Origin of the sequence: Pseudomonas tumuqii (assembly GCF_013184545.1) — a bacterium.
GTDB classification, from domain to species: domain Bacteria; phylum Pseudomonadota; class Gammaproteobacteria; order Pseudomonadales; family Pseudomonadaceae; genus Aquipseudomonas; species Aquipseudomonas tumuqii.
On record NZ_JAAOJA010000003.1, the window covers coordinates 113,831 to 559,039 of the forward strand.

Here is a 445,209-nt window from a genome sequence, read left to right on the forward strand (position 1 = left end):
CTGGCCCATCCAGTGGTGTTGGACACGTTCGAGCAGTTGGCGCTCGTGGGTGCTCTGCAGTGGGGCTGGATCATGCAGGGCGACCAGCAAGGCGCCCAGCTCGAAACGCCGCAGGCAGTCGCGGCTGCCGTCGGGTTGTTGCTGATAGCCGAGACAAGGCTGCGACTCTGTCAGGTCGACGATCGGGGCCTCGCTGTCGCCCTCGTCATCCCAAGGCAGCAGGCGAGCCAGGCCTGCCAGGGGCGCGAGGGCGCCAAACAACTGGGGGCATTCGCCCTCGGCAAGGTGAAAGGGGTTGCTCAAGGCGAGCAGCAGCATCTGCTGGTAAATGCCGCGCAGGGTGCTCGCCGGCGCTGGCAGGAAGGCTGCTGCGACCGGCTCATCCAGGCACTCCTGATGTTCGCCGATCCAGTACAGCAGATGGCTGTCGCGCCACAGGCTGGGTGGCGGTTCCTGATACAGCTGGTAGTGGCGCAACAGGCTCTGGGCGAGGAAGTGCAGGGCCATATACAGGCACCAGGCCAAATGCGGGCGCGAAGGTTGCCGGCCTTTGAGGATCTGCAGCAGCAGGCGTTTGAAACCGATAGCCAGCTCGTTGCACAGGCGCACGAACAGTGGCGACGGGGGCTTGCCGTCAAGGTAGGCCGCGGCATAGTGTCGATATTCATCGCTGCAGTTTTGCAGCGCGCGTTGCCTTTCGAGTAAGGTCATGGCACTGCGGTTGAGCCTGAACAACAGGCCGAGCACCTGTTGCAGCGCATCTTCGTGCTGCAGCGAACGCGCTTGGGCTAACCGCTCGTTGAGGTCGGCCAAAGGCGCCGCGTCTTCTTCGAGGATGTCCGGCACTTCAAGGCGCAAGGCATCTAGCGTCATATCAACCCAATGTGGACGAGGAGCGAATGCATGGGAAGGCGATTCCAGGTCGTGATTCGTGCGGTAACGGGAATCTGCGCCGGCTTGATTCTGGCTGGTTGCGCTGAAGATGTCGGCGTCGATCAGCATGGACGAAAGGTACCGGCTGAGCGTCTGGAAGGCCAGTGGTTGGTGATTAATTACTGGGCCGAGTGGTGTGCGCCCTGTCGTAGCGAAATTCCCCAACTGAATGCCCTCGCCGTGCAGCTCGAGGCGCAATCGGTGAGCGTCGTGGGGGTGAACTTCGACGGTCTGCAGGGCGCGGATTTGACCAAGGCGTCCCAGGCGATGGGAATTGAATTCACCGTGCTCGAGCAAGACCCGGCCGCGCGCTATGGGCTGCCGGCCAGTGCCGTGTTGCCGGTCACCTATATCGTCGATGACAAGGGGCGGATGCGCGAACGTTTGCTCGGCGAACAGACGGCGCTCGGCTTGGCGGCGCGGGTGCAGGCCTTGCGCACTGGAGGGTAGTGGCATGCAGCGAATCTGTTTACATGGTTATGTCAGTGGTCGGGTGCAGGGGGTGTTTTTCCGCCAAGCCACTGCCGAACAAGCCGAACGCCTGGATGTGGATGGCTGGGTACGCAACCTCGGTGACGGTCGCGTCGAGGTGTTGTGCGAAGGTGAGGAGGCCGCGGTGCGCGAGCTGGCCAGCTGGCTGGAGCAGGGGCCGCCAAAGGCCAAGGTCACCGCGGTCGAGCTGGAGGAACAGGCGTTGCAAGGGATCGCCGGATTCATCGTGCGGCGCTGATGGTTTAGACGCGGACTTGTCCGCGAAGTTTGTTGCGCTCGCGCCACCGCCTCGCGGACAAGTGGTAGCTCGAATGCAATCCGGGAGATGTGCGCGCGAACCTTCCCCGGATTACATCCAGGCGGTTTCGTCGAGCAATCGGCGAATCACGGCTTGACGTACCAGAAGTCGTGCCAGAAACCGATGACCTTGGCGGGGTAGGTCTGCTTGCCGAGGCTGCCGTTGTAGCGCGCCAGGGCGCGGCTCAGATTGCCGTTCTCTTTGCGCAGATAGAAGCTGAGGATGGTGCAGCCGTAGCGCAGATTGGTGGCGTTATCGGTGAGGTTGTCCTGCGGGCGGCCGAGTTCGGCTTTCCAGAACGGCATGACCTGCATCATGCCCTGGGCGCCAGCCGAGGAAATGGCGAAGCGGTCGAAATGGCTTTCCGTGTGGATCAGGGCCAGGACCAGGTCGGGGCGCAAGCCGGCCTTGCTGGCTTCGCGGTGCACCAGCCTGAGCAGGGTCAGGCGTTCTTCCGCGACGGGGATATAGCGCGTCATGCGGGTCGACATGTCCAGCAGCCAGACTTCCGCATCGAAGCGATCCTGAAAACTGTCGGCTTCGGCCACCGTGCGCTGCAGCAGCGCACGCAGTTCCGGCTCGGGTGCCTGGCGCAGGTTGGCATGGCTGGGCAGGCACAGCAGGGTCAGCAGCAGGGTCAGGCACAGGCGCAAGGCCAGGCTCCGGCTCAGTCGTTGCCGGGGTCGGCAACCAGACGCCCGGCATCCTGCATCAGTGCCAGCAGGAAGCTTTCCTGCAGTTCGGGGTCGTTGCGGGTTAGTTCGATCAGGCTCTGTTCCAGCTCGCTGGCTTCTTCCTCCAGACCCAGCTCGGACAAGCGCTTGACCCGATGTACCCACTGTTCGACATCATCGTCTTCCAGATCGTCGTAGATCAGCTTGTGCGCTTCCTGCAGCTTGCCGCGCAGGGTGCGACTGACCAGCAAGGCGGCATCCGCCCGGGTCGAGCCTTGCGGGTCTGCGACGCTCAACTGCAAGGTGCCGATACGGCTGACATCCTGCTCGGCAAAGGGGCTGTCGAGCAGGTTGAGGCGCAGCACGCCATTGCGGTCGGTCAGCAGCTCATGGGTTTGTCCGTCAGCTTCGACCAGTACCGGGCGCTCGGCCCAGGGCAGGCTGGAGTATTCCGTACGGGCGTCCTGGCGTTGCTCGTCGAGGCTGGCGAGGTTCTGCTGCGAGCGGCCGTTGGACTCGACGTTGATGAACGGATTGAGCCCGGCAAAGCCATAGCTGATCCAGTCTTTGGTGGCGCTGTCCGGCAGGCTGCCGAGCAACACCACGTTGAGCACGTTGGCGCCGATGCCGGCGACCACGGCAACCGCGCCCAACGGCACTTCGTAGAGTTCGCGCCAGGGCTGGTAGGGCGTGTAGCGGTCGTAACGACGGCTGACCTCGAAGGCGGTCACCTCGAAGGTCTTCTGTTCATGCACCCGCACCCGCCGCTGCGGCAGTTCCAGTACGCGCGGCTCGCCCACGTCTATTTGCAGGCTGTGATCCAGCAGTTTGCGCTCGACACGCTCCTCATGTTCGCTGCGTTGCGGCAACTGGTTGGCGCAGCCACTCAAAAAGAGGGCGCCGCAGAGTGCGGCGCCGACGAGGCCTAGGGTGCTTCGTTTGAACATGACGGCTCTTATCAAAGGCTGAAATCAGCGGCGGATACGTGCGTGGATGAAGGACATGATGTCGGCGACGGCAACCACCTGAGCCTCAGTTTCCTGACGGCTCTTGTACTCCAGATTGCCATCGGCCAGGCCGCGATCGCTGATTACGATGCGATGGGGGATGCCGATCAATTCCATGTCTGCGAATTTGATGCCGGGACTGGTCTTTTTGTCACGGTCATCGAGCAGTACTTCAAAGCCGGCAGCCGTCAGGTCGGCATAGAGTCGGTCGGTGGTTTCACGTACGGCGTCGGTTTCATAACGCAGCGGCACCAGGGCGATCTGGAACGGTGCCAGTGTGTCGTTCCAGAGAATCCCGCGCTCGTCGTTGTTCTGCTCGATGGCCGCGGCCACCACGCGCGATACGCCGATGCCGTAGCAACCCATGGTCAGGGTCGCCGGCTTGCCATTCTCACCCATCACGGTGCAGTTCAGCGCTTCGCTGTATTTGCTGCCCAGCTGGAAGATGTGCCCGACTTCGATGCCGCGCTTGATCTCCAGCGTGCCCTGGCCATCCGGGCTCGGGTCGCCAGCGATGACGTTGCGCAGGTCGGCGACCATCGGCAGGGGCAGGTCGCGCTCCCAGTTCACGCCAAAGTAGTGCTTGTCGTCGATGTTGGCGCCAATCACGAAATCGCTCATCAGGGCGACCGAGCGATCGACGATGCACGGCAGTGGCAGATTCAGCGGGCCGAGGGAGCCGGCACCGGCGCCGATGGCGTCGCGCAGTTCCGCTTCCGAGGCAAAGACCAGCGGGCTGGCCACTTGTTCCAGGTTGGCCGCCTTGATTTCGTTGAGGTCGTGGTCGCCGCGAATGATCAGGGCGATCAGCGTGCCGGCTTCGGCACCATGCACCACCAGGGTCTTGATGGTTTTCTCGATGGTCACGTCGAACTGGCTGACCAGATCGTTGATGGTCTTGGTGTTCAGGGTTTCGACCAGGCGCAGCGTTTCGCTCGCTTCGCCGCGCACGGTTTCGCGCGGAATGGCTTCGGCCTTCTCGATATTGGCGGCGTAGTCGGAGCTGTCGCTGAAGGCGATATCGTCTTCGCCGGATTCGGCCAGCACATGGAACTCATGGGAGCCGGTGCCGCCGATCGAGCCGGTATCGGCCTGTACCGGGCGGAAATTCAGGCCCAGGCGGGTGAATATCTTGCAGTAGGCCTGGTGCATGCGGTCATAGGTCGCTTGCAGCGACGCCTGATCGACATGGAAGGAGTAGGCGTCCTTCATGATGAACTCACGGCCACGCATCAGGCCGAAACGCGGGCGGATCTCGTCGCGGAACTTGGTCTGGATCTGGTACAGGTTGAGCGGCAGTTGCTTGTAGCTGCTCAATTCATTGCGCGCCAGGTCGGTGATCACTTCTTCGTGGGTCGGGCCGACGCAGAACTCGCGACCGTGGCGATCCTTCAGGCGCAGCAACTCGGGGCCATATTGCTCCCAGCGCCCCGACTCCTGCCACAACTCGGCGGGTTGGATCGCCGGCATCAGCACCTCGAGGGCGCCTGCGGCATTCATTTCCTCGCGGACGATGGCCTCCACCTTGCGCATTACGCGCAGGCCCATCGGCAGCCAGGTATACAGGCCCGAAGCGAGCTTGCGGATCATTCCGGCACGCAGCATCAGCTGGTGGCTGATCACTACGGCATCGGAAGGGGTTTCTTTGAGTGTCGAGAGCAGGAACTGACTGGTGCGCATAATTGGCCGTTCTGTCGGTTGCAAGGGCTTTTGATAGGTCGGCATTGTACGGTGCCTGTACTGTTGCGTACAGGATGCAGGCAGGCGGTTCGGGAGGAGGTGAGCGTGACGGTATTGACGGCGGAACAGGTTCAGGCGTTGATTCGGGCGGGTTTGCCCATGGCCGAGGATATCGAGCTGTGCATCGACCGGCTGGATGCGCAGGGTGTGCTGGCGCGGGTGCCCTTTCATGCCAAGTTGGTGCGTCCCGGCGGCACGCTGTCGGGGCCGACCATTATGGCACTGGCGGATGCGGCCATGTATGCAGTAGTGCTGGGGCGGCTGGGGCGCGTGGAAATGGCGGTCACGTCGAACCTGAATATCAACTTTCTGGTCAAGCCCAAGCCGGTGGACTTGTTGGCCGCGGCGCGGATATTACGTTTGAGTCGGCGCCAGGCGGTGTGCGAAGTGTCGCTTTATTCGCTGGGCAATGAAGAAGAGTTGGTGGCGCATGTGACCGGAACTTATGCATTGCCACTTTGATGAGTGTTGGTTAAATAATGATCAGCATGTAAGTGGCAGACAAGAAAAAGCCCGGCACAAGCCGGGCTTTTCATATCGCTAACGAATTACAGCTGAATTACAACACGCTCAGCGGGTATTCGACGATCAGGCGGAAGTCGTTCACGTCAGCGCTGTAGTGCTCATTCATGGCGCTGTTAGCGCGCCAGATGGCGCTACGAATGCGGAAGGACAGATCCTTCGCCGCGCCTTCCTGGATCACGTACTTGGTTTCGAAGTCAAATTCGTGCTCTTTGCCTTCGCCGGCACCAACCACGCCTGTTTCAATGTTGTCACCGTAGACATAGCGGGTCATGAAGCTCAGGCCCGGTACGCCGTAGGTGGCCATGTTCAGGTCGTAGCGAGCCTGCCAGGATTCCTCGTCCTGGCGGTCGAAGTCGGAGAACTGCACCGAGTTGGCCAGCCAGATGGTGCCGCCGCCATCAACGCCATAGGCATAGGCGGTATCACCGGAGGAGCGCTGGTGGGCCAGGGTGAAGGTATGAGCGCCCAGGGAGTAGGCTGCTGCCAGGCTCCAGATCTTGTTGTCAACGTCGCCCGAGAGCTTCTGGCCATCGTCTTCGGTTTTATAGCCGTTGAGGTCGAAGTTCAGCGCCTGATCTTCACCCAGCGGCAGGTTGAAGTTCAGGTTGACGTAGGTCTTCTTGAAGTGGTCTTCGACGTCGGACGCGTGGATGGCGGCGCTGAAGTTGTCGGTGAAGCTGTAGCTGGCGCCGACGATGTTGGCGGACGTCAAGGCAAAGGTGTCGCGATCGGTGCTGGACTGGCTGCTCATGGCAGTGAAACGGCCGGCGGACAGCTCCAGGCCTTCGATTTCATTGCTGGTCAGCAGGGTGCCGGTGGCGACTTCCGGCAGGATGCGGCTGTCGTCGGTGCTGAAGACCGGGCTGGCAGTCATCTGGTTGCCGTACTTCAGCACGGTGTCGGAGAGACGCATCTTGATCGCGCCGCCCACTTCGGTCTGGGTGTCTTCGCCGCGGCCATCGCTGTCCTGGTCGAACTGGCCGGTACCAAAACGACCACGGCCGCTGTCCAGCTTGATGCTGGAGAGGGAGTGGGCGTCGACGCCAAAACCGACGACGCCTTGGGTGAAGCCGGACTCGCCCAGCAGGCGAATGCCCAGGCCGGTTTCTTCGCGATAGCCGGCAGGGTTGGCGGAAGTGCTGGCGCCATTGGTGCCGCCATTACGGAAATCACGGTTCATGTAGAGAACACGGTTGAAGATATTGAAAGTGCTGTCTTCAACAAAGCCCTTGGATTCGGACTGGCTCGAGGCCATGGCCATTTGGGTACTGCCCGCTGCTACTGCGAGGGCGATTACGCTCCACTTCATCACTTGCATCGTGATTGCTCCTTTGGTTTAGAAGAGTTGCGCTGTCCGACTGTTTGTTATATGGACAGCTCTTTCTTTTTGTGTCGGCGCTAACTTATAGCACGCAGCTAAAGTTGGCGATAGTTGCAATCTATTCCTTGCACTTTGTTCACGGTCATGTCGCAAAAGACGATGAAGCATGTCGCAATTCTGTAGATTCCCGCGTGTGTTTTGCAGCGCTGACGAATTCTGCAGTTTCGGTTGGCGATAACCGGGTTTTGCTGCTTGGCCGCCCAGTATTCCGGGTGGCGCAGTAGTTATAGCAAGAGTCGTGCTCAAAATGCATGGTTCTCGTTGGATGCCGATATTTTGCCGAACCCGAGCTGCGCCTGTCGAGCATTGTAAAGGTATTGCCGTCAGGTTTCATGGGGTTTACAGCCGCTCCATGCCAGCTGTACCAGCAGTGAAAGGTTGACAGGGCCGTTGGCTTCTCATGGCCGTACGCGGCATTCGGCTGAGCGCGCGGGGTTGCGCGGGTAACGCTTGTGGGGGTCGCCATTACGCTAAGAAACAAACCGTGCGCAATAATGGTGCGTGCTCTGTTGTCCTGGGCTGCTGCATGGCGAGCTTGTGCGTTGCCGGGCTCGGGGGGGGCAGGTGAATCCGCTGCGGCTCCCGCGTATCCTGCTGACCCGTCGCTTGGCATGTCGGGTTTGCGCTTATGGCACTAAGCTTTGTCTATTCAATGGTGTGGCAGGAGGGTGGCCTATGTTTGTTCTGGATCCGCGTTTGCAGCAGGACACTCTGCCGGTGGGCGATTTTTCGCTGTGTCGTTTGCTGCTGATGAATGATGCGCACTACCCCTGGTTTGTCCTGGTGCCCAGGCGCGAAGAGGTGAGTGAGCTGTTTCAGCTCGATGCCGATGATCAGCAAGCCTTGTGGCAGGAAACCACGATGCTGGCCGAGACGCTCAAGGATGCCTTCGGTGCCGACAAAATGAACATTGCCACCCTGGGCAATATGGTCAGCCAACTGCACATGCATGTGATCGTGCGGCGGCGTGACGATGCAGCCTGGCCGGCACCGGTGTGGGGCAGGCTGCCTGCGCAGCCGTATGGCGATGAGCAGGTGCTGGCGATCAAGGACAGGTTGCGCCTGGTGCTGGGCGAAAATTTCTGTTTTATCGAGGACTGAGGGATGAAGGCGGAGCAACGAATCACCGATCTGGAAAGCCGTTTGGCTTTTCAGGATGACACCATCCAGGCGCTCAACGATGTACTGGTGGCGCAGCAACGTGAGTTGGATCGCTTGCAGTTGCAGGTCGCGGCTTTGGCCAGGCGTCAGGATGAAATAGCTGGGCAGCTCGACTCGGCTGACGATGAGGCGCCACCGCCTCACTATTAGTCTCTGGCAGCCGTCTTATAAACAGAAAAGCCCGCACTCTGCGGGCTTTCTGCTTTCAAGGGGTTAGCTAAGGGGGTTAGCGGCGGGCGGGGGAAGCGGCAATCACGTCTTCCGCTTGCAGGCCCTTGTCGCGTTGCATGACGGAGAACTCGACGCGTTGGCCCTCGACCAATACTCGATGGCCCTCGCCGCGAATCGCGCGAAAGTGCACAAAGATGTCGTCACCCGAGTCGCGGGAGATGAAGCCGAAGCCTTTGGAGGTATTGAACCATTTGACTGTGCCGGTTTCTCGGTCAGTCATGTTGTGGGTAACGGCGCTGTCGCGGATTTTCAAGCGCAGGTTGGTCGCCAGGTGCAGCAGTACTGCGGCGAGCACGGCAAGCAAGCTGAACAGGGGGGCGGGCAGGTCGGCAATCGTTGGTAGCGGGGCCAGTAGAATCAAGGCTTGCAGCAGGGTGCCCAGGATCAGCAGGGCGGAAACCAGGTTTTGCAGTTGATGGCGCAGGCCGGCATGCCAGATAGGCAATTGGGGTGCCAGGATCAGGTTAAGTAAGCCGAACAAGGCAAGGCACAGGGCTTCTGGCTGTTGCAGAAATGGCAGGGGTTGATTGCTTAGGCTTGGCACAAATGACAGCAGCAGGGCGGTGAGGCCCGTTAGCAGGTGGACAATTTTCAACATATTCAATGAGCTCACTTGTTAAAAGGATCGCCAGGAAGAGCCGATTGCACAGGCATTGCCTTGGGTTGAGGGCGTTGTGGATGCGCGTGTAGTCGGCCTATGCGCTGATCCAGTGATTCGGAACAGCGGCACGGGGCGTATTTAACAGCAAAGAGGTGAGCTACTCAAATCAAGCGCTTAGGGCGTTTTCGCAAGCCTCGGGGTGGACCTGGTTGCGACCGCTGTGTTTGGCCTGGTAAAGCGCGTCATCGGCGCGGGTAAGCAGGCTTTCCGGATTGTCGCCGGGTTTGGCGAGGGCGAAGCCAAAGGAGGCGCTGATGCTATCCAGTACCTGGTCGGTGCGGCGTACTTTTATCCGTAGTGACTGGATTTTCTGGCGCAGGCCTTCGGCGAAGGCGTGTGCGCTCTGGGTATCGAAGCACTCGCGAAGAATTACGCAGAACTCTTCACCGCCGTAACGCGCGGCGGTAGCGCGTGGCGGCAGTGCAGCGCGCAGCAGTTGGCCGACATGCTGGAGAACCCGATCGCCCAGCGGATGACCATATTGATCGTTGAACTGTTTGAAGTGGTCGATATCCAGCATCACCAGGGCCACACCCTGGTGTTCGCCAGTCAGTGCCTGTTCCAGCAGGCGGGTGAAGGCGTGTCGGTTGAATACCTGGGTCAGGCTGTCGAGGGTTGCCGCGACGTGGGCGCGCTCCAGCTGGCCGCGCAAGTGTTGGATCTCGTTCTGCGCGGCGCGTATGCGGTAGAGGAATTTCTCTTGCTGATCCTGCATCAGTTGGGTGCTTTGTTGCAGGTCGTTCAATACGTTGGGCAGGTCATCGATGATCGGCTCTTTCAGGGCGGCGAGCCCCTGCTCCAGGCTGGCTTGATAGTGGTGGCTACCGGCCACGCTGAGCGAAACATCGTCTTCGATGCCGTCGACCAGTTCGATGACTTGTTGTTGGCCCGCGCGGGCTTCTTCGAGTTCGTGACGAATGACGTAGTCGCGGAACAATTTGACGGCTGCCTCTGCGGGGAAGCTGTCGAAATCCGTGACGATCTTGTCCAGGCGACGATTGAGCTCCGGCTCCTGGCCTTGGCTGTAGGTATACCAAAGCGCGTAGTGCAGCGGATTAGGTGGTATGCCATGACGCATCATCAAGGGCACGGCCTGCTTCAGCAGGGCCGCCGCCTCGCGAGTGTCTTCCGGGTAGCGCTCGAGAATGCTCGGGGTTTTGTTTGGCTTGCTCATGCATGTCACTGTGGCAAGTTGCGGATGGCTGAAGCATAGAACAAGCGCTGTCTAGCGCCTAGGCACATTTCGGCCCAGGGCGACCTCGGTGCAGGTTCCAGGCAAAGACCGGGAGTGGCCTTTACCTGCTGATCGTTTCAATCAGTACGGGCTCTTGGTTCGGGGCCGGTCAGGCGTCGAGCAGGCTGCGCAGCATCCAGGCAGTTTTCTCATGCACTTGCATGCGCTGGGTCAGCACGTCTGCGGTAGGTTCGTCGCTGACCTTGTCGAGCAAGGGGAAGATCCCGCGAGCGGTGCGGATCACGGCCTCCTGGCCCTGAACCAGTTGTTTGATCATGTCGGCCGCGCTTGGCACGCCTTCTTCTTCTTTGATCGAGGACAGGCGTGCATAGGCGGCGTAGGTGCCGGGTGCCGGGAAGCCCAGGGCGCGGATGCGTTCGGCGATCTGGTCGACGGCCAGTGACAGCTCGGTGTATTGCCCTTCGAACATCAGGTGCAGGGTGTTGAACATCGGGCCGGTGACGTTCCAGTGGAAATTGTGGGTTTTCAGATACAGGGTATAAGTGTCGGCGAGCAGTCGGGACAAGCCCTCGGCGATGGCGGCGCGATCCTGCTCAGCGATTCCGATATTGATTTCCATGGCATTTCTCCTTTCAGATGGCCCGGAGCTTGTCTGGCTCCGCAATGCGCGGAGCCTAGCATAGGGGCTGCATGCTTGATCTTGGCTTATGTCAATAAGCGTCATTGTTTGATGCTATGGGGTTCAGTTCCTGCGCATCAGTCTGGCCAGCAGCCTGGGGTAGGCGCTCGGCAGCAGGCGTTGAATCCAGTCGAGGAGGCGGGCGTCGTTGCCGATCAGGATGCGTGGGCGTTTGGCTTTGAGTCCATCGACGATAACCCTGGCAGCCTGTTCCGGGGTGGTGCGGGCCAGTTTGTCGAAGTCCGCGGCTGCCCGGCTGGCGTCGCATTTGCCGTTGATGCCCTGGTAAAAGCGCGCCGAGCGGGCGATGTCGGTCTTGATCCCACCAGGGTGAACGCAGCTGACCTGTACGTTGCTGTTGTGCAGTTCCTGGCGCAAGGCTTCGGTAAAACCGCGGACGGCAAACTTGCTGGCGTTATACGCCCCCTGCGAGGGCATGCTGACGATGCCGAAAATGCTGGAAACATTGATGATGTGACCTGCGTTGTGTTCCAGCAGGTGGGGCAGGAAGGCTTTGGTGCCATGCACGACGCCCCAGAAATTGATGCCCATTATCCATTCGAAGTCCTCATAGCTGAGGTTCGCAATGGTTTGTGATACGGCCACGCCGGCGTTATTGATGACCAGGTGAGCGCTGCCGTGGTGGGTCAGTACGGTGTCGGCAAAGGCGAAGACGGCCGCGCGATCGGCTACATCGAGGATGTGGCTGCTGACCTGGCGGTCCTGTTGGCGCAGGGCGCTGGTGATGCTTTCCAGGTTGGCGGCATTAATGTCGGCCAGCGCCAGGTGGCAGCCTTCCTTGGCCAGCAATTCGGCGAGCGCGCGGCCAATGCCAGAACCCGCGCCGGTTATTACGGCTACCTTGCCTGCAAGCGATTGCATATGACTCCCTGAGTCGAGCCTGTGCTCGACGGTGTATGACTGTCGATGAGTGGTCGGTGGGTCTGCGGGCGAGCCTAGGCCGGCGTGGCTGTCTGGCGCAAGGGGTTAGCAGGTTATTGAAAAACTACCTGCTGCGTTGCCGATTCGTCGTTAAAAACAGGCTCGGGTGCGAGCCCAGGCTAGGCGCCCCCGTCAAAATGCTCATTTACACCACGTAAACTGCGCTTTTGACTCGCTTCGCTCGTCTTGCCGGCCAGCCTTCGGCTGTTACTCCGCGACGCTGCGTTGCGCCTGTTTTTGCCTCGCCTCGGCTGCCTCGCCTGCGTTCCCAACGGCCTGCTAGCGGTGCGCGAGGGTCGGGTGTTGCTGGAGGGTGCGGTTGAAGACGTCGACCCAATACGGGCTGAACTGGCGACCTATGAGGCCGTTGATTTCCAGGATGGCACGCAGTAATGGGCGCTTGCTCAGGGTTTGGTGGGCGCGTTCATGGGTGCGTGCATCGAAGGTGTCGACAATATTGAGAATCAGGGCGCCGGGGCGGATATCGGGCTCCTGCAGGGCTCCTGGATAACCGCTGCCGTCGACATGCTCCTGGTGTTGCAGGACGATGTTGGCCGCTGCCTCCCAGTCAGGCAGGCGTTTCAGTAGGTCATAAGCCAGGCGCGGGTGCGATTGCATCTGCTGGCGTTCTTCGTGGGTGAGGCGGGCTTCCTTGTGCAGCGTGTCCAGGGGCAGAAAGGCCATGCCCAGGTCATGCAGGCAGACGGCAGCTGCCAGTTGCGCCGGGTATTCCGGTGTATTGCCGTGCTGGTTGATGGCCAGGGCCAGGTCCAGTTGGCGCAAGCCTCGGCCCTGCCAATAGCGCGAGCGCCGCTCGCTGGCTTGCATCAGTTCGATGAAGAACAGCAGGTCTTCGTCCAGCGCAATGCCGTGCTGCTCGAGCAGTCCGGCAGCCTGTGGGGCGCCTGAAGTTGTGGGGGCGGGCAGCTGGTTGTTGGGGTCGAGCTGCTGCAGGAGCGCGCGGCGGACCTCCGTCTGTCGGGCAGCAGGAGCCGTCGCCAGTGTGCGCAAGGCTTGACTGAGCGTGTCGAACTGCAGGTGGTCGAGGCGGACAGGGGAACCGCCCAGGCCTTGCGCTATCAGCTCTTTGAGGTGGTCCAGGGTTACCAGCAGAATGTCGCCAAGCAGGCTGTCAAAGTTCAAGCGTGCCTCGCGCAGGCAGGCCAGAACGTCTTCCATGGCCTGCGGTAGGGGCATTAGCGCGTTCAGGCCGATATAGCCCAGGTTGCCCTTGATGGTATGAACCTGGCGAAACAGGTCGTGCAGCTTTTCTCTATCGTCGGGACAGTGCTCCAGCTCGATGAGCAGTTGTTCGCTGCGCTGAAACTGCTCTGCGGTTTCCTGGCGAAAATCATCCAGCACATCATTGGGCAGGTCGGCAGGGCTGGAGGGGGTCATGAGCGATCTCCGTAAAGGTGGAGCTGAGTATAGGTGGCCGGACAAAAGCGTCAGGAGCCTGTCGGGCTTTTTCGCGGCAGGACAGTCCCTGGTCCGACAGGCTCCTGGGGGTGGCGGCTGCAAGTGACGGCTTAACCATATATAATCCCGCGCTTTGCCGCGAAACGCGGGTTGATGGCGGTCTGGCGCAAGCGCGCCGTTGGTCGATTGCTGGCCCCGCCGACTGTTGCAATTGCAGAAAATACCGCGTGAACCTGCCGGCAGGCATGGCCCCGGACCAGCGCCTCACTCCACGCGGCCCAACGAATTCAAGACTCAAGAGAAGCGATTACCACCATGATGCGCAGCCATTATTGCGGCCAACTGAACGAGAGCCTGGACGGCCAGGAAGTCACCCTTTGCGGCTGGGTCCATCGCCGCCGTGACCATGGCGGAGTGATCTTCCTCGATATCCGTGACCGCGAGGGTCTGGCTCAGGTGGTGTTCGACCCCGATCGCGCCGAGACCTTTGCCGTCGCCGACAGGGTGCGCAGCGAATATGTGGTGAAGATCACCGGCAAGGTGCGTCTGCGTCCCGCCGGTGCCGGCAATGCCAACATGGCTTCCGGCGCCATCGAAGTGCTGGGCTATGAGCTGGAAGTGCTCAACGAGGCGGAAACCCCGCCGTTCCCGCTCAATGAATACACCGATGTCGGCGAGGAGACCCGCCTGCGTTATCGTTTCATCGACCTGCGCCGCCCGGAAATGGCGGCCAAGCTGAAGCTGCGTTCGAGCATCACCACCAGCATCCGTCGCTACCTGGACGAGAACGGCTTCCTCGATGTGGAAACGCCGATCCTCACCCGCGCCACCCCGGAAGGCGCGCGTGACTACCTGGTGCCGAGCCGCACCCATGCTGGCAGTTTCTTCGCCCTGCCGCAGTCGCCGCAGCTGTTCAAGCAGCTGTTGATGGTCGCCGGTTTCGATCGCTACTACCAGATCGCCAAGTGCTTCCGCGACGAAGACCTGCGTGCCGACCGTCAGCCGGAATTCACCCAGATCGACATCGAGACCAGCTTCCTCGATGAAGCCGACATCATGGCCATCACCGAGAAGATGATCCGCCAGCTGTTCAAGGAAGTGCTGAACGTCGAGTTCGCCGACTTCCCGCACATGACCTTCGCAGAGGCCATGCGCCGCTATGGTTCGGACAAGCCGGACCTGCGCATTCCGCTGGAGCTGGTGGATGTCGCCGATCAGCTCAAGGACGTCGATTTCAAGGTGTTCAGCGGCCCGGCCAACGACCCCAAATCACGGGTTGCCGCATTGCGCGTACCGGGCGGGGCGAGCATGCCGCGCAGCCGTATCGACGAGTACACCAAGTTCGTCGGCATCTACGGTGCTCGCGGCCTGGCCTATATCAAGGTCAACGAGCGGGCCAATGGCGTTGAAGGTCTGCAGTCGCCGATCGTCAAGAACATCCCGCTGGACAACCTCAATGTGATCCTTGATCGCGTCGGTGCGGTCGATGGCGATATCGTGTTCTTCGGTGCCGACAAGGCCAAGATCGTCAGCGAAGCCCTGGGCGCGCTACGCATCAAGCTGGGCCATGATTTGAATCTGCTGACCTGCGAATGGGCGCCGATGTGGGTCGTCGACTTCCCGATGTTCGAGGAGAGTGATGACGGCAGCCTGACCTCGTTGCACCACCCCTTCACTTCGCCGAGCTGCACGGCTGCCGAACTGCAAGCCAACCCGGCGGTCGCCTTGTCGCGTGCCTATGACATGGTGCTCAACGGCACCGAGTTGGGCGGCGGCTCGATCCGTATCCACGACAAGGGCATGCAGCAGGCGGTGTTCCGCGTGCTCGGCATCAGCGAGGAGGAGCAGCAGGAGAAGTTCGGCTTCCTCCTCGATGCACTGAAGTACGGTGCGCCGCCGCACGGTGGCCTGGCTTTCGGTCTTGATCGTCTGGTGATGCTGATGACCGGCGCCCAGTCGATCCGCGAAGTGATCGCCTTCCCGAAAACCCAGAGCGCGGCCTGCGTCATGACTCAGGCGCCGGGTGTGGTGGATGCCAAGGCGTTGCGCGAGTTGCACATTCGCCTGCGCGAGCAGCCCAAGGCCGAATAAGCCTTGCCGACGACAAGGAGCCTGGGTTTGCCAGGCTTCTTCGTTATGGCTGTTACGCAACCCGAGTTGAATTGAAGACGGAGTGAGTTATGGCTGGTCATTCCAAATGGGCCAACATCAAACACCGCAAAGGACGTCAAGACGCCAAGCGCGGCAAGATTTTCACCAAGCTCATTCGTGAGCTGACCGTCGCCGCCAAAGGCGGTGGTCTGCCGGCGGACAATCCGCGTCTGCGCCTGGCCGTGGACAAGGCGCTGACCGCCAACATGACCCGTGACACCATCGACCGGGCGATCGCCCGCGGTGTGGGTTCCGACGAAGCCGACAACATGGTCGAGCTGAGCTACGAAGGCTATGCGCCCAGTGGCGTGGCGATCTTCGTCGAAGCCATGACCGATAACCGCAATCGCACGGCCGCAGAAGTGCGGCATGCCTTTACCAAGTGTGGCGGTAATCTGGGTACCGATGGCTCGGTGGCCTATATGTTCGAGCGCAAAGGTCAGATCAGCTACGCCCCGGGGGTCGATGAAGACGCCTTGATGGAGGCGGCGCTGGAAGCCGGTGCCGACGATATCGTCAGCGGTGAGGACGGTTCGGTCGAGGTCTATACCGCGTTCGCCGACTTCCATGCGGTAAACGAGGCGCTGGGCAATGCCGGGTTCAAGGGTGACGAGGCTGAAGTGGCGATGATCCCGTCGATCAGTGCGCCCGTCACTGACCTGGAAACCGCACAGAAAGTGATCAAGCTGATCGACATGCTGGAAGACCTCGACGACGTGCAGAACGTCTACCACAACGCCGAGATTCCCGACGAGATCATGGAACAGCTTGGTTGATCGGTTGTTGGGCGATAAGGGCCGGAAGTTGCTGGGAGGGGTGTAACTCAGAGGCTTTCGGTTTTTTTATGGCTGCCATGTGGGTGACGGCAGCGAAGGCTGGCCCTATACTCGCCAACTGGATAGATAAACAGTATGGTTGCCGGCTTTGATCGACAATTCGGGCGGATGGTAGGGCATGACGTTGATCCTCGGTATCGACCCCGGCTCACGTATCACCGGTTATGGTGTGGTGCGTGATACCGGGCGCAGCTGTGAATATGTCGCCTCGGGCTGTATTCGTACCGGCAGCGGCTCGATGCCGGAGCGTCTGCAGATCGTTTTTCGCGGCGTGCGCGAGGTGATCGAGACCTACGGGCCGGTGACCATGGGCATCGAGCAGGTGTTCATGGCGCGCAACCCGGATTCGGCACTCAAGCTCGGCCAGGCCCGTGGCGTGGCTATCGTGGCGGGGATCGAGGCGGGGCTGGATATCGCCGAGTACACCGCAACGCAGGTCAAGCAGGCGATTGCCGGCACCGGTGGTGCCGATAAAGAGCAGGTGCAGATGATGGTCATGCACTTGCTCAAGCTGGTGCAGAAGCCGCAGATCGATGCTTCGGATGCCCTGGCGATTGCACTGTGCCACGCCCATCACCGTCAAAGCCTGATTCCACACGGTCTGGCCGCTGCCAAACGGCGCGGTGGCCGCCTTCGTTTATAGCGTTACTCAAGGAAAGCAGCGGTGATTGGACGTTTGTGCGGCACCCTGGCGGAGAAACAGCCGCCGCATTTGATTCTGGATGTGAACGGCCTGGGCTATGAGCTGGAAGTGCCCATGACAACCTTGTACCGTTTGCCGGCAGTCGGCGAACCCTTGACCCTGCACACTCACCTGGTGGTGCGTGAAGATGCACACCTGCTTTATGGCTTCTTCGAGAAGCGTGAGCGCCAGCTGTTTCGCGAGCTGATCCGGCTTAACGGCGTCGGCCCGAAACTGGCGCTGGCCTTGATGTCCGGGCTGGAAGTCGATGAGCTGGTGCGCTGTGTGCAGGCGCAAGACACCTCGGTGCTGGTGAAAATCCCCGGGGTCGGCAAGAAAACCGCCGAGCGTCTGTTGGTTGAATTGAAAGATCGCTTCAAGGCCTGGGAGGCCGTACCCGGCATGGCGACCCTGGTCGTTGAACCTCGCGCTGCTGGCACAGTCCCACATGCGGAGAATGATGCAGTCAGTGCGCTTATTTCCCTCGGTTACAAGCCGCAAGAAGCCAGCCGCGCGGTCTCCGCGATCAAGCAAGATGGGTTGAGCAGTGAAGATATGATCCGTCGTGCCCTGAAGGGAATGGTGTAACTCTCGATGCTCGAAGCAGACCGCCTGATTACCGCCACTAGCCGCGACCGCGATGAGCAGGTGGATCGTGCCATTCGTCCGTTGAGGCTGGCCGAATACATCGGTCAACCGAGCGTGCGCGAGCAGATGGAGTTGTTTATCCAGGCCGCCAGGGGGCGCAGCGAAGCCCTCGATCACACCCTGATCTTCGGTCCGCCGGGGCTCGGCAAGACCACCCTGGCCAATATCATCGCCCAGGAAATGGGCGTGTCGATCAAGAGCACTTCCGGCCCCGTGCTGGAGCGACCGGGCGATCTGGCCGCGCTGCTGACCAATCTTGAGCCGGGCGATGTGCTGTTCATCGATGAAATCCATCGCCTGTCGCCGATCGTCGAAGAAGTGCTGTACCCGGCGATGGAAGATTTCCAGCTGGATATCATGATCGGCGAAGGCCCGGCCGCGCGTTCGATCAAGCTCGACCTGCCGGCCTTCACCCTGGTCGGCGCCACCACGCGCGCGGGCATGCTGACCAATCCGTTGCGCGATCGGTTCGGTATCGTCCAGCGCCTGGAGTTCTACAACACCGAGGACCTGACCACCATCGTCACGCGTTCGGCGGGCATTCTCGGTTTGCCGATCGAGGCCCAGGGCGCCTTCGAGATCGCCCGCCGCGCCCGCGGTACGCCGCGCATCGCCAACCGCCTGCTGCGCCGGGTGCGGGATTTCGCCCAGGTGCGTGGCCAGGGCGACATCACCCGGCAGATTGCCGACTCGGCACTCAACCTGCTGGATGTCGACGAGCGCGGTTTCGATCACCAGGATCGCCGGCTGCTGCTGACCATGATCGAGAAATTCGATGGCGGTCCCGTGGGGGTCGACAGCCTGGCTGCGGCGATCAGTGAAGAGCGCCACACCATCGAAGATGTACTGGAGCCCTACCTGATTCAGCAGGGCTACATCATGCGTACCCCGCGCGGGCGCGTGGTAACCCGGCATGCCTACCTGCATTTCGGCCTGAATATGCCGAAACGCATGGGCGACTTGCCGTCCGTCGACTTGTTTGCTGCCGATGGCGAGTAAGCAAAAATACTTGCCGTCAGTGATTGGCAAGTTCAGGAGCTAGCACTAGAGTATGCACGCGCAAAACGGAGTTCAGCCTTTCGCTCATCGCTGTCGGGTTTATTACGAAGACACCGATGCAGGCGGTATCGTCTACTACGTCAATTACCTCAAATTCATGGAGCGGGCTCGCACCGAGCGGCTGCGCGACCTGGGCTTTGCCCAGTCGACGCTGGCGGGTGAGGGCCTGTTATTCGTCGTGCATTCCAGTGAGACGCGCTATCACGCGCCGGCGCGCCTGGATGATGAGTTGCTGGTAAGTGCGCAAGTAATGGAATTAAACCGTGCCAGCCTGCGTTTTCGTCAGCAGGTCAGGCGGGCCACGGATGATGCGCTGCTCTGTGAAGGGCAGTTCCTGGTGGCCTGTGTGCGCGCCGACAATTTGAAACCCCGGGCTATTCCCGAAGCTCTGCGCGCGGCCTTTGCCGGCCTGAGTGACGCGGATATAGCCAAAGCAGGAGAGTAAGCGTGGAAGCCAACACCGTTGACCATATGTCGATGTGGAGTCTGATCAGCAATGCCAGTCTGGTGGTACAGCTGGTTATGTTGACGCTGGTGGCCGCCTCGGTCACCTCGTGGGTCATGATTTTCCAGCGCAGCACCTTGCTGCGTGCCGCCAAGCGTGCTCTGGACAATTTCGAGGAGCGTTTCTGGTCCGGTATCGATTTGTCCAAGCTGTATCGTCAGGCGGGCAGTAATCCGGATCCTGACTCGGGGCTGGAGCAGATCTTCCGTGCCGGTTTCAAGGAGTTCTCCCGTCTGCGTCAGCAGCAGGGTGTCGACCCCGATGCGGTAATGGACGGTGTGGCGCGCGGCATGCGCGTGGCCATCTCGCGTGAAGAAGAGAAGCTCGAGCAGAGCCTGCCGTTCCTCGCCACCGTCGGTTCCACCAGCCCCTATATCGGCCTGTTCGGTACTGTCTGGGGAATCATGAACTCCTTCCGCGGTCTGGCCCAGGTGCAGCAAGCGACCCTGGCCACTGTGGCGCCGGGTATCGCCGAAGCGCTGATCGCCACCGCCATCGGCCTGTTTGCGGCGATCCCTGCGGTAATCGCCTACAACCGTTTCTCCTCACGCGGCGAGATGCTGATCGGCCGTTACTACACCTTTGCCGACGAGTTCCAGGCGATCCTGCACCGTAAAGTCCATACCAGCGACGACTAAGCCTTAGGCACTCTCAAGATAGGTTTCAAGCCATGGCCAGAATTCGCAACAGACGCAAGCCCGTTTCCGAGATGAATGTGGTGCCTTACATCGATGTGATGTTGGTGCTGCTGGTGATCTTCATGGTGACCGCGCCAATGCTCAACCAAGGGGTCAAGGTCGATCTGCCGCAGGTCAGCAGTGAGGTCTTGCCACAGGATAATAACGCCCAGGTACTGACGATCTCGATCAAGTCCGACAAGTCCTACTTCTGGAATATGGGCACGGAAGTCGATGTCGATACCGTGCAGGATCAAGCCATGACCCTGGAAGAAATGACCAGGGCAGTCACCGCGATCATCAATCAGAGTCGTGCTCAGGGTAAACAGGTGCAGGTGTTCGTGCGCGGCGATAAAGCGGTCGATTACGGTACCGTGATGGCCGCCATGGGTGGCTTGCAGCAGGCCGACGTGGGTAACGTCGGGCTGATTACCGAGGCCCCCTGATGCGGCAGCAACGCGAGCCTTCACCTTCGGAAAGCCTGTTTTGGCCTGTGCTCTGGGCTGTGGCGCTGCATGTCCTGATGTTCGCCATGCTGTTCGTCAGTTTTGCCTTCGCTCCGGACTTGCCGCCGGCCCGGCCAATCGTCCAGGCGACCCTGTATCAGCTGAAGTCGCAGAGTCAGGCAACTACCCAGACCAACCAGAAAATTGCCGGTGAGACCAAGAAAACCACCGCGCCAATCTATGAAACCGAACAGCTGGAACAGAAAAAGGCCGACAAGGAAAAACTGGCTGTTGCGGCCAAGGCTGCGGAACAAAAGAAGGCCGAGGAGGCTCGAAAGGCCGATGCGGCGAAGAAAGCCGATGCGGCGAAGAAGTCTGATGCAGAAAAGAAGGCCGCGGAGCAGAAAAAGCTAGCCGCTATCGCCAAGAAAAAAGCGGCGGATGAAGCGGCGAAGAAGAAAGCTGCCGAAGACGCCAAGAAAAAAGCGACGGCAGACGCCAAGAAGAAAGCCGCCGAAGAGGCGAAGAAAAAAGCCGTAGCCGAAGCGGCCAAGAAAAAAGCCGCGGATGATGCCAAGAAAAAGGCAGCCGAGGCGGCTCAGCGCAAAGCCACCGAAGACAAGAAAGCCGCCGCATTGGCCGAACTGTTATCCGAGGATGTCGGTCGCCAGCAGGCACTGGCCGATGAGGTAGGCGACCAGGTTGCCGGCAATCTCGATGATTTGATCGTCAAGTTGGTCAGTGAGCAGTGGCGCAGGCCGCCATCGGCGCGTAACGGCATGAGTGTAGAAGTGCTGATCGAGATGTTGCCCGATGGCACCATCATCAACGCCAGTGTCACCCGCTCCAGTGGCGATGCGCCATTCGACAGTTCCGCAATACAAGCGGTGCGTAACGTCGGTCGCATCGCTGAGATGCAACAATTGGATCGCGCGACCTTTGACAGTATGTACAGGCAGCGTGGCGTCATCTTCAAACCGGAGGATTTAGGTCTGTGAATACCCTGATGCGTATCGTCCTGCTCGGTCTGGCCATGTTGGTCGGCTCGGTGCAGGCGGCTGATCCTTTGGTGATCAGCACTGGTACTGACCGTGCGACCCCTATCGCAGTCGTGCCATTCGGCTGGCAAGGCGGCACAGTGCTGCCGGAGGACATGGCCGAGATCATCGGTAATGATCTGCGCAATTCGGGAGTGTTCGAGCCGATCCCGCGGCAGAACATGATCAGCCTGCCGAGTCAGGCCAGCGAGATCATCTACCGCGACTGGAAAGCCCTGGGCGCGCAATATGTATTGGTTGGCAGTGTCGTGCCCAGTGGCGGTCGTTTGCAGGTGCAGTTCGCCCTGCTCAATGTGGCCACCGAACAGCAGGTGCTGACCGGCAGCGTCGGCGGCACTCCTGATCAGTTGCGTGATATGGCGCACCATATTGCCGATCTGTCGTTCGAGAAGCTGACCGGGGTCAAGGGCGCGTTTTCCACGCGCATGCTCTATGTCACTGCCGAGCGCTTCTCGGTCAACAACACCCGTTACACCCTGCAGCGTTCCGACTACGACGGTGCTCGTGCAGTGACCTTGCTGCAGTCGCGTGAGCCGATCCTGTCGCCATCGTTTGCCCCGGATGGCCGTCGAATCGCCTATGTGTCGTTCGAGCAGAAGCGTCCGCGTATCTTCGTTCAGCACATCGACACCGGGCGGCGCGAGCAGATCACCAATTTTGACGGCCTCAACGGTGCACCAGCCTGGTCGCCGGATGGTGGTCGGCTGGCGTTTGTGCTGTCCCGTGATGGCAACCCGGAAATCTATGTGATGGACATGGGGTCTCGGCAGATCCGGCGTGTAACCAATCAGGGTGCAATCGATACCGAACCGTTCTGGGGCAAGGATGGCAATACCATCTACTTCACCTCGGATCGATCCGGTAAGCCGCAGATCTATAAGACCAACATCAACAGCGGTGCGGTGGAGCGGGTGACCTTCGTTGGTAACTACAACGCCAACCCGAAACTCTCGGCGGATGAGAAAACCCTAGTGATGATCCATCGCCAGGATGGTTTCACCGTGTTCAAGGTAGCGGCCCAGGACCTGCAACGTGGTAATTTGCGCATTCTTTCCGACACAAGTTTGGATGAGTCACCCACTGTTGCGCCCAACGGCACCATGCTAATCTACGCGACCCGCCAGCAGGGTCGGGGAGTCTTGATGTTGGCGTCCATTAATGGGCGTGTAAGGCTCCCTCTTCCTACCGCTCAAGGCGAAGTTCGAGAGCCTTCCTGGTCCCCTTACCTGAACTGATGCGGCGCAACACCGTTTTATTGCTATGAAATACTGCTTAACACACTGGGGTTCATTAGGAGTTACATGATGGAAATGCTGAAGTTTGGCAAATTTGCTGCACTGGGTCTGGCTCTGGCCGTTGTTGTTGGTTGTTCGTCCAAAGGCGGCGATGCTGCTGGTGAAGGCGACGCTGTAGATCCGAACGCTGGTTACGGTGCTGACACTGGTTCCGTAGATGGCAGCCTGAGCGAAGAAGCTGCTCTGCGCGCTATCACCACGTTCTACTTCGAATACGACAGCTCCGACCTGAAAGCCGAAGCCATGCGCGCACTCGACGTTCACGCTAAAGACCTGAAAGGCAATGGCGCTCGCGTCGTTCTGGAAGGCCACGCTGACGAGCGCGGTACCCGTGAGTACAACATGGCTCTGGGCGAGCGTCGTTCGAAAGCCGTTCAACGCTACCTGGTGCTGCAAGGTGTTTCCCCCGCTCAGTTGGAACTGGTTTCCTATGGTGAAGAGCGTGCGATTGCCACTGGCAACGACGAGCAATCCTGGGCTCAGAACCGCCGCGTAGAACTGCGTAAGTAATAGCCATGCATACCTGCCGTCGTGCTTTGACTGTTTTGGCCCTCTGCCTGCCGTTTTCGGCTTGGGCTGAGGTTCCTGTGGTGGATAACAATGCCGATTATGGCAGCAATAGTTATCCTCCTTCTGGTTATGGCACGTCCGGCGCCTACGCTGGGGGAGGGGCTGAAGCCCCGACCTCGGCGCAAGGCATGGTGTTTACCCAGTTGCAACAGATGCAGCAAGAAATCGCGCAACTGCGCGGGCTGCTCGAAGAGCAACAGAATGAAATTCAGCGGTTGAAACAAGAAAGCCTGGAGCGTTACCAGGATCTTGATCGGCGCTTGAGTAGTGGAGCAGCAGGTGCTGCGGCCACCCAGAATTCTCCTGCCGTTGGTGCTGCCAGCACCAATGGTAGTCCGCCAGCAACTGCTGGCCAGACGCAAGCTCCAACTTCGGCTAGCAATGGCCCGGCTGATCCAGAGAAGGAGAAGCTGTTTTATGACGCTGCCTTCGATCTGATCAAGGCCAAGGATTTCGACAAGGCCAGCCAGGCGTTTACTGCCTTTGTGCGTAAATACCCGAACAGCCAATACGCCGGTAATGCCCAGTACTGGTTGGGTGAGGTGAACCTGGCCAAGGGTGACCTGCAGGCTGCCGGTAAGGCCTTTGCTCAGGTCAGTCAGTCCTATCCGCAGCATGCCAAGGTGCCGGATTCGTTGTTCAAGCTTGCTGATGTCGAAATGCGTCTGGGCAACACAGACAAGGCCAAAGGCATTCTGCAGCAGGTGATTACGAAGTATCCGGGAAGTTCTGCGGCGCAGCTGGCGCAGCGGGATTTGCAGCGGATGCCATAAGCAATCAACTGCAATTCTTAAGTTGAAAGCTGCAAGCTGTAGTGATAAACCCGCGCCTGGCGCGGGTTTTTTCGTTACAATCCGCGCCCCTTTTCCCGCAACGGAGGCGGATGGCCTGTTTAGCCGTCACGCCCGTGGCTGATATGCAAGATACCCTGCGAATTACCGAGATTTTCTACTCGCTGCAGGGCGAGACGCGCACCGCCGGCTTGCCGACCGTGTTCGTTCGCCTGACCGGCTGCCCCCTGCGCTGCCAGTACTGCGACACTGCCTACGCCTTCAGTGGTGGTGAAGTCATGTCGCTGGACGCCATCGTCGAGCAGATTGCCAGCTACAAGCCGCGCTATGTCTGCGTAACCGGTGGCGAGCCGCTGGCGCAACCCAACTGCATCCCTCTGCTCCAGCGTCTGTGCGATGCCGGTTATCAGGTGTCGCTGGAAACCAGCGGCGCGCTGGATGTATCGGCGGTCGACCTGCGGGTGAGCAAGGTGCTCGACCTGAAGACCCCCGGTTCGGCAGAAGTGGCGCGCAACCGCTATGAGAATATCGAGTTGCTGACGGCGAACGACCAGGTCAAGTTCGTGATTTGCTCGCGCGAAGACTATGACTGGGCGGTGACCAAGCTGATCCAGTACCGTTTGCACGAGCGCGCCGGTGAAGTGTTGTTCTCGCCGAGCCACCATGAGTTGAGCGCGCGTTTGCTGGCCGACTGGATCGTCGCCGACAACCTGCCCGTGCGCCTGCAAATGCAGTTGCACAAGATTCTCTGGAACGACGAGCCGGGACATTGATATGAGCGACAAGAAAGCGGTAATTCTTCTCTCTGGCGGCCTCGATTCGGCCACCGTGGTGGCTCTGGCCAAGGCCGAGGGCTACAGCTGCTACAGCATGAGCTTCGACTATGGCCAGCGCCATCGCGCCGAATTGCAGGCGGCCGAGCGGGTGGCCAGGCACTTGGGGGTGGTCGAGCACAAGGTGATCGGCCTGAGTCTCGATGGCATCGGTGGTTCGGCACTGACCGACAGCAGTATCGCGGTGCCGGAAAGCCCCAGCGAAGGCATCCCGGTCACCTATGTGCCGGCGCGCAATACCGTGTTTCTCTCCCTGGCCCTGGGCTGGGCCGAGGTGCTGGGCGCGCGCGATATCTTCATCGGGGTCAATGCGGTGGATTATTCCGGCTACCCGGATTGCCGTCCCGAGTTCATTGCAGCTTTTGAGCGCATGGCCAACCTGGCGACCAAGGCCGGTGTCGAAGGCCAGGGTTTCCATATCCAGGCGCCGCTGCAGAACATGAGCAAGGCCGAGATCATCCAGGCCGGCATGCGCCATGGCGTGGATTACGCGTTGACGGTGTCCTGCTACCAGGCCGATGAGCAAGGTCGTGCCTGCGGCAAGTGCGACAGCTGTCGCCTGCGTGCGGCCGGTTTTGCCGCAGCAGCGGTGGCCGATCCGACCCGGTATCGCTAAAAGTTTGCTCCGGGTGTTGATTTCCTGAATTAAATCAGTATCATGCGCCCTGCATTGGGTCGTTAGCTCAGTTGGTAGAGCAGTTGGCTTTTAACCAATTGGTCGTAGGTTCGAATCCCACACGACCCACCATTTTCATCGCGACTGTTGGACTAGGAAGGGGTGCGAAGCAGCGCCAGCTTGTTAGGCATGCAGCCGTCTGGGGCGAAGATTAGGTTCGGCTCGGGATGATGTAAGTAAGAGATAGCCCGCAGGTTTCTTAGGAAACGGCGGGCTTTTTCATGTCCGGGGTATTTGTCCCGCGCGCAAGCGAGCGAAGCCGCCTGGCTGTGAGAGCCGATCTCGGCCGGCAGCTGCTGGGGTTCCGGTCTTGAACACGCACAGGTTCGGCACCGGTCTCACGTCATACCGTGCGCAGATGATTCGAATAGGGCTCAGCCGTGGTCAGCCGCTAGGAAACTAGCAGCTGACCACGGCTGAGCCCTCTGGTTGCAGCGGGTCTTGACCCTGTTGATTACCGGGTGCAGACGCGGTTTTGTTTTGGGCGGCGCCGCTAGTTGGTCTTGGCTCCCTGAGATGGGGCTCCGGCCAGTTCGGTATGTCGCTGTATGTCAGCGTACTGCCGTAGCCAGGGTGATGCCGTGGTCAGGGTCGGGGGGAGTTGTTTCAGTGCAGTCCGGGCCTGCCGGTCGCTGGTAAAACTGCCGTAGACGACCGAGTACCAGGGTGAACCGCGGTGCAGGGTGCGAAAGTAAGCTGCCGTATCCGTCAGGTGATGCTGCTCGATGTAGTCCTGTACCGCTGCCTCGGAGCTTGCCGCCATCAGCTGGATCGTGAAATTGGTAGCGGGTTGCTCCTGCACCCAGGATTCGCTGCGCAACTGCGCTTTAGCCCTGGGCTGTGCCGCAGCCTGGGGGTTTCGCGCTCTGGGTTGGATTGGCTGCGGCCCTGACAACGGCCGAACTATCAGATCCATGCCGCTGATAAAGGCGCCATCGCCCGATACGCTCAGTTGGCGGCTACCCGTCGTATCCGTCAGGCCCAGACGCTGCAGTTGTTGGGGGGAGACTCTTAACCGGTAATCCCCGGCGACCACCCCCGAGACGATATAGAAACCGTCCCAGCTGCTGGTTGCCTCGGCCACTGTCTGCTGCTGGTCGTTCAACAGTTCCAGCTTCAGGTCGCCGATACCGCGCTCGATACCGCCCTCCAGCAGATAAACCGTGCCGTCGATTTCCGTGGTCATGCGCACCGGAAACTCCAGGCGAGCCACACCACCCGGGCGCGGCAGCAGTCGCATACCGCCGATCTCCGGCGCCCATTGCGGGTCTATCAGCGTCGCGGTGTCGACCCCGATGTCGACATATTGTCTGACCGGCAAGTGATCGATGTGGGCAATGCCGGCCGCATCCGTGCGGGCCTGATGCCTGCCGCCGTTGACCGTAAAGCCTGCCCCCGGTAGCGGTTCTTCGCCAGGATCCATCACGCCGTTGTTGTTGTCGTCGAGGAACATGCGTACCGAGGCCGCGCCGCTGTTGGCCATGGGCCGGGCGTCGAACAGCCAGTCGGAGCGGCGTGGATCCCGGCCCATGGCGATAAAGAATTGAGCGCCGACGATGATCTCGCCGGTGTCCAGATAGCTGGCATTGACGCCCAATCCGTAGCGCCCCAGGCTTTTGGTAAAGCCGGCGGTGTACTGCGTTTGCGGTGACTCGAAGGCGTGCGCCACGCTCAGGGTCAGGCGGTAGCCGTCTGCCAGGTATTTATCGGCAGAGAGTGCCAGCGAGGAGATATCCCCGCCGGAATCCAGGCTGTATTCGACCTGGCCGCGTAAACCCATATCGCGCACACGGCGGCTGATCTGCAGGCTGCCGAAGGTTTGCTCGACGTCGCCGAAGGCGCGCCAGCTCAGGGTGTTGGTGAGCGCCGTGTGATAGAGGTAGGCGGAAATACGGGCGCTGACATCGGTGTCGGTCATGCCGGACTCCCGTTCGTCCCGCGTTGCCGTCAGGGCCACGGGCAGGCGCGAGCGTGCTCCCAGCGGCACGGAACCACTGAGCCGGAGTTCGTCGCGGGTGCGAATGGGGTCGCTATAGTCGAGAAACACCTCGCTGTTGAAGGCGTTCAGCTGTGTGCGGCTGGCGTCCACGGCCACGCCGCGGATGCGGGTCTGTAAGCCGAGTTCGGCCAGCGAGCCACCGTCCTGCGCTTGGACAAAGTCACCGCTGATACTCATGGCCTGCCAGAATGTGCGTAGCCCAAAGGTCGAGTACTGTTCGTCAGCGCTACCGGCCGGTGCGCGGATGAATCCGGCCGATGCGGACAGCGAGCGCGTGAGGCCCAGGTCGAACTGGCTAATAGAGCGCGCTTGCCCGTCGTCGTCGCGGTGTTCGGTAAGGCTGTACTGGAACTCGCCGGGCTTAACCATGGATTGATCCAGGGAGAAACTCTGCTGTTCCACCCGTGTCTGGCCCAGCGGACCGTTGAAGACCAGGCGAAAGTCATTGCGGCCATAACTCAGCGGCTGGTCTTCGAATCGATAGCGACCCTCGGCGTCGGCCCGCTGGAACTCAATCAGGGCATCGTTGTAATAAAGCTCCACGTCCCAGCCCGGCGGCAGATCCCCTTCAAAGGTCTGGCGGTCAAAGCTGGTTGGCCGTGTCAGCGGACGATTGCTCAGGCTCACGCCCTCGCCACTGCTACCCCGGCTGATATTTTCTACGCTCGGCGTCGAGAGACTACCGAAACTGAAAGAGCGGGCATGCAGTGGGCCCAGCAGGTTGCCGGCGGGGTCGTGGCGGCCGAACGTGGCCCGCACATCGGGGCCCGGCTCCTGTTTGCTGCTGGAGAAATACAGCGATGACTCCATGCCCAGCAGATCGCCGGTGAGAAAGGCCGTATAGCGCGCGTCGGTCTGGGTGCTTGCATCGTTCTTGCGCAGTTCGGTGGCGAAGGTCTGATCCACAAAAGGCATGCCCAGCAGCCGGTAGGGCTGCGCATGATGCGGATAGCCGGGATCCTGATAACCACTGCCCATGCCCGCTCGCTCGCCGAGGCGTTCGCGCTTGAGGCGGGACTGCAAGGGCAGGGGTTCGAGTGCTTGAACGCGCAGGGAGAGGCTGGAACGGTCGACCTCGAGCTCAAGCGGCAGCCAGTGCTCGAGCAGGGATTTGGCCACATACAGATCATCCGGCTCGACCCGCACCAGCGCCGGATCGAACGTCTCGCTGATCCCGCTTCGGGTCACACTGGCTTCGCCCAGGTTCAGGCTGAATGCGCGGTCTTCGTCGAGGATAAAGCCGCTGGCGGTGCCTTGTGCGGGCTGGGTCTGGATCGCAATGCTCAGCAACCTGGCCAGTTCACCCAAAGGCAGCAGGGTATGCTCGCCGACGTCATAGGCGGGGATGGCGCTTGACAGTATCGACTGATCCAGGCGCACCTCGAGCAGCAGGAAAGTCGCCTCCGGGTCATGCTCCTGGGCCAGCAAAGCCCCGCTGAGGACAAGGCCCGCGAGGACCAGCAACAGCGCGGCCAACCGGTGCGTCCAGTGGCGGGCTGCTGCCGACGTCATGTCGGACGGCACGCGTCAGGGAAGCTGGAGAACCGCCTCGGCCAGCAGTGCGCCACCATCCTCCGCCTGTTCCCGGTAGCTGACCCGCAACGCGCCGTCGGTTAATCGCTGGCCATTCGGCCGCTGCAGCGCAATGTTCGCGCGCCGCACGCGGTTTTGGCTATAGACCGCAACGCCATTGGCCCGCGCCAGAACCTGCTCGGCCCCGCGGGCAGGAATCAGGCTGACGGTCAGGTCGCCGTAGACGGACTGGCTGCCGCTGCGCTCCATCTGCAGCGCCAGAGTCGGCGCTTTGCCAGGCGGTTGCTGCAGGTCAAGCTGGGTCAGCGACACGCTGGCGTCGGTGTTGCCATGACGCACGATCACCGGGATAGAGATGCCGACCAGGGTGGTCAGCTTGATGCCGATCTCATTCTTGGCGGCGGGATCGCGCTCCTCGATGCTGGTGCTGCCGCGGGCTTCGGGTTGTTGCGCGAACAGCAGGTGCGAACGGTACTCGCCGCTCGGCAGGTTGGCGGGCTTGCGCACCATGATCCGCACCGCTTGCCCGGTCCCTGGCTCAAGCGTGACCTGGCGCGGCGAGTAGCGCAGCAGGTCGTCGGCGAACTGTTCGCCGGGCAAGGGGGTATCGATCTCGCTGAAGGCGCCCGTTTCGCTCATGCGCCGGTTCACCAGGGAAATACGATAAGTCGCTCTCTCGCTGCCATTGTTGATCAGTTCAAGCTGGGCCGCGCGCTGGTTGCCGGCAAAGACAACGCGGGTCGGGTACAGCATCAGTTCGGCCCCTGCATGGCTCGCGGGCAGCAAAAACAGCAGGCCGCTCAGGGTGAGTCGCTGGAGCAGGTGCGCCGCTCTGGTGTTGCGCGACGAGGTTGCAGGGGGCATGGCTAAATCCTTTTATGGCATTGTTCGGCGTACCGGACGGGGCTGGGTGCACTGTTGGTGACACCGGCGTGCTGCTCGCGATGGATCAGTTGTAGTCCACGGTCACGCTGAAGCTGCCAGAGTACTCCCCGGGAGACTGGCCACTGGCGATACTGAGTGTCCCGCCGACCGACAGGCTCTGGGAGCCGCCCGCACTCAGTTGCCCGGCGGCCCCGGAAGGGCTGCCGGTGAATTCATTGATGAACATATCGCCTCCCGGACCCGACAGCTTCACGAAGTCGTTACCCGGCAGTTGAATCGTATAGGTCACATTGGCATCGCCGCTAACCGTGAACTGTGCGGCTGCGCCGGCGCTTGAAGGTATCAGCAGCACACCGCCACTGGCGCTGCGCGCGCCGCTGGTGCTGACCGTGACGGAACCGCCGCTGCCGGCCACGAAGCTGCCGAACGACAACTCCTGGTTGTTCTGGATCGCCATCTCCAGCGCCCAGCTGGCGGGCGCCGCCAGGGCGGCGAGGGCAGCGAGGGCCAGGAGTTTCGGCAAATACGGCTTCATCGCGGCGCTCCTGGTTATGGCATCGGTGCGGAGGCGATGTCGCTAGCGCCGGCACTGCCAGTGGCGCTACGCGGAAAAGGGTTGCCGGACCAGGGCCCGGCTTGATAGGTCGGCGGAAGGTTAGTTGTATTCGACCGTTGCCGTCACGCTGCCGGTATAGGCGCCTGCAACCTGAGCCGCGCCTACCGTCAGCACGCCACCCAGGTATATGGACTGCGCGCCGGCGGTCAGCGCGCCACTTGCCACTTCGCCACTGGTGGCGCCGCCGGCGGTCAAATCACTGACTCTGGCCAGCGCCATGGTCTCCCCGGCTCCGCCAACCCCTGTGGTCAGGATTGTGTCACCGGACCATGTGATGCTGTAGGTCGAGGTACCCTCACCGGTGACGTCGAATTTGGCGGCTGCTGGGGTGCCACCTACGGTCGACAGAATAGTGCCGGATGCTGTCCGGGCGCCGCTGGTGGAAACGGTGACGCTGCCGCCGGCACCCCGTGCGAAGCTGCCGAAGGCCAGGTCCACCGACTTGGTGATCGCGATCGGGGTGATTACGGTAGCGGTCGACGTGGTTGACGCTCCGGCGGCAAAGCCGCTGGATGACCCGAAGACGCCCAAGGCGACGACTGAAGCCAGTGCGGCACGGCGAAAGTTAGTGCGGGAAAAAGTAGCTGCGTTCATGTTGAATATCCCCTGTAAGCCCTGTCGCCGGCGTGCTCGCCGTTGACAATCGCTTGAGCTGATACCGATCAGGGAGGATCCGATAACACCACGATGTGAGTTGAGTACGGAGAACCCGTACCCGGGAAACCACATGAAATGCCGGCGGTCCCGCTGTCATGGGGTTTTACACCCGTTAGACCGGTGACTTTGCGTCCCCGTCTTTCGACGGGTTTGCCTTTGCGTACGGCTTCAACGTAGATGACGGGGTGTTTTATAGCAAGCAAAGTATTTTTATTGTCAATCCCGAAAAATGCTACCTGGGGCGCAGAATTAGTATTTTCTGGATGGTCTGGAGTGGCCCTCTCGGGTGGGGCTTTTACCCTTGAGCACCATTCCATTCGCTTTAGAAGAGCCATTTTCCTTTTTGAGCCATTTGCCCAGCTCCCCAGGCGGCGGGTGGCCCTGGGCGAGAGTGCTGAATAAGATGGCGGCGAGTGTCGTAGACGGCAGGCGAGGGTGGCTTTGAGTATCGAGCTGTAGCTGAAAGGGAATCAGGTCCTGCAAGCCGGAGTGCAGCTTAAGACGCAGCAGGAAATAGAAAACTAGGCCGGCAGGGATCTTTTCTGCCCGCCTGGCTTTCTACTCCCCAGCCCGTTGCGTCGGCTGGAGCAATTGCGATTATCGAACTGCCGTTCGATAATCGCATCGTTGTTGCTCCCATCTGCTCAGGAGGTTGTATGACCGATGCGCGTCCATCGCTGTCCGGCCTGGTGCCGCCGGTGTATGTTTCTCCGGCCAAACGCATCGCCGACCTGAGCGGCGATCCGAACTTCATGACCTCGCTGGCGCGCGGCCTGGCGGTGATCAATGCCTTCCAGGAGCGCAAGCGCCACCTGACCATCGCGCAGATCAGCCACCGCACCGAGATCCCCCGCGCGGCTGTGCGCCGTTGCCTGTATACCCTGATGAAACTGGGTTATGCGACCACCGACGGGCGTACCTATTCGCTGCTGCCCAAGGTGCTGACCCTCGGCCATGCCTACCTGTCGTCGACGCCCCTGGCCGTCTCGGCGCAGCCCTACCTGGACCGGATCAGCGAGCAGCTGCACGAGGCCTGCAACCTGGCTACCCTGGAGGGCGAGCAGGTGCTCTACATCGCACGCTCGGCGATTCCGCAGCGCCTGATCTCGGTGGACTTGAGCGTCGGCAGTCGCTTGCCGGCCTACTGCACGTCAATGGGCCGCATCCTCCTCGCCGCGCTGGACGACGACAGCCTGCACGACTACCTCAATCACGCCGACCTGCAGGCCAAGACCAGTCGCACCCTGCATACTCCGGAAGCGCTCTGGGAATGCTTGCAACAGGTGCGTCAGCAGGGCTGGTGTCTGGTCGATCAGGAGCTGGAGCAAGGGCTGCGCTCGCTGGCCGTGCCGGTGTACGACTCGTCCGGCCACGTACTGGCCGCGATGAACGTCAGCACCCACGCCGGGCGGGTGCCCGCCCGCGAGCTGGAGCAGCGCTTCCTGCCGATCATGCTCAACGCCAGCCGCGAGCTGAGCAGTCAGCTGTTCAAGCCATTGTGAGCTGAGCGTTTTTTCACAACCTCTGGGCGCCGTGGCGTTTTGTGGGCTGAGCCTGGGTGTGAATGTGTGCGGTTATCGCGCACTGATCATCCTGCTTTTGTTCGAATTCACTAAGCTGTCGTAACCGATATGATCGATGCCGGCGAGTCGACCGATACGGCGGGCGGGTAGCGCTTGCCGACCGTTGATCGGTGCAGGCCACCGTATGGCTGTTTTGCCTGTATCAATAAAAGACCTGAGGGCGGATGCCTTGCTTGTGCCGACCCTCAGCGTCATAAAAACTATAAGAGCCCCGTGTTATGGACTGTCGTCTGCTTAACGAGAAAAGTCGGATATTCCACCATGCCGACCCCTATGCAGTCTCCGATTATGTCAATCAGCATGTCGGCTCGCATTGCATTCGTTTGCCGCAAAGCGGGCGGCCCGAGGCCAGTCTGAGCCACCGCACCTTCGGCAGCCTGGATCTGTGCCGGATCAGTTACGGTGGCAGCGTGCGCGTCACCTCGCCGGCGCTGGAAACCATCTACCACCTGCAAATCCTGTTGCAGGGCCATTGCCTGTGGCGCGGCCATGCCCAGGAGCACTACTTCACCCCCGGCGAGCTGCTGCTGATCAACCCGGACGATCCGGTCGACCTGACCTATTCCGACGATTGCGAGAAGTTCATCGTCAAGCTGCCGGCGACCTTTCTCGATCGGGCCTGCAGCGAGAACCACTGGCGTCGTCCGACCGATGGCATTCGCTTCGCCTCACGGCACAACCTGCAGCAGCTCGACGGCTTCGTCAATCTGCTCGGGCTGGTCTGCGAGGAAGCCGAAAGTGCGCAGCCGATGACCCAGGTGCAAGAGCACTACACCCGCATCATCGCGACCAAGCTGCTCGGCCTGCTGGCCAACAACGTCGGGCGCGATGAGCTGGGCGAGAGCTGCCCATCGTTCGAGCGGATTGCCCAGTACATCGAGGACAATCTCAAGCAGGACATCGGTCTGGAGCAGTTGGCCGAGGTGGTGCGCATGAGCCCGCGTTCGCTCTACGCGCTGTTCGAGCGCAACGCCGGCACCACGCCGAAGCACTACATCCGCAACAAGAAGCTGGAGAAGGTGCATGCCTGCCTGATCGACCCGACCGCCAAGGTGCGCAACGTCACCGAGGTGGCGCTGGATTACGGCTTCCTGCACCTGGGACGTTTCTCTGAGAGCTACAAGAGCACCTTCGGCGAGCTGCCCTCGGACACCCTGCGTCGGCGCAGCTGATTCGCGTCCATAACCTTCTTTTTTCCTGCTGAAACGCCCGATGCCGCACCTGGGTGCGGTATCGGGCGTTGTCGCGTACCTACCGTTTATCCGTTTTCGCCGCCTTGCAAAAAACGGATAGAGGTCGTGCACGAACTGGATATTGTCCGACAGTCCTGAGCCGTAGCCTTGATTCCGTTGAAACAATAATAACGGAGCCACGGCGATGACCCTGCGACTCGACTACCTGAACGGCCTGCTGCAAGAAGACCAAGACAAGGGCATTTTCCGCTGCAAGCGCGAGATGTTCACCGACCCTCGGTTGTTCGACTTGGAGATGCAACACATCTTCGAGGGCAACTGGTTGTACCTGGCCCATGAAAGCCAGATCCCCGAGAACAACGATTACTACACCACCTCCATGGGGCGTCAGCCGATTTTCATCGCGCGCAACAAGGACGGTGTGCTGAATGCCTTCATCAACGCCTGCAGCCATCGCGGCGCCATGCTCTGCCGTTTCAAGAGCGGCAACAAGGCCACCTACACCTGCCCGTTCCATGGCTGGACCTTCAACAACTCGGGCAAGCTGCTCAAGGTCAAGGACCCCAAGGAGGCCGGCTACCCGCAGAGTTTCGACTGCGACGGCTCCCACGACCTGAAGAAGGTTGCGCGCTTCGAGTCCTACCGCGGTTTCCTGTTCGGCAGCCTGCGTGAAGACGTCGCGCCGCTGGAGGACTTCCTCGGCGAGTCGAAGAAGATCATCGACATGATCGTCGATCAGTCCGCCGATGGCCTGGAAGTGCTGCGCGGCTCCAGCACCTACGTGTTTGAGGGCAACTGGAAGCTGCAGGCCGAGAACGGTGCCGACGGCTACCACGTCACCGCCGTGCACTGGAACTACGCCGCCACCCAGCAGCAGCGCAAGTTGAAAGAAGCCGGCGACGATATCCGCGCCATGAGCGCCGGCGGCTGGGGCAAGAAGGGCGGCGGCTTCTACTCCTTCGACAACGGTCACCTGCTGCTCTGGACCCGCTGGGACAACCCCGAGGACCGGCCGCTGTTCGCCGAGCGCGAGCGCCTTGCCAGCGAGTTCGGTGAAGCCCGCGCCGACTGGATGATCGGCAACTCGCGCAACCTCTGCCTGTACCCGAACCTGTACCTGATGGACCAGTTCGGCTCGCAGCTGCGCATCGCCCGGCCGCTATCGGTGGACAAGACCGAAGTGACCATCTACTGCATCGCGCCGAAAGGCGAGTGCGCTGAGGCGCGCGCCCGACGTATCCGTCAGTACGAAGACTTCTTCAATGTCAGTGGCATGGCCACCCCGGACGACCTGGAAGAGTTCCGCGCCTGCCAGCAGGGCTTCGCCGGTCGCGCCATGGAGTGGAACGACATGTCCCGCGGTTGCGAACACTGGGTCGAGGGGGCCGACGAGTCGGCCAAGGAGATCGACCTGCATCCGCTGATGAGCGGCGTGCGTACCGAAGACGAAGGCCTGTTCGTACTGCAGCACCACTACTGGCAGCAGCAGATGATCAAGGCGCTGCAAGAGCAGCAGGATCAACTGATTCACGTGGAGGGCGCGTAAATGAGCCTGACTTATGAAGCCGCGCGTGACTTCCTCTACCGTGAGGCGCGCTATCTCGACGACAAGCAGTGGGACGAATGGCTGGAGCTGTATGCCAGCGATGCGACCTTCTGGATGCCGGCCTGGGACGACCGCGATCAGCTGGTGGAAAACCCGCAGACCGAAATCTCGCTGATCTGGTACGGCAACCGCAGCGGTCTGGAAGACCGGGTGTTCCGCATCCGCACCGAGCGCTCTAGTGCCACCATTCCGGACACGCGCACCTCGCACAACATCAGCAATATCGAGCTGCTCGAGCAGGCCAATGGCCTGTGCAAGCTGCGCTTCAACTGGCACACCATGAGCTTTCGCTACAAGGTCGTCGACCACTTCTACGGCACCAGTTTCTACAGCCTCGACAGCAGCGGGCCGAACCCGCTGATCAAGGCCAAGAAGGTGGTCCTGAAGAACGACTACGTGCGGCAAGTCATCGACGTCTACCACATCTGAAAACACGGACTGAAGCTACTGCGCTGGCTTGGGCTGTGTTGCGGGACGCCTCGAAATGCTCATTCACAACCAGTGAACTGCGCTTTCTCGGCGTGCCGCGCCTTGCCCCAGCTGCGCTCGTGACGCTTCAAGCCGCGTTTTATCGGCATAGAACTGTTTAGCGAGGTGTGCCATGAGCCACAAGATCGCACTGAATTTCGAAGACGGGGTCACCCGTTTCATTGACGCCAAACTCGGCGAGACCGTGGCCGATGCCGCCTATCGCCAGGGCATCAATATCCCCCTGGATTGCCGCGACGGTGCCTGCGGGGCCTGCAAGTGCTTCGCCGAAGCCGGTCAGTACGACCTCGGCGAAGACTATATCGACGACGCCCTGAGCCAGGCCGAAGCCGAGCAGGGCTATGTGCTGACCTGCCAGATGCGTGCCGAGAGCGACTGCGTGGTGCGCGTGCCGGCCTCAAGCGAGCTGTGCAAGACCCAGCAGGCCAGCTTCGAGGCGGCGATCAGCGCGGTGCGCCAGTTGTCCGACAGCACCATCGCCCTGTCGATCAAGGGTGAGTCGCTGAGCAAGCTGGCGTTCCTGCCGGGCCAGTACGTCAACCTCAAGGTGCCGGGCAGCGAGCAGAGCCGCGCCTATTCGTTCAGCAGCCTGCCGAAGGACGGCGAGGTCAGCTTCCTGATCCGCAACGTGCCGGGCGGCCTGATGAGCAGCTTCCTCACTGGTTTGGCCAAGGCCGGCGACAGCATGACCCTGGCCGGCCCGCTGGGCAGCTTCTACCTGCGCGAAATCAAGCGGCCGCTGTTGCTGCTGGCCGGCGGCACCGGTCTGGCGCCCTTCACCGCGATGCTCGAGAAGATTGCCGAGCAGGGCAGCGCGCACCCGCTGCACCTGATCTACGGGGTGACCCACGACTTCGACCTGGTCGAAATGGACAAGCTCGAGGCCCTGGCCGCGCGCATCGCCAACTTTACCTACAGCGCCTGCGTGGCCAGCCCGGATAGCAGCTACCCGCACAAGGGTTACGTCACCCAGCACATCGCGCCCAGGCACCTCAACGACGGCGACGTGGATGTCTACCTGTGCGGCCCGCCGCCGATGGTCGAGGCGGTCAGCCAATACATCCGCGAACAGGGCATCCAGCCGGCCAACTTCTATTACGAGAAGTTCGCCGCCAGCGCCTGAAAGGCTCCTTTGGTCCGCTTACTGGGTGAGCGGGCCTGTTTTATTCGAGCGTTAGCCCGGGGTTCTCTGCCGGATTCCCCCGGATTGCATCCGGGCTACGCAACCGAGGTGGTTCATGAGCAAACGTTTTCAGGACAAGGTCGCCGTGATCACCGGCGCCGCCCAGGGCATCGGTCGTCGCGTGGCCGAGCGCATGGCGGCCGAGGGCGGCCGGCTGCTGCTGGTCGACCGTTCCGAGCTGGTGCACGAACTGGCCGACGAACTGGCCGGCGTCGCCGAGGTGCTGTGCCTGACCGCCGACCTCGAGCAGTTTGCCGAGTGCCAGCGGGTGATGGCCGCGACGGTCGAGCGTTTCGGCCGCCTGGACATCCTGGTCAACAACGTCGGCGGCACCATCTGGGCCAAGCCGTTCGAGCACTACCAGGCCGATGAGATCGAGGCGGAAGTGCGTCGTTCGCTGTTCCCGACCTTGTGGTGCTGCCATGCCGCGCTGCCACAGATGCTCGCGCAGGGCAGTGGCGCCATCGTCAACGTTTCCTCGATTGCCACCCGCGGGGTCAACCGCGTGCCCTACGGCGCGGCCAAGGGCGGGGTCAACGCGCTGACCGCCTGCCTGGCCTTCGAGACCGCCGAGTGCGGCATTCGGGTCAATGCCACCGCCCCGGGCGGCACCGAAGCGCCGCCGCGGCGCATCCCGCGCAACACGGCCGCGCAGAGCGAGCAGGAGCAGCTCTGGTACCAGCAGATCGTCGACCAGACCCTCAGCAGCAGCCTGATGAAACGCTACGGCAGCATCGACGAGCAGGCCGGGGCGATTCTGTTTCTGGCCTCCGACGACGCCGCCTATATCACCGGCGTGACCCTGCCGGTGGGTGGCGGTGATCTGGGGTAGGTGGAGTCGGGTTCGTTGATGGGTTACGCGGCGCGCGCGATTCGACGTTGTGCTTGGGCCTTGCGCTCTGCGCCGCTAACCCATCCTACGGAGCTACAGAAAGCCGCAGCGTTAGCCGTTTCAACCCGCTGTTCACAACAAAAACAAAAGAGAGAACCCATGCCATGCGACAGATAGACGTTCACCAAATCATCGACACCGCGCGCTTCTCGCGCTTCCACTGGATGGTCATGGCGCTCTGCGCCTTGCTGCTGATCTTCGACGGTTACGACCTGTTTATTTACGGCGTGGTACTGCCGTCGATCATGCAGGAGTGGGGGCTGACCCCACTGCAGGCCGGTGCCCTGGGCAGTTATGCGCTGTTCGGCATGATGTTCGGCGCGCTGGCCTTTGGCACCCTGGCGGACAGGATCGGGCGCAAGAAGGGCATCGCCATCTGCTTTGCCCTGTTTTCCAGCGCCACCATCGTCAACGGTTTCGCCAGCAACCCCACCGAGTTCGGTATCTGCCGCTTTATCGCCGGTCTCGGTTGCGGCGGCCTGATGCCCAACGCCGTGGCACTGATGAACGAGTACGCGCCCAAGCGCCTGCGCAGCACCCTGGTGGCCATCATGTTCAGCGGCTACTCGGTGGGCGGCATGCTCGCCGCTGGTGTCGGCATCTATATGCTGCCGCGCTTCGGCTGGGAGGCGATGTTCTTCGCCGCCGCCGTACCCCTGCTGCTGTTGCCGCTGATTCTGTGGAAGCTGCCGGAATCGGTGGGCTTTCTGCTGCGCCAGGGCCGTCATGAGCAGGCCCGCGAGATGCTGCAGAAGATCCAGCCGGGCCTGCACATCGACGCGGCCGACCAGCTGCATATGAGTGATAGCAAAGGCAAGGGCGTGGCGGTGTTCGAGCTGTTCCGTGAGGGCCGCGCGTTGCGCACCCTGTGCCTGTGGCTGGCGTTCTTCTGCTGCCTGCTGATGGTCTACGCACTGAGCTCCTGGCTGCCCAAGCTGATGGCCAACGCCGGCTACAGCCTGGGTTCGAGCCTGTCGTTCCTCCTGGCGCTGAACTTCGGCGGCATGGCCGGTGCCATTCTCGGCGGCTGGCTGGGCGATCGCTTCAGTCTGAGCAAGGTGATGGTGGCCTTCTTCGTTGCCGCCGCCGTGTCGATCAGCCTGCTGGGCTTCAAGAGCCCGACGCCGCTGCTGTACCTGCTGATCTTCGTCGCGGGTGCCACCACCATTGGTACACAGATTCTGTTGTACGCCGGGGCTGCGCAGTTCTATGGCCTGTCGATCCGCTCCACGGGCCTGGGCTGGGCCTCGGGCATCGGCCGCAACGGGGCCATCGTCGGCCCGCTGCTGGGCGGCGCGCTGATGGGCATCAACCTGCCGCTGCAACTGAACTTCCTGGCCTTCGCCGTACCCGGAGCCATCGCCGCCATCGCCATGACTGTGTTCGCCATCAGCGCCAAGCGCCGGCAGCACCCAGCCATGCTGTTGAGCGGTGCCAAGGCCTGAGCCTTTAGCCCTCACCCCTGACCCCTCTCCCACAGGTGGGCGAGGGGGACTGACTGGAAGATTGAAATGAGCCAAACCCTGATCGAAAGCGTGTCGGCGATCATCGTCGACCTGCCGACCATCCGCCCGCACAAGCTGGCAATGCACACCATGCAGCGGCAGACCTTGGTGGTCATTCGTCTGCGTTGCGCCGACTCTATCGAAGGCCTCGGCGAGTCCACCACCATCGGTGGCCTGGCCTACGGCAACGAGAGCCCGGAGAGCATCAAGCAGAACATCGACAGCCACCTCGCACCGCTGCTGATCGGTCAGGACGCGGCCAATATCAATGCCTGCATGCTGCGTCTGGATAAAGCCGCCAAGGGCAATAGCTTCGCCAAGTCCGGCCTGGAAAGTGCGCTGCTGGATGCCCAGGGCAAGCGCCTGGGGCTGCCGGTCAGCGAACTGCTCGGCGGCCGCGTGCGCGACAGCCTGGAAGTGGCCTGGACCCTGGCCAGTGGCGACACCGCCAAGGACATCGCCGAAGCGCAGCACATGCTGGAGATTCGCCGTCACCGCATCTTCAAGCTGAAGATCGGCGCGGGTGAGGTCAGCCAGGACCTCAAGCACGTCATCGCGATCAAGCGGGCTCTGGGCGACAGCGCCAGCGTGCGGGTCGACGTCAACCAGGCCTGGGACGAGTCGGTGGCCCTGCGCGCCTGCCAGGTGCTCGGCGACAACGGTATCGACCTGATCGAGCAGCCGATTGCGCGGATCAACCGGGCAGGGCAGGTGCGCCTCAATCAGCGCAGCCCAGCACCGATCATGGCCGACGAATCCATCGAAAGCGTGGAAGACGCCTTCAGCCTGGCCGCCGACGGTGCTGCGTCGGTGTTTGCCCTGAAGATCGCCAAGAACGGTGGTCCGCGGGCCGTGCTGCGCACCGCGGCAATCGCCGAAGCGGCCGGCATCGCCCTGTACGGCGGCACCATGCTGGAAGGCTCGATCGGCACCCTGGCCTCGGCCCATGCCTTCCTGACCTTGAACAAGCTGACCTGGCACACCGAGCTGTTTGGCCCGCTGCTGCTGACCGAGGAAATCGTTCAGGAGGCACCGCAGTACCGCGATTTCCAGCTGCATGTGCCGCGTACCCCGGGCCTCGGTCTGACCCTCGATGAAGAACGCCTGGCGTTCTTCCGTCGCCCCTGACGCTGCGCCAACGGCCTAACCCGCCGAGGAGATAAACCCATGCTGTTCCACGTAACGATGACCGTAAAACTGCCGTTGGATATGGACCCGGCCAAGGCCGCCCAGCTCAAGGCGGACGAGAAGGAACTGGCCCAGCGCCTGATGCACGAGGGCAAGTGGCGCCACCTGTGGCGCATCGCCGGGCAGTACGCCAACTACAGCGTATTCGACCTGGACAGCGTGCAGGAACTGCACGACACCCTGCTACAGCTGCCGCTGTTCCCCTACATGGAGATCGAGATCGATGCCCTGTGCCGGCATCCCTCGTCGATCCGTGAAGACGACCGTTGATTAGTCCTAGAACAAAAAACCGAGGTAACCACCATGACCGTTAAAGTTAGCCACACCGCCGAAATCCAGGACCTGTTCAAAGAAGCCAGCGGCCTCAACAGCGAGCAGGGCAGCCCGCGTATCAAGCAGATCATGCTGCGCATCATCAATGACGCGGCGAAGATCATCGAAGACCTGGACATCAGCGACGACGAGTTCTGGAAGAGCGTCGACTACCTCAATCGCCTGGGCGGGCGCAATGAAGTCGGTCTGCTGGTGGCGGGCCTGGGCCTGGAACACTTCCTCGACCTGTTGCAGGATGCCAAGGATGCCCAGGCCGGCCTCACCGGCGGCACCCCGCGCACCATCGAGGGCCCGTTGTATGTCGCCGGCGCGCCGCTGGCCGAAGGCGAGGTACGCATGGACGACGGCAGCGAGCCGGATGCCACCGTGATGTTCCTCGAAGGCGTGGTGCGCGACACCCAAGGCGCGCCTGTGGCCGGCGCGGTGGTCGACCTGTGGCACGCCAACACCCAGGGCAACTACTCCTACTTCGACCAGAGCCAGTCCGCCTACAACCTGCGCCGACGCATCGTCACCGATGCCGAAGGCCGTTACCGCGCGCGCAGCATCGTGCCGTCCGGCTACGGCTGCGCCCCGGACGGCCCGACCCAGGAATGCCTGGATCTGCTCGGTCGTCACGGCCAGCGTCCGGCGCACATCCACTTCTTCATCTCCGCCCCGGGCCATCGTCATCTGACCACCCAGATCAACCTGGCCGGCGAGCAGTACCTGTGGGACGACTTCGCCTACGCCACCCGCGACGGCCTGGTCGGCGACATCCAGTTCGTCGAGGACGCCGCTGCCGCCCATGACCGTGGCGTGCAAGGCAGCCGCTTTGCCGAACTGCAGTTCGACTTCCAGCTGCAGAAGGCTCCCGCCGCCCAAGCCGAGCAGCGCAGCAAGCGTCCGCGTGCCCTGCAGGGGGCCTAGTCCTCCGTAGGGTGCGCTGTGCGCACCAATAATGTCGCGTGTCGTTTAGATGGTGCGCGCAGCGCACCCTACAGTCGTCGCTAACAACGAGAGCGTTCCCCGAGGAGCGCCATCCATACCTTGCGAGGCCCCATGAAAGCCTTGATCGACGATTTCTCCCTGTCCGCCGTAGTGGCCGGCTTTATCGCCACCGTGATTTCCTATGCCGGACCCCTGGTGATCATCTTCCAGGCGGCCGAGAGCGCGGGCCTGTCGCATGCCGTGCTGTCGTCCTGGGTCTGGGCGATTTCCATCGGCAGCGCGGTGCTGGGCATTGCCCTCAGCCTGCGTTACCGGGTGCCCATCATCATCGCCTGGTCGGCACCGGGCTCGGCGTTGCTGGTCTCGCTGCTGCCGCAGATCAGCCTGAACCAGGCGGTCGGTGCCTATATGGTGGCCAGCCTGATCATCTTCCTGGTCGGCATCAGCGGCGCCTTCGACCGCATCATCGGCAAACTGCCCGCGGCGATCTCCGCCGGCATGCTGGCCGGGATCCTGTTCAGCTTCGGCACCGGGCTGTTCGTCTCGCTGCAGGCCAAACCCTTTCTGGTGCTGGCGATGTTCGCCAGCTACCTGCTGGTCAAGCGCCTGCTGCCTCGCTATGCGGTGCTGGCGGTGCTGCTGGTCGGTTGCACTATCGCCTTCGCCACGGGCGAGCTGCGCCAGGAGGCGCTGGTCATCGGCCTGGCCACGCCCGTGTGGATCAGCCCCGAATTCAGCCTGGCGGCCAGCCTGAATATCGCCTTGCCGCTGGTGATGGTGGCCCTGACCGGCCAGTTCGTGCCGGGCATGGCGGTGCTGCGCGGTGCCGGTTACCAGACCCCGGCCAGCCCGATCATCGCCAGCAGCGCCCTGGGTTCGCTGCTGCTGGCCCCGTTCGCCTGCCACGGCCTCAACCTGGCGGCGATCACCGCGGCCATCTGCACCGGTCGCGAAGCCCACGAAGACCCGGCCCGGCGCTATGTCGCCGGGGTGGTCGGCGGTGTGGTCTATCTACTGCTGGGGCTGTTCGGCGCGACCCTGGTGTCGCTGTTTACCGCCTTTCCCAGGGAACTGATCGCCGCCCTGGCCGGGCTGGCGCTGTTCGGCGCGATTGCCGGTGCGCTGGCCGGCGCCATGGCGGTAGTGGAGGACCGCGAAGCGGCGCTGATCACCTTTCTGGTGACGGCCTCGGGCATGTCCTTTCTGGGGCTGTCGGCAGCCTTCTGGGGTCTGCTGTTCGGCATTGCCGCGCACCTGCTGCTGACTCGACGCGCTACGGCGAGCGCAGCTGTGCCGACAGCGGGCCCTGTGGGTGACCCTGCACCCTGATCGATCCGATTCCCCTTTATGAGCGGCCCTGGCGGCCGCTCATATAACCCCCGCCATGCCTTGCATCACCGGCTCGTCCAGCGCGCCGGGGCGGGTTTCTGCAACCTGAAATAACAACAAGAGCCAACCATGAACAACAACCGCATCACCTCCCTTCGCCTGCTGCCCCTGGCCATCGCGGCCGCACTGCCAAGCCTGAGTCAGGCTGGCGAAGGCGGTTTTATCGAGGATGCCAGCGCAACTTTGCAGGCGCGCAACTACTACTTCAGTCGCGACTACTCCGACATCGTCGGGCCGAACCAGCAGTCCAAGGCCGAGGAGTGGGCCCAGGGTTTTATCCTCAACGTCAAATCCGGCTACACCCCGGGCCCGGTCGGTTTCGGTGTGGATGCCATCGGCCTGCTGGGGATCAAGCTCGACAGCAGCCCGGATCGGGTCAATACCGGCCTGTTGCCAGTGACCGATGAGGGCAGGGCGGCCGATGACTACAGCCGCCTGGGCGCGGCCCTGAAAGTCAGGCTGTCGAAGACCGAGCTGAAGATCGGTGAACAGCAATTGATCCTGCCGGTGTTGTACTTCGGCGATATCCGCCTGTTGCCGCCGACCTATCAGGGCGTCAGCATCGTCTCCAACGAGATCGCCGGTCTGACCCTGCAGGGCGGTCAGCTGCGTTCCACCAGCCTGCGCAACGAGGCCGGTGATGAGGAGCTGGGCGCCATGCTCGGTTTCGTCCCGCTGCGCAATGGCGGCGGGCTGATCACCACGGACCGCCTCAACTATGCCGGCGCCGACTATGCCTTCAACGCCAAGCGCACCTCGGTCGGCGCCTGGTATGCCCAGCTGGAGGATATCTACAACCAGCGCCACTTCAGCCTCAAGCACAGTGAGCCGGTCGGCGACTGGGTGCTCGGCGCCAACCTGGGCTATTTCGACTCCGCCGAAGACGGCTCGCACCTGGCCGGCGAGATCGACAACCAGGCCTTTTACTCCCTGCTCTCGGCCAAGCATGGCGGGCATACCGTCTATCTCGGCTACCAGGCCATGTTCGGCGACCACGGCCTGCCGCGGGTGTTCGCCAACGTCAGCCCGCTGGGTAACGAGGTGCCGACCTTTACCTTCGACTCGGCTGACGAGCGCTCCTGGCAGGTGCGTTACGACTACGACTTCGCCGCCATGGGCGTACCGGGGCTGGTCGCCGGGGTGCGTTACCTGACCGGCGACAACGTCGACACCGGCCGCGGCTTCGAGGGCAAGGAGTGGGAGCGCGACCTGGACGTCGGTTACGTGGTGCAGAGCGGTTCGCTCAAGGGCCTGGGGGTGAAGGTGCGCAACGTCACCGCGCGTTCCAACTACCGCAGCGATGTCGACGAGAACCGCCTGATCTTCACCTACACCTGGAACCTGCTCTGAAGGTCTGCGGGTAGTCCATGTTCAGGGGCTGATTGGAACAAGAATGGTTCGATAATCGAACAGTAAGTCGATTATCGGATTGTTTGCCCGGGCCGCTCGGCCTACTGTTGACTCACCCGCCACCCTGACCCGGTGGCACTGTCCAACCAGTGAGAGCAGCACCGATGGCCGAAATCATTTCCCTCGCCGAAGCCATACAACGCTTCGTCAACGACGGCGACAGCATCGCCCTCGAAGGCTTTACCCACCTGATCCCGACCGCGGCGTCCCACGAGCTTATCCGCCAGAACAAGCGCGAGCTGACCCTGATCCGCATGACTCCCGACCTGGTCTACGACCTGCTGATCGGTGCCGGTTGCGCGAAGAAGCTGGTGTTCTCCTGGGGCGGCAACCCGGGCGTCGGCTCCCTGCATCGCCTGCGCGATGCGGTGGAGAAGGGCTGGCCGCAGCCGCTGGAAATCGAGGAACACAGCCACGCCGACATGGCCAACGCCTACGTCGCCGGGGCCTCGGGCCTGCCGTTCGCGGTGCTGCGTGCCTACGCCGGCTCCGACCTGCCCAAGGTCAACCCGCTGATCAAGACCGTCACCTGCCCGTTCACCGGCGAAGTGCTGGCGGCGGTGCCGAGCGTGCGTCCGGACGTCACCGTGATCCACGCGCAGAAGGCCGACCGTAAGGGCAACGTGCTGCTCTGGGGCATCCTCGGCGTGCAGAAGGAAGCGGCCCTGGCGGCCAAGCGCTGCATCGTCACCGTGGAAGAAATCGTCGACGACCTCGATGCGCCGATGAACGCCTGCGTGCTGCCGAGCTGGGCGCTGACCGCGGTCTGCCACGTGCCCGGCGGTGCCCATCCGTCCTACGCCCTCGGCTACTCCGAGCGTGACAACCGTTTCTACCAGGCCTGGGACCCGATCGCCCGCGACCGCGAGACCTTCAGCGCCTGGATCGACGAATACATCCGCGGCACCGCCGATTTCGCCGCTTTTCAAGAAAAACTGCGCCAGGCCAAACTGGCTGCCCAGCAGGAGGCCAACTGATGAGCGCCTACAGCACCAATGAAATGATGACCGTGGCCGCCGCCCGCCGCCTGCAGAACGGCGCGGTGTGCTTCGTCGGCATCGGCCTGCCGTCCAAGGCCGCCAACCTGGCGCGCCTGACCTCCTCGCCGGACGTGGTCCTGATCTACGAATCCGGCCCGATCGGAGCCAAGCCGAGCGTGCTGCCGCTGTCGATCGGCGACGGCGAGCTGGCCGAGACCGCCGACACCGTGGTGCCCACCGGCGAGATCTTCCGCTACTGGTTGCAGGGCGGGCGCATCGACGTCGGCTTCCTCGGCGCCGCCCAGGTCGACAAGTTCGGCAACATCAACACCACGGTGATCGGCGATTACCACCAGCCGAAAGTGCGTCTGCCCGGCGCCGGTGGCGCGCCGGAGATCGCCGGCAGCGCCAAGCAGGTGCTGATCATCCTCAAGCAGTCGCACCGCACCTTCGTCGACAAGCTGGCCTTCATCACCTCGGTCGGCCATGGCGAAGGCGGCGACCATCGCAAGCAGCTGGGCCTGCCCGGTGCGGGGCCGGTCGGCATCATCACCGACCTGTGCATCATGGAACCGGAAGCCGGCAGCAACGAGTTCATCGTCACCACCCTGCATCCGGGCGTGACTCGCGAGCAGGTGATCGAAGCCACCGGCTGGCAGATCCGTTTTGCCGACAACCTCAGCGTCACCGCCGAGCCGAGCGAAGTCGAACTCGCTGCCCTGCGCGCCCTGGAAGCGCGCACCGCGGCCGCCCACGGCCAGGCCGGAGGTGAGGAATGAGCCGCGACGTATTTATCTGCGACGCCGTGCGTACACCGATCGGCCGCTTCGGCGGTGGTCTGGCCGCGGTGCGTGCCGACGACCTGGCGGCGGTGCCGCTCAAGGCGTTGATCGAGCGTAATCCGCAGCTCGACCTGAGCCAGGTCGACGAAGTCTTTATGGGCTGCGCCAACCAGGCCGGCGAAGACAACCGCAACGTGGCGCGCATGGCCCTGTTGCTGGCCGGCTTGCCGGACTCGGTGCCGGGGGTGACCCTCAACCGTCTCTGCGCCTCGGGCATGGACGCGGTCGGCACGGCCTTTCGCGCCATCGCCAGCGGCGAGATGGAGCTGGCCATCGCCGGCGGCGTCGAGTCGATGTCGCGCGCGCCCTATGTCATGGGCAAGGCCGACAGCGCCTACGGCCGCAACCAGAAGATCGAGGACACCACCATCGGCTGGCGTTTCATCAACCCGCTGATGCAGGCCGAATACGGCGTGGATGCCATGCCGCAGACCGCCGACAACGTCGCCGACCAGTTCGGGATCAGCCGTGCCGATCAGGACGCCTTCGCCCTGCGCAGCCAGCAGCGTGCGGCCGCCGCCCAGCAGGCCGGCTTCTTCGCCGAAGAAATCGTCCCGGTGGTGATCAAGGGCAAGAAGGGCGACAGCGTGATCGATCAGGACGAGCACCTGCGCCCGGACACCACCCTGGAAGCCCTGGGCAAACTCAAGCCGGTCAATGGCGCGGACAAGACCGTCACCGCCGGCAACGCCTCGGGGGTCAACGATGGGGCTGCGGCGCTGATCCTGGCCTCTGCCGAGGCGGTGCAGAAGCACGGCCTGACGCCGCGGGCGCGGGTGCTGGGCATGGCCAGCGCCGGCGTGGCGCCACGGATCATGGGCTATGGCCCGGTGCCGGCGGTGCGCAAGCTGTGTGAGCGGCTGGATCTGCAGATCAGCGATTTCGACGTGATCGAACTCAACGAAGCCTTTGCCGCTCAGGGCCTGGCGGTGACCCGCGACCTCGGCCTGGCCGACGACGCGCCCCAGGTCAACCCCAACGGCGGCGCCATCGCCCTCGGTCATCCGCTGGGCATGAGCGGCGCGCGCCTGGTGCTGACCGCCTTGCACCAGCTGGAAAAGTCCGGCGGCAGGCGCGGCCTGGCGACCATGTGCGTGGGTGTCGGCCAGGGTCTGGCGCTGGCCATCGAGCGGGTCTGAGCCGACCCGCTTGCGGGCGTGGCTCCAGCCGCGAACGGCGATGGGACATGCCTGTCCTGACCGGCACCCGGTAGGATGGGGGCGCCTAGGTGGGACCGCCCAGGCTGAGCGCAGCGATAGCCAACGGGGTTTGATGAGTCACCGCCAGGCCATCTGCCAGCAGCAATTGCCGCCATGATCCTGGTGTGAGCCGGCTTTCGATTGTGATGGGTATCGCTGCGCTCAACCGCATCCTACAAGAGCCACAAGAGCCGCTGCAGCCCCGTAGGATGGTGTTGAGCGCAGCGATACCCATCGAGCTACAAGAGCATTGTCAGCAATGACCCGGTGTGAGCCCATGGCAGCGGGCTTTGCCGCTGGGGCGCAAGCGTCCTGGCCGAACATCGAGTCCTATTTATTTGAAGGAGTTTTGCCGTGCCTGTTGTCCACCTCGCCGATGGCGACCTGAATTACCAACTCGAAGGCCCGGCTGACGCGCCGGTGCTGCTGCTGAGCAATTCCCTGGGCACCGACCTGGGCATGTGGGACACGCAGATGCCGGCCTTTACCGCGCATTTCCGGGTGCTGCGCTACGACACCCGCGGCCACGGCCAGTCGCAGGTCAGTGCGGGCTTCTACAGCATCGAGCAACTGGGTCGCGATGTGCTGGCCCTGCTCGATCACCTGGATATCCGCCAGGCATCATTCTGTGGCCTGTCCATGGGCGGCCTGATCGGCCAGTGGCTGGGCATCAATGCCGGCGCGCGTCTGCACAAGCTGGTGCTGTGCAACACTGCGGCCAGGATTGCCAACGACGAAGTGTGGAATAGCCGCATCGACAGCGTGCTGCAAGGCGGCCAGCAGGCCATGAGCGACCTGCGCGATGCATCCATTGCGCGCTGGTTCACCCCCGAGTTCGCCGCGGCCGAGCCTGCGCAGGCCAACCGCATTACCGCGATGCTGGCAGCCACCTCGGCCCAGGGTTACGCCGGCAACTGCGCGGCGGTGCGCGATGCCGATTTTCGCCAGCAACTGGCTGCGATCAAGCTGCCGACCCTGATCGTCTGCGGCACTGCCGATGCGGTGACCACCCCCGAGCATGGCCGCTTCATGCAGCAGCAGATCGCCGGCGCGCAGCTGGTCGAGTTGCATGCCGCGCACCTGTCCAATGTCGAGGCGGGCGCGGCATTCACCCGGGCGGTAGTGGATTTCCTTCGGCAGTGACACCCTCGGCGCAGTCTGGGATTCGTCCGTGGCCTGTGCTGGGTGTTCGCTGCGGATACCAGGGCAACGCCTGCGGGCGTATTTGCAAAGTCTTTTAAGATCAAACTATTATGAAAATCTTGCGGCTCTAGAAGGGCGCAGGACTTTCTTTGTTGCCGCGCGCTTTTCTCCCCGTATGCCTGCCCAACCTGCTCTCGTGTAGTCAAACTGGCGGGTATACTCGAGTTCCCGCTGATCGACCTGTACAGGGCCTGATGACATGACGCAGATTTCCGAACGCCTCCTGGTCCAGGCTCATCTGGACGCCAAGCAGCCCAAGCCGCTGACGCCCGAGCAGGAGGCCTTCTACCGCGCCGAGATTGCCGCCGAGCTGAAAAAGCAGAATGCGGTGCTGGTTGCCCACTATTACTGCGACCCGGTGCTGCAGGCCTTGGCCGAAGAGACCGGCGGTTGCGTCTCCGACTCCCTGGAAATGGCCCGCTTCGGCAATCAGCACCCGGCGCAGACCGTGCTGGTGGCCGGGGTCAAGTTCATGGGCGAGACGGCGAAGATCCTCAATCCGGAAAAGCGCGTGCTGATGCCGACCCTGGAGGCGACCTGTTCGCTGGATCTGGGCTGCCCGGTGGAGGAGTTCGCCGCGTTCTGCGACCAGCACCCGCAGCGCACCGTGGTGGTGTATGCCAATACCTCGGCGGCGGTGAAGGCGCGTGCCGACTGGGTGGTGACCTCCAGTTGCGCGGTGGAGATCGTCGAGCACCTGATGGACAACGGCGAAAGCATCATCTGGGCGCCGGACCAGCACCTGGGGCGTTACATCCAGAACAAGACCGGTGCCGACATGCTGCTGTGGGACGGCGCCTGCATCGTCCACGAGGAGTTCAAGGCCAAGCAGCTCGAGGACATGAAGGCCCTGTACCCGGACGCCGCGGTGCTGGTGCATCCGGAGTCGCCGACGGCGGTGATCGACCTGGCCGATGCAGTCGGCTCGACCAGCCAACTGATCGCGGCGGCCCAGCGGCTGCCGAACAAGACCTTTATCGTCGCCACCGACCGCGGCATCTTCTACAAGATGCAGCAGCTGTGTCCGGACAAGGAATTCATCGAGGCGCCGACCGCCGGTAACGGCGCCGCCTGCCGCAGTTGTGCGCACTGCCCATGGATGGCGATGAACACCCTGCAGCGCACCCTGCAGAGCCTGCGTGAAGGCAGCAACGAGATCTTCGTCGATCCCGCGCTGATTCCCAAGGCGATCAAACCGCTCAAGCGCATGCTGGATTTCACCCAGGCGGCGCGGCTCAAGCTGTCGGGCAACGCCTAAGCGAGTAGCCGGCCTGTCGCCGGGCAATGCTGGGTTACCCCCGCAGCTGAAATGCAGCCTTGCTCAGCGCCGTGTTTGGCGCTGCCCTTGAGTGGCGAGAAGGGTAATAGCCGCTATCTATTGATAAACACGCTGTACCGATGCTAAAGGGCCGATATAATGCGGCCCTTTGCCGGCTTTGCCGTGGCCGCCTGTTTCCGTGGATGATCCTATGAAAAGCGCTGAAATCCGTGAAGCTTTCCTCAGCTTCTTCGAAGAGAAGGGGCACACCCGTGTCGCTTCCAGCTCCCTGATTCCGGGCAACGACCCGACCCTGCTGTTCACCAACGCCGGGATGAACCAGTTCAAGGACTGCTTCCTCGGCCTGGAAAAACGCGCCTACACCCGTGCCGCGACCAGCCAGAAGTGCGTGCGTGCCGGCGGCAAGCACAACGACCTGGAAAACGTCGGCTACACCGCGCGTCACCACACCTTCTTCGAGATGCTCGGTAACTTCAGCTTCGGCGATTACTTCAAGCGCGATGCCATCCACTTCGCCTGGGAGTTCCTGACCAGTGAGCGCTGGCTGAACCTGCCCAAGGACAAGCTCTGGGTCACCGTCTACGCCGACGACGACGAAGCCTACGACATCTGGAACAAGGAAATCGGCGTGCCGGCCGAGCGGATGATCCGCATCGGCGACAACAAGGGCGCGCCTTATGCCTCCGACAACTTCTGGACCATGGGCGATACCGGCCCGTGCGGCCCGTGTACCGAGATCTTCTTCGATCATGGCGAGCACATCTGGGGCGGTCCGCCTGGTTCGCCGGAAGAAGACGGCGATCGCTACATCGAGATCTGGAACAACGTGTTCATGCAGTTCAACCGCACCGCGGACGGCGTGCTGCACCCGCTGCCGGCGCCGAGCGTGGACACCGGCATGGGCCTGGAACGCATCAGTGCGGTGCTGCAACACGTCAACTCGAACTACGAGATCGACCTGTTCCAGAGCCTGCTGGATGCCTCGGCCAAGGCCATCGGCTGCGCCAACGAGGGCCAGGCCTCGCTGAAAGTGGTGGCCGACCATATCCGCTCCTGCAGCTTCCTGATCGCCGACGGCGTCACCCCGTCCAACGAAGGCCGCGGCTATGTGCTGCGCCGGATCGTCCGGCGCGCCTGCCGCCACGGTAACAAGCTGGGCGCCACGGGTAGCTTCTTCTATCGGATCGTCGCCGCCCTGGTGGCCGAGATGGGCGAAGCCTTCCCGGAACTGAAGCAGCAGCAGGCGCACATCGAGCGCGTGCTGCAAACCGAAGAAGAACAGTTCGCCAAGACCCTGGAGCAGGGCCTGAGGATTCTCGAGCAGGATCTGGTCGGGCTCAAGGGCAAGCTGATCCCCGGCGAGACGGTGTTCAAACTGTATGACACCTATGGTTTTCCCTACGACCTGACGGCCGATATCGCCCGCGAGCGTGGCCTGACCCTGGACGAGAGCGGCTTCGAGCGCGAAATGCAGGCCCAGCGCGAGCGCGCCCGTTCCGCCAGCGCCTTTGGTATGGATTACAACGCCCTGGTCAAGGTCGACAGCGACACACGTTTCCTCGGTTACACCGGCACCAGCGGCAGCGGTGCGATCATCGCGCTGTTCCAGGGCGGCCAGGCGGTCGATACCCTGAGCGAAGGCGAGGAGGGTGTGGTGGTCCTCGACCAGACACCGTTCTATGCCGAATCCGGTGGCCAGGTCGGTGACTGCGGTTTCCTCGAAGGTGCCGGCGTGCGCTTCGATGTGCGCGACACCACCAAGGCCGGCGGTGCTTTCCTGCACCACGGCGTGGTCGCCAAGGGCAGTTTGAGCGTGGGCGCCTCGATCAAGGCCGAAGTCGAAGCCGGCGTGCGCCAGGCCACCGCGCTCAACCATTCGGCGACGCACCTGCTGCACGCCGCGTTGCGTCAGGTGCTCGGCGAGCACGTGCAGCAGAAAGGCTCGCTGGTCGATAGCCAGCGTCTGCGTTTCGACTTCAGTCACTTCGCGGCGATCACGCCGGAGCAACTGAAGGCCCTGGAGGATATCGTCAACACCCAGGTGCGCAACAACAGCGCCGTGGAAACCCTCGAGACCGATATCGAAACCGCCAAGCAAAAAGGCGCCATGGCGCTGTTTGGCGAGAAATACGGCGATCGGGTGCGCGTGCTGAGCATGGGCGGTGACTTCTCCGTCGAACTCTGTGGCGGCACTCACGTGTCCCGTACCGGCGACATCGGCCTGTTCAAGATCACCAGCGAGGGCGGTGTGGCGGCGGGTGTGCGGCGTATCGAAGCGGTCACCGGTGCGGCAGCCTTCGCCTACCTGAATGCAGCCGAAGAGCAGCTGAAAGAGGCCGCCGCGCTGGTCAAGGGCAGCCGCGACAACCTGCTGGACAAGCTGATTGCCATGTTGGAGCGCAATCGTCAGCTGGAGAAGGAGCTGGAGCAGTTCAAGGCCAAGGCCGCCAGTGCGGCCGGCAATGATCTGGCCGGCTCTGCCGTCGACGTCAAAGGCATCAAGGTGCTCAGTGCGCGGGTCGACGGCCTGGATGGCAAAGCCATGCTGGCCATGGTCGACCAGTTGAAGAACAAGCTCGGCAGCGCGGTGATCCTGCTCGGCGGCGTGCAGGACGACAAGGTCGTGCTGGTGGCCGGCGTGACCCAGGACCTGACCGGCAAACTCAAGGCCGGCGAGCTGATGAAGCAGGCTGCAGCGGCCGTCGGCGGCAAGGGCGGTGGTCGTCCGGATATGGCGCAGGGCGGCGGCACCGATGCCGGCGCGCTGGGTGGCGCCTTGGCGCTGGCCGCAAGCTTTGCCGAGCAAGGTCTGTAGGCGTCGAGCCCAAGGCCCGGAAAACGCCCGGTAGCCCTTGGCAGCATATTGAGTTGAATGTTTAATGGGCGCCCTTCACGGGCTGAGGCGGCTTTGAAATGGCTTTGATCGTACAGAAATTTGGCGGCACCTCCGTCGGCACTGTTGAGCGGATTCAGCAGGTGGCCGAGAAGGTGAAGAAGTTCCGCGAAAACGGCGATGACATTGTGGTCGTGGTTTCCGCCATGAGCGGTGAAACCAATCGGTTGATCGAGCTGGCCAGGCAGGCGAGCGATGATCAGCCGGTGCCGCGTGAACTCGACGTGATGTTGTCCACCGGTGAGCAGGTGACCATTGCCCTGTTGACCATGGCGCTGATTCGTCGTGGTGTGCCGGCGGTGTCCTACACCGGCAACCAGGTGCGGATTCTCACCGACAGCGCGCACAACAAGGCGCGTATCCTGCAGATCGACGATCAGAAGCTGCGTGCCGACCTCAAGGCCGGTCGTGTGGTGGTGGTCGCCGGTTTCCAGGGGGTGGACGAGCACGGCAATATCACCACGCTCGGGCGTGGTGGCTCCGACACCACGGGCGTGGCCCTGGCGGCGGCGCTGAAGGCCGACGAGTGCCAGATCTACACGGACGTCGATGGTGTCTACACCACCGACCCGCGTGTGGTGCCCCAGGCTCGGCGCCTGGAGAAGATCACCTTCGAAGAAATGCTGGAAATGGCCAGCCTGGGTTCCAAGGTGCTGCAAATCCGCTCGGTGGAATTCGCCGGCAAGTACAACGTCCCGCTGCGCGTATTGCACAGCTTCAAAGAGGGTCCGGGCACCCTCATTACCCTTGATGAAGAGGAATCCATGGAACAGCCGATCATCTCCGGCATCGCTTTCAACCGCGACGAAGCCAAGCTGACTATCCGTGGCGTACCGGACATCCCGGGCGTGGCGTTCAAGATTCTCGGCCCTGTCAGTGCCGCCAATATCGAAGTCGACATGATCGTGCAGAACGTGGCGCACGATAACACCACCGATTTCACCTTCACCGTGCACCGCAACGATTATCAGGCCGCGCAGCAGGTATTGGAAAATACCGCGCGTGAGCTGGGCGCCCGCGAAGTGATTGGCGACATCAAGATTGCCAAGGTGTCGATCGTCGGCGTCGGCATGCGCTCCCATGCAGGGGTTGCCAGCCGCATGTTCGAGGCCCTGGCCAAGGAAAATATCAATATCCAGATGATCTCCACCTCGGAAATCAAGGTGTCCGTGGTGATTGAGGAGAAATATCTGGAGTTGGCGGTGCGTGCTTTGCACACGGCCTTCGAATTGGATGCCCCGGCCCGACAGGGCGACTGAGGCATTGCCCGAAAGGCGCGCAGTATTGCGCGCCTTTTGTCTTTTTGGTTGGCGTGGATGGACTTTCTTTCTGCCCACACTAGTCAATACTTGGGTGAAGGCCTCGCTTGAGATTCACGGGGGCTGCCACCATTTTCTTTTTTGCAGACTGTTGTATTGGATTTAAATCCGTGAGGAGAAAGGAATGCTGATTCTAACTCGCCGGGTCGGTGAGACCCTGATGGTGGGTGACGAGGTCACTGTCACCGTGTTGGGCGTTAAGGGCAATCAGGTGCGCATTGGCGTTAACGCGCCGAAGGAAGTAGCCGTGCACCGTGAGGAGATTTACCAGCGCATCCAGAAAGAGAAAGACGAAGAACCAAGCCACTAATTTTTATCTAATTTTTGGCTTTGCAAGCGGGGCAAAGATGGGTATCATGCGCCCCGTGTTGCGGAGAGGTGGCCGAGTGGCCGAAGGCGCTCCCCTGCTAAGGGAGTACATCTCAAAAGGGTGTCGGGGGTTCGAATCCCCCCTTCTCCGCCATTATTAAGTGTTATAGGGTTTTATTCCTGCTTGATCAGTAAGTTGTTGAAATTAATCTGATTTAAGCTTGATTGAAAAATTTGAATCCCTATAATGCGCCCGGACAGTGCACTCATAGCTCAGCTGGATAGAGTACTCGGCTACGAACCGAGCGGTCGGAGGTTCGAATCCTCCTGAGTGCACCATATTGAAGATGATCGGCAGCGAAGCGGGTCGTGTTTCAAACCAGCGGTGATCTGGTTAAAAAGCGCCACTTGCACTCATAGCTCAGCTGGATAGAGTACTCGGCTACGAACCGAGCGGTCGGAGGTTCGAATCCTCCTGAGTGCACCAAATAGAAGGGCCTGCAGCGATGCAGGCCCTTTTTCTTTGCCTGGCGTTTTGTTCGGGGCTTTCCTTGGTTCCGGTCTTGCTTTGGCTCGCTCGTCGATCAGCTTCGATTCTGGTGCGCATTGCACGCCCTGCAGACTGCGGATGCCGCGCTGGGGTGGGCGGTTGTCGGTATCAGTGGCACATCCGACAGGCAGCTAGCGCTTGCCTTTGACGCAGCCGGTTTCATCGAAGCTGACCTGGCGGTTGTTGCCTTGATTGTCGCGGTAGTGATAGCGCGTCTGGCCGTTCTGGCTGCTGATCCTGTCTGGTGTGCCCAGGCTGCTTTCCACGTCGCTACGGTTCATGCCGCTACGTATCTGCTGTTTGATAATGGCTGTGCGGCGCTCGCTGCCGGTAACCAGATTGCCGCAACCATCCTCCTGCTCACCGACCACCACCAGCGCGCCGGTCTTTTTCGCGGCCTTGCCGCGTGATGGTTTGCTTGATTTGGCCAGTGGGGTGGGTTTGCCGCTGCCAGGGGTCGCGTTGTAGGCATCCTGCAGGTATTGCGCCTGTTCGGCGGGGCAGCCTTGCAGGGTGAAGGTGACGTGGCCGCTGGCGTCTTCGCAGCGGAACACGGTTGAGGCCAGAAGTGGGGGTGGGCACAACAGAATGGCGCAGAAAGCTGCGCGACGCAGTCCATGCATAGTGACGTCCTCCTTGACGGTCGTCTGGCAAGCCTAGTCGCTCGGATCGGCTTTGCCAGTGGTGCCTTGTGCGGCGTCTCCGGCGTCGCAACTACAGGTTGTTAAGAAACGCTGAAGTTTGTGCTGCAAAGGCTTGTTCTAGCCTGCTTTTTGTAACGTGCAAAGCCGTCGGGCGGTGTTATCATTTTGCCCGTCAGCCCCGCCGGGGCTTGTGGACCACCACCATGGACTTACCCAGTAGTTACTCTGAATCTCGATTGTGCAATCGCGTACTGATTGATTGACCCTCTTTGGCGTGCGCCGCCGCTGGGGGTGGAGCGTGCCATGACTGAAGTAGAAGCCAAGAAGCCGCAAGAAAGCCTGCAGGACCGCCTTGCCCAGGTGGTCGAGTTGCTGCATCGGCATAAGCTGGTCGAAGACCTGACGCATCGTCAGGAAGGCCTGCATCACGACCGGGTAGAGAACCTGGTGCACCGGCAGAACCTGGCCGAGCTGCAGCGCAAGCTCGATGAGCTGCACTCCGCCGACGTCGCCCATATCCTCGAAGCACTGCCGTTGGACGAGCGTCTGACCATCTGGCAACTGGTCAAGGCCGAGCGCGACGGCGATATCCTCCTCGAAGTATCCGATGCGGTGCGCGAAACGCTGCTCGCCGACATGGACGATCACGAGATCCTCGCGGCGGCCAAGGAAATGGACGCCGACGAACTGGCGGACCTGGCCTCCGAGCTGCCGCGCGATGTCGTCCACGAGTTGATGGAAACCCTCGATGCGCAGCAGCGTGAGCGGGTGCGCTCGGCGTTGTCCTATGAAGAGGACCAGGTCGGCGCGCTGATGGACTTCGAGATGGTCACCATCCGCGAAGACGTCAGCCTGGAAGTGGTGTTGCGCTACCTGCGGCGCCTCAAGGAGCTGCCGGGGCATACCGACAAGTTGTTCGTGGTCGATTACGACGGCGTGCTCAAGGGCGTGCTGCCGGTCAAGCGCTTGCTGGTCAACGATCCGGACAAGCTGGTCAGCGAAGTCATGGCCACCGATCCGGTGAGTTTTCATCCGGACGAGGATGCCTACGATGCTGCCCAGGCGTTCGAGCGTTACGACCTGATCTCAACGCCGGTGGTCGACAAGAACGGCAAGCTGATTGGCCGTCTGACCATCGACGAGATGGTCGATCTGATTCGTGAAGAAAGTGAAAGCGAAGTGCTGAACATGGCCGGTCTGCGCGAGGAGGAAGACATCTTCGCCTCGGTCTGGAAGTCGCTGCGCAACCGTTGGGCCTGGCTGGCCCTCAACCTGATTACGGCGTTCATTGCCTCGCGGGTCATCGGCCTGTTCGAGGGCTCTATCGAGAAGCTGGTGGCGTTGGCTGCCTTGATGCCGATCGTTGCCGGTATCGGCGGTAACTCGGGCAATCAGACCATTACCATGATCGTGCGCGCCATGGCGCTGGATCAGGTCAGTACTGGCAATACCGCGCGGCTGATTCGCAAGGAGTTGAGCGTTGCCTTGATCAATGGCCTGGTCTGGGGTGGGGTGATTGGTGTGGTGGCTTATACGCTTTACGACAGCTGGTCGCTGGGCGTGGTGATGACCGGGGCCATGACCCTCAACCTGCTGCTTGCGGCCTTGATGGGGGTGCTGATTCCCATGACCCTGGTGCGCATAGGGCGCGATCCGGCGATGGGGGCCAGTGTGATGATTACCGCGGTGACCGATAGTGGCGGCTTCTTTATCTTCCTCGGACTGGCCACGGTGTTCCTGCTGTAGCGGGGTGCGCTTATTTATGCGGTGAATGCATGGCGCTTTTTTGTCCATATTTGTCGCCAAATGCAGCCTGGGGTTTGCTCAAACAACCGTTTCAAGCTAAGGTGCGCCAGCTTTGCCCGGCAGTTTTCGGGTACCCCTCCATCCAAGAATATGCGACTGCCGAGTCGCGCCGATAAGGAGTCAACATGACCTCCAGCCAACTCCTGCTTGAGGGTGTCGAGCTCATGCTGATGGGCATGGGTGCAGTATTTTTCTTTCTGGCTCTATTGATTCTCTGCATCCGCCTGATGGCCCGTGTGATCGAGCGTTTCGCGCCAGCCCAGCATGCACGTGAGGCCAGTGCACCGGCTTCGGTCAAGTCAGTGGGCCAGGGGCCTGGGCCAGACGTTCTTGCTGCCATTCAGTTGGCCCTTCATCAACACCGCGCGCGCCGCGGCTGATTCTGGTTTGTCAGGGAGTTTCCGTATGACCGCTACGAAAAATGCACTCGGTATCACCGATGTGGTTCTGCGCGACGCGCATCAATCCATTCTGGCGACCCGGGTGCGTCTTGAAGACATGTTGCCGATCGCGCCGAAGCTCGATCAGGTTGGCTTCTGGTCGGTTGAGTCCTGGGGTGGTGCTACTTTCGATGCCTGCATTCGCTATCTGGGCGAAGACCCCTGGGAGCGTATCCGCGCGCTGAAGCAGGCTATGCCCAATACCCGTCAGCAGATGCTCTTGCGTGGGCAGAACCTGCTCGGCTATCGGCATTACGCCGATGACGTGGTGGAAAAATTTGTCGAGCGTGCGGCGGTCAATGGTGTCGATGTGTTCCGCGTGTTCGACGCGATGAATGATCCGCGCAACCTGCAGACTGCACTGCGGGCGGTCAAGCAGCTGGGCAAGCATGCCCAGGGCACGATTTCCTATACCACCAGCCCGGTGCACACCCTGGAAATGTGGGTCGACCTGGCCAAGCAGATCGAAGACATGGGTGCCGACTCGATCGCGATCAAGGATATGGCCGGCATTCTCAATCCGTACATCGCCTTCGAGCTGGTGACGCGGTTGAAAGCCAGCCTGTCGATCCCGATTCACATGCAGTGCCATGCCACGGCCGGTCTGTCGACCGCGGCCATCGTCAAGGCGGTGGAAGCCGGTATCGACAACGTCGACACGGCAATTTCCTCGCTGTCGATGACCTACGGCCACTCGCCGACCGAGTCGGTGGTGGCGATCTTCCAGGGTTCCGAACGCGATACCGGCCTGGATCTGTTGCTGCTCGAAGAAATCGCCGCCTACTTCCGCGAAGTACGGAAGAAGTATGCCAAGTTCGAAGGCACCCTCAAGGGTGTCGATTCGCGCATCCTGGTGGCCCAGGTGCCGGGCGGCATGCTGACCAATATGGAGAGCCAGCTAAAAGAGCAGGGCGCCCAAGATAAGTTCGATGAAGTGTTGGCCGAGATTCCGCGGGTGCGCGAGGATCTGGGCTTTATCCCGCTGGTGACCCCGACTTCGCAGATCGTTGGCACCCAGGCGGTGATCAACGTACTGACCGGTGAGCGCTACAAGTCGATCACCAAGGAAACCGCCGGTGTGTTGAAGGGCGAATACGGCGCAGCGCCGGCCCCCTTCAATAAAGAGCTGCAGGCGCGGGTGCTGGATGGCGCCGAAGCCATCACCTGTCGCCCAGCGGACATGCTCACTGCGGAAATGGACAAGCTGACCGCCGAACTCAAGGGCATCGCCCAGGAGAAGGGCATCAAACTGGCCAAAGAGGAAATCGACGACGTACTGACTTATGCCCTGTTTCCGCAAATCGGCCTGAAGTTTCTGGAAAATCGCGGCAATCCGGCGGCCTTCGAGCCGGCACCGACCGGTAACGAATTGCCGGCGCGTGAAGCTGGCAAGCCCGAGGTCTACACCGTGGAAGTCAACGGCAAGTCCTTTGTGGTCCAGGTCAACGAAGGTGGCGACATCGAAGGCCTCAAGCCTGTCGGTGGCGCCGCTGTCACGGCCGCTGCTGCTCCAGTATCTATCGGTGCTGGCGATCCGCAGTCGGCGCCTCTGGCTGGCAATATCTTCAAGGTTATGGTGCAGCCGGGGGCTACGGTCGAAGAAGGGCAGCTGGTGATCATTCTTGAAGCGATGAAGATGGAAACCGAGATTCGTGCGTTCAAGGCCGGCACCGTCGGTGCGGTTAACGTCAAGGTGGGCGATGCGGTGGCGGTAGGCGAAAGCCTGTTGACCATCGGTTGAGGGGCATTTAATGGAAAAGCTTCTCAAACTTTGGCAAAGCACGGGCCTGTATCATCTGGAGCCCGGTCAGGCCTTGATGATTGCAGTCTGCCTGGGGTTGATCTACCTGGCGATCAAGAAAGGCTTCGAGCCGTTGTTGCTGATCCCGATCGGGTTTGGTGGCCTGCTGGCCAACATTCCCGTGGCCGGTATGGCTGAAGGCTCCGGGATCTTGCACCTGTTCTATGAAGTCGGCTTGCCGACCAGTGTGTTTCCGCTGTTGATCTTCATGGGGGTCGGCGCAATGACCGACTTCGGGCCGATGCTGGCCAATCCGAAGACCTTGTTCCTGGGTGCGGCGGCACAGTTCGGTATTTTTGCCACCTTGATCGGCGCGTTGGCCATTGCCTCCCTGGGGATTCCTGGCATGGAATTCACCCTGCGTGAGGCGGCTTCTATCGCGATCATTGGTGGTGCCGATGGTCCGACCTCGATCTTTGTGACGGCCAAACTGGCGCCTCATTTGCTCGGGCCGATTGCGGTTGCCGCATATTCATACATGGCTCTGGTTCCGCTGATTCAGCCGCCCATCATGCGTGCGCTGACGACCAAGGAAGAGCGTGCGATCGTCATGCAGCAGTTGCGGCATGTCAGCCAGGTCGAGAAGATTGTGTTCCCGCTGGTGCTTTGTCTGTTGGTGGGCATACTCCTGCCGGACGCTGCGCCATTGGTGGGCATGTTCGCCTTTGGCAACTTGTTGCGTGAGGCGGGCTCGGTCGAGCGTCTGGCCGATACTTCGCGTAATGCGTTGATCAACATCGTGACCATTTGTCTGGGATTGACCGTGGGTTCCAAGCTTTCTGCCGAGTCATTCCTGCAATTGAAGACTCTCGGCATTCTGCTGCTGGGCATGATCGCCTTCTGTGGCGGTACTGCCGCTGGCGTGTTGATGGCCAAGGCGATGAACATGTTCAGCAAGAACAAAATCAATCCGTTGATCGGCTCGGCCGGGGTATCGGCAGTGCCGATGGCGGCGCGGGTATCGAACAAGGTCGGTCTGGAAGCCAATCCGCAGAACTTCCTGCTGATGCACGCCATGGGCCCCAACGTGGCCGGAGTGATCGGCTCGGCAGTAGCGGCCGGTGTGTTGCTCAACTTCGTTGGCTAGCAGGCACGGTTAGATGCTGTAAGCCAAGAAAAGCCGCCTGTTCAGGGCGGCTTTTCTTTGGCCAACAAAAAAAACCGGCCAGGGCCGGTTTTTTATCGTCGCAACTTACGCTTCTTCAGCGGCCATCTCGGCGTCATGGGCGATCAGTGCCACCAGGGCATTCTGTTGACGGCGTGACAGTTGGCGGAAACGCTGCAGCAACTCGCGTTCGTGCAAGGACAGTTCGGGACTATCCAGGCTGACGTTGAGTTCATCACCCAGGCCGCTTTCCTGAAGCATGCTCTGCTCCAGGCGGGCGATGATTTCCGAGTTCATGCTGCGATGATGATTGCGCGCGACATCTGCGATGCGCTCGCGCATGCCATCGGGCAAGCGAACGACGAATTTGTCAGCCGTGCGGCTGGAATAAATAGCCTGTTTCATTGGGCGCATACATTTAACCGATTAGTTCAGGGAAGCGATGCTGGCAGTGAGCCACGTGATTGTCACTGGTTTGACCGTCTTTAGCACGAGCTGTTCACTCAGAATCGTTATTTGTATCGATAAGGCTTCGCAGTCTACACAAATATTTGACGCCAATTACGTGTCGCATTGTGTTGGGTATAAAGGCTCATTGCCAGCACCGGTTGTCAGAAATGCGAGTTGTTGGGCAAAAGACCGGCATTTATTTGCCCGATATAAAAATTAAACGGCAGTCGCCCACGCGTCATGGCTCGTTAGCAGGGCCGCCAGAGGATTCGCCTGTATTGCTCAGCAGCAAGCGGCGACCTCGAGCCGTCCAGCCGTTAAATCCACCTGGCTGGACTAGCCGCCTGTGACCAGCACGGCGGGTGGCGGCATCCGGGTGCTCGACCGCCCAGTGCGGGCACATTTGAATGGCCGCGTGCAGCACCTGTGCGCTGATATTGACTACATCTGCCAGCGTTCAATCTGGCTGTTTAGCTAAGCGTAGTGCAAAACATCCTGCTCGGCGGTCTGGGGCGTATGCGGCGCTGGCGTGTCCAGTGGCGCAGCAGAGCAGTGCGTCATGTTCGCGACGTGGAACTGGCCGGTTGCGACGCTACGACCCTGGCCTGTACGCGGGCGTCGAAGTCCAGCGCCGAATGCTGGACTACCCCGGCGGCGCTCAGAGCCAGCCACGAGCCGGGTTGCAAGGTGCTGATGGGGCACCGAATAGCGTCCTTGGTGATTCCCGCTCGGGTAAAATAGCCGCCGAATTGGCTCAATATGACCGGCTGGGTATTCTCTCCCGTGACTATTATTCGGCCAGCCTGTTACAGGCCGTCTGGCTGCTGGTCGATGAGGACGACGGCTATGATCTGCTCCGGGCGAAATCCGCGTTGGCCTGCCTGCCGATCCGCTAAGCGCGCGGGTGCATGAAGGTCAGGTGCTAATCCTGCAAGTCTGGCGACAAGCGAAAAGGGTGTTGTGATGGGCGGCAGGTTGATCTATCTGATGGGACCTTCGGGTTCGGGCAAGGACAGCCTGTTGAATGCGGCGCGCGAGCGGTTGGCGGCGCGGGGCTGCCGCATCGTGCAGCGGGTCATCACCCGTTCCGCCGAGGCGGTGGGCGAGGCGGCCATAGGCGTTTCCGCGGACGAGTTCGAGCGGATGGAGGGCGAGGGCGCCTTCGCCCTGAGCTGGCGTGCCAACGGCCTGGCCTATGGCATTCCCGGGCAGATCGATGAGTGGCTGGCGGCTGGGCAAGATGTGCTGGTCAATGGTTCGCGGGCCTACCTGAGTCAGGCGCGCCAGCGCTATCCATGGCTGATCGGGGTGTTGCTGACGGTGGATCTCGAGGTGTTGCGCGAGCGCCTGCTCGCCCGTGGCCGTGAAACGCCCGAGCAGATCGAGCAGCGTTTGGCCCGCAATGCGCTGTTCGACAGCGTCGCCGTGGCCGCCGCCGAGGGTCTGCATGTGCTGGACAACTCCAGCGATTTCGAACGCACGGTGGATAATCTGTTGCTCCTGATCGGAGCCAGTCGCGCCTGTGTCTGACTCTGCTGGGCGCCGGTTCTGCCTGCCTTTGCCTCCGGACGGAGCGCCTCCGGAGTGAGCTGCGCCTCAATCCAGCGGCAATTCGGTGGTGCGCTTGACTTCACTCATGGCGATATTGGAGTGCGCCTCCTGCACATGCGGGCGTTGCAGCAGGTGGTCGCGCAGGAAGCGCTCGTAACCGGCGATGTCCTTGGCCACCACCTTGAGCAGGTAGTCCGAGCCGCCGGCCATGGTGTAGCACTCCAGCACTTCCGGATAGCCGACCACTGCCTGTTCGAACTCCTCCAGATTCTTGCGGCCATGGGCCGACAGCTTGATGTCGACGAACACGGTCATGCTCAGGCCCAGTAACTTGGGGTTGAGCAAGGCGACCTTGCGCTCGATCAGGCCTTCTTCCTGCATGCGATGAATCCGCCGCCAGCAGGGCGATTGCGACAGTTCGACCTTTTCCGCGATCTCGGCGGCGGACAGGTCGGCATTGTGCTGCAGCAGGCGCAAAATCTTGCGATCGAGAGGATTGAGCTTTTCTTGCATGATTTATCCCAATTTTTTGTAATTGTTGGAAAAGTCATGCGTATTATTGGCTTTTTGGCCCGAAATTAGAAATAAAATCTCCGTACCGCTCAGTCATATTCTTAGCCAGTCGTTTAGCCCGGTGATCCCGGGCGAAACAGAACCCGGTTGGCATTCACCGTTGCCAGCCTTGCTCTCCATAAAAATAAAAGGAGCGTCCGCATGTCTCTGGCCGAGATCCGCCTGGATGACAAGTATCGCCTTGCCACTGGTCACCTGTACCTCACCGGCACCCAGGCGCTGACCCGCCTGCCGATGCTGCAAAAGCAGCGCGACGCCGCCCACGGCCTGAATACCGCCTGTTTTATCTCCGGCTACCGCGGCTCGCCCCTGGGCAACCTGGACAAGAGCTTGTGGGAAGCCAAGGGTTTCCTCCAGGAAAACGCCATCCACTTCCAGCCGGGGGTCAATGAAGAGTTGGCCGCCACCTCGGTGTGGGGCAGCCAGCAGACCAGCCTGTTTCCCGGCGCGCGCTACGACGGCGTATTCGCCATGTGGTACGGCAAGGGCCCGGGCGTCGACCGCTGCGGCGACGTGTTCAAGCACGGCAACTCGGCCGGCGTCTCCGAGCATGGCGGCGTGTTGCTGCTGGCCGGCGACGACCATGGTTGCAAGTCCTCGAGCATCGCCAACCAGAGCGAGCACGCGTTTATCGCCGCTTCGATCCCGGTGCTCAATCCGGCCAACGTCCAGGAAATCCTCGACTACGGCATCATCGGTTGGGAACTGTCGCGTTACAGTGGTTGCTGGGTGGCGCTGAAGACCATCGCCGAGAACGTCGACTCCTCGGCGGTGGTGGAGGTCGACCCGCTGCGTATCCAGGTGAAGATTCCCGAGGACTTCGAATTGCCGGAGGACGGCGTGTATATCCGTTGGCCGGATCCCCCCCTGGCCCAGGAACAGCGCCTCAACACCTACAAGATCTATGCCGCCCGCGCCTTCGCCCGCGCCAACAAGCTCAATCGGGTGATGCTCGATTCGCCCAATCCGCGCCTGGGCATCGTCACCACCGGCAAGTCCTACCTGGACGTGCGCCAGGCCCTGGAAGACCTCGGTCTGGACGAGGCGCTGTGCGCCCAGGTCGGCCTGCGCGTGCTCAAGGTCGGCATGAGCTGGCCGCTGGAGCCGGTGTCGGTGCACGAGTTCGCCGAGGGGCTGGACGAAATCCTGGTGGTCGAGGAGAAGCGCAGCATCATCGAGGACCAACTGACCGGCCAGCTGTACAACTGGCCGGTGGGCAAGCGTCCGCGGGTGGTCGGCGAGTTCGACGAGACCGGCGTCTCGCTGCTGCCGAACCTGTCCGAACTGACCCCGGCGATGATCGCCCGCGCCATCGCCAAGCGCCTGGCGCCGATCTACAGCAGCGCCAGTATCGACGAGCGCCTGGCCTTTCTCGCCGCCAAGGAAGCTTCCCTGGCGGCGCCCAAACACACCACGCTGCGCACCCCGCATTTCTGCTCCGGCTGCCCGCACAACACCTCGACCAAACTGCCGGAAGGCAGCCGCGCCCAGGGCGGTATCGGTTGCCACTACATGACCCAGTGGATGGACCGCAACACCGACACCTTCACCCAGATGGGCGGCGAGGGCGCGACCTGGATCGGCCAGGCGCCGTTCACCGACACCGCGCACATCTTCCAGAACCTCGGCGACGGCACCTACTTCCACTCCGGCCAACTGGCCCTGCGCGCGGCGGTGGCGGCCGGGGTCAACATCACCTACAAGATCCTCTACAACGACGCGGTGGCCATGACCGGCGGCCAGCCGATCGACGGCGAATTGCGCGTCGATCAGCTCAGCCAGCAGGTGTTCGCCGAGGGTGTCAAGCGCATCGCCCTGGTCAGCGACGAGCCGGACAAATACCCGAGCCGGGCCGGCTTCGCGCCCATCGTGAGCTTCCATCACCGCAACGATCTGGACGCGGTGCAGCGCGAGCTGCGCGAATTCAAGGGCACCTCGGTGATCATCTATGACCAGACCTGCGCCACCGAGAAGCGCCGTCGGCGCAAGCGCGGCAAGCTGGTCGATCCGGCCAAGCGTGCCTTCATCAACCCGGCGGTGTGCGAGGGCTGTGGCGATTGCAGCGTCAAGTCCAACTGCCTGTCGGTGCTGCCACTGGAGACCGAACTGGGGCGCAAGCGCGAGATCGACCAGAACTCCTGCAACAAGGATTTCAGCTGCGTCGAGGGCTTCTGCCCGAGCTTCGTCACCGTGCACGGCGGCAGTCTGCGCAAGCCGGAAGCGGTGGGCCTGAGTGCGCTGTTCATCGCCTTGCCGGAGCCGCGTCAACCGTCGCTGCAGCGGCCCTGGAACATTCTGCTGCCGGGTGTCGGCGGCAGCGGCGTGACCACGGTCGGCGCCCTGCTGGGCATGGCTGCGCATCTCGAGGGCAAGGGTTGCAGCGTGCTGGATCAGGCCGGCCTGGCGCAGAAGTTCGGCCCGGTAATCACCCATATCCGCGTCGCCGCCAAGCAGGACGATATCTTTGCCGTGCGCATCGCCGCCGGCGAGACCGACCTGCTGCTGGGTTGCGACCTGGTGGTCGCGGCCAGCGAGGAAGCCCTGGCCAAGCTCAATGACCGGATCGCCCACGCGGTAATCAACAGCCATGAGGCGGCGACTGCCGAATTCACCCGCAACCCGGATGCCCAGGTGCCGGGTGCGGCCATGCGCGAGGCGCTGATCGAGGCAGTCGGCGCGGGCAAGACCCACTTCGTCGACGCCACCCGCCTGGCCACGCGCCTGCTCGGCGACAGCATCGCCAGCAACTTGTTCATGCTTGGGTTTGCCTACCAGAAAGGCCTGGTGCCGGTTTCGGCCGAAGCCATCGCCAAGGCCATCGAACTCAACGGTGTGGCCGTGCAGCTCAACCAGCAGGCGTTCCTCTGGGGTCGCCGCGCGGCGCACGATAGCGCCGCGGTGGAGAAGCTGGCCAGCCCCAAGGTGGTCGAGGCGCCGCGTTGCGAAAGCCTGGACGAGATCGTCCAGTTCCGCACCGATTTCCTCACGGCCTACCAGAACGCCGCCTATGCCGAGCGCTACCGCGCGTTGGTGCAGCGCGTGCGCCTGGCCGACAAGGGCGCCGATCAGGCGCTGAGCCGAGCGGTGGCGCGTTACTACGCCAAGCTGCTGGCCTACAAGGATGAGTATGAGGTGGCCCGGCTGTACAGCGACGGTCGCTTTATCCAGCAGCTAGAGGCGCAGTTCCAGGGCGACTACCGCCTGCAGTTCCACCTGGCACCGTCCTGGCTGAGCAAGCCCGACGCCAAGACCGGCCAGCCGCGCAAGCGCCAGTTCGGCCCCTGGATGCTCAAGGCCTTCGGCCTGCTGGCCAAGTTTAAGGCCCTCCGAGGCACGCCGCTCGACCCGTTCGGCTACAGCGCCGAACGCAAGTTGGAGCTGCAGCTGATCGAGGACTACGAGCGCAGCGTCGATTACCTGCTCAAGCAGCTGAATGCCGGCAACTACCGCAGCGCCGTGGCGCTGGCCGAACTGCCGGAACAGATCCGCGGTTATGGTCACGTCAAGGAGCAGAGCCTGGTCAACGTGCGCGAGCAGGAGCGCCAACTCAAGGCGCGCCTGCTGGTCAGCGAGATCCAGGCGGTGCAGTTGTTCGAACCGGCGGCCTGATGCGCGCTTTGTAATGTAGGAGCCAGCTTGCTGGCGATCATTGGCATCCAATCCATGCCGGCGGATCGCCAGCAAGCCGGCTCCTACAGGTCGATGCGAAGCCCCCGATCCTCCAAACAAGAACTTCCCAAGGAATCCCCATGTCCGTGTTTTCCCATATCGAATTCGATCACCACGAACAGGTGGTCTATGGCCACGACCAGGCCAGCGGCCTGAAGGCCATCATCGCCATCCATAACCGCAACCTCGGCCCAGCCCTCGGCGGTTGCCGCATGTGGCCCTATGCCTCCGACGAGGAAGCGCTGCGCGATGTGCTGCGCCTGTCGCGCGGCATGAGCTACAAGTCGGCGCTGGCCAGGCTGCCGCTCGGCGGCGGCAAGGCGGTGATCATCGGCAACCCGCACACCGGCAAGAGCGAGGCGTTGTTCCAGGCCATGGGCGATTTCGTCGACAGCCTGGGTGGGCGCTACATCACCGCCGCCGACTCCGGTACCGGGGTGGCGGAAATGCAGATCATGGCCGAACGCACCCGCCATGTCGCCGGCGCCGGACAGCGCGAGGCCTTTGGCGGCGGCATGCGCAATGGCGATCCGTCGCCCTCGACGGCTTATGGAGTGTTTATCGGTCTGCAGGCAGCGGTCAAACAGCGCCTCGGGCGTGACGATCTCAAGGGCCTGCGGGTGGCGATCCAGGGTGTCGGCCAGGTCGGTTTCGGCCTGGCGCAGCAGCTCAAGGAGGCCGGCGCCGAGCTGTGGGTGACCGACATAGTCGAAGCCAACGTGCGCCGCGCGGTGGAGCAACTGGGCGCCACGGCCGTTGGCCAGAACGACATCTACGGCCTCGAGGTGGACGTGTTCGCCCCCTGCGCCATGGGCGCCATCATCAATCCGCAGACCCTCGAAGCCCTGCGCGCGCCGGTGATCGCCGGTGCGGCCAACAACCAGCTGGCCGATGCCGGGCTGGCCGAGGAGCTGCGCCGGCGTGGCTGCCTGTATGCCCCGGATTACGCGATCAATGCCGGCGGCATCATCGATGTCTGCTACGAGCGCAATGGCGGCAGCACGGCCGAACTCAAGGCGCATATCGAAGGTATCGGCACCACCCTGGCGGAGATTTTCCAGCGCGCCGAGCGCGAGGGCAGCACTACCACGGCGGTCGCCGACCGCATGGCCCAGGAGCGTCTGCACGCCGGGCGCTGACCCCGTAGGGTGCGCGGGGCCGCCTAGGCCGCGCGCACCAGCTTCGGCGGGTTACGCCGCTTCGCGGCTAACCCGCCCTACGCAAGAGACCGCTAACGGCACGAACAAGGTTTTCCGTATTTCCACCACAACAACAAGAGGGCAAGCCCCAATGAGTCAAGACAGCATCGTCGCCGGCGCCAGTGCCGGCCCCATCAGCAGTGCAGCGGCGCGCGGCCTGTGGTCGTCGCGCTGGGTATTCTTCCTCGCCGCCACCGGTTCGGCGGTGGGCCTGGGCAATATCTGGAAATTCCCCTATATCACCGGGCAGAACGGCGGCGGTGCCTTCGTCCTGGTCTACCTGGCCTGTATCCTGGCCATCGGCATTCCGCTGTTGATGGCCGAGGTGATGATCGGCCGCCGTGGTCGCGCCAACCCCGAGGGCGCCTTCGCCGCCGTGGCCCGCAAGGCGGGTGCCAGTCGCCATTGGCGCTGGCTGGGCACGCTGGCGGTGCTCACCGGGTTCCTCATCCTCAGCTTCTACGCGGTGGTGGCCGGCTGGGCCTTGGCCTATGCGCCGGCGGCGGCCATAGGCAGTTTCGCCGGGTTGGACGGCGAGAGCAGCGGTGCATTGTTCGGCGCCATGCTCGGCGATCCCTGGAAGCTGGCCGGTTACGCCACCCTGGTGTTGCTGCTGACCCTGGGCATCGTCGCCCTGGGCGTACGCGAAGGCCTGGAGCGCGCACTGCGCTTCATGATGCCGGGGCTGTTCGTGCTGCTGCTGATCCTGGTGGGCTATGCCGCCACCACCGGGCATTTCCTCGAGGCCGCGCACTTCCTGTTCGACGCCGACTTCAGCAAGCTCAGCACCCAGGGCGTGCTGGTAGCCCTGGGGCACGCCTTCTTCACCCTCAGCCTGGCCAGCGGCGCGATGATGGTCTACGGCTCCTACCTGCCGGCCGGCATTTCCATCGTCCAGACCTCATTGATGGTGGCCCTGGCCGACACCGCGGTGGCCTTGCTCGCCGGGCTGGCGATCTTCCCGCTGGTATTCGCCAACGGCCTGGAGCCGGGAGCAGGGCCCGGGTTGATCTTCGTCACCCTGCCGATCGCCTTCGGCCAGATGCCGTTCGGCCAGGTGGTCGGCGGGCTATTCTTCATCATGCTGGCGCTGGCCGCGCTGACATCGGCGATCTCGCTGAGCGAGCCGACCATCGCCTGGCTCGGCGAAAAATTTGCCATCGGTAGGTTCAAGGCGGTGCTGTTGAGCGGCCTGGCGCTGTGGCTGCTGAGTCTGGGCACGGTGTTTTCGTTCAACCTCTGGGCGGACTTCACCCTGTTCGGCAAGACCTTCTTCGACAGCCTGGACTACCTGACCACCAACCTGATGATGCCGCTCGGCGGGCTGGGGACGGTGCTGTTCACCGGCTGGGCGTTGAGCCGCACGACCGTGCAGGAAGCCTTGGGCATCGGTCAGCCGCAGCTGTTCAAACTGTGGTGGCAGCTGCTGCGCTGGGTCACACCGGTAGGCATTCTGGTGGTGTTCCTGCACACATTGGGGCTGTTCGCATAAGCGTTAGCCGTCCGGGATTGCGTCTGGCGCGGGGTGGACAACGCGGAGCTTGTCCACCCTCGGTGCTTTGGCAGGCCCGTCACATATTCGCGCACAAGTCCCCTCCCAGAAGAACACCGCGATCCCCGTAAGAGACCCCGCCCCGTCTTCGACGCTGCGCTGTCGAGCAGCAAACTGTGTGCTCAAGGATCAAGACCGTAGGATGGGTTAGGCGCCCACAAATTGACCTGCTGCCAGCAGAATAACCGCGCCGTAACCCATCATGGATTTCAGCCACGACAACCGGATACAGGTATAAATCGCTCGATGGGTATCGCTGCGCTCAACGCCATCCTACGGGCGAGTTGCGCCGGCATTTACAGTACGGAGGGGTTAGGCGCGGCCCGACCCATCCACGGTTACCGGCTCCTACAAGACTTCGTACTGATTTAATTTATATATAAAACAACGAGTTATTTTTAGTTTGATAAGAGGGGCATTGACCGCGAAAGGCCATGTCGAGACACCTGCCTCAGTCCAGTGTCAGGGCCAGGCTGATGCCGTGAGGCTTGAAGCCCAGCCCGCGATAGAAACGATGGGCCGCCTCGCGGCTCTGGTTGCTCGACAGCGCCAGCTTGTAACAGCCCCAAGCGCGGGCGCGCTCGACGGCCTTGTCGATCAAGGCCTGGCCGATACCCAGGCCGCGGGCGTCGGCATCCACGACCACGTCCTCGAGAATCGCCGAGCGGGCGAAGTTGTGCGCCAGGTGTTCGATCAGGTTGAGCGTGCAGGTGCCGAGCAGCTTGCCGTCGCGCTCGGCCACCAGTACGACCTGGTTTACCGCTGACTCGTTCAGGCGCAGGGCCAGCAGTTTTGCGTCGGGACCTGCTTCGTCCGGCGCCAGTTGCTGCAATAGCACGCTCAGCGCCTGGGCGTCGCCGGAGCAGGCGGCGCGCAGGGTCAGGTGGGTAAATGGGGAATCTGGCACATGCCTGGATGCTGGCTGGGTCATGGCGATCTCCTGGGTGGCCGATTTAGAGTATGGCCGCGGGTTGATGGCAGTGACATGACAAATCCATCGAGGCTGGTTAACATGCGGCCCGGTCGGCAGCATTGCCGAGCAGAGTTACCGAGTCCCCTTAGTTCAAGGGATAGAACAAGCCCCTCCTAAGGGCTAGATGCTGGTTCGATTCCAGCAGGGGACGCCATATAAAAAGGCTTGCGCATGGCGTAAGCCTTTTTTCGTTTCTGCCAGCCAGCCGTCAGCTTGCCCGGGCTGCGGCACTGCTCTTCGGCCATGCGGGCGTTGTGGTTGCCCGCATGGGGTGTGCCGCTTCGTCGATGGGCAAGGGTACGAGCGGTTTCTCCAGGGCGCATTTCGCGCAGTTTTCATCTTTTTTTTTCGACGTTGGTCGGTTCCCGGTTGTTTTTACTTGTTTGCTGAAACGATTCAGCTAGATTCAACCGACACCCAATAACAACAAAGGATTTCCCATGACCCGTTTGCAGCTTCTCTGTGGCCTCGGCATCTGCCTGACCACCTCCGTCCAGGCCTGGGAGCAGGTGTTGATCGACCAGGACACGCCCGCGCAGAATTGGCGCGTTACCAGCGAAGAGCTCGGCATCAAGGCCTCCCCTGCGTTTTCTGTGAGCCTGCGCACCTTGCACGGCGGTCGTCAGGAAGGCGTCAGCCTGATCGAGATCGACAATGGCACGATGAAGATGACGGTCATCCCCACCCGTGGCATGAACGTGCTTCAGGCGGTGGCCGGTGACGTGCGCCTGGGCTGGGATTCTCCGGTGGAGGAGGTGGTCAACCCGGCCTTCATCGAACTCAGTGGCCGCGGTGGACTGGGCTGGCTGGAGGGCTTCAATGAACTGGTCACCCGCTGCGGCTACGAGTGGGTCGGTCATCCCGGCATGGACAATGGCGAGCTGCTTACGCTGCACGGCCGCGCCGCGAATATCCCGGCATCTCGAGTGGTGCTGCAGATCGACGAAAAGCCGCCCTACGCGATCCGCCTGCGTGGTGACCTGCAGGAGAAAGCCTTCAAGAAGGTCGATTTCTCGATCGTCACGGAACTCACCACAACACCCGGCCGCGCTGGTTTCTCGCTGCACGATACGCTGACCAACAATGGCGACTACCCCAAGGAATACCAGGCGCTGTACCACACCAACTTCGGCACGCCGCTGCTGGAGCAGGGCGCCAAGTTCGTCGCACCGGTGAAACAGGTCTCGCCGTTCAACGCAAAGGCCAAGGTTGACCTGGGCGACTGGCAGGCCTATCGCGGTCCGACCGCCGACTACGACGAAACCGTCTACAACGTGGTGCCCTACGCCGACGCCAAGGGCGAAACCCTGGCCATGTTGCACAACCGTGCCGGTGAGCTGGGTATCGCGGTCGGCTTCAACACCGCCGAGCTGCCGGTGTTCTCGCTGTGGAAGAACACCGATACCGAGAAACAGGGCTATGTCACCGGGCTGGAGCCGGGAACCAGCTTTTCCTACAATCGCCGCTACCAGCGTCCGCTGGGCCTGGTCCCGACCATCGAGCCCGGCCAGCAGCGACATTTCCACGTCGACTACGAGCTGCTCGCCGACCGCGCCGCCGTGGATGATGCGCGCAAGCGCATCGAAGCCATCCAGGCCGGGCGGGCAACCGAAGTGCGCGAGCAGCCCTTGGTGGATCTCGACAAGGAGTGAGAGGCTGTGAAAAAGCACGCGACTACTGCGGCTGCTCTGGTCGGCTAACGCCTGTTGCCTGACTGGCATCGGAATCTGGCGCTAGCCATGTCAACCCGGCGCCAGTCGAGCTAGGCTATCGGCACGTCCGAGCCATAGAGAATTGTCATGACCAGCGAAACCACAGCCCCGCCCATCGATGTGCCGCTGACGACCGCCGAAGCTCGAATTCTGGGTTGCCTGGTCGAGAAGCAGGCGACCACTCCAGAGGTTTACCCGCTGACCCTGAATGCCCTGGTGCTGGCCTGCAACCAGAAGACCAGCCGCGAACCCTTGATGAACCTCACGGCCGGACAGGTCGGCCAGGGTTTGCGCAGCCTGGAGGGGCGCGGCCTGGCGCGTCTGGTGATGGGCAGTCGCGCCGATCGCTGGGAGCATCGCGCGGACAAGGCACTGGAACTGGTGGCGGCCCAGGTCGTACTGATCGGTCTGTTGCTGTTGCGCGGGCCGCAAACGGTCAACGAGTTGCTGACGCGCAGCAGCCGCATGTATGCGTTCGAGGATGCCGAACAGCTGCAGCACAATCTGGAGCGCTTGATCACCCGTGGCTTGCTCTGTCAGTTGCCGCGTCAGGCCGGGCAGCGCGAGGATCGTTATATGCACCTGCTCGGCGATCCAGTCGATCTCCAGGCCATCATGGACGCCCGCGCGAGCCACGTCGAACGTCCGGCCGGCAGTGCATACGATGAGAGTCGGCTGGATGCCCTGGAAGCACGGGTGGCCGAATTGGAAGAACGCCTGGCGCGCCTGGAGTAGGGCGGGGAGAGTAGAAACAGCAAAGGCGCCGGATAGGGCGCCTTTTTGTTTTTGCATGCACGGGTTGAGGTGATCAGCCCGTTCCGCGGGTGGATATTAGCCTATGCGGTTGACCCTGGTGCGGTCGGCGCCGTCGGCGGCAATGCGGTTGACGCCGGTGCGATCGGCTCCATCTTCCGCAATGCGGTTGACGCCGGTGCGATCGGCTCCATCTTCCGCAATGCGGTTGACGCCGGTGCGATCGGCACCGTCTGCGGCAATGCGGTTGACGCCGGTGCGGTCGGCTCCATCTTCGGCAATGCGGTTGATGCCGGTGCGGTCGGCGCCGTCTGCAGCAATGCGGTTGATGCCGGTGCGATCGGCGCCATCGGCGGCAATGCGGTTGATCCCGGTGCGATCGGCACCGTCTTCGGCAAAGCGGTTGACGCCGGTGCGGTCAGCGCCGTCTGCGGCGAAGGTGCTGCCGGCATTAACTCCGTCGGACTGGGGTTGCGGGGCGCTTTGTGGCAGGGCAAAGGCGCTAACGGACAAACTGGCCAGGATCAGGCTGGTAAGAATTTGCTTTTTCATCTTCAGGCTCCTCGTGGGGGCGGTAAGTGGCTACGGAGCCCATATTACGGATGAAAAATAGATGAAGAAGTGCAGCTCAGGCATGGTAATAATCGATGTTGTTGATAGTAGGCTTTGAGCCTTTTATTTCGGGCGTTTCAGAGGATTTTTCGGGTTGTTAAGAGGGCTTTGAGAGGCTTTTGTTTCGCGATTGATATTATCTAATTATTAGATGTTTATATCTGCAGGCTACTTTCAAGCAACAACGGGTAGGCCGCCTGCTTGAAATTATGCACGGTCGGTGCGTATTTTGTACGCATCGCCGTTTGAATACGGCCTCTGCGCAACAAGGACAGGAACAGATGAACACCGTTAGCCGCAGTGCACTGGAAGAACTTTTGCGCGGCGTCGATGAGATCGAGTGCGTGACCCCGGATCTGAACGGCGTGCCGCGGGGCAAGGTGATGACCGCCGCGGGTTTCCTCGAAGGCCGGCGCTTGCAGCTGGCTCGTGGCGTGCTGCTGCAATGCATCATGGGTGGTTACCCGCCGCCACGTTTCTACGGCAGCGACGACGGCGATCTGGCGCTGAATGCCGAGCCGACCCAGATCCACCGCCTGCCCTGGAGTGATATGCCGCGCGCGCTGGCGATCTGCGACGCGGATGAGCTGGATGGCCGTAGCTCGGGCCTGTCCACCCGCGCGTTGCTCAAGCAGGTGGTGGCGAACTATGCCGCTCACGGTTGGCAGCCGGTGGTGGCAACCGAGTTGGAGTTCTTCGTGTTTGCGCCGAACCCTGATCCGCAGCAAGCGTTTCAGCCGCCAGCCGGCCTGGACGGTCGGCGCGAGGAGGGTGGCAGTGCTTTCAGCATCAGCTCGAATAACGGCCTGCGGCCGTTCTTCAGCGAGGTGTATCGGTGCATGGCCGCATTAGGCTTGCCGCGCGATACCTTTATGCACGAGATGGGCGTCAGTCAGTTCGAGATCAATCTGCTGCATGGTGACCCCGTGCAGCTGGCCGACCAGACCTTGCTGTTCAAGCATCTGCTCAAGGAGGTCGCCCTCAAGCACGGGCTGACAGTGGTGTGCATGGCCAAGCCTTCGGCGCATACCCCGGGCAGTTCCATGCATATCCACCAGAGCGTGGTCGAGCAGGGCAGCGGACGAAACATCTTCAGCGCCGCGGATGGCCAGGCGACGCCGGCCTTCTATCACTTTATCGCCGGCCAGCAAGCGGCGCTGGCGGATTTCACCCTGCTGTTCGCCCCGCACGTGAACTCCTACCAGCGGCTCTGTCATCCTTTTGCCTCGCCGAACAATGCTTGCTGGTCGGAAGACAATCGCGCCGCGGGCCTGCGTATTCCGGCCAGCGCGCCGCTGGCGCGGCGCGTGGAAAACCGCCTGCCGGGCGCCGATGCCAACCCCTATCTGGCACTGGCGGCCAGCCTGGCTGCCGGCCTGCACGGTCTTGAGCAGCAGTTGCAGCCGAGTGCGCCGGTGCAGGGTGAGTTCGAGGTGCCGGCTAACTTGACGCTACCCTGTACCATGCATGCCGCCATTGAGCGTCTGAAAAACAGTCGACTGGCGGTAGAACTGTTCGGCAAGGAATTCATCGAAGGCTACATCGCCAGCAAGACCCTGGAATTGAGCAGTTACCTCGACGAGATCACGCCCTGGGAGCGGCGCATTCTTGCCGGCCCGGCATAGCTGGCGGTTGCAAGATTACCCGCGTTGCCAGCATTGCGTTGCAACCAGACAAGTTGCCCCTGCATGCACAAAGAATCAACGCCTGGTCGGCGAGTCCGCTTGATGCGGCCAGGCACGTGCTTACGTGCATCGCGTTTCGGCTTCACCCCTGTGCTCTATGCTTCAGTCATTTATTCATTTGTTGCGGCCATCGCGGCCGCGCCGTTCGCCTCGAGCGGTTCAGTCGTCAATCAAGGAGTTATTCGCAGAGTCATGCGCCTTATCTGGAAGTCTTTTCGTTCGCTGTATTTCGCCACCCTGTTGATGTTGCTGGGGTCGGGTCTGTTGAGTACCTACCTGGCGTTGCGTTTGGCTGAAACGGTGGATGGTCTATGGGTGGGGGCCTTGATGGCGGCCAACTATATTGGCCTGGTGCTGGGCGGCAAACTGGGGCATCGACTGATCGGCCGGGTCGGGCATATTCGCGCTTATGTGGCCTGTGCCGGGGTTGTCACGGCCGCCGTGCTGGGCCACGGCTTGACCGACTGGCTACCGGCCTGGCTGTTATTGCGCATGCTGGTGGGCTTGGCCATGATGTGCCAATACATGGTGATCGAGAGCTGGCTCAACGAACAGGCGGATACCAGTCAGCGCGGCCAGGTGTTTTCCGGATATATGGGCGCCTCCTACCTGGGGTTGATCCTCGGTCAGTTGGTGTTGGTAGTTCATCCGGCCCTCGGTCTCGAACTGCTGATGCTGGTGGCGCTGTGCTTTGCCCTGTGCCTGGTGCCGGTGGCGTTGACTCACAGGTTGCACCCGGCGCCCATGCATCCGGCACCGCTGGAGTTGCACTTCTTCATCAAGCGAGTGCCTTTGTCGCTGACCACCATTGCCGTTGCCGGTCTGCTGATCGGGGCCTTCTATGGTTTGGCGCCGCTGTATGCGACCCGCATGGGCTTGTCTACCGAGCAGGTCGGTCTCTTCATGGGTAGCTGCATTTTTGCCGGTCTGCTGGTGCAGTGGCCGCTCGGCTGGTTGTCGGATCGTTGCGATCGGGCCGCGTTGATCCGCGGCTGTGCGGTGTTGTTGGCCCTGGCGGCATTGCCTCTGGCATTGATGCCCGAGGCGGACTTGTGGGTATTGCTCGGTGTCGGTTTCGTCATCGGGTTGTTGCAGTTCAGTCTCTACCCCCTGGCCGTGGCCTTTGCCAACGACCACGTCGAGGGCGAGCGGCGTGTTTCACTGACTGCCATGCTGCTGGTGACCTTCGGTGTTGGGGCCAGTATCGGCCCACTGCTGGCCGGTGTGTTGATGCGCTTCTGGGGCGCCAACATGCTCTATGCCTTCGTCTTCTGCTCGGCCTTGATCCTGATCTGGCGGGTGCGCCCGGATAACATCAGCCACCTGCATCAGGTCGACGATGCCCCGCTGCACCACGTCGCGATGCCGGACAACATGACCAGTTCGCCCCTGGTTGCCGCCCTTGATCCGCGGGTCGACGAACAGGTCGTGCAGGATCAGATGCTGGATGGCGACGCCGCCGACATGGCCGCCGCCGGAGCGGTTGATCCCGTCGAGCCGATGTCGAAGTCGTGATGCCGTTACTCAGCGTGATCATCCCGGCGCGCAATGAGGCGGCGGCCCTACCTCTGTTGCTGGCGGATCTGGCGCCGTTGCGTGCGGCTGGAGCGCAGCTGATTGTGGTGGATGGCGGCAGCTGCGATGCAACCTGTGCGTTGGCCGCGGAGCAGGCCGACCAGGTGCTCGAGACCAGTGCGGGGCGCGCCCTGCAAATGAATGCCGGCGCCGCGGTCGCGGCGGCTGACTATCTGTGGTTCGTGCATGCCGATACCCGGGTCAGTGCCGCGGCCATCCAGCGATTGCTTGCCGTGTTGGCGGAGCGGCCGATCTGGGGGCGTTTCGATGTACGTTTGTCGGGCAGTGGCCTGGCTCTACGCCTGATCGGTACGATGATCAATCTACGCTCGCGGTTGACCGGTGTGGCGACGGGCGACCAGGGAATCTTCGTCGCCCGTGAGTCGTTCGAGGCGCTGGGTGGTTACGCGGACATCCCCTTGATGGAAGACATCGAGCTCAGCGGGCGCCTGAAAAAGCGGGCGCGGCCGCGTTGCTTGCGTCCTCCGCTGTCAACTTCAAGCAGACGCTGGGAGCAAGATGGCATTTGGCGTACTGTGTTGTTCATGTGGCGTCTGCGGCTGGCCTACTATTGTGGCGCCAGCCCGGATCAGTTGGCGCGGCAGTATCACCGAGGGCCACCGCTATGAAACTGGCTATTTCTTTGCACATGCTGGCGCGTGCACCTGTGCCTGGGCAGGTGAAGACCAGGCTGATTCCTATTCTGGGCGAAGAGGGTGCGTGCGACCTGCAGCGGTTATTGCTCGAGCGGGCCTTGCGGCTTCCGGCGCAAGGGTTCACTCAGCGGTTTTTGTGGTTGGACGACAGTCCGGATGCGCAGCTGCAGGCACTCGCCGATCAGTTGAACTGGACGCTGGTCGAGCAGCCCGCCGGCGACTTGGGCGAGCGCATGCGACGCATAGCGACCCTGGGGCTGGCGGGAAGCGACGCCGTGGTGTTGATCGGCAACGATTGCCCGGCGCTGGACGGCGAATACCTCAGTGGTGCTTGCGAGGCATTGCACGGCCAGCCTGTAGTGCTGGGGCCGGCCGAGGATGGTGGTTATGTCCTGATCGGCTTGCGCTGCGTAGACCCCATGCTGTTTCACGACATGCCCTGGGGAACCGATCAGGTATTGAGCATGACCTGCGAGCGTCTGCAGCAGTTGGATTGGCATCATCAGCTATTGCCGGTGTTGTGGGATGTCGATCGCCCGGAAGACCTGCCGCGCCTGGCGGCGCTGGGCATCCGGGTCGAAGTCTGAGCGTAGGCAGGGCGATATCCATTCCATTGACACAGCCCGGTATGCCGTTTGGCGCCGCTATCCTGCGTTGTCAGCCCTGCAGTCATCCGACATTTCAGGGGAGACGCAACCCTGGCAGCCTGTCGGACTTTCCCACGCTGTGGACGGACAAGTCCGACAGGCTACTAGAACAAGCCGTCGCTGTCGAAGCGGCGTGCCTCGCGCTGCAGTTGGTAGACGAAGCGCTCGACCTGGCGTTGCTCCAGGCCGTTCATGCGGTGGAAGCGTACGCCGGCAAAGGTCGTGTCGAGTTTCTCTTCATACTGCACATGGCGCAGTTCCACGGCGGTGGTCATCGCGCCGAAGGGCAGTTGAGCGGTAAAGCTCTCGTAAACCTGGCCAGAGTGCAGGCTGCTGGCAACATTGCCCGGCAAGCGCAATTTGCAGCCGGTGGCGGAAATATCCAGCAGTTGTCCCGTTATGGGGCTGCGCAACTTGGCGCCGGCCAGCTCGATCTTGACCTGGTCGGTTTGCTTGAGTGACGCTCTGTAGGCATTGCGGCGCTGGTGGTAATGCACTTCTTCAGGCATCGGACTGAAGTAGCAGCGTGCCCCCTGGTGTTGGTCTATCTGTACCGGCTGCAGGCACTCCCAGGCTACGCGCACGCCTTCATGGAAGGCTTCGATGCGAAATGATTCGCCGTTTTGCAGAAAGCGTTCGGCATCGTTGGGGATCATCTCGTCGAGAATCAGGCGATTCTTGTCGCGGTCGACTTCGATCAGGTAACTCTGAAACCGCTGGTTGCGTTCGTGGAAGGTGATAACCAAGGGGTCGTGGTGCTGTTGCAGTTGACGCAGATTGGCCACGATTTCCACAGGGGCCTTGAGCACCATCGGTGGTTGCGGGCCATCGTCCTCGATAAAGGGGTTGGACACGGTCCAGAACTCTCCAGGCAGATACGGTCGCACTAGGGTGCTGGCATTATGACAGCATTTTTCCTGTGCCTTGTTATTAAGTGTTCAGGCCTGACTGAGCGGGCGCTGCTGGCCGATTCTAGCGGTACTGCCGCGGCTGTCATAGAGGTTGGGGGTTTCTCCTCCACGGAGAATGCCGAGCATGCTGCTGGTCGAGGCCTGGCTGGAGCGAATCAAGCGGCCGTTACGCAGATTGGCCGCTTGGCAGCGTTCGAGCAGCCTGTGCAGTTGGTCGCCGCGCTCGAGCAGTGCCGGGCCTTGGCTGGAACGTTCGGCAAGGGCTTGCAGGCCTGCGCGGTCGGCGCTCAGCTGCAGGCCGAGCAACAGTTGGCTGCGTGCCTGGGCGTGTTGGTCGAGTTGCGCCAGCAGCGGTTGCTTCTTTTCCAGAATGCTTTGCAAGCGAGCCAGGTCGCGCTCGCCGAGGGCCTGGAATTCGTCATCGATCAGCGCGAGCAATTGCTCGGTGCTGCCGATATCGTCGTTGAACAGCTCAAGCAGGGTAATGTCGTGCATCGCAGGCTCTCAGATGTTAGCGGACCGTAGCAGCGCTACTGCGCTGTAAGGCTAACATCCCTGCGCTGCCTTTAGCCGGCTGTTGAAAAACTACCTGCGTGGGCGATACTGCGTTAATAATGGCCTCAAAATGCTCATTTACAGCAGTAAACTCCGCTTTTTCGGCCATTTTTGCCTTGTCTCGCCTGCCTCGCCTACGTTTTTCAACGGCCTGCTAGACTAGCGCTGGGATTCGAAGTCGAGCAGTTTGCTGGCAACGCGCTGGCTGTCGACTTGGTAACTGCCGTCAAGGATCGCTTGTTTGAGCTGGGCAACCCGCTCTTTATTGACGGTCGGTTGTTCAGCCAGTTTTTCGCTGACTTTTTGCAGCTGTTGCGCTTCGCGACTGAGCTGCACCGACTCTCCGCTCTTGTTGGCGTCTGCCTGCTGGGCTGGAGCCGCTGCCGGGCTGGTCGATTTTTCGCTGATGGCTTCAGTCTTGCCACCAGACTGAGCACCGCCCGCACGCCCTGAGTTAGCAGGGGTGGTGGCATTGTTTAGCCGGTTGAAGTCGATGACCATGATGCAAAACCTCGAACAGTATTTGGACGCTTGCCTAGTTTCTCGGCCGTGTCTGCAGAAACTTTAGAAAAATAAAGTGTGTTTCAAGCAACAGTTTAAACACAGCGCGGCTAATCGTCAGCCAGCCTGTTTGGCAAGCGCCTGTCCGAGGCCGAGCGAAGTCGTGCCTACATGGCCACTTCAACCTGTCCTGGCCCCATTACCCGTGCTTTGACGATTCGTTTCGAGCGCTGGTTGCGCACGCTGATCTGTTTGCCGATGGCCCCGTCCGACAGGGCTTCGCCTGGCATGCGCACGCTCATGTTGCCGCTGCGTGCGCTGATCACCACCTGATCGCCTTTACGGATGACCTCGGCTTGCTCGACATGCGCCGGCGCCAATACCTGATCCGGCTGTAGCGGGCGCGTCAGTTTTTTGCCGACCGCCTGCTTGAGGCTGGTCAGGTAGCCTTGATTGAGCAGGCCCACATCACGTTCCACCAGGCTCACATCCAGATCGCTCAGCACAGCCTCGCGCTTGAGCGGGCGGATGGCGGTGACCACGTCACGGTACAGCCTGACCTGCCCGGGAACGAAAACCGTCCAGGGTGAGCTGCCATCACAGCGTACCCGCATGGTGACCCGGCCAATTGGCTGGGCTGGGCTTTCCAGGGTAATCGTCAATTCCTTGTCGCACAGCGGAAGGCGCAAGCGTGGATCGAGACGGTTGATTTCAACCTCATGGCGCCCCTGGATTTCGCTGCGCTGCAGGTAATCGGCGACCGCCAGCTCAAGAAAGCTGTGGCTCGCGCCGATAAGCTGTTCAGGCAAGGTTACCGAGGCAGGTGCCACGGGGCTGTAGCCGAGCGCGAGCAAAGCAGGTAAAACTGCCAGCCAATAGCGGCCTTTTGCCGGCAGGTATCGATACCTGCTTCGATAGGCATGTCGAAAAGTTGTCGTTTCTGCGTTCATGCAGAGTGAGTAGCAAGGCGCGTGCCGCCTGCTACGCTCAGCGCTGATGTGCGCACTCAAACAGAGGGGTTTGGGCATGGCCGGTGTAATGGATTCGGTTAACCAGCGCACGCAATTGGTTGGGCAGAATCGTCTGGAGCTGCTGCTGTTCCGCCTTGATGGCGGGCAGCTTTATGGGATCAACGTCTTCAAGGTGAAGGAGGTGCTGCAATGCCCCAAACTCACCATCATGCCCAGATCCAGTCCGGTCGTGCGGGGCGTCGCGAGCATTCGGGGTGGCACCATTCCCATCCTCGATCTGTCCATGGCGACGGGGCGGCCGCCGTTGCAGGATCTGAAGAACAGCTTCGTCATCATTACCGAATACAACACCAAGGTTCAGGGCTTCCTGGTGCATTCGGTCGAGCGCATCGTCAACATGAACTGGGAGGAGATCCATCCGCCACCCAAGGGTGCGGGGCGTGATCACTACCTTACTGCGGTGACGCGTCTGGACAAGGAGTTGGTGGAGATTCTCGATGTGGAGAAAATCCTCGCCGAGGTGGCGCCGACGTCCGAGGTGATTTCTGCCGGTGTGGTCGATGCCGAAACCCAGAGCAAGGCACTCAGCAAGCATGTACTGATAGTCGATGACTCATCGGTGGCTCGCAAGCAGGTGATTCGCTGCCTGCAAACCGTGGGGGTCGAGGTCACGGCGCTGAACGATGGTCGGCAAGCCCTGGATTACCTGCGCAACATGGCAGACGAGGGCAGGCGCCCCGACCAGGAGCTGCTGATGCTGATTTCCGATATCGAGATGCCGGAAATGGACGGCTATACCCTGACCGCAGAGATCCGCAGCGATGTGCGCATGCAGAAATTGCACATCCTCCTGCATACTTCGCTTTCCGGGGTATTCAATCAGGCCATGGTGAAGAAGGTCGGTGCCAATGACTTTCTCCCCAAGTTTCGTCCCGATGATCTGGCGGCGCGGGTGGTCGCACGCATCAATGAGGTCGATCAGACCCTGTGAGGGCCGGGCGAATGCCGGTTGGGTTTGTCTCGCGCAAGCAGAACTGCAGGCTGTGCCGTTTACCGGGCTTGGTTTTTTTCAAGCGTAAATGAGTTGTTGAACCTGTTTTTAACGCCGTATCTCCGAATGCCGCAGTTGTGTTTCGGCCTGACGATAGGGCAGCGGGTGCATCTTTCAGTGCAACACTTTGATTGGCGAGGCCTGGCTAGTGTCTTCAGGTAATTTGGATTTTGAGCAGTTCCGGACGTTTCTGGAAAAGGCCTGTGGCATTTTGCTGGGGAGCAATAAGCAGTACCTGGTATCCAGCCGACTGAACAAGTTGCAGGAACAGCACGGGATCAAGACCCTGGGGGAATTGGTGCAGCGCATGCAAAGCCAGCCGCGTAGCGGTTTGCGTGAGCAGGTGGTGGATGCCATGACCACCAATGAAACCCTGTGGTTTCGTGATACCTATCCCTTCGAGGTGCTGAAGAACCGGGTCCTGCCCGAGATTATCAAGGCCAATCCGGGGCAGCGTCTGCGCATCTGGTCGGCGGCCTGTTCTTCGGGGCAGGAGCCGTACTCCCTGTCGATGAGTATCGACGAGTTCGAAAAAACCAATATCGGCCAGCTCAAGTCGGGTGTGCAGATTGTTGCCACCGATCTTTCGCCATCGATGTTGGCCAATTGCAAATCCGGTGAGTACGACAGCCTGGCTATGGGCCGGGGCCTGTCGCAAGAGCGCTTGCAGCGTTATTTCGATCCGAAAGCGCCTGGACGTTGGGTGGTCAAGCCGGCGATCAAGAGTCGCGTCGAGTTTCGTCCGCTGAACCTGATGGACAGTTATGCCAGCCTGGGCAAGTTCGACATCGTGTTTTGCCGCAACGTGCTGATCTATTTTTCCGCCGACATGAAGAAAGACATCCTCACGCGCATTCATGCCATGTTGAAGCCGGGTGGCTATTTGTTCCTCGGCGCATCGGAGGCACTCAACGGCCTGCCGGATCGTTATCAGATGGTGCAATGCAGCCCGGGGATCATCTACAAGGTGAAGTGAGCCGGTTGCGCTAACAGGGAGGCACTATATAAAGAAGCGGGAGGCCAGTGGCCTCCCGTTTTTGTTGGTGCCGGCGAAATGGCCGAGCAACAGTATCGCAGGCATGGAACTGGGCGTCCCCCCCTCCTACAGAAGCGCGGTCCAGTTTGAGAACTGGGGGCGGCAAAGCGCCGGGCCTATTGCCGCTTTGTTTGCCAATGGGCGGAAAAGCCTTGCCACTTGGCCGTTGTTGTAGTGCTTGAATTATCTCAAGTTATTGAAAAATAACGAATAAATTAAATGGCATAACCTTTGCTAAGTGTCTTGTACGCAAAACAGGCAAGCCCAACGGCAAAGGTTCCTGACCATGAGCATCAGCTTCGACAGCGCACTCGGCATCCATGAAAAGGCACTCGGCTTTCGCGCCCAGCGTGCTGAGGTATTGGCCAGCAACATAGCCAATGCCGATACGCCCAACTACAAGGCGCGCGATCTGGATTTCGCTGCGGTGCTGGCCGAGCAGAGCGCCAATGCCCAGCGTGGTTCGGCCGGTCTAGCCCGCACCAACAACCGGCATATCGCCGCCGAGGGCGTGGCCATGGGCAGTGCCAGCCTGGCCTACCGCATTCCTTCGCATCCGTCGATCGACCAGAACACCGTCGACGTGCAGGTCGAGCAGTCCACCTACGCGGAAAACGCAGTGAACTTCCAAGCCAGCTTCACCTTTCTCAACAGCAAGTTCAAAGGGCTGGTCAGCGCCCTGCGCGGCGAATAAAGGAGCCTGATGCCATGTCACTCGCCAGTGTTTTCAATATCGCCGGAACCGGCATGAGTGCCCAGAGCACTCGTCTGAATACCATTTCCAGCAACATCGCCAATGCCGAGACGGTGTCGTCGAGCGTCGACCAGACCTATCGCGCGCGCCATCCGGTATTCGCCACCGTGTTCCAGCAGTCCACGGGCGATGGCAGCGGTTCGCTGTTCGCCGAGCAGGATCAGGCCGGCAGCGGCGTGCAGGTGCTGGGGATCGTCGAGGATCAGAGCAGCCTGGTGCCGCGCTACGAGCCGAACCATCCGGCGGCCGATGAAGGCGGCTATGTGTATTACCCCAACGTCAATGTGGTCGAGGAAATGGCCGACATGATTTCCGCCAGTCGGGCGTTCCAGACCAACGTCGAGATGATGAACACGGCCAAACAAATGTTGCAGCGCGTACTGACCCTGGGTCAGTAAGCCGCACGAAGGGGATACGGCATGAGCACGGTAAATGGCGTCAGTTCGGCACTCGATCAATACCAGATCAAGAGCGACACCACGGCCAATAAAGAATTGGGCAAGAACGAGTTTCTCAACTTGCTGGTGGCGCAACTGAATAACCAGAACCCCCTGGAGCCGCAGAGCAATGGCGAGTTCATTGCCCAGCTGGCGCAGTTCAGCCAGGTCGAAGGCATCGAGAAGCTCAATACCAGCATGGGTTCGCTGCTGTCCGGCTACCAGTCCTCCCAGGCGCTGCAGGCCTCATCCCTGGTCGGGCGCAAGGTGATCATCCCGACCGACAAGGCGGTGGTGGATACCAGCGAGAGCTTCAAGGCCAGCATGGTGCTGCCGACCAGCAGCAGCAACGTCTACGTCAATGTCTACGACAACGCGGGGACGGTGGTGAGCCGGATCAATATGGGTGAGCAGGCCGCCGGCAATGTCAGCTTCATCTGGGACGGCAAAGACGCCAGCGGCAATCAGTTGCCGCCCGGCACCTACAAGTTCGAGGCGCAGGCCACCTACGAAGGCGAGACCAAGGGGCTTTACACCATGCTCCCGGCCAACGTCGACAGTGTGGTGCTGGGCGGCAGCGAGTTGATGCTCAACCTGGCGGGGCTTGGCAGTGTGCCGCTCTCCCAGGTGCAGGTCATCGGTCAGTAATTTCAGGGTTTTAATCGCCGGCCATACCGGCAAAGGAGACTTCCATGGCGTTCAATATCGGTCTTAGCGGCCTGCGCGCTGCGACCAGCGATCTCAACGTGACCGGCAACAACATCGCCAACGCCGGTACGGCTGGCTTCAAGCAGTCGCGTGCGGAATTTTCCGATGTCTATGCGGCCTCGGTGAACGGTTCCGGCAAGAACGCGCAGGGTAGTGGCGTGCTGCTGAGCAATGTGTCGCAGCTGTTCAACCAGGGCAATGTCAACTACACGCAGAATTCCCTGGATCTGGCGATCAACGGCAACGGCTTCTTCCAGACCAGCAACAACGGCGAGGTCAGCTACACCCGTGCCGGCTATTTCGGTACCGACCGCGATGGCTTCATGGTCAATAACTTCGGCTACAAGCTGCAGGGCTATGCCGTCGATGGCAACGGCAACCTGCAGAATGGCGTGATCAGCGACCTGCGCATCGAGACCGCGAGCCAGGCACCGCGGTCAACCACGACACTGGATCAGACATTCAACCTGAACTCGACCAATACGGTGCCGACATCCTGGCAGGGCGCATATGACGCGTCGATTGCCGGTGCGCTCGATCCGCTGAACCCGACTGCCGCGGAAATCACCGCCGCCGAAGCGGCGGGCAACGCCACCTTCGATCCGGCCGATCCGACTACCTACAACTCCTCTACCTCGACCAACGTCTACGACACCCAGGGCAATGCCCATGTGCTCAGTCAGTACTTCGTCAAAACCGGTGCCAACGAGTGGCAGATGAATGTATTGGTCGATGGGCGCAATCCGGCTACCCCGACATCGACTACGCCCTACTCGATGGCAGTCGGCTTTACTGCCAGTGGCCAGCTGGATACCAGCAGCCTGACTTCCAGTGCGGCTTTCACCGTCGATGCCACCGGGCGCTTTACCTTGAACGACTGGGTGCCCGCCGCCTCGGATGGCGGGGAGCCGCCGGTGTGGTCGAGCAATGGCGCGGATGCCAACCCCACCGGTATTCTGGTCGATATGCGCAGTTCCACCCAGTTCTCCAGCTCCTTCGCGGTCAACAGCGTCAGTCAGGACGGCTACACCACCGGCCAACTGGCGGGTCTTGAAATAGACGACACCGGGGTGATTTTCGCCCGTTACACCAACGGTCAATCCAAGGTGCAGGGGCAGGTGATTCTGGCCAGCTTCGCCAACGTGCAGGGCCTGACCCCGGTGGGTAAGACGGCCTGGGTGCAGTCCTTCGCCTCTGGCGAGCCGGTGGTCGGTACGCCGCGCAGCGGCACCCTGGGCGCCTTGCAGTCCGGCGCCCTGGAAGACTCCAACGTCGAGCTGTCCGATCAACTGGTCAACCTGATCGTCGCCCAGCGCAACTACCAGGCCAACGCCAAGACCATCGAGACCGAAAGCTCGATTACCCAGACCATCATCAACCTGCGCTGATAAGGCGCGGCAGCAGGGTGCCACCGATTGATGCCACCGATTGATGGGTATCGCTGCGCTCAACGCCATCCTACGGTTCACTGCTCCATTAGCGTGATCAGGGCTTTTGTAGGATGTGGCGGGCCGCGTAGGCTTGAGCGCAGCGATACCCATCGGCGTTCATGCGGATCGCCACTCAATCCGCCTGATTGGCGCAGCGGCGGCAACTCTAGGCAGCAGGCAATGGCTTTGCCGCCGGCGGCAATAACTCGCCGACCTCCTCTTGAAAGGCTCCTCGCGGGGCCTTTTCTTTATTTTAAAATTAATATTTTTCAACAACTTATGATTGTCGTTCGAGGGTGGCACGACGTTTGCTCTATCACCTTATATAGAGCGGCGGGCGTCACGCCCACCTCGGAGGATAACCATGGACAAGATGCTGTACGTCTCCATGACTGGAGCCCACAACAACAGCCTGGCGCAGAGTGCCCACGCCAACAACCTGGCGAACATCTCGACCAATGGCTTTCGCCGCGACTTCGAGCAGGCGCGTTCGATGCAGGTCTTCGGCGACACGTTGCCGGCGCGGGTCTATGCCATGACCGAGCGCCCCGGTACCGACTTCACTCCCGGCACTCTGCAGGAAACCGGTCGCGACCTGGATGTGGCGATTGGCGGGCGCGGCTGGCTGGCGGTACAGGCGGCCGACGGCAGCGAAGCCTATGTGCGCACCGCCAGCCTGAATATTGACGCCCTTGGGGTGCTGCGTACCGGCAACGGTTTGCCGGTGATGGGCAATGGTGGGCCGATTGCCGTGCCGCCGGAGCAGAAGGTCGAGATCGGCCAGGACGGCACCATCAGCATTCGCGCCCTCGGCGAAGGCCCTAGCGTGCTGGCCGAGGTCGACCGGCTGAAGCTGGTCAATCCCGACTTGAAACAGATGGAGAAGGGCAGCGACGGCCTGATTCGCTTCAAGGGTAGCGAGCCGGTGCAGGCGGATGCCACGGTGCAGGTGACCTCCGGTTTCCTCGAATCGAGCAACGTCAACGCGGTGGAGGAGATGACCGCGATCCTCTCCCTGTCCCGCCAGTTCGAACTGCAAGTGAAGATGATGCGCACCGCCGAAGACAATGCGGCCGCTGTGGCGCGGGTTTTGCAAATTAGCTAATTACCAGCACGCAGCGCCTTGAAAATGGCGCTCGAGGAGAATCTATATGCTTCCGGCACTGTGGGTCAGCAAGACCGGTCTGTCCGCCCAGGACATGAACCTGACCACCATTTCCAACAACCTGGCCAACGTCTCGACCACGGGTTTCAAGCGCGACCGGGCCGAGTTCGAGGATCTGCTGTACCAGATCCGTCGCCAGCCAGGTGGCCAGTCCAGCCAGGACAGCCAGCTGCCGTCCGGTTTGCAGCTGGGTACCGGTGTGCGGGTGGTCGGCACGCAGAAGATCTTCACCGCCGGCAGCCTGCAAACCACCGAGCAACCCCTGGACATGGCGGTCAACGGCCGCGGTTTCTTCCAGGTGCTGATGCCGGATGGCACGGTGTCCTATACCCGTGATGGCAGCTTTCATCTCAATTCGGACGGCCAGGTCGTCACCTCCAACGGTTATGCCCTGGAGCCGGCGATCGTCCTGCCCAACGAAGTGCGCACCTTCACCGTCGGCGAAGACGGCACGGTGTCGGTGACCACCGACGGCAGTCCGCAGCCGCAGATCGTCGGCAATCTGCAGACCGCCGATTTCATCAATCCGGCGGGCCTGGAAGCGATCGGCAACAACCTGTTCCTGGAAACCGCTGCCAGCGGTGCGCCGCAGGTCGGCACCCCGGGTCTCAACGGTTTGGGCACCACCCTGCAGAACACCCTGGAAAACTCCAACGTCAGCGTGGTCGAGGAGTTGGTCAACATGATCACCACCCAGCGCGCCTACGAGATGAACTCGAAAGTCATCTCCACCGCCGACCAGATGCTGGCCTTCGTTTCGCAGAATCTTTAATCCCTGAGGGTGGGCATTAGCCCGACCCTGGTTTGAAATACAACGCCGTGAGGTAGTGGTAATGAACCGGCTGATACTTGTGCTCTCGATGCTTGCGCTAACCGCCCTTGGCGGTTGCGTGTCGCCGCCGCCGAAGCCCAACGACCCGTATTACGCGCCGGTACTGCCGCGCACGCCGCTGCCAGCCGCGCAGAACAGTGGGTCCATCTACCAGGCCGGCTTCGAGAACAACCTGTTCGATGACCGCAAGGCCTTCCGCGTCGGCGACATCATCACCATCACCCTCAACGAGCGTACCCAGGCCAGCAAGAATGCCGGCTCGCAGATCCAGAAGGACAGCAGCGCCGACATCGGCCTGACCTCGCTGTTCGGCGGCGCGGTATCGGCGGCCAACCCGTTTTCCGACAATCAGTTGTCGCTGGGCGCCGAGTACAGTGCCAGCCGCGATACCAAGGGCGATAGCCAGGCCGACCAGAGCAACAGCTTGAGTGGCTCGATCACCGTGACCGTGGCCGAGGTATTGCCCAACGGCATTCTGTCGGTGCGCGGCGAGAAGTGGATGACCCTCAACACCGGTGACGAACTGGTGCGCATCGCCGGGCTGGTGCGCGCCGACGATATCACCACGGACAATACCGTGGCCTCGACGCGGGTCGCCGATGCGCGCATCACCTACTCGGGCACCGGCGCCTTCGCCGACGCCAGTCAGCCGGGTTGGTTCGATCGTTTCTTCATCAGCCCGCTGTGGCCGTTTTGAACAGGATGACGCCGATGACCCGCTCCTACGTCTTGCTGCTGTGCATCCTGCTGTGCCTGCCGGCCCAGGCTGAGCGGCTCAAGGACCTGGCGAGCATCCAGGGCGTGCGCAGCAACCAGTTGATCGGCTACGGCCTGGTGGTCGGCCTCAATGGCAGCGGTGACCAGACCACCCAGACGCCGTTCACCGTGCAGACCTTCAACAACATGCTGGCGCAGTTCGGCATCAAGGTGCCGCCAGGCGGCAACGTGCAGCTGAAGAACGTCGCCGCGGTGTCCATCCATGCCGACTTGCCGGCGTTCGCCAGGCCGGGGCAGACCATCGACATCACCATTTCCTCCATCGGCAACGCCAAGAGCCTGCGCGGCGGCAGCCTGCTGATGGCGCCGCTCAAGGGTATCGACGGTAATGTCTACGCCATCGCCCAGGGCAATCTGGTGGTCGGAGGCTTCGATGCCGAAGGCGGCGATGGTTCGCGGATCACCGTCAACGTGCCCTCGGCCGGGCGCATTCCTGGCGGCGCAACCGTCGAGCGCTCGGTGCCTAGTGGTTTCGATCAGGGCAACAGCCTGACCCTCAACCTCAATCGTCCGGACTTCACCACGGCGAAGAACATCGTCGACCAGATCAACGACCTGCTCGGTCCGGGTGTCGCCCAGGCGCTCGACGGCGGTTCGATCCGCGTCAGTGCGCCGCTCGATGCGAATCAGCGGGTGGATTACCTGTCGATTCTGGAAAACCTTGAGGTCGAGGTCGGACAGGCGGTGGCCAAGATCATCATCAACTCACGCACCGGCACCATCGTCATCGGCCAGAACGTGCGTGTGCAGCCGGCGGCGGTGACCCACGGCAGTCTCACGGTCACCATCACCGAAGACCCCATCGTCAGCCAGCCGGAAGCCTTCTCCGGCGGCCAGACGGCGGTGGTGCCGCGCTCGCGGGTGGGCGCGGTCGAAGAGGCCAAGCCGATGTTCAAGTTCGGCCCCGGTACCACCCTGGATGAGATCGTCCGGGCGGTGAACCAGGTGGGCGCATCGCCCTCCGACCTGATGGCCATCCTGGAGGCGCTCAAGCAAGCCGGCGCCCTGCAGGCCGACCTGATCGTGATTTAAGGAGACTGCGGCGATGGATTCTCGACTCTCGGCCGGTTTGCTCGGCAGCGTCAACAGCAACAGCCCGCTGGACAGCGGCGCCTTCACCGACCTGAACCGGCTCAACCAGTTCAAGGTCGGTGGCGACAGCGAAAAGAACATTCGCAAGGTGGCGCAAGAGTTCGAGTCGCTGTTTCTCAATGAGATGCTCAAGGCCATGCGCTCGGCTAACGAAGTGTTCGCCGAAGGCAACTTCATGAACAGCAACGAGAGCAAGACCTACCAGGACATGCACGACCAGCAATTGTCGGTGACCCTATCGAACAACCAGAACGGCATCGGCCTGGCCGACGTGCTGGTGCGGCAAATGTCGAAGATCAAGGACGCCAGCAGTCGGCCCAATCCCTTCGCCCAGGTCGATCAGCCAGTGCCGAGTGCGCCGAGCAAGCCGTTGGCCAAGGTCGACAGCAGTCGCGACGACTCATCCCTGCTCAACCAGCGGCGCCTGTCGCTGCCGAGCAAACTCGGCGACCGGCTGATGGCGGGCATCGTGCCGACGGCCGGCGTGGCGGATGCACAGCCACTGGCGCAAAACGACTGGATCCCGGCCAGGACGTTTGCCGCTCCCGCCGACAAGGCCCTGAGCCTGAATGGCGCGGATGCCATCAGCGGCCGTCGCCTGGCCCAGGCGCCGGGCAAGGCGGCCTTCGCCTCGAAGGACGAATTCATCGCCGCCATGCTGCCGATGGCCGAGCAGGCCGCCGAGAAGATCGGCGTCGATGCCCGCTACCTGGTGGCCCAGGCCGCGCTGGAGACCGGTTGGGGCAAGTCGATCATCCGCCAGCAGGACGGCACCAGCAGCCACAACCTGTTCGGCATCAAGAGCCACAACAGCTGGGACGGCGAGTCGGCACGGGTGCTGACCACCGAATACCAGGGCGGCAAGGCGGTCAAGGAGGCGGCATCCTTCCGCGCCTACGACTCCTACGCCCACAGCTTCGAAGACTACGTGAGCTTTCTGCAGAGCAACGGCCGCTACGAAAAAGCGCTCAATGCCACGGAGAACCCCGAGCAGTTTGCCCGCGAGTTGCAGAAGGCCGGTTATGCCACTGACCCGCAGTACGCGCGCAAGGTGGCGCAGATCGCCCGGCAGATGTCGACCTATCAAACGATCGCGTCCAGCGACACAGCGCAGACCCGGGGATGAACTGAGCCATGGCTGACCTACTGAGTATTGGCCTGTCCGGGTTGTCGGTGAACAAGACGTCGCTGGCGGTCACCGGGCATAACATCAGCAACGTCAACACCCCGGGGTTTTCCCGCCAGGATGCGGTGCAGGCCACGCGCAACCCGCAGTTCAGCGGTGCCGGCTATATCGGCTCGGGCACCACCCTGGTGGATATCCGCCGCACCTACAGCGAGTTCCTGAGCACCCAGGTGCGCAGCAGCACCGCCCTCAGCTCCGACGTCGAGGCCTACCGAAGCCAGATCGAGCAGCTCGACTCGCTGCTGGCCGGCACCACCACCGGCATCACGCCCTCGCTGCAGAAGCTCTTCTCTTCCCTGCAGACGGCCGCCGAAGACCCGGCCAACATCCCGGCGCGGCAACTGGTGCTGTCCGAGGCGGAAGGCCTGGCCAGGCGCTTCAATACGGTGTCCGACCGGATCAGCGAACAGAACGAGTTCATCAACAAGCAGATGGTGGCCGTCAGCGACCAGGTCAATCGTCTGGCCACCTCGATCGCCAGCTACAACGATGCCATCGCCAAGGCGGCGGCGAACGGCCAGCAACCCAACGACCTGCTCGATGCACGCGAAGAGGCGATCCGCCAGCTGTCCACCTACGTTGGCGTGACCGTGGTGGCGCAGGATGACAACTCGCTCAACCTGTTCGTCGGCTCCGGCCAGCCGCTGGTGGTGGGCAGTACCACCAGCCGCCTGGAAGTCGGGCCAGGGCAGGGCGATCCGACGCGTTTCGAGGTGAACTTCGTCAGCGGCGGTTCGAGCCAGGGCATCACCTCCCTGCTCACCGGTGGCGAGCTGGGCGGGCTGATCCGCTACCGCGCCGAGACCCTGGACCCGACCCTCAACTCGCTGGGGCGACTGGCCCTGGCGGTCAGCGATCAAGTCAACACCCAGCTCGGCCAGGGCCTGGACCTGAAAGGCCAGGTGGGCACCGCGCTGTTCGGCGATTACAACGATACGGCGCTGGCTCAGCTGCGGGTGCGGGCGTTCTCGAGCAACACCAGCAACGTCCAGCCGGCGCTGAATATCACCGATACCAGCGTGCTCACCACCAGTGACTACCGCCTGGAATACGATGGCAGCAACTACAGCGCCCGGCGCTTGAGCGATGGCGCGGCTATCACCGTGAGTCCGAGCTCGCCAGGCGCTTATCCGGTGACCCTGACCTTTACCGATGCGGCAGGTCGCGACCAGGGTTTCGAACTGGCGCTCGATTCTGCCCCGGCGGCGGATGACAGGTTTTTGCTGCAACCGACCCGGCGGGGCGCCACGACCATCAGCGCCCAGTTGGATCAGCCCGATCAGTTGGCGTTTGCCGCGCCAGTGCGCTCCGCAGCCGACTTGCAGAATCACGGTAACGGTTCGATTTCCCAACCCGATTTGATTGCTGCGGGTACTAGTCCCATAGACTCTGCTGCTATTGCTGCGGCCTTGCCGATGGGTTTGATTTATGACGGCTCCGGCACTTTTGAAAACCCGCCAGGCACTCCGGTAGCCGGCTTGACCCGGGTGCCTGCCGGCGCGTTCGTATCTGGACAGGCAAATACCTATGAATTGGATCTGGGAGGGGGCAATGTTGTCAGCTTCTCCATCAGTGGTCGCCCGGAAAGTGGCGACACCTTCACCCTGGATTTAAACGCCAACGGCGTATCGGACAACCGCAACGCCCTGAAATTGGTCGATCTGCAGAACAAGCAGACCGTAGGCGTGGATCCGTCAGTGGGCATCAGTACCGGGGTCAGTTTCACCGATGGCTATGGCGATCTGGTCGAGCGGGTTGGCACCCTGACCGCCCAGGCCCGGCAGGACAGCGAGGCGACCGGCGCCATCCTCAAACAGGCGACCGATAACCGCGACTCGCTGTCCGCGGTCAACCTCGACGAAGAAGCCGCCAACCTGATCAAATTCGAGCAGTACTACAACGCCTCGGCCCAGGTCATTCAAGTTGCGCGCTCTTTGTTCGATACCCTGATCAATACCTTCAGGTAAAAGTCCCGGTGCGCGTGGCGCCCCATTGACGTGTAGGAGCCAGCTTGCTGGCGATCAAGTTTCGGCAGCAGGGCAGGTACCCTGGCCGCCTCAGAGGTAATGTTCCATGCGCATCTCCACCATCCAGGCATTCAACAACGGAGTCGCCGGCATCCAGCGCAACTACGCCAATGCCACCCGCACCCAGGAGCAGATCAGCACCGGCAACCGCATCCTCACTCCGGCGGACGACCCAGTCGCCTCGGTGCGCCTGCTGCAACTGGAGCAGCAGCAGAATGTGCTGACCCAGTACAAGGACAACCTCACCGCGGCCAACAACAGCCTGACCCAGGAAGAAGTCACCCTCAACTCGGTCAACACCATTCTCCAGCGCGTGCGCGAGCTGGCAGTGCAGGCGGGTAATGGTGCGCTCAGCAATGCCGATCGCCAGTCCATCGCGGCGGAACTGGGGGCGCGCGAGGAAGAACTGTTCGGCCTGATGAACACCCGCAATGCCCGTGGCGAATACCTGTTCGCCGGGTTTCAGGGCAAGACCCAACCCTTCGTGCGCGAGGGCGATGGCAGCTACAGCTATCAGGGTGATGAGGGACAGCGCAAATTGCAGGTGGCCAGTTCACTGGATCTGGCGATCAGCGACAGCGGCAAGAAAATCTTCCAGAACGTCACCAACGCCGGGCGTCTCGATGCGGTGCTCGACGCTTCACTGGCGCCCGGCTCCACCCTCAGTGTGTCCGCACCACTGGTGCAGGACGAAGTGGCATTTGCCGGTAGTCCGGCGTTCCCCGATACGGGTATCGAAATCCGCTTCGATCCGACAGATCCGCAACGCTATGACGTCTACGATATTCCTGCCGCAGCCGTGCTCGCCAGCGGGCGTATGGATGCAGACGATGCAACTAGCGACCAGCTGGTGTTTCGCGGGGTGAGCGTGCAGTTCGACGGGGTGCCCGTGGGCGGTGAAAGCATCCAGATCACCGCCGACCCTACTCGGCAGAAACAGGGCATTCTCGACACCATCGCCCAGCTCCGCGCTAGCCTGGAAAGCCCGGCGACTGGCTTGCAGGTGCGCGATGCGGTGGCTGTGGCCCTGACCAACCTCGATCACGGCATGAGCACCGTCGACAGCGTGCGCGGCGAAATCGGCGCACGCCTGAATATCATCGACTCGACCCAGACCGACAACGAAGACGTCGCGCTGGTCAACAAGTCCGTGCAGGCCGACTTGCGCGAGCTGGATTACGCCGAAGCCCTGTCGCGGTTGTCCTTTCAGTCCATCGTGCTGGAGGCCGCACAGCAAAGCTACGTGAAGATCAGCAGCCTCAACCTGTTCAACCAGTTGCGTTGATCAGCCACGGGTAGCTGCCGTCCCCTGGAGCGTGCAGTCGCCACCCTTTCCCGCCATCTCGCGGGTGTCCACGCTCGAACGCCGTGCCGGCGTATTGGCTGGGTTCTTGCTGTACAGGTTGCAGTCAGGCCTTTGGCCAAATCATTGACGCGTCCCGGCGTTGCTTGGCGTTATCAGTCCAGCCGCGCGGGAACCAGCACATGAGACTTTCATGGGAATCGATCTGCAAGCGCTGAAAGAGCAGGCTTACCAGGCGTTCGCTGACGGCGAATTTGCCGCCGCACTGCGTCTGCTCGAGCAAGTCAGGCAGTTTGCCGGACTGCATGCCGAACTGGCCAACGATATGGCCGTGGTGCATTACAAACTGGGCGATTCGCAGAGTGCATTGCAGCTCTTTCGCGAGGCCCTGGCGATGCAGGGCGAGAGCCAGCATCTGGTGGCCAATAATCTGCTCGATATTCTCGAGGAACAGCAGGCACTGATCAGCCAGTTGGCGCCGTCGAAGGCCGAGCCGGACTGCGTTGCGGCGCCGCAAGCGGCTGCGCAGCCTGCATACCGTTGCCCGGTGTGCAAGCAGGCGGACGTGAGCTTTGCGGCTATCCCCGCATTCTACCGGGAAAGCGCCCGCCGCCATGGCTTCGTGCATTATGGCCAGGGCGAGATGACCGCCCACGACACCTATACCTGCAAAAGCTGTGGTGCCTCCGACCGCGAGCGCCTGTACGTGTACTGGATGGAGCAGGAAATCGCCGCCGGCCGACTGTGCAAGGGCGCTCGCGTCATGCACTTCGCGCCGGAGCAGACGATGTCCCGCCTGCTGCGCAGCAGCCAGTTCTTCGACTACGCCACCGCCGACCTGTCGATGCAGGGCGTGGACCATCAGGTCGACCTGATGAATGTTCCCTTCGACGACGGCGCATTCGATTTCTTCATCTGTAGCCACGTGCTCGAACATGTCGCCGACGACGGCAAGGCCGTGCGCGAGCTGTGCCGGATTACCCGCGCCGGTGGTTGCGGCATTCTGATGGCGCCCATCATCGTCGGTATGGAAAAAACCCTCGAAGACCCCAGTATCACCGACGAGGCTGGACGCTGGCGGCTGTATGGGCAGAACGATCACGTACGGCTTTATGCACACGACGACTTCGTGCGCAAGATCGAGGCGAACGGCTTCAGCGTCGACCAATACGGCATCGACTACTTTGGCACCGAGGTGTACGCGGCAATGGGCCTGAAACCGAGCAGCATTCTCTATATCGCGCGCGCATAACGCCGCATAGAAGCCGGCGGATGGAATGCTTGCGTTTTCAACAAGCGTCCTTTACGGGGCGATGACGGTTATCCCAATAGCAGTAAGCAGGGGGCAACTCCAGTGGAATCAGATTTCAAGGAATATCCGAAAACCCTAGCTCCCGACGACTTTTGGGGGCAGATCAAGCGGTCGGTCAATGGCCAGCCGGTTTCGGAAGAGCAGATTCAACTGATAGTCGCGACCATCAAGGATGCGCTGGCCTTCCAGCCCGGCGACCGCCTGCTGGATCTGGCCTGCGGCAATGGTGCGCTGTCGCGCTACTTCTTCGACGACTGCGCCGAAGTCTATGGTGTGGACTATTCCGAGGTGCTGATCGAGGTGGCCAAGCGCTATTTCGAGCAGCTGCCGCTGCGTCGTTTCGATCTGGCCGACGTCGGCGAGTACATAGTCGCCGAGGCCGACCCGGCGCGCTTCACCAAGGTGCTGTGCTACGGCAGCTTCCCGTATTTTCCCGAGGCCACCGCGCGTCTGGTGTTGACCACGCTGTGCCGCGATTACAGCCAGGTCGAGCGGGTGTTTATCGGCAACCTGCCGGACCTCGAACGGCAGCAGGATTTCTACACCGATGGCCGCGACCACACCGCCGAACTCAAGCACCACGACTCGAAAATCGGCATCTGGCGCAGCGTCGAGGAATTCTGCCAACTGGCCGCCGATTGCGGCTGGCAGGCGCATATCCAGCGTATGCCCAAGGGCTTCTACACCGCGCACTACCGCTATGACGCTCTGCTCGAACGCGCGCGCCCATGAGTGCCAAATCCAGTTGCGATGAGCTGGCGCTGTTCGGTGGCCAGCCGCTGTTCGACTTGCCGCGCTCGACTTCGAGCCTGGTTCAGCCGGACTTCGAGCGTTTCCTGGAGTATTCGCGCACCTTCTATGAGGCGCACCAATTCACCAATAACGGGCCGCTGGTGCAGCAGTTGGAGCGGCGTCTGGCCGAGTTCCACCAGACCCGCCATTGCGTGACCTTTTGCAGCGGCTTCTGGGCGCTGGTGTTGGCGATTAAATGCCTGGCGCTGCCGGGGCGTCGGGAAATCGTCATGCCCTCGCTGACCTATAGGCGCATGGCCGATGTGGCGGCCTGGGCCGACCTGGTGCCGCGCTTCTGCGAGGTCGACCCGCAGACCCTGGCGCTGAGCGCCGACACCGTGCGCCCGCATTTGAACGAGCAGACCGCGCTGATCCTCGGAGTGCATCCGATCATGAACTGCTGCGATGCAGTCGGACTGGAAGCGCTTGCGGAGGAAAGCGGCATTCCGCTGTTTATCGACGCCGTCGAGTCGGTCTATGAAACCTATGCCGGGCGCAAGGTCGGTAGCTTCGGCCGGGCCGAGTGCTTCTCCCTGCATGCGAGCAAACTGCTCAACGGTTTCGAGGGCGGCTATATCACCACCAACGACGCCGAGTTGGCGGCCAAACTGGTGCGCATGCGCGGCTTCGGTTTCTACACCCCGGACAACGTCCAGGAACTGGGTATGAACGCCAAGCTTAACGAGGTGCACGCGGCTATGGCGCTGGCCGGCTTGGATGGGTTGGACGCCCAGGTGGCACGCAATCGCGAGCGCTACCTGGCTTATCGCCGGGAGCTGGCGGACCTGCCGGGCGTGCGCCTGGTCGAGTTCGACGAGCGCGAGCAGAGCGGTTTCAAGAATATCCTGATCGAACTGCTCGACGATTGGCCGCTGCCACGGGCGCAGGTCCTGAGCCTGCTCAACGCCGAACGCATACTCGCCCGCGCCTATTATTCGCCGGCGTTGCATCAGAAACCCACCGATTACCCGACCATCGGCGGCTCGCTGCCGGTGACTGAGCGGCTCGCCGAACGCTTTGTGCTGCTGCCCTGCGGCCATTTCGTCGACGAGCAGGACATCCACGCCATCGTCGCCATGCTGGGCTTTCTCCATGCGCATGCCGCCGAGCTGCGCCAGAGGGCTGCCGTATGAGCGCCGTCGAACTCGCCATCCTCGGCGCCACGCCGGCGTTCGAGCAGCCGCTGCCGGTCGGCCAGCTGTATTTCCCCGAATGGTCCGCCTATGAAGCAGCCATGCGCGGCATCTTCGAGCGCCAGTACTACACCAATCAGGGGCCGCTGACCCAGCAACTGGAGCAGGTGTTGCAGGAGCGTCTGGGCGTGCGCCACGCCATCTGCGTCACCAATGCCACCATCGGCCTGCTGATGGCCGCCGATGCCCTGGGCCTGCGCAGCAAGGTGATCACCCCTGCGTTCTCCTTTATCGCCACCTCGCAGTCGCTGACCTGGGCCGGGCTGGAGCCGTTGTTCTGCGACGTCGACCCGTTGACCCATCAGCTCGACCCCGCCCAAGTGGAAGCGTTGCTGGAAGACAACGACGTCAGCGCAATATTGGCGGTCAACCTGTGGGGCGATGTCTGCGCTCAGCAGCACCTGCGCCAGCTCGCCGATAGTCGCGGCGTGCCGCTGTATTACGACTCGGCCCATGCCTTTGGCTGCGCGGTGCAGGGCAGGGCGGTTGGCAACTTTGGCGCCATCGAGGTGTTTTCCTTCCACGCCACCAAGGTATTGAGCGCCGCCGAAGGCGGTTGCGTGTGTACCAACGACGACGAACTGGCCGCGCGCCTGCGCAATATCCGCAGCAGCTACGGCGCCGGGCACCCGGTGCATGTCAGTCGTACCGCCAATGGCCGCATGTCCGAGGCGCAGGCGGCCATCGCCCTGCTCAGCCTGGATAATTTTGCCCAGACCCTCGAGCGCAATCGGGGGATTTTCGCCGCCTACCGCGTTGCCTTGGCCGGTTTGCCGGGCTTGCGCCTGATCGAACCACAGGCGGTGAGCACGACCAACTACCAATATGTGGTCTGCGAAATCGATGCTGAACGCTTCGGCCTCAGCCGTGACGAATTACAGGCGGTGCTGCGCGCGGAAAACGTGCTGGCGCGGCGCTATTTCTATCCCGGTATCCACCGCTGCACGCCCTATGACGAGCTTTACCCGGAGGCGGCCGAACGCCTCCCAGTGACCGAGGCCCTGTGCGCCAAGGTGCTGCAGTTGCCGATCGGCCAACCGATAGACCCGGCTGGTGCGCGGCGCATCGGCCAAATAGTCCGCGCCGCCCGGGAGCAGGCCGCCAGCGTTCGCCACAGCCTGGGGGGGTGGGCGTGAAGCTGGGCATCATGCAACCGTACTTTTTCCCGTACCTCGGGCATTTCGCGCTGATCGCCCACACCGAGCGCTGGGTGGTGTTCGATGTCAGCCAGTACACGCCAAAATCCTGGATGAGCCGCAACCGCATGCTGCATCCGCAGGCTGGTTGGAACTACGTCAACGTACCCTTGGCCAATTCCTCTATCGCCATTACTACTCGCGAAGCACGCGTGCAGAACATGCACAAAACCCGCGCCAGCCTGCTCGGCAAGCTGACCCATTACCGGCGCAAGGCGCCGTTCTATGAGCAGGTCGCGCAACTGGTGAACCGGGCTTTCGATCTCACGACCGACAACTCGCTGGTCGGCCTCAACGTCCAGGGGCTGGCAGCGGTCTGTGGCTATCTGGAACTGCCGTTCGACTACGTCATTTGTTCGGAACTTGGCCTCGACCTGGAAGGCATCGACAGCCCCGGTGGCTGGGCGCCGGCGATAAGTCGGCAACTGGGCGTCAGCGCGTACCTGAATCCGGCCGGTGGCCGGACGCTGTTCGACCCGCAGGACTTCACCCGTCACGACATTCGACTCGGCTTCCTGAAATTCGACGAGTTCCGCTACGACGCCGAGCCCTATACCTGTGTGCCGGGTCTTTCCGTCCTCGACGTGTTGATGTGGAACAGCCCGCAGGCGGTGCGCCAAGTCCTGGTCAGCCATTCCCATATTCTCGAACCCTGAAATGAGTCGCGGGTGGCGCAACCGTCACTCGCCTCTATTCACTGAGGAAAGCACAACGTGAGCAAGAACCCCCTCGTCAGCATCGTGATTCCCACCTTCAAACCGCGGCACTTCGAGGCGGCGCTGCTCAGTGCGCTCGCCCAGAGCTACCAGCCGCTGGAAATCCTGATCAGCGACGACTGCCCGAACGATGGCATTCAGCAGATCGTCGAGCGTCACCGCGGGCACAGCCGCCACCCGATCCGCGTCATTCGCAACCAGCCGGGCCTCGGCGGGCTGATGAACTACACCCAGTGCGTGATCGAGGCCGCGGGTGAGTTTGTCAAGTTCCTCAACGACGACGACATCCTGTTGAACGACTGCGTCGAGCGCATGGTGGAAGTCTTCAGCGCCAATCCCGAGGTCAGCCTGGTAACCTCGCGGCGGCTGTTGATCGACAAATCCGGCTTGCCGCTACCGGATGTCCCGGCGACCTGCTGCCCGTTTGATCAGGACGGCATCCTGCACGGCGGCGACCTGATCGCCTACCTCGCCGACTCACCGATGAACTTCATCGGCGAGCCGAGCACGGTGATGTTCCGTCGTGCACACCTGGCCGGGATCAAGCCAAACGTCTGTTGCCTCAACGGGCAGACGGTGCGCGCCATCAACGACCTAGCGATGTACGTGAATGTGTTGCGGCACGGCCATCTAGCCTATCTGTGCGAGCCGCTTTCCTGCTTCCGCAAGCATGCCGAGCAGCGTCAACAGCAGGGCGACATGCTGCCGCTGTGGCAGAAGGGCGTGCAGGTGTTCGCCGGGCAAATCCGGGCCATGGGGCTGTATGCGCCGCGACCGAACGAGCAGGTACGTTGCCACCCGCTGGCCGCTGGCGCCGAGGAGTGGCACGATTTTCCCCTGCGTCGGCGCCTGGCCGAGGCGGCCAAGCGTGCAGAGACACTTCAGGCAGTTGCCGCCGTACAGCCAGGGCCTTGGGCGTTCCCGCCGTTGCGGGACGCCGGGGGTGAAATGATTCAAGAGGAACGGGAAGGCTTCCGGCCATGGCTGGATACGCGTGTACCGACAGCGGTTCAGGAGCACTTGATCGGCGGGTACCTGAAAACCAGCGGTGGCGGGCCGCGGTTCGGCATCCTGGTGCTGGATAGGCAGGGTGACGCAGGGAAACTACGGGCGACGCTCGACAGTTTGAGTCAGGAAAAGCAGCCCTACGCCGGGCTGCAGATTCTGCTCCTGAGTGTTGGCGAGGGCGCGCAGTTCGAGCGTGCCGACCCGCGCGTAGAGTGCAGGCGCGTGTCAGCCGATCAGCAGGTCGACACCATCAACCAGATGTTGGCGCAGGCGGATTGCGACTGGGTAATGATGGTCGAGGCAGGGGATGAGTTCACTGCGAGCGGTCTGATGATGGTGGCCTTGGAACTGATCGCTTCCCCGGGTTGCCGAGCCATCTATGGCGACGAAATGCTGCGCCTGGCCGATGGCTCATTGGGGCCGATGTTCCGGCCCGGATTCAATCTGGATCTGCTGCTGAGTTTCCCCGCGAGTATGGCGCGTCACTGGCTTTTTCGCCGCGATGCGTTCGTCGAGTTGGAGGGTTTTGCTCAACGTTACAGCGCAGCGATGGAGTTTGATCTGATTTTGCGTCTGGTCGAGTCGGGTGGCATGCAGGATCTGGGGCATGTGAGTGAACCGCTACTTATCACCCAGGCCCCGGCCCTGCTGGATAATCCAGATGAGCGTGCAAGCATTGCCCGTCATCTTGCTGTGCGTGACTATCCGCAGGCGCACGTCGGTTCCGACCTGCCGGGGCGCTATCACATCAGCTATGGTCATCAGCAGCAACCGCTGGTCTCGATTCTGATCCCAACCAAGGATCAACTGCCCATGCTCCAGCGTTGTGTTGAGAGCGTGCTGGAACATACCCGCTACGAACATTACGAAATACTGATCATCGACAACAACAGCGAGACGCCCGAGGCGCTCGAGTGGTTGGCGGGGGTCGAGGCCATGGCTGAAGAGAAGGTCAGGGTGATCCGCTATCCGCAACCATTCAATTTCTCGGCGATCAACAATATGGCGGCGCGCGCGGCGCGGGGTGATTATCTGGTTTTGCTTAACAACGACACAGCGGCTATTCGCAACGACTGGCTGGATGAGTTGCTCAACCATGCACAGCGTCCAGAGGTCGGTATCGTAGGGGCGAAGTTGCTCTATCCGGATGGTCGTATCCAGCACGCGGGGGTGGTGCTTGGCTTGTGTGGCCCCGCAGAACACCCCTTTATCGGTGAGCCAATGGATGCCCCGGGTTATATGCAGCGCTTGCAAGTCGACCAGAACTACAGCGCGGTGACGGCGGCGTGCCTGATGATTCGAAAATCCGTTTACCTGGACGTGGGCGGTATGGATGAAGAGCAGTTCAAGGTCTCTTATAACGATATCGATCTATGTTTAAAAACCCGTGAAGTTGGCTATTTAACGGTGTGGACGCCTCACGCCGTGCTGATGCACGAGGGCGGTGTCAGCCAGACGAAGGTCGACAAACAGACCAGCGACGCCAAGCACAAGCGCTTTGTCGCAGAGCAGGACGCCATGTACGCTAAATGGCTGCCGTTGCTGGCGCGCGATCCAGCCTATAACTCCAACCTATCCCTGGTAGAGCCTAGCGGTTTCAAGCTGGCCGATAACAAGTTGTCCTGGCGGCCGCTCGACGCTTGGCGGCCGTTGCCGACGGTTTTGGCACACCCTGCGGACTGGGACGGCTGTGGCCAATACCGAGTTATTCAACCCTTCAGTGCCTTGCAGCAACAGGGCTTCATTGAGGGTGCTCTTTCGTTTGGCATGCTCTCTGTAGCGGATCTGGAACGTTACGATCCGGATGTTGTGCTGCTGCAGCGTCAGATTGGTGATGAGCGGCTGGAGGCGATGCGCCGGATGCAGGCTTTCTCGCGAGCGTTCAAGGTGTATGAGTTGGATGATTATCTGCCAAATCTACCGATGAAAAGTGCGTATCGAGCGCACATGCCCAAGGACATACTAAGGTCGCTGCGCCTCGGCATCTCCTATGTGGATCGCTTTGTGGTGTCCACGGACGCGATGGCCGAGGCCTTCCAGGATTTCCACCCGGATATCCGGGTTATAGAAAACCGTCTCGACCCTCGTCAATGGCATGGCTTGACCAGCCAGCGGCGGTGTTCCAGCAAGCCGCGCGTGGGATGGGCGGGCGGGGCCGGCCATGCCGGCGACCTGGAAATGCTTGCCGATGTGGTCAAGGCGCTGGCGAGTGAGGTGGAGTGGGTCTTCTTCGGCATGTGTCCAGACAGGCTGAGGCCCTTTATCCATGAGCTCCATCCAGGGGTTCCCATTGAGCAGTACCCGGCAGTATTGGCCGGATTGAACCTGGATCTGGCGCTGGCGCCGGTTGAACAGAACCTGTTCAACGAGTGCAAGAGCAATCTGCGTTTGCTGGAGTACGGGGCCTGTGGTTTTCCGGTGATCTGCAGCGATGTGCGCTGCTATCGGGATGCTTTGCCGGTGACCCGGGTCAAGAACCGCTTCAAGGATTGGCTGGACGCCATCCGCCTGCATCTGGCCGATCTGGATGCTTCGGCCCGCATGGGCGATGAGTTGCGTGCTGCGGTGCGCAATGAATGGATGCTTGAAGGGAAAAGTCTTGAGGCCTGGCGCAAGGCCTGGCTGCCTGATTGACCCTGGCCCTGACCGGCCTGCGACCAGGGCATCGGTTGGCAGCGAAAGTTTTTTGAGGGTGGCCCTTAAGTTTTCCCCAGCCGGGGCGATATAGCTTACGAATGCGAAGTAACTGGGTGCCTGAGCAAGGCAACCGTCCAACCTCTCGCACATCCAGGCTACCAACAAGTATCAGCCCATTGGAGGCAAACACCATGGCCCTTACCGTCAATACCAACATTGCGTCCCTGAATACCCAGCGCAACCTGAGCAGCTCCTCCAATGCGCTGGCGACTTCCCTGCAGCGCCTGTCCACCGGTTCGCGCATCAACAGCGCCAAGGACGATGCAGCCGGCCTGCAGATCGCCAACCGCCTGACCAGCCAGATCAACGGCCTGGGCGTAGCGGTGCGCAACTCCAACGATGGCATCTCTTTGGCGCAGACCGCGGAAGGCGCACTGCAGCAGTCGACCAATATTCTGCAGCGTATGCGCGATCTGTCCCTGCAGTCGGCCAACGGCTCCAACAGCGAATCCGAGCGGACGGCATTGAACTCCGAAGTCGGCCAGTTGAAAAAAGAGCTGGACCGTATCAGCAATACCACTACCTTCGGCGGTCAGAAATTGCTCGATGGTAATTTCGGTACCAAGAATTTCCAGGTGGGTTCGGCTGCGAACGAAAGCATCAGCGTCAGCATTGGCGAAATGAGTGCCGATTCGCTCGAGGGTAACTTCTTTAAAAGCGCCTTTGGCAACGCTACTGCTGGAGCTGCCAGCGGCGGTACCGCGACCGTGACGCTCGCGTTCTCGGGTACTACCCCTGACGCGGTTCTGGATGTCGAGCTGGCGGCCGGTGATACGGTTGCCGAGGTTACCGACAAGCTGGCGGCGGCCATCAACGACGCCAACCTGGAAGTGGGTGTGCATAAGGATGCTGCAGGCGCTTATCAGGTGATCAGTAAAGGCGACGCCACCACCTCGACCACCAATGCACTCACCTCTATCACCTTCGCCGACGGCGCCGGCGCCGACGCTACAGGCGCTACTTTCACTACCGTGACAGCGTCGACGACGGCTGAAACTGCCAACTCGGTCAAAGATATCGACATCACCAATGCGGTGGGTGCACAGTCGGCCGTGCTGGTCATCGATGATGCCCTCAAGGCGATCGATAACCAGCGTGCCGATCTGGGTGCGGTGCAGAACCGCTTCGAGAACACCATTTCCAACCTGCAGAACATCTCGGAGAACGTATCGGCTGCCCGTGGTCGGATCCAAGATACCGACTTCGCCGCTGAAACCGCGAATCTGAGCAAGAACCAGATTCTGCAACAGGCTGGCACCGCGATCCTGGCCCAGGCTAACCAGTTGCCGCAGGCGGTGCTCAGCCTCCTGCAGTAAGCTAAACGGCTAGTCTGCATCAGGCTGCGGGGGGAAGTGCATAGCACTTCTCCCCGTTTTGCCTTGCGAGGTAAAAGAAAATGGATATAGGCATAAACAGTTCTCTGTCTGCATCGCTCTCCAAAGCGAATGCTGCAGTTACGCAAGTCTCGCCTGTCGCTGCAGCCGCCAAGGCGGCTGAGATTGATGCCGAGGTGTCTAAGAAAGAGCCTGAAGAGGCCACGCAGGCTCGTGAGCCGGTCGAGGATGCGGTGATTGCGATTCAAAGTTTTGTGCAGAGTATTCGGCGTGATTTGAATTTCACGCTGGATGATTCAAGCGGTCGCGTAGTGGTAAAGGTAACCGATGGTGCGTCGGGCGAAGTTATTCGTCAGCTACCATCAGAGGAGGCGTTGCGCTTGGCGGAAAGCCTGGAAGAAGTCCGTAGTCTGTTATTCAAGGCCGAAGCTTGATCGCTGGCATGTTTCTTGACTGTCCATTGTGATTGGGCAGGCGTAAGCGTTTAAGCGTCAACTTCATGACGAGGTAACCAGCATGGCAGGCGTAATTGATGGCATCACAGGTGTTAACAGCGGGCTTCCCATCACCAATATGGTGACGGCGATAGTCAACGCGGAAAAGGCGCCGAAAGAAGCGCAATTGGCCCGCCTGGAGAAGTCCACTACTACCAAATTCTCTGCCCTGGGTGAGCTCAAGAGCGCGTTGAGCGCCTTTCAAGCAGCCATGAAAGACTTGAACAGCGCCACCTTGTTCGAGAAGCGCACGGCCGTATCGTCCAATACCAGCACCTTGACTGCCAGCGCCAGTAAAACGGCTACACCGGGCATCTACAAAATAGAAGTGCAGAGCCTGGCAGCCGCCAGCAAGGTTGCTACGGCTGCTGTGGCTGGTGGTTTCTCGAGTGGCGCAAGCGAGCAGACGCTTACGGTCAAATTAGGTGCCGGCGATACTGGTACCGCGGTCACTATTGCTGCCGGATCCGATCTGGCCAGTACTCGTGATCAGCTCAATGCCGCGCTGAAAGACCAGGGCATCAGCGCAACCATTGTCAATAATCCGGTAAATGGTGAGTCGCGCTTGGTATTTAGCGCCACTGAAACCGGTGCCGATAAAGATCTGATGGTCACCGGTACGGGTAATCTGTCAGCGCTGGATGTTGATGGCAGCATCGCGCTGAGCACCGGCAGTGCAGCCAGCTCGGGCTATATCGTGCAGGCTGCGAATGCCGAGTTTACGGTTGATGGCTTGGCTCTCAGTAGCGCAACCAATAAAGTCAGCGGTGCCATAGCTGATGTCGATTTTGAGTTGCTGGAAAAGACCGAAGTCGGTAAGTCCATTACCTTGACCGTCGGGCAGGACAGTGCTGGCGTAAAAGCCAGCATCAAGACCTTTGTCGATGCTTATAACAAGCTGATCAGTACTAGCAACAAGTTGACTAGCGTCACTAAAGTAGGCGAGGACGGTACCCCGCTTGTTGGTGGTCTGGTGGGTGACTCCACCGTGCGTAATTTGCTCAGTGGCGTGCGTAATGAACTGGTCAATCCTTCCGGTCAGGAGGGTGTACGAGTACTTGCCGATTTGGGTATCACTACCCAGAAAGACGGCACCCTGAAAATCGATGACACCAAACTTGATCCTGCTTTGCAGGATAACTTCGATGCGGTAGGTGCATTTTTTACTGGCGATACCGGGTTGATGAGTCGGGTGGATAAGCGCATTGATGGGTTTATCCAGACTGGCGGTATTCTTGAGCAACGTATGAAAGCGCTAGAAAGTACGCGAAGCGATATCAAGACACAGACAGAAAACCTGAATAGGCGCGTTGAGCAAATGCAAACCCGCTTGCTTGCTCAGTTCAATGCCATGGATGCATTGGTCGGGCAGTTGAAAAGTACAGGTGATCAACTCGCTCAGGTGTTTGCCAATCTCCCTGGTGTTGTAAAAAAGGATAGTTAAGGCGTGAGCAAGCCAATCGATACCTACAAGAGCGTCAAGGTCAGCCAGGAAGTAACGCCTTATCAAACCGTGCAGTTGCTGCTGGATGGCGCGCTTGAGCGTATTTCCCTGGCGCTGCTGGCGCAGGAGCAAGGCAACCACGGCATACGTGGTGAGGCTGTTGGTGCGACTATTTCCATCATTAGCGTTCTGCAGGGCAGTCTGGATAAAGAACTCGGTGGGGATATTGCGGAGAATCTGGATTCGCTTTACGACTACATGACCCGACGGCTTGCCGGTGTGGCGCTTGATAGCACTCCCCGTAGTCTGCAAGAGGTGCAGGGCTTGCTGGTGCAGATACGTGATGCCTGGATCGCGATCGGGCCTGAGGTCGAGCCGGTAGCCTCTTGAGGCCGGAGGCGCTTCATCGATGCCTGGAAAGTGGCTTTCCAATTCCTGTTTGACGAGTTAAATCAATCAGTTGTGTTATTTTCACGTCGCCCTAAAGCTGCTGCCGGCACTGCCGATACATGAAGTATTCCCGCACTACACTGGAGTACCTTCAGCATGAACGCGATGGCAGCCATGAAGCAGTATCAAAGCGTCAACACCCAGGCCCAGGCCGTGGATGCCAGCCCCCACCGGTTGATCCAGATGCTGATGGAAGGTGGTCTGACCCGTATCGCCCAGGCGCGTGGCGCCATGGAGCGCGAGCAGACATCGATGAAGGGTGAGCTGATCGGCAAGGCCATCGGCATCATCGGTGGTCTGCGCGAAGGCCTGGATCTGCAGAAGGGTGGCGAGTTGGCGGCCAACCTGGATAACCTCTACCAGTACATGGTTTCCCGTTTACTTGAGGCCAATGTGAAAAATGACGCCACGTCGCTCGATGAAGTGGCGGGGCTGTTGCGCAATGTGAAGACAGGCTGGGACGCGATCGGCCAGTGATGCAGTCTGACGCTTTAAGGAGCACGCACATGAGTTCATCTGTCCAGCGTCTGGAAAAGACTGGAAGCGCCTTGCGCGATGCCTTGGCCGCACAGGATTGGGCGGCCATCGGCGAATTGGATCTGCAGTGCCGCCAAGCCGTTGACGAAGCCATGGTCGAGTCCGTGCAGGACGAAGACGTGCTGCGCGCGCGCATGCAGGAGTTGCTGGATCTGTACCGCGAGCTGGTCGATGTCTGTCAGTTGGAGCAACGGCGCCTGGCGGGCGAGCTGATGCAGCTGAACCAGGCCCAGCAAGGGGCCAAGGTCTACCAGTTGTTTGGGTGATGGGTTAGCGGGGCTAGTACAGTTCGAAGGATGGCGCGGGCCGCGTAGGATGAGCGCAGCGATATCCATCGAGCGATTTATGCCCGCGGACTGACCCTCGGCAAAGGCGCCAGCCGGTACTCGGCACCTGATGGGTTACGCCGCACGCAGAACGCGGCCTTGATCGCAGCTATCTGGCGGCTAACCCATCCTACGGAGCTGTACAGTTCGTAGGATGGTGCGGGCCGCGTAGGCTGAGCGCAGCGATACCCCTCGAGCTATTCATGCAAAGCTGAGTTCCCCCTTCTTGCAAACAATCGCTTAGGCAATTGGTCGTGAATATCAAAAAAAGCACGCCATAAAATTGACTATTTTCGATAAATTGACTTTACTAGCGGCCAATTGCCAGCGTAGTTGTCGTGTTCGACAGAGTGCGCTTCCGTTCGCTCCCAGGATCAGATCAAAAATATGTGGCGTGAAACGAAAATTCTGCTGATTGACGATGACAGCGAGCGACGTCGGGATTTGACGGTGATCCTGAATTTCCTGGGCGAAGATCACCTCGCATGTGGCAGCCGTGACTGGCAGGATGCGGTCGCGCCATTGTCCGCCAGCAGGGAGGTGCTCAGCGTATTGCTCGGTGATGTGCAGGCCAAGGGCGGGGTCCTGGAGATCCTCAAGCAAACTGCTGCCTGGGACGAGTTTCTGCCGATCCTGCTGATTGACGAGCATGCGGCCGCGGAATGGCCGGAAGAGTTGCGCCGCCGTGTGCTGGCGACCCTGGAAATGCCGCTTAGCTACAACAAACTGCTCGATTCCTTGCACCGTGCCCAGGTCTACCGCGAGATGTACGACCAGGCGCGCGAGCGCGGTCGTCAGCGTGAACCGAATCTGTTCCGCAGCCTGGTCGGTACCAGCCGCGCCATCCAGCAGGTGCGGCAGATGATGCAGCAGGTGGCCGATACCGAGGCCAGCGTGCTGATCCTCGGTGAGTCGGGCACCGGTAAAGAAGTGGTGGCGCGCAACCTGCACTATCACTCCAAGCGCCGTGAAGCGCCTTTCGTGCCGATCAACTGTGGCGCGATTCCCGCGGAGTTGCTGGAAAGCGAACTGTTCGGCCATGAGAAGGGCGCCTTTACCGGCGCGATCACCAGCCGCGCCGGGCGTTTCGAATTGGCCAATGGCGGCACCCTGTTCCTCGATGAAATTGGCGACATGCCCCTGTCGATGCAGGTCAAGCTGCTGCGGGTGCTGCAAGAACGCACCTACGAGCGGGTTGGCAGCAACAAGACGCAAAGTGCCGATGTACGCATCATCGCGGCGACCCACAAGAATCTGGAGGAGATGATCGAAGCGGGTAGTTTTCGCGAGGATCTCTACTACCGGCTGAATGTATTCCCCATCGAAATGGCGCCGCTGCGCGAGCGTATCGAAGATATTCCCCTGCTGATGAACGAGCTGATCTCGCGCATGGAGCACGAGAAGCGCGGCTCGATCCGTTTCAACTCGGCGGCGATCATGTCGCTGTGCCGCCACGACTGGGCGGGCAATGTGCGCGAGCTGGCCAATCTGGTCGAGCGCATGGCGATCATGCATCCCTATGGGGTGATCGGCGTGGGCGAGCTGCCGAAGAAATTCCGTCATGTCGACGATGAAGACGAGGATTTGACCGCCAGCCTGCGTGAGGATCTGGAGGAGCGCGCGGCCATCATCGCCGGGCTGCCTGGGGTCAATACGCCAGCCATGCTGCCGGCCGAAGGCCTCGATCTGAAAGACTACCTGGGCAACCTCGAGCAGGGCTTGATCCAGCAGGCGCTCGATGACGCCAGCGGTGTGGTCGCCCGGGCGGCAGAGCGCTTGCGCATTCGCCGCACCACCCTGGTCGAGAAAATGCGCAAGTACGGCATGAGCCGGCGCGAGGACGAGGCGCAGGAAGACTGATGCCGTAGGGGCGTAAGCCGGTACGAGTCTTGCTGTCGCGCCGATCAAGCGCCGTCCGTAGGTTGGGTTAGCAGCGGGCACCTATCCTGAATCAAATTCAGCCTTGAACCGCCGCGTAACCCAACATGGCGTCAGCCGGTATGCCGCATCTGATGGGTTACGCCGCATTCAAAACGCTACCTTGATCGAAGCTCTGTGGCGGCTAACCCATCCTACGGGTCTACTTCAGCCGCGATGCTTTCAGTGCCTTGACGGCCCATCGCGGCTAAAGCGGAACGCCGCCCGGCCGCTCCCACGAGAGTTCGGGGTTGAACCGACATTTCAACGTTGTCGCGACACCAGCCAACTGCCAGCGAGTCAGGGTCTTGGCGCCACTGCATTCAATTCAGCCGGGGCTTTGACGCAACCGACGGCCTTGTTTTTCAAGGCATTGAAAAATAACCAATTTTTTTTAGGCACGGGTATTGCTAACTCTCTGCTAACTGACTGTCTTATGACGGCTCGCCAGGCGAGAGAGAATAATGAAGCCCAACGCCCAACCTTCCCGGAATGCTGAACTCGAACCTGCGGTTTCTCAGGAGCTGACCAGTCGCGCCAGCCTGGAGCAGGCGTTTGCGCGCTTCAACCAGATGTCGACTCAGTTCAGCGAGTCTTACAGCATGCTGGAGGATCGGGTCGCCGAGTTGAAGGGGCAGTTGGCCCTGATCAGCGCCCAGCGCATGCAGGAGCTGGCCGAGAAGGAGCGCCTGGCCTATCGCCTGCAAAGCCTGCTGGATCTGCTGCCCGGTGGGGTCATCGTCATCGACGGGCAGGGCGTGGTGCGTGAAGCCAATCCGGTGGCGTGCAATCTGCTCGGTCTGCCGCTGCTCGGCATGCTCTGGCGTCAGGTGATCGCGCGCAACTTCGCCCCGCGTGAGGACGATGGCCACGAAATCTCCCTGAAAGATGGTCGGCGCCTGTCGATTGCCACCCGCTCGTTGCAAGGCGAGCCGGGGCAGCTGGTGCTGCTCACCGACCTGACAGAAACCCGGCGCCTGCAGGATCAGCTGGCGCGGCATGAGCGCTTGTCCGCGCTGGGGCGCATGGTCGCCTCCCTGGCTCATCAGATTCGTACGCCGCTGTCGGCGGCGTTGCTCTATGCCAGCCATTTGACTGAGCAGGTGTTGCCGGTCGAGCAGCAGCAGCGCTTCGCCGGACGCCTGAAAGAACGTCTGCATGAGCTGGAGCACCAGGTGCGCGACATGCTGATCTTCGCCCGTGGTGACCTGCCGCTGCCGGATCGGCTGACGCCCAAGGCAGTGTTCGAGGCGCTGCAGGCTGCGGCCGAGCCCCATGTGCGCGGCATGACGGTGCGTTGGCAGTGCGACAGTCGTGACGGCGAGTTGCTGTGTAACCGCGACACCCTGGTCGGTAGCGTGCTCAACCTGATCGAGAACGCGATCCAGGCCGCCGGGCGCGAGGCGCGCTTGAAGATTCATCTGTATCAGCGTGGCAACAGCTTGCGCCTGTGCATCAGCGACAGCGGTCCGGGTATCGACAACGTCACCCTGGCTCGTCTGGGCGAACCCTTCTTTACCACCAAGACCACCGGTACCGGCCTCGGTCTGGCCGTGGTCAAGGCAGTGGCGCGCGCCCATCAGGGCGAATTGCAGGTGCGTTCGCGGATCGCGCGCGGCACCTGTGCCTTATTGATTCTGCCGTTGATTCCCGCGGCACAACCCTTGATTCAGGAGTAGCACCATGGCTGCCAAAGTTCTGCTGGTCGAAGACGACCGCGCCCTGCGCGAAGCCCTGGCCGATACGCTGGCGCTGGGTGGTCACGACTATCGGGTGGTGGATTGTGCCGAAGCGGCGTTGGTGGCCTTGACGCAGGAGCCTTTCGGTCTGGTGATCAGCGACGTGAACATGCCGGGTATGGACGGTCATCAATTATTGGCCCTGATCCGCCAGCGTCAGCCGCAACTGCCGGTGCTGCTGATGACCGCCTTCGCGGCGGTCGAGCGGGCGGTGGATGCGATACGCCAGGGTGCGGCGGATTACCTGGTCAAGCCGTTCGAGCCGAAAACCCTGTTGGCGCTGGTCGATCGCCATGCCCTCGGGCGTGTGACGGCGACCGAGCAGGACGGCCCGGTGGCGCTGGAGCCGGCCAGCGTGCAGTTGCTCGAGCTGGCTACGCGGGTGGCGCAGAGCGATTCGACGGTGTTGATCACCGGCGAGTCCGGCACCGGCAAGGAGGTGCTGGCGCGCTTCATTCACCAGCAGTCGCCGCGGGCGGCGAAGCCGTTCATTGCGATCAACTGCGCGGCGATTCCCGACAACATGCTTGAAGCCACGCTGTTCGGCCATGAGAAGGGTTCTTTCACCGGCGCCATCGCCAGCGCGCCGGGCAAGTTCGAGCTGGCCGAGGGCGGCACCATTCTGCTCGATGAAATTTCCGAAATGCCGCAAGGCCTGCAAGCCAAGCTGTTGCGCGTGCTGCAGGAGCGTGAAGTGGAGCGGGTGGGGGGGCGCAAGCCGATCAGCCTGGACATTCGCGTGCTGGCCACCAGCAACCGCGACCTGGCCGGCGAAGTGGCGGCGGGGCGCTTCCGCGAGGACCTCTACTATCGCCTGTCGGTCTTCCCGCTGGCCTGGCAACCGTTGCGCGAGCGCCCGGCCGACATCCTGCCGTTGGCCGAGCGACTGCTGGCCAAGCACGTCAAAAAAATGAATCACGCGCCTATTCGTCTTTCGCCGCAGGCCCAGGCGAGCCTGGTGAGTCATGCCTGGCCGGGTAACGTGCGTGAACTGGATAACGCCATTCAGCGCGCGTTGATCCTGCAGCAGGGTGGCCTGATCCAGCCGCAGGATCTGTGCCTGACGGCCGCTGTTGGCAGTCTCGCGCCTGCGCCCAGGCCGTTCCTGGCGGTGGTGCCGGCGAGCGTGACGGTGACGCCGGAGGTCGTTGCGGCCGAGGCTGGCGCCTTGGGTGAAGACCTGCGCCGGCATGAGTTCCAGATGATCATCGATATCCTGCGCGCCGAGCGTGGGCGCCGCAAGGAAGCCGCCGAGCGCCTGGGTATCAGCCCGCGTACCCTGCGTTACAAGCTGGCGCAGATGCGCGATGCCGGCATGGATGTGGAGGCTTATCTGTTTGCCAGCTAGTGGCGCGTCACGCCAGAGATTGCGCTTCTCGTAGGAGATTGCGCTTCTCGTAGGAGATTGCCTGCCGTCTTCGACGTCGCGCTATCGCGCAGCAAACTATGTCGGAGCCGACATTTCCGCGGCTAGCCCGGATGAAATCCGGGAAGTTGTGTCGGCTATCCCCGGATTGCCTGCTGCTCCTGTAGGAGGGCCGCCCCGGCGCGATGCTGTTGCTTGTGGGCGGACCTTGTCCGCCAATCGCCGCAAGGTCGCGCCGCCTACGAGGGAGTGCGTTGCCTGCTCCCCCGTTTCCACCTTACCTGGCACCCTTGTTGCAATATCCCTGTTACGAGCCGCGTAGTGTCAAAAAACCGCGGCCAGTGGAGGAAGGTCATGAGCCAGGGTATTCAATTCAATCGCTTGATGCTGGAAATGCGTGCCATGCAGACCGAGGCGATGGCGCGGCAGCAGCCGGTCGTCAGTGCGCCGGAACCCGGGGCGCCGAGCTTCTCGGACATGCTGGGTCAGGCGGTGAACAAGGTCAACGAAACCCAGCAGACCTCCAACCAGCTGGCCACTGCCTTTGAAATGGGCAAGAGCGGGGTGGACTTGAGCGATGTGATGATTGCCTCGCAGAAAGCCAGCGTGTCGTTCCAGGCCATGACCCAGGTTCGCAACAAGCTGGTTCAGGCGTATCAAGACATCATGCAGATGCCGGTTTAAGGGTAGGTTCTAGATCATGGCCGACGCACTCGCCACCAACGTTCCCGCCACCACTGCTGGCAATGATTCGAACAAGCCGCTGTTCGGCCTGGCGTTTCTGGAAAATCTCTCGGATATGTCGATGCTGCGCCAACTCGGCCTGCTGGTCGGTCTGGCCGCCAGCGTGGCGATTGGTTTCGCCGTGGTGCTCTGGTCGCAACAGCCGGATTACCGTCCGCTGTATGGCAGCCTGGAAGGGATGGACGCTTCCCAGGTCATGCAAACCCTGGCGGCGGCCGACATCAGCTATACCGTCGAACCGAATTCGGGTGCCCTGTTGGTCAAGGCCGATGACCTGGCGCGGGCACGCATGCGTCTGGCCGCCGCCGGCGTGGCGCCGAGCGATAGCAATATAGGTTTCGAGATTCTCGACAAGGAACAGGGCCTCGGCACCAGCCAGTTCATGGAGGCCACGCGCTATCGGCGCGGCCTGGAAGGCGAGTTGGCGCGCACCGTGTCCAGCCTCAACAACGTCAAGGCCGCGCGGGTGCACCTGGCCATTCCGAAGAGCTCGGTGTTCGTGCGTGACGAGCGCAGGCCCAGTGCCTCGGTGCTGGTCGAGTTGTATTCCGGTCGCGGCCTGGAGCCGAGCCAGGTGATGGCGATCATCAATCTGGTCGCCACCAGCGTGCCCGAGCTGGACAAGTCGCAGGTCACGGTGGTCGACCAGAAAGGCAACCTGTTGTCCGATCAGCAGGAAATGTCCGAGCTGAGCATGGCCGGCAAGCAGTTCGACTACAGCCGGCGCATGGAGAGCATGCTCACCCAGCGCGTGCACAATATCCTCCAGCCGGTGCTCGGTGCCGGGCGCTACAAGGCCGAAGTGTCGGCCGATGTCGACTTCAGTGCGGTCGAATCCACCTCGGAAATGTTCAACCCGGATCAGCCGGCATTGCGCAGCGAACAACAGGTCAACGAACAACGCAGCAGCGGCAGCCAGTCGCCGCTGGGCATACCGGGCGCCCTGAGCAATCAGCCGCCGGGCGCCGCGACGGCACCCGAGCAGGCCGGTGGCGCGGCAGCCGCAGGCGGGCCGGTTGCCGCGGGTCAACCGCTGGTGGACGTCAACGGCCAGCAGGTCATGGATCCAGTGACCGGTCAGCCGATGCTGGCACCGTTCCCGGCGGACAAGCGCGAGCAATCGACGCGCAATTTCGAACTGGATCGCTCGATCAGCCACACCAAACAGCAGCAGGGCCGTCTGCGCCGTCTGTCGGTGGCGGTGGTGGTCGACGATCAGTTCAAGGTCGATGCGGCCACCGGCGAAACCAGCCGCACGCCCTGGACCATCGACGAGCTGGCGCGCTTCACCCGCCTGGTGCAGGACTCGGTCGGCTTCGATGCCAGCCGTGGCGACAGCGTCAGCGTGATCAATACACCGTTTTCCGCGGTTATCGGCGAAGAAATCGCCGAGATTCCGTTCTACACCCAGCCCTGGTTCTGGGACGTGGTCAAGCAAGTGCTCGGCGTGCTGTTCATTCTGGTGCTGGTGTTCGGCGTGTTGCGCCCCGTGCTGAACAACATCACCGGTGGCGGTAAAGGTCGGGGACTGACGGCTGGCGGTCGCCATGGCGATGTCGAGCTGGGCGAGATGGGCGGCCTGGCCGGCGAACTGGCGGCCGACCGGGTCAGCCTCGGCGGCCCGCAAAGCATCCTCCTGCCGAGTCCGAGCGAGGGGTATGATGCGCAGCTCAATGCAATCAAGAGCCTGGTGGCGGAAGATCCGGGTCGCGTCGCCCAGGTGGTGAAAGAGTGGATCAACGCCGATGAATGACAACCGTACAGCCACCAAGTTGAGCAAGGTCGAGAAGGCCGCGATCCTCCTGCTGTCGCTCGGTGAAACCGATGCCGCGCAGGTGCTGCGCCACCTCGGGCCGAAGGAAGTGCAGCGCGTCGGCGTGGCCATGGCCGGCATGCGCAACGTGCACCGCGAGAAGGTCGAGCAGGTGATGGGCGAATTCGTCGAGATCGTCGGCGATCAGACCAGCCTGGGCGTGGGCGCCGACGGCTATATCCGCAAGATGCTGACCCAGGCCCTCGGCGAGGACAAGGCCGGCAATCTGATCGACCGCATCCTGCTCGGCGGCAGCACCAGCGGCCTGGACAGCCTGAAGTGGATGGAGCCGCGCGCCGTGGCCGATGTGATCCGCTACGAGCATCCGCAGATTCAGGCGATCGTGGTGGCGTACCTCGATCCCGACCAGGCCGGTGAAGTGCTCGGTCATTTCGATCACAAGGTGCGCCTGGATATCGTCCTGCGCGTGTCCTCGCTGAATACCGTGCAGCCGGCGGCGCTCAAGGAACTCAACCAGATTCTCGAGAAGCAATTCTCCGGCAGCTCCAACAGCACCCGCGCCACCATGGGCGGGGTCAAGCGGGCGGCCGACATCATGAACTTCCTCGACAGCTCGATCGAAGGCCAGTTGATGGACTCGATCCGTGAAGTCGATGAAGACCTGTCGACGCAGATCGAAGACCTGATGTTCGTCTTCGACAACCTCGCCGAGGTCGACGACCGCGGTATCCAGGCGCTGCTGCGCGAGGTCTCCTCCGATGTGCTGGTGCTGGCGCTCAAGGGCGCGGACGAGGCGATCAAGGAGAAGGTGTTCAAGAACATGTCCAAGCGCGCGGCCGAACTGCTGCGCGACGATCTGGAAGCCAAGGGCCCGGTGCGGGTCAGCGACGTGGAAACGGCGCAGAAGGAAATTCTCACCATTGCCCGGCGCATGGCCGAAGCCGGGGAAATCGTCCTCGGTGGCAAGGGTGGCGAAGAGATGGTTTAACCGGAGAAGATCGGCATGGCCCCCAAGGAAGCGCCCAGCGAGTTGATTCGCGCCCAGGACATCAGCGTCATCGACCGCTGGGCATTGCCCAGCTTCGACCCGCAGGTCGAGGATGCCGAGCCTGATCCGGCGCACGCGGCTGGCGCAGCCCAGGCCGAGGGCGGTCAGACGCAGTCGGCCGCGTCCGAGGATGTGGCCCTGGAGGACGTCAAGCCCTTGACGCTGGACGAGCTGGAGGCGATTCGCCAGGACGCCTACAACGAAGGCTTCAGCACCGGCGAGAAGGACGGCTATCGCAGCGGCCAGCTGAAAGCCAGGCAAGAGGCCGATACCGCGCTGGCAGGCAAAATGCTCGCCATCGAGCAGTTGATGCAACAGCTGTTCGAACCGATTGCCGAGCAGGACCAGCAGCTCGAAGTGGCGTTGGTCAGCCTGGTCAGCCACATGGCCCGCGAGGTGATCCAGCGCGAGCTGCACAGCGACTCCAGCCAGATTCGCCAGGTCTTGCGCGAAGCCCTCAAGTTGCTGCCGATGGGCGCCGGCAACGTGCGTATCCAGCTCAATCCGCAAGACTTCGAGATGGTCAAGGCCTTGCGCGAGCGCCACGAGGAAAGCTGGCGGATTGTCGAAGACGACGCCCTGTTGCCCGGCGGTTGTCGGGTCGAGACTGAGCACAGTCGCATCGATGCGAGCATCGAAACCCGCCTCAGTCAGGCGCTCAAGCAGCTGTTCGAGCAACAGCGCGAACAGGCCACCCACCCGCTCCCGACCGATATCCAGCTCGATCTGGGCGTGGCCAAGGAGCCACCGCATGCGTCTTGAACGCACCAGTTTCGCCAAGCGGCTGGCCGGTTACCGCGATGTGCTGCAGTTGCCCAGCCAGCCGGTGGTCGAGGGACGTCTGCAGCGCATGGTCGGCTTGACCATGGAGGCCGAGGGCCTGCGCGCGGCACTCGGCAGCCGTTGCCTGGTGATCAACGATGACAGCTATCACCCGGTGCAGGTCGAGGCCGAGGTGATGGGCTTCGCCAACGGCAAGAGCTACCTGATGCCGGTCGGCAGCCTGGCCGGCATCGCGCCAGGGGCGCGGGTGGTGCCGCTGCCGGACAGCGGACGCTTGCCGATGGGCAAGTCGATGCTCGGTCGGGTGCTCGACGGCACCGGGCGGGCGCTGGACGGCAAGGGCGGGATGAAGGCCGAAGACTGGGTGCCGATGGATGGGCCGACGATCAATCCGCTGAAACGCCACCCGATCAGCCAGCCGCTGGATGTCGGCATCCGCAGCATCAACGGCCTGCTCACGGTCGGGCGCGGCCAGCGCATCGGCCTGTTCGCTGGCACCGGGGTCGGCAAGAGCGTGCTGCTGGGCATGATGACGCGCTTTACCGAGGCCGACATCATCGTGGTCGGCCTGATCGGCGAGCGTGGCCGCGAGGTCAAGGAATTCATCGACGAGATCCTCGGTGCCGAAGGCATCAAGCGTTCCGTGGTGGTCGCCTCGCCAGCGGACGATGCGCCGCTGATGCGTCTGCGCGCGGCGATGTATTGCACGCGCATCGCCGAATACTTTCGCGACAAGGGCAAGAACGTCCTCTTGCTGATGGATTCGCTGACCCGTTTCGCCCAGGCCCAGCGCGAGATCGCCCTGGCCATTGGCGAGCCGCCGGCGACCAAGGGCTATCCGCCGTCGGTGTTTGCCAAGCTGCCGAAACTGGTCGAACGCGCCGGTAATGCCGAGGAGGGCGGCGGTTCGATCACGGCGTTCTACACGGTATTGAGTGAAGGCGACGATCAGCAGGATCCGATTGCCGACGCCGCGCGTGGCGTGCTCGACGGTCACATCGTGCTGTCGCGGCGGCTGGCCGAGGAGGGCCATTACCCGGCCATCGACATCGAAGCCTCGATCAGCCGGGTCATGCCGCAAGTGGTGAGCAGCGAGCACCAGCGCAGCGCACAGCGCTTTAAGCAGCTGTGGGCCCGCTATCAGCAGAGCCGCGACCTGATCAGTGTCGGCGCCTACGTGCCCGGTGGCGATGCCGATACCGACCTGGCCATCGCGCGCCAGCCGGCGATGGTCAGGTACCTGCGCCAGAGCCTGGGCGAAAGTGAAAGCCTGGAACGCAGCAGTGCGCTACTGGCGGCGACCTTCAACCCCAATGCCGCGCCGGGGGGCTAAGTGTCGACCAGTCGCGCCGCGCGTCTGGCGCCGGTTATCGAGATGGCCGAGCGCGCCGAGCGCGAGGCGGTCATGCAACTCGGCCACTGTCAGGGACTGCTGAGCCAGGCTCAGGTCAAGCTGGGCGAGCTGGAACAATACCGTGGCGATTATCAGCAACAGTGGATCAGCGAAGGCCAGCGTGGGGTTTCCGGGCAATGGCTGATGAACTATCAGCGTTTTCTTTCCCAGCTGGAAACCGCCATCGGCCAGCAGCGCCAGAGCGTGGCCTGGCATAGCAACAACCTGGACAAGGTTCGGGTGGTCTGGCAACAGCGCTATGCGCGCCTGGAAGGCCTGCGCAAGCTGGTTCAGCGCTATCAGGAGGAGGCCCGCCTGAGCGCGGACAAGCGCGAGCAAAAACTCCTCGACGAGTTGGCACAACGCATACGCCGGGACGATTCCGCTTGATTGCCTGTTGCCGCTTACACCTGCGAGTGCTACATCTTGATCACACGGATTGTGCCTCCAGGCTCGTTCAGGCGCGATAACCATCGCGCCGCATTGTCTGGGGGCGTGATCGACTGTTCTGCTCGAGTAAGGAGTTCTGTATGGCCATCACCTCGCTGCCTTCGCCTGATGGGCAAGAGTTGACCATTGTGATTCAGGGACGTTTCGATTTCGGCGCCCATCAGGAATTTCGCGATGCCTATGAGCGCGTCAACCTCAGCCCCAAACGCTATGTAGTGGACCTCAAGGGCACCACCTATCTCGACAGTTCGGCGCTCGGCATGTTGCTGTTGTTGCGCGATCACGCCGGTGGCGATCACGCGCAAATCCGTTTGCTCAACTGCAACCCGGATGTGCGCAAGATCCTCGCCATCTCCAACTTCGAACAACTGTTCCAGATCACCTAGCGCGAGTCTCCGAGCCATGCCTGCGCGCCTGTCGATTCTGATTGCCGAGGACAATGCTGCCGACCGCATGCTGTTGTCGACCATCGTCAGCCGTCAGGGCCATCGCAGCCTGACCGCCAGCAATGGCATGGAGGCGGTCGCCTTGTTCGAGCAGGAGCGTCCGCAGCTGGTATTGATGGACGCCCTGATGCCGGTCATGGATGGCTTCGAGGCGGCACGCCGGATCAAGCAGATGGCCGGCGAGGAGCTGGTGCCGATCATCTTCCTGACCTCGCTGACCGAAGGCGAAGCGCTGGTGCGCTGCCTGGAGGCGGGCGGCGATGACTTTCTCGCCAAACCCTACAACCGGGTGATCCTCGAGGCCAAGATCAATGCCATGGATCGCCTGCGCCGCCTGCAGGATACCGTGCTGCAGCAGCGCGACCTGATCGCCCAGCACAACGAGTACCTGCTCAACGAGCAGCGCGTGGCCAAGGCGGTATTCGACAAGGTGGCGCATTCCGGTTGTCTCGCGGCTCCGAATATCCGCTACCTGCAATCGCCCTATGCCTTGTTCAACGGCGATCTGCTGCTCGCCGCGTTCAAGCCTTCCGGTGGCATGCATGTGCTGCTCGGCGATTTCACCGGCCATGGCCTGCCGGCGGCGATCGGCGCCATGCCGCTGGCCGAGGTGTTCTATGGCATGACCGCCAAGGGTTATTCCCTGACCGAGATCCTGCGCGAGATCAACGCCAAGCTCAAACGCATCCTGCCGCTGGGCGTGTTCTGTTGTGCCACCCTGCTCAATATCAGCTTCCAGCGCCGGGTCGTGGAGGTGTGGAACGGCGGTTTGCCGGATGGCTATCTGCTGCGCGCCAACGGCGCCGAGCGGGTGCCCCTGGTGTCGCGGCATCTGCCGTTGGGGGTGTTGGCGCCGGCAGCGTTCAATGACCGCTACGAGGTCTTCCCGCTGGAATTGGGCGACCGGGTTTTCCTGCTGTCCGATGGCGTGCTGGAAGCCTGCAACCAGCAGGGCGAGCTGTTCGGCGAGAGGCGCCTGCACCGGGTATTCTCCGCCAATCGGCAGCCGGCGCAGTTGTTCGCGGAAATTCAGCAGGCGTTGCTGAACTTTCGCGGCGAGCTGCAAGACGATGTCAGCCTGGTCGAAGTCAGCATGGTCGAGGAGGGTAGCCTCAGTCGTGGGCCATTGGTCTTCACCGGCAGTGGCCAGAACAGTCCACTGGATTGGTCGGCGAGTTTCGAGTTTCGTGGCGAGACCCTGCGCCGCTTCAATCCGCTGCCATTCCTGTTGCAATTGCTGCTCGAGGTCGAGGGCTTGCGTCCCCAGGGCGGCGCGCTCTACAGCGTGCTCGCTGAGCTCTACTCGAATGCTCTGGAGCATGGGGTGCTGGGCCTGGATTCGAGCCTGAAATGCGATGCCGAAGGCTTCGCCGAGTATTACCTGCAGCGCAGCACCCGCCTGGCTCAGCTACGCGAGGGCTATGTGCGTTTCCACCTGCAACTGGTTCCCGAGTCTACCGGTGGGCGTTTGACCGTACGGGTCGAAGACAGCGGCTCGGGTTTCGATGGGCAGGCGATTGTCGAGCAACAACTGCGCGTTGACCGCCTGTGTGGCCGCGGCCTGGCTCTGGTTCGTCAGTTGAGCGAGCGCTGTACCTGGCCGGAGGATGGCCGGGGGGTTAGCGTGGAGTTTTCCTGGTTGGCTGGGGCATAATCCCGCGCCTGATGATCAGGGAGCGAGCAGATGTCAGATATTCATCTCGATAGTGCCGTACTGGCCGCGCTGCAGGATGTCATGGAGGATGAGTATCCGGTGTTGCTGGATACCTATCTGGCGGATTCCGAAGAGCGCCTGCGCTTGTTGCGCCAGGCCATGCGTGAGGCGGACGCGCAGGGTCTGCGCCTGGCGGCGCACAGCTTCAAAGGCAGTTGCAGCAACATGGGCGCGCCCATGCTCGCCAGTTTGTGCAAGCAGCTGGAGGAGGTCGGTCGACGCGAGTTGCTGGCTGAGGCGCCCGAACTGATCGAGCAGATCGAACGTGAATTTGCCATTGTGCGCATCTTGTTCAAGTCAGAACGTCAGCGTTATCGGACCTGAAAGGGTGCTGGATGGCGGCCCACGATCCCGATTGCCCCGCTTGAAGCCAACTTGGCCCGGCCTTTGCTAAACCTATGGCACGACCCCATTTGAATGGAGAATGCCCATGGCCGTCGCCCCCGATCCGCTCCTCCGCTCGGCTCCGCAAATAAAGCCGAAAGCGTCTGCGGGCAAAGCCCCGGAAAAACCGGCCGAGCCCCGCAAGAATGAGGCTTCCAGTTTTGCCCAGGTGTATGCCCAGGAGCGTCAGGCGAAAGCAGCAGGGCGCAGCGATGCCTCTGTCAAAGCCGATCGCCCAGGCCAATCCGCGACCCAGGAGGCGCAGAGCCCGCAAGCCCCAGAGGCTGTGGCTGTCGCGCAGCAGCCGGAGTTTGCCGATAGCGGCAAGCTTTTGCCGAGCGATGCAGGCATGGATGATCCTGCCCTCGATCCGTTGCTGGCGTTGGACATGCTCGGCCAGCAGCCGCTCGATGGCGAGGCGGCAGACCCCGACCTGGAACTCGAACTTGAACTCGCCGGCGAGCCGCAGCCGCTGATGACGGCCGTTCTGCCGGGTGCCTGGGCAACAGCGCCGGTTCAGTTGCCGGCAGCCAGCGCCGATCCCGAGCTGGATGGGCTGGAGCAACTGCCGGCCGTGCAGATGGCCCTGGAGTTGGGCGCCAAAGCCAAGGCCGCAGCGGCCCAGGGCACGCCAGGCAGTGTGGTGCCGCAAGCGGCGCAGAGCGCCGGGCAGAGCTTTGCCAGCGCCATCGCGGCCATGGGCGCTCAGCAGGCGGAGCCCGAGGTCGATCTGCCCTCGCTCGAGCTGACCACGCAGGGCCTGGAGGCACTCAAGGAAAGCGCCGCCGACACGCGGCCGGAAAACTTCGTCGCCAGGCTCAGTGCGCTGAGCCAGGCGGTTGCTCAGCAGACCTCGCAAGCGCCGCGCGCCGGGTTGATGGCCGGCCAGCCGGTACCCATGCACCAGGCCGGCTGGGGCGAGGCGGTGGTGGATCGGGTGATGTTGCTCTCCAGCCAGAACCTCAAGTCCGCCGAGATTCAGCTCGATCCGGCCGAGCTGGGACGCCTGGAAGTGCGTATCAGCGTCAATCAGGAGCAGACCCAGGTGACCTTCGCCAGCGCCAATGCCGGGGTGCGTGAGGCACTGGAAGGGCAGATGCACCGCTTGCGCGAGATGTTCACCCAGCAAGGCATGAACCTGCTCGATGTGAACGTTTCCGATCAGTCGCTCAACCGCGGCTGGCAGGGGCAGGGCGGCGATGGCCAGGGGCGTGGCAACGCGGGTAATGAACTGCTGGGCGGGGTTGACGAGGAGCTTGCGCCCCTCGGCGTGGAACTCAAGGGCAGCCTGTCCGGCAGTGGGCGCGGCATGGTCGACTATTACGCTTAGCGGGCCGGATAGTCTCGCGTCACGCCTGAGCAACCGGTCGATGGGTATCGCTATGCTCAAACCTACGCGGCCCGCCACATCCTACAAAAACGCTGCGGCCATCCACCCGTAGGATGGTGTTGAGCGCAGCGATACCCATCACGACGATCTGCAGCCAATCAATAAAACCCGGCGGCGCAACCGGTTGATGGGTATCGCTGCGCTCAAACCTACGCGGCCCGCCGCATCCTACAAAAGTTCGCCCTGCGTTCCGAACGGATAGCCGCCCGCCCCCGCAATGGAGGCGGGCGTGGTTGTTTTCGGGTGACAGCAAGGGGCGAGACTGGTATACCCGCTGGCCATCGTTGAGTCGAACTTCGCTGACGACATGCTGTCGCGCTTTGGTCTGGGTGTTTCCCAGGCCCGGCGCTCGACGAACTGCAGATGTTCGCAAGCTGGCATAACACTTGCTCTCAACCCTTTGAACACGGATTGAACCCCGATTAGTGACGGATAATTGGCATGGCTAAGAAAGACGCGGCGCAAGTCCCGGCAAGCGCCGAGGTGAAACCGGCTGGTAAGTTGAAGCTCATCATCTTGATTGTCGTGGCCTTGCTCCTGGCTGTGGGGTTGTCGGTAGGCGGTACCTGGTTCTTCCTCAACAAGGGCGCGGCCAAGAGTGAAGTCGAGGTGGCGTCCGCGGATCCCGCGTTACCCGTCAAGCAAGTGGCGATCTACGAAGAGTTGATGCCGGCGTTCGTGGTCAACTTCACCCATGACGGTCGGGCGCGCTACATGCAGGTCAGTATTGCCTTGCTGGCGCGTGACCAGGCGGCGCTCGATGCGCTGAAGGTGCATATGCCGGTGTTGCGCAACCGTCTGGTGATGTTGTTCTCCAGCCAGGACTTCGAGTCGTTGATCACCCCGGTGGGCAAGGAAATGCTGCGCCAGCAGGCTACGGCCAGCGTGCAGGAGTTGGCGCAGAAGGAGACGGGCAACTTGACCGTCGAGCAAGTGCTGTTCACTAACCTGGTGCTGCAATAGGGCATGTTCACCGCGCCAGCGTGAACTGTCTTTCAAGACCCTACAGGGGAGCTCCACATGGCTGTGCAAGACCTGCTTTCCCAGGATGAAATCGATGCGCTGCTGCACGGCGTCGATGACGGGCTGGTCGATACCGAGGACGAAGCCGAACCGGGAAGCGTCAAGCAATATGACCTGACCAGTCAGGACCGGATTGTCCGTGGGCGCATGCCGACCCTGGAAATGATCAACGAGCGTTTTGCCCGCTACAGCCGCATCAGCATGTTCAATCTGCTGCGGCGTTCGGCGGATGTGGCGGTGGGCGGCGTGCAGGTGATGAAGTTCGGCGAGTACGTGCATTCGCTGTATGTGCCGACCAGCCTCAATCTGGTCAAGATGAAGCCGCTACGTGGCACCGGCCTGTTCATCCTGGATGCCAAGCTGGTGTTCAAGCTGGTCGACAACTTTTTCGGTGGCGATGGCCGGCATGCCAAGATCGAAGGCCGTGAATTCACCCCCACCGAACTGCGCGTGGTGCGCATGGTGCTCGATCAGGCGTTTATCGACCTCAAGGAAGCCTGGCACGCGGTGATGGACATCAACTTCGAATACGTCAATTCGGAGGTCAACCCGGCCCTGGCCAACATCGTCAGCCCCAGCGAAGTGATCGTGGTGTCGACCTTCCATATCGAACTGGACGGCGGTGGCGGCGATCTGCACATCACCATGCCCTATTCGATGATCGAGCCCATCCGCGAGATGCTCGATGCCGGTTTCCAGTCCGACGTCGACGATCAGGACGAACGCTGGATCAAGTCCCTGCGCGAAGACATCCTCGAGGTCAGCGTGCCGCTCAGCGCCACGGTGGCCAAGCGCCAGCTGCGGCTGCGCGACATCCTCCACATGCAGCCGGGCGATGTGATCCCGGTGGATATTCCCGACAACGTAATCATGCGTGCCAATGGCGTACCGTCCTTCAAGGTCAAGCTCGGCGCGCACAAAGGCAACCTGGCGCTGCAAGTGCTAGAGCCTATTGATCGCCAGCGCTGACCGCCTGTCATTGCACAGCACGGCGCTCGCCCAACCCGCTACCAGCCAGCCGAGGACACACGATGGCAGACGATAACGAATACACCTCTCCCGAGGAGCAGGCGCTGGCCGATGAGTGGGCCGCCGCCTTGTCCGAATCCGGCGACGACGCCAATCAGGATGATATCGATGCCATGCTCGCCGTCGGTGGGGCGGCTGCGCCGGCACCGCCACGCGCACCCATGGAGGAGTTCGGCAGCGTGCCCAGGGGCAATCTGCCGGTCAGCCTGGAAGGGCCGAATCTCGATGTGATTCTCGATATTCCGGTGTCGATCTCCATGGAAGTCGGCAACACCGATATCACCATCCGCAACCTGCTGCAGCTCAACCAGGGCTCGGTGATCGAACTCGATCGTCTCGCGGGCGAGCCGCTCGATGTGCTGGTCAACGGCACCCTGATTGCCCACGGCGAAGTGGTGGTGGTCAACGAGAAGTTCGGCATCCGCCTGACCGACGTGATCAGCCCCAGCGAGCGGATCAAGAAACTGCGTTAATGCGCCGACAGAGCCCGATCATGCACAGACTTCTCGGCGTTACCTTGTTCCTGCCGTTCACCGCCCTGGCCGCCGAGCCGGCAGCGCAGGCGCTCACCCCCATGGCCAGCAGCGGCATCGCCGGGCAACTGGTGCAGTTGCTGCTCGGCCTGCTGCTGGTGATCGGCCTGATTTTCCTGCTCGCCTGGCTGATGCGCCGGGTGCAGCAGCTAGGTCCGCGCGGCGGTCAGGTGATCAAGATAGTCGCCAGCCAGGCCCTGGGGCCGCGCGATCGGCTGGTGCTGGTGCAGGTCGGCGGCGAGCAGCTGCTCCTCGGCTTGACGCCGGGACGCATCGCGCCCCTGCATGTGCTGAAAGAGCCGGTGCACTTGCCTGACGGCGAACCGGCCTCGACCGAGTTTGCCCAGCGCCTGATGGAATTGCTGGGCAAGGATCAGAAGGACAAGTCGTGATGAGCGCGTTGCGCCTGCTGCTGATTCTGCTGTTCTCCCTGCTCGCGCCCATGATCGTTGCTGGCGAGGTGTTTGCCGCCGACAATCCGTTGTCGATCCCGGCGATCACCCTGAGTACCGACACCGAAGGCCAGCAGGAGTATTCGGTCAGCCTGCAGATCCTGTTGATCATGACGGCACTGAGTTTCATTCCGGCCTTCGTCATGCTGATGACCAGTTTCACCCGCATCATCATCGTGTTCTCCATCCTGCGTCAGGCCCTGGGCTTGCAGCAGACGCCGTCCAATCAGATTCTCGTCGGCCTGGCGCTGTTTCTGACCCTGTTCATCATGGCGCCGGTGTTCGAACAGATTAATAAAGATGCCTTGCAGCCTTATCTCAGCGAGCGGTTGCCCGCCCAGGAGGCGCTTGCCAAGGCCGAGGTGCCGCTGAAGAACTTCATGCTGGCGCAGACCCGCGAAAGCGATCTCGAGTTGTTCGTGCGTTTGTCCAAACGCACCGATATCACCAGCCCGGAAGATGCACCGCTGGTTATCCTGGTGCCGGCGTTCGTGACTTCCGAGCTGAAAACGGCGTTCCAGATCGGGTTCATGATCTTCATCCCGTTCCTGGTGATCGATCTGGTGGTGGCCAGTATCCTCATGGCCATGGGCATGATGATGCTCTCGCCGCTGATCATTTCCCTGCCGTTCAAGATCATGCTGTTCGTTCTCATCGATGGCTGGGCGCTGATCATGGGCACCCTTGCCGCCAGCTTCGGAGGAACCTGAGCATGACGCCCGAGGTCGCCGTCGACCTGTTTCGCGAGGCGCTGTGGCTGACCGCCACCATAGTCGCGATCATCGTCGTGCCCAGCCTGCTGGTCGGCTTGCTGGTCGCCATGTTCCAGGCCGCCACCCAGATCAACGAACAGACCCTGAGCTTCCTGCCGCGCCTGCTGGTGATCCTGGTCACCCTGATCGTCGCCGGGCCCTGGCTGGCTCAGCAGATGATCGAGTACACGCAGAACCTGATCATGAATATTCCTATGCTGATCGGCTGACATGCTGGAACTGAGCGATGCGCAGATCGGCGGCTGGGTGAGCAGCTTTCTCTTGCCGCTGTTTCGTATTGCGGCACTGCTGATGGTGATGCCGATCATCGGTACGCAGTTGGTGCCGATGCGCGTGCGCCTGTATCTGGCGTTGGCGATCTGCGTGGTGTTGATGCCCAACCTGCCGGCGATGCCGCAGGTCGATGCGCTGAGCCTGACGACGTTTATCCTGATTGCCCAGGAAGTGCTGATCGGGGTGATGCTGGGCTTTATCCTGCAGTTGTTCTTCCACGCGTTCGTCATCGCCGGGCAGATAGTGGCGACGCAGATGGGCCTGGGCTTCGCCTCCATGGTCGATCCGGCCAACGGCATCTCGGTGGCGGTGATCGGGCAGTTTCTGCTGATGCTGGTGACCTTGCTGTTTCTCGCCATGAACGGCCATCTAGTGGTCTTCGAGGTGCTGGCCGAGAGTTTCGTCACCCTGCCGGTTGGCGGCGGTTTCCTGGTCGAGCACTACTGGCAGCTGGCCAATAAACTGGGTTGGGTGATAGGCGCGGCGCTGATTCTGGTGTTGCCGGCGATCACCGCGCTGCTGGTGGTCAACCTGGCCTTCGGGGTGATGACCCGCGCCGCGCCGCAGCTGAATATTTTCTCCATCGGTTTTCCGCTGACCCTGGTCGTGGGGTTGGTGATCTTCTGGATTGGCATGGCCGATATTCTTGCGCAGTACCAGGTATTCGCCAGCGAAGCCCTGCAACTGTTGCGCGAAATGGCGCGGGCGGGTTAAGCCATGGCCGAATCGGAAAGCGGTGCCGATAAAAGCGAGGAACCCACGGAGAAACGCCTGCGCGAATCCCGTGAGAAGGGGCAGATTGCCCGCTCCCGCGAGCTCAATACCCTGGCGATCATGCTGGCCGGGGCGGGTGGCCTGCTGGCCTTTGGCGGCAGCCTGGGCAGCGCCTTGCTGTCGATCATGAGCGGCAACTTCTCGCTGTCGCGCGAGGTGATCATGGATGAGCGCTCCATGATGATCTGGCTGCTGGCCTCCGGCAAAGTCGCCGTGGACGCCGTGCTGCCCTTGTTTCTGGCCTTGCTGATCGCCTCGATTGTCGGCCCGATTGCCTTGGGCGGCTGGCTGTTCTCGGCCAAGGCGATGGCGCCCAAGATGAGCCGGATGAATCCGTTGGCGGGGCTCAAGCGGATGTTCTCGACCAAGGCACTGGTCGAATTGCTCAAGGCGCTGGCCAAGTTCACCCTGGTGCTTGCCGTGGCGCTAGCGGTGTTGTCGGCCAACATCGACGACCTGCTGGCGATGGCCCATGAGCCGCTGCAGTCGGCCATCCTGCACGCGGCCCAGGTGGTCGGCTGGAGCGCGCTGTGGATGGCCTGCGGGCTGGTGCTGATTGCAGCGGTGGATGTGCCGTTCCAGCTCTGGGACAACAAGCAGAAGCTGATGATGACCAAGCAGGAAGTGCGCGACGAATACAAGGACAGCGAGGGCAAGCCCGAGGTCAAGCAGCGTATCCGCCAGCTGCAGCGCGAGATGGCCGAGCGGCGCATGATGCAGGCCGTGCCGCAGGCGGACGTGGTGATCACCAACCCGACTCACTTCGCCGTGGCCTTGAAATACGACCCGAGCAAAGGCAATGCGCCGGTGTTGCTGGCCAAGGGCGGCGACTTTACCGCCTTGAAGATTCGCGAGATCGCCCAGGAGCACAAGGTCATGCTGCTGGAATCGCCGGCTCTGGCGCGGGCGGTGTTCTACTCCACCGAGCTGGACCAGGAAATCCCCGCCGGCCTGTACCTGGCCGTGGCCCAGGTGCTGGCCTACGTCTACCAGATCCGCCAGTACCGGGCCGGCAAGGGCAAGCGCCCGGCGCCGCTGCCGGACCTGCCGATCCCGCCAGATTTGCGCCGCGACGAGTAGGGGCGGGCTGAGGCAGTTGTAGGATGTGGCGGGGCGCGTAGGCTTGAGCGCAGCGATACCCATCGGCCGGTTGCGATGCCGTCGAGGTTGTTGATTGGCCGCAGATCGCAGTGATGGGTATCGCTTCGCTCAACGCCATCCTACGGGCTGGCAGTCGCAGGGCTTTTGTAGGATGAGCGCAGTGATATCCACCGAGATCGAGCGATTCATGCCGGCGGACTAAGCCCTCGCCCAGGCAAAGTTGGACAGCTTCTTGCAATCCCTTGGCAAAGGCGCGATTAGCGTCAAAAGATTGAATTGGCTGGGGTAGGCATGTGGCAGTAGATCGCTCACAAATGGTCGGTAACGTGCGCAGCAACCTGTCGGGGTTGCGCGAGGGCAATCTGGGCATCCCCCTGATGCTGCTGGTCATGCTCGGCATGGTCATGCTGCCGATTCCGCCGTTCCTGCTCGACGTGCTGTTCACCTTCAGCATCGCCCTGTCGATCGTGGTGCTGCTGGTCGGCATCTATGCCTTGCGCCCGCTGGATTTCGCGGTGTTCCCGACCATTCTGCTGGCGGCGACCCTGCTGCGTCTGGCGCTGAACGTCGCCTCCACCCGTGTGGTGTTGCTCAACGGCCATGAAGGCCATGGCGCGGCGGGGCAGGTGATCCAGGCCTTCGGCGAGGTGGTGATCGGCGGCAACTACGTGGTCGGTATCGTGGTGTTCGCCATCCTCATGATCATCAACTTCGTGGTGGTGACCAAGGGTGCCGGGCGGATTTCCGAGGTCAGTGCACGCTTCACTCTGGACGCCATGCCCGGCAAGCAGATGGCCATCGACGCGGATCTGAATGCGGGTCTGATCGACCAGCCGGAAGCCAAGAAGCGTCGTTCCGAGGTCTCCCAGGAGGCCGACTTCTATGGCTCGATGGACGGTGCCAGCAAGTTCGTCCGCGGCGATGCCGTCGCCGGTCTGCTGATCCTGTTCATCAACCTGATCGGTGGCATCGCCATCGGCATCTTCCAGCATGACCTGAGCTTCGCCGATGCGGGCAAGGTCTACACCCTGCTGACCATCGGCGACGGCCTGGTCGCCCAGATCCCCTCGCTGCTGCTGTCGACCGCGGCGGCGATCATGGTCACCCGCGTCTCCAGTTCGGAAGACATGGGCGCTCAGGTCAATCGGCAGATGTTCGCCTCGCCGCGGGCCCTGGCCGTGGCGGCGGCGATCATGATCGCCATGGGCCTGGTGCCCGGCATGCCGCATTTTTCCTTTATCAGCCTCGGCCTGGTCGCCGCCGGCGGCGCCTACTGGATCGCCAACAAGCAGCGCAAGGTCAAGGAAGAGGAGGTGCATGAGGTTCAGCGTCAGCAGGAATTGCTGCCGGCCCAGCGCGCCCAGGAGGTCAAGGAGCTCGGCTGGGACGACGTCATGCCGGTGGACATGGTCGGCCTGGAAGTCGGTTACCGGCTGATCCCGCTGGTCGACCGCAACCAGGGTGGCCAGTTGCTCGCGCGGATCAAGGGGGTGCGCAAGAAGCTCTCCCAGGAGATGGGCTTCCTCATGCCCTCGGTGCATATCCGCGACAACCTCGACCTGCAGCCCAGTGCCTACCGCTTGACCCTGATGGGCGTCAGCGTGGCCGAGGCCGAGGTCTACCCGGATCGCGAATTGGCGATCAATCCGGGCCAGGTATTCGGCAGCCTCAACGGGATTGCCGCCAAGGATCCGGCGTTCGGCCTGGAGGCGGTATGGATCGACCCGAGCCAGCGCGATCAGGCGCAATCGCTGGGCTACACCGTGGTCGATGCCAGCACCGTGGTCGCTACCCACCTCAATCAGGTCTTGCACAAGCACGCCCATGAGCTGCTCGGCCACGAGGAAGTCCAGCAGCTCATGCAGTTGCTGGCGAAAAGTTCGCCGAAGCTGGCCGAAGAGCTGGTGCCGGGTCTGGTGTCGTTGTCGACCCTGCTCAAGGTGTTGCAGGCGCTGCTGCAGGAACAGGTGCCGGTGCGCGACATCCGCACCATCGCCGAAGCCATCGCCAACGTGGCGCCGAAGAGTCAAGATCCCGCCGCGATGGTCGCGGCGGTGCGGGTCGCCCTGGCTCGGGCAATCGTGCAAAGCATCGTGGGACTAGAGCTGGAGCTGCCTGTGATCACCCTCGAGCCACGGTTGGAACAGATATTGCTAAACAGTCTACAGAAGGCCGGTCAAGGCTCCGAGGAGGGTATCCTCCTGGAACCGGGCATGGCCGAGAAGCTGCAGCGTTCCCTGGTGGAAGCGGCGCAGCGCCAGGAAATGCTCGGCAAGCCAGTGATCCTGCTGGTAGCCGGACCGGTTCGGGCGATGCTCTCGCGGTTTGCACGGTTGGCAGTGCCGAGTGTGCACGTGCTGGCCTACCAGGAAATCCCGGACAACAAGCAGGTCACCATCGTCGCAACGGTGGGGCAGAATTAACCGAGGTAACAGGCCATGCAGGTCAAACGCTTTTTCGCTGCCGATATGCGTCAAGCCATGAAGCTGGTTCGCGATGAGCTCGGCGCGGACGCCTCGATCATCGGTAACCGCCGGGTTGCCGGCGGGGTCGAACTGACTGCCGCACTGGACTACCAGATTCCCGCCGCACCTGCCCGGCAACCGAACGCGGCGCTGGAAGCCGAGCTGCGCCAGACCCAGGCGCGCATCGCCGCGGCCCAGGCCGAACTGGTGACGCGCAGCCAGGCCGACGCCAGCAAGGATCGCCAGCTGTTCGCCGAAGAGCCGGCGGCGCCGCTCGACACGCTGGATGCCGCGCTGCGCATGGCCGCGCCGGCACCCATGACGAGCAGCGACCAGGGCGCACTCGAGGCCATGCGCTCCGAGTTGCATGGATTGCGTGAGTTGCTCGAAGTACAGCTCGGTTCCATGGCCTGGGGGCAGATGCAGACGCGTCGGCCGCAGCAGGCCAATCTCTGGCGGCGCCTGCAGCGCATGGGCCTGCCCGCCGAGTTGTCGCGGGTGTTGCTCGAGCGCGTGGCGAATGTCGCCGAGCCGCGCCAGGCCTGGGGCATGTTGCTCGCCCACCTGGCCCATGCAATTCAAACGCCGCAGCAGGAGCCGCTGGAAGAGGGTGGGGTGATTGCCCTGGTCGGTCCGGCCGGTATGGGCAAAACCACCACCCTGGCCAAGCTGGCCGCGCGTTATGTGCTCAAGTACGGCGCCCAGCATGTCGCCCTGGTCAGCCTGGACAGCTATCGGATTGGCGCCCAGGAACAACTGAAGACCCTGGGGCGTATTCTCAACGTGCCGGTGACCCTGGTCGATCCGGGGCAGTCGTTGACCCAGGCCCTGGCGCCCCTGGCGCGCAAACGCGTGGTCCTGATCGACAGCGCCGGCTTGCCGGCCAGCGATCCCGCCCTGCACATGCAGCTGGAGACCCTGGCCGGTCGCGGTATCAAGGCCCGGAATTACCTGGTCCTGGCGGCCACCAGCCAGAGCCAGGTGCTCAAGGCGGCCTACCACAGCTACAAGCGCTGCGGTCTTGCCGGCTGCATTCTGACCAAACTGGATGAAGCTACCAGTCTGGGTGAGGTTTTAGGCCTGGCTATTGGCCAGCGTCTACCGGTAGCCTATCTGACTGATGGGCCACGGATTCCGGATGATTTGCAGGTACCGCGCAGCCACCAGCTGGTGAGCCGTGCGGTGGGCCTGCAAAACGCCGAAGATCCGAGCGAAGATACGATGGCCGAGATGTTTGCCGGGCTTTATCAACACCCGGCGCGGCGCGCCGGTTAATGGCCATGGCGGCAGTGGTTCAGCGATATGCGGCAATGCGTGGCGCCCGCCAGTGGCTTGGCGCAGGACACGCAGCCACATGGTTCCAGTCGAAGTCAGACAAGGTGTGTAGATAACATGGGTATGCATCCCGTACAGGTGATTGCGGTGACCGGCGGCAAGGGTGGCGTCGGCAAGACCAATGTGTCGGTGAATCTGGCGCTGGCGCTGGCTGATCTCGGTCGGCGGGTAATGGTGATGGACGCCGACCTGGGTCTGGCCAATATCGACGTGCTGCTGGGCCTGACGGCCAAGCGCACGCTGGCCGATGTGATCAGTGGCGAGTGCGAACTGCGCGACGTGGTGCTGCAAGGTCCCGGCGGCATTCGTATCGTGCCCGCGGCCTCCGGCACGCAAAGCATGGTGCAGCTCTCGCCGATGCAGCATGCCGGCCTGATTCAAGCCTTCAGCGACATCAGCGAAAACCTCGATGTGCTGATCATCGACACGGCTGCCGGTATTGGCGACTCGGTGGTCAGTTTCGTCCGCGCCGCCCAGGAAGTGCTGGTGGTGGTGTGCGACGAGCCGACCTCGATCACCGATGCCTATGCCCTGATCAAGCTGCTCAACCGCGACCATGGCATGAGCCGTTTCCGCGTGCTGGCGAATATGGCGCACAGCCCACAGGAAGGCCGCAACCTCTTTGCTAAGCTGACCAAGGTTACCGACCGCTTCCTCGACGTCGCGCTGCAATATGTCGGCGCGGTGCCTTACGATGAATCGGTACGCAAGGCCGTGCAGAAACAGCGTGCGGTCTACGAAGCTTTCCCGCGTTCGAAGTGTTCCCTGGCGTTCAAGGCGATTGCCCAGAAAGTCGATGCCTGGCCACTACCGGCCAATCCGCGCGGCCATCTGGAATTTTTCGTCGAGCGCCTGGTGCAGCAGCCGACCGCGGATACGGCGATATGACAGCAGCTTCTGGACTCCGTATGTACAGCAAGGCTCAGACCCAGGACGCCCAGCACCAGTTGATCGAGCGCCACGCGCCCTTGGTCAAGCGGATTGCCTATCACTTGTTGGCGCGCTTGCCGGCCAACGTACAGGTGGATGACTTGATCCAGGCCGGTATGCTTGGCCTGCTCGAAGCCTCGAAGAAATACGACTCCAGCAAAGGTGCCAGTTTCGAAACCTTCGCCGGCATCCGCATTCGCGGCTCGATGCTCGATGAGGTGCGCAAAGGCGATTGGGCGCCGCGTTCGGTGCATCGCAACAGCCGCATGGTCAGCGACGCCATTCGGGTAATTGAAGCTAGAACCGGTCGCGACGCTAAAGATCAAGAGGTTGCGGCCGAACTCCAATTGAGTCTCGAGGATTACTACGGCATCCTTGGCGACACTTTGGGCAGTCGGCTGTTCAGTTTCGACGATCTGTTGCAGGACGGCGAACATGGCGGGCTGCACGAAGACGCCAGCTCCACCCACCCCGAACCCTCGCGAGAACTGGAGGACGAGCGCTTCCAGGCGGCGTTGGCCGATGCCATCGGCCACTTGCCCGAGCGGGAGCGGCTGGTGTTGGCGCTGTATTACGATGAGGAATTGAACCTCAAGGAAATTGGTGAGGTTCTGGGGGTTAGCGAATCGCGCGTCAGCCAGTTGCATAGCCAGTGTGCCGCACGCTTGCGGGCACGCCTGGGGGAATGGCGAGCGAGCTGAGCAGTTAAATCAGCAGTCCGTTGGAAAACCAGCGAAATAGTTTTGCGGCGGCCTGTCAGGCCGGTTTCACGATTGAAAGCGTGCCCAGGTGCTGGGTTCGTTTGGGACTGTACGGAGGTCGACTTGGACAAAAACATGAAAATCCTCATCGTTGATGACTTTTCAACGATGCGCCGGATCATCAAGAACCTCCTGCGCGACTTGGGGTTCACCAATACCGCAGAGGCCGATGATGGCACCACTGCGCTGCCGATGCTGCACAGCGGCAGTTTCGATTTTCTGGTGACTGACTGGAATATGCCAGGCATGACCGGGATCGACTTGTTGCGTGCGGTGCGCGCCGACGATCGCCTGAAGCACCTGCCGGTGTTGATGGTGACCGCTGAAGCGAAACGCGATCAGATCATCGAGGCCGCACAAGCCGGGGTGAATGGCTATGTGGTCAAACCGTTCACAGCCCAGGTGCTGAAAGAAAAGATTGAAAAAATCTTCGAGCGGGTCAACGGCTGATGTCTGCCGCGAGGGCACTATGGAACACGATGATTCCGCTCAGGGTGACTTCGAGTCGACCCTGAAAATTCACGCGCGCCAATTGGTAGAGAGCCTGGAACACGGCGATTTTGGCGAAGCGGTGCAACTGATCAACGATCTCAACAAGGTGCGCGACCGTGGTCTGTATCACGAGGTCGGCAAGCTGACGCGCGAGCTGCATAACGCCATCGTCAATTTCCAGCTCGATCCACGGGTGCCGCACGCCAAGGAAGTGTCGCAAATCACCGACGCCACCGAGCGCCTGAACTATGTGGTGACGATGACCGAGAAAGCGGCCAATCGCACCATGGATCTGGTCGAGCAGAGTTCACCGCTGGTCAACGGCATCGGCGCCGAGGCGCAGAGCCTGAGTGCCGACTGGGGCCGCTTCATGCGCCGGGAAATGGGCGCCGAGGGGTTCCGCGACCTGGCCAGGCGGATTGAACTGTTCCTCGCCAACAGCGAGCGTGACAGCGTCCAGGTGTCCGCCCAGCTCAACGACATCCTGCTCGCGCAGGATTATCAGGATTTGACCGGTCAGGTGATCAAGCGGGTGACCCAGCTGGTCACCGAAGTGGAAAGCAACCTGCTCAAACTGGTGCTGATGGCCAGTCAGGTCGACCGTTTTGCCGGTATCGAGCATGACCACGCCGTGCTGCGTGCTGAACAAGAACAACAAAAAGAGCCTTCCCACGGTGAAGGTCCGCAGATTCATGCCGATAAGCGTGAAGACGTCGCATCCAATCAGGATGACGTCGACGATCTGCTTTCCAGCCTGGGATTTTAGGAGCACGTCTATGAGCTTCGGCGCCGATGAAGAAATCCTCCAGGACTTCCTGGTGGAGGCCGGCGAGATTCTTGAACTACTGTCCGAGCAGTTGGTGGAGCTTGAAAGCCGCCCGGACGACATGAATCTGCTCAACGCTATTTTTCGCGGGTTCCATACCGTCAAAGGTGGTGCCGGTTTTCTCCAGCTCAATGAGCTGGTGGAATGCTGCCATATCGCAGAAAACGTCTTCGACATCCTGCGCAAGGGTGAGCGGCGCGTCGACTCCGAGTTGATGGATGTGGTGCTGGAAGCACTCGATGCGGTCAATGGCATGTTCACCGAAGTGCGTGAGCGCGTCACACCGACGCCGGCCACGCGGGAGCTGCTGGCGGCCTTGGCGCGTCTGGCCGAGCCGGCGGCGAGCGTTGCGCTCGAGCCGCCCGTTGCCGAGGTTGCCGAGGCCGCTGCTGGCGATATCACCGACAGCGAATTCGAACAGTTGCTCGATGCGCTGACCGAGGCGCCTGGCCAGGTGGCGAGCACTAGCGTCGGCAGTGATGAAATCAGCGATGACGAGTTCGAGTCGTTGCTCGACGAGTTGCATGGCAAGGGCCAGTTCGCCCCGCCGCCAGTGGTCGGCAATGTCGCGGTGCAACCAGCAATGGGCGCTGCCGGCGACGAGATCACTGACGACGAATTCGAGGCGCTGCTCGACCAGCTGCATGGCAAGGGCCAGTTCGCTGCGCCTGCAGCGCCTGCAGCGGCGCCGGTCGCAGCGCCCGTTGCGCCGGCGACGGGCAACGAAATCACTGACGACGAATTCGAGGCATTGCTCGATCAGCTCCATGGCAAGGGCAAGTTTGTCGAGCCGGCCGCGCTCGCCAAGGCGCCCGCAGCAGTAGCGGCGGCCACTCCAGCCAAACCCGCAGCTGCCGCGCAGCCCTTGGCCAAACCCGCGGCCAAGGTTGCTCCGCTGAAAGCGCCGCCGCCGGCCGCCGCGGTCGCCGACAAGGCGCCAGCACCCAGCGAAGCGGAAACCACCGTACGGGTGGATACCGCGCGCCTGGACGAGATCATGAACATGGTCGGCGAACTGGTGCTGGTGCGTAACCGCCTGGTGCGCCTGGGCTCCAACAGCGCCGATGAGGCCATGGCCAAGGCCGTCTCCAACCTCGACGTGGTCACCGCGGATTTGCAGACGGCGGTGATGAAGACGCGCATGCAGCCGATCAAGAAGGTCTTCGGTCGCTTCCCGCGCCTGGTCCGCGATCTGGCGCGCAGCCTGAAGAAAGAGATCAATCTGGAACTGGTCGGTGAAGAAACCGACCTCGACAAGAACCTGGTCGAGGCGCTGGCCGATCCGCTGGTGCACCTGGTGCGCAACGCCGTCGACCATGGCATCGAAACCCCGGAAGAGCGCGAGGCCGCGGGCAAGTCGCGCGGCGGCAAGGTGGTGCTGTCGGCCGAGCAGGAAGGCGATCACATCCTCCTGTCGATTTCCGACGACGGCAAGGGCATGGACGCCGATGTGCTGCGCGCCAAGGCCGTGGAGAAGGGCCTGCTGGATAAGGACGCGGCCGACCGGCTCAACGAGTTCGAATGCTACAACCTGATCTTCGCCCCGGGTTTCTCGACCAAGACCGAGATCTCCGATGTGTCAGGCCGCGGGGTCGGCATGGACGTGGTGAAGACCAAGATTTCCCAGCTCAACGGCACGGTCAACGTGTTCTCGGTCAAGGGCCAGGGCTCGAAGATCGTCATCAAGGTACCGCTGACCCTGGCGATCATGCCGACGCTGATGGTGATGCTCGGTAACCAGGCCTTCGCGTTCCCGCTGGTCAACGTCAACGAAATTTTCCACCTCGACCTGTCGCGCACCAACGTGGTCGATGGCCAGGAAGTGGTGATCGTGCGCGACAAGGCATTGCCGCTGTTCTACCTCAAGCGCTGGCTGGTCCGCAGCGCTGCCCATGAGGAGCAGGGCGAGGGCCATGTGGTGATTCTCACCGTCGGCAGCCAGCGCATCGGTTTCGTCGTCGATCAACTGGTCGGTCAGGAGGAAGTGGTGATCAAGCCATTGGGCAAGATGCTCCAGGGCACTCCGGGCATGTCTGGCGCGACCATCACCGGCGATGGACGCATTGCCTTGATTCTCGACGTGCCGAGCATGCTCAAGCGCTACGCGCGGCGCATCTGATTGTTCGCGGCGCCGCCTCAGGCGGCGCCGTTTAGGAGTGTTTATGGTGGTCAAGGTGTTGGTGGTGGACGATTCCGGCTTTTTTCGCCGGCGCGTTTCGGAAATTCTCTCTGCCGATCCGAATATCCAGGTGGTCGGTACGGCGACCAATGGCCGCGAAGCCATCGATCAGGCGCTGGCACTCAAGCCCGACGTGATCACCATGGACTACGAGATGCCGATGATGGACGGCATCACCGCCGTGCGAAACATCATGCAGCGCTGCCCGACCCCGGTGTTGATGTTCTCCTCGCTGACCCACGAAGGCGCGCGCGTCACCCTGGATGCGCTGGATGCCGGGGCTGTGGATTTCCTGCCGAAGAATTTCGAAGACATTTCGCGCAACCCGGAGAAGGTCAAGCAACTGCTCTGCGAGAAGGTGCATACCATCGCCCGCAGCAATCGCCGCGGGATTGTCGCGGCGCCAGCGCCGAGTGTCAGCACGCTGGGAAAGCCGGCAGCGCTCAGTAGCCTCGGTCGCCCCGGCGTCAGCACCCCGGTGCCGGCGCCAGCCTCCGCGTCGGTTACTGCGCGCGCGAGTGCGCCCAAGCGCAAGTCCTACCGGCTGGTGGCCATCGGTACCTCGACCGGCGGGCCTGTGGCGCTGCAGCGGGTACTGACCCAGTTGCCGGCCAACTTCCCGGCGCCGCTGGTGCTGATCCAGCACATGCCCGCGGCTTTCACCAAGGCATTTGCCGAGCGTCTGGACAAGCTGTGCCGGATCAGCGTCAAGGAGGCCGAGGATGGCGATCTGTTGCGTCCGGGCTTGGCACTGCTGGCGCCGGGCGGCAAGCAGATGATGATCGACGGTCGCGGCGCGGTGCGGATTCTGCCGGGCGATGAGCGCCTGAACTACAAGCCCTGTGTCGACATTACCTTCGGCTCGGCGGCCAAGGCCTTTCACGACAAGGTGCTGGCGGTGGTCTTGACCGGCATGGGCGCCGATGGGCGCGAGGGCGCGCGCCTGCTCAAGCAGGAGGGCAGTCACGTGTGGGCGCAGGATGAGGCCAGCTGCGTGATCTACGGCATGCCGATGGCGGTGGTCAAAGCCAATCTGGTGGACGCCATCTACAGCCTCGACGACATCGGTCGGCACTTGGCAGAGGCTTGCGTGTAATGGATGTGCTGAGCCTGATAGGGGTCATCCTGGCGTTCGTCGCCATTCTGGGTGGCAATTATCTGGAGGGTGGTCATGTCGCGGCGCTGCTCAATGGCCCGGCGGCGTTGATCGTGATTGGCGGCACCCTGGGCGCGGCGTTCCTGCAGGCACCGGTCAGCGTATTCAAGCGGGCCCTGGTGATCCTGCGCTGGATTTTCTTCCCGCCGCACATCGATCTGGTCGGCGGCATCGAACATGTCGTCGGCTGGAGCATGACCGCGCGCAAGGAAGGCCTGCTCGGCCTCGAGGCGATGGCCGATACCGAGACTGATCCCTATGCACGCAAGGGCTTGCAGCTGCTGGTCGACGGCGCCGAGCCGGAAGCCATCCGCAGCATCCTCGAGGTCGATCTGTACACCCAGGAAGGCCGCGATATCCAGGCCGCCAAGGTCTACGAGAGCATGGGTGGCTACGCACCGACCATCGGCATCATCGGTGCGGTGATGGGCCTGATCCACGTGATGGGCAATCTGGCCGATCCGAGCAAGCTCGGCAGCGGCATCGCCGTGGCTTTTGTCGCCACCATCTACGGGGTCGGTTTCGCCAACCTGCTGCTGCTGCCCATTGGCAACAAGCTCAAGGCCGTCGCCCTGCGTCAGTCGCGCTACCGCGAGATGTTGCTGGAGGGCATTCTGTCGATCGCCGAAGGTGAAAACCCGCGCTCCATCGAGTTGAAGCTGCAAGGCTTCATGGAGTAACCATGGCTCGTCGCAGGCACCAGGAAGAGCACGAAAATCATGAGCGCTGGCTGGTCTCCTACGCGGACTTCATTACCCTGTTGTTCGCCTTCTTTGTGGTGATGTATTCGATGTCCTCGATCAACGAGGGCAAGTACAAGATTCTCTCCGACAGCCTGACCGGGGTGTTCAACCAGCCCGACCGGGCGATCAAGCCTATCCCCGTGGGCGACCTGCGTCCGCGAACCACCGAGCCGGATCGCGCGCTGGTCGATGAGGACGAGCCGCCCAGTCAGCCGGCGGACTCTCTGCAGAGCATTGCCGAGAGCATGCGCCAGGCGTTTGCCGGGTTGATCGACTCCAAGCAGTTGAAGGTCAGCGGCAACGAGTTGTGGGTCGAGATCGAACTCAGTTCCAGCCTGTTGTTCCCCAGTGGCGATGCCTTGCCGAACAATGCGGCATTCGACCTTATCGAGAAGATTGCCAAAATTCTGGCACCTTACGAGAATCCGGTGCATGTCGAGGGCTTTACCGACAACCTGCCGATTAAGACCGCGCAGTACCCGACCAACTGGGAGTTGTCCGCAGCCCGGGCGGCCAGCATCGTGCGCATGCTCGCGATGGATGGGGTCAATCCCGGGCGGATGGCATCGGTGGGCTATGGTGAGTTTCAGCCGGTGGCGGATAACGCGACGGCCGATGGCCGGGCACGTAACCGACGCGTGGTGTTGGTGGTGTCGCGCAACCTCGATGTGCGCCGCAGCGTGAGTGGTGTGGGCAGTTCCAATGCACGCCCCGATAGCGCCTTGCAGCGGGCTGGCACGCAACCTGCACCACCGCCTGCAGTGCAGGCCCCGCCAGCGGGTGCCGTCAATCCTCCGTCGTTTGCCCGCTAGGGCGACGCCTGTTCTCGGTAGGATCTGGATCATGCCGGGAGGACAAACAAGATGAGAGTCTGGGCAGTAGCCAATCAAAAGGGTGGTGTGGGCAAGACCACCACCGCCATCGCCTTGGCCGGCCTGCTGGCCGATGCCGGTAAGCGCGTGGTCGTGGTCGATCTCGACCCCCATGGCTCGATGACCAGTTATTTCGGCCACGATCCGGATGCGCTGGAGCACAGCTGCTTCGACCTGTTCCTGCATCAGGGCGTGGTACCTCAGGGGCTGCCGGAGCAACTGCTGTTGCCCACCAGCCATGAGCGCATAGCCCTGTTGCCATCGAGCACCGCCTTGGCCACGCTCGAACGTCAATCGCCCGGGCAGAGTGGGCTGGGCCTGGTCATCGCCAAGAGCCTGACGCAGCTATGGCAGGGTTACGACCATGCGGTGATCGACAGTCCGCCGCTGCTGGGCGTGCTGATGGTCAATGCGCTGGCGGCCAGCCAGCATCTGGTGATTCCGGTGCAGACCGAGTTTCTCGCAGTCAAGGGCCTGGAGCGCATGGTCAGTACCCTGGCGATGATCAACCGGTCGCGCAAACAGGCGTTGCCCTACAGCATCGTGCCGACCCTGTTCGACCGGCGTACCCAGGCCTCGCTGAGCACCTTGCGCCTGCTGCGCGACAGCTATCCCGAGCACCTGTGGCCAGCCTATATTCCGATCGACACACGCTTGCGTGATGCCAGCCGCGCAGGCCGTACGCCCTCGCAGTTCGACCCCAACAGCCGCGGTGTACTGGCCTATCGGGCGCTGCTCAAGCACCTGTTGACGCAGCAGTTGGCCGCGCAGGTGGCTTGAGATGAAGGTTAATGTCGAGCCGAAGCGTTCAAGTATGTCGCCACTGCGGCCGATAGGTTGTACAGGTAATTTTTACGGATTCCATCTATGAGCCGTCCCGTCGCCATCGCCACGCGTCCCCAGTTGGCCTTGCAGTCCTATCTGGACAGCTTGTTGCAGGAGGCTGCTGTCGAATTGGCCGAGAGCAGCAGCCTCGACGAGTTCGAGGCCGCGGTGCTGGAGGAGCAGACGCGCGATGCCGGCCTGTTCTCCGCTACGCCCGTGCAGGCACTGGCTGAACCGCTGGTGGTCGTGCCGGTGATCGAACTGGCGCCTGCTGTGGTCGCCCGGCCGGTGTCGGTTGAGCCGGTGATCGACGTCCATCTACCCGCTACAACGTTGAATCTGCTGCCCGGCCTGCAGCCGGGAGAGCGGCCGGAGTGGGCACAAGAGCCGTTCGAATGCCTGTTATTCGACGTCGCCGGCCTGACCCTGGCCGTGCCGCTGGTGTGCCTGGGTTCGATCTTTCCGCTGGCGGGGCAGGAGTTGACGCCATTATTTGGCCAGCCGGACTGGTTTCTCGGCATACTGCCGTGCCAGGCCGGTAACCTGAAAGTCCTGGATACCGCGCGCTGGGTCATGCCTGACCGTTATCGCGATGATTTTCGCCAGGGTTTGCAGTATGTGATTTCAGTCGAAGGCTATGAATGGGGCCTGGCCGTGCATCAGGTCAGCCGATCGATTCGCCTGGATCCAAGCGAGATCAAGTGGCGCACCCAGCGCACCCTGAGACCTTGGCTGGCCGGCACCGTGATCGAACACATGTGTGCCTTGCTGGATGTGACGGCCCTGGCTGAATTGATCGCCAGCGGCGCGGCCAAGCGCATGGTCAATGGCCAGATTCACTGATTGAGAGATAACGGGCTCGCCCTTGCGGCGGCCCTGACCGATGATGACCAGCGGTTTGAACCGCGCACGCCGCCCAGTGCGGCTTACGACGAGGCTAGGGATATGAAGAAGAATTCTGCACAAGGCGCTGAAGATCCCATCCTGCAATGGGTGACCTTCCGCCTGGACAATGAAACCTATGGCATCAATGTGATGCAGGTTCAGGAAGTGCTGCGCTACACCGAGATCGCGCCGGTGCCGGGCGCCCCGAGCTATGTGCTGGGCATCATCAATCTGCGCGGCAACGTGGTGACGGTGATCGACACCCGCCAGCGCTTCGGTCTGGACTCGGCGGCGGTGACCGACAATACCCGCATCGTGATCATCGAGGCGGACAAGCAAGTGGTCGGCATCATGGTCGACAGCGTGGCCGAGGTGGTCTATCTGCGCCAGTCCGAGGTGGAAACCGCGCCGAATGTCGGCAACGACGAGTCGGCCAAGTTCATCCAGGGCGTGTGCAACAAGAATGGCGAGCTGCTGATTCTGGTCGAACTGGACAAGATGATGAGCGAAGAAGAGTGGTCCGAACTGGAGAGTATTTAAACCATGTTCGAGATCGCGCTGATCCTGCTTGGGCTGGTGTGCCTGGGGTTGGTCGGCACCTGCGTCTGGCTGATCATGCAGCAGCGCCAGCTGGCATTGCTGCAGGCCGAGCGGGACGCGGCGCGCGATCTGCAGTTCAGGGAATTGAGTAAACGCCTGGATATCTATCTGGCCGGTAGCGTGCGCATGGGCGAAGAACTGCACGAACTGCGGCAGATCGTTGCGCCGCTGCCGGACAAGCTCAGCCAGATCGAGCAGCGCGACCCCAGCAGCCTGTCGTTCACCCAGGCCGCGCGCCTGGTCGGCCTGGGCGCCAGCGTCGATGACCTGACTCAGTCCTGCGGCCTGAGCAAGGCCGAGGCGGAGCTGATCAGCAAGCTCAATCAACCGAAAAACCGCTAGTTGCCAATTTGTCGCTGCGCTTTCGTAGCCCGAATGCATTCGAGGGCGATCATGGGCTCGCCCCGGATTGCATCCGGACTCCAGGAGCCGCCTTCTGCGCTAGCGGGGCGGGCCGTCGAGTAGCGCTAGCGGCGGGCTGATGTCGTTGTCGCGCTTATCGCTCTGGAAGCCCGGCGGGCACTTGCCCTTCAAGTGCCAGGCAAAGGCGATGATCTCGGCAATGCAGCGATACAGTTGCTCGGGGATCGCCTCGCCCAGTTCCAGGCGTGCCAGCAGGCGCACCAGATCGGCATTCTCGTAGATCGGCACTGCATATTCGCGGGCAATTGCCAGGATCGCTTCGGCCAGTTCGTCATCGCCCTTGGCGCTGAGGCTGGGAGCATTCTGCCCGTCATAGGTCAGGGCGATGGCTTGGCGCGGTGCTGGTTTTTTCATGCAGTTTCGTCAACCCAGCGTTGTTCCAGGCTGGTCCTTGGTCCCTGGGGGGGAGTGCCTTGCTTGCACGCCAGTTCGCCGACAGTCAGGCCGGCGGCGGTCAGACGTTCACGCAGGGTGTTCAGCTCGGCGTCGATCAGGCTGGCGGTACGCGGGCGCTCGGCCCATAGCTGGCTGGACAGGCCGCCGCGGACCAGTTGCACCTGGACTTGCAACGGCCCCAGCGGTTCCAGGTCGAAGGCCAGTTCGACCTTCCACAGCGCTTCCTTGTGGTCGTTACCCGGCGATTTCTGCGGTGCTTCGTGCTGGATTTTTACCTGCAGGGGCACCAGTTCGCGCTGGTCGCGCATAGGCAGCTCCAGTTGCCAGGTGGTCAGCAGGTTGCCGTCCGGGCCGACCTGGCTCTGCGCCAGGCTGGACAGTTGATGGGTTTGCAGGCGCGAGACGGCGGCGGCGGCCAGTTTCAGCAGGGTCTGCAGATCGGCGTCACCCTCCATCGCCTGCAGCAGGCGCGATGGCAGGGGAAAGCGCAATGCCTGTTGGCGTGCGCTGGCTTGGCCGAGGGAGCCGAGGATGTCGCGGGCGAATGCCGGCAGCGCCTGGGCCATGGCGGCGCTGGCATTGGCCGTGGCCAGCGGTGCACCGCTCGCCAGGGTGGGCAGCAGTTGGTTGACCAGACGCAGCAGGTTGGCTTTCAGATCTGCAGGCAGGGCATGGCCCTGGCCCCCGAGCAGTTTGCTTTCGAGGAACAAGCCGCTGTTTTCTATGGCCTGGCTCAGCCCTTTGCCGGTACTGAGTTGGGCGGCATCGGGCAGGGCGTTGAACAGTTTGTCGATGCTGGTACGCAGGCCTTCCGGCAGCGCCTCCTTGCCTCCTGCGCCTTGCAGGGCCCTGAACAAGCCTTCCAGCGAGCCCTGGCGGTTTTGCTGACTGGCCAGTTGCTGGCTCAACTCGAGCTGATCGAGACGCCCGCTGAGGGGCAGGAAATTCAGGGCCTGGCTGCCTTGCACCTGGGCGCTGAGCAGGCTGCCGAGGGGCAGGGCCAAGGGGGTTTCCAGCGACAGCTTGCTGCCCGCCAGCGGGGTGTTGAGCAGGCTCACTACCACCTTGTAGAGCACCTGCTGTGATTTCGCCTGGACCAGTTGTTCGCGCGTCACGACCTTGCCTTGCAGCAGTGTGCCGATTGGCAGTTGTTCGAGATCCAGGCTGGTCAGGGCCTTCTCGCCACCGGCGAGCAGCGCCACGGCCAGGCGGCTTTCCGACAGCGCCGTGACCATCAGGGCAGTGCCCTGGGCAAGGGGGCGCGGGCTGCTGGCCTGCAGGGTTGTCTGGCGACCATTGTCCAGCGTCAGCTTGAGCAGCAGTTGGAAGCTATGTGCCACTCCCTTGAGAGCAGCCACTTCCTTGAGGACGATCACTTCGGCCTTGGCGCTCTCGCCGCTGGCCAACAGGCCTTGCAGCGGCTGCAGCAGCTTAAGCGCCAGATCGCTGGCCGGTGCGCTGGCACGGTTGCTGGTTGGTGCTGGCGCTATTGGGCGGGAACTGCTGATTTCGCTCATTGGCGGGTTACACCCTGTCGAAAATGCCCACTGCGGGGGGCAGGGCATGGCATGTATAATCGCGCCCCGTCTGGGTCGGCTGCGCATTTAACTTGCGTCAGTATAGCGGCCGGGGCACTGCCGACTTGAACCGCTTTTTAGGTAAATATGCCGTGACCAGCCCTCTTCTCGAAGCCGTGGCGCTCACCTGTGAGCGGGATTGGCGTATGCTTTTCGAACGGCTTGAGCTGCGCTTGGCGGCCGGCGAGATGTTGCAGATTTCCGGCCCAAACGGCAGCGGCAAGACCAGCCTGCTGCGTTTGCTCGCCGGGCTGATGCAGCCAACGGCCGGCGAAGTCCGCCTGAATGGCCAGCCGCTGGGTTCGCAGCGCAGCGAGCTGGCGCGCAATCTGTTGTGGCTTGGCCATGCCGCCGGGATCAAGGGCCTGCTCACCGCCGAAGAAAATCTGGCCTGGTTATGCGCGCTGCATCGTCCGGCCGAACGCACGGCGATCTGGCAGGCGCTGGAGGCCGTCGGCCTGCGCGGTTTCGAGGATGTGCCCTGTCATACCCTGTCTGCCGGTCAGCAGCGTCGTGTCGCGCTGGCCCGCTTGTATCTGGATGGGCCGCCGTTGTGGATCCTCGATGAACCCTTCACCGCCCTCGACAAGCTCGCCGTGGCGCAACTGGAAAACCATCTGGCCTGGCACTGCGAAATGGGCGGTCTGGTGCTGCTGACCACCCACCACACGCTGACGGTCAAGCCCGCCGGTTACCGCGAGCTAGATCTGGGGCAGCGCAGCCTATGAGTAATGTGTTCAGTTTGCTGGTCGCCCGCGAAGCGCGACTGTTGTTTCGCCGGCCTGCCGAGCTGGCCAATCCGCTGGTGTTCTTCGCCATCGTGGTCGCCCTGTTTCCGTTGGCCGTGGGGCCGGAGACGCAGCTGTTGCAAACCCTGTCGCCGGGGCTGGTGTGGGTGGCGGCATTATTGGCCGTGCTGCTCTCGCTGGATGGCTTGTTTCGCAGCGATTTCGAGGATGGCTCGCTGGAGCAGTGGGTCCTTTCGCCGCACCCCCTGCCTCTTCTGGTATTGGCCAAGGTACTGGCAAACTGGCTGTTTTCCGGTCTGGCCCTGGTGCTGCTGGCACCCTTGCTGGCCCTGATGCTTGGCTTGCCCGGGCGCTGCCTGCCGGTGCTGCTGTTCTCGCTGCTGCTCGGCACGCCGGTGCTGAGCCTGCTCGGCGCGGTCGGTGCGGCGCTGACGGTGGGCCTCAAGCGTGGCGGCCTGTTGCTGGCGCTGCTGATTCTGCCGCTGTATATCCCGGTGCTGATTCTTGGCAGCGGAGCGTTGCAAGCCAGCCTGCAAGGATTGCCGGCGGTCGGTCACCTGTTGTGGCTGGCCAGCCTCACCGCGTTGGCGGTGACCTTGACACCTTTTGCCATTGCCGCCGGTCTGACCATTAGCGTCGGCGAGTGATTTACAACCGTGCTACCGAGGACGGCCTGTGCGGCCATTACCTCGGAGAATGATGAGTAATCTGATGAACTGGACGTGGTTTCACAAGCTGGGCTCGCCCAAGTGGTTTTATGAAATCAGCGGGCGCTGGCTGCCCTGGCTGAGTGCGGCTGCTGCCTTGTTGCTGGCGGTGGGGCTGGTCTGGAGCCTGGCCTTTGCGCCGCCGGACTACCAGCAGGGCAACAGCTTCCGCATCATCTATATCCATGTGCCGGCAGCGTTTCTTGCCCAGTCGGTGTACGTCATGCTGGCGGTGGCCGGTGTGGTCGGCCTGGTATGGAAAATGAAACTCGCCGATGTCGCGGTGCAGCAGGCCGCGCCCATTGGTGCCTGGATGACCGTGATCGCCCTGGTGACCGGGGCCATCTGGGGCAAGCCGACCTGGGGCACCTACTGGGTCTGGGATGCGCGCCTGACCTCGATGCTGATCCTGCTGTTCCTGTATTTCGGCGTGATCGCCCTCGGTCAGGCCATCAGTAATCGCGACAGTGCGGCCAAGGCCTGCGCGGTGCTGGCCATCGTCGGGGTGATCAACATTCCGATCATCAAATATTCGGTGGAGTGGTGGAACACCCTGCACCAGCCCGCCACCTTCAGCGTCATCGAGAAACCGGCCATGCCGCTGGAAATGTGGTTGCCCCTGCTGATCATGGTGCTCGGCTTCTACTGTTTCTTCGGCGCCGTCTTGTTGCTGCGCATGCGCCTCGAGGTGCTCAAACGCGAGGCGCGCAGCAGTTGGGCCAAGGCCGAGGTCAAAACGCACGTGGAGAAAAGCCTATGAGTTTCACCTCGTTCGCCGAGTTTCTCGCCATGGGCACCCATGGGGCCTACGTCTGGTCGTCCTTTGCCATCAGCCTGGCCGTGCTGGCGCTGAATGTCGTGCTGCCGCTGCTGGCGCGCCGCCGTTACCTGCAAGACGAGGCGCGTCGTTTGCGCCGGGAGGAGTCGCAATGAACCCTGTTCGCAAGAAGCGCCTGTTGATCATCCTGGCGATCCTCGCCGGCGTGGGCATCGCCGTGGCCTTGGCCCTGAGTGCGCTGCAACAGAACATCAACCTGTTCTATACCCCGACCCAGATCGCCAGCGGCGAGGCGCCGCAAGACACGCGTATCCGTGCCGGCGGGTTGGTCGAAGTGGGCTCGGTCAAGCGCTCCAGCGACACTCTGGATACCGACTTCGTGGTGACCGACGGGGCGGCCAGCGTGACCATTCGCTACCGCGGTATCCTTCCGGATCTGTTCCGCGAAGGCCAGGGCATCGTGGCCATGGGCAAGGTCAATGCCGATGGCGTGTTGATCGCCGACCAGGTGCTGGCCAAGCACGATGAAAACTACATGCCGCCGGAAGTCATGCAGGCATTGGAGCAAAGCGCAATGAAGCAAAAGCATGACGCGGCCACCCAAGGGGGGGCGCAATGATTCCCGAACTCGGTCACCTGGCGATGATCCTGGCTCTGTGCCTGACCCTGGTGCAGGCCAGTCTGCCGATTATCGGCGCCTGGCGCGGCGATCGGCAGTGGATGAGCCTGGCCGTTCCTGCGGCCTGGGGCCAGTTCGCCTTCCTGGTCTTCGCCTTCCTGTGCCTGACCTACGCCTTCATGGTCGACGATTTTTCCGTCGCCTATGTGGCCCACAATTCCAACAGCGCGCTGCCCTGGTACTACAAGTTCAGTGCGGTGTGGGGCGCCCATGAAGGCTCGCTGCTGCTCTGGGCGCTGATCCTCGGCGGCTGGACCTTCGCCGTGTCGATCTTCTCCCGCCAGTTGCCCGAGGAGATGCTCGCCCGCGTGCTCGGGGTGATGGGCATGATCAGTGTCGGCTTCCTGCTGTTCCTGATCGTCACCTCCAATCCGTTCGAGCGCTTGCTGCCGAATACCCCGCTGGACGGCCGTGACCTCAATCCGTTGCTGCAGGATTTCGGCCTGATCATCCATCCGCCGATGCTCTACATGGGCTACGTCGGCTTCTCGGTGGCCTTCGCCTTCGCCATCGCCGCCTTGCTCGGCGGCAAGCTGGATGCGGCCTGGGCGCGCTGGTCGCGACCCTGGACCATAGTCGCCTGGGCCTTCCTCGGCATCGGCATCGCCCTGGGCTCCTGGTGGGCCTATTACGAACTCGGCTGGGGCGGCTGGTGGTTCTGGGATCCGGTAGAGAACGCCTCCTTCATGCCCTGGCTGGTCGGCACCGCGCTGATCCACTCCCTGGCGGTGACCGAGAAGCGCGGCGTGTTCAAGAGCTGGACCGTGCTGCTGGCGATTGCCGCCTTCTCCCTGAGTCTGCTCGGCACCTTCCTGGTCCGTTCCGGGGTGCTGACCTCGGTGCATGCGTTTGCCACCGACCCTGCGCGTGGCGTGTTCATCCTGGCCTTCCTGTTAATCGTGGTCGGTGGTTCGCTGACCCTGTTCGCCATCCGCGCGCCGGTGGTCAAGAGTCAGGTCGGGTTCGCCCTGTGGTCGCGCGAGACCCTGCTGTTCGTGAATAACCTGATCCTGGTGGTGGCGGCCGCGATGATTCTGCTCGGCACCCTCTATCCGCTGGTGCTGGATGCCATGACCGGGGCCAAGCTTTCGGTCGGCCCGCCGTACTTCAACGCGCTGTTCGTGCCGCTGATGGGCCTGCTGATGGCGATGATCGCGATCGGCGTGCTGGTGCGCTGGAAGGACACGCCGCTGCGCTGGCTGCTGGGCATGCTGGCCCCGGTGCTGATCGGCAGCGTGGCATTGGCCGCGCTGGCGAGCGTGTTGCTCGGTGACTTCAGCTGGGCGGTGCTGGGCGTCTGCCTGCTGGCCAGTTGGGTGGTGTTGGCCGGGGTGCGCGACATTCATGACAAGACCCGCCACAAGGGCCTGCTCAAGGGTTTGCCGAGTCTGGGCCGCAGCTACTGGGGCATGCAGACGGCGCACCTCGGCCTGGCCGTGTGCGCCCTCGGGGTCATCCTGACCAGCATGGGCAGCTTCGAGCGCGACATGCGCATGGCGCCAGGCGACTCGGTGGAGATGGGCGGTTACCAGTTCATCTTCGAGGGTGCCGAACACTTCGAAGGGCCGAATTTCACCTCGGACAAAGGCACCGTGCGGATTCTCGAAGATGGCCAGCAGATCAGCGTGCTGCACCCGGAGAAGCGCCTGTATACCGTGCAGCAGTCGGTGATGACCGAGGCCGGAATCGACGCCGGCCTTACCCGCGACCTGTTCGTGGCGCTGGGCGAGCCGCTGGGCGGCGGCGCCTGGGCCGTGCGCGTGCACATCAAACCGTTCGTGCGCTGGATCTGGTTCGGCGCCTTGCTGATGGGCCTGGGTGGCTTCCTCTCGGCGTCCGACAAGCGCTACCGGATGAAGGTCACCACCCGCGTGCGTGAAGCCCTCGGTATGGCGGGGGCGCAAACATGAAGCGGCTGATCCTGTTGTTGCCGTTGGCGATCTTTCTCGGTGTGGCGCTGTTTCTCTACCGCGGCCTGTTTCTCAATCCCTCCGAGTTGCCTTCGGCGTTGATCGGCAAGCCATTCCCGGCGTTTTCCCTGCCGGCGGTAGAGGGCGGTCAAACCATCAGTCAGGCCGACCTCAAGGGCCAGCCGGCGCTGGTCAATGTCTGGGCCACCTGGTGCGTGGCGTGCCGGGTCGAGCACCCGGTATTGAACAAGCTGGCGCAGCAGGGTGTGACCATCCATGGAGTCAATTACAAGGATGACAACGCCGCGGCGCAGAAGTGGCTGGTCGAATTCCACGACCCCTACCAGCTCAATATCAACGATGCGCGCGGCTCGCTGGGCCTGGATCTGGGAGTGTACGGCGCGCCCGAGACCTTCCTGGTCGACAAGGAAGGCATCATCCGCCACAAGTTCGTCGGCGTGATCGACGAGCGGGTCTGGCGCGAACAGCTGGCGCCGCTCTATCAAGAACTGGTCGACGAGGTCAGCCCATGAAGCGTTTGCTCAGTGCCGCCGTGCTCGGTCTGGCCCTGCTCGGCACCGCCCAGGCGGCCATCGACACCTACGAGTTCGCCGATGAGGCGGAGCGCCAGCGTTATCGCAGCCTGATCGAGGAACTGCGTTGCCCCAAGTGCCAGAACCAGAACATCGCCGATTCCGATGCGCCGATCGCCATGGACCTGCGTGCGCAAGTCTATCGCATGCTGGAGGAGGGCCAGAGCAACGAGCAGATCATCGATTTCCTGGTGTCGCGTTACGGTGATTTCGTCCTCTACAAACCGCCGGTCACGGCGCGCACCCTGTTGCTCTGGTACGGGCCGGCCGGTCTGTTGGTCGGCGGCTTCGTGCTGCTCGGCGTGGTGGTACTGCGTCGTCGGGGCAAGAAGTCCGCGGGATCGAGCGGCCTTTCCGCCGATGAGCAGCAACGCCTGGCTGCTCTGCTCAGCCAAAGGCCTACCCATCAAACGCCTCAGGATAAGAAAGACTGATGATCGAATTCTGGCTGTCCGCCGGCCTGCTGTTGCTGGCTGCCCTGGGTTTTCTGCTGATACCGGTCCTGCGCGGCCGCAAGGCCCAGGCCGAAGAAGACCGCACCGCATTGAATGTCACCCTCTATCAGGAGCGCCTGCAGGAGCTGGAAAATCAGCGTCAGGCCGGCACGCTCAGCGAGGAGCAATGGCAAAACGGTCGCGATGAAGCGGCCCGCGAACTGTTGGCCGACACCGACGGTGCCGAGAGCAAGGCCAGGGTCGGTGTGCTCGGCAGCAAGGTGCCGCTGACCGCCGCCTTGCTGATGCCGCTGCTGGGTTACGGTCTGTACCTGTACTGGGGCGCGATCGACGACGTCGAGCGCGCGCGAACCTTCGCCGAGCAGCCGCAGACCATCGAGGCGATGACCGCGCGCCTGGAGGCGTCGGTGAAGGCTGATCCGAAGTCCGCCGAAGGCTGGTACTTCCTCGGCCGTACCTACATGGCCCAGGACCGTGCCGCCGACGCTGCCACTGCCTTCGAGCGCGCGGTGGACACCGGCGGACGCGAGCCGGAGTTGCTCGGCCAGTGGGCCCAGGCGTTGTATTTCGCCGGCGACAAACAATGGACCGAGCAGCTGCAGGCGCTGACCGATGAGGCGTTGAAGGCCGACCCGGCGGAAGTCACCAGCCTCGGCCTGCTCGGCATCGCCGCCTATGAAGAAGAGCGTTTCGAGGAGGCCATTGGCTTCTGGGAGCGTCTGGTCGCCGTATTGCCCGAGCAGGATCCCTCACGCCAGGCCATCCAGGGCGGCATCGCCCGTGCCCGCGAACGCCTGGCTGGGCCGTCGGATGCGCCGCCGGCTGCCGCCGCAAGCGGGCAACTGAGGGTCAAGGTCGACCTGGCGGCGGCATTGAAAGACAAGGTAGAGCCGGGCGACAGCGTGTTCGTCTTCGCCCGTGCCGCCTCCGGTCCGCCGATGCCGCTGGCGGTCAAGCGCCTGACCGTGGCCGATCTGCCGGCCGAGGTCAGCCTGTCGGACAGCGACGCGATGATGCCGCAACTGAAAATTTCCGGGTTCGCCCAGGTGCAGCTGGTGGCGCGTATTTCGCGCAGCGGCAATGCCACCGCCGGCGAATGGATCGGTCGTAGCCAGCCGTTGGCCAGCAGCACCACCGAGCCGCAACAGCTGACCATCGACACGGCGGACGGCCAGGCGCAATGAACAGATGGCTAGCGATTGGCCTGGCCATCGGCTTGTCGAGCCTTGCCGGCTGCGCGGTGCAGGGCACGGCGCCGATCAGCCAATTGCCGGTGAGCAAGTCACACCCGCGTTATGCGCCGCCGCCGGGGGTGGAAAGCCACTGGGATGCGGGGTTGGGCGTCTATGTGGTGTGGGGCGCGCGTGATCTGTATTACCGCGAGCGCACCTACTACCGCTGGAGCAGCGGCTGGAGTTGGGCGACCAATCCGCAAGGGCCGTGGCAGCCGACCGACAGCAGCGGCGTGCCGCCGGGCCTGTACCGTCGCTACGCGCCGTAACGCTGTCTCTGCGTCAGGCCGAGTGTGCAGTGTCGTAGGGACCGCCGCTCCGCGTAGCCCGGATTTTATCCGGGCTACGGTCATATGCCGCAATCAGGCCAGCACGCCATCACGCAAGTCACGCAGCGCCTGCTCGATTTCTTCCCGGGTATTCATCACGAACGGCCCGTATTGCACGATCGGCTCGCCCAAAGGTTTGCCGGCAATCAGCAGTAGTTTGGCGCCGTCGCGGCTGCTCAGGCGCAGTTCGCCGCTATCGGACAAGCGCACCAGACGTCCGGCGGGCACCGTCTGCGCACTGGCGCCCGGTAACTCAAGCGTGCCTGCGTAGACGTACAGCATGGCGCGATGGCCGTCAGGCAGGCGCGGGGCGATCTGGCTGCCGGCCGGCAGGCGCAAGTCGAACAGCTGCGGCTCGGTGTGCGGGCGTTGCACGGCGCCGCCTTGTTGCCGTTCGCCATCGTCGAACTGCCCGGCGATCACCACCACCTCGACGCCGCCGGACGTGGTCAGGCGCGGAATCTCGCTGGCGGGAATGTCGCGGTAGCCGGGGGCGCCGAGCTTGTCCTTGGCCGGCAGGTTGAGCCACAGCTGGAAGCCGCGCATGGCCCCTTGTTCCTGTTCGGGCATCTCGCTGTGGATGATGCCGCGGGCGGCGGTCATCCACTGCACGCCGCCGCTTTGCAGCAGGCCGACGTTGCCCAGGTGGTCTTCATGACGCATGCGGCCTTCGAGCATGTAGGTGATGGTCTCGAAACCGCGGTGCGGGTGCGGCGGGAAGCCGGCGATATAGTCGTCCGGATCGTCCGAGGCGAACTCATCGAGCATCAGGAAGGGGTCGAAGCGCTCGATCCCGCCGCCGCCAATCACTCGGTTCAGGCGCACGCCAGCACCGTCGGATGCGGGTTGGCCGGGCTGGATGGCGAGTACGCTGCGTAGTGGGCTCATGGGGCATCTCCTCAAATTGGAATATGCCCATCCTATGCCTACCAATCAGATTGATGGTTGCGAAATTCGCGACATAATGATCAGTTTATTAGATTGTCGGTGGACTTGCCGCGAACAGCAGAAGACGCTCGCGCGACGGCACTCGATATTTCCACCGCTTCTGAGCCGCGCCAGGTTAAGACTCTGGGGCGGCCCTATGGTCGCTCGCTCTATTCGGCAATCAGCAGCTTGCGCGACTCGTTGTAGAAGTAGCGGATCTTCTCGTATTCGAACGGCGAGTTGAGCTGGCCGTAACGGAAGTTGACGGTGGAGCGCTGATCGACCGTCTCGAGCAAGAATATTTCCGGATGATTGTTGCTGGCTTCGGCCACGTTGAGCCAGTTGACCTGGCTCTTGGCGCTGAAATCCATCACCAGTCCGCCGGTGTCGCGCAGGTTGGAGGGGCCGAGCAGTGGCAGCATCAGGTAAGGGCCGGCCGGTGCGCCGTAGAACCCCAGGGTCTGGCCGAAGTCTTCGCGCTGTTTCGGCAGGCCCATGCGGCTTGCCGGATCCCACAGCCCGGCCACACCGATGGTGGTGTTGAGCAGCAGGCGGGCGGTGGTCTGCATCGTGCGCTTGGTTTTCAACTGCAGCAGGCTGTTGAGCAGGTTTGGCACGTCGCCGAGGTTGCTGAAGAAGTTGCTCACCCCATGTTGCACAACAGTCGGGGTGACATAGCGATAACCGTCGACTATGGGCAGAAACACCCACTGATCGAAGCGGTAGTTGAAGTGGTAGACGCGCCGGTTCCAGGACTCCAGGGGGTCATAGACATTCAGGGCACCCAAGGTCGAGCGTTCGAACTCGCGCTGATCCAGGCCAGGATTGAACTGCAGGTGTTGCAGCGGTTGCTTGAAGCCGTCTTCATCGGCGTGATGCTGGGCCTGAGTCAGGCCGCTGGTCATTAGCAGGGTCAGCAGCAGGGTCAGCAGCAGGGTTGTCGCAGGAGGCTTAACCACGGAAGAACTCCAGCATGGCGTCGCTGTTGACGCGGTAGTTGAGGTTGCCGCAGTGCCCGCCAAACGGGTAGACGGTCAGGCGATCGCCCAGGGTTCGGCGCAGAAAACCCAGGTCGCCAGGACCGAGGATGAGGTCATCGGCGTTGTGCATTACGGCGATTTTGCTGGATTCTTTCAGATAGTCCTCGACGGCATAGAGGCTGACCTGATTGATCATCTGGGTGATGCTGCCGCCGTCAAGGCGAGCCCGCCACATCGGGATCAGCTGCTCGGTGATGTAGCAGTCGAAGTCGCATTGCAGGGCACGTTTGAAAAATGGTGTGAGGCTGGTGCTGTCGTTGATCGGGTAGCGCGCCGGGGTGATCAGGCCGCGCCGGTTGATCAGGTCTGAGGTGAAGGCGATATCGGCAGCGGCGAAGCGGAACACCGTACCAATCAGCATGGCCATCTGCTCGTCGGAAAGTTGCTCCTTGGAGCGCTGGAAGTCGAAGAGCATCGCATCGTTGAGGTCGACGTAACCCTTTTCCTGGAAATAACGGGTCAGCTTGGCCAGCACCGTCTCATAGAAGGTGGTGCTGCTGTTGATGCCTTCGACCTGGGTTTGTACCAGGCGGTCGAGGTTGCTGGTCGAGGTGTAGAGGTTGACCGGCGGATTGAGCAGCAGCACACGTTTGAAGTTGAAGCTGCGGCGGGTTTCGTCGAGCTGACTGACGAATGCCGCTTGCAGGGCGCCCAGGCTGTAGCCGGTCAGGTGGAAGGCACTGACCTTCAGGCGCGGGTGCTGGGCGCGCACGGCCTGCATTGCTCGGTACAGATCGTCGGCATCTTCGCCGGTGAGGCCCGGTGTGGCAAAGCGCGAGGCAGCAGTCATGAAGTCGTAGCTGGTCGGTGAGGACAGTTGCACCACGTGGTAACCGGCGCCGTAGAACAGTTTCTTCAGGTACTCCGCAGTGCTGCTGGCGTAAGGCATGCCCGTGCCGGCGATGATGAAAATCAGCGGTGCCTCGCCTTTCTGCTTGGCCAGGCGATAACCCATCTTGGTCACCGGCCAGAAGTTATCCGGCAGTTCGAACTCGCGCTCCGGGCGCAGCCTGACCCGGTAGTCCTGCTGGTCAATGTCGGCATCGGCCGGCAGTTGCGGTTGCAGTTCGGCCGGCGTGGTGGCGATGGTCGCCTCGAACGGGTTGGTCAGTGGGTAACCATAGCTTTGCGCGTCGATCTCGGCGGCCAACAGTGGCCCACCGAGGGTTATGCCGCACAGCAGAGCAGCGAGGCGATATACAAGCGGCATGAATTAAATCCCTTTAAAAGAGGGCTGATTGATCGAGTTGAAAGAAGTGAGACAACCGAACCTTCGGAGAGTGCCGATCAAGCCGATTTTTGACTCAGGTCGTGCAGCGCCGGGCCGGTCAGGCGATACTGCGTCCAGTCATCCAGCGGCTGAGCGCCCAGGCGTTTGTAGAACTCGATGGCCGGTTCATTCCAGTCCAGCACCGACCATTCCAGACGTCCGCAGCCGCGCGCTATAGCCAGGCTCGCCAGCTTGCCGAGCAAGGCAGAGCCAAGTCCCGTCCCGCGGGCGCTGGAGCGTACATAGAGATCTTCGAGATAGATACCGGGTTTGCCGAGAAAGGTCGAGTAATTGTGGAAGAACAGGGCAAAGCCTGCGGCCGTGCCATCGACTTCGCCGATCAGCACTTCGGCAAAGGGGTGCGCTCCAAACAGGTGTTCGCTCATTTGTGCCGGGTCGGCTACCACCTGATCGCTGAGCTTCTCGTACTCGGCCAGTTCGCGGATAAAACCGATGATCAGCGCAACATCGTCACGCTGGGCACTGCGGATGTGCAAATGGGACATGGTCGCTCCTTGAGTTGCTGATCAGGCGAGCATGCGGTGTGGCCCTGGGTCTTGCAAGGTGTGTCCAGCATCATCGGGCCACTTCAGACGGCTCGAAGTCATTGCTCGGAGCGTCAGGCGGCTGCAGGCGGCGAGCGTTTTTTCACAGCCTCTCAAGCCTGATGGTGCAACCAGGCATGTTTCGGTAATTTTGGTGTCGGACTCGAACGCTTTTCCAGGCGTTGCCAGAGCTTCTCGTGAAAGTAGAAGCCAACCGAGTTGCACAGAGGCTCGATGGCGGCGACCAGGCCACTGGCCGCGACACTACCAGTCAGCGCATAGGTCACCGCAAAGGCGATGCAGAAGTGCATCAGAGTGAAGGTTAGGGTCTTGAATATGGCTGGCCTCTAATGAGAAGTATTAGCGATTACTTGTGAGGTTAGCGGCTGCATGCTGATTGAAGAAATGCGTCATTTTTATGTTGTTGATAGTTTTTGATAATTTAAATGGTTGTCGAGCAGTACGCAGCCGCGAGAAATCGTCAATAAAATGCGCGGGTGAGTTTGACAAGGCGATGCTGGCGGCTAACTTGAAGTGCGCGGCGCATGGATGTCCCGCGCTGCTCACAATTGACTTGAGCTTTTCTGAAATGGAGTTCCAACATGCATAAGCGCTATCTCTCCTCCCTGCTGTGTGCCGTTCTGACCGCAGCTGCTCTCAGCGTCTCCGCCGCCGAAACCACCAAGACTGCTCCCGCGAAGCCTGCGGCGGTGCAAGTGGCAGAGGTCGGCAAAATCAATCTCAATACGGCCGATGCTCCCACGCTGCAGCGTGAGCTGAGCGGTATCGGCGAGACCAAGGCCAAGGCGATAGTGGCGTACCGTGACGCCCACGGCGCCTTCACCTCGGTTGATGAGCTGCTTGAGGTCAAGGGCATCGGCGAGTCCATCCTGGCGAAGAACCGCGACAAGCTGAGCATCAATTAACCGATACGCTGGAAGATCAAGGCCGGTCAATGACCGGCCTTTTTGCATGTTGGGGGTGACCGCCAGGCCGGTCCTGCAATACAGTTCGCGTTTTCTGGACGGCCACCGGCAGTCCTGTGCGCATCGGCAGGTGCGGATCAACGGACGGTTATCTTTTCGATGAATGCGATGTCTCCCCAGGCGATCTACCAGCATGCCCTTGACCACCATGGTTTCCAGGTGGATGACGCCCAGCAGCGGGCGGTGAGGGCGCTGGAAAACTGCCATCAGGCGTTGCATCGGCCTGGAGACAGTGCGCAGCCAGTCAGCGGGGTTTATCTCTGGGGGCCGGTAGGACGCGGCAAGACCTGGCTAATGGATCAGTTCTATCAAAGCCTGCGAGTGCCCGCGCGCCGTCAGCATTTTCATCATTTCATGCGCTGGGTGCATCGCCGCCTGTTCCAGTTGACCGGCACTCCCGATCCCTTGCGGGCCTTGGCTCGTGAGCTGAGCGCCGAGGTCAGTGTGCTGTGTTTCGACGAGTTGTTCGTCAGTGACATTGGCGATGCCATTTTGGTCGGGCGCTTGTTGCAGCTGATGTTCGAGGAGGGCGTTGTGCTGGTTGCCACATCCAACCAGGCGCCGGAACAGCTATATGCCGACGGTTTCAATCGGGAGCGCTTGCTCCCGGCGATAGTGGCCATCAACCGGTACATGCAGGTTGTCGGTGTCGATGGCGGGCAGGATCACCGCCTGCACCCGGGCATACAGCATCAGCGCTATTGGCAGGCCGAGCCGGATCGACCCAGTGCGCTGCAGGAGGTTTTTCGCCGGTTAACGGTGGGCGCGACGCCATCTGATCGCCCCGTTGTGCTTGGGCAGCGATCCATTCGCGTGGTGCAACAGGCTGCTGCGGTGATCTGGTGCCGCTTTGCCGATCTGTGCGAACAGCCGGTCTCGGCGCTGGATTTCATTGCCCTGTGCGATCATTTCTCGGTCATAGTGCTCAGCGAGGTGCCAGCCCTGAGCGGCCAGCAGAAACCAGGCACTATCGCCCGTGGTACCGAGGATGGTATCGAGCGGGTGGCGGCCGGCGACCGCGAACTGCCCGCGCTGGCGGCGCATGACGATAGCGTGCGGCGCTTCATTGCCCTGGTGGATGAATGCTACGACCGCCGCATACCGCTCTACCTGGAAGCTCAGGTGCCACTGGAGGCGCTATATACCGAGGGTTACCTGGCTTTCCCGTTCCGTCGCACCCTGAGCCGGCTGCGGGAAATGCAGCTGCAACGGTTTTCTGCGGTTTAGCCGGTGTCGGCCCCCTGCGCAGATTGGTAAGGGCAGTCCCGTAGCCGGGATGAGCTCCAGCGTAATCAGCGGAGAGCTTCCCGGATTGCGCTTGGTGCCCACTGAAAACAAAAAAAGCTCCGGGATTAACCGCAGGTAATAAAAAACCCGGCTGGATGGCCGGGTTCTCGAATTTGGCTCCGCGACCAGGACTCGACAGCGCAGCTGAACGCGCTTCAGCGCGGCCCCGGAGGGTGAGCTTGGGCGAATAACCTGGGACGCAGTCCCAGGTGAGAGTCCGACAGAAACAAAAAAAGCTCCGGGATTAACCGCAGGTAATAAAAAACCCGGCTGGATGGCCGGGTTCTCGAATTTGGCTCCGCGACCAGGACTCGACAGCGCAGCTGAACGCGCTTCAGCGTGGCCCCGGAGGGGTGAGCTTGGGCGAATAACCTGGGACGCAGTCCCAGGTGAGAGTCCGACAGAAACAAAAAAGCCCCGGTATTAAACGAGGCTCTTGAATTTGGCTCCGCGACCAGGACTCGACAGCGCAGCTGAACGCGCTTCAGCGTGGCCCCGGAGGGGTGAGCCTTGGCGAATAACCTGGGACGCAGTCCCGGTGAGAGTCCGCAGGCAATAAAAAACCCGGCTGGATGGCCGGGTTCTCGAATTTGGCTCCGCGACCAGGACTCGAACCTGGGACCCAATGATTAACAGTCATTTGCTCTACCGACTGAGCTATCGCGGAACAACGGTGCGTATCCTACTGATTAGGAAGGGGAAGTCAAGTATCTCGGACTTCCCCTGGCCGGTTCAGAGAACCTGGGCGATGGCCTGGGTAACGACCGGCAGATTACGCTGGTTGAGCGCGGCGACGCAGATACGTCCGGTGCCAACGGCGTAGATGCCGAACTCGTTTTTCAGACGTTCCACCTGTTCGGTGGTGAGACCCGAGTAGGAGAACATGCCACGTTGCTGGGCGACGAAGCCGAAGTCGCGTTTGGCGCCCAGGGCGGCCAGTTGTTCGACCATGGCCATGCGCATGGCGCGAATGCGCTCACGCATTTCGCCCAGTTCGGCTTCCCACATGGCCCGCAGTTCGGGAGTGTTGAGCACTGCCGCGACCACGCTGGCACCGTGGGTCGGCGGGTTCGAGTAGTTGGTGCGAATCACCCGCTTGAGTTGCGACAGCACCCGGTTGGTTTCATCTTTCGAGCCGGTGACGATGGACAGCGCGCCGACCCGCTCGCCATACAGCGAGAACGACTTGGAAAAGGAGCTGGAGACAAAGAAGGTCAAGCCGGATTCGGCGAACAGGCGCACGGCCGCGGCGTCTTCCTCGATGCCGTCGCCAAAGCCCTGATAGGCGATGTCGAGGAAGGGTACATGCTCGCGCTCACGGAGGATCTCGAGAATGGCCTGCCAGTCGTCCATGCTCAGGTCGACGCCGGTCGGGTTGTGGCAGCAGGCGTGCAGTACCACGATCGAGCGGGCGGGCAGGTTCTTCAGGTCTTCGAACAGGCCGCCGCGATTCACGCCATTGCTGAAGGCATCGTAATAGCGGTAGTTGCGCACGGGGAAACCCGCTGCCTCGAACAGTGCGCGGTGGTTTTCCCAGCTCGGATCGCTGATGGCAACCGCTGCATCAGGCAGCAAGCGCTTGAGGAAGTCCGCACCGATTTTCAAGGCGCCAGTGCCGCCCAGGGCCTGGGCGGTAATCACCCGGCCTTCCTTCATCAGGGCCGAGTCGGCGCCGAACAACAGGGTCTGCACGGCCTGGTCGTAAGCGGCGATGCCCTCGATCGGCAGGTAGCCACGGGGCGCATGGGTGGCCGTCAGCGCATTTTCTGCTTCTGCCACGGCCCGCAATAGCGGAATTCGCCCATCTTCATTGGTGTACACGCCAACACCGAGGTTGACCTTGGTGGGGCGGGTATCGGCGTTGAATGCTTCGTTGAGGCCCAGGATGGGGTCGCGCGGAGCCATTTCGACGGCAGAGAACAGACTCATGGATGCGGCAGCTCGAAGGAAGAGGGATAAATGTCTGCAACGCCCCGCTAGGGGTTGCGTAAGTGGGCCGGTAGTATAACGACCCATAACGTGTGTCGCGACAGCGGGTACACGCATTTCAGCTGTTTTGACGTACGCTTTCAGATCGCGTCACAGTCGTTTGTCGAGGTTAGTCATGTCCAAGTTCCAACTGGTCACCCGTTTTCAGCCTGCCGGCGATCAGCCGGAGGCGATTCGGCAGATGGTGGAAGGCTTGGAGGCGGGTTTGTCGCACCAGACCCTGCTCGGCGTGACCGGCTCGGGCAAGACCTTCAGCATCGCCAACGTGATCGCCCAGGTCCAGCGTCCAACCTTGATTCTGGCGCCGAACAAGACCCTGGCCGCACAGTTGTATGGCGAGTTCAAGAGTTTCTTCCCGAACAACGCGGTGGAGTATTTTGTTTCTTATTACGACTACTACCAGCCAGAAGCCTACGTGCCGTCCTCGGACACCTTTATCGAGAAGGACGCCTCGATCAACGACCATATCGAGCAGATGCGCCTGTCGGCGACCAAGGCGTTGCTGGAGCGGCCGGATGCGATCATCGTCACCACGGTGTCGTGCATCTACGGTCTGGGTAGCCCCGAGTCCTATCTGAAAATGGTGCTGCACGTCGATCGTGGCGACAAGCTGGATCAGCGTGAACTGCTGCGCCGCCTGGCCGACTTGCAGTACACGCGCAACGATATGGATTTTGCCCGTGCCAGCTTCCGGGTGCGCGGCGACGTGATCGATGTGTTCCCGGCGGAGTCGGAGCTGGAAGCGGTGCGTGTCGAACTGTTCGACGACGAGGTGGAGAGCCTGTCGGCTTTCGATCCGTTGACCGGCGAGGTGATCCGCAAGTTGCCGCGTTTCACCTTCTACCCCAAGAGTCACTACGTCACCCCGCGCGAGGTGCTGCTGGAGGCGGTGGACAAGATCAAGGTCGAGTTGGCCGAGCGCCTGGATTACCTGCGCAGCAGCAACAAGCTGGTCGAGGCGCAGCGTCTGGAGCAGCGCACCCGCTTCGACCTGGAGATGATTCTCGAGCTGGGCTATTGCAACGGCATCGAAAACTACTCGCGCTATCTGTCCGGGCGCGGGCCGGGCGAGCCGCCACCGACCCTCTACGACTACCTGCCGGACGAGGCGCTGCTGGTGATCGACGAGTCCCACGTCTCGGTGCCGCAGGTCGGGGCCATGTACAAGGGCGACCGCTCGCGCAAGGAAACCCTGGTGGAATACGGCTTCCGCCTGCCCTCGGCGCTGGACAACCGGCCGATGCGCTTCGAGGAGTGGGAGGCGGCCAGCCCGCAGACCATCTTCGTCTCGGCCACGCCGGGCAACTACGAGGCCGAACATGCCGGGCGGGTGATCGAGCAGGTGGTGCGGCCGACCGGCCTGGTCGACCCGCAGATCGAGGTGCGCCCGGCGCTGACCCAGGTCGATGACCTGCTCTCGGAAATCCACAAGCGCGTGGCACTGGGCGAGCGGGTGCTGGTTACCACGTTGACCAAGCGCATGGCCGAGGACTTGACCGACTACCTGGCCGATCATGGCGCCAAGGTGCGTTACCTGCACTCGGATATCGACACGGTGGAGCGGGTCGAGATCATCCGTGACCTGCGCATCGGCACCTTCGACGTGCTGGTCGGCATCAACCTGCTGCGCGAAGGTCTGGACATGCCGGAAGTGTCGCTGGTGGCGATTCTCGATGCGGACAAGGAAGGCTTCCTGCGCAGCGAGCGCTCGCTGATCCAGACCATCGGTCGCGCTGCGCGTAACCTCAACGGCCGGGCGATTCTCTACGCCGACCGCATGACCGGCTCGATGGAGCGCGCCATCGGCGAAACCGAGCGGCGGCGCAACAAGCAGATCGCCTTCAACTCCGTCCACGGCATCACGCCCAAGGGCGTGTTCAAGGACGTCCAGGACATCCTCGAAGGCGCCACCGTGCCGGGCTCGCGCAGCAAGAAGCGCCGGGGCATGGCCCAGGCCGCGGAAGAGAGTGCACGCTACGAGAACGAGCTGCGTTCGCCGAGCGAAATCGCCAAGCGCATCCGCCAACTGGAAGAGAAAATGTACCAGCTGGCCCGCGACCTGGAATTCGAGGCCGCCGCACAGCTGCGTGATGAGATCCACAAGCTGCGCGAACGCCTGCTGCAGGTGTGATTACTGGCGGGGCAGGTCTGCTGACGGTTGTTGATTCTGGCGGGCTCATGAGCAGCGCCGCAGTTGCGGGCCGAGCATGTAGCCTGGATAAGCCTTGACGTAATCCGGGAGGCGTTCCCGGATTACGCTGGAGCTGATCCGGGCTAGCGGATTGTTCCCGGGCGAGCTTAGATGCCCTGGGGCGTCTCTTCGCCACCCAGGGCTTCGAACAGCGCGGGGAGGAACTCGACGAAGGTCAGCATCATCAGGGTGAAGCTGGCGTCCTGTTGGCCGAGGGCGTCGTCGCCGCCATCCTGTTCAGCCTGATCCTGCAGCAGGTCCTCAAAGCGCAGGCGTTTGACCACCAGTTTGTCGTCGAGCATGAACGACAGCTTGTCCTGCCAGGCCAGCGACAGCTGGGTGACCTGTTTGCCGGAGGTCATGTGCAGCTGGATTTCGTCGCCGGTCAGGTCCTGGCGTTTGCAGCGCACCACGCCGCCATCTTCGTGGGTGTCGCGCAGCTCGCATTCGTCGAGCACATGGAAGTCGTCGGCGGCTTTCTGCGTCTTGACCCACTCGGTCATGGTGGCGCTGGGGGCAATCTTCACGGTCAGTGGGCGTACCGGCAGCGAGCCGATGGCTTCACGCAGGGTGGAGAGCAGGTCTTCCGCGCGCTTCGGGCTGGAGGCGTCGACCAGAATCAGGCCCTGTTTCGGCGCGATGGCGGCGAAGGTCGCCGACTTGCGGATAAAGGCGCGCGGCAGGAAAGTCTGCACGATGTCATCCTTGAGCTGGTCGCGTTCCTTCTTGTAGACCTTGCGCATCTGCTCGGCTTCGATCTCGTCGACTTTCTCCTTCAAGGCATCGCGCACTACGCTGCCGGGCAGGATGCGTTCCTCCTTGCGCGCCGCGATCAGCAGGAAATCGCCGCTGGCATGCACCAGTGGCGCATCGCCGCCTTTGCCGAAGGGGGCGACGAAACCATAGGTGGTCAACTCCTGGCTGGCACAGGGCCGCGCCGGTTTGGCGGCCAGTGCGGCTTCGAGTGCCTCGACATCGAAGGGGACGTTTTGGGTGAGGCGATAAACCAGCAGGTTACGAAACCACATGAGGGGGTGACTCTCCATATAACGTGAAAGTCGCGAAGCGACGCCATCCTTCTATCCTTCTCCCCCTGGGAGAAGGTGGCGCGCAGCGACGGATGAGGGAAGCGGGTATGCCGCGAGCGGCTCTTTATGCTTCGGGCGCCTCTGGCGGCCTACCCGTTAACGCAAAGCGCGCATTATTCTCCCCTTGGCGCCTCAGGCCAACCCTGCGCTAAGCCTTTGGCACGTCGATAAAAAATTTTTAAATCAGTGCTTGCCAAGGTGAGGTCGGCTGTCTAGAATGCGCCCCACTTCGAGAGTGAAGGGTGATTAGCTCAGCTGGGAGAGCATCTGCCTTACAAGCAGAGGGTCGGCGGTTCGATCCCGTCATCACCCACCAATTCGCTTTTGAAGTTACGCGCAGCGGTAGTTCAGTCGGTTAGAATACCGGCCTGTCACGCCGGGGGTCGCGGGTTCGAGTCCCGTCCGCTGCGCCATTTTTTTACCTCGCTCCATCTCTGCTATGCCCCTTCCGCAATACTCGCTGTATCCCTTCGAAAATCCGCTTAAACACCTGAACTTATACGCATTTTCTAGTTCGTATCCTGGTAGCCAGTGATTGCGGCAGCCTGCTAAGCTCGCGCCTTCACTCGATTGCCCTAGGGCGCACCGAACAAGGAATAAGCATGAAACAGCATCGTTTAGCGGCGGCGGTCGCTCTGGTAGGCCTGGTTCTCGCGGGTTGTGATTCGCAAACCAAGGAAATCAGCCTGGAGACTCCGGCGCAGAAAGCCTCCTACGGTATCGGCCTGAACATGGGCAAGAGCCTGGCGCAGGAAGGTATGGATGACCTCGATTCGAAAGCCGTGGCTCAAGGCATCGAAGATGCCATCGGCAAGAAAGAGCAACGCCTGAAAGACGACGAGTTGGTCGAGGCTTTCGCGTTCCTGCAGAAGCGTGCCGAAGAGCGCATGGCTACCATGAAGGAGGAGTCGGCCAAGGCTGGTAAGAAATTCCTCGAAGAGAACGGCAAGCGTGAAGGGGTGGTCACCACCGAATCCGGTTTGCAGTACGAAGTGCTGAAAAAAGCCGAAGGCGATCAGCCGAAAGCCACTGACGTGGTGAGCGTGCACTATGAAGGCAAATTGACCGATGGTAGCGTGTTCGACAGTTCTATCGAGCGCGGTAGCCCGATCGAACTGCCTGTCAGCGGTGTGATTCCTGGGTGGGTCGAAGGCCTGCAGCTGATGCATGTCGGCGAGAAGTACAAGCTCTATATCCCGAGCGAGCTGGCATACGGCGAGCAAAGCCCGACTCCGGCAATTCCGGCCAACTCGGTACTGGTGTTCGAGTTGGAACTGCTGGAAATCAAGGCCGCCGCCGCTGCTGGTGCCGAGCAGTAAGCGCTAGGCGTTTGACGAACCAGGAATAGTTCCGGGTTCGACAGGTCGCCAAGGTTGCAGACAACGCCCCGTTTCGACGGGGCGTTGTCGTTTCTGTCGATTAAAAAATCGAACCCGAGACTGACTGGCGGGTCGGAAAAAAGACCAGAATGGAATTCTGGCGTCATGGTTATGCACATTTAACCGGGCACCTGACATGGCCTTGCCATGCGCTTCTTGGAAAACTCTTTGCAAATTTCAAGTTATTGATTTAAAACAACTTTAATGGCTGGATAAAAAATGTCCGATCTGAAGCGAGGCCGCATGGGCTGGGCGTTTGATAGGCTCATCTGAAATCTGTTCACAAGGTTATCCACAGCTTTAGTGGATAACCCAAGCCAGCCCAGCAGACATGCGGGTTGCCGAGGAATACCCATGAAACAGCCGTGGAATTTTTCCAGTTATCTACGTACTGCACAGGTTTTTTTACGGCGCGGTCGGTTACCTGCCCTGCTGCTGGCGGTAGCACGCAAGAGTGCAAGGCAAGGCGGGCGCTTCAGCGCTTTGAAAGAAGATTTGCGGCTCCTGCAAGGTCTCTGCATGGCCTGGTGGCGCGGTGAGTATCGAGCGATCAGCTCGCAGGCGTTACTGGCGGTAGTGGCGGCGCTGCTGTATTTCATCACGCCACTGGATGGGCTGCCGGATTGGTTGCCGGTGGTTGGCCTTATCGATGATCTGGCCGTGCTGGCCTGGGTGCTGCGCACCTGGAGCGATGAGCTGGCGGCATTTCGGGCCTGGCGGGAAGCCCAGACGCCCGAGACGCTCGAGGTTATCGAGCGCTTGCCGGATGGGCAAAACCCGGCGTTGGAAAAATCGAAGCCCTGAGAGGTTGTGAAAAAACTCGCGCCTACTGCGACCGCCTTGACGTGACGCAGTAGGCGCCGACCGATTACCTCGGGCGGTGCAGCCTTGCCGGCGCGGCACAACGCTGGCGGGTTACTGGGGAGGCCGCCCGGGGATGTCATCGAGCATTCGTGCGATCGCACCCGAGTCGCGCAGTTCCAGCAACACCTCATCCAGCCTGTCGGCACTGATCGGCAGGTGCTGACCATAGATGCAATACAGGTCATAGCGCTGTATCACCCAGTCACTGAAGTGCAGCGGCAGCTCCGGGCGTTGGGCCAACTTGTAGGCCAGGGGGCGGCGCATGTCGATCAGCGCATCCAGCCGTTGCCTGCTCAACAGGTTCAGCCCGCTGTCGAGATCACGGACATTCTGGCGCGTCACCAGTTCACGCGCGAAGGCCTCCATCAACGGCAGGCTGTAGATATAGCCGAGCTGGGTGCCGAGGACTTTGCCGTGCAAATCTGGCAGTCCTGTCACGGGCGCTTGCCGGTCATGCAGAAGGAGTACGTCCTCCTCCTGGTAAAGTTTGGCTGACCAGCGATAGCGCTGTGGTTCGGCCACCCAATCCGGGTTGGCGTTGCAGATCAGATGAATGCGTCCGCGCTGAATGAACTCTTCAATGCGCCTGTTCGGGGTCTCGACGAAGTGCACCTCGAGATTCAGGCGTTGGCCGACCCGGCTGCCAAGTCGGTGGGTGAAACCACCAAGCAGTTGATGATTACGGACCTCGACATAAGGCATGCCGTCGGCAGGGGAGAAGCCCCAGCGCAATGCTTCTGCGCCGCTCATGGCACTCCAGCAGCCCAGCAGAAGAATCGCCAGTACTCTCAAAATACCCCCGCAGCATCGCCCTGACAGTGTCAAGGCAGTATAGGTCACGCCCTTTAGAGTATCGGGCTGTTAACATAGCCCCCTGCAAGGAAGGTGCTGAGGCTGTCGGTACTGCTTTCCACGGAGAGTCGAGAATGAAAGTGCAAGTAATCAAACGTGATGGCGAGCCCGAATATGCGGTACTGCCCTGGGCCGATTACCTGGCCTTGTTGCAGGCCTCGGGCCACGTTGCGCAAGTGCCGGAAGCGGCTGCGGGTGCAGTCAAGCCGGCGCTGAGCGAGTTGACGCGTTTGCGTGAAGAAAAGGGCTTGTCGCTGCAGGAGTTGGCCCGTTCGGTGGGGGTCAGTCCGCATTATCTGGGCATGATCGAAAGCGCCGAGCGCGAGCCGGATGCAGCCATCAAGCGGGCCTTGGCCTGGACGCTCGGGGTCGCAGGCTGGGAGGAGAAGCTTTGAGCGTAAGTATCAGTCGTCAGCATTGGCAGGCCTTGCTCGATGAGTTGGAGGATGCCCGGCGTCAGCGTCATCTGCTGACCTATCGGGCCTTGGTCGAGCGTCTGGCCTTGCCAACCCCGGCGATGCAAACGCTCACCGCTGCGTTGGAGCATCTGGCGGCCCTGGATGCCCGTGCCGAACGGCCACTGCGCAGCGCCCTGGTGATCAGTCAGGGAGCGAGTCGGTTGCCGCGAACCGGATTCTTCGACTGCGTGACTCGTCTTGGCCGCTTTAACGGTGCTTCGGACGGCGTAGCAGCCGCGTCCTGGCATGCGGCCGAAGTGGTACGGGTGTTCGAGTTTGATTACACCGAGGAGCTCTAGGTGCTTTGGCGACTGCGGGCGCGGATAGGCTATGGCGTGGCCCGGCGACTGTTCCACTGGTCGTGGTTGGTCAAGCAGCCACGCGGCTGGCGCTGGCTTGAAGGCCAGTTCGCGCGCATGGCCAACCTCGGCGATGTTGCTGCGCAGAGCTTCTACGGGCATATCCTGCTGTTTCGTGGCCAGGGTTTTGGCGCCCGTGAAGAAGGCGTGCGTCTGTTGCGTCTGGCCGCCACTGGTGGCGATGCCAAGGCCGCCTATCGGCTCGGCGTACTGAGCCTGGCGGGTGATACCCGGCAAGCCGCCGATGGCCTTGAGGCCGCACGCTGGTGGACGCTGGCGGCCGCGGCTGGCCACCCCCTGGCCGCCCAGCGCTTGGCCGATCTGTATCGCGAGGGCGGCCCGGGCTTGCCGGCCGATACCGAACTGGCGGCACGCTTTGTCCAGAGGGCCCGGGAGCTGGGATTGTAGCGGGGTAGAGGAGGATCCTGCGGGGGGCGCAACGCTGCCCGCTTGGCTATCCCGGTTGCCGTGATCGGCGATCCGAGGGCGCCGCAGGAATGCCGCAAGCTGGCGCCTACGCTCTGCTTATTCCCTGATAAGAATTTCAAGCCTGTGAGCGAGGTGATTGGCTTACGCCGACAGCTTGTACGTATCGATGATATGCAGGCTGTAGCCGGGCACCGCCTTGGCGTGGCGTTTAGCCTCGGATGCCAGGCCGGCGAGCTGGCTGGCGTCCAGTTGTGCGCACTGTTCCGGGCGCAAGTGCACCACGCCCAGTGACAGGGAGAGCAGCGCGAACTCCTGGCGCTGGCCCTGTCGGCTGTGGGCGACCAGGCAACCCGCTTGCAGATGCTCGTCGCTGTAGAAGCGTCGGCACTGACTTTGAAAGTCTTCCAGCAGGCGATTGAGGCGGGCGCGCCAATCGTGCGAGCCGAGCACCAGCAGGAAGTCGTCGCCGCCAATATGGCCGACGAAATCGCGGGCAGGGTCGACCCGCTCGCTCAGGCATTGCGCCAGGCTCAGCAGTACTTCATCGCCTTTGGCATAGCCATAGATGTCATTGAACGGTTTGAAGTTGTCGATATCCACATAGCAGATCACAGCTTCACGGGCTTGCTGCAGCAGGCGCGTCAGGCATTGCTGGATAGGTACATTGCCCGGTAGCAAGGTCAGCGGGTTGGCGTAGCGTGCCTGCTGGATCTTCAGTTCGGTGATCAGCTTGAGCACATCGATCACCCGCCCCAGCCCCAGATATCTGCCGTCCTGGGTGATGATGAAGTCCTCCTCGATGCGCTGACGGGCACGGCTGGTGAGCAGGCGGCTGACCTTCTGTAGGGACTGCTTCAGTTCGACGGCGAGGAAGTCATGGCTCATCAGGCGGCTGATCGGCTTGCGGGCGAACAGGTCGGTGGCAAAGGGCTTGAGCAGCGCTTCGGACAGCGCATGGCGGTTGACGATACCGACCGGTTGCCCATGCTCATCGACGACGGCCAGGGAGTTGAGGTTGGCCTGGGCACGGAAGGCTTCCAGCACCTCGGCGATCGGCGTGTGCCGGGCTACTGCCGACTGTTCGTTGAGCAGGGCGCTGAGGTTGCTGCCTTCCTCACTCAGGACCAGCGCATTGCCGTTGAGCTTTGGCAGCAGCTGGTGTGCGTCCTGTGGCGGTTGTTCCTGCGGGCGACAGAGCAAGTAGCCTTGCAACAGGTCAATGCCCATTTCCGCCAGTACGACGAGTTCTTCTTCCAGCTCGATACCTTCGGCAATCACCTGGGCGCGTGATGCCTTGGCCATCTTCAGGATCGAGCCCACGAACTCGCGCTTGACCGCATCCTGATGAATGCCGTCGATGAAGTGGCGGTCTATTTTCACGTAATCCGGGCGCAGTTCTGACCATAGGCGCAGGCTTGAATAGCCAGCGCCCAGGTCGTCCAGGGCAATCGAGAAACCCATGGCGCGGTAATGATGCAGGGCGGTGTCGAGGAGGGCGAAATCCTCGGTGGGCGACTGCTCGGTCAGCTCGATCACCACCTGACTGGGAGGGATGCCATAGGCTTGCAGCAGTTGCAGGGTACGCCCGGGTTGATGGCCGGGCTCCAGCAGTGAGTCCGGGGATACGTTGAGAAACAGCTTGCCTGGCAGTTGCAGTTCGCTGAAGCGCCTGCAGGCATTTTTTCGACAGGCCACTTCTAGCTCGCCCAGTCGTCCGGCAGAGCGTGCCACGGCGAACAGATTGATTGGCGAGTGCAGTGGGCTGTTGGAGGGGCCGCGGGTCAGGGCTTCGTAGCCGAGGATACGGCGTTCGGAAAGGCTGATGATCGGCTGGAACAAACTATGCAGGTCGCCGTGAGCGAGAATATGGTTCAGCGCGCTCAGTTGCTCGGTGACGGTCATGACGGGTCTCGATATCCAGAAAAAAGGCAGGGGCTGATATCGCTATCAGCCCCTGCATTTCACGACAGATTGATGACCCTTTGATGACAGCCGTAAGCGGCTAACTCACTGCTTGGCCAGCCGCGAACTCAATCCCAGGAAGTCCAGCAGGATATGCCCGCTTTCGGCGAGGAAGGCATCATCTTCCGGCTTGGTTTTTTCAGGCTCGACCGGCGCGGCGTCTTCGTCCTCCTTTTTCAGTTCGCTGAGCAGGTCTTCACCCTTGGCTTTGCGGCGGCTGTTCTCGATCACCAACTGCTGCGCTTCTATATCGGTCTGTTGCGCACGGCGTTTGCCTTCGTTGAGGCTGACGCGGGTTTCATCCATGAGCTTTTGCGCCAGAGCGAGGCGCTCGCGGGTGAAGGTGAAGTCCGGATTCTTCGCGGTACGGCTATCGTAGCGAGTCTGCAGCTCCTCCAGGAACGGCTGGATCGGATCCAGTTCGGGGGTGATCGCCGCTTTGATGCTGTCCCACGGCAAGGCCTCGGGCAGGGCGCTTTCGCCGATTTCCTTGGTGTCCATCACGTCGGGGTACTGGATATCCGGGATCACCCCCTGGTGCTGGGTGCTTTGCCCGGAAACGCGGTAGAACTTGGCCAGGGTCAGCTTGAGCTCACCGTGATTGAGCGGTTGAATGGTCTGCACCGTGCCTTTGCCGAAGGTCTGGCCGCCGAGGATCAGGGCGCGGTGATAGTCCTGCATGGCGCCGGCGAAAATCTCCGAAGCAGAGGCGGACAGGCGGTTGACCAGTACCGCCAGGGGGCCTTTGTAGTAGATACCGGTATTTTCATCCGCCAGCACATCGACCCGGCCGTCGCTGTTGCGGACCAGTACGGTTGGTCCCTGGTCGATAAACAGCCCGGTCAGTTCGGTGGCTTCCTGCAGGGAGCCGCCGCCGTTGTTGCGCAGGTCGATGACCACGCCGTCGACTTTTTCCTGCTCCAGTTCGGCGATCAGGCGTTTGACGTCGCGGGTCGTGCTCTTGTAATCCGGATCGCCGGCGCGAAAGGCCTTGAAGTCCAGATAGAACGCGGGAATCTCGATGATGCCCAGTTTGTAGTCGCGCCCTTCGTGGGTGAGTTGCAGCACGGATTTCTTCGCGGCCTGCTCCTCCAGCTTGACCGCTTCGCGGGTGATGTTGACCACCTTGCTGGTCTCGTCATTCGGCGCGTTGCTTGCCGGAATCACTTCCAGGCGCACCAGCGAGCCTTTCGGGCCGCGGATCAGCTTGACCACTTCGTCCAGGCGCCAGCCGATCACGTCGACCATTTCGTCGCTGCCCTGGGCAACGCCGATGATCTTGTCCGCCGGTGCAATCTGCTTGCTCTTGTCGGCCGGACCTGCGGGTACCAGGCGCACGACTTTGACGTGCTCGTTGTCGCTTTGCAGCACCGCGCCAATACCTTCCAGCGACAGGCTCATATTGATGTCGAAGTTCTCTGCGCTGTCCGGGGAGAGGTAGCTGGTGTGCGGGTCGTAGGACATGGCAAAGGCGTTGATGTAGGCCTGGAATATATCCTCGCCGCGGGTCTGGCGCAGGCGTGCCTGTTGATTCTTGTAGCGCTTGACCAGCAACTCCTGAATTGCCTTGGGTTCCTTGCCGGCGATCTTCAGGCGCAGCACTTCGTCTTTGACGCGCTTGCGCCACAGGTCGTCCAGCTCGGCCAGGTCCTTGGCCCAGGGGGCCTCTTCACGGTCGATCAGCAGGCTCTCGTCGACACTGAAGTCAATCTTGTCGACGCCTTGTTCGAGGATGTTCAAGGCAAACTGCAGGCGGCTTTGCAGACGCTCCAGATGGCGCTTGTAGATCAGGAAGCCCGGTTCCAGATTGCCGCTTTTCAGCAGGTCGTCGAACTCGTTGCGCCACTGGTCGAATTCGGCGATGTCACCCGCGGTGAAGTAACTGCGCGAGGGGTCGAGCATCTTCAGGTAACCCTGATAAATCTTCACCGAGCGCTCGTCGTTGAGCGGCGGCTTGTTGTAATGGTGACGATTGAGCAGCTCTACGACGTTGAGGCTGGCGATGACCTGCTCGCGATTCGGCTGCAAGTACTCCCACGGATCGGCACTGGTGGTTTTCGCAGACAGCGGCAAAGCACTTAAACCGAGGCTAAGGGCGAGGAGGGTGCTAAGCAGTGATCGCTTCATGCTGACTCGACGTAAGGACATTTGATAACGCATATTAGGCCATCTATCTGGGCGCCAGGTTCCATCGGCGCAATGCAAAAGCCGACGTTAAATGTCGGACTCGGTTAAATGCACTATGGAGGCAGCGTGAAGGCATTGCAAGGCGTGGAAGGGCGCGTGGAGTGGGCGGAGCAACCCACCCCGGCCTGTGATGTAGGGCAGATTCGTATTCGCGTGGCAGCCGCCGGCCTGAACCGGGCCGACCTGTTGCAGTGCGCCGGTCTGTATCCGCCGCCGCCGGGGGCCAGCGATATATTGGGCCTGGAATGCGCCGGCGTGGTCAGTGAGGTCGGCGCTGGCAGTGACTGGAAGGTGGGCGATCGGGTTTGCGCGCTGCTGGCCGGCGGCGGCATGGCCGAGGAGGTGGTAATCGATGCACGGCACGCCTTGCCGGTGCCCGAAGGCGTCTCCCTGCATGAGGCGGCTGCCTTGCCGGAGGTGTATGCCACGGCCTGGCTCAACCTGTTCCAGTTGGCGGGCTTGAAACCCGGGGAAAAGGTCCTGTTGCATGCGGGGGCCAGTGGCGTGGGGTCGGCGGCGATCCAGTTGTGCAAGGCATTTGGCAGCCCGTGCTGGGTCAGCGTCGGCTCGGCCGAGCGGCTGGCCTATTGCGAAGCCCTGGGTGCCCAGGCGGGCGTGTTGCGTGGCGACGACAACCTGCAGGCCTTGCGCGATTTCGCCCCCTTCGATGTGATCCTCGATCCGGTTGGCGGCAACTACGCCGCGCTCAACCTGGAGTTGCTGGCGCTCGATGGTCGCTGGGTGAATATCGGTCTGATGGGCGGTCGCAAGGCCGAGCTGGATCTGGGCTTGCTGCTGGGTAAGCGCATTCAATTGATCGGTTCGACCCTGCGCAGCCGCGATGATCAGTTCAAGGCCGATCTGCTGCGCGATCTGCAGCAGCAGGTGTGGCCGCTGTTTGCCGAAGGCCGGCTGAAGCCGCAACTGGCGCGCAGTTTCCCGATCGGGGACGCGCAAACGGCCTTTGCCGAACTGGCGAGCAACCGGGTTAACGGCAAACTGGTGTTGGTGATAGACCCGACCCTGACCTGAAGGCGGGTTTCGATTGGCTTAATCAATCGAAACCATGGCGGCAATCAATAAGCTTTCTGCGCTGAAGTGGCTAAGATGCGCCCTGTAGCTTCTTCAACCCTCACAAGGAATTAGAGATGTCCCTCATCAACACCCAGGTTCAACCCTTCAAGGCCAACGCTTTCCACAACGGCAAGTTCATCGAAGTCACCGAGCAGTCCCTCAAGGGCCAGTGGTCGGTTCTGATCTTCATGCCGGCAGCCTTCACCTTCAACTGCCCGACCGAGATCGAAGACGCTGCCAACAACTACGCCGCGTTCCGTGATGCCGGTACCGAGGTGTACATCGTCACCACCGACACCCACTTCTCGCACAAGGTCTGGCACGAGACTTCCCCGGCTGTGGGCAAGGCCCCGTTCCCGCTGATCGGCGACCCGACCCACGCGCTGACCCGCGCTTTCGGCGTGCACATCGAAGAAGAAGGCCTGGCCCTTCGCGGCACCTTCCTGATCAACCCGGAAGGCGTGATCAAGACCGTGGAAATCCACTCCAACGAAATCGCCCGCGACGTCTCCGAAACCCTGCGCAAGCTGCAAGCCGCCCAGTACACCGCCAGCCACCCGGGCGAAGTCTGCCCGGCCAAGTGGAAGGAAGGCGAGAAGACTCTGGCTCCCTCCCTGGATCTGGTTGGCAAGATCTAATAGTGCCGATCCGTAGGGTGGATGACGCTGTGTTCATCCACCACTGCTGATTGTCAATGGTGGATGGGTGAAGCGTCATCCACCCTACGCCAGCCTTTAAGAGCCTTACCCGATTCTTAACGGTCCCCGATGCCCGGGCGTGATCCGTCCGGGCATTTTATTGCCCCGAATTTTTGTCATTGAGGACTTCCCGTCATGTTGGACGCCAATCTGAAAGCCCAGTTGAAGACCTACCTCGAGAAGGTCACCCAGCCGTTCGAGATCGTCGCGTCCCTCGATGACAACGACAAATCCCGTGAACTGCTCGGCCTGCTGCAAGACATTGTCGGCCTGACCGACAAGATCACCCTCAAGACCGATGGCAGCGACAGTCGCACGCCGTCGTTCTCGCTCAATCGCCCCGCGGCGGATATCAGCCTGCGTTTTGCCGGTATTCCCATGGGCCACGAATTCACCTCGCTGGTGCTGGCGTTGCTGCAGGTCGGTGGTCATCCCTCGAAGACCGCCGCGGACGTGATCGAACAGATCAAGGGCATCGAGGGCGAATTCAATTTCGAAACCTACTATTCGCTGTCCTGCCAGAACTGCCCGGACGTGGTCCAGGCGCTGAACCTGATGGCGGTGCTCAACCCCAATATCCGCCACGTCGCCATCGACGGCGCGCTGTTCCAGGCGGAGGTCGAAGCGCGGCAGATCATGTCGGTACCGAGCCTCTATCTGAACGGCGAGCTGTTTGGCCAGGGTCGCATGGGTGTGGAAGAAATCATCGCCAAGATCGACACCAACGCCGGTGCCCGCGATGCCGACAAGCTCAACGCCAGGGCGGCCTTCGACGTGCTGGTGGTCGGCGGTGGCCCGGCTGGCGCCGCCGCGGCTATCTATGCCGCGCGCAAAGGCATCCGTACCGGGGTGGCGGCCGAGCGTTTCGGCGGCCAGGTGCTCGATACCATGGCCATCGAGAACTTCATCTCGGTGCAGGAAACCGAAGGGCCGAAGCTGGCCCGCGCCCTGGAAGAACACGTCAAGCAGTACGACGTGGACATCATGAACCTGCAGCGTGCCAGCGCCATCATTCCGGCCAGGCAGGCGGGTGGCCTGCATGAGGTGAGGTTCGACAGCGGCGCGTCGCTGCAGGCCAAGACCCTGATTCTCGCCACTGGCGCACGCTGGCGGGAGATGAACGTACCCGGCGAGCAGGCCTACCGCGGCAAGGGCGTGGCCTACTGCCCGCATTGCGATGGTCCGTTGTTCAAGGGCAAGCGGGTGGCGGTGATCGGTGGCGGCAACTCCGGCGTGGAAGCGGCCATCGACCTGGCCGGCATCGTCGCCCATGTCACCCTGATCGAGTTCGACAGTCAGTTGCGCGCCGATGCGGTGCTGCAGAAGAAACTGGCCAGCCTGGCCAACGTGACCATCATCAAGAGCGCGCTGACTATCGAAGTGCTGGGCGATGGGCAGAAGGTCAAGGCGCTGGTCTACAAGGATCGCAATACTGACGAGCTGCACAGCGTCGAACTGGAAGGCATCTTCGTGCAGATCGGTCTGTTGCCCAATAGCGACTGGCTCAAAGGCGTGATCGAATTGTCACCGCGCGGCGAGATCATCGTCGATGCCAGGGGCGGCACCAATGTGCCCGGTATCTTCGCCGCCGGCGATGTGACCACCGTGCCGTACAAGCAGATCGTCATCGCCGTGGGCGAGGGCGCCAAGGCTTCGCTGAGCGCCTTCGATCATCTGATCCGCAGCAACTGATGCGCTAGGCGCTCTGCGCTAAAAATCAGCGGACAACCTTGATCGGTTGTCCGCTTTTTGTGCCCGAGGCTTTATCCGGCAGAGACTGAATGGCTGGGCGCATCGTTTCGGCATATTAAATTATCATCGACATACAATTTATATATTATGAGCGCAATGTAAATGGGTGCACCCTAGCTGCACGCCCACCCTAGCCGCACTCCAGGAGACAGCTCATGAACACGCAAAACGACAAAGGCATTGCCCTGATCACCGGCGCTTCCTCAGGCATTGGTGCCACCTACGCCGAGCGCCTGGCGCGTCGCGGTTATGGCCTGTTGCTGGTGGCCCGGGATTTGTCGCGTCTGCAGGCCTTGGCCAAGCGCCTGAGCGAGGAGTACGGCGTGCAGGTCGAGGCCATGCAGGCCGACCTGACCGACAAGGCCGACCTGCTGGCCGTCGAACGGCGTTTGCGCAGCGATAGCGCCATTAGCTTGCTGGTCAACAACGCCGGCATGGCCATGAATGGCACCCTCGCCGAAGCCGATCTGGACACTGTCGAGCGCTTGATCCTGCTCAACATCGTCTCGCTGACCCGCCTGTCCGCCGCCGCTTCCGCCAACTTCGGCGCGGCAGGGCGGGGCGCGATCATCAATATCGCCTCGGTAGTCGCCCTGGCGCCGGAAATGTTCAACGCCGTCTACAGCGCCAGCAAGGCCTATGTACTGAGCCTGAGTCAGACCCTGCAGGGGGAAGTCGGCACGCTCGGCGTGCAAGTGCAAGCGGTGTTGCCGGGCATCACCCGTACCGAGATCTGGGAGCGCAGTGGCATGGACGAATCGGCATTGCCACCGAGCATGACCATGGAGGTCGGCGAGATGGTCGATGCCGCCTTGGCCGGTTTCGATCAGGGCGAACGGGTGACTATCCCTTCATTGCCGGATGTCGCCGACTGGGCCGAGCTGGTCGCCGCCCGCGCCAAGCTGGGGCCAAACCTGTCGCATAGCCGTGCGGCTGTTCGTTATAAGTAGGTGGATGGGAATAAGGCCCTGGCGCAGGTGCTCAGGGCCTTTTTATCGGCGCAATGCCAGGTGTTGAGTGTGGCGTTGGCCTGTTCGATCAGCAGTTCGCGGGCACCGTGCAGCAGCCGGTCGGACAGCTCGGGGTCGCCGACGCTGCGCGACAATAGCAAGCGGCGCCCATTCCAGCGGGATGAAATCGAGCAGATGGCCAAAGGGTGGCGAGGGCAGCTCGCCGCTGCCGATGCGGTCAAAGAATTCCTCTGGCTGCAGTTCACTGACCTGGGCCAGGCGTTGAGCTTTTCTTCGCGTGATGGGGTGGTCATGGGATGAGGCTCCTTGGTCTGCGATGAGTGGCAGGGATCGGTCAATTTAAATTATGGACATAATTTAATGATTTATATTATGGTCGAAATATTAAAGGTTGGCGACTGCCGCTGACCGCAGAACAGAGGACGCGCGCCATGCATCGTTACCCATCACCGTCCCGCAGCTTGCTGCTGATCCTGGTGGCCCTGACCGCGTTGGGGGAAATCTCCACCCAGTTGATCATCCCCAGCCTGGGCGCCATCGAGCTGATCATGTCGGCTCGCCCAGGCAGCAGCCTGCTGGCGCTGTCGGCCTTTGTCGCCGCCTTCGGCCTTGGCCAGCTGTGGCTGGGGCCGCTGTCGGACCGGATTGGCCGGCGTCCGGTATTGCTCGCCGGGTTGGCGCTTTATCTGCTGGCCACGCTGTGGATGCTCGCGGCCAGCAGCATGGGTGAATTTATCGCCGCCCGCGTGCTGCAGGGCCTGGGCGCTTGCGCCGCCCTGGTGTTGGCGCGTGCCATCGTCAGGGACGTGTGGCAGGTGCAAGCCGGTCCGGCGCTGGCCTTGACGGTCATCGGCATGCTCTGCGCCATCGCCCTGGCGCCGATGATTGGCGGGCTGTTGACCCTGTATGGCGGCTGGCGCGCGCCGATCCTGCTGGCCTTGTCGATCGGCCTTGGCGCGGTGCTGGCGGTACTGAGCCTGTACCGCGAAAGCAACCCGTATCTCGATCCGCAGGCCGGGCAGTGGCGCGGGCTGGCCGGCAACTATGCCGACCTGCTGCGCGCCGCCTCATTCCGTGCCCTGGCCCTGACGCTGGCCTGCACCTACGGGGCGATGTTCGCGGTGATTGCCGGTTCTTCGGCGGTATATATCGGCCTGCTCGGACTGAGTCCGGCACAGTACGGCATCACCTTTGGCGCGATTGTCTCGGCGCTGATTGCCGGCGCGTTGTTCACCCAGCGCAGGATCATGCAATTGGGCCCCGAGAAGATCGTCGCCATCGGTGTGGCCTTGGTTGCGGCGGGTGCTGTCGCCACCCTGCTGGTCTACCTGCTGTTCGGTTTGTCGCTGCTGGGGCTGTCCGTCCCCCAGGTGCTGGTGACCCTGGGCGGCGGCATGTTGCTGCCGGCTGCGGTGGCTGGCGCGGTGATTCCTAATGCGCATCGTGCCGGCCTGGCGGCGGGCTTTATGGGCTTTGCGCAGATGGCGGGAGCCACTTGCAGTGGTGTGCTGCTGAGCCTGCTGGCGGATGGCACGGCTTGGCCTATGGTTGGCTTGAACGCTTTATTCGCCGTAGCGGCGTTTAGCGCCTTTCATCTGCTGCGCCCACGGCCGGCAGTGGGTGCGGCGCTGGCTCGGTAACCCCGCGCAACCCATTTGCGCAGCCAAAGGAGCGACTGCATGAGCAGCTATGACGTGCTGATAATCGGCGGCGGACCGGGCGGCTACAACGCCGCCATCCGCGCCGGGCAACTGGGTCTCAAGGTGGCCTGCATCGAGGGCCGCGAGACCCTCGGCGGCACCTGCCTGAATGTCGGGTGTATGCCGTCCAAGGCGTTGCTGCATGCCTCGGAGCTATACGAGGCGGCGCTGGGTGGCGAGTTTGCCAGCCTCGGCATCGAGGTCGAGCCGCGTCTCGACCTGGCGCAGATGATGAAGCAGAAAGACGCCAGCGTGACGGCTCTGACCAAAGGCATCGAATTCCTCTTTCGCAAGAACAAGGTCGAATGGATCAAGGGCTGGGGGCGCTTGAACGGCCCGGGCAGGGTCACGGTGAGCCTGGCCGATGGCAGCCAGCGTGAATTGCAGGCCAAGGACATCGTCATCGCCAGCGGCTCGGAGCCGACGCCGCTGCCCGGGGTGACCATCGACCACCAGCGCATCCTCGATTCCACCGGCGCGCTGGCGCTGCCGGAGGTGCCCCGGCACCTGGTGGTGATCGGTGCCGGGGTGATCGGCCTGGAACTGGGCTCGGTGTGGCGGCGTCTGGGCAGCCAGGTCACGGTGGTGGAATACCTCGACCGCATCTGCCCGGGCCTGGATGACGAAACCGCCAAGACCTTGCAACGCACCCTGAGCAAGCAGGGCATGGCCTTCAAGCTCGGCAGCAAGGTCACGGCCGCTGCGTCCAGCGCCACGGGCGTCGAACTCGGCCTGGAACCTGCGGCTGGCGGGGCGGCCGAGCAGTTGCAGGCCGACTATGTGCTGGTCGCCATCGGCCGCCGCCCCTATACCGCAGGCCTGGGCCTGGAAACCGTTGGCCTGACTACCGACAAGCGCGGCATGCTGGAAAACCAGCAGCATCGTAGCGGCGTGCCGGGCATCTGGATTATCGGTGACGTGACTTCCGGGCCGATGCTGGCGCACAAGGCCGAGGACGAGGCCATCGTCTGCATCGAACGCATTGCCGGGCATGCCGCCGAAGTCAATTACGGCGCAATTCCCAGCGTGATCTACACCAAGCCGGAAGTCGCCACGGTGGGCCAGACCGAGGAGCAGCTGAAAGCTGCAGGGCGCGCCTACAAGGTCGGCAAGTTTCCCTTCAGTGCCAACAGCCGGGCGAAGATCAATCACGAGGCCGAAGGCTTCGTCAAAGTGCTGGCCGACGAGCGCAGCGACCAGATCCTCGGCGTGCATATCATCGGTCCCAGCGCTGGCGAGCTGATCGGCGAGTACTGCGTGGCCCTGGAGTTCAGCGCCTCGGCCGAAGACATCGCGCTGATCTGTCACCCGCACCCGACCCGTTCCGAGGCCTTGCGCCAGGCGGCGATGAATGTGCATGGCCGGGCGATGCAGGCGTGAGGCCCTGGTGGCCAAGGCTTCGCTCAGCGCCTTCGATCAGCTGATCGGTTCGGTCTGCGGCGGCTGATTGGGCGCCTGCCCAGGTCTGGCAATGGCCAAGGCTATGTCGGTGATGTCGTGCCCTGGATCGGAGCTGTCTCGGGTTGGTGCGCTGCAAGCCCTTGCAGATGGTCCACCACATCCGGTGCGCCGGCCAGGCGCAGGCCTTCACCCAGGGCGCTGGCCGCAGCGGAGTGCTTGGGCAGCAGGAGGAATTCCGGCGCACCCGGGTTGCGCAGCAGTGACAGGCGGGCATAAGGCAGGCCGGTATCCAGCAGCAGGCTCATGAACGCCGGGTCGCTCCAGGCGGCGCCGGGCATGGCCAGGACGTGATAGCGCTGTTGCAGTTCGCTCAGGCCGCTACTGCTCAAGCGATAGCGGGACAGTTCGGCGGGTAGGACGATTTCCAGTTGGCGGCGGCGTGCATAGGCGACGGCGCAGGCCAGGGCTTCGCTGTGCTGCTCGCCGCCCCAGAATATCCGCTCGCCGTGCCAGCTGGCCTGGCGCAGGCTGATGCGTTCGCCGGCAAGGAAGCGCGGCAAGGCCTGGCTGATGGCTCTGACGAAGTCTTTGTAGCTGATGATGCGCACCTGGCGGCAGGCTTGGCTGGCGGCGTAATCCTCGAAGCAGGTGAAGTGGGTCTGCTCGGGGTCGCAGTTGCTCAGGCCGTCGATCAGGCGCAGGTCGAACGACTCCAGCTGCTGCTGTTGCACCTCGACGATTTTGATCAGCACGGCATGGGCCTGGGCTTTGTCTTCCTGCACCGGGCCGGACAGGGCGCCGCGCGGCAGTTCGACCAGGCGTTGCAGTGGCGGGCCTTCGAGCCAGCAGATGCTGTCGCGGGTTGCGGGCATGGCGTTGAAGGGCAGGTGCAGGCGGCTGGCACGTTCGAGTATCAAGCGCGGCGCACGACTGCTCAAACCCAGGCGCTGGATCAGGGCGGCAAGGCGTGAGCTGAAGGAGGAGGGTTGATCGAACAGGCTCATGACCGGGTGCGAACTCCAAGGACACCGGCGCAAGTGTGGCAGAGCCACAAGGCGGTTGCACAGGCTTTGCTGGTCAAAATGGCGGGTTCCGCGCGGAGCCTGGTGGTTGCTTGTGGCAAGATTAGCGCATTCATTATGCCAAGGTGTCTGCATGGCCAGTCTGCTGCTGGATCTCGCGTTATCGGCCGAGCGCATGCGTGCGGTCTATCAGGGACGGGCCAACCGCATCCTGGTGCAGAGTCGTGATGGTCGGCGGGTCAGTGTGCCGGCCCATCATTTCCGGCCGTTCTTGACTCACGAAGGCGTCTACGGTTGCTTCGAACTGGAGTTTAACCCGGCTGGCCAGTTACTCAGCCTGCGCCGCCTGGGCTGATGCCGCTCGCCGCTGCTGCTGACGTTGCGGCCAGCACGGGCGCTGGCTCGACCTTTGCTCGCTAGCTGTTCCCCCGGCCTGTATAATCGCCGCCTTTCCGCCTTCGCCATTATCGAGCTAAGCCTGCCCATGTATACCCTGGCCCGCCAGCTACTGTTCAAACTCTCCCCGGAAACCTCCCATGAGCTGACCATCGATCTGCTCGGTGCTGGCGGACGTTTGGGGCTCAATGGTCTGCTGTGCAAGGCGCCGGCGAGTTTGCCGGTCAAGGTGATGGGGTTGGAATTTGCCAATCCGGTCGGCTTGGCGGCCGGCCTGGACAAGAATGGCGATGCCATCGACGGCTTCGCCCAGCTGGGTTTCGGCTTCGTCGAGATTGGCACCGTGACACCGCGTCCGCAGCCGGGCAATCCCAAGCCGCGGCTGTTCCGCTTGCCGGAGGCCGAGGCCATCATCAATCGCATGGGCTTCAACAACCTCGGTGTCGACCATCTGCTGGGCAGGGTGCAGGCGGCCAAGTACAAAGGCGTGCTCGGCATCAATATCGGCAAGAACTTCGATACCCCGGTCGAGCGCGCGGTAGACGATTACCTGCTGTGCCTGGACAAGGTCTATGCCCACGCCAGTTATGTGACGGTCAACGTCAGCTCACCGAATACCCCGGGCCTGCGCAGCCTGCAGTTCGGCGACTCGCTCAAGCAGCTGCTCGAGGCCTTGCGCCTGCGTCAGGAAGACCTGACCCGGGAGCATGGCAAGCGCGTGCCGCTGGCCATCAAGATTGCCCCGGACATGAGCGACGAAGAAACCGTCGAGGTGGCCAGGGCGCTGGTCGAGGCCGGTATGGATGCGGTGATTGCCACCAATACCACCCTCAGCCGGGAAGGCGTCCAGGGCCTGGAGTTCGGCGATGAGGCCGGCGGTCTGTCCGGCGCGCCGGTGCGCGACAAGAGCACCCATATCGTCAAGGTTCTGGCGGCGGAGTTGGCAGGGCGTTTGCCGATCATTGCGGTGGGCGGCATCACCGAAGGCAAGCACGCCGGCGAGAAAATCGCCGCCGGGGCAAGCCTGGTGCAAATTTATTCCGGGTTCATTTACAAGGGCCCGGCGTTGATCCGCGAAGCGGTGGATGCGATTGCCGGATTGCCGCGCAAGGGCTGAACGACGCTGGCTTTTGTGGGGAATGACGTATTACAGGCAATAAAAAAGGGCTCCCTGAAGGAGCCCCTGGGCTCTCGCCCGCCGCCCGGATGGGGCGTGCTTGATGAAGTCGGTAGATTCCTTGAGTCAGTTAGCCGACTGCGTTGAGTTCGTTGAGTCGATGGATACCGGCGGTGCCGGTCAGTCCGTCCCAGTTGTCACCGCGACCTTCGCGCCAGCCGTTTAACCAGGCTTGACGAACGGACGGAAGAGTAAAAGGACACATTTCGCGGGATTTGCCATGGATGCCGTACTGGTAGCCGCGCAAAAAAGCTCTTTCTAATGGATCACGCTTAAGTCTTCTCATAGGGTATTGCCCTCAATGTTGACTGTTATGTCCCTTAGACCTCGGCGACCTCGTCGCGAGGTCAGGCAGAAAGATCTGCCAGAGGAGAAAGCCGCTGCCGGCGTGGCGGTTCTACCTCGTGCCCTCGTCGTTGCAACGAAGGCCTGGGTAGATTTCTATCGAATGCTTGGGTGCCTGGGAATGATCGTTTTGTCATAAGGAAGTAACACTTTTGCCGCTCAGGCCATAAGGCGACACGCAAGAGGTTCTGTTTCCTGGGACTATTACCCATGGCGCGGGCGTTTGCAGCGTGCGTACTGGTGTTTCGCCACTGCGAATTAATCGCGGTTGCATGCTCTGTTTATTCCGATGAAGGGTCGCCTTGCGACGTTTTGTCACTTATTTTGGCCGTGTTGACTCGTTCACCTGCCGTTTACTGCCTTAGGCACTGGATATCCCCATGTCGGATCGTTACGAACTCTTTCTCACTTGCCCCAAGGGCCTGGAAGGCTTGCTGCTTGAAGAAGCCGGCAACCTGGGGCTCGAGGAGGCGCGCGAGCATACGTCCGCCATTCGGGGCGTTGCCGAGATGGAGACGGCTTATCGCCTGTGCCTGTGGTCGCGCCTGGCCAACCGGGTATTGCTGGTGCTCAAGCGCTTTCCGATCCAGGACGCCGAAAGCCTCTACGAAGGCGTGCTGGAGGTCGACTGGTTCGAGCACCTGGAACCCAACGGCAGCCTGGCCGTGGAGTTCAGCGGCAATGGTTCGGGGATCGACAACACCCACTTCGGGGCGTTGAAGGTCAAGGACGCCATCGTCGACAAACTGCGGCAGAAGGACGGCACGCGGCCGTCGATCGACAAGCTCAACCCGGACATGCGCGTGCATCTGCGCCTGGATCGCGGCGAGGCGATTCTTTCCCTTGACCTGTCCGGGCACAGCCTGCACCAGCGCGGCTACCGCCTGCAGCAGGGCGCCGCGCCGCTCAAGGAAAACCTCGCCGCCGCCGTGCTGCTGCGTGCCGGCTGGCCGCGTATCGCCGCCGAGGGCGGCGCCCTGGCCGACCCCATGTGCGGGGTCGGCACCTTCCTGGTGGAAGCGGCCATGATCGCTGCCGACATCGCGCCGAACCTCAACCGCGAGCAGTGGGGCTTCAGCCATTGGCTGGGGCATGTCCCGGCCTTGTGGAAGAAGCTGCACGCCGAAGCCGAGCAGCGCGCGAGCGAAGGGCTGGCTAAGCCGCCGTTGTGGATTCGCGGTTACGAGGCCGATCCGCGTCTGATCCAGCCGGCACGCAACAATATCGAGCGGGCCGGGCTGAGCCACTGGATCAAGGTCTATCAGGGCGAGTTGGCGACCTTCGAGCCGCGCCCGGACCAGAACCAGAAAGGCCTGGTGATCTGCAATCCCCCCTATGGCGAGCGCCTGGGTGATGAGGCCAGCCTGCTGTATCTCTACCAGAACCTCGGCGAACGCCTGCGCCAGGCCTGCATGGGCTGGGAGGCGGCGGTGTTCACCGGCGCGCCGGATCTGGGCAAGCGCATGGGCATCCGCAGCCACAAGCAGTACGCGTTCTGGAATGGCGCGCTGCCGTGCAAGTTGCTGCTGATCAAGGTGCAGCCGGAGCAGTTCGTCACCGGCGAGCGGCGTACCCCGGAGCAGCGTGAACGCGAGCGCGAGCAGGCAGAAGCCGACAAGGCACCGCTGGAGCCGCTAGAGCGCCAGTACAACAAGAACGGCAACCCGCTTAAACCGGCGCCGGCTCCTGTCGTCGAGCAGGCCCGCTTGAGCGAAGGCGGGCAGATGTTCGCCAATCGTCTGCAAAAGAACCTGAAACAGCTGGGTAAATGGGCGCGCAAGGAAGGCATCGACTGCTACCGGCTGTACGACGCCGACATGCCCGAATATGCCCTGGCCATCGACCTCTATCACGACTGGGTGCACGTACAGGAATACGCCGCGCCGAAATCCATCGACCCGGAAAAGGCCCAGGCGCGGCTGTTCGATGCCCTGGCAGCGATTCCCCAGGCGTTGAACGTCGACAAGAACAAGGTGATCATCAAGCGCCGCGAGCGCCAGAGCGGCACCAAGCAGTACCAGCGGCAGAACAGCCAGGGCCAGTTCATGGAAGTCAACGAAGGCGGGGTGAAGCTGCTGGTCAACCTCACCGACTACCTCGACACCGGACTGTTCCTCGATCATCGGCCGTTGCGCCTGCGCATCCAGCGTGAGGCCGCCGGCAAGCGCTTCCTCAACCTGTATTGCTACACCGCCACGGCGAGCGTGCATGCAGCCAAGGGCGGCGCGCGCAGCACCACCAGCGTCGATTTGTCGAAGACCTACCTGGACTGGGCACGGCGCAACCTGTCGCTCAATGGCTTCTCGGACAAGAACAAGCTGGAGCAGGCCGATGTGATGAGTTGGCTGGAGGAGGATCGCGGCGAATACGATCTGATCTTCATCGACCCGCCGACCTTCTCCAACTCCAAGCGCATGGAGGGCGTGTTCGACATCCAGCGCGACCACGTGCAGTTGCTCGACCTGGCCATGGCGCGCCTGGCGCCGGGTGGGGTGTTGTATTTCTCCAATAACTTCCGCAAGTTCCAGCTCGATGAGGGGCTGGCGGCACGTTATGGGGTGGAGGAAATCAGCGCCGCGACCCTGGATCCGGACTTTGCCCGCAACCCGAAGATCCACCGTGCCTGGCGTTTGACCACGCAAGGCTGAGAACTGGTGAAAAACTGTCGCCTACTGCAGGCGTCTTGACGTGACGCAGTAGGCGCCGGCCCATTACCTTGGGCAGTCCGCGATCCGCAGCAGGCAGTGTTCCAAGGTTATTAGTTCGGCACAGAAGCTGGCGGCTTGTCGCTATGCTCCGAAGCCGCCCTACCTCCGCACGGACTGCCCTGCATTCCAAAGCAGAAGCGCATCAGCCCTTGAGCTATGGTGCCTGAACAGGCTAATACGCCTGTCACTCGCTGAGCGCTTGCAGCCATTCCTTGGGCACATCGCGTTTCAGTGCCAGCTGGCATTGCTGGCTTTCCGGATCGAAGACGATGACCGCTTCGCCTTTGTCGAGGGCGCGGCGCACACGTTGCACGCGGGTTTGCAGCGGGGTTTCGTCGCCGTTGTCGGTGCCCTCGCGGGTGACGAAGTCCTCGATCAGGCGGGTGAGGGTGTCGGCTTCGAGCAGGGACGCGGGGATCAGCACGGTTTGTTTCTCCAGAACGCAGCGGCGATGCTAACGCGCCCTGGGCGTGCTGGCCATGCCTGCATCTCACCGTCAGTCGCACGCCCCTGGCCCGGGTGGCTGCTCAGGTTGCGATTAACCCGTAGGGAGATCCGGGCGGCGCTCCGCTCGGCGCGCAGCGACAGCCCGCCAGATCGCGGCGCCTATGTGTCTTGCAGGGTCTGCTCGAGCAGATAGCGCTCCAGGGTGGCATAGAGCTGGGCGCTGTCCAGTGGCTTGCCGAGAAAGTCGTCCATGCCGACATCCATGCCATGCTGGCGGTGTTCGTCGAGGGTGTGCGCGGTCAGGGCGACGATGGGTACCGCCGCGAGGTTTTGTTGGCGCTCCATCTGGCGAATTTTTGCGGTCGCTTCGAAACCATCCATGACCGGCATCTCACAGTCCATCAGGATCAGCTGTATCGCTGCCGGGTCGCGTTGATATTCGTTGAGTGCGGCCAGTCCATTGGTGACCAGGCGCACGCTATAGCCGCGTTTCTTCAGGAAGCCTTGCACCACCAGCTGGTTAACCGGGTTGTCTTCGGCGACCAGGATGCACGGGGCTGCCTCCTGCTCGGGGCGCGCTGCACGTGGCAGCTTGTGCACTTCGGTGCGCTGTTCTGCATAGAGTTCGACCAGCGTGGCACGCAGGGCGCTGACCGTTAGCGGTTGCGCCAGGCTGAGCAGGCGCAGGCTGGTGCTGGATGGCAGTTGCTGGCATTGCTGCGGTGGGCAGAGCAGCAATATGCGCTGGCCGGGTTGCAGGTACGGGTGCAGTGAATCCAGCCAGTGGCTGGCACTGCCGGGCCAGGGCGACATCAATACCAGCAGCGGCGCAACGGCGAAGTCTTCCAGGTAAGTGTGCAGTTTGTCCGGGTTCTGGCAGTGCTCGGTGCGCATGCCCCAGCGTCCGAGCAGGCGGCTGAGGGCATCCAGGCCGAGGCCGTCGAGCGAGCAGAGCAGGGCGCTGCGCCCCTTGAGCAGCAGGCCCAGGGCATCGGCTTCGTGTGCCTGGTCGTCGAGGGGGATGTCGAAGGCGAAACGCGTGCCCTGGCCCGGGGTGCTCTGTACTTCGATGCGTCCGTGCATCATTTCCACCAGTTCCTTGCTGATGGCCAGGCCCAGACCGCTGCCGCCATAGCGCCGGGTGGTGCTGGAGTCACCCTGGGAGAAGGACTCGAAGAGCCGCGCCTGATTCTGCTGGTTGATGCCGACGCCGCTGTCGCTGACCGAGAACACCAGGTGGGCCTGGCCGAGTGAGTCGCTACGGCGGCAGACATTCACCCCGACATGGCCTGCGTCGGTGAATTTCAGGGCATTGCTCAGCAGGTTCATCAACACCTGCTTGACCCGGGTCGGGTCGCCGCGCATGCGCCGCGGCACGTCCGCATCCAGGCTGATGTAGAGGCGCAGGTGCTTGTCCAGCGCTTGCCCGGTGAACAGGCTGAGGGTGTCGGAGGTCAGTTGTTCGAGGTCGAAATCGATATGTTCCAGGCTGAGCTTGCCGGATTCGATCCGCGCGTAGTCGAGGATGTCGTTGATCACCGCCATCAAGGAACTGCCGGAGCTGGAGATGGTATCGACATAGAAGCGTTGGCTGCGATCCAGCGCGGTTTCCCGCAGCAGTTGCAGCATACCCAGCACGCCGTTGAGCGGGGTGCGGATCTCGTGGCTCATCATGGCCAGGAAGCGGCTCTTGGCCTGGTTCTCGATCTCCGCCTGTTCGGCGGCGCGGCGCGAGCGGAAGCCTTCTTCCTTGAGGGTGTTGATGCGGTCGGCCAGGCCGATGGACAGGGTGATCAGCTCGATGGTCACGCCGACTTTGACCACCGCGGCGCCGTACAGGCCGAACAGCTCGACCCCCAGCGAACCCGAGGTGGCGATGATGAACGAGGCCAGCAAAATGCCCCAGGCGAGGATGTAGTAGGAGCCGTAGCGCAAGCCCCGGCGCCAGACATAGGCACCGCTGAGCAGCAGCACCAGGGAGACCGCCAGCACGGTCAGGCTGGCCAACATGTTCCAGGCCTGCAGGCCGATCAGCGGCAGCGACAGCAGGCAGCCGAACGTGGCCAGCATGAACAGGCGCAGGCCCAGGTCGAGGCGCGGAAAGTACTGCTGGGTATGCAGGAAGTGGCGGCTGAACTGGCTGGCGCTCAGGCAGTGGAGGAACATCAGGAGGTAGATGCCGATTGACTGCAGGTCGATGTAGTGCGGCAGCAATTTGAACAGCATGCCGTCGAAGCTGACGCTGAACAGACCGATATTCAGGCTGTAGACCAGGTACCAGAAATAGGCCGATTCGCGTAGCGAGATAAACAGGAACAGGTTGTAGCAGAACATCGCGAACAGCACGCCGTAGAAGGCGCCATCGAGGCCCATGAGGTTTTCCTGGGCGGCCGCGCTGGCGTTGTGGGTGCTGAAGACCAGCGGCACGAATACCGTGCTGCTGGTGTCCACGCGCACCAGCAGGCTGTTGTCGCCCGGGGGCAGGGTTAGTGGAAACCAGAAGTTGCGCACCTGCACCGGGCGCTGGGTGAATGCGTAGCGGTCGCCACCCTCCTGCATGAGCCAGTTACCGTCGCTGCCGCGCAGGTAGATCTGGATATGATCGAGCAGCGGGTAATTGACTTCCAGATAGCCGGCCAGATCCTGCGCCAGGCTGTTGCGCAGGCGCACCTTGAACCACCAGACCGAACGGTTCTTGCCCAGGTTGGCGTGGTCGCCCTGAACCGCTGCGAAGCGCTCGTCGCCCAGGCCACTGACCTGTTCGAGGGTCAGGCTGCCCTCCGGGTCCTGCAGATAACCCATGGCGGCGCCGAGGGACAGGCGCAGTTCCGGTTTATCCAGCTCCGCGGGTAACAACGCCCACGCCGGCCCGCAAAGCCAGAGCAACAGCAGCGTCAGGCACATCCGCGGCATCCGCGCCCCCCCATTATCGTTAGCGGGGGCGCGCAAACACGCCACGCCGTCATCCCATGCCCGCCACTTTGCCCGGATGTGGGTTGGCCTTCAAGCGTCCTTGTCGCGCTGGCCGAGCAGGCTGTCGACGGTCGGCACACGGGTTTCGCTTTCCATCTGCGCATCGTGTTCCAGTTGATGGCTGAAACGCTCCAGCGAACCCTTGGCCGGTTGCGCGTCGCTGGCGAACACCGGCGGGCTCAGCAGGTAGGCGCCGAGCAGACGGGTCAGGGCCGCCAGGCTGTCGATATGGGTGCGCTCGTAGCCGTGGGTGGCATCGCAGCCGAACGCCAGCAAGGCGGTGCGGATGTCATGGCCGGCGGTGACGGCCGACTGCGTGTCGCTGTGGTAGTAGCGAAACAGGTCACGGCGCACCGGGATCTCGTTCTCGCTGGCCAGGCGCAGCAGGTGCCGCGACAGGTGATAGTCGTAGGGGCCGCCGGAGTCCTGCATGGCCACGCTGACCGTGTGCTCGCTGGATTGCTGGCCGGGCGCGACCGGGGCGATGTCGATGCCGACGAACTCGCTGACATCCCAGGGCAGGACGGCGGCGGCGCCGGAGCCGACTTCCTCGGTGATGGTGAACAGCGGGTGGCAGTCGATCGGCGGTTCGATACCGCTGCCGACTATGGCCTTGAGCGCCGTGAGCAGGGCCGCGGCGCCGGCCTTGTCGTCGAGGTGGCGGGCACTGATGTGGCCGCTGTCGGTGAACTCGGGCAGCGGGTCGAAGGCCACGAAGTCGCCCACCGAGACGCCCAGCGACTCGCAGTCGGCGCGGGTGGCGCTGTAGGCGTCCAGGCGCAACTCGACGTGATCCCAGCTGATCGGCAGCTGATCGACCTCGGTATTGAAGGCGTGCCCGGAGGCCATCAGCGGCAGCACGCTGCCACGGATCACCCCGGTATCGGTGAACACGCTGACCCGGCTGCCTTCGGCGAAGCGGCTCGACCAGCAGCCCACCGGGGCCAGGGCCAGGCGGCCGCTGTCCTTCAGCTCGCGGACAATCGCGCCGATGGTGTCGAGGTGGGCCGACACCGCGCGATCCGGGCTGTAACGACGGCCCTTGAGGGTGCCGCGAATGGTGCCGCGGCGGGTCATCTCGAAGGGGATGCCGATCTCTTCCAGGCGCTCGGCGACGTAACGCACGATGGTGTCGGTAAAGCCGGTCGGGCTGGGAATGGCGAGCATCTCCAGTAGGACTTTCTGCAGGTAGTCGAGATCGGGTTCGGGTAGTGGCTGCATGGCAGTCTCCTGGTTGGGCCGCGTAGGAGCCAGCTTGCTGGCGATCGGGGGGAAGCTAAGATCGCCAGCAAGGACTAGGCGTTCCCCTGGCACCTACAGAGGGTGTATGGCGAGCAGCCGGCTGCTTTGCTCAGCCCACCTGGCTGAGCGGGAACAGCAGGTCGATGAAGCGCTCGGCGGTCGGTTGCGGTTGGTGGTTGGCCAGGCCGGCGCGTTCGTTGGCTTCGATGAACACGTGTTCCGGCTGGTCGGCCGCCGGCACCAGCAGGTCGAGGCCGACCACCGGGATGTCCAGGGCGCGGGCGGCCTTGACCGCTGCTTCGGCCAGGGCCGGGTGGAGGATTTCGGTGACGTCCTCGAGGCAACCGCCGGTGTGCAGGTTGGCGGTCTTGCGCACGGCCAGGTGCTGGCCCTGGGGCAGGATGCTGGCGTAGTCGACCCCGGCGGCATGCAGGGTGCGCAGGGTTTCCGCGTCCTTGGGGATGCGGCTCTCGCCGCCGGTGGCGGCCTGGCGGCGGCGGCTCTGGGCGTCGATCAGGTCGCCGATGCAGTGGCGGCCGTCGCCGATCACTTCGGCCGAGCGGCGGATGGCCGCGGCGACCACCTCGAAGCCGATCACCAGGATGCGCAGGTCATGGCCTTCATGAAAACTTTCCAGCAGCACGCGGCTGTCGAAGGCGCGGGCGCGTTCGATGGCGTCCTGCACCTCGGCCGGGCTGCGCAGGTCGACCGCCACGCCCTGGCCCTGTTCGCCGTCCACCGGCTTGACCACCAGGCTGCCATGCGCGGCGAGGAAGGCGGCGTTCTCTTCGGCGCTGCCGGCCAGGCGCTGGGCCGGCAGGCTGAGGCCGGCGCGGCTGAGGGCGCGGTGGGTCAGGCGCTTGTCCTGGCACAGGGTCATGCTCACCGCGCTGGTCAGGTCGGTCAGCGATTCACGGCAGCGAATGCGCCGGCCACCGTGGCTGAGGGTGAACAGCCCGGCTTCGGCGTCGTCCACCTGCACCTCGATGCCGCGGCGCAGGGCCTCGTCGACGATGATCCGCGCGTAGGGGTTGAGGTCCGCCGCGGGGCCGGGGCCGAGGAACAGCGGCTGGTTGATGCTGTTCTTGCGCTTGATGCTGAAGGTCTGCAGTTCGCGAAAGCCGAGCTTGGCGTAGAGGCCCTTGGCCTGGCGGTTGTCGTGCAGCACCGAGAGGTCGAGGTAGCTCAGGCCGCGGCTCATGAAGTGTTCGATCAGGTGGCGCACCAGCACTTCGCCGACCCCGGGACGGTTGCAGCGCGGGTCGACCGCCAGGCACCAGAGGCTGCTGCCGTGTTCCGGGTCCTGGTAGGCCTTGTGGTGGTTGAGGCCCATGACGCTGCCGATCACCGCGCCGCTGTCTTCGTCCTCGGCAAGCCAGTACACCGGCCCGCCCTGATGCCGCGGGGTGAGCTTGCCCGGTTCGATCGGCAGCATGCCGCGCATCTGGTAGAGGCAGTTGATCGCCTGCCAGTCCTCGGCATTCTGCGCGCGGCGGATGCGGTAGCCGCGAAAGCCGCTGTGCGCCGGGCGGTAGTCGCTGAACCACAGGCGCAGGGTGTCCGAGGGATCGAGGAATAATTGCTGTGGCGCCTGCGCCAGCACCTGCTGCGGGGCGGCGACGTACAGGGCGATATCGCGCTCGCCCGGTTGCTCGCTCAACAGGGCTTGCGCCAGCTCGGCGGCGTCGGGGTAGGTGTGGCCGATCAGCAGGCGTCCCCAGCCGCAGTGCAGGGCCAGGGGTTGGCAGGGTTCGGCCCCGTGATCCTCGGCGAAGCGCGCCTGCAGGCGCTCATAGGAGGGCGCCTGGCCGCGCAGAAGACGTTGGTTGAAGGCAGTAGCGCGCATTGGAGAAGTGTCCTTTGCTGTTGAGTCGCGCCCGGCTTGGTTGCGGGTCGCGAAGGGTGTCGTGACAGCCCCGGATTGCCTCCGGGCTACGGCGACGGTAGGCACTCCACAGGGGAGCGCTGTAGGGTGGATGTCGCTTTTTACATCCACCATGACGGCGGTGATGGTGGAAAACGCTTCGCGGTTTTCCACCCTACGTGCTACAGGCCTTGCTCGCTCAGCCACAGGTTGAGCGCCGCCAGCTGCCACAGCTTGGAGCCGCGCAGCGGGGTGAGCTGGCCGTGCGGGTCGGTCAGCAGGCGGTCGAGCATGGCCGGGTTGAACAGTCCGCGATCCTGGCTCGGGTCGACCAGCAGGTCGCGCACCCAGCCCAGCGTTGCGCCTTCCAGGTGCTTGAGGCCCGGCACCGGGAAGTAGCCTTTCTGGCGGTCGATTACCGCCGCCGGGATCACCTGGCGCGCCGCTTCCTTGAGCACGTGCTTGCCGCCGTTGGGCAGCTTGAAGCGTCCGGGGATGCGCGCGGACAGCTCGGCCAGGCGGTAATCGAGGAACGGCGTGCGCGCCTCCAGGCCCCAGGCCATGGTCATGTTGTCGACCCGCTTGACCGGGTCGTCGACCAGCATCACCGTGCTGTCCAGGCGCAGCGCCTTGTCCACCGCGGCGCTGGCGCCGGGCTGGGCGAAGTGCTGGCGGACGAAGTCGCCGGCCGCATCGTTGGTCAGCCACTCGGGCTGCACGCAGGCGGCGTACTCGTCGTGCTCGCGGTCGAAGAACGCCTGGCGGTAGGCCGCGAAGGCATCGTCGGCGCCATCCACCAGCGGGTACCAGTGGTAGCCGGCGAACAGCTCGTCGGCGCCCTGGCCGCTCTGCACCACCTTGCAGTGCTTGGCCACCTCGCGCGACAGCAGATAGAAGGCGATGCAGTCATGGCTGACCATCGGCTCGCTCATGGCGCGGAAGGCGGCCGGCAATTGTTCGAGAATCTCGTTCTCGCCGATGCGCAGCTGGTGGTGGCGGGTCGTGAAGCGCTCGGCGATCAGGTCGGAATACTGGAATTCGTCGCCACGCTCGCCGCCGGCATCCTCGAAACCGATGGAGAAGGTCGACAGATCTTCCACCCCGGCCTCGCGCAGCAGGCCGACCAGCAGGCTGGAATCGACGCCGCCGGAGAGCAGCACGCCGACTTCCACGGCCGCACGCTGGCGAATCGACACCGCCTCGCGCATGCCGTCGAGCACGCGCTCGCTCCAGTCTTCCAGGCTGAAGTCGACTTCATCGCGCCGCGGCCCGAACTGCAGGTTCCACCAGGTCTGCTGTTCGCAGTTGCCCTGGGCATCGATGCGCATCCAGCTGGCCGCGGGCAGTTTCTCCACGCCGGCGAGGATGGTGCGCGGCGCCGGGACCACGGCATGAAAATTCAGGTAATGGTTGAGGGCGATGGGGTCGAGGGTCTTGCCGATATCGCCGCCTTGCAGCAGCGCCGGCAGGCTGGAGGCGAAGCGCAGGCGCTGGCCGGTGCGCGACAGGTAGAGCGGTTTGACCCCCAGGCGATCCCGGGCGATGAACAGTTGCTGGCTGTCGCGCTCCCACACGGCGAAGGCGAACATGCCATTGAGCTTGGGCAGCAGATCCTTGCCCCAGGCGTGGTAGCCCTTGAGCAGCACCTCGCTGTCGCCACCCGAAAAGAAGCGATAGCCGAGGCCTTGCAGCTCGCTGCGCAGTTCCGGGTAGTTGTAGATGGCGCCGTTGAATACCATCGACAGGCCCAGATCGCTGTCGATCATCGGCTGGCCGGAGGCTTCGGCCAGGTCCATGATCTTCAGCCGGCGATGACCGAGGGCGATCGGGCCCTGGCTGTAAAAGCCGTGGGCATCGGGGCCGCGAGGGGCCAGGTGGTGGGTGATTCGCTCGACCGCGGCCAGATCGGCCGGTCGCTGATCAAAACGTAATTCTCCAGCTATTCCGCACATAATTCCTTACCGGTGTTGCCGTTGGGGAGTGGTTCGGAGTTGCCGAGCCTTTTACAGGTAAACAAATAAATGCTTTCATGTCAAAGCGATCATTCGAGTTAAAAGGCAGATATGGCGGATAAAATGGTTTCTACTGAAATAGATTTGTCATCTGTGATGGCGCTCGATCTGCCGATTTTCCAGTCGCTCAGGCGCCTGCAACAGGCCGGTGAGGTGCATGCCAAGCGCCTGGCCCGTTTCGGCGGGCTGACGCCCATGCAGTTGATGATCCTGCAGGTGCTGGCCGGCGAGGCACGACTGACCGCCAGCGACCTGAGCGGGCGGGTCAGTCTGACGGCGGCGACGCTGTCGGGCATGCTCGATCGTCTGGAGGAGCGCGGCCTGTTGCAGCGCCAGCGCGACGACCAGGATCGCCGTCGCCAGTGGTTGCTGCTCAGCGATGCCGGCCGCGAACTGGTGCAGCAGGCGCCGACCCTGCTGCCGCCGGAGTTTCGCCAGCGCTTCGCCGCGCTCAAGGATTGGGAGCGGCACAGCCTGACCGCCGCGCTGCTGCGCGCGGCGGAACTCTGCGGGGAGATGGAGTGAGACGGTGGGGAGCCAGGAGCGACAGCGCGGGGTCTCTACACCATTCAGGTGTACTTGGTGAAAATGGTGCGAACCCGGGCCAGGGTTTCACTGGGGTCGTGCTCGGGGTCGAGTACGGCTTCTTCCAGCAGGCAGGCGAGCATCTCCTGGTAGGCCTTGTCCAGCGCCTTGCGGGCGGCGGCGAATTGCTGGGCGATGGCCTCGCAGTCCTCGCTGCGGCGGATCATTGCCTGGATGCCGCGGATCTGCCCTTCGACCCGGGCCAGGCGTTTGAGCATCGCGTCTTGATGGGCGGCGCGGGTTTGTTCGCTCATGGTGTTGCCTCCGCCAGCGTGCGGCGCAGGGTGAAGGCGCCACGCAGTTCGCCCAGGCGAAAGCCGCTGGCCTGGTCCGCGGGGTAGCCTTGCTTGATCTGCGCCGCCACCTCGGGCTTGATCGCCTGGCCGTGACAAGCCAGGCACGGCTCGCCGGTGGCGATGGCTTGCATGTAACGGAACTCGCCGTCGACGACCGCCGACGCGCTCATCTGCGTCAGCGCTTCGCCGGCGCGTTGCCGCTGTAAGAAGTCTTCCAGTACCTGACGTTCCCAGGCATCCGGCTGATTGTCCGGGTTGCGCAGGCGCAGAGCGGTGCGCCCGACTTTCCAGGGGTGCTGGCTGTGCTCCACGGCGATAGTCGGCGCGAGCAGTTGGCAGGCTTGCACGGCCTGCACCGGGCCGCCCTCAGCGACTGCTTGTTTTACCGTCTGCATCAGCTGTTGCTGGAAGGGTGGGATGAGGCCGGCGGCTTCGCGTTCGAGGCTGGCCAGGTCGGCAGCAGGAGCGGCCCAGGCCAGCGTCGGCAGGGCGGCGAGTACGAGGATCAGGCGCATGCGGTGTCACTCCGTGTCTGTATACCCCGTAGGGTATGCGCGGGTCGTGAATCCAGGCAAGCGCCGCGTCCGGGGTTGCGACTATTGGCCGCGGATCAGCAGGCGCAGGGCGAAGCGGTTGGGGTGGCAGGCCTCGGCGACATCGCGGGGCACGGGCAGCGGTTCGGCATCGAGCCAGGCGGCAATCAGTTCGCCGGACAAGGGCGCGGTGATCAGCCCGCGCGAACCGTGGCCGCTGTTGATATACAGGCCGTCGAGCCAGGGGCAGGGGGTATCCGGCACCTGGCGGGCATCCTTGGCCAGCACCGCGTAGGCCGCGAGAAAGGCCGAGCGGTCAGCAAGGGGGCCGACGATGGGCAGGTAGTCCGGGCTGGTGCAGCGAAAGGCGGCGCGGCCCTCGAGCTGGGCCGGGTCGAGCTGGGCGCTGTGCAGGCGTTCGGCCAGGTCGCTCGAGATTTCTTCGAGCAGGCCAAGGTTGTCCGCATGATCGGCGCGGTTGAGTGTCAGGTCGTCGCTTTTGAAGTCGAAACTGGCGCCCAGGGTGTGTTCGCCGAGGCGCATCGGGGCGATATAACCCGAGGCGCAGACCACGCTGCGCAGTGCCGTGCTCTGCGCGGTGGCCGGTATTCGGCTGATCTGCCCGCGAATGCGTTTGAGCGGCAGCTCGGCGCTGTAGGGGAAGCGCTTGATCTCGGCGGCGCCGGCCAGCACCACCACGGCGGCACTGGCCAGGAGATCCGCGCCGTTCCAGGCCTGCCAGGTTTGGCCGTCGCGGCGCAACTGCAGCGCTTCCTGGTGCAGTTGCAGGCGAATGTTCGGCTGCTCGGCCAGCAAGCGGCACAGCGCCGGCGGGTGCACCCAGCCGGCCTGCGGGTAGAACAGCCCGCCGGCCGGCAGCTGGATGCCGGCCTGGGCTTCGGCGCTGACCTGGTCGAGGTTGACCAGCAGATCGCTGGGGAAGGCCGCCGCCAGTTGCGCCTGGCGCTGCGCTTCCTTGGCGTCGAGGGCCAGTTGCAGTACCCCGCAGTTGTCCCAGTCCCGGCCTTTTTGCAGGCGTTCGAGCAGGCGCCGGGTGTAACCGAAGCCGCTGACGATCAAGCGCGAGAGCGCCGTGCCGTGGGCCGACAGCTTGAGGTAGAGCACGCCTTGCGGGTTACCCGAGGCTTCCTCGGCGATAGCCGCGTGGCGTTCCAGCAGGGTCACCTGCCAGCCGCGTGCCGCCAGGCTGGCCGCAGTGGCGCAACCGGCCATTCCCGCGCCTATGACCAGGGCCCGACGTTCGCGCTGGCGCTGCGCCGGGCGGGCAAACCAGGGTTTGCCGGCACCCGCAGCGCTGCCGTCGAACTGGCCTTTGAGCACTTCCCACTTGTGGCCCAGGCCCGGCACCCGCTGCATCTTGAAGCCGGCGTCATTCAGGCGCCGACGCACGTAGCCGGTGCTGGTGAAGGTGCCGAGGCTGGTGCCGGGGGCGCTTAGCCGGGCCAGCTCGGCGAACAGGTCCGCGGTCCACATCTGCGGATTCTTCGCCGGGGCGAAACCGTCGAGGAACCAGGCGTCGATGTGCGCGTCGAGTTGCGCCAGCAGCTCCAGGGCATCGCCGATCAGCAGGGTCAGGATCACCCGTCCGCCGGCGAATATCAGGCGCTGAAAGCCCGGATGGAGGGCGACGTACTGGCCCAGCAGCTCGTGAGCGAAGGGCGCCAGCTCCGGCCACAAGGCCAGGGCGCGCTGCAGATCGGCGTAGCCGAGCGGGTATTTCTCGACACTGACGAAGTGCAGCCGCGCGCCGGCGGGCGCCTGCTGCTCGAACAGCTGCCAGGCGCAGAGAAAATTCAGCCCGGTGCCAAAACCGGTTTCGCCTATCGCCAGTTGTTCGCCGTCGCCCAGGGCACTGAAACGCGCCGGCAGGTCGTTATTGGCGAGAAACACATGGCGGGTTTCGGCCAGGCCGTTCTGGTTGGAGAAATAGACATCGCCGAAGAGCCGCGATAACGGCTGTCCCTCGGCATCCCAGTCGAGCTGCGCGGGTTGGCTGTCGGGTAGGTCGAGCGGGGAGTCGGGCATGGCAAGCGCACCAGATTGAGCAGGCGGGCATTATGTGGGAGGGGCTTCAACCGCGAAAGGGTTTGTGCCGGCTTGGTGTTATCGCGGCTAAAGCCCCTCCCACAGGGACTGTAGGGTGTTTGCGCCTAGCTGCTTGCCTCGGTCAGGGCAGAGAACTTCGGTTGTGTCGACTGATTGTGTCGGCGGGGCGGCCCCGGTGCGCTGCGAGTTGCTTTACTGCTCGATCGGTCGTGCAACAGCACATGGCTCACCCCGTCGCTCGCGCGATCCGCTAGGCTCTGCTGATCACATCAGGGAGCTGGTCATGTTCGAGTCCGCCGAGATTGGTCATTCCATCGACAAAGCCACGTTCGACGCCGCCGTACCGGCGTTGCGCGAGGCATTGCTGGAGGCGCAGTACGAATTGAGGCAGCAGGCGCGTTTTCCGGTGATCATCCTGCTCTGCGGGATCGAGGGGGCCGGCAAGGGCGAGACGGTCAAGCTGCTCAACGAGTGGATGGATCCGCGTCTGATCCAGGTCAGCACCTTCGATCAGCAAACCGACGAGGAGCTGGCCCGCCCGCCGGCCTGGCGCTATTGGCGGCAGCTGCCACCCAAGGGGCGCATGGGGGTTTTCTTTGGCAACTGGTACAGCCAGATGCTGCAGGGGCGGGTGCACGGGAATTTCAAGAATGCCGTGCTGGATCAGGCGATCGATGCGGCCCTGGCCCTGGAACGCATGCTCTGTGACGAGGGCGCGCTGATCTTCAAGTTCTGGTTTCACCTGTCCAAGAAGCAGATGAAGGCGCGCCTCAAGTCGCTGCAGGACGATCCCTTGCACAGTTGGCGTATCAGCCCGCTGGACTGGCAGCAGTCGCAGACCTACGACAAGTATGTGCGGGTCGGTGAGCGGGTGCTGCGCCGCGCCAGCCGCGACTATGCGCCCTGGTATGTGGTCGAGGGCGTGGACGAGTATTACCGCAGCCTGACGGTCGGGCGGATTCTCCTCGATGGCTTGCAAGCCGCACTCAAGGCCAACAGCCGGCTGCTGCCTCAGCCCCATGCGGCGCCATTGACCTCCAGCCTGGATGACCGTGGCTTGCTCGATAGCCTGGATATGCGCCAGGCGCTGGACAAGGCCGAGTACAACGAGCAACTGGTCGGGGAGCAGGCGCGGCTGTCGGGTTTGCTGCGCGACAAGCGCATGCGCAAACATGCCCTGGTGGCGGTGTTCGAGGGTAACGATGCGGCCGGCAAGGGCGGCGCGATTCGCCGGGTGACGGCGGCGCTCGATCCGCGCCTGTACCGCATCGTGCAGGTGGCGGCACCGACCGACGAGGAAAGCGCGCAGCCGTACCTGTGGCGTTTCTGGCGGCATATCCCGGCGCGCGGCCGGTTCACCATGTTCGATCGTTCCTGGTACGGCCGGGTGCTGGTGGAGCGGGTCGAGGGTTATTGCACGCCCGCCGATTGGCTGCGTGCCTATGGCGAGATCAACGACTTCGAGGAGCAACTGACCGACGCCGGCGTGGTGCTGGTCAAATTCTGGCTGGCGATCGACCAGGAAACCCAGTTGCAGCGCTTCAAGGAGCGTGAGCAAACCCCCTTCAAGCGATTCAAGATCACCGAGGACGACTGGCGCAATCGCGACAAGTGGCCGCTGTACCGCGATGCCGTGGGCGATATGGTCGACCGTACCAGTACCGAGATCGCGCCCTGGACCCTGGTCGAGGCCAATGACAAGCGCTTCGCCCGGGTCAAGGTGCTGCGCACCATCAACGAGGCGCTGGAGGCGGCGTTCGCCAAGGATTGAAAGTGTGCTCTAGCCCGGCCTTGCAGCGAACCCCAGGATCTGGCGGAAGATGGTTGCGCATATGGCTGGTGAATGATCGTCGCGGGCTGAGATTGTTCAGCCTTATTCTCATGGCATATCCAACGTCAACAACAATTGAGGTGCGTCATGCGTGAAGTGGTGATTGTCGATAGCGTGCGGACTGGCCTGGCCAAATCCTTCCGTGGCAAGTTCAACCAGACCCGTCCGGACGATATGGCGGCTCATTGCGTGAATGCGCTGCTGGCGCGCAGCGGCCTGGATCCGGCGCTGGTCGAGGATTGCATCGTCGGTGCCGGCTCCAACGAGGGCGCCCAGGGCATGAACATCGGCCGCAATGTGGCGGTACTCTCCGGCCTGGGCACCCAGGTCGCCGGCATGACCCTCAACCGCTTCTGTTCTTCGGGTCTGCAGGCCATCGCCATCGCCGCCAACCAGATCGCCTCGGGTTGCAGCGAGATCATCGTCGCCGGCGGCGTCGAGTCGATCACCATGACCCTGAAGAGCATGAACACCGACAATCTGTTCAACCCCATCCTGCAGAAGGATGTGCCGGGGATCTATTACCCCATGGGGCAGACTGCCGAGATCGTCGCACGGCGCTACAACGTCAGCCGCGAAGCCCAGGACGCCTATGCCCTGCAGAGCCAGCAGCGCACCGCGCGGGCCCAGGCCGAAGGCCTGTTCGACGACGAAATCGTGCCGATGAGCGTCAAGTACCTGGTCGAGGACAAGGCCACTGGCGAGAAGAAGATCGTCGAGGGGGTGGTCGATCGCGACGACTGCAACCGTGCCGACACCACCCTGGAAAGCCTGACCGCGCTCAAGCCGGTATTTGCCGAGGACGGCTCGGTGACCGCCGGCAACGCCTCGCAGTTGTCCGATGGCGCCTCCATGACCCTGGTGATGAGCCTGGACAAAGCCCTGGAATTGGGCCTCAAACCCAAGGCCTATTTCCGCGGCTTCGTCGCCGCCGGCTGCGAGCCCGACGAGATGGGCATCGGCCCGGTATTCTCGGTGCCGAAACTGCTCAAGGCCAAGGGCTTGAAGGTTGCCGACATCGACCTGTGGGAGCTCAACGAAGCCTTCGCCTCGCAGTGTCTGTATGCCCGCGATCGTCTGCAGATCGACAACGACAAGTACAACGTCAACGGTGGCGCGATTTCCATCGGCCACCCGTTCGGCATGACCGGCTCGCGTCAGGTCGGCCATCTGGTGCGCGAGCTGCAGCGGCGCAACCTGCGTTACGGCATCGTCACCATGTGTGTGGGTGGCGGCATGGGCGCGACCGGCCTGTTCGAGGCCTATCGCTGAGACGCAGCCATATAAGCAGGGGCTAGCCACAAAAAAAACCGCGTCGTTCGACGCGGTTTTTTTTGTTCGGCGCGCAAGGCGACTTCGATTTTCAGCAAGCAACTGTCGGAGTCCCCGAGACCTTACTTGCGCACGTCGATGTCCGGCGTGCTGTCGCGGTCGAACAGTTTGCTGGGGTCTTTCGGCAGGATGCCGGGGCGGTAGTCGCTGCGCACGTCGCCGAGCACGCGGATGTCGCTGTACTTCTTCCCCGAGAGCGCGGCCAGGCCAGCGGCATCGCGGATTACGGTCGGGCGCAGGAACACCATCAGGTTGCGTTTGATGCGGGTGTCCTTGGTCGAGCGGAACAAGCGGCCAAGCAGGGGGATATCGCCGAGCAGCGGCACTTTCGAGTCGGTCTGGGTCACGTCGTCCTGAATCAACCCGCCCAGCACTATGACCTGGCCGTCTTCGGCGAGGATGGTGCTCTTGATCGAGCGCTTGTTGGTGATCAGATCCACTGCGTTGATCCCCTGGGTGGTGGGGGCGATGGAGGAGATTTCCTGTTCGACTTCCAGGCGCAGGCTGGCGCCTTCGTTGATGTGCGGGGTGACTTTCAGGGTCACGCCGATGTCCTGGCGCTCGATGGTGGTGAAGGGGTTGTCCGCCCCCGAGGCGCTGGTGGTGAAGGAGCCACTCTGGAACGGCACGTTCTGCCCGACCAGGATCTCCGCTTTCTGATGATCCAGGGTCAGCAGGCTGGGCGTCGACAACAGGTTGCTCTTGGTATTGGCCGACAATGCGGTGATCAGTACGCCAAAGCTGTCGGTGCCGAGGCCGATAATGGCGCCGTCCGGGAGGTTGTCGAAGATCGGGTTGTCGACATCATTGCGTTGATCCTGGGCGGCTTGCAGGACAGTGCCGACCGACAGCCCGGTGTTGCCGAAATTCACCCCGCCCAGGCCGCCGGTGCTGCCGCGAGCATCCACCGCCCACTGCACGCCGAGGGCATCGCTGATGTCACCGGATACTTCGACGATGGCCGCTTCCACCATCACCTGGGCGCGTGGCACATCGAGCTGGCGGACGATGTCTTCGAGGGTCGCCACCATATCCGGATCGGCCAGCAGCACCAGGGCATTGAGGCTTTCGTCGGCACGAATCAGGATGTTCTGCGGTTTGCCGGCGGCTTCTCCCTCGCCCTGGGTTTTCAGGCCTTCGGAGATCTCGCCGAGGGTTTCTGCCAGGGTCTTGGCGTCGTTATGGCGCAGGCGAATCACCCGGGTATTGGCCGAGCGGCTGGTCGGGCTGTCCAGCGATTGCGCCAGGGTTACCAGTTTGGCGCGCGCGGCCGGCGGGCCGAGGATGATCAGGCGGTTGGTGCGCGAGTCGGCGATCACCCGGACGCCGGCCGAGCCTTTGGCCTGGCCACGCTCCAGGGTGTTATTGAGCAGTTCGGCGGCATCCATGACCCAGGCATGCTGCAGGTCGAGCACGCTGTAATCGCGATCGCCTGTCTGGTCGAGTTGCCGCAGCAGATCCTCGATGCGGGCGATATTGGCGCTGCGGTCGCTGATGATGATGGCGTTGGCCGAGGTGACGGCGGCCAGGTGGCCATATTGCGGCACCAGCGGGCGAATCAAGGGGATGAGTTCGGTTGCCGAGCTGTGCTGCACCTGGATCACGCGGGTTTCCAGGCGATCCGGCGCTGCCGGGCCTTGTCCCGCATCGGCCTTGGCCTCGGCGTTGGGCACGATACGCGCCTGCTCGCCCTGGGTGATGACGCTGAAGCCATGGGTGGTCATCACCGAGAGAAACAGCTGATAGACCTCGCTCAGGGTCAGTGGCGTGCTCGACACCACGCTGACCTGGCCCTTGACCCGCGGGTCGACGACGAAGGTTTCACCGGTGATCTGCGCGATCTGGTCGATGAATTCGCGAATGTCGGCGCCTTTCAGGTTGATGGTCCAGCTTTCTTCCTGCTGGCTGGCGCTGGGGGCGACCGGCTCGATGGCGGCCTGCAGCGGGAGGGGGCCGAGGGTCATGCCGGCGGCAAGCAGGGCGAAGGTGAGGCGCGAGAAAATCGGGGTCATCGGTTCAGTTGCTTTCCGTGGTCTGATCGCTGGGTTCGGCATCGCTCGGTTCGGCGCCGGATGTCTCCATCTGTTGGTGCAGGGCGTCCATGCGTTCGCGCAGTAGCGTGAGGTTATCGTTTTGCAGTTCGTCGAGTTGACTCGGGGTATCCGTTGCCGGTTGCGCTGGCGTCTCGGCCAACTGTTCGGATCGGCTGCGAGGGAAGGCCAGAATTTCCCGTTGGCCATTGCGCAGCAACTCGATGTGGTCTGCATGCACGGCATTGAGGCGAACCCCGCGGCTGATTTCGCTGTCGATCGAGTAGCGCTGAGGCTGGTTGCCTTCGTTGCGAATGATCGCGCTCGAACGCGCAGGGTCGGCATGCACGAAACTGCCCAAAAGGGTCAGGCGCAGGTTGGTGGGCCGTGCCGCCGTAGCGCTGGCGCTCATGTTGGTACCGAACAGGTGGGCGAGGGTATGGCTGGGCGGCTTGACCGGCTGTTGTGCGCTCTGCACCGATGGGGGCAATGCAGGCGTGCGCAGCAGACGCAGCCAATCGGTCGTTTGCCAGGCCAGGCTGATGCTGATGACCAGGACCAGCACGGCAGCGCTCAGGGCGGTGGCGTGCTGCTGTAGCCAGCGTCGGGTTGCCGAAAAAGGCAAGGGCGTCACTCCAGGGATCCAGGGTTGGGCGGCATGGGTCGCGCGCCGATCATAGTCAGTCGACGAGGATTTTCCAGTCCCCCGTCAGGGTGGTGTGTCGTCACGCATGATGTGCTAAAGATGGCCCCGTGCTTCAGTCCGGCGGCGCACAATCATAATCATTAACCCATATGAGCGTGGGCCAGTATTAGGCCTTGATATTTACCTCACGTCACAGATTCAAGGCATTTTCAGGATGAACGCTCTACTCATTGAAGAACCGTTGCGCCGTTTACCCTTCGGTTTCGCCAAGCGTCACGGGGTGGTGCTGCTGGCCGCAGAGCCAACGCCCTGCCTGGCTTACCGGCCGGCGGTCGAGTTGGTGGCGCTGGCCGAGGCGCAGCGTTTCCTTGGCCAGCGCCTGCCGCTGCGGGCCATCTCCGCGCCGGCGTTCGAGCAGGCCCTGGCCAAGGCCTACCAGCACGAAGCCGGGGCCATGCAGCTGGCCGAGGGGCTGGGCGGCAGCCTGGATCTGGCGGCCCTGGCCGAGCAGGTGCCGCAAATCGAAGACCTGCTGGAGCAGGAAGACGACGCCCCGATCATTCGCCTGATCAACGCCATCCTCGGCGAAGCGATCAAGGAAGACGCCTCGGATATCCACCTGGAAACCTTCGAGAAACGCCTGGTGGTGCGTTTTCGCGTGGATGGCATCCTCCGCGAGGTGCTCGAGCCCAAGCGCGAGCTGGCGGCGCTGCTGGTGTCGCGGATCAAGGTCATGGCGCGCCTGGATATCGCCGAGAAGCGTGTGCCCCAGGACGGGCGCATCTCCCTCAAGGTCGGTGGCCGCGAGGTGGACATCCGCGTGTCCACGCTGCCCTCGGCCAATGGCGAGCGGGTGGTGCTGCGCTTGCTCGACAAGCAGGCCGGGCGCCTCAATCTGCAGCACCTGGGCATGAGCGCGCGCGATCGCCAGTTGATGGAGGCGGCGGTGCGCAAGCCCCACGGCATCCTGCTGGTCACCGGCCCCACCGGTTCCGGCAAGACCACCACCCTGTACGCCAGCCTGGTCAGCCTGAATGACCGCACGCGCAATATCCTCACGGTGGAGGACCCGATCGAATACCACCTCGAAGGCATCGGCCAGACCCAGGTCAACCCCAAGGTCGACATGACCTTCGCCCGCGGCCTGCGCGCCATTCTGCGCCAGGATCCGGATGTGGTGATGGTCGGCGAGATCCGCGACAAGGACACCGCCGAGATCGCGGTGCAGGCCTCGCTGACCGGTCACCTGGTGCTCTCCACCCTGCACACCAACAGCGCGATCGGTGCCATCACCCGTCTGGTGGACATGGGCGTCGAACCCTTCCTGCTGTCTTCCTCCCTGCTCGGCGTGCTGGCCCAGCGCCTGGTGCGGGTACTCTGCCCGCACTGCAAGGCGGCCTACCAGGCCGATGCCGCCGAGTGCGCACTGCTTGGCGTCGCGCCCGCAGCGCCGCCGACCCTGTATCACCCGCGCGGCTGCAGCGAGTGCCATGAGCAGGGCTACCGTGGCCGTACCGGGATTTACGAGCTGGTGATGTTCGACGATCAGCTGCGCACCCTGATCCATAACGCCGCCGCCGAGCAGGACATGCTCCGCCACGCGCGCAGCCTCGGCCCGAGCATCCGCGAGGATGGTCGGCGCAAGGTGCTGGAAGGGCTGACCAGCCTGGAAGAAGTGCTGCGCGTGACCCAGGAAGAGTGAGCGAGGAACGCTAATGGCCGCATTCGAATACCTCGCCCTCGATGGCAATGGTCGCCAGCACAAGGGTGTGCTGGAGGCCGACAGTGCCCGCCAGGTGCGGCAAATTCTCCGTGATCGGCAGCTGTCGCCGCTGGATGTGCAGGCCACGCGGACCCGCGAGCAAGCCCGTGGTGGCGGGCATTTCAGTCTGGCGCGCGGGCTGTCGGCGCGCGACCTGGCCTTGCTCACCCGCCAGCTGGCGACCCTGATCCAGGCCGCGCTGCCGATCGAGGAGGCGCTACGCGCGGCGGCGGCCCAGGCCCGCGCTCCGCGGATCCAGGGCATGCTGCTGGCGGTGCGCGCACGGGTGCTGGAGGGTCATGGTCTGGCCAGCAGCCTGAAGGAATTTCCCGCGGCCTTTCCCGAGCTGTATCGGGCTACCGTGGCGGCCGGCGAGCATGCCGGCCACCTCGGCCCGGTGCTGGAGCAACTGGCCGATTACACCGAGCAGCGCCAGCAGTCGCGGCAGAAGATCCAGCTGGCGCTGCTCTATCCGCTGATCCTGATGTGCGCCTCGCTGCTGATCGTCGGCTTTTTGCTCGGTTACGTGGTACCGGATATCGTGCGGGTGTTCGTCGACTCCGGGCAGACCCTGCCGGCGCTGACGCGCGGGCTGATCGTCGCCAGCGAGTGGGTCAAGGGCTGGGGCTGGCTGGCGCTGATCCTCGTGCTGCTGGGGTTCTTCGCCTTGCGCTGGGCGCTGCGCGATGAGGCGCTGCAGCGGCGCTGGCACGGCGTGCTACTGCGCGTGCCGCTGTTCGGCGGCCTGATTCGCGCCACCGACTGTGCCCGTTTCGCCTCGACCCTGGCCATTCTCACCCGCAGTGGCGTGCCCTTGGTGGAGGCGCTGGGCATCGGCGCCGAGGTGATCGTCAACCGGGTGATCCGCGCGCAGGTGGTGGTGGCTGCGCAGAAGGTCCGCGAAGGCGGTAGCCTGACCCGCGCGCTGGAGGCCAGCGGGCAATTTCCGCCGATGATGCTGCACATGATCGCCAGCGGCGAGCGCTCCGGTGAGCTGGACCAGATGCTCGCGCGTACGGCGCGCAATCAGGAAAACGACCTGGGCGCCCAGGTGGCGCTGCTGGTCGGGTTGTTCGAACCTTTCATGTTGGTGTTTATGGGTGCAGTGGTGCTGGTCATAGTGCTGGCCATCCTGCTGCCGATTCTGTCTCTCAATCAGTTGGTGGGGTAAGCAGGTGAAAATCACAAGGGCGCACGGACAGCAGGGTTTCACCCTGATCGAAATCATGGTGGTGGTGGTGATCCTCGGCATTCTCGCCGCCCTGGTGGTGCCGCAGATCATGAGCCGGCCGGATCAGGCCAAGGTCACGGTGGCCAGGGGCGACATCAAGGCGGTGGCCGCCGCGCTGGACATGTACAAGCTGGACAATCACGCCTACCCGAGCACCCAGCAGGGGCTGGAGGCCTTGGTGGAGAAGCCCTCCGGCAACCCGCCGGCGAAGAACTGGAACCGCGACGGCTACCTCAAGCGCCTGCCCGTCGATCCGTGGGGCAATGTCTATCAATACCTGGCGCCCGGTACCAAGGGTGCCTTCGACCTCTATTCGCTGGGCGCCGATGGCAAGCAGGGCGGTAGCGAGCTGGATGCCGATATCGGTAACTGGGACCTCTGATGAGGCTTGACTGAAGCATGCGTGTCCGGCGCAGTGGCGCGTCCAGCCCGGGCCAGGGCTTTACCCTGGTCGAGTTGCTGGTGGTGATCGTGATTCTCGGCAGCCTGATCGGCCTGGCCGTGCTCAGTACCGGCATCGCCGGCCCGGCCCGCGAGTTGCGTAACGAGGCCGAGCGCTTGGCCGGGTTGATCGCTGTGCTGGCCGAGGAAGCGGTGCTGGACAACCGCGAATACGGCTTGCTGTTGCAGGCCGAGGGCTATCGGGTGCTGCGTTACGATCCGCTGGCCGCGCGCTGGCAGGCTCTGGACGATAAATCGCATCGTTTGCCGGCCTGGGCCGAGTTGAGCGTCGAGCTGGAGGGCGAGGCGCTGCACTTGCCGCAGCCGACGGCCGAGTCGCGCAGTGCGGCCAATCCCGTACCGCAACTGCTGCTGCTCTCCAGCGGCGAGCTCAGCCCCTTTCGTGTGCGCCTGAGCGAGCGGCGCAAGGACGGTTTGCGTCTGCTGTTGTCCAGCGATGGCTTCCGCTTGCCCAAGGTCGAGGTCGAACTCGACGGCCAGTCGAGGCGGCCAGGATGAGGCGCTGCCGTGGCTTCACCCTGCTCGAAGTGCTGGTGGCGCTGGCAATCTTCGCCGTGGTCGCCGCCAGCGTGCTGACGGCCAGCGCGCGCAGCTTGCAGACCGCCTCCCGGCTGGAGGACAAGACCCTGGCGATGTGGATCGCCGATAATCGCTTGAGCGAACTGCAACTGGCCGAAACGCCGCCCGGCGATGGTCGCGACCAGGGCGAGCTGGCGTTCGCCGGGCGGCGCTGGCAATGGCAGAGCGAGATCCAGGCGAGCAGCGAGCCGAGCATGCGCCGGGTCACCCTGTGGGTGGCGCTGCGCCCGCTCAGCGGCAATCGCGCTGGCGACCTGCGCGAGCGCGCGGTGGTCAGTCTCAGCGGCTTTCTCGAGGATGGGCGATGAGGCGCGCACGCGGTTTCACCCTGCTCGAGTTGCTGATCGCCATCGCCCTGTTCGCCCTGCTCGGCTTGGCCACCTATCGCATGCTCGATAGTGTGCTGCAGACCGACAACAGCACGCGCGCTCACGAACAACAGTTGCGCGAACTGGTGCGTGCCATCGCCGCCTTCGAGCGCGACCTGCTACAGGTCAGCGCACGCCCGGTGCGCGATCCCTTCGGCGAGCCGCGCCCGGCCCTGCTCGGTGAGGAGGGCGATGACGCCGGCGTGGAGCTGAGCCGCGCCGGCTGGCGCAATCCGCTCGGCCTGGCGCGCGCCGAGGTGCAGCGGGTGCGCTGGCAGCTGAGCGGCGAGCAGTGGCAGCGGCGCTACTGGAATGTGCTCGACCAGGCCCAGGACAGCCAGCCCCAGGTGCAGCAGGCGCTGGATGGGGTGATCGGCATCCGCCTGCGCTACCTGGATGACGACGGCAACTGGCAAAGCAGCTGGCCGCCGCCGTCGGCCGGCGGTGAAGAGCGCTTGAGCCAGTTGCCCCGGGCGCTCGAACTGCTGCTCGAACACCGGCGTTATGGCGAGTTGCGGCGTCTGCTGCGCGTGTCCGATGTGCTGCCCAAGGGCGCGGCGCAGGCACCGCAGGCAGATCAGCCGGGCGAGCCGCAAGAGTCGCAAGAGCAGGGCGAGGTACTCGAACCATGAAGGCACAGCGCGGTGTGGCGCTGATCACCGTGTTGCTGGTGGTGGCCGTGGTGACGGTGGTCTGCGCCGGGATAATCGCCCGCCAGCAGCTGTCGATTCGCAGCAGCGCCAACCAGTTGCATGTGCGCCAGGCCTGGCATTACGCGCTGGGTGGCGAAACCCTGGCCAAGGCGCTGTTGCGGCGTGATCTGCAGCAAGGCGACCCGCGTGCGCCTGTGGATCACCTGGGCGAACCCTGGGCGCAGCCGTTGACGCCGTTCGCCCTGGACGAGGGCGGTGAGTTGCGGGTGCATATCATCGACCCGACGGGGCGTTTCAACCTCAATAGCCTGGTGCGCCAGGGTGCACCCAACGACGCGGCAGTGGCGCAGTTTCGCCGCCTGCTCGCCGGTCTGCAGATCGAAGCGCCCTATGCCGAGCGTCTGCTCGACTGGCTGGACGCCGATCAGGAACCGAGCGGTGGCTATGGCGCCGAGGATAATCAGTACCTGCTGGCAGCGCCGGCCTACCGCGCGGCCAACCGTACGCTGGTCGATGTGTCCGAGTTGCGCCTGCTGCTGGAGATGAGTGAAGTCGATTACCGACGCCTGTTGCCCTGGGTCAGCGCCTTGCCGGCGGATGCGAGCCTCAACGTCAATACCGCCAGCGCCCGGGTGCTGGCGAGCCTGGTCGAGGGCTTGCCGCTGAGCACGGCCGAGGGGCTGGTGGACGCGCGTGCGAGCCAGGGCTATGCCGATCTGCCGAGTTTTCTCGCGCAATTGCCCGGGATGCCGGTGCCGAGCGAGGGGCTGGCGGTGGGCAGCCAGTATTTTCAGGTGATCAGCGAGGTCAGCGTCGGTGATCGCCGTCAGGTTTTACGCAGCACCCTGCAGCGTGCCAGCGATGGCCGGTTGTATGTGCTGGCCCGTGATCTGGGGCAGAGCGGTGTTCCGCCTGCACCCGTCGAGGAAGTCGAGCAATGAATCAGTTGTATGTATTTCTGCCGCCTGGGGCCTGTGCCGGCGCCCGGGCGGAGTTGCCGGTGCAGCGGGTGCGCGAGGGTGACAGTCAGTGTCTGCCGTTCGCCGAGGCGGTGGCCGGGGCGGGCGCTGCCTGGACCCTGGTCCTGCCGGTCGAGGCGGTGACGGCCTGCGCCGTGCGTCTGCCGACGCAGAAGGCCCGCTGGTTGCGCCAGGCCCTGCCGTTCGCGGTGGAAGAGTTGCTCGCCGAGGACATCGAGCAGTTGCACCTGGCCTTGGGCGAGCGGCTCGAAGACGGCCGTCATCGGGTGTTCGCCGTACGCCGCCGTTGGTTGGCGAGCTGGCTGGCGCTGTGCACGACGCCGCCCCGCACGATTGCCGTGGATGCCGATCTGCTGCCACATCAGGGCACCCAGCTGCTGTATCTGGATTCGCGCTGGTTGCTCGGCGGGGAAGGGGTGGCCCGCCTGGCGCTGGCTGGCGAGGATTGGCCGGCGCTGGCCGCCGGCTGCGCGCATCCGCATAGCGTCTATCGAGCAGCTCAGCAGGCCGGGCTGGAACCGCTGGATGAGCTTGTCGATGTGGTCGATGGGCATGTCTGGCTGGCCCGTCAGGCGCTCGGCAACAATCTGGCGCAGGGTGAGTTCGCCGCGCAGCAAAGCAGCGGCCAGTGGCAGCGCTGGCGTCCGCTGCTGGGGCTGGTCGGCCTGTGGCTGGTGTTGCAGTGGGGCTTCAATCTGGCCCAGGGCTGGCATTTGCAGCATCAGGCCGAGGCCTATGCCGAGGCCAGCGCAGCGCTCTATCGGGAGCTGTTCCCCGAAGACCACAAGCTGGTCAACCTGCGCGCCCAGCTGGATCAGCACCTGGCCGGGGGCGGCGCCAGCGGTCAGGGGCGTTTGCTCGGCCTGCTCACCCAGGTGAATCAGGCGCTGAGTGCGGAGGGCACGCAGATTCTGGTTCAGCAGGTGGATTTCAGCGAGGTGCGGGGTGATCTGGCCATGCAGATCGAGGCGCCCGGGTTTGCCGAGCTGGAGCGGCTGCGCGAGCGGCTGCAGGAGGCCGGCTTGGCGGTACAGCTGGGTTCGGCCAGTCGCGAAGGGGCTGGGGTCAGCGCCCGTGTGGTGATCGGAGGATGAGCATGAGTCGTTTGGGCGAGTTGATGAAACCCTCTGCGGCGCAGCTGCAAGGCTCGCTGCTGGTGCAGCGCTGGCGTGCCCTGCAATCGCGCGAGCGTCTGGCGCTGGGGCTGCTGGCGCTGTTTGTGCTGCTGGCGCTGTTGTACCTGTTGCTCTGGCAGCCGGCGCGGCAGGGCGTGACTGCGGCTCGCAGTGCCTACGAGCAGGAGCGCGCCCTGCATGCTTACCTGCAGGCACAGGCGCCATTGGCACGCAGCCTGGCGAGCAAGCCGCAGGCCAGTATCGAGCCGGCGCGCCTGCAGGGGCTGGTTACCGCCAGCGCCGCCGAGCAGGGTTTGGCCATCGTGCGAGTGGACAGCGACAGTGATGGTTCGCTGCAGGTCAGTTTGCAGCCGGCGCCATTCGACCTGTTACTGCGTTGGTTCAGTCGGCTGGAACAACAGGGCGTGCGGATTGCCGAGGCGGGCCTGGACCGTACCGAGGACAATCGGGTGGCGGCCAGGTTGACCCTGAACGTGGTGCAATAAGGCGGCGGTTCTATCCCGCGCCAGGGTCTGGCGCATGGCCGATGCCCTTGGGCGGGGTTGCGATAGTTTCTGCACTTTCAGAAAAACTTTAAGCGGGGTATTGACTTAGCTCCGTCCCACCCGTAAATTGCGCGCCTCACAAAGCGATGGGTGATTAGCTCAGCTGGGAGAGCAGCTGCCTTACAAGCAGCGGGTCGGCGGTTCGATCCCGTCATCACCCACCACTCTTTGTGAATTCGGACGCAAGTCCGACCGACGCGCAGCGGTAGTTCAGTCGGTTAGAATACCGGCCTGTCACGCCGGGGGTCGCGGGTTCGAGTCCCGTCCGCTGCGCCATATTTTCCATGTTGGGTTCGCCTAACATGAGGCAGAACGGCTAGTACAGCCGCTCTTCCAGATGAAGCAAGAGTTCTTTGGGCGCAAGCCCATCCGACACGCAGCGGTAGTTCAGTCGGTTAGAATACCGGCCTGTCACGCCGGGGGTCGCGGGTTCGAGTCCCGTCCGCTGCGCCATATACGAAGCCCTCAGGTAGCGATACCTGGGGGTTTTTTATTTGTTATGGGGCGCTTTTCTATCCGGCTCAGAATGCTCGATTCTCGGTGCCGCCGCTGGCCTGCATCACGCGGCGAATATAGGAGCCGATCTCCCGCTCTGCGTCGATGCGTGTGACGTAGGGGCCTTCGAGGGTGCCTTCGCGCGTCGCGAAGAAATACTGGCCGTTGACTGCGCTGACCCGCTCACTGCGATAGTGCGTGCCGGGGCTGGGGTCGATGGTGCGTTGACCGAACATGGCGGGAACCTCATGCAATGAGCCGAATAGTTTTAGTCTAAGCCGCGCCGATGGACTCGTTCGAGTTGACGACCAATGGTTGGTTTTTTGACTTTCATTGCCTGGGTTGCGCTGATTCATGCCGATTTGACGTCAAACGTATGACTAAGTGCTGTTTGTAAGCGGTACAGTTCCCGCATGCAAGCCCTCTTAACTGTGACTGTGGCGGTTGGCCAGGGCGGCATAAACTAGCGCTTTGCGCCCTTAGCTTGCGCTCGAGGCAGTCATGCATATCTCTTCCGGCCGTTGGCTCTACGGCCTGTTCCTGGCGCTGCTCACCGCTCTGCTCTGGGGCGTGTTGCCGATCAAGCTCAAAGAAGTGCTGCAGGTGATGGACCCGGTCACGGTCACCTGGTATCGACTGCTGGTGTCCGGTTCGATTCTGCTGGCCTATCTGGCCGCGTCTCGAGGCTTGCCACGTTTCCGTCCTCTGGGGCGCAAGGGAGGCTGGCTTCTCGCCCTGGCAATTGCCGGGTTAAGTGCCAACTATGTGCTCTATCTGATGGGCCTGAACCTGCTCAGCCCCGGCACCACGCAGTTGGTGATCCAGGTCGCGCCGATCTTGCTGCTGATCAGCAGCCTGTTCGTCTTCCGTGAGCGTTTCAGTTTCGCCCAGGGCATTGGCCTGGCCGTGCTGCTGTTCGGTTTTGCGCTGTTTTTCAATCAGCGCCTGGGCGAGTTGCTGACGTCGTTGAGCGATTACACCGCCGGGGTTCTGATCGTGCTGCTGGCGGCGTTTGTCTGGGCGTTTTATGGCCTGGCGCAAAAGCAGTTGCTGACGGTGTGGAACTCGTTGCAGGTGATGATGGTGATCTACCTGGCCTGCGCGCTGCTGCTGACGCCCTGGGCGCAGCCGCAGCAGATCTTCGAGTTGAGTGCATTGCAGGGCTGGCTGCTGTTCGCCTGCTGCCTGAACACCCTGGTGGCCTATGGCGCGTTCGCCGAGGCGTTGGCGCACTGGGAGGCCTCGCGGGTCAGTGCGACGCTGGCGATCACGCCGCTGGTGACGTTCGGCTCGGTAGCGCTGGCGGCGATCTGGTGGCCGGATCATGTGCGACCCGAACAGATCAATTGGCTTGCCTACGGCGGCGCGGCCTTGGTGGTGCTGGGGTCGGCACTGACGGCGCTCGGCCCATCGCTGATGGCCAGCTTGCGGGCCCGTCGGGTGCGCGTGGCGGCGTAGGCAGCCTGCCGCCACGCTGGGTTACGGCGCGCCGGGGCTTGCGTCAGGGGGTAGATTGCCGCATGCACCTAACCCGCCCGACGATTTGCCTGACTGCCACCTCAGGCGCGGCTGCCGAGGGTTTCGGCGCGGCGTAGCCAGCTCTGCCGTTGTTCCTCGGTGGAGGGGCGCACCGGGGCGAATTCGCTCAGGCGCCGGGTTTTGATGCCGCTGAAGCCGAGGATGGTGCGGGTCATCTGCCGATGCGCCGGCGCGCCATAGATCCAGCGGAAGTACCAGGGCGGGGTGTCCAGGGTCACCAGCAAATCGGCGGTACGGCCACTCAGCAGTTTGTCCCACAGCTGCGAGCGACCGCGGTACTTGAAGGCGAAGCCGGGCAGGAATACCCGGTCGAAGAAGCCCTTGAGCAGTGCCGGCAAGCCGCCCCACCAGACCGGGTAGACGAACACCAGGTGCTCGGCCCAGTGGATCTGCCGCTGGGCTTCGAGCAGATCCGGCTCCAGGGTCTGGCTCTGGTCATAACCGTCGCGCAGCACCGGGTCGAAGCTCAGTTCGCCGAGTTTCAACTGCCGCACCACATGCCCTTCGTTGCGCGCACCCTGGGCATAGGCTTCGCCGAGGGCGTGGCAGAGGCTGCTGGTTTTCGGCGTGCCGAGGATCATCAGGATGCGTTTGCCGTCGCCTTCGATCGGGGTGGCGCCGCTTTTGCCTGCTTCAGTCATGGTTGCCGGCCTCCAGCATGGTTTCCGGGCGGACCCAGGCGTCGAATTGTTCTTCTGTCAGATAACCCAGTTGCAGCGCGGCTGCACGCAGGGTGCTGCCGTCCTGATAGGCTTTCTTGGCGATTTCAGCCGCCTTGTCATAGCCAATATGCGGGTTCAGGGCAGTCACCAGCATCAGGCCGCGCTCCAGGTGCGCCGCCATCTGCGCCGCATCCGGTTGCAGGCCGGCGATGCAGTGCTGCTGGAAGTTGCGACAGCCATCGGCGAGCAAGCGAATCGATTGCAGCAGGTTGTGGATGATCACCGGTTTGAACACGTTCAACTGCAGATGCCCTTGGCTCGCGGCAAAACCGATGGTGACATCGTTGCCCAGGACCTGGCACGCCAGCATCGACAGCGCTTCGCATTGGGTCGGGTTGACCTTGCCCGGCATGATCGAGCTGCCAGGTTCGTTGGCCGGCAGCTTGACCTCGGCAAACCCTGCGCGCGGCCCAGAGCCGAGCAGGCGCAAATCATTGGCGATTTTCATCAGGGCCACGGCGAGGGTTTTCAGCGCGCCGGAGAGGCTGGTGAGGGCTTCGTGGCCGGCCAGGGCGGCGAACTTGTTGGGCGCGCTGACCAGTGGCAGGCCGCTCAAGGCCGCCAGTTCGGCGGCGATGGCTTCGGCAAAGCCCTGGGGCGAGTTGAGCCCGGTGCCGACGGCGGTACCGCCTTGAGCCAGTTCGCAAACCGCCGGCAGGGTGGCGCGGATCGCCCGCTCGGCGTAGTCGAGCTGGGCGACGAAGGCGGACAGCTCCTGGCCGAAGGTGATCGGCGTGGCGTCCATCATGTGGGTGCGTCCGGTCTTCACCAGTTGGCTGTGGCGGGCGGATTGCTCGGCCAGCCCGCCGGACAGTTCGGCCAGGGCCGGCAGCAAGTCACGCAGCACGGCGCTGGCCGCGGCGATGTGCATGGCCGTGGGGAAGCTGTCGTTGGAACTTTGCGCGCGGTTGACATGATCGTTGGGGTGCACCGGACTCTTGCCGCCGCGTGCGCCGCCGGCCAGTTCGTTGGCGCGGCCGGCGATCACCTCGTTGACGTTCATATTGCTCTGGGTGCCGCTGCCGGTTTGCCAGACCACCAGCGGGAATTGCTCGTCGTGCTGGCCAGCCAGCACTTCGTCGGCGGCTTGCTCGATCAGCCGGGCGATGTCCGGCGGCAGGTCGCCGATGCGGTCATTGACCCGCGCGGCGGCTTTCTTGATCAAGGCCAGGGCATGCAGCACGGCCACGGGCATGCGCTCTTCGCCGATGGCGAAATTGATCAGCGAACGCTGGGTTTGCGCGCCCCAATAGGCCGTTTCAGGCACTTCGATGGGACCGAGGCTGTCGGTTTCGGTGCGGCTCATGGAACTCTCCGGAAGGCGATTCAGCAAGTTTAGGCTGTTGCAACCGCCTGCGGGTTCCCTAACCGCCAGCCGGGCTTGCGGATGCGCGGCTGGTGGCCGCGGGTACGGCAGATTTACCAGCGCGCGTGGGTCGCACCCAGCCAGCCCCGCGCGTGGTCCACCGGCACGCATGCGCCATTGGGGCCACGCAGGATGCCGTCAAAATGGCCAAACCACTGTCGGGTATCGGCATAGAAGGGGCCCAGGCGTGGGCAGGCTTGCTGCAACTGCTGCGGGGTGAAGGTCAGGTCGACCCGCTCGTCGAGGCTGTGCAGGCGCCATGGGGCCAAGGGGCTATGAGGGTTCTGCTGGATCAGCACCGGAGTGTCCAGGTGCAGCAGTTCGCCGCCAAACCACAAGGCGTTTTCCGAGAGTCCGCTGTGATCGGTCCAGCCCGCGCCGAAATTGCCGGCAATGCCGCCCGGAGCGGCAAAGGCGGCGCGTGTCCAATGACTGTGCAATGGCCAGACGCCGCGGCCAAAATCCATGGAGGCAAAGCTGTGGCCGGCTACGCAGCCGTAATGGCGGCTACCGAGCTGCACACTGCCGCTGGCAGGCAGGCCCATTTGCCGGCAGGTGGCATGAAAGTGCCGTGGGCCGAGCGGGGCGACCAGATTGACCGAGTCGAGGTGGGCGGGGCGCTGGATATCCAGGTCAACCTGCAGCGGTTGCCCGCCGATGTCGGGGGTGGCGACTGTCAGGCGCAGGCGGCCAGGCTGTTCGATGATCCGCAGCTGCAGGCGCGGGTGACAGAATTCGTGGCTTTGCTCGGGTTGATCGGGCAGTCGGCAGCCGCGCGCCAGCAGGCGCAACTGGCTGTAGGCGTATGCCTGGCCGCTGCTCAGGTCGAGAAAATAGGCGGCGCCATAGCCGACATAGTCGAAATCGGCCTGGGTCAGCACGAGCATCCAGTGCGGGGTGGTGATGCACCAGCGGTTCCAGCGCTTGCGTCGACCGACGTGGCCGGGTAGGGCGCAATCGATCCGGGGGCGGGGCGACCAGCCAATGGCCTGCGGATTGAGTTGGCCTCGGGCATCGCACAGCGCTATGGCGCAAGAGGCGTGTGGGCGGGTGAAGCTGTTCATCGGTCACGTCCATGTGTTTTGCTGCAGGCGGCGCAGTGAATTCGCCGTCATCGAAGAGCGTAGAAGTTTACTGAGATAAGTCGAGCTTGCCCGCACCTTCAGGCTTGGGCAAGTGCTGGCATTCTGCTCCGCCGCTGAATGGACGGCTGACAGGGCGGCGTTTACTTGAGTGGCGGACGGGCTTGGGCACAAAATGGCCGACCATGGGTCATACATACTCGTCCCATTAAATCCGGAGCATCCAATGTCACGTTTATCTACCCTCTGTGCCGTCGCCATATTGACCTGCGGCAGCGCTCAGGCGTTTGCCGATGCCAGCAGTCATGCTGCCGATGCGGAGCGTTTTCTGCAGTTGGCCCAGGCTGACAAACTGGTGGTGCCGGTCTATGCCCAGGTGCAGCAGATGTTCGCCCAGCGTTTCGCCGAGAGCGGCAAGGGCAAGGGCAAACAGGCTCTGCTGGAAACCTACCAGGCCAAGGCCAATACCGAGCTGGATCGGGCCGTCGCCTGGGACAAGCTCGAGCCGGATATGATCAAGCTCTACACCAGCAATTTCAACGAGCAGGAAATGCAGGAATTGGTTAGCTTCTACCAATCGCCGTTGGGCCAGAAGGTCTTGCAAAAGATGCCGATGTTGACCGAGAAATCGGCGCAAATGACCCAGGGCAAGCTGGAAACAGCGGTACCGAAAGTGAATAAACTGCTGGCGGACATGACCGCCGAGCTGGGGCCGAAAAAACCGTGAATGGAGTTTGAAAATGTCGAAGTTAGCTCAACTGCAGACTGCCTTGGCTGCACTTGACCCCCTGCACCTCGAGGTGCTGGACGAAAGTCACATGCACAGCAGGGGGCTGGAAACCCATTACAAGGCAGTGATCGTCAGCCCTGAATTTGCGGGCTTGAATGCAGTGAAGCGGCACCAGAAGGTTTACGCCAGCCTGGGCGAGCTGATGAGCGAAGTGCATGCCTTGGCGTTGCATACCTACACCCCCGAGGAGTGGGCGCAGCAAGGCACCGCGCCGGCTTCACCGACCTGCAAGGGCGGGCATTGAAGCCGTCCGGCCGCTCGGCGACATCCTCCACCGCTCGAGCGCAGAGCGCGTAGGAACGCCGCCTGGCCGCTCCTGCGAACAGCAACCTGTTCGGGGGCTCAGAGGTTGTGAAAATATCGAGCGCCGTAGCGAGACCGTCTCCAGGCGTTCGCGGCAAGGCGCGCTGCGTGAAAAGCAGGGGAGTTTAGTGAGCTAAATGACCCTGCTTTTCACGTAGCGCAACGCCAGCAGCGGGCGTTTGGAGGCGGGCGCAGTAGGCGAGAGTTTTTCACAAGCTCTCAGCGCTGAGTCAATCCGCCCCTACACGGCAAGCCCCAGGAAAAGTAAACTAGGCAACGCGCCGGCTAACGCCGGCGCGTTCGTTTGCAGACCCAGTCCGCCCTTTACGTGGGCGACTACTGAAGGAAAACGCTTGATGAGTGACAAGATAGTCGTGGCCGCGCTGTACAAGTTCGTCTCCCTGCCGGATTACCAGGCATTGCGTGAGCCCCTGCTGCAAAGCATGCTGGCCAACGGGATCAAGGGCACCTTGCTGCTCGCCGAGGAAGGCATCAATGGCACCGTTTCCGCTTCGCGCGCCGGCATCGACGGCTTGCTCGCCTGGTTTGCCCTGGATCCGCGCCTGGCGGATGTCGACCATAAAGAGTCGTACTGCGACGAACAGCCGTTCTACCGCACCAAGGTCAAGCTGAAGAAGGAGATCGTCACCCTGGGCGTGCCGGGCGTCGACCCCAACCAGCAGGTCGGCACCTATGTCGAGGCCCACGACTGGAATGCGCTGATCAGCGATCCCGAGGTGCTGCTGATCGACACGCGCAACGACTATGAAGTGGCGATCGGCACTTTCGAGGGGGCGGTCGACCCCAAGACCAAATCGTTTCGCGAGTTTCCCGAGTACATCAAGGCGCACTTCGACCCGACCAGGCACAAGAAGGTGGCGATGTTCTGCACCGGCGGCATTCGCTGCGAGAAGGCCTCCAGTTATATGCTCGGTGCCGGCTTCGAACAGGTGTTCCATCTCAAGGGCGGGATCCTCAAGTATCTGGAGCAAGTGCCCCAGGAACAGACCAGGTGGCGCGGTGACTGCTTCGTCTTCGACAATCGGGTCACCGTGCGGCATGACCTGAGCGCGGGCGATTATGACCAGTGTCATGCCTGCCGCACGCCGATTTCGGTGGCAGATCGTCAGTCCGAGTACTACACCCCCGGCGTAAGCTGTCCGCATTGCTGGGATTCGCTGCCCGAGAAAACCCGCGCCGGCGCCCGCGAACGGCAAAAGCAGATCGAACTGGCCAAGGCCCGCAACCAGCCGCATCCCTTGGGTTACAACCCACGCCACGCCAACGAGGGCTAGACCATGCACGCACGCCTGCTCTACGTGATGGACCCGATGTGTTCCTGGTGCTGGGGGTTTGCCCCGGTGCTCGAGTCCCTCGCCGAGCAGGCGGCTGCGGCCGGCGTGCCCCTGCAACTGGTGCTCGGCGGCCTGCGCCGTGATGGTGTGGCCATCGACGCGGCGGCGCGGGTGCGTTACCTGGGCTACTGGCAGGCGGTGAATGCCAGTACCGGCCAGTTATTCAATTTCGTCGACGGCTTGCCCGAGGGCCTGGTCTACGACACGGAGCCGGCCTGCCGGGCGCTGGTTACCGCGCGCAGCCTGGACGTGAACAGTGTCTGGCCGCTGACCCAGTTGATCCAGCGGGCGTTCTACACCAGCGGTGTGGACGTTACCCGGGCCAGCGTGTTGGTCGGGCTGGCCGAGCGTGCGGGAATTCCGCGGATCGAGTTCGCCGCCGCGTTCGACAGCGCCGAGCAGCGCGAAGCCACCCTGACCGATTTCAGCTGGGTGCAGGATCTGGGCATCTCCGGCTTTCCCACCCTGCTGGCCGAACGCAACGGCCAATTGGCCCTGCTGACCAATGGTTATCAGCCGCTCGAGGTTCTGGCGCCCTTGCTCGGTCGCTGGCTGGAGCGCGCGGCTTATGCCTGATCGGTTGAGTTGGGCGGAAATCCGCCGCCTGGCCCTGCATCACAAGAAAGCCCTGATCCTGGCCAATCTGGTGGCGGTGTTCGCCACCCTGTGCAGCGTGCCGATCCCGCTGCTGCTGCCGCTGCTGGTCGACGAAGTACTGCTGCACGATGGCGATGCCGCGCTCAAGGTGATGGATCGCTTCCTCCCGACCGACTGGGAAACCGCGGCCGGCTATATCGGTCTGATGCTGGTGCTGACCTTGCTGCTGCGCGGTTCGGCATTGATCTTCAACGTGTTGCAGGCGCGCCTGTTTGCCCGCCTGTCGAAAGACATCGTCTACCGCATCCGCATCCGCCTGATCGAGCGACTCAAGCGTATTTCCCTCGGTGAATACGAAAGCCTCGGCGGCGGTACCGTGACCACCCACCTGGTCACCGACCTGGAGACCCTGGACAAATTCGTCGGCGAAACCCTCAGTCGTTTTCTGGTGGCGGTGCTGACCCTGGCGGGGACCTCGGCGATTTTGCTGTGGATGCACTGGCAGCTGGCGCTGTTGATCCTGTTGTTCAACCCGCTGGTGATCTACGCCACGGTGCTGCTGGGCAAGCAGGTCAAACACCTGAAACGACTGGAAAACGACAGCACTTCACGCTTTACCCAGGCGCTCACCGAAACCCTCGAAGCCATCCAGGAAATCCGTGCCGGCAATCGCCAGGGTTATTTCCTCGGTCGTCTCGGTGGGCGGGCCCGCGAGGTGCGCGACTATGCGGTGGCCTCGCAGTGGAAGACCGATGCCTCGAACCGCGCCAGCGGCCTGCTGTTCCAGTTCGGCATCGACGTGTTTCGCGCCGCCGCCATGCTCACCGTGCTGTTCTCCGATCTGTCGATCGGCCAGATGCTCGCGGTGTTCAGCTACCTGTGGTTCATGATCGGGCCGGTCGAGCAGTTGCTCAACCTGCAATACGCGTTCTACGCCGCCGGTGGCGCGCTGGCGCGGATCAACGAGTTGCTCGCGCGTCGCGACGAGCCGCAGTACCCGGGCGGTGTCGATCCGTTCAAGGGGCGCGATACCGTCGGTATCGAGGTGCGTGGCCTGACCTTCTCCTACAACGATGAACCGGTGCTGGAAAACCTCGACCTGAGCATCGCGCCGGGCGAAAAGGTGGCCATCGTTGGCGCCAGTGGTGGCGGCAAGAGCACCCTGGTGCAGTTGCTGCTCGGCCTCTATACGCCGCAGGCGGGGACTATTCGCTTCGGTGGTTGCAGCCAGCAGGAGATCGGCCTGGAAACCGTGCGCGAGCAGGTCGCGGTGGTGTTGCAGCATCCGGCACTGTTCAACGACACGGTGCGCGCCAACCTGTGCATGGGCCGCGAGCGCAGCGACGAAGCCTGCTGGCGCGCCCTGGAAATCGCCCAGTTGGCGGGCACCATCAGCGCACTGGCCAACGGCCTGGACAGCATCGTCGGGCGCTCCGGGGTGCGCCTGTCCGGCGGCCAGCGCCAGCGCCTGGCCATCGCCCGCATGGTGTTGGCCGAGCCGAAAGTGGTGATTCTCGACGAGGCCACCTCGGCCCTCGATGCCGCCACCGAGTACGCCTTGCATCAGGCCCTGGGCCAGTTCCTCAACGGCCGCACCACCCTGATCATCGCCCACCGCCTGTCGGCGGTGAAACAGGCGGATCGGGTGCTGGTGTTCGATGGCGGCAGCGTCGCCGAGGATGGCGATCACCAGCAGCTGATCGCCGATGGCGGGTTGTACGCCAAGTTGTATGGGCATTTGCAGCATTGAGGGCGGTGAACAAACCGCCTGCTGCGACCGCCTCCAGGCGCCGTGTTATCCCGCCGGGCGTCGCGCAATGATGGGTTGCGCCGTACTCGAAATACCCCGGCATCGCCGGGACGGCTGACCATCTCGCGACGCTTGCGGCGAACGCCTGGACGCGGCAAGCGCCTCGTCGCAGCGGCTGCAACTCCTATCGAACAGGCATGCCCATCGGGCTATTCGCTTGGCGCAAGATTGCCCTGCTGCCAGCGTGTTTCGCTGTCGGCCAGCGCCTGGGCAATCACGCTCAACTCGCCAGACGGTAGTTGGCTGGGCAGTGGGTCCATGCCGACGCTGGAAAACAGCTGGCCGTAGGCATTGCGCATTTCCGCGTAAGCCAGATCGCGCCGCAGGTCGGCTTGCAGGGCGTTCAACTCGCCCTGGATCAGCTCCAGTTCGCCGATGCCCTGGGCCTGATGGCGGTTACGCAATTGCTCGACGATCTGCGTATCCAGCTCCGCGAGCTCCTGGCCGGTCTGGAACTGGCGCTGGGCTTCGTTGAAATTGGCATTGGCCACGTACAGTTGCGCCAGGACCGCCATGGACATCGCCTGACGCCGTGCTACCGTCACATCCTCGCCAGCCTTGGCCACCTCGATAGCCGCCGGGGCGGAAATGACGCTGAACAGATTCCAGGTGACCTTCACGCCATAATCGGCCCAGCTCTGGTTGACCAGAAAAGAGTTACTGTCGTAATGGCCGCCGGCCGAGAATTCCAGGCCCGGCAGCAGGCGCAACATCGCCTTGCGTGTCTCTGCGGCGCTGATCCGGGCCTGGTAGTCCTGCTCACGCAGTTCCGGACGATTGGCCAGTGCTTGCTGTTCCAGCGTGGCGAGTTCCACCTTGAGTTGCGGTATCTCATAGCCATCGGAAGCCGCCAGTGAGAGCGGCGTGCCAGGCGGCAGGTTGATCAGGGTAGCCAGCTCGGTCTTGGCCAGCGAGAGCGCGCGGCGCTGCTGCTCCAACTGGCGGGTCGCTTCGATCAGGGCGCGCTGGTAGCTGAGTGCCTGGATCGGGTCGCCGATACGCTGTTCGCTCATGTTGCGGCTATTGCTGCGCGCCTCGCCGACCCGTGCCATCAAGCTGTCGATCTTGCCCAGCAGGCGATCTGCCGCCACCGCGCGCCAGTAAGCGGAGCGCACGTCCTGGGTGATGGTATGGATAACCTTGCGGCGTCGTTCCTGCACGATCAGGCGCTGGTCGGCCTGCTGCTTGGCGCTGACGTAGCTGACGCCAAAGTCCAGCACGTTCCAGACCATGGTCAGATCTGCCACCTCGCGGTCGCGGTCCTGGGAGGTCGAGGGTTCCAGCGACTGGGTGCCGGTTTCGACACTCTGGCTGCTGGAGGCGCTGACGTTACTGCGCCCGGCATAACCGGCCGAAGCCGCCATGCGCGGCAGCATGTCGAAACTGGCCAGGTCGACTTGACGCTTGGCCAAGGCTTCTTCCATTACTTTCAGGCGCGCCTCGAGGTTGTACTTCACCGCACGCGCCATCGCCTGGTGAAGCGTCAGGGCGCCGCTAAGGGGCTCCTGATCCTTGAACATGTTTTGCAGGTCGCTCTGCGCCCGCTGCTCACTAACGCTGCGCTCGATAGGCTGGCTGGTTACGGCGCAACCACTGATAGCCAGCGCCAACACGCTGACGCCGAACAATTTCTGGCTTCTATTCATCCTTGGGCCGCCCCCTAGTCACGGCACAATCCATCTTTTTTGATTTATTAGTCGTGTGGCTCAGGCTTGTGGCTTAGCGCCCTCGAACTGGCCAAGTGCCAGGGCCAGTTCACGCAACTGGCGCTGCTCGGTAGTGCGCATTTCATGGAGTTGCTGGCCTAACGTGGGTGCGCCAAGTACGCCGTGCGGAGCTTGCTCGGCATTCTCGTTCCATTGTCTGTCATCGAAAATATCCAGCGGGGTCGATTCGGGTAGCGAGTCGATACCGAAGATATTCGACAGGGTGCTGGCGCCGAACACGCCGCCATCACCACCGCCGAAGCCGAGGAAACCGGCCCCAGATCCGTCGCCCCCGCTCGGATCACTGCTGGCGAAGACCTGGGCGAGGAAGCTTGGAGCCAGTGCGCCGTTATTGATGAAGATGTTGCCTAGTGTAGGAATACCGCTGCCCAGGGTCGGCTGTTCGAACAGCGGGGTAGGCAGCAAAGGCAAATCTGTCAGGGGTGGCGGCAGCGGCGGAGGCACAGGTGATAGCGGTGGGCTCGGCGGCAGCACGAAAGTGACGGGTGGATAGGACTGGAATTCTGGATCGCCAGTCGTGCTGGCGAGCAGATAATCCTCCCCGATAATGCTGGTGGTCAATGCGTTGCCGGCAGCATCGGCAATACCGCTGCCAGTGGCATTCAAGCTGATGCCCAGTGAACCATTGCCGGCAATATCGCCGACGGTGATCTGGTAGGTTCGGCCGTCGATCTGTTGCACGGATTGGATAGTGCCGAGCGCATTGCCGGTGCTGGTCAGCGAAAAGTCATTGGCGTCTACCCCGGAAACGGCTTCGTTGAAGGTGAGGGTGAAGCGTACGGTGTTCGCTGACGTGGGTGATGGGTCCAGGCGTAGCAGATTTTCTGCGAGCGGGGCCGTGGTGTCGACGATCACCCCGGCACTGCTGTCGGCGCCATTCAGTGTCAGCACCAGGTTATTGCCCACACCATCACGGGCGCTGGCGCCATTCAGATCCAGGCTGCCGCCCAGTGCGATGCCGTCGATGTCGGTGTCGCCGGCCTGCACGCTGTACTGGAACACCAGTGCAGTGCTGCCGCTGCCGGAGACATAGCTGGCGTAACGGGTTACGCCGCCGATATCCAAGGCCAGGCGTGGCGTGCCGCCGGCAGTGTCGACGATCACCGCCTCGCTGGCATTGACGGTAAAGCTCAACACATCGCCGGCATTATAGGCGCCGCTTGCCGGCACGCTGACCGAGGCCACCACCGGATCGACGGCATCCACCCGCACGCCGCTGGTGGCGCCGGCGCCGTTCAGGGTGCTGTTGGCGTCGTTACCGACCGCATCGCGCAGGGTGCCGCCGTTACTGTCGATGTTGCCGGCTAGGGCTATGCCGTTGCTGTCGAGCTGGCCGCTGGCAACCGTCAGACGGAAGACCAGAGCGCTGCTGCCGGAACCGGACAGGTAGTCGGCGAAGACGGTGCCGCCAGTATCCAGCGTGACGGCGATGCGCGGCGTGCCACCTGAGCTGTCGACCGCCACCGCATCGTTGAAGTTGACGGTGAAATCGAGGTTCTGCCCGGCGACATAGGTGCCGTTGGCCGGTACCGACACTGAGCTCACGCTCGGCGCCACGCCGTCGATGACCAGGTCGTGCTGGCCGGCGATGGAATCGGCGCCGCCGAGGGCCGGTAGGGTGAGGATGGCATCGTCGCTGCTGGCGCTGCGAATGGTCGCGCCGTTCAGGGCCAGGGCGCCGGTGGACTGGTAATCGAGATCGGCGCTGAGGTCGCCTGCCTGCACGGTGTAGCTGAAGGTCAGCGTGTCGCTGCCGGAGCCGGACACGTAGGTGGCCAATCGGTCGGTGCTGCCGGTTTCCAGCAGCAACGTGGGCGAGCCACCGGCGGTATCCACGGTCACCGCCTGGTCGAGGGTAATCGTGACCGTAATACTGTCGCCGATCTTGTAGCCGCCGTCCGGATTGGTCACGTTGACCGCGGTGATTTCCGGATTGATGCTGTTGACGGTAACGGTGATGGTGTCGCTATCAGTCTGAGTCCCACCGCTGCCGTTCAGCCCCAGATCGCTGCTGGTGATCTGCAGGCTGGCCGCGCCGTTGTAGCCAGGCGTGGGAGAGAAGATAAGCCCATTCAGCGCCGCGTTGATGTCGGCAATGCTGCCTTCGAAGGTCATGCTGCCGTCGTTGGCGCCGCTGCCAACGATAAAGCTCAAGCCGGTGGTGTCGGGCAGGGTGATCAGGCCGTTGCTGCCGGTCAGCGTCACTCGCACCGTGCCGCCTCCCGCGTCGACATCGCTGAGGGAAATCAGGTTGCCGTTGCCGCTGCTGAAGATCAGCGCGGCGTCCTGATCGACCGCCTGGGCGCCGGGCACGCTGTTGACCGGTGCGTCATTCACCGCCGTCACCATCAACATGAGGGTGTCGGTATCGTCGAGGTTGCCGCCGCTACCGCTGTTGCCGCCATCATCGATGCTGACGGTAAGCACCACATTACTGGTCGAGTTCAATGCCGTCTGGAAGCTGAGCGCATTGGCAGCGATAAAGGCGTTGAGATCGGTGATGCTGCCCGACAGGGTCAGGCTACCGGTACCCGAGCCGGCCACGACGACCCCGGCGGCGCTGGTAGCACTCAAGGTGCCCGAGGCCACCGAGAAGGTCGCGGTAACCGAGCTGCTACCGGCGTCCACGTCGGCGAAGCTAATGCCGGTCAAGGCAGTGCTGACATCTTCATTGATGCTGATCGAGACCGGTAGCGTGACCACGGGCGCGTCATTAACCGCGCTCACCTGCAGGGTGGTGGTATCGCTGTCGCTCTGCGCGCCGCCGGAGCCGGTATTACCGCTGTCATTGATAGCCACCGTAAGGGTCACGTCGGTGGTGGCATTGGCGGCGGTGGTATAGGTCAGGTTGCTGCCCGCGATAAAGGCGTTGACGTTGGCAACGGTGCCGGTCAGGGTCAGGGCACTGCTGCTGCCGCCAACGGTTACACCGCCGCCGCTGGTGGCCGCCAGCGTTCCCGAGGCGACCGACAGAGTGGCGATAACGCTGCCACCACCGGCGTCGACATCGCTGAAGGAAATACCGGTCAAAGTACTGGCCGTGTCTTCAGTAACGCCGATGCTGGCCGGGACGCTCACCACGGGCGCATCGTTGACTGCCGTGACGCTCAGGGTAACGGTGGTGGAGTCCGCTTCGGATGAACCGGTGCCGCTATTGCCCGGGTCGGTACCCGTATTGCCGCCATCATCGACAGCGACCGTCAGGGTGACATCGCCGGTGGCGTTGCCGGCCGTGGTGAAGCCCAGGCCGCTGGCCGCGATAAAGGTGTTGATATCGGCAATCGAGCCGGTCAGCGTCAGGCTGGCGGTGCCGCTACCGGCGACAGCCACATTGCCGCCGCTGGTGGCGGAGAGGCTTCCCGAGCCGACCGAGAAGGTAACCGTCACCGTGCCGCCAGCTGCATCGACATCGGCAAAGCTGATCCCGGTCAGCGCGCTGGCCACATCCTCAGTCACGCCGATGGAACCGGGCGCGGTGATGACCGGCGCATCGTTGACGCTGGTCACCGCAACGGTGGCGGCTATCGATACGGCGCTGCTGTCCACGCCACCGTTACTGGTGCCGCCGTTATCGGTGATGCTGGTGAGCGTCACCACGCGGCTGGTGGTGTCGGGGGTTTCGCTGGCATTGCGGTAGCCCATGGCGTCGACCAGGGTCTGCGCCGTCGCAGTGCTCAAGCCGCCGGCCACGCTAAGGGTGACGGTGGCGGTACTGCCGATCACGCTGACGCTGTAATCGATGGCGTTGCCGCCCGTGGTGGTGCCGCTGGTGCCGTTGGTCAGCGTAATGTCGGTGCCATCGACGCTGACTATCTCGCTGGCGCCATCCGCCAGATTGCTGACCGTCAAGGCCAAGCCGGTGATGGTCTGGCCGGCTTCGATGGTGCTGATGCTCACGCCGCTGAACAGATCGACCGCTGCACCGTTCTCGGTATAGGTCGGGGTGCCGCCGGTAGCCGAAAGCGTCGGTGCATCGTTCACCCCAGTGACGCCTACGGTGGTGTCAACCGAGCTGCTCGCACCATCGCCGTCACTGACACTGATGCTCACAGTGCGAGTGCTGGTATTCGGGTCGGCGGTATTGCTGTTGCTGTAAGTGAGCGCCTGAACCAAGGTGCTCACCCGGGCGGCTGTGGCGTTGCTGTTGAGCGTTACTATCAGGTTGTCGCTGCCCGAACCGGTGCCGCCGGCGGCAATGGTGCCGATGGTTACACCGCCGACGGACAGGCTGCTGCCCAGGGTCATCCCGGCGGACAGTGCCACCGTGCCGGTGGTATCGATGGCCAACACATCCTCACTGGCTTGCTTGTTGGCGGTAATCGACACAGTCAGATTGCCGCCGTTGAAATCCGCCGAGTCGCTGTCGGCTATGACCACTGCAGTGCCGGTGTCGAGGAACACGGCGCTGCCACCCTCGGTGAAGCTCGGGTTATCACCGGCCAGGTTGTCGATGCTGGGCGCGGCATTGGTATTGCTGACAGTGATGCCGTTGCCGGTCAGGTCAGCCACGGTTATAGCCGCATCGGCGCCTGCGGCCCAGTCTTCGGCGGCCGCCAGGTTGTAAGTCGTCGCATCCGTGGAGCTGGTGCCATCCTTGTTGATGATCGCCAGCAACGCCGTCTTGTCGGTCGCGTTTAGGGTGAGTATAAAGCTGGTGCCGGAGTCGATCTCGACATTGCTGGTATCGGTGAGGGTGTAGGTCGCACCGCCTTCGCCAGTGAAGGTGAACTTGTTGGCGACTATGTCATTGCTCGCGCCACTCGCCGAGAGGAAACCGCTGCCGCTGACCACCACCGTGCCAGTGCTGGCGTCGTAAGTGGCGCTGGTGATAACCGGCGCCGCCACGTTGCTGACGGTGATGCCGTTGCCGGTCAGGTCGGCGATCACCACCGCGGCGTCGGCGCCCGCTGCCCAGTCCTCGGCCGCGGCCAGGTTGAAGGTGGTGCCGCTGGTGGAACTGGTGCCGTTCTTGTTCGCGATCAGGTTGAGTGCTGCCCGGTCGGTGGCCGACAGGCTCAGGGTGAAGGCGGTGCCGGAGGTGATCTCGACATTACTGGTATCGGTTAGTGTATGGGTCGCGCCGCCCTCGCCAGTCAGGGTGAACTTGTTGGCGACTATGTCGTTGGTGGCGCCGTTCGCCGAGAGGAAACCGCTGCCGGTCACCACCAAGACGCCGGTGCTGGCGTCGTAGGTGGCGCTGGTGATGGCCGGGACGGCGACATTGCTCGCGGTGATGCCGTTGCCGGTCGCGTCGACCACGTTCAGCGTCGCATCCGCACCGGCGGCCCAGTCTTCGGCGGCGGACAGGTTGTAGGTGGTGCCTCCGGTCGAGCCGGTGCCGTTCTTGTTGACGAGCAGGTTGATCGCGGCGCGATCGGTGGCGCTCAGGGTCAGCGTGAATGCCGTGCCGGAGCTGAGCTCGACATTGGACGAGTCGGTCAGCGTATAAGTGGCCCCGCCCTCGCCGGTCAGGGTGAACTTGTTGGCGACTATGTCGTTGGTGGCGCCCTGCCTGGACAGGAATCCGGTGCCGGTGACGGCCAGGACGCCGGTGCTGGCATCGTAGGTGGCGCTGGTAATCGCGGGGATGGCCACGTTGCTTGCAGTGAATGGACTGAGGCTGTCTGCCACGTTCAGTGCGGCATTCGCCCCGGCGGCCCAGTCTTCTGCCGCTGTGAAGCGGTAGCTCGAGATGTCGGTCGAAAGGCCGCCGTTCTTGTTGACGATCAGGTTGACGCCGGCCTTGTCGGTGGCGCTGAGCGTCAGGGTGAACGACGTGCCCGACGTGATCTCGACGTTGGCGGTGTCGGTCAGCGCATAGAACGTGCCGCCTTCACCTCTGAGAGAGAACTTGTTGGCGACTATGTCGTTGGTGGCGCCCGACGCGCTGAGGAAACCGCTGCCGGTGACCACCAGCACGCCGGTGGCGGCGTTGTAGGTGGCGTTGGTGATGCTGGGGATCGCGACGTTGCTGACGGTCACGCCGTTGCCGGTCGGGTCGGCGACCGTCACGGCCGGATCGGCACCGCTGGCCCAATCTTCGGCCGCGGCCAGGTTGAAGGTAGTGCCGCCGGTGGAGCTGGTGCCGTTCTTGTTGACGATCTGGTTGAGCGCGGCTTTGTCCGTGGCGCTCAGGGTCAGGCTGAAACTGGTGCCAGAGCTGATCTCGACATTGGACGAATCGGTCAGGGTATAGGTCGCCCCGCCCTCGCCGGTCAGGGTGAGCTTGTTGGCGATGATGTCGTTGGTAGCGCCCGACGCGCTGAGAAAGCCGCTGCCGGTGACCACCAGCACGCCGGTGGTGGCGTTATAGGTGGCGCTGGTGATGGCTGGAGCAGGGACATTGGATACCGTAACTCCATTGCTGGCATCGGCAATATCGCTGGCATTGATAACGCTGTTCCAGTCGTCGGCCGCGGCCAGGTTGTAAGTCGTGGTGCCGGTGGAACTGCTGCCGTTCTTGTTGAACATCTGCTCGACCGCCGCACGGTCGGTGGCATTGAGCGTGACCGAGAATGCGCTGGCACTGCTGACGTCCACAGAGGAGCTGGTCAGGGTATAGGTCGTACCGCCCTCGCCGGTCAGGGTCAAGGCGGATACCGTGATGTCATTGCTCCCGCCCGGGGTGCCGACCAGGTTGCTGCCGGTCACGGACAGGGTATGGGTCGCCGAATCGTAGGTGGCGCTGGTGATGGTCGGCGAAGTGACGTTGCTGACCGTGATGCCATTGCTGGTCAGATCGGCGGCCGAACCGACGGTGGCATCCCAGCCTGCCGCGCCGGCCAGGTTGAACGTGGTGCCGCCCACCGCGGTGGTGCCCGCCTTGTTCAGCAGGCCATTGATCGCGAGCTTGTCGGTGGCGTTCAAGGTCACCGAAAAGGCCGTGGCGCTGCTGGCCGTCACGCTCCCCGAGGTCAGGGTATAGGTACCGCCGCCCTGGCCGGTCACCGTCAGCTTGCTGACATCGATGGTGTCGCCGGTGACCATGTCGGCCCCAGTGACGGACAGCACGCCGGTGCTGGCGTCGTAGGTGGCCGAGGTGATAGCGGTGGGCGACCAGGCCGAATCCGTCACACCACCGGTGGTGGTCACGTTCTCACCCCCGGTGTTAGCGCCTGCACCGTTACTGGCAGTGTCTCCGCCCCCATTTTGGTTGCCACCTTTGGCACCACCCGCGCCATAGTTGGCATTGTCGGTGCCGCTGAGATCGACACTGCCGCTGTTGTAGTGCAAGGTTCCTTTGTTCCAGATGCCCCCCACGCCAATACCACCATTGGCATTGTCGGCAATATTGGCACTTCCCGAGCCGCCGCCGCCCGCGCCCAAGTTATTGGTGACCGTGGTCGAAGACATATAAACCGTTGCGCCAGCGGCAATATAGAGGCCGCCCACGGCATTGCCGCCAGCGCCGGTAGCGGCCGCTCCTGATGCCGCTGCACCGGCGCCGCCGCCGCCAATAAATCCGGTGCCAGCACTGCCTGCGCCACCACCCACGCCACCGGACGAAAATCCCCCTACTGAAGTGCCACCCGCACCGCCGGCTGTGCTGCCACCCGTGCCTGCTTGAGCAGATTGATTGTAGAAACCGCCATTTCCCCCGGTACCGCCGCCGCCCGCGGTGCCGGCGTAACTGCCGGAATAGGCGCCGCCATTGCCGCCGCCCTTGCCGCCAAACCCGCCGCCGCCGCCGCCGCCGTAACCGTAACCAGTGCCACCGCCGTTGCCCCCGCCAGCAGCAGCCTTGTTGGCGGTAATGGATGAGTTTTTCAGGGTGAGCGTACCGCCGGTGATATTGATACCCGCACCCAATGCATCACCACCATTGAGGCTGTTGTAGGCGCCGCCATTGCCGTAAACCAGGCCCTTGGTGATGACCAGACCGTCCAGGGTCACGGTACCGGTGCTCATGGTGAATACGCGGCTGTTGTGGTTGGCGTCGACTGTGACATCGGCCGTACCGTTGTCATCCCGATCGCCGTCGATCGTCAGGTTTTTGTTGAGCGTGAGCTGACCCTGGGTCAGCGTGATGGTCATGTCGCTGTTGAAGGTGATGGTGTCGTCCGAGGTGGCCACGGCGATCGCCTCGCGCAGCGACAGCCCGGCACCGTCACCGGTCTCGGTCGCGAGGTTAGTAGTACCGGCCAGCTCGTCGGCATTGGTGGTAACGGTCAAGGTGGCCAGGCTGAAGTCGTAGCCGGCCAAGGCCGCGCTGGCAAAAGGCACGGCGGTTTCGATCGTACCGGTGCGGGTTTCCAGTTGCCAGTCGCCACCGGCGCCGGTGCGGTTGCTCGACGCGGCGATGTCGGCGCCGGTCAATTGCGCGAACGCGTTGACGAACTGCTCTCCCGCGCCGCCTTGCGCCAGATTGCAGGAGTAAATCAGGATGTCGCCATCGGGCCGCAGCGACTGGCCAATCTGCGCCAGTTGCTCGGCATGCCCGCTCAGGCTGTCATTGCTAAGAAAGGTACTGCCCAGCCACAGGTTGGCCTCATGGCCTTCACCGACGATCACGACGGAGGCGATGTCCGAGCGCTCGCTCAGGTAATCGGCCATTTGCTGCAAACCGTCCTGGCCGGCTTGCAGCATCACCAGTTCGGTGTCCGCCGCGCGTCCCGCCAGGAGCGCGTCGGGATCGCGTACGCGCGAGTCGACAAAAATGACGGTGACGCCGGCAGGCGAGGGCATGGCCGCATCCTCACCGGCCCCGTCGCCCGGCGACTGGGCATCCCCGGTGTTGACCTGACCGGTCGACTCTGCAGGGGTATCGACCGCAGTCTGGCTCGCCTCGGTCGGGCTGGGCGTCTGCGCATCGCTGGCCTGAGCTGCGGCGGCGGCCTCGACCGCCAGCGCGCCGTCGAACATCATGCGCGGCTCGAGAACCTGGATCAGCGGGGAGCGAAGAGACAACCGGGCCTTGTCGGTCGAATAGAGGGACGGGTTAGTGCGCTTGCTCCACCACATGAGAATTGCCTCACTGCTCGCGCGCGAGGCGCAGAAACGGTTGTTCTTGGGTTGTTTCAGCGCAGCGCGCTGACAGGCTAGTTGTTACTGGCCCGGATCACATGGGCCATGCTGCCGGCGCCATCGTTCCAGAACGACAGGTCGCTGTACTGCGCAAACAGGTCCGGTGGCAAGATGGTTCGTCGGAACTCTGCACCGACCTTGGGTCGTACGCGGTGCAAGCCGGACAATCCCAAGGCCTGGTCGAACTCGGGGGCGTCGTAGCTCAGGCTATCGAAATCGTGGGGATGCCAAGGTTCGTCGATAAAATCGTAGACCAGACGCAGCACCTTCTCCGGCGCCTGGACTAGCAGATCATAGTCCACCAGCAGCAGGGAGCCGGCATGCTCGCCGTAATAGGCTTCTTTCAGCGCCGCCCAGGCAAAACCTACCAGGCGATTGCGCTGGGCCAGGGTCTCGACCCGGCTGTAGACGGTGTTGCGCTCGGCATCGTCGTTGAACAGTTTGGTGTTTTCGTAGGGATTGGCCCGGTACAGGCGTTCGAGACTGTCCATCACCCAGGCCACATTGCGCACGCAGGCGATGACCTTGGCTTGGGGAAACAGGTCGAGCAGCGCCGGCAGCTTGGCGCTCCACATGCGGTTGGTGTCGAACACCAGCGTGTTGTCGAGGTGCTCGGCGTAGTAACTGTCGAACAGCCCCCGTAACAGACGCCGGCGCGTGCCCTGATCGATCACCGGGCCGAACTCGCTACCGGCACTGAACTGCCCCAGCATGCTGGAAAACAGCGCCCCCACCGGACTGCTCATGCCGGCATGAAAGCGCGGGTTCTGCAGCAGCATCGCCGAGAGTAAGGTCGAACCGGCACGGGGCAGGCCGGAAATAAAATGAAACGATGACAATGCAAACTCCTTCTCGCACTTGCCTTGGCAATGCGTACTCATTCCGCATCGGTTGTGTGAGCGATAGCGTTAAAGCACCTGAGTGACCATTTAAACCATGCAATCTGTATTTAGCCTAGCGCCATCATTCCAAAGCGTCCTTTTCACCGCTAAAAATCCGGCGGCTGTGCCCAAACACTCTAATCCCTACCCCTACAGGGCTTTACTTCTCCAGTAGCGGGTGCAGCCACGTCGCTCACGCCCATGCCCAGCGAGACCTTCGATTATCGGGGCGCTTCGCCTGTGAGCGACCCGCCTTCTGCGCTGGTCTGATCCGGCGGATTGGCCAACCCGGTGGCCATGGCTGGCCCCCAGGTGGGCGCCAGTGGTGACAGCCAGCCCTGGGGTACCAGGCAATCATCTTCTCCGCACGCGACTGAGCGGGACCTTAATGTCAAGAAGTGCAGAGCGAGATAGCCGCGCCTCTTGACGGGTCGCTGCAACACGGCGCAAGGCGCGGCGCAGCTGTCGAAAAGCACTGGTGGCAGTTCACCATACTGAGCCAGGCCGGTCCTCGGGCCGAGCGCTTGGCCGGCACTGAACGGCCTTGGCATCCATCAAGCAAAGCGTCGCCCCTCGGAGGACCATGCCGCTATCATCGCCTGAACGCTGCAGCAGCACAGAAGGGCAGGCGAAGCCTGAGCGGGACACAGTCGAGATCATATGCAATCTTGGCACCGCCTTGTCTCTGCTCGCCCGGTTCTTTTATCGTTCGATCCTGCTGGGGCCTGCGACGCCTGCCAGTGCACAGGGAGAAATGTGCTGGGCGCCGGGGGCCGGCCATTGATAGGTGTTACCAGAAGCGCCCCCGGCCGCATCGACTCATCGAACAACTGTCCCTCGAGGTCTTGATTATGCCGCTGGATGAATTGCTTACTCCCCCCGATCGCCAGCAGCGCGAGGCGCGCCAGGATCATCGCGGGGTCGCACTGCTGTTGACCGGTTTGCCGGCCGCCGGCAAATCGACACTGGCCCACGCTTTGGAGGCACGGCTCTTGGCTCTGGGTGGTCAATGCCTGGTGCTCGATGGCGACCGGCTGCGCGCGGGGCTCAACCAAGACCTTGGTTTTACCGAAAGCGAACGCCAGGAAAATCTGCGCCGCGCCGCCGAAGTGGCCGCTCTGCTGGTTGAGGCCGGCATGGTGGTGCCCATGGCCATGATTGCGCCCCTGGCCAGTCACCGGCAGTTGCTGGCCGAACGCCTGGGCGCCGATTACCGCGAGGTGTGGTGTCGGGCCGCGCTACACACCTGCGAGCGACGCGACCCCAAGGGCCACTACGCCTTGGCCAGGGCCGGGAAACTCGCTGATTTCACCGGGGTTTCGGCCCCTTACGAGCCACCGCAGACGCCAGCCCTGATACTCGACTGCGACACCCGGAGTGTGGCGCAGAATGTCAAACGGTTGCTGCAGTGGATGGCCACAGAAAGGTTGCTGGGCCCGAGCTTGCAGCGCGCATTAAGCTCGCACTGAACCGCACAGTCCTGGTCAACCCGTGCTCGATTCAGCGGCCGGCTAGAATCCGCTCTCCCTGACCCCCAGCGCCGCCAGACGTCGCCAGGCCGCGGCGAGCATCGACTCGCGCCGCCCCTGCAGCTCGACTACCCCACGCAGGGGCTGTGTGACCGCCAAGGGCTCGTCCAGGCTCAGGTGCACGGCGTATTGCCCCTGCAACGGCCGCGCGCGCTGCTCTTCGTCGCGGCGCACCGCCAGCGGGCCGCCGCGGTCGGAGGCCAGGGCCTCCTGCTCCAGATAGGCCGCACCGGTGGCGGCGATACTCTGCAACTGCACCGCACGGCGCTCGCGAACCGGGTCGTCGGCGATAAAGTGGCCCGGCGCGCCGGGCCCGACCCGCCACAGATCGCCTTCCGGCAGGTAGCCGCGCAGCCGCGCGCCCGCGGCGATCACCCGCACCAGGGCCGGCTCCATGGCCAGCCAGCGGCCTGGGTGCAGGTTGTTCGCAAGGTCGCGCACCACCCCGGCAAACGGCGCACGCAACAGCAGGCGTTCGCGCTGGGCGGCCAGGCCGCGGTATTCGGCCAGGGCCTGGGCCAGGCGCTGTTCGAGAATGCCGACATCCGCCGCGGTCTCGCTGCGCCCGGCCTGACGCTTGAGCTGCAACTGCAGGATCTCTATTTCGCGCCGTGCAATCGCCTGGCGGTAATCCAGGTCCGGCGACTCCAACTCCAGTAGCACCTGTCCGGCTTGCACCGCCTGCCCCTCTTCGACCTGCACCTGCTTGAGGCGGGCGGCGGTGGGTGCATGTAGCGCCGCGACCCGGCTGGCCTCAATTAGAGCAGGCACCTGCACCGCGCCACGCCAGGGCAGGATCAGTACGGCCAGCGGCAGGATCAGCAGCAACGCACCGAGCAGCAGTCGCGCTGGGTGGGCCAGGGCCCGGTGCTGCCACCACTGGCGCATCTCGCGCACCACTGGCAGGGCAATAAACCACACCAGTTCGACCAGCATCAGAAAGATGCCGAGCAGCTTGAAGAACAGGTGATAGACGACCAGGGCGATGCCGAGAAACAGCAGCGCACGCCAGACCCAGGCGCTGTAGCCCCAAAGGAGCAAGCGTCGTTGCAGCCCGGGCGAAAGCGGCTCGGGTGCTGGTTCGCCGTAACCGAACAAGGCTTCGCGCATGCGCCAGCGGCACAGGGCAAAGGCGCGTGACTGCAGATTGTCCACGCCCCACAGGTCGCTGAGCAGAAAGTAGCCGTCGAAACGCAGAAAGGGATTGAGGTTGATGAGCAGGGTGGTGATCCAGGTGGCGCTGGCCAGCATGAAGGCGGCGGTGCGCGCGGGGCCGTCCGGCAGGAGGGACCAGGCGAGCAGGGCGATGCAGGCCAGCAGCAGCTCGGCGAGGATGCCGCCGGCCCCGATCAGCAGGCGCGAACGGCGATCATTGACCCGCCAGGCATCGCTGACATCGGTGTAGAACAGCGGGAACAGCACCATGAAGGCCAGGCCCATGCTTTGCACCCGGCAGCCGGCGCGTTTGGCCATGTAGGCATGGCCGAATTCGTGGCAGAGCTTGGCGAAGGTCAGCGCTATGGCGAAGGCCAGCGCTCCTCCCAGGCTGAATAGATGAGGAAAGGTGGCGATAAAACGCTCCCAGTCGCGGGCGGCGAGAAACACGCCGAGGCCGAGCAGCAGGGGTAGGCCAACGCGCAGCAGCTTTGCGCCATGGCGCTCAAGCAAGGGCCAGGTACGATCGAGAAAGGCATCCGGGCGCCACAGCGGAATGCGGAAGAACAGGTATTGATGCAGCAGGCGCTGCCACAGGCCTTGGCGTTGTTGCGCGGCCTTTGGCGCATAGCTGGCACGTTGTTCGGCATCCAGGGCCGAGATCAGATCGTGACCGCGGAGAAAACCCAGCAGTTCCTCCAGTTCGGTACTGGCGAGCGGTATGCCGGGCTCGCGGTTGGCGGCCTGCAGCACCCGTTCGGCATCGCCCAGCTGCCAGTGCCGCAGCAGGCGCATGGCGGCTGCGCCGAGTTTGAAATAACGTCCGCGCAGCGGGTCGGCCAATGTCCACTGCGGGGACCCGTCCAGTGCCGGGCCGGCAGCGGACAGTTGCAGGTCAGCACGCAGGGAGGGCAGTTGCATCTACAGGCCTACCGTCTGGCGCAAGGCGGCGAGGGGGCGCCTTAATAAATAGAGGGCCAGCGGGCCGCGATCGCCGAAGAGTTTTGCGGTGCCGCGCAGGCCGATACGTGGTGGCGCGCTGGCGAACTCGGCATCCAGGCGATAGGCCAGTTGGCCGCTGGCGGTCTGCTGGGCTTCATAAGCGCTGCGTTGCAGGCGCGCGGCGTGGCGATGCAGCGGGTCGCTGTCGAGGAACAGGGCCACTTCGCTGCCAGTTTTGAAGTCCAGGGCATCGCCCACTGCCAACTCGATGCGCAATTCGGCCTGGTTCGGGTCGGCGATCTCCATCAGCCGCTCGCCGGTTTGCACCGGTTTGCCGGTCCAGCGCTGGGCATCGGCAAACACCGCGATGCCATCGCGTTCGGCGCGCACTTCGCTGCGCGCCAGCAATTCGCGAGCGTAGTCGCGCTCGGCGCGCTTCTGCTCGACACGGGCGGCGAACAGGTCGATTCGCGCACTGGAATCGGCATCGGCGAAGGCGCGTTGGGCGTTGGCCTTGAGTTCGGCCTCGGCCACATTCAGGCTGCGCTCGGCGACATCGGCCTGGGCCTTGATGCTGGTGGCATCGAAGCGCAGCAGGATGTCGCCTTTGCTCACCAGCTGATTGGGCTTGACCAGGAACTCGGTGATTACCCCATCCAGCGGCGCGGCCACCACCTGGCCGTTTAGCGCCACAACTTCGGCCGGAGCCAGCACCGATTGGCGCACCGGCAGCAGCATCAGCAGCGAGGCGGCAAGCGCAACGGCGAGAATTTTCTTGCGTGGCCAGCGCAGGCGCCAGGGCTTGCGTGGCTGCAGTGCCAGCCAGGCATGGCTGTAGCAGTCGCCGAGCTGGATCAGCAGAGCCTGTTCGGCCTCGCTCCAGGGTTGCTCGCGGGCGACCCATAAGCCGCCAAAGAGTTGGTGTCGGCGATCGAGCAGCGGCAGCCAGAAAACCGCTCCGGCGGACAGACTCTGCCAGTCGGCGCGGGTCTGCTCGGTCAGCGCGCTGGCGTTCACGACCTGGGGTTTGGCCGATGCGCCTTGGCTCAGCAACTGGCTGGCCGCACGCTCGACAAAGGCGACGAAGGGCGCGTGGGGCTCGACCTGGCTGATGCCGGTCACTGCCTGCGCCCGACCGGCGATCAGCAAGGCGGCGTGGCGGTAGCCAAACAGCGGTTGCGCGTCGTTGACCAGCACGTAGGCTAGGTTGTCGATATCCACTGCTGCCCGCGCCTGCTTTTGCAGGGCGAGAAACTGGGCGAACACACGTTCGGCAGGGCCTGGTACCTGAGCCGTCATGGCGCCTCCAGGAAACGTGCGCTGCCGCTCATGCCGGCCAACAGGCCGGAAGCGTCCTGGGGCAGGGCGCCGATCAGCAGCAGGGTCTGGCTGCCTTCATCGATGCGGGCACCCAGGCGCTTGATTTCGATCTGCAAGGGCTGGCCGGTTTCATCCGGGACGAATTCGAAGTGCTGGCCGGGCTTGAGCTCTGCCAGCCAGCTCGAAGGCACCAGCAGATGTACTTCCAAAGTGCGGTTGTCGACGATCTCCAGCAGTGGCGTGCCACCGGCCACACTTTCGTGCGGTTGCACCTTGCGTTGCACCACCCGGCCATTGAACGGCGCAGCGACACTGCAGCGCTTGACCTGCACCTGGTAGACCTGGGCCTCGGCCTGGGCTTGGGCCTGACGGGCCTCGGCCAGCGCCACCTGGAAGCGGCCAACCGAGTTGAGTGCCGCAAGTTGCTTGTTGTGGTTGAGCTCTTCGCGTGCCGCCCGCACCGCTGCCTGCGCGGCGTTCAATTGGGCCTGATAAGCACTGCAGTCGAAACGTACCAGTACCTCGCCTTTGTTGAAGTCCTGACCGTCGGTGTAGGGCATTTCGACGATGCGCCCCGCCAGCTCGCTGGATAGCACGGCCTGATCGCGGGCGCGCAGCACGCCACGTGCCTTGCGTTCGGCCACGGCGGAGGAGCTTGCCGCACTCTCGAGCAGCGGGTCATCATCCAGTGTTGTCGCCTGTCCAGGGCCAGCGCAGAGCAGGCACACCACCGCACTTGTCCAGCCGAGTGTTAGTCGCATGCTGCGCTCCCTGCAATCTGAATTTGCGCAGTGTACGGGAGAAGCGCTGTTGCGCAAGTGTGCCGCGCACCCGGCAGTCGTTGCTGCGCGGCAGGTTGCGGGTGGCTAACTGCCTGATGGTTCTCGCGTCGCTGCAATGCCTGGCTCATGCAGCGGTGAAGCTGCTGCTAGGGCACTGCTGGCGAGTCGTTCGAGTCGCTAGCCCACTGCTGCAGGCGTTGCGCGCGCGCCTGGCTTTCGCCCACTTGCTTGTCCAGTGCCTCCTGATAGTCGCTCAGCCAGCTGCGTGACCCCGCGATCATGCCGGCGAGGTCGCGCATGCCGTTTTTCAGGGCCCCGAGGCTGTGCTGGAAACTCTGTTCCTGGCCGATCAGAGTTTGGGCGACTTGTTGCTGCACGGATCGATTGTCGCCGCTGCTCAGCGGCACTGCCGGTTTGCTGTTTTGCAGGGTGCTCAGCTGATGGCCCTGCTGGCCCACTTGTTGTTCAAGCTCGGCGACCTGTTTTTGCAGGGCGGCTGCCTGTTCTTGCAGGCTCTGGATCTGCTTGGCGCCGCTGTCTTCCGCCTGCTCGCCGGACTGGCCGAGCAGGCCGATGGTCAGCCAGCTGGCGAGCGTCATGGCCAGCACTGCGGTAAGGATGAACAGCAGGATGCGGTCGAGTCGGCGGCCTTTCTCCAGCAGCTCCAGGCGTTGCTCGGCGCTGATGGGTTCGCCGCTACTTTCTTCTGGCTCATTGCTCATGGCTTTTCCGTCGCGTGGTTGTGCGGGTCGAAGTGGCAGGTCATAAAGTGGCAGTGTGCCACTATTCGAGTATGGCTGGCGCCTTGGGTGATTGCCGGTTGCTGTCCCTGAATATCAGTACCCGCAGGATTGGGCCACGGTTCAGTGGCTAGCGTTCAATTATTCCTTCACTGGGCGTATTCAACCGGGTCTGGCGGGCTGATTGGGAGTTTATGCCGCCGCCATCGGCAGAATCCGTGCTTGTTTGGCAGTTAAATGCGCCGCATTGTAAATAAATCCTTACGGGTTACCCGGCTTTTTACCATGCGCTGGACGCTTTGGCTGGTGTTTATCAGGTTGTAAGGTTTTCTTGCCGATGGGCGGGCAAGCGGCTGCTGCCCAGCGCCCGGGCGATCTTGTGGGGCGCGCTTGCCTCGGTTGTCATGGAGTTAGCTGCGTCGTCCTGCCTGTAGGCGAGGGCGCCGAATCCACAACAATAACGAGGAGGCGTAATGACCGCCGTGAACAAGATCGAACAGCACAATCCCATCGGTACCGACGGCTTCGAATTTGTCGAGTACACCGCGCCGACTGCCGAAGGCATTCAGCAGTTGCGTGACCTGTTCACCGCCATGGGCTTCACCGAAACCGCCAAGCATCGTTCCAAGGAAGTCTGGCTGTTCCAGCAGAACGACATCAATTTCGTGCTCAACGGCAGCCCCACCGGGCATGTCCGCGAGTTCGGCCTGAAGCACGGGCCAAGTGCCTGCGCCATGGCCTTCCGCGTGCAGAACGCGGCCCAGGCGGCGGCCTATGTCGAGTCGCAAGGTGCCACGCTGGTCGGCAGCCACGCCAATTTCGGCGAGTTGAATATTCCCTGTGTCGAAGGCATCGGCGGTTCCCTGCTGTATCTGGTCGATCGCTATGGCGACAAGAGCATCTATGACGTCGACTTCGAGTACATCGAAGGTCGTACGCCGCAGGACAACGCGGTCGGCTTGCGAGAGCTGGATCATCTGACCCACAACGTCAAACGCGGGCAGATGGATGTCTGGTCGGGTTTCTACGAGCGCATCGCCAACTTCCGCGAGATCCGCTACTTCGACATCGAAGGCAAGCTCACCGGTCTGGTCTCGCGGGCCATGACCTCGCCGTGCGGCAAGATCCGCATCCCGATCAACGAGTCGGCCGACGACAGGTCGCAGATCGAGGAATTCATCCGCGAATACCACGGTGAAGGCATTCAGCACATTGCCCTGAGCACCGACGACATCTACGCCAGCGTGCGCCAACTAAGGGCCAACGGCGTGGACTTCATGAAAACTCCGGGCACCTATTATGACAAGGTGGACAGCCGCGTTGCCGGCCATGGCGAGCCGACCGAGTTGTTGCGCGAGTTGAATATCCTGATCGATGGCGCGCCGGGAGATGACGGCATCCTGTTGCAGATTTTCACCAACACGGTGATCGGCCCGATCTTCTTCGAGATCATCCAGCGCAAGGGCAACCAAGGCTTCGGCGAGGGCAACTTCAAGGCGCTGTTCGAGTCTATCGAGGAAGACCAGATCAAGCGCGGCGTGCTCAAGGACAAATGAGCCTTGGCCCTGTGCGCCTATGATGAATGGTGCGCACGGCGCACCCTACGATGGAGTTCTGTCATGAGCCGTAACTGGATCAGCTTTCCCTTGCGCGAAGGCGACTGTTCGCGCCAGGCACACTGCGACTTTCCCGAAGGCACCTATGAGCGCGAGATGGGCCGCGAGGGTTTCTTCGGCCCCACCGCGCACCTGCACCACAAACATCCGCCGACCGCCTGGATCGATTGGCAAGGCCCGTTGCGCCCGCACGCCTTCAACTTCAACGACATCGCCAGCGAGCGCGACTGTCCGCTGGAGGCGCCGCTGACCCTGCACAACGCCGATATGAAGCTGCGCCTGTGGAAGACCCACGGCGCCATGCGCCACCTGGTGCGCAACGCCGACGGCGATGACCTGCTGTTCATCCATGAGGGAGCAGGGGCGTTCTACTGCGATTTTGGTCACCTGAGCTACCGCGATGGCGACTACCTGGTGATTCCGCGTGGCACCGCCTGGCGCATCGAGACCCGTGAGCCGACCTTCATGCTGCTGATCGAGAGCAGCGATGGCGCCTACCAGCTGCCGGACAAGGGCCTGCTCGGCCCCCAGGCGATCTTCGACCCGGCGGTGCTCGAGCATCCGCGCCTGGACCAGGCGTTCAAGGCCCAGCAGGACGAAAGCACCTGGCAGATCAGGATCAAGCGGCGCAACCAGATCAGCACCGTGACCTACCCCTACAACCCGCTGGACGTGGTCGGCTGGCATGGCGACAACACCGTGGTGCGGCTCAACTGGCGCGATATCCGTCCGCTGATGAGCCATCGCTATCACCTGCCGCCCTCGGCGCACACCACCTTTGTCGCCAATGGTTTCGTGGTCTGCACCTTCACCCCGCGGCCGGTGGAGAGCGATCCGGGTGCATTGAAAGTGCCCTTCTATCACAACAACGACGACTACGACGAAGTGCTGTTCTACCACCGCGGCAACTTCTTCAGTCGCGACAATATCGAGCAGGGCATGGTCACGTTGCACCCCTGCGGCTTCCCCCACGGCCCGCACCCCAAGGCACTGCAGAAGAGCCTGGAGAACCCGGCGACCTTCGTCGATGAGGTGGCGGTGATGATCGATACCCGCCGCGCCCTGGAGATCGACCCGGCGGCCGCGCAGGTCGATGTGCCCGAATACGTCAACTCCTGGCGCGCGCCGGGCTTGAAGTAGGCCGCGCGCACCGCAACCCGACGGATATCTGTGGTGCGCATGGCGCACCCTACGAGGTTTGAGCATGAAACTCGCATCACTGAAGCAAGGCCGCGACGGTCTGCTGGTCGTGGTCTCCCGCGACCTGCGCCGTGCGGTAAAAGTCCCGACCATCGCCGCCACCCTGCAGGCCGCGCTGGACGACTGGACCGTGGCCCGTCCCAAGCTGGACGCGGTCTACCAGCGCCTCAACGACGGTCTGGAGCAGGGCGCCTTCGCCTTCGACCAGGCTGCCTGCCACAGCCCCTTGCCGCGTGCCTACCATTGGGCCGACGGCAGCGCCTACGTCAACCACGTCGAACTGGTGCGCAAGGCCCGTGGCGCCGAGATGCCGGAGAGCTTCTGGCACGACCCGCTGATGTACCAGGGCGGCGCCGACTGCTTTATCGCGCCGCAGGCGCCGATCCAGATGGCCGACGAGGCCTGGGGCATCGACCTGGAAGCCGAGATCGCGGTGATCACCGACGACGTGCCGATGGGCGTCACCGCGGCCGAGGCCGCGCAGCACATCCAGTTGCTGATGCTGGTCAACGACGTGTCCTTGCGCAATCTGATCCCCGGCGAGTTGGCCAAGGGCTTCGGCTTTTACCAGAGCAAGCCGTCGTCGAGCTTCTCGCCGGTGGCGATCACCCCGGATGAGCTGGGCGATTGCTGGAAGGACGGCAAGGTGCACCGGCCACTGGTCTCGCAGATCAACGGCGCGCTGTTCGGCCAGCCGGATGCCGGCACCGACATGACCTTCAACTTCCCGACCCTGCTGGCCCATGCCGCCAAGACCCGGCCGCTGGGCGCAGGCAGCATCATCGGCTCGGGCACCGTCTCCAACTACGACCGCAGTGCCGGCTCGTCCTGCCTGGCGGAGAAACGCATGCTGGAGATCATCGAGCAGGGCGAGGCCAGGACGCCGTTCCTCAAGTTCGGCGACCGGGTGCGCATCGAGATGTTCGATGCCGTCGGCCACAGCCTCTTCGGCGCCATCGACCAGGTGGTGGAAAAGTATGAGCCGTAGGATGGGTTGAGGAGCGTAGCGACGATACCCATCGCGCGCAGCGATGGGTATCGCAGGCTCAACCCATCCTACGGTCTGCAAGCGCATCGCCGGGACGCCGGACCGCAGCAAGCTGGCTCTTACAGGGAGAATTCATATGCTGACGCTTTATAGCTACTGGCGCTCCAGCGCCGCCTACCGCGTGCGTATTGCCTTGAACCTCAAGGGCCTGGCCTATCAGCAGGTGCCGGTGCATCTGGTCAAGGACGGCGGCCAGCAGCACGCGGCCGAGTACCGGGCGCTCAACCCGCAGGAGCTGGTGCCGCTGCTGGTCGATGGCGAGCTCAGGATCGCCCAGTCCCTGGCGATCCTCGAGTACCTAGAAGAGGCCTACCCAGTGCCGACGCTGCTGCCGGCCGATCCGGCGCAGCGCGCCCAGGTGCGGGCGCTGGCGTTGCACATCGCCTGCGAGATCCATCCGCTGAACAACCTGCGCGTGCTGCAGTACCTGGCCAATCAGCTAGGTGTGGATGAGGAGGCGAAAGACACCTGGTATCGGCACTGGGTCGATACCGGGCTGACGGCCGTGGAGCAGGGCCTGGCGGCGTTCGAGGGGCGCCTGTCCCTGGGCCCGCACCCCGGGTATCTGGAGGCCTGTCTGATTCCGCAGCTGTACAACGCCCGCCGTTTCAACTGTGCGCTCGATGCCTACCCGCGCATCCTCGCCATGGCGGCGCGCTGCGAATCCCTCGAGGCCTTCAAGCAGGCCGCTCCAGAGGTGCAGCCCGACGCCCAGTGAGCGTGGTCGCCTGGTCCGGCTGTCTGATTGCGCATTGGATGCTGCGACGCGCCGGAGGATGAGCCTGCTGCTCGTCATCAGACATACAAAATGAGGCGCCCGACATCGAGTCGCGCGCCTCTTTTTTATGCGGGCGTGATCGCGGCAGACGAGTATCTGGCGATCGGCAGACCGGCGAATAGCCGCCACTTGCCGGGCTTGCTCGGCGGAAAGCCGCCGACATCGGCCCCGGCAACAGGCGGGCTGCAGGCTTGGTCCGGTTGGCCGAGCATGCTTGAGCGCCTCTGCCCTAATGGTTCGCGGCAAGCGGTCGATTATAAGGAGGTAAAGGCTAAAGCTGGCACAAGGGTTGCGATGCTCCAGGCTTGAAAAATCGATGCCGTGCACCCGCATGCCAGCCAAACCGCTCCCCGGAAGGCTGGTCGGCGTGTCGAATAACAATAATGGAGTTGTGCTTATGTCGTCGTCTGCCCCCTGCCTGTTTACCAACCTGGCCGTCAGCAAGAAGCTGCTCTGCGGTTTTGCCCTGGTGCTGCTGCTGACCATCGCCGTAACCGCCAGCGGTTTCATCGCGGTGCAGACCATCCTGCAAGGGCATGCCCTGACCGGACAACTGACGGCAGTGAATATGCAAATTCTCCAGGCGCGGCGCCTGGAGGGTGATTTCGCCAGCGAACAAACTGCTGAGCGTGCTGAGCGGGTGCGCGAGAGCCTGGCGGCCGTGCAAGCGTTGCTGACGCAACTGGAGCAGGGCGTCTCGGCGACGCAGGCCAAGCATTATCAGACCATGCACCAGGCGGTTGCCGATTACCTGAGCCAGTTCGACAGTTACGTCGACTTGCAGGGCAGGGCGCGTCAGGCGCGCCAGGACATGGACGATGCCGCGGTCGAGACGCGCGGTCAGTTCGAGACGCTCGAACTGGCGATGTACGACGCCGTGCGCGAGTTGCGCCTGCAGGGTGACCGGCTGCGCGGCAGCGATCCATTGACCCTGGCCGAAACGGCGTCCGGCATGAGCAAGCGCATGCTCGAACTGCGCGGCCATGAGAGCCTGTACATCATCGATGGTTCGGCCGCGGCGTTGGAGGAGTGGGCCTACATCAGCGAGGATCTGCAAAGCGTCGCCCGCAGCCTGATGGTGTGGTTGAGCGATGAGCAGAAGGCTGCGATCGAAACGGCCCTGCAAGCGTTGACCACCTACCAGCGCTCCTTCGGCTATTACCAGCAGGTTCGCGAACAGAGCCGAACCACAGAAAGCGCGATGATCGAGCGGGCGCGGGCGGTGCTCAGTCTGGCCGAAGCGGCGAAAGCCGGCGAAGAGCAGCGCATGGCGGCCGCCAGTCGCCAAGCCGTGCTGCTGCTTGCGGCCATGGGTGTGGCGGCGGTGATCCTCGGCTTGCTGGCTGCCTGGTTGATCACCCGGTCGATCGTCATCCCCCTGCGCCAGAGTGTGGCCATTGCCCAGCGCATTGCCCAGGGCGACCTTAGCCAGGACTTGCCGCTCGATCGCCGTGACGAACTCGGTCAGTTGCAGGCGGCCATGCAGGGCATGACCAGCAGTCTGCGTACTCTGGTCGGGCGGATTGGCAGCGGCGTCAGCCAGATCGCCGCCGCGGCCGAGCAACTGTCGACGATCACCGCGCAAACCAGCGCCGGGGTGCACAACCAGCGTCAGGAAACCGAACAGACCGCCACTGCCATGCACCAGATGGCCGCCACCGTGCAGGAAGTGGCACAGAACGCCGAGCAGGCGTCCATGGCCGCCCGCGAGGCCGACCGCGAGGCGCAGCAGGGCAATCGGGTGGTGCAGCAGGCGGTGAGCCAGATCGGCAGCCTGGCGCTGGAGGTCGAGCAGTCGGCCGCAACCATCCAGACGCTGAATCAGGAGAGCGTGCGCATCGGCGGCGTGCTGGAGGTGATTCGCGCGGTCGCCGAGCAGACCAATCTGCTGGCGCTCAATGCGGCCATCGAGGCCGCCCGGGCCGGTGACCAGGGTCGCGGCTTTGCCGTGGTCGCCGACGAAGTGCGGGCGCTGGCGCGGCGTACTCATGACTCGACGGAGGAAATCGAAGGCCTGATCGGCAGCCTGCAGCGTATGGCGGCCGGGGCGGTGGAACAGATGGAAAGCAGCCGTACGCTGACCCAGGGCACCGTCACCCTGGCCGGCCAGGCGGGCGCTGCCCTGGGCCGCATCACCCAGGCGGTGAGCACCATCGAACAGATGAACCAGCAGATCGCCGCCGCCGCCGAAGAGCAGAGCGCCGTGGCGGATTCCATCAGCGAAAGCATTACCCGGGTGCGCGATATCGGCGAGCAGAGCGCCAGTGCCAGCGAGCAAACGGCCGCCTCCAGCGCCGAGCTGGCGCGCCTGGGGGTCGAGTTGCAGGGCCTGGTCGCGCAGTTCCGTACCTGAGACACACCACGGACTTGATGCAATCCGGCAGCGCTATGGCAGGCGCCTCACTTCCCGGATTGCATCTGGGCTACGAGAGCGGGAACTGGGTAGTAGACTCATTACCTCGGGCAACCCGAGATCCGTAGGGTGTATATGCTTTGCTGCAGTCCAGCGCCCCGCCGTCAGCAGTCATCGCGCCCAGCGGCGCAGGCCTGGCGGGCGGCGCTGAGCAGGGGCTTTCCCAATTCGCTGGCCCAGGCCGCCAGGGGCACGTGCAGATCCGGCTGCCAGATGCGCCGCCACAGCACCAGCAACTGGCTCAGATCGACCAGCGGCGCCGGCCAGTAATCGATCTCCTGCGGCACCTGCCATTCGCCGTTCTGCTTGATGGCAAAGTCGAAGCGGAACGGGTGCACGCCGGTCATGCCCAGGCGGATGTCGGTGACCACCAGGTGCCCGCCGATCTGGTCGTAGCGCAGCACGCCATCGGTGAACCAGGCCAGGCGCTGGTGCGCGGCCGAGTCCGCGAGTACCTCGGCCAGGGCGGTGCCGCGCGGCAGGCGGATGAGTTGCGGCGGTTGCGGGTCGAACCAGCCGACCAGGGCTTCGTGGTAATACGCGCCATCCAGCACGATTACGCGCCAGAGCAGGCTGTTGAGCGGGGTCGGGGTGCTGAACAGCGCTTCGGCCTGGATGCCCTGGCGCGCCAGTTGCGCCTCGACCCGTTGCTCGGCCATGGATTTGCCGGCCAGGGTCGAACCCAGATAAAGGGTCGACAGGGCCAGGGCGACAAGCGGCGCCTTGGCCATTTTGTCGCGCAGACCGAAGGCCAGCCCCAGGAGCACGGCGCTGATCAGCGGCGCGGTGTAGAGCGGGTCGATGATGAAGATGCTCGACCAGGCCGTGGGCGTCGGCATCAGCGGCCAGAACAGCTGGGTGCCGTAGCTGGTGAAGCTGTCCAGCAACGGGTGGGTCAGCAGGACCAGGGCCAGGGTGGCGAACAGGCGTTGCGTCGAGTAGCCCGGATGCGGGTGCAGGCGCCGGACCAGCCAGGTCAGCAGCAGCGCCACGCCGAAGAGGACGAACAGCGAATGGGTGAAGCCGCGGTGCTGGGTCATGTTCGCCACCGCGTCGCCGTAATCGATGATCACGTCGAGATCGGGCAGGGTGCCGAGCATGGCGCCGTACAGCAGTGCTTTACGCCCTTGCCAACGACCCAGTAGTGCGCCTTGGAGGGTGGCGCCAAGCACTGCCTGGGTAATCGAGTCCATGAGCAAACCTATCGAGCAAGCAGACGGTCAAGTTACGCCAGCTGTTGCGCAAATACAGCAGAGAAATTTCAAGGAAAAGTTTCAATCCCTGTGTCGATTTTGCCGCAGCCCCTTCGACGACTTGGCAAGGGCGGGTGCGCTGTTTCGCTCTGCGCGGCGCCTAGAGCTCGGTAAGGGCCGAGTAGGCGATGCGCGGAACCCCGGCCAGGCACCTGTCGAGCAGGGCGCTGAGCGACTCCTCTGCGTCCAGATGGTCATCGCCGAAGTCCTCGCCCAGGGCGAAAAGGTGGACGATCACCTCCAGCGTTCCCTGCGCCGGTAGCGGCTGATCGCGAAGGTCGGCCGGCGTGCAGACATGTTCGGCGCAGCGTCCGGCCAGGCGGCGCAGGCGCTGGTTGAGCAGCATTTTGAACAGCCGCTTGGCCGGGTCGATGTTGCCCCCCAGGTTGCGCGCCAGGCGCAGCGGCACACCTTGCTCGGCGGCGAAACGTGCCACCAGCTCGTATATGGGCCATATAGTGTGCACGTGCTGGTGGGAGTCCAGATGGCTTGGCCGCACCCCGTGCTCGAGGCAACGCTGCCATTGTGCCCGCAATTCGACGCTCACCGCCTCGCGCGAGGCCGGGCTCAGCCACAGGCGGTAGCGTGGCAGGCACAGGTCGAATTCGCCTGCGGCATTGCAGAACAGCCGCTGCTGGCGGATGTTGGCACTCAACGGGCGGCCGAAGCTGAGGTTGAAGTGCAGGCCGATCCGGCCCTGTAGCCTTTCGGAGTGAATCAGGGAGCAGGCCTCGGCGAATGCCGGCATGTTCGCCATCAGGGTGGTGGAGCTGATCAGGCCGCTGCGGAAGGCGCGGACTATGATGGCGTTCTCTTCCGCGCTCAGGCCGAAGTCGTCGGCGTTGATGATCACTCTGCTGGGCATAGGGGCTCTTCGTTGCTCGGGCCTGGCTGCGCTCGCCGGGCCTGGCCAGCTTGCCGGCGCGTTTTCAGCCAGCGCCAGCAGCGATAGGCCAGGCCCAGAGCCAGTCCGCTAGGGCGCCAGGAGTAGAAGCTCCAGCGCAGTTGCTCGACCTCGCCGCTCATGCGCTCGAGCAACTGGTGGCCTGAGCCGTTGCGGCTGACCCGCGAGGCATCGATATACTGCCAGCCTTCTTCCAGCCCCCAGCGGATCCATTCATCCAGCAGCAGGCGGCCGCTGACAAGTTCGGCATATTCCGGCAGGTAGGCTAGGTTGTAGTCGTACAGCCGGCCGCGCTCCAACAGGCCGAGGCGGTAGCTGATACAGCGGCCCTCATGCTCCAGTAGTACCACACGCACCAGCCCGGCCTCGGCCAGCGCGGTGAAGGCCTGGCACATCCACTGCTGGCGCCGTCCGCCGGAGAAGATGCCGACGCCTTCCTCGCCTTTCCAGCTGGCCTGTTCGACGCTGGCAATGGCCGCCAGCAAGGCGCCGGCGCTGGCGCCATCCGGCGCCAGGCGGCGCACTACGGCGCCGCAGGCGGCCGTGCGCTTGCGTGCCCGCCGCAGCTTGTAGCGCAGACTACCGGACGGCTCCTGATGGTCGGCTGCGCTGATCGCATGCAGCGGCACCCGGCAGCTCAGGCGCCGCTCGTGGGTCGAGCTGGCGCTGGCCCAGTGATCGAGGAGGGCGACCTGTTCGCCTGCGGCAACCAGTTCATTCAGCTGCAGCAGGGCATGTGGCAACCTCCGATGGATGGCTGCGCGCGCCTGGCTCCAGCCATCATCGTCGAGCTGGCAGAGCAGGGCGATGCGGTCGCTGAGCGGGTAGCCGAGATGGTGCAGCACCGTCCAGCGCAGGCCGAGATGGCGCTCGCGGGCACTGACCAGAGGTAGGCACAGGCGCAGGTCACTGTCCTCCCAGGCCAGCAGGATGTGCAGTTGCTGTCCAGGCTCGAGGGCGCACTCGGCCGCCTGCAGCCAGCCGAGATGGTTGAACGGGGTACTTTGCGGTACTCGGGCACAGAGGGCCGCGTAGGCTGCGTGGGGAAAATCGCTGGCGTTGAGGGAAAGGCACCATTGGAAGCAGTAATCCATGACCTAGTTCACTCTGATTGTCGAAGGCGTGCGCAGAGGCAGCACTTACAGACAGCGTAGCAAGATTGCGAGCGCGAGCAGGACGACCGGATGGCCAACTTTTATGCACTTCAAAGCGGCCCGCTTGAGCCGTTGCTATAGTCCTGCGAGGCCGACGTGGAGGTTGTCCGGGGCAGCATGACCGGCTCCGAGGTGAAGGGAGTCGCTGGCAACCCTGAACTGGGTGAGCAAAACTCACGCGGCAGAGTATTCCCCTGTGACTGGATCACTTCACTGCTGGGGTGGATGGAGCTTTGCCCTTGCAGGGCAGGATGCGCGAGATGACTATTCAGACAACCTACGACGCTAACTCCGCTGTGCCTATGTGCGCCGACTACCGCATCGAGATCGTGCGCTCGGTGGCAGATGCCGAGCCCTATATCGAAGCCTGGGAGGCGCTGGCCAAGGCCGCCGCCGAACCCAACGTGTTCTACTCGCCCTGGGCCTTGCTGCCGGCCCTCGAGCACTTGGCGGGCGACAAGCGTTTCGTGCTGTTGTTCATGCTCCGCGCGACCGAGGAAACGACACAATCCGGGCTTGTGGTCGATGGCTTTTTTCCGTTGTTCGAGCCGGGCGCCTGTGCCTTCTGGCCCTTGTCGGTGGCCGGAATGTTCCGCCACCGTTATTGCTTCTCGGTGGCGCCCCTGGTGCGCAGTGGTCACGAGAGCAGGGTGATGCGCGCTTTCCTGCGTTGGCTGCACAGGCATAGAGACAACTACCCTCTTTTGCTGATGCGCAATGCGCCTGCCGATGGCCCGCTGGCAGATGGCCTGCGCGGGGCGTTGCACGAGGAGGGGCGACGCTTCCATGAGGGTGCTCACTGGCAGCGAGCGCTGATCAGGTTGGGTGAGGATGCCGAGCACTACCTGGAGCGGGCGCTATCGGCCAAGGAACGCAAAGAGTACCGCCGCCGACGTAACCGCCTGGCCGAGTTGGGCGACTTACGTACTCGCGTGCTGCAACCCAGCGGCGAGGACTTGACGGCCTGGCTCGCGGCGTTCGTCGAACTCGAGCTGAAGGGCTGGAAAGGCGAGTCGCAATCGGCTCTGGGCAGCCGCCCAGAATCCCGCCGCTATTTCGAGGCAGTCGCCAGCGCCGCCTATGCCCGCGGTCAGCTGATGATGCTCGAACTGTCCCTCGATGGCCGTCCGTTGGCGATGCTCTGCGACTTCCTCGCCCCGCCGGGTGCCTTCGCCTTCAAGATCGCCTTCGATGAGGACTACGGCAAATATTCGCCTGGCGTACTCCTCATCCTCGAGTACCTGCACCGGCGAAACGAACTCGAGGAGCGCGGCATCGAGTGGATGGACTCCTGCTCGGATCCGGATAACGTCTTGATCAATCGCCTATGGCTGGAGCGCAAGCCGCTATGCACCTTCATGCTCAGCAGCGGTTCGCCGTTGGCCGATTTCTGGGTCGGCCTCTATCCCTATGCAAAAGGCCTGAAGGGCTGGTTGAAAAGGCGCTAGTCATGCGGTTCGGCGGTACCGCTCAAGCGCCCGATCCGCACGCGCAAGTCTGACTGCTGGCGACTGAAGCGCAGAGTGCCCACAGGGTATAGATATGGGATTGCCGTACGAGAGGGCGGAAACCGGGGCGCTCGAGCAGTTTCAGGGGTCGGCCGTTGAGCGCGTTGACCACCGTTTGGGCGCGCTGGTAGCCGGCGACGTGCAGCATCTGCCAGAGGCTTTCCTGGGTGCCGAGCAACAGGGCGCTGCCACGATGGCCCGGAGCGATCTCCACGGCGAACAGGTAGACGCTATAGGTTTCGACGGGGAACCAGCAGCGATGGTAATGCCGGTCGTAGTAGTCGCGTTCGCTGAACCAGAGAAACGCGCAGACGTCGCCGTCGTGGTTCAGGGCGGCGAGCCCGTGCACACCCTCCATCTCGAGCAGGTCACCCATCACCGTGAGCTGATGGGCGAAGTGCTTGTGAAAGGCCGGCAGCAGCTCCCGGGTGATCGGGAAGTAGCGCCATTGATGCGAGCGTTGCAGGTTGGGGCATGGCCTCCTCGCGTTGCAGCCAGAGCAGTAGGCAGTGGCTGAACAGGTAGCGTTCGCAGAGCGTGTGCTTACAGACCTTTGCTTTTGAGTTTGCCCAGCACAACGCCCAGATTCATGGCGCCTCCCAGCTCAGGGCGAACAGCGATTCCCCGGGCAGGCTGAAATGCCATGCCCCTGCCGTGCAACGCACCGGCTCGCTACTGAGCCTAGCCGCTGCGCTGAAAAGCTGGAGCCTGGGCGGCTCCTGGTCACTGCAGTTCAGCGGTTCGCCGCGCAATTGCACCTGCTGCTGCCGCATCGTCTTGTTCACGCCGAACAAGCTCAGGCGAGAGCCGGAGCGCATGGCCAGGACGTCCACCTCGAAGGCATCGTTGTCCAGGCGCAACACCTGCTCCAGCCAATGTTGCTGTATGAAGACCATGGCCAGGCCCACCGGCTTGAGGTAGAAACGTCCATCCTCGGCCAGGCCGATCATGCCCTTGAGGTGATCCGGTTCATCCGTGGCCAGATACCAGTTGAGCAGCTCCAGCAGGCCGTCCTGGGCTGAGTTGATCGCCACCGAGGCCCACCAGAGCGCGGCGAACTGGGTTTCCTGCTCGTAGGGGCTGATGCCGTTGCCGCTGGAAATATTGGTCTGCCCCAGCAGCAGCGCCTTGCGCGGCCGGCCCTGGGCATCCAGGCCGACCAGCTGCGCAGCCTGGCGCACGTTGTCGCGGTACAGGCGGGTGGCGCGCAGGTCGCGCACCATCCATTCGTGCCAGGAGAGGGCGTCGACCCACTCGCCGTGCTCGGCCAGCAGGCGCCGCGACCAATCCAGGCCGCGGCGCGCCTTGGCATCTTCCCTGAAGGGGCCGTTGAGCAGGCGCGAGGAGGCCGGCATGGCGATGCGTACCCCGGCTTCCCGCGTCCCGGGGTGCTGGCGGATCTGGGTGGCTATCTGGGCGAAATAGCCGGCGAAATTGGCGTAATCGGGGTAATTGAGGTTGGGCTCGTCGGCGAAGGCGATGTAGTGGGTGCCCACTCCGCCGAAGGCACGGATACCCTCGAGCAAGGCTTGCAGCCCGGCCAGGGTGGTGCTGTCGGCGCTGAGCACCGGGCGCCGACCGGTCCTCGACAGCAGGGTGGTGTCGGTACGGATGCCGTAGTGGTTCAGGTACAGCGGGCGGAAGGCCTGCTCGTGCCGGGGCCGGCGCGCCATGACATCGACGAAGCTGTAGTAGCTGGCGGCACGCGGCGCCAGCTGGGCGAGCAGCTCGGGCGCTTCGGGCGGACTGTAGGGCAGGGCCACGCCGAGCTTGGGCGTGGGCCCGAGCACCTGGGTATGCAACTCGAGATTGACCTGGCCGAACTCCTGGTTGGGGCTGAACAGGTGTTCGGGGTGCTGGGCGAACAAGTTGTCGCTGCCGTCGAGCCAGAAGGCGGCCTTGCCGTGGCCGTGCAGGCGCAGGCGCCAGAGCTGGTCCTCGGCGGCCACCGGCAGCTCCAGGCGGTCGCTTTGCGCGTAATGGGCGTGGCGCGACAGGGGCAGGCGCAGGTCGAGACCGTCGCTCAGGCGCTGGACATCCAGGCCGCTGACCCCGCCGTAGTATTTGCCGGCCAGCACTGCGCGCTCGCCGGCCCGCACGCGGAAGTACAGCTGCATGCCGGCTGGCACTATGGCGCTGAAATGCAGCTTCACCGGCTCGAACAGGGCGGCGCTGCTGTCGGCGTGGCTGACCCGGTAGAGGCGGAAGCTGTAGCCCGGGATTTCCAGGCGGTAACCACTGCCGTTCACCTGCAGCGGCCACTGCTGCCGGCCGCGCACTTCGCTGGCGGCGATGTCGCGCTGGGCCAGCAGGCGGCCGTCACCGGCCTGCAGATAGAGGTGTTCTTCGTTGGCCTCGGCCTGCCAGGCCGGCTGCCAGGACACCTGTAGGTTGTCGGCCTGCTCGACGCGCAGGTGCAGCGCGCCGTCGCGGATGCCTGGCCATTCCATTGCCCGCGCGGCCGGCAGCAGCGTGCCGGATAGCAGGCAAGCGATGAGCAGGTGGCTGGGCTTCATGCCGCTGGCCGCAGTTGCGCCTGCAGCATGCGCAGGTCGCTGGGGAAGACCAGCAGGGTCTGGCCGATGGCGACCCCGCTGAGCCGGCAGTAGAGCAGGAGCATCGCCAGACTGAGGGTGCTGTAGGCGATTGATGAGGCGATCGAGGCGCCGACTATGCCCCACCGCGGGATCAGCAGCAGGGCCAGCAACACATTGAGCGCCGCGGCGCCGCCGGTGAACAGCGAGAGGGTAGCGGGCCGCTGCTTGCCGAGCAGATCCAGGCGCAGGATGCCCGCGTAGCACAGACTGAAAATGCCGGGCAGCAGCGCCAGCAGGGCGGGATAGGCCGGTCGGTAGGCTGCGCCGAACAGCAGCACGATCAACCATTCGCCCAGCAGCGCCATGCTCAGGCAGGCGACGAGCATGGTGCTGCCGGTCAGACGCAGTGCCAGCGGCGTGAGCCGCCGGATGTTTTCGCCCTGTTGCAGCAGGCGCTTCATCAGTGGCGTGGTGACCGCCTCCGGGACGATGGACAGCAGTTCGGCGGCGGCGCTGGCCATGGCGTAGTAGCCCAGCGCCTGGTTATCCAGCATGGCGCCGATGAGCAGGTAGTCGGAGCGCAGCAACACCTGCTGGAACAGCACTTCGAGGTGGCTTTTGCCGCTTAAGCTGAGCAGTTCGTGCTGACTGTGGCGATCCCAGCGCAGCCTGACCGGGTGGAATCGGCCGAGCAGACAGAGGCCGACGATCACCACCACCAGTAGCGCGCCCAGCCAACTGCCGATGGCTGCCAGCAGGGCGGCGTCCTGCCACATCCATAACAGGGCGAGGAACAGCAGCAGTGAACTCAGTGATTCGGTCAGGCGCAGGCTGTTGAACACGCCGACCTTGCCATCGGCGTTATGCAGGTTCAGCAGGGCGTTCTTCAGGACAAACAGTGGCACCGCGAGCAGCAGCAGCCAGGCGAACTGGCCGAGGCGCTGCGACAGGTCCAGATCGCTGCCCAGGCTGCGCAGAAGGCCCACGCCGATCAAGGTGGCCAGTCCGGCGAACAGGCAGCCATAGACCAGCACTTGGGTCAGCAGCACGCCCATCGAACGCTGCTGTGCCGCGTGGTAGCCGACGGCGGTGTTCAGCCCGCCGCTGGTGAAGGCGGCAATCAGTTCCGGCAGGGCGCTGAGCAGGGCGAACAGGCCGCGGTCGGCCGGGCCGAGGATGCGCGCCAGCAGCACGTTGCGCAGCAGGCGCAGGACGAGCATCGCCAGCTTGGTGCCGATGCTGAGGAGCAGATGGCGGATATAGTCATTGCGCTTCATCCCTGCATCCCGTTGGTCTGCGCTGCCTGTGCCTGTGCCTGTGCCTGTGCCTGCGCGCCGTGGCAGCGGGCGCCTTGTAGGATGCGCCAGCCGAGCAGGGCGGGCTGGCGCGCGGTGTGATGGCTGACACCGATGCGCGGCAGCGACAGCGAGGTCGCCTGCTGGTTGCGATGCAGACCGGTGCGGGTGCCCAGCGCCTGGCGGTAGCCCTGCCGCGTGAGCGCCGCGCAGACGCGCGCGTCGTGGTCGCCATTGGGGTAGCAGTAGACCGGCAGCGGCATCTTGCAGTGCGCGCCGATGGCCTCGCGCGAGCGCTGCAGTTCGCTTTCCAGGCTGCAGTCGTCGAGGCCGGTGAGGATCGCGTGGCTGGCGCCGTGCGGGCCGAAGCGTACCAGCCTCGAGGCTTCCATCTCCTGCACTTGCCGCCAGTCCAGACCGTGTGGCTCGACCGGGTCCGGGCAGCTGTCGGCGAGCGCTTGCAGGGCGGCCGCCGGCAGGCTTTTCAGCTGTTGCAGGAACTGGCTCAGGGCCTGGCTGCGCAGGTACTCGGGGCGCGCCGTGCAGAGTTCGCCCGGCAGGCTCAGGTGCCGCTGGTGGAGACGTTCGCCGAGCAGCTCGCGGGCCTCTTCGCCGAAGCTGCCCCAGAGGGTTTCGCCGATGGCTTCCCACCAGAAGCGCCGGTTGCTGCCGATGAAGTCGGTGGAGAGGAAGATACTCGCCGGCATCCCGTGTTTTTTCAGCAGCGGGAAGGCATGGATGGCGTTGTCGCGCCAGCCGTCATCGAAGGTCAGCGTCAGGCGCGGCCGCTCGCCTGCCTGGCTCGTTGGGTCGAGCAGTTCGCCGAGCGGCACGCAGTCGAAGTGGTGCTTGAGCCAGAGCAGGAGATTCTCGAAGGCTGGCTTGCCGATGCACAGTGGGGAGCGATGCGGCAGGGCCGCCGGCGGATCTTCGGCCAGCACCCGATGCAGCATCAGAATGGTCCCGGTCCCGCGCAACAGGCGAGACCCGGCGGGGGTGTTGAGGTAGAGCCAGCCAGTGCCGGCTTTGATCAGCTGCTTGAGCGGCACGATGCATCCTCATCGGTTCTGCTGCGGATTCCAGTGGTGGTAACGCTGCCCGCTGACGAAATGCCAGACGCCGGCGCTCATGGCGGCCAGGGTCACCAGCCCATAGGCCGCCAGACGGAACAGCTTCGGCAGGTGGCGCCGCTGGCCGAGCAGGCCGATCACTGCCAGCGCATAGCCGGCGAGCTGGGCGATCAGGCTGAGGCGGTAGAAGTCGCCCGCGTTCCACAGCCAGAAGTTGCTCAGCAGCAGCGGAATCAGCAGCACCGGCACCAGTCGGCGGAGCAGCTTGTGGGTGATCAGGGCGAGGGCAAACACGCCATGCCGGCGCGGGTCGAGCAGCTCGCGGCGGTGGGCCAGGCTTTGCAGGCCCCGGGCGGTGATCCGGCGGCGGCGGCGGAATTGATTGTCTGCCGTCTCGACACCGTGGTCGGTGACCCGAGCGGCCTCGGCGAAGACGATGCGTCGCCCGGCCACCGAGGCGCAGGTGGTCAGGAAGAAGTCGTCAGTGACATCCGTTGGCACCGTCTGGAACAAGCTCCGGCGCAGGGCCTGCAAGCCGCCGTCGGCCGAAGCCATGCAGCCGGTGCGGCTTTCCAGGCGGCGCAGCCAGGACTCGTAGTCGCGGTAGAGCTGGTCGCCGATGGCCAGCGCCTTGCCCGAGGAGAGGATGGCCACATTGCCGGCGGTGGCGCCGACGCACGGATCGGCGAAGGGCGCGACCAGTTGGGCCAGGGTGTCGTCGGTCCACAGGGTGTCGGCATCGCTGAACACCAGGATATCGCCATCGGCCACGGCCACCGCACTGTTCAGTGCGCTGGCCTTGCCGCCGCGCGGCAGGTCCAGCACCTGGACGTCGTCCTGTCCATGGGCCTGGGCGACCTGCCGGGCCAGCGCCACGGTGGCATCACTGGAGCCATCGCTGGCGATGATGATCTGCCGCCGCTCGCGTGGGTAGGCTTGGTCCAGCAGCGAGCGCAGCTTGGTTTCGATATGCCGTTCTTCGTTGTAGGCGGCGACGATCACGCTGACCCGCGGCAGCTGTTCTAGCGCGACGGGTTGCGCGTCACCTTGGAACAGGCCGTAGACGGCCAGCAGGGCGGGGTAGCCCAGGTAGGCAAAGAACGGCAGGAACAGGCACAGCCAGAAAATCGCTTCAGCCACGGGAAGGCCTCCGTGCGGTCAGATCCATCAGCCCCAGAAGCAGTGCGATACCGGCGACATGCATGCGCAGCCAGTGCAGCACCAAGAGATGCAACGCCAGTAACGGGCGTTGCCTGTTGTAGCGATAGCGCAAAGTCATCATCAGTGCCGGCAACCAGCCCAGCGCGAACACGCCGGCGGCCACGGCCGGCTGACCGAGCAGCAGGCAGAGCAGCGCCAGCGCGTCGATCGCCCAGTGCCCGGCCGCCAGCAGCGGGAAGCGCAGCATGCGCAGGCCGACGCTGCCCTTGCGCAGCAACTGCGCCTGGCTGCTCTGGCGCCAGAGCTCCTTGCCTAGCCATTCACCCCAGCTGCCTTCGAAGCCCCAGTTCAGCACCGTTGGCGTGGGCAGGCTGAGCAGGCGGGCGCCGGCGCCACCGAGGCGCAGGCTGAGATCCTTGTCCTCGCAGGTGCGCAGGCTTTCGTCGAAGCCGCCGACGCGCTCGAACCAGTGGCGCTCCAGGCACAGGTTGGCGGTCGGCAGCCAGTCCCGCAGCGCCGGGAGGTTACGCTCGGCGGCCACCCGCTGCAGCCAGGCACGGGCATACCAGGGAGCCTGCGGCGGTGGCCGGTGAACCAGGCCGAGGACGTCGGCACGATTCGTGGTGCGCACCTCGCGCCACATTTGCAGCCAATCCAAGGGTACCTCCATGTCGGCATCGAGGAAGGCCAGCCAGTCGCCGCTGGCCGCCGCCGCACCTCGGTTGCGCAGGGCGGCGATGCTCACTCCGGGGCAGTCGAGCACCCGCGCGCCGAGGCTGCTGGCGAGGGCCTGGCTGCCGTCAATGGAGCCGTTGTCCGGCACTATCAGTTCATACTCCAGCCCGCAGTGCTCGGCTGCGCGTTGTGCGGCGCTCAGGGTGCGGCTGAGGTGGCCGGCCTCGTTGAGGGTGGGGACTATGATGCTGACCCGGTTCATGGTCGCTCCCTACCAGCCACCGCGTCGCTGGCCTCAAGGCGCAGGTAGCTGGCCACGGCAAGCATCACCCACAGGTACTTGTGGCTCGGCACACTGAGGAAAGCCAGGAAGCAGGCCAGCGCTGCGAAGGACAGGCCCAGGTGGGTGGCCAGCGCTGCCCGTTGCTGATCGCCGCGGCTCAGCCATTGGCGGCGGGCGACCTGGAAGTTGCGCAGGCTGAGCAGCACCAGCCCGATGAACAGCAGACCACCCGGCAGACCGACTTCGCTGAGCATGCTCAGGTAGGTGTTGTGCGCTTCGCGGTACAGCTCCTCCGGCAGCGGCCGGTTGGCGAAGGCGATGGCATAACCGGTCTTGGCGAAGTGCAGGGGGAAGGTGCCGGGGCCGCCGCCGAGCAGGGGGTCCTGCTTGATCATTTCGCCGCCTACCAGCAGGTAGGAGCTGCGCCGGGCCAGGGAACTGTCGACGTGGGCATTGACCCCGGATTTCAGGCTGGTCAGGGCCTCCAGGCGCTGCACGAAACTGTCCGGCAGCAGCGAGGGGGCCAGCGGCAGGGTGATCGCCAGGCCGAGGATCAGCCAGCCGAGGTGGCGCGGCAGCAGGAGGCGTTGCAGACTGCTGCGGTAATTCCAGGCGGCCAGACTGCTGGTCAGCAGCAGCACCAGCAGTCCGGAACGCGAGCCGGTCTGGCCCAGGCCGGCCAGCAGCAGGGTCAGCAGCAGCAGCCAGAACAGCCGTTGCGGCCAGCGCGGCGCACGCAGCAGCAGGAGTAGCGCCAGCGGAAAGGCAAAGGTGATCAGCAGGGCGAAGTAGTTGGGGTCGGTGAGCAGGCCGGTGGCGCGCCCGGCGACCTGGTGGCTGGTGGAAACCAGAGCGACTACGCAGGTGCCGGCCACCGACAGCGCCACCAGGCGCGCCAGCATCAGCAGGTCGAGGTCGCGGCACAGCAGCAGGGTGATGGCGAACAGCACCAGGCCGACGGCCAGCTGGCGCAGGTGCAGCAAGGACAGGCCGGTGTGGCTGCTGAACAGCAGGCTGAGCAGGTAGCAGCCGAGGAACAGCAACAGCAGCGGCCACAGGTTGCTGCGCAGACGCACCCCCGGCAGCTGATGCAGCAGCAGTTGCAGCGCGACTATGGCAATCAGCGCCAGGCCCAGCAGCTTGCTCGCGGTGATGCCGCCACTTTCGGCGAACAGCCCCTCGAGGGGCACCAGGGCGACCAGGCCGAGCACGCCCCAGGCCGGCCGGCGGTAGAGCACGGCCAGGGCGACCACGCCCGGAATGGCCAGGGGGGCCAGGTAGGGGTGGGGGCTGGCCAGGAGCAACAGGCAGGCCAGGCTGAGGATCAGGGCTAGGGGCAGAACCAGAGGCATCGCATCACCCTCCGACCGCGTTGCGGTACAACTGACGCCAGCGTTCGGCCTGGGCCGGCAGGTGGTAATGGCTGAGCTGGGTGAGCCTGGCCTGGGTGGTCAGCGTCCGGCGCAGTTCCTGGCTGAGCAGCAGGCATTCCACCTGGGCGGCCAGCTCGGCGAGCTCGCCGGGTGGGCTGAGCAGGCCGGAGACTTCATGGCTGAGCACGTCGGGAATGCCGCCGACAGCGAAGGCGGCTACCGCTACTCCGGCCTGCATGGCCTCCAGCAGTACCATCGGCGTGCCTTCCGTGCGCGAGCTGATGACCAGCACGTCGAGGGCACGCAGCCAGGCCGGCATATCCTCCTGATAGCCCGGCAGACCGATGCGCTCGTGCAGCCCGGCGGCGTCGATGCATTCCTGAAGTTCGCCGCGCTGCGGGCCTTCACCGAGCAGCACGGCATGCAGTTCGGGTTGGCGTCGGCACAGCTCGATGGCCAGTTTGACGAACAGATCCGGGCCTTTTTCGGCACTGAGGCGGCCGACGAAACCGATCAGCGGCGCGGCGGGAGCCGCAGCAGGACGTTCATGCTGAGCCTCCGGTGCTGACGGCAGGCCGTTGGGAATCACATGCAGCTTGTCGGCACGGACGCCAGCCTGGCTGTGCAACCGGGCGATGCTGCCGGCCACGCAGGCCACCGCCCGCACCTGCGGGGTGCGGCACAGCTGCAGGCTGAGCCAGGTATACAGACGCTGCTTGTGGCTGCGCGGAGTGAAACCGTGCTGGGTGGTGACCAGTGGCAGGCCGAAGCGCATCGCGCTCAGCCAGCCATAGAGCAGGCCCTTGAAACCATGCCCGTTGAGCAGCACCGGCTCGGCGTCGGGCTGCTGCAGGGTCTGCCACAGGCTACCCAGGTTGGCACAACGGGTCAGCTCCACGCCGGCCTTGCGAAAGCGCTCGGCCAGCTCCTCCGGACCGTTCAGCAACAGCACGCGGTGTTGCCCAGGGGCGTGCAAGCAATGCTCGAGCAGCATCCGCTCCAGGCCGTAGAAACCGCCGCTGCTGAGCAAGTGGGCGACCCGCAACGGGGATTTCCCGCGGGTGCTCAGTCGCTGACCCAATACCGGATCCATGGCAGACTCCCGGGTTTATGCGGATTGGGCAAGGTAGCTTGCTCGGCATTGATGGTCATCAGCACGGGCAGGTCAAGCTGCTGCTGGATCTGCGCCGGATGCTTGAAGCGGTGGTCGAAGAACTCGCGGATATAGCCGATGGCGATCGCCAGCAGCAACGCGGTGAGCAGCCCCAGGGGAATGATCAGCATCGGTTGGGGAAAGCTCGCCTCGGTGGGCTCGAAGGGCCGGCTGAGGACGCGGGCGTTGGACAGCCCACCGTCCAGCAGGCTGCGACTGCGGCTTTCCTCATAGCGCTGGGTGTAGGTGAAGAAGGCCTGGTGCAGCGCTTCGATCTCGGTGTTGAGCTGGCGCAGGGTGCTCTGCACGTTCTGCAGTTCGTGGATACGCGCCTTGTACTCGTCGATCCGCGCGGTCTTCTGGGTGATCACCCCGGCGATGATATCCAGCGCTTTCTGCCGTTCACTGATGCGGTTACTAACCACCTGGAGGAACTGCTTGCGGGTGCGGTCGGCCTGCGCATAGAGGATCTTCATCGGCACGCTGTCGTGGCGGTAGATGTCGCCCTCGTAGCCGTACTGGCTGATCTGTTCGACCACCCGCTCGCCCAGCTGGCGGATCTCACGGTCCTCGAAGGCGACGTTATCGATGGTGTTGGCAAAGGTGAAGGGGAAACTGTAGTCGCTCAACTTCGCCTTGCGTGCCACGGCCAGGCTTTTCTGCAGGTAGTCAAGCCAGCGCTGGTTTTCCAGCTGGCGGTCGCGGTACTGGTTGAGCGCCTGCTTGTCCAGGTTGATGGCATTGAGGTTGAAGGTGATTTCCTCCTCGGGGTTGGCCGCCTGGGTCTGCTCGAGCAGAGCCAACCGCTGGCCCTCGAGGTTGCCCAGACGCTTCTGGTACTGGACCTTCTTCTGTTCGTAGAAGGCTTCCGGCAGGTCGTTGGAGTGCAGCTCGTGACGCTGGACCAGGTAGTTGTCGAGCAAGCGGTTGACGATCAGGGTGCCGAGAGCCGGGTCGCTGGCTGTGTAGTGCACGGTGATGACGTTGGAGCCGGGTACCGGCGAAATCTCCAGATCTTCCAGGATCTGCAGGGTCAGCTGGTCCAGGCGGGTGTCGCGCACAGGGTCGGCCTCCAGGCCCAGGGCGCTGCGCAGCGGGTTGAACACATGCTCCTGCAGGGGAGTGATCAGATAGTCGCGCAGCACGCTGTCCTCGTCCTGGAAATAACCCTCCTGGTGCATCTTGTCGAGGGTGTCGCGGACCAGGTCCGGTGAGCGCAGGATGCTGCTCTCGGTTTCCATGTCGGCCAGGGTGGGAGGCAGGAACCTGTCGGTATTCTGCAGCAGGCTGGCGCTGCCAGTGTCCGCCTGGGGCAGCTTCTTCGACTGCACCATGACTTGCGCATTGATGTCGAACGACTGCTTGAGCAGCAATGGCAGCAGCAGAGTGATGGCGGCGAACACCAGGAACACCCGCTTGATCAGTCGACGGTTGGCGAACAGCGTGCGGAAGAACTCATGCAGATAGTTTTCGCTCTTCAGGTGGTTTTCGCTCTCGATGGTGTACATGGCTAGTTATCCTCCTCCTTGTTGTCGACCCGGTAGGAGAAGCCGAAGTTGAAGCCGCTGAAGAGCACCACATCGGCCAGTTGGCGGGCGGTGTCGCCGGCCTTGGCCAGACCGGTCCTGGGCACGAAGAGCAGGTCGTCGGGCTGCAGGTAGGCCATGCTGGCGGCATTGTCCTTGAGCAGGGCCTTGACGTCGTAGGTGCGCGCCAGCACCTGGTCGCCCTGGCGATGCAGGATCAGCACCGAGTCCAGCGCGGCGGTGGTCGGGTTATGCCCACTGGCCAGGGTCAGTGCCTCCAGCACCGAGATCGGCCGGCGCACCGGGTAGGCCCCGGGCTTGCCGACTTCGCCGAGAATATAGACCTCGTTGGCGGTGGTGGACTTGAGCAGCACGTCGACCTGGATCGGCCCCACCTCCTTGAGGTAGCGCTCGTTCAGGCGCTTCTGCAGCTCCTCCCGGGTCATTCCACCGAGCTGCATGCTGCTGAGCATCGGGAAGCTGGCGCTGCCGTCATTGCCGACGGTGATCTCCCGGCTCATGCCGGTACTTGGGCTGAACAGGGTGTCGCGCAGGCGCTGCGCGCGGGTTTGCGCCTTGGGCACGGAAAGCGTGATCAAGGGCGTATTGAGGATGCCCTTGTAACGCTCGATCAGGGCCGCCTGAGCTTCCTCGACGGTCAGCCCGGCGACCTGCATGGAGCCGACGTACTCCAGGTTGATGCGGCCGTCGGGCATTACCGTCTTGATTCCGGTGAGGCCCTTGGCGGTGAGGAACTGGAGCTCCAGAGAGTCGCCGTTCTGGATGCGGTAGGCCTCGGGTGAATCCATCTCGATATGGAAGATTACGTCGAGCACGTCCTGTGGCCTGAGCACCTGGGTGATCGGAATGATTTCGCTCTGCGTGGCCTGCGCCTCGGGCGCGGTGAGGATGCGGGCGGGAATCGAGCGGCTGGTTTCCTGGTTACTGCAGCCGACCAGAGCGGCGAGCAGGAGAAGCGGTAAATACTTCATGGCGAGCGTCCTGTCTGCGTGATCAGAGAAGGTTGTAGAGCCACTGCGGCAAGTAGAGCTTGCGCGCGTAGAACACACTACCGAGCAGGGTGGCATTGGCCTGCTGCAGGCGCTGCACGGCAGCCTGGGCGACTTCCCAGCGGGTCGCTTCGGCGCGGATCACCAGGATCACCCCATCGACCATGGCGGCCAGACTGGTGGCGCTGTTGCCGCTGTAGACCGCCTCAGCATCGATCACCACGAAGCGGTAGTGGGCACTCAGGCAGGCCAGCAGCCACTGCATGTCCTCGGTGGTGAAGTGTCCGGCCACTTGGGACGGGTGGCCGAGGGGGAGTAGGTCGAACGGCAGGTCGGGCACGCGCTGCACGCAATCGGCCAGGCGCTCCTCCGGCTGCTCGCTTTGCAGCAGCTCGAACAGGCCTTCGTCGGCTGCCATGCCCATGCGCGTGCTGAACCCGGTGGCCGAGGGGTCGGCGTCCACCAGCAGGACCTTGCCCTTGGCCGCCTTGGCCAGTTGCTTGGCTAGGCAGATGGCGCTGGTGGTGGTGCCGCAACCGCTGGTCGGTGCTGTCAGCAGGATGACCTGGCAGTCCTGGTCGAGCACTGTAGCCGCCAGGTTGACTTCGCTGGGGCTGAGGACGCGCTTGTCCTGCTCCAGCAACAGTGTGGTCTCCTCCGAACGGAGCATGTTCATGGTGGTGACTCCCTGATCTGCTTTACGGCGTGAGGTTGATGGGGCTCAGCTGGCACCATGGCCGCTGAATACCTTGAAAGGGGTAAGTAACAGGATTTTCAAATCCAGCCAGAGGCTCTGCTCGGCGATGTAGCGGAGATCCAGCGCCACTCGTTGGTCGAAGTCGATATCGCTGCGCCCGGAGATCTGCCAGAGGCCAGTCATGCCGGGGTAGATGCTCAGTCGCGAAAGATGCTGGTCTTCGTAGCAGTAGGCGTTGAACGAGGTGGGACGGGGGCCCACCAGGCGCATGTCGCCGACGATCACGTTGAACAGGTTGGGCAGCTCGTCCAGGCTGCTGCGCCGCAGCCAGCGGCCGAGTGGCGTGACGCGCGGATCCTTGTCGATCTTGAAGTCGATAGCATTGGCGCCGTGTTTGTTCAGGTGGCGCACGGACTCCTTGAGTGCTTCGGCGTTGGCTACCATGGTGCGGAACTTGCACATGCCGAAACAGCGCCCGCGATAGCCGGTGCGCTGCTGGATGAACAGGACCGGCCCCGGGCTGTCCAGTTTGACGGCCAAGGCCAGAGCCAGCAGCAGAGGCGAGAGCAATACCAGCAACACCAGCGCCCCTAGGCAGGCAACCACGCGATTGGTCCGCGACAGGGTCCAGGGTCGAGCGCCGGGGCGGCCGGTGATCCAGCCGCGCCCTTGCCGGTGGATCGCGGCATCGATCCGTATGCGATGACTGGGGTCCAGGCGTTTGTCGAGACGCAGTTCGTCGAGTACCGCACCTTCTGGATGGCCGCTCATATAGCCCTCCGCTTCTGCACAGGTTCTGCCAGTGGCGAAGGTCCATGGCCTTGCGATACCTCAACGACAGGCAGTGAGTAGTAGTCACGAAACCAGGAAATGAAGCGCGCGAGCCCTTCATTCAGTCCGATCTGGGGGTGGAAACCGGTGTCTCTCTCCAGCTCGGAGATGTCGGCGCAGGTGTCGAGTACATCCCCCGATTGCAGTGGCAGCAGCTCTACCTCGGCCTTGAGGCCCAGGTGTCTTTCCAGGATGGCGAGGTAATCCTTGAGCTCGACCGGCCGTTGTCCGCCGATGTTGTAGAGTCGCCAGGGCGCCATGCTGGTGGCGGGATCGGGGCGCTCGCGATCCCCGTCCGATATGGCCTTCGGTGGACGTTCGAGCAGGCGCGTCAGGCCCTCGATGATGTCGTCTATGTAGGTGAAGTCGCGTTGGTGCTGGCCGTAGTTGAACAGCTTGAGCGGGCGCCGCTCGACGATCGCCTGGGCAAACTGCATCGGCGACATGTCCGGTCGACCCCAGGGGCCATAGACGGTGAAGAAGCGCAGGCCGGTGGCCGGGATGCCGAACAGGTGGCTGTAGCTGTGCGCCATCAGCTCGTTGGCTCTCTTGGTGGCGGCATACAGTGACAACGGGTGGTCGACGCGGTCCTGCACCGAGTAGGGCGTGTGCTGGTTGGCGCCGTATACCGAGCTGGACGAGGCATAGAGCAGGTGACGCACGGGGTGGTGACGGCAGCCTTCGAGGATGCTCAGGAAGCCCGTCAGATTGCTGTCGACATAGGCCTGCGGATTGTGCAGCGAGTAACGCACGCCCGCCTGGGCGGCGAGGTGGATGACGGCCTCAGGGCGCTCGCGGGCGAACAGCGCGGCGATGGCTGGGCTGTCGGCCAGATCCAGGTGCCACAGGGGGAAGTCGCCCGCCTGCTCCTGTACCCAGCGCACGCGGGCGTGCTTCAGGGCTGGGTCATAGTAGTCGTTGAAGTTGTCCAGACCGCAGACCCGATGCCCGTCGCGCAGCAGGCGCAGGACGCAATGGGCACCAATGAAGCCGGCGGCGCCGGTGACCAGGATCTTCATGGCTTCGGCAGTTCCGGGGGGCAGTGGCGCAGGCCGATGCCGGAATAGTGCAGCCCGGATGCCGCCACCTGCTCTGGGTTGTAGAGGTTGCGGCCGTCGATGATCAGGCGCGCGCGCAGCTTCTTCGCCAGCAGGTCGAAGTCGACCACGCGGAAGTTCTTCCACTCGGTGCAGATCACCAAGGCATCGGTGTCCTGCAGCGTGTCGTCGCGGGTGGCGCAGAGCTCAAGGTCGTCGCGGTAGCCGTAGAGTCGCCGGCACTCGGACATGGCCTCGGGGTCGAAGGCGCGAACCGTCGCGCCCTCTTGCCACAGCGCTTCCATCAGGTAGCGGCTGGGAGCCTCGCGCATGTCGTCGGTATTCGGTTTGAAGGCCAGGCCCCATACGGCGATGGACTTGCCGGCCAGGCCGGCGGGGAAGTGCGGCTTGAGTTTGCTGAACAGGATCTGGCGCTGGGCGTTGTTGACCTCGCTGACGCTCTGCAGCAGGCGCATCGGCATGCCGATGCGCTTGGCGGTATGCAGCAGGGCACGCAGATCCTTGGGAAAGCACGAGCCGCCGAAGCCGCAGCCGGGGTAGATGAAGTGGTAACCTATGCGCGGATCGGAGCCGATGCCCTTGCGCACGGCCTCGATATCGGCCCCCAGGTGCTCGGTCAGGTTGGCCAGTTCGTTCATGAAGCTGATGCGGGTGGCCAGCATGGCGTTGGCCGCATACTTGGTCAGCTCCGCGCTGCGGTTGTCCATGAAGATCAACTTTTCATGATTGCGGAAGAACGGCGCGTAGAGCTCGGCCAGTTGGCTGCGGGCGACATCGTCCCCGGTGCCGATGATGATGCGATCGGGGCGCATGCAGTCGTTGAGCGCGCTGCCTTCCTTAAGGAACTCGGGGTTGGAGACCACGCGTACCTTCAGCTGCGCCTTGCCCAGCCGCTCGAGTTCCTCGCGGGCGACTTCGGCCACCCGGCTGGCGGTACCGACCGGTACGGTGGACTTGATCACCAGGGTACGGTCGTCCTGCATGTGGCTGACGATCTCGCGGGTCACTGCCAGCACTTGGCGCAGATCGGCGGAGCTGTCCTCGTTGGATGGGGTGCCGACGGCGATGAAGATCACTTGGCCATGGATGACCGCATCGCTGGCCTGAGTGCTAAAGGACAACCGCCCCTCGCGCAGATTGTCATCGATCAGGTCCGAAAGACCTGGCTCCTGGATCGGTGGCACCGCCCGTTGCAGTTGGTTGATCTTCTGCTCGTCAATGTCGACGCAAAGGACTGTATGGCCGACTTCAGCCAAGGCTGAAGCTTGAACAAGGCCTACATACCCGGTGCCGAACACACTGACTTTCATGTTGGCGGGCCCCACGTTTTCGTTCAAATGTAATGGTTATGAAAGACTGGCCTTGACATCTGTCAAGGAGCTGGAGTAGCCATGGGCAAGCACTTACAGTGGCACTTTAATGGCTGGAAACCGTTTTATTCCTTGAGTTCCGCGGGGTTAAAGCAGCTTGCTTGGTGACGTAAAATTGTCAATCATGCCGACGAGTGGTGGGTTGTGGCGGAAGATTGACGGATGTTGGCTTCGGTCTTCCTTCTTGAGGGCTGGGCGCAGGTGCGGCCGCATAAGCCACAGAACAAAGCCAAGGCCAAGGTGGCGGTGCAGGTCGTCGAGCGCTGGATCATGGCGCGGTTGGGCGCCGGCAGTTCTTCAGTTTGCATGAACTCAATCGGGCGATTGCCCGAGTTGCTGGAGGACTTGAACCAACGCCCGTTCAAGAAGCTCGATGGTTGTCGCCGGGAGTGGTTCGAGCGGTTCGACCAGCCGCTGCTGCGGCCGTTGCCACTGCATCCCCATGGGGTCGCGATCTTCAAGCGCTGCAAGGTCAACATCGACTACCACGTCGGGGTGAACGGCGGCATTGACCGCGTGGCCTCGACGCTGGCCTGACAGAGCGTCGATCTGCGACGGAGCGCGCATAGCGTGGAGATCCTGCACGGCAACCGGCGGGTCGCCAGTCACCTGCGGCTTCAGCGGCGTGGCGCCTACAGCACTCAGAGCGAACACATGCCGGCCTCGCACAAGGCGCACCGCGAGTGGACACTGCAGCGCCTGCTCGGCTGGGCGAGCGAATCGACCCGCACACCCGGCAGATCGTCGAATACCAACTGACCCGCAAACCGCATCCAGAGATGGGGTATCGAGCCTGCCTGGGCCTGCTGCTCGACCGCGAGCTGGCCTGGCGCGATTACACGCGGCTGGAGCAACTGCGCAAACAGGCTAAGCTCAGCTACGCTAGCGTCTGCCTGTAAGACCTTGATCGCCGTCGAGGTCGTGCGCTGGACGAGCGCCTGATCGCGACCAGCGGCCTGTGGCGAGTGGATCTGTCAACAGCACAACCGGCCCGGCCGGTGTTGGCAAGCCTTGGTTCGCCTGCGCGCTGGGCAACCAGGCCTGCCGCCAGGTCTACAGCACGCTGTACCTGTGCACGCCGAGGCTGCTGGAGCAGCTGCGTATCGCCCATGGCGGCTGTAGCCTCGGCCAGCGCGTCGCCATAGTCGATTACTACATCCAGATCGGGCAGGGTGCTGAGGGCAGCGCCGTACAGCAGTGCCTTGCGGCCCTGCCAGCGGCCGAGCAGTGCGCCCTGGATGCTGGCGCCGAGCACTGCCTGGGTGATGGAGTCCATCGGTTGGTCGTCCGTCTTGTCGAGACGCTTAGGTTACATCGCCAGGCGTTGCTGCTGTGGCCCGGAAATCCCAGGCAACGATTTTGCTCGGCATGCGCCTGGGTCCCTGTCGTGCGCGTCGATCCGCTGCTTATTGCACCAGCAGGCGTTTTTTCAGCATGGGCCGGGCGAGAAACTCGCCATGCCAGGTGATCAAGGCCGGCACGGGCATGGGTTTGCCGTACCAATAGCCTTGGGCATGATCGCAGCCGAGGTCGATGACTTGCTGGGCATCGTTTTCATCCTCGATGCCTTCGCAGGTCACCTTGAACCTGAAGGTATGGCACAGCTCGACGATACTGCGCACCACGCGCTGCAGTTGCTGGTCGTGGCTGATGCCCTGAATGAACGACTTGTCGATTTTTATCCGCTGCACGCGCAGTTCGCGCAGGTAGGACAGCGACGAGTAGCCGGTGCCGAAGTCATCCAGTGCCACCGCGATACCCTGCTCATTGAGCTTGCGCAGGATGGTGCCGCCCTCATTGAAGTTGGCCACCGAGATCGACTCGGTCATCTCCAGCACCAGTTGGTTGGCGCGGATCGGCGCCTCGCCAAGCCATTGCTCGATTTGCTCGGGCAGGCTGGCGGTAAATTGCGCCGGGGAGAGATTCACCGAAAAGTACAGGATATCGCGCAGGCCCAGGGGCAGGCGGAGCAGGTCCTGCTTGAGTCGCTGCAGAATCCACTCGCCGAGCTTTTGCCCCAGCTGATTGTTCTCCGCCAATTCCACCACTTCCAGCGGCGGGATAAAGCCCAGTGTCGGGTGGCGCCAGCGCAGCAGGGCTTCAACCCCGATGCTGGTGTCGACCAGGCCGACAATCGGTTGGTAGTAGAGACTCAGGCCCGATGAGCCGGTTTGCGCCATCGCCCGCTTGAGATCGTCGAGCAGGTTCTGGCTGCGCAGATAACGGTTGCTGATCTCTTCATTGAATACTTCCAGGCCTTTGTGCTTGCCCGCACGCAGTTCACGCGCGGCCAGGGTGGCGAAGTAGTACAGCTTCTGCAGGCTGAAACTGTTGTCGGGATTGAAGCTCAGGCCGATGCGCGTCCCCACCTGAAACAGGTGTTTGTCGCTCTGGAAGTCGAAGCTCAAGGCGTAGGCAAGGCTGTTCAGGACGCTGTTCACCAGCTCTTCGGGAAAGCCCTGAGGAAAGGTCATGACGAACTCGTCACCGGCCACCCGGGCAATGAAGCTGCCTTGCGGTTTCAGCCGGTTGAGGGTTTCGCCGATGCGCTGCAGCAGGCGATCGCCGGCCTCGTGGCTGATGCATTCATTGACCGCGCGAAAATTGCTCAGCTCGATCACCGCCAGGGCGCAGCAGTTGGCAACTTTGGAGTCGTTCTGCAGGGCTTGAAAGCTGTTGCGATTGGGCAGGTTGGTCAAGGCGTCATTGCGGCCCATCAGACGATTCTGCCGCGCCTCCAGATAGAACATCAGGATCAGGCCGCCGCCACAGAACAGCAGACCGAGCAAGAGCAAGTGGCTGAGGCGCTGGTTGTGGTGGATTTCGTCGACAATCCGCGCCGCTTCCGGACCGGTGAAGTTGTTGATGATCACCTGGCGAATGGGCATCAGGTAGCGATTGTAGCGTTCGATGACCTGCTCGATCGGCGTGCCGGGTTGCAGGTCTGGGCTGAAGAGCAGTGCTTCATCGCTGCGCAGTTGCGCGAACAACTGCGCAACCGTCTCGCCGGCATTGAAGCGTTGGCGGATGGCGCTGTTTTCCTGGCCGGAGAGAAAGGTCTCGAGACGGCTCCAGAGCAGGTCGTAATCGAACTGCAGCTTTTCCCGGGAGGCGCCTCCGGCCTGGAACAGTTGCAGCGTGTTGACGAAACGCAGGTATTCGAACTCCAACTGGGCAAGCGACCAGGCGGAAAGCTGGATGCGCGCCGAGGTCATTTGCGCATTGCGCTGGTTGTAGACCAGCGAAGTCGCGATAGCAACGGCGAAACCCAGGGTGATCAGCAGCAGAAACAGGTAGCGCAAGCGACGCATCGGCGCTTACCGGCCAATGTTCAGCGATTTGAGCTGCCAGACCATCGCCTGGTGATGCTCTTCCTTGCGCAGTTCGGGGAAGTCGCTCAGCGGGTAGATGACCCAGATGGGGCCCTTGTCGCGCACGCCCATGACCTTGCCATTCTTGCGGGTTGCCAGGATCACCGGGTACTGGCGCGCGGCCGGCAGGTTCAACAGCATGCTGTAGTCGTTGAGGGCGGTGGCGTCGATGCGCTGGCCCTGGGCCTTGAGCTCGTCGAGCAGAACGCTGAGCCTGACGCCCCGATAGCTGTCCTCCTGTTCGGTCCAGGGCGTCAGGGTTTTCACCTCCACCTGGGGCAGGGCATCGAGGCGCTGCAGGTCGAACAAGGCCTGGCCCTGCGGGCAACAGCCCAGTTCGCCGGTGACCGTCAGAATCAGCGGGTTTGCCGGAAGCTCCTGCCAGTCGTCTGCGGCATTCACGGCAGGGCTTGCCAGGCAGATGGACAATAGCAACGGGATGAGGCGCTTGAGCAGTGATGGCATGCTGATAACCCGCTATCTGGTGGTGCATGAGGCCGCTGGATGCCGGCATGCCCGGAGTTGTCGAGGTGTCTCTGACTGGCCGTTTTGCGCAACCTGCAGTGCTCGCATCGGTACGCTATCAGACCGATGGCAGTATGCCACGGCTTGCACGCAATGCTCCCGGTTTCGAGTGTTTTGCTTTGCCTGATTACAGGCGAATTACCACGATTGCCCGGGCTGTCGTGGGGGCGACTGCTCGCCGGCGGTGGCGCTGAAAAATCGCCTTTACCGCGACCTGCCAGGCAGCTCAATTCTCCCCCATGTGCTCGGCGACTGGGGAAACTCACGGTAACTGCGATCTCCTCCAGGCGCGCTTGGGTATATCCTGATTGCCCTTTCTGCCGAAGCCCTTTGCCATGCTGGTTATTTCCAACAGCGTCCACCTGCCCGACGCTGAAATCGAGTTGACCGCCATCCGTGCGCAAGGCGCCGGTGGGCAGAACGTCAACAAGGTCTCCAGTGCCGTGCACCTGCGTTTCGACAGCCAGGCCTCATCCTTGCCGGCGTTCTACAAGGAGCGTCTGCTGGCACTGCGCGACAGCCGCATCACCGCCGAGGGCGTGGTGATCATCAAGGCCCAGCAATACCGTACCCAGGAGCAGAACCGCGCCGATGCCCTGGAGCGGCTGGCCGAGTTGATTCGCAATGCCGCCAAGACCGAAAAGGCCCGGCGCCCGACCAAGCCGACCCTGGGTTCGAAGAAGCGCCGTCTGGAAGGCAAGACCAAGCGCGGGACGATCAAGGCGGGGCGGGGCAAGGTGGATTTCTGAGCGGGCAACGTTCTGTGGCTGACTTCGCCTGGCTGCGCGATGTCCCGGCCTGGCCATCGCTCGCTACTTTTGTAAACCCCTCTCGGTGACCGTCAACTGGCCGAGGCATCGCGCAGCCGCTCAAGCCACGGCCTTGGCCTCGGCTTCCTCGGCCAGCTCCTGGCGCGCATGGCGCATCACCTGATAGGACGAGGTGACCGCCAGGCCGGCCATGAGGCTGGCGACCAGCAGGTCCGGCCAGGCGCTGCCGGTGCCGAACACGCCGAGGGCGGCGAACAGCACGGCGATATTGCCGAGGGCATCGTTGCGCGAGCACAGCCAGACGCTGCGCATATTGCTGTCGCCCTCGCGGTAGGCATAGAGCAGGCCGGCCACGCCGGCGTTGGTCAGCAAGGCCAGGCTGCCGACCAGGCCCATGGTGGGGGCGTCGGGCACCTGGCCGCCGAGCAGGTGCCAGATTGCCGCAATCAGCACGCCGACGCCGAATACCAGCATGCACAGGGCTTTGAACAGCGAGGCTCTGGCGCGCAGGGTCAGGCTCATGCCCAGTACCAGCAGGCTGATGCCGTAGTTGGCGGCATCGCCGAGAAAGTCCAGGGAATCCGCCAGCAGCGACACCGAATCGGCGCGTATGCCGGCAATGATTTCCACAGCGAACATGCCCAGGTTGACCGCCAGGGCCAGCCACAGGATCTTGCGATAACGCTTGCTGAGGCGGGTGGTTGCACAGCTCGATGCGGCGTTGCAGCAGTTGGCGCCCATTAGGCTTCTCCTGAAAGGGTATGGGCAGTACGCTAAACCCTGTAGTCACTACGGAGTCAAGCCATGGGCAAGCCGCTGACCATCAGTGGGTTGAGCCGCGAGAGCGGGGTCAATCTGGAGACCATTCGCTTCTACGAGCGCAGTGAACTGCTGCCGCCGCCCAGGCGCAGCGCCTCGGGCTACCGCCATTATGAAGAGGCGGATATCCGCCGGGTGCGCTTTATCCGCCGCGGCCGCGAGCTGGGCTTCAGCCTGGAGGAGATTCGCGCCTTGCTCGGTTTGGCCGCCCAGCCCCACAGCCCCTGTGCGGAAGCCGACCAGTTGGTGCAAGCGCATTTGCTGACCATCGAGGCGCGGATTCGCGATCTGCAGAAGATGAAAGCTGAATTGAGCAAGCTTGCCGGCTGTACCAGCGCCGAAGCCGAGCACTGCCGCTTGCTGGAGGCCCTGGACAGCCGCGATTGCTGTGCCGGTGAGGGCGCTCGGGCGGGCTGAGCGCTGGCCCGGTTTGTCCACCCGTGCCAGCAGAGCGCATCCGCTCCGCCTGGCGTTTCCAGGCCGGTGACGATGCGCGCAATGATCAGCGACTCGTCGCCGGGCGCTTGCCAGGCCAGCAGGGCAATGGGCCTGGCAGGGGCTCCAGGGGAAACGGTGAGGTGCGCAGTGTCGCCCGGCTACTCATGCGGGAAAACAGGATTTATAGCGCAGGATATTTGACTAATATGCACGAATGAAAACGACCCTCGATGAATTGCTGGCCTTTGTCAGCGTGGTAGACAGCGGTTCTATTAGCGCCGCAGCCGAACACCTGGCGCAGACCGCTTCCGGCGTCAGTCGCGCCTTGAGCCGGCTGGAAGACAAGCTGGATGTCACCCTGTTGCGCCGTACCACCCGGCGTCTGGAACTGACCGAGGAGGGCCAGGCCTTTCTCGCCCAGGCGCGCAAGATCCTCGAGGCGGTCGAGGACGCCGAAGAGCAGATGAAGGTGCGTCGGCAGAAGCCCGCCGGGCGTCTGCGGGTGAATGCCGCCGCGCCTTTCATGCTGCATGCCGTGGTGCCGCTGATCGCGGGCTTTCGCGCGCAGTACCCGGAGATCCAGCTGGAGCTGCACAGCAGCGACCGGATCATCGATCTGCTCGAGCAGCGCACCGATGTCGCCATCCGCATCGGTGCGCTGCGCGATTCGACCCTGCATGCGCGCGCACTGGGCAGCAATCGCCTGCGCATCCTCGCCAGCCCGGCCTACCTCGCGGCTCACGGCACGCCGCAAAGCGTCGAGGCGTTGCGCGACCACAGCCTGCTCGGCTTCACCCAGCCCGACAGCCTCAACCAGTGGCCGCTGCGCCATCCGCTCGGCGATGCGCTGGCGATCAGCCCGAGCCTGCAGGCGTCCAGCGGCGAGACCCTGCGCCAGTTGGCCCTGGCCGATGTGGGCATCGTCTGTCTGGCTGACTTCATGACCGGCGCCGACCGCCGCCGCGGCGAGCTGGTGCAGATCCTGGCGCAGCACACGGTCGAGGTGCACCAGCCGATTCATGCGGTCTACTACCGCAACACCGCGCTGGCCTCGCGCATCGCCTGCTTTCTCGATTATCTGAATGACCGCTTGGCCGACCAGGCGGATCAGCCGGCGTAGCCATAACGCCGGGCAATCAGCTGGTCGATGGCCAGCAGCCCCGGGCCCTTGGCCACGAGCAGCAGCAACACGGCCGCCCAGACCCCGTGGGTCGGGTAGGCATCCGGGTAGACGAACAGCTGAATGACCAGGGTCATGCCGAACAGGGCCAGGGCGGAGAAGCGGGTGGCCAGGCCGAGCAGGATCAGCAGCGCAAACAGGTGCTCGCTGACGGCAGCCAGCTGCGCGGCCAGTGCCGGCGCCAGCAACGGCAGTTGGTACTCGTGCTCGAACAGCGGGATGGCCGAGGCGGAGAGTCGCGGCAGGCCGAACTCGAAGGTCCCGGAAACGAGATCGATGGCCAGGCCTTCGATCTTGGTCTGCCCGGATTTCCAGAAGATCGCGGCAATCGAGAAGCGCGCGAGCAGGGCGACCAGGCTGTAGGGAACCCGCGTGCACAGGTCGATTGCGCGGGCGATCAGGCGAGCCGGGGTGATGGGGTGGGTCAGAGCGTGAGCGGTCATGGCAGTGGCCTTTGCTTGTCGTATGTACAGTGGGTGATTGCACCTGCGCGCAGCAGCTGGGCCAGGCAGGCGCCGAGGTCGAAGGTCGGGTCGGATGCCAGTGCTGGCTGGGTGGCGGCGCCCAGCGGCTGGCCTTGGAGCAGGGCCTGGATAAACACCAGGTCGCCCCGGCGGATGCCGAGCACTTCGACCGCCAGGCCGTTGCGCAACACCAGGGCGCATTGCGCCTGGTCGGGGTCGACCTCGGCCAGCGCCAGCGCGCCCTGGTGGGCGGCCCACAGCGAGACCACCGCGAAGGCCGAATCGAGCAGGCCGAGCGCGGGCTGCAGGCGCAACCGCAGGCTACCGAGGCGTTCCGGTACCGCCAGGGCCGCGGCCAGTACAGTCGGGTTCAGGGGCGCGGCGTCGGCCGCGTGGTAGGCGCGGATGCGCAGCAGTTCGAGGCGCGCCACGTCCGCCAGGTATGGAAGGCTGCCGGCCGGGGCGAAGCCCTCGATGAATGTCGGAAAGTCGGTACCGTAGTCGGCCAGGATGCGCGTGCGCGGCGGCGAGTGGCGTACGTAGACCGCCGCCATGGCGCGGAAGAACGCCTCGCCCACCAGCTGCTGCACCACCGGAAAGCTGGCAGCCAGGGCGTCGATCAGCGAGCTCAGGACGTTGTTGCGGTAGACGGCGAAGCGCGCCGCCGGATCCGAGCCGTTCCAGGTTTTCAAGTCCGCCGGGCAGTCGCGCTCGGGATCGAGCAGGGCGGCGAAAAAATCCTGCTGGCTGTTCATGCCGAGGCCTGCCGTCGAGTCGGCTGAATCGCGTCGAGCAGCGCCTGCGCGTGCTGCGCTTCCTCCAGCAACAGATCCAGGGGCGGGATGGCATTGTCCCGTTCGAGCAGGGTCGGGGTCGCGCCGATCAGCTGCAGCACCTCGGTGTAGAGCCGCCATACGGCGGCGTCGACGGGCGCGCCGTGGTTGTCGATCAGCAGGCGCTCGCCCGCCGCGTCGCGGTCTTCGGCGAAGCCGGCGAGGTGGATTTCGCCGACCGCGTGCAGCGGCAGGGCGTGCAGATAGGCCTGCACGTCCCAGTGATGATTGATGCTGGAAACGTAGGCGTTGTTGACGTCCAGCAGCAGGCCGCAGCCGGTGCGGCGGACCACTTCGCCGATGAAGGCGGCTTCGTCCATGCTCGAGTGGGCGAATTCGACATAGGTCGCCGGATTCTCCAGCAGCAGCTGGCGCTGCAAGCGGCTTTGCACCTGATCGATATGCGCGCAGACCCGGGTCAGGGTCGCGTTGTCGTAGGCAAGCGGCAGCAGGTCATTGAGAAACACATCGCCATGGCTCGACCAGGCCAGGTGTTCGGAAAAGGCCTGCGGCTGATAGCGCTCGAGCAGGCTGGCCAGGCGCTCGAGATGTTCCCGGTCGAGCGGCTGCTGTGCACCGAGCGACAGGCCGACGCCATGGATCGACAGCGGGTAGCGCTCGCGAATCAGGCCCAGGTAGTGGTGGAAGGGCCCGCCCGCGACCAGGTAGTTCTCGGCATGCACTTCGAAGAAGCCGACTGCCGGGTTGCGCTCGAGGATCTGCTGGTAATGCTGCGATTTCAGGCCGATGCCGGCCCGAGGTGGCAGCTGGGGCGACAGTGCGGGAGCGCCGTTGGTGGCCTGGGTTGGCGAGACGATCATCATCGACGCTCCTGCAGGGGTTCTGCGGTTGCAACAATATCGAATGCCGGCCGAGACGACTCCAGGCATTCGCCGCCTCAGCAGCGGACCCTGGAGGCGGTCGCAGTCGGCCAGAGTCTTAGGACTGCTTCACTTCCTTGAAGGCCTCGAGCTGGCCGAAGCCGGTCGGCGAGGTCGGCGAGGCGGTCTGTTCGCAGGTGCCCTGGGGTACGAGCTTCCAAGCGTTGCCCTGGTAGTCGACCTTGGCAGTGCCGGCGCAGGTGGTGCCGGGGCCGGCGGCGCAATCGTTCTTGCCCTGCATGGCGACGCCGAAACATTTCTCGTTGTCCGCCGCCTGGGCGGTGAGCGGCGCGCTGGATATCGCCAGGGCAGCGCCCAGGGCCAGGGCGAGCGCGGCGGCCGATACAACGGCATGGGAAGCGGTGGTGTTCATCTGGGTTGCTCCGTCTTGACGATTGATGGGTGCGGGTCAGCATGGAACGGCATGCCGCATCGAGCGTTTCGCCTTGGCTGTGTTTTGCCGTTCCTGCTTCTAGAGACGGAGTGGCTCTGCTTTCGTTACAGGCACGCTCGAACAAAAAAAGCCGGCATGCCGGCGCACGGGCTGGTGCGGGCGACGTGCGGCGGTGGGTGTGGCTAGGGCGGCGGGCAGGGCGCCGCTGCCCGCCGGCGCCGCGCGGTGTGCGCGGCGTTGGGGGCCTGAAGCACGGGTGGCGCGGCGGTCAGCTGCGGGCGGCGAGGTAGGCGTTGTAGTCGGGGATGCGGTAGTCGTGGGCCTGATCCAGCAGCACGCTGCTGAGCATGTAGTCGGCGCTGCTTTCGTTGCAGGCCACCGGGATGTTCCACACCGCGGCGACCCGCAGCAGTGCCTTGATGTCCGGGTCATGGGGCTGCTGTTCGAAGGGGTCCCAGAAGAACACCAGCATGTCCACCCGCCGTTCGGCGATGCGCGCGCCCAGTTGCTGGTCGCCGCCGAGCGGGCCGCTGATCATGCTTTCGATCGGCAGGTCGAGGCGGCGGCCGAGCAGCAGGCCGGTGGTGCCGGTGGCCAGCAGGTGGTGCCGGGCCAGCTTGTCGCGCTGGCGTTCGCTCCAGTCGAGGAGGAATTCCTTGCAGTGGTCGTGGGCGACCAGGGCAATGCGCTTGCGCTCGGGCAGGGTGGCGGTGGTAAAGCTGATGCGGCTCATGATGGGTTCCTGGTCTCGCTAGTTGTACGGTGATCGATCAGGCTCGGCGCGCCTGGTAGCCCGGATGCCATCCGGGGAAACGCTGTCGCGGACTGCCTCCGGGCTCCTACACAGTCAGACGCGCCGCCCGCAATCGCGTTCAAGCCGCGTTATGCAAGGCCAGGCAGGTATCCAGCATCCTGTTGGAGAAGCCCCATTCGTTGTCGTACCAGGCCATGACTTTCACCAGCTTGCCGCTGACCTTGGTGTGGTTGGCGTCGAAGATCGACGACAGCGGGTTGTGGTTGAAGTCGCAGGAGACCAGCGGCAGGCTGTTGTAGCCCAGCACCGGCGAGGTGCGGCTGGCGCTCAACAGCAGCTGGTTGATGTCTTCGGCGCTGGTTTTGCGGCTTACCTGGACGGTCAGGTCGACCAGCGAGACATTGATCACCGGTACGCGCACGGCCATGCCGGTCAGCTTGCCGGCCAGCTCCGGCAGCACCAGGCCGACCGCTTCGGCGGCGCCGGTCTTGGTCGGGATCATCGACTGGGTGGCCGAGCGGGCGCGGTAGGGATCGCTGTGGTAGACGTCGGAGAGGTTCTGGTCGTTAGTGTAGGCGTGGATGGTGGTCATCAGGCCGTGCTCGATGCCCAGTTCGCGTTGCAGCACCTGGGCCACCGGGGCCAGGCAGTTGGTGGTGCAGGAGGCGTTGGAGATTATCTGCATGGACTGGCGCAGAATGTCGTGGTTGACGCCGTAGACGATGGTGGCGTCGGCGCCCTTGGCAGGTGCCGAGATGATCACCTTGCGTGCGCCGGCGGCGAGGTGGGCGGCGGCCTTGTCGCGCTCGGTGAACAGCCCGGTGCACTCGAAGACCACGTCGACCTTGAGCGCCTGCCACGGCAGCTCGGCCGGGTTGCGAATGGCGCTGACGGCGATACGATCACCGTTGACCGTGAGGCTTTCGCCATCGCTGTCGACGCTGCCGGCGAAGATCCCGTGCACGCTGTCGTACTTGAGCAGGTGGGCATTCATCGCGCTGTCGCCGAGGTCGTTGATGGCGACCACCTGCAGCTGTTGGCGGTAGTCTTGACTGTAGAGGGCGCGGAGCACGTTGCGGCCGATGCGGCCAAAACCGTTGATTGCGATACGGATAGTCATGGATGAGGCCCTGGCCTGGTTTTGTTGTTGGAATTACAAGATTATGCTCGTAAGTATAGAAATCAAGTGTTTTAAGTGGCAGTATTTTTGTATTAAGTACAAAATATTGCTATCCGCCAGCCTGGAGTCAATCACATGCATCCCCGCGTACTTGAGGTAACCGACCGCCTGATCGCCCGCAGCCGCGCCACGCGCGAGCCCTATTTGGCGATGATTCGCGCGGCGGCCAGCGAAGGCCCGCAGCGCGGCAAGCTGCAATGCGCCAATTTCGCCCACGGCGTGGCGGGCTGCGGCAGTGAGGACAAGCAGACCCTGCGCCTGATGAATGCGGCCAACGTGGCGATTATTTCTGCTTATAACGACATGCTCTCCGCCCATCAGCCCTACCAAGACTATCCCGAGCGAATCAAGCAGGCCCTGCGCGAAATCGGTTCAGTCGGCCAGTTCGCCGGCGGCGTGCCGGCCATGTGCGACGGCGTGACCCAGGGCGAGCCGGGCATGGAGCTGGGCATCGCCAGCCGCGAGGTGATCGCCATGGCCACCGCGGTGGCGCTGTCGCACAACATGTTCGACGCCGCGCTGTACCTGGGGATTTGCGACAAGATCGTCCCCGGCCTGCTGATGGGCGCCCTGCGTTTCGGTCATCTGCCGAGCCTGTTCGTGCCGGCCGGTCCGATGCCGTCCGGGCTGTCGAACAAGGAAAAGGCCGACGTGCGCCAGCGCTATGCCGAGGGCAAGGCGACGCGCGACGAGCTGCTGGCCGCCGAGATGGCCGCCTACCACAGCCCCGGCACCTGCACCTTCTACGGCACCGCCAACACCAATCAGCTGCTCATGGAAGTGATGGGCCTGCACCTGCCGGGCGCCTCCTTCATCAACCCCAACACCCCGCTGCGCGATGCCCTGACCCGCGAGGCGGCGCAGCAGGTCACCCGCCTGACCAAGCAGAGCGGGCAGTTCATGCCGCTCGGCGAGATCGTCGACGAGCGCTGCCTGGTCAACTCCATCGTCGCCCTGAGCGCCACCGGCGGTTCGACCAACCACACCCTGCATATGCCGGCCATCGCCCAGGCCGCGGGGATCCAGCTGACCTGGCAGGACATGGCCGATCTGTCGGCGGTGACGCCGACCCTGGCCCACGTCTATCCCAACGGCAAGGACGATATCAACCATTTCCAGGCCGCCGGCGGCATGGCCTTCCTCATCCGTGAGCTGCTGGATGCCGGGCTGCTGCACGAGAACGTCAACACCGTGGCCGGTCACGGCCTCAGTCGCTACACCCGCGAGCCCTTCCTCGACGACGGCCAACTGGTCTGGCGCGACGGCCCGGGCAAGAGCCACGACGAAAGCGTGCTGCGCCCGGTGGCCAATCCCTTCTCCGCGGAAGGCGGTCTGCGCCTGATGCAGGGCAACCTCGGGCGCGGGGTGATGAAGGTCTCCGCCGTGGCCCTGGAACACCAGTTGGTCGAGGCCCCGGCGTTGGTGTTCGAGGATCAGCAGCAACTGGCCGATGCCTTCAAGGCCGGCGAGCTGGAGCGCGACTTCGTCGCGGTGATGCGCTTCCAGGGGCCGCGCAGCAACGGCATGCCGGAACTGCACAAGATGACCCCGTTCCTCGGTGTGCTGCAGGACCGCGGCTTCAAGGTGGCGCTGGTCACCGACGGGCGCATGTCCGGCGCCTCGGGCAAGATTCCGGCGGCCATCCACGTCTGTCCCGAGGCCTACGGTGGCGGGCCGCTGGCGCTGGTGCGCGACGGCGACATGATTCGCCTCGACGGTCACACCGGCGAATTGCAGTTGCTGGTCGATGTCGCCGAGCTGGCGGCGCGCGAGCCGGCGGTCGGCACCCTGGACAATGCCGTGGGCTGCGGTCGCGAGTTGTTCGCCTTCATGCGCCAGTCCTTCAGCTCGGCAGAGCAGGGCGCCTGTGCCTTCACCACCAGCCTGGAGTCGCTGAAGTGAAACTGGCCCTGGTCGGTGACATTGGTGGCACCAACGCGCGCTTCGCCCTGTGGCGCGACGAACAGCTGGAGTCGGTGCGGGTGCTGGCCACCGCCGACTATCCGGGGCCGGAACAGGCGATCCGTGCCTACCTGAGCGAGCTGGGCCTGGCGCTCGGCGCGGTGGGTTCGGTGTGTCTGGCCTGCGCCGGCCCGGTCAGCGGCGACCTGTTCCGCTTTACCAACAACCACTGGCGCATCAGCCGCTCGGCCTTCTGCCGCGAGCTGCAGGTGCGCGAGTTGCTGCTGGTCAACGATTTTTCCGCCATGGCCCTGGGCATGACCCGCTTGCGCGATGACGAGCGGCTGCCGGTCTGCCCCGGCACGGCCGAGCTCGAGCGTCCCTGCGTGGTGATCGGCCCGGGCACCGGCCTCGGCGTCGGCACGCTGCTGGCCCTGGCCGACGGCAGCTGGCTGGCCTTGCCCGGCGAGGGCGGCCATGTCGACCTGCCGATCGGCAGCCCGCGCGAGGCCGAGTTGTGGCAGCAGCTGTATCGCCAGCTCGGCCATGTGCGCGCCGAGGATGTGCTCAGCGGCAGCGGCCTGCTGTTGCTCTATCGCACCTTCTGTGCGCTGGATGGGCACGAGCCACGCTTGAGTTCGCCGGCCGAGGTCACGGCGGCGGCGCTGGCCGGCGATGCGGTGGCGGTGGCGGTGCTGGAGCAGTTCTGCTGCTGGCTGGGGCGCGCCGCCGGCAACAACGTGCTGAGCCTGGGCGCGCGCGGCGGCGTGTATATTGTCGGCGGTGTGGTGCCGCGCTTCGCCGAGTTTTTCCTGGCCAGCGGCTTCGCCCGCTGCCTGCGCGACAAGGGCCGCATGAGCGACTACTTCGAGGGTATCCCGGTGTGGCTGGTGACGGCCGAATACCCGGGGTTGATGGGCGCGGGCGTGGCCTTGCAGCAGGCTTCTGTGTAGGGTGCGCGGGGTCGCCTAGGCCGTGCGCACCGCCTGCGATTATTGGTGCGCGCGGCGCACCCTACAGATTGAGCGCGCGTTAGCCCCATAACAATAAGGACGGCGGACCATGAGCCAGCCCGGAAAATCGATTCTGCTGGTCGACGACGACCAGGAAATTCGCGAACTGCTGCACACCTACCTGAGTCGTGCCGGCTTCCAGGTGCGTACCGTCGGCGACGGTGCCGGCTTTCGCCAGGCCCTGTGCGCCGAGTCAGCCGACCTGGTGATTCTCGATGTGATGCTGCCCGACGAGGATGGCTTCAGCCTCTGTCGCTGGGTGCGCGAGCATCAGCATTTTGCCCAGGTGCCGATCATCATGCTCACTGCCAGTTCCGACGAGACCGACCGGGTCATCGGTCTGGAGCTGGGCGCCGACGATTACCTGGGCAAGCCGTTCAGCCCGCGCGAGTTGCTGGCGCGGATCAAGGCCCTGTTGCGCCGTGCGCACTTCACCCAGGAGCGCGGCAGCGAGGTGCTGGCCTTCAATGACTGGCGCCTGGATATGGTCAGCCACCGCCTGTTTCATCGCGACGGCGAGGAGGTGATCCTCTCCGGCGCCGACTTCGCCCTGCTCAAGCTGTTTCTCGATCACCCGCAGCAGATCCTCGACCGCGACACCATCGGCAACGCCACCCGTGGCCGCGAGGTGATGCCGCTGGAGCGCATCGTCGACATGGCGGTCAGTCGCCTGCGTCAGCGCCTGCGCGATACCGAGAAGCCGGCGCGCCTGATCCGCACCGTGCGCGGCAGCGGTTACCAGTTGGCGGCGGCGGTCACGCCGCATAACCATGTTTAGCCTGCGCAAGTGGTTGTCGCTGCCGCGCTCGCTGCTCGGGCGCATGCTGCTGCTCACCCTGCTGGTGGTGTTGCTGGCCCAGGCGCTGTCCAGCGTGATCTGGGTGTCGCAGCTGCGCGCCAGCCAGATGGAGGGCCTGCTCACCAGTGCCCGCAGCCTGGCGCAGTCGATGGCCGCCAGCGTCGGCTACTTCCGCTCGCTGCCGCTGGGCTACCGGCCCATGGTCCTCGATCAGCTGCGCAATATGGGCGGCACGCGCTTCTTCGTCTCGCTCAACGACAAGCCACTGGACATGCAGGTGCTGCCGGAAACCCCGCGCAAGCGCGCGGTGCTCGATGCGGTCGACGCCACCCTGCGCGAGCGCTTGGGCAAGGACCTGGATGTGTCGGCGCAGTTCGTCAGCCCGGATGACCTGCGCATCTTCAACAACGCGCTGAAGCTCGACGAGCTGCCGCGCTCCTGGGCGCATTACGCCCTGAGCCTGGAACCGCTCAATCCGCCGGTGCTGGTGACGCAGATCCAGATCGCGCCGAACGAGTGGCTGTACCTCGCCTCCTTGATGCCCGAACCCTATGTCAGCCTGGAACAGCAGGGGCTGCCGGCCCAGCAGCTGTGGTTCATCATCCTTACCAGCAGCTTCCTGCTGCTGTTCATCGGCATCCTGGTGCACTGGCAGAGTCGGCCGCTCAAGCGCCTGGCGCTGGCAGCGCGGGAAATGTCGCTGGGCAGCGAGGTCGAGCCGCTGCCCGAGGCGGGGGGCAGCGAGGTGGTCGAGGTCAGTCGCGCGTTCAACGCCATGCGCGAACGCATCGGTCGTTACCTGCGCGAGCGCAGTCAGTTGTTCAGCGCCATTTCCCATGACCTGCGCACGCCCATCACCCGTCTGCGCCTGCGCGTCGAGCTGCTCGACGACGAAGCGGTGCAGGCCAAATTCAGTCGTGATCTGGATGAGCTGGAGATGCTGGTCAAGGGCGCATTGCAGTGTGTCAAGGACACCGACATTCACGAAAATATCGAGCCGGTCGACCTCAACCAGTTGCTCAATTGCGTGGTCGAGCCCTACCTGGCGCCGGCCGGCAATGGTCGGGTGACCCTGGATGGCCAGGCGTGCGCGGCCTATCCCGGCAAGCCCCTGGCGCTCAAGCGCTGCATCGGCAACCTGGTGGACAACGCGCTGAAGTACGGGCAGAACGCCCACCTGCATATCGAGGACGATGCCGCCGCCTTCGTCCTGCATGTCGACGACGAGGGGCCTGGGGTGCCCGAGCAGCGCCTGGAACAGGTGTTCGAGCCGCATTTCCGCCTGGCCGGACAGCAGCAGGGCTATGGCCTGGGCCTGGGTATCGCGCGCAACATCGCCCACAGCCACGGCGGCGAGGTGAGCCTGCGCAACCTGCGCGAGGGCGGTTTGCGGGTGACCCTGAGCCTGCCGCGTTGATGGGAGCCTGTATCCGGTGGTTGTGTAGGGTGGATGACGCCTTTTTCATCCACCTTCGCAGTTGGTGGATGGATAAAGCGTCATCCACCCTACGTTCGTTCCCGCTTTGTAACCATCCTGTGACCTTTGCGCATCCCTTCGTTACCCGCGGCGGTGCCGACCCTGGTTAGACTCGATTCCAGCGCAAGCACCAGACTTGCCGGTGCATAACAACAAGAAAGGAACCTGCTCATGAATGCGATTTCTCGCCTGTCCACCGCTGTTTCCCTCGCTGCCCTGATGCCGCTGACCGCCCTTGCCGGTGAAGTCGAAGTGCTGCACTGGTGGACCTCCGGTGGCGAAAAGCGCGCCGCCGATACCCTGCAGAAACTGGTCGAAGACCAGGGCCACACCTGGAAAGACTTCGCCGTCGCCGGTGGTGGTGGCGAAGCGGCCATGACCGTGCTGAAAACCCGCGCCGTCTCCGGCAATCCGCCAGCCGCCGCGCAGATCAAGGGCCCGGACATCCAGGAGTGGGGTGAACTGGGCCTGCTCGCCGACCTCAATCAGGTGGCCGAGCAGAACGGCTGGAATGAGCTGTTGCCGCCCCAGGTGATCGAGGCGATGCAGTTCGGCGGCGACTACGTGGCGGTGCCGGTCAACGTGCACCGGGTCAACTGGCTGTGGATCAACCCCGAGGTGTTCGCCAAGGCCGGTGCCACGCCGCCAACCACCCTCGATGAATTCTTCGCCGCCGCGGAAAAGCTCAAAGCCGCCGGCTTCATGCCCCTGGCCCATGGCGGTCAGCCCTGGCAGGACAGCACCGTATTCGAAGACCTGGCCCTGGCTGTGCTTGGCCCGGAAGACTTCCACAAGGCCTTCGTCGAGCTGGACGAGTCCGTGCTGACCAGCACCAAGATGGTCGAGGTATTCACCGCCCTGCAGAAGCTGCGCGGTTATGTCGACGCCAACGCCGCCGGGCGTGACTGGAACAGCGCCACCGCCATGGTCATGAACGGCAAGGCCGGCATGCAGATCATGGGTGACTGGGCCAAGAGCGAATGGACCGCCGCCGGCAAGGTCGCCGGCAGCGATTATGAGTGCCTGCCGTTCCCCGGCACCCAGGGCAGCTTCGCCTATAACATCGATTCGCTGGCCATGTTCAAGCTGAGCAATGCGGACAACCGCAAGGCCCAGGAAGACCTGGCGCGCACCGTGCTGGAGCCGGAGTTCCAGCAGTTCTTCAACCAGAACAAGGGCTCGATCCCGGTCCGCATGGATCAGGACATGAGCAGCTTCGATGCCTGCGCGCAGAAGTCCATGGTCGACTTCAAGGAAGCCGCCGGCAATGGTGGTCTGCAGCCGAGCCTGGCCCACGGCATGGCCGCCTCCAGCTATGTGCAGGGCGCGGTGTTCGATGTGGTGACCAACTTCTTCAACGACCCCAAGGCCGATCCGCAGAAGGCTGCCCAGCAGCTGGCCGCGGCGATCCAGGCCGTGCAGTAGAGTCGGCCCGGCCGCCGGTGCGCCGGCGATAACCCACTACGTTTGACCTGCTTGTCCCTGGCGCATGCCCTCCGGCGCGCGCCACGGGATCGGCCGTGCCGGATTTCTGTAGGAGCCAGGGGGACGCCGAGTTCTTGCTGGCGATCCATCAACCGCAGTCGCGCTGATCGCCAGCAAGCTGGCTCCTACTAGTGGCGCAACACGCAACGGAGTCACCCATGAGTTCAATCGCAGTTTTCACCAAGGCCTCACCGCTGGATGCGCTGCAACGCTGGCTGCCCAAGCTGGTGTTGGCGCCGAGCATGCTGATCATTCTGGTCGGTTTCTACGGCTACATCCTCTGGACCTTTCTGCTCTCGTTCACCAGTTCGCGCTTCATGCCCAACTATTCCTGGGTTGGCCTGCAGCAGTACGCCCGCTTGTGGGACAACGACCGCTGGTGGGTGGCGAGCCAGAACCTGTTGCTCTTCGGCGGCCTGTTCATCGGCATCAGCCTGGTGATCGGCGTGCTGCTGGCGGTGCTGCTGGATCAGCGGATTCGCCGCGAAGGCTTTATCCGCACCATTTTTCTCTACCCCATGGCACTGTCGATGATCGTCACCGGCACCGCCTGGAAGTGGCTGCTCAACCCCGGTCTGGGCATCGACAAGATGCTCCGCGACTGGGGCTGGGAAGGCTTTCGGTTCGACTGGCTGGTGGACCCGGATCGGGTGGTCTACTGCCTGGTGATCGCCGCGGTCTGGCAGTCCTCGGGCTTCGTCATGGCGCTGTTCCTGGCGGGCCTGCGCGGGGTCGATCAGTCGATCATCCGCGCCGCCCAGGTCGATGGCGCCAGCCTGCCGAACATCTACCTGCGCATCGTCCTGCCGAGCCTGGGCCCGGTGTTCTTCAGTGCCCTGATGATCCTCTCGCACATCGCCATCAAGAGCTTCGACCTGGTCGCCTCGATGACCGCCGGCGGCCCCGGCTACGCCTCCGATCTGCCGGCGATGTTCATGTATGCCCACACCTTCACCCGCGGCCAGATGGGCCTCGGCGCCGCCAGTGCGATCCTCATGCTCGGCGCGGTGCTGGCGATCCTGGTGCCCTACCTGTACTCCGAACTGCGAGGCAAACGTCATGACTAAGCCCGTCAGCCTGAGCCGCGTGGCGATCTACGCCACCCTGTTGGCCGCCTGCGCGGTCTACCTGATCCCGCTGGTGATCATGCTGTTGACCAGCTTCAAGAGCCCGGAAGACATCCGCACCGGCAACCTGCTGTCCTGGCCCGAGGTGTTCACCGCGATCGGCTGGCTGAAGGCCTGGGACGGGGTCGGCGGCTATTTCTGGAACTCGGTGAAGATCACCATTCCGGCGGTGCTGATCTCCACCGTGATCGGCGCGTTGAACGGTTACGTGCTGGCCATGTGGCGATTCCGCGGTTCGCAGCTGTTCTTCGGCCTGCTGCTGTTCGGCTGCTTCCTGCCGTTCCAGGTGGTGCTGCTGCCGGCGTCCTTCACCATCGGCCAGCTCGGCCTGGCCAACACCACCAGCGGCCTGGTGCTGATCCATGTGGTCTACGGCATGGCCTTCACCACGCTGTTCTTCCGCAACTACTACGTGAGCATTCCGGATGCCCTGGTGCGGGCGGCGCGGCTGGATGGCGCCGGCTTCTTCACCATCTTCGGGCGCATCCTGCTGCCCATGTCGACCCCGATCATCATGGTCTGCCTGATCTGGCAGTTCACCCAGATCTGGAACGATTTTCTGTTCGGCGTGGTGTTCGCCAGCGGCGATACCCAGCCGATCACCGTGGCCCTGAACAACCTGGTCAACACCAGCACCGGGGCCAAGGAATACAACGTCGACATGGCCGCGGCGATGATCGCCGGCCTGCCGACCCTGGTGGTCTATGTGCTGGCCGGTAAGTACTTCCTGCGCGGCCTCACCGCCGGCGCGGTCAAAGGTTAGGAGAACGATATGGCAACCCTCGAACTGCGTAACGTCAACAAGTCCTACGGCAGCGGCCTGGCGGACACCCTGAAGAACATCGAGATCTCGATCGATTCCGGCGAGTTCCTGATCCTGGTCGGTCCCTCCGGTTGCGGCAAATCGACCCTGATGAACTGCATCGCCGGCCTGGAAGACATCAGCGGCGGCGCGATCCTGGTCGACGATCAGGACATCAGCGGCATGAGTCCCAAGGACCGCGACATCGCCATGGTCTTCCAGTCCTATGCGCTGTACCCGACCATGACCGTGCACGGCAACATCGCCTTCGGCCTGAAGATGCGCAAGATGGCCCCGGCGGCCATCGAGGAAGAGGTGGCGCGGGTGGCCAAACTGCTGCAGATCGAGCACCTGCTCGGGCGCAAGCCCGGCCAGCTGTCCGGCGGCCAGCAGCAGCGCGTGGCCATGGGCCGGGCGCTGGCGCGGCGGCCGAAGATCTACCTGTTCGACGAGCCGCTGTCGAACCTCGACGCCAAGCTGCGGGTGGAGATGCGCACCGAGATCAAGCTGATGCACCAGCGCCTGAAGACCACCACGGTCTACGTCACCCACGACCAGATCGAGGCCATGACCCTGGGCGACAAGGTGGCGGTGATGAAGGATGGCATCATCCAGCAGTTCGGCACCCCCAAGCAGATCTACAACGACCCGGCCAATCTGTTCGTGGCGAGCTTCATCGGCTCGCCGCCGATGAACTTCATTCCCCTGCGCCTGCAACGGCGCGACGGTCAGTTGCTGGCGCTGCTCGACTCCGGTCAGGCGCGTTGCGAACTGCCGCTGGGGGCGATGGAGGCGGGCTTCGAGGATCGCGAAGTGATCCTCGGCATTCGTCCCGAGCAGATCCTCCTGGCCACGGACGAGAGCCGCAATCAATCGTCGATTCGCGCCGAGGTCGAGGTCATCGAGCCCACCGGGCCGGACACCCTGGTGTTCGTCGAACTCAACCAGACCAAGGTGTGCTGCCGCATGGCCCCGGACGATGCGCCGCAGGTGGGGCAAACCCTGGAGCTGCAGTTCGATCCAAGCAAGGTGCTGCTGTTCGACGCCAAAAGCGGCGAGCGCCTGCTGCCGGGCAAACCCCTGGCCAGCGGAGGCAAAGTGGCCCAGTTCAAGGCCGGCTAGCTCGGTAGGGTGCGCGGGGCCGTCTAGGCCATGCGCAGCGCTGCCAAGGCCGCTTCGACGGTTGGATAAAGACAATCGGCAGCCTCGGCCCCTGGTGCGCACAGCGCACCCTACGGGGACGAGGGCACTGCGTAGGGTGCGCTGCGCGCACCACTGGAGTTCACCGAATCCGCCGCTTCGGCGGTTATCCGAAGCAGTTCACACAATAAAAACAATCAGGAGCAGACATGAAGATCAGTATCAACCCTCAGTCATCACGGCGCGGCGCGCCCTGCCTGCTGGCCCTGGCCCTCGGTCTGGCCTTGCCCCAGGCCCAGGCCCTCGAGTTCAGCGGCTATGTACGCAGCGGCGCCGGCAGTGCGGACGGCAATGGCAGCCAGTCGTGCTTCCAGTTGCCCGGTGCCCAGTCGAAATACCGCCTGGGCAACGAGTGCGAGCACTACATGGAGCTGGACCTGCGCCAGGACCTGCTGACCCTGGACGACGGCTCGGTGCTCAGCGTCGAGGGCATGGCCCAGCTGTACAACGAATACGGCCACACGCCCGAGTTTACCGGCGACTACGGCTTCGCGCGGATGAACCAGATGTACGCCGAATTGAGCAACATGCCGGCGCTCAATGGCGGCTCGTTCTGGGCCGGGCGACGCTTCTACAAGCGTAACGACATCCATATCTCCGACTTCTACTACTGGAACCAGAGCGCCACCGGCGCCGGTATCGAGGACTTCGAGCTGGGCGGGCTGAAATACAGCTACGCCTTCTCGCGCAAGGACAGCTACTTCCAGGAACCCTATATCAATCGTCACGACTTCAACGTGGCCGGCTTCAAGACCAATCCGGGTGGCGAGCTGGAGTTCGGCCTGAGCTACATCGACAAGCCCGACAGTACGGATGCCAACAGTGGTTGGGCGCTTACCGCGCAGCATGTGCAGAGCGACTTCCTCGGTGGCAAGAACAAATTCGCCCTGCAGTATGGTCGCGGTCCGGGTACTGGTCTGGGTTACACCGGCGACGTGAGCCTGGATCGTGACAACAAGAGCTATCGCCTGGTCGAGTTCTTCGACTGGCAGATCACCCCGCGCCTGGGCGGCCAGGTGCAGTTCGTCTACCAGAAAGACGTGCGCCCGGATGGCAGCGACCAGGACTGGCTGTCGGTGGGCGGGCGTACCAGCTATGCCTTCACCGAACAGTTCAAGCTGGTCGGCGAGCTGGGTCACGATCAGGTCGATGCGGTCGATGGCACGCGCAAGCTGAGCAAGTTCACCGTGGCGCCGACCTGGTCGCCAGCCGGCCCGGGGTTCTGGGCACGTCCCGAGTTCCGCCTGTACTACACCTACGCCAGCTGGAACCAGGCGGCGCAGCGCGCGGCCAGTCAACTGGCGGCGGGTTCGGCGCTGTCCGACAGCGGCGCCTTCGATAACGCGCGGCACGGCTCCAACTTCGGCGTGCAGGTCGAGTACTGGTGGAAGTAAGCCAGTGCAGGTCATGCCGCTGAGCAGGGTGGGCGATGGCGCCGATTAAGCCGTGGCGTTTGCCCGGCCCGCTCGCAGCGCAGCCAAGGAATGCCTCTCCGCATCCCTTGGCTGCGCTGTTTCCGCTGCCCGCTGGGCAAGCCCAGCAGTGGCTGCAGCACCAGGGGCGCGAGCTGCTGTTGCTCGAGCACCCACGCTTCCAGGCGGCGTTCAGTCGCCAGGGCGGCCAGTTGCTGCACTTCCAGCCGCACGGCCAGCGGCCCTGGCTGTGGTGCGCCAGCCATTGGCCGCGCGGCGGGGCGATTCGCGGCGGCGTGCCGGTGTGCTGGCCCTGGTTCGGCCGTCACCCCAGCGAAAGCGGTTGGCCGTCCCACGGCTGGGCGCGGCTGAGTGACTGGCAATTGCTCGACAGCGAGGCGGACGAGCGGGGCGTGCGCCTGACCTGGCAACTGGAACTGTGCGACTGGCGGGTGACCCTCGAGGTCGAACTGGGCGAGGAGATGAGGTTGCGCCTGCGCACCTCGCACCAGGACAGCGAACCCTGCCGGCTCAGCCAGGCCTTGCACGCCTACTGGCAGGTCAGCGATGTCGCGCGGGTGGCGTTGCTCGGCCTGGATGGCGCCGCTGGCCATGACCTGCTGGCGCGCGGCGACTGTCGGCAGCAGGGCGAACTGCGCGTCGAGGAGGGCTGCCACCGGATCTTCCGCCCTGGCGCGCTCTTGCAGGTGCAGGACCTGGCCTGGCAGCGGCGCCTGCTGGTCGACACCCGTGGCGGCGCCAACAGCGTGGTCTGGCATCCCGGCAGCCGGCCGCTGACCGATGTGAGCTGGCGCGAGGCGCTGGGTTTTGTCTGCGTCGAGGCCGCCAGTTGCGGACCCGACAGCCTGTCCCTGGCGCCGGGGGACGAGGCACTGCTGTGTCTGCAGGCCAGTCTGGGCTGAGAGCTTGTGAAAAAACTCCCGCCTACTGCGACCGCCCCTGGATCTCGCTGCTGGCGTTGCGTTAACGCGCCTTGCCGCAAACGCCTGGAGACGGCCTCGCTACGGCGCTCGATATTTTCAAACCTCTGAGTCCGGGGCTGTCCGGTGCGTGGTCATTGCCGCGCATGACCAGGGTCGCGTACGACGCATCGTCGATTACCCCCTTTTCACTAGTTTCGTCCGCGAGGCAGGCGGCTGTTCGGGCTTCTGCCACGGTTGGCTTTCAGTCGGTGCCGCAAGTCCGGAATCATTAAGCGTAAATGTTGTAATAAAACAACATTTGCGCTTGATGATTGGGTTTGTGTCGGATAACAATAGCTTTGTTTAGTAAAGCAACCACGTATTTGGCGGCTTCCCGGGTCGATGGTGCAGTGAGTGGGTTGCCTGTTGCGCCCCTTCTCCACAAAAAAGGGCGCCGCCAGTGCCTTTGCTTATCCCTGTCCAAACCGTCGTTGAGGAGTCTGAGCTATGCGCCGAAGAACCAAGATCGTGGCCACCCTGGGGCCGGCTACCGAGAGTCCCGAGGCGATCGAGGCGCTGGTCAAGGCGGGGGTGGACGTGGTGCGCCTGAACTTCTCCCACGGCGCCGCCCAGGAGCACATCGCCCGCGCCGCGCTGGTGCGCGAGATGGCCCACAAGCACGGGCGCTTCGTCGCCGTGCTGGCCGACCTGCAGGGGCCGAAGATCCGCATCGCCCGCTTCGCCGAGGGCAAGGTGCAGCTAAGCAAGGGTCAGGCCTTCGTCCTCGACGCCGGGCTGGACAAGAGCGCCGGCAATGCGCAGGCGGTGGGCATCGACTACGAGGCCCTGATCAGCGATAGCCGCCCCGGCGACATCCTGCTGCTGGACGACGGCCGTATCGAACTGGTGGTGCGCCAGGTCGAGGCCAGTCGGTTGCGGTGCGAGGTGCTGGTCGGTGGTCCCTTGTCCAACAACAAGGGCATCAACCGCAAGGGTGGCGGCCTGTCGGCGACGGCCCTGACCGACAAGGATCGCCTCGATATCCGCACCGCGGCCGAGATGCAGGTCGACTACCTGGCGGTGTCCTTCCCCCGTGATGCCGCCGATATCCAGCTGGCGCGCCGCCTGCTGCAGGAGGCCGGCGGCGAGGCCGGGCTGATCGCCAAGATCGAGCGGGCCGAGACGGTCAACGACCTCGCGGTGCTGGACGCGATCATCGAGGCCTCCGACGGGGTCATGGTGGCGCGTGGCGACCTCGGCGTGGAGATCGGCGATGCCGAGCTGGTCGCGGTGCAGAAGATGATTATCGAGCGCGCGCGCACGCTCAATCGGCTGGTGATCACCGCGACCCAGATGATGGAGTCGATGATCACCCAGTCGATGCCGACCCGCGCCGAGGTGTTCGATGTGGCCAACGCCGTGCTCGACGGCACCGATGCGGTGATGCTGTCGGCCGAGACCGCGGCCGGGGCCTATCCGGTGGAGACCGTCGAGGCCATGTGTCGGGTGATCGTCGGTGCGGAGAAGCACCCGCTGGCGCATCGCTCCAAGCACCGCATGGACGAAGTGTTCCACAAGATCGACGAGTCGATCGCCATGTCGGCGATGTACGCGGCCAACCACCTGCACGGGGTCAAGGCGATCATCTGCATGACCGAGAGTGGCGACACGCCGCGGCTGATGTCGCGGATTCGCTCGCACCTGCCGATCTATGCCTTTTCCCGCAACCCGCGCACGCAGAGCCGGGTCGCGCTGTTCCGCGGGGTGCAGACCATTCCATTCGACAGCGACAGCTACCCGATCGCCGAGGTCAACGGCCGCGCGGTCGACGAGTTGCTGCGTTGCGGGGTGGTGGTCGAGGGCGATCACGTATTGATTTCGCGTGGCGATCACGCCAATGCCCAGGGTGGCACCAACTGCCTGCGGGTGATCCGCGTGGGCGATCGCATTTGTTAATCGAGGAGCTGCCTGTGAACCGATCCAGTATCTACAACGACCGCACGACGGTCATCGCGGCGGCCGACGCTGAGTGGCCGCGCGACTTCGATTTTCGCGAAGCCTACGCCGAGCAGCGTGAATTGCTCGAGCAGGCGCCCCTGTGTCGCGAGACCCCAACCCACGTCCAAGGTACCGAGCGCAATGACTGACATGACCCTGATCCAGCAAGTGGCCGCCCGTGAAATCCTCGATTCGCGCGGCAATCCGACCGTGGAGGCCGTGGTGACCCTGGCCGGTGGCGCCGTGGGCGTCGCCAGCGTGCCGTCCGGCGCCTCTACCGGCAGCCGCGAGGCGCTGGAGTTGCGTGACGGCGGCGAGCGCTACAAGGGCAAGGGCGTGCTGCGCGCCGTGGCCAATGTCAACGGGCCGCTTGGCGATCGGGTGCGCGGGCTGGATGCGCTGGATCAGCGTGCGGTCGATGCGGCGATGATCGCGCTGGACGGCAGCGAGGACAAAAGCGTGCTGGGCGCCAACGCGATCCTCGCGGTTTCGCTGGCCACCGCCAAGGCCGCCGCGGCGGCGCAGCAGGTGCCACTGTATGAGCACCTGGCGACGCTCTATGGTCAGCCGGGCCGCTTCAGCCTGCCGGTGCCGATGATGAACATCATCAACGGCGGCGAGCACGCCGACAACAATGTCGACATCCAGGAGTTCATGATCCAGCCGATCGGCGCCAGCTCCTTCAGCGAGGCCTTGCGCATGGGCGCGGAGATCTTCCATACGCTCAAGCAGGTGCTCGGCGAGCGCGGCCTGAGCACGGCGGTGGGCGACGAGGGCGGCTTCGCCCCATCGCTGGCGTCCAACGAGGAGGCGCTGGTGGTGATCCAGGAGGCGGTGCGCCGCTCCGGCTATGAGCTGGGCAAGGACATCAGCCTGGCGCTGGACTGCGCCGCCTCGGAATTCTATCGCGACGGCCGCTATGTGCTGGCCGGCGAAGGCAAGAGCTTCGATTCCCGGGGTTTCGCCGATTACCTGGCCGGGCTGTGCCAGCGCTACCCGATCGCCTCGATCGAGGACGGCATGGACGAAAGCGACTGGGATGGCTGGGCCTACCTGACCGAGCGCCTGGGAAAGACGGTGCAACTGGTCGGCGACGACCTGTTCGTCACCAACAGCAAGATTCTGCGCGAAGGCATCGAGCGCGGCATCGGCAACTCGATCCTGATCAAGTTCAACCAGATCGGCAGCCTCAGCGAAACCTTCGACGCCATTCGCATGGCCCAGGATGCCGGCTATACCGCGGTGATCTCGCACCGTTCCGGGGAAACCGAGGACACCAGCATCGCCGACCTGGCGGTGGCGACCTGTGCCGGGCAGATCAAGACCGGCTCGCTGTGCCGTTCCGACCGGGTCGGCAAGTACAACCAGCTGCTGCGCATCGAGCAGGCACTGCAGGGTCGCGCGGCCTATAGCAGCGCTTCGATCTTTCCTCAGAGGAGTTAATGCCATGACCACCGCCAATCGCCTCGATAACCTGTTTCCGAGCCTGGCCGAGATTCCCGAGCAGTACCGTTTCGGCGCACCCATCGAGCAGCGCGACTACCTGGTCGATGGCCAGCTACGCACCTGGAACGGGCCGCTGGCCAGCGTGCGCAGCCCGGTGTTGCTCAAGTCCGAGCAGGGCGAGCAGCAGCTGATCCTCGGCAGTACGCCGCTGCTCGACGCCGAGACCGCGCTGGTCGCTTTGGATGCGGCGGTGCGCGCTTACGCCAATGGTCAGGGCGCCTGGCCGAGCCTGCGCGTGGCCGAGCGCATCCAGCATGTCGAGATCTTCCTGGCACGCATGCGCGAGCAGCGCGAGCAGGTGGTCAAGCTGCTGATGTGGGAGATCGGCAAGAACCTCAAGGACTCGCAAAAGGAGTTCGACCGCACCTGCGACTACATCGTCGACACCATCGAGGCGCTCAAGGAGCTGGATCGCCGCTCCAGCCGCTTCGAGCTGGAGCAGGATACCCTTGGCCAGATCCGCCGCGTGCCGCTGGGCGTGACCCTGTGCATGGGGCCCTACAACTACCCGCTGAACGAGACCTTCACCACCCTGATCCCGGCGCTGATCATGGGCAATACCGTGGTGTTCAAGCCGGCCAAGTTCGGCGTGCTGCTGATCCGTCCGCTGCTCGAGGCGTTCCGCGACAGCTTCCCGGCCGGGGTGATCAACGTGATCTACGGCAGCGGCCGGGAGACCGTCAGCGCGCTGATGGCCAGCGGCAAGGTCGATGTGTTCGCCTTTATCGGCACCCACAAGGGTGCCAGCGACCTGAAGAAGCTGCACCCGCGCCCGCACCGGCTGCGCGCGGCCCTGGGCCTGGATGCGAAGAACCCGGGGATCGTCCTGCCCGAGGTCGACCTGGATAACGCGGTCAGCGAGGCGGTCACCGGCGCGCTGTCGTTCAATGGCCAGCGCTGCACGGCGCTGAAGATCCTGTTCGTGCATGAGGATGTGGTCGAGCGCTTCCTCGAGCAGTTCGCCGCCAAGGTCGCCGCGCTCAAGCCGGGCATGCCCTGGGAGGAGGGCGTGAGCCTGACGCCGTTGCCCGAGCCGGGCAAGGTCGAGTACCTCGGCGGCCTGCTGGCCGATGCCGTGGCCAAGGGCGCGCGGGTGGTGAATGCCGGCGGCGGCGAAAGCCGCGGTTCGTTCTTCTATCCTGCCGTGCTCTACCCGGTGAGCGCCGACATGCGCCTCTACCAGGAGGAGCAGTTCGGCCCGCTGGTGCCTGTGGTGCCGTATCGCGATCTGCAGACGGTGATCGACTACGTGCTCGATTCCGACTTCGGCCAGCAGCTGAGCATCTTCGGCAGCGACTCGGCCCAGGTCGGCCGGCTGGTCGACGCCTTCGCCAACCAGGTGGGGCGGATCAACATCAATGCCCAGTGCCAGCGCGGCCCGGACAGCTTCCCGTTCAATGGGCGCAAGAACTCGGCCGAGGGCACCCTGTCGGTGCATGACGCGCTGCGGGTGTTTTCCATCCGCACCCTGGTGGCGACCAAATTCCAGGAGAGCAACAAGGCGCTGGTCAGCGAGATCATTCGCAACCGCGAGTCGAGCTTCCTGACCACCGACTACATCTTCTGAAGGCTGCCGCGATGAGCACACGTACTCTGATTATTTTGGATGGCGTCGGTTTGCGTCAGGAGGCCGATGCCAACGCCTTCGCCGCGGCGCGCACGCCGAACCTGGACGGCCTGCTGCAGTGCTTTCCGCATAGCCGGATCGCCACTTCCGGGTTGGCCGTTGGCCTGCCCGAGGGGCAGATGGGCAACTCCGAAGTGGGCCACATGAACCTCGGCGCCGGCCGCGTGGTGTACCAGAACCTCACCCGTATCGACCGGGCAATCGCCACCGGCGAGTTCGCCGCCAATCCGCCGTTGCTCGACCTGGTCGATGGTGCCCGGCGCCGCGGTGGCGCGGTGCACCTGCTCGGCCTGCTGTCGCCGGGCGGCGTGCACAGTCACCGCGAGCAGATACTCGCCGCCTGCCGGGTGTTGGCCGAGCGCGGTATCGAGCGTTTCTACGTGCACGCCTTTCTCGATGGTCGCGATACCCCGCCAAAAAGCGCGCAGGCTTCGCTCGACGCGTTGCAGGCGGAGCTGGCGGGGTTGGGGCGCGGGCGTGTCGCCTCGCTGATCGGCCGCTACTACGCGATGGATCGCGACAACCGCTGGGAGCGGATCGAGGCGGCCTATCGGCTGATCGTCGAGGGCCGCGCCGAGTTTCATGCGGCCAGTCCCGACGAGGCGCTGAGTGCGGCCTACGCGCGCGGCGAGTCGGACGAATTCGTCCGCGCCACCGCGATTGGCCCAGCGGTGCGGGTGGCGGAGGAGGACGCGCTGATCTTCATGAATTTCCGCCCCGATCGGGCGCGCCAGCTCTGCCATGCCCTGGTCGACCCCGGGTTCGACGGCTTCGCCCGGCCGAAGCCGATCGACAAGCAGCGCCTGCTCACCCTGACCCGCTATTCGGATCGACTCGACGGGCCTTGCGCCTATGCGCCGCAGGCTATCGCCAACAGCCTCGGCGAGTACCTGGCGGCGCTGGGCAAGACCCAACTGCGCATCGCCGAGACGGAAAAATATGCCCACGTCACCTTCTTCTTCAATGGCGGTCGCGAGCAGCCGTTTGCCGGTGAGCAGCGGATTATGATCCCCTCGCCGAATGTCGCGTCCTACGATCTGCAGCCGCAGATGAGCGCCCCGCAGCTGACCGAGCAGCTGGTGCAGGCGATCCGCAGCCAGGCCTTCGACCTGATCGTGTGCAACTACGCCAATGGCGACATGGTCGGGCACACCGGCTCATTCGCCGCGGCGGTGCAGGCGGTCGAGGCGCTGGATGCCTGCCTGGCCGAGGTGGTCGAGGCGACCCTGGCGGGGGGCGGCGAGTGCCTGATCAGCGCCGATCACGGCAATGTCGAGCAGATGCTCGATGCCGCGTCGGGCCAGGTGCACACCGCGCACACCCTCAACCCGGTGCCGCTGATCCTGGTCAGCGGCCGCGCCGGGCATTTCGCCCTGAGGGACGGCCGGTTGTGCGACATCGCCCCGACTCTGCTGGAGTTGATGGGCCTGCCGGTGCCGGCGGAGATGGATGGACGGTCGCTGCTGGTGGGTGGTTAGTTACCTGTCAGCCAACACTGCCGCCGTAGGGTGCGCTGTGCGACCGCTGGGCCGGGTGCCTGGTGCGCACGGCCTAGGCGGCCCCGCGCACCCTGCGGGCTGGGGTCGATGATTCCGGGAGGCGGGTTAGCTCGGTTCCTCGTCCAGCGGATAACGGCTGGCGTTGAGGCTTTCCTTGATCTTGCGCAGGTGCGGCTGGAAGTCCACGCCACGGCGCAGGGTCATGCCGGTGGCGAGCACGTCGAGCACGGTGAGCTGGATGATCCGCGAGGTCATCGGCATGTAGATGTCGGTGTCTTCCGGCAGCGGGATGTCCAGGCTCAGGGTGCTGGCCTTGGCCAGTGGCGAACCGGCGGCGGTCAGGCCGAGCACCGAGGCGCCGTTTTCCCGGGCCAGGCGTGCGACTTCCACCAGCTCGCGGGTGCGCCCGGTGTAGGAGATGATCACGAACAGGTCGCCGGTGTGCGCCACCGAGGCCAGCATGCGCTGCATCAGCACGTCGGCATGGGCCGATACCGCCAGGTTGAAGCGGAAGAACTTGTGCTGCGCATCCAGCGCCACCGGAGCCGAGGCGCCGAGGCCGAAGAAGTGGATCTGCCGCGCCTGGATCAGCAGGTCGACCGCGCGGCTGATCAGCTGCGGATCCATGGCCTGGCAGGCGCTGTCCAATGAAGCAATGGCGCTGCCGAAGATCTTGCGGGTATAGGCCTCAGGGGCGTCGTCGGCCTCCACCGCGCGGCTGACATAGGCGGCGCCGCTGGCCAGGCTCTGCGCCAGCTGCATCTTCAGCTCGGGGTAGCCGCTGACGCCGAACGAGCGGCAGAAGCGGTTGACCGTCGGTTCGCTGACCAGCGCGGCCTGCGCCAGGGCGGCGATACTCAGGCGGGTGGCTTGCTGCGGGTTGCGCAGAATCACCTCGGCGACTTTGCGCTCGGCCTTGTTCAGGCTGTCGAGTCGGCTCTGGATCTGCTCCAGAAGATTGCGCACGCGGTCCATTGTCATTCCTTAGCCAGGGCTGAAATTGCTGGCCTATCGTACTGATGGGCCCATGGGGCTACCACCGGAAAGTGTTTTTTAGCAAAATGTTGTTTTTATTACTACATATGGCCTTGATAAAATCCCGTCGACAGGGTATTTCTAGCTTAACTTGATAAAAGAACAAACATCATGCCTTCGATAACCGTTGAATCCTGTACTTTTGCCCTGTTCGGCGCGCTGGGCGATCTGGCCCTGCGCAAACTGTTTCCGGCGCTCTATCAGCTCGACCGTGCCGGTCTGCTGCATGCCGATACGCGGATTTTCGCCCTGGCGCGCGAGAATGGCGAGGCGCAACAGCATCTGGCCTGCATCGGCGAGCACCTGCTGCGCCATGTGCCGGCCAGCGAGGTCGACAAGCTGGTGCTGCAGCGCTTCCAGGCGCGCCTCAGCTACCTGACCATGGACTTCCTTCAGGCCGACGACTACGACGCGCTGGCCGAGCAGGTCGGCAGCGGCGAACGGATGATCGCCTATTTCGCCACGCCGGCCTCGGTCTACGGCGGCATCTGCGCCAACCTGGCGCGGGTCGGCCTGAGCGAGCGGGCGCGGGTGGTGCTGGAAAAGCCCATCGGCCATGATTTGGAGTCCTCGCGGGCGGTCAACGATGCGGTCGCGCAGTATTTTCCGGAAACCCGCATCTACCGCATCGACCATTACCTGGGCAAGGAGACGGTGCAGAACCTGATCGCCCTGCGTTTCGCCAACAGCCTGTTCGAAACCCAGTGGAACCAGAATCACATCTCCCACGTGGAAATCACCGTGGCCGAGAAGGTCGGCATCGAAGGCCGCTGGGGCTACTTCGACCAGGCCGGTCAGCTGCGCGACATGATCCAGAATCACCTGCTGCAACTGCTCTGCCTGATCGCCATGGACCCGCCCAGCGAGTTGTCCGCCGACAGCATTCGCGACGAGAAGGTCAAGGTGCTCAAGGCGCTGGAGCCGATCACCGCCGCGCAACTCAGCCGCCAGGTGGTGCGGGGTCAGTACGTGGCCGGCAGCAGCGATGGCAAGGCGGTGCCGGGTTATCTGGAAGAGGAAAACTCCAACACCCAGAGCGATACCGAAACCTTCGTCGCCATCCGTGCAGACATCCGCAACTGGCGCTGGGCCGGCGTGCCTTTCTATCTGCGTACCGGCAAGCGCTTGGCAGAAAAAATGTCGCAGATCGTCATCCACTTCAAGGAAACCCCGCACTACATCTTCGCCCCGGAGCAGCGCCAGTTGATCGGCAACAAGCTGATCATCCGCCTGCAGCCGGACGAGGGTATCGCCCTGCAGGTGATGACCAAGGACCAGGGCCTGGACAAGGGCATGCAGTTGCGCAGTCACGCCCTGCAGTTGAATTTCTCCGACACCTACCGCAGCGCGCGCATCCCCGATGCCTACGAACGCTTGCTGCTGGAAGTGATGCGCGGCAACCAGAACCTGTTCGTGCGCAAGGACGAGATCGAATGCGCCTGGCTGTGGTGCGATCAGCTGATCGCCGGCTGGAAGCAGCTGGGCGATGCGCCGAAACCCTACGCCGCCGGCACCTGGGGGCCGATGGGTTCGATTGCCCTGATCACCCGCGACGGGAGGTCCTGGTATGGCGATCTCTGATCTCGATCTGCCGTTGGGCGTGGTGGCGCGCAGCCTGAGCAATCCGGCGCAGCTGGCCAAGGCCCTGGCCCAGGCGGTCGCCGAGGCACTACGCGTGGCGATCGAAACCCAGGGCCAGGCGACCCTGGTGGTGTCCGGTGGGCGCAGCCCGATCGCCTTCTTCGAGCAACTGGCGCAGCAGCCGCTGGACTGGGCGCAGGTGGTGATCAGCCTGGCGGACGAGCGCTGGGTGCCGGTCGCCCACCCTGACAGCAACGAAGGCCTGGTGCGCCGCCATCTGCTCCATGGCCCGGCCGCCGCCGCGCGGTTTTTCGGCCTGTACCAGCCGGCAGTAAACCTGGAGCAGGCGGCGCTGAAGGCCGACCAGGCCCTGGCCGAGTTGCCGCCGATCGACGTGCTGGTGCTGGGCATGGGCGACGACGGCCATACCGCCTCGCTGTTCCCCAACAGCCCGAATCTGCACGACGCCTTGCAGGCCGACTGCCCGCGCCGCTGCCTGCCGATGCTGGCGCCCAGCGTGCCGCATCAGCGCCTGAGCCTGACCTTGCCGTTGCTGAGCTCGGCACGTTTGCCGCTGCTGGCCCTGCAGGGTCAGGGCAAGCTCGCGACCCTGGCCGCCGCCTTGGCTGCGGGCGAGGTGGCGAGCATGCCGGTACGCGCGCTATTGCATTCCCCCCTCGAGATTTACTGGTGCCCCTAGGGCCGAAGGACCAGCCGATATGACGACCAACGACAAAAGCCCGCACGCCCGCATGGCTGCAAAAATCGCCCAGATCGACAGCCTCTGCGCCCGTGCGCGGATCATGCCGGTGATCACCATCGCCCGCGAGGCGGACATCCTGCCATTGGCCGATGCCCTGGCAGCCGGCGGCCTGAGCGTGCTGGAAATCACCCTGCGCTCGGCCCATGGCCTGACCGCCATTCGCCTGCTGCGCGAGCAACGGCCCGAACTCTGTGTCGGCGCCGGTACCGTGCTCGACCTGCAGATGCTCGCCGCCGCCGAGGAGGCCGGTGCGCAGTTCATCGTCACCCCCGGCTCGACCGCCGAACTGCTCAAGGCCAGCCTGGACAGCACGGTACCAATGTTGCCAGGCACCAGCAGCGCCTCGGACATCATGCTCGGCTATGCCCTCGGCTACCGCCGCTTCAAGCTGTTCCCCGCGGAAGTCTGCGGCGGCACCGCGGCGCTCAAGGCCCTCGGTGGTCCCTTTGGCGATGTGCGGTTCTGCCCCACCGGCGGCATCAACCCCGACAACCTGCAGCGCTACATGGCGCTGCCCAACGTGATGTGCGTCGGCGGCACCTGGATGTTCGACAGCCAGTGGGTCAAGAACGGTGACTGGGCGCGCATCCAGCAGTGCAGTGCCGAAGCCCTGCAGCTGCTGGACTGAGTGCGGTTGCGGCCCCGGATTGCATCCGGGCTGATCCCGTAGGGTGTGCGGGGCCGCCTAGGCCGTGCGCACCGGTTTTTCCTCTCGGCCACAGGGTGCGCACGGCGCACCCTACGGGCGTTCGTCCGACTCCTTATTGGAATCCGCTAGCATGAATCCGCCACCGATCAAGCAGCCCCTGCTGCTCGGCATGATGCGCCTGCTCGATTATCCCGAGCTGGCGACGCCGCAGGCCCTGCTGAGCTTTGTCGAGCGCTGCGTCGAGCAGGGCTTGAATGCGTTCGACCATGCCAACATCTATGGCCTGGGCCAGTGCGAAGCGCACTTCGGCGCGGCCTTGCGCCTGCGCCCGCAGTTGCGCGGCCAGCTGCAACTGATCAGCAAGGCCGATATCGTGCCGGCGGCACTGGACGGCTCGCGCTGGCAGGTCAAGCACTACAACAGCGGGGCGGCCTACCTGACCGCCGCGGTCGAGGCTTCGCTGGCGCGCCTGGGCGTCGAGCGCCTGGATGGCTTTCTTCTGCATCGTCCCGATCCGCTGCTGTGCGCCGACGAAGTGGTGCGCGCCCTGCAGGCCCTGGTCGAGAGCGGCAAGGTCGGCTGGCTCGGGCTGTCCAACGCCGCGCCGCTGCACTGGCAAAGCCTGGGCCGCGAGTTGCCGCTGCGCTGCAATCAGATCGAACTGTCGCTGCTGGCGCAACAAAGCGCCTGGGATGGTCAGCTGCAGACCCTGCAGGCCGACGGTTTGCAGGTCCTGGCCTGGTCGCCGCTGGCTGGCGGCGCTTTTCCCCCGGCCTTGCAGCAGGCCCTGGCCGAGGTGGCTGGCGTCTTGCAGGCAACCCCCAATCAGGTCGCCCTGGCCTGGTTGCGCCGTTTGCCGGGCAGCCCGCGGCCGATTCTCGGCAGCCTGCGCTGGTCGCGGATCGAAGAGGCATTGCACGGCGCCACGCTGCAACTGGACGCCCCGACTTGGTTCTACCTGGCCGAAGCGGCGCGCGGCCACAAGGCGCCCTGAGAGGCGCGTGCTAGCGAAACAGCCGGCGCGGCAGCCCGCACAGATACCCCTGCATGCCGAACAGTTCGACCACCGACTGCACGACAATTACCGCCGCCACCACTTCCCAGCCCTGCGGCAAGCCCAGGCAGAAGGTGAGGGTGCACCGGTGGCTGGCGCAGCCCTTGGCACTTATTCGCTGGCAGCGTCCGCCCGCTGGCGCTGGATTTCCTTGCGCTTCATGGTGAGGTACTGGTCGCGCTCGAGTTCGTGCAGTTGCGCCGGGTATTGCTCGACACCGCTTTGCCAGAGGTCCAGGCGTTTTTCCAGGCGCGCCGCTGGCGGCTCCGCCAGGGCGCTCAGGTAGGCCTCGATCGCCAGGTAATAACGCATGGTGTTACGTTCGACCACGCCGCGCATGCCGCCGATGTAGACGGGCTGATCCTCGGCGTTACGACCGACGATGCTGAAACCCACCTTGTTGCGCCCCAGGGTCGCCAGGTAACCCTGCGTGGCCACGCGGGCCGCCATGCCGTAAGCATAGGAGTAGGACAGATGGAGGAAGCTGCGCTGGGCATCGAGTGCCACCACTTCGAGCTTGATGCGGTAGCGGCTGGTGCCCAGCGGCCCCTCCTTGGCATCCAGCAGCACCTGAAGGAAGTCGGGCGCAGCCGTGGCGACCCGGTAGGCAAACTCGAACAGGTAGGCATCGGCCAGCGCCTGCTCGAACTTGCGGCCGATATTGATGCGCAGGACATCACCCTCCGGACTCGATGCGACGCGGCAGCTTTTCACATTCAGGTGCAGGATGAGGATATCGCACCAGTGCGCGCTGCCTTGCAGCGCCGTGCCGACCAAGGCGTAGGGCTGCTCGATCAGCGCGTAGATATCGCCTTGCAAAGTGTCGTCCGTTTGCCGGGATTCGAGATGCAGCGGGCGTTGGAACGGGTTGTCGCCGAGCTGTTCAGCCAGGGCGGCATGCCGGGCCCTGAGCACCTCGGCGTCCTCGGCATAGACCGGCGCCGCGAGCAGCAGGGCCAACAGCACGGCTGCGCCTAGCCACTGCAAACAGCCTGCGCCGCCTGGCAGGAAACGCCTCACAGCCAGTACTCCCAAAGGCGCCCGAGCAATTCCTTGACCCTCGCGTCGAGGGGACGACGGCGCCATTGCTCCAGGGTGATCTGCTCCGATTTATCCCGGTCGGCGAGAAAGGCCGCGCGCATCTTGCCGCCGAAATCCGTGCCGAGTACCACCGCATTGACCTCCTGGTTGTGCAGAAAACTGCGCCAGTCGAGGTTGGTCGAGCCGACGGTCGACCAGACGCCGTCGATCACCGCGGTCTTCACGTGCAGCAGGGCATCGCGGCGCTGGTGCAGCTTGACCCCGGCCTTCAGCAATTCGCTGTAGTAGGCGCGGCCGGCATGCAAGACCAGCCAGGAATCGGTGCTGCTGGGCAGGATCAGTTGCACGTCGACGCCGCGCGCCGCCGCCTGCTTGAGCGCCGCAAGCAGCTGCGGGTCGGGCACGAAGTAGGCGTTGGTCAGCCAGATCTCGCTTTGCGCGCTGCGCAGTGCCGAGATCAGGGTGACGTAGATCAGGCTGTAGGGATCGTCCGGAGAGCTGCCGACGGCGCGCACCACGTCGTTCCCCCGATGTTGGCTGACTGGGAAGTAATCGCGTGGTATCAGCGGGTTGCCTTGCTGCTTTTCCCAGGTCTCGATGAACAGCTTTTGCAGCTCGCCGACCACCGGACCTTCGAGCTGCAGGTGGGTGTCACGCCAGGGCAGCGCCGCGCCGGGGCGTTCGCTCGACTGCGGGCTGAAGGAGCCGCCGGAATAGACGCTGCTGATGTTGACGCCACCGAGGAAGGCGATGCGCCCGTCGATGATCAGCAGCTTACGGTGGTCGCGCTGGTTGACCGTCCAGCCGGCCTTGGCGGTCAGCGGGTTGACCGGGTTGAACTCCAGCACCTGGATCCCGACCGCGCTGAGACGGGTGAAGAACTTGCTCGGTGTGCCGAGGGTGCCGACGCTGTCGCGGATAAGGTTGACCTGCACACCGGACAGCTGCTTGGCGATCAGCGCATCGGCGAAACGCTGGCCGACTTCGTCGTCTTCGAGAATGTAGGTTTCCAGGTTGATGTGGTCGATCGCGGCGTCGATCGCATTGATCATCGCCTGATAGGTGGCGGGGCCGTCCTGCAGCAGTTCGACCTTGTTGCCGGTAGTCAGGGGGCTGCCGACGATGGCTTCTTCGACTGCCAGGTGCAGGTCGAAGATATTGGTCTCTGCGCCGCGCGCCTGCAGCCGATCGAGAATGGCCTTGCTGCGTGCGGCCGAGAGTGGCCCGTGGGGCCCGTCGAGTTGCACCGGCGGCGCATCGAGGTGCGCCATATCGGGCGTGAGGGTTGGCAATGAACTGCAGGCGCTCAGCGCCAGGCTGAGGATTGCCGTGAGACTCAGCTTCCAGCAATAGGCTGCTTGCATTGGCCATCCTCCCGGGGAGGTATATCGCGCTGCAGCCGGCTGGCTGTCGAAGCGCTACATTCGCCTGAATGTACACGCAAAAGGATAGTCACTAGGCTAGATTCAGTATGTAGGCCAGTGCTCGGTGCGCGTAGCCAGGTGTGACTATGTTCGTTAACGCACTGAACTGAGCGGACTATCCATTCAAGCTGTCCGGGTGCCGTGTCGAGAAGGGTTGATCGAAGTCGTTCAACGCTGATCGGCACGGTTCGCTACAGCGAGCTTGAACCATTCAAGGAGAACGCCATGAGCTTGGGAACGATTCTGTTGATCGTACTGATACTGATGCTGGTGGGTGCTCTACCCACGTGGCCGCATAGCCGGAGCTGGGGCTATGGTCCCACCGGCGGGTTGGGCCTGGTGTTGATCATCGTGCTGGTCCTGCTGCTGATGGGCCGGTTGTGAAAAGCACCGCCTTCTCGTCAGTGCATTGATCGATGCGTTCGCCGCTGGCGGCCTGCGAGGCCGGGGCTGCGGTTTCGGTCGTTATGTTCGATAGCGCACAGATGGCGTGGTGAATATGGATATGCTGTCAGCGAGGGGGGCGGTTATGCCCCCATTTATAGAGCTCGATATGCCTGAGATGCACGCTACACCACAGCAAAATCATCTTTTGGCTGCCTTGCCTGCTGACATTCAAAACCGCCTGCTGCCCAAGCTGGAACTGGTGCAACTGCCCCTGGGCAAGGTTTTGTATGAGTCTGGCGACACCTTGCGCCACGTTTATTTTCCGATCGACTCCATCGTCTCGCTGCTCTATGTGATGGAGAACGGCGCGTCGGCGGAAATTTCCGTGGTCGGTAATGAAGGGTTGATTGGCGTCGCCGTGCTCATGGGCGGCGAGAGCACCACCAGTCGCGCCATTGTGCAAAGCGCCGGCGACGCTTATCGACTGCCGTCGCGGCAGTTCATGGAAGAGGTCAACCGCTACGGCGAGATGTTGCACCTGATGCTGCGTTATACCCAGGCGCTGATCACGCAAATGGCGCAGACGGCGGTGTGTAACCGCCACCATTCGATTGACCAGCAACTGTGCCGCTGGTTGCTGCTGTCACTCGATCGCCTGCCAACCAATGATCTGGTCATGACCCAGGAACTGATCGCCAATATGCTGGGCGTGCGCCGCGAGGGCGTCACCGAGGCAGCTGGCAAGCTGCATAAAGCCGGGGTGATCGAATACAGCCGTGGGCGTATCCGGGTGATCGACCGGCCTAGGCTCGAGCAGATGAGTTGCGAGTGCTATGCGGTGGTCAAGAAGGAAACGGATCGCCTGCTGCCCTTTGCGGTCTAACCGGTTTCGCTGGGTTAAAGCGCCGAGCGACACAGCATATTCGATGTCAATCAAGGTATTAGCGCCATCCGTACCATAGCGAACAGACAAGCCAGCGCCGCTCAATCAGACTGCCGAATCGGGACTGTTCGGCACCTTTCCTGTATCGCTTCCCGATTTTCTCGTGCTGCAGGACGGTTGAATGTCAGCAGCAATACGGGTTCCCGTGGTTAACCAGCTGCTTGCAAGTTTGCCGCACAAGGAGTCGAAACGAATCCTCGAGTGCTGCGAACCGGTCGATCTGGTGTTCGGCACCATCCTCTGTGAGCCGGAGCAAACCTTACGCCACCTGTACTTTCCGCTGACCGGCTTTATCTCGCTGGTGACCACGCTACGTGACCATCAACCGCTGGAAATGGGCCTGATCGGCAATGAAGGCATGCTCGGTGCGACCCTGGTTCTGGGCGTGAACAGCGTGCCGATGCGGGCGGTGGTGCAGGGCGCCGGCACTGCCTGGCGGATCAACGCGGCGCATTTTCGCCGCGAGCTGCAGGAATGCCCGGAGCTGCTGCGCATACTCAATCGCTACCTGTATGTGCTGATGGCGCAGCTGTCGCAAACCGCTGCCTGCACCCACTTCCATGAAATCGAACCGCGCCTGGCGCGCTGGTTGCTGATGACCCATGATCGCGCGCACGCCGATCACTTCTACCTTACCCATGAATACCTGGCCGACATGCTCGGGGTGCGCAGAAGTGGCGTCACCGTCGCCGCAGGAGCCTTGCAACTGCGCGGCCTGATCCACTACACCCGTGGCGAGATCAGCATCCTCGACCGCAAAGGGCTGGAGGCCGCCTCCTGCGAGTGTTACGACGCCGCCATTGATGACTACGCGCAGTTGTTGCACTAGCGAACCACTGCGCTCGGTCGTGCAGGTTCAAGCGGCCTGCCGTGGCGAGCTCAAGGGCATCATTTATAGGTCGTTGGGCAGATACCCGTTTGCAGCAGGGCAACGAATTGTTCCAGCGCCAGCGGCCGGCTGAAAAAGTAGCCTTGACCTTCCTCGCATGACTGTTCCTGCAGAAATTCCAGTTGCGACTGTTGCTCCACACCCTCAGCGATCACCCGCTGATTGAGGCTGGAGCCCATGGCGATCACCGCGCGGACAATGATGCCGGTGCCATCTGTGCTGCCGATCTCCTGGACAAACGACTGATCGATCTTGAGTGTGTCAAGCGGAAATCGATTCAGGTAACTCAGGCTGGAAAAGCCGGTGCCAAAGCCATCCACCGCCAGCTGGATGCCCATGTCCTTGAGCTGGTGAAGGGTCTCGATACTGGCCTTGGCATCGCGCATCAACACGCTCTCGGCCACTTCCAGTTGCAGGATGCCGGGTGCCAATCCTCTGTCGCTCAAGATGGCGCGAACCCCCGCGATGAAGTCCCGGTGGCGAAACTCCTGGGCAGAGATGTTGACTGCAACCGTGATTGGTTCTGCGTTGGCGTTTTGCCAGAGCTTTGCCTGGGCGCATGCTTCACGCAACACCCAGCGACCAATCGGCACGATCAGCCCGCAATCCTCTGCAATCGAGATGAAGCGGGCGGGCGCCACCAGGCCCCATTGCGGATGCTGCCAGCGCAACAGTGCCTCGGCACCGGTAATGGCGCCGCTGCGCAGATTGATTCTTGGCTGGTAATGCAGGACGAATTGCTGTCGCGCCAGTGCATGGTGCAAATGGCTTTCGATGAGTTGCCGCTCGACCGCCCGCACATTCATGTCCTGGGTGAAGAACTGGTAGTTGTTGCGCCCCCTGTCCTTGGCCTGGTACATCGCGGTGTCGGCATTCTTGATCAGGGTTTCCGCGTCTCGACCATCGGCCGGGTAGATGCTGATGCCGATGCTGGTGGTGATATGCAGCTCATGCTGGTCGATGACATGGGGCCTGGCCAGCGCGGCGAGGATTTTTTCCGCGGTCAAGGCCGAGTCCTGTGCCTCATGCGCTTCCGAAAGCAGCACCACGAACTCATCGCCGCCCTGGCGGCTCACCGTGTCGGATTTGCGCACGCAAGTACTCAGGCAGCGCGTGACGGACTGCAGCAATTGGTCGCCAACGGCATGGCCGAGGGAATCATTGATGTGCTTGAAGTTGTCCAGATCGAGGAACAGTACGGCCAGCGTCGTGCCCTGGCGCTCGGCCAGGCTGATCGCCTGAGCGATACGGTCGTTGAGCAGCACGCGGTTGGGCAGGTTGGTCAAGAAGTCGTGTTGCGCCAGGTGGGCCATCTTCATGGTCATCGCCTGGGCGGCAGTGGTGTCATGAAACACGATCACCGCGCCCTTGATCTGCCCGCTGGAGTCATGAATCGGTGCGGCGGAGTCTTCGATCGCCGCCTCGCTGCCGTTGCGTTTGATCAGTATCGCGCCCGCCGCCAAGAACTTCGCTTCGTTATGCAACAGTACCGACTCGATCGGGTTTGCCAGCGCCTCGCGTGTAGCGTTGCTGATGATCTGCATTACCTCGGCGATGGGGCGGCCGCGGGCGTCTTCGCGCGACCATCCGGTGAGCGCCTCTGCCGCCACATTCAGGTAGTCGACATTGCCCGTCATATCGGTGCCGATAACCGCGTCGCTGATCGAGTTGAGGGTGATTTCGGCCCGGGCCTTTTCCAGGAAAACGCTTTCCTCGACCGCTTTGCGCTGAATGATGTTGCGCAGTGATTGGGGCACCAGATAACTGCCAAAGTGGCCTTTGGACAGATAGCCCTGGGCGCCACGCTCTACGGCTTCGACGGCCAGTTCTTCGTCGTCGATTTCACTGAGCGTCATGATCGGCGTCTGTGGGGCGCAGGCGAACAACTGGTCGAAGGTCTCGATGCCTTGGCTGTCGGGTAGCGACAAGTCGGTCAGGATCGCATCGATGCAGCCGGTCTTCAGGCGAGCCAAGGCATCGGCCAGGCTTTGCTGCCATTCGAGGATGAATGGGCCGTCTTTGGCCTTGTTCAGAACGTTCTGCAGAGTCGCTGCATCTTCGGCATCAGCGGTGATGATCAGTATTCGATTGGCCATGTCGCACATTCACTCCTTTTGAACAACGCATAAGGCCAGACCAAATGGCTGCCCGCATCCTGCAGAGCCAGGGCCTGCGGGCTGTCGCCGAGTTAAAACTTGAATCCCTCCCGATTGACGCTGTTGGCTTCATCTCTGCTTTGCGCACGGTCAAAGGCTGGAGTCTGCTGCTCGGGGTTATCTGCGCCGCCCCTCAGCCAGCCGCTGTTAACGCGGTTGCCCGGGGGGGCGGGCTCGACCGCTTCATGGGCGGGGGAAAAAGCCGATTCGTCCAGATGACCGTTCCAGTTGCCGCGCCGCGCTTGTTCGGCGAAATACGCCGGTGTGCCGGAGCGGTCAGGTGGTTTCGGCAATGGAGCTTCGGTGTGCACCACGATCTGGTTGTCCAGTTCGACCACACTATCGACGTCTAGTGCTATGAGCCTGGCCAGGTCTTTGTCGAGCTGGCCTGCGACCTTGCCGGTGAGCGTGGCTTTGCCGTTGACTACGGTCACTTCGAGGTGGTTGGCGCGCAGGTAGTGGCGTTGCGCATAGGCCCGCCAGGCTTGGGTTTGCTGCCGGGCATCGGTGAACGACCGGTCCGCGCTGACGGCACTGCTTATGGCAGCTACGGCAATGGCGATGGCCGATGTGACTGCCAACGTGCGCGGATGGGGGGGCATGCTGTTCTCCACAGTTAATCGGCATCGACGCTCGATGCAGCGGGGGCCGGATCGTTATTCCCGGAACCCGTTAACTTCCCCAGGCGTTCTGCGCTTCGGGAAACTCATTGACTGATGCGACATGGAAAGAATGAGAAAGAACGAGAATGGCGTCCGTTCGCTAGCGCACTTAGCTGGGCCGTAAACGAGAAAATGCTGCAGTGCATGCTGCGCTTGCCGTCAAGCATGTGATGGCGCTGGCTGGGCAAGACGAGTTGAGCGGCGGCGAGGCGGTCGGCGATTGTGCCGGCGCCTGTTAGGCTAGGGTCTGTACACGTTATTCAGGGAGACAATTTTGAGTTCACGCATCCATCCATTGGCCGGCAAGCCGGCGCCCGCAGAGATGCTGGTCGATATCGAACAACTGCTGGCCGCGTACTTCGACCTGCAGCCCGATCCCGGCGTGGCCGCGCAGCGCGTGGCCTTCGGCACCTCGGGGCATCGCGGCAGTTCGTTGGCCTCCAGCTTCAACCAGTGGCACGTGCTCGCCATCAGCCAGGCGATCTGCGATTACCGTAAAGCGCAGGGCATCGATGGCCCGCTGTTTATCGGTGCGGACAGCCATGCCCTGTCGCAACCGGCGTTCGACACGGCGCTGGAAGTGCTGGCCGCCAATGGCGTGCAGGCCATGATTTCCGCCGGCGGCGAGTTCACTCCGACCCCGGCGATCTCCCACGCCATTCTGGTGCACAACCAGGGCCGCAGCAGGGGCCTGGCCGACGGCATCGTGATCACCCCGTCGCACAACCCGCCGGACAGCGGCGGCTTCAAATACAACCCGTGCAATGGCGGCCCGGCCGACAGCGACATCACCAACTGGGTGCAGAACCGCGCCAACGCCTTGCTCGAAGACGGCCTCAAAGCGGTCAAACGCATGCCGCTGGCCCAGGCACGTCAGGCGGCCACCACCCATGCGCACGATTACCTGGCGGCCTATGTCGGCGACCTGGGCAGCGTGATCGATTTCGAGGTTATCCGGGCTGCCGGCCTGCGTATGGGCGTCGATCCGCTGGGCGGCGCGGGCGTGCATTACTGGTCGCGCATCGCCGAGCAGTACGGGCTCGATCTGCAGGTGGTCAGCCAGGTCATTGATCCGCAGTTCGCCTTCATGAGCCTGGACTGGGACGGGCAGATCCGCATGGACCCCTCGTCCAGCCATGCCATGCAACGGCTGATCGGTCTCAAGGACGGTTACGACATCGCCTTTGCCTGCGACACCGATTACGACCGCCACGGCATAGTCGCGCCGAGTGTCGGCTTGCTGCCGGCCAACCATTTTCTCAGCGTGGCCATCGATTACCTGTTCCAGCATCGCCCGCAGTGGAGTGCCACGGCGGCAGTGGGCAAGACCCTGGTCAGCAGCGCCATGATCGATCGGGTCAGTGCGCGCCTGGGCCGGCCGCTGCTGGAGGTGCCGGTCGGCTTCAAGTGGTTTGCCGACGGTCTGTTCGATGGCTCGCTGGGCTTTGCCGGTGAGGAAAGCGCCGGCGCCACCTGCCTGCGCCGCGACGGCAGGGTCTGGACCACCGACAAGGACGGCATGGCCCTGGCCTTGCTGGCGGCGGAAATGACCGCCAGTCGCGGTCGCGATCCCGGTGAACTGTATCGCGGCCTGACCGAGGAGTTCGGCGAGATAGTGGCCGACCGCGTCGATGCGCCGGCCACCCCGGTGCAGAAAAAAGCCCTCAGCCAACTCTCGCCTGAGCAGGTGCGCAGCACCCAGCTGGCCGGCGATTCGATCACCCGGGTGCTCGACAAGGCGCCGGGCAACGGCGCGGCGATTGGCGGGATTAAGGTGATCAGCGACGGCGGCTGGTTCGCCGCGCGGCCATCGGGTACCGAGGACATCTACAAGATCTACGCCGAGAGCTACCGCGACCGGGCGCACCTGCAGCGGATTCTTGGCGAGGCGCAACAGATCGTCGATGTGGCGCTGAGCAAGGACTGAGAACTTGTGAAAAAACTCTCGCAACGACGCTCGATATTTCACCGCCGCCGAGTTCGGCCGCTTTTCACTGCTCGGTCAGGGTCAGCAGGATGTCGGCGTACCAGGTGCAGTTGAGCCCGAGGGCCTCGTCCAGCTGCAGGTCGCGGGTGCCCACGTCGAGGCGTGCCGAGTGCACGCCCAGGAGCATCCATGGCAGGTCGCCGAGGCCGTTCTCCGGGGTGTCGGCGACCCGCGTCACCACGGGCGCGCCACTGATGCCGCGGTGAGTCCGCGCATCGCTGAGAAAGTAGCCTTTGCTCTGAAAGCGCAAACCGAAGGACGAGGCGATCACCGCCTGGCGCACCACCGGCATGTGGTGCAGGGTGTCGTGGAAACCCAGGGGGAAACCGACCACCAGCAGGGACGTGCCGACCTCGACCTCGGCGGTCGGCCCATACAGGTGCTCGGGGGTGAAGGCGCGATACAGCGCGGTTGCGGGTAAGGCGGCGCGGTCCAGCTCGATCACCGCCACATCGATTTCGCCGGTGGTGTCGAGGCCCTGGCGCCACAGGCTTTCACCGTCGCGGTAGAGCGGGATGGAAATGCCGATGGACTGGGCGATGTTGTCCGGATCGGTATGCAGTTCGATCTCGATGCGATCGGGGAAGTGCTGATTCTGCGCATCGATCATCACGTGCCGGCTGGTGACCAGGAACAGGCGCTCGTCGCGGGCGAAGAAGAAGCTGCTGGCATTGGTCAGCTGCTGGTGCTGATTGAAGGTACAGAGGCGGGCTGCGGTGAGCAGCAAGGGTTCGATCATCATGCTGTCCTTGGGTTCTCCAGGCTGGCCCGGGGCCGCAGCGCAGCGTCCGGAGGGCTCTGGCTGCTGCGGGTGATGCCGCCCAGGGTGATCAGCAAACTGTGGCTCTGCCCGTCCAGGGGCACGCGTACGCCACCCTCGGCATGGCTGATGGGCACACCGTCGAGCTGGGCATGGGCGATGCCGCGACAACGGCGCGCGGGGTTGTCCACCTCGATCCGGTACTGGCTGGACCCCAGGCTTACCGTGGCCGAAAACGCCGGCCAGGCCGCGCTGATGCAGGGAGCGACGATCAGCCAGGCGCCTTCGCGGCGAATGCCGAGAATCCCCTCGACCCCGGCGCGGTACATCCAGCCGGCCGCGCCGGTGTACCAGGTCCAGCCGCCCCGGCCGCTATGCGGGGCGACCCCATAGACATCGGCCGCCACCACGTAGGGCTCGACCTTGTAGCGTTGGCTCTCTTCGGCTGTGCGCGCATGGTTGATCGGGTTGAGCAGGGCGAACAGCGCGCAGGCCTGGTCACCGGCGCTCAGCTTGGCGTGGGCGAGGATGACCCACATCGCGGCATGGCTGTATTGCCCGCCATTTTCCCGCAGGCCGGGTGGATAGCCCTTGATATAGCCAGGCTCGAGCGGCGTCTTGTCGAAGGGCGGGGTGAACAGCAGGGCGATGCCCTCATCTTGGCGGACCAGTTGCTGTTGCAGCGATTGCATGGCCATGGCCGCGCGCACGGGGTCGGCAGCGCCGGACAACACCGCCCAGGATTGGGCAATCGAGTCGATGCGGCATTCGGCGCTGGTGTGCGAGCCGAGCCAGGTGCCGTCGTCGAAGGTGGCCCGGCGATACCACTGGCCATCCCAGGCCTCGCGCTCCAGCGCCGCACGCAGCGCCAGGGCGTGCTCGCGCCAGCGCTCTGCACGCTCGGCGTCGCCGATGGTTGGCCGCGCCAGGGCCAAGGGGACGAACAGCTCGAGGGTGCGCAGCAGCAGCCAGCCGAGCCACACGCTTTCGCCCTGGCCGCCTTCGCCGACGCGGTTCATGCCGTCGTTCCAGTCGCCACCGCCGATCAGTGGCAGGCCGAGTTTGCCGGTCAGTTGCAGACACTGCTCGAGGCCCCGGGCGCAGTGCTCGAACAGTGAGGCCTCTTCGGCGGCGACCATCGGCTGGAAGAAGGCATCGTGCTCCTCGGGCTTCAACAGCGGCCCGTCGAGGAACGTCACCTGCTCGTCGAGGATCGCCGGGTCGTCGGCCACCGCGATATAGCTTGCGGTGGCGAAGGCCAGCCAGACGCGGTCATCCGAGATGCGCGTGCGCACCCCCTGGCCGGAATGTGGCAGCCACCAGTGCTGCACGTCGCCCTCGACGAACTGCCGGCTGGCGGCGCGCAGGATATGGCTGCGCGTGGCCTCGGGCTGGGAAAAGGTCAGGGCCATGCCGTCCTGCAGCTGATCGCGGAAGCCGTAGGCGCCGCTGGCCTGGTAGAACGCCGAGCGCGCCCAGATGCGGCAGGCGAGGGTCTGATAGAGCAGCCAGCCGTTGAGCATGATGTCCATGGCGCGGTCGGGAGTCTGCACCTGTACCGCGCCGAGTGCGTTCTGCCAGTGGTCGGTGACTGCCTTGAGTACCGCGTCGAGATCGGCTACCCGGTAACGTTCGACCAGGGCTGTGGCGGCTTCGCTGGAGGCGCACTGGCCGATGAACGCGACCACTTCCACACTCTCGCCCGCCGCCAATTCAATGCTGCACTGCAGCGCGGCGCAGGGATCAAAGCCGGCGCCAGTGGTGCCGGACAGGGGAGCGTTGCCGAGTAGCGCGGCGGGTGCCGCCGCGTTGCCATTGCGGCCGAGAAACTCGCAGCGATCGCCGGTCCATGAGGATTGCCGCCCGCCGAGGTCGGCAAAGGCGACCCGTCCGGCAAAGGCGTTACTCCAGGGATTGCGCGCCAGCAGCACACCGCTGCCGGCATCGACCTGGGTGGTGATAAACGGCGCCGACGCACCCCGGGCGGTGCCCAGTACCCATTCGCTGTAGGCGGTGAGGGAAAACCGGCGCGCTTGGCCCGAGAGGTTGCGCAGGGTCAGTCGGGAAATCTTGATCGGGTCGGCCAGCGCCACGTACTGCAGCAACTCCAGGGCGATGCCGTCCACCTGATGCTCGAAGCGACTGTAGCCGTGGCCGTGGCGGGCGATGTACAGGCCGTCATCGCGGATCGGCTGCGCCGTGGCGCTGTACAGGGCCAGGCTGTCTTCGTCACGCACATAGAAGGCTTCGCCGCAGGGATCGGTGACCGGGTCGTTGGACCAGGGCGTGAGCTGGTTTTCCCGGCTGTTTTCGGCCCAGGTGTAGCCGCTGCCTTGCGCCGAGGCCTGGAAGCCGAAGCCCGGGTTGGCGATCACGTTGATCCAGGGTGCCGGCGTGTTGCGGCCGGCCTGCAGCAGGGTCACATATTCGCGGCCGTTGTTGGCGAAACCGCCCAGGCCGTTGAAAAACTCCAGATCCGTGGCGAGTTCGCTGGCTGCGGCCTGTTCGGCCAGCGCTTGCGCTGGCGCAGGCGCCGTCGGCAACTGGGCGGATGCCCGTGGCGGCAGGGCCGGGGCGGCGCTGAGGTGGTTGACCAGTTGATTGGCAATCGGGCCGCGGCGGGCGATCAGCGCGACCCGGGCGATCGAGCGCAGCAAGGCGCGGGCGGCGACGCTCAGCAGGTCGGCGCGCAGCACATAGACCGAACCCTGTGCCAGTTCGGCGCCGAAACGCTGACGCGACTGGCTGCGGCGCACCGCGGTCTCGATGGCGATCTGCAGGTCCTGCAGGTACGAGGAGGCGTGCTCGTTGAGGATCACCAGATCGACGCCGAGGCGCTTCATTCGCCAGTATTCGTGGGCACGCAGCAATTGGCGTACCTGGGCGATTTCCTGGATGTCGTCGATGCGCAGCAGGACGATCGGCAGGTCGCCGGAAATCCCGTGGGGCCAGAGCCCGGCCTGCGCCCCGGCGCCACGCAGGATCGCCTTCGACGGCGCGCGGAAACGTGGATCGGCGTACAGAATGGGCGCGGCCAGCCGCTGGAAGTCGGCCGCTTCCGCAGCCTGGATATCGAGGTGGCGCAGCTGCACCTGGGCCTGGGTCCAGGCCAGGGTCTTGGCGCGCTCGAATGCACTGCGGTCATGGTGTTTGTCGATCAGGTCGAGCAACTCGGCCCGCGAGGCGGCGACCAGGGTCCAGAAGGCGACCCGTGCGGCCTTGCCCGGGGCGATGCTGACCAGGTACTTGAGCGCGAAGATCGGGTCGAGCACGGTGCCGACCGTGTTCGACAGTGCCTGGCCATCGACGATCACCGCGGCTGCGGCGATGCTCGGGCGCTGGCCGATAAAGCGTGCGCGGTCGGACTCGTACTGTGGATCGGCGACTATCTCGCCTTCGACCACGGCAAAGTGCGCCGCCCACACCTGCGCCTCAGCCTCAGCGTGTGGGCGGCGGGTGGCGAGCAGGGCGCCGAACTCGGCGAGGTATTCGGTGACCACGAACAGCTTGGCGAACGCCGGGTGCGCGTTGTCGCTGGCGGGCGTGGTCAATACCACTTCGGCGTAGGAGGTCAGCTCGATCTCACGCGCCTGGCGGCCGCTGTTGGCCAGGGAGACGCGGCGCACTTCGCCGTCATCCTCGCCGGACACCAGCACCTCCATGGAGGTGGTCAAGCGGCCATCGTGGCGGATGAACTCGGCGTGATCCTCGGCGAACAGCACTTCGTGGGAGTCCGCTGTGCTGCCGATCGGCTGACCGCCGGCGGACCAGACCCGGCCGTCCTGGGTATCGCGCAGGAAGATGAACGAGCCGCAGTCGTCGCGGGTCGCGTCTTCGCGCCAGCGGGTGATGGCGATGTCGCGCCAACGGCTGTAACCGGCGCCCGCGCCGGTCAACATCACGGCATAACGGCCATTGGTCAGCAGGTGGGTGATCGGCGGTGCATCGGCTGCCGAACCGGTCAGGCGGCGCATGGTCTGCGCGTCGCTGCCGACCTCCGGCGCCCGAATCTTCACTTCCTCGGCGCGTGGATGGGCAACCGCCACGTCGCGCGGCATGCGCTCCTGCAATAGCAGTTCACAGGCCTGGATCATTGGCTCGCGATGGAAGCGCTCGCGCATCTGCCCATCCTGCAAGGTGTTGGCGATGGCCACTATGGTCATGCCCTGGTGGTGGGCCATGAAGTTGCGCACGATGGCCACGCGCTGGCCATTGGGCAGGCGGCTGGGCGTGAAGTCGAGGGCCTCATAGAAGCCGTAACGGCCAAGCGCGCCCATGTCGCTCAGGCGCTGGTAGTTCTGTTGCGCGCCTTGCGGGTCGATCATGGTCGCCAAACCCGAGGCATAGGGCGCAATCACCACGTTCTCGGCGAGGCCGCGCTTGAGGCCGAGGCCGGGCACGCCGAAGTTCGAATACTGGTAGGTGAGCTCCATGTCGCGGGCGTTATAGGCGGACTCGGAAATACCCCAGGGGATGTTCTGTGCCTGCCCATAGTCCTGCTGACGCTGCACCACCAGGCGGTTGGTCTGCTCGAGCAGGCTGCCGCTCGGCGCGCGCATGATCAGCGACGGCATCAGGTATTCGAACATCGAGCCGGACCAGGAAATCAGCGCCGAGCCGTTGCCCAGCGGGGTCGCGGTGCGGCCGAGGCGGAACCAGTGGCGGGTGCTCACATCGCCCTTGGCGATGGCGAACAGGCTGGCGAGACGGGCTTCCGAGGCCAGCAGGTCATAGCAGCTCGGGTCGAGGCGGTTGTCGACGAGGCCGTAGCCGATCGACAGCAGTTTGCGCTCGGGGTCGAGCAGGAAGGCGAAGTCCATCGCCAGCGCCATCTCCCGCGCGGTGCCGGCCAGTGCCTGCAGGCGCAACCTGAGGCCGGCGACTGCGGCGTCGGCCTGCTGCCGGTCACGCGCATGTTCGGTCAGGCTCAGGCCGAGCGCCTCGAGCCAGAACAGCAGATCGGTCAAGCCGTCCTCGCCGACGCTGGGGGCGATCTCCTGAGCCAGCTTGGCGGCCTTTTCCGTCAGGCGTTTGAGCGGTGCGGAGATTGTCTCCAGCGCTTGCGCGCCCTGCAACTGGGCGGCAATATCGTCGAGCAGGGCGGCGAGCTGCTGGCCGCGCTCGCTGTTGGCGGACAAGGCGTCGATGGTGGTTCGGGCCAGGTGCAGGTTGTCCTGCATGCCTTGGCGTGCCTGTGGGGCGAGCGGCATGGCGAACCACTCTTCGCAGGCATTGGCGAGCACGATCAGGTGGCCGGCGAGATTGCCGCTGTCGACCGATGACACATAGGCCGGTTCGAGTGCGCGCAGGTCCTGGGTGTCGTACCAGTTGAAGAAGTGGCCCCTGTGGCGCTGCAGGCCGAGCATGCAGGCGAGGGTGGTTTCCAGGCGTTCGACGGTCTGCAGGGTGCCGGCCCAGCCAAAGTCGCGGGCGGCAATGGTCGAGAGCAGGTAGAGGCCCATGTTGGTCGGCGAGGTGCGATGAGCCACCACTGGCTGCGGATCTTCCTGGAAATTGTCCGGCGGCAGCATGTTGTCCACCGGGGTCACGAAGGTCTCGAAGAAGCGCCAGGTACGCCGGGCGGTGAGGCGCAAGTCGCGCGCGTCCGACTCGCTCAGGGCGAGACTGCGGGCGACCCGTGGCGAGCGGCTGGCGCGCAAGGCAAGTGCCGGTGCGCCCAGCCAGAGCAGGGCGAAAGGCAGCACCACGGGCCAGGAAGCGGGGGCGAAGGCCACCGCGCCGGCCGCGACCAGCAGGCCAAGGGTGGTCGAACCGGCCATGCCGCGATAGAAACCTCGTAGGTTCAGGCGCGGGCTGATGGCTGACTGTGCCGCGGTGGTCCATTGCAGCAGGTTGCTGCGGGTGATTGCCAGCCGCGCCAGGGTTCTGCCGATGGCATCGAGCATGCGCCAGGCGCTGTCGGGCAGAAAGGCCAGCGACAGCAGGGTCTGCGCCGTGGCGAGTTTCAGGTCGGCGAGCAGCCGGCGCAGATGGTTGGGCAGACGCACACCGCTGTGTTGTGGCAGCAGGGCGAAGAAGGTGGGCAGGAAGGCCGGGATCGCCATGGCCGCGAGCATCAGCAGGGTCGCGCTCAAGGCGGCCGGCATCGGCAGCAGCCAGCAGGCCGCCAGGGCGAGCAAGGTCAGCGGGGCCAGCAGCGAGCGGCGCAGGTTATCGAGCATCTTGAAGCAGCCGATCGAGGGAACCGCCAGGTGACCGCTGCGCGTCCCGAAGATCCAGGGCAGCAGTTGCCAATCGCCGCGGGTCCAGCGGTGCTGGCGCTTGCTTGCCACGTCGTAGCGCGAGGGAAATTCTTCGACGACCTCGACATCCGAGGCGAGGCCGGCACGGGCGAAAATACCCTCGAACAAGTCATGGCTGAGCATCGAGTTTTCCGGCACCCGGCTGGCCAGGGCGGCCTCGAAGGCATCGATGTCATAGATGCCCTTGCCGGTGTAGGAGCCTTCGCCGAACAGGTCCTGGTAGACGTCGGAAACCGCCGCCGCGTAAGGGTCCATGCCGCCAGGGCTGGAAAACACCCGTTGATAGAACGAGCCTTCGCGTCCGACCGGCAAGGACGGCGTGACCCGCGGTTGCAGAATCGCATAGCCGCTGGTGACGCGCTGCAAGCTGTCGCTGAAGCGCGGCCGATTCAGCGGGTGACCCATCTTGCCGATCAGGCGCAGCGCCGCATCGCGCGGCAGCCGCGTATCGGCATCCAGGGTGATGACGTAACGCACATCCGCAGGCACCTGCTGGGTGCAACCCGCCAGGGTCATGTAGCTGGTGTCGCTGGCACCGCGCAGCAGCCGATTGAGCTCATGCAGCTTGCCGCGTTTGCGTTCCCAGCCCATCCAGGTGTTTTCGCCGGCATTGAACTGCCGATGGCGGTGCAGCAGCAGGAAGCGGCTGCCACCCGGGGCTGGCCCATACCGCTGATTGAGCAGGGCGATGGCCGCGACCGCCACGGCCAGTAGCGGGGCATCGGTCGCGACCACTTGCTGATCGGCGTCCAGCCCGTCGGTGAGCAGGGCGAAAGTCAGATCGCCACCGGCACCGGCAAGGTGATGGACTTCCAGACGCTCGATTTGCTCCAGCAGATCGGCCTCGCTGGTCAGCAGGGTCGGCACCGCAACCAGGGTGCGCAGCGCTTGCGGCACCCCGTTGGTGAGTTCCAGGCCGGGCAGGGTCATGGCGCCGAAGCTCCAGGTGACCGTGCGATTGACCAGCGCCGTCGCCACTTCGGTGGCCGGGAGGAAGCCGAGCACGGCCAACAGCAGCAGCCAGCCAGCCGTCACGCTGGGCATCGACAGCGTCCACAACGCCAGCGCGAGCAAGCTCGTGGCCACCAGCAGAATGCTGCCGACATAGCCGGCGATACCCAGGCGGATCTTGAGGCGACTGAAGCGCAGGCGCACCGGCGGCTTGAAGCCGATGGCCTGTTCCAGCGCCCGACGCCCTTCGGCGATCAGGTGGTAGCCCGGGTCGCCGACGCGCTCGGCCTGTTCCCCTTGCCTGCTTTGCTCGGCATGCTGAGCCGCCGCCAGGGCCAGGCCGGCCACTTCCAGTTCCGTGGCCGAGGAACCGCGGGCCAGCTGTTCGATCGCGCTGCGGTACAGGTTGCGGGTGGGGAAATCCATGCTGGCAAAGGCGCTGCCCGCGCCTAGACGCTCATCGACCAGGCTGACGCTCTCGAACAGCTCGGCCCAGTCGATATCGGAAATCAGTCGCATGCTGGTGATGACGTTGCGCACGCTGAGGTTGGACGCGCCCTGGCGCTGCTGCGAGCGCTGCACCACGTCATCGATCGAGGCACCTTGCAGGCTGAGCTGTTCTTCCAGCCAGCCCAGCGCCGGGGTGGTCCTGGGATCCTGGTCCCGCAGGCATTTGGCCAGTTCTGCGGCGAAAGGCTCGGACATTGGCCCGGCCTTGCGCGTGGCGACCTCCGCCTCCAGGGCGCTGCGCGCGGAACCTGCTGCCAGCAGGCGAATGGCCAGGGCATCGGCCTCGGCGCGGGCGGCGCGGCCGGCGCTGATCTGGTCGGCCAGGCGGCGCAGGTTTTCGATCAGCACGATGCGCAAGGTGATGGCCACGGCCCATAGCTCGCCAATGGTCAGTGGCTGAACCCGCTGATAAGCGCTGATGAAGCGGCGCAGCGTGTCGGGGTCGAAGTGGCTGTCGGTATGGGCGACGAAGGCCCAGGCCAGACCGAACACCCGTGGATAGCCGGCGAACGGACCATGGCCCAGCTTCGGTAGCTGGCGATAGAAGCCCGGCGGCAAATCATCGCGAATCTCGCGGATCTGGGCTTCGACCAGGTGGTAATTGTCCAGCAGCCATTCTGCGGCCGGCACTACGCTGCGATTCTGCTCCAGCTCCGCGGCGCTGGCCCTGTAGGCGGCGAGCAATACCTTGGCATTGTCATCGAGCCGGACATGCAGCGACAGCACTGTCGGCGGATGCGCGGTCACCGACTGAACCGCAGCAAGGCTGTGGGCGTGTTGTTCCAGGCGCTCGACGCCGAAGAGCTCCTGGCGTACCGGCGCGGGGTCAGTCCAGGGTGGTGAGAGGGGACGGGGGCCGAGAATGGAGCGAAGAAACGAGTTCATGGATGCCTTCCTGGCCAGCATTGAAAATGCAATAGGACTCGATCCGGCTGAGCCTATCAAAGGGCGCTACGGCATGCTTTCGGAAGAACTTCAGAGGCCGCTTTCGGGCTTCTGCCACTTCACCGTACTGGCCTTGTGCAATGGCAGAACCCGCCATGGCGGGTCTGTAAGCCTGTGCACAGTCAGTTGCGTCGATGAGGTGCGGGGCCCGCCTAGCGTGGGCCTCTCATCAGGAAGGCTGCTGTCGCAGCATGGGCTCGAAGATACAGCAAAGGCATGCCTGTTGTCTGACCGCGAATTGCTCCGGTCTGCTCAGGGTTGGCCGGATTTCCGATAAGCAGTACGGGTGAAGGGCGGCGTCGCGGTTGCGAGTTGGCCATATGGCGGCTTCATTGCCCAGTTCGCCTGACGCGTAGCAGGAGCAGAGCCGTTGCCGCCAGGGCGGTGCCGGCGTAGAAGGCCACTGGGGCGCCATAGGACTGCCACAGCCAGCCGGCGGTCGCGCTGGCCAGCAGCACGGCGATGCCACTGACCAGGTTGAACAGGCCAAAGGCGCTGCCCTTGAGCTCGGCTGGCGTGGTGTCCGCCACCAGTGCTGCCAGAATGCCCTGGCTGAAGCCCATATGCAGGCCCCACAGGGCGACGCCGAGCAGCACCGTGATGACCGAACCGGCCCAGGCCAGCAGTAGATCGGCGAGGATCAGCAGCAGCAAGCTGGCGCCCAGCAAGGTGCTGCGCTCGATGCGATCCGACCACTTGCCCACCGGGTAGGCCGAGAGCATGTAGAACGCCGCCATCACCACCATGACCAGCGGCACCCAGGCGGCGGGGAGGCCCAACTGCTCGGCGCGCAGCAGCAGAAAGGCTTCGCTGAAGCGGGCCAGGGTGAACACCGCGCCGATGCCGACCACCCACCAGAATGCCTTGGAGAATCGAGCCAGGGATTGCAGGCGCACCGGCGAACGTAACGCCAGGGCACGCGCTGGGCGTGCCGGTTCGCTGACCCCGGCCCAGAGCGTGACCACCGCCAGCAGTGCGGGGATAGGCGCAAACCACAACACCTGGGTGATATCGCCGCTGAACCAGAGCATCAGCAGGATCGCCAGGATCGGCCCGAGAAAGGCGCCGGCGGTATCCATCGACTGGCGCAGCCCGAAGCAGGCACCACGGATAGCGGCCGGGGCCACATCGGCGATCAGCGCATCGCGCGGGGCGCCACGGATGCCCTTGCCGATCCTGTCCAGCAGGCGTGCGATGAAAACCGTTTCCGCCGAGTCAGCCAGGGGAAACAGCGGTTTGCTCAGCGCCGCGAGGCCGTAACCAAGCAGCAGCAAGCCTTTGCGCCGGCCGATGAAATCGCTGAGCGCGCCGGAAAACACCTTGACCAGCAACGCGCTGGCCTCGGCCAGCCCTTCTATCAGCCCGACCGTCAGCATGCTGGCGCCCAGCGTACCCACCAGAAACAGCGGCAGCAGGCTGTGCACCAGCTCCGATGACACATCCATGAACAAGCTGACCAGGCCCAGCGCCCAGATCGTGTGCGGGATGCCCTGGGCGGGTTTGACTGCAAACCTTGGCATGCGCTTGCCTCCCGGAAAGCCGATGCGCGGCGCTGGCTGCCGTTCGCCGCCAATTTCTGCCGCGAACAAGGCGACGACGAGCCTGTCGTGCCGGGCCAAGCCGTACTAGCCTATCCACAGACCTGGTCAGCAAGGGAGCGCTGAGAGTTTGTGAAAGAACTCCCGCCTGTTGCGAACGCCATGCGGCTGTCAGGTGAGTTCAATGAGTAAGGCAGGATGACGTGGAGTACGCCAATGGCCAGTCATGAAAATTCCGACATTTCCCTCGAAGACCTGGCGCTCGAACCCCTCGCCGAGCAAGTCGAGGAGGGGGTGAGCAAGGGCCGAGCCAAGTTCCAGATCGATACCCGCGGTGGCGGCGAACGGCGCAAGGTGCAGGATCGCCGCGCCGATATCCGCTTCCAGGAAGAACGACGGAGTAACAAGGATCGCCGCGTCGGCAGCAATCCCTGGGCGCCGGGCGTGGATATCTGATTTCAGCAGCAGGTGATTGTCGGGTTGGCGCACGAGCGCCGGTGTTTGCCGCCCTGGGCCGTCAGGTCCCGGATGGAGGGCGGCAAGCCCTGCGCCGGCGAACTGCTGCAGACTGCCACCAGGCGACTCGCCGAGCTTGCTCACTGCCTCTTGGCAGAGGGTTGCTGGCCGCCGCTGCCGGTCAGGAAATCATGCTGATCAGCCAGCGGCGGGTTCGGCGCAGCCACCGGTTCGCTGGGCTGTCCTGCCGCGCCATCAGTCTTTTCCAGGCGCTGGATTATCTTGTGGCGCTGGATTGTCCTCTTTGGGCTGGGCCAGTTCATGGTGTTGGAATGCCTGGGCGACAGTGGCCCGCAGTTGCGCGTCGTCCCAGGGTTTGGTGAGGAACTTGTAGATGGCGCCCTGGTTGATCGCCTCGGTCACCGATGTCAGGTCGGTGTAGCCGGAGAGCACAATGCGGATGGTATCCGGATAGAGGTCCTTGACCCGGCTGAAGAACGCGGTGCCGTTCATTTCCGGCATGCGCTGGTCGGAGAGAATGACCTGGACCTCGTGCTTTGCCAGCAGGGCGAAGGCATCTTGTGCGCGGTTGGCGGTAAGCACGTGATAGCCGTCGCGCCTTAGTACCCGGGTCAGGGCGCGCAGAATATTCTCTTCGTCATCGAGCAGGAGCAGGGTCTGTGTGCTGCTTTCGGCAGCGCTCTCTGCTGCGGGCAGGCGATCCTTGGCGCGCTGCTGGAGGTAATGTTTCAGGGTTGCCAGCGGTATGGGCTTGGCGAAGTAGTAGCCCTGGAATTCATCGCAGTGGCTTTTCTTCAGGAAGGCGACTTGCGCCTCGGTTTCCACGCCTTCGGCGATCACCTTGAGCTTCAGGTGGTGGGCCATGGAAATGATGCCTTGGGTGATCGCCGCATCATGCCGGTCGCTGATCACGTCCTGGATGAAGGAGCGGTCGATCTTGACCTTGTCGATCGGCAGGCGCTTGAGGTAGTTGAGGCTGGAGAAGCCGGTGCCGAAATCATCGATGGCGATGCGTACGCCCAGGTCTTTCAGGGCGTGCAGGGTGAAGATGGCCCGCTCGGCATTCGCCAGCAACACGGTTTCGGTGATTTCCAGCTCCAGCAGTTCGGCCGGCAGCTGGGCCTGGATGAGGCTGCTGCGCACGAACTCGACGAAGTTGGCGCGCTGGAACTGCACCGGTGAAATGTTCACGGCCATCACTGCGCCATTGAAGCCTTGATCGAGCAGCAGGCGGGCATCGCGGCAGGCGGTTTTGAGTACCCACTCGCTGAGCGGAATGATCTGCCCGGTGTCCTCGGCGATGGGCACGAATTGCGCCGGCGAAATAAACCCCTGCTCGGCGTGTTGCCAGCGCAACAGCGCCTCATAACCAATCACCCGGCCCGTGCGACTGTCGATCTGCGGCTGGTAGTAGAGTTCGAAGGCTTCGGTGTCGATGGCTTTCTGCAGCTGGTTGCGCAAGGTTACCCGCTCGCTGACCTTCTGGTTGAGATCCTCGGTGTACCACTGATAGTTGTTGCGGCCCTGTTGCTTGGCTTTGAACATGGCCAGGTCGGCCTGCTGGATCAGTTGCATTGGCTGTTCGAGGCTGCCGTCGTTGAGGGTGATGCCGATGCTCGCGGTGATGTGCAGATCGACGCCGCCGACCGTATAGGGCCGCGCGATGCTCTCCATGATCCGGTCTGCCACCAGCAGCACGTCCTCTTCACGGGCCAGGTCCGGCAGGATGACAATGAACTCGTCACCGCCCAGCCGCGCCACGGTGTCGCCTGGACGGACCTGCTGGTTCATGCGGCGCGCCACTTCGACCAGAATCAGATCGCCGGCACTGTGCCCCATGCTGTCGTTGACCGGCTTGAAGCCATCCAGGTCGATGAACATCACCGCCAGGCTGCGCTTGTAGCGGCGGCTGATCTGGCAACCCTGGTTCAGACGATCCTCCAGCAGCGAGCGGTTGGGCAGGCCGGTGAGGACATCGTGGCTGGCGTTGTAGGCCAGTTCGGATTCGTAGCGTTTGCGCTCGGAAATATCGTTCTGCACGCCGATGAAATGGGTGATCTTGCCCTCCTCGTCAGGCACCGGGGCGATATACAGATCGTTCCAGAAGGGGGTGCCGTCCTTGCGGAAGTTGCGCAACACCACATGGGTTTCGCGCTTTTCCGCCAGACCCTGGCGAATTTCGTTGATGCCGGCTTGTTCGCGCTCAGCCCCTTGAAGAAAGCGGCAATTGCGCCCGATGACTTCTTCCGCGCTGTAGCCGGTGATGCGTTCGAAGGCCGGGTTGACGTAGATGATCGGCTGGTCATCGGCCAGCGCATCGCAGACCAGAGCGCCGTTGTAACTGGCTTCCAGGCTGCGCTTGAGCAGACGCAGCTGCTTGTCCGCCTCCTTCTGGGCGGTGATGTCGCGAAAGGCGACCACCCAGCCCTGCGGTGCATCATCATCGAGCAGCGGGGCGCTGTCGTAGGCGATATAGCGCTCGCCCGGCGATGTCGGCGCCAGCCTGATTTCGCCGTGGTAACTGCTGGTTCGCTGGTTATGCTCGCTGTCGTTGAGCGCCAGCGGCAGGTAGCTGGCCAGTGCCTGGCCGAGCAGCACTTGCGCCGGTTGGCCGAGCAGTTCGGCGGCGGTCGGGTTGACGAAGCTCAGCAGGCCCTGGCGATCTACCGCCAACAGGCCCTCGGCGATGCTGTTGGTGATCGCCGAGGTGAACTCCAGCTGGGTTTTCAGGCGGCGTTCGCCGGTGATCACCGCTTGCATCAGGCGGTTGTTTTCCAGTACCGCGACGGCCATCTGGGCAAACTGCTGGGCAATCGCCAGGTCGTCCGGGTTGAATTCGCCGTCGTACTTGTCCGATAACTGCAGCAGACCGAAATGGGCCCCGCTATGGTCATTCAGGGGCACCGCAAGCAAGCCGCGCATGGGCGGGTGCTGATTGTCGGTACTGTTCAGCTCCGGCCAGCAGGGGTGCTGTTCCAGTTCGGCCTGGGTCAGCAGGGTCGGCTGATCGATCTCGTCGGTCAGGGAGTGGATAGCGCTGTCGGCGGACGGGTTGGACGCACCCTTCCAGGCGGCGTATTTTTCCGAGAGCGAGACGGCGTTGATCGACTGGGTCCAGTTGCCGGCCCGGTTCAGGCTCATGGCCGCCTGGTGTGCCCCGAGCAGCAAGCGCAGGCGTTCGCTCATGTAGTCCAGCAGCGATTGGGTGCCCATGATGCTGTTGATGTTGACGGCGGTTTCACTCAGGCCGCGCAGCAGTTCGGCCTGGTGTTCGGAGTGCTGCAACGCTTCGCGCAGGGCGCGGGTCATGCGGTTGCGCTCGCTGATGTCCTTGGCGATGGCGAACACCCCGACAATTTTCTCGTCGATGATGATCGGCAGGTTGGTGATGTCCACTTCCAGCAGTTGCCCGTCACTGTTGCGGCAGCGAACTTCATGGCTTTGGCTGTCGCCGTTGCTGGCGGAATCGATGTAGTCCTGGATCAGTGTCAGGTCTTCGTTGTGTACCAGCATCGACATGTGTTGTCCGAGCAACTGTGCTTCGCTGTAGCCGGATAGCTGGCAGCCTGCCTGGTTCATGCTCTCGAAATTGCCGTTCAGGTCGAACGAAAACACCGGATTGGGGTTGAAGGTGAACAGCGAGCGGTAGCGCTGTTCGCTTGCCTGCAGGCGCAGGCGGTCGTGCTGGCGTTCGATGGCGATGGCAGCCAGCTGGCCGACGGTGGCCATCAGTTGCAGATGCTCGTCGTCCGGGGCGCCGGGTTGCTGGCTGTAGATGGCGAAGGTGCCGAGTACGTCGCCGTGGTGGGAGATCAGCGGGATCGACCAGCAGGCATGCAGGCCATGCTGCAAGGCCAGGTCACGAAACTCATGCCAGAGCGGGTCGCTGTCGATGTCTTCGACGATGACCAATTGGCGGCGATACACGGCCGTGCCACAAGAACCGACACTGGGGCCGATGGCGATGCCATGCACTGCCTGGTTGAAGCTCTCTGGCAGGCTCGGCGTAGCGCCGTGGATCAGGTGTTTCTGCTCTTTATCGACCAGCAGCACCGAGCACAGGGTGCCGGGCGCCTGAGATTCGGCCAGCAGGCAGATGGTTCTGAGGATATCCGGCAGCGCTTGGTCGGTGGAGATCATGCTGAGGATGTCGCGCTGATCCTCGGCGTAGGCTTCGTTGTACACCAGGCGGGTGACGTCATGGGCCACGGCAAACAGGGTGCGGTCGTTCTCCGACCAGCCTGCGGACCAGAGCAGGTGGACAAGGCTGCCATCCTTGCGGCGCGAGCTGTTGCGAAAGCTGTGATGGGATTCGCCCGCCATGATGGCGTCGACCGTGGCCTGAGTGCGTTCGCGGTCTTCGGGCACGATGAACTGCAGGTAGGCTTGCCCCAGCAGCTCTTCTGGCGAGTAGCCGAGCACTGTGCTGGCGGACGGGCTGACTCGGGTGAAGCGGCCCTGGGCGTCGATCGAGCAGAGCACGTCCATGGAGTAGTCCATGATCCGTTGATTGAGCTCCTGCAGCTCGGCCTGGCGGCGCAGGCTGCGCTCAAGCCTCCGGTTGCTCTGCTGCAGGTGTTTGGAGTGCTCGATGGCCAGCAGGGCCAGGCGCTGACTGACCATGATGACGAGGCTGAAGGCCAGGCCGAACAGCACCACGATGCCGGGCAAGTGGTTGGAGGTCGGGCTGGTCGTGTCGGCGACCTGGTAGCTGACCAGGCGCCAGTTGTTGGCGGTCGGCCCGAGCATCTTGCTGGTGCCGGTCGCCCCGGGCGGGTGGCTGGTTTTGTCGAACAGCAACTGCTCGCCCTGGTAGATCCTTACGTCGTTGTCATGCGGCTCACTGCCCAGGCCGTCCTGCAGGGTACGGGTCAGGTCCAGGCTGGCTACCAGCGTCCAGTCAGGGTTGTCCGGCAAGGACAGGCGGATCGCCATCAGCCCCCGGGGCTGGGCGGCGAGGTCATAGGCCTCGCTCATGTGCGCCTTGCCGTCGTGGGGGAGGCGCTCTAGCCAGGCGCGCGGACTGGCTTGGCCGAGCAGGCTGCTTAGCTGTTCGGTTTCCGCCTGGCCGCGGCCGAGCAGCCGTTGTGGACGCAAATGCTCATCGAGCAGGGCGATCATCCCGATATCGGCAAAATCACGCAGATAGTTGCGGCTTTCTTGTTGCCATTGTGCGTGGGTGGGCAGCTTTCCGTTGACCGCCCAATGTTCCGCTGTGCGCTGGATCAGCGCGAGACGGGTATCCAGGCTGCTGGTGATCGAATTTTGCTGCTTGGCCTGCAGCAGTTCGCTTTGTCGGCTGCTCGACTCGATGTTCTGCAGGGTCAGCAGATACCAGACGCTGCAGGTGATCAGGGTGCCGAGGGCGCCGGTCAGGATGGTGCTGCGCACGAGCAGGTGCTGGCGCTCGGTGGGTAGCAGCGTGAGGCAAAGCAGCACAAGGCCCATGGACACGGCGAACAGATTGGCCGGGCGGCTGACGTTGATGTTGTAACCCAGGCGCCAGGCGTCGAGTTCCGGCAGCCAGGATGACAGTAGTGACAGGCCGGCCAGCGCCAGCGCTGCGCAGCCGAGCATGGCGTTCAGGCGCTGGCCTTTGCGGCCCCACTGGCTGCTCAGCAGGCCAATGGCGAGCAGGCAGAACAGCAGGGCCAGGGAGCTGCGCATGCGCTGATAACCGCTGATCAGCGATTGGCCTTGCTCCGGACTGCCGCTTAACAGGTTGTGCGCCAGGCTGTAGAGCGCCAGCCCGAGCAACAGGCCGAGCGCCGGGTTGGCCAGCCGGGGCTTTTGCTGGATGCAGCCGAGGAGTCCGAGGCCGAGCAACAGCCCTGCCAGGGCGCTGTCCGGCAGGAGCACCACCTGGGCAGCGTCGGGCTGCCACCAGAACAGGTAGTCCAGCAGGCTGATGCCGCTGAGGGCCAGAATGGTGAAGGCCAGGATGTGCAGATAGGCCTGGTAAATCACGTGGTGGGTCTTGATGTCCATCCTCGAGTCCTTATCGATCTGCGCCGGGTAGCACGGATGATCATCAGTTGGCTTGAGCGTCGTCCAGCTCGTCGATCAGCACTGAACCATCGCTGTCGCGGCGTACTCGGGTAAGGCCGGGATGTTCGACCTCCAGGCGCAGCAATTCCTGCTGCTGGCGCTCGAGGGCGCTTTGTTGTTGGCGCACCTGCATGAGCAAGCGCTGGTTTTCGTCGCGCAGGAGAAACAGGTCGATGGCGCCACGCAACGCGACTTCGATCTCGAAGTCTTCCCAGGGTTTGGCGATGAAGCGGTAGACCTCCGCCTGGTTGATCGCCTGCATCATCGAGTTGCGGTCGCAATGGCCGGTCAGCAGTATGCGCATGGCATTGGGCTGACGCTGCTTGGCGAACTGCAGGTAGGTGACGCCGTCCAGGTGCGGCATCTTCAAGTCGGAGACGATCACCGCGTACTCATGCTCGGTCAGTGCCTCCAGGGCTTGCTGGACGTCGCTGAAGGCATGCACTTCCCAGTCGTGCGGGCGCAGCACCCGTTGCAACGCCTTGAGGATTTGCGGCTCGTCATCCAGCAGTTGAATCTTGATCATGGCGTCTTCTCCGTGGCCAGCGTGGCATCCTCGGCGGTGCGGACAAACAGGGTGTAGTGGCCACTTTCGCTGGCTTCGAAGGCGATCAGCTTGTCGATTAACAGAGCGGTCAGCGGTTTGCCCTCATTGAGCAGCAGCATGCCGTTGTCGGCGTGCAGGTTGCGGGCCAGCACCATGCCAGGTTCCAGGCGGCGGGTATCCAGGGCGAGAATGCTCGGGTCGGCCAGGGTGATGTCCGGCGCCAGCTCGGTGCAGAGGGTGATGAATCGCTCGCACAACTGCGGATCGTAGAGGCGCCCGCTGTATTTGTTGATCAGCAACAGGGCCTCATCGCGGTTTAGCCTGCGCTCGAGAATGCTGCCGCGCTGCAATTCGATGAAATCCACCGCCAGTTTCAGCAGGCGTGAACCGAAAGGCGCGGCTTCGCCCTTGAGGTGGTCGGGGAAGCCGCTGCCGTCCCAGCGTTCCTGGTGATGGCGGATCAGTCGGGCCGCATCCTGCAGTGGCTCCAGGGTCATCAGCAGGTTCTCGCCTTGAACCGGGTACTGCCGGTAGCGTTCGCGCTCCTGCTTGTAGAGCAGATCGGAAGGGCGGCTGAGCAGTTGATCGTCCCAGGTCAGCTTGCCGATATTGTAGAGCGCGGCGGCCATGGTCAGATCGCGGCTGGGGGCGGCGTCGAGGCCGTGCACTTCGGCATAGGCGCGAACCAGGGCGATGACTTGGGTATTGGTCTGCTTGTCCTTGGGGATGCGTTGGTTGACCAGGCTGGAGAACACCTCGGTTGCCGTGACATAGCTGCGCTTGAGCTCTTCGTAAGCCAGGTCGAGCATGTCGGCGGTCTGTTCCAGCTCCGCGGTGCGCGCCATGACCCGCTGTTCCAGGGTTTCATTGAGTTCCTGCAGGCGCTGGTTCTGTTCCAGGCTCCGCGCTTCCAGGCGCACCCGCTCGCGCTCCGAGTGTTGGTAGGCCAGGGCCTGGCGCATGGTCAGGCGCAGTTCGTCGTCGTCCCAGGGCTTGCTGATGTAGCGGTAGATCTGCCCCTGGTTGATGGCGCGAATGGTGGTGCTGATGTCGGCGTAGCCGGTAAGCAGGATGCGCATGGTCTCGGGCCAGTGCTTCTGCACTTCGGCCAGCAGGGTGGCGCCGTCCATGCCCGGCATGCGGGCGTCGGAAATCACCAGGTCGATCGGTTGGCTGCGCAGGATTTGCAGGGCCTGCTCGCCGCCATTGGCGATCTGCACGCTGTAGCCTTCACCCCTGAGCACGCGGCGCAGGCTGCTGAGGATGTTTTCTTCGTCGTCCACCAGCAGGACGTTGGCGATGGTGTTCGGTTCACTCATGGTGAGCGACGTCCTCCTTGATCAGTGGCTGGGCGGGCTGCAGGGCTGGTAACCAGACACGAAAGCGTGTGCCCTGGCCAGGCGTGCTGAACACCTCGATACGACCATTGTGCTTGCGCACGATGTTATAAGACAGCGACAAGCCCAGGCCGGTACCTTTGCCCACCGGCTTGGTGGTGAAGAACGGCTCGTAGATGCGGTTGAGGACATGCGCAGCGATGCCGTGGCCGGTATCCTCCACTTCCAGCCAGACCCAGTCGTTTTCGTGCCCGCTGCGCAGGGTAATGCGGCCGAACTGCTCGATGGCGTGGGCGGCGTTGACCAGCAGGTTCATCATGACCTGGTTGATTTGCGAGGGCATGCATTCCACTGCCGGCAGCTGGCCGTATTCCTTGATCACCTCGGCTTTGTACTTGAGCTCGTTATTGACCACGTTAAGGGTGGTATCGAGGCCACGATGCAGGTCGGCGAGGCGGAATTCATCCTCCTCGAAATGGGAGAAATCCTTGAGCGCGGCGATGATCTTCTTGACTCGCTCGATGCCATCCCCGGATTCGCCGATCAGCGCCTCGACATCGTTGCGGATATAGTCGTACTCCAGGCTGCGCTTGAGCTGCCGCAACTCTTCCAGGCTGACCGCGCCATCCACCGCGTCGATGATTCGCAGCAGGTCATGAACGTAACCGGCGAGGGTCTGCAAATTGGAGAACACATAACCGATCGGGTTATTGATCTCGTGCGCCACGCCGGCAGCGAGCTGGCCGATGGCGGCGAGTTTTTCCGATTGCATGAGCTGGGCATTGGCTTTTTCCAGCTTCATGATCAGCAGTTCCTGCTCGATCTGCTTGCTGCTCAAGGCCTGCAGGGCGGTATCCAGTTGTTTGTTGTCGCGGGCGAATTCGCTGCTGTCGTACAGGATCAGGCCAAACAGCGGCTGGCCATCGCTGCGCTTGAATGGGAACAGCAGGGTGCTCTGCAGCATCAGCGGGGCTGGCTTGCCGCAAGTGTCGAATGGCAGCTGAATCAGGTAGGGGGTTTCGCGCCACTCGGTGTAGACATGCTCGCCATGGTCGCGAGCGGAAGCCAGCATCTTGCTCAGGCAGAGGCTGTCGGCTTCCGGGAATATGCGGGTCAGCAGCTGTTGCTGTGCCTGCTCGAGGCGCTTGCCGCTACACTGCGTCACGAAGTTGTTCCAGTGCTGAATCCGTAGCTCGTCATCGAGGATGATCACGCCGATCTCGATGTGCTCAACAAGAGCAGAGGCCAATTCACTTTGGCTGCTATCCATGGCGAACTCCGCTTGGCTATCAGGCCGTAAGTTATTTACGTTGCCTGGGTCGCACTTTGTACTTCGGTTTTTGACTTTATTTTGACGTCGAAATTATGGTGATGCTGGCCGTTCGCTGCCACACTTATTTTTAATAACTCTGCCACTCAGGTTAGCCCATGGCGCAGTCTGCAACGGATGACTCGGTCATCCAGTACCACTTCGAGTTCGCCGATGGTCGCAGTTGGCAGCATCAGGTCGATTTGGCGGCACTGCCCGGTGCGCCAGACGCCGCGCTGCCAGACTGGACGCGCCTCGGATTCCAGCAATGTGGACATTGTCCGCTGCGTGATGCAGAGACTCCCCACTGTCCTTTTGCCGTCGCCTTGGTGCAGCCGGTCGAGGTGTTGGCGCAGATGCCGTCCTATGAGGAGGTGGCTGTGCGTGTGCTGTGGCGGGGGCGGGATATCCGTCAGCGTACCTCGCTGCAGCGTGCTTTCGGTTCGCTGCTGGGTGTGCTTGGCGCCGCTTCGGGCTGTCCATACACGCGACAGCTTAAAGCCATGGCCTGGTTTCACCTGCCGTTCAGCGGCAGCGACGAAACGCTGTACCGGGTGTTCGGCACTTACCTCCTTGGGCAATACCTGCGCCAGCAGCGTGGCATGAGTGCGGACTGGTCGCTGAGCGGCTTGCGTGAGGTGTATCGCAACTTGCGTCAGGTCAATCTGGGCGTGACGGCGCGCCTGCGCGCAGCGGCCGGTGAAGATTCGGGGCCGAACGGCATGATCCTGCTCGACTTGCTGGCGGCCGACACCCTGTATTTCCTGGATCAGTACGAGGGCGAACTGGATCGTTTCTTCGAGGTGTTTTTCGAGTAGATCAGGGTGGCTCGGGAGCGGCTCAGGCGCGTGGCTGGCGCAGTTCGGCGACTTCTGCGCGCAGGGCTTTCAGTTCATCGAGCAGCAGTTGTTCGGTCTTCGAGGGCGGCGCCTGGAGTGCTTCCTGATCGTGGGTGGCTTGCATGGCATTGACCACTACCGCGATGAACAGGTTGAGCATCATGAAGGTGGCGATCAGGATGAACGGCAGAAAGTACAGCCAGGCCAGCGGGAATTGTTCCATCACCGGGCGCACGATACCCATCGACCAGCTTTCCAGGGTCATCACCTGGAACAGGGTATAGAGGCTGGCGCCGAGGCTGCCGAACCATTCGGGGAAAGCCTCACCGAACAACTGGGTGGCCATCACCGCCGCCACGTAGAACACCAGGCCCAGGAGCATGGCGATGCTGCCCATGCCCGGCAGCGAAGACAGCAGGGCCTGCACCACCCGGCGCATGTTCGGATTGATCGAGATCAGCCGCAAAACCCGCAATACCCTGAGTGCACGCAACACGGCGAATGGGCCGCTGGCTGGCACCAGGGCGACGCCCACTACCAGGCAATCGAATACCGCCCACGGGTCGCGTAGCAGGCCGGCACCGCGGGCGACGAAGCGCAGTGCCAGTTCGAGGATGAACAGGCCGAGGATCAGCTTGTCCAGTGCCAGCAGCAGGTTGCCCCAGTCGGCCATCAGGCTTGGCGAGGTTTCCATGCCGAGGATTGCCGCATTGAGGATGATCAGGCCAGTCACCAGGCGGGTGATGCCCGGGCTTTCCATCAGGTCGGCCAAGCGCTCGCGCCAAGTGCCGTAGCTCGGGGTCAGGGTATTTTCGGGCATGGTTAGCGGTCGTCTAGGGCGAAGGCGGTGAGGGTAAAGGTCGGAATGCCGATGTCTTGGAGTTTTTCCGAGCCGCCCAGCTCGGGCAGGTCGATGATCGCGGCGGCTTCATAAATGCTCGCGCCCATGCGCCGCACCAGTTGTGCAGCAGCCAGCAGGGTGCCACCGGTGGCGATCAGGTCGTCGAACATGAGGATCTGGTTGCCGTCGCAGAGGCTGTCGGCCTGCACTTCGAGAAAGGCCTCGCCGTACTCGCTCTGGTAGCTCTCGCGCAGCACATCGCCTGGCAGTTTGCCCTGCTTGCGAAACAGGATCAGCGGCTTGTTCAGTTCATAAGCCATGATCGAGCCAATCAGAAAGCCGCGGGCATCCATGGCGCCGATATGGCTGAACTCGGCTTCGACATAGCGCTGGATAAAGCTGTCGGCGACCATGCGCAGGGCGCGTGGCGACTGCAGCAGCGGGGTGATGTCGCGAAAAGTCACCCCGGGCCTGGGAAAGTCCGCGACCGGGCGGATCAAGGTTTTGATACTGAATTCGTCGAAAATCATCGTAAGAGTCCTGCCGCTGACTGGAGTGGCGTAAGGCGCCGGCTGTTGGCGACCGACGCTCCTGCTTCGGTCAGCCGTCGAGGTTGCCGCCGGCCAGGGCGCACAGTTCGATGGGGTCGAGAATATGCACCGACTTACCTTCGGCTTCGAGCAATTGGTTCTGCTGGAAGCGGGTAAATACCCGGGAGACGGTTTCCACCGCAAGGCCCAAATAGTTACCAATTTCGTTGCGCGACATGGCCAGGCGGAACTGGTTGGGGGAAAAGCCCCTGGCGCGGAAGCGGGCAGACAGGTTGACCAGAAAGGTGGCAATGCGTTCGTCGGCGGTTTTCTTCGACAGCAGCAGCATCATCTGCTGGTCGTCGCGGATTTCCCGGCTCATCACTCGCATCAACTGGCGCCGCAGTTGCGGTAGCAGGATCGACAGCTCATCGAGCCGCTCGAAGGGGATTTCACAGACCGACGTGGTCTCCAGGGCCTGCGCCGATACCGGATAGGTCTCGGTGTCCATGCCCGACAGGCCGACCAGTTCGCTGGGCAGGTGGAACCCGGTGATCTGTTCTTCGCCACCGTCGCTCAGGCTGAAGGTCTTCAGTGCGCCGGAACGCACGGCGAACACCGAGCCGAAGACATCGCCCTGGCGAAACAGGAATTCGCCCTTTTTCAGCGGGCGACCGCGCTTGACGATCTCGTCCAGCGCATTCATGTCTTCCATGTTCAGCGAAAGCGGTAGGCACAAGGTCGCCAGACTGCAATCCTTGCAATGAGCTTGATGTGGCGTATGCAGCTTGATGCTTCCGGACATCGGCGTCGATTCCTAGGTAAAACACGCAATGCTCGTAAGGTTACAGCAGGGTGGCGGTCTCAGCCAGTCGAGGAAAGTCTTAATTGGCTCGCTGAACGCGGCTTTACAGTACCGGCTCATAACCGCTGGTTATGCGTTTAGCGGTTGACCGCGGCTTACGCTGCTAAATCACCCGCGAGAAGCGCTGCTGGCTGTCCTGGTTGAGGTAGTGATCGAACAGCATGCACAGTGAACGGACCAGCAGGCGACCGGCGGGGCGCACGTTGATGCCTTCAGGGCTGAGGCTGATCAGGTCGTCCCGGGCCATCTGCTCCAGTTGTGGCCAGATCTCGGCAAAGTACGCACGGAACTGGATGCCGTGGGCCTGCTCGATCTCGGCGAAACTCAGGTGGAAATGGCAGATCAGCTGCTGAATCACCGCGCGGCGGACCCGGTCATCGGCATTGCAGTGCAGCCCGCGCCGGGTGGCCAGTTGGCCAGTGGCCAGGCTTTGCTGGTACTGGTTCAGGTCGCTGTCATTCTGGCAGTAGAGGTCGCCGATCTGGCTGATGGCCGAGACACCGAGGCCGATCAGGTCGCAATGGCCGTGGGTGGTGTAGCCCTGGAAATTGCGCTGCAGGCTGCCGTCTTCCTGGGCACTGGCCAGTTCGTCGTCGGCCAGGGCGAAGTGATCCATGCCGATATAACGGTAACCGGCGGCACTGAGTTGGGCGATGCTGGCCTGCAGTATCGCCAGTTTGTCTGCCGGGCTGGGCAGGTCGTTGCTGTCGATGCGCCGTTGTGGCATGAACCGCTCGGGCAGGTGGGCGTAGTTGAAGAGCGACAGCCGATCAGGCTGCAGGGCGATGATCTCGTCCAGGGTCAGGGCGAAGCTTTGCGGGGTCTGCTTGGGCAGGCCGTAGATCAGGTCGATATTGACCGAGCGGAACTGCAGGGTATGCGCGGCTTCGACGATGGAGCGGGTCTCTTCCAGGGTTTGCAGGCGATTGACCGCGCGCTGTACCGCTGGGTCGAGGTCTTGCACGCCGAGGCTGACCCGGTTGAAACCCAGTTCACGCAGCAGGCCCATGGTCGACCAGTCGGCTTCGCGCGGGTCGATCTCGATGCTGTAGTCGCCGGAGTCGTCATCCAGCAGGTTGAAGTGCTGGCGCAGTTGGCTCATCAGGTGACGCAGTTCGTCATGGCTGAGAAACGTCGGCGTGCCACCGCCAAAGTGCAGCTGTTCGACGCGCTGGTTGCGGTCGAGGTGATGGCTGATGATCGCCATCTCGTGTTCCAGCTCACGCAGATAGGGTTGGGCGCGCCCGCGATCCTTGGTGATCACCTTGTTGCAGGCGCAGTAGTAGCAGACGTGCGCGCAGAAGGGCACATGCACATAGAGTGACAGCGGGCGCAATTCCTTGCGGCTTTCGCGCAGCGCGTGCAGCAGTTCGAATGAACCGACACCGCTGTGCATCTGCACGGCGGTGGGGTAGGAGGTGTAACGCGGCCCGGCCTGGTCGTAGCGACGGATCAGGTCCGTATCCCAGTGGATGGCGTCAAGCATGCGGGTAATCCCCGATCCAACTATCAATGCCGGGAGTCTATGCAAGCGGGCTCTTGAGCGTCTTGACCTGTGTCAACGGGAGTTCGGGGGCAAGGTTGCAGAGCGGCAGATGAGGGTGCCGGGATGGGGGAAATTTCGGGTTGGGCGACGCGGCCACTTAGCGCATCGACTTATAGCCGCGAGTAGAGCGCCATTAGATTGGTTTCCCTGCTCGTGCCTCAATGCCCCATCAGCCAGTGTTGATGGGGGCCGGGCAGGGTCCACAGGCCGAAGAGGATCACCAGCAGGCCGCCCGCCATGCGCACGCCCTGTTTGCGCAGCAACGCGGTCACGCGTTCGGCCGCCATGCCGGTGGCCAGCAGCACCGGCAGGGTGCCGATGCCGAACGCCAGCATCAGCGCGGCGCTGTCGAGCGCGTCGCCCTGGCTCGCCGCCCAGAGCAGGGTGCTGTAGACCAGGCCGCACGGCAGCCAGCCCCACAGGCCGCCAAGCAGCAAGGCGCGCGGCAGGCTGGTGACCGGCATGAAACGGCGGGTCAGCGGCTGGATGTAGCGCCACAGACCGCGGCCGAGTGCTTCGATGCGGGTCAGGCCGCTCCACCAGCCGGCCAGGTACAGGCCCATGGCGATCAGCAGCAGCGCTGCGACAACCCGCAACAGCATGGCCGCCGGGCTGCTGGCCAGGGCCCAGCCGGCCAGGCCGAGGAGCAGGCCGGCAAGGGCATAGCTGAAAATCCGGCCGAAATTGTAGGCGAGTAATAGCTGCAAGCGTTGCGCGCGCTGTTCCGCCGGTATGGCCAGGGTCAGTGCGCTCATCAGGCCGCCACACATGCCCAGGCAGTGGCCACCACCAAGCAGGCCGAGGATCAGGGCAGACAACAGCAGGGGCGCCAGTTCAAGCACGGGGTGGCGCCTCGTCGTCGGTTGGCTCGTCGGGCTTTTGCGCCTGGCTGACGCCGGCCTTGTGCATGGGGTCTTCGTCGTCGAACAGGATGCTGTGGGCCGGGCCGTCGAGGTCGTCGTACTGGCCGCTGTCGACGGCCCAGAAGAACAGCCAGATGGCGAAGCCGACCAGGGCAATGGCAACCGGGATCAGAATGTAGAGCGCGGGCATGGGGTCTCCGGGGCCAAAAAAAGCGGGGTAGGTTGGGCTTGGTTCCGCCGCGCCAACCTACGGATTGGGGCTGCGGGTCAGGCGCAGGGCATTGAGTACCACCAGCAGCGAGCTGAGCGACATGCCCAGCGCGGCCCAGATCGGCGTGATCCAGCCAATGGCGGCGAACGGCAGCACCAGTCCATTGTACAGGCTGGCCCAGACCAGGTTCTCGATGATGATCCGACGGGTGCGCCGGGCCAGGCTGAAGGCCTGTACCAGGCTGCTCAGGCGGTTGGACAACAGCACTGCATCGGCGCTGGTTTTCGCCAGGTCGGTGGCGCTGCCCATGGCCACGCTGATATCAGCGCCGGCCAGCACCGGCACGTCGTTGACCCCGTCACCGAGCATCAACACGCGGCGGCCCTGTGCATGCAATTTGTGCAGCTCCGCCAGTTTGGCGTCCGGGGTCATGCCGCCACGGGCGTCTTCGATGCCCAGTTGGCGCGCCACTTCGCCGACCATCGGCGAGTTGTCGCCCGAGAGCAGCAGCACCTGCCAACCGCGCGCGCGACAGGCGGCGAGCAGGGTGGGGGCGTCATCGCGCAGGCGGTCGTCGAGGACGAACCAGGCCAGCGGGCCCCGGCTGTCGCCGAGCAGCAACCACTGGCCCTGTGCGCCGGGGATCGCCGGCGCGGCCTGGCCACTCAACTGGCTGACGAAGGCGGGCTGACCAATACGCAGTTGGCGCCCTTCGACCAGGCCCTGCAAACCCAGCCCGGGAATACTGTCGACCTGCTCGGCGGCCTGGGCGGCGCGGCCAAAGGCGCGGGCGATCGGGTGTTCCGAACGATTCTCCAGGGCGGCGGCCAGGGCCAGGCAGGCATCGCTGTCCAGCTCGCCGAGCGGGTGGATGGCGCTCAGGGTCAGGCGGCCCTCGGTCAGGGTGCCGGTCTTGTCGAAGATCACCGTATCGATCTGATTGAGGCCTTCCAGCACATGACCGCGGGTCAGCAGCAGGCCGAGTTTGTGCAGGCTGCCGGTGGCGGCGGTCAGCGCCGTCGGGGTGGCCAGGGCCAGGGCGCAGGGGCAGGTGGCGACCAGCAGGGCCAGCACGATCCAGAAGGCGCGCGAGGAATCGATCTGCAACCAGGCCAGGCCGACCACGGCGGCCACTACCAGCACGATCAGCAGGAACCACTGCGCCACCTGGTCGGCGATCTCCGCCAGGCGTGGCTTCTCGCTCTGCGCGCGCTCGAGCAGGCGGACGATGGCCGACAGTCGGGTGGCATCGCCAAGCGCCTGCACTTCGACGGTCAGCGGCCCTTCGACGTTGAGGGTGCCGGCGGTCACGCTGTCGCCGACGCCGCGTGGTTGTGGCAGGTATTCGCCGGTCAGCAGCGATTCATCGACACTCGACTGACCGCTGAGAATGCGCCCATCGGCCGGCAGCAGGGCGCCGGGCGGCACCAGCACATGCTCGCCTGCGCGCAGTTCGCTGAGCAGGATCCGCTGGCTGTGGCCGTCGCCATCCAGGCGCAGGCAGGAGGCTGGCAATAGTTGCACAAGCTGCGCGGTAGCCGCCGCCGTGCGCTCGCGTGCGCGGCGTTCCAGGTAACGGCCGGTGAGCAGGAACAGGGCGAACATGCCCACGGCGTCGAAATACAACTCGCCCTGGCCGCTGATGGTCGACCAGATGCCGGCGACGTAGGCGCCGCCGATGGCCAGTGATACCGAGACGTCCATGGTCAGGTGGCGGGTGCGCAGATCGCGCAGGGCGCCGCGGAAGAACTGGCCGCAGCAGTAGAAGACGATCGGCGTGGTGAGGAACAGGCTGACCCAGCGCAGGATCCTGTCCAGCTCGGGGCTGAGGTCGATGTTGAATTCCGGCCAGGTGGCCATGGTCGCCATCATCACCTGCATCCACAGCATGCCGGCCACACCCAGTTCGCGCATGGCCCGGCGGTTTTCCCGCTGCAACTGCTCGGCGGCGGCATCGGCCTGCCAGGGGTGCGCGGCATAGCCGATCTTGCGCAGCTCCTTGAGCAACTGGCTGAGCGGCAGCTGACTGTCGGCCCAGCGCACCTGCAGGCGGTGGTTGGACAGGTTGAGGTGGGCCTCGGCAATACCCGGCACATCGCGCAGGTGCTTCTCGATCAGCCAGCCGCAGGCGGCGCAGCTGATGCCTTCGATCAGCAGGCAGGTTTCGCTCAGCTCGCCGTGCTGTTCGACAAACGGCTGCTGCACGTCGGCGCGGTCATACAGCGCCAGCTCATCGGGCAGGGCCTGCGGCAGGCTTTGCGGGTTGGCGGCGCTTTCGCTGCGGTGCTTGTAGTAGTGCTCCAGCCCGCCGGCGACTATGGCCTCGGCCACCGCCTGGCAGCCCGGGCAGCACATGGCGCGAGTCTCACCCAGCACCTGGGCGTGAAAGCGGCTGCCGGCAGGAACCGGCAGGCCACAGTGGTAACAGGGGGTTGGGCTAGCCATGGGGGCGCAAACTTGGGTCGGGCACTTGGTCGCAGGATGTTTGACCGGGTATGTAGGAGCCAGCTTGCTGGCGATCCGCCGACAGGCGCCGGAAATCGCCAGCAAGCTGGCTCCTACGCTCTGTGTTCCGAATCCTTTCGCCAGCATCACTATCGTAGCAACAGTGCACTACTGGGCATCCCCCAGTCGGATGGTCTTGCCGCTTTCCAGGGTTTCTTCCTCGAACAGACGCCAGTCCTTGCCACCTTCCTGGCCGATCAGTTCGACGAAGCGCCGGCCCTGCACCACATCCTGCATCTGCCCGTGGTACAGGCCTTGGCCTTGCGGCTGCAGGACGATGCGGCGGTCACGCTCCGGCTGGGTTGGCGAGATCAGGTTCAGCACCAGTTGCGCCGGGCCGCTATTGCCTTGCAACTGCAATCTGGCCACGCCGCTCGCGTCGTCGAGGTCGAGGGTGGCGCGCAGTTGCAGTTGCACGGCCAGGGATTCGCGCTCCAGCGACTGGTTGATGCCTTTGCCGACATCGTAATAGTCATCGGAGATCAAACCCGGCGGATTGCGCGTGGCAATGGTCAGCAGGGCCAACCCTTGCACGACCGAGTAACCCAGCAGGGCAATGAGGAACCAGGGCCAGAACTGCTTGAACCAGGGTTTGATCGGTGCTTCGTCAGACATGCTTGGCCTTTTGATCAGCGGACGCTCGGACCGATAAAGCGGCTGGCGGCGTCGTTATGGATGCTCTCATCGTCCGCGGAGCGGATGCGGAACATGATTTCATTGGTGCTGGACGGCAGTTTTTCCGGGTCGATCGACAGTTCGACCGGCAGCGCCAGCACTTCACCGGCGAGAGCCTTGATTTCACGCTTGCCTTCGTAGACCAGGCCATCGAGGCCATCGGCTTCGATCAGGTACGTGACCGGTTGCTGGGCCTTGTTCATGATCTTCAGGGTGTAGACGTTCTCGATCCGGCCTTCCTCGTTCTCGCGGTAGAGCACGCGATCCTTGAGCACGTCCAGTTCGACCAGTGAGCGGCTGGCCACGGCCCAGGCGAAGACCGCCATCATGGCCAGCAGGGCGATGGCGTAGCCGATCAGGCGCGGACGGACCAGGTGGGTTTTCTGTCCCGACAGGTTGTGTTCGGTGGTGTAGCTGATCAGCCCTTTCGGGTAGTTCATCTTCTCCATGATGCTGTCGCAGGCATCGATGCAGGCCGCGCAGCCGATGCACTCGATCTGCAGGCCGTCGCGGATGTCGATGCCGGTCGGGCAGACGTGCACGCACATCTTGCAATCGATGCAGTCGCCCAGACCTTCGGCCTTGTAGTCGGCATCGCGTTTGCGCGGGCCGCGCAGCTCGCCGCGGCGTGGGTCGTAGGAGACGATCAGGGTGTCCTGGTCGAACATCACGCTCTGGAAGCGTGCATAGGGGCACATATAGATGCACACCTGTTCACGCAGGTAGCCGGCGTTGCCATAGGTGGCCACGGTGAAGAAACCGACCCAGAAAGCCGCCCAGCCGCTGGCCTGCAGGGTGAAGAGTTCGCTGATCAGCTCGCGGATCGGCGTGAAGTAGCCGACGAAGGTGATGGCCGTGAGCAGGGAAACGCCGATCCAGATGCTGTGCTTGGCCAGCTTGCGCAGGAACTTCTGCGCGGTCATTGGCGCTTTGTCGAGTTTCATGCGCTGGTTGCGGTCGCCTTCGGTGACCTTTTCCGCCCACATGAACACCCAGGTGAATACGCTCTGCGGGCAGGTGTAACCGCACCAGACGCGCCCGGCATAGACGGTGATGAAGAACAGGCCGAAGGCAGCGATGATCAATACGGCCGACAGCAGGACGAAATCCTGGGGCCAGTAGGTGGCGCTGAGGATATGGAATTTGCGCTCTGGCAGGTTCCACCAGACGGCCTGGCGGCCATTCCAGGTGAGCCAGACAGTGCCGAAATAGAGGATGAACAGCAGGGCGCCGCCGAGCATGCGCAGATTGCGGAAGATGCCGGTGAAAGAGCGGGTATAGATTTTTTCGCGATTGGCGTAGAGATCGACGGTTTCGACCTTGGCCGGGGTGACGTCTTTAACGGGGATTTGCGTGTTCATCAGTGTGTACCACGGCGGTTGATTGGCTGCCCCGGCCGATACTTGCCGGCCGGGGTCATTCTCGCTATTACGCTATGGTACGCCTGGCTTGCGCGGGTTGGGTGCGACCGGAGGTCGCGCTCAACTCAGGTGGAGAATCACTTCTCCTCGGGTTGTTGCGACAGGCTGTACACATAAGCCGCCAACAAGTGCACCTTGTCATTGCCGAGGAAGTCTTCCTGGGCAGGCATCTTGCCGTTGCGACCATAGCGCAGGGTCTGCTGAACCTGAGCGAAGCTGGAGCCATAGAGCCAGGTTCGGTCGGTCAGGTTCGGCGCGCCCATGGCCTGTTGCCCCTTGGCGTCAGCACCATGACAGACTGCACAATTGGCGGCGAAGATGTTTTGACCTGCGGCAACGTCTACCTGGATACCTTCCGGGTTTTTCAGGCCCGACAGGCTGCGCACGTAACCGGCGACATTGCGGATGCCTTCTTCGCCAAGTGCGGCCAGTTGTGCGGGCATCATGCCCTGGCGACCGCCCATGATGGTGGTCTTGATGGTTTCCGCTTCGCCGCCGTGCAGCCAGTCAGTGTCGGTGAGGTTGGGGAAGCCATAGGCCCCCTTGGCGTCGGAGCCATGGCACACCGAACAGTTGGACGCGAACAGGCGACCGCCCATCTTCAGTGCTTGCTCGTCCTGGGCAACCTGTTCGATTGGCATGGCGGCATATTTGGCGAAGATCGGCCCGTATTGCCCGTCAGCCTTGGCCATTTCCTTTTCCCACTGATGCACGCCGGTCCAGCCTGCATTGCGCACGCCGTCACTGACTTGGATATCGGTGGCGAAAGGTGTCTTGGCCTCGTTGTCGAGGTGCTCGTAGCCGGGCAGCAGACCTTTGAAGTTACCCAGGCCCGGATAGAGCACCAGGTAACCCAGGGCGAAAATGATGGTGGCGAGGAACAGCATGAACCACCACTTGGGCAGTGGATTGTCGTATTCCTCGATGCCATCGAAGCTATGGCCGACGGTCTCTTCGGTGGCTTCCTGGCGTTGGCCCTTGCGAGTGCCAAAGATCAGCCAGGTCAATGCGAAGATGGTGCCTAGGGAGAGGATTGTTACGTACCAACTCCAGAACGTGGTCATTGGTTATTGCTCCTGGAAGATTTCTCGTCACGCTCACTGGGTTTGGGATCGTCAGCGAAGGGCAGGTTGGCTGCTTCGTCGAAGTTCGATTTACGCTTGCTGCTATAGGCCCAGAGCACAACGCTGATAAAAGCGATGAACACCACTGCTGTGCCTATGCCGCGAATGGTCCCGACGTCCGTAAGAAAAGAAGGCATGTTGCGTTACCGTTTGTTCTTGATTGAGGTGCCGAGAACCTGCAGGTACGCGACCAGCGCGTCCATTTCGGTCTTGCCCTTCACTGCATCCTTGGCCCCGGCGATGTCTTCATCGGTGTACGGAATGCCAAAGCCGCGCATGACTTCAAGCTTCTTCGCGGTGTCCTTGCCGTCGAGCTTGTTCTCGACCAGCCAGGGATAGGCCGGCATTTTCGACTCGGGCACCACGTTGCGCGGGTTGTACAGGTGCGCACGCTGCCACTCGTCCGAGTAGCGGCCGCCGACCCGGGCCAGATCCGGACCGGTACGCTTGGAACCCCAGAGGAACGGGTGGTCGTAGACGCTTTCGCCAGCGACCGAGTAGTGGCCATAGCGCTCGGTTTCGGCGCGGAACGGCCGGATCATCTGCGAGTGGCAGCCGACGCAGCCGTTCTTGATGTAAATGTCACGGCCTTCCAGTTGTAGCGCGGTGTAGGGCTTGAGGCCCTCCACCGGCTCATTGGTGACGTCCTGGAAAAACAGGGGGACGATCTGGGTCAGGCCGCCGATGCTGACGGCGAGCACCATCAGCAGCGCCATCAAGCCGATATTCTTCTCGATGATTTCGTGTTTCATCAGTGAGCGCTCCCCGCCGCTGTGTACTGCGCAGCCGCATCGTATTCAGCCGGCTTGGCGGCACGCACGGTGCGGTAGGTGTTGTATGCCATCAACAGCATGCCGGTGACGAAGAACATGCCGCCGATCATGCGCACCACGAAACCAGGGTGGCTGGCTTCCAGTGCTTCGACGAAGGAGTAGGTGAGGGTGCCGTCTTCGTTGACTGCGCGCCACATCAGGCCCTGGGTGATGCCGTTGACCCACATCGAAGCGATGTAGAGCACGGTGCCGATAGTGGCCAGCCAGAAGTGCAGGTTGATCAGCGCGATGCTGTGCATCTGCTCGCGACCGTAGACTTTCGGGATCAGGTGATAGAGCGAGCCGATCGAGATCATCGCTACCCAGCCCAGAGCGCCGGCGTGTACGTGGCCGATGGTCCAGTCGGTGTAGTGCGAGAGCGCGTTGACGGTCTTGATCGCCATCATCGGGCCTTCGAAGGTGGACATGCCGTAGAAGGCCAGCGATACCACCAGAAAGCGCAGGATCGGGTCGGTGCGCAGCTTATGCCAGGCGCCCGACAGGCTCATCATGCCGTTGATCATGCCGCCCCAGCTCGGCGCCAGCAGAATCAGCGACATCGCCATGCCCAGCGATTGCGCCCAGTCCGGCAGCGCGGTGTAGTGCAGGTGGTGCGGACCGGCCCAGATGTACAGGGTGATCAGCGCCCAGAAGTGCACGATCGACAGGCGATAGGAGTAGATCGGACGCTCGGCCTGCTTGGGCACGAAGTAGTACATCATCCCGAGGAAGCCGGTGGTCAGGAAGAAGCCCACGGCGTTGTGGCCGTACCACCACTGGATCATCGCGTCGGTCGCGCCGGAGTACATCGAGTACGACTTGAACAGGCTCACCGGCATGGCGGCGCTGTTGACGATGTGCAGCATTGCGGTGACCAGGATGAACGCGCCGTAGAACCAGTTGCCCACATAGATGTGCTTGGTCTTGCGCTTGACCACGGTACCGAAGAACACCACCGCGTAAGCGACCCAGACAATGGTGATCAGCACATCGATCGGCCATTCCAGCTCGGCGTATTCCTTGGTGCTGGTGTAACCCAGCGGCAGGGTGATGACGGCCAGCACGATCACTGCCTGCCAGCCCCAGAAGACGAAAGCGGCCAGGCCGTCGGAGATCAGGCGAGCCTGACTGGTGCGTTGCACCACATAGAATGACGTGGCCATCAGTGCGCATCCGCCGAAGGCGAAGATCACCGCGTTGGTGTGCAAGGGGCGCAGACGGCCGAAGCTCGTCCATTCCATTCCCAGGTTGAGTTCCGGCCACACCAGTTGTGCGGCAATGAACACACCTAGAAGCATGCCAATGACTCCCCAAATCACCGTCATCACGGCGAATTGGCGTACCACCTTGTAGTTATAAGCAGTCTGACTGATTGCTGTGCTCATGCTGGGTTCCACGGTTAATGGATTTTCATAGGGGCAAAAATCGGCGGCAAGTATGGAGAAGGCAGGTAGCCATTGCAACGCTGCAGACCCATCGGGTCGTGCCTTCAAGGGCTTTCGGCAAGGGTTTCGCGGGTGCTCTGCAGCGTCTTGTCGACAACTGGAAAAGCAGCGCGAAGAGGGTCTTGCCCCGAGTTATGGCGGCTGGCGACTGCTGGCAAGCTTAACTCAAATCAAGAAATGACCAAGCCGTAGCGAGTTGATGCGACGTTGCGTCGCACCTGCGGCGGGTTGGCAGGAGGCGGGTTGGTAGAGGGGTTGGCGACAGCACGCTGTCGCCAATCTTGCGTAAAGGGTTACTCGGCTCGCTGTTGCCCCTGGCTCAGGCTCAGCACATAGGCGGCCAGCAGGTGCACCTTGTCGTTACCCAGGTACTGCTCCTGGGCCGGCATCTGACCGTTACGGCCGTGGCGGATGGTCTGCTGCATCTGCACCAGGCTGCTGCCGTAGATCCAGCCGGCGGACTTGGTCAGGTCGGGCGCGCCGAGCATGGCCATGCCTTTGCCTTCTGCACCGTGGCAGGCCTGGCAATTGCTGGCGAATATCTGCGCACCCTGCTGCAGGTCGAAGGACTTGTCGGCAGGCAGTGGCAGGCCGGCCAGATCATGGCGCACGTAAGCCGCCACCTGTTGCACGCCTTCCTCGCCAATCGCCTGGCCCCACGCCGGCATCATGCCCATGCGGCCATTGAGGATGCTGGCCTTGATCGCGGCAGGCTCGCCGCCCCAGCGCCAATGGTTGTCGGTCAGGTTGGGGAAGCCCGCCGCACCCTTGGCATCGGAGCCATGGCAAACCGAGCAGTAGGTGGCGAACATGCGGCCGCCCATTTTCAGCGCCTGCGGGTCTTTAGCCACCTCTTCCAGGGGCATGGCCGCATATTTGGCGAAGATCGGTCCGTACAGCTCATCGGCCTGATCCACTTCGCGTTGCCACTGGGCAACCTGGGTCCAGCCATCTTCGTAGCCCGGCAGCACACCTTTCCAGTTACCCAGGCCGGGGTAGAGCACCAGGTAGCCGACGGAAAAGATTAGCGTGCCGATGAACAACATGAACCACCACTTGGGCAGGGGATTGTCATATTCCTCGATGCCATCGAAGGAGTGACCCATGGTCTGCTCGGTCTCGCTCTTGTGCGTTTCGCTCTTGCGGGTCGCGAAAATCAGCCAGAACAGGGCGAGCAGGGTGCCAACGGTCAGCAGGGTTACATACCAGCTCCAGAAGGTACTCATGGGGTGTTGCTCCTCGATGCAGCAGACATGGGTTCATCGGCAAAAGGCAGCAGCGCGGCCTCGTCGAACGCGGCGCGACGCTTGCTGCTGTAAGCCCAGAGCGTCACGCAGACGAAGGACAGCAGTACCAGTGCCGTACCTATGCCGCGAATAGTGCCGATATCAATGGTTGCGAATGACATGGCCTACCTCTTGTTCTTGACGGCAGTGCCGAGCACTTGCAGGTAGGCGACCATGGCATCCATCTCGCTTTTGCCCTTGACCGCCTCGGCGGCGCCGGCGATGTCCTCGTCGCTGTAAGGCACGCCAACCGTGCGCAGCGCCTTGAACTTGGCGGCGGTGTCCTTGCCATCCAGGGTGTTGTCCACCAGCCACGGGTAGGACGGCATCTTCGATTCCGGCACCACGTTGCGCGGGTTGTACAGGTGGGCACGGTGCCACTCGTCCGAGTAGCGGCCGCCGACCCGGGCCAGATCCGGCCCGGTGCGCTTGGAACCCCAGAGGAAGGGGTGGTCGTAGACGCTTTCACCGGCGACCGAGTAGTGGCCGTAACGCTCGGTTTCGGCACGGAACGGGCGGATCATCTGCGAATGGCAGCCGACGCAGCCTTCGCGGATGTAGATGTCGCGGCCTTCCAGTTGCAGTGCGGTGTAGGGCTTGAGGCCGGCCACCGGCTCATTGGTGACGTCTTGGAAGAACAGCGGGACGATCTGGGTCAGGCCGCCGATGCTGACGGCGAGCACCATCATCAGGGCCATCAGGCCGATATTCTTCTCGAGTATTTCGTGTCTCATCAGTGGGCTCCTTCAACCGAATACTGTGCAGCGGCTTCCAGTTCGGCGGCCTTGGCATGACGCACGGTCTGCCAGACGTTCCAGGCCATCACCAGCATGCCGCTGAAGAAGATCGCGCCGCCAATCAGCCGCACCAGAAAGCCGGGGTGGCTGGCTTCCAAGGCTTCGACGAAGGAGTAGGTGAGGGTGCCGTCTTCGTTGACTGCACGCCACATCAGGCCCTGGGCGATGCCGTTGACCCACATCGAGGCGATATAGAGCACGGTGCCGATGGTGGCCAGCCAGAAATGCACGTTGATCAGGCCGATGCTGTGCATCTCGGCGCGGCCGAAAACCTTGGGAATCAAGTGATAGAGCGAACCGATCGAGACCATGGCCACCCAGCCGAGGGCGCCGGCATGGACGTGGCCGATGGTCCAGTCGGTGTAGTGCGAGAGCGCGTTGACGGTCTTGATCGCCATCATCGGGCCTTCGAAGGTGGACATGCCATAGAAGGCCAGGGACACCACCAAGAAGCGCAGGATCGGGTCGGTGCGCAACTTATGCCAGGCGCCCGAGAGGGTCATCATGCCGTTGATCATGCCGCCCCAACTCGGTGCCAGCAGAATCAGCGACATCACCATGCCCAGGCTCTGGGCCCAGTCCGGCAGCGCGGTGTAGTGCAGGTGGTGCGGGCCGGCCCAGATGTACACGGCAATCAGCGCCCAGAAGTGCACGATCGACAGGCGATAGGAATACACCGGACGCTGGGCCTGCTTGGGCACGAAGTAGTACATCATGCCGAGGAAGCCGGCGGTCAGGAAGAAGCCCACCGCGTTGTGCCCGTACCACCACTGGATCATCGCATCGGTCGCCCCGGCATAGGCCGAGTAGGACTTGGTCAAGGTCACCGGAATGGCCATGTTGTTGACCAGGTGCAGGATGGCCACGGTGAGGATGAAACCGCCGAAGAACCAGTTGCCCACATAGATGTGGCTGACCTTGCGTTTCATGATCGTGCCGAAAAACACGATGGCATAGCTGACCCAGACCAGGGTGATCAGAATGTCGATCGGCCATTCCAGTTCCGCGTATTCCTTGGAGCTGGTGTAGCCAAGCGGCAGACTGATGGCCGCCAGCAGGATTACCGCCTGCCAACCCCAGAAGGTGAAGGCCGCCAGCTTGGGCGCGAACAGGGTAGCCTGGGAGGTGCGTTGCACCGCGTAGTAGCTGGTGGCAAACAGCGCACAACCGCCGAAGGCGAAGATCACTGCGTTGGTGTGCAACGGGCGCAGGCGACCGAAGCTGGTCCAGGGTAGGTCGAAGTTGAGCGCGGGCCAGGCTAGTTGCGAGGCGATCAGTACGCCGACCGCCATCCCGACTATGCCCCACACCACCGTCATGATGGCGAACTGGCGCACCACCTTGTAGTTGTAGGCGGAACTGATTGTAGTGTTCATGTCTGGGTTTCCATCCACGGTTATGGGCAGATCATTCAAAACAGTTGGCCTCGCGCGAGCGTGAGCGGTGACGCAGGCCGAAGGACTTCTAAAGCGAGGTAAGCATGGGCAAAGGGCAAAGTGCCGGTATTGACCCGGGTCAATGCGCACAGCCGCCGGGGCGAGACGAGTGGCTGTGGAATCGGCCTGTCGCGGCGACGCAAGCCACCTTGGTATTCGCCCATGGCGCCGGCGCGCCAATGGACAGCGAATTCATGACGCAGATGGCGGAAATGCTGGCCGCACGCGGGGTTTCGGTGCTGCGCTTCGAGTTCGACTACATGGCCGCACGTCGCCTGGATGGCAAGAAACGCCCCCCAAATCCACAGGCCAAACTGCTGGAAACGTGGCGCGGGGTGTATGCCCAGGTGCGCCAACAAGTCGCAGGGCCGCTGGCCATCGGCGGCAAGTCGATGGGCGGACGCATGGCCAGCTTGCTCGCCGACGAACTGGGCGCCGCGGCGCTGGTCTGCCTGGGTTATCCGTTCTATGCCGTTGGCAAACCGGACAAGCCCCGCATCGCGCACCTGGCCGAACTGCACACGCCGACCCTGATCGTCCAGGGCGAACGCGACGCCCTGGGCGACCGGCAGACGGTGGCCGGTTATCAATTGTCCACGGCGATAACGCTGCACTGGCTGGCGAGTGGTGACCACGACCTCAAACCGCTCAAGCGCTCAGGCTTCAGTCACGAACAGCATATGCAGGCCGCGGCGGATGCGCTGGCAGGGTTTCTGGTGCGCTAAGGGCGCCAGCCAGGCTGGCAGTTGATCAGGGGCGACGGTCAAGCCTGGCGGGTTCTTGAATGGCTGCGTCGGGCGCTTTCGCAGCCGTGCCCGGTCGGACTACCAGCCACAGGGCGATGGCGATCAAGACACCGCCATACAGGTAGGCCCAGGACAGCGGTTCATCGAGGAGCAGGGCGCCCCACAACACGCCGAACGGCGGGATCAGGAAGGTGGTGGTCGATGCCTTGATCGGGCCGATATCGGTCAGCAGGCGGAAGTACAACACGTAGGCGAAGGCCGTGCAGATGAGCCCCAGACCGGCCAGGGACAGCCACACCTCGAGGCCGCCCCAGCTGGCTGGCGGTTGCCCGATCAAGCTGCCGGCGAACAGGGGCAGGAGGAACAGGCTGGCACCGCAGAGGCTGCTGAACGCGGTCAGGCGATTGTCCAGGCCGCCTTGTTGGCCGATCCAGCGCCGGGTGAGAAAGCCGGCAAAACCATAGCAGGTGGTGGCGATCAGGCAGGCAGCGGCGCCGAGCAGCAGTTGCTGATCAACTTCGACTGGACCGGTCCGGGTCAACACGGCGACACCAAACAAGCCCAGCGCCACCCCCGCGGCCTTGCTCAACGTCAGCGCCTCGGCGAAGAACAGCATGCCGATCAACACGCCCATCATCGGCGTGGTGGCGTTGAAAATCGCCGAGTAACCGGCTGGCAGCACCAGCGCCGCCAGGCAATACATGGCCGATGGCAGGCCCGCATTGATCACGCCAAGCACCAGGCATTGCTTGAGCTTGCCGCGAAAGTCCCACTGCACCCGCATGATCAGCAGAATCGCGAGCAGGCCGAGGGCGCCCAGGCTGGCGCGAAAAAAGGCGGTCGGCATGCTGCCGAGCACGGGGGCAATGATGCGCATGAACAGAAAGCTCGCGCCCCAGATGGCGGCGAGCACCAACAGGCGCAACAGGTCGGCGAGGCGCACGAGCCACTCCAAATCGATTCGGGGCGAGCAGTGTTGCCGGGCATGCCGGGCAAGGCAATGCGAAAGTGGCTTTTAAATGGCCAGGTATCCGTTCACTGTTGATCCAGACCGCGACCTTGTAGGGCTCGCAACAGTTAACGGGTGCAGAGTCTTTCAATTGGCACGAACGCCAATGTTTCGCAGTTTGCGACCTTTGCCGGCTTTTCCTCGGTGTCACCACTGGCTAAGCTCGGCAGTCCGTACAAGTCGCTTCATTTGTCACTAGGGGTTTACCCATGCCGCAGCAATGGCCCGCCAGCGCTATCGCCACGCTTATTCTTGACGGTTTCGACGATTATCGTGAGCAGTTCCGTCAGATCACCAACGGGGCCCGGGTGCGCTTCGAGCAGGCGCAGTGGCAGGAAATCCAGCGCGCCGCGGCCGCCCGGATCGCCCTTTATGAAGAATTCGTCAGCGAAGTCAGTCAGCGCCTGCATGCGGCCTATCCGTCCGAGGTGCTGCTGGATGTGGCGCAGTGGCCGCTGGTCAAGTCGGCCTACATCACCTTGATCGACGTGCGTTGCGACGACGAGCTGGCGGAAACCTGGTTCAACTCGATCTTCTGCGGGCTGTTCAGCCATGATCAGATCAACGATGGCTGCATGTTCATTCACACCACGCGTCCGGCGCTACGCGCCAATACCCCAGAGCCGCTAACCCGGGTTTATCACCCCCAGGGCAATATCGAACGGGCGCTGCGGCAGATCTTCGAGGACTACCGGTTCGAAGTGGCTTACGAAAACTCCGAGCGAGATCTGCAGCGCCTGGTCAAGCAGATGCGCGAAAACCTGCCGGACTGGGTGTGCAAGGATCCGGAACTGAGCATCGAGCTGTTCTCCTCGCGGCTGTATCGCAACAAGGGTGCTTATCTGGTCGGGCGGATCAATACCTGTGACGAACAATGGCCGCTGGTGATTCCGTTTCTGCACCGGGAAGGTCAGGGGATCCAGATCGATACGCTGATTACCGATGAAGCGGAGGTGTCGATCATCTTCTCCTTCACCCGTTCCTATTTCATGGTGCGGGTCGGCTACCCGGCGGAGTTCGTCGGCTTTCTCAAACGCATCCTGCCGGGCAAGCATGTCGCCGAGCTGTACACCTCGATCGGCTTCTACAAGCAGGGCAAGTCGGAGTTCTACCGCGCCCTGATCAATCACCTGGCCAGCACCGACGACAAGTTCGTCATGGCGCCCGGGGTGCGCGGCATGGTCATGAGCGTATTCACCCTGACCGGCTTCAATACCGTGTTCAAGATCATCAAGGATCGTTTCGCGCCGTCGAAGAACGTCGATCGCGCCACTGTGATCGAGAAATACCGCTTGGTAAAAGCCGTCGACCGGGTCGGTCGCATGGCCGATACCCAGGAGTTCGCCGATTTCCGCTTCCCGCTCAGCAAGTTCGAGCCGCAGTGTCTGGCCGAGTTGCTGGAGGTGGCGCCGTCGACCGTCGAGGTCGACGGCGATACCGTGCTGGTGCGTCACTGCTGGACCGAGCGGCGTATGACTCCGCTGAACCTGTATGTCGAAAATGCCAGCGAAGCCCAGGTGCGCGAAGCGCTCGACGATTACGGCCTGGCGATCAAGCAGTTGGCCGCCGCCAATATCTTCCCCGGCGACATGCTGCTGAAGAACTTTGGCGTCACCCGCCACGGCCGGGTGGTGTTCTACGATTACGACGAAATCTGCTTCCTTACCGAGGTCAATTTCCGGCATATCCCGCCGCCGCGCTACCCGGAGGATGAGATGGCCTCCGAGCCCTGGTATTCCGTGGCGCCGCTGGACGTATTTCCCGAGGAGTTCCCGCCTTTCCTGTTCGCCGATATGAAGCAGCGTCGCTTGTTCAGCCAATTGCACGGTGAACTGTATGACGCCGATTACTGGAAAAGCCTGCAGGACGCGATTCGCGCCGGTAAGGTGATCGACGTGTTTCCGTACCGACGTAGAACCGAGCAGGTCGAGTAGGGCTGGCCCGGGTCAACGAGGCCGCTGCCACTGGTTGCGTGCCTTGGCCGACAGCCGGTCATGTTCAGGGCTGTTTGATTTGCATCAAGCGTCTGCAAGTGCGCTGGGTTAATCTACTCTGACAGAAGGTGCTCTCGAGCGCCTTGTCGAAGTCCTTGGCAGGAGGGAATGCCATGATCGCCAAGTTGCATAACGCCTTACACGACCTGCTGGTTGCCCTGGGTTTGCTTGATCGGCCGAAACTGCAACCTGTGCCGGTGCGTGATGACGACCAGCGCCGCCCTCAAGCGCCGCGCCGACGCCGCTGATATGTCAGGTTGCCAAGGATGGGCTTTAGCTCACCCAGCGCATTGACCGGCAACCGCCATTCATCGGCAGCACACATTGAGCTGGTCCACAGCCAAGCTAAGTCAGTTGTGGGTGGTCGGTGAACCACCCTGCGATCAACTCGCGCATGCGTTCACCGGAAAAGCTCGGGAAGTGCCCGCCATGTACGGTGCGTACCGGTAGTTGGCGAAGCCGCGCGAGGCTCTTCGCGTAACCCTGCAGATTCGAGTGATAGATATTCTCAACCAGCGGCCCGTCGTAGAGGATGTCGCCGGAAAACAACGTCTGCGTCGCCGCCTCCCACAGGCTGATCCCGCCGGGTGAATGACCCGGGGTATGCAGCACCTGCAATACCCGGTCGCCCAACTCCAGCACATCACCGTCCTCGATCAATCGCGTTGCGGGCGCAGCCCTGACCCGGTACTCGGCGTAGCACAGCGGGCAATCCGGATGCGCCTCGAACATGTCGTCGCCGACGAAGTCCCTGGCCAGGGTATTGGTTCCGGTCGGCGCGGCGAGGATTTCCGCTTCGGCGGGATGCACCAGGCGTTCGGCGAACTCGTGATGGCGGGCGATATGGTCGAAGTGGGTATGACTGGCCACCGCCAGCAATGGCCGCTCGGTGAGCCAGGGCAATTGCTCGCGCAGGCTGACCAGGCCGGAGCCGGAGTCGATCAATGCGTCCCGGTCACGTCCTCGCACATGCCACAGGTTGCAGCGGTAGAAGGGCCGTATGTAGGGCTCGTGGATCAGTGCGACGCCATCCTGCAGGTGACGCACCTCGAACCAGCTGTCGCGGCTGACGATTTTCATCCTGGATGCTCCGTGTGGCGCGTACTGGTGGGCTGAGGCCCACCTAAGTATCAGGCCATCTGCGTCCGCGGTACCAGCACCCAGCGGCGCAGCACTGCCAGTTACGCCCTCGGGTACGCCCTGAGGTCGTGCGTTCACGGGTGGAACGGTGGTGCCTCCAGGATTTCGATCAGCAGCGGCCGATCCATCGGGGCGCTGCGCAGCAGCTCGGCCAGGTGCGCGTGGTCGCGGGCGCGCTCGGCCATGCAGCCAAAGCCGCGGGCCAGGGCGATAAAGTCCGGGGTGTAGATGTCCACGCCGAGCGGGGTGATGTCGCGTTTCTGCATATAACGCTTGATCTCGCCGTAGCCGCTGTTGTTCCACAGCAGCACGATGATGCCGACCCCTGCTTCCACCGCGCTGGCCAGCTCCGGCAAGGTGAACTGGATGCCGCCGTCGCCCATCAGGCTGATCACTGGTCGGCCCGGTTCGGCCAGTTTGGCGCCGATCGCCGCCGGCAGGCCGTAACCCAGGGTGCCGTAGCCGGTGGAGGCGTTGAACCAGCGCCGCGCGCCGTCCAGCTCGACCAGGTGGTTGCCGCTGTACACGGTCTGGGTCGAGTCGCCGACGAAACGCGCCTCGGGCAGCGTTTCCAGTAGCGTGTCGAACAGCTGGCGATAATGCGCCCAGCCGCTGAAGTCCTCGGCCAACTGCGCCTGCACGGCGGCGGTGCGCAGGGCGCCGGAGCTGCTGGCGCGTAGCTCGGCGGGATTCAGCTCGGCCATCAGCATGCGCATGGCCAGGCGCGCATCGCCCTGGATCGCCAGGCTCGGGGTGAAGTTGCGCTGTAGCTGCTGGGAATCGATGTCGATGCGGATCAGTTGGCCGCCCAGCTGGAAGTTGCCGTCGAACACCACGTCGTAGTCGGTCTCGCCCAGCTCGGTGCCGATCGCCAGCACCACGTCGGCCTGCAGGGCCAACTGGCGCACCGGCAGCAGCGACTGGTTGCTGCCGAGCAACAGCGGGTGATTCGGTGGCAGCAGCCCCTTGGCATTGATGGTCAGGGCGGTAGGCGCATCCAGGGCCACGGCCAGGGCACGGGCCTCGGCTTGCGCGCTGACACAGCCGCCACCGAGCAGCAGCAGCGGGCGCTTGGCATTCTTCAGCATGGCCGCCGCTTCGCGGATCAGCGCGCGATTGGGCGACGGGCGCTGGATGCTCGGCCGTGGCGCCAGCTGCATGTGCGCGGCCGGCGCGGTGATGATGTCCAGCGGCAGTTCGATGTGCACCGGGCGCGGCCGTTCGCCCTCGAACACGGCGAAGGCGCGGGCCAGCACGCCGGGCAGCTCCTCGACGCTCATCAGGGTATGGCTGAAGGCAGTGACGCCAGCGGTCAGTGCGCGCTGGTTAGGCAGTTCGTGCAGATAGCCCTTGCCCAGGCCGAGGCGATTACGCTGGTTGACGCTGGAAATCACCAGCATCGGGATCGAGTCGGCATAGGCCTGGGCCATGGCGGTGAGGATATTGGTCATGCCCGGCCCGGTGATGATGAAGCACACCCCCGGCCTGCCCGAGACGCGGGCATAGCCGTCGGCCATGAAGCCGGCACCCTGCTCGTGACGCGGGGTGATGTGGCGGATGCCGCTGTGCGGCAGGCCGCGATAGAGCTCGACGGTGTGTACGCCGGGAATGCCGAACACGGTGTCGACGCCCCAGGCTTCGAGCTGTTTGACGAGAAATTCGCCGCAGGTGGTCATGTCATCGAGTCCTGTGCTGTCGTTGTAGGAGCGCGAGGTTTTGTCGCAGCCTTTCAGCCGACGATCCAGTGCGCCATCAGCGCAATGATCGGCAGGGTGATCAGGGTGCGGATGATAAAGATCGCGAACAGTTCGAGCAGGTTCAGCGGCAGCTTGGCCTTGATGATCAGCACGCCGACTTCCGACATGTAGATCAACTGGGTCAGTGACACGCAGGCCACCACGAAGCGGGTCAGCTCGCTCTCGATGCCCTTGCCCAGCACCGCCGGCAGGAACATGTCGGCGAAGCCCACCAGCATGGCCGGCGCGGCCTTGGCGGCTTCCGGCAGTTGCAGCAGTTCCAGCAGCGGCACTATGGGGTAGGACAGCCAGTTGAAGATCGGTGTGTACTCGGCAATCGCCAGGGAAACGGTGCCGATCGCCATCACCAGCGGCAGCAGGCCGAGCCAGATATCCACCACGTTATGCACGCCGACCTTGAGCATCTGCGCCGGCGAAGGGTTGTTGTTGGCACGGTTGACCGCCTGCAGCACGCCCCAGCGCAGCAGCGAGCTGCCAGTAGGGACGTCTTCCTTGATCTGCTTGCCGACGCCGGGCATGTAGTCGTCCTTCTTCCACGACAGCGGCGGGATGCGCGGGGTGATGATGGCGGCGGCCAGGCCGGCCACCACCACCGTCAGGTAGAAGGGCACGAACAGATGGTCGAGGTTCATGAAATTGGTGATCAGCAGGCTGAAGGCGATCGAGGCGACGGAAAAATTGGTGGCGATCACCGCCGCTTCCCGGGCGCTGTAGAAACCCTTCTGGTACTGCTGGGCGGTGATCAGCACGCCGACGGTGCCGGAGCCGAGCCAGGAGGCGATGGCGTCGATGGCCGAGCGACCGGGCAGGCCGAAGACCTTGCGGAACACATTGCGCACCAGGGTGCCGCAGAACTCCATCAGGCCGAAGTCGGTGAGCAGCGGCAGGATCAGCCCGGCCACCAGGAAGAAGGTGATCAGCACCGGGGCCAGGTCTTTCAATACCACGCCGCCGGTGTTGGCGTTCCAGATCCACTCCGGGCCGAACTGCCAGAAGGTCATGGTCGCAAAGACAGCGCCGAGCAGGCGCAGGCCAAGCCAGAATGGGGGCAGGTTGAACAGCTCGTTGAGCGCGTGGCGCTGGGTGAGCCAGCGCGGCTTGAGGGCCGAGCCGAGCAGGCCGAGGGCAGCGGAGAACAGCAGCAGGCCGGTGGCGATGGCCGGCAGCCAGGCACTCAGCGAGGTTTTCAGGGCATCGGCCATCACGCCGAGGCCGATGGTGACCTTGCCGTCGTAGACGATCGGGGTGAGAAACAACAGGACGCCGAGCAGCGAGGGGATCAGGAAGATCAGCAGCTGGCGCAGGTTGTAGGATTTATCCGCCGGCGGTTGGTCGTCCAGCAGGGGCATGGCTTGTTCAGAGTTCATCTTGGCACCCTATTTTATTGTTGTAGTGCGCGGGCACCGCACGCGGTGCCCGTTCAGTAAAAAAGCCGGGTCCGCTTCAGCGGTGCTGGACACCCGGCAATACGCAGAGCATTTCGTAGAGCAGATTGGCCCCGAGCAACGAGGTGTTGCCGCTGGTGTCGTAGGGCGGCGAGACCTCGACCAGGTCGCCGCCGATCAGCTGCAGGCCCTGGCAACCGCGAATGATCTCGATCGCCTGGATGGTGGTCAGGCCGCCGATTTCCGGAGTGCCGGTGCCCGGCGCCCAGGCCGGGTCGATACCGTCGATGTCGAACGACAGGTAGACCGGGCCGCCGTCGACCTTGGCGCGCACCTCCGCCATCAGCGGGGCCAGGGACTTGTGCCAGCACTCCTCGGCCTGGACCACCCGGAAGCCCTGCTTGCGGCTCCAGTTGAAGTCCTCGGCGGTGTAGCCCTGGGCGCGCAGGCCTATCTGCACCACGCGGTCGCAGTCGAGCAGGTCTTCCTCGACGGCGCGGCGGAAGGTGGTGCCGTGGGCGATTTTCTCGCCGAACATATGATCGTTGACATCGGCATGGGCGTCGATATGCACCAGGCCGACCTCGCCATGCTTCTTCTTCAACGCGCGCAGGATCGGCAGGGTGATGGTGTGGTCGCCGCCAAGGGTCAGCGGGATGATCCCGTGTTCGAGGACGTTGTCGTAGAACGCCTCGATGATGCGTACCGCCTCCAGCATGTTGAAGGTATTGATCGGCACATCGCCGATGTCGGCCACGTTCAGCGAGTCGAAGGGGGCGGCGCCGGTGGCCATGTTGTAAGGGCGGATCATCACCGACTGGGCGCGGATTTCACGCGGGCCGAAGCGGGTGCCGGAACGCAGCGAGGTGCCGATGTCGAGTGGTACGCCGATGAAGCCGACATCGAGCTCGCGCTGCTCGGCGGACGTCTGGATATGTGGCAGGCGCATCATGGTGGCTATGCCGCCGAAACGGGGCATCTCATTGCCGCCCAGGGGCTGGTGCAGAATCTTGTCCATGGGAAGGCCTCACGGTTGTTGTGGTTGTACTAGTCGTTGGCCCGGATTGTTGGGCAAGGCGCCGTGGAGAAAAATCGCTATGGGCAAAAACTTAGTTCAGAGATTTCTAAACTAAGAGGCTCTGGTCTACATTGCGCCAGATGTCTCTGGTGCGCGCGGCCTAGGCGGCCCCGCGCACCCTACGCGGTGTCGGCCGCCGCCGTAGGGTGCGCCGTGCGCACCATCGATTTTTGCAATAGCCGACGAGAACGCCATGACCAGTACCCTGCCCGACCTGAAACTGCTGCGCATTTTCGTCAGTGTGGTGCGTCACCAGGGTTTCGCCGCGGCGCAGCAGGAGCTGAACCTGTCGACCTCGGCGATCAGCACCTATATGAGCCAACTGGAAGGCCAGCTCGGCCTGAGCCTCTGCCATCGCGGACGCGGCGGTTTCAGCCTGACCAGCAAGGGCGAACTGTTCCACCAGGAATGCCTGCGCCTGCTCGGTGAGCTGGAAGGTTTCGAGCGCTACTCAGCGGCGCTCAAGGGCGAGTTGCGCGGCACGCTGAACCTCGGTGTGCTGGATTCGACCGTCAGCGATCCGGCCCTGCCGCTGGCCGAGGTGATCGGCGCCTACAGCCAGGAACACCCGGCCGTGCACCTGCACCTGTCGGTGATGAGCCCCTACGAGTTGCAACTGGCGGTGCTGGACAACCGCCTGGACCTGGCCATCGGCGCCTTCTCCACGCGGATGAACGGCCTGGTCTACCAACCGCTGTACCGCGAGCAGCACTGGTTGTACTGCAGCGAGCGCCATTCGCTGTTCGGCGAGCGGCGCATCCCCGAGGAGGTGATCGCCCAGCAACGCATGGTCGGTCGCGGCTACTGGAGCCAGGCCGAACTGGCGCGGCATGGTTTCAAGCACAGCGCAGCGACGGTGGAGTCGATGGAAGCGCAGCTGATCCTGGTGCTGTCCGGCGCCTATATTGGCTACCTGCCGGAACACTACGCCCAGCCCTGGGTGGAGCAGGGCCGCTTGCGTGTATTGCTGCCGGCGACCTTCGGTTATCAGGCGCCGTTTTCCCTGATCCTGCGCCGTGGACGCTCGCGCGAGCCATTGATCCAGACCTTCAGGGACTTGCTGAAGGCGCAACTCAGCGCTCGCTGAGGCAGGGCCTGGCGCCGGAGCCGATTTTGCTTAATGTCGCGGTGGCATGTTGCTTTCACTGTGCTAGACCTAAGCGTTATGAGTGTGGGCAGACTGAATTTATCAACGACAGGGATTGCATGCGATGCGCCAGAATCTTCCGGTGACACAGCGGGAAAGAACCTTCGCCGCACACGAACGACTGATTTCAACCACCGACCTCAACAGCAACGTCACCTATTGCAACGATGCTTTCGTCGCCATCAGCGGTTTCACCCGGGAAGAGCTGATCGGCAAGCCGCACAACCAGGTGCGCCACCCCGATATGCCGCCAACGGTATTTGCCCATATGTGGGAAACCATCAAGCAGGGCAAACCCTGGATGGGCATAGTCAAGAACCGTGCGAAAAACGGTGACTTCTACTGGGTAAGCGCCTATGTCACGCCGATTTATGAAGGCGGTCGGATGTCCGGCTACGAGTCGGTTCGCACCTTGCCCAGCGAGGCGCAGAAGCGCCGGGCCGAGGCGCTCTATGCAAGGTTGAGGGCCGGCAAGCCAGCGATCCCGGCGCTCGAATCCTGGACTTATGGCCTGGTCCGCTCCTGGCCACTGATTCTCGCTGGTCTGGCGATTCTGGGGGCGCATTGGCTGGTCGAAGGCCCCTGGTTGCTGGCCTTCATTGCGGCAACCCTGTTTGCCTTGGGCGTCTATCAGCTGTCCAGCAGTCGCCAGTCGATTCAGCAAACCCTGGCCGAACACCCCAAAGCCTTCACCAGCAGCCTGGTGGCCTTGACCTATAGCGACAACCGTGGCGCCCAGGCTCTGCTGGATATGGCGATGATCAGTGAAGAGGCGCGCCTGCAGACGGCGCTTACCCGCCTGGAAGATGCCGGCATCAACGTCAAGAAACATGCGGCGCAATCGGCGCAGCTGTCGCGTTCCGGCGCCGAGATGCTCGATCAGCAGCGCAGCGAGGCCGACCAGTCGGCCACCGCGATCAACCAGATGGCCGCGACCATTCAGGAGGTCACGCACAACGTGCAGAACACCTCCCATGCGGCCGAAGAAGCCGATGGGCTGGCCAAGCAAGGCCTGCAACTGGCCGCAGACAGCCTGCTGTCGATGCAGCATATGGCCAAGTCGGTGGTCGATATCGGCCAAGCGGTAAATGACCTGGCCAGCTCGACCCAGTCGATCGGCAGTGTGGCCGATGTGATCACCTCGATTGCCGAACAGACCAACCTGCTCGCGCTCAATGCCGCCATCGAAGCGGCGCGTGCGGGTGAACAGGGGCGTGGTTTCGCCGTGGTAGCCGACGAGGTGCGGGCACTGGCCGCGCGTACTCGCGAGTCGACCGAGCAAATTCACCAGATCATTGCTTCCCTGCGAGCCGGTGCCGAACGGGCGGTGGTTACCGCCGGCAGGGGCGAGGAGATCTCGCGCGCGAGTGTACAGAGCGTCGAAGCGGTGCGTTCGGCGCTGGATGGCATCAGCGCGTCGGTCAGCCGTATCTCCGGCATGAGTCAGCAGATGGCCACCGCCTCCGAGGAGCAAAGCCACGTCGCAGAAGACATCAGCCGGCAGATCACCCGGATTGCCCAACTGTCCGACCAGAGCGCCGGGCAGGCGCATCAGGGTGCAACCGTCGGCAAGGAGTTGGAGCAGATGGCTGACTACCTGCACAGCCTGGCCGAGCGGTTCAATCGCTAACAGCAGGCTGCTCATCTGTAAGGGTCGGCAGTCAGGCAATTCTGTTCATAGAGGCCAGGTGAGCAGCATTTTTGTAGCCCGGATGAAATCCGGTGAAACCTCGCGCCGGCACCCTGCCACGGCTTGCACCCGGGTTACGTGTAGGACACTGCCCCAGAACGGCTGCAATCCCTTAGGTGAATAGCATCGCGGCAAGGAGATCGTTTGACTCTGGTGACTACTTCATTGAGCACGCTGGCATCGCGCAAATCACCTTTTGATATGCCCGGGCAAGTGGCGTGAGGTCGGGCGTGTGGCAAACTGTTGGGCCAAGGAGATGCCGATGTCACGCCCCCATTGCCCGCGCTGTTGCCGCCCGCTAGACCGCTGTTTATGTGCGCTGATCCCGCAGTTGCCGAGCCGCACCCGGCTGCTGATTCTGCAGCACCCGAGCGAGGTCAGGCATGCGCTGAATACCGCGCGTTTGGCGGCGCTGGGTTTGAGCAACGCCGAGCTGCGCGTTGGCGAGCGGTTCGAGGACTTGCCGGCGCTGTTGGCGCAGCCCGGTTATCGGGCCTGTTTGCTGTTTCCCGGGGAAGAGGCGCAACCCTTGGCGCAGTTCGCGGCGCAACTGGACGAGTTGCCGGCGCTGTTGGTAGTGCCCGATGGCACCTGGCGCAAGGCGCGCAAACTGCTGCATTGCAATCCGCTGCTGGCGGCGTTGCCGCGGGTCACGCTCGCGCCCGGACTGCAGTCGCGTTATCGCTTGCGCAAGGCGCCGATGCCGGGGGCTTTGTCGACTATCGAGGCGGTTGTCTGTGCGCTGGATATCCTGGAGGCACCGGCGCAATTCGAGGCGCTGCTCAAGCCGTTCGAAGCCCTGATCGACGGGCAGATCGCCGCCATGGGCGAGCAGACCTACCTGCGCAACCACAGTGATAGCGCACAGTCTCAGAGGTTGTGAAAAAATCGAGCGCCGCAACGGGCGTTTGGAGGCGGCCGCAGTAGGCGAGAGTTTTTTCACAAGCTCTCAGTCTTAATCAGTGGATTGACGCCTACAGGTTCTCGTAGGAGCCAGCTTGCTGGCGATCCGCGAATATCGCCGAGACGCCGGACCGCAGCAAACTGGCTCCTACAGCCTTAGCCGACTACAAAAGCGCTGCTTGCGGCTCTCCACGAGTCACTTCTAGCGCTCGCGCAACGCCTCGCTGCGGGCCTTGAGCACTGGTTTGAGCAGGTAGTCCAGCACGCTTTTTTCGCCGGTGATGATGCCCACGGTAGCGACCATGCCGGGGATGATCAGCAGGGGGTGCGCGTCGCTGCCCAGGTGATTCTTGTCGGTGCGGACCTGGATCAGATAGAAGCTGCGGCCGTCCTTGTCGACTATGGTGTCGGCGCTGATCAATTCCAGGTTGGCTTTGAGTCCGCCATAGATGGTGTAGTCGTAGGCGTTGAACTTGACCATGGCTTTCTGCCCCGGATGCAGGAAGGCCACATCCTGGGGGCGTACCCGGGCTTCGATCAGCAGGTTGTCTTCCAGCGGCACGATTTCCAGCATGTCGCTGCCCGGCTGGACGACGCCGCCGATGGTGTTGATCTTCAGCTGTTTGATGATGCCCTTGACCGGGGATATCACCGTGGTGCGGCTGACCCGGTCCTGGATCGCAACACTTGAGGCGGTGATTTTCTGCCATTGGGTGCGCGCTTCGTTGAGGTCCTTGAAGGCCTCAGCGCGGAACGCCAGCTCGGATTGCTCGATCCGGCTTTGCATCTCGTTGGCGGCGGCCTCCGCCCGTGGCAGGGCCAGGGTGGTGGCATCCAGGGCGCCACGGACCTCGACGATGCTGCGACGCAGGCGCAGCACCTCCACGGCGGAGATCGCCCCGGCCGCTACCAGTGGCGTGGACATGTTCAATTCCTGCTGGATCAGCGCCAGGCTGGAACGGTACTGCTGCTGCTTGGAGCGGAACTCGGCTTGTTCCTGTTGCTTCTGAATCAACTGCTCGCGCAGGGTGCGCTGCTCGCTGTGCAAGCGTTGCTGGCGCGATTCATAGAGCGCGCGCTCATCCTCCGCCAGTTGCGGCGCTTGCTGGATGATCTCCTGCGACAACGCCAGCGGTTTGCCCTCGGCCTCGGCAGTCAAGCGTTCTATCTGCGCGAGCAAGGCCAGGCGGTCGACCTCCGATTCCTCCTGGTTGGAGCGAAACCGGGTGCTGTCCAGGCGCAACAGGGTGTCGCCCTTGTTCACCACCTGGCCCTCGCGCACGAAGATTTCCGCGACTATGCCGCCTTCCAGGTTCTGGATCGTCTGGATCTTGCTGGAGGGGATCGCCTTGCCTTCGCCGGTGGTGACCTCCTCCAGTACCGCATAGTTGGCCCAGGTCAGCGCCACGATCAACAGCAGGCCGGCGATCCACACGGTAAAGCGGGCGATCCTGGGTGAGTTTTCGAGTATCGCGCCTTCGAGCTCCGGCATGTACTCGGTGTCCTGCTTGCTGCGGCCGATGCCGGCAACGTAAATCCAGAGCTTATGCAGCATGGTTCGGCTCCAGATAGGCGAGTGAGTCGTGGAGGGGCGTCAGGTTCATATGGCCGCCGGACCGATTTTGCCTTTGCGTAGCGCCTCGATGACCGCGGCCTTGGGGCCGTCGGCCACCACATGGCCGTTGTCCAGCACGATCAGCCGTTCCACCAGGCTGAGCATCGACATGCGATGGGTGATCAGCAGCAGCGTCTTGCCCTGGGACCAGGTCAGCAGGTGGCTGCGCAGGGCCTCCTCGCTGCTGTTGTCCATGGCGCTGGTGGGTTCGTCGAGCAGCAGGATCGGTGGGTCGAGCAGCAACGCCCGGGCCATCTGCACCAGTTGGCGTTGGCCGCCCGAGAGCAGTTGGCCGCGTTCGCCAACCGGCCGGTCGAAGCCCTGTGGATGCTGGCGTGCCAGCTCCAGGGCACCGGTCAGCTGGGCGACCTCGAGCATGCGTTCGTCGCTGATGTAGTGGGCGCCCAGGGTCAGGTTGTCGCGCAGGCTGCCCGTCAACAGCGGCATGTCATGGGAGACATAGCCGATCTGGCTGCGCAGGTCGGCGACATCGATCTGCCGCAGCTCCAGCCCGTCGAACATGATCTGCCCTTCGCTCGGGGTGTACAGGCCCATGAGCAGGCGCGCCAGGGTGCTCTTGCCCGAGCCGCTGCGGCCGATGATCGCGACTCGCTCGCCGGGCGCTATATGCAAGCTGATGTTGCGCAGCGAGGGGCTGCTGAGGCCGGGGTAGGTGAAGCTGAGCTGCTGGATATCCAGTGCGCCATTGAGGTGGCTGCGCTCCAGTGGGCGCTGGTGTTCCGGACGTTCCTGCGGCAGGGCCATCAGTGCGTCGGTGCTTTTCATGGTCAGGCGCGCCTGCTGCAAGCGGGTGATCAGGCTGGCGATCTGCCCGAGCGGCGAGAGCACCCGGCTGCCGAGCATGTAGCAGGCGACCAGGGCGCCGACACTGAGATCGCCGGCGATGATGCTGTACACCCCGGCGACGATTATCGACATGCCGGACAACTGCTGGAGGAACAGGGTGCCGTTGATCGCCACTGCCGAAAGCAGGCGGGCGTGGCTGTCCAGGCGGGTGAGGGCGCCGTGGGTGGTCTCCCAACGATGCTGGCGCTCGCTTTCGGCGCCTGAGACTTTCAGGGTTTCCAGGCCGCCGAGGGTTTCGATCAGCAGGGCCTGACGCTCTGCGGCCAGGCTCAGGCTCTTCTGGACGGTGTCGCGCAGGCGCGTCTGAATGATGAAGGCGAACAGGGCAGTAAGCGGGAAGGCGAGCAGGGGGATCAGCACCAGCCAGCCACCGATCAGGCCGATGACCATGATGATCAGCAGTGCGAAGGGCAGGTCGATCAGGCTGGTCAGGGTCACGGCGGTGAGGAAGTCGCGCAGGCCCTGGAAGTCGTGAATGCTCTGGGCAAAGCCGCCGACGGTCGCGGGCCGGGCGCTCATGGTCATGCCGGTAATGCGCTCGAACAGGGTGGCGGACAGCACCATGTCGGTCTTCTTGCCGGCGGTATCCAGCAGAAAGGCGCGGGTTATCCGCAGCAGCAGCTCGAACGAGGTGCCGATAAGCAGACCGATGGCCAATACCCAGAGCGTGGCGGTGGCCTGGTTGGGCACCACGCGGTCGTAGGTCTGCATGACGAACAGCGGCACCATCAGGCCAAGCGTGTTGACCAGAAAGGTCGCCAGCATTGCATCGGCATACAGCCCGCGGGACAGTTTGAGGGTGTCGCGGAACCAGGCATGCACCCGCGGAATCAGCGGGTTGCGTGCCTCTTCCAGCTCATGGCGCGGGCGGGCGAAGAAGGCTTCGCCGCTGTAGGCTTCGCTCAGCGCCTCGCCGGACAGCCATTGCTCGCCGCCATCGCAATCGCTGGGCAGAATCAGCGCCTTGCCATCCTCGCCCCATTTGCTCAGTACCGCGCAACGCCCCTGTTTGAGTAACAGCAGCACCGGCAGGTTGAGCGGGGAAATCGACGACAACGTGCGTTTCAGTACGCGCCCTTGCAGGCCCGCCCGTGCCGCTGCGCGGGGCAGCAAGGCACGGGTGAGAAGCTGCTCGGGCATCGGCAAGCCTGCGCTCAAGCTGCCTCGACTGGCGATATGGTCGTGCTGTTTGCACAGTATCAGCAGGCCATCCAGCAGCGGATCGTCGTGGCTCAGCCTCGGGTCCGTTGAGGGTGCTGCCTGCTCCATAATCGTCAATTGCAGGCACTCCTGAGCAGAGGTTTCGATAGATAAAGCTAATCAAATTGGCTGATAAAAGGTGAAGGCGCGTTTATTCTCACTTGCCCCCACCAGTAAGCTTCCTTCACCCATTCCAGGCTACAGAAGCCTTGCCGTGTGATGTTGATGGCCCATTGCTGGCGCATGTTATCCCCCGTCAGGCGCTGCGTTCATTGACTTCGATCAGTGTCCTGGAATTTCCTCGACGTAATCTGCAGGTGTCTGAAGCAGGCAAGCCTGCGTTCTGTATTTGCCTACGTCACTTCGGATGACCTAAAAATCTAATAATAGATTTTATCTATTGATTATTGAATTTTGATATTGAAACGCCACTAAGCAAGAAAGCAGCACAAAAACCCTTTCAGGTGCTGCGCCATCAGGTGATTCGGAGAGAGATATGGCCACGTTGATCGGAACCGTCAGGCAAGTTGTGGGTGAAGTATTTGCGGTTGCTGAGGATGGCGGGCGCCGCCCCCTCTCCGCGGGCGACGCTGTATTCGCCGGTGAGCGGATCCTCACCGACAATGGCGCTGCGGTCGGTATCGACCTGATCCAGGGTGGTGAGCTCACGCTTGGCCGCGAGACCGATTTCCTGCTAACCGAACAGCTGCTGGCTGACGCCCAGGGCGGCGAGGCGGCAGTGCCGACGGCAGCGGCGCTGGCGGATGTGGAAGCGCTGCAAAGAGCCATCGAAGCCGGGGAGGATCCGACCCTGAACGCGCCTGCTCCTGCCGCGGGGCCAGCTGCAACGGGTGCTGGTGCAGCGGGCGGTGGTCATTCGTTCGTGATGCTCGACGCGGTCGGCGGGGCTTTGGAACCGGTGATTGGCTTCCCTACACAAGGGTTGGGCGGTGTGCCCGAGTTTCCCCAGCCAGAACCGGCTGCAGCGCTCGAAACACCCGAGCAACCGTCCATCGATGGCGTGCCCATTGCCGCCGACGACGCCAACAGCCTGAGCGAGGACACGCCCAGCGTGCTCGGCAATGTCTTGAGCAACGACATCCCCGGTCTGGACGGCGGGATCCGCGTGGTTACCACCGGAACCACTGCGGGAACCTATGGCCAGCTGACGCTCAACGCCGATGGCAGTTTCAGCTATGTACTGAATACCGGCCTGGCCGTGGTGCAGGGTCTGGACAACGGCGAGCAACTCAGTGAAACCTTCAGCTACACCCTGCAGGACGCCGACGGCGATCCGTCCACGGCGCAGCTGAGCATCACCATCACCGGCAGCAACGACACGCCGAGCCTGAGCGTGATCGGCGCCCAGGTGTTCGAAGCCGGCCTGGCCGCCGGCTCCGATGCCAGCGCCAGCAGCGAGTTCGCCAGCGGCACCTTCAGCTTTGGCGATATCGATGGCTTGGACGATCTGCAGAGCGTCAGCATCAACGGCACCACGGTGGCGCTGAGCAGCCTGGTCGGCAGCAGCTTCGCCGGCGCCCACGGCAGCCTGACGGTCACCGGCTACGATGCGCTGACCGGCATCGCCAGCTATCAGTACCAATTGACCAGCCCGACCACTGACCTGGCCGGTGTGGATGAAAGCGAAACTTTCAGCGTCAGCGTGTCGGACGGCACCAGCTCGGCCTCCGGCAGCCTGGTGATCGATATCGTCGACGACCTGCCTGATGCCGCCAACGACTCCTTCAGCCTCAGCGAAGATATCGCCAGCGTGATCGGCAACGTGCTGAGCAACGACACCAGCGGCGCGGACGTTAGCGCCAGCGTCAGCAGCACCGGCGACCAGGCCGGTAACTATGGCCAGCTGACGCTCAACGCCGACGGCAGCTTCAGCTATGTACTGAATACCGGCCTGGCCGCGGTGCAGGGTCTGGACAACGGCGAGCAGCTCAGTGAAACCTTCAGCTACACCCTGCAGGACGCCGACGGCGACCCGTCGACCGCACAACTGAGCATCACCATCACCGGCAGCAACGACGCGCCGAGCCTGAGCGTGATCGGCGCCCAGGTGTTCGAAGCCGGCCTGGCCGCTGGTTCCGATGCCAGTGCCAGCAATGAGTTCGCCAGCGGTACCTTCAGCCTCGGCGATGTCGATGGCTTGGACGATCTGCAGAGCGTCAGCATCAACGGCACCACGGTGGCGCTGAGCAGCCTGGTCGGTAGCAGCTTCGCCGGTGCCCACGGCAGCCTGACGGTCACCGGCTACGACGCGCTGACCGGCATCGCCAGCTATCAGTATCAATTGACCAGCCCGACCACTGACCTGGCCGGTGTGGATGAAAGCGAAACTTTCAGCGTCAGCGTGTCGGACGGCACCAGCTCGGCCTCCGGCAGCCTGGTGATCGATATCGTCGACGACCTGCCTGATGCCGCCAACGACGCCTTCAGCCTCAGCGAAGATATCGCCAGCGTGATCGGCAACGTCCTGAGCAACGACACCAGCGGTGCCGACCTCAGCGCCAGCGTCAGCAGCACCGGCGACCAGGCCGGTAACTATGGCCAGCTGACGCTCAACGCCGACGGCAGCTTCAGCTATGTACTGAATACCGGCCTGGCCGCGGTGCAGGGTCTGGACAACGGCGAGCAGCTCAGTGAAACCTTCAGCTACACCCTGCAGGACGCCGACGGCGATCCGTCGACCGCACAACTGAGCATCACCATCACCGGCAGCAACGACGCGCCGAGCCTGAGCGTGATCGGTGCCCAGGTGTTTGAAGCCGGCCTGGCCGCCGGCTCCGATGCCGGCGCCAGCAGTGAATTCGCCAGCGGCAGCTTTACCCTTGGCGATATCGATGGGTTGGACGATCTGCAGAGCGTCAGCATCAACGGCACCACGGTGGCGCTGAGCAGCCTGGTCGGTAGCAGCTTCGTCGGCGCCCACGGCAGCCTGACGGTCACCGGCTTCGATGCGCTGACCGGCATCGCCAGTTACCAATACCAGCTGGCCAGCCCGACCACTGACCTGGCCGGAACGGAGAGCGACAGCTTTAGTGTCAGCGTGTCGGACGGCACGGCTTCGGCCATCAGTAGTCTGGTGATTGGCGTCGTCGACGATATGCCATCGCTCGGCGCCTTCACCACGGCAATCATTTCCAACGAAATTGGCGCGGTTAACGGCACCTTTTCCGTGGTATCGGGCGCCGATGGTCTGAATGGCTTCGATATCAGCGGGCCAGCCATCACTGGGCTGAACTACACCACGGTCCATAACTACGATGGTACGGGTAACTTCCTGAGCTCCACCCTGACGGGCCTCACCTCGGGCAACCAGGCGGTGTTCAGCCTGACGGTGAACGCGAGCGGCACCTACGTGTTCAATCTGCTTCAGCCCGAAGCCGCCAGTGAGCTGACCTATTCCCTGAGCAACCTTGCGCCGGGGCACGTGCCAGGTTTCGCCGAAACGGCCGATGGCCTGATCGAGTTCAGCAGTCCGGGTGCGGTCAACTCATCCACCCAGGGCTTCGGCATCAACAATCAGTTCTTCGAGCGCAACGAGCAGTTCACCATGGAGTTTCATGCCGTCGGCGCGCCGGGGGCCGACAACGCCCCAGCGACCGATGTGCGTCTGGTCGATCGGGTGGTATTGGTTAACGATCAGGTCAATGGTGAGCTGACCGTGCGCTGGACCGCGACCAATAGCCAGACCGGTGAAAGTCGTAGCGGAACCCTGACCGTCACCGGGACGATGGCGGAGACGGTGATAGATCCCGATATCAGCTTCAACCAGCTACAGCTCGAGGGGATTGCCGGTAACGGCAGAGTGCGTTTCGCCACCACCACCATCAGTACTCTGCTGCTGCCAGAAGATCAGAGCCTGGCGTTCGACATAGTGGCGCAGGATGGCGATGGCGATTTCAGTGTTTCCTCGACCCTGAACGTGCAGGTGGTCGCGGAGGACTCGACGACCAGCTTCGTTCTTGAGGGAACGGCGGGCGATGATGTGATCGCGGCGAGCAGCCTGACCGACATCATCGACGGCAATGCCGGCTTCGATATCGTCGATTATGGCGACGACGCGGCGGGGATTGCCGCCAGCCTGGCGGCAGGCGTCGGACTTTCGGGAATGGCGCTGGGCGATAGTTACAGCGCAATCGAAGGGTTGATGGGCGGCTCGGGCAACGATCAACTGGCCGGAGACGACCAGGCCAACTACCTGGCGGGCGATGCCGGCAACGACATGCTGCAAGGCGGTGCGGGTGGTGACGTGCTGCTGGGCGGTCTCGGTGATGATGTGCTGTCTGGCGGGGAGGACGACGATGTATTGGTGGGCGACGCCGGTTCGGATCAATTGCTGGGCGGCGAGGGGGTCGATGTTGCCGACTACAGCGCCGATACGGCTGGAGTCAGCGTCAATCTGGAAACCGGCATTGGCGAGGGTGGACTGGCAGACGGCGATACCTACGATTCAATCGAAGGCATTCTCGGTGGCGCAGGCGATGACCAACTGAGCGGCGATACCCAGGCCAATTACCTCGAGGGTGGCGCGGGTGACGATATCCTCAGCGGCGGTGCTGGTGATGATGTCCTGATCGGTGGCTTGGGCGATGACACCATGAGCGGCGGTGAGGGGCGCGACAGCTTTGTCTGGAATGCCGGGGATACTGGTGGCAACGACACCATCAGCGATTTCTACATCGATCCGACGGGCGTCAACTCGGATGTTATCGATCTGTCTGAGCTGCTTTCCGGTGTGGATACGGACAGCGGTGGGCTGGATGGCTACCTGAACTTCGCCTTCGGTGAAAGCACGACCATTTCGATCAGCCTCACGCCGGGCGGCGAGTCGGTGCAGGACATCACGCTCAGCGGCCTGGACCTGTCCAGCTTCTACGGCACCAGCGACGAGGCGGCGGTGATCGCCAATCTGATCGACGACAACGCGCTCAAGGTCGATAACGCTTAATGGCCGCTCAGATGCAATCCGGGGGCGGCTTTGTAGGCGCTGGATTTCCCCGGATTGCGCTGCGCTTATCCAGCGCTGGGTGATTGTGTTCCTGTAATCCAGATGCAATCCGGGAGAGGTTCGGTAGGCGCAAGATTCCCCGGATTGCATCCGGGCTACAAAAGCACTGCTCCACCAGCCACTTCTAGCGCTCGCGCAACGCCTCGCTGCGGGCCTTTAACACGGGTTTGAGCAGGTAGTCCAGCACGCTTTTCTCGCCGGTGATGATGTCCACGGTGGCGATCATGCCGGGAATGATCAGCAAGGGATGCTCGTCGCTGCCCAGGTGGCTTTTATCGGTACGCAGCTGGATCAGGTAGAAGCTGTTGCCTTCCTCATCGGCGATGGTGTCGGCGCTGATCAGTTCCAGATTGGCCCTGAGTCCGCCATAGATGGTGTAGTCGTAGGCGCTGAACTTGATCATGGCCTTCTGCCCCGGATGGAGAAAGGCCACGTCCTGCGGGCGCACCTTGGCCTCTATCAGCAGATTGTCCTCCAGCGGCACGATTTCCAGCATGTCGCTGCCCGGCTGGACGACGCCGCCGATGGTGTTGATCTTCAGCTGTTTGATGATGCCGTTGACCGGAGACACCACCGTGGTACGGCTGACCCTGTCCTGAATGGCGGAACTGGTGGCGGTGATTTTCTTCAGTTCGGTGCGGGCATCATTGAGCTCCTTGAAGGCGTCGGAGCGAAAGCCCAGCTCGGACTCCTCGATCTTGCTCTTGATCTCGTTGACTGCCGCTTCCGCCCTGGGGATGGCCAGGGTCGTGGCGTCCAGTGAGCCGCGCACTTCGACTGCACTTCGGCGCAGGCGGAGTATTTCCACCTGAGAAATTGCCCCGGCGGCTACCAACGGTTGCGACATGTTCAGCTCTTGCTGAATCAGGCTCAGGCTGGAACGGTATTGCTGCGCCTTGGAGCGGAACTCCGCGAGCTCCTGGCTTTTTTGCAGCAGCTGTTCGCCAAGGGTCCGTTGTTCGCTGTGCAGGCGTTGTTGCCGCGAGCTGTAGAGTGCCAGCTCGTCCTCGGCCAGTTGCGCTGCCGTGCGGGTGATTTCTTCGGGCATGGCGATGGGGCGGCCTTCGGCTTCGGCGGTCAGTCGTTCGATGCGGGCAATCAGCGCCAGGCGGTCTGCTTCGGTCTCGCCCTTGTTCGAGAGAAAACGCGTGTCGTCGAGGCGCAGCAGGACATCGTCCTTGTTTACCAGTTGGCCTTCGCGCACGAATATCTCACTGACGATGCCGCCCTCGAGGTTCTGGATGACCTGGATCTTGCTCGAGGGAATCGCTTTGCCCTCGCCGGTGGTGACTTCTTCGAGCACGGCAAAATGGGCCCAGAGCAAGGCGGCGATCAGGCAGGCACAGACCACCCAGATGGTGATGCGCGACATCCAGGGCGAATCCTCGAGAATCGCCCCCTCGACTTCCGGCATGAACTCGGTGTCCTGCTTGCGCCTGCCCAGGCTGGCGATGTAGGCGAAGATGGCTCGATGCGCTTGCATAAGTGCCTTCCTATTCCGCCGCCGGGCCGACGCGGCCCTTGCGCAAGGCTTCGATCACCACCTCTTTCGGGCCATCGGCGACGATATGGCCGTTGTCCAGCACCACAAGGCGATCGACCAGGCTGAGCATCGAGCTGCGGTGAGTGATCAGCAGAAGGGTTTTGCCCTGGGCCCAGGCGTGCAGGCGGCTGCGCAGGATTTCTTCGCTGGTGTTGTCCATCGCGCTGGTCGGCTCGTCGAACAGCAGGATCTGTGGGTCGAGCAGCAGCGCGCGGGCCAGCAGCACTGCTTGGCGCTGGCCGCCAGAGAGTTGTTGGCCACGCTCGCCGACCGGGCGATCGAAGCCTTGCGGGTGCTGCCGGGCCAGTTCACTGACACCGGTCATCTCGGCCACTTCGAGCATGCGCGCATCGCTGACATAGCGAGCGCCGAGGGTCAGGTTGTCGCGCAGGCTGCCAGCCAATAACGGCAGATCGTGCGCAACATAGCCGATCTGGTGGCGCAGGTCGGCCACGTCGAGCTGGCGCAGATCCAGGCCGTCAAGCAGGATTTGTCCTTCGTCCGGGGTGTAGAAGCCCATCAGCAGGCGTGCCAGGGTGCTCTTGCCCGAGCCGCTGCGGCCGATGATCCCGACCCGCTCGCCAGCGTTCAGGCGCAGGCTGACCTTGGCCAGTGCCGGACTGCTCTGCCCGGGGTAGCTGAAGCTGACCTGACGCACATCGAGGGCCCCCTTCAGCAAGGTGCGCTCCAGCGGCCGCTGCTTGGCCTGGCGTTCTTGCGGCAGCCCCATCAGGGCGTCGGTACTCTTCATGGTCAGGCGCGCTTGCTGGTAGCGGGTGATCAGCCCGGCAACCTGGCCGAGCGGGGCCAGCACCCGGCTATTGAGCATGTAGCAGGCGATCAGCGCGCCGACGCTCATGTCGCCAGCGATGATCGCGTAGACCCCGGCGATGATGATGGCCATGCCGGCGCATTGCTGGAGAAACAGGGTGCCGTTGGTGGCCAGGGAGGAGAGGAAGCGGGCGTGGGTGTCCAGCCGGGTCAGGGCGCCATGGGTGGTTTCCCACTGGTGTTGGCGTTCGCTTTCCGCGCCGCAGGCCTTGAGGGTTTCCAGGCCGCCGAGGGTTTCGATCAACAGGGCCTGGCGCTCCGCACCCAATGCCAGGCTGCGTTGCACGGTGTCGCGCAGGCGGCCCTGAATGATCAGGGCGAAGATCGCCGTGAGCGGAAAGGCCAGCAGCGGAATGGCGACCAACCAACCGCCAAGCAAGCCGATCACCACGATCATCAACAGGGCGAAAGGCAGGTCGATCAGGCTGGTCAGGGTCACCGCGGTAAGGAATTCGCGCAGGCCCTGGAAGTCGTGGATGTTCTGCGCGAAGCCGCCGACAGTGGCCGGGCGCGCCTTCATGGACATACCGGTGATGCGTTCGAACAGGGTGGCGGAGAGCACCACGTCGGTCTTCTTGCCGGCGCTGTCCAGCAGGTTGGCGCGCAGCACCCGCAGCAGCAGTTCGAAGGAGGTGCCGATGAACAGGCCGATGGCCAGCACCCAGAGGGTCGAGGTGGCCTGGTTGGGTACCACGCGGTCGTAGGTCTGCATGACGAACAGCGGCACCATCAGGCCCAGCACGTTGACCAGCAGGCTGGCCAGCATGGCATCGGTATACAGCCAGCGGGACAGCTTGAGTGTGTCGCGGAACCAGGCATCGATGCGTGGCAGCAGTGGCGTGCGGGCGTCTTCCAGCTCATGTCGTGGTCGAGCGAAGAACGCCTGCCCACTGTAGCCCTCGGCCAGTTGCGCGCGCGTAACGCGCTGTTCACCACCGTCTGCTTCGCACGGCAGAATCAGCGCCTGATCGCGGTCCAGCCATTTGCGCAGGACTGCGCTGCGCCCGTTTTTGAGCAACAGCAGTACCGGCAGGTTGAGTGCGGAAATGGCCGTCAGTTCGCGGCGCAGCAAGCGACCTTGCAAGCCTGCCCGCGCGGCTGCACGCGGCAGCAGCTCGGCGCTCAGGCGTTGCTTGGGCATCGGCAAGCCAGCGCTCAGGCTGTCACGACTGCCAGTACAGCCATGGAGCTTGCAAAGGATCAGCAAGCCGTCCAGCAGTGGATCGTCATGACTCGAGCGCGGGTCGCTGGTGGGCCCAGTCCTTTCCATTGTCGTCACGGTTGCTGCTCCTTGAGCGGTACTACTTCATTTCCGGTAGGTGTGCCTCGCTCTTTACATCGGAAAGGGCTACAGCCTCGGCCGGGACAATCACCTGCTGCTGGCGCAGCAGATCACCCATGGCAGCCAGCACACGGTACATGGCGAACTCTTCGGTATAGCGCACTTCGGTGTAGCGGCGGTTGGCGGTGAAGAGTTCGTTCTCGCTGTCCAGCAAGTCGAGCAGGGTGCGCTGGCTCAGGCTGAATTGCTGCTGATAAGCCTCGCGAACCCGGGTGGTGTAGTCGGCATAGTCGCGCGCCTTCGGTGTTTGCAGGCGGGCGTTGTCCATGGCGTTCCAGGCCAGCGCAAGGTTTTCATTGAGCACGCGCAGTGCGTTGTTGCGGATGTCCATCGATTCGTTGATCTGGTGGGCGGAGGATTGCAGACGCGCCTTGTCGCGCATGCCGTTGAACAGGTTGTAGTTCATCACCACGGCGGCACGCCAGCTGTTGTAGTGACCTTCATCGCCCTGGATATTGTCGTCGGCGTTGGTCGCCAGCTCGACATCGAAGCGTGGGTAGAACGGTGACTTGGCAACCTCATATTGCTTCTCGGCGGCCTGCACGTCGGCTTGCGCCGATTTCAGGTAGGGGTTGTTTTGCATAACCGCCTGCCGGGCCGCGTTCAAGTCTTCCGGCAAGGCGCTGCGAACCGACACCGGGGCTACCAGTTCGTCCGGCATGAGCCCGGTCATGCTGATGAAGTTCGCCTGGGCATCGGCCAGATTGACCTGCTCGGTGTAGAGATTGTTTTCCGCCAGGGCCAGACGTGCGTTGGATTGGTCGAAGTCGGCAGTGCTGCCGACGCCTTGGCGACTGCGCAGATCGATTTGATCGGTGATGCGTTGGTGGGCAAGCAGGTTGTTCTTGGCCAGGTCGACCAGTTCCCGGCGTTTGAGGAGATCCAGATACACCTCGACGGTGCGCAGCGCCAGGCTCTCTGTCGTGCCAAGTACCCGGTAGGCCCGCGAGTTCACTACCGCTTCGGTTCGTGCGACTTCATTGGGGGTGTTGAAGCCGTCGAACAGCATCTGCCGCAGACGCAGTTCGGCATTGCGAGCGTTGAGCGTTTCGGTGTTGTGATCGCCCAGTGCCCGGGTACTCGGGCTGTCGGTATGTTCCCGGCCGTAACCGACCAGCAGGTCGACTGTCGGCAGGTAGCCACCTTTGGCCATCTTCACTTCTTCGTCCGAGGAAAGACGGCTGTTGATCCCCGCATGGATTTCCGGGTGGTTGTCCAGGGTGCTTTGGATCGCTTCCGAGAGGGTCATCGCCTGAGTCTGAGTGCAGGCCAGGGCCAGCAACATACTGCTCCACAGCGGATTTAAAGCGCGCATGTGATGAATCTCCTTGATGAGTGTTCTTTTCCAGCCGCCAAAATTTTGGCAAAAATCTCAGTGAAACTGTTCCATTCTTGTAACAGTAGAGCTAAGAACATCTTTCTGCACAGACTAAGAAAAAATTGTCACAAGGTTTATGAAGAAAAAATCTTATGCAGTCAGGAAAAAGCAGCACATTGTTTCTTGCATGAGCCATGTATTCATTGGTTAACAGTCTGTTGCATGGCGAAAGGAATAGGCGGTCAAGCACGACTTACAACGCACATAGGGCGGGGATGTTTCTGATAGGCAGCCGCACGGCGGTGGGATACGCGACATTTTTTTGTCGTACATGGTTTTTGAATGCTCCTGCCATTTCATTTCACGCAGTCGCCTCTTGAACAACGCCCCATAGTCGCCAAGGCGTCTTGACTCTTTTCAGGCCTGTCGATGCTGGTCGGCAGCTGCTGCAGTGAGGAAGGAATCATGGCTACTTTGATTGGTGTCGTCAGTCAGGTTATCGGCGAGGTTTTTGCGGTAGCTGGCAATGGAGCGCGTCGAGCCCTGACAGAAGGTGATCGGGTTTTTGCCGGAGAGCAGTTGGTTACCGGCGCGAGCGGTGCAGTTGCCATCGCCCTGGTCGGCGGTGGCGAGTTGACCCTCGGCCGCGACAGCAGCCTGATGCTCGACACGCAACTGCTGGCGGGTGCTCGCGGCGACGGTTCGGCTGCAGCGGCCCAAGACGCGGGAAGCGCCCCCAGCGACCAGGATCTTGCCGAGGTCGAGCAGTTGCAGGCCGCCATCGAAGCGGGCGAAGACCCTACCGCCAGTTTGGCTGCCACGGCTGCGGGGCCTGGTGCCGGTGCCGCTGGTAATGCCGGCGGTGGTCATTCTTTCGTATTGCTGGACGAAACTGCCGGTGCCCTCGACCCGGTCATTGGTTTTCCCACCGAGGGTTTGAGCTTCGTTCCGGAGTTTCCCGATCCGGATATCGAGGCGGCGGATATAGCGCCGAGTACTCCTCAGATCATTTTGGGTGAACGTCAGACGGTATTCGAATCCGCCTTGGCGACGGGGTCGAATGCGGATTCGGACGGCGAGTTCGTCAGCGGCACCTTCACGTTGGCGCATCCCGATGGGACAAGCGTTCTGCAGAGCCTCACCATTAACGGCGTGACGGTGCCCATCGTTAGTCTGGTGGGCACAAGTTTCGCCGGTGAGCATGGCACGCTCACCATCACCGGTTACGACAGTACCACTGGGGTGGTCAGCTACAGCTTTGAGCTGACCAGTTCCCTCAGCCACAGCGCCGATATCGAAGCCGCTGTATTCACGCTGAGTGCCTCGAACGGCACGCTGTCCTCGGCCCCTACGACTCTCGCCATCGATATCTTTGACGATGCGCCGAACGCGGTGGACGACAGCAACAGCCTGAGTGAAGACAGCCAGGCGCCGATCACCGGCAGCGTGCTCGACAACGACCTGCACCCCAACGGCCAGCCCGGTGCGGATGCGCCGAACAGCTTCGTGTCCTGGAGCAGCACCACCGCCGCTTTCGGCACCTTTACCGACACCGGCAATGGTACCTACAGCTACCTGCTGGACAACAGCAACCCACTGGTTCAAGGGTTGAGCTTCGGGGAAAGTCTTACCGAGACCTTTACCTACACGGTGCGGGACACTGATGGTGATATCGATACGGCGACCCTGACCATTACCATTCAGGGTGCTGACGATGGCGTGACCATCACCGGCCTCACCCCGGCTGGGGAGGGCGGTGACATTGTGGTCGATGAGGATGATTTGCCGGACGGCTCCGACCCGGTCAAGGAGTCCACCACCGTCACCGGCGATTTCCAGATCAGCGCCCCGGACGGCATTGCCAGCCTCAGCCTCGATGGCCTGGGCGCTCCCACCGTGATCAGTTTTGCGGCCCTGGCCAATAGCGGCAGCGTGCCCATCGTCATCACCACCGATCTCGGCAATACCCTGACCATCACCGGCTATAGCGGCGATGCCTTCGGCGGCAGCGTCAGCTACAGCTACGAGTTGCTCGACAACGAGACCCATGCCAGTGGGGCTGGCGAGAACAGCCTCTTCGACAACCTCGCCGTGGTCGTCACCGATGCCGATGGCGACACGGACGCCGGCACGCTCAGCATCCGTGTTGTCGACGACGTGCCTCAGGCCTTCTACCCCGACTCGATCCACGTGGTGCTGGGCATCGAGAATCCAACTATCACTACCGTGACCAAGGCGCTCAACTTCATGGCCAATGCCGGTGCAGATGGGGTGGGTTCCATCGCGTTCGCCATCATCGATGGGCAGGTGTTCGCCGATAATGAGGGCGGCCAGCTGTACATGAACAACGAGGAGTTGTTCCTCTTCTACGATGGTGATGCGCAGCACATCGAGGCCAGGACTCTGGACGGCGACGTGGCCTTCACGGCGGAGATCGATGTCAATGGCGACATGTCGATCACCATGTTCACCGCCACCTTCATCAGCAACACACAGGTCACCAGCGTCACCGATCTGTCTGGCATCGGTGGTGGTAACGTGCCGTTCAAGGGGCTGAACATTGGCAGCAATCAGGTACCCGACCCCGACGGCAGCGATGATGTGCTGGTGTCTTCGGAAATCATGCCGCTGGGTGGCGATGCCGGTTCGGTCAACAGTAACGCCAACGAACTGGGGGTGGGTCAGGGCAACGAGCTGTCCAGCGGCGATGTCATCCGCTATGACCTGGTCACCGGCCTGAGCATCAACGACCAGCAAAACAACGAAGGCTACAGCTTCGACGGCTATCAGCAGACCTTCGCCTTCCGGCAGAAGCTGGTGGTCAGCGGTGGCAGCAAGGATGCGGACTTCAAGCTGCGCATCTACAACAGCGACGGCAGCGCGACCAACGCCAATACCACCCTGGTAGGTACCACGGCTACGGCGCAGCTGGTGTTGCTGGTGAGCGAGATCGTCATCTATGACGCCAATGGCAATGTGCAGAATAACGCCAACCATGTGGCTCAGGACGGTGATGGGGTGATCCTCTACAACATGAGTAACGGCTGGACCTTCCAGATTGTCAGTGTTGACGCGTTCGGTGAGCCGCAGGCATTCAATGCCGTGGAAATCGAGGCGATCGAGTCGACTAATGGCGCCGTTGGTATCGACGGCACCTCCACCAGCTTCAAACTCGGTGAGTTCTCCTTTGGCCAGGACACCGATATCGGTCCAGTCACCTTCAGCCTGCCGGTGACTGGCACGGATGGTGACGGCGATTCGGTCAGCAGCGCCATCGACGTGACGGTCTACCCGGACAGCAAGAGCATTGAGGGCACCGATCTGGCCAACCTGCTCGTCGGCGACGGGGGCGAGAACTACCTGTTCGGCTATGGCGGCAACGATACCCTGCTCGGCAATGATGGCGATGATATCCTGCTCGGTGGCCTGGGCAACGACACCATGTCCGGCGGCGCCGGTGCGGATATTTTCAGGTGGCAGGCCGGGGAGAGCGGCACCGATACCATCACCGACTTCGTGGCGGGCTTCAACTCCGGGGGGGACCAACTGGATCTTTCCGAGTTACTGGTTGGCGAGCACGGGACGCCCGAGGATCTCGGCAACTTGCTGAGCTATATCGATATCGCCATCTCGGGTCTCGACACCGTGCTCAATGTGAGCAGCACAGCAGTCGCCGATCCGGCCGCTGCCCCCGAACAGACCATTGTGTTGCAGAACGTCAACTTGTACGCCAGCTATGGGGTGGGCAACGAGGCTGACCTGATGATGAGTATGCTCGGTGATGGCACGCTGAAGGTCGATACGGTCTAAAACCTCAACCATAAGTCAGCCCGCTACTTCTAACGGATGGCGGGCTTTCTTTTGTCGCAACAGCGGGCACGCGCAGCGCAATCTGGGGTCGTCACCATTGCGGATTGCGCCAGGGCTTATCCGGCGATGTCATGCGGACCTTGCAATTGAATACAGCAGGCCGGATGCAATCGGGGGGCAGTTTGTAAATGCTGGGACCCCCCGGATTTCATCCGGGCTATCAGAGCGGGAGAGTGACGCCTTTTCCATCCACCATCGCTATTGGCGGATGGATAAAACGTTATCCACCCGATCTTGCGGATATTGCACATGAACATAGGGTCCATGGCCTTATCGTGGCGCCGGCGTGCCGATCAGGCGGCCCATGGCGCCGTGGATGCCCAGTTCGCACAGCACTGTGAGTTCTCCCTCGGTTTCCACCATCTCGGCGATCAGCGGCAGGTCGATGCTGTTGGTGGTGCGGAAGATGGCCTCGATGAACAGGCGTTTGTCGCTCTCCCGGTCGATGGCGCGGATGTAGCTGCCGTCGATTTTCAGGTAGGCCAAGCCCAGGTGGGTCAGGTTGCCGATCAGGCTGAAGCGTCCGCCGAAATGCTGCAGGCCGAGCTGGAAGCCGGTGTCGCGGATGCGCTGGCTCAGGCTTTCGAACTCGGCAGGTCTGGGTAGATGATGTTCGTCCACTTCGAGGGTCAGCAGTGCTGCCTGTTGGGGGTGCTGTTTGAGTATGGAGAGCAGGCGCGCCAGGCTTTCCGGTTCGTGCAGGGTCTTGCTGGACAGGCTCAGAGCCAGGGACTGCGGGTGTCGGGCGAGGTGCGCCAGGCTGTGTTCGAGCATGGCCAGGTCAAAGCGTGCGGACCAGCCCAAGCGTTCGATCCAGGGCAGGAAACGGCCGGCGACTATGGTTTCTCCCCGCGGGTCGAGTAAGCGTGCCAGGACCTTCTGATGCAGCACATGGCTGCGATCGGTGCATTTCACCACCGGCTGGAAATACAGCTGCACTTTGCCATTGAGCAAGGCGTCATCGATCAACTGGCGCCATTCATGCAGCCCTTGGCCGGGCTGGCTGGCGAAATCGTTCAGGCGTCCCCACGGCAGGCTCGGGTCGCTCTGCGCCTGGGCCAGGGCCTGGTCGGCGCGGGCCAGTACCTGGCCGATGGCTTCGCCTGGTCTGAACAGGGTCATGCCGATATGCGCCACCGGTGCGCAGTCGCTGGCATCGGTTTGCCGCAGGTTTTCCAGGTCTTCGTGGAGTTCGCGCGCCAGTTGCTCGGCCTCCAAACGGCCGTCGCCGGGTGCGAGCACGGTGAACTCACCACCGCGACTGCGTGCGGCCAGCCAGTGGGCGCGGTTGGGCTGGTTGAGCAGGCTCTTGAGCAGTTCGGCGATGGCGACTATCAGCGCATCGGTGCGCTGGCCGCCCCAGCGCTGGTTGAGGCCGGCAAGGTCATTGACCCGCAGTACGATCAGGTAGCCTTCGGCACTCTGCTCCGTGACTGTCAGCAGGTTGGCCAGGCGGATGTCGAACAGGCGTCGATTAGCCAGGCCGCTAAGGCTGTCCTGATAGGCTTCTTCGCGCAGCTTCTCGCTGCGCGCGGCTTCTTCGGCGAACAGCGCCTTGAGCTTGTCCACCATCTGATTCATGGCCAGTACCACGCGCTTCAGTTCGGGGGTGCGCGGCACCTTGGGCAGGGTCAGGAATTCGCGGCGGCTGATGGCCTGGGCCTGCTGCACCATGCTGTCCAGCGGGCGCAACTGGCTGCGCAGCAGCCAGCCGCCGAGAATCGCGCTGACCAGGCCGCAGAGCAGCAGCCAGAGCAGGCTGCCAATGGCGCTGTCCCATAGCTTGGCGATGGCGAACTGCGGGTGGCTAAGTACTTCGACCCGGGCCGCCTGCTCCCAGCCGCGCATGATCAAGGCCTCGCCGCCCTGGGGCCGCAGGTCGACCAGGCGGGCGAACCAGCGGGGCACCTGCTCACTTTCGATATCGCTCTGCCGCTCCACCATGACCCGCTCGTCAGGGATGCTGAGCACGCGGATGCTGGTGAAGTAGCCACTGTCGAAGATCGAGCTGACCATCAACTCGACCATCGCCGGATCGTCCACATGCGGCGTCAACGATAGGCCAAGGGCTGTGGCCGCGTCCTGGGCGTGAGAGCTCAGTTGGCTGATCAATTGCTCGCGGGAGCTTTCTACCCCGGCAATGAAACTGCCGGTGAAGGCCACCACCAGGAACAGGCAGATGGCGAGAAACAGTTGCTTGAGCAGGGACATGGCGTTCTCCTAACCTTCGCCGATGGCGAAGCCCTCTGTGTGCATTTTTTTCAATAAATCCTGCCAGCGCGAGAGTTTCTTGCTGTCGCTCTTCTTGTTGCGCGCGCCCGGCAAATACAGGCCTTCGGCATTGAAGGCATACACCGGTAGCAGATCCTGGCGCTGTGAGGCAGGACGGATTTGATTGATCAGGTTGTCCAGCACCAGGGGCTCGGCGGCCGGGCTGGGGTAATAGGTCAGCACCATGTGCGCCTGGTTCAGCCTGAGGGCCTTGACGTAGGTGATGCGCAGCTTCTCGCTGGTGATGCCGAGGCGGCGCAGGCTGAAGTACTTGGCGATGGCGTAGTCCTCGCAATCGCCGGCGCCCTTGATCAGGGATTCGATGGGGGTGGCCCAGTAGTCGACCTGCTGCCAGACGCGGCTATCGTCGGCGAAGCGAATCTGCCGGTTGAAGAAGCGATTGACGTTGTCCAGCTTGTCCTGTTCTGCGAGGTGGGTGCTGTCCTTGAACAAGGCTTCCCACGCCAGGATCCGCACTCTGGCGTCGCCCAGGCTGCCGTAGCGCTTTTCGGCGGTGTCGATGAGCAGGCTGAAGTTCCAGTCACCCCAGGCAGCCCAGGCCCGGTTTAGCCCGATCAGGGCGGCAAGCAGCAGAAGCAACGCAAGTGCCGGCCAATGCCGGCGCTGTTGCCATCCTGGAAGGCGCTGCCATGGCCGCATCTGCCGTTTCTCCGCCAATCATGGCTGGAGTTTAGGCGGCATCCCGCGGCTTTGCCGTGAGCTGTCTAGTCAGCGGTTGTGAAAAATCGAGCGCCGCAGCGAGAGCATCCACGTATTCGCAGCAAGGCGCCGCGCCTGCTCAGTAGCTGAATAGCGCGCGATCAACGTGGGTTGGGCAGGGTTTTCTGCTTGAGGATGTAGAGGCTCACCAACAGCGCGCTGGTGAGCATGAAGGCGCGTGCCCAGAACAGGGGGACCAGGTAGCAGGAGAGGGCGATGCTGAACCACATCAGGGCGATGCTGTAGACCTTGGCCTTGAGCGGGATGCCCTTGCCTTCGAGGTAGTCGCGAACCCATGGGCCAAGCCTGGGATGCAGGACCAGCCACAGATAGAAGCGCTTGGAACTGCGGACAAAGCAGGCCGCGGCCAGTAGCAGGAACGGCGTGGTCGGTAAGACCGGCAGGAAGATCCCGATCACCCCGAGTGCTACGCACAGCCAACCCAGGGTCAGCAGTGCGCAGCGAATCAGCGGATTACGGTTTTCCCTTATGTCACGCGCCATGACAGTGGCGCAGACTCAATGGTGACGAGGCTTGAGCAGGGCTGGTTTTTCTTCCGGGGCATGGCACAGCAGAAACAGTGCGGTCAGCAGTTCGGGGATTTGCTCGACCATGCTGTCCACCAGGTCGCGGTCGCTGGCGATTTCGGCGAACTCTGGCTGCTCTTCGAACAAACCGGAGGCGACCATGATCGGCAGTAGCAGTTCGCTGACCTCGTCCTCGGCATCGTCGAACCAGGCGGCTTCACGCAGGAACACCCCTTCCATGAAGCCGATGCACCAGCCGCGCAGGTCGGAGTCGTCCGGATCGTCGCCGAGATCGAGTTCGCACGGCACTTCCGGGTCGTCGTCGCTGGCCAGTTGGCGGGCGATATGGGTCTGCAGTTGCACCAGGGTGGCTTCGATATCGTCGCGTTCCTCGTCGCTGCGGTAATGCGGCGGCTCGGAGAACAGGGCATCGATCCACTCGCGCTCCGGTACCGGGTCGGGACAGATCGACAAGGCGGTCAGGTAGCCGTGGGCGGCCACGTAGTCCAGAGCCTCTTCGTGCAGCTCATCGGCGTCGAGGAAGGCTTGCAGGCGGGACAGTTGCTCGGCGAAGGACATCGTGGGGCTACCTTGAAGAAGTAAACGAGGATGGATTCTAGTCCAGACCTGCTACAGCGGCCATAGTTCTAGGAAAATGCGCAGCGAAAAACACATCAAAACTCAGTCCGGCAAGCAGGTGGGTATAATGCGCGGCTCGTTTCGGAGACCTTTCATGCTCGACCACGCACTGCGCATCCTCAAAGACGTTTTCGGTTATGACAGCTTCCGTGGCCGCCAGGAGGCGATCATCGAGCGCGTGGCGGGCGGTGGCGACGCCCTGGTGCTGATGCCGACCGGCGGTGGCAAGTCGCTGTGTTTTCAGGTGCCGGCCTTGCTGCGCGAGGGTTTGGCGGTGGTGGTGTCGCCCCTGATCGCCCTGATGGACGACCAGGTCGCCACCCTCGACGAGTTGGGGGTGGCGGCGGTGGCCCTGAATTCCACCCTGAATGCCGAGCAGCAGCGCGAGATCGCCGAGCAGATCAACCGCGGCGAGATAAAAATGCTCTACCTGGCCCCGGAACGCCTGGTGCAGCCGCGCATGCTGGCATTTCTGCAGCGTCTGGACATCGCCCTGTTCGCCATCGACGAGGCGCATTGCGTGTCGCAGTGGGGGCACGACTTCCGCCCGGAATACCTGCAGTTGGGCCAGCTGGCCGAGCTGTTCCCCACTGTGCCGCGCATCGCCCTGACCGCCACGGCGGATATGCGCACCCGTGAAGAAATCGTTCAGCGCCTGCATCTGCACAACGCCGAGCGCTTCCTCTCCAGTTTCGACCGGCCGAACATTTTTTATCGCATCGTGCCCAAGGAACAGCCGCGCAAGCAGTTGCTGGCCTTCCTCGCCGAGCGCAAGGGCGATGCCGGTATCGTCTATTGCCTGTCGCGCAAGAAGGTCGACGAGATGGCGGCGTTCCTCACCGAACAGGGCTTTCCGGCGCTGCCCTATCACGCCGGCCTGGCCAACGAGTTGCGCGCCTACCACCAGAAGCGCTTCCTCAACGAGGAAGGTTTGATCATGGTGGCGACCATCGCCTTCGGCATGGGCATCGACAAGCCCAACGTGCGTTTCGTCGCCCACCTGGACCTGCCCAAATCGCTGGAGGCCTATTACCAGGAAACCGGCCGCGCCGGCCGTGATGGCCTGCCCGCCGATGCCTGGATGGCCTATGGCCTGCAGGACGTGATCTTCCTCAAGCAGATGCTCAACAATTCCGAAGGCGACGAGCGACACAAACGTCTCGAGCAGCACAAGCTCGATGCCATGCTCGCGCTCTGCGAGGAAACCCGCTGCCGCCGCCAGGTGTTGCTGGCCTATTTCGACGAGGATATGCCCAATCCCTGCGGCCACTGCGACAACTGCATCGACGGTGTGCAGACCTGGGATGCCACCGAACCGGCGCGTCAGGCACTCTCGGCGATCTATCGCAGCGGCCAGCGTTATGGCGTCGGCCATTTGGTCGACCTGCTGCTCGGTCGCGACAACGACAAGGTGCGTGGCCCGGGCCATCAGCACCTGTCGGTATTCGGCGTCGGCAAGGCGTTCAGCGAGGGCGAGTGGCGCTCGTTGTTCCGCCAACTGGTAGCGCGCGGCCTGGCCGATGTCGACCTCGAGGGCTACGGCGGCCTGCGTCTGTCCGACAGTTGCCGGCCCTTGTTGCGCGGTGAAGTGACCCTGCAATTGCGCCGCGATCTGAAACCGCAGCACACGGCGAAAACCTCCAGCAGTGCTGCCAGCCAGCTGGTCCGCGGCGACGAGCGCGAGCAATGGGAAGCCCTGCGCGCGCTGCGGCGCAAGTTGGCCGAGGAGCATGCGGTGCCGCCCTATGTGATCTTCCCCGACGCCACCTTGCTGGAAATGCTGCGCAGCAAGCCCGGCACCCTGGCCGAAATGGCCCAGGTCAGCGGGGTCGGTGCACGCAAGCTGGAGCGCTATGGCGCGGCTTTCCTCGAAGTGCTGAGCGGTAATGCCGAGGCGCCGCGGGTGGTGCTCGACCTGCGGCATGAGCTGGTCAGCCTGGCCCGTGCCGGCATGACCCCGCTGCAGATCGCCAGCCAACTCCAGTGCAGCGAAAAGAACGTCTACAGCCTGCTGGCCGAGGCCATCGGCCGCCAGCAGCTATCCCTGCAGCAAGCGCTGGATCTGCCGGAAGAACTGCTCGGCGAAATTCAGGATGCCTTTCTCGATGGCGAAGGCGAGCTGCCGCCGGTGGCTGAAGTCAGCGGCTTGTTCGTCGGGCGGGCCGAGGACGGCGTGTTGTACTGCGTGCGTGCCGCACTGCAGGCCGAATTCGGTGCCTGAGAGGTTGTGAAAAACGCTCGTCTACTGCGCGAACGCCTGGAGGCGGCCTCGCGACGGAGCTCGATATTTTCACAACCCCAGAGAGATTCCAGGGGACTTGCTCTCGGGGTTGCGGTTATGGTTAGCTCGCTAATAATTAGATTTTGATATTTAAAGAGCCGTTCAGCCATGTCGCAGTCGCAGTTGGATCCACACCGTTTCGCCATGCAATTAGCCCAGTTATCCCGTTCCTGGCGCGCCGAACTCGATCGTCGTCTGGTCGGGCTTGGACTGTCACAGGCGCGCTGGCTGGTGCTTTTGCATCTGTCGCGCTTTGAAGAGCAGCCGACCCAGCGTGAGCTGGCGCAAAGCGTGGGAGTCGAAGGACCAACCCTGGCCAGGCTGCTCGATAGCCTGGAAGCCCAGGGCCTGGTCATCCGGCAGGCGGTGCCGGAAGATCGCCGTGCCAAGAAAATCTCCCTGAGCCCGCCGGCGCAACCGTTGATCGAAAAGATCGAGGCCATTTCCACCCAGCTGCGCAAAGAGCTCTTCGCCGGTATTGACGAAGAAGAGCTGCGCCGTTGCCAGCAGGTGCATGCACGGATTCTGAGTAACCTGGAAAAGCGCTGATGGGGCAGGGTCTACCTGACTTGCAGGCGCGTTTCGGCGCGCACTATCCGCGCTGGTTGCTGGGCATCCTGATGATCGGCAGCATGGCCATGGTGCTGGCCTCGACCAGCATCAATGTGGCCCTGCCAGCGATCATGCTGGATTTTTCGATTGGCCGGCCGCAGGCGCAGTGGTTGTCCACCGGTTTTCTCGCGGCCATGACCGCCGGCCTGTTATTGGCCGCCTGGGCGCATTCGCGTTTTGGCGCCAGGCGCACTGCGCAGTTCGGTCTGTGGCTGTTCGTGTTCAGTTCATTGCTGGCCCTGGTCGCCCAAGAGGCCTGGCAGCTGATTGCCCTGCGCATCGTCCAGGGCCTGTGTGCCGGAATCATCCAGCCATTGGCCATGGTGCTGATCTTTCGCGTATTCGTTGGCGGCGGCCGGGGCATGGCCTTGGGCTTCTACGGCCTGGGGGTGATGGTTGCGCCAACCTTGGGGCCGACCATCGGCGGCTATCTGGTCGACCACTTTGGTTGGGGCGCCGTATTCTGGTTGCCCTTGCCCATGTGCGGCCTGGCGCTGCTGGGCGGGCAGTGGTTGTTGCCCAGCCAGCGGGAAAAAACCACGCCTTTGCTGGATGTATGGGCGTTCGTTTTATTGTGCGTGGGCTTGTTCGCCTTGCTCGGCGCCCTGGCCGAGGCCCAGCGCTTTGCCTGGCTGACGCCACGGGTATGGTTGCCCGGTCTGCTGGGTACGTTGGCATTTATCGGCTTTTTCACCCGCAGCTGGCGTAGCGCCAAGCCGCTGCTGCCGTTGCATTTGTGGCGGCATGCCGGCTTTCGCAATGCCAGCTGGGTGGCGCTGACCCTGGGCATGGGCCTGTATGGCTCGACCTATCTGATACCGCTGTACCTGCAAACCGTCGAAGGCTACAGCGCCGGCCGCGCCGGCTTGCTGCTGTTGCCAACCGGAGTGCTGATGGGCGCCGCTTCCTTTGTCGGTGGCTGGCTGAGCGACAGGCAGTCGGCGGCCTTGCTGCTGGTCAGCGGGTTGCTGATTTTCGCCTTGTCTGCTGCAGGTTTCGGCTGGCTCGAGCAGGGCGCCTCGTTCGCCGTGCTGTGCTTCTGGGCCTGTGTCGGACGGGTCGGGCTCGGGCTGCTGTTGCCGGCGCTGAGCACTGGCTCGCTGGACATCCTCAGTGCACAGGAACTGGCGCTGGGCGCCGGTGCGATTACCTTCGTCCGGCAACTGGGCGGGGCATTTGGCGTCAACTTACTGACGTTCTTTCTCGAGTGGCGTCATGGCCGCGAGGGGGGCAACCTGGCGGCTGAGGCCATGGCGTTCCAGCAGAGTTTCTGGCTGATGGCGGCGGTTTTCGCCCTGACTGTGCTGGCGGCTTGGCGCGTGCGTTCGACAGGGCGCTGACGCCCCGTATCCAGCCAGCAGGTGGAAAAGGTCATTTTATTGACTGCTGCCCGTTGCTTTTGCGTATGATGGCTACCTGCCTTATTGCTGCGCCTGCACTAACAGATCGTCTGTTAAAGCATGCAGGCCGGTAAATCATGGCCATACTCATTGATCAGCCGGGTTCGACACGGAGTGTTGCCCCGACATAAGAATTTGCTGCACCCACTGTTTTCACCACTGATGGAGACGCACGCCAAAGCGTGGGGTGGTGTGACGACTCGGGAGCGGAGTCAGCGGGAGAGTGCATATGTCTCGGGTCCGGCAATTGCTGTTCGGTCTTGCTTCAAGCTCGGCATTCTATTCTGGCGTAGTGCCAGCCTTGGGGCTGGGCGAGATCACCCTGCATTCGGCGTTGAATCAGCCGCTGGAGGCGGAAATTGAACTCTTGGAAGTCGCCGATCTGTCCAGCAGTGATCTGTTGGTGCGACTGGCATCTGCCGATGCATTCAGCCGCTCTGGCGTCGATCGCTTGTTCTTTCTCAACGATCTGCGTTTCACCCCTTTGCTGCGAGGCGGCAACAGTGTGATTCGTGTGGTGTCGAGTCAGCCGGTGCGCGAGCCTTATTTGAACTTCATCGTCGAAGTGGCGCGGCCCAATGGTGCGCTGCTGCGCGAATACACCCTGCTGCTCGATCCGCCCGGTTCATCGGCCTACCGTACCGTCGCGGCCGTGCCTGAGGTGCGCGCAGCGTCCACGCCGCCGGTGGTTGCGGCAGCGTCAGCAACTGCCGCTGCGCCGCGCGTCATGCCGGTCGCCGAAGCAGGGGTGCGGTATCGGGTCGTCAGTGGCGACAGCCTGTGGAAGATCGCCGCAGACTTGCGCGTTGCCGGTAGTCAGGCATCGCAGCAGGCGTTGATGCGCGATATCCACGCACTCAATCCGCAGGCATTCAGTGCTGGTGATATCAACCGCCTGCGGGCCGGGGCCGACCTGTTGCTCCCGGACGCCGCCCAGGCGCTCGGTGCACCGCTCGCCAGCGTCAGTGCTGATGGCGCTGCCAGCGCCAGCATGCAGCCCCTGGCGCCCGGTGAGCCGCCAGTCGATGCGCAGGCCGAACAGATGGCACAAATACAGCGGCGCCTGGATCAGGAGCTGCTCAGTCAGGCCGAGGAAACGCTCAAGCTGCAACAGAGCATCACCGATCTGCAGGCGCAGTTGCAGCAGTTGCAGACACAGATGGGCGACAAGGATCAGCAATTGGCCGAGTTGCAAACCCAGTTGGTGGAGCGGCCCGCGCTCGTCCAGTCGTCTCCGGCACCTGCCGCCGCAGAGCCTCCGCTGGTTGAGCTGAGCGAGTCAGGCGAGGCGTCGAGCCGCAACTGGTTCGGCGCCGCTTTGGCTGCGCTGGTCGTGCTGCTGGTGGGTTTGTTCGGGCTGTTCTGGCGCAAGCGGCGTTCGCTGGCAGCGCCAGATCAACCGGCTCAGCCAGTTCCCGGGCCTGCGGCTAACATGCCCGAGCCAATTGCGCCGCCGCTGCGCAGCGTTCCTTTGGTCGCTCGTGTCGATCAGGCACCGGCAGCTGTAACCAATCCAGTCGACGCATTGGAAGGCGCGAATATCTATATTGCCTATGGCCGCTTCGGTGAGGCTGCAGTGATCCTGCGCAAGGCGCTGGATGCTCAGCCAGAGCGCAGTGATATTCGCTTCCGTCTGCTGGAAGTGTTGGCCCAGCAGGGCAATGCCCGGGCCTTCGCCGAGGAAGAGGCGAGGTTGCGCGATTCCGGTTTCACTGCGGCGCGTATCGATCAGCTCAAGGCGCGTCATCCCGGGTTGCTCGATGCCCCCGTGGCTGCCGAGACGCTGGACGATGCCGTGTTGGTGCTGGACGAGGCGCCAGTGCAAGCGGATGAGGTGCTGGAGGATGATTTCCAGCTCAATCTGGATGATTTGTCGCTGGATGCGGATTGGGATCTGGTCAGCCCATTTCCAACCAGCATGCGTAAGAAGGGTGCCGCCTCGGCACCGGAGTTTTCCGCGCGTGACGAGGTGCCGGAGTCTTTTGAGTTGGCGGGCAATCGCGATGCGCGCAGTCCCTTCGCCCAGTCGATGCTGGTTGAAGAAGCATCGGCAGACGACTGGTTGCACGACGATCTGGCCGAAGGCTTCCTCGATCAACCCCTTGCCGATGGCAGCGGCCTGATGCACGACCTCGACCAGTTGGCCGGCAGTCATGATAACCTGGCCAAACTCAACCTGGCACTGGCCTACATCGATCAGGGCAGCCTGGAAAGCGCGTGTAATATCCTCAATGAAGTCATCAACGATGGGGATGACGAACAGAAGCAGGAAGCCCGCGAGCTGTTGGCGAAAATTGCCTGAAGGCATGCGTCAAGCCTGTCACTAGCTGATCGGGGCTTCATCTAAAAGGCCCGCTTACCTGCGCAAGGTAAGCGGGCCTTTTTACGTTGCAAGCCGGGACGGGGTTATCATCTTTCTTTTTGCGTAGGCAGAGTGGTTTATGTCCAGCAGCAAGGTAGAAGTGACCATCACCTATTGCAGTCAGTGCCAATGGCTGTTGCGTGCGGCCTGGCTGGCCCAGGAACTGCTGTCGACCTTCGCCGATGATCTCGGCAAGGTCAGCCTGCAGCCCGGCACCGGCGGGGTGTTTCGCGTCACCTGTGATGGCGTGCAGCTCTGGGAACGCAAGGCCGACGGTGGTTTTCCCGAAGCCAAGGTGCTCAAGCAGCGCTTGCGCGACTTGATCGATCCGGCGCGGGATCTTGGTCACAATGATCGTTCGAACGGCGCCTGATCGCTCGGTCAGCTTTAGTGCTTGCGGACTTGCTCTCCAGCCGCCTAGGCGCTAGGGTTTCCGGCTCGCTCAGTCTAGCCATCAGGATGTTGGAATCTTAGTGAAAACCTCGCCAGAAACCTGTTTGCAATTGTCTGTTCGACCGCCCCGGGCCGGCGCAAATTGAACGCGCCGTCTAGAGCCCTGCTATTGCTGGCGTTGGTGGTCGCGGCGATCAATCTGCGCCCCGGGATCACCTCGCTGGCGCCGCTCATCGAGCGGATTGCCGATGAGCTGGCATTGAGCCGGAGCCTGATCAGCCTGACCACGGCGTTGCCGGTACTGTGCATGGGCTTGCTGGCGCCTTTCGCTCCGCGTCTGGCGTTGCGGCTGGGGTTGGAGCGTACCGTTGCCGTGTGCATGGGGGTGATCACCGCTGCCTTGCTGATGCGCCTGGCCGGTCGGTCCAGTGTGGTGCTGATTGCCAGTGCAGTGCTGCTCGGTGCCGCCATCGCCATTGCCGGGCCCTTGCTGTCTGGCTTTATCAAGCGCCACTTCGCTGGGCAGATGGGCACGGTGGTCGGCTGGTATTCCCTGAGTATGGCTATTGGCGGCGCCGCTGGTGCCGTGCTGACGGCGCCAGCCGCGCAACTGTTCGGCGACAGTTGGCCGCAGGGGCTGGCGGTTTGGGCCTTGCCCGCGCTGTTGGGGTCGCTGTTGTGGCTGTGCCTGCCCAATCGGGCGGAGTCCGCGGATGCAGCAGAAGCCGGCAGCGGTTTGCCATGGAAGCAGCCGCGGGCCTGGATGATCAGCTGCTTTTTCGCGATTCAGGCAGGGCTGTTCTATGCCCTGGCAACCTGGGCGGTGGCGCGTTACCACGAGGCAGGCTTGACCCTGCTGCACAGCAATGCGCTGTTCAGTATCTCGATGCTGATGGGCATGCCCAGTGCGTTCCTGCTGCCCTGGTTGGCCCAGCGTTTCGGCAATCGCTATGCCTTGTTGGTCGCCTGCGGCTTGTTGTCGTCCGTGAGCCTGGCGATGATCACCTTGGTGCCGACCTTCGCGCCGGAATTCTGGGCGGTCACCATCGGCTTCGGTCTCGGCGGCTCATTTGCCTTGTCCCTGGTGCTGCCGTTGTACGAGGCGGGCTCGCCGCTGGCAGTCAGTCGCTGGACCGCGATGATGCTCTGCATGGGCTACAGCATGGCGTGTCTGACGCCGGTGCTGACCGGGCTGGCGCGCGATCTTGCCGGTCACTATCAGTTACCGTTCATGGTGCTGACCGGCCTGGCGTTGCTGATGACGGCGCTGGCCTGGGTCATGCGTAACGGCCCGCGCCATGCCTGATCAGGCGACGGTGAGCCGGCCGGCAAAATGACAAAGTTCCCCAGCAGTTCCTTTCTCGGCACTCGACGCTGTGGTAGAAGGCAGCCTTGATTTTCTGGAGTACCCGTGTGGAGTCCGAATCCATCGTTTATGGCTGCATTCGCGACTGGCCATCCGCTAGTCCGGCGCAGAGCCGTTTGCGTCGGCAGATCAACCACCAGGTGCTGGGCGAGTTGCCGGCGGGCGAGGCCTGGCCATTTCTCGGGCGCGAGATGTTTGCCTGTTGCCAGCAGCCCGGAGAAGGCCTGTACCAGACCCAGGTGATTCACTTCGGCGCCAGTTACCGCGCGGTCGAGTATGAGTGGAACCTGTGGATCGAGCAGTTCGAGACGCTGCTCAAACGCCTGTATTGGGCCAGCGCCGTGGTGCATCTGGAAACCGAACTGAATGGCACGCATACCTTCCGCTGGGAGTCGGACAGCGGTTGCCACAGCCCGCAAGAGGGTGAGCTGCGGGTGCGCTGTGCCTGGGAGCGCGAAGGCGGCGTGCGCGGCTGAGGCCGTGGGAAACATTGCCTGCGTCGATGGCGGCTATTTTCCCACGCACTGCATGCCGGACAGCCGTCTACCCATGCGTTCAGGGTTTGGGTTGGCGATACAGGTCGATCAGTATCTGATCGAGAATCGATGACGCGCCCCAGGGCCGCGGATCATTGAGAATCGCCACCACCGCCCAGCTATTGCCGTTGCGGTCGCGGCTGTAGCCGGCGATGGCGCGGACATTGTTCAGGGTGCCGGTCTTGATATGCGCCTCGCCGACAAGAGCGGTGCGGTGCAGGCGCTTACGCATGGTGCCGTCCATGGCCACCAGCGGCATGGAGCTGATGAATTCGGCGGCATAGGGGCTTTTCCAAGCGGCCTGCAGCAGCTGCGCCAGTTCACGTGCGCTGACGCGTTCGTCACGCGACAGGCCGGAGCCATTCTCGATCACCAGGTGCGGGGCGGTAATGCCTTTGCGCGCCAGCCAGCTACGGATCACTCGCTGCGCTGCCTTGGCATCGTCGCCATCGGCCTCGTTGCGGAACTGCGCGCCGAGACTCAGAAACAGCTGACGGGCCATGGTGTTGTTACTGTATTTGTTGATGTCACGGATGATCTCCACCAGGTCCGGGGAGAAGGCCCGCGCGAGCAGGCGGGCCTTTTTCGGCACATCGGCGAGGCGATCCTTGCCGAGGATCTTGCCGCCCAGTTCCTCCCAGATCGCCCGCACGGTGCCGGCCGCATAACCGGGGTGGTCGAGCAGGGACAGATAGGTCTGGGCGCTGCAGCCCTCGGTCAGTTTGCCGCTGACGATCACGGTGGTGCCGTCGAACTGTTTCACCGGGTTGTAGCGCACATCCGGCCAGCCGGGGCATTTGCCGGCAGGCAAGGCCTTGACCCGATTGTCGATGCGGATCTCGGCAATCGGTGGCTCGACCGCGATGTGCACTTTGCCGCCGTCGGTGCGCGCGACGAAGCGCAGTGCCTTGAGGTTGACCAGCAAGGCGTCGGGGGTGACCAGATACGGTTTGTTGGTGTCGCCACCGTCATCGTTGAAGGTCGGTAGAGCAGGCTGGTTGAAGTGGCTGCGGTCAAGTACCAGGTCGCCGCTTATCTGGTGCACGCCGTTGGCGCGCAGGTCGCGCAGCAGCAGCCAGAGGCGCTCCATGTTCAGCTTGGGGTCGCCACCGCCTTTGAGGAACAGGTTGCCGTGCAGCACGCCGTCTTTCAGCGGGCCGTCGGTGTAGAACTCGGTTTTCCACTGGTGCGTCGGGCCGAGCAGCTCCAGCGCGGCAAAGGTGGTCACCAGCTTCATGGTCGAGGCCGGATTGACCGACACGTCGGCGTTGAAGAAGGTGCTGGTGCCCGGGCCGGTCAGTGGCAGGGTGACCACCGACAGGGATTGGCTGCTGATCTTGTTGGCTTTCAGCGATTGCTGGACCTTGGCCGGCAGGCTGCTGTTGACGGCGGCATGCAAGGGCAGGGCGAGCGGCAGGAGCAAACCGGCGATGGCCAGTTTGCGCAAGGTGTTGATCATGGGTAAATACCCTCCAGGCGAGGGGTGGCGATCACGAGCGACATGTGCGGAAGGTTCCGTCGAGGTTTTGCGAATTGCCGCACATTATGCCCCAAGGTCGTCCTCCTTGCGCCGCTCTGTGACCGGCGTAAATGCTCGCTCTGCTGGTTTGGCTGCACGGCGCCTGTCGCCTGGCTGGCAGAGAGGCGGGCAATTCGTACGGCAAGCTGCTAAAGTGCCGCGCGTTATCACTTTTGAGGATTGTTCCATGGCTACTAACCGTTCCCGCCGTCTGCGCAAAAAACTCTGCGTGGATGAATTCCAGGAGCTGGGTTTTGAGCTGAACCTGAACTTCAAAGACGATCTGGCCGAAGAGGCCATTGATGCATTCCTCGATCAGTTTCTGCGTGACGCCATGACCGCCAACGGTCTTGGTTATGTCGGTGGCGATGACTATGGTCTGGTATGTCTGGCCAAGCGTGGCTCGGTCAGCGAAGAGCAGCGTGCCCAGGTCGAAGCTTGGTTGAAAGGTCGTGATGAGCTGGTCGACATTACTGTCAGCCCGCTGATGGACGTTTGGTATCCGGACAGCACCATCAATACCCCGGCCTGATGTCCGCCGGCTGGGCATGCAACATGCCTAGCCGTTGCTTCACCGTGCATGCGGGCCTTCGGCTCCCGCCCTTCTGCAAGACCGTCTAATTCGCCAAGAAGATATCAAGCCCAGCGGACGTCTTGTCTGCCAGCCCGGCTTTGCTCAGCACTGCGCGTTCATCCACCTCGTCGATCTGTTGTGCTTGCATGAAGCGTTCGGCGTAGCGCCGATAGATTTTCGTGCGGACGAACAAGCCGAACAGTTCCCGGTCTATGTGCGCGTCCTGGCACATGGTCGCCATGATGTGCAGCGACTCCGAGAGCCGCTTGCCCTTTTTGTAGGGACGGTCCGCGGCGGTCAACGCTTCGAAAATATCGGCTATCGCCATCATGCGTGCCGGCAGGCTCATCTGTTCGCGGTGCAGGCGTTTCGGGTAGCCGCTGCCGTCCATTTTTTCATGGTGACCGCCCGCGATCTCGCAGACGCTCTGCAAGTGCGCGGGAAAGGGCAGGCGGTCGAGCATGAGGATGGTTTGCACGATGTGGTGGTTGATGATGTAGCGCTCTTCGCGCGTTAGCGTGCCACGGGTGATGCCCAGGTTGTGCAGCTCGCCGCGATTGAACTTGTGCAAGGGCACGTCCAGCTGGAAGCCCCAGGGATTATCGGGCGGGATGATTTCCGCGGGTGGACGTTCGATCAGGTGCTCGGGCTTGTCGGCCAGCAACGGCTCTTCGACCGGCAGGCGCGATGCCGGCCGCCGCTCATGGCGTTTGGCTTCTTCCCAGGACAGACCGAGGCGATCATCGAGGGTGCGTGTCCAGGTGCGTGTGGCGATCTGTTGCAGGCGCGCCAGGTCCGCCTCGGCCATGGCCTCAGCGCCGATGTTGCAGCGGGCGACGAAGGCGAACTCAGCGTCCAGGGTGGCCAGCAACTCATCGCGCCCGGTGGCCAGTTGCAGCGGGTCGCCCCCTTGCGCGCAGCCTTGCCAATAAGCGATCCAGGCGTCGCGCTTGAGCACTTCGAAGCGCATGCGCACTTCATGGATGCGATCGTAGAGGGTCTCCAGCTTGGTCGCCTTGTCTACCACGTATTCGGGCGTGGTGACCTTGCCGCAATCATGCAGCCAGGCGGCAATATGCAGCGCCTCCCATTCATCGTCGCTGGGCCGATAGTCGCGAAAGCCCGGCTCATCGCTGTCCGCCGCCGCGCGGGCCAGCATCAGGGTGATTTCCGGCACGCGCTGGCAGTGGCCGCCGGTATAGGGGCTCTTGGCATCGATGGCGCCGGCGATCAGTTGGATAAATGCATTGAGCAGCAGTTTCTGCCGTTCCAGCAGACGCTGGCTGTCAATGCACAGCGCCGCCACGCCGGACAGCGCCTCGACGAACGCCACGCGCTCGGGGCTCTGCATGGCCAGGTCGGATGGCTCGCCACGGTCGCAGTGCAACAGCACCAGGATGCCCAGCCTATCGCCCTGACGGTTGTGCAGGCCGGTGGCTACCAGATGGACGCGCGGGCTGTCGAGGCTTTGCAGCAGGCTTCGGTAGTCGCCGGCCTGATCGAAGCCCAGCGAGGCGATGCTGCTCTTGGCGCCGTTGGCCGGTTGCTGCAGCCAGCAGGGCAATTGGCTGGCGGCCTTGTCGTAGCCACGAATGCTGTGCTGGTCGAGACTGTGCTGCGCGCCGTCGAGAAACAGACCATAAGGCTCCAGGCGCCCGCTGTCGGCGTCGAGCAGGTAAATCAGGCCGCCGTGGGCCGCGCTGATGGCCACGGTCTCCTGCAGAATCCGTTCAAGCAGGGTGTCGAAGCGGGTTTCGGCGGAGAGGCTGGCGGAGATGTCGAGGAAGCTGGAAATGGTCTCCTTCATCCGCACCATGGATTTAGCCAGTTGATCCACTTCCAGCACCGGCGAGTGACCGCTGGAGGGGTGGTTGAAGTCGAAACGGCGGATGGCCTCGGCCTCCTGCACCAGGGCGCGCAAGGGTTTGGCCACAAGCCGCGACGCCAGCCAACCCAGGGGTAGGCACAGCAGCAAGGCGGTCAGCGTGATCAGTGCGCCTTGCCAGCGGATGCGATAGGCGTCGGCCAGCAGTTCGTCTTCCGGTACCAGCAGCGCCAGGTGCAGACCTTGCGGTCCGCCTTCCTGGATATGGCTGCGCGAGACGACCCAGCGTCGTTCGCTCAGCTCCAGAATGCCCTGATGCGGGGCGTCCAGGCCATCGCCCAGGAGGGTCGCGAGTTCCGGGCTGAGATCGCGGGCCGGGGTCAGCTGCGCTTGGTCGTCATCCATCAGCAACAGGCGCGTGCTGTCTGGATAGGCCACGGTATTGCCCTTGGCATCGAACAGGATGACTTGGCTGCTGGCCGTCACCTGGTGCTGGGCCAGGGTGGTGGAGAGGTCGGAAAGGGTCAGGTCCGCGGCCAGCACGCTGCTCGGTCCGGCACGCCTGGCCAGGGTAGTGCCGACTTCCCGGGTGGAGAAGAACACATAAGGCGCGGTGGTGATCTGCTCGGTCTGGCTGCTGGCGCTCAGGTACCAACTGCGGCTGCGTGGGTCGAAGGCTTCCAGGGGGCGTTGCTGCTGGCTGATGAGGTTCAGCGTATCGTCGAAGAACAGGTAATGGGCCTCGACCCCGGTTGCGCTGCGGTCGATCGACCAGACCTGATAGCTCGCCTGCTCGGGTGCTGCCAGGAGCTGCTTCCGCGTTTCGCTGCGCAGCGGCCGCAGCATGAAAAAGTCGCCGTCGGCATAGCCGAGGTGCAGCGAGGCCAGCTTGGGGTTGTCACGCAGGGCCTGGGCCAAAGGTTCAAGCAGCGCCAGGCGGCCCTGAAGATCGCTCGCCTGGGTGTCGCGATTGAGCACCAGCATGTTGAGCAGGTGGTTGATGGGTTGGTAGGTGTGGCGCAGATCCTTCTGCACGTCCTGTTGGAGGCGTTCGAACAGCTTGGCGCTGCTGGAGAAGATGATCTGCGAGTTCTGCTGGTAGTTGAACAGTCCCAGCACTACGCCGATCAGCAACAACAGCAGGGTGAACAACACGCTGATATGTACGTGCAGGGGCAAGCGGCGGTCGTGGGGCCTGGTAATCCTGGGCATCGCGCGTCCCTCCGTGAATTGCGCTGCGGACCCGCGAAGCATAGTGAAGGGTCCGCAGGGTTGCCTGCTAAAAGCGATTAATTATAAGAAAACCTAAGCTTAGAGCTGCTGCTCGATGTCCCTGCTCAAGGTGTTTGCTGCGGCGTGGCAACGCGCTTCGCGTGTTTGTCCAGTAACTGACTCAGCCCGTGCATGAGCAGCGCGACGAGCAGCGCCAGTACCACGCCAAACAGGGCGTTGAGCAAGCGCACTTCGGCAAGCTGCCAATCCTGGGCGAGGCTTTCGGCGAGCAAGACGAAGCAGACGGTGGTTTGCAGCACGAACAAGCCATAGTGGTTGGCCTGGATGGCACGGCTGAGGGCGATCAATGGCAGCAGGGTGGCGACCATCAGGGGCGGGTCCTGCAGGCTGTGCCCGAGCAAGATCAATAACCCGGCAGCAGCCAGGCTGGCCAGGCTCGCTTGCAGGGCGCGCACCAGGCTGCCCTGGAATTCCAGCTGCAGGGTGGTCACCACGGTCAAGGTCAACCAATAGCCGCGTTCCAGGCCGGCCAGGTTGACGATCAGGCCAGCGAGCGAGAAGGCCAGGGTGCAGGCCAGTGCATGCAGGCGCCACTGCTGCTGCGGCAAGCGCCTGGCGCGGCGTTTGAGCACTTTGAGGATGCTGACGAAGCGGGGCATGTAGGGCCACATGCGCAGGCCATGCATGCCACGCAGGCCGAACGCCAGGAGCATCACCCAGAGGCCGCCGAGGATGAACAGCATGGCGATGGCCAACGGTTTATCCAGGTTGCCCAGGCCTTGCTGACCTTGCCCCAGACACAGGCAGACGGCCAGGCCTATGCCGAGTTTGCCGGCCTCGCTGCCAAAGCGTTGCAGCCAGGCGAGCAAGAAACCGAAGGCGCCGAACAGGCCGAGACTGATCAGCGGATTGCTGGCCGCCCAGAAACCCAGGCCGGCACTGCAGGCGCCGAGGCCGATGAGCATCAGCATGCGCAGCATGCCGAAGCGGTGCAGGGGGTTGGCCTGGGCGGCCTGAAAGGCGCCAACCGATGCCCAGAGAAAGCCCGGGTGGGCACTGAACAAGCCAAGCAGCAAGGGCAGGGCGCAGCCGAAGCCGGCGACCATCGCCGGCCCCCAGGCCGGCGGTCCGGCATGCCAGCTGAAGGTTTTCCGTAGCACGCTTTTCATGAATTACACCGGACTCGAGCGCCCCGTCATTTCACGGGCCATTTCAGTAGCGTAGCTGTCGGTCATGCCGGCGATAAAGTCGATCATGCGCAGAAACGAGGTATACAGCGATCCATGCGGGTCCGGCGCATTGTTGCCGAGCAGGTCGAGGATACGCCGGTGCTTGAACGATGGTGTGCGCCCGCCGTGCTGCTCCAGTGCGGCGCCACAAAAGGCGTTGAGGAGGATTTCCAGGGTGGTGTAGGCGCCGATCTCGTGCAGGGTCTTGCGCTTGTCCTGGAAGATCTTCTCCCGCGCCATGTCCTTGGCGCTCTGCACGCAGCGCTTGGCGGTGCCGTGCATATGCTCGACCAGATCGCCCAGCAGGGTACCGGCAAGTAGGGCGTCTTGCTGTTCGACGAAAGCATGGGCAGCGGCATTGGTCAGGTGTTCGATGGCCTTGCCGCGCAGGATCGCCAGCTTGCGCCGTTTTGAATCCTGCGGACCAAGCTGGCGGTAGGTTTCCGGCAGGTCGTCACCAACCAGGTCGAGCAGCAGTGCCTCGACTTCGCGGTAGTCGAGCAGTTCCATCTCCAGGCCATCTTCCAGGTCGATCAGGCCGTAGCAGATGTCGTCCGCCGCCTCCATCAGATAGACCAGCGGATGGCGCGCCCAGCGCTGTTCTTCCAGTTGCGGCAGGCCGAGTTTGTGGGCGATTTGTTCGAGCAGCGGCAGTTCGCTCTGGTAGCAGCCGAACTTGTGCTTCTTGTAACCGAGCGCTTCGGCGTGACGCGCGGTCCAGGGGTATTTCAGGTAAGTGCCGAGGGTTGCATAGGTCAGTCGCGTACCGCCGTCGAACTGGTGGTATTCCAGCTGGGTGAGCACGCGAAAACCCTGGGCGTTGCCTTCGAAACTGAGAAAATCGCCGCGCTCGGCTTCGCTCATCGCCTCCAGCCAGCCGCGCCCCGCGGCCTGCTGAAACCAGTGGCGAATCGCATCCTCGCCCGAATGGCCGAATGGCGGGTTGCCGATGTCATGGGCCAGGCACGCCGACTGCACGACCATGCCCAGATCGCTCGGCTCGCACCAGGCGGGCAGCTCGCTGCGGATCATCTCGCCGACACGCATGCCCAGCGAGCGCCCGACGCAGCTGACTTCCAGCGAATGGGTCAGGCGCGTGTGGATGTGGTCGTTGCTCGACACCGGATGTACCTGGGTCTTGCGTCCCAGGCGGCGAAAGGCGCCGGAGAAGATGATCCGGTCATGATCTTTGTGGAAGGGCGTGCGGCCCAGTTCATCGGCGCTGTGCGTCGGTTTGCCGAGTCGTTCGCGGTTGAGCAGTGTTTGCCAGTCCAAGGCCAGTCCTCGCCATTCAGTGGCAGATGACCTCTAGCTTCGGGGTTCGCGCGATCGGCTGCAAGCGCTGTGGGGCATCCTTATTGATTGAATATGGGGGGCGCCAGGGCCGCGTGCAGGTGGCCATCGGTGGCGAGGGGGGCGAGCGAGCACTTGCGGGCTTATGGGCAGGCAGCAAAACGCCGCGAATTGCGGCGTTATGCTTCAGCCAGGCGAGGGCCTGCTTATGGGGCTTTTGCCTCGTTGCCAGCGCCGCGTGGCGGGTTGCGCCTGAGCAGCGGGAAGGCGATCAGGGCGATGCGTAGCCAGCGTCGCCAGTTGCCGCGGCGTACGCCCAGCGTCGCCAGCAGCAGGGCGCCGCCAGCGACCCAGAGTGGGGCGTTGCTGTTGCTCAGCTCTTCACGCCAATGGCTGCTGAAATGCTGCACCTGGCGTAGCGGTTGCAGGATCACCAGGGTTTCGTGGCGCAATTCCTGGCGATGCATTTCCAGGCGCAGGCGCAGCATGGCTTTGCGTAACTCGCTGCGCGAGGCCTTGGCAGGCAGTTCGGGTAGGCTCATGGCAGCAGTTGCTCGCGGTCGCGGGCCAGTTCTTCGAGGCTGGCATTGAACGGTGGAGGGGCATTGCGCAGGTGTGTCAGCAGGCGCAGCAGGCAAATCAGCAGGCCCAGGGTATAAGCCGCGCACAGCAGGATGATCACGGTCAGCCGATGGCTATCCCAGAAACTGATCAACAGCGCAGCAGACAGGCCGATCACCAGGAGCAAGCCAAACACCAGACTCAGGCTGGTCAGCACCAACAGGCGAAGCGTGTGGCTTTGCTGTTCTTTCAGCTCTTCGCCAAACAGTGCGACATGGCCATGTAATAAACCGAGCAGGGCACCGGCAAAGCGCCGCGGCGAGGCGCCGCGGCTGGGGGGGGAGGGTGTGGCGTCCATGTCTTCTCTCATCAGCGCCGAGTGATCAGCATGCCCAGCAGCAAACCGATGGCGGCGGCAACGCCCAGCGTCTGCCAGGGATGGGTCTGCACATAACCCTCGGTTGCCTGGACTGCGGCCTTGCCGCGATCACGTAGCGAGTCTTCCGCATTGTGCAAGGTGGAGCGGGCGCGGCCGAGGCTGGTGCGGATCTGTTCGCGTAGCTCTTCGGCTTGCTCGCCAACCAGGCTGGCCGAATGTTGCAGCAGTTTTTCAGTGTCGCTAACCAGTGCCTGAAATTCGTTGATCAGTTCGTCCTGGCTTGTTGCGCTGGCGTTTTTACGAGGCATCGGGTTTCTCCTTGAACTGTTTTGTTCAGTGTAAAAGGTTCGAGTGTGGAGCGGGGATTGGGTTCCTTCTTTATAAGGCCGGGCGGTTTCAGCTGCTGATCGATCACGCACTGGTACAACGCTTGCATTGTGCTGGTGCGCTCCCTTGGCTGAATGCTCTTTTATGGGGCTTGGCAAGGGTCGGCTCGGACGCCATGGTGTATTGATAACTAATTGATAAATATAGATTAATTTCCTTGTGTGCAAATTTTAGCGGGGCTGTTTCAGTGCCCTGTATGGCTGTGCTACATGAAGTGAGTCGCTTGTTGTGCTGCAGGATGGTGCGCCTGCTGTCATAAGTGACTCTCTTTGGTGCGTCTTCTCTAACCACGGAGTTTTCTTCGCTGATGGAAAACATCAATAGTGCTGTGGAAACCCTGATTCACGGCTCCAATACCCTGTTTATCCTGCTTGGTGCGGTCATGGTGCTGGCCATGCACGCCGGCTTCGCCTTTCTCGAGGTGGGTACGGTGCGGCAGAAGAATCAGGTCAACGCCTTGTCGAAGATAATCTCCGACTTCGCCGTGTCAGCCCTAGCCTATTTCTTTATAGGCTATTGGATCGCCTATGGCGTGACTTTCCTCGAACCGGCGAGCGTGCTGACCGAAGGCAACGGCTATGCCCTGGTCAAGTTCTTCTTCCTGATGACTTTCGCCGCAGCGATCCCTGCGATCATCTCCGGTGGTATCGCCGAGCGTGCCCGGTTCGGTCCGCAACTGTGCGCCACCATTCTGATCGTGGCCTTCGTCTATCCGTTCTTCGAGGGCGTGATCTGGAACGGCAACTACGGCGTTCAGGCTTGGCTCGAGGCGCAGTTCGGCGCGCCTTTCCATGACTTCGCCGGCTCGGTGGTGGTGCATGCAATGGGCGGTTGGCTGGCCCTGGGTGCGGTGCTGTTGCTGGGGCGGCGTAACGGGCGCTATCGCGATGGCAAGCTGGTGGCATTCGCACCGTCGAATATTCCGTTTCTCGCCCTGGGCTCGTGGATCCTGATCATCGGCTGGTTCGGTTTCAACGTCATGAGCGCGCAGACCCTGGGCAGCGTCAGTGGCCTGGTGGCGGTCAATACGTTGATGGCAATGGTCGGCGGTACCGTGGCGGCCTTGCTGGTCGGGCGCAATGACCCGGGCTTTCTGCACAACGGCCCGTTGGCCGGACTGGTGGCGGTGTGTGCCGGCTCCGACCTGATGCACCCGGTCGGCGCCTTGGCCACTGGCGCCATCGCCGGGGCGCTGTTCGTCTGGGCGTTCACTGCGACCCAGGTCACCTGGAAGATCGACGACGTGCTCGGCGTCTGGCCGCTGCATGGCCTGTGCGGCGTGTGGGGCGGGATCGCCTGCGGCATCTTCGGTCAGCAGGCTTTGGGCGGCCTCGGCGGCATCAGCCTGAGCAGCCAGTTGGTCGGTACCGCGCTCGGCGTTGTGGTGGCGTTGCTCGGTGGCTTGCTGGTGTACGGCGTGCTCAAGGCGCTGGTCGGCATCCGCCTGAGTCAGGAAGATGAGTTCAATGGCGCCGACTTGTCGATCCACAAGATTGGCTCGGTCAGCGAAGACTGAGCAAAGGCGATCCAAAACGCAAAAAGCCCGCTCGAATGAGCGGGCTTTTTGTTTGCAGTCGGGCTTACAGCAGCGGGATGCTGTAGCTGACGATCAGGCGGTTTTCGTCGAGGTCGCCGATACTGGCATTGGAGCGCACCATGGCATTGCGCCAGCGCACGCCGAGGTTTTTCAGCGGGCCTTCCTGAACGGTGTAGCTGATGTCCAGGTCGCGTTCCCATTCCTTGCCATCGCGACCGCCTACGCCAGTGAAATCTTCACCGGTGACGTAGCGCACGAAGGCCACCAGGCCGGGTACGCCATAGGTCGCGAAGTTGATGTCGTAGCGCGCTTGCCAGGACTCTTGATCTTCACGGGTGAAGTCGAGGATCTGGATGTAGTTGACGATGTAGGGGTCGGTCTCGTTGAGGAACGGGAAGGCGTTGTCACCACTGACTTGCTGGTAACCCGTGCGGAAGGTGTGTGCGCCCAGGCCGGCCCAGAGGTTTACCGAGGTCAGGCCATTGTCGATGTCGCCAGCCCGCTGCTTGCCATTGTCCTGCGAGTCGAAGTACGCCAGGTTGGCGCCGAGCTTCCAGTCACCCACGGGCTGGATATGGACCAGGTTGTAGAGTTTCTGGTCGTAGATGTCTTCCAGTTCACCGTACCAGAGGCCGACCGTGGTATTGCCGCCGTTGAATTTGTAATCGCCGCCGGCAAGGTTGTAATCGCCGCCTTCGATACCTGCAAAGCTGTTGGCTGCGGTGATGTCCTGGGTATCGGTGGAGTTGCGGAAGTTGACCTTCTGCAGTTGGCCGCCATTGAGGCTCAGGCCTTCAATCTCCTGGGAGTTGATGATGCCGCCGGTAAACACCTGAGGCAGCAAGCGCGAGTCGCCGGAAGTGACGATTGGCAGTTTCGGCATCATGCCACCGACCTTGGCCACGGTATTCGACAGTTTCACTTTGACTGCCGCGGTGGCTTCGGAATACTCATCCGGGCCTTCATTGCCAAAGCTATTGGGCAGCAAGTTAGTGCCGGCGCGCTCGTCCGACGAGTCGAGTTTCAGACCCAGGCCGGCATAGGCGTCGAGGCCGAAGCCGACCGGGCCTTCGGTAAAGCCGGATTCGGCTTTGAAGATAAAGCCCTGTGCCCACTCCTCACGTTTGGATTGCTGCACTGCGGTGCTATTGCGCAGGTCGCGATTCATGTAGAAGTTGCGCAGCTCCAGGCTGGCTTTGCTGTCTTTGACGAATTCGGCGTAAGCCAGGGATGGCAGGGTGAGGCTGGCGCCCAGGGTGGCGAGGGCCACTGCTTGGGCGAGGCGCGTCTTACTCATTATTATTGTCTCCATGATGGTGTGCGGACCGGCGCGTGACCGACCTGTTACGGCGTTGTGGAATAAACCACGCGCGCGCTTGACTGGCCTTTAGACTTTAGTCGGCATGCTTTATGTGTCAGTGACTTACGCGTGACTGCCGAGTCTGTCATGGGAGATCTAGCGCATATCCACGGGGCTGGGGTCATGGCTCGGCACCAGGGATGGTATTCGACGTGACCCTGACCGTCGCTGAGAGGCTGACTCGAGTATCTGGCGTCGGTGGCCTGCACGCCGCTGGTCGGTCAGTGCCCGCTGCCTGCTCAAGTTCGCCTGCTCGCGGCCGTCAACCGGGTAGATATCCTGCTCTGGTACCTCGTCATGAACACTCTGGCCTCGCTTGCCTCGCCGGCTTCACGTTCGTCTCTGCAGAACCATTCGACAGCCATGCGCAATGCCGCCGATGCGCAGCAGACGCTGGCCAATCGGCTGGCCGAGCGCCTCGGTCTGCAGCCCGGTGCGCTAAGCGGCAAGACAGATGCCTTCAGCCCGGAAAAGGTCGCCTCGGTGGTTCTCTGTTTTATCGAGCAACGTCTGCACAGCGAAGCGGCCGCTGGGGCCGATTCTGCCAGGCTGCAGGCGCTAATGACCCAGGCGCGCGATGGCGTGGAGAAAGGCTTTGCCGAGGCGCGCAAGATTCTCGATGGCATGGGGGTGTTGCAAGGCAAGGTGGCGGCGGACATCGACGACACCTACCAGCGCATCCAGGATGGTCTGGGCGACCTCGGCAAACGCTTCGCTCCGGCCGCATTGGAAGCTGTCAGCAATACCCGGGTCGCGGCCTCCAGCGAGCGCTTCGCTGCCGTCGCGCAAACTTTCGAGATGGCGGTGACCACTCGCGATGGCGATCGCCTGCGCATTTCTGTCGCCCAGGCTTCGGCCAACTGGTCGCAAACCCGGGTTGCCGCAACCAGCAACAGCAGTGCTGTTGCGCTGGTCGCCAGCAGTCAGTCCGGCAGCGTGCAGATCGGCGCCTGGCAGGTCAGCGTCGAAGGCGAGCTGGACGAACAGGAGCGGGCGGCCCTGGACAAGCTGTTTGCTCAGGTGCAGGACCTCGCCGACAAGTTCTATGCTGGCGACCTGACGGGCGCTTTCGATCGCGCCATGGCGCTGGAGATGGACGGCGAACAGCTGGCCTCGATGTCCCTGCGCCTGACCCAGAGCAGCGTGCGCCAGGCCACCGACGCCTACAGCGCCGTTGCCGAGCAGGGCGGTCAGGCGGCCAGCGCGGTCAACCCGTCGCTGATTGATTATGCCAAGGGCCTGTTCGCGGCATTGCGCAACATCAATAGCCTGCTTGAGAGCGGTCGCGACGGTCTGCAGGAACTGCTCAAGGGCGGTTTTGCCTTGGATCCACGTCTCGACATGAAACACCTGGAAAAGGCCGAACGGCTTAACAGTCGCTTGCTCGATGGTCTGCAAGGCCTGCTTGACCCTGCCGTGGCGTCGACTGCCGCCTGAGCGGTTGTGAAAGACTCGCCTACTGCGACGCTGCCAGTGCACCATGGTTAATCGGTGCGCCGCAAAGCTGGCGGGTTGGCGCTGCGCTCCGAACGTAACGCTGCGCTGTACGGTGCGGCCTCTTGTCGCGAATGCGTGAAGCGGTCTTTTTCGCAACCTCTGAGAGGGGGCTGCTGGCGCAGCAAGCTTACGCCAGCAGGGCTCGGTGCTAGACTGCAAGTCCCTGTATGGAGGCCTGTGGATGCTCCCTGAATGCCAACTGTTCGGCACCCTTGGCTGTCATTTATGTGACGTGGCCGAGGCGATGCTGATGCCTTTCGTCGAACATGGTTTGCTGGTCGAGCTGATCGACATCGTCGAGCGCGAAGACTGGGTCGAACGCTATGCCCTGCGCATCCCTGTATTGCGTCGTTGCGATACCGGCGCTGAACTCAACTGGCCGTTCGAGGCCGAGCAGGTTGTAGAATTCTTGCGTTGAAGGGTTGTGAAAACCCTCCCGCCGACTGCGACCGCCTCCAGGCGCCCGCTGCTGATGTTGCGCTACGCAAACACCTGGAGACGGCCTCGCGATGGCGTTCGGTATTTTCAAAACCGCTGAGTATTTAGTTTCGGCGATGTCGGTCGATAACGGTTCAACTTGCCTTGATTACGCCCTTTCCTGCGCGCCTTGGCCGGCTTCTAGCCGTGTGCCTGAATGCATCCGGGCTACAAGAGAACGATTCACTTGGCTTGAGTGAGCGCGACTGGACTCGGGATGGTGCCTTGACCGCTGCGCAGGCAAGCGCTGAGCCGGGTGGGTCGTCAGGTAATTTTTGTCGGGTGGATCAGGCTCAACTGTTAGGCTTTGAGCGTGTTCGGGTCTGAATTCGAAGCGGAGGGTGGTTGATGAGTGTGGTACTGGGGGATGCGTTATCGCTGCTGTTGTTCCGTTTGCACAGTGGCCGGTTGTTAGGCATTAACCTGCTCAAGGTTCAGGAGATCATTCCTTGTCCAGCATTGACCAAGTTGCCCAATCGCCATCCCCATGTGCGCGGCGTGGCAACCCTGCGCGGTGCATCCTTGATCGTGGTCGACCTGGCGCGGGCAATCGGCGAGCGCGGGGAGACTGACAGCCGGGATGGTTGCCTGATCGTCACCGAACTGAGCCGTTCGCGGCAGGGGCTGCAGGTGCAAAGTGTCGAGCGCATCGTCCAGTGCTCCACCAGCGACGTGCGCCCGCCACCGGTCGGCACCGGGGCGAGAGCCTTTATAACCGGAGTGACCCAGATCGATGGCGCCATCGTGCAGATTCTCGACATCGAGAAAGTCCTGCACGAGATCACTCCCACACTTCCGGAGGAGGTCGACGAGCAGTTGCTCACGGAGGCCGAGCGCAAACTGCTGCGCGGTCGTCGTGTCCTGGTGGTGGACGACTCCCATGTGGCCTTGCAGCAAACCCTGGCCACGCTGCGCAAGCTCGATCTGGATTGTCAGGCGGTGAGAAGCGCCGCGAGTGCGCTGGACGTGTTGCTTACCCAGCACCAGGCTGGCCTGCCGATCGAAGTCCTGGTCTCGGATATCGAAATGCCGGAGATGGACGGTTACAGCCTGGTCCGGGAAATTCGTCAGCGCAGCGACATCGGTCAGACCTATGTGCTGCTGCACACCTCGCTGGACAGCACCATGAACACCGAGAAGGCCCGTTCTGTAGGCGCCAACGATGTGCTCACCAAGTTTTCCACCGTGGACTTGAGCAAGGCGCTACTGCACGCGTTTCAGAGCCTTTGAGAGGGTAATGCGGCGCACGCCGGGTCTGCCGAGGTGCGTTTTAGGTACCAATTGACAGGCCGTTGAAAAACCATTGCGCTCGGCTTTGCGGCTTTGCGGCTTTGCGGCTTTGCAACGTAGCGAAGCGGAGTAACAGCCGAAGGCTGGCCCGCAGGGCGAGTCCAGTCCGCTTCTGCTCCGCGGGGAGGCAGGACGATTCAGCCAGACAAAACAAAGCCCGCACGAGGCGGGCTTTGTTTTGCTTGTTTCAGTACCTGAACGAGGCAGGGTGAAACTGGGATCTGGTCGGAGAGACAGGATTCGAACCTGCGACCTTCTCGTCCCGAACGAGACGCGCTACCGAGCTGCGCTACACTCCGAATAATCCGCATTTTACTGAAAAAGTTTTGTTGCACAAGGGGTTAGGCTGATATTTTTTTCCAGCGGCAGTGCGCTCTATGAGTACTTCTGGTTCTTAGCCTGCCTCCAGGGGTCACTAAATGGCTCAAGTGACCGCCTGAGCGCAGGTCGTGCTTACAGCTCCTGGATGGTCCGCACTTGATCCTTGTTGACCTTGGCGCGGTTACCGTCGAGTTGTTCGAATTCGTAGAAGCCCGAGTTATCATCGAACGCTGGGGTGTCGATGGCCTGGATTTCACGACCATCGTTCAGGGTGATGACCGATGGCGATGCGCAACCTGCTAGTGCGGCTAGGCCCAAAACGAGCAGGCATGCGGGAAGAGTCCGCTGAGTCATGACGTGTTTCCTTGTGTTTATAGGGGGCTGTGTACTTAGTCTCAGACGGGAAATTGGCGGCCAAGTTCAGTGCTCAGAGGGTGTGGAAAACGCTCGGTGCTTATTCGCTGACCTGCGCGAGCAGTTCCGGGGTGTTCAGGTTAGCCAGGCGCGGGTCGTTGGGCGGGCAAACGACGGCAATGGGATCATGCTGGCAGAGCCAGCGCTGCGGGCTGCGCTCTCCGGCCAGCCATGCCTCTTCGAGTGTGCTGCCCAGGGCTTTGGGGATCAGACTGAACAGGGGTTCCCAGAAGTCGCCTTGACGCACCATGACCGGTTGGCTGCCGGCCTTGCCCAGTAATGCCTCGAGCAAGGCGCGGTCGAGCAGGGGCGTATCGCACGGCAGCACCAGCAAATAGTCGTGGCGGGCCGCTTGCAGGCCCGCGCGGATGCCGGCCAGCGGACCCGGGTAGTGCTCGTCGTCGTCCGCGATCAGGCGGTCGGCAAAGGGCTTGTAGCGTTCGCTGTTGCGGTTGCAGGAGATAATCAGGTCGTCGCTGAGCGGTCGCACCAGATCATGCAGCCAGGCGATCAGTGGGCGGCCCTGCCACTCGATCAGGCCCTTGTCGCGGCCGCCCATGCGTTGTCCGCGTCCGCCGCACAACAGCAGTACGGAACAGGCCGGCAGAGCAGTGGTAGCGGGCATGGCAGAGCCTCCAGAGGTGGGCTTGTGATATAACATCGCGCACTCTCTCAGACAACTGGAAGCCTGCCATGAACCACAAGGCCGAGGCGCAATTCGTGCCGTTGAATATTGCCGTGCTGACCGTCAGCGATACCCGTACCCAGGAAACCGACACCTCCGGTCAGCTGTTTGTCGACCGTCTGCAGGCGGCTGGACACGCCCTGGCGGCGCGGGTGTTGCTCAAGGACGATTTGTACAAGATCCGCGCCCAGGTCGCGACCTGGATCGCCGACGACAGTGTGCAGGTGGTGCTGATCACCGGCGGCACCGGTTTCACCGGCCGCGACAGTACCCCCGAAGCGGTGGCCTGTCTGCTGGACAAGCAGGTGGACGGTTTCGGCGAGCTGTTCCGGCAGATTTCCGTGGCCGATATCGGCACCTCGACCATCCAGTCGCGCGCGCTGGCCGGCTTGGCCAACGGCACCCTGGTGTGCTGCCTGCCGGGTTCGACCAACGCCTGTCGCACCGCCTGGGACGGCATCCTCGGCGAGCAGCTCGACGCCCGCCATCGGCCGTGCAATTTCGTGCCGCATCTGAAGCAGGCGGTTGCCTGCGAGCGCCGCGGATGAGCGGTGGTGAACAACCCGGCCTGTTGCCGGTCGAGGCGGCGCTCCAGCGTTTGCTGGCCCTGGCCGAGACGATGCCGATCAGTGACAACGAGCGGGTCGGCCTGGCCGACGCCGCTGGGCGGGTGCTGGCCGAGCCGCTGATTGCCGGGCTGGACTTGCCGCCCTGGGCCAATAGCGCGATGGATGGTTATGCCCTGTGCCTGGCCGACTGGACGGGCGAGCCGCTGACGGTTAGCCAGCGGATCCAGGCCGGTAACGCGCCGCAGCCGCTGCAACCCGGTAGCTGCGCGCGGATCTTCACCGGCGCGCCGCTGCCGGCGGGTGCCGATACAGTGGAAATGCAGGAAAACGCGGTGGTCGAGGCCGATGGCCGGGTGCGTTTCAGCCAGCCATTGCGACTCGGCCAGAACATCCGGGCCCAAGGTCAGGAAACCCGTGTCGGTGACCACCTGTTGCCGGCGGGAACGCGCCTCGGGCCGATCGAACTGGGCCTGGCGGCCTCGCTGGGAAGCGCCGAACTGAGCGTGCGTCGGCGTCTGCGGGTGGCGGTGCTGTCCACCGGCGACGAGCTGGTCGAACCGGGCTTGCCGCTGGGGCCGGGGCAGATCTACAACAGCAATCGCCGCCTGCTGATGGCCTGGTTGCAGCGCCTCGGCTGCACGGTGGTGGATGGCGGCATCCTCGCCGACGACCTGGAGCTGACCCGCGCGGCTCTGGCGGCGCTGAGCGATGTCGATCTGATCCTGTCCACCGGCGGAGTGTCGGTGGGCGAGGCGGATTTTCTCGGTGTGGCGCTGCGCGAAGAGGGCGAGCTGGCCCTCTGGAAGCTGGCGATCAAGCCGGGCAAGCCGCTGACCTGCGGGCAGTTCCGCGGCGTGCCGGTGATCGGCCTGCCGGGCAATCCGGCCTCGACCCTGGTGACCTTCGGTCTGCTGGCGCGCCCCTACCTGCTGCGCCGCATGGGTGTGCAGCGGGTCGAGCCGCTGGGTTTTGCGCTGCCGGCCGGTTTCGCCTGGAACAAGCCGGGCAAGCGCCGCGAGTACCTGCGGGCGCGTCTGGAACATGGCCGCGTGGTGCTGCACCCCAACCAGAGTTCCGGCGTATTGCGCAGCGCCGCCTGGGCCGAGGGGCTGGCCGAGGTGCTGGAAGGCACGACCCTGGCCGAGGGCGACAGCCTGCGCTTTATCCCGCTGAGCGAGATTCTCGGGTAGGTGGCTATGTGGATGGGTTGAGCGCAGCGATACCCATCTACGGTTTGCGCCGGCTCTCGCGAAACTCGCCCGGAGTCTGGCCGGTCCAGCCCTTGAAGCTGCGGTGGAAGGAGCGCGCCTCGGTAAAACCCAGGTAGCTGGCGATGTCCTGGATCGCCAGGTCGCTGCGCAGCAGGTAGTGCTCGGCCAGTTCCTGGCGCAGTTGATCGAGGATCTGCTGGTAGCTGGTGCCGGCCTGCTGCAGGTGACGCTGCAGGGTGCGCAGCGTCATGTTGAATTTTTCCGCCACGCGTTCCTTGCGCGGCAGACCATCCTTGAGCAGCAGGCGCAGGGCATTCTTGACCCGCTGCGGTAGCGCTTCGTCGTCATCCAGGCCGGCCATCAGGGTCAGGGCATGTTCTTCCAGGGTGCGCAGCAGGTTGGCGTCGGCTTGGCGTAGCGGCATGTCGAGGTATTCCAGCGGCACGATCAGGGCGCTGCAGGGTTGTTCGAAGCGAACCGGGCAACCGAACACCGCGCTGTACTCGGCACTGTCCACGCCCGCAGGCAGGGCATGCTCGAACCAGACTTCCTGCGGCGAGCGCTGCATGTCGGCGATCCAGCGCGCGTAGAGCAGCCAGGACGCCAGGACGTCCTCGACCATGTGCCGGCGAACCAGCGCGGTCTCATGGCGGCAGCTCCAGATCAGCTTGACCCGATCGGCGGTCGCCTCGATCCGACTCACCCCCATATCGCCCACCAGTTTTTCGTAGGGCACGATCCGGCTCATGGCCTCGCCCAGGGTGGCGCAGTTCATGGTGATATAGCCGAGCACGCTCCAGGAACCGGGTTGCACGAAACGCGCGCAATGCAGGCCGAACAGCGGGTCGCCGGAGACCTCGATCAGGTGCTGGAGCAGGCGTTGGTGGACTGCACCGGCAATGCGCTTGCTGTTGTCCGCGAGATCTTCGGCCTGCACGCCGGCCGCCGCCAGCGCCTGGTCGATATCCAGGCCCAGCTGTTCGGCGTGGCGCAGGTATTTGAGCAGGGCGGGAACCGAGGTGTAGCCGAGATTGTGCATAGACTTCTTATTCGCAATGGCTCGATTGGCGACAGCGCCTGTCCCGATCCGACAGTGACGCCGGGCGACGGCTGGCTAGTATAGGCAGTCAATGATGGCGACCGAAATATCCAGGGGAGAGGCTGATGCGACGTTGGAACGGCTGGGGCGATGAGGCAACAGTGGTGGAATTGCCGAGCCATGGCGAGGCCTTTCTTGCCGAGTTGATCGGCCCCGGTCAGACGCTGGCCGATGCCAGCCTGGCGCAGGTGCTGGCCAAGGTGCCAGCTTCGCGTCTGCCGGCCCACCCGCTGATCAGCCAGGACGCCGAGGCGCGGCTGCGTCACGCTCGCGGCCAGAGCCTGGCGGACTGGCTGGCGATGCGCTCCGGCGAGTTCGGCGTGTTTCCCGACGGGGTCGCCTTCCCGGAGAGCGCCGCGCAGATCCGCCAGTTGCTGGCCTGGGCCAGCCAGCAGGATCTGATTGTGATCCCCTATGGCGGCGGCACCTCGGTGGCCGGGCATATCAACCCGCAAGCCAGTGACAAGCCGGTGTTGACCCTGTCGCTGGAACGCATGGGCAAGCTGATCGAGGTCGACGACGACAGCCTGATCGCCACCTTCGGCCCCGGCGCCAATGGGCCGCAGGTGGAAAGCCAGTTGCGCGCCCGTGGTTACACCCTCGGTCATTTTCCGCAATCCTGGGAGCTGTCGACCCTCGGCGGCTGGGTCGCCAGCCGCTCCAGTGGCCAGCAGTCGCTGCGCTACGGGCGCATCGAGCAGTTGTTTGCCGGCGGCAAGGTCGAGACCTTCGCCGGCACCCTGGCGATTCCGAGCTTTCCGGCCTCGGCTGCCGGTCCCGACCTGCGTGAGCTGCTGATGGGCTCGGAAGGGCGCTTCGGCATCATCTCCGAGGTCAAGGTGCGTATTAGTCGCCTGGCCGAACAGGAACATTTCTACGCGGTGTTCATGCCTAACTGGCAGCAGGCATTGGCGGGTATCCGCCGCCTGGCCCAGGCGCGCGTGCCACTGTCGATGCTGCGGCTGGCCAATGCCAGCGAAACCCGTACTCAACTGGCCTTGGCCGGTCATCCGCAACAAATCGCCTGGCTGGAGAAGTACCTGGCCCTGCGCGGCGCCCGCGACGGCAAGTGCATGCTGACTTTCGGCGTCACCGGCAGCCGTACGCAGAATGGCGCCTCGTTGAAGCAGGCGAAGCGGCTGCTCAAGGGTTTTGGCGGCGTGTTCAGTGGCACCTTGCTGGGCAAGAAGTGGGCGGAGAACCGCTTTCGCTTCCCCTATCTGCGCCATGGTCTGTGGAGCGCCGGCTACGCGGTGGACACCCTGGAAACCGCCACCGACTGGAGCAATGTCGATAGCCTGCTGAACAAGGTCGAGGCCAGCCTGCGCGGTGGCCTGGGTGACGAGGGCGAGCGGGTGCATGTGTTCACCCATCTGTCCCACGTTTACGGCGAGGGATCGAGCATCTACACCACCTACGTGTTCCGCCCCGGCAACAGCTACGAGCAGGCCATGGCGCGCTGGCAAACGCTCAAGCACGCCGCCAGCCAGACCATCGTCGACAACGGCGGCACCATCAGTCATCAGCATGGCGTCGGCCGCGACCACGCGTCCTATCTGGTACGGGAGAAGGGCGAGCTGGGCATGGCGGCGCTCAAGGCCTTGTCCGCGCACTTCGACCCGGAGCAGCGCCTGGCTCCCGGCGTGTTGCTCGAGCAATGAGCATGCCGGCCTGGAACGCCGCCTGGCGCGAGCGTGCGCTGCCCGGGCTGGCCGCGCGCGACTGGGACTTGATCGTCATCGGTGGCGGCATCAGCGGCGCCGGCATTCTGCGCGAGGCGGCGCGGCGCGGCTGGACCTGCCTGCTGCTGGAACAGCGCGATTTCGCCTGGGGCACCTCCAGCCGCTCGTCGAAGATGGTCCATGGCGGCCTGCGTTATATCGCCAAGGGCCAGCTCAGACTGACCCGCGACTCGGTGCGCGAGCGTCAGCGCCTGCTGCAGGAGGCCCCCGGCCTGGTCGATCCGCTGAGCTTCGTGATGGCGCATTACCAGGGCCAGTTTCCCGGGCCGAAAGTGTTTGGCGGGCTGCTGGCGCTGTACGACGCCCTGGCCGGCAAGCGCAACCATCTGTACTACCCGCTGCAGGAGCTGCGCTATCTGGCGCCGGGCCTCAAGCAAGACGGTCTGCTCGGCGGCACGCGCTTCTTCGATGCGCTGACCGATGACGCCCGCCTGGTCATGCGTGTGCTGGGCGAGGCGCGCGGCGATGGTGGCGAGGCGCTCAACGGGGTCAAGGTGATCGAACTGCTGCGCGACAACGGCAGGGTGGTTGGCCTGCTCGGCGAGGATAGTGACAGCGGCCGGCGGTTCAGTTTCCGCAGCCGGGTCGTGGCTCAGGCCACCGGCGCCTGGGCGGACCAGCTGCGTGCGACATCCAGCGAGCATGTGCGGCCGTTGCGCGGCAGCCATCTGCTGCTGCCGACCTGGCGTCTGCCGGTGGCGCACGCCTTCAGCTTCATGCATGGCACGGACCGGCGCCCGGTATTCGTCTTCCCCTGGGAAGGCGCGACCGTGGTGGGCACCACCGATCTCGATCATTCCGAGCCGCTGGATCAGGAGGCGCGAATCAGCGCCGAGGAGCTCGAGTACCTGTTGGCGGCCTGCGCCCAGCAATTTCCCAGTGCGGCAATCACGGCTGGCGACGTGCTGTCAACCTGGGCCGGGGTACGGCCGGTGGTCAGCGATGGTGCCGGCGGGCGTAAACCCTCGGACGAGACGCGTGAGCATGCGCTGTGGATCGAGCCCGGTTGCGTGACCCTGGCCGGCGGCAAGTTGACCACCTTCCGTCTGCTGGCTCTGGAGGTGCTGCGGGCCTGCGCCGAGATGCTCGGCCGGGCGCTGGACGACCAAGGCAGCGAGATCTTTCGTTCCGGCGTGCTCCCGCCGATGCCCACCCTCAGCCCCAGCCAGCAGCGGCGTCTGGCCGGCCGGCATGGCCGCGAGCTGCCGGGGTTGTTGGCGTTGCTCGATGAGGTCGGCAGCGAGCGGGTGGCCGGCAGCGATACGCTCTGGGTGGAACTGGCCTGGGCGGCGCAGAGCGAGCTGGTGCTGCACCTGGACGATCTGTTGCTGCGTCGCACCCGGCTCGGGCTGTTGCTGGCTGAAGGCGCCAAGGCCGAGCTGCCGCGCATCCGCGCGCTGTGTCAGGCGCGCCTGGGCTGGAGCGACGAGCGTTGGCAGCAGGAGGAGCGTGACTACCTGGCGCTCTGGCGCAGGTGTTACAGCCTGCCAGCCAGGTAGGGTGCGCCGTGCGCACCATCTGACGGTCGGTGCGCACGGCGCACCCTGCGCGAGTTCGACTAACTGTAAGGACTCTGTCTTGAGCGAAAAAAGCTACTTACTGGCCATCGATAACGGCACCCAGAGCGTGCGTGCGCTGTTGTTCGACCTGCAGGGCAATCTGCTCGGCAAGGGCAAGGTGGAACTCGAGGCCTATTATTCCACTCAGCCCGGCTGGGCCGAGCAGGACCCGGAGTATTACTGGGCCAGCCTCGGCGAGGCCTGTCAACGGCTGTGGGCGGCGGTGGATATCGACCGCCGTCTGATCAAGGGCGTGGCGCTAACCACCCAGCGTGGCACGCTGATCCATGTCGATGCGCTGGGCCAGCCACTGCGCCCGGCGATCCTCTGGCTCGATCAGCGTCAGGCCGAGGTGCGCGGCAGGATCAAGGGGCCCTGGGGCTGGCTGTTCAAGCTGCTCGGCGCGCAAGCGGCGGTCGATCATTTTCGCGCCCAGGCCGAGGTCAACTGGGTCGCGCAGAACCAGCCGGAGATCTGCGCGCAAACCGATAAAGTCCTGCTGCTCTCCGGGTTTCTCAGCCATCGCCTGTGCGGGCGCTTCGTCGATTCGCTGGCCTGCTGCGTCGGCTACCTGCCGTTCGATTACAGGCGACTAAAGTGGGCTGCGCTGCGTGACTGGAAGTGGCAGGCCATAGCGGTGCGCCGCGAGCAGTTGCCGGAGCTCTGCAAGCCGGGCGAACAGCTCGGCAGCATCAGCGCCGCGGCCAGCCGCCACACCGGTATTCCCGAGGGTTTGCCGTTGATCGCCGCGGGTGCCGACAAGGCCTGCGAAGTGCTCGGCGCGGGTGTGCTGGAGCCGCATATTGCCTGCCTGTCCTATGGCACCACCGCGACCATCAACACCACGCGACGCAGGTATCTGGAAACCATCGCGCTGATCCCGCCATACCCGGCGGCGCTTCCCGCTCACTTCAACACCGAGGTGATGATCTACCGCGGCTTCTGGATGGTCAGCTGGTTCAAGCAGCAGTTCGGTCAGCGCGAAATGCAGCGGGCCAAGGCGCTTGGCGTCGAGCCCGAGGCGTTGTTCGACGAACTGGTCAACGCGGTGCCGGCCGGCTCCATGGGCCTGATGCTGCAACCCTACTGGTCGCCGGGCATTAGCGAGCCTGGCCTGGAGGCCAAGGGCTCGATCATCGGCTTTGGCGATGTGCACACCCGCGCGCATATCTATCGCGCCATTCTCGAAGGCCTGGCCTATGCCCTGCGCCAGGGCAAGGAGCGGATCGAGAAACGCTCGGGGACGAAAATTACCCGTCTGCGCGTCTCCGGTGGCGGTTCGCAGAGCGATGCGGCCATGCAGCTGACCGCCGATATCTTCGGCCTGCCAGCCGAGCGTCCGCATGTCTACGAAACCTCTGGCCTGGGAGCGGCCATCGATTGTGCGGTGGGCCTCGGCCTGCACCCGGATTTTCCCAGTGCCATCGCAGCCATGACCCGGGTCGGCCAGGTGTTCGTGCCCAATCCGGCGGCGCAGCGTATCTATGAGCAGCTGTATCGCGAGGTCTACCTGCACATGTACCGGCAGCTCAAGCCGCTGTATCTGCGGATTCGCGCGATCACCGGCTATCCGGCCTAAGCCGCGGACCAGTTGGCAGGCTTGAGCGTGCCGCATGGCAAAAGGCCGGGGCTTGGCTAAGGTGCAAGTGGCAACCGTGATAGGCTGGCCATGCAGCATACTGTCACGCGCTGTACGCGATGCCATAAGAATCATAAGAAGAAGCAGAGGAACGCTCGCTTGAAAATACTGATAGTCGATGATTCGGCGATGTCACGAAAACTGGTGCTCAAAGCCCTGCCCGCGGAATTGCAGGCGGTCGTGACCCAGGCCGCTAACGGTGAGGAAGCCTTGGCGGCATTCCATGCCGGCCATGCCGAGGTGATCTTTCTCGATCTGACCATGCCGGTGATGGACGGTTTTCGTACCCTGGAGCAACTCAAGCGCGAGGATGCCAATGCCGTCGTCATCGTCATCAGCGCCGATATCCAGCCGCAAGCCCAGCAGCGAGTACGCGATCTGGGGGCGGCGGCCTTCGTCAAGAAACCGATTACCTCCGAGGCCATGCAGGCGGCGCTGTATGAAGTAGGGCTGATCTAGATGAGCAGCCAACTGGCGAACTTGAATGAAGAGCAGCGCGATGCCTTGCAGGAACTGATGAACGTGGCCATGGGCCAGGGCGCTGATCGCCTGGCCCGCTTGACCGAAACCTTCGTCACCCTGTCAGTCCCCTGCATCCATGCCGTCGACGTGACCAATACCAGCCTGCTGAATCAGCTGACGATCGCCAGTCAGCCGGCCATCATCACCCGTCAGTCCTTTCTCGGTCGCCTGCGCGGCGAGGTGATGGTCTGCTTTGGCGTGAATGGTGCCGATCAACTGGCCGACTTGATGGGCTATGAAGGTCTGGAAAAACACAGCATTCAGGATGAGCTGATGCTGGACGTCACCAATATCCTGACCGGGGCCTGTATCAATGGTCTGGCGCAGCAGGTCGATATCAAGGTGAGTTACGGTTCGCCCTCGCTGTTGTCGCGTGGGCGTTCGCTGCAGGAGGTACTCGGCGCCGAGGAGTTGCGTGGCCATCAGGCGCTGGTGCTGGAGATCCATTTCGAAGTGGCGACCCACAGCTTCTATTGTGATCTGCTGGTGTGCATCACCGAAGACACGGTGGGCACCGTTATCGAAGTGATCGATCAGTTGCTGAGTGATATCTAGTAGATCATCGGAATAAGGATGCGAGATGACGTCTGCACCAGGAGAAGTATTGCCCGCGGAGCTGGTGGCGGTGCTGCAGAGCATCAACCTCGGCGTCTTGTTGCTCGATAGCCAGTACCGGGTAGCGTTCTGGAACGATTTCATGGCGATCCACAGCGGCAAGGACTGCAATGAGGTCAGGGGGCGGTCGCTGTTCGAGCTGTTTCCGGAGTTGCCACGGCTGTGGGTGCAGAAGAAGGTCGACGGGGTGTTCGCCTTGCACAACCTGGCGTTCACCTCCTGGCAGCAACGCCCGCACCTGTTCAGTTTCTCCGGCAGCCGGCCGATCACCGGCTCGACCGAAATGATGTACCAGAATTGCACCTTCTCGCCGATGGTGGAGGCCGCGGGCACCGTCAAATATGTCTGCCTGACCATCTCCGATGCCACCGAAACCGCGGCCCAGCACCTGCAACTGGAGCAGCTCAATCAACTGCTGCGCGCCGAACAGAGCGAGCAGACACGCCTGATTCGCAAGCTCGAGGACACCCAGGCGCAACTGCTGCAGTCGGAGAAAATGGCAGCGATCGGCCAGTTGGCCGCAGGCGTTGCCCACGAGATCAACAACCCGGTGGGTTACGTCTATTCCAACTTCAGCAGCCTGGAGCGTTATGTCGGTGATCTGTTCCACCTGATCGAGAGCTATCAGGCGCTGGCAGCCGAACATCAGGATGCAGCCTTGCGCGCGCAGCTGGAGCAGGCCAACAAGGCGCTGGATTACGATTTTCTGCGCAGCGACATGGCCGATCTGGTGCGTGAGTCACGCCAGGGCCTGGAGCGGGTCAAGCAGATCGTCCAGGATCTGCGCGACTTCTCCCATATCGACTCGGGCGACTGGCAGGAGGCCGATTTGCACAAGGGTCTCGACAGCACGCTCAACGTGATCTGGAACGAGATCAAGTTCAAGGCCGAGGTGGTCAAGAACTACGGCGAATTGCAGCCCGTGCAGTGTCTCGGCTCGCAGCTCAATCAGGTGTTCATGAATCTGATCATCAATGCCGCTCATGCCATCGAGGGGCAGGGCACTATCTGGCTGGAAACCGGCGCCCAGGATGATTGGGTGTTCGTGCGGGTGCGCGACAGTGGCAGTGGTATTGCCCCGGAGAATCTGACCCGCTTGTTCGACCCGTTCTTCACCACCAAGCCGGTCGGGCAAGGCACCGGTCTTGGCCTGTCGGTGTCTTACAGCATCGTGGCCAAACACCATGGCCGCCTGGAAGTCGAGAGTGAACCCGGCAAGGGCGCCGTGTTCACCGTCTGGCTACCACTCTGTCAGCCGCCGCAGGGCGATAGCGCGGTCGATCTGCCCGCGGGCGAGTGATGCGTGCTGCATTGGGCGAGCTGACAGGCAGGCACTATTTTGCGTTTGCGTGCTGGCGCACCTTTGCCGGCTTTTCGTTGTCCACACAGTCTCGATCCGATTGGCTTCCAAGGCGCTGGTTATGAGCGAACGCAAGGCATTGTTGATCCTGCACGGCAAGCAAGCCGGCAACCAAGAGGTGCGCGCCGCGGTGGAGACGCGCCGTAAGGATGGCTGGCAGCTCGACGTGCGGGTCACCTGGGAGGCGGGTGACGCCCGTCGGCTGGTCAACGAGGCGCTGCTGGCCGGCTATCCGACGCTGATCGCCGGCGGTGGTGACGGTCTGTTGCGCGAGGTGGCCGAAGCGATGGCGCTGGCGCAGACCGAGGCCAGCCTGGTGCTACTGCCGCTGGGTACCGCCAACGACTTCGCCAATGCCGCGGGGCTGCCATTGACTCCATTCGAAGCCCTGGCGTTGCTGGATACGCCGGCGCAGCCGATTGACCTGGGTGAGGTCGATGGTCAGCTTTTCCTCAATATGGCCACGGGTGGTTTCGGTTCCAATGTCACCGCCAACACCTCCGAAGACCTCAAGCGCCTGCTCGGCGGCGCGGCCTATTTTCTCACCGGCCTGACCCGCTTTGCCGAGGTGCGTTCGGCCTTTGGTCGCTTCAGTGGGCCGGATTTCCTCTGGGAGGGCGAGTTCATTGCCATGGGCATTGGCAATGGGCGACAGGCCGGTGGCGGGCATCTGCTTTGCCCGCATGCGCGAGTGAATGACGGTTTGCTGGATGTCTGCATAGTCCCAGCCGCGGAGGATGTGGTTGGCACCCTGGGCACCTTGTTGGCCGGCGGGATCAATGGCTTGCAAAGCGTCGCCCTCAGCGCGCGCTTGCCCTGGGTGGAGATCGAGGCGCCGGAAGGTCTGGATGTGAATCTGGATGGCGAGCCGCTGGAAAGCTCGCGACTGCGGTTTTCCGCGCGGCGTCATGCATTGCGGGTGCATTTGCCGGTGGATTCGCCGTTGCTGCGCGAGTGATGTCGCTGGCACTTGGCTGGCACCGCTGCGCCGGCTCGTGCAAGATGGCGCCTGGTCGGCTTCAGCGCTGTCGCTCCTTGCCGATAGCCTTGCTGTAACTGGATTCGATAACAACAATTTGGAGCGCGCAATGGCTGGCATTCTCGACTCGGTGGATCAACGTACCCAATTGGTGGGCGAGAACCGCCTGGAAATCCTGATGTTCCGCCTGGCTGGGCGACAGTTGTTCGCGATCAACGTGTTCAAGGTGCAGGAAGTCCTGCAGATGCCCAAGCTGACGCTGATGCCGCACCGCCATCGCTTTGTTTGCGGGGTGGTCAATCTGCGTGGCCAGACCCTGCCGGTGATCGACCTGTCGCAAGCCATCGGCATGCGCCCGATAGTGCCGGATGAGCGCAGCACCATCATCGTCACCGAGTACAACCGCTCGGTGCAGGCGTTCCTGGTGGGCGGCGTCGATCGCATTCTCAACCTCAACTGGGAGTCCATCCTGCCGCCACCGGGTGGCGCGGGGCGCCAGCATTACCTGACGGCGATCACCAAGGTCGAAGAGCAGTTGGTGGAAATCATCGACGTGGAAAAGGTGTTGGCCGAGATCGTGCCCTACAACGCCAAGATATCCGGCGACCGCCTGGCCGATCCGCTGCTGGAGCGTGCGCGCGGGCGTGAGGTGCTGCTGGTGGACGACTCCAGTGTGGCCCTGGCGCAGCTGCGCGAGACCCTGTCGCAGTTGGGCCTGAAGATGCATGTGGCCACCGATGGTCTGAAAGGCCTGCACATGCTGAAGAAATGGGCGGATGCCGGCGAGGTGCTGACCGACAAGCTGTTGATGGTGTTCACCGATGCGGAAATGCCGGAGATGGACGGCTACCGCCTGACCACCGAGATCCGTCAGGATCCGCGCCTGAAGGATCTCTACGTGGTGCTGCATACCTCGCTGTCCGGCAGCTTCAACGAGGCCATGGTGAAAAAGGTCGGTTGCGACAACTTCCTCTCCAAGTTCCAGCCGGACAAACTGGTCGACGTGATCCGCGAACGCTTGATGCTGGATGAACCCCGCGCGTAGGGCGGCCCGGTAGCCGCTACAGTTGCTCGCCGAGGCGTTGACGCAGGTGCTCGATGCGCTTGCGGTTGACCCCCAGATCCGAGTAGCCCAGGCGCGAGGCCGAGCGTACATCGACGGCCTGCTCGCCAATCAGGAACTCCACATCATCGACGAAACGCAGCACCTGGCTGCTGAATTCGGCACGCAGGTAATCCGCGCTCTGTTCGATCAGACGCACGCGGGGTTCGTCGGCCAATAGTTTGACCAGCAGTGCCTGGGTCTGCGCCGGGCTGCCCTTGAGCGGCAGCGGCTCGACCCGATGCGCCTCGTCGCTGGCCTGGCTGCTGACGCAGTTGGGTGACTCCGGGCAGGGCGCCAGGCGCCCGTCGTGCACGCCCAGGTTGTCCGGCGGGCTGCCGCTGCAGGCACTCAGCAGGACCGCCAGAGCCAACGCCAATATGGGCTTGTGAGTACGCCGGGTTACTCGTATAAGGGCTTTTTGCCGAACGGGAAGCTGGCTCATGTTACGTCTCTCCGGGTTGTACCGTTATCCACTGAAGTCCGCCATCGCCGAACCGCTGACTGCAATTCAGCTGGATGCCCTGGGCGTGGTCGGTGACCGTCGCTGGATGTTAGTCGATGCACAGAATGGGCGCTTTCTTACCCAGCGGGCCTTGCCGCAGATGAGTCAACTGCTGGCGCGGCACACTGCTGCGGGTGGCCTGACCCTAAGTGCGCCCGGTTTTGCTGCGCTCGAGGTGCCCTTGCCGACGGCCGATGCAGCGTTGCGCGGGGTGTTTATCTGGAGCGACAGCCTCTATGTCCCGGACGCCGGCGATGAGGCAGCCGAGTGGTTGAGCCGCTTTATCGGCAAGCCCTGTCGCCTGGTGCATGTGCCCGCCGAGCGCGGCCGTTATATCGCGGGTAATCTCAGCGCGGCGGAGAAGGTCGGCTTCGCCGATGGTTTTCCCCTGCTGTTGATCGGCCAGGCTTCGCTGGATGATTTGTCGGCGCGGGTTGGCCGGCCGCTGGAAATGCTGCGTTTCCGGCCGAATCTGGTGGTCGAGGGCAGTGCGGCCTATGCCGAAGACAGTTGGCGGCGTATCCGCATTGGCGGCATCGAGTTTCGTGTAGCCAAGGGCTGCACGCGCTGCATCCTCACAACCCTGGACCCGCTGACCGGCGAGCGCAGTGCCGACCGTGAACCGCTGACCACGCTGAAGACCTACCGCGCCCGTGATGGCGAGCTGTACTTCGGCCAGAATCTGATCAACCAGGGCGGCGGCGAGCTGCAGCTCGGTATGGCGGTTGAGGTGTTGGAGTAATCCACACCCTTTAGCAGGCCATAAGCTGCAAGCGCGATGGGCTGCCTGAGCCCCCCATCTTGCTTGGCTTGCAGCGAAAACCTACTGATCGTCGAAATAGCGCTCGTGCCAGGCAATCAGTGGTTGCGGGGCGTTGAGCTTCTGTCCGTAGATCACCGAATAAGACAGCACGTTCTGTACATACTGACGGGTTTCATCGAACGGAATGTTCTCGATCCAGACGTCGTAGGCCAGGTGGTCGGCGCCGCGCAACCACTGGCGTACCCGGCCAGGGCCGGCGTTGTAGGCGGCGGAGGCGAGCACGCGGTTGCCGTTGAATTGCCCGTAGACCTGGCTCAGGTAGGCGGCGCCGAGCTGGATGTTCACATGCGGCAGCAGGGCATTGTTCGGATTGCTCAAGGGGATGCCGAATTTGCGTGCGGTCGCCTTGGCGGTCGCCGGCATCAACTGCATCAGGCCCATGGCGCCGACCGGGGACTTGGCATCGGCCATGAAGGCACTCTCCTGGCGGGTAATGGCAAATACCCAGCTGGAGTGCAGGCCGCGTTTCTTCGACTCGATGGTCAGCGGTTCGCGGTGGGCCATGGGGAAGCGCACGTCCAGGTCGTCCCAGTACTGCGCCTGGCTGATGGTGCGAATCGCCGGGAAGTACCACCCCATGTCGTATGCCAGGCGGGCCTGGGCAACCAGCTCGTCACGGCTGAACAGGCGGCTGACGTGGTACCACTCGCGGCGGCCATCGACGATCTGGCCGCGCGCGTGGAATTCCATGGCGCGACGAATGCCAGCGGCGTTGCGCACTTTCTGCAGGGTCTTGGGTGAAAGTTGCAACGGCTTGTTGTTCAGTTGGTAGGGCGCCTTGACCTGGTCGGCGGCCATGAATCCGTAGAAATCACGCTCCTTGGCCAGCCCCTGGTAGAGCGCTTGCGCTTCCTGGCTGTTGGGTTGGGCCAACTGCAGGCTACGCGCCTGCCAGTAACGCCAGCGGTTGGTCTGTCCCAACTCTGCAGGCATCTGGCGGGTCAACTGATGTGCGTCGTCCCAGCGGCCGAGACGTAGCAGCAGGCGTGCACGCCATTCGCTGACGGTGTTGTCGCGCAGTTGTGGGTCGTACTGGGCCATCACCTTGAGTGCGCGCGCGTCGAAGCGTTTTGCCAGGGTCAGGCCGATTTCACGGGCGATGGCGACTTTTTCGTCGCTGGAAAACTTCATGCGCTGGGCATAGCCATCCAGCAGTGTCAGGGCCTTCTCCGGATCTTGCCGGGCCAGGCGACGCAAGCCGAGACCCACGACATCGGCCATGGCCTGATCGTTGCGGCTGAAACGAGCGGTTTGGCTGAGGATTTGCGGTTTCTGCGCGACTTCCAGCAGCAGCTTGCCGTGGTTGCCCAGGGTCGGCAGCCCCTTGACCAGGTAGCTGGCCAAGCCATAGTTGCGGGTTTCGGCAGCGAGTTTGGCGCGCTTCCAGCGCATTTCTTCGGTGAGTTTGCCCTTGGTTGCCCACTGCTCGAACAGGCGATCGCAGGCATTGGGTTGCGACTTGCCGACCAGCCAGAGCTTCTCGGCGGTGGCAGAACCCTCGGCCAGCATGCCGTGGCCCAGTTGATATTGGCCATACAGGCAATCCAGTTCGGTGAAGTTCAGTGCAGGATCATAGTGGTTGATGAAAGTTTGCCACTCGCCGCGCTCGGCCAGCCAGCGTAGCCAGCGCAACTTCATCCAGCTGGCTTGCGGCAGGTCGCCATGCTCGGCGAGGAATTTTTCGATCTCGTCATTGCTGGCCCATTTGAGCCGGGCGGTGAGTTCTTCATACGCCAGGTAAGGCTCCAGCGGGTAATCACGCAGGGCGTTGGCATAGCGCTGGTAAGGGCCTTTGTCGCCTTTGGCCAGGGCGGCTTTGGCTTCGTCATAGTACTGGCGTTGCTGGGCCAGGCTGGCAGCCTGAGCTGCTGCGGTTGCCGCGGCAGAGAGGATCAAGCAGGAAAACAGGCGAAACAGGCGACCGCGCATGACACTTCCGGGTAAACAAATGGGAGAGGCGGCGGCGAGACCGACGCTTGATACACCTAGCTTAGCCTTTTGCCGGGGGCAGGTGAAAGCTGCGCTGCCGACTGGCGCCTCAATGAAAATTGCCCGCAAACTCGGTGCTCATCTCGGTTAGAATGCGCGCCCAGTTTTTGTCGACGCCTGCGGGCGCCGGCAAACAAGTTTTTTGCGGTGATGAACCTCTGCAGAATAGGGCTGGAGCGCGTAGATGGCTGTTCATTTCTTGCGCTTTTGCAGCCGTTACCTGCCTGTTTATCAGTCGCTGTATTATCGAGGCGTGCCATGACCCTGCTTAAGTTCACCGATGTTTCCCTGGCCTACGGCGCCATGCCGCTGCTGGACAAGGTGTCTTGGCAGATTGCTCGTGGCGAGCGGGCGTGCATCATCGGCCGCAATGGTACCGGCAAGTCGAGCATGTTGAAGCTGGTCAAGGGCGACCAGAAGCCCGATGACGGCTCGGTCTGGCGCGCGCCGGGGTTGAAGATCGGCGAGTTGCCGCAAGAGCTGCCAGTAGCCGACGGACGGACAGTCTTCGATGTGGTTGCCCAGGGCCTGGACGGGGTCGGCGAACTTCTTGCCCAGTATCACCACCTGAGCCAGAACATCGTCACCGATGCCGATCTGGACAAGCTCATGCATGTCCAGCATGACCTCGAGGCCCGTGACGGTTGGCGTCTGCAGCAACTGGTCGATAGCACCTTGAGTCGCTTGCAGTTGCCGGCCGACAAGACCCTGGCCGAATTGTCCGGCGGCTGGCGGCGGCGGGTGCTGTTGGCCCAGGCGCTGGTCTCCGAGCCGGACCTGCTGTTGCTCGACGAGCCGACCAACCACCTCGACATCGGTGCCATCGCCTGGCTGGAAGAGGCGCTGCTGGGCTTCAACGGTGCCGTGCTGTTCATTACCCACGACCGCTCCTTCCTGCAAAACCTGGCCACGCGCATCCTCGAACTGGATCGCGGCGGCCTGATCGACTGGAATGGCGACTACGCCAGCTTCCTGGTGCACAAGGAAGCCACCCTGGCCGCCGAAGAAGTGGCCAATGCCCTGTTCGACAAGCGTCTGGCCCAGGAAGAAGTCTGGATTCGCCAGGGCATCAAGGCCCGGCGCACCCGTAATGAAGGGCGCGTGCGGGCGTTGAAGGCCTTGCGGGTCGAGCGCAGCGAGCGCCGTGAACGTACCGGCAAAGCCAATATCCTGCTGGATACCGCCGATAAATCCGGTAAGCAGGTGATGGTGCTGGATAACGTCAGTTTCGCCCACCCGGGTGGGCCGTTCCTGATCAAGGATTTCTCCATGGTCCTGCAGCGCGAGGATCGTATCGGTCTGCTCGGCGCCAACGGCACCGGCAAGACCACCTTGCTGAAACTGATGCTCGGCGGCCTGCAACCGAGCAGCGGCAGCGTCAAGGAGGGCACGCGCATCGACGTGGCTTACTTCGATCAGCTACGCCATCAGCTCGACCTGGAAAAAACCGTGATCGACAACGTCGCCGAAGGCCGCGACTTCATCGAGATCGATGGGCAAAGCCGGCATGTGCTGAGCTACCTGGGCGACTTCCTGTTCAGTCCGCAACGTGCCCGCACGCCGGTCAAGGCGCTGTCGGGTGGCGAGCGTGCACGCCTGTTGCTGGCCAAGCTGTTCAGCAAACCAGCCAACCTGCTGGTGCTGGACGAGCCGACCAACGACCTCGACGTGGAAACCCTCGAGCTGCTCGAAGAGGTGTTGCTGACGTTCAAGGGCACCGTGCTGATGGTCAGCCACGACCGGGCATTCCTCGATAACGTGGTGACCAGCACCCTGGTCTTCGAAGGCGAGGGCAAGGTTCGTGAATACGTGGGCGGTTATCAGGACTGGCTGCGTCAGGGTGGTTCGCCGCGGTTGCTCGGGGTTGGCGAAACCAAGGCCGGCAAGGCCGAATTGGCTTCCGCCGTAGTCGAGGCGGCACCGGCACCTGAGGTGGCGCCGGTTGCCAATGCGCCGGTGGCCAAGAAGAAGCTCAGTTACAAGGTGCAGCGCGAGCTTGAGGCGCTTCCTGCGCAGATTGATGCGCTGGAGGTGGACATAGCCGCACTGGAGGCACAGATCGGCGCCCCGGCGTTTTACCAGCAATCCGCGGAAAAAACTGCCGAGGTGTTGGCCCGTTTGCAAAGTCAGCAGCATGAACTGGATAAACTGCTGGAGCGTTGGGCCGAGCTGGAAGGCTGAGAGCTTGTGAAAAAACTCTCGCCTACTGCGACCGCCCCCTGACGCCCGTTGCTGGCGTTGCGCTACGCGAAAAACAGGGTCATTTAGCTCACTAAACTCCCCCGTTTTTCACGTAACGCGCCTTGCCGCGAACACCAGGAGACGCTCTCGCTACGGCGCTCGATATTTTCACAATCTCTGAGCCCGATTGTTGCAATAGCTGATTATCCCCAAGCACAACCTCAAAACGTCTGGCGGAGACATGCATGGCCATCGAGTACCGGATTACTCTCGACGATAATCACGAGTTCAGTTACAGGATCGAACTGAACCGTGTGTATGATCCCGCCCAGGCTCAGGTGGCGCCCAGTTGGACGCGCCTGGACCACCAGCAGTGCAGCAATTGTCCGCTGAGCAGGAACGACTTCAGTCACTGCCCGGCAGCCGTCGATCTGCACCAGGTGATCGAGGACTTTCAGGGGCTGCCGGCCTTCAAGAAGGCCATGGTCTGGGTGCGCACGCCAGAGCGTGAATACACCAAGCAGGTCGGGCTGGAGGAGGGCTTGCGTGCCCTGCTCGGGGTGATCATGGCAACTAGCGCCTGTCCGGTGTTGGGCAAGCTCAAGCCGATGGCGCAGAATCATCTGCCGTTCGCCAATAATCAGGAATTCATCCTGCGCGCGGTTTCGTTGTACTTGGCGCGCCAGTATTTCAATTTCCGTGAAGGGCGGCTCGCGGATTGGGAGTTGAAAGGGTTGGTGCGCATGTTTCAGCAATTGCAGTTGGTCAATCAGGCGTTCTGGCAGCGGATTCACGACACCTGCGAGGGCGACTCGAACCTCAAGGCCTTTTTGACCTTCTTTTCCATGTCGTCGAGCATGACCTACTCACTGGAAACCCAGTTGCAGAAGATTCGTCCGTTGGTGATGAGTGCGGGCGACAATTTCGAGTGACCGGGAGCGAATGAGGTTTGGCGCCTCATTCGCCAGTTGCGCGTTTACTCGGGTTTCTTCAGGCGTACGGCCAGCACGTCGCAGGGGGCGCCATGCAGCACGTCATTGGCGGTAGAGCCGAGCAGTAATGCCAGGCCATGGCGGCCATGGCTGCCGACGATGATCAGGTCGCAGCCTTGCTCCTCGGCCAAGCGGTGTATTTCCTGACGTGGCTGACCGTATGCCAGATGGCGTTGGTCGGCGCCCAGGTCGGGGTATTTGCCGGCAAAGCTGTCCAGGCGCTCACGGGCTTGTTCGAATTGCTGCTGTTGCAGCATCGACAGGTCCATGGGCACGTCCCCGCCAAACGCCATGGCCATGGGTTCGACTATATGTACCACGGATAATTTGGCGTGGCTGCTCGAGGCCAGCTTCTGTGCACGCTGCATGACTGGATCGCACTCTTCGGTTAGGTCGACAGCGACCAGAATATGCTGGTAGGGCATGGGTGACTCCTCTAAGGGTTGTCGATGGTGGTAAGTATGGCCGCATTGAACGCTTGTGACAGGCTTTTGCCTGCGAGATGAATTTATGCCTGTATGGATCATATTGCTGCTTCTGGCTTTTGTGCTCAGCCCACTGGCCATGCTAATGCCATCGCGGCGACAGCGTGGGCGGATGGATGTGCGTTTGCAAGCCCGGCGCATGGGGTTGGCGATGCAGTTGTCGCGCGAGCAGTGGCCGCACTGGCTGGCTATCGAGCCGCCGGGTCAGTGTCCGCAATATCATCGGGCGCGGCGCCGTGGGCATGAGGATTGCTGGTGTTACTGGCAGGCTGCACCGGGCCAGTGGCTGAATCAATGGCGTGAGCCGTGCGGCGATGCGTCATTGGCCGAGCAATTGGCCAGCCTGCCGGTCGATGTGTACAAGGTCGAGGCAACGACGCAGGTGATCGCGCTGTATTGGGGTGAGCGGGAAGAATTGGACGCGCTGCAGAAGATCGCCAGCTTCTTGCTTGCACGCGCTTGAGCGGCAGACCGTCAGGCAATCAAGAAAGAAAACCCGATGCAGGCACCGGGCTATAAATGCGGCCAGGCAGGCCGGAAAGGTCGAATGAGCCATGCGCAGTGCGCCCTGGCTCGGTGCTGCATGTCCGCGATTATTCAATAAGCGCCACTTGCGGCTGACGCTGTTCGGCGTCTGCCTGATTTGCCGGTTGTCCTGCGGGGCCCCGTTCCAGGCGCTGCGGTTTGCCGGCAGTCCGGTGACCATCTGTTCCAGTGATTGGGTTCCCCCCACCCTAAGAAGTTGCTCCTGGCGAAGCATAGCCGAGCGCGATTGCTTGCGTCAGCAGGTTTTGCTCGCGGCTTTGCTGGGTCAGTGCGGCGTCTATCGTCCAGCTCGATTGTGCCATATGGCTCCTGGCGCAGGGCCAGCAATCGGCGGTGCTGGTTGCCAGGTCAGCCACCGGCTGCAAGTCAGTGAACTCCTGGGTTTTCACTGCGCTGATGGCCTCCCATGCTGCTGTACATAAAAGTCGCTGAGGCTTTTTTTGCGTGCCCTAGTGCGGTTGAAACGCTCTCATCAGGCTGCTGAAGGGCTCGCTTGCGTGGGGCTGTTGTCGGCCAAATATTGGATTTTTCTGTTTATCGCTGCTGATGGCTGCCTGATCGCTTCAATACAAGGCTATCCGTCAGCAGGAGTCCTAGCTCGGGTAGTCGTCGATGCATCAAGCTACAAGCGACCAATTGACAATCTGCAGCTTTTCCTTGAAGGTGGGCACACCCAAATCAAACGGGCGTATGAATTGAGCGTTTGCTTAAGAAAGCAGCGCCAATCCAGTCCGATTATCGCGTCGGCGGGTGTGCCAGGCTCGTAGGGGCTACTCTGAAACGGCTGTGCCGTGGGGTAGCTAGCTGGTTGGCTCCGATGTGTACTGTTCAGCTTCCATACCGTGGAGATCAGTTGATGATTTACGAAGGTAAAGCCATCACGGTTAAGGCTCTTGAGAGCGGCATAGTCGAATTGAAATTCGACCTCAAGGGTGAGTCCGTCAACAAATTCAACCGTCAAACCCTCAACGAACTGCGTCAGTCGGTCGATGCAATCAAGTCTGATGGTTCGATCAAGGGCGTGATCGTCACCAGTGGCAAAGACGTGTTTATCGTCGGCGCCGACATCACCGAGTTCGTCGACAGCTTCAAGTTGCCGGACGCAGAGCTGGTGGCTGGCAACCTCGAAGCCAACAAGATCTTCAGTGATTTTGAAGACCTCGCCGTGCCGACCGTGGCCGCAATCAATGGCATCGCCCTGGGCGGTGGTTTTGAGATGTGCCTGGCGGCGGATTACCGGGTCATGGCCGACAGCGCCAAAGTGGGGCTGCCGGAAGTCAAGCTGGGCATCTACCCGGGCTTCGGCGGCACCGTGCGGCTGCCTCGCCTGATCGGTACCGACAATGCGGTCGAGTGGATTGCCTCGGGCAAGGAAAATCGTGCGGACGATGCCCTGAAAGTGGGGGCCGTCGATGCGGTCGTGACTGCCGACAAGTTGCAGGCCGCAGCGCTGGATCTGGTCAAGCGCGCCATCTCCGGCGAACTGGACTACAAGGCCAAGCGCCAGCCTAAGCTGGAAAAGCTCAAGCTCAACGCCATCGAGCAGATGATGTGCTTCGAAACCGCCAAGGGCTTCGTTGCCGGCCAGGCCGGCCCGAACTACCCGGCTCCGGTCGAGGCGATCAAGACCATCCAGAAAGCCGCCAACTTCGGTCGCGACAAGGCGCTGGAAGTGGAAGCCGCCGGCTTCGTCAAGCTGGCCAAGACCCCGGTTGCTGCCAGCCTGATCGGTTTGTTCCTGAATGATCAGGAGCTGAAGAAGAAAGCCAAGCACTACGACGAAATCGCCAAAGACGTGAAACTGGCTGCCGTTCTCGGCGCCGGCATCATGGGCGGCGGTATCGCCTACCAGTCGGCGGTCAAGGGCACGCCGATCCTGATGAAGGATATCCGTGAGGACGGTATCCAGATGGGCCTGAACGAAGCCTCCAAGCTGCTCGGCAGCCGTGTGGCCAAAGGCCGCCTGACCCCGGCGAAGATGGCAGAAGCCCTCAACGCCATTCGCCCGACCCTGTCCTACGGCGATTTCGGCAACGTCGACATCGTCGTCGAAGCCGTGGTCGAGAACCCCAAGGTCAAGCAAGCCGTGCTGGCCGAAGTGGAAGGTCTGGTCAAGGGTGATGCGATCCTGACGTCCAACACGTCGACCATCTCCATCAGCCTGCTGGCCAAGGCGCTCAAACGTCCGGAAAATTTCTGCGGCATGCACTTCTTCAACCCGGTGCACATGATGCCGCTGGTCGAAGTGATCCGTGGCGAGAAGTCCGGCGAGGTGGCGATCGCCACCACCGTGGCTTACGCCAAGAAGATGGGCAAGACTCCGGTTGTGGTCAACGACTGCCCGGGCTTCCTGGTCAACCGCGTGCTGTTCCCGTACTTCGGCGGTTTCTCCAAACTGCTCGGTTTCGGTGTCGACTTCGTGCGCATCGACAAGGTCATGGAGAAGTTCGGCTGGCCGATGGGCCCGGCGTACCTGTCCGACGTGGTCGGTATCGATACCGGTCACCATGGCCGTGACGTGATGGCCGAAGGCTTCCCGGATCGCATGGCGGTCGAAGGTCGCACTGCAGTCGACGTGATGTACGAAGCCAATCGCTTGGGCCAGAAGAATGGCAAGGGTTTCTACGCCTACGAAATGGACAAGCGTGGCAAGCCGAAGAAGGTCATTGATCCGGTGGCTTACGAGTTGCTCAAGCCCCTCGTCACCGAGCAGCGTGAAGTGACCGATGAAGACATCATCAACTTCATGATGATCCCGCTGTGCCTGGAAACCGTGCGTTGCCTGGAAGACGGCATCGTCGAAACCGCCGCCGAGGCCGATATGGGCCTCATCTATGGCATCGGCTTCCCGCCGTTCCGCGGTGGTGCGCTGCGTTACATCGACAGCATCGGTGTCGCCGAATTCGTGGCCCTGGCCGACAAATATGCCGACCTGGGTGCGCTGTACCAGCCGACCGCAAAACTTCGCGAAATGGCCGCCAACGGCCAGAAGTTCTTCGGTTAATGCGCACAGACTAGAGCGAGAGTGAATTTATGAGCCTGAATCCTAGAGATGCAGTGATCGTCGACTTCGGTCGCACCCCGATGGGTCGTTCCAAGGGTGGCATGCATCGCAATACCCGTGCCGAGACCCTGTCGGCCAACCTGATCAGCGGCCTGCTGACGCGCAACACCAAGGTCGATCCGGCCGAAGTGGAAGACGTGATCTGGGGTTGCGTCAACCAGACCCTGGAGCAGGGCTGGAACATCGCGCGCATGGCGTCGCTGATGACCCAGATCCCGCACACCAGTGCTGCGCAGACGGTCAGCCGTCTGTGTGGTTCCTCCATGAGCGCCCTGCACACTGCCGTGCAGGCGATCCAGACCGGCAATGGCGACGTGTTCGTCATCGGCGGGGTGGAGCACATGGGCCACGTCGGCATGATGCACGGCGTCGATCCGAATCCGCACCTGTCGCTGTATGCCGCCAAGGCCTCGGGCATGATGGGGCTGACCGCGGAAATGCTCGGCAAGATGCATGGCATCAGCCGCGAGCAGCAGGATGCCTTCGGTGAGCGTTCGCACCGTCTGGCACAGAAGGCCACCGTCGAAGGCAAGTTCAAGGATGAAATCATCCCGATGCAAGGCTACGACGAGAACGGCTTCCTGAAGATGTTCGACTTCGACGAGACCATACGTCCGGAGACCACCCTGGAAAGCCTGGCCGCGCTGAAACCAGCGTTCAACCCGAAAGGCGGCACCGTGACCGCGGGCACGTCCTCGCAGATCACCGACGGCGCTTCCTGCATGATCGTCATGTCCGCCCAGCGCGCCAAGGACCTCGGCATTCAGCCGATGGCCGTGGTACGTGCCATGGCGGTCGCTGGTGTCGATCCGGCGATCATGGGTTACGGTCCGGTACCGGCTACCCAGAAGGCCCTCAAACGTGCTGGCCTGACCATCAATGACATCGACTTCTTCGAGCTCAACGAAGCCTTCGCCGCCCAGGCTCTGCCGGTGCTGAAGGATCTGAAAGTGCTCGACAAGATGGAAGAGAAGGTCAACCTGCACGGCGGTGCCATTGCGCTGGGTCACCCATTCGGGTGTTCCGGTGCGCGTATCTCCGGTACCCTGTTGAACGTGATGAAGCAGAATGGTGGCACTTTTGGTGTGTCGACCATGTGCATCGGCCTGGGTCAGGGCATTACCACTGTCTTCGAACGCCTTTAGTTGATCAGAGAAGGCGCTCACAGACGCAAAACCGGGGCCTAGTGCCCCGGTTTTTGTTTTTGGCCTGCCATCCATGGCGGCCACCCTTCAGGCCGTCGCTACGCGACGTGAAAAATTTCTCCCGGAAATTTTTTCTCGGCAGAAAATCTTCAAGGAATTTAGCCATGCAATTACAGCCCGGTCTTTATCGCCACTACAAAGGACCCGAGTACCGCGTATTTGGCGTGGCTCGGCATTCCGAGGCAGAGCAGCAAGTAGTGGTCTATCAGGCGCTATACGGCGATTACGGGCTGTGGGTGCGCCCGCTGGAGATGTTTTGTGAAAGCGTTGAAGTGGACGGCGAGATGGTTCCGCGCTTTGCTTTGATTCAGGCCGAAACCAGCCTTTTCGACCGACCCTGAACGCAGACCGCACTATTGCTGCGCTTGACCTCAACCTTAACCCCACTATATATAGCGGTGCCGCGCTGGCCGGCTATTGAAAAACCATGCGCTGGATCGTGCAGCGTTGAACGCGGCCGCAGAATGCTTTTTTACAGCAAGTAAACTCCGCTTCTTCGGTTGAATTCACCTCGACAGTTATTGCTGAACACTATATTCCAACAGTTTTTATGGCGCCTCTCGCCTTTCATTTATCGAATTTCAGGAATTTTCCAATCCATGGGCAAATCGCTGGTCATCGTGGAATCCCCGGCCAAGGCCAAGACCATCAACAAGTATCTGGGCGACCAGTACGTGGTGAAGTCGAGCATCGGCCACATCCGTGACCTGCCTACCAGCGGCTCGGCAAGTGCTGCCAAAGAGCCCGTCAAGCGGGGCAAGGCGGCGGCTGGTGAAGTGCCGGCGTTGTCGCCCAAGGAAAAGGCCAAGCGCCAACTGGTGGCGCGCATGGGGGTCGATCCCGAACATGGCTGGAAGGCCAAGTACGAAATCCTCCCAGGCAAGGAAAAGGTTGTAGAAGAACTGCGGCGGTTGGCCAAGGATGCCGACACCATCTATCTCGCAACCGACTTGGATCGCGAGGGGGAAGCCATTGCCTGGCACCTGCGCGAATCCATCGGTGGCGACGACAGCCGCTACAAGCGCGTGGTGTTCAACGAGATCACCAAGAAGGCCATTCAAGAGGCCTTTTCCAAGCCGGGCGAGCTGGACATCAATCGGGTCAATGCCCAGCAAGCACGGCGCTTCCTTGACCGTGTAGTGGGCTACATGGTCTCGCCATTGCTGTGGGCCAAGATCGCTCGTGGTCTGTCGGCTGGCCGGGTGCAGTCGGTGGCGGTGAAGTTGGTGGTCGAGCGCGAGAAAGAGATTCGCGCCTTCGTGCCTGAAGAATATTGGGAAGTGCACGCCGACCTCGGCACGGCCAAGGGCGCTAATGTGCGTTTCGAGGTGGCACGCGAAAGCGGTGCGGCCTTCAAGCCGCTGAACGAAGCCCAGGCGATGGCAGCCCTGGCAACGCTCGAGGCGTCCAGCTACAGCATTGCCAAGCGGGAAGACAAACCGACCAGCAGCAAGCCGTCGGCACCGTTCATTACGTCCACCCTGCAGCAGGCGGCGAGCAATCGTCTGGGCTTCGGGGTGAAGAAGACCATGATGATGGCCCAGCGTCTATATGAAGCCGGTTACATCACCTACATGCGTACCGACTCGACCAATCTGTCGGCCGATGCCGTGAGCATGGTGCGTGATTTCATCGAAGGCGAGTTCGGCAAGAAATACCTGCCGGCCAATCCGCTGGCCTACAGCAGCAAGGAAGGGGCCCAGGAGGCGCACGAGGCGATTCGTCCGTCTGATGTCAACCTCAAGCCGACCCAGCTAACCGGCATGGAGCGTGATGCCGAACGCCTGTATGAGCTGATCTGGCGCCAGTTCGTGGCGTGCCAGATGCCGCCTGCCGAGTACCTGTCGACCACCGTGACCGTCACTGCCGCGCAGTTCGAGTTGCGCGCCAAGGGCCGGATTCTCAAGTTCGACGGTTACACCCGGGTATTGCCGCAAATGAGCAAGCCGGGCGATGACGATGTGTTGCCGGACATGGCCCAGGGCGACGTACTCAAGCTGATCAAGCTCGATCCGAGCCAGCACTTTACCAAGCCGCCGGCACGCTATTCGGAAGCTAGCCTGGTCAAGGAGATGGAGAAGCGCGGTATCGGTCGTCCGTCGACCTATGCGGCGATCATCTCGACCATCCAGGATCGCGGCTATGTCGCACTGCACAACCGGCGTTTCTACTCGGAAAAAATGGGCGACATCGTTACCGGGCGCCTGAGCGAAAGCTTCTCCAACCTGATGGACTACGGTTTTACCGCCGGCATGGAAGAACACCTGGACGATGTGGCCCAGGGCGAGCGCGAGTGGAAGCATGTGCTCGATGAGTTCTACGGCGACTTCAAGAAGAAGCTCGAAGTGGCCGAGGCCAGCGACAGTGGCATGCGAGCCAATCTGCCGACGCCGACCGATATCCCGTGCCGTGAGTGCGGTCGGCCGATGATGATTCGTACCGCCTCCACCGGGGTATTCCTCGGTTGTTCCGGCTATGCGCTGCCGCCGAAAGAACGCTGCAAGTCGACCATCAACCTGGTCCCTGGCGATGAAATCGCCGCGGACGACGAGGGCGAGTCGGAATCACTGGTGCTACTGGGCAAACATCGCTGCCAGAAGTGCGGCACCGCCATGGATGCCTACCTGCTCGACGAGACGCGCAAGCTGCATATCTGCGGCAACAACCCGGATTGCACGGGCTACGAGATCGAACAGGGCCAATATCGGATCAAGGGTTACGAAGGCCCAAGCCTGGAGTGCGACAAGTGCGGCAGCCAGATGCAGCTGAAGACCGGGCGTTTCGGCAAGTTTTTCGGTTGCACCAACACTGAGTGCAAAAACACCCGCAAGCTGCTGAAAAGCGGTGAGGCTGCTCCGCCGAAGATGGATCCGGTGAAAATGCCCGAGCTCAAGTGCGAGAAGGTCAATGACACCTATATCTTGCGTGACGGTGCATCGGGCTTGTTCCTGGCCGCCAGTCAGTTTCCGAAGAACCGCGAAACCCGTGCGCCGCTGGTGCTGGAGCTGATTCCGCACAAGGATGAGATCGATCCGAAGTATCACTTCCTCTGTGATGCGCCGAAGAAAGACCCGGAAGGTCGTGCGGCGGTTATTCGCTTCAGCCGCAAGACCAAAGAGCAGTACGTGCAGACGGAGGTCGAAGGCAAGCCGACCGGCTGGCGCGCCTTCTATGACGGCGGCAAGTGGAAGGTCGAAGACAAGCGTTGATCGGACAAGGTGCGCGTCTGCAGGTAGCAGGCGCGCGTATAGTGGCCTGATCGGTCTGTAGTGGAGGGCGCCTTTATGGCCCATGAGCTGTATACCCGTACCAACCAGAAGCTCTTCTATGCCGGTCTGTCGCTGGAGTCCTGGCGCGCCGCGCAGGAGGGGAGAGCAGTCAACTCGTTGGCCCTGATACAGGCCGAGCGTGAGGCGGCGTTATTCCATCTCTATGGAGCGCTGCTGGGGTTGTGTCACGAGATTGCCGGTTACTACCGTCTACCTGAAAGCAATGCAGCACGAGCCGAGCAGTTGCTGGACAAGGCATTGCTGGATGCTGCTCCGAGTCCCGAGTTGGCCGAGCTAATCGAGTTGGCGCAGCAGTCGGAAACCTGGCTGGCTCAGCTGCTGAAGGCGTACGCTGAGCTGTTTCAGCCACCACAGGCGGCGAAAAAGGCCAAGGTCGACCCAAGCACGCCCTTGATCGTGGCGGTCAGCCTGGATCAGGAGGACCCGCCACTGGCGCGTGAAACGCTGGAGGCTTGGCGACAGGAGTTGAAGGGGTTGGCCAAGCGCTTTCGCGAGTCGTTGAGTGAGTGGTGAGTCGAGTTTGGATAAGCGGGCTAGGGTGAGCCTTGGTCGACTGTTACAATGCCGGCCTTTCGTGGAGAGCCAGCCCTATGCCTACATCCTACCTTGAGATCGTCGAGTTGCCCGATGGGCGCATTGCACTGCGTCGTGCAGAAGACGAAGAAACCTTGGTGGTGCTGGATTTTTCCGCTGATGCCAAGGAATTCCTGCAGGGTCAGCACATCGAGGTAGCCAAGGCTATGCTCAGTGTCGGCGTGCAAATGGCCGGGAAATTGGCAGAAGGTGATTTTGACCGCGCACAAGGCCCGCGCGTGCTGCATTGATTGCGGATGGGTTGTCTTGACGTTGATATGACGATCAGCAGCTGGATTCAGGCGTTGTGGCTGGTTCATGTACCTGGATGATGGCGTCGTCTCATGCACAGTCCTTGTGCCATTGCTTGCGAATTTTACCCCAGACTGATGTTGAGGCTTTGCGCCTTGCCCTGTCGTGCGGCCTGCTCCAGTTGCTCCCGGGCATGCTGCTCAAGAGGGTGAAGCCAGCTGACAACCGTATGACTGCGACCCAGCTTCAGTGCTTCCTGAGCCAGCTGCAAGGCGCTTTGTTTGCCTCGCGGATGGAGCAGCAGAATGCGCTCGCGGTTGAGACCGGCTTCGCGTAGCCAGGTTTGCGTCAGGCTGCTGGGTGGGGCGATCAGGCTCAGCCAGCGCGCATCGTTGTTCTGACTCAACTCGCGGAGAATTGGTGCAAGCAGGTTCAGGCAGTGGCCCGCCGCGCCACGTAGCGACATTTCGCTGAAGGCTTCGGGGTGGTTCTCCTGCCAGGGTGACTCCACCTCCTGCTTCAGCAGCGGCGTCACTGCCGCGGCCATTAGCCCCTCGAACAGGGGCAACTGTGTACGGCTTAGTGACTGCGGGAACTGCATAGAACCTCCTCTGGCCAGCGCTGGAAAACTACCTACGTTTTGCCCTGTTGGTGTCAAAGCTCGGGGCGTTGAAAGCGGCCTCACTTGAGCGCAGCCCGAATGGGCGAGCGGAGCGAGGCGAGGGTGCGATTAGCGAGGTACACGTCTCCTTTTGCCTGCTGCGGTCGTTCGACCTGCCTTCGGCTACTGCTTGACGCCACTTGCGTTGCGGCCATGTCGATCAGTCGAGCGCGGCCCGGGTTTCAGAGACCTGCTAGCGACGGATAACGCCGACACTCAAACCTTCGATAATCAACTCCTGTTCTTCCAGGTTCACCTCTATGGGGGCGAACTCGGGGTTTTCGGCAATCAACCAGACCTTGTTGCCTTCACGCTTGAAGCGCTTGACCGTCACTTCGTCATCGATGCGAGCCACTACCACTTGCCCGTTGTGTGCTTCACGGGTGGTGTGCACGGCCAGCAGGTCGCCGTCGAGTATGCCGATGTCCTTCATGCTCATGCCGCGCACGCGCAGCAGGTAGTCGGCCTTGGGGTGGAAGAACTCGGGGTTGATCCGACATGAGTCTTCAATATTCTGTTGCGCTAGAATGGGCGCGCCAGCGGCGACGCGACCGATCACGGGTAAACCCTCTTCCGTGTTGTTCGGTTCGTAGCCAGGGATGCGGATGCCGCGTGAGGCGCCCGGGGTCATTTCGATGGCCCCTTTGCGGGCCAGGGCCTTGAGGTGTTCCTCGGCGGCATTGGGTGATTTGAAACCAAGTGCCTGAGCGATTTCCGCACGGGTTGGCGGGTAGCCGTTATCGTCAAGGCAGTGCTTGATGAAGGCGAGAATTTCAGCTTGGCGTGGCGTCAGTTTCAGCATGTCGGGCTCTGTTTTTTTATCCAGTTACTGTGATTATATACAGTGATTCGGGGTTGGCAATCCTCCTTTGTCTTCTTGGCTAAAATTCGCTGCTTGCTGTTTCCTCTCATTGCAGGTTACTTACTCGGTGCACTGACCAGTGCACCTGCGAGTGCCAGGCGTTGTTTGCTGCCGATACATGACTGTCCGGCCATAAAATGGTTTGCGCGACTTGACAAGGCGGTAGGTCGAAACGTATGTTTCAAACAAGTGTTTGTCAGGTGGATAGTCATGGCACAGTCGGAAACCGTTGAACGCATTCTCGATGCGGCGGAGCAATTGTTCGCAGAGAAAGGTTTCGCGGAAACTTCATTGCGGCTGATCACCAGTAAAGCTGGGGTCAACCTGGCAGCGGTGAACTATCATTTTGGCTCGAAAAAAGCGCTGATCCAGGCGGTCTTCTCGCGTTTTCTCGGTCCTTTCTGCAGCAGCCTAGAGCGCGAGCTGGATCGTCGTCAGGCCAAGCAGGAGATGAAAGTCAGCCTTGAAGAGTTGCTCGAATTGCTGGTGGATCAGGCGCTGGCCGTGAAGCCGCGTAGTGGCAATGATTTGTCGATATTCATGCGTCTGCTGGGTTTGGCTTTCAGTCAGAGTCAGGGCCACCTGCGCAAGTATCTGGAAGAGGTGTACGGCAAGGTGTTCCGCCGTTACATGCTCCTGGTGCATGAGGCCGCACCGCGTATCCCGCCGCTGGAGTTGTTCTGGCGCGTGCATTTCATGCTCGGCGCTGCGGCCTTCAGCATGTCCGGAATCAAGGCGTTGCGCGCCATGGCCGAGACCGACTTCGGGGTGAATACGTCGATCGAGCAGGTCATGCGCATGATGGTGCCGTTCCTGGCGGCTGGCATGCGTTCGGAAAGCGGTGTGACCGATGAGGCTCTGGCCGCTGCTCAGCTCAAGCCGCGCGTCAAGAGCGCCGGCATACCTGTCAAGGTTTGATGCCACAGCCAGGGGCTGTTGCCTTTTCGGCGCGGCCGCGAACGAAACGGCAACAGACCCTAGTGGGCTTGGCGAGTCCGATCCGCTAAGCTAGTCGCCCATGCGCGCTCTCGACTTTCTGCATATCTCCCTCGCTGATCAGTGCCTGTACGGCTTTGCCGACGGGCAGCTGTTGCTGCGCCTGCCTGTGTCCACCGCCCTCAATGGCCCGGGCGAGCTGAATGGCTCCGGCTGCACCCCGCGTGGCTTGCATCGAGTGCGGGCGAAGATCGGCGAAGGCTTGCCCTTGGGGGCGGTATTGCGGGGGCGGCGCTGGACCGGCGAAGTCTGGTCGCCGGCCCTGGCTGCGCAGTTCCCCGGTCGCGACTGGATCCTCACGCGGATTATCTGGCTCAGTGGTTGTGAGGTGGGGCGCAATCGACTGGGAAAGGTCGATACCTTCCGCCGCTATATCTATCTGCACGGCACGCCGGACACCGAGCCCATGGGCGTGCCGCGCTCCCATGGTTGCGTGCGGCTGCGCAATGCCGATCTGCTGGCACTGTTCCCGCGCGTCCCTGTTCAATGTGCCGTGCAGATCGACGAGGCGGCATGCCCGGTCTGGGCGGCGGCGTTACTTTAGTTAAGGATTATTTGTGAGTTCACCCATGCAAGGCTCGTTGATGCTGGATATCGCCGGTACCTGGCTGACTGCAGAGGATCGGCAGATTCTCCGTCAGCCCGAAGTGGCTGGCTTGATCCTGTTCGGGCGCAATGTCGAGCACCCGCGGCAGGTACGAGAGTTGTCGGCCGCCATTCGTGCGGTACGTCCTGATCTGCTTCTGGCTGTCGATCAGGAGGGCGGGCGGGTGCAGCGTCTGCGTCAGGGTTTTGTACGTTTGCCGGCGATGCGCGCCATTGCCGATAACGCCAATGCCGACGTCTTGGCCGAGCGCTGTGGCTGGTTGATGGCCACCGAAGTATTGGCGGTGGGGCTGGATCTGAGCTTTGCGCCGGTGCTGGACCTGGATCATCAGCGCAGTGCCGTGGTGGGTAGCCGGGCTTTCGAGGGGGATGCGCAACGCGCCACGCAGCTGGCGGCTGCATTTATCCGCGGCATGGGCGCGGCGGGTATGGCTGCGACCGGTAAGCATTTTCCCGGGCATGGCTGGGCCGAGGCCGACTCCCATGTGGCGATTCCAGTGGACGAGCGCAGCCTTGAGCAGATTCGCGCCAGCGATCTGCAGCCGTTCGCGCAATTGAGCCGACAGCTGGCCGCGGTGATGCCGGCGCATGTGATCTACCCGCAGGTAGATGACCGACCTGCCGGTTTTTCGCGGCGCTGGTTACAGGAAATTCTGCGTGGCGAGTTGCAGTTCGCCGGGGTGATTTTCAGCGATGATCTATCGATGGCCGGTGCTCATGTGGTGGGCGACGCGGCTTGTCGCATCGAGGCGGCGCTGAGCGCGGGTTGCGACATGGGGTTGGTATGCAATGATCGCGCTGCCGCGGAGTTGGCACTGAGCGCCTTGCAGCGTTTGCAGGTTGTTGTACCGCCAGGTTTGGCGCGTATGCGTCGCCGGGCTTTTCCGGGTACGGAATACCGGCAGAGCCCGCGATGGCTGGAAGCAGTGGGTGCATTACGCACCGCGCAATTAATCGATTGAGGAGAGCTTGATGACTGTCTACGCCATAATCGGCGGCACTGGCCTGACCCAGCTGGACGGCTTGACCATTACCGCGGCACTGCATCTGGATACGCCCTATGGTTCCCCTTCGGCGCCGGTGTTGCGTGGCAAGTATGCGGGTCGTGAAGTGCTGTTCCTGGCTCGCCACGGCCACCCGCACCGGATTCCGCCGCATCAGGTAAATTATCGCGCCAACCTCTGGGCGCTCAGACAGTCGGGTGCCAAGGCGGTTATTGCGGTGAATGCGGTTGGCGGCATCCAGGCGGCCATGGACACCGGGCATTTCTGTCTGCCGCACCAGATCATCGACTACACCTCGGGGCGTGCGCATACCTTCTATGAGGGCGAGTTGGAGCATGTCACCCATGTGGATTTCAGCCACCCCTATGATGCCGAGTTGCGGGAAAAACTGGCCGCAGCGCTGTCTGCCAAGGGCTACGCATTCAGTGCTCAGGGGGTCTATGGCTGCACCCAGGGACCGCGCCTGGAGACGGTTGCCGAGATCGCCCGGATGGAGCGAGACGGTTGCGATATCGTCGGCATGACCGGCATGCCCGAGGCGGTGCTGGCACGCGAGTTGGCGTTGCCTTATGCCTGTCTGGCGTTGGTGGTGAACCCGGCGGCGGGTAAGTCCAATGCATTGATCACCATGGCCGCCATCGAGCGCGCCCTGGACGAGGGCATGGGGCGGGTCAAGGCCGTCTTGGCCCATGTGCTGGCCGGCTGAGCACAGTGGCTGTGAATTAAAAGGGTCGCTGTAGCGACCCTTTTTTTGGTGCGCCAGGCATGGCGCGTTGCGCGTAAGCGCAACCAGTTTGGCTGTGGTGGCCGCTGGTGACTTGGAGGTGAAAGTCCTCTACATACCCGGCAAGGGGAAGTGTTAGCCAGAGGCAAGGGTGTCGCGGGTGACTGCGAATCTGAAGGAAGCCCGAGGCAAAATGCTGGCCT

The 445,209-nt window shown here is 63.0% G+C and carries 380 protein-coding genes, 12 tRNA genes, 8 pseudogenes and 1 riboswitch (1 of these 401 running past the window's edge); of the genes and pseudogenes, 252 read left to right on the plus strand and 148 right to left on the minus strand.

The annotated features are described in order from the left end of the window. Positions 1–873 carry the 5' portion of a PilZ domain-containing protein gene (locus G9C89_RS06990; protein WP_172146707.1) on the minus strand. The gene continues 537 nt to the left of window position 1, outside the view, so only the first 873 of its 1,410 coding nucleotides appear in the window; it begins with the start codon at positions 871–873; its stop codon lies off the left edge, out of view. A 30-nt stretch (positions 874–903) separates the two neighbouring features. Here G9C89_RS06990 and G9C89_RS06995 point away from each other — a divergent pair, with 30 nt between their 5' ends. After that, complete coding sequence (locus G9C89_RS06995; RefSeq protein WP_172146709.1) at positions 904–1,383, plus strand: TlpA disulfide reductase family protein; 480 nt, start codon at positions 904–906, stop codon at positions 1,381–1,383. Between the two features lie 4 nt (positions 1,384–1,387). Then, positions 1,388–1,663 (plus strand): acylphosphatase, encoded by a 276-nt coding sequence (locus G9C89_RS07000; RefSeq protein WP_172146711.1) that lies wholly within the window; start codon positions 1,388–1,390, stop codon positions 1,661–1,663. Between the two features lie 146 nt (positions 1,664–1,809). Here G9C89_RS07000 and G9C89_RS07005 read toward each other — a convergent pair whose 3' ends face one another. From G9C89_RS07005 to G9C89_RS07015, 3 genes are read right to left on the minus strand one after another with little or no spacing between them, the layout of a single operon-like run. Further along, positions 1,810–2,382 carry a transglycosylase SLT domain-containing protein gene (locus G9C89_RS07005; RefSeq protein ID WP_172147513.1) on the minus strand — a complete coding sequence of 191 codons (573 nt, stop codon included), beginning with the start codon at positions 2,380–2,382 and terminating at the stop codon, positions 1,810–1,812. Positions 2,383–2,390: 8 nt separating this feature from the next. Beyond that, on the minus strand, positions 2,391–3,344 hold the full coding sequence (locus tag G9C89_RS07010) for a hypothetical protein (protein WP_172146713.1): 954 nt from the start codon (positions 3,342–3,344) through the stop codon (positions 2,391–2,393). Between the two features lie 24 nt (positions 3,345–3,368). Next, on the minus strand, positions 3,369–5,084 hold the full coding sequence (locus G9C89_RS07015; RefSeq protein WP_172146715.1) for a proline--tRNA ligase: 1,716 nt from the start codon (positions 5,082–5,084) through the stop codon (positions 3,369–3,371). Positions 5,085–5,198: 114 nt separating this feature from the next. On the opposite strand from G9C89_RS07015, the gene G9C89_RS07020 reads away from it, so the two are divergent. Next, positions 5,199–5,606: a PaaI family thioesterase gene (locus G9C89_RS07020; RefSeq protein WP_172147514.1), complete on the plus strand. Its 408-nt coding sequence runs from the start codon at positions 5,199–5,201 to the stop codon at positions 5,604–5,606. A gap of 97 nt (positions 5,607–5,703) precedes the next feature. Here G9C89_RS07020 and G9C89_RS07025 read toward each other — a convergent pair whose 3' ends face one another. Continuing rightward, complete coding sequence (locus G9C89_RS07025; protein ID WP_172146717.1) at positions 5,704–6,987, minus strand: OprD family porin; 1,284 nt, start codon at positions 6,985–6,987, stop codon at positions 5,704–5,706. Positions 6,988–7,725: 738 nt separating this feature from the next. Between G9C89_RS07025 and G9C89_RS07030 the strand changes: the two genes are divergently transcribed. Both G9C89_RS07030 and G9C89_RS07035 read left to right on the plus strand, forming a co-directional pair. Further along, positions 7,726–8,151 carry an HIT family protein gene (locus G9C89_RS07030; protein WP_172146719.1) on the plus strand — a complete coding sequence of 142 codons (426 nt, stop codon included), beginning with the start codon at positions 7,726–7,728 and terminating at the stop codon, positions 8,149–8,151. A gap of 3 nt (positions 8,152–8,154) precedes the next feature. Next, complete coding sequence (locus G9C89_RS07035; RefSeq protein WP_172146720.1) at positions 8,155–8,361, plus strand: SlyX family protein; 207 nt, start codon at positions 8,155–8,157, stop codon at positions 8,359–8,361. A gap of 76 nt (positions 8,362–8,437) precedes the next feature. Here G9C89_RS07035 and G9C89_RS07040 read toward each other — a convergent pair whose 3' ends face one another. From G9C89_RS07040 to G9C89_RS07060, 6 genes and pseudogenes are all read right to left on the minus strand, one after another. Next, on the minus strand, positions 8,438–8,662 hold the full coding sequence (locus tag G9C89_RS07040) for a cold-shock protein (RefSeq protein WP_172147515.1): 225 nt from the start codon (positions 8,660–8,662) through the stop codon (positions 8,438–8,440). 57 nt (positions 8,663–8,719) lie between these two features. Continuing rightward, positions 8,720–9,040, minus strand: a pseudogene (locus G9C89_RS25390) (cold shock domain-containing protein membrane protein); the annotation flags it as partial. Between the two features lie 169 nt (positions 9,041–9,209). After that, a complete protein-coding gene (locus tag G9C89_RS07045) occupies positions 9,210–10,277 on the minus strand; it encodes a GGDEF domain-containing protein (RefSeq protein ID WP_172146721.1) in 1,068 nt (355 codons plus the stop codon). Positions 10,278–10,446: 169 nt separating this feature from the next. After that, positions 10,447–10,917 (minus strand): Dps family protein, encoded by a 471-nt coding sequence (locus G9C89_RS07050; protein WP_172146729.1) that lies wholly within the window; start codon positions 10,915–10,917, stop codon positions 10,447–10,449. A gap of 123 nt (positions 10,918–11,040) precedes the next feature. Beyond that, positions 11,041–11,859 carry an SDR family NAD(P)-dependent oxidoreductase gene (locus G9C89_RS07055; RefSeq protein WP_172146731.1) on the minus strand — a complete coding sequence of 273 codons (819 nt, stop codon included), beginning with the start codon at positions 11,857–11,859 and terminating at the stop codon, positions 11,041–11,043. A 339-nt stretch (positions 11,860–12,198) separates the two neighbouring features. Next, positions 12,199–13,317 (minus strand): HD domain-containing phosphohydrolase, encoded by a 1,119-nt coding sequence (locus tag G9C89_RS07060; protein ID WP_172146742.1) that lies wholly within the window; start codon positions 13,315–13,317, stop codon positions 12,199–12,201. Positions 13,318–13,653: 336 nt separating this feature from the next. Between G9C89_RS07060 and aspS the strand changes: the two genes are divergently transcribed. The 15 genes from aspS to G9C89_RS07135 all read left to right on the plus strand — a co-directional run bounded on the left by aspS (position 13,654) and on the right by G9C89_RS07135 (position 25,637). Further along, positions 13,654–15,429: an aspartate--tRNA ligase gene (gene aspS, locus G9C89_RS07065; RefSeq protein WP_172146743.1), complete on the plus strand. Its 1,776-nt coding sequence runs from the start codon at positions 13,654–13,656 to the stop codon at positions 15,427–15,429. Positions 15,430–15,518: 89 nt separating this feature from the next. Then, a complete protein-coding gene (locus G9C89_RS07070; protein WP_172146744.1) occupies positions 15,519–16,265 on the plus strand; it encodes a YebC/PmpR family DNA-binding transcriptional regulator in 747 nt (248 codons plus the stop codon). A 178-nt stretch (positions 16,266–16,443) separates the two neighbouring features. Beyond that, positions 16,444–16,968, plus strand: coding sequence for a crossover junction endodeoxyribonuclease RuvC (gene ruvC, locus G9C89_RS07075; RefSeq protein WP_172146746.1), 525 nt, complete (start codon positions 16,444–16,446; stop codon positions 16,966–16,968). A gap of 21 nt (positions 16,969–16,989) precedes the next feature. Then, positions 16,990–17,595 carry a Holliday junction branch migration protein RuvA gene (ruvA, locus tag G9C89_RS07080; RefSeq protein WP_172146748.1) on the plus strand — a complete coding sequence of 202 codons (606 nt, stop codon included), beginning with the start codon at positions 16,990–16,992 and terminating at the stop codon, positions 17,593–17,595. 6 nt (positions 17,596–17,601) lie between these two features. Continuing rightward, on the plus strand, positions 17,602–18,654 hold the full coding sequence (gene ruvB, locus G9C89_RS07085) for a Holliday junction branch migration DNA helicase RuvB (RefSeq protein WP_172146750.1): 1,053 nt from the start codon (positions 17,602–17,604) through the stop codon (positions 18,652–18,654). A 52-nt stretch (positions 18,655–18,706) separates the two neighbouring features. Then, on the plus strand, positions 18,707–19,159 hold the full coding sequence (gene ybgC, locus G9C89_RS07090; RefSeq protein WP_172146753.1) for a tol-pal system-associated acyl-CoA thioesterase: 453 nt from the start codon (positions 18,707–18,709) through the stop codon (positions 19,157–19,159). A gap of 2 nt (positions 19,160–19,161) precedes the next feature. Beyond that, complete coding sequence (tolQ, locus tag G9C89_RS07095; RefSeq protein ID WP_172146756.1) at positions 19,162–19,857, plus strand: protein TolQ; 696 nt, start codon at positions 19,162–19,164, stop codon at positions 19,855–19,857. 32 nt (positions 19,858–19,889) lie between these two features. Beyond that, entirely contained in the window at positions 19,890–20,342 is a 453-nt protein-coding gene (tolR, locus tag G9C89_RS07100) for a protein TolR (protein ID WP_172146759.1), read from the plus strand. Next, positions 20,342–21,340 carry a cell envelope integrity protein TolA gene (gene tolA / locus G9C89_RS07105; protein ID WP_172146762.1) on the plus strand — a complete coding sequence of 333 codons (999 nt, stop codon included), beginning with the start codon at positions 20,342–20,344 and terminating at the stop codon, positions 21,338–21,340. Before tolR ends, tolA begins: the two co-directional genes overlap by 1 nt. Further along, positions 21,337–22,635, plus strand: coding sequence for a Tol-Pal system beta propeller repeat protein TolB (gene tolB, locus G9C89_RS07110; RefSeq protein ID WP_172146765.1), 1,299 nt, complete (start codon positions 21,337–21,339; stop codon positions 22,633–22,635). The genes tolA and tolB overlap by 4 nt, the downstream gene beginning before the upstream one ends. A gap of 69 nt (positions 22,636–22,704) precedes the next feature. Further along, entirely contained in the window at positions 22,705–23,205 is a 501-nt protein-coding gene (gene pal / locus G9C89_RS07115; RefSeq protein WP_172146768.1) for a peptidoglycan-associated lipoprotein Pal, read from the plus strand. 5 nt (positions 23,206–23,210) lie between these two features. Beyond that, the gene (ybgF, locus tag G9C89_RS07120; RefSeq protein WP_172146771.1) at positions 23,211–24,038 is read left to right on the plus strand and encodes a tol-pal system protein YbgF; all 828 of its coding nucleotides are present in this window, start codon (positions 23,211–23,213) and stop codon (positions 24,036–24,038) included. A gap of 143 nt (positions 24,039–24,181) precedes the next feature. Further along, the gene (gene queE / locus G9C89_RS07125; RefSeq protein WP_172146774.1) at positions 24,182–24,829 is read left to right on the plus strand and encodes a 7-carboxy-7-deazaguanine synthase QueE; all 648 of its coding nucleotides are present in this window, start codon (positions 24,182–24,184) and stop codon (positions 24,827–24,829) included. A gap of 1 nt (position 24,830) precedes the next feature. Then, a complete protein-coding gene (queC, locus tag G9C89_RS07130) occupies positions 24,831–25,505 on the plus strand; it encodes a 7-cyano-7-deazaguanine synthase QueC (protein WP_172146792.1) in 675 nt (224 codons plus the stop codon). A 56-nt stretch (positions 25,506–25,561) separates the two neighbouring features. Further along, positions 25,562–25,637, plus strand: a tRNA-Lys gene (locus tag G9C89_RS07135). Positions 25,638–26,058: 421 nt separating this feature from the next. Here the strand turns inward: G9C89_RS07135 and G9C89_RS07140 are convergent. The 4 genes from G9C89_RS07140 to G9C89_RS07155 form a co-directional block, all read right to left on the minus strand. Continuing rightward, a complete protein-coding gene (locus G9C89_RS07140) occupies positions 26,059–29,076 on the minus strand; it encodes an SPOR domain-containing protein (RefSeq protein ID WP_172146794.1) in 3,018 nt (1,005 codons plus the stop codon). Positions 29,077–29,091: 15 nt separating this feature from the next. After that, positions 29,092–29,961 carry a fimbrial biogenesis chaperone gene (locus G9C89_RS07145; RefSeq protein WP_172146796.1) on the minus strand — a complete coding sequence of 290 codons (870 nt, stop codon included), beginning with the start codon at positions 29,959–29,961 and terminating at the stop codon, positions 29,092–29,094. Between the two features lie 85 nt (positions 29,962–30,046). Continuing rightward, complete coding sequence (locus G9C89_RS07150; RefSeq protein WP_172146798.1) at positions 30,047–30,517, minus strand: DUF4402 domain-containing protein; 471 nt, start codon at positions 30,515–30,517, stop codon at positions 30,047–30,049. 120 nt (positions 30,518–30,637) lie between these two features. Further along, positions 30,638–31,192: a DUF4402 domain-containing protein gene (locus tag G9C89_RS07155; RefSeq protein ID WP_172146800.1), complete on the minus strand. Its 555-nt coding sequence runs from the start codon at positions 31,190–31,192 to the stop codon at positions 30,638–30,640. 140 nt (positions 31,193–31,332) lie between these two features. Beyond that, positions 31,333–31,420, minus strand: a riboswitch (cyclic di-GMP riboswitch). Between the two features lie 491 nt (positions 31,421–31,911). Here G9C89_RS07155 and G9C89_RS07160 point away from each other — a divergent pair. The 23 genes from G9C89_RS07160 to G9C89_RS07270 all read left to right on the plus strand — a co-directional run bounded on the left by G9C89_RS07160 (position 31,912) and on the right by G9C89_RS07270 (position 55,467). Further along, entirely contained in the window at positions 31,912–32,757 is an 846-nt protein-coding gene (locus G9C89_RS07160; protein WP_172146802.1) for an IclR family transcriptional regulator, read from the plus strand. 299 nt (positions 32,758–33,056) lie between these two features. Then, a complete protein-coding gene (locus tag G9C89_RS07165) occupies positions 33,057–34,010 on the plus strand; it encodes an AraC family transcriptional regulator (RefSeq protein ID WP_172146804.1) in 954 nt (317 codons plus the stop codon). Between the two features lie 205 nt (positions 34,011–34,215). Further along, entirely contained in the window at positions 34,216–35,577 is a 1,362-nt protein-coding gene (benA, locus tag G9C89_RS07170; RefSeq protein ID WP_172146806.1) for a benzoate 1,2-dioxygenase large subunit, read from the plus strand. Further along, a complete protein-coding gene (gene benB, locus G9C89_RS07175; protein WP_172146809.1) occupies positions 35,578–36,066 on the plus strand; it encodes a benzoate 1,2-dioxygenase small subunit in 489 nt (162 codons plus the stop codon). It begins immediately after the preceding gene. 172 nt (positions 36,067–36,238) lie between these two features. Then, positions 36,239–37,249, plus strand: coding sequence for a benzoate 1,2-dioxygenase electron transfer component BenC (gene benC / locus G9C89_RS07180; protein ID WP_172146812.1), 1,011 nt, complete (start codon positions 36,239–36,241; stop codon positions 37,247–37,249). 115 nt (positions 37,250–37,364) lie between these two features. Then, positions 37,365–38,141, plus strand: a complete 777-nt coding sequence (locus G9C89_RS07185; RefSeq protein WP_172146815.1) for a 1,6-dihydroxycyclohexa-2,4-diene-1-carboxylate dehydrogenase — start codon at positions 37,365–37,367, stop codon at positions 38,139–38,141. A 164-nt stretch (positions 38,142–38,305) separates the two neighbouring features. Then, on the plus strand, positions 38,306–39,646 hold the full coding sequence (locus G9C89_RS07190) for an MFS transporter (RefSeq protein ID WP_172146818.1): 1,341 nt from the start codon (positions 38,306–38,308) through the stop codon (positions 39,644–39,646). A gap of 66 nt (positions 39,647–39,712) precedes the next feature. Next, on the plus strand, positions 39,713–40,834 hold the full coding sequence (locus tag G9C89_RS07195) for a muconate cycloisomerase family protein (protein WP_172146820.1): 1,122 nt from the start codon (positions 39,713–39,715) through the stop codon (positions 40,832–40,834). Between the two features lie 39 nt (positions 40,835–40,873). Next, on the plus strand, positions 40,874–41,164 hold the full coding sequence (gene catC / locus G9C89_RS07200; protein WP_172146822.1) for a muconolactone Delta-isomerase: 291 nt from the start codon (positions 40,874–40,876) through the stop codon (positions 41,162–41,164). A 33-nt stretch (positions 41,165–41,197) separates the two neighbouring features. Next, positions 41,198–42,136, plus strand: a complete 939-nt coding sequence (catA, locus tag G9C89_RS07205) for a catechol 1,2-dioxygenase (protein WP_172146824.1) — start codon at positions 41,198–41,200, stop codon at positions 42,134–42,136. A gap of 132 nt (positions 42,137–42,268) precedes the next feature. Continuing rightward, positions 42,269–43,486, plus strand: coding sequence for a benzoate/H(+) symporter BenE family transporter (locus G9C89_RS07210; protein WP_172146833.1), 1,218 nt, complete (start codon positions 42,269–42,271; stop codon positions 43,484–43,486). A gap of 129 nt (positions 43,487–43,615) precedes the next feature. Beyond that, positions 43,616–44,896 carry an OprD family porin gene (locus tag G9C89_RS07215; protein WP_172146835.1) on the plus strand — a complete coding sequence of 427 codons (1,281 nt, stop codon included), beginning with the start codon at positions 43,616–43,618 and terminating at the stop codon, positions 44,894–44,896. Positions 44,897–45,060: 164 nt separating this feature from the next. Continuing rightward, entirely contained in the window at positions 45,061–45,933 is an 873-nt protein-coding gene (locus tag G9C89_RS07220; protein ID WP_172146837.1) for a CoA transferase subunit A, read from the plus strand. After that, positions 45,933–46,715, plus strand: coding sequence for a CoA-transferase subunit beta (locus G9C89_RS07225; protein WP_172146839.1), 783 nt, complete (start codon positions 45,933–45,935; stop codon positions 46,713–46,715). The genes G9C89_RS07220 and G9C89_RS07225 overlap by 1 nt, the downstream gene beginning before the upstream one ends. Continuing rightward, positions 46,712–47,917, plus strand: coding sequence for a 3-oxoadipyl-CoA thiolase (gene pcaF / locus G9C89_RS07230; RefSeq protein WP_172146841.1), 1,206 nt, complete (start codon positions 46,712–46,714; stop codon positions 47,915–47,917). Before G9C89_RS07225 ends, pcaF begins: the two co-directional genes overlap by 4 nt. 414 nt (positions 47,918–48,331) lie before the next feature. Further along, on the plus strand, positions 48,332–49,120 hold the full coding sequence (gene pcaD, locus G9C89_RS07235; protein ID WP_172146844.1) for a 3-oxoadipate enol-lactonase: 789 nt from the start codon (positions 48,332–48,334) through the stop codon (positions 49,118–49,120). A 259-nt stretch (positions 49,121–49,379) separates the two neighbouring features. Then, the gene (nadA, locus tag G9C89_RS07240) at positions 49,380–50,438 is read left to right on the plus strand and encodes a quinolinate synthase NadA (RefSeq protein ID WP_172146847.1); all 1,059 of its coding nucleotides are present in this window, start codon (positions 49,380–49,382) and stop codon (positions 50,436–50,438) included. A 211-nt stretch (positions 50,439–50,649) separates the two neighbouring features. Further along, complete coding sequence (gene alaS, locus G9C89_RS07245) at positions 50,650–53,274, plus strand: alanine--tRNA ligase (protein ID WP_172146850.1); 2,625 nt, start codon at positions 50,650–50,652, stop codon at positions 53,272–53,274. A gap of 98 nt (positions 53,275–53,372) precedes the next feature. Continuing rightward, positions 53,373–54,611 (plus strand): aspartate kinase, encoded by a 1,239-nt coding sequence (locus G9C89_RS07250; RefSeq protein ID WP_172146853.1) that lies wholly within the window; start codon positions 53,373–53,375, stop codon positions 54,609–54,611. Between the two features lie 184 nt (positions 54,612–54,795). Then, positions 54,796–54,981, plus strand: a complete 186-nt coding sequence (gene csrA / locus G9C89_RS07255) for a carbon storage regulator CsrA (RefSeq protein ID WP_010490393.1) — start codon at positions 54,796–54,798, stop codon at positions 54,979–54,981. Between the two features lie 62 nt (positions 54,982–55,043). Next, positions 55,044–55,134, plus strand: a tRNA-Ser gene (locus tag G9C89_RS07260). Between the two features lie 108 nt (positions 55,135–55,242). Next, positions 55,243–55,319, plus strand: a tRNA-Arg gene (locus tag G9C89_RS07265). A gap of 71 nt (positions 55,320–55,390) precedes the next feature. Then, positions 55,391–55,467 (plus strand) — tRNA-Arg (locus G9C89_RS07270). A 194-nt stretch (positions 55,468–55,661) separates the two neighbouring features. Here G9C89_RS07270 and G9C89_RS07275 read toward each other — a convergent pair. Then, a complete protein-coding gene (locus G9C89_RS07275; protein ID WP_172146856.1) occupies positions 55,662–56,153 on the minus strand; it encodes a DUF4124 domain-containing protein in 492 nt (163 codons plus the stop codon). Positions 56,154–56,477: 324 nt separating this feature from the next. Between G9C89_RS07275 and mgtE the strand changes: the two genes are divergently transcribed. From mgtE to G9C89_RS07295, 4 genes are all read left to right on the plus strand, one after another. Continuing rightward, positions 56,478–57,920, plus strand: coding sequence for a magnesium transporter (gene mgtE, locus G9C89_RS07280; protein WP_172146858.1), 1,443 nt, complete (start codon positions 56,478–56,480; stop codon positions 57,918–57,920). Between the two features lie 185 nt (positions 57,921–58,105). Next, positions 58,106–58,360 carry an OadG family protein gene (locus G9C89_RS07285; RefSeq protein WP_172146860.1) on the plus strand — a complete coding sequence of 85 codons (255 nt, stop codon included), beginning with the start codon at positions 58,106–58,108 and terminating at the stop codon, positions 58,358–58,360. Positions 58,361–58,385: 25 nt separating this feature from the next. Beyond that, the gene (gene oadA / locus G9C89_RS07290; RefSeq protein WP_172146862.1) at positions 58,386–60,161 is read left to right on the plus strand and encodes a sodium-extruding oxaloacetate decarboxylase subunit alpha; all 1,776 of its coding nucleotides are present in this window, start codon (positions 58,386–58,388) and stop codon (positions 60,159–60,161) included. Positions 60,162–60,171: 10 nt separating this feature from the next. Next, on the plus strand, positions 60,172–61,308 hold the full coding sequence (locus G9C89_RS07295) for a sodium ion-translocating decarboxylase subunit beta (RefSeq protein ID WP_172146864.1): 1,137 nt from the start codon (positions 60,172–60,174) through the stop codon (positions 61,306–61,308). Positions 61,309–61,413: 105 nt separating this feature from the next. On the opposite strand, the gene G9C89_RS07300 is transcribed toward G9C89_RS07295, so the two are convergent. Then, a complete protein-coding gene (locus tag G9C89_RS07300) occupies positions 61,414–61,740 on the minus strand; it encodes an Arc family DNA-binding protein (protein WP_090499517.1) in 327 nt (108 codons plus the stop codon). Between the two features lie 620 nt (positions 61,741–62,360). Between G9C89_RS07300 and G9C89_RS07305 the strand changes: the two genes are divergently transcribed. Continuing rightward, positions 62,361–62,672 (plus strand): hypothetical protein, encoded by a 312-nt coding sequence (locus tag G9C89_RS07305; RefSeq protein WP_172146866.1) that lies wholly within the window; start codon positions 62,361–62,363, stop codon positions 62,670–62,672. A 67-nt stretch (positions 62,673–62,739) separates the two neighbouring features. After that, the gene (gene phnN, locus G9C89_RS07310; protein WP_172146868.1) at positions 62,740–63,306 is read left to right on the plus strand and encodes a phosphonate metabolism protein/1,5-bisphosphokinase (PRPP-forming) PhnN; all 567 of its coding nucleotides are present in this window, start codon (positions 62,740–62,742) and stop codon (positions 63,304–63,306) included. Positions 63,307–63,372: 66 nt separating this feature from the next. On the opposite strand, the gene G9C89_RS07315 is transcribed toward phnN, so the two are convergent. Next, positions 63,373–63,840 (minus strand): Lrp/AsnC family transcriptional regulator, encoded by a 468-nt coding sequence (locus tag G9C89_RS07315; RefSeq protein WP_172146871.1) that lies wholly within the window; start codon positions 63,838–63,840, stop codon positions 63,373–63,375. A 201-nt stretch (positions 63,841–64,041) separates the two neighbouring features. Here G9C89_RS07315 and G9C89_RS07320 point away from each other — a divergent pair, with 201 nt between their 5' ends. The 3 genes from G9C89_RS07320 (at position 64,042) to G9C89_RS07330 (ending at position 70,260) form a co-directional block, all read left to right on the plus strand. Further along, a complete protein-coding gene (locus G9C89_RS07320) occupies positions 64,042–67,509 on the plus strand; it encodes an indolepyruvate ferredoxin oxidoreductase family protein (RefSeq protein ID WP_172146874.1) in 3,468 nt (1,155 codons plus the stop codon). Between the two features lie 140 nt (positions 67,510–67,649). Further along, positions 67,650–68,708 (plus strand): Glu/Leu/Phe/Val dehydrogenase, encoded by a 1,059-nt coding sequence (locus G9C89_RS07325; RefSeq protein ID WP_172146877.1) that lies wholly within the window; start codon positions 67,650–67,652, stop codon positions 68,706–68,708. A gap of 151 nt (positions 68,709–68,859) precedes the next feature. Continuing rightward, entirely contained in the window at positions 68,860–70,260 is a 1,401-nt protein-coding gene (locus G9C89_RS07330; RefSeq protein ID WP_172146879.1) for a sodium-dependent transporter, read from the plus strand. 511 nt (positions 70,261–70,771) lie between these two features. On the opposite strand, the gene G9C89_RS07335 is transcribed toward G9C89_RS07330, so the two are convergent. Then, on the minus strand, positions 70,772–71,251 hold the full coding sequence (locus G9C89_RS07335) for a GNAT family N-acetyltransferase (RefSeq protein ID WP_256674134.1): 480 nt from the start codon (positions 71,249–71,251) through the stop codon (positions 70,772–70,774). A gap of 121 nt (positions 71,252–71,372) precedes the next feature. Between G9C89_RS07335 and G9C89_RS07340 the strand changes: the two genes are divergently transcribed. The 3 genes from G9C89_RS07340 to G9C89_RS07350 all read left to right on the plus strand — a co-directional run bounded on the left by G9C89_RS07340 (position 71,373) and on the right by G9C89_RS07350 (position 73,740). After that, positions 71,373–71,447, plus strand: a tRNA-Arg gene (locus G9C89_RS07340). Between the two features lie 286 nt (positions 71,448–71,733). Then, entirely contained in the window at positions 71,734–72,945 is a 1,212-nt protein-coding gene (locus tag G9C89_RS07345; protein WP_172146883.1) for an aldose 1-epimerase family protein, read from the plus strand. A gap of 147 nt (positions 72,946–73,092) precedes the next feature. Beyond that, entirely contained in the window at positions 73,093–73,740 is a 648-nt protein-coding gene (locus tag G9C89_RS07350; RefSeq protein ID WP_172146885.1) for a YceH family protein, read from the plus strand. Between the two features lie 96 nt (positions 73,741–73,836). Here the strand turns inward: G9C89_RS07350 and G9C89_RS07355 are convergent, their stop codons facing one another. Further along, positions 73,837–74,310 (minus strand): phage infection protein, encoded by a 474-nt coding sequence (locus G9C89_RS07355; RefSeq protein ID WP_172146887.1) that lies wholly within the window; start codon positions 74,308–74,310, stop codon positions 73,837–73,839. 443 nt (positions 74,311–74,753) lie between these two features. Between G9C89_RS07355 and G9C89_RS07360 the strand changes: the two genes are divergently transcribed. From G9C89_RS07360 to G9C89_RS07375, 4 genes are all read left to right on the plus strand, one after another. Beyond that, a complete protein-coding gene (locus tag G9C89_RS07360) occupies positions 74,754–75,995 on the plus strand; it encodes a glutamine synthetase family protein (protein WP_172147516.1) in 1,242 nt (413 codons plus the stop codon). A gap of 252 nt (positions 75,996–76,247) precedes the next feature. Continuing rightward, positions 76,248–77,570, plus strand: a complete 1,323-nt coding sequence (locus tag G9C89_RS07365; RefSeq protein ID WP_172146889.1) for an MFS transporter — start codon at positions 76,248–76,250, stop codon at positions 77,568–77,570. Beyond that, on the plus strand, positions 77,570–78,259 hold the full coding sequence (locus G9C89_RS07370) for a TIGR04283 family arsenosugar biosynthesis glycosyltransferase (RefSeq protein WP_172146891.1): 690 nt from the start codon (positions 77,570–77,572) through the stop codon (positions 78,257–78,259). The genes G9C89_RS07365 and G9C89_RS07370 overlap by 1 nt, the downstream gene beginning before the upstream one ends. Continuing rightward, entirely contained in the window at positions 78,256–78,873 is a 618-nt protein-coding gene (locus G9C89_RS07375; protein ID WP_172146909.1) for a TIGR04282 family arsenosugar biosynthesis glycosyltransferase, read from the plus strand. The genes G9C89_RS07370 and G9C89_RS07375 overlap by 4 nt, the downstream gene beginning before the upstream one ends. A gap of 164 nt (positions 78,874–79,037) precedes the next feature. On the opposite strand, the gene G9C89_RS07380 is transcribed toward G9C89_RS07375, so the two are convergent. From G9C89_RS07380 to flgA, 4 genes are all read right to left on the minus strand, one after another. Next, positions 79,038–79,745, minus strand: coding sequence for a flagellar brake protein (locus G9C89_RS07380; protein ID WP_172147517.1), 708 nt, complete (start codon positions 79,743–79,745; stop codon positions 79,038–79,040). 126 nt (positions 79,746–79,871) lie between these two features. After that, positions 79,872–80,339 carry a flagella synthesis protein FlgN gene (locus G9C89_RS07385; RefSeq protein WP_172146912.1) on the minus strand — a complete coding sequence of 156 codons (468 nt, stop codon included), beginning with the start codon at positions 80,337–80,339 and terminating at the stop codon, positions 79,872–79,874. Positions 80,340–80,558: 219 nt separating this feature from the next. Further along, complete coding sequence (gene flgM / locus G9C89_RS07390; RefSeq protein WP_172146933.1) at positions 80,559–80,900, minus strand: flagellar biosynthesis anti-sigma factor FlgM; 342 nt, start codon at positions 80,898–80,900, stop codon at positions 80,559–80,561. A gap of 167 nt (positions 80,901–81,067) precedes the next feature. Next, on the minus strand, positions 81,068–81,850 hold the full coding sequence (gene flgA / locus G9C89_RS07395; protein ID WP_172147518.1) for a flagellar basal body P-ring formation chaperone FlgA: 783 nt from the start codon (positions 81,848–81,850) through the stop codon (positions 81,068–81,070). A gap of 76 nt (positions 81,851–81,926) precedes the next feature. On the opposite strand from flgA, the gene G9C89_RS07400 reads away from it, so the two are divergent. The 60 genes from G9C89_RS07400 to G9C89_RS07695 all read left to right on the plus strand — a co-directional run bounded on the left by G9C89_RS07400 (position 81,927) and on the right by G9C89_RS07695 (position 144,685). Then, complete coding sequence (locus G9C89_RS07400; RefSeq protein WP_172146936.1) at positions 81,927–82,862, plus strand: chemotaxis protein CheV; 936 nt, start codon at positions 81,927–81,929, stop codon at positions 82,860–82,862. 208 nt (positions 82,863–83,070) lie between these two features. Next, on the plus strand, positions 83,071–83,898 hold the full coding sequence (gene cheR / locus G9C89_RS07405; protein WP_172147519.1) for a protein-glutamate O-methyltransferase CheR: 828 nt from the start codon (positions 83,071–83,073) through the stop codon (positions 83,896–83,898). A gap of 346 nt (positions 83,899–84,244) precedes the next feature. Further along, complete coding sequence (gene flgB / locus G9C89_RS07410; protein WP_172146937.1) at positions 84,245–84,652, plus strand: flagellar basal body rod protein FlgB; 408 nt, start codon at positions 84,245–84,247, stop codon at positions 84,650–84,652. 14 nt (positions 84,653–84,666) lie between these two features. Continuing rightward, positions 84,667–85,110, plus strand: coding sequence for a flagellar basal body rod protein FlgC (gene flgC, locus G9C89_RS07415; protein WP_172146938.1), 444 nt, complete (start codon positions 84,667–84,669; stop codon positions 85,108–85,110). 21 nt (positions 85,111–85,131) lie between these two features. Beyond that, positions 85,132–85,797 carry a flagellar hook assembly protein FlgD gene (flgD, locus tag G9C89_RS07420; RefSeq protein WP_172146939.1) on the plus strand — a complete coding sequence of 222 codons (666 nt, stop codon included), beginning with the start codon at positions 85,132–85,134 and terminating at the stop codon, positions 85,795–85,797. 44 nt (positions 85,798–85,841) lie between these two features. Then, the gene (locus G9C89_RS07425; RefSeq protein ID WP_172146940.1) at positions 85,842–87,245 is read left to right on the plus strand and encodes a flagellar hook protein FlgE; all 1,404 of its coding nucleotides are present in this window, start codon (positions 85,842–85,844) and stop codon (positions 87,243–87,245) included. Positions 87,246–87,651: 406 nt separating this feature from the next. Next, positions 87,652–88,392, plus strand: a complete 741-nt coding sequence (locus G9C89_RS07430) for a flagellar basal body rod protein FlgF (protein ID WP_172146941.1) — start codon at positions 87,652–87,654, stop codon at positions 88,390–88,392. Between the two features lie 46 nt (positions 88,393–88,438). Then, positions 88,439–89,224 carry a flagellar basal-body rod protein FlgG gene (flgG, locus tag G9C89_RS07435; protein WP_079201391.1) on the plus strand — a complete coding sequence of 262 codons (786 nt, stop codon included), beginning with the start codon at positions 88,439–88,441 and terminating at the stop codon, positions 89,222–89,224. A gap of 61 nt (positions 89,225–89,285) precedes the next feature. Continuing rightward, on the plus strand, positions 89,286–89,981 hold the full coding sequence (flgH, locus tag G9C89_RS07440) for a flagellar basal body L-ring protein FlgH (RefSeq protein ID WP_172146942.1): 696 nt from the start codon (positions 89,286–89,288) through the stop codon (positions 89,979–89,981). A 5-nt stretch (positions 89,982–89,986) separates the two neighbouring features. Further along, on the plus strand, positions 89,987–91,093 hold the full coding sequence (locus tag G9C89_RS07445) for a flagellar basal body P-ring protein FlgI (protein WP_390623782.1): 1,107 nt from the start codon (positions 89,987–89,989) through the stop codon (positions 91,091–91,093). A 13-nt stretch (positions 91,094–91,106) separates the two neighbouring features. Further along, complete coding sequence (flgJ, locus tag G9C89_RS07450; RefSeq protein ID WP_172146947.1) at positions 91,107–92,279, plus strand: flagellar assembly peptidoglycan hydrolase FlgJ; 1,173 nt, start codon at positions 91,107–91,109, stop codon at positions 92,277–92,279. Between the two features lie 8 nt (positions 92,280–92,287). Further along, positions 92,288–94,306 (plus strand): flagellar hook-associated protein FlgK, encoded by a 2,019-nt coding sequence (flgK, locus tag G9C89_RS07455; RefSeq protein WP_172146949.1) that lies wholly within the window; start codon positions 92,288–92,290, stop codon positions 94,304–94,306. 106 nt (positions 94,307–94,412) lie between these two features. After that, positions 94,413–95,651 (plus strand): flagellar hook-associated protein FlgL, encoded by a 1,239-nt coding sequence (gene flgL / locus G9C89_RS07460; protein ID WP_172146951.1) that lies wholly within the window; start codon positions 94,413–94,415, stop codon positions 95,649–95,651. 211 nt (positions 95,652–95,862) lie between these two features. After that, on the plus strand, positions 95,863–96,921 hold the full coding sequence (locus G9C89_RS07465; RefSeq protein ID WP_172146953.1) for a class I SAM-dependent methyltransferase: 1,059 nt from the start codon (positions 95,863–95,865) through the stop codon (positions 96,919–96,921). A 102-nt stretch (positions 96,922–97,023) separates the two neighbouring features. Then, complete coding sequence (locus tag G9C89_RS07470; protein WP_172146955.1) at positions 97,024–97,713, plus strand: class I SAM-dependent methyltransferase; 690 nt, start codon at positions 97,024–97,026, stop codon at positions 97,711–97,713. Next, a complete protein-coding gene (locus tag G9C89_RS07475) occupies positions 97,710–98,906 on the plus strand; it encodes a DegT/DnrJ/EryC1/StrS family aminotransferase (RefSeq protein WP_172146957.1) in 1,197 nt (398 codons plus the stop codon). Before G9C89_RS07470 ends, G9C89_RS07475 begins: the two co-directional genes overlap by 4 nt. Then, complete coding sequence (locus G9C89_RS07480) at positions 98,903–100,102, plus strand: DegT/DnrJ/EryC1/StrS family aminotransferase (protein ID WP_172146959.1); 1,200 nt, start codon at positions 98,903–98,905, stop codon at positions 100,100–100,102. The genes G9C89_RS07475 and G9C89_RS07480 overlap by 4 nt, the downstream gene beginning before the upstream one ends. A gap of 11 nt (positions 100,103–100,113) precedes the next feature. Then, complete coding sequence (locus G9C89_RS07485) at positions 100,114–100,818, plus strand: WbqC family protein (protein ID WP_172146961.1); 705 nt, start codon at positions 100,114–100,116, stop codon at positions 100,816–100,818. A 57-nt stretch (positions 100,819–100,875) separates the two neighbouring features. Next, positions 100,876–104,520, plus strand: coding sequence for a glycosyltransferase (locus G9C89_RS25395; protein WP_172146963.1), 3,645 nt, complete (start codon positions 100,876–100,878; stop codon positions 104,518–104,520). A 194-nt stretch (positions 104,521–104,714) separates the two neighbouring features. Further along, positions 104,715–105,899, plus strand: coding sequence for a flagellin (locus tag G9C89_RS07495; RefSeq protein ID WP_172146966.1), 1,185 nt, complete (start codon positions 104,715–104,717; stop codon positions 105,897–105,899). A gap of 80 nt (positions 105,900–105,979) precedes the next feature. Then, entirely contained in the window at positions 105,980–106,351 is a 372-nt protein-coding gene (locus tag G9C89_RS07500; RefSeq protein ID WP_172146969.1) for a flagellar protein FlaG, read from the plus strand. 82 nt (positions 106,352–106,433) lie between these two features. After that, on the plus strand, positions 106,434–107,855 hold the full coding sequence (gene fliD / locus G9C89_RS07505; RefSeq protein WP_172146971.1) for a flagellar filament capping protein FliD: 1,422 nt from the start codon (positions 106,434–106,436) through the stop codon (positions 107,853–107,855). Between the two features lie 3 nt (positions 107,856–107,858). Beyond that, a complete protein-coding gene (fliS, locus tag G9C89_RS07510; RefSeq protein ID WP_172146973.1) occupies positions 107,859–108,245 on the plus strand; it encodes a flagellar export chaperone FliS in 387 nt (128 codons plus the stop codon). A 156-nt stretch (positions 108,246–108,401) separates the two neighbouring features. Beyond that, positions 108,402–108,782, plus strand: coding sequence for a flagellar export chaperone FliS (gene fliS, locus G9C89_RS07515; protein ID WP_172146975.1), 381 nt, complete (start codon positions 108,402–108,404; stop codon positions 108,780–108,782). Between the two features lie 29 nt (positions 108,783–108,811). Then, a complete protein-coding gene (locus G9C89_RS07520; RefSeq protein ID WP_172146977.1) occupies positions 108,812–109,108 on the plus strand; it encodes a flagellar protein FliT in 297 nt (98 codons plus the stop codon). 447 nt (positions 109,109–109,555) lie between these two features. Then, entirely contained in the window at positions 109,556–111,028 is a 1,473-nt protein-coding gene (locus G9C89_RS07525; protein WP_172146979.1) for a sigma-54 dependent transcriptional regulator, read from the plus strand. A 521-nt stretch (positions 111,029–111,549) separates the two neighbouring features. Next, a complete protein-coding gene (locus G9C89_RS07530; protein ID WP_172146981.1) occupies positions 111,550–112,764 on the plus strand; it encodes a sensor histidine kinase in 1,215 nt (404 codons plus the stop codon). Between the two features lie 4 nt (positions 112,765–112,768). Next, on the plus strand, positions 112,769–114,172 hold the full coding sequence (locus tag G9C89_RS07535; RefSeq protein ID WP_172146983.1) for a sigma-54-dependent transcriptional regulator: 1,404 nt from the start codon (positions 112,769–112,771) through the stop codon (positions 114,170–114,172). Between the two features lie 372 nt (positions 114,173–114,544). Beyond that, positions 114,545–114,874: a flagellar hook-basal body complex protein FliE gene (fliE, locus tag G9C89_RS07540; RefSeq protein WP_172146985.1), complete on the plus strand. Its 330-nt coding sequence runs from the start codon at positions 114,545–114,547 to the stop codon at positions 114,872–114,874. A 16-nt stretch (positions 114,875–114,890) separates the two neighbouring features. Next, complete coding sequence (fliF, locus tag G9C89_RS07545) at positions 114,891–116,687, plus strand: flagellar basal-body MS-ring/collar protein FliF (RefSeq protein WP_172146987.1); 1,797 nt, start codon at positions 114,891–114,893, stop codon at positions 116,685–116,687. Continuing rightward, the gene (fliG, locus tag G9C89_RS07550) at positions 116,680–117,696 is read left to right on the plus strand and encodes a flagellar motor switch protein FliG (RefSeq protein WP_172146990.1); all 1,017 of its coding nucleotides are present in this window, start codon (positions 116,680–116,682) and stop codon (positions 117,694–117,696) included. The genes fliF and fliG overlap by 8 nt, the downstream gene beginning before the upstream one ends. Positions 117,697–117,711: 15 nt before the next feature. Then, on the plus strand, positions 117,712–118,518 hold the full coding sequence (gene fliH / locus G9C89_RS07555; RefSeq protein ID WP_172146993.1) for a flagellar assembly protein FliH: 807 nt from the start codon (positions 117,712–117,714) through the stop codon (positions 118,516–118,518). Beyond that, on the plus strand, positions 118,508–119,872 hold the full coding sequence (fliI, locus tag G9C89_RS07560; RefSeq protein ID WP_172146996.1) for a flagellar protein export ATPase FliI: 1,365 nt from the start codon (positions 118,508–118,510) through the stop codon (positions 119,870–119,872). Before fliH ends, fliI begins: the two co-directional genes overlap by 11 nt. Then, positions 119,873–120,322 (plus strand): flagellar export protein FliJ, encoded by a 450-nt coding sequence (fliJ, locus tag G9C89_RS07565; RefSeq protein ID WP_172146999.1) that lies wholly within the window; start codon positions 119,873–119,875, stop codon positions 120,320–120,322. 140 nt (positions 120,323–120,462) lie between these two features. Beyond that, the gene (locus G9C89_RS07570) at positions 120,463–120,768 is read left to right on the plus strand and encodes an STAS domain-containing protein (RefSeq protein ID WP_172147002.1); all 306 of its coding nucleotides are present in this window, start codon (positions 120,463–120,465) and stop codon (positions 120,766–120,768) included. 16 nt (positions 120,769–120,784) lie between these two features. Beyond that, positions 120,785–122,482, plus strand: coding sequence for a fused response regulator/phosphatase (locus tag G9C89_RS07575; protein ID WP_172147005.1), 1,698 nt, complete (start codon positions 120,785–120,787; stop codon positions 122,480–122,482). Positions 122,483–122,512: 30 nt separating this feature from the next. Continuing rightward, on the plus strand, positions 122,513–122,866 hold the full coding sequence (locus G9C89_RS07580) for an Hpt domain-containing protein (protein WP_172147008.1): 354 nt from the start codon (positions 122,513–122,515) through the stop codon (positions 122,864–122,866). A gap of 106 nt (positions 122,867–122,972) precedes the next feature. Further along, complete coding sequence (locus G9C89_RS07585) at positions 122,973–124,256, plus strand: flagellar hook-length control protein FliK (protein ID WP_172147011.1); 1,284 nt, start codon at positions 122,973–122,975, stop codon at positions 124,254–124,256. 501 nt (positions 124,257–124,757) lie between these two features. After that, positions 124,758–125,279 carry a flagellar basal body-associated protein FliL gene (gene fliL / locus G9C89_RS07590; protein ID WP_172147014.1) on the plus strand — a complete coding sequence of 174 codons (522 nt, stop codon included), beginning with the start codon at positions 124,758–124,760 and terminating at the stop codon, positions 125,277–125,279. A gap of 57 nt (positions 125,280–125,336) precedes the next feature. Further along, the gene (gene fliM, locus G9C89_RS07595) at positions 125,337–126,308 is read left to right on the plus strand and encodes a flagellar motor switch protein FliM (RefSeq protein ID WP_172147017.1); all 972 of its coding nucleotides are present in this window, start codon (positions 125,337–125,339) and stop codon (positions 126,306–126,308) included. Positions 126,309–126,370: 62 nt separating this feature from the next. Continuing rightward, positions 126,371–126,841 carry a flagellar motor switch protein FliN gene (gene fliN, locus G9C89_RS07600; protein WP_172147020.1) on the plus strand — a complete coding sequence of 157 codons (471 nt, stop codon included), beginning with the start codon at positions 126,371–126,373 and terminating at the stop codon, positions 126,839–126,841. 20 nt (positions 126,842–126,861) lie between these two features. Continuing rightward, the gene (fliO, locus tag G9C89_RS07605) at positions 126,862–127,293 is read left to right on the plus strand and encodes a flagellar biosynthetic protein FliO (RefSeq protein WP_172147022.1); all 432 of its coding nucleotides are present in this window, start codon (positions 126,862–126,864) and stop codon (positions 127,291–127,293) included. Further along, positions 127,293–128,063: a flagellar type III secretion system pore protein FliP gene (gene fliP / locus G9C89_RS07610; RefSeq protein ID WP_172147025.1), complete on the plus strand. Its 771-nt coding sequence runs from the start codon at positions 127,293–127,295 to the stop codon at positions 128,061–128,063. The genes fliO and fliP overlap by 1 nt, the downstream gene beginning before the upstream one ends. 2 nt (positions 128,064–128,065) lie before the next feature. Beyond that, positions 128,066–128,335 carry a flagellar biosynthesis protein FliQ gene (gene fliQ / locus G9C89_RS07615; RefSeq protein ID WP_172147028.1) on the plus strand — a complete coding sequence of 90 codons (270 nt, stop codon included), beginning with the start codon at positions 128,066–128,068 and terminating at the stop codon, positions 128,333–128,335. A 1-nt stretch (position 128,336) separates the two neighbouring features. Continuing rightward, the gene (gene fliR / locus G9C89_RS07620) at positions 128,337–129,113 is read left to right on the plus strand and encodes a flagellar biosynthetic protein FliR (protein WP_172147031.1); all 777 of its coding nucleotides are present in this window, start codon (positions 128,337–128,339) and stop codon (positions 129,111–129,113) included. A 3-nt stretch (positions 129,114–129,116) separates the two neighbouring features. Further along, on the plus strand, positions 129,117–130,253 hold the full coding sequence (gene flhB / locus G9C89_RS07625) for a flagellar biosynthesis protein FlhB (protein WP_172147034.1): 1,137 nt from the start codon (positions 129,117–129,119) through the stop codon (positions 130,251–130,253). 335 nt (positions 130,254–130,588) lie between these two features. Beyond that, positions 130,589–132,697, plus strand: a complete 2,109-nt coding sequence (gene flhA, locus G9C89_RS07630) for a flagellar biosynthesis protein FlhA (RefSeq protein ID WP_172147037.1) — start codon at positions 130,589–130,591, stop codon at positions 132,695–132,697. 15 nt (positions 132,698–132,712) lie between these two features. Beyond that, positions 132,713–134,014: a flagellar biosynthesis protein FlhF gene (gene flhF, locus G9C89_RS07635; protein ID WP_172147039.1), complete on the plus strand. Its 1,302-nt coding sequence runs from the start codon at positions 132,713–132,715 to the stop codon at positions 134,012–134,014. A 117-nt stretch (positions 134,015–134,131) separates the two neighbouring features. After that, positions 134,132–134,962: a flagellar synthesis regulator FleN gene (fleN, locus tag G9C89_RS07640; protein WP_172147041.1), complete on the plus strand. Its 831-nt coding sequence runs from the start codon at positions 134,132–134,134 to the stop codon at positions 134,960–134,962. Beyond that, a complete protein-coding gene (gene fliA / locus G9C89_RS07645; protein WP_172147043.1) occupies positions 134,959–135,705 on the plus strand; it encodes an RNA polymerase sigma factor FliA in 747 nt (248 codons plus the stop codon). Before fleN ends, fliA begins: the two co-directional genes overlap by 4 nt. Before the next feature lie 135 nt (positions 135,706–135,840). Further along, positions 135,841–136,215, plus strand: a complete 375-nt coding sequence (locus G9C89_RS07650; RefSeq protein ID WP_172147048.1) for a chemotaxis response regulator CheY — start codon at positions 135,841–135,843, stop codon at positions 136,213–136,215. A 19-nt stretch (positions 136,216–136,234) separates the two neighbouring features. Beyond that, positions 136,235–137,023: a protein phosphatase CheZ gene (locus tag G9C89_RS07655; RefSeq protein WP_172147050.1), complete on the plus strand. Its 789-nt coding sequence runs from the start codon at positions 136,235–136,237 to the stop codon at positions 137,021–137,023. 10 nt (positions 137,024–137,033) lie between these two features. After that, positions 137,034–139,202 (plus strand): chemotaxis protein CheA, encoded by a 2,169-nt coding sequence (locus tag G9C89_RS07660; RefSeq protein WP_172147052.1) that lies wholly within the window; start codon positions 137,034–137,036, stop codon positions 139,200–139,202. A 43-nt stretch (positions 139,203–139,245) separates the two neighbouring features. After that, positions 139,246–140,358, plus strand: coding sequence for a protein-glutamate methylesterase/protein-glutamine glutaminase (locus G9C89_RS07665; protein WP_172147054.1), 1,113 nt, complete (start codon positions 139,246–139,248; stop codon positions 140,356–140,358). Beyond that, positions 140,358–141,098 carry a flagellar motor protein gene (locus tag G9C89_RS07670; RefSeq protein WP_172147056.1) on the plus strand — a complete coding sequence of 247 codons (741 nt, stop codon included), beginning with the start codon at positions 140,358–140,360 and terminating at the stop codon, positions 141,096–141,098. The genes G9C89_RS07665 and G9C89_RS07670 overlap by 1 nt, the downstream gene beginning before the upstream one ends. Positions 141,099–141,100: 2 nt before the next feature. After that, entirely contained in the window at positions 141,101–141,973 is an 873-nt protein-coding gene (gene motD / locus G9C89_RS07675) for a flagellar motor protein MotD (protein ID WP_172147059.1), read from the plus strand. 51 nt (positions 141,974–142,024) lie between these two features. Then, a complete protein-coding gene (locus tag G9C89_RS07680; protein ID WP_172147061.1) occupies positions 142,025–142,813 on the plus strand; it encodes a ParA family protein in 789 nt (262 codons plus the stop codon). 87 nt (positions 142,814–142,900) lie between these two features. After that, on the plus strand, positions 142,901–143,701 hold the full coding sequence (locus G9C89_RS07685) for a CheW domain-containing protein (protein WP_172147064.1): 801 nt from the start codon (positions 142,901–142,903) through the stop codon (positions 143,699–143,701). Positions 143,702–143,803: 102 nt separating this feature from the next. After that, positions 143,804–144,283, plus strand: a complete 480-nt coding sequence (locus tag G9C89_RS07690; protein WP_172147066.1) for a chemotaxis protein CheW — start codon at positions 143,804–143,806, stop codon at positions 144,281–144,283. A gap of 3 nt (positions 144,284–144,286) precedes the next feature. Beyond that, positions 144,287–144,685 carry a DUF2802 domain-containing protein gene (locus G9C89_RS07695; protein ID WP_172147068.1) on the plus strand — a complete coding sequence of 133 codons (399 nt, stop codon included), beginning with the start codon at positions 144,287–144,289 and terminating at the stop codon, positions 144,683–144,685. A gap of 99 nt (positions 144,686–144,784) precedes the next feature. On the opposite strand, the gene G9C89_RS07700 is transcribed toward G9C89_RS07695, so the two are convergent. Next, positions 144,785–145,120, minus strand: a complete 336-nt coding sequence (locus G9C89_RS07700; RefSeq protein WP_172147070.1) for an EscU/YscU/HrcU family type III secretion system export apparatus switch protein — start codon at positions 145,118–145,120, stop codon at positions 144,785–144,787. Then, positions 145,117–146,679 (minus strand): flagellar hook-length control protein FliK, encoded by a 1,563-nt coding sequence (gene fliK, locus G9C89_RS07705; protein WP_172147072.1) that lies wholly within the window; start codon positions 146,677–146,679, stop codon positions 145,117–145,119. Before fliK ends, G9C89_RS07700 begins: the two co-directional genes overlap by 4 nt. Before the next feature lie 206 nt (positions 146,680–146,885). Between fliK and ccmA the strand changes: the two genes are divergently transcribed. From ccmA to G9C89_RS07755, 10 genes are all read left to right on the plus strand, one after another. Next, positions 146,886–147,467 carry a cytochrome c biogenesis heme-transporting ATPase CcmA gene (ccmA, locus tag G9C89_RS07710; protein ID WP_390623778.1) on the plus strand — a complete coding sequence of 194 codons (582 nt, stop codon included), beginning with the start codon at positions 146,886–146,888 and terminating at the stop codon, positions 147,465–147,467. Further along, a complete protein-coding gene (gene ccmB, locus G9C89_RS07715) occupies positions 147,464–148,135 on the plus strand; it encodes a heme exporter protein CcmB (RefSeq protein WP_172147076.1) in 672 nt (223 codons plus the stop codon). Before ccmA ends, ccmB begins: the two co-directional genes overlap by 4 nt. A 61-nt stretch (positions 148,136–148,196) precedes the next feature. After that, complete coding sequence (locus tag G9C89_RS07720) at positions 148,197–148,955, plus strand: heme ABC transporter permease (protein ID WP_172147520.1); 759 nt, start codon at positions 148,197–148,199, stop codon at positions 148,953–148,955. Continuing rightward, complete coding sequence (gene ccmD / locus G9C89_RS07725) at positions 148,952–149,128, plus strand: heme exporter protein CcmD (RefSeq protein ID WP_172147078.1); 177 nt, start codon at positions 148,952–148,954, stop codon at positions 149,126–149,128. Before G9C89_RS07720 ends, ccmD begins: the two co-directional genes overlap by 4 nt. Then, positions 149,125–149,592, plus strand: coding sequence for a cytochrome c maturation protein CcmE (gene ccmE, locus G9C89_RS07730; protein ID WP_172147080.1), 468 nt, complete (start codon positions 149,125–149,127; stop codon positions 149,590–149,592). The genes ccmD and ccmE overlap by 4 nt, the downstream gene beginning before the upstream one ends. Then, positions 149,589–151,562 (plus strand): heme lyase CcmF/NrfE family subunit, encoded by a 1,974-nt coding sequence (locus G9C89_RS07735; protein ID WP_172147082.1) that lies wholly within the window; start codon positions 149,589–149,591, stop codon positions 151,560–151,562. The genes ccmE and G9C89_RS07735 overlap by 4 nt, the downstream gene beginning before the upstream one ends. Next, complete coding sequence (locus G9C89_RS07740) at positions 151,559–152,095, plus strand: DsbE family thiol:disulfide interchange protein (RefSeq protein WP_172147085.1); 537 nt, start codon at positions 151,559–151,561, stop codon at positions 152,093–152,095. The genes G9C89_RS07735 and G9C89_RS07740 overlap by 4 nt, the downstream gene beginning before the upstream one ends. Next, a complete protein-coding gene (locus G9C89_RS07745; protein WP_172147088.1) occupies positions 152,092–152,589 on the plus strand; it encodes a cytochrome c-type biogenesis protein in 498 nt (165 codons plus the stop codon). Before G9C89_RS07740 ends, G9C89_RS07745 begins: the two co-directional genes overlap by 4 nt. Beyond that, a complete protein-coding gene (gene ccmI, locus G9C89_RS07750; RefSeq protein WP_172147091.1) occupies positions 152,589–153,794 on the plus strand; it encodes a c-type cytochrome biogenesis protein CcmI in 1,206 nt (401 codons plus the stop codon). Before G9C89_RS07745 ends, ccmI begins: the two co-directional genes overlap by 1 nt. Beyond that, the gene (locus tag G9C89_RS07755; RefSeq protein ID WP_172147093.1) at positions 153,791–154,111 is read left to right on the plus strand and encodes a hypothetical protein; all 321 of its coding nucleotides are present in this window, start codon (positions 153,791–153,793) and stop codon (positions 154,109–154,111) included. Before ccmI ends, G9C89_RS07755 begins: the two co-directional genes overlap by 4 nt. Before the next feature lie 93 nt (positions 154,112–154,204). Here G9C89_RS07755 and G9C89_RS07760 read toward each other — a convergent pair whose 3' ends face one another. From G9C89_RS07760 to G9C89_RS07780, 5 genes are all read right to left on the minus strand, one after another. After that, positions 154,205–155,059: a pirin family protein gene (locus G9C89_RS07760; protein ID WP_172147095.1), complete on the minus strand. Its 855-nt coding sequence runs from the start codon at positions 155,057–155,059 to the stop codon at positions 154,205–154,207. 209 nt (positions 155,060–155,268) lie between these two features. Continuing rightward, positions 155,269–156,003 carry an MlaA family lipoprotein gene (locus G9C89_RS07765; protein ID WP_172147521.1) on the minus strand — a complete coding sequence of 245 codons (735 nt, stop codon included), beginning with the start codon at positions 156,001–156,003 and terminating at the stop codon, positions 155,269–155,271. Between the two features lie 46 nt (positions 156,004–156,049). Beyond that, a complete protein-coding gene (locus G9C89_RS07770; protein WP_172147097.1) occupies positions 156,050–157,348 on the minus strand; it encodes a serine/threonine protein kinase in 1,299 nt (432 codons plus the stop codon). 77 nt (positions 157,349–157,425) lie between these two features. Beyond that, positions 157,426–157,914, minus strand: coding sequence for a GNAT family N-acetyltransferase (locus G9C89_RS07775; RefSeq protein ID WP_172147099.1), 489 nt, complete (start codon positions 157,912–157,914; stop codon positions 157,426–157,428). 152 nt (positions 157,915–158,066) lie between these two features. Next, positions 158,067–158,291 (minus strand): DUF2061 domain-containing protein, encoded by a 225-nt coding sequence (locus tag G9C89_RS07780; protein ID WP_172147522.1) that lies wholly within the window; start codon positions 158,289–158,291, stop codon positions 158,067–158,069. A 264-nt stretch (positions 158,292–158,555) separates the two neighbouring features. Here G9C89_RS07780 and G9C89_RS07785 point away from each other — a divergent pair, with 264 nt between their 5' ends. Continuing rightward, on the plus strand, positions 158,556–158,879 hold the full coding sequence (locus G9C89_RS07785; RefSeq protein ID WP_172147100.1) for a ComEA family DNA-binding protein: 324 nt from the start codon (positions 158,556–158,558) through the stop codon (positions 158,877–158,879). Between the two features lie 159 nt (positions 158,880–159,038). Continuing rightward, the gene (gene zapE / locus G9C89_RS07790) at positions 159,039–160,166 is read left to right on the plus strand and encodes a cell division protein ZapE (protein ID WP_172147101.1); all 1,128 of its coding nucleotides are present in this window, start codon (positions 159,039–159,041) and stop codon (positions 160,164–160,166) included. Between the two features lie 651 nt (positions 160,167–160,817). On the opposite strand, the gene G9C89_RS07795 is transcribed toward zapE, so the two are convergent. Both G9C89_RS07795 and G9C89_RS07800 read right to left on the minus strand, forming a co-directional pair. Continuing rightward, positions 160,818–160,893 (minus strand) — tRNA-Asn (locus G9C89_RS07795). 65 nt (positions 160,894–160,958) lie between these two features. Continuing rightward, positions 160,959–162,155 carry an amino acid aminotransferase gene (locus tag G9C89_RS07800; protein ID WP_172147102.1) on the minus strand — a complete coding sequence of 399 codons (1,197 nt, stop codon included), beginning with the start codon at positions 162,153–162,155 and terminating at the stop codon, positions 160,959–160,961. Between the two features lie 175 nt (positions 162,156–162,330). Here G9C89_RS07800 and uvrB point away from each other — a divergent pair, with 175 nt between their 5' ends. Beyond that, positions 162,331–164,346, plus strand: a complete 2,016-nt coding sequence (uvrB, locus tag G9C89_RS07805) for an excinuclease ABC subunit UvrB (protein WP_172147103.1) — start codon at positions 162,331–162,333, stop codon at positions 164,344–164,346. A 167-nt stretch (positions 164,347–164,513) separates the two neighbouring features. Here uvrB and rdgC read toward each other — a convergent pair whose 3' ends face one another. Further along, positions 164,514–165,434 carry a recombination-associated protein RdgC gene (gene rdgC / locus G9C89_RS07810; RefSeq protein WP_172147104.1) on the minus strand — a complete coding sequence of 307 codons (921 nt, stop codon included), beginning with the start codon at positions 165,432–165,434 and terminating at the stop codon, positions 164,514–164,516. A gap of 300 nt (positions 165,435–165,734) precedes the next feature. On the opposite strand from rdgC, the gene G9C89_RS07815 reads away from it, so the two are divergent. The 4 genes from G9C89_RS07815 to G9C89_RS07830 all read left to right on the plus strand — a co-directional run bounded on the left by G9C89_RS07815 (position 165,735) and on the right by G9C89_RS07830 (position 167,677). Next, positions 165,735–165,810, plus strand: a tRNA-Val gene (locus G9C89_RS07815). A gap of 20 nt (positions 165,811–165,830) precedes the next feature. Beyond that, positions 165,831–165,907, plus strand: a tRNA-Asp gene (locus G9C89_RS07820). A gap of 189 nt (positions 165,908–166,096) precedes the next feature. Next, entirely contained in the window at positions 166,097–166,813 is a 717-nt protein-coding gene (locus G9C89_RS07825) for an FKBP-type peptidyl-prolyl cis-trans isomerase (RefSeq protein WP_172147106.1), read from the plus strand. Positions 166,814–167,227: 414 nt separating this feature from the next. Next, the gene (locus G9C89_RS07830; protein ID WP_172147108.1) at positions 167,228–167,677 is read left to right on the plus strand and encodes a YkvA family protein; all 450 of its coding nucleotides are present in this window, start codon (positions 167,228–167,230) and stop codon (positions 167,675–167,677) included. A gap of 111 nt (positions 167,678–167,788) precedes the next feature. Here the strand turns inward: G9C89_RS07830 and G9C89_RS07835 are convergent, their stop codons facing one another. Then, positions 167,789–168,487, minus strand: coding sequence for a substrate-binding periplasmic protein (locus G9C89_RS07835; protein ID WP_172147109.1), 699 nt, complete (start codon positions 168,485–168,487; stop codon positions 167,789–167,791). Positions 168,488–168,663: 176 nt separating this feature from the next. On the opposite strand from G9C89_RS07835, the gene G9C89_RS07840 reads away from it, so the two are divergent. The 3 genes from G9C89_RS07840 to G9C89_RS07850 are packed head-to-tail and all read left to right on the plus strand — an operon-like array spanning position 168,664 to position 169,814. After that, positions 168,664–168,984: a helix-turn-helix domain-containing protein gene (locus G9C89_RS07840; protein WP_172147111.1), complete on the plus strand. Its 321-nt coding sequence runs from the start codon at positions 168,664–168,666 to the stop codon at positions 168,982–168,984. After that, complete coding sequence (locus G9C89_RS07845; protein WP_172147113.1) at positions 168,981–169,346, plus strand: hypothetical protein; 366 nt, start codon at positions 168,981–168,983, stop codon at positions 169,344–169,346. Before G9C89_RS07840 ends, G9C89_RS07845 begins: the two co-directional genes overlap by 4 nt. Next, a complete protein-coding gene (locus tag G9C89_RS07850) occupies positions 169,347–169,814 on the plus strand; it encodes an SEL1-like repeat protein (protein WP_172147115.1) in 468 nt (155 codons plus the stop codon). Between the two features lie 162 nt (positions 169,815–169,976). Here the strand turns inward: G9C89_RS07850 and G9C89_RS07855 are convergent, their stop codons facing one another. Next, positions 169,977–171,737 (minus strand): bifunctional diguanylate cyclase/phosphodiesterase, encoded by a 1,761-nt coding sequence (locus G9C89_RS07855; RefSeq protein ID WP_172147117.1) that lies wholly within the window; start codon positions 171,735–171,737, stop codon positions 169,977–169,979. A gap of 105 nt (positions 171,738–171,842) precedes the next feature. Next, positions 171,843–173,924 carry a carboxy terminal-processing peptidase gene (locus tag G9C89_RS07860; RefSeq protein ID WP_172147119.1) on the minus strand — a complete coding sequence of 694 codons (2,082 nt, stop codon included), beginning with the start codon at positions 173,922–173,924 and terminating at the stop codon, positions 171,843–171,845. Positions 173,925–174,050: 126 nt separating this feature from the next. Between G9C89_RS07860 and G9C89_RS07865 the strand changes: the two genes are divergently transcribed. The 4 genes from G9C89_RS07865 (at position 174,051) to G9C89_RS07880 (ending at position 178,458) form a co-directional block, all read left to right on the plus strand. Continuing rightward, the gene (locus G9C89_RS07865) at positions 174,051–175,016 is read left to right on the plus strand and encodes an NAD(P)H-quinone oxidoreductase (protein WP_172147122.1); all 966 of its coding nucleotides are present in this window, start codon (positions 174,051–174,053) and stop codon (positions 175,014–175,016) included. Positions 175,017–175,132: 116 nt separating this feature from the next. Continuing rightward, complete coding sequence (gene ahpC / locus G9C89_RS07870; protein WP_172147124.1) at positions 175,133–175,696, plus strand: alkyl hydroperoxide reductase subunit C; 564 nt, start codon at positions 175,133–175,135, stop codon at positions 175,694–175,696. 195 nt (positions 175,697–175,891) lie between these two features. Next, entirely contained in the window at positions 175,892–177,448 is a 1,557-nt protein-coding gene (gene ahpF, locus G9C89_RS07875) for an alkyl hydroperoxide reductase subunit F (protein WP_172147126.1), read from the plus strand. 215 nt (positions 177,449–177,663) lie between these two features. Continuing rightward, the gene (locus G9C89_RS07880) at positions 177,664–178,458 is read left to right on the plus strand and encodes an SDR family NAD(P)-dependent oxidoreductase (RefSeq protein WP_172147128.1); all 795 of its coding nucleotides are present in this window, start codon (positions 177,664–177,666) and stop codon (positions 178,456–178,458) included. Between the two features lie 165 nt (positions 178,459–178,623). On the opposite strand, the pseudogene G9C89_RS25140 reads toward G9C89_RS07880, so the two are convergent. Beyond that, positions 178,624–178,737, minus strand: a pseudogene (locus G9C89_RS25140) (PaaI family thioesterase); the annotation flags it as partial. Positions 178,738–178,910: 173 nt separating this feature from the next. Between G9C89_RS25140 and G9C89_RS07890 the strand changes: the two are divergent. Then, complete coding sequence (locus tag G9C89_RS07890; RefSeq protein WP_172147130.1) at positions 178,911–180,119, plus strand: MFS transporter; 1,209 nt, start codon at positions 178,911–178,913, stop codon at positions 180,117–180,119. Positions 180,120–180,158: 39 nt separating this feature from the next. Next, positions 180,159–181,559, plus strand: a complete 1,401-nt coding sequence (gene lpdA, locus G9C89_RS07895; RefSeq protein WP_172147132.1) for a dihydrolipoyl dehydrogenase — start codon at positions 180,159–180,161, stop codon at positions 181,557–181,559. 101 nt (positions 181,560–181,660) lie between these two features. Here the strand turns inward: lpdA and G9C89_RS07900 are convergent, their stop codons facing one another. After that, positions 181,661–182,584, minus strand: a complete 924-nt coding sequence (locus tag G9C89_RS07900) for a DUF6685 family protein (RefSeq protein WP_172147134.1) — start codon at positions 182,582–182,584, stop codon at positions 181,661–181,663. Between the two features lie 151 nt (positions 182,585–182,735). Between G9C89_RS07900 and G9C89_RS07905 the strand changes: the two genes are divergently transcribed. Then, complete coding sequence (locus G9C89_RS07905; protein WP_172147136.1) at positions 182,736–182,957, plus strand: DUF2835 domain-containing protein; 222 nt, start codon at positions 182,736–182,738, stop codon at positions 182,955–182,957. A gap of 129 nt (positions 182,958–183,086) precedes the next feature. Then, entirely contained in the window at positions 183,087–184,115 is a 1,029-nt protein-coding gene (locus G9C89_RS07910) for a quinone-dependent dihydroorotate dehydrogenase (protein ID WP_172147138.1), read from the plus strand. A gap of 130 nt (positions 184,116–184,245) precedes the next feature. On the opposite strand, the gene rmf is transcribed toward G9C89_RS07910, so the two are convergent. Continuing rightward, entirely contained in the window at positions 184,246–184,461 is a 216-nt protein-coding gene (rmf, locus tag G9C89_RS07915; RefSeq protein ID WP_090496816.1) for a ribosome modulation factor, read from the minus strand. A 439-nt stretch (positions 184,462–184,900) separates the two neighbouring features. Here rmf and rlmKL point away from each other — a divergent pair, with 439 nt between their 5' ends. After that, positions 184,901–187,168: a bifunctional 23S rRNA (guanine(2069)-N(7))-methyltransferase RlmK/23S rRNA (guanine(2445)-N(2))-methyltransferase RlmL gene (gene rlmKL, locus G9C89_RS07920; RefSeq protein ID WP_172147140.1), complete on the plus strand. Its 2,268-nt coding sequence runs from the start codon at positions 184,901–184,903 to the stop codon at positions 187,166–187,168. A gap of 244 nt (positions 187,169–187,412) precedes the next feature. Here rlmKL and G9C89_RS07925 read toward each other — a convergent pair whose 3' ends face one another. The 5 genes from G9C89_RS07925 to G9C89_RS07945 form a co-directional block, all read right to left on the minus strand. Further along, positions 187,413–187,652: a YheU family protein gene (locus tag G9C89_RS07925; RefSeq protein ID WP_172147142.1), complete on the minus strand. Its 240-nt coding sequence runs from the start codon at positions 187,650–187,652 to the stop codon at positions 187,413–187,415. A 182-nt stretch (positions 187,653–187,834) separates the two neighbouring features. Next, on the minus strand, positions 187,835–190,588 hold the full coding sequence (locus tag G9C89_RS07930; protein ID WP_172147145.1) for a hybrid sensor histidine kinase/response regulator: 2,754 nt from the start codon (positions 190,586–190,588) through the stop codon (positions 187,835–187,837). A 90-nt stretch (positions 190,589–190,678) separates the two neighbouring features. Then, entirely contained in the window at positions 190,679–191,869 is a 1,191-nt protein-coding gene (locus G9C89_RS07935) for an osmoprotectant NAGGN system M42 family peptidase (protein WP_172147148.1), read from the minus strand. A gap of 130 nt (positions 191,870–191,999) precedes the next feature. Beyond that, positions 192,000–193,736: an N-acetylglutaminylglutamine synthetase gene (ngg, locus tag G9C89_RS07940; protein ID WP_172147150.1), complete on the minus strand. Its 1,737-nt coding sequence runs from the start codon at positions 193,734–193,736 to the stop codon at positions 192,000–192,002. 200 nt (positions 193,737–193,936) lie between these two features. Beyond that, a complete protein-coding gene (locus G9C89_RS07945; RefSeq protein WP_172147153.1) occupies positions 193,937–195,706 on the minus strand; it encodes an N-acetylglutaminylglutamine amidotransferase in 1,770 nt (589 codons plus the stop codon). Between the two features lie 111 nt (positions 195,707–195,817). On the opposite strand from G9C89_RS07945, the gene G9C89_RS07950 reads away from it, so the two are divergent. Then, positions 195,818–196,291 (plus strand): MarR family winged helix-turn-helix transcriptional regulator, encoded by a 474-nt coding sequence (locus G9C89_RS07950; RefSeq protein ID WP_172147156.1) that lies wholly within the window; start codon positions 195,818–195,820, stop codon positions 196,289–196,291. Between the two features lie 44 nt (positions 196,292–196,335). Here the strand turns inward: G9C89_RS07950 and G9C89_RS07955 are convergent, their stop codons facing one another. From G9C89_RS07955 to mnmC, 3 genes are all read right to left on the minus strand, one after another. After that, the gene (locus G9C89_RS07955; RefSeq protein WP_172147171.1) at positions 196,336–196,605 is read right to left on the minus strand and encodes a metal-sensing transcriptional repressor; all 270 of its coding nucleotides are present in this window, start codon (positions 196,603–196,605) and stop codon (positions 196,336–196,338) included. Further along, positions 196,602–197,162: a Tll0287-like domain-containing protein gene (locus G9C89_RS07960; RefSeq protein ID WP_172147173.1), complete on the minus strand. Its 561-nt coding sequence runs from the start codon at positions 197,160–197,162 to the stop codon at positions 196,602–196,604. The genes G9C89_RS07955 and G9C89_RS07960 overlap by 4 nt, the downstream gene beginning before the upstream one ends. 81 nt (positions 197,163–197,243) lie before the next feature. Further along, positions 197,244–199,226 carry a bifunctional tRNA (5-methylaminomethyl-2-thiouridine)(34)-methyltransferase MnmD/FAD-dependent 5-carboxymethylaminomethyl-2-thiouridine(34) oxidoreductase MnmC gene (mnmC, locus tag G9C89_RS07965; protein WP_172147176.1) on the minus strand — a complete coding sequence of 661 codons (1,983 nt, stop codon included), beginning with the start codon at positions 199,224–199,226 and terminating at the stop codon, positions 197,244–197,246. A gap of 304 nt (positions 199,227–199,530) precedes the next feature. Between mnmC and pap the strand changes: the two genes are divergently transcribed. Both pap and G9C89_RS07975 read left to right on the plus strand, forming a co-directional pair. Continuing rightward, positions 199,531–201,018 (plus strand): polyphosphate:AMP phosphotransferase, encoded by a 1,488-nt coding sequence (gene pap / locus G9C89_RS07970; RefSeq protein ID WP_172147179.1) that lies wholly within the window; start codon positions 199,531–199,533, stop codon positions 201,016–201,018. A gap of 147 nt (positions 201,019–201,165) precedes the next feature. Continuing rightward, positions 201,166–202,350 carry a thiolase family protein gene (locus G9C89_RS07975; protein WP_172147181.1) on the plus strand — a complete coding sequence of 395 codons (1,185 nt, stop codon included), beginning with the start codon at positions 201,166–201,168 and terminating at the stop codon, positions 202,348–202,350. A gap of 122 nt (positions 202,351–202,472) precedes the next feature. Here the strand turns inward: G9C89_RS07975 and gspD are convergent, their stop codons facing one another. Together gspD and G9C89_RS07985 are read right to left on the minus strand one after the other, a co-directional pair. Continuing rightward, complete coding sequence (gene gspD / locus G9C89_RS07980; RefSeq protein ID WP_256674147.1) at positions 202,473–204,374, minus strand: type II secretion system secretin GspD; 1,902 nt, start codon at positions 204,372–204,374, stop codon at positions 202,473–202,475. A gap of 52 nt (positions 204,375–204,426) precedes the next feature. Next, positions 204,427–205,065, minus strand: a complete 639-nt coding sequence (locus G9C89_RS07985) for a type II secretion system protein N (protein ID WP_172147185.1) — start codon at positions 205,063–205,065, stop codon at positions 204,427–204,429. Between the two features lie 235 nt (positions 205,066–205,300). Here G9C89_RS07985 and gspE point away from each other — a divergent pair, with 235 nt between their 5' ends. The 12 genes from gspE (at position 205,301) to G9C89_RS08045 (ending at position 213,255) form a co-directional block, all read left to right on the plus strand. Further along, the gene (gspE, locus tag G9C89_RS07990) at positions 205,301–206,788 is read left to right on the plus strand and encodes a type II secretion system ATPase GspE (protein WP_172147187.1); all 1,488 of its coding nucleotides are present in this window, start codon (positions 205,301–205,303) and stop codon (positions 206,786–206,788) included. Positions 206,789–206,801: 13 nt separating this feature from the next. Beyond that, complete coding sequence (gene xcpS, locus G9C89_RS07995) at positions 206,802–208,019, plus strand: GspF family T2SS innner membrane protein variant XcpS (RefSeq protein ID WP_172147189.1); 1,218 nt, start codon at positions 206,802–206,804, stop codon at positions 208,017–208,019. Between the two features lie 4 nt (positions 208,020–208,023). After that, a complete protein-coding gene (gene gspG / locus G9C89_RS08000; protein ID WP_172147192.1) occupies positions 208,024–208,461 on the plus strand; it encodes a type II secretion system major pseudopilin GspG in 438 nt (145 codons plus the stop codon). A gap of 17 nt (positions 208,462–208,478) precedes the next feature. After that, positions 208,479–209,039, plus strand: a complete 561-nt coding sequence (gene gspH, locus G9C89_RS08005) for a type II secretion system minor pseudopilin GspH (protein ID WP_172147194.1) — start codon at positions 208,479–208,481, stop codon at positions 209,037–209,039. Next, positions 209,036–209,428, plus strand: coding sequence for a type II secretion system minor pseudopilin GspI (gene gspI, locus G9C89_RS08010; RefSeq protein WP_172147196.1), 393 nt, complete (start codon positions 209,036–209,038; stop codon positions 209,426–209,428). The genes gspH and gspI overlap by 4 nt, the downstream gene beginning before the upstream one ends. After that, positions 209,425–210,120, plus strand: coding sequence for a type II secretion system minor pseudopilin GspJ (gene gspJ / locus G9C89_RS08015; RefSeq protein ID WP_172147199.1), 696 nt, complete (start codon positions 209,425–209,427; stop codon positions 210,118–210,120). Before gspI ends, gspJ begins: the two co-directional genes overlap by 4 nt. Next, a complete protein-coding gene (gspK, locus tag G9C89_RS08020; protein ID WP_172147202.1) occupies positions 210,117–211,082 on the plus strand; it encodes a type II secretion system minor pseudopilin GspK in 966 nt (321 codons plus the stop codon). Before gspJ ends, gspK begins: the two co-directional genes overlap by 4 nt. Next, positions 211,079–212,215 carry a type II secretion system protein GspL gene (gspL, locus tag G9C89_RS08025; protein ID WP_172147205.1) on the plus strand — a complete coding sequence of 379 codons (1,137 nt, stop codon included), beginning with the start codon at positions 211,079–211,081 and terminating at the stop codon, positions 212,213–212,215. Before gspK ends, gspL begins: the two co-directional genes overlap by 4 nt. A gap of 2 nt (positions 212,216–212,217) precedes the next feature. After that, positions 212,218–212,742, plus strand: coding sequence for a type II secretion system protein M (locus G9C89_RS08030; protein WP_172147208.1), 525 nt, complete (start codon positions 212,218–212,220; stop codon positions 212,740–212,742). 148 nt (positions 212,743–212,890) lie between these two features. Next, positions 212,891–212,966 (plus strand) — tRNA-Val (locus G9C89_RS08035). A 35-nt stretch (positions 212,967–213,001) separates the two neighbouring features. After that, a tRNA-Asp gene (locus G9C89_RS08040) sits at positions 213,002–213,078 on the plus strand. Positions 213,079–213,178: 100 nt separating this feature from the next. Continuing rightward, a tRNA-Asp gene (locus tag G9C89_RS08045) sits at positions 213,179–213,255 on the plus strand. A 68-nt stretch (positions 213,256–213,323) separates the two neighbouring features. Here the strand turns inward: G9C89_RS08045 and G9C89_RS08050 are convergent. After that, positions 213,324–213,533, minus strand: a complete 210-nt coding sequence (locus G9C89_RS08050; RefSeq protein WP_172147211.1) for a DUF6316 family protein — start codon at positions 213,531–213,533, stop codon at positions 213,324–213,326. A 265-nt stretch (positions 213,534–213,798) separates the two neighbouring features. Between G9C89_RS08050 and G9C89_RS08055 the strand changes: the two genes are divergently transcribed. Next, the gene (locus tag G9C89_RS08055; RefSeq protein WP_172147214.1) at positions 213,799–214,755 is read left to right on the plus strand and encodes a DMT family transporter; all 957 of its coding nucleotides are present in this window, start codon (positions 213,799–213,801) and stop codon (positions 214,753–214,755) included. 101 nt (positions 214,756–214,856) lie between these two features. Here the strand turns inward: G9C89_RS08055 and G9C89_RS08060 are convergent, their stop codons facing one another. The 3 genes from G9C89_RS08060 to G9C89_RS08070 form a co-directional block, all read right to left on the minus strand. Further along, positions 214,857–215,477: an NAD(P)H-dependent oxidoreductase gene (locus tag G9C89_RS08060; RefSeq protein WP_172147217.1), complete on the minus strand. Its 621-nt coding sequence runs from the start codon at positions 215,475–215,477 to the stop codon at positions 214,857–214,859. Continuing rightward, positions 215,470–216,864 carry a class II fumarate hydratase gene (locus G9C89_RS08065; protein ID WP_172147219.1) on the minus strand — a complete coding sequence of 465 codons (1,395 nt, stop codon included), beginning with the start codon at positions 216,862–216,864 and terminating at the stop codon, positions 215,470–215,472. The genes G9C89_RS08060 and G9C89_RS08065 overlap by 8 nt, the downstream gene beginning before the upstream one ends. 113 nt (positions 216,865–216,977) lie before the next feature. Next, entirely contained in the window at positions 216,978–217,988 is a 1,011-nt protein-coding gene (locus tag G9C89_RS08070; protein WP_172147221.1) for a DUF2804 domain-containing protein, read from the minus strand. 244 nt (positions 217,989–218,232) lie between these two features. Between G9C89_RS08070 and G9C89_RS08075 the strand changes: the two genes are divergently transcribed. The 5 genes from G9C89_RS08075 to G9C89_RS08095 all read left to right on the plus strand — a co-directional run bounded on the left by G9C89_RS08075 (position 218,233) and on the right by G9C89_RS08095 (position 222,801). After that, the gene (locus G9C89_RS08075) at positions 218,233–218,733 is read left to right on the plus strand and encodes a DUF2059 domain-containing protein (RefSeq protein ID WP_172147223.1); all 501 of its coding nucleotides are present in this window, start codon (positions 218,233–218,235) and stop codon (positions 218,731–218,733) included. Between the two features lie 13 nt (positions 218,734–218,746). Beyond that, positions 218,747–219,040, plus strand: a complete 294-nt coding sequence (locus tag G9C89_RS08080) for a BolA family protein (protein ID WP_172147225.1) — start codon at positions 218,747–218,749, stop codon at positions 219,038–219,040. 415 nt (positions 219,041–219,455) lie between these two features. Beyond that, positions 219,456–220,394 carry an oxygen-dependent tRNA uridine(34) hydroxylase TrhO gene (gene trhO / locus G9C89_RS08085; RefSeq protein ID WP_172147227.1) on the plus strand — a complete coding sequence of 313 codons (939 nt, stop codon included), beginning with the start codon at positions 219,456–219,458 and terminating at the stop codon, positions 220,392–220,394. Between the two features lie 3 nt (positions 220,395–220,397). Next, on the plus strand, positions 220,398–221,030 hold the full coding sequence (locus tag G9C89_RS08090) for a DsbA family protein (protein ID WP_172147236.1): 633 nt from the start codon (positions 220,398–220,400) through the stop codon (positions 221,028–221,030). Then, positions 221,023–222,801, plus strand: a complete 1,779-nt coding sequence (locus G9C89_RS08095; protein WP_172147238.1) for an ABC transporter ATP-binding protein — start codon at positions 221,023–221,025, stop codon at positions 222,799–222,801. The genes G9C89_RS08090 and G9C89_RS08095 overlap by 8 nt, the downstream gene beginning before the upstream one ends. A gap of 209 nt (positions 222,802–223,010) precedes the next feature. Here G9C89_RS08095 and G9C89_RS08100 read toward each other — a convergent pair whose 3' ends face one another. From G9C89_RS08100 to G9C89_RS08110, 3 genes are all read right to left on the minus strand, one after another. Beyond that, complete coding sequence (locus tag G9C89_RS08100) at positions 223,011–224,507, minus strand: TolC family protein (RefSeq protein WP_172147241.1); 1,497 nt, start codon at positions 224,505–224,507, stop codon at positions 223,011–223,013. 60 nt (positions 224,508–224,567) lie between these two features. Beyond that, a complete protein-coding gene (locus G9C89_RS08105; protein ID WP_172147244.1) occupies positions 224,568–233,549 on the minus strand; it encodes a DUF4347 domain-containing protein in 8,982 nt (2,993 codons plus the stop codon). Positions 233,550–233,626: 77 nt separating this feature from the next. Further along, positions 233,627–234,451, minus strand: coding sequence for a sulfotransferase (locus G9C89_RS08110; protein WP_172147247.1), 825 nt, complete (start codon positions 234,449–234,451; stop codon positions 233,627–233,629). An 893-nt stretch (positions 234,452–235,344) separates the two neighbouring features. Between G9C89_RS08110 and cysC the strand changes: the two genes are divergently transcribed. Continuing rightward, entirely contained in the window at positions 235,345–235,962 is a 618-nt protein-coding gene (gene cysC / locus G9C89_RS08115) for an adenylyl-sulfate kinase (protein WP_172147250.1), read from the plus strand. A gap of 42 nt (positions 235,963–236,004) precedes the next feature. Here cysC and G9C89_RS08120 read toward each other — a convergent pair whose 3' ends face one another. From G9C89_RS08120 to G9C89_RS08135, 4 genes are all read right to left on the minus strand, one after another. Further along, positions 236,005–238,098, minus strand: a complete 2,094-nt coding sequence (locus tag G9C89_RS08120; protein ID WP_172147253.1) for a biotin/lipoyl-binding protein — start codon at positions 238,096–238,098, stop codon at positions 236,005–236,007. Next, positions 238,099–239,418, minus strand: coding sequence for an efflux RND transporter periplasmic adaptor subunit (locus tag G9C89_RS08125; protein WP_172147256.1), 1,320 nt, complete (start codon positions 239,416–239,418; stop codon positions 238,099–238,101). It abuts the gene before it with no gap. Then, on the minus strand, positions 239,415–240,200 hold the full coding sequence (locus tag G9C89_RS08130; protein ID WP_172147259.1) for an efflux RND transporter periplasmic adaptor subunit: 786 nt from the start codon (positions 240,198–240,200) through the stop codon (positions 239,415–239,417). The genes G9C89_RS08125 and G9C89_RS08130 overlap by 4 nt, the downstream gene beginning before the upstream one ends. Before the next feature lie 167 nt (positions 240,201–240,367). After that, entirely contained in the window at positions 240,368–240,943 is a 576-nt protein-coding gene (locus G9C89_RS08135) for a hypothetical protein (protein ID WP_172147261.1), read from the minus strand. 491 nt (positions 240,944–241,434) lie between these two features. Between G9C89_RS08135 and hppD the strand changes: the two genes are divergently transcribed. From hppD to G9C89_RS25495, 6 genes and pseudogenes are all read left to right on the plus strand, one after another. Beyond that, on the plus strand, positions 241,435–242,517 hold the full coding sequence (hppD, locus tag G9C89_RS08140) for a 4-hydroxyphenylpyruvate dioxygenase (RefSeq protein ID WP_172147263.1): 1,083 nt from the start codon (positions 241,435–241,437) through the stop codon (positions 242,515–242,517). Between the two features lie 63 nt (positions 242,518–242,580). Continuing rightward, positions 242,581–243,717 (plus strand): homogentisate 1,2-dioxygenase, encoded by a 1,137-nt coding sequence (locus G9C89_RS08145; RefSeq protein ID WP_172147265.1) that lies wholly within the window; start codon positions 242,581–242,583, stop codon positions 243,715–243,717. A 64-nt stretch (positions 243,718–243,781) separates the two neighbouring features. Beyond that, a complete protein-coding gene (locus tag G9C89_RS08150) occupies positions 243,782–244,765 on the plus strand; it encodes a fumarylacetoacetate hydrolase family protein (protein ID WP_172147266.1) in 984 nt (327 codons plus the stop codon). 136 nt (positions 244,766–244,901) lie between these two features. After that, positions 244,902–245,543 carry a maleylacetoacetate isomerase gene (gene maiA / locus G9C89_RS08155; protein ID WP_172147267.1) on the plus strand — a complete coding sequence of 214 codons (642 nt, stop codon included), beginning with the start codon at positions 244,902–244,904 and terminating at the stop codon, positions 245,541–245,543. A gap of 1,369 nt (positions 245,544–246,912) precedes the next feature. Further along, positions 246,913–247,098: pseudogene (locus G9C89_RS25490) on the plus strand (HAMP domain-containing protein); the annotation flags it as partial. Beyond that, on the plus strand, positions 247,093–247,956 hold the full coding sequence (locus G9C89_RS25495) for a methyl-accepting chemotaxis protein (protein ID WP_390623783.1): 864 nt from the start codon (positions 247,093–247,095) through the stop codon (positions 247,954–247,956). The pseudogene G9C89_RS25490 and the gene G9C89_RS25495, both read left to right, overlap by 6 nt. A gap of 164 nt (positions 247,957–248,120) precedes the next feature. Here G9C89_RS25495 and G9C89_RS08165 read toward each other — a convergent pair whose 3' ends face one another. The 3 genes from G9C89_RS08165 to G9C89_RS08175 all read right to left on the minus strand — a co-directional run bounded on the left by G9C89_RS08165 (position 248,121) and on the right by G9C89_RS08175 (position 251,267). Beyond that, positions 248,121–249,209 (minus strand): metal-dependent hydrolase, encoded by a 1,089-nt coding sequence (locus tag G9C89_RS08165; RefSeq protein ID WP_172147269.1) that lies wholly within the window; start codon positions 249,207–249,209, stop codon positions 248,121–248,123. A 160-nt stretch (positions 249,210–249,369) separates the two neighbouring features. Next, positions 249,370–250,134, minus strand: coding sequence for a ChbG/HpnK family deacetylase (locus G9C89_RS08170; RefSeq protein WP_172147270.1), 765 nt, complete (start codon positions 250,132–250,134; stop codon positions 249,370–249,372). Continuing rightward, positions 250,119–251,267 carry a GNAT family N-acetyltransferase gene (locus G9C89_RS08175; protein ID WP_172147271.1) on the minus strand — a complete coding sequence of 383 codons (1,149 nt, stop codon included), beginning with the start codon at positions 251,265–251,267 and terminating at the stop codon, positions 250,119–250,121. The genes G9C89_RS08170 and G9C89_RS08175 overlap by 16 nt, the downstream gene beginning before the upstream one ends. 320 nt (positions 251,268–251,587) lie before the next feature. Between G9C89_RS08175 and G9C89_RS08180 the strand changes: the two genes are divergently transcribed. Further along, entirely contained in the window at positions 251,588–252,775 is a 1,188-nt protein-coding gene (locus G9C89_RS08180) for a GNAT family N-acetyltransferase (protein ID WP_172147273.1), read from the plus strand. A gap of 22 nt (positions 252,776–252,797) precedes the next feature. Here the strand turns inward: G9C89_RS08180 and G9C89_RS08185 are convergent, their stop codons facing one another. The 14 genes from G9C89_RS08185 to G9C89_RS08250 all read right to left on the minus strand — a co-directional run bounded on the left by G9C89_RS08185 (position 252,798) and on the right by G9C89_RS08250 (position 268,814). After that, positions 252,798–253,211, minus strand: a complete 414-nt coding sequence (locus tag G9C89_RS08185) for a hypothetical protein (protein WP_172147275.1) — start codon at positions 253,209–253,211, stop codon at positions 252,798–252,800. Between the two features lie 211 nt (positions 253,212–253,422). Further along, on the minus strand, positions 253,423–255,351 hold the full coding sequence (locus G9C89_RS08190; RefSeq protein ID WP_172147277.1) for a hypothetical protein: 1,929 nt from the start codon (positions 255,349–255,351) through the stop codon (positions 253,423–253,425). Further along, positions 255,348–256,649 carry an oligosaccharide flippase family protein gene (locus G9C89_RS08195; RefSeq protein WP_172147279.1) on the minus strand — a complete coding sequence of 434 codons (1,302 nt, stop codon included), beginning with the start codon at positions 256,647–256,649 and terminating at the stop codon, positions 255,348–255,350. Before G9C89_RS08195 ends, G9C89_RS08190 begins: the two co-directional genes overlap by 4 nt. Further along, positions 256,646–257,716, minus strand: a complete 1,071-nt coding sequence (locus G9C89_RS08200; protein WP_172147281.1) for a polysaccharide deacetylase family protein — start codon at positions 257,714–257,716, stop codon at positions 256,646–256,648. Before G9C89_RS08200 ends, G9C89_RS08195 begins: the two co-directional genes overlap by 4 nt. Before the next feature lie 9 nt (positions 257,717–257,725). Beyond that, a complete protein-coding gene (locus tag G9C89_RS08205) occupies positions 257,726–258,877 on the minus strand; it encodes a glycosyltransferase family 2 protein (RefSeq protein WP_172147283.1) in 1,152 nt (383 codons plus the stop codon). Beyond that, entirely contained in the window at positions 258,870–259,835 is a 966-nt protein-coding gene (locus tag G9C89_RS08210) for a glycosyltransferase (protein ID WP_172147285.1), read from the minus strand. The genes G9C89_RS08205 and G9C89_RS08210 overlap by 8 nt, the downstream gene beginning before the upstream one ends. Continuing rightward, the gene (locus tag G9C89_RS08215; RefSeq protein ID WP_172147287.1) at positions 259,832–261,208 is read right to left on the minus strand and encodes an O-antigen ligase family protein; all 1,377 of its coding nucleotides are present in this window, start codon (positions 261,206–261,208) and stop codon (positions 259,832–259,834) included. Before G9C89_RS08215 ends, G9C89_RS08210 begins: the two co-directional genes overlap by 4 nt. Before the next feature lie 4 nt (positions 261,209–261,212). Then, the gene (locus G9C89_RS08220; protein WP_172147289.1) at positions 261,213–262,322 is read right to left on the minus strand and encodes a glycosyltransferase family 4 protein; all 1,110 of its coding nucleotides are present in this window, start codon (positions 262,320–262,322) and stop codon (positions 261,213–261,215) included. Continuing rightward, entirely contained in the window at positions 262,295–263,890 is a 1,596-nt protein-coding gene (locus tag G9C89_RS08225; protein WP_172147291.1) for a GumC family protein, read from the minus strand. The genes G9C89_RS08220 and G9C89_RS08225 overlap by 28 nt, the downstream gene beginning before the upstream one ends. A 2-nt stretch (positions 263,891–263,892) precedes the next feature. Next, entirely contained in the window at positions 263,893–264,900 is a 1,008-nt protein-coding gene (locus G9C89_RS08230) for a polysaccharide biosynthesis/export family protein (protein ID WP_172147293.1), read from the minus strand. A gap of 22 nt (positions 264,901–264,922) precedes the next feature. Beyond that, complete coding sequence (locus G9C89_RS08235; protein WP_172147295.1) at positions 264,923–265,594, minus strand: CpsD/CapB family tyrosine-protein kinase; 672 nt, start codon at positions 265,592–265,594, stop codon at positions 264,923–264,925. A 45-nt stretch (positions 265,595–265,639) separates the two neighbouring features. Continuing rightward, the gene (locus G9C89_RS08240; RefSeq protein ID WP_172147297.1) at positions 265,640–266,386 is read right to left on the minus strand and encodes a sugar transferase; all 747 of its coding nucleotides are present in this window, start codon (positions 266,384–266,386) and stop codon (positions 265,640–265,642) included. Next, complete coding sequence (locus G9C89_RS08245) at positions 266,383–267,465, minus strand: NAD-dependent epimerase (RefSeq protein WP_172147299.1); 1,083 nt, start codon at positions 267,463–267,465, stop codon at positions 266,383–266,385. Before G9C89_RS08245 ends, G9C89_RS08240 begins: the two co-directional genes overlap by 4 nt. Beyond that, positions 267,462–268,814 carry a UDP-glucose dehydrogenase family protein gene (locus tag G9C89_RS08250; protein ID WP_172147301.1) on the minus strand — a complete coding sequence of 451 codons (1,353 nt, stop codon included), beginning with the start codon at positions 268,812–268,814 and terminating at the stop codon, positions 267,462–267,464. The genes G9C89_RS08245 and G9C89_RS08250 overlap by 4 nt, the downstream gene beginning before the upstream one ends. A gap of 264 nt (positions 268,815–269,078) precedes the next feature. Between G9C89_RS08250 and G9C89_RS25145 the strand changes: the two are divergent. Both G9C89_RS25145 and G9C89_RS25400 read left to right on the plus strand, forming a co-directional pair. Next, a pseudogene (locus G9C89_RS25145) lies at positions 269,079–269,683 on the plus strand (Mu transposase domain-containing protein); the annotation flags it as partial. Between the two features lie 149 nt (positions 269,684–269,832). Beyond that, positions 269,833–269,955, plus strand: a pseudogene (locus G9C89_RS25400) (ATP-binding protein); the annotation flags it as partial. A gap of 24 nt (positions 269,956–269,979) precedes the next feature. Here G9C89_RS25400 and G9C89_RS25155 read toward each other — a convergent pair. The 3 genes and pseudogenes from G9C89_RS25155 to G9C89_RS08270 all read right to left on the minus strand — a co-directional run. Beyond that, positions 269,980–270,150, minus strand: a pseudogene (locus tag G9C89_RS25155) (metal-dependent hydrolase); the annotation flags it as partial. Positions 270,151–270,280: 130 nt separating this feature from the next. After that, positions 270,281–272,185: a putative bifunctional diguanylate cyclase/phosphodiesterase gene (locus tag G9C89_RS08265; RefSeq protein ID WP_172147303.1), complete on the minus strand. Its 1,905-nt coding sequence runs from the start codon at positions 272,183–272,185 to the stop codon at positions 270,281–270,283. A 6-nt stretch (positions 272,186–272,191) separates the two neighbouring features. Further along, positions 272,192–272,710 carry a hypothetical protein gene (locus G9C89_RS08270; RefSeq protein ID WP_218575916.1) on the minus strand — a complete coding sequence of 173 codons (519 nt, stop codon included), beginning with the start codon at positions 272,708–272,710 and terminating at the stop codon, positions 272,192–272,194. 395 nt (positions 272,711–273,105) lie between these two features. Here G9C89_RS08270 and arfB point away from each other — a divergent pair, with 395 nt between their 5' ends. Further along, a complete protein-coding gene (gene arfB / locus G9C89_RS08275) occupies positions 273,106–273,519 on the plus strand; it encodes an alternative ribosome rescue aminoacyl-tRNA hydrolase ArfB (protein WP_172147305.1) in 414 nt (137 codons plus the stop codon). A 120-nt stretch (positions 273,520–273,639) separates the two neighbouring features. Here the strand turns inward: arfB and G9C89_RS08280 are convergent, their stop codons facing one another. Next, positions 273,640–274,281 (minus strand): cation transporter, encoded by a 642-nt coding sequence (locus G9C89_RS08280; protein WP_172147307.1) that lies wholly within the window; start codon positions 274,279–274,281, stop codon positions 273,640–273,642. 63 nt (positions 274,282–274,344) lie between these two features. On the opposite strand from G9C89_RS08280, the gene G9C89_RS08285 reads away from it, so the two are divergent. After that, the gene (locus G9C89_RS08285) at positions 274,345–274,776 is read left to right on the plus strand and encodes a MerR family DNA-binding protein (protein WP_172147309.1); all 432 of its coding nucleotides are present in this window, start codon (positions 274,345–274,347) and stop codon (positions 274,774–274,776) included. 235 nt (positions 274,777–275,011) lie between these two features. After that, positions 275,012–275,917, plus strand: a complete 906-nt coding sequence (locus tag G9C89_RS08290; RefSeq protein ID WP_172147311.1) for a LysR substrate-binding domain-containing protein — start codon at positions 275,012–275,014, stop codon at positions 275,915–275,917. Here G9C89_RS08290 and G9C89_RS08295 read toward each other — a convergent pair. The 6 genes from G9C89_RS08295 to gap all read right to left on the minus strand — a co-directional run bounded on the left by G9C89_RS08295 (position 275,905) and on the right by gap (position 280,423). Continuing rightward, the gene (locus G9C89_RS08295) at positions 275,905–276,420 is read right to left on the minus strand and encodes a DoxX family protein (RefSeq protein ID WP_172147313.1); all 516 of its coding nucleotides are present in this window, start codon (positions 276,418–276,420) and stop codon (positions 275,905–275,907) included. The two genes, G9C89_RS08290 and G9C89_RS08295, sit on opposite strands and share 13 nt — an antisense overlap. Further along, positions 276,417–277,196 (minus strand): HvfC/BufC N-terminal domain-containing protein, encoded by a 780-nt coding sequence (locus tag G9C89_RS08300; RefSeq protein WP_172147315.1) that lies wholly within the window; start codon positions 277,194–277,196, stop codon positions 276,417–276,419. Before G9C89_RS08300 ends, G9C89_RS08295 begins: the two co-directional genes overlap by 4 nt. Continuing rightward, a complete protein-coding gene (gene bufB, locus G9C89_RS08305) occupies positions 277,193–278,098 on the minus strand; it encodes an MNIO family bufferin maturase (protein WP_390623779.1) in 906 nt (301 codons plus the stop codon). The genes G9C89_RS08300 and bufB overlap by 4 nt, the downstream gene beginning before the upstream one ends. Positions 278,099–278,213: 115 nt before the next feature. Then, positions 278,214–278,528, minus strand: coding sequence for a BufA1 family periplasmic bufferin-type metallophore (locus G9C89_RS08310; protein ID WP_172147319.1), 315 nt, complete (start codon positions 278,526–278,528; stop codon positions 278,214–278,216). Between the two features lie 289 nt (positions 278,529–278,817). After that, positions 278,818–279,282, minus strand: coding sequence for a methylglyoxal synthase (locus G9C89_RS08315; RefSeq protein WP_172147321.1), 465 nt, complete (start codon positions 279,280–279,282; stop codon positions 278,818–278,820). A gap of 139 nt (positions 279,283–279,421) precedes the next feature. Beyond that, the gene (gene gap, locus G9C89_RS08320; protein WP_172147331.1) at positions 279,422–280,423 is read right to left on the minus strand and encodes a type I glyceraldehyde-3-phosphate dehydrogenase; all 1,002 of its coding nucleotides are present in this window, start codon (positions 280,421–280,423) and stop codon (positions 279,422–279,424) included. Positions 280,424–280,558: 135 nt separating this feature from the next. Between gap and edd the strand changes: the two genes are divergently transcribed. The 15 genes from edd to gpmI all read left to right on the plus strand — a co-directional run bounded on the left by edd (position 280,559) and on the right by gpmI (position 299,232). Further along, positions 280,559–282,385: a phosphogluconate dehydratase gene (edd, locus tag G9C89_RS08325; protein WP_172147333.1), complete on the plus strand. Its 1,827-nt coding sequence runs from the start codon at positions 280,559–280,561 to the stop codon at positions 282,383–282,385. Then, positions 282,382–283,338, plus strand: a complete 957-nt coding sequence (locus tag G9C89_RS08330) for a glucokinase (protein ID WP_172147335.1) — start codon at positions 282,382–282,384, stop codon at positions 283,336–283,338. Before edd ends, G9C89_RS08330 begins: the two co-directional genes overlap by 4 nt. A 109-nt stretch (positions 283,339–283,447) precedes the next feature. Continuing rightward, positions 283,448–284,176, plus strand: a complete 729-nt coding sequence (locus tag G9C89_RS08335; RefSeq protein ID WP_172147337.1) for a response regulator — start codon at positions 283,448–283,450, stop codon at positions 284,174–284,176. Next, positions 284,169–285,614 (plus strand): ATP-binding protein, encoded by a 1,446-nt coding sequence (locus G9C89_RS08340; RefSeq protein ID WP_172147339.1) that lies wholly within the window; start codon positions 284,169–284,171, stop codon positions 285,612–285,614. The genes G9C89_RS08335 and G9C89_RS08340 overlap by 8 nt, the downstream gene beginning before the upstream one ends. A 231-nt stretch (positions 285,615–285,845) precedes the next feature. Beyond that, positions 285,846–287,099, plus strand: a complete 1,254-nt coding sequence (locus tag G9C89_RS08345) for an ABC transporter substrate-binding protein (protein WP_172147341.1) — start codon at positions 285,846–285,848, stop codon at positions 287,097–287,099. 218 nt (positions 287,100–287,317) lie between these two features. After that, on the plus strand, positions 287,318–288,226 hold the full coding sequence (locus G9C89_RS08350; RefSeq protein WP_172147343.1) for a carbohydrate ABC transporter permease: 909 nt from the start codon (positions 287,318–287,320) through the stop codon (positions 288,224–288,226). Further along, on the plus strand, positions 288,219–289,049 hold the full coding sequence (locus G9C89_RS08355) for a carbohydrate ABC transporter permease (protein ID WP_172147345.1): 831 nt from the start codon (positions 288,219–288,221) through the stop codon (positions 289,047–289,049). Before G9C89_RS08350 ends, G9C89_RS08355 begins: the two co-directional genes overlap by 8 nt. Before the next feature lie 9 nt (positions 289,050–289,058). Continuing rightward, a complete protein-coding gene (locus G9C89_RS08360) occupies positions 289,059–290,210 on the plus strand; it encodes an ABC transporter ATP-binding protein (RefSeq protein WP_172147347.1) in 1,152 nt (383 codons plus the stop codon). A 227-nt stretch (positions 290,211–290,437) separates the two neighbouring features. Beyond that, the gene (locus tag G9C89_RS08365; RefSeq protein WP_172147349.1) at positions 290,438–291,682 is read left to right on the plus strand and encodes a maltoporin; all 1,245 of its coding nucleotides are present in this window, start codon (positions 290,438–290,440) and stop codon (positions 291,680–291,682) included. 107 nt (positions 291,683–291,789) lie between these two features. After that, entirely contained in the window at positions 291,790–292,623 is an 834-nt protein-coding gene (locus G9C89_RS08370) for a D-hexose-6-phosphate mutarotase (protein WP_256674135.1), read from the plus strand. Between the two features lie 507 nt (positions 292,624–293,130). Continuing rightward, the gene (pyk, locus tag G9C89_RS08375) at positions 293,131–294,579 is read left to right on the plus strand and encodes a pyruvate kinase (RefSeq protein ID WP_172147353.1); all 1,449 of its coding nucleotides are present in this window, start codon (positions 293,131–293,133) and stop codon (positions 294,577–294,579) included. Between the two features lie 14 nt (positions 294,580–294,593). Then, entirely contained in the window at positions 294,594–294,770 is a 177-nt protein-coding gene (locus G9C89_RS08380; RefSeq protein ID WP_172147355.1) for a hypothetical protein, read from the plus strand. Between the two features lies 1 nt (position 294,771). Beyond that, a complete protein-coding gene (gene eno / locus G9C89_RS08385) occupies positions 294,772–296,064 on the plus strand; it encodes a phosphopyruvate hydratase (protein ID WP_172147524.1) in 1,293 nt (430 codons plus the stop codon). 4 nt (positions 296,065–296,068) lie between these two features. Next, the gene (locus tag G9C89_RS08390) at positions 296,069–297,694 is read left to right on the plus strand and encodes an NADP-dependent glyceraldehyde-3-phosphate dehydrogenase (RefSeq protein ID WP_172147357.1); all 1,626 of its coding nucleotides are present in this window, start codon (positions 296,069–296,071) and stop codon (positions 297,692–297,694) included. Positions 297,695–297,705: 11 nt separating this feature from the next. Then, complete coding sequence (gpmI, locus tag G9C89_RS08395) at positions 297,706–299,232, plus strand: 2,3-bisphosphoglycerate-independent phosphoglycerate mutase (protein ID WP_172147358.1); 1,527 nt, start codon at positions 297,706–297,708, stop codon at positions 299,230–299,232. Positions 299,233–299,358: 126 nt separating this feature from the next. Here gpmI and G9C89_RS08400 read toward each other — a convergent pair whose 3' ends face one another. Further along, positions 299,359–300,219, minus strand: a complete 861-nt coding sequence (locus tag G9C89_RS08400) for a MurR/RpiR family transcriptional regulator (protein ID WP_172147525.1) — start codon at positions 300,217–300,219, stop codon at positions 299,359–299,361. 180 nt (positions 300,220–300,399) lie between these two features. Here G9C89_RS08400 and zwf point away from each other — a divergent pair, with 180 nt between their 5' ends. The 4 genes from zwf to G9C89_RS08420 all read left to right on the plus strand — a co-directional run bounded on the left by zwf (position 300,400) and on the right by G9C89_RS08420 (position 304,275). Then, positions 300,400–301,869, plus strand: a complete 1,470-nt coding sequence (gene zwf, locus G9C89_RS08405; protein WP_172147359.1) for a glucose-6-phosphate dehydrogenase — start codon at positions 300,400–300,402, stop codon at positions 301,867–301,869. Further along, positions 301,856–302,569 (plus strand): 6-phosphogluconolactonase, encoded by a 714-nt coding sequence (gene pgl, locus G9C89_RS08410; protein WP_172147361.1) that lies wholly within the window; start codon positions 301,856–301,858, stop codon positions 302,567–302,569. Before zwf ends, pgl begins: the two co-directional genes overlap by 14 nt. Positions 302,570–302,588: 19 nt before the next feature. Next, positions 302,589–303,260, plus strand: coding sequence for a bifunctional 4-hydroxy-2-oxoglutarate aldolase/2-dehydro-3-deoxy-phosphogluconate aldolase (locus G9C89_RS08415; protein WP_172147362.1), 672 nt, complete (start codon positions 302,589–302,591; stop codon positions 303,258–303,260). Positions 303,261–303,411: 151 nt separating this feature from the next. Then, complete coding sequence (locus G9C89_RS08420; protein ID WP_172147364.1) at positions 303,412–304,275, plus strand: aldo/keto reductase; 864 nt, start codon at positions 303,412–303,414, stop codon at positions 304,273–304,275. A gap of 171 nt (positions 304,276–304,446) precedes the next feature. Here G9C89_RS08420 and G9C89_RS08425 read toward each other — a convergent pair whose 3' ends face one another. Next, positions 304,447–305,301 carry a hypothetical protein gene (locus G9C89_RS08425; protein WP_172147366.1) on the minus strand — a complete coding sequence of 285 codons (855 nt, stop codon included), beginning with the start codon at positions 305,299–305,301 and terminating at the stop codon, positions 304,447–304,449. Between the two features lie 50 nt (positions 305,302–305,351). Then, positions 305,352–306,740, minus strand: coding sequence for a cardiolipin synthase (gene cls, locus G9C89_RS08430; RefSeq protein ID WP_172147367.1), 1,389 nt, complete (start codon positions 306,738–306,740; stop codon positions 305,352–305,354). A 285-nt stretch (positions 306,741–307,025) separates the two neighbouring features. Here cls and G9C89_RS08435 point away from each other — a divergent pair, with 285 nt between their 5' ends. From G9C89_RS08435 to G9C89_RS08445, 3 genes are all read left to right on the plus strand, one after another. Continuing rightward, positions 307,026–307,184, plus strand: a complete 159-nt coding sequence (locus G9C89_RS08435; protein WP_172147369.1) for a DUF3309 family protein — start codon at positions 307,026–307,028, stop codon at positions 307,182–307,184. A 178-nt stretch (positions 307,185–307,362) separates the two neighbouring features. Beyond that, complete coding sequence (locus G9C89_RS08440) at positions 307,363–308,070, plus strand: Crp/Fnr family transcriptional regulator (RefSeq protein ID WP_390623784.1); 708 nt, start codon at positions 307,363–307,365, stop codon at positions 308,068–308,070. A gap of 181 nt (positions 308,071–308,251) precedes the next feature. After that, the gene (locus tag G9C89_RS08445) at positions 308,252–308,959 is read left to right on the plus strand and encodes a Crp/Fnr family transcriptional regulator (protein ID WP_172147371.1); all 708 of its coding nucleotides are present in this window, start codon (positions 308,252–308,254) and stop codon (positions 308,957–308,959) included. 59 nt (positions 308,960–309,018) lie between these two features. Here G9C89_RS08445 and G9C89_RS25405 read toward each other — a convergent pair whose 3' ends face one another. Together G9C89_RS25405 and G9C89_RS08455 are read right to left on the minus strand one after the other, a co-directional pair. Further along, complete coding sequence (locus tag G9C89_RS25405) at positions 309,019–311,115, minus strand: putative bifunctional diguanylate cyclase/phosphodiesterase (protein ID WP_172147373.1); 2,097 nt, start codon at positions 311,113–311,115, stop codon at positions 309,019–309,021. Positions 311,116–311,207: 92 nt separating this feature from the next. Then, complete coding sequence (locus tag G9C89_RS08455; protein ID WP_172147375.1) at positions 311,208–311,777, minus strand: BON domain-containing protein; 570 nt, start codon at positions 311,775–311,777, stop codon at positions 311,208–311,210. Positions 311,778–312,111: 334 nt separating this feature from the next. Here G9C89_RS08455 and pgm point away from each other — a divergent pair, with 334 nt between their 5' ends. Next, positions 312,112–313,764 (plus strand): phosphoglucomutase (alpha-D-glucose-1,6-bisphosphate-dependent), encoded by a 1,653-nt coding sequence (gene pgm, locus G9C89_RS08460; RefSeq protein WP_172147377.1) that lies wholly within the window; start codon positions 312,112–312,114, stop codon positions 313,762–313,764. A 64-nt stretch (positions 313,765–313,828) separates the two neighbouring features. Here pgm and G9C89_RS08465 read toward each other — a convergent pair whose 3' ends face one another. The 3 genes from G9C89_RS08465 to G9C89_RS08475 all read right to left on the minus strand — a co-directional run bounded on the left by G9C89_RS08465 (position 313,829) and on the right by G9C89_RS08475 (position 324,773). Continuing rightward, positions 313,829–314,563: a S1 family peptidase gene (locus G9C89_RS08465; RefSeq protein WP_172147379.1), complete on the minus strand. Its 735-nt coding sequence runs from the start codon at positions 314,561–314,563 to the stop codon at positions 313,829–313,831. Next, positions 314,563–323,193, minus strand: a complete 8,631-nt coding sequence (locus tag G9C89_RS08470; protein WP_172147381.1) for a GH36-type glycosyl hydrolase domain-containing protein — start codon at positions 323,191–323,193, stop codon at positions 314,563–314,565. The genes G9C89_RS08465 and G9C89_RS08470 overlap by 1 nt, the downstream gene beginning before the upstream one ends. Before the next feature lie 389 nt (positions 323,194–323,582). Continuing rightward, on the minus strand, positions 323,583–324,773 hold the full coding sequence (locus G9C89_RS08475) for an MFS transporter (protein WP_172147383.1): 1,191 nt from the start codon (positions 324,771–324,773) through the stop codon (positions 323,583–323,585). Positions 324,774–325,007: 234 nt separating this feature from the next. Here G9C89_RS08475 and G9C89_RS08480 point away from each other — a divergent pair, with 234 nt between their 5' ends. Continuing rightward, on the plus strand, positions 325,008–325,247 hold the full coding sequence (locus G9C89_RS08480; RefSeq protein ID WP_256674136.1) for a hypothetical protein: 240 nt from the start codon (positions 325,008–325,010) through the stop codon (positions 325,245–325,247). A gap of 255 nt (positions 325,248–325,502) precedes the next feature. Here G9C89_RS08480 and G9C89_RS25410 read toward each other — a convergent pair whose 3' ends face one another. Genes G9C89_RS25410 through G9C89_RS08500 form a run of 4 tightly spaced genes read right to left on the minus strand, consistent with a single transcriptional unit; the run spans position 325,503 to position 334,470 of the window. Next, complete coding sequence (locus tag G9C89_RS25410) at positions 325,503–331,256, minus strand: EAL domain-containing protein (RefSeq protein WP_172147387.1); 5,754 nt, start codon at positions 331,254–331,256, stop codon at positions 325,503–325,505. Positions 331,257–331,299: 43 nt separating this feature from the next. Next, a complete protein-coding gene (locus G9C89_RS08490; RefSeq protein WP_172147389.1) occupies positions 331,300–331,842 on the minus strand; it encodes a response regulator in 543 nt (180 codons plus the stop codon). Then, positions 331,839–333,182, minus strand: coding sequence for an HD domain-containing phosphohydrolase (locus G9C89_RS08495; RefSeq protein ID WP_172147391.1), 1,344 nt, complete (start codon positions 333,180–333,182; stop codon positions 331,839–331,841). The genes G9C89_RS08490 and G9C89_RS08495 overlap by 4 nt, the downstream gene beginning before the upstream one ends. Further along, complete coding sequence (locus G9C89_RS08500) at positions 333,175–334,470, minus strand: ATP-binding protein (RefSeq protein WP_172147393.1); 1,296 nt, start codon at positions 334,468–334,470, stop codon at positions 333,175–333,177. The genes G9C89_RS08495 and G9C89_RS08500 overlap by 8 nt, the downstream gene beginning before the upstream one ends. Positions 334,471–334,628: 158 nt before the next feature. Here G9C89_RS08500 and G9C89_RS08505 point away from each other — a divergent pair, with 158 nt between their 5' ends. Further along, positions 334,629–335,327, plus strand: a complete 699-nt coding sequence (locus G9C89_RS08505; protein WP_178115488.1) for a DUF6901 family protein — start codon at positions 334,629–334,631, stop codon at positions 335,325–335,327. 22 nt (positions 335,328–335,349) lie between these two features. On the opposite strand, the gene G9C89_RS08510 is transcribed toward G9C89_RS08505, so the two are convergent. The 17 genes from G9C89_RS08510 to ccoN (G9C89_RS08590) form a co-directional block, all read right to left on the minus strand. Then, positions 335,350–336,168 carry an ion transporter gene (locus G9C89_RS08510; protein WP_172147395.1) on the minus strand — a complete coding sequence of 273 codons (819 nt, stop codon included), beginning with the start codon at positions 336,166–336,168 and terminating at the stop codon, positions 335,350–335,352. 2 nt (positions 336,169–336,170) lie between these two features. Further along, the gene (locus tag G9C89_RS08515; protein WP_172147397.1) at positions 336,171–336,719 is read right to left on the minus strand and encodes an adenine phosphoribosyltransferase; all 549 of its coding nucleotides are present in this window, start codon (positions 336,717–336,719) and stop codon (positions 336,171–336,173) included. A gap of 70 nt (positions 336,720–336,789) precedes the next feature. Further along, positions 336,790–337,524, minus strand: coding sequence for a fumarate/nitrate reduction transcriptional regulator Fnr (gene fnr, locus G9C89_RS08520; RefSeq protein WP_172147399.1), 735 nt, complete (start codon positions 337,522–337,524; stop codon positions 336,790–336,792). A gap of 163 nt (positions 337,525–337,687) precedes the next feature. Next, on the minus strand, positions 337,688–339,070 hold the full coding sequence (gene hemN, locus G9C89_RS08525) for an oxygen-independent coproporphyrinogen III oxidase (protein ID WP_172147401.1): 1,383 nt from the start codon (positions 339,068–339,070) through the stop codon (positions 337,688–337,690). A gap of 218 nt (positions 339,071–339,288) precedes the next feature. Continuing rightward, on the minus strand, positions 339,289–339,972 hold the full coding sequence (locus G9C89_RS08530) for a sulfite exporter TauE/SafE family protein (RefSeq protein ID WP_172147403.1): 684 nt from the start codon (positions 339,970–339,972) through the stop codon (positions 339,289–339,291). Further along, positions 339,965–340,183 (minus strand): cbb3-type cytochrome oxidase assembly protein CcoS, encoded by a 219-nt coding sequence (gene ccoS, locus G9C89_RS08535; RefSeq protein WP_172147405.1) that lies wholly within the window; start codon positions 340,181–340,183, stop codon positions 339,965–339,967. The genes G9C89_RS08530 and ccoS overlap by 8 nt, the downstream gene beginning before the upstream one ends. Positions 340,184–340,240: 57 nt before the next feature. Then, positions 340,241–342,649, minus strand: a complete 2,409-nt coding sequence (locus G9C89_RS08540) for a heavy metal translocating P-type ATPase (protein ID WP_172147407.1) — start codon at positions 342,647–342,649, stop codon at positions 340,241–340,243. Positions 342,650–342,817: 168 nt separating this feature from the next. Beyond that, the gene (locus tag G9C89_RS08545) at positions 342,818–343,324 is read right to left on the minus strand and encodes a FixH family protein (RefSeq protein WP_172147408.1); all 507 of its coding nucleotides are present in this window, start codon (positions 343,322–343,324) and stop codon (positions 342,818–342,820) included. Between the two features lie 14 nt (positions 343,325–343,338). After that, positions 343,339–344,745, minus strand: a complete 1,407-nt coding sequence (gene ccoG / locus G9C89_RS08550) for a cytochrome c oxidase accessory protein CcoG (protein WP_172147409.1) — start codon at positions 344,743–344,745, stop codon at positions 343,339–343,341. 137 nt (positions 344,746–344,882) lie between these two features. Further along, entirely contained in the window at positions 344,883–345,869 is a 987-nt protein-coding gene (gene ccoP / locus G9C89_RS08555; RefSeq protein ID WP_172147410.1) for a cytochrome-c oxidase, cbb3-type subunit III, read from the minus strand. Further along, positions 345,866–346,066: a cbb3-type cytochrome oxidase subunit 3 gene (locus G9C89_RS08560; RefSeq protein ID WP_172147411.1), complete on the minus strand. Its 201-nt coding sequence runs from the start codon at positions 346,064–346,066 to the stop codon at positions 345,866–345,868. The genes ccoP (G9C89_RS08555) and G9C89_RS08560 overlap by 4 nt, the downstream gene beginning before the upstream one ends. 6 nt (positions 346,067–346,072) lie before the next feature. Beyond that, a complete protein-coding gene (gene ccoO, locus G9C89_RS08565; RefSeq protein WP_172147413.1) occupies positions 346,073–346,681 on the minus strand; it encodes a cytochrome-c oxidase, cbb3-type subunit II in 609 nt (202 codons plus the stop codon). Continuing rightward, entirely contained in the window at positions 346,681–348,126 is a 1,446-nt protein-coding gene (ccoN, locus tag G9C89_RS08570) for a cytochrome-c oxidase, cbb3-type subunit I (protein WP_172147418.1), read from the minus strand. The genes ccoO (G9C89_RS08565) and ccoN (G9C89_RS08570) overlap by 1 nt, the downstream gene beginning before the upstream one ends. Positions 348,127–348,479: 353 nt before the next feature. After that, positions 348,480–349,412, minus strand: a complete 933-nt coding sequence (gene ccoP, locus G9C89_RS08575) for a cytochrome-c oxidase, cbb3-type subunit III (protein ID WP_172147428.1) — start codon at positions 349,410–349,412, stop codon at positions 348,480–348,482. Then, positions 349,409–349,579: a cbb3-type cytochrome oxidase subunit 3 gene (locus tag G9C89_RS08580; RefSeq protein WP_172147528.1), complete on the minus strand. Its 171-nt coding sequence runs from the start codon at positions 349,577–349,579 to the stop codon at positions 349,409–349,411. The genes ccoP (G9C89_RS08575) and G9C89_RS08580 overlap by 4 nt, the downstream gene beginning before the upstream one ends. A gap of 18 nt (positions 349,580–349,597) precedes the next feature. Continuing rightward, positions 349,598–350,206, minus strand: a complete 609-nt coding sequence (ccoO, locus tag G9C89_RS08585) for a cytochrome-c oxidase, cbb3-type subunit II (RefSeq protein ID WP_172147439.1) — start codon at positions 350,204–350,206, stop codon at positions 349,598–349,600. Beyond that, positions 350,206–351,645, minus strand: a complete 1,440-nt coding sequence (gene ccoN / locus G9C89_RS08590; RefSeq protein ID WP_172147441.1) for a cytochrome-c oxidase, cbb3-type subunit I — start codon at positions 351,643–351,645, stop codon at positions 350,206–350,208. Before ccoN (G9C89_RS08590) ends, ccoO (G9C89_RS08585) begins: the two co-directional genes overlap by 1 nt. A gap of 104 nt (positions 351,646–351,749) precedes the next feature. Here ccoN (G9C89_RS08590) and G9C89_RS08595 point away from each other — a divergent pair, with 104 nt between their 5' ends. Next, positions 351,750–352,430 (plus strand): alpha/beta family hydrolase, encoded by a 681-nt coding sequence (locus G9C89_RS08595; protein WP_172147443.1) that lies wholly within the window; start codon positions 351,750–351,752, stop codon positions 352,428–352,430. 25 nt (positions 352,431–352,455) lie between these two features. On the opposite strand, the gene G9C89_RS08600 is transcribed toward G9C89_RS08595, so the two are convergent. Next, a complete protein-coding gene (locus G9C89_RS08600) occupies positions 352,456–353,394 on the minus strand; it encodes a DMT family transporter (RefSeq protein WP_172147444.1) in 939 nt (312 codons plus the stop codon). Between the two features lie 275 nt (positions 353,395–353,669). On the opposite strand from G9C89_RS08600, the gene aceK reads away from it, so the two are divergent. Both aceK and G9C89_RS25190 read left to right on the plus strand, forming a co-directional pair. Further along, complete coding sequence (gene aceK / locus G9C89_RS08605; protein WP_172147445.1) at positions 353,670–355,394, plus strand: bifunctional isocitrate dehydrogenase kinase/phosphatase; 1,725 nt, start codon at positions 353,670–353,672, stop codon at positions 355,392–355,394. Between the two features lie 173 nt (positions 355,395–355,567). Continuing rightward, positions 355,568–355,702 carry a PA1414 family protein gene (locus G9C89_RS25190; protein WP_256573147.1) on the plus strand — a complete coding sequence of 45 codons (135 nt, stop codon included), beginning with the start codon at positions 355,568–355,570 and terminating at the stop codon, positions 355,700–355,702. Between the two features lie 97 nt (positions 355,703–355,799). On the opposite strand, the gene G9C89_RS08610 is transcribed toward G9C89_RS25190, so the two are convergent. From G9C89_RS08610 to speB, 4 genes are all read right to left on the minus strand, one after another. Next, positions 355,800–356,534, minus strand: a complete 735-nt coding sequence (locus tag G9C89_RS08610; RefSeq protein WP_172147446.1) for an MBL fold metallo-hydrolase — start codon at positions 356,532–356,534, stop codon at positions 355,800–355,802. Between the two features lie 134 nt (positions 356,535–356,668). Beyond that, positions 356,669–358,270 carry a 5-guanidino-2-oxopentanoate decarboxylase gene (locus G9C89_RS08615; RefSeq protein ID WP_172147447.1) on the minus strand — a complete coding sequence of 534 codons (1,602 nt, stop codon included), beginning with the start codon at positions 358,268–358,270 and terminating at the stop codon, positions 356,669–356,671. A 53-nt stretch (positions 358,271–358,323) separates the two neighbouring features. Then, positions 358,324–359,718, minus strand: coding sequence for a YjiH family protein (locus tag G9C89_RS08620; RefSeq protein ID WP_172147448.1), 1,395 nt, complete (start codon positions 359,716–359,718; stop codon positions 358,324–358,326). 76 nt (positions 359,719–359,794) lie between these two features. Then, the gene (speB, locus tag G9C89_RS08625) at positions 359,795–360,754 is read right to left on the minus strand and encodes an agmatinase (RefSeq protein WP_172147449.1); all 960 of its coding nucleotides are present in this window, start codon (positions 360,752–360,754) and stop codon (positions 359,795–359,797) included. Between the two features lie 253 nt (positions 360,755–361,007). On the opposite strand from speB, the gene G9C89_RS08630 reads away from it, so the two are divergent. The 4 genes and pseudogenes from G9C89_RS08630 to G9C89_RS08640 all read left to right on the plus strand — a co-directional run bounded on the left by G9C89_RS08630 (position 361,008) and on the right by G9C89_RS08640 (position 364,534). After that, the gene (locus tag G9C89_RS08630) at positions 361,008–361,901 is read left to right on the plus strand and encodes a LysR family transcriptional regulator (RefSeq protein WP_172147450.1); all 894 of its coding nucleotides are present in this window, start codon (positions 361,008–361,010) and stop codon (positions 361,899–361,901) included. Positions 361,902–362,025: 124 nt separating this feature from the next. After that, a pseudogene (locus G9C89_RS25500) lies at positions 362,026–362,298 on the plus strand (PAS domain-containing protein); the annotation flags it as partial. A gap of 324 nt (positions 362,299–362,622) precedes the next feature. Continuing rightward, positions 362,623–363,591 (plus strand): annotated as a pseudogene (locus G9C89_RS25505) (methyl-accepting chemotaxis protein); the annotation flags it as partial. Between the two features lie 322 nt (positions 363,592–363,913). Further along, positions 363,914–364,534: a tRNA-uridine aminocarboxypropyltransferase gene (locus G9C89_RS08640; protein WP_172147452.1), complete on the plus strand. Its 621-nt coding sequence runs from the start codon at positions 363,914–363,916 to the stop codon at positions 364,532–364,534. Positions 364,535–364,756: 222 nt separating this feature from the next. Here G9C89_RS08640 and G9C89_RS08645 read toward each other — a convergent pair whose 3' ends face one another. Continuing rightward, positions 364,757–366,109 carry an HlyD family type I secretion periplasmic adaptor subunit gene (locus G9C89_RS08645; RefSeq protein ID WP_172147453.1) on the minus strand — a complete coding sequence of 451 codons (1,353 nt, stop codon included), beginning with the start codon at positions 366,107–366,109 and terminating at the stop codon, positions 364,757–364,759. Positions 366,110–366,154: 45 nt separating this feature from the next. Further along, complete coding sequence (locus G9C89_RS08650) at positions 366,155–368,305, minus strand: type I secretion system permease/ATPase (protein ID WP_172147529.1); 2,151 nt, start codon at positions 368,303–368,305, stop codon at positions 366,155–366,157. A 427-nt stretch (positions 368,306–368,732) separates the two neighbouring features. Here G9C89_RS08650 and G9C89_RS08655 point away from each other — a divergent pair, with 427 nt between their 5' ends. Further along, a complete protein-coding gene (locus tag G9C89_RS08655; RefSeq protein WP_172147454.1) occupies positions 368,733–373,199 on the plus strand; it encodes a retention module-containing protein in 4,467 nt (1,488 codons plus the stop codon). A 184-nt stretch (positions 373,200–373,383) separates the two neighbouring features. On the opposite strand, the gene G9C89_RS08660 is transcribed toward G9C89_RS08655, so the two are convergent. From G9C89_RS08660 to G9C89_RS08670, 3 genes are read right to left on the minus strand one after another with little or no spacing between them, the layout of a single operon-like run. Continuing rightward, on the minus strand, positions 373,384–374,742 hold the full coding sequence (locus tag G9C89_RS08660; protein WP_172147455.1) for an HlyD family type I secretion periplasmic adaptor subunit: 1,359 nt from the start codon (positions 374,740–374,742) through the stop codon (positions 373,384–373,386). A gap of 10 nt (positions 374,743–374,752) precedes the next feature. Continuing rightward, positions 374,753–376,903, minus strand: a complete 2,151-nt coding sequence (locus G9C89_RS08665; RefSeq protein WP_172147530.1) for a type I secretion system permease/ATPase — start codon at positions 376,901–376,903, stop codon at positions 374,753–374,755. Positions 376,904–376,934: 31 nt separating this feature from the next. Then, complete coding sequence (locus tag G9C89_RS08670; protein WP_172147456.1) at positions 376,935–378,290, minus strand: TolC family outer membrane protein; 1,356 nt, start codon at positions 378,288–378,290, stop codon at positions 376,935–376,937. A 468-nt stretch (positions 378,291–378,758) separates the two neighbouring features. Here G9C89_RS08670 and G9C89_RS08675 point away from each other — a divergent pair, with 468 nt between their 5' ends. Continuing rightward, entirely contained in the window at positions 378,759–382,103 is a 3,345-nt protein-coding gene (locus G9C89_RS08675; RefSeq protein ID WP_172147457.1) for a retention module-containing protein, read from the plus strand. A 330-nt stretch (positions 382,104–382,433) separates the two neighbouring features. Here G9C89_RS08675 and lapD read toward each other — a convergent pair whose 3' ends face one another. The 4 genes from lapD to G9C89_RS08695 form a co-directional block, all read right to left on the minus strand. After that, positions 382,434–384,374: a cyclic di-GMP receptor LapD gene (gene lapD / locus G9C89_RS08680; protein ID WP_172147458.1), complete on the minus strand. Its 1,941-nt coding sequence runs from the start codon at positions 384,372–384,374 to the stop codon at positions 382,434–382,436. Between the two features lie 9 nt (positions 384,375–384,383). After that, the gene (gene lapG / locus G9C89_RS08685; RefSeq protein WP_172147459.1) at positions 384,384–385,094 is read right to left on the minus strand and encodes a cysteine protease LapG; all 711 of its coding nucleotides are present in this window, start codon (positions 385,092–385,094) and stop codon (positions 384,384–384,386) included. Between the two features lie 161 nt (positions 385,095–385,255). Beyond that, positions 385,256–385,657: a YbaN family protein gene (locus tag G9C89_RS08690; protein ID WP_172147460.1), complete on the minus strand. Its 402-nt coding sequence runs from the start codon at positions 385,655–385,657 to the stop codon at positions 385,256–385,258. A 15-nt stretch (positions 385,658–385,672) separates the two neighbouring features. Continuing rightward, a complete protein-coding gene (locus G9C89_RS08695) occupies positions 385,673–386,260 on the minus strand; it encodes a UPF0149 family protein (protein WP_172147461.1) in 588 nt (195 codons plus the stop codon). Between the two features lie 154 nt (positions 386,261–386,414). Between G9C89_RS08695 and recQ the strand changes: the two genes are divergently transcribed. The 7 genes from recQ to G9C89_RS08730 all read left to right on the plus strand — a co-directional run bounded on the left by recQ (position 386,415) and on the right by G9C89_RS08730 (position 395,210). Next, complete coding sequence (recQ, locus tag G9C89_RS08700) at positions 386,415–388,541, plus strand: DNA helicase RecQ (protein WP_172147462.1); 2,127 nt, start codon at positions 386,415–386,417, stop codon at positions 388,539–388,541. Between the two features lie 168 nt (positions 388,542–388,709). Beyond that, positions 388,710–389,150: a MarR family transcriptional regulator gene (locus G9C89_RS08705; RefSeq protein ID WP_172147463.1), complete on the plus strand. Its 441-nt coding sequence runs from the start codon at positions 388,710–388,712 to the stop codon at positions 389,148–389,150. Continuing rightward, positions 389,150–390,553: a DHA2 family efflux MFS transporter permease subunit gene (locus G9C89_RS08710; protein ID WP_172147464.1), complete on the plus strand. Its 1,404-nt coding sequence runs from the start codon at positions 389,150–389,152 to the stop codon at positions 390,551–390,553. Before G9C89_RS08705 ends, G9C89_RS08710 begins: the two co-directional genes overlap by 1 nt. Positions 390,554–390,842: 289 nt before the next feature. Further along, positions 390,843–392,915 carry a FimV family protein gene (locus tag G9C89_RS08715; protein ID WP_172147465.1) on the plus strand — a complete coding sequence of 691 codons (2,073 nt, stop codon included), beginning with the start codon at positions 390,843–390,845 and terminating at the stop codon, positions 392,913–392,915. A 139-nt stretch (positions 392,916–393,054) separates the two neighbouring features. Then, positions 393,055–393,348: a SelT/SelW/SelH family protein gene (locus G9C89_RS08720; RefSeq protein ID WP_172147466.1), complete on the plus strand. Its 294-nt coding sequence runs from the start codon at positions 393,055–393,057 to the stop codon at positions 393,346–393,348. Between the two features lie 192 nt (positions 393,349–393,540). Further along, complete coding sequence (locus G9C89_RS08725) at positions 393,541–394,674, plus strand: MFS transporter (RefSeq protein ID WP_256674153.1); 1,134 nt, start codon at positions 393,541–393,543, stop codon at positions 394,672–394,674. Positions 394,675–394,781: 107 nt separating this feature from the next. Further along, positions 394,782–395,210 (plus strand): hypothetical protein, encoded by a 429-nt coding sequence (locus G9C89_RS08730; protein ID WP_172147468.1) that lies wholly within the window; start codon positions 394,782–394,784, stop codon positions 395,208–395,210. Between the two features lie 79 nt (positions 395,211–395,289). Here G9C89_RS08730 and dacB read toward each other — a convergent pair whose 3' ends face one another. Then, on the minus strand, positions 395,290–396,729 hold the full coding sequence (dacB, locus tag G9C89_RS08735; RefSeq protein WP_172147469.1) for a D-alanyl-D-alanine carboxypeptidase/D-alanyl-D-alanine endopeptidase: 1,440 nt from the start codon (positions 396,727–396,729) through the stop codon (positions 395,290–395,292). A gap of 247 nt (positions 396,730–396,976) precedes the next feature. Here dacB and G9C89_RS08740 point away from each other — a divergent pair, with 247 nt between their 5' ends. Further along, complete coding sequence (locus G9C89_RS08740; RefSeq protein WP_172147470.1) at positions 396,977–397,321, plus strand: YggL family protein; 345 nt, start codon at positions 396,977–396,979, stop codon at positions 397,319–397,321. 85 nt (positions 397,322–397,406) lie between these two features. Here G9C89_RS08740 and G9C89_RS08745 read toward each other — a convergent pair whose 3' ends face one another. From G9C89_RS08745 to G9C89_RS08770, 6 genes are all read right to left on the minus strand, one after another. Then, positions 397,407–400,400 carry an HD domain-containing phosphohydrolase gene (locus G9C89_RS08745; RefSeq protein WP_172147471.1) on the minus strand — a complete coding sequence of 998 codons (2,994 nt, stop codon included), beginning with the start codon at positions 400,398–400,400 and terminating at the stop codon, positions 397,407–397,409. Between the two features lie 125 nt (positions 400,401–400,525). Beyond that, on the minus strand, positions 400,526–401,590 hold the full coding sequence (locus G9C89_RS08750; protein WP_172147472.1) for an FUSC family protein: 1,065 nt from the start codon (positions 401,588–401,590) through the stop codon (positions 400,526–400,528). A 3-nt stretch (positions 401,591–401,593) separates the two neighbouring features. Then, the gene (locus tag G9C89_RS08755; protein WP_172147473.1) at positions 401,594–402,925 is read right to left on the minus strand and encodes a deoxyguanosinetriphosphate triphosphohydrolase; all 1,332 of its coding nucleotides are present in this window, start codon (positions 402,923–402,925) and stop codon (positions 401,594–401,596) included. Positions 402,926–403,149: 224 nt separating this feature from the next. After that, complete coding sequence (locus tag G9C89_RS08760) at positions 403,150–403,485, minus strand: hypothetical protein (protein ID WP_172147474.1); 336 nt, start codon at positions 403,483–403,485, stop codon at positions 403,150–403,152. Further along, entirely contained in the window at positions 403,482–403,862 is a 381-nt protein-coding gene (locus G9C89_RS08765) for a phage holin family protein (RefSeq protein ID WP_172147475.1), read from the minus strand. Before G9C89_RS08765 ends, G9C89_RS08760 begins: the two co-directional genes overlap by 4 nt. Before the next feature lie 11 nt (positions 403,863–403,873). Then, positions 403,874–404,191, minus strand: a complete 318-nt coding sequence (locus tag G9C89_RS08770; protein ID WP_172147476.1) for a DUF883 family protein — start codon at positions 404,189–404,191, stop codon at positions 403,874–403,876. A gap of 386 nt (positions 404,192–404,577) precedes the next feature. Between G9C89_RS08770 and G9C89_RS08775 the strand changes: the two genes are divergently transcribed. Beyond that, complete coding sequence (locus G9C89_RS08775) at positions 404,578–405,786, plus strand: ammonium transporter (RefSeq protein ID WP_172147477.1); 1,209 nt, start codon at positions 404,578–404,580, stop codon at positions 405,784–405,786. A 64-nt stretch (positions 405,787–405,850) separates the two neighbouring features. On the opposite strand, the gene G9C89_RS08780 is transcribed toward G9C89_RS08775, so the two are convergent. Next, entirely contained in the window at positions 405,851–407,104 is a 1,254-nt protein-coding gene (locus tag G9C89_RS08780; protein WP_172147478.1) for an OprD family porin, read from the minus strand. 360 nt (positions 407,105–407,464) lie between these two features. On the opposite strand from G9C89_RS08780, the gene G9C89_RS08785 reads away from it, so the two are divergent. From G9C89_RS08785 to G9C89_RS08795, 3 genes are all read left to right on the plus strand, one after another. Next, positions 407,465–408,604 (plus strand): DUF5610 domain-containing protein, encoded by a 1,140-nt coding sequence (locus G9C89_RS08785; RefSeq protein WP_172147479.1) that lies wholly within the window; start codon positions 407,465–407,467, stop codon positions 408,602–408,604. A 241-nt stretch (positions 408,605–408,845) separates the two neighbouring features. Continuing rightward, positions 408,846–409,082, plus strand: coding sequence for a glutaredoxin family protein (locus tag G9C89_RS08790; RefSeq protein WP_079201604.1), 237 nt, complete (start codon positions 408,846–408,848; stop codon positions 409,080–409,082). A 407-nt stretch (positions 409,083–409,489) separates the two neighbouring features. Next, complete coding sequence (locus G9C89_RS08795) at positions 409,490–410,371, plus strand: chemotaxis protein CheV (RefSeq protein WP_172147480.1); 882 nt, start codon at positions 409,490–409,492, stop codon at positions 410,369–410,371. Between the two features lie 282 nt (positions 410,372–410,653). Here G9C89_RS08795 and G9C89_RS08800 read toward each other — a convergent pair. From G9C89_RS08800 to mobA, 3 genes are all read right to left on the minus strand, one after another. Continuing rightward, positions 410,654–410,730: transfer RNA gene (locus tag G9C89_RS08800), tRNA-Pro, on the minus strand. Between the two features lie 154 nt (positions 410,731–410,884). Continuing rightward, positions 410,885–411,106, minus strand: coding sequence for a YgdI/YgdR family lipoprotein (locus G9C89_RS08805; protein WP_172147481.1), 222 nt, complete (start codon positions 411,104–411,106; stop codon positions 410,885–410,887). Between the two features lie 100 nt (positions 411,107–411,206). After that, positions 411,207–411,791, minus strand: a complete 585-nt coding sequence (gene mobA / locus G9C89_RS08810; protein WP_172147482.1) for a molybdenum cofactor guanylyltransferase MobA — start codon at positions 411,789–411,791, stop codon at positions 411,207–411,209. A gap of 68 nt (positions 411,792–411,859) precedes the next feature. Between mobA and moaB the strand changes: the two genes are divergently transcribed. Together moaB and G9C89_RS08820 are read left to right on the plus strand one after the other, a co-directional pair. Next, positions 411,860–412,399: a molybdenum cofactor biosynthesis protein B gene (moaB, locus tag G9C89_RS08815; protein WP_172147483.1), complete on the plus strand. Its 540-nt coding sequence runs from the start codon at positions 411,860–411,862 to the stop codon at positions 412,397–412,399. Continuing rightward, positions 412,396–413,610: a molybdopterin molybdotransferase MoeA gene (locus G9C89_RS08820; RefSeq protein WP_172147484.1), complete on the plus strand. Its 1,215-nt coding sequence runs from the start codon at positions 412,396–412,398 to the stop codon at positions 413,608–413,610. The genes moaB and G9C89_RS08820 overlap by 4 nt, the downstream gene beginning before the upstream one ends. 37 nt (positions 413,611–413,647) lie before the next feature. Here the strand turns inward: G9C89_RS08820 and gliR are convergent, their stop codons facing one another. After that, positions 413,648–414,670, minus strand: a complete 1,023-nt coding sequence (gene gliR / locus G9C89_RS08825) for an AraC family transcriptional regulator GliR (RefSeq protein ID WP_172147485.1) — start codon at positions 414,668–414,670, stop codon at positions 413,648–413,650. A gap of 125 nt (positions 414,671–414,795) precedes the next feature. Between gliR and G9C89_RS08830 the strand changes: the two genes are divergently transcribed. From G9C89_RS08830 to G9C89_RS08865, 8 genes are all read left to right on the plus strand, one after another. After that, positions 414,796–416,391 carry an FAD-binding oxidoreductase gene (locus tag G9C89_RS08830; protein ID WP_172147486.1) on the plus strand — a complete coding sequence of 532 codons (1,596 nt, stop codon included), beginning with the start codon at positions 414,796–414,798 and terminating at the stop codon, positions 416,389–416,391. Between the two features lie 2 nt (positions 416,392–416,393). Further along, positions 416,394–417,971, plus strand: coding sequence for a glycerol-3-phosphate dehydrogenase/oxidase (locus tag G9C89_RS08835; RefSeq protein ID WP_172147487.1), 1,578 nt, complete (start codon positions 416,394–416,396; stop codon positions 417,969–417,971). Positions 417,972–418,050: 79 nt separating this feature from the next. Further along, complete coding sequence (locus G9C89_RS08840; RefSeq protein WP_172147488.1) at positions 418,051–419,610, plus strand: FGGY-family carbohydrate kinase; 1,560 nt, start codon at positions 418,051–418,053, stop codon at positions 419,608–419,610. Positions 419,611–419,769: 159 nt separating this feature from the next. Continuing rightward, positions 419,770–420,129: a response regulator gene (locus tag G9C89_RS08845; RefSeq protein WP_256674137.1), complete on the plus strand. Its 360-nt coding sequence runs from the start codon at positions 419,770–419,772 to the stop codon at positions 420,127–420,129. Then, positions 420,130–420,747 carry a chemotaxis protein CheC gene (locus G9C89_RS08850; RefSeq protein ID WP_172147490.1) on the plus strand — a complete coding sequence of 206 codons (618 nt, stop codon included), beginning with the start codon at positions 420,130–420,132 and terminating at the stop codon, positions 420,745–420,747. It abuts the gene before it with no gap. A gap of 25 nt (positions 420,748–420,772) precedes the next feature. Then, positions 420,773–422,107 carry an ATP-binding protein gene (locus G9C89_RS08855; protein WP_172147491.1) on the plus strand — a complete coding sequence of 445 codons (1,335 nt, stop codon included), beginning with the start codon at positions 420,773–420,775 and terminating at the stop codon, positions 422,105–422,107. 121 nt (positions 422,108–422,228) lie between these two features. Continuing rightward, positions 422,229–423,125 (plus strand): lipid kinase YegS, encoded by an 897-nt coding sequence (yegS, locus tag G9C89_RS08860; protein ID WP_172147492.1) that lies wholly within the window; start codon positions 422,229–422,231, stop codon positions 423,123–423,125. Positions 423,126–423,255: 130 nt separating this feature from the next. Then, positions 423,256–424,191, plus strand: a complete 936-nt coding sequence (locus G9C89_RS08865) for a chemotaxis protein CheV (RefSeq protein ID WP_172147493.1) — start codon at positions 423,256–423,258, stop codon at positions 424,189–424,191. A 16-nt stretch (positions 424,192–424,207) separates the two neighbouring features. Here the strand turns inward: G9C89_RS08865 and G9C89_RS08870 are convergent, their stop codons facing one another. Continuing rightward, positions 424,208–424,693: a DUF1499 domain-containing protein gene (locus G9C89_RS08870; protein WP_172147494.1), complete on the minus strand. Its 486-nt coding sequence runs from the start codon at positions 424,691–424,693 to the stop codon at positions 424,208–424,210. Between G9C89_RS08870 and G9C89_RS08875 the strand changes: the two genes are divergently transcribed. Continuing rightward, a complete protein-coding gene (locus G9C89_RS08875; protein ID WP_172147495.1) occupies positions 424,692–425,495 on the plus strand; it encodes an MOSC domain-containing protein in 804 nt (267 codons plus the stop codon). The two genes, G9C89_RS08870 and G9C89_RS08875, sit on opposite strands and share 2 nt — an antisense overlap. An 81-nt stretch (positions 425,496–425,576) precedes the next feature. Here G9C89_RS08875 and G9C89_RS08880 read toward each other — a convergent pair whose 3' ends face one another. Next, complete coding sequence (locus G9C89_RS08880; protein ID WP_172147496.1) at positions 425,577–427,505, minus strand: transglycosylase SLT domain-containing protein; 1,929 nt, start codon at positions 427,503–427,505, stop codon at positions 425,577–425,579. A gap of 318 nt (positions 427,506–427,823) precedes the next feature. Between G9C89_RS08880 and G9C89_RS08885 the strand changes: the two genes are divergently transcribed. Together G9C89_RS08885 and G9C89_RS08890 are read left to right on the plus strand one after the other, a co-directional pair. Next, complete coding sequence (locus tag G9C89_RS08885; protein WP_172147497.1) at positions 427,824–429,746, plus strand: ATP-binding cassette domain-containing protein; 1,923 nt, start codon at positions 427,824–427,826, stop codon at positions 429,744–429,746. Positions 429,747–429,991: 245 nt separating this feature from the next. Continuing rightward, on the plus strand, positions 429,992–430,678 hold the full coding sequence (locus tag G9C89_RS08890) for a DUF6901 family protein (RefSeq protein WP_172147498.1): 687 nt from the start codon (positions 429,992–429,994) through the stop codon (positions 430,676–430,678). Between the two features lie 44 nt (positions 430,679–430,722). Here the strand turns inward: G9C89_RS08890 and G9C89_RS08895 are convergent, their stop codons facing one another. Continuing rightward, positions 430,723–431,163: a universal stress protein gene (locus G9C89_RS08895; protein ID WP_172147499.1), complete on the minus strand. Its 441-nt coding sequence runs from the start codon at positions 431,161–431,163 to the stop codon at positions 430,723–430,725. An 85-nt stretch (positions 431,164–431,248) separates the two neighbouring features. Here G9C89_RS08895 and G9C89_RS08900 point away from each other — a divergent pair, with 85 nt between their 5' ends. From G9C89_RS08900 to G9C89_RS08930, 7 genes are all read left to right on the plus strand, one after another. Beyond that, on the plus strand, positions 431,249–431,686 hold the full coding sequence (locus tag G9C89_RS08900; protein WP_172147531.1) for a hypothetical protein: 438 nt from the start codon (positions 431,249–431,251) through the stop codon (positions 431,684–431,686). Between the two features lie 939 nt (positions 431,687–432,625). After that, on the plus strand, positions 432,626–434,773 hold the full coding sequence (gene fadB / locus G9C89_RS08905; RefSeq protein ID WP_172147500.1) for a fatty acid oxidation complex subunit alpha FadB: 2,148 nt from the start codon (positions 432,626–432,628) through the stop codon (positions 434,771–434,773). Between the two features lie 29 nt (positions 434,774–434,802). Continuing rightward, positions 434,803–435,978 carry an acetyl-CoA C-acyltransferase FadA gene (fadA, locus tag G9C89_RS08910; RefSeq protein ID WP_172147501.1) on the plus strand — a complete coding sequence of 392 codons (1,176 nt, stop codon included), beginning with the start codon at positions 434,803–434,805 and terminating at the stop codon, positions 435,976–435,978. A gap of 164 nt (positions 435,979–436,142) precedes the next feature. Next, positions 436,143–436,379, plus strand: coding sequence for a DUF1653 domain-containing protein (locus G9C89_RS08915; protein ID WP_172147502.1), 237 nt, complete (start codon positions 436,143–436,145; stop codon positions 436,377–436,379). A 258-nt stretch (positions 436,380–436,637) separates the two neighbouring features. Then, entirely contained in the window at positions 436,638–439,247 is a 2,610-nt protein-coding gene (topA, locus tag G9C89_RS08920; protein ID WP_172147503.1) for a type I DNA topoisomerase, read from the plus strand. Positions 439,248–439,322: 75 nt separating this feature from the next. Next, positions 439,323–439,841: a DUF6586 family protein gene (locus tag G9C89_RS08925; protein ID WP_172147504.1), complete on the plus strand. Its 519-nt coding sequence runs from the start codon at positions 439,323–439,325 to the stop codon at positions 439,839–439,841. 77 nt (positions 439,842–439,918) lie between these two features. Further along, the gene (locus G9C89_RS08930; RefSeq protein ID WP_172147505.1) at positions 439,919–440,152 is read left to right on the plus strand and encodes a hypothetical protein; all 234 of its coding nucleotides are present in this window, start codon (positions 439,919–439,921) and stop codon (positions 440,150–440,152) included. A gap of 125 nt (positions 440,153–440,277) precedes the next feature. Here G9C89_RS08930 and sulA read toward each other — a convergent pair whose 3' ends face one another. Both sulA and lexA read right to left on the minus strand, forming a co-directional pair. Beyond that, on the minus strand, positions 440,278–440,754 hold the full coding sequence (sulA, locus tag G9C89_RS08935; RefSeq protein ID WP_172147506.1) for an SOS-induced cell division inhibitor SulA: 477 nt from the start codon (positions 440,752–440,754) through the stop codon (positions 440,278–440,280). Positions 440,755–441,007: 253 nt separating this feature from the next. Further along, positions 441,008–441,616: a transcriptional repressor LexA gene (gene lexA, locus G9C89_RS08940; protein WP_172147507.1), complete on the minus strand. Its 609-nt coding sequence runs from the start codon at positions 441,614–441,616 to the stop codon at positions 441,008–441,010. Positions 441,617–441,886: 270 nt separating this feature from the next. Between lexA and G9C89_RS08945 the strand changes: the two genes are divergently transcribed. From G9C89_RS08945 to G9C89_RS08960, 4 genes are all read left to right on the plus strand, one after another. Beyond that, entirely contained in the window at positions 441,887–442,594 is a 708-nt protein-coding gene (locus G9C89_RS08945) for a TetR/AcrR family transcriptional regulator (protein ID WP_172147532.1), read from the plus strand. A 100-nt stretch (positions 442,595–442,694) separates the two neighbouring features. Further along, positions 442,695–443,216: a L,D-transpeptidase gene (locus tag G9C89_RS08950; protein ID WP_172147508.1), complete on the plus strand. Its 522-nt coding sequence runs from the start codon at positions 442,695–442,697 to the stop codon at positions 443,214–443,216. Positions 443,217–443,241: 25 nt separating this feature from the next. Next, complete coding sequence (gene nagZ, locus G9C89_RS08955) at positions 443,242–444,240, plus strand: beta-N-acetylhexosaminidase (RefSeq protein ID WP_172147533.1); 999 nt, start codon at positions 443,242–443,244, stop codon at positions 444,238–444,240. A gap of 10 nt (positions 444,241–444,250) precedes the next feature. Continuing rightward, entirely contained in the window at positions 444,251–444,988 is a 738-nt protein-coding gene (locus G9C89_RS08960; protein ID WP_172147509.1) for an S-methyl-5'-thioinosine phosphorylase, read from the plus strand. Positions 444,989–445,209 lie beyond the last annotated feature (221 nt).

What these genes read in the sequence shown, in the direction of transcription:
- G9C89_RS06995 (WP_172146709.1), top strand. Translation starts at nt 904, where the DNA reads ATGGGAAGGCGATTCCAGGTCGTGATTCGTGCGGTAACGGGAATCTGC.
- G9C89_RS07000 (WP_172146711.1), top strand. Translation starts at nt 1,388, where the DNA reads ATGCAGCGAATCTGTTTACATGGTTATGTCAGTGGTCGGGTGCAGGGG.
- G9C89_RS07010 (WP_172146713.1), bottom strand. Translation starts at nt 3,344, where the DNA reads ATGTTCAAACGAAGCACCCTAGGCCTCGTCGGCGCCGCACTCTGCGGC.
- G9C89_RS07015 (WP_172146715.1), bottom strand. Translation starts at nt 5,084, where the DNA reads ATGCGCACCAGTCAGTTCCTGCTCTCGACACTCAAAGAAACCCCTTCC.
- G9C89_RS07025 (WP_172146717.1), bottom strand. Translation starts at nt 6,987, where the DNA reads ATGCAAGTGATGAAGTGGAGCGTAATCGCCCTCGCAGTAGCAGCGGGC.
- G9C89_RS07030 (WP_172146719.1), top strand. Translation starts at nt 7,726, where the DNA reads ATGTTTGTTCTGGATCCGCGTTTGCAGCAGGACACTCTGCCGGTGGGC.
- G9C89_RS07035 (WP_172146720.1), top strand. Translation starts at nt 8,155, where the DNA reads ATGAAGGCGGAGCAACGAATCACCGATCTGGAAAGCCGTTTGGCTTTT.
- G9C89_RS07040 (WP_172147515.1), bottom strand. Translation starts at nt 8,662, where the DNA reads ATGACTGACCGAGAAACCGGCACAGTCAAATGGTTCAATACCTCCAAA.
- G9C89_RS07045 (WP_172146721.1), bottom strand. Translation starts at nt 10,277, where the DNA reads ATGAGCAAGCCAAACAAAACCCCGAGCATTCTCGAGCGCTACCCGGAA.
- G9C89_RS07050 (WP_172146729.1), bottom strand. Translation starts at nt 10,917, where the DNA reads ATGGAAATCAATATCGGAATCGCTGAGCAGGATCGCGCCGCCATCGCC.
- G9C89_RS07055 (WP_172146731.1), bottom strand. Translation starts at nt 11,859, where the DNA reads ATGCAATCGCTTGCAGGCAAGGTAGCCGTAATAACCGGCGCGGGTTCT.
- G9C89_RS07060 (WP_172146742.1), bottom strand. Translation starts at nt 13,317, where the DNA reads ATGACCCCCTCCAGCCCTGCCGACCTGCCCAATGATGTGCTGGATGAT.
- aspS (WP_172146743.1), top strand. Translation starts at nt 13,654, where the DNA reads ATGATGCGCAGCCATTATTGCGGCCAACTGAACGAGAGCCTGGACGGC.
- G9C89_RS07070 (WP_172146744.1), top strand. Translation starts at nt 15,519, where the DNA reads ATGGCTGGTCATTCCAAATGGGCCAACATCAAACACCGCAAAGGACGT.
- ruvC (WP_172146746.1), top strand. Translation starts at nt 16,444, where the DNA reads ATGACGTTGATCCTCGGTATCGACCCCGGCTCACGTATCACCGGTTAT.
- ruvB (WP_172146750.1), top strand. Translation starts at nt 17,602, where the DNA reads ATGCTCGAAGCAGACCGCCTGATTACCGCCACTAGCCGCGACCGCGAT.
- ybgC (WP_172146753.1), top strand. Translation starts at nt 18,707, where the DNA reads ATGCACGCGCAAAACGGAGTTCAGCCTTTCGCTCATCGCTGTCGGGTT.
- tolR (WP_172146759.1), top strand. Translation starts at nt 19,890, where the DNA reads ATGGCCAGAATTCGCAACAGACGCAAGCCCGTTTCCGAGATGAATGTG.
- tolA (WP_172146762.1), top strand. Translation starts at nt 20,342, where the DNA reads ATGCGGCAGCAACGCGAGCCTTCACCTTCGGAAAGCCTGTTTTGGCCT.
- pal (WP_172146768.1), top strand. Translation starts at nt 22,705, where the DNA reads ATGGAAATGCTGAAGTTTGGCAAATTTGCTGCACTGGGTCTGGCTCTG.
- ybgF (WP_172146771.1), top strand. Translation starts at nt 23,211, where the DNA reads ATGCATACCTGCCGTCGTGCTTTGACTGTTTTGGCCCTCTGCCTGCCG.
- queE (WP_172146774.1), top strand. Translation starts at nt 24,182, where the DNA reads ATGCAAGATACCCTGCGAATTACCGAGATTTTCTACTCGCTGCAGGGC.
- queC (WP_172146792.1), top strand. Translation starts at nt 24,831, where the DNA reads ATGAGCGACAAGAAAGCGGTAATTCTTCTCTCTGGCGGCCTCGATTCG.
- G9C89_RS07140 (WP_172146794.1), bottom strand. Translation starts at nt 29,076, where the DNA reads ATGACGTCGGCAGCAGCCCGCCACTGGACGCACCGGTTGGCCGCGCTG.
- G9C89_RS07145 (WP_172146796.1), bottom strand. Translation starts at nt 29,961, where the DNA reads ATGCCCCCTGCAACCTCGTCGCGCAACACCAGAGCGGCGCACCTGCTC.
- G9C89_RS07150 (WP_172146798.1), bottom strand. Translation starts at nt 30,517, where the DNA reads ATGAAGCCGTATTTGCCGAAACTCCTGGCCCTCGCTGCCCTCGCCGCC.
- G9C89_RS07155 (WP_172146800.1), bottom strand. Translation starts at nt 31,192, where the DNA reads ATGAACGCAGCTACTTTTTCCCGCACTAACTTTCGCCGTGCCGCACTG.
- G9C89_RS07160 (WP_172146802.1), top strand. Translation starts at nt 31,912, where the DNA reads ATGACCGATGCGCGTCCATCGCTGTCCGGCCTGGTGCCGCCGGTGTAT.
- G9C89_RS07165 (WP_172146804.1), top strand. Translation starts at nt 33,057, where the DNA reads ATGGACTGTCGTCTGCTTAACGAGAAAAGTCGGATATTCCACCATGCC.
- benA (WP_172146806.1), top strand. Translation starts at nt 34,216, where the DNA reads ATGACCCTGCGACTCGACTACCTGAACGGCCTGCTGCAAGAAGACCAA.
- benB (WP_172146809.1), top strand. Translation starts at nt 35,578, where the DNA reads ATGAGCCTGACTTATGAAGCCGCGCGTGACTTCCTCTACCGTGAGGCG.
- benC (WP_172146812.1), top strand. Translation starts at nt 36,239, where the DNA reads ATGAGCCACAAGATCGCACTGAATTTCGAAGACGGGGTCACCCGTTTC.
- G9C89_RS07185 (WP_172146815.1), top strand. Translation starts at nt 37,365, where the DNA reads ATGAGCAAACGTTTTCAGGACAAGGTCGCCGTGATCACCGGCGCCGCC.
- G9C89_RS07190 (WP_172146818.1), top strand. Translation starts at nt 38,306, where the DNA reads ATGCGACAGATAGACGTTCACCAAATCATCGACACCGCGCGCTTCTCG.
- G9C89_RS07195 (WP_172146820.1), top strand. Translation starts at nt 39,713, where the DNA reads ATGAGCCAAACCCTGATCGAAAGCGTGTCGGCGATCATCGTCGACCTG.
- catC (WP_172146822.1), top strand. Translation starts at nt 40,874, where the DNA reads ATGCTGTTCCACGTAACGATGACCGTAAAACTGCCGTTGGATATGGAC.
- catA (WP_172146824.1), top strand. Translation starts at nt 41,198, where the DNA reads ATGACCGTTAAAGTTAGCCACACCGCCGAAATCCAGGACCTGTTCAAA.
- G9C89_RS07210 (WP_172146833.1), top strand. Translation starts at nt 42,269, where the DNA reads ATGAAAGCCTTGATCGACGATTTCTCCCTGTCCGCCGTAGTGGCCGGC.
- G9C89_RS07215 (WP_172146835.1), top strand. Translation starts at nt 43,616, where the DNA reads ATGAACAACAACCGCATCACCTCCCTTCGCCTGCTGCCCCTGGCCATC.
- G9C89_RS07220 (WP_172146837.1), top strand. Translation starts at nt 45,061, where the DNA reads ATGGCCGAAATCATTTCCCTCGCCGAAGCCATACAACGCTTCGTCAAC.
- G9C89_RS07225 (WP_172146839.1), top strand. Translation starts at nt 45,933, where the DNA reads ATGAGCGCCTACAGCACCAATGAAATGATGACCGTGGCCGCCGCCCGC.
- pcaF (WP_172146841.1), top strand. Translation starts at nt 46,712, where the DNA reads ATGAGCCGCGACGTATTTATCTGCGACGCCGTGCGTACACCGATCGGC.
- nadA (WP_172146847.1), top strand. Translation starts at nt 49,380, where the DNA reads ATGACGCAGATTTCCGAACGCCTCCTGGTCCAGGCTCATCTGGACGCC.
- alaS (WP_172146850.1), top strand. Translation starts at nt 50,650, where the DNA reads ATGAAAAGCGCTGAAATCCGTGAAGCTTTCCTCAGCTTCTTCGAAGAG.
- G9C89_RS07250 (WP_172146853.1), top strand. Translation starts at nt 53,373, where the DNA reads ATGGCTTTGATCGTACAGAAATTTGGCGGCACCTCCGTCGGCACTGTT.
- csrA (WP_010490393.1), top strand. Translation starts at nt 54,796, where the DNA reads ATGCTGATTCTAACTCGCCGGGTCGGTGAGACCCTGATGGTGGGTGAC.
- G9C89_RS07275 (WP_172146856.1), bottom strand. Translation starts at nt 56,153, where the DNA reads ATGCATGGACTGCGTCGCGCAGCTTTCTGCGCCATTCTGTTGTGCCCA.
- mgtE (WP_172146858.1), top strand. Translation starts at nt 56,478, where the DNA reads ATGACTGAAGTAGAAGCCAAGAAGCCGCAAGAAAGCCTGCAGGACCGC.
- G9C89_RS07285 (WP_172146860.1), top strand. Translation starts at nt 58,106, where the DNA reads ATGACCTCCAGCCAACTCCTGCTTGAGGGTGTCGAGCTCATGCTGATG.
- oadA (WP_172146862.1), top strand. Translation starts at nt 58,386, where the DNA reads ATGACCGCTACGAAAAATGCACTCGGTATCACCGATGTGGTTCTGCGC.
- G9C89_RS07295 (WP_172146864.1), top strand. Translation starts at nt 60,172, where the DNA reads ATGGAAAAGCTTCTCAAACTTTGGCAAAGCACGGGCCTGTATCATCTG.
- G9C89_RS07300 (WP_090499517.1), bottom strand. Translation starts at nt 61,740, where the DNA reads ATGCGCCCAATGAAACAGGCTATTTATTCCAGCCGCACGGCTGACAAA.
- phnN (WP_172146868.1), top strand. Translation starts at nt 62,740, where the DNA reads ATGGGCGGCAGGTTGATCTATCTGATGGGACCTTCGGGTTCGGGCAAG.
- G9C89_RS07315 (WP_172146871.1), bottom strand. Translation starts at nt 63,840, where the DNA reads ATGCAAGAAAAGCTCAATCCTCTCGATCGCAAGATTTTGCGCCTGCTG.
- G9C89_RS07320 (WP_172146874.1), top strand. Translation starts at nt 64,042, where the DNA reads ATGTCTCTGGCCGAGATCCGCCTGGATGACAAGTATCGCCTTGCCACT.
- G9C89_RS07325 (WP_172146877.1), top strand. Translation starts at nt 67,650, where the DNA reads ATGTCCGTGTTTTCCCATATCGAATTCGATCACCACGAACAGGTGGTC.
- G9C89_RS07330 (WP_172146879.1), top strand. Translation starts at nt 68,860, where the DNA reads ATGAGTCAAGACAGCATCGTCGCCGGCGCCAGTGCCGGCCCCATCAGC.
- G9C89_RS07335 (WP_256674134.1), bottom strand. Translation starts at nt 71,251, where the DNA reads ATGACCCAGCCAGCATCCAGGCATGTGCCAGATTCCCCATTTACCCAC.
- G9C89_RS07345 (WP_172146883.1), top strand. Translation starts at nt 71,734, where the DNA reads ATGACCCGTTTGCAGCTTCTCTGTGGCCTCGGCATCTGCCTGACCACC.
- G9C89_RS07350 (WP_172146885.1), top strand. Translation starts at nt 73,093, where the DNA reads ATGACCAGCGAAACCACAGCCCCGCCCATCGATGTGCCGCTGACGACC.
- G9C89_RS07355 (WP_172146887.1), bottom strand. Translation starts at nt 74,310, where the DNA reads ATGAAAAAGCAAATTCTTACCAGCCTGATCCTGGCCAGTTTGTCCGTT.
- G9C89_RS07360 (WP_172147516.1), top strand. Translation starts at nt 74,754, where the DNA reads ATGACCGCCGCGGGTTTCCTCGAAGGCCGGCGCTTGCAGCTGGCTCGT.
- G9C89_RS07365 (WP_172146889.1), top strand. Translation starts at nt 76,248, where the DNA reads ATGCGCCTTATCTGGAAGTCTTTTCGTTCGCTGTATTTCGCCACCCTG.
- G9C89_RS07370 (WP_172146891.1), top strand. Translation starts at nt 77,570, where the DNA reads ATGCCGTTACTCAGCGTGATCATCCCGGCGCGCAATGAGGCGGCGGCC.
- G9C89_RS07375 (WP_172146909.1), top strand. Translation starts at nt 78,256, where the DNA reads ATGAAACTGGCTATTTCTTTGCACATGCTGGCGCGTGCACCTGTGCCT.
- G9C89_RS07380 (WP_172147517.1), bottom strand. Translation starts at nt 79,745, where the DNA reads ATGGTGCTCAAGGCCCCTGTGGAAATCGTGGCCAATCTGCGTCAACTG.
- G9C89_RS07385 (WP_172146912.1), bottom strand. Translation starts at nt 80,339, where the DNA reads ATGCACGACATTACCCTGCTTGAGCTGTTCAACGACGATATCGGCAGC.
- flgM (WP_172146933.1), bottom strand. Translation starts at nt 80,900, where the DNA reads ATGGTCATCGACTTCAACCGGCTAAACAATGCCACCACCCCTGCTAAC.
- flgA (WP_172147518.1), bottom strand. Translation starts at nt 81,850, where the DNA reads ATGAACGCAGAAACGACAACTTTTCGACATGCCTATCGAAGCAGGTAT.
- G9C89_RS07400 (WP_172146936.1), top strand. Translation starts at nt 81,927, where the DNA reads ATGGCCGGTGTAATGGATTCGGTTAACCAGCGCACGCAATTGGTTGGG.
- flgB (WP_172146937.1), top strand. Translation starts at nt 84,245, where the DNA reads ATGAGCATCAGCTTCGACAGCGCACTCGGCATCCATGAAAAGGCACTC.
- flgC (WP_172146938.1), top strand. Translation starts at nt 84,667, where the DNA reads ATGTCACTCGCCAGTGTTTTCAATATCGCCGGAACCGGCATGAGTGCC.
- flgD (WP_172146939.1), top strand. Translation starts at nt 85,132, where the DNA reads ATGAGCACGGTAAATGGCGTCAGTTCGGCACTCGATCAATACCAGATC.
- G9C89_RS07425 (WP_172146940.1), top strand. Translation starts at nt 85,842, where the DNA reads ATGGCGTTCAATATCGGTCTTAGCGGCCTGCGCGCTGCGACCAGCGAT.
- G9C89_RS07430 (WP_172146941.1), top strand. Translation starts at nt 87,652, where the DNA reads ATGGACAAGATGCTGTACGTCTCCATGACTGGAGCCCACAACAACAGC.
- flgG (WP_079201391.1), top strand. Translation starts at nt 88,439, where the DNA reads ATGCTTCCGGCACTGTGGGTCAGCAAGACCGGTCTGTCCGCCCAGGAC.
- flgH (WP_172146942.1), top strand. Translation starts at nt 89,286, where the DNA reads ATGAACCGGCTGATACTTGTGCTCTCGATGCTTGCGCTAACCGCCCTT.
- G9C89_RS07445 (WP_390623782.1), top strand. Translation starts at nt 89,987, where the DNA reads ATGACGCCGATGACCCGCTCCTACGTCTTGCTGCTGTGCATCCTGCTG.
- flgJ (WP_172146947.1), top strand. Translation starts at nt 91,107, where the DNA reads ATGGATTCTCGACTCTCGGCCGGTTTGCTCGGCAGCGTCAACAGCAAC.
- flgK (WP_172146949.1), top strand. Translation starts at nt 92,288, where the DNA reads ATGGCTGACCTACTGAGTATTGGCCTGTCCGGGTTGTCGGTGAACAAG.
- flgL (WP_172146951.1), top strand. Translation starts at nt 94,413, where the DNA reads ATGCGCATCTCCACCATCCAGGCATTCAACAACGGAGTCGCCGGCATC.
- G9C89_RS07465 (WP_172146953.1), top strand. Translation starts at nt 95,863, where the DNA reads ATGGGAATCGATCTGCAAGCGCTGAAAGAGCAGGCTTACCAGGCGTTC.
- G9C89_RS07475 (WP_172146957.1), top strand. Translation starts at nt 97,710, where the DNA reads ATGAGTGCCAAATCCAGTTGCGATGAGCTGGCGCTGTTCGGTGGCCAG.
- G9C89_RS07480 (WP_172146959.1), top strand. Translation starts at nt 98,903, where the DNA reads ATGAGCGCCGTCGAACTCGCCATCCTCGGCGCCACGCCGGCGTTCGAG.
- G9C89_RS07485 (WP_172146961.1), top strand. Translation starts at nt 100,114, where the DNA reads ATGCAACCGTACTTTTTCCCGTACCTCGGGCATTTCGCGCTGATCGCC.
- G9C89_RS07495 (WP_172146966.1), top strand. Translation starts at nt 104,715, where the DNA reads ATGGCCCTTACCGTCAATACCAACATTGCGTCCCTGAATACCCAGCGC.
- G9C89_RS07500 (WP_172146969.1), top strand. Translation starts at nt 105,980, where the DNA reads ATGGATATAGGCATAAACAGTTCTCTGTCTGCATCGCTCTCCAAAGCG.
- fliD (WP_172146971.1), top strand. Translation starts at nt 106,434, where the DNA reads ATGGCAGGCGTAATTGATGGCATCACAGGTGTTAACAGCGGGCTTCCC.
- fliS (WP_172146975.1), top strand. Translation starts at nt 108,402, where the DNA reads ATGAACGCGATGGCAGCCATGAAGCAGTATCAAAGCGTCAACACCCAG.
- G9C89_RS07520 (WP_172146977.1), top strand. Translation starts at nt 108,812, where the DNA reads ATGAGTTCATCTGTCCAGCGTCTGGAAAAGACTGGAAGCGCCTTGCGC.
- G9C89_RS07525 (WP_172146979.1), top strand. Translation starts at nt 109,556, where the DNA reads ATGTGGCGTGAAACGAAAATTCTGCTGATTGACGATGACAGCGAGCGA.
- G9C89_RS07530 (WP_172146981.1), top strand. Translation starts at nt 111,550, where the DNA reads ATGAAGCCCAACGCCCAACCTTCCCGGAATGCTGAACTCGAACCTGCG.
- G9C89_RS07535 (WP_172146983.1), top strand. Translation starts at nt 112,769, where the DNA reads ATGGCTGCCAAAGTTCTGCTGGTCGAAGACGACCGCGCCCTGCGCGAA.
- fliE (WP_172146985.1), top strand. Translation starts at nt 114,545, where the DNA reads ATGAGCCAGGGTATTCAATTCAATCGCTTGATGCTGGAAATGCGTGCC.
- fliF (WP_172146987.1), top strand. Translation starts at nt 114,891, where the DNA reads ATGGCCGACGCACTCGCCACCAACGTTCCCGCCACCACTGCTGGCAAT.
- fliG (WP_172146990.1), top strand. Translation starts at nt 116,680, where the DNA reads ATGAATGACAACCGTACAGCCACCAAGTTGAGCAAGGTCGAGAAGGCC.
- fliH (WP_172146993.1), top strand. Translation starts at nt 117,712, where the DNA reads ATGGCCCCCAAGGAAGCGCCCAGCGAGTTGATTCGCGCCCAGGACATC.
- fliI (WP_172146996.1), top strand. Translation starts at nt 118,508, where the DNA reads ATGCGTCTTGAACGCACCAGTTTCGCCAAGCGGCTGGCCGGTTACCGC.
- G9C89_RS07570 (WP_172147002.1), top strand. Translation starts at nt 120,463, where the DNA reads ATGGCCATCACCTCGCTGCCTTCGCCTGATGGGCAAGAGTTGACCATT.
- G9C89_RS07575 (WP_172147005.1), top strand. Translation starts at nt 120,785, where the DNA reads ATGCCTGCGCGCCTGTCGATTCTGATTGCCGAGGACAATGCTGCCGAC.
- G9C89_RS07580 (WP_172147008.1), top strand. Translation starts at nt 122,513, where the DNA reads ATGTCAGATATTCATCTCGATAGTGCCGTACTGGCCGCGCTGCAGGAT.
- G9C89_RS07585 (WP_172147011.1), top strand. Translation starts at nt 122,973, where the DNA reads ATGGCCGTCGCCCCCGATCCGCTCCTCCGCTCGGCTCCGCAAATAAAG.
- fliL (WP_172147014.1), top strand. Translation starts at nt 124,758, where the DNA reads ATGGCTAAGAAAGACGCGGCGCAAGTCCCGGCAAGCGCCGAGGTGAAA.
- fliM (WP_172147017.1), top strand. Translation starts at nt 125,337, where the DNA reads ATGGCTGTGCAAGACCTGCTTTCCCAGGATGAAATCGATGCGCTGCTG.
- fliN (WP_172147020.1), top strand. Translation starts at nt 126,371, where the DNA reads ATGGCAGACGATAACGAATACACCTCTCCCGAGGAGCAGGCGCTGGCC.
- fliO (WP_172147022.1), top strand. Translation starts at nt 126,862, where the DNA reads ATGCACAGACTTCTCGGCGTTACCTTGTTCCTGCCGTTCACCGCCCTG.
- fliP (WP_172147025.1), top strand. Translation starts at nt 127,293, where the DNA reads ATGAGCGCGTTGCGCCTGCTGCTGATTCTGCTGTTCTCCCTGCTCGCG.
- fliQ (WP_172147028.1), top strand. Translation starts at nt 128,066, where the DNA reads ATGACGCCCGAGGTCGCCGTCGACCTGTTTCGCGAGGCGCTGTGGCTG.
- fliR (WP_172147031.1), top strand. Translation starts at nt 128,337, where the DNA reads ATGCTGGAACTGAGCGATGCGCAGATCGGCGGCTGGGTGAGCAGCTTT.
- flhB (WP_172147034.1), top strand. Translation starts at nt 129,117, where the DNA reads ATGGCCGAATCGGAAAGCGGTGCCGATAAAAGCGAGGAACCCACGGAG.
- flhA (WP_172147037.1), top strand. Translation starts at nt 130,589, where the DNA reads ATGGTCGGTAACGTGCGCAGCAACCTGTCGGGGTTGCGCGAGGGCAAT.
- flhF (WP_172147039.1), top strand. Translation starts at nt 132,713, where the DNA reads ATGCAGGTCAAACGCTTTTTCGCTGCCGATATGCGTCAAGCCATGAAG.
- fleN (WP_172147041.1), top strand. Translation starts at nt 134,132, where the DNA reads ATGGGTATGCATCCCGTACAGGTGATTGCGGTGACCGGCGGCAAGGGT.
- fliA (WP_172147043.1), top strand. Translation starts at nt 134,959, where the DNA reads ATGACAGCAGCTTCTGGACTCCGTATGTACAGCAAGGCTCAGACCCAG.
- G9C89_RS07650 (WP_172147048.1), top strand. Translation starts at nt 135,841, where the DNA reads ATGAAAATCCTCATCGTTGATGACTTTTCAACGATGCGCCGGATCATC.
- G9C89_RS07655 (WP_172147050.1), top strand. Translation starts at nt 136,235, where the DNA reads ATGGAACACGATGATTCCGCTCAGGGTGACTTCGAGTCGACCCTGAAA.
- G9C89_RS07660 (WP_172147052.1), top strand. Translation starts at nt 137,034, where the DNA reads ATGAGCTTCGGCGCCGATGAAGAAATCCTCCAGGACTTCCTGGTGGAG.
- G9C89_RS07665 (WP_172147054.1), top strand. Translation starts at nt 139,246, where the DNA reads ATGGTGGTCAAGGTGTTGGTGGTGGACGATTCCGGCTTTTTTCGCCGG.
- G9C89_RS07670 (WP_172147056.1), top strand. Translation starts at nt 140,358, where the DNA reads ATGGATGTGCTGAGCCTGATAGGGGTCATCCTGGCGTTCGTCGCCATT.
- motD (WP_172147059.1), top strand. Translation starts at nt 141,101, where the DNA reads ATGGCTCGTCGCAGGCACCAGGAAGAGCACGAAAATCATGAGCGCTGG.
- G9C89_RS07680 (WP_172147061.1), top strand. Translation starts at nt 142,025, where the DNA reads ATGAGAGTCTGGGCAGTAGCCAATCAAAAGGGTGGTGTGGGCAAGACC.
- G9C89_RS07685 (WP_172147064.1), top strand. Translation starts at nt 142,901, where the DNA reads ATGAGCCGTCCCGTCGCCATCGCCACGCGTCCCCAGTTGGCCTTGCAG.
- G9C89_RS07690 (WP_172147066.1), top strand. Translation starts at nt 143,804, where the DNA reads ATGAAGAAGAATTCTGCACAAGGCGCTGAAGATCCCATCCTGCAATGG.
- G9C89_RS07695 (WP_172147068.1), top strand. Translation starts at nt 144,287, where the DNA reads ATGTTCGAGATCGCGCTGATCCTGCTTGGGCTGGTGTGCCTGGGGTTG.
- G9C89_RS07700 (WP_172147070.1), bottom strand. Translation starts at nt 145,120, where the DNA reads ATGAAAAAACCAGCACCGCGCCAAGCCATCGCCCTGACCTATGACGGG.
- fliK (WP_172147072.1), bottom strand. Translation starts at nt 146,679, where the DNA reads ATGAGCGAAATCAGCAGTTCCCGCCCAATAGCGCCAGCACCAACCAGC.
- ccmA (WP_390623778.1), top strand. Translation starts at nt 146,886, where the DNA reads ATGCTTTTCGAACGGCTTGAGCTGCGCTTGGCGGCCGGCGAGATGTTG.
- ccmB (WP_172147076.1), top strand. Translation starts at nt 147,464, where the DNA reads ATGAGTAATGTGTTCAGTTTGCTGGTCGCCCGCGAAGCGCGACTGTTG.
- ccmD (WP_172147078.1), top strand. Translation starts at nt 148,952, where the DNA reads ATGAGTTTCACCTCGTTCGCCGAGTTTCTCGCCATGGGCACCCATGGG.
- ccmE (WP_172147080.1), top strand. Translation starts at nt 149,125, where the DNA reads ATGAACCCTGTTCGCAAGAAGCGCCTGTTGATCATCCTGGCGATCCTC.
- G9C89_RS07735 (WP_172147082.1), top strand. Translation starts at nt 149,589, where the DNA reads ATGATTCCCGAACTCGGTCACCTGGCGATGATCCTGGCTCTGTGCCTG.
- G9C89_RS07740 (WP_172147085.1), top strand. Translation starts at nt 151,559, where the DNA reads ATGAAGCGGCTGATCCTGTTGTTGCCGTTGGCGATCTTTCTCGGTGTG.
- G9C89_RS07745 (WP_172147088.1), top strand. Translation starts at nt 152,092, where the DNA reads ATGAAGCGTTTGCTCAGTGCCGCCGTGCTCGGTCTGGCCCTGCTCGGC.
- ccmI (WP_172147091.1), top strand. Translation starts at nt 152,589, where the DNA reads ATGATCGAATTCTGGCTGTCCGCCGGCCTGCTGTTGCTGGCTGCCCTG.
- G9C89_RS07755 (WP_172147093.1), top strand. Translation starts at nt 153,791, where the DNA reads ATGAACAGATGGCTAGCGATTGGCCTGGCCATCGGCTTGTCGAGCCTT.
- G9C89_RS07760 (WP_172147095.1), bottom strand. Translation starts at nt 155,059, where the DNA reads ATGAGCCCACTACGCAGCGTACTCGCCATCCAGCCCGGCCAACCCGCA.
- G9C89_RS07765 (WP_172147521.1), bottom strand. Translation starts at nt 156,003, where the DNA reads ATGACCAGCGGCCTGACTCAGGCCCAGCATCACGCCGATGAAGACGGC.
- G9C89_RS07770 (WP_172147097.1), bottom strand. Translation starts at nt 157,348, where the DNA reads ATGCCGCTTGTATATCGCCTCGCTGCTCTGCTGTGCGGCATAACCCTC.
- G9C89_RS07775 (WP_172147099.1), bottom strand. Translation starts at nt 157,914, where the DNA reads ATGTCCCATTTGCACATCCGCAGTGCCCAGCGTGACGATGTTGCGCTG.
- G9C89_RS07785 (WP_172147100.1), top strand. Translation starts at nt 158,556, where the DNA reads ATGCATAAGCGCTATCTCTCCTCCCTGCTGTGTGCCGTTCTGACCGCA.
- zapE (WP_172147101.1), top strand. Translation starts at nt 159,039, where the DNA reads ATGAATGCGATGTCTCCCCAGGCGATCTACCAGCATGCCCTTGACCAC.
- G9C89_RS07800 (WP_172147102.1), bottom strand. Translation starts at nt 162,155, where the DNA reads ATGAGTCTGTTCTCTGCCGTCGAAATGGCTCCGCGCGACCCCATCCTG.
- uvrB (WP_172147103.1), top strand. Translation starts at nt 162,331, where the DNA reads ATGTCCAAGTTCCAACTGGTCACCCGTTTTCAGCCTGCCGGCGATCAG.
- rdgC (WP_172147104.1), bottom strand. Translation starts at nt 165,434, where the DNA reads ATGTGGTTTCGTAACCTGCTGGTTTATCGCCTCACCCAAAACGTCCCC.
- G9C89_RS07825 (WP_172147106.1), top strand. Translation starts at nt 166,097, where the DNA reads ATGAAACAGCATCGTTTAGCGGCGGCGGTCGCTCTGGTAGGCCTGGTT.
- G9C89_RS07830 (WP_172147108.1), top strand. Translation starts at nt 167,228, where the DNA reads ATGAAACAGCCGTGGAATTTTTCCAGTTATCTACGTACTGCACAGGTT.
- G9C89_RS07835 (WP_172147109.1), bottom strand. Translation starts at nt 168,487, where the DNA reads ATGAGCGGCGCAGAAGCATTGCGCTGGGGCTTCTCCCCTGCCGACGGC.
- G9C89_RS07840 (WP_172147111.1), top strand. Translation starts at nt 168,664, where the DNA reads ATGAAAGTGCAAGTAATCAAACGTGATGGCGAGCCCGAATATGCGGTA.
- G9C89_RS07855 (WP_172147117.1), bottom strand. Translation starts at nt 171,737, where the DNA reads ATGACCGTCACCGAGCAACTGAGCGCGCTGAACCATATTCTCGCTCAC.
- G9C89_RS07860 (WP_172147119.1), bottom strand. Translation starts at nt 173,924, where the DNA reads ATGAAGCGATCACTGCTTAGCACCCTCCTCGCCCTTAGCCTCGGTTTA.
- ahpC (WP_172147124.1), top strand. Translation starts at nt 175,133, where the DNA reads ATGTCCCTCATCAACACCCAGGTTCAACCCTTCAAGGCCAACGCTTTC.
- ahpF (WP_172147126.1), top strand. Translation starts at nt 175,892, where the DNA reads ATGTTGGACGCCAATCTGAAAGCCCAGTTGAAGACCTACCTCGAGAAG.
- G9C89_RS07880 (WP_172147128.1), top strand. Translation starts at nt 177,664, where the DNA reads ATGAACACGCAAAACGACAAAGGCATTGCCCTGATCACCGGCGCTTCC.
- G9C89_RS07890 (WP_172147130.1), top strand. Translation starts at nt 178,911, where the DNA reads ATGCATCGTTACCCATCACCGTCCCGCAGCTTGCTGCTGATCCTGGTG.
- lpdA (WP_172147132.1), top strand. Translation starts at nt 180,159, where the DNA reads ATGAGCAGCTATGACGTGCTGATAATCGGCGGCGGACCGGGCGGCTAC.
- G9C89_RS07900 (WP_172147134.1), bottom strand. Translation starts at nt 182,584, where the DNA reads ATGAGCCTGTTCGATCAACCCTCCTCCTTCAGCTCACGCCTTGCCGCC.
- G9C89_RS07905 (WP_172147136.1), top strand. Translation starts at nt 182,736, where the DNA reads ATGGCCAGTCTGCTGCTGGATCTCGCGTTATCGGCCGAGCGCATGCGT.
- G9C89_RS07910 (WP_172147138.1), top strand. Translation starts at nt 183,087, where the DNA reads ATGTATACCCTGGCCCGCCAGCTACTGTTCAAACTCTCCCCGGAAACC.
- rmf (WP_090496816.1), bottom strand. Translation starts at nt 184,461, where the DNA reads ATGAGAAGACTTAAGCGTGATCCATTAGAAAGAGCTTTTTTGCGCGGC.
- rlmKL (WP_172147140.1), top strand. Translation starts at nt 184,901, where the DNA reads ATGTCGGATCGTTACGAACTCTTTCTCACTTGCCCCAAGGGCCTGGAA.
- G9C89_RS07930 (WP_172147145.1), bottom strand. Translation starts at nt 190,588, where the DNA reads ATGCCGCGGATGTGCCTGACGCTGCTGTTGCTCTGGCTTTGCGGGCCG.
- G9C89_RS07935 (WP_172147148.1), bottom strand. Translation starts at nt 191,869, where the DNA reads ATGCAGCCACTACCCGAACCCGATCTCGACTACCTGCAGAAAGTCCTA.
- ngg (WP_172147150.1), bottom strand. Translation starts at nt 193,736, where the DNA reads ATGCGCGCTACTGCCTTCAACCAACGTCTTCTGCGCGGCCAGGCGCCC.
- G9C89_RS07945 (WP_172147153.1), bottom strand. Translation starts at nt 195,706, where the DNA reads ATGTGCGGAATAGCTGGAGAATTACGTTTTGATCAGCGACCGGCCGAT.
- G9C89_RS07950 (WP_172147156.1), top strand. Translation starts at nt 195,818, where the DNA reads ATGGCGGATAAAATGGTTTCTACTGAAATAGATTTGTCATCTGTGATG.
- G9C89_RS07955 (WP_172147171.1), bottom strand. Translation starts at nt 196,605, where the DNA reads ATGAGCGAACAAACCCGCGCCGCCCATCAAGACGCGATGCTCAAACGC.
- G9C89_RS07960 (WP_172147173.1), bottom strand. Translation starts at nt 197,162, where the DNA reads ATGCGCCTGATCCTCGTACTCGCCGCCCTGCCGACGCTGGCCTGGGCC.
- mnmC (WP_172147176.1), bottom strand. Translation starts at nt 199,226, where the DNA reads ATGCCCGACTCCCCGCTCGACCTACCCGACAGCCAACCCGCGCAGCTC.
- pap (WP_172147179.1), top strand. Translation starts at nt 199,531, where the DNA reads ATGTTCGAGTCCGCCGAGATTGGTCATTCCATCGACAAAGCCACGTTC.
- G9C89_RS07975 (WP_172147181.1), top strand. Translation starts at nt 201,166, where the DNA reads ATGCGTGAAGTGGTGATTGTCGATAGCGTGCGGACTGGCCTGGCCAAA.
- gspD (WP_256674147.1), bottom strand. Translation starts at nt 204,374, where the DNA reads ATGACCCTCGGCCCCCTCCCGCTGCAGGCCGCCATCGAGCCGGTCGCC.
- gspE (WP_172147187.1), top strand. Translation starts at nt 205,301, where the DNA reads ATGAACGCTCTACTCATTGAAGAACCGTTGCGCCGTTTACCCTTCGGT.
- xcpS (WP_172147189.1), top strand. Translation starts at nt 206,802, where the DNA reads ATGGCCGCATTCGAATACCTCGCCCTCGATGGCAATGGTCGCCAGCAC.
- gspH (WP_172147194.1), top strand. Translation starts at nt 208,479, where the DNA reads ATGCGTGTCCGGCGCAGTGGCGCGTCCAGCCCGGGCCAGGGCTTTACC.
- gspI (WP_172147196.1), top strand. Translation starts at nt 209,036, where the DNA reads ATGAGGCGCTGCCGTGGCTTCACCCTGCTCGAAGTGCTGGTGGCGCTG.
- gspJ (WP_172147199.1), top strand. Translation starts at nt 209,425, where the DNA reads ATGAGGCGCGCACGCGGTTTCACCCTGCTCGAGTTGCTGATCGCCATC.
- gspK (WP_172147202.1), top strand. Translation starts at nt 210,117, where the DNA reads ATGAAGGCACAGCGCGGTGTGGCGCTGATCACCGTGTTGCTGGTGGTG.
- gspL (WP_172147205.1), top strand. Translation starts at nt 211,079, where the DNA reads ATGAATCAGTTGTATGTATTTCTGCCGCCTGGGGCCTGTGCCGGCGCC.
- G9C89_RS08030 (WP_172147208.1), top strand. Translation starts at nt 212,218, where the DNA reads ATGAGTCGTTTGGGCGAGTTGATGAAACCCTCTGCGGCGCAGCTGCAA.
- G9C89_RS08050 (WP_172147211.1), bottom strand. Translation starts at nt 213,533, where the DNA reads ATGTTCGGTCAACGCACCATCGACCCCAGCCCCGGCACGCACTATCGC.
- G9C89_RS08055 (WP_172147214.1), top strand. Translation starts at nt 213,799, where the DNA reads ATGCATATCTCTTCCGGCCGTTGGCTCTACGGCCTGTTCCTGGCGCTG.
- G9C89_RS08060 (WP_172147217.1), bottom strand. Translation starts at nt 215,477, where the DNA reads ATGACTGAAGCAGGCAAAAGCGGCGCCACCCCGATCGAAGGCGACGGC.
- G9C89_RS08065 (WP_172147219.1), bottom strand. Translation starts at nt 216,864, where the DNA reads ATGAGCCGCACCGAAACCGACAGCCTCGGTCCCATCGAAGTGCCTGAA.
- G9C89_RS08070 (WP_172147221.1), bottom strand. Translation starts at nt 217,988, where the DNA reads ATGAACAGCTTCACCCGCCCACACGCCTCTTGCGCCATAGCGCTGTGC.
- G9C89_RS08075 (WP_172147223.1), top strand. Translation starts at nt 218,233, where the DNA reads ATGTCACGTTTATCTACCCTCTGTGCCGTCGCCATATTGACCTGCGGC.
- G9C89_RS08080 (WP_172147225.1), top strand. Translation starts at nt 218,747, where the DNA reads ATGTCGAAGTTAGCTCAACTGCAGACTGCCTTGGCTGCACTTGACCCC.
- trhO (WP_172147227.1), top strand. Translation starts at nt 219,456, where the DNA reads ATGAGTGACAAGATAGTCGTGGCCGCGCTGTACAAGTTCGTCTCCCTG.
- G9C89_RS08090 (WP_172147236.1), top strand. Translation starts at nt 220,398, where the DNA reads ATGCACGCACGCCTGCTCTACGTGATGGACCCGATGTGTTCCTGGTGC.
- G9C89_RS08095 (WP_172147238.1), top strand. Translation starts at nt 221,023, where the DNA reads ATGCCTGATCGGTTGAGTTGGGCGGAAATCCGCCGCCTGGCCCTGCAT.
- G9C89_RS08100 (WP_172147241.1), bottom strand. Translation starts at nt 224,507, where the DNA reads ATGAATAGAAGCCAGAAATTGTTCGGCGTCAGCGTGTTGGCGCTGGCT.
- G9C89_RS08105 (WP_172147244.1), bottom strand. Translation starts at nt 233,549, where the DNA reads ATGTGGTGGAGCAAGCGCACTAACCCGTCCCTCTATTCGACCGACAAG.
- cysC (WP_172147250.1), top strand. Translation starts at nt 235,345, where the DNA reads ATGCCGCTGGATGAATTGCTTACTCCCCCCGATCGCCAGCAGCGCGAG.
- G9C89_RS08120 (WP_172147253.1), bottom strand. Translation starts at nt 238,098, where the DNA reads ATGCAACTGCCCTCCCTGCGTGCTGACCTGCAACTGTCCGCTGCCGGC.
- G9C89_RS08125 (WP_172147256.1), bottom strand. Translation starts at nt 239,418, where the DNA reads ATGACGGCTCAGGTACCAGGCCCTGCCGAACGTGTGTTCGCCCAGTTT.
- G9C89_RS08130 (WP_172147259.1), bottom strand. Translation starts at nt 240,200, where the DNA reads ATGCGACTAACACTCGGCTGGACAAGTGCGGTGGTGTGCCTGCTCTGC.
- G9C89_RS08135 (WP_172147261.1), bottom strand. Translation starts at nt 240,943, where the DNA reads ATGAGCAATGAGCCAGAAGAAAGTAGCGGCGAACCCATCAGCGCCGAG.
- hppD (WP_172147263.1), top strand. Translation starts at nt 241,435, where the DNA reads ATGACCGCCGTGAACAAGATCGAACAGCACAATCCCATCGGTACCGAC.
- G9C89_RS08145 (WP_172147265.1), top strand. Translation starts at nt 242,581, where the DNA reads ATGAGCCGTAACTGGATCAGCTTTCCCTTGCGCGAAGGCGACTGTTCG.
- G9C89_RS08150 (WP_172147266.1), top strand. Translation starts at nt 243,782, where the DNA reads ATGAAACTCGCATCACTGAAGCAAGGCCGCGACGGTCTGCTGGTCGTG.
- maiA (WP_172147267.1), top strand. Translation starts at nt 244,902, where the DNA reads ATGCTGACGCTTTATAGCTACTGGCGCTCCAGCGCCGCCTACCGCGTG.
- G9C89_RS25495 (WP_390623783.1), top strand. Translation starts at nt 247,093, where the DNA reads ATGACCAGCAGTCTGCGTACTCTGGTCGGGCGGATTGGCAGCGGCGTC.
- G9C89_RS08165 (WP_172147269.1), bottom strand. Translation starts at nt 249,209, where the DNA reads ATGGACTCGATTACCCAGGCAGTGCTTGGCGCCACCCTCCAAGGCGCA.
- G9C89_RS08170 (WP_172147270.1), bottom strand. Translation starts at nt 250,134, where the DNA reads ATGCCCAGCAGAGTGATCATCAACGCCGACGACTTCGGCCTGAGCGCG.
- G9C89_RS08175 (WP_172147271.1), bottom strand. Translation starts at nt 251,267, where the DNA reads ATGGATTACTGCTTCCAATGGTGCCTTTCCCTCAACGCCAGCGATTTT.
- G9C89_RS08180 (WP_172147273.1), top strand. Translation starts at nt 251,588, where the DNA reads ATGACTATTCAGACAACCTACGACGCTAACTCCGCTGTGCCTATGTGC.
- G9C89_RS08185 (WP_172147275.1), bottom strand. Translation starts at nt 253,211, where the DNA reads ATGGGTGACCTGCTCGAGATGGAGGGTGTGCACGGGCTCGCCGCCCTG.
- G9C89_RS08190 (WP_172147277.1), bottom strand. Translation starts at nt 255,351, where the DNA reads ATGAAGCCCAGCCACCTGCTCATCGCTTGCCTGCTATCCGGCACGCTG.
- G9C89_RS08195 (WP_172147279.1), bottom strand. Translation starts at nt 256,649, where the DNA reads ATGAAGCGCAATGACTATATCCGCCATCTGCTCCTCAGCATCGGCACC.
- G9C89_RS08210 (WP_172147285.1), bottom strand. Translation starts at nt 259,835, where the DNA reads ATGAACCGGGTCAGCATCATAGTCCCCACCCTCAACGAGGCCGGCCAC.
- G9C89_RS08215 (WP_172147287.1), bottom strand. Translation starts at nt 261,208, where the DNA reads ATGCCTCTGGTTCTGCCCCTAGCCCTGATCCTCAGCCTGGCCTGCCTG.
- G9C89_RS08220 (WP_172147289.1), bottom strand. Translation starts at nt 262,322, where the DNA reads ATGGATCCGGTATTGGGTCAGCGACTGAGCACCCGCGGGAAATCCCCG.
- G9C89_RS08225 (WP_172147291.1), bottom strand. Translation starts at nt 263,890, where the DNA reads ATGTACACCATCGAGAGCGAAAACCACCTGAAGAGCGAAAACTATCTG.
- G9C89_RS08230 (WP_172147293.1), bottom strand. Translation starts at nt 264,900, where the DNA reads ATGAAGTATTTACCGCTTCTCCTGCTCGCCGCTCTGGTCGGCTGCAGT.
- G9C89_RS08235 (WP_172147295.1), bottom strand. Translation starts at nt 265,594, where the DNA reads ATGAACATGCTCCGTTCGGAGGAGACCACACTGTTGCTGGAGCAGGAC.
- G9C89_RS08240 (WP_172147297.1), bottom strand. Translation starts at nt 266,386, where the DNA reads ATGAGCGGCCATCCAGAAGGTGCGGTACTCGACGAACTGCGTCTCGAC.
- G9C89_RS08245 (WP_172147299.1), bottom strand. Translation starts at nt 267,465, where the DNA reads ATGAAGATCCTGGTCACCGGCGCCGCCGGCTTCATTGGTGCCCATTGC.
- G9C89_RS08250 (WP_172147301.1), bottom strand. Translation starts at nt 268,814, where the DNA reads ATGAAAGTCAGTGTGTTCGGCACCGGGTATGTAGGCCTTGTTCAAGCT.
- G9C89_RS08265 (WP_172147303.1), bottom strand. Translation starts at nt 272,185, where the DNA reads ATGCGTCGCTTGCGCTACCTGTTTCTGCTGCTGATCACCCTGGGTTTC.
- G9C89_RS08270 (WP_218575916.1), bottom strand. Translation starts at nt 272,710, where the DNA reads ATGCCATCACTGCTCAAGCGCCTCATCCCGTTGCTATTGTCCATCTGC.
- arfB (WP_172147305.1), top strand. Translation starts at nt 273,106, where the DNA reads ATGCTGGTTATTTCCAACAGCGTCCACCTGCCCGACGCTGAAATCGAG.
- G9C89_RS08280 (WP_172147307.1), bottom strand. Translation starts at nt 274,281, where the DNA reads ATGGGCGCCAACTGCTGCAACGCCGCATCGAGCTGTGCAACCACCCGC.
- G9C89_RS08285 (WP_172147309.1), top strand. Translation starts at nt 274,345, where the DNA reads ATGGGCAAGCCGCTGACCATCAGTGGGTTGAGCCGCGAGAGCGGGGTC.
- G9C89_RS08290 (WP_172147311.1), top strand. Translation starts at nt 275,012, where the DNA reads ATGAAAACGACCCTCGATGAATTGCTGGCCTTTGTCAGCGTGGTAGAC.
- G9C89_RS08295 (WP_172147313.1), bottom strand. Translation starts at nt 276,420, where the DNA reads ATGACCGCTCACGCTCTGACCCACCCCATCACCCCGGCTCGCCTGATC.
- G9C89_RS08300 (WP_172147315.1), bottom strand. Translation starts at nt 277,196, where the DNA reads ATGAACAGCCAGCAGGATTTTTTCGCCGCCCTGCTCGATCCCGAGCGC.
- bufB (WP_390623779.1), bottom strand. Translation starts at nt 278,098, where the DNA reads ATGATGATCGTCTCGCCAACCCAGGCCACCAACGGCGCTCCCGCACTG.
- G9C89_RS08310 (WP_172147319.1), bottom strand. Translation starts at nt 278,528, where the DNA reads ATGAACACCACCGCTTCCCATGCCGTTGTATCGGCCGCCGCGCTCGCC.
- G9C89_RS08315 (WP_172147321.1), bottom strand. Translation starts at nt 279,282, where the DNA reads ATGAGCCGCATCAGCTTTACCACCGCCACCCTGCCCGAGCGCAAGCGC.
- gap (WP_172147331.1), bottom strand. Translation starts at nt 280,423, where the DNA reads ATGACTATCCGTATCGCAATCAACGGTTTTGGCCGCATCGGCCGCAAC.
- edd (WP_172147333.1), top strand. Translation starts at nt 280,559, where the DNA reads ATGCATCCCCGCGTACTTGAGGTAACCGACCGCCTGATCGCCCGCAGC.
- G9C89_RS08335 (WP_172147337.1), top strand. Translation starts at nt 283,448, where the DNA reads ATGAGCCAGCCCGGAAAATCGATTCTGCTGGTCGACGACGACCAGGAA.
- G9C89_RS08340 (WP_172147339.1), top strand. Translation starts at nt 284,169, where the DNA reads ATGTTTAGCCTGCGCAAGTGGTTGTCGCTGCCGCGCTCGCTGCTCGGG.
- G9C89_RS08345 (WP_172147341.1), top strand. Translation starts at nt 285,846, where the DNA reads ATGAATGCGATTTCTCGCCTGTCCACCGCTGTTTCCCTCGCTGCCCTG.
- G9C89_RS08350 (WP_172147343.1), top strand. Translation starts at nt 287,318, where the DNA reads ATGAGTTCAATCGCAGTTTTCACCAAGGCCTCACCGCTGGATGCGCTG.
- G9C89_RS08355 (WP_172147345.1), top strand. Translation starts at nt 288,219, where the DNA reads ATGACTAAGCCCGTCAGCCTGAGCCGCGTGGCGATCTACGCCACCCTG.
- G9C89_RS08360 (WP_172147347.1), top strand. Translation starts at nt 289,059, where the DNA reads ATGGCAACCCTCGAACTGCGTAACGTCAACAAGTCCTACGGCAGCGGC.
- G9C89_RS08365 (WP_172147349.1), top strand. Translation starts at nt 290,438, where the DNA reads ATGAAGATCAGTATCAACCCTCAGTCATCACGGCGCGGCGCGCCCTGC.
- pyk (WP_172147353.1), top strand. Translation starts at nt 293,131, where the DNA reads ATGCGCCGAAGAACCAAGATCGTGGCCACCCTGGGGCCGGCTACCGAG.
- eno (WP_172147524.1), top strand. Translation starts at nt 294,772, where the DNA reads ATGACCCTGATCCAGCAAGTGGCCGCCCGTGAAATCCTCGATTCGCGC.
- G9C89_RS08390 (WP_172147357.1), top strand. Translation starts at nt 296,069, where the DNA reads ATGACCACCGCCAATCGCCTCGATAACCTGTTTCCGAGCCTGGCCGAG.
- gpmI (WP_172147358.1), top strand. Translation starts at nt 297,706, where the DNA reads ATGAGCACACGTACTCTGATTATTTTGGATGGCGTCGGTTTGCGTCAG.
- zwf (WP_172147359.1), top strand. Translation starts at nt 300,400, where the DNA reads ATGCCTTCGATAACCGTTGAATCCTGTACTTTTGCCCTGTTCGGCGCG.
- pgl (WP_172147361.1), top strand. Translation starts at nt 301,856, where the DNA reads ATGGCGATCTCTGATCTCGATCTGCCGTTGGGCGTGGTGGCGCGCAGC.
- G9C89_RS08415 (WP_172147362.1), top strand. Translation starts at nt 302,589, where the DNA reads ATGACGACCAACGACAAAAGCCCGCACGCCCGCATGGCTGCAAAAATC.
- G9C89_RS08420 (WP_172147364.1), top strand. Translation starts at nt 303,412, where the DNA reads ATGAATCCGCCACCGATCAAGCAGCCCCTGCTGCTCGGCATGATGCGC.
- cls (WP_172147367.1), bottom strand. Translation starts at nt 306,740, where the DNA reads ATGCAAGCAGCCTATTGCTGGAAGCTGAGTCTCACGGCAATCCTCAGC.
- G9C89_RS08435 (WP_172147369.1), top strand. Translation starts at nt 307,026, where the DNA reads ATGAGCTTGGGAACGATTCTGTTGATCGTACTGATACTGATGCTGGTG.
- G9C89_RS08440 (WP_390623784.1), top strand. Translation starts at nt 307,363, where the DNA reads ATGCACGCTACACCACAGCAAAATCATCTTTTGGCTGCCTTGCCTGCT.
- G9C89_RS08445 (WP_172147371.1), top strand. Translation starts at nt 308,252, where the DNA reads ATGTCAGCAGCAATACGGGTTCCCGTGGTTAACCAGCTGCTTGCAAGT.
- G9C89_RS25405 (WP_172147373.1), bottom strand. Translation starts at nt 311,115, where the DNA reads ATGGCCAATCGAATACTGATCATCACCGCTGATGCCGAAGATGCAGCG.
- G9C89_RS08455 (WP_172147375.1), bottom strand. Translation starts at nt 311,777, where the DNA reads ATGCCCCCCCATCCGCGCACGTTGGCAGTCACATCGGCCATCGCCATT.
- G9C89_RS08465 (WP_172147379.1), bottom strand. Translation starts at nt 314,563, where the DNA reads ATGATCGAACCCTTGCTGCTCACCGCAGCCCGCCTCTGTACCTTCAAT.
- G9C89_RS08470 (WP_172147381.1), bottom strand. Translation starts at nt 323,193, where the DNA reads ATGAACTCGTTTCTTCGCTCCATTCTCGGCCCCCGTCCCCTCTCACCA.
- G9C89_RS08475 (WP_172147383.1), bottom strand. Translation starts at nt 324,773, where the DNA reads ATGCCAAGGTTTGCAGTCAAACCCGCCCAGGGCATCCCGCACACGATC.
- G9C89_RS08480 (WP_256674136.1), top strand. Translation starts at nt 325,008, where the DNA reads ATGGCCAGTCATGAAAATTCCGACATTTCCCTCGAAGACCTGGCGCTC.
- G9C89_RS25410 (WP_172147387.1), bottom strand. Translation starts at nt 331,256, where the DNA reads ATGGACATCAAGACCCACCACGTGATTTACCAGGCCTATCTGCACATC.
- G9C89_RS08490 (WP_172147389.1), bottom strand. Translation starts at nt 331,842, where the DNA reads ATGATCAAGATTCAACTGCTGGATGACGAGCCGCAAATCCTCAAGGCG.
- G9C89_RS08495 (WP_172147391.1), bottom strand. Translation starts at nt 333,182, where the DNA reads ATGAGTGAACCGAACACCATCGCCAACGTCCTGCTGGTGGACGACGAA.
- G9C89_RS08500 (WP_172147393.1), bottom strand. Translation starts at nt 334,470, where the DNA reads ATGGATAGCAGCCAAAGTGAATTGGCCTCTGCTCTTGTTGAGCACATC.
- G9C89_RS08505 (WP_178115488.1), top strand. Translation starts at nt 334,629, where the DNA reads ATGGCGCAGTCTGCAACGGATGACTCGGTCATCCAGTACCACTTCGAG.
- G9C89_RS08510 (WP_172147395.1), bottom strand. Translation starts at nt 336,168, where the DNA reads ATGCCCGAAAATACCCTGACCCCGAGCTACGGCACTTGGCGCGAGCGC.
- G9C89_RS08515 (WP_172147397.1), bottom strand. Translation starts at nt 336,719, where the DNA reads ATGATTTTCGACGAATTCAGTATCAAAACCTTGATCCGCCCGGTCGCG.
- fnr (WP_172147399.1), bottom strand. Translation starts at nt 337,524, where the DNA reads ATGTCCGGAAGCATCAAGCTGCATACGCCACATCAAGCTCATTGCAAG.
- hemN (WP_172147401.1), bottom strand. Translation starts at nt 339,070, where the DNA reads ATGCTTGACGCCATCCACTGGGATACGGACCTGATCCGTCGCTACGAC.
- ccoS (WP_172147405.1), bottom strand. Translation starts at nt 340,183, where the DNA reads ATGCCCGCGCTCTACATTCTGATCCCGGTTGCCATTGCCCTGGTCGGC.
- G9C89_RS08540 (WP_172147407.1), bottom strand. Translation starts at nt 342,649, where the DNA reads ATGGCTAGCCCAACCCCCTGTTACCACTGTGGCCTGCCGGTTCCTGCC.
- G9C89_RS08545 (WP_172147408.1), bottom strand. Translation starts at nt 343,324, where the DNA reads ATGTCTGACGAAGCACCGATCAAACCCTGGTTCAAGCAGTTCTGGCCC.
- ccoG (WP_172147409.1), bottom strand. Translation starts at nt 344,745, where the DNA reads ATGAACACGCAAATCCCCGTTAAAGACGTCACCCCGGCCAAGGTCGAA.
- ccoP (WP_172147410.1), bottom strand. Translation starts at nt 345,869, where the DNA reads ATGACCACGTTCTGGAGTTGGTACGTAACAATCCTCTCCCTAGGCACC.
- G9C89_RS08560 (WP_172147411.1), bottom strand. Translation starts at nt 346,066, where the DNA reads ATGCCTTCTTTTCTTACGGACGTCGGGACCATTCGCGGCATAGGCACA.
- ccoO (WP_172147413.1), bottom strand. Translation starts at nt 346,681, where the DNA reads ATGAAACACGAAATCATCGAGAAGAATATCGGCTTGATGGCGCTGCTG.
- ccoN (WP_172147418.1), bottom strand. Translation starts at nt 348,126, where the DNA reads ATGAGCACAGCAATCAGTCAGACTGCTTATAACTACAAGGTGGTACGC.
- ccoP (WP_172147428.1), bottom strand. Translation starts at nt 349,412, where the DNA reads ATGAGTACCTTCTGGAGCTGGTATGTAACCCTGCTGACCGTTGGCACC.
- ccoO (WP_172147439.1), bottom strand. Translation starts at nt 350,206, where the DNA reads ATGAGACACGAAATACTCGAGAAGAATATCGGCCTGATGGCCCTGATG.
- ccoN (WP_172147441.1), bottom strand. Translation starts at nt 351,645, where the DNA reads ATGAACACTACAATCAGTTCCGCCTACAACTACAAGGTGGTGCGCCAG.
- G9C89_RS08595 (WP_172147443.1), top strand. Translation starts at nt 351,750, where the DNA reads ATGGGCAAAGGGCAAAGTGCCGGTATTGACCCGGGTCAATGCGCACAG.
- aceK (WP_172147445.1), top strand. Translation starts at nt 353,670, where the DNA reads ATGCCGCAGCAATGGCCCGCCAGCGCTATCGCCACGCTTATTCTTGAC.
- G9C89_RS25190 (WP_256573147.1), top strand. Translation starts at nt 355,568, where the DNA reads ATGATCGCCAAGTTGCATAACGCCTTACACGACCTGCTGGTTGCCCTG.
- G9C89_RS08610 (WP_172147446.1), bottom strand. Translation starts at nt 356,534, where the DNA reads ATGAAAATCGTCAGCCGCGACAGCTGGTTCGAGGTGCGTCACCTGCAG.
- G9C89_RS08615 (WP_172147447.1), bottom strand. Translation starts at nt 358,270, where the DNA reads ATGACCACCTGCGGCGAATTTCTCGTCAAACAGCTCGAAGCCTGGGGC.
- G9C89_RS08620 (WP_172147448.1), bottom strand. Translation starts at nt 359,718, where the DNA reads ATGAACTCTGAACAAGCCATGCCCCTGCTGGACGACCAACCGCCGGCG.
- speB (WP_172147449.1), bottom strand. Translation starts at nt 360,754, where the DNA reads ATGGACAAGATTCTGCACCAGCCCCTGGGCGGCAATGAGATGCCCCGT.
- G9C89_RS08630 (WP_172147450.1), top strand. Translation starts at nt 361,008, where the DNA reads ATGACCAGTACCCTGCCCGACCTGAAACTGCTGCGCATTTTCGTCAGT.
- G9C89_RS08640 (WP_172147452.1), top strand. Translation starts at nt 363,914, where the DNA reads ATGTCACGCCCCCATTGCCCGCGCTGTTGCCGCCCGCTAGACCGCTGT.
- G9C89_RS08645 (WP_172147453.1), bottom strand. Translation starts at nt 366,109, where the DNA reads ATGCTGCATAAGCTCTGGATTTACGTTGCCGGCATCGGCCGCAGCAAG.
- G9C89_RS08650 (WP_172147529.1), bottom strand. Translation starts at nt 368,305, where the DNA reads ATGGAGCAGGCAGCACCCTCAACGGACCCGAGGCTGAGCCACGACGAT.
- G9C89_RS08655 (WP_172147454.1), top strand. Translation starts at nt 368,733, where the DNA reads ATGGCCACGTTGATCGGAACCGTCAGGCAAGTTGTGGGTGAAGTATTT.
- G9C89_RS08660 (WP_172147455.1), bottom strand. Translation starts at nt 374,742, where the DNA reads ATGCAAGCGCATCGAGCCATCTTCGCCTACATCGCCAGCCTGGGCAGG.
- G9C89_RS08665 (WP_172147530.1), bottom strand. Translation starts at nt 376,903, where the DNA reads ATGGAAAGGACTGGGCCCACCAGCGACCCGCGCTCGAGTCATGACGAT.
- G9C89_RS08670 (WP_172147456.1), bottom strand. Translation starts at nt 378,290, where the DNA reads ATGCGCGCTTTAAATCCGCTGTGGAGCAGTATGTTGCTGGCCCTGGCC.
- G9C89_RS08675 (WP_172147457.1), top strand. Translation starts at nt 378,759, where the DNA reads ATGGCTACTTTGATTGGTGTCGTCAGTCAGGTTATCGGCGAGGTTTTT.
- lapD (WP_172147458.1), bottom strand. Translation starts at nt 384,374, where the DNA reads ATGTCCCTGCTCAAGCAACTGTTTCTCGCCATCTGCCTGTTCCTGGTG.
- lapG (WP_172147459.1), bottom strand. Translation starts at nt 385,094, where the DNA reads ATGCGGCCATGGCAGCGCCTTCCAGGATGGCAACAGCGCCGGCATTGG.
- G9C89_RS08690 (WP_172147460.1), bottom strand. Translation starts at nt 385,657, where the DNA reads ATGGCGCGTGACATAAGGGAAAACCGTAATCCGCTGATTCGCTGCGCA.
- G9C89_RS08695 (WP_172147461.1), bottom strand. Translation starts at nt 386,260, where the DNA reads ATGTCCTTCGCCGAGCAACTGTCCCGCCTGCAAGCCTTCCTCGACGCC.
- recQ (WP_172147462.1), top strand. Translation starts at nt 386,415, where the DNA reads ATGCTCGACCACGCACTGCGCATCCTCAAAGACGTTTTCGGTTATGAC.
- G9C89_RS08705 (WP_172147463.1), top strand. Translation starts at nt 388,710, where the DNA reads ATGTCGCAGTCGCAGTTGGATCCACACCGTTTCGCCATGCAATTAGCC.
- G9C89_RS08710 (WP_172147464.1), top strand. Translation starts at nt 389,150, where the DNA reads ATGGGGCAGGGTCTACCTGACTTGCAGGCGCGTTTCGGCGCGCACTAT.
- G9C89_RS08715 (WP_172147465.1), top strand. Translation starts at nt 390,843, where the DNA reads ATGTCTCGGGTCCGGCAATTGCTGTTCGGTCTTGCTTCAAGCTCGGCA.
- G9C89_RS08720 (WP_172147466.1), top strand. Translation starts at nt 393,055, where the DNA reads ATGTCCAGCAGCAAGGTAGAAGTGACCATCACCTATTGCAGTCAGTGC.
- dacB (WP_172147469.1), bottom strand. Translation starts at nt 396,729, where the DNA reads ATGATCAACACCTTGCGCAAACTGGCCATCGCCGGTTTGCTCCTGCCG.
- G9C89_RS08740 (WP_172147470.1), top strand. Translation starts at nt 396,977, where the DNA reads ATGGCTACTAACCGTTCCCGCCGTCTGCGCAAAAAACTCTGCGTGGAT.
- G9C89_RS08745 (WP_172147471.1), bottom strand. Translation starts at nt 400,400, where the DNA reads ATGCCCAGGATTACCAGGCCCCACGACCGCCGCTTGCCCCTGCACGTA.
- G9C89_RS08750 (WP_172147472.1), bottom strand. Translation starts at nt 401,590, where the DNA reads ATGAAAAGCGTGCTACGGAAAACCTTCAGCTGGCATGCCGGACCGCCG.
- G9C89_RS08760 (WP_172147474.1), bottom strand. Translation starts at nt 403,485, where the DNA reads ATGAGCCTACCCGAACTGCCTGCCAAGGCCTCGCGCAGCGAGTTACGC.
- G9C89_RS08765 (WP_172147475.1), bottom strand. Translation starts at nt 403,862, where the DNA reads ATGGACGCCACACCCTCCCCCCCCAGCCGCGGCGCCTCGCCGCGGCGC.
- G9C89_RS08770 (WP_172147476.1), bottom strand. Translation starts at nt 404,191, where the DNA reads ATGCCTCGTAAAAACGCCAGCGCAACAAGCCAGGACGAACTGATCAAC.
- G9C89_RS08775 (WP_172147477.1), top strand. Translation starts at nt 404,578, where the DNA reads ATGGAAAACATCAATAGTGCTGTGGAAACCCTGATTCACGGCTCCAAT.
- G9C89_RS08780 (WP_172147478.1), bottom strand. Translation starts at nt 407,104, where the DNA reads ATGAGTAAGACGCGCCTCGCCCAAGCAGTGGCCCTCGCCACCCTGGGC.
- G9C89_RS08785 (WP_172147479.1), top strand. Translation starts at nt 407,465, where the DNA reads ATGAACACTCTGGCCTCGCTTGCCTCGCCGGCTTCACGTTCGTCTCTG.
- G9C89_RS08790 (WP_079201604.1), top strand. Translation starts at nt 408,846, where the DNA reads ATGCTCCCTGAATGCCAACTGTTCGGCACCCTTGGCTGTCATTTATGT.
- G9C89_RS08795 (WP_172147480.1), top strand. Translation starts at nt 409,490, where the DNA reads ATGAGTGTGGTACTGGGGGATGCGTTATCGCTGCTGTTGTTCCGTTTG.
- G9C89_RS08805 (WP_172147481.1), bottom strand. Translation starts at nt 411,106, where the DNA reads ATGACTCAGCGGACTCTTCCCGCATGCCTGCTCGTTTTGGGCCTAGCC.
- mobA (WP_172147482.1), bottom strand. Translation starts at nt 411,791, where the DNA reads ATGCCCGCTACCACTGCTCTGCCGGCCTGTTCCGTACTGCTGTTGTGC.
- moaB (WP_172147483.1), top strand. Translation starts at nt 411,860, where the DNA reads ATGAACCACAAGGCCGAGGCGCAATTCGTGCCGTTGAATATTGCCGTG.
- G9C89_RS08820 (WP_172147484.1), top strand. Translation starts at nt 412,396, where the DNA reads ATGAGCGGTGGTGAACAACCCGGCCTGTTGCCGGTCGAGGCGGCGCTC.
- gliR (WP_172147485.1), bottom strand. Translation starts at nt 414,670, where the DNA reads ATGCACAATCTCGGCTACACCTCGGTTCCCGCCCTGCTCAAATACCTG.
- G9C89_RS08830 (WP_172147486.1), top strand. Translation starts at nt 414,796, where the DNA reads ATGCGACGTTGGAACGGCTGGGGCGATGAGGCAACAGTGGTGGAATTG.
- G9C89_RS08835 (WP_172147487.1), top strand. Translation starts at nt 416,394, where the DNA reads ATGCCGGCCTGGAACGCCGCCTGGCGCGAGCGTGCGCTGCCCGGGCTG.
- G9C89_RS08850 (WP_172147490.1), top strand. Translation starts at nt 420,130, where the DNA reads ATGAGCAGCCAACTGGCGAACTTGAATGAAGAGCAGCGCGATGCCTTG.
- G9C89_RS08855 (WP_172147491.1), top strand. Translation starts at nt 420,773, where the DNA reads ATGACGTCTGCACCAGGAGAAGTATTGCCCGCGGAGCTGGTGGCGGTG.
- yegS (WP_172147492.1), top strand. Translation starts at nt 422,229, where the DNA reads ATGAGCGAACGCAAGGCATTGTTGATCCTGCACGGCAAGCAAGCCGGC.
- G9C89_RS08865 (WP_172147493.1), top strand. Translation starts at nt 423,256, where the DNA reads ATGGCTGGCATTCTCGACTCGGTGGATCAACGTACCCAATTGGTGGGC.
- G9C89_RS08875 (WP_172147495.1), top strand. Translation starts at nt 424,692, where the DNA reads ATGTTACGTCTCTCCGGGTTGTACCGTTATCCACTGAAGTCCGCCATC.
- G9C89_RS08870 (WP_172147494.1), bottom strand. Translation starts at nt 424,693, where the DNA reads ATGAGCCAGCTTCCCGTTCGGCAAAAAGCCCTTATACGAGTAACCCGG.
- G9C89_RS08880 (WP_172147496.1), bottom strand. Translation starts at nt 427,505, where the DNA reads ATGCGCGGTCGCCTGTTTCGCCTGTTTTCCTGCTTGATCCTCTCTGCC.
- G9C89_RS08885 (WP_172147497.1), top strand. Translation starts at nt 427,824, where the DNA reads ATGACCCTGCTTAAGTTCACCGATGTTTCCCTGGCCTACGGCGCCATG.
- G9C89_RS08890 (WP_172147498.1), top strand. Translation starts at nt 429,992, where the DNA reads ATGGCCATCGAGTACCGGATTACTCTCGACGATAATCACGAGTTCAGT.
- G9C89_RS08895 (WP_172147499.1), bottom strand. Translation starts at nt 431,163, where the DNA reads ATGCCCTACCAGCATATTCTGGTCGCTGTCGACCTAACCGAAGAGTGC.
- G9C89_RS08900 (WP_172147531.1), top strand. Translation starts at nt 431,249, where the DNA reads ATGCCTGTATGGATCATATTGCTGCTTCTGGCTTTTGTGCTCAGCCCA.
- fadB (WP_172147500.1), top strand. Translation starts at nt 432,626, where the DNA reads ATGATTTACGAAGGTAAAGCCATCACGGTTAAGGCTCTTGAGAGCGGC.
- fadA (WP_172147501.1), top strand. Translation starts at nt 434,803, where the DNA reads ATGAGCCTGAATCCTAGAGATGCAGTGATCGTCGACTTCGGTCGCACC.
- G9C89_RS08915 (WP_172147502.1), top strand. Translation starts at nt 436,143, where the DNA reads ATGCAATTACAGCCCGGTCTTTATCGCCACTACAAAGGACCCGAGTAC.
- topA (WP_172147503.1), top strand. Translation starts at nt 436,638, where the DNA reads ATGGGCAAATCGCTGGTCATCGTGGAATCCCCGGCCAAGGCCAAGACC.
- G9C89_RS08925 (WP_172147504.1), top strand. Translation starts at nt 439,323, where the DNA reads ATGGCCCATGAGCTGTATACCCGTACCAACCAGAAGCTCTTCTATGCC.
- G9C89_RS08930 (WP_172147505.1), top strand. Translation starts at nt 439,919, where the DNA reads ATGCCTACATCCTACCTTGAGATCGTCGAGTTGCCCGATGGGCGCATT.
- sulA (WP_172147506.1), bottom strand. Translation starts at nt 440,754, where the DNA reads ATGCAGTTCCCGCAGTCACTAAGCCGTACACAGTTGCCCCTGTTCGAG.
- lexA (WP_172147507.1), bottom strand. Translation starts at nt 441,616, where the DNA reads ATGCTGAAACTGACGCCACGCCAAGCTGAAATTCTCGCCTTCATCAAG.
- G9C89_RS08945 (WP_172147532.1), top strand. Translation starts at nt 441,887, where the DNA reads ATGGCACAGTCGGAAACCGTTGAACGCATTCTCGATGCGGCGGAGCAA.
- G9C89_RS08950 (WP_172147508.1), top strand. Translation starts at nt 442,695, where the DNA reads ATGCGCGCTCTCGACTTTCTGCATATCTCCCTCGCTGATCAGTGCCTG.
- nagZ (WP_172147533.1), top strand. Translation starts at nt 443,242, where the DNA reads ATGCAAGGCTCGTTGATGCTGGATATCGCCGGTACCTGGCTGACTGCA.
- G9C89_RS08960 (WP_172147509.1), top strand. Translation starts at nt 444,251, where the DNA reads ATGACTGTCTACGCCATAATCGGCGGCACTGGCCTGACCCAGCTGGAC.